Genomic DNA, 461,373 nt, shown 5'->3' on the forward strand with positions numbered 1-461,373 from the left:
CGAAATCCCGCGCAGCTCGACGAGATGCTTCGGACCAACACGGATACGGCCTCGCGGACTGCGCTCCTCCGAAGAGCGATTCGCCTGCGCTGGTTCGAGCCAATGGCTCAGGCCATGCGCACCTGGACGATGCCGCAGATCCTGTTGGCGCTCCCCATTGGCGATCTGGATTCGCTTCCCATGGATGCCGAGGAGGGCGCGGCGTCGTTCTGCACGACCCTTGGGGTTCGGCACCGATGCATCTACCGGCACGCGGCCAAGGCAGGTGATACGGACTTCCTGGCGCGCCAGGCCAGCGAGGCCGCACTCGTCGAGCGGAACGACGTCAATGGTGGGCTTGCACGAGCAACCCTGCCTTGGGCGCTGGGCACCATCATCTCGGAAAGCGCACGGGCCGGGTTGTTGGATTTCTCGTACACATGGCTGCAGCGAAGTGCGCCGGCGTTCGAGCATCAACCGCCGTGGCGCGGTGTCGTCGAAGACGTCGCTCTTCATGCCGGCCGTCACGGATATTGGGATATTGCCACAACCCTACTTCCGGACGTGACCAATGAGCGAATCGCGTTCGAAATCAAGTTCCAGCTTGGATTCGCCGACGCCGGGGGTTGGCGCGAACAGCTCGCCCAATGGCATGGCATTGCCCCCAAAGAAGCCGCACCTCTGGGTGAGGAACTTTGCTCGGAATTGTTACGGCGAAACGATGTCGATGCCGCCTACGAGGTCCTGAGTTGGTCGGCGGCCGCAGCTTCCGGGCTTCGATTCGCATCCGAGCATCCGCTGGCTCCTCTGGTGCGACGAGCCGTCGAGCACTTCTGCGCCGTGGGTGAATACGAGACGGCGGTTCGGTGGGCCGAGGTGCTCGGAGGCGAGCATGTGAAGTCTGCCTTCTTCTCGGCAGGCCATGCCGCGGCACTCGGCGGGCAGCACGATATCGCACGCCGCTTTGCCTCGCGCCTCGGAGGCCATGAAGGGCTCCTTGCCGTGGTGGACAGCGCTTTGCCGAATACCGAGCCTCCGGCGAAAGGTTCGGATCCGTCGCAGCGTCTCACCGCGACGCTGCTTCGGTTGGAAGCAATGCACGGACGCAGTCCTGCGAGCGTGGGATTCGGAATTTCGCCGTTCCGGATATACGCGCAGGCATTCGTGCGAATGCCGCCGGTGCCAGCACGTCCCCTCCCGGAGGGCGCGCGGGCGCACATCCATCGCCCCAAGCCTGCGAAGGTCGGGGCGGGGGCCCGCCGCACCGCAAAAACGAGCCCGCGGGAGCTCGACGCCATTCCCGGCATGCGCTCCAACTTGGCATCCGAGGTTTCGCGATTGCTTCGCATCTTCCGCGACAACGGGCGCAAGCTTGCGCTTTCGCCGCTCTCCTCGGAAGCCCCCTTCGACGAGGTTCAGGCTACGACGGGCATCGTCCTCGAGGAAGACATGAAGGCCTTCTATCGCGCATTCGGTGGCGCGGACGGCGCTTCTCTCTTCGCCATCGAAATCGCCGGCCCAACGTGGTTCGAGCTCAACCCCTTGCCCCGTGCCATCGAATCCTGGGATGGCTCCGGCCCGCATCCAATTGCGAAATACCCTGACCTGGAGCTCGAGCCGCGCGATCGACGCATTCATCCCGATGCCGTGATTCACCCGGGCTGGTTTCCCTTCGCCGATTCGAGCGGCGGCAGCGCACGGCTCTATTACGATACGGCGCCAACGAAACACGGGCGACACGGGCAGATCATCGCCTTTCAGCACGATCCCGACGAGATATTTTACGTTGCGGCCAGTTTCTTCGATTTTCTCCGTGCATCGAACGACCTGCTGGAGAAAGCTTGGGACGAGCTCGAGAGCTATTGAGCCGTTTCGGGCAGCTCGTGGCGTTTGCGCCAGAAGTAGATGGCCACGACGACGGTCACGATGGGCAGGCCGAGGCCGAATTCGTCGATGTAATAATTGGTATGCCCCGTATCGACGGTCAGCGGTGTGAAGATTTGCTGAATGAACAAGTTGTGACTGGCGTGCAAAATCGCCCCCGTCCACAGGCTCCCGGACTTCATGCGAAGCCACGTCAGAACGAAGCACATGGCGAACACCATGACGGAGAAACACGTCAGGGAAAACCACTTGGGGCCGCCCAGGTTGTAATTCGAAAAGAGCAAGATCGGATAATGATACAGCGACCAAATGAGGCCCATCCACAGCGACGTCGCCGTGTACGAGTTGAACTTGGCCAATTGCGGCGTGAGAAATCCACGCCAGCCGATCTCCTCGCCCAAGGCCGATGACAGGGAACGCGCCATGCCGAAGGTGCCGGCCAACAGCGTGAACAGCACGATCACCAGGCCATCGGGCAGCGACCAGCCGAATCCCTTGGCCACGTTCGCGACGAATTCCCGGTTGTAAAAGCCTCCCTTGCCCGTCAGCCAAATGCCGATGTACGCCGCGCCGCTGTAGAGAATGGGCACACCGTAGGCGATCCACTGGTACTTCGTGGGGCGCCAGTTCCATCCCAGCGCGTCGAGCGGAATGCTTCGCAGGCGGCACGTGGCGAGGGCCGCCAAGGCGGGGCCCCACATGAGAATGAGCGAAAAGCCGACAGGCTTGTAGCCGCCGCCGAGATTGCCGGTGTGGATGCACCAATAATAGGGCGGCAGGCAAAAGAGCACGGTAAGACCAAGGTAGGTGGCGACATGCGCCTTGATGCGTGCTTTGCCATCCATGCACCCTACATAGGCTCAATCGAGGAGCCATTTCCAGGATTCGCCAACCGCTTTTGCGACGGGGCCGTCGTACGTGTGCCCTGCGGACTTGACGCCCACGATGCGCGTCTGCACGCCGGCCGCTTCGAGATGGGCGGCGGCCTTGCGCGCCGAGGGAAAGGAGCCCGCCTGCCCGCAGGCAAAGAGCACTTTTTTGCCGCCCGCGCCCGCGTAGCGCTTCGCGGTTTCCGGTGTCCAGGCGTCGTGGCCTCCCTCGATGAGCACGAGGCGCTCGTACGGGGTGGCGTCTTTCGGGCCCATCGCAAACGATGCTCCAAGAATCGCGCCAAGGCTGAAGCCCGTGTAGACGATGGGGGCATCGGCGATGTACGCGCCAAAGCGCGCGCGCAACGCGGCCAGTCCCGCGGAGATCTCGCGCGCGAGTACTTTGCCATTGGAATACGTGAAGCGGATGTCCTTGGGCGAGGGTGAATCACGGCGGGCGATGCCCCGCGGGCAGAGCACGAAGGCGGAATCGGCCACGATGGCGCGCCATACTTCGCATTGCCATTCGGGCCGGTCGTAATTCCCATGGGTCGCAAGCACGATGGGACGCGGCTCCACGGCGCCGAGCGGCAGCGAGACCACCGCCGCGCCGAAGCCCTCCACCTCGAGTTGGGCATAGGGCTCCTCGGCCGCCAGCGGCGCCAGCGCTGTACTGGGTGCCTCCGGTGCTTCAGGCGCCTCTTGCGCGACCACCGCCACCGCCGCCTCTTCTCGTACAGGCGCGGGGCTCGACGAGCGCCCGCCGTTGCAACCGAGTGCGAGCAGCAACAACAGAGCCCAGCGATCCCGCATAAAAGATAGACTCCGCGCCATGCTCCGCCTTGGATCCCTCATCGTGGCCGTGTTGCTCGCGGCATGCCAGCCTGCCGCCTCCAAAGCCCCCAAGAGTCCGTTCGTGGGGGTGTGGAAGGTCGACCCCGCAAAGAGCCAACAGCGCACGGAGCCGCTTCGCTACGAGGACCTCGGCGGCGGCCGCATGCGCTTTTCCGCGGCCGGCGCATCGAGCTACGAGTTCGCCGTCGACGGCCAGGAACACCGCAGCGGAGAGAAACGCACCGTGGCGTGGACCCTTCTTGCACCGGGGCAGTGGCAGGCGACGAAAAGATTCGACGGCAAGATCGTCGAGACGGCCCGCTGGACCATGTCGCCCGATGGCCAAAGCTTGAACGTGGTCGCCAATGGCACATTGCCCAACGGAATGTCCTACCGGCACGACGCGCATTTCGTCCGCGAGGGCCAAGGCGACGGGTTGACCGGCTCGTGGCGCAACACCGACATGAACACCAACGACATGCCCGACGGTTACGTCCTGGAGGAAGACGCCTCGGGCGTGGTGAGGTGGGCGATTCCCACGGACAATCAGACGATCACGGGCCGTTTCGATGGCTCCGACATGCCCGTAATGGGCGCCACCGCGCCGCCGGGCACCACCCTTTCCGTGCGCCGGGTCTCCGATCGCAAACTCGCCTACGAGATGAAGACGAATGGCAAAATTGGCCAATTGGGCACGGTGACCATTTCGGAAGATGGCCATACCTTCACCGAGGAATCGTGGCCTCCGGGCAAGGAGGACCAAAAATCCATCATGGTGCTCGTCCGCCACGAATGCCCGCCGGGAGGCGTATCCACGACCGACAAAAACGATCCCAATTGGATATGCGCCGCCAGGTCTAAGGCATCTCCGTGACCATCTGCTCGATGGTCGCGTCGAGGGATTGCTGGCCTGCTACGTAGCGCGGCCAATATTGATTGAGCAGCGATTCGGCGGCGGACCACGAAGCGATCGACCGAATACGATTCCGCGGGCCATGCGATTCATGGCGCATGGCCAACTTGGCGAGTTTGGATCAGCGGCGCAGCTTGAAGAGCACCGAGTGAACTTTGCCCCCCGCCTCGTCCGCGGCGGTCACCGAAAAGAGGACGTTTCCGCACCGGTCCGTGGTGACGGCATCGCCGAAGCCGACGCCGAAAGACTCCTCGTGCCGCCAGGTCACGGCGCCCGCGGGGTCGAGCTTCTCGATCCAGGTGCGCGCCTTGGGCAGTGCGTTGCCCACGAGACCACCGCTGAGGATCATGTTGCCCCGCGCATCGGAGGCGATGCCGCGCACGTCCCGCACGGCGTCTTCGCGCTTTGCCCAGAGCAGCTTGCCCGTCTTGTCGAGCCTTGCGACGAAGGCCAGCGGCAGCACGCCCGCATCCTCCGAGAAGGGCGTGGCCACGTTCTCGCCAAAGAGCTTCACGCTGTCGACGGCAAGGCCGGCCACGAGCACGTCGCCATTCGGCGCGGCGGCGATGGCTTCACCGATTTGGTCCGACGGATCCGTGACGAAGCCGCCGCTCGGCCGTGCAATGGGCAGATCCGCGTCGCCCACGATGGAACTCCATTGGTGCGCGCCCGTTGCCGATAGGCTCACGATGAAGGCGTCGGCGCGACCGCGGCTGGTGACCGAGCCGCCGCCGAAATCCACGGTGCCGTGAAAATACCCGGTTACGAGGACGGCGCCGTCCGCTCCGAAGGCCACGTGGCCGCCGAACGGCTTGCTCCACACGACGTTGCCCTCTGCATCGAGCCGCACGGTGCCGAGCTTCGCGCCCGAGGCGAGGATGTTGCCATCGGCCGAGATGGCCAGGCTCTGCGCCGCACCGCTCCCGATCGCGCGCGACCAGACGGCATTCCCGTCCGCATCGAGCTTCGAGAGACCGGCTTCGCCGGCCAGGTACACGTCGCCCGTTCGATTCACGGCGACAGCGTTACCACCGGGCTTTTGCCACACGATGTTCCCGCTCGCGTCGAGCTTCGCAGTGCCCGCGTCGGGCCTTGCTTGAAAGGCGTTCCCGGTGCGATCGAAGGCCACGGTCGCCGGACCGAGGTCCTCGGCGACGAGGCCGAGATCGCGCTTCCACACGACGGTGCCGCCGGGCGGCTGGCCCGGCCCGCACAGCGCGTCGTCCTCCGGTGCGGCCGCCGCGGATACGGTGTCGTGGCCATTCTCGTTCGGTTCGTTGTCCGGTGCATTGGCGGCGCATCCAAACGCCGTGATCCCGAACAATGCGATCCAAGTGCGCGCGATGCGCGTGATTCCAAAGTACATGAATTCCTCCTGTTACAGACGAAGGAAGAGACGTTTGCGATGTAGGATCGCCACGACGGCGAACCAAAGAAGCACGATGGCGATCGCGAAGGCGAGCGACGCATTCCTAGGACTGGCCCACGATGCGAACAGTGCCCGATAGATCGGCTCGTGCAGGTGAAGCTCCCAAAGGAGCGCCCCGCCCACCGCCGACAAGATGAGCGCGGTGAGCGGGCTGGCGCCAAAAATGACGAAGGGCCGCGCCCAGCCGCGGTGCCCCCGCACGTCGATCACGAAGTGCACGAAGGCCAGCGTCTCGAGCGCGAATCCGGCGCAGAACAGCACGTAGGAGCTGCTCCACAGGCTCTTGTTGATCGGAAAAACGTGATTCCACCAAAGCCCGAGAACCATGAGCAACGCACCGCCTACGAACATGCCGGCGGTCTTTTCGACGGCCGGCCGGCGCGCGTGCAGGTAATGGCCCGTGAGGGCGCCGAGCAGCGTCGTGCCCACGGCAGGCACCGTGCTCAAGATGCCCTCGGGATCCCAGGCCTTCGCGCCACCCTCACCCAGATGTTGCCCAAGCATCAATCGATCGAGGTGCGCAGCCAGATTCCATTCTTTGGAGTCGAGGAGGCCCGCTCCGTGATCGGGAACGGGCACGCGGGTCATCACGACCCAGTAGCCGAGGAGCAAGGCCCCCGTGAGCAGCGCCCACGTGCGCGGTCGCGTGAACATCACCACGGGAGAGGCCACGAGGTAACAGAGCGCGATGCGCGGCAACACACCGAGAATGCGGATCGTCTCGAATGGCGGGCGTTGCCCCTCGAGCAGACTCGGGATGCACACGATGAGCAGGCTTATCGCGTAGAGCAGCACGCACCGCTTGAGCACGTGCGCGAGCAACGCCACGGGGCCCTCGCCGAGCTCGCGCCGTTTGCGGAACGAGAGGACCATCGATGTGCCGACGATGAAGAGGAACGACGGGAAGATGAGATCGGTCGGCGTCCAGCCATTCCATGCCGCGTGTTTCAGCGGGGCGTAGACGTGCTCGCTGTCGCCGGGGTTGGTGACGAGCAACATGGCCGCGATCGCCAATCCGCGAAACACATCGAGGGCAACGATGCGCGGCTCGATGTTAGGTTCACCACGAACGTGACCGCGTTCAGGCGCCGAAGAGGCCTTGTTGCCGAGCCTCCTCGAGGCGGATCTCGAGGAATTCCCAGAGTGCAGGGCATCCCTCGCGGATCGGAGCTGCGATGCGACCAACGACACGCGCGTGGCTTATGCCGTTTTCGCGCCAGCTCTGGCCTTGGTTCGCCAAGTTCAACAAAACCGGCATCGCGCGGTCTGCCGCGTGGGCGAAACGCGCCTCCGGGGTCTCGCCGCGCTCGAATTCCTGCCACAGCTCCAAAAATGCCTCACCAGAGGGTCCGGGAAGCAGGCCGAAGATGCGTTTTGCCGCAGCCAGCTCGGCAGCTTTGCGCTCCTCCCAACCGCCCTCGGCATAAACGAGGGTGTCGCCCGTGTCGATCTCGCCAATGTCATGCACGAGCAGCATGCGAATCACGCGATCGATGTTCAGGGGCGTTTGGGCATACGGCGCGAGCGATGCAGCCAGCATGGCGATCTGCCAACTATGTTCTGCGGAGTTCTCGTAGCGGTCGAGCCCCAGAGGGCGCGTCTTTCGCGTTACCGCTTTGAGCTTGTCCAACTCCAGGATGAAATCCACGATCGACTGCACGGTCATTCTTTTGCCTTCGACGTCCTCGCCACGTAAACACCTAGCAAAATCAGGCCCACGCCCACGAACTGCGCCAACGCCGCACCCACGCTTTTGCTGTTGCGCACATCGAGGAGCACGCCCGTGATCATTTGTCCGCCGATGACCAAGAGCACCGTCTTGGTCACGCCCAAGCGAGGCAACACGTAGCTATTGAGCGTCACGAACAAGGCGCCGAAGATGCCACCCATGTAGGCGAGCACAGGTGCATTCGTCGGGATGTCGAACTTCATGCTCGCGATGGCGAGCATGATGACGGTGAGGAATACGAAGCCGACGATGTGATTCCAAAACGACGCCTTGAAGGCCCCGAGGTCGATGGCCAATCGCCCATTGATGGCGCGACTCGCCGCGATGACCGCGCCGTTGAACACTCCAAGGAGTACGAATCCAAGCATGGGTGCCTAAGAGCGAAAGAAGATCAAAATGGCACTTCCCGAAAGCACGGCCAACACGACGAAAAGGTCCTTAAGGACGAATCGCCGTTTGGGTACCCCGAAAAGGCCAAATCGATCCGAGAGAATCCCGAAGATCACCTGCCCCACCAACATGAGGGCCAAGGTCCCCGAGAGTCCAAGCTTGCTGTTCACCGTGACCGCCGCCAGCCACACGGTGAACGCACCGGGAATGCCGCCGAGGTAAGCCCACCCCGGCGCCTTGGCCGGCATCGGGTTCGGCCCCTTTGGCCGAAATATCCGCGCGCCCGCGACCACCAGAACGAGCGCCCCCAGCGTCCCGATGCCGTGCGCCATCCAAGACGCCATGACCGGCGAACTATGCTTGGCCAACACGCTATTGTAGTGGATCATCACGGCAAGCAGCGCCCCACCCGCCACTGCCAAGATCCAATCCGCCGAGCGCCCTTTCATCCCAGGGGCGTTCTAGCACGGACACCTGCGCGAGCATCGAGCAAGGTTTTGATAGCGGGGGCTATGGCGGGTGACGCATGCTCGGGGCATGATGGTTTCGGTTCGAAAGATGGCGCTGGCAGGCGTCGTGGTGGCATCGATGCTTTCGTGCACCCCGTCGGTGCGGACACCCGCGGCGGCGCCGACGAAGGAGGAAGCGTATGCCCAGCGGCTGGAGCGGCGGGTGGCGGCGGCGCCGGAAGATGCGGGGATTCGGTATTGCCTCTGTTCGGCCTACGACGATGCCGGCAAAGTGAACGAGGCGCTCGCGTGCCTCGAGGTGCTCGACAAGCGCGGGTGGCCGGTGTCGATCGTCCCACGGGATTTTCGGAAGAGCAGCCAGCGGCCGGAGTTCGACGCGCTTTTGCGCCACTCGGACGAGCGCGTGCTGCACGTGAATCGGAGTCGCCTCGCCTTCACGGCGCCTGGGGAATTGGTGACCGAGAACGTTGCCTTCGATCCGAAGTCCGGGGCGTTTTTCCTCGGCAGCATTCGGCTGCGGAAAATCGTGCGCGTGAGCGGTGGGCAGGTGCAGGACTTCCCGGCAGGGAACATCCAGCCCCCCTTGCTCTCGGTGGTCGGCATGAAGGTCGACGCCGAGCGGCGCACGCTCTGGGCGGCATCGGAATTCAGTCACGGCCCCGAGGCGGGACGCAGTGAGTTGCTCCTCTTCCACGTGGACACCGGCGAGCTTTTGAAGCGCTTCGAGGTACGCGATGGCAAGCCGCATCTTTTCAATGACGTCGTCATCGCCTCGAACGAAGACGTCTTCATGACCGACAGCGTGGGCGGTGGCGTTTACCGTCTTTCGGGCCGCCGCACCCTCGAGCCATTCGTCCCCGCAGGGACCTTCGATTATCCAAACGGCGTCGCGCTCTCCGCGGACGAGAAGAAGCTTTTCGTCGCCTTCGACGTTGGCATCGCCGTGGTGGACATCGCCAGCGGCGCCGTCGCCGAGCTTCGAAATGACACGCCTCTCTCCATGGCGGGCGTCGATGGCCTCTATTTTCATCGCGGCGGGCTGGTCGCGGTGCAAAACGGCACCGGGCGCGGCAGAGTCCTTCGACTCACGCTGGACGGCACCGGCCAACGCGTCACCCATGTCGACGTCCTCGAATCGGGCAATCCCGACTTCCAGCGCCCGGACACCGCCGCCCCCACCACCGGGGTCCTCGTCGGCGACCAATTCCACTACGTGGCAAACTACCTCCCCCATAGCTTCGAGTTGAAGAGCAAGCCCACGGAGGACGTCCGCATCCTCTCGCTCGACCTTCCTCATTAGCGTGCTACAGAGCATCGCCATGGATACCGCGTCCGCAGATTACTGAGCCGCAGCAACGCCAAACGTCGTTGTTGCGGCATCTGCGTTATCGGGCTTCCAACGCCTCACGAGAACGGCAGTTGCCGCCGAATGCCAATCGTCATTTGCGCGCGCAGGTCGTCATGTCTCGTTCTCCATCTTCCGTATTCCATCGTTCGCTGTTTGCAGCGTTGTTGCTCATGTCTCCCTTCGACCTTTTGGCGTCGATGGGGATGGACGTCTATTTGCCCGTCGTGCCGGAGATGCCGCGCATCCTCGGCACCACACCGTCGATCGTGCAGCTCACGTTGAGCATGTACATGATCCTTCTCGGCGCCGGGCAGCTCGTGTTCGGGCCCATTTCGGATGCCATCGGCCGGCGGCCCGTGCTCCTTGGCGGCGCGGCGATGTTTGCGGTGGCGTCGTTTCTCCTTGCCGGTGCGGCGTCGGCGTACGCCTTCGTCGGGCTTCGCGTGCTTCAAGGGGCGGGTGCAGCGGCGGCGCTGGTCGCGACCTTTGCCACGGTGCGCGATGTCTATGCCGAGCGTCCCGAGGGCACCGTCATCTATGCGCTCTTCGGTGCGATGCTCTCGTTCGTGCCGGCCCTCGGCCCGGTCCTCGGCGCGGTCATGGCCGAGCATCTCGGTTGGCGCAGCATCTTCGTCTTGCTCGGCGTCCTCGCCACCGCCGCCGCGCTGCATGCGTTGGCCAAGTGGCACGAGACGAAGCCGATGCAGCCGCGCGAGGCGCGGCCGCACATGGCCTTTGGCGCCATTCTCCGCGATCGGCATTTCTGGACGTACAGCCTCGGCTTCAGTGCGGCCATGGGTTCGTTCTTCGTCTTCTTCTCCACCGCACCGCGCATCCTCATCGAACGGGCCAGCTTTTCGCAGCTCGCCTTCAGCCTCGCCTTCGCGACCGTCGCCTTGGTGCTGATCGCGACCACCCGCTTCGCGAAATGCTTCGTCGGCCGGTGGGGCCATGCGGGCAGCCTCCGTCGCGGCATGGGGATGCTCCTTCTCGGCGCCGCCCTCCTCATCGTCGGTCACCTCGCGGGCCCGCCGTCGTTCTGGACCTTCGTTACCCCGATGTGGGTCATCGCCGTCGGAATCGTGCTCGCATGCTCAGTGACCGCAAACGGTGCGCTGCAGGCCTTCGGGCATGCCGCGGGAACGGCCACGGCCCTCTACTACTGTGTGGAAAGTCTGCTCGTGGGCCTCGTCGGAACGGCGGCCATCGTCCTCCTTCCCGGCGACACCGCCTGGCCACTCGTGGCCTACGCCTCCTTAATGGGCGCGCTCACGATGTTTTTTCTAGGCAGCCTGAGCAGGCATGATCGGGCACGCCTACCGGAACAATCGAAGACGATCGAGGACGTCCGAGAGCCTTCTGCGTCACGTTGACGTGACGATCGACGTGAAGCGCGCAAGGTTTGCGTGAACCAGCATTCATGATCGTCATCCGCAATACTGCCCACACATTTCCAGGTGTGTGTCAAGCGACCCGTCATCCTTGATTTTTGGTCGAATCGATGCGACAGACACGCGGCTTTTAGCTGGCTGGGGGGCCATCGAGAGGACGTTCACTCGTGTTGGATGCTTTATCGTATCAGTCGATAGGAACGGGCGCCGTCGCGCTCATCGTCGCTCGCGCGTTTTATGTAAAGGTCAAGAAAGCGCCGGAAGGTAACGAGGCGATGGCGCGCATTGCGCGCTACGTCCGTGAAGGCGCCATGGCCTTCCTGGCACGCGAATACAAGGTGCTCGCGGTTTATGCCGCGGTCGTTTTCGCGCTCCTTTCGGCCACGCTGGGCCTTTTGGCCGGCGGCGCCTTCATCACCGGTGCGTTTCTGTCCCTCGTGGCCGGCTTCTTCGGCATGAAGGCAGCCACCTACGCCAACGTTCGCACGGCCGAAGCTGCCCGCGCGCACGGCAAGCCCACGGCACTCGTGACCGCCCTCGATGGCGGTGCGGTCATGGGTCTCTGCGTCGCCGGCCTCGGCCTTCTGGGCCTCGGCGGCATCTACGCCCTCTTCCGCAACGACGACCACCTGGCCACGATCGTCCACTCCTTCGCGGCTGGCGCCAGCTCCATCGCGCTCTTCGCGCGCATCGGCGGCGGCATCTACACGAAGGCGGCCGACGTCGGCGCCGACATCGTGGGCAAGGTCGAAGCGAACATTCCCGAGGACGACCCCCGCAACCCGGGCGTCATCGCGGACAACGTGGGCGACAACGTCGGTGACATCGCCGGCATGGGCGCCGACATCTACGAGAGCTATGTCGCGGCCGTCGTCGCCGCGGTGGCCCTGGGCCTCACATTGCCCATCGACACGTTGTCCAAGCTCGCACCGCAGGTGACGGACGAGAAGAACCTGCGCGCCATGGCGGTGTCGTTGCCGCTGCTGCTCGCGACCATCGGTCTCGGCATGTCGGTCGTGGGCATCTTCATCACGCGCATGCTGAAGAACCTGCCCCCGGCACGCGTTCTGCGCCTCGCGCTCATTCTTCCGCCCTTCCTCGTCGTGGCGGTGGCGGCCATCATTCTTCCGATGGGAGGCTTCAGCGCCGGCGCGGTCATCACGCTCGCCGCGGGCGCCGCCGGTGGGGCCATCGTGGGCCTGGTCACCGACTACTACACGTCGATGGGCCCGATTCACAAGGTCGCCCAGAGCTCCCTCACGGGCCCGGGCACCAACGTGATCCGCGGCCTCGCCGTCGGTCTCGAAAGCTGCGCCATCCCGCTCGTCACGCTCTGCGCGGTGGGCTGGATCTCCAATGCGCAGCTCGGCCTCTACGGCATCGCGCTCGCCGCCGTCGGCATGCTCGCCGGCACGGCCATCGTCATGACCGTCGACGCTTACGGCCCCATCGCCGACAACGGCGGCGGCATCTCCGAGATGGCCGGCCTCGGCAAAGACGTGCGCGCCATCACCGACGAACTCGACGCGGTGGGCAACACGACGGCGGCCGTCGGCAAGGGCTTCGCCATCGGTTCGGCGGTGCTCACGGTCGTCGCGCTCTTCGCGGCCTTCAACATGGAGGTCAACGCGGTTCGTCGGGCCAAGGGCGGCGCGGATCTCGTGCTGTTCCTGACCGACGCCAAGGTGCTCATGGGCATCCTCTTCGGCGCCATGCTCCCGTGCCTCGTCGGCGCGATGACCATGACCGCCGTCGGTCGCGCCGCCGGCGCCATCGTCGAGGAAATCCGCCGTCAGTTCCGCGAGATTCCGGGCTTGCTCGAGGGCAAGGCCGGCGTCGACCCGCAGCCCAAGGTCATCGTGGACATCGCGACGTCGGCCGCCATCCGCGAGATGATCGCCCCCGGCGCCATCGCGGTACTCGCGCCGGTCATCGTCGGCTTCATCGCCGGTCCCGAGGTTCTCGCCGGCATGCTGGCGGGCGCCCTCGCCGTCGGCGCCGTTCTGTCGCTGCTCATGGCCAACGGCGGCGGCGCTTGGGACAACGCGAAGAAGCACATCGAGAAGGGCGGCCTCGACGGCCACGCCAAGGGTTCGGATGCGCACAAGGCCGCCGTCGTCGGCGACACCGTGGGCGATCCATTCAAGGACACCTCGGGCCCGGGCATCTCGATCCTCATCAAGGTCATGGGCGTCGTTTCGCTGCTCATCGCGCCGCTCATCGCGTGAGCAACGCGTAACCGGTCATCGGACCAACTTGGAACGCGCGAGCCGCTCAGCGGCCTCGCGCGTTCCTGTTTTGTCGGCCTTGGCCGCGGCGAAGACGTCGAGCAAGATGCCGCCGAGCCGCTCCACGGCTTGGTCGACTTGGGCCTCGCTCCACTTCCACAGCTCGAAGCCCACGCCGTGGAGGACGCCGCCGGCGCTGGCCACGAAGTCAGGGGCGTAGAGGATGCCGCGATCGCGCAAGCGCGCATCGTCCTCGGGTGTCTCGAGCTGGTTGTTCGCCGCACCCGCGATGGCGGCGCATCGGAGCTCGGGGATGCTTCGCGCATTGAGGATACCGCCCGTCGCACACGGCGCGAGAATGTCGCACGCGGTCGTCACGGCATCTTCGGGCGCGACCGCGGCGACGCCGAAGCGCGAGACCAAGTCGTCGACGCGCGCGGAGACGACGTCACTGACGATGACGCGCGCACCGGCGCGAACGAGCATCTCGACCAAGGCACCGCCGACGCCACCGACGCCCTGCACCACGATGGACCGCCCGGTGAGATCGCGCCGGCCGAGGGCGAATTCGGCGCTGGCGAGGATCGCATGGAAGGTGCCCAGTGCGGTGTGGTGCGTGGTGCTTCCCGAGCCGCCTCGCTCGGCGGTGCGGCAGAAGACGTAACGGCTTCGCTCGTAGATGAAGTCCATGTCATCGGGACCGGTGTTCATGTCCGGCGCGCCGTAGTACGTGCCGTGCAGCGACTCGAGCAGCGCCGCAAAGCGCGCAAGAATCTTGGGGCGCTGCGCCTCGAGCACCGCAGGGTCGACGAAGATGACCGACTTGCCGCCGCCGAGCGGTGCGTCGCAAATGGCCATCTTCAAGGTCATCGCGCTCGAGAGGCGCAGCCCGTCCTCCATGGCGGAGACGGGGGCGTCGTACGCCTTGATGCGCAACCCTCCCGCGGCGGGTCCGCGGGCCGTCGAGTGCACGCAGATGAACATGAACGCGCCCGTGTCTGCGTCATGGCACGAAGCCACGAACTCCCCACCCCAAGCGCACAACGACTCTGCGTAGCGGTCGACCGTCATTTCGACCTAGATAACCGGGGCGCCGGCGAGTTCGTCAACGGTATTACTCGAATCGCAAGCTCAAGCTGGGCAGCGCGAGGCCTTCGACGTCGGCACGCCAGACGTCGCCCTTGGCGATGGCTTGGCCCGTGGTCAATGTGCCGGTGCTGATGAGATCTCCCGCCACGAGGGGTTTGTGATCGGCACGCGACAAGGCCGATGCGAGTTCGGCGACGCAGAGCGCGGGGCTGCGAAGAGAGTTCCTCCCCGCCCCTTTTTCGACGAGCTGCTCGCCCTTCGAGAGGGTCAATTTGAACGACGCCAACGACTCGGCCAATGCGGGAATGTTGCCGGCCTCCACGCGAAGGGGCGGGCCGACGACCAGCGCGAGATGCAGACCGAAGGCGGCGACGAAATCCGCCGGCTTGAAGTTCCAATCTGGAAATGGGCAATCGATGATTTCGAATCCGAGTGCGAGCCATTCGACTTTATCGAGCACGTCTGCGGCCGCCTCGACGCCCGTCGGCACCGGTTCTCGTAATTTGATGACAATCTCCGGTTCGATTTTCGGAGAGCGATAATACGGTAACCTCAGCGAGGTGCTCGAGGCGTCGGTAAAGTGCACCGTATCGTCGTACATATGTGCCCAGACCAGTGTTTCGAGCTTCAAGGCACGCCACACGGCCTTGTTGGCGTATCCAACTTTGAGGCCTGTGCTCTTCCGCCCCGCGGCGAGGCGCGCGCGGAAGAAGTCGGCCTCCGTCGCGTAGGCGGCGCGCAGATCGAACGCGTCGTCCCGCGCCGAGGGGGTCGATGGAACGACGGCGTTCGATTCGTACGCCGCCAAGAACTCGCGCGCAAGCGCGCCCGGATCGGTATTGGGCATCGCTCATTTGTTAGCACCGTTACTAGCGGAAGCTTTCCTCCTGTTTGTTGGCTTTGCGCGTCCCGGCTATAGCCATGGGTATGTCGGACTTTCACTCGGTCGTGTCACGCGACGGCAGCATCATCGGTTACGAGAAGATCGGCCACGGGCCTCCGATGGTCCTCGTTCACGGCGGCACCGCCGATCGACGGCGCTGGTTGCCCGCCGTTCCGCAGCTTGCCCAGCGGTTCACGCTGCACATCGTCGATCGACGCGGCCGAGGTCTGAGCGAGAAAGAGCAAGGGCCGTACGACATCGCACGCGAAGGTGAGGACGTAGCCGCCGTCGTCGAGGCCGCCGGCCGCGATGTGTATTTGGTGGGGCACTCGTACGGTGCGCTGTGTTCGCTGGAGGCAGCCTTGCGCACCAACGCCATTGGGCGGCTGCTAATTTACGAGCCGCCCGCCGCGACGCCCGGCCACGGCGTCACCCCGGCGCCCGTGCTCGAACGACTGCGCGCCGCCGCCGGGCGCGGTGATCGTCCATTGGTGCTGGAGACCTTTTTCCGCGAGGTCATCCACTCGACGCCCGAGGACATCGCCCAAATGGTTCCCACGCCGATGTGGCAAGCGCGCCTGGCGGCGGCCCTCACGATTGTGCGCGAGCTCGAGCAAGTCGAGCGATGGGATATTTCGCCGCGGCTCGGCGCCATTCGCATCCCGGTTCGTCTGCTCCTCGGAACGGAGAGCTCCGCGTATTACGAGCCCGCGGCGAGGGCCATCGCCAAGGAGATTTCGCAAGCGGACATCCTGCCGCTTCACGGTCAGGGCCACATGGCCATCGATCGCGACACGGAGCAATTCGTGCGCGCCGTCTTCGCGTTCAGTGCGGGCGGGCCCTCGGTGTAGTGCACCCTCGAGGTCCGTGGACTCGACACGGTCGCGACGTCGCGACGTCGCGACGAAGCGGCGCATCGTGATGAGGTGCGCCCCGGCACGAGATGCCAACCGCGAACGCGCTGACTGAACAGGCCAGCGGGCCATGCGTTCATCGGCGGCATGGACGCGTCAATCACGTCGGCAGGGCGAGTGCGAAGGGTGTCCGGGACAGGCCCGACGTCGTCCGGGACAGGCGGCGCTGTATGGGTTCATCCATTTTGAGGGTGGACGCGGATTGGCACAGCGTTGGCAACGCGTGGGGGCAGGCCTTTCGTGCGCGGTGCTCCGGACACCGCGCCCGCAAGGCCGCAGATTAAGATGATGGGTTGCCACAAGGTACAAGCGGGAGGCAACAGCCCTCCGCGTGCCCGTTGATAGCGAGGAGCCACTCCTACGGGAGCCTCGCCGGCGGGAACAACACGCGGAGTGGTGACTCTGTACCGGCGGTTTATGCAAGGCGATTTTCTTCTTCTTCGGATTTTTCTTCGTCGTCCGGGAGGAGGTGTTTTGGCGAAGCATGGAGCTCTCCTGTGGCTCGAGACGAGCCCGCTGCGTTTTGAAAAAGATGGGCCGCCAGACGTGCGTTTCGAGTTTGCCGTCAATTGACTCTTCGCGTTCACCGGGCAGCGATGGTCGCGGGTAGCCCCGGGACGCAGTATGGGATTCGTAGGGCGGAGCGAGACGCAATTTACGGGGCGAGCTCTCGACCTTGGCGTTACCTCGGTCGTGCTCACACCGCTCTCCCCGCGTTCATCGTCCTCCAATGGGTTCTCAAAACGTCGCGCGCTCTGCGGCGCATCGGGTGGGTCACGTCATGGTGACCTCCGAAGTCTTACGGCGAGTGTATCGCCGCTGAAGTTTCTTGGTCGCGCGCCGGAGCGCAACGGTGCGCTGAGTTTCATCGCTTCCACGCATGCTCTTTTTCTGGAAAGTCCCCTTTGTGGCCGTATTCGGGTCGTAGAAAGCCCCATCACGACACATCGCCCAGAGCACACCAGCAAGACGTCGGGCCACGGCGACAGCCGCGATCGATCTTCCTTTTTTCTTGGCGATGTTCATTCCCCAAAGACGAATGGGGTCCCCGGCATGCTTGCGCGTGCGCAGTAGGCTGTGGGCTGCTTGCACGAGCATGGCTCGCGCGTGAGGGTTTCCTTGTTTGGTGATGCCTCCGAGACGACGCTTGCTCGGTCCTCCCGTGGTCGATTCGGACGGAACGAGTCCGAGATAGGCGCTCACCGCATGGGCATTCTTGAAACGGTGGGCATCGTCCATGACGGACATGAACGTGGCCCCGACGATGAGCCCTACACCGGGGGCTGTGGCGCAAAGACGTATCCGAGGATCTCGCCCTGCCAAGTTCTGCAACTTCTCTTCCACTCTCACGAGCTGCTCGTCGAGTACTTTCAGCATGGCGGCTAACGGCGCAACAAGCTTCTGCAAGCCAGGATTCATCTCGGTTGCTTCCAAGTGCGTCACGAAGTTGCTGATATCGCACGTAGCAACACTTTTCCCATGTGCACGCGCGAGGCCGCGGATCGTGGTCACGTAACCCGCGCGGGTCTCAACCAGCGCTTGTCGGACACTCAACTGCTCGCGAAGCTCTCGACCTTCCACCGATAGGACGTGGGCTTCGGGAATGCGCCCCTGTTCGACCGCGATGGCGAGGTGCTCGGCATCGAGCGCATCGTTCTTGCGTTTGTGGTGTCCTATCCCGATCGTCTTGAGTCGCGTGGTGTCGACGATCTTCGGCTCGTGTCCCCAGGTTCGGAGGAGATCATGGACGAACCAAGCCTCTCGCGCTGCCTCGAAGGCGACAATGGCCGGAAGCGTCCCGGGCCCCAATCGACCCTTGAGCTGTTCGATCTGTTGCACGCTCGTCCGCTCCACGACTTTCCCATCGCACACCTCGCAATAAGCGATGTGGCGCGCTCCTAAATCCAGGCCTACGCTACGCATGATCGACCTCCCTTGGGCCCCCACTTCTCTTTGTGGCTCTGACCACGCGGGGGTGCCGATAGCTTCGGCGATCGGCGGGAGGTCGATCGTTTTTCTTCGCGAGGAAAGCCGGACGGCGCGCCCGCTGCGGCTGAGACCTTCCATCGATCTCGGCGTTGCAGTGGGCGTGACGTCCGGCGGCGGCGACGCGTCAGGTTTTACTGCCGCCGGTTCATCCAATCTATGGGACACGCAGCGGGCGTGGACCGGTGGCCAGATCCTCGTTGGGGACGCTGCACACAACTGCTTGCATCCACCGGACTTTTTTTCCTACCCTCATTTTTATCTGGCAGAGAGAAGCCAGAAGAAGACCGTCCGAGATTGCGCGGAACGCGCGATCACGCACCCGTTTGTCCGCTCGCGCGGGGCGGAGCGAGCGGTGTCGTCTCCCGAACGGAACGTCGAGACGACGTCACGTCCGAGAGCCCGAGAGGCCAGGGACACCCTAACTAAATGCCGTTGGCAGCGATGAAGCCGAAGGTCATCGCTGGGCCGATCGTCGAGCCTGCCCCTGCGTAGCTGTGGCCCATCACCGCCGCGCTGGCGTTGCCCGCGGCGTAGAGCCCTGGGATGACGGCGCCCGCCGGCGTGAGCACCCGTGCCGCAGCATCGGTGACCAACCCGCCCTTGGTGCCGAGATCGCCCGGCACGATCTTGAACGCATGAAACGGCGGGAGCGAGAGCGGCGCGAGGCACGAGTTGGGGCACACCGCCGGATCGGCGAAGTAATGATCGTACGCACTGTCACCGCGGTGGAAGTCCACGTCGGTGCCCGCCAGGGCCAAACCATTGAACCGCGCGATCGTCTGCTCCAGCGCGTCGGGAGGCACGCCCATCTTCGCCGCGAGCCCGGCAAGCGTCACCGCGCTCACGAGCGACCCGTTCTCGTACCACGATGCCGGAAACGGCAGCAGCGGCCCGAGATCCCTGAAGAGGTACCGATTTCGATAATTCTGGTCCACGACCATCCATGCCGGCACCGCGCCCTTTTGGTACATCGTGTGCACCACGTCACTGTAGGGTGCGGCCTCGTTCACGAAACGCTTGCCGCCGGCATCGACCATGATGCTCCCGGGCAAGGTGCGCTCGGAAAGGCAGAAATACGGCCCCTCCGGCAGCGGAATCGTCGGCCCCCACCAGGCATCGTCCATCAAGGCCACGGCAGCCCCCACCTCGAGCCCCGCGCGAATGCCGTCGCCCGTGTTGGACGTGGCACCCATGGTCCAGTCGACGCCGATCGGCTGCTCCTGGTATCGCGTGCGCATCGTCAGATCGCGCTCGAAGCCACCCGATGCGACGATCACACCGCGCTTGGCGCGAACCAACACCGAAGCGCCGTCGCGTTGCACGAGTACGCCGGTGACGCGGCCTCCCTCGACCTTCACGTCGAGCATCGCGCTGTTCAACCACACGGGAACACCGGCCGAAAGCAGCCCTGCGCGCAAGCCGCCGGCGAGCGCCTGGCCCATGGTGAGCGGTTTCTTCCCGCACGCCACCGCCTTGCCGTACCGCGCGACCATCTCCACGGCCGTGGCCGCGCCTTTCGCGTTGACCAACGCCAAGGTCAACCACTTGTAGTCTGCACCAAAAACGACGACACCGTCCGGCAGGGGCATGTATGCCGGATTCAGATGCGCAAGCTCCTCGCCCAGCAGGTTTCCATCGAACATGTCCGGCTCGATGGATCGACCATGCGGCATACCGCCCGTTCGCTCCGGATAATAATCGGGATATCCTTCCATGAAGCGAAATCGCAATGGGCTATTTCGCATCACGAAGGAGATCATCGCGGGCCCGTGGTCCAAAAAGGCCGCTTGCCGATCCCTGGCGACATCACCGCCTACCACCGCCGCAAGATAGGCCGCGGCCAAGGCTTTGCTGTCCGGCACTCCGGCGGCGAGCACGATCTCGTTGTTGGGAATCCAGATGCCAGCCCCGGAACGCGCGGTGGAGCCGCCAAACTTTCCCGCCTTCTCGATGACCAAGGTCCGCAAGCCGCGCTTGGCCGCCACCAATGCCGCTGTCATCCCCGCGGCACCCGAACCGATGATCGCCACGTCGTAGTCGAACACCTGCACCGGCTCGGCCCGTGCCGCTCCCCGTCCGAGAACCTGCGACCCGACGATCGCCCCCGCGGCGCTATGCAGAAGCTGCCTCCGGCCCATTTTGGCCTCCGAATCTCGATCCATTTTCATCCCCCCTCGAAACGCGGAATCCGTTTTCGCAGATCGCGAGGAAAAATTGGATCGATTCGAACGGTGCCTTGTCGGTGTCTTCTGGACCGGTGCGGTCGAGGCGCCCCGCACCAGGACTACGGCACCGAGTCGCGCCGGCCTTCGCGGTAGTACGCTTCGAACGTCGCGTGATCGTCGCCATCGCCACCGCCTTCCACGATGCGGACGCGCACGTCGGAGGCCCGCGCAGCCACCAGGGCCCCTTCACTGCCGCCGAGCATGTCCTGCCAAATGTTGTGATCGAAGCCGTAGCACTCGTGGAACTTCGCCTGCACGTAGCCCGGGCGTGACTCGACGATGTCCATCGTGCCGAGTTCGTAATAACGATTGAACAGACGCGCCGCGCCCGAGATGATGAACGCCGGCGACACGACGCGCAAAAACACGGAGTAGATGCCGCCCGAAAGATCCTCCGTTGCCGAAATTTTGCCGACGGTACGCGGGAAGCCGGGCCCCATGCCCACGGCCTGCGCCGTAGCATGCAGAGTCCGATACCAATGAATCGGGTACCAACCGCCGCGCACGACAGCGCCGTACTGAACCGCCTTGCGGAAGTCGTCCGGCAAACGGCCGATGCACTCCTCCTCGCGGGCCTTGCCGCCCTCCTGCCTCAGCACTCGCAGCAGGTTGTGAATGTTGGTCCCCTTGCAGCGATTCTCCCGCATTCCCCACCTAGACTGCGAAGACCCGGACAGCGGCCATGATATGCGACTATACCGCCTTACCTCCAGCGGTTCACCTTAACCGAATAAAAAGACATCCCCTGTCGGAGCGGCACCGGTCCATTCGTCCTCTGCTACATGCAACGCCAACTCATACTGAAAATGTCCATGTCCATCGATGGGTTCGTCGGCGGACCGAACGGCGAGGTCGATTGGCTCTTCAGAAGCATGGATGACCGCGCAGCCAGGTGGGTCATGGATACGCTCTCGCAAGCGGGCGTGCACATCATGGGCAGCCGGACCTACCACGACATGGTCGCGTACTGGCCAAGCTCCACCGAGCCGTTCGCGGCGCCCATGAACGAAATTCCCAAGGTCGTCTTCTCGCGAAAGGGAATCTCGCCCGGCACGGCCCCGACGACCGCCGCCTTGGCCGACGCATCGCGCATCCGCGACGCACGAGGCGACGTTCCGGCCCCGACGCCGGCGCATGTCGCGGCGTCCTGGAGTGAAGCCCGCGTGGCGCGCGATCTCGTCGAGGAGATTGCGCGATTGAAACAGCAAGACGGCAAAATCATCCTGGCGCACGGCGGGGCCAGCTTCGCACAGAGCCTCGTCGAGCACGACCTCGTCGACGAATACCGCCTCCTCGTCCACCCCGTGGTCCTCGGCCGCGGCCTACCGATCTTTTCGCGCGCCCCCGCAGGCTTCGACTTCAGGCTGGTCAGCACAACAGCATTCCCCTCCGGCGTCATCGCCAACGTCTACCAGCGGGCCTGAAGGGAAGAGATATTTCCCCATCTTCGTGAAAGCAACATCCCGCTTCCGGTTGATGTATGTCTTGTGGACGACATGGCTGGGGAAAGATTCCGAACGGAACTCGGGGAAGCCTGGTTCGACGATGAAAACGGCATCGTGCGCTTCGCGTATTTCGCGGGCGGCGCCTGCAACCTCGAGGGTGCCAAAAAAGTCCTCGCCGTGGAGGAACTCGCGTCGGCCGGCAAACGCCTGCCCATTTTGATCGACGTTCGCCTCCCCATCACCGTCGATCAAGAGGCGCGCGCCTTCTTCGCCCGCATCAAGTCGTTCAGTGCCTTCGCGTTCCTCGTGGACTCGCCGGTCAGCACGATGATGACGAAAATCTTCGCGGCCGTTCACGAGAAGGAACTCGTCCCGACGAAGCTTTTCAACGCGGAGCGCGAAGCCATCGATTGGCTGCAGGGGTTTCTCGAATAGATGAGCTCCAGCTCCAACTCCAACTCCAGCTCCAACTATTTTGGCGACGCCGGCGATCGGCTGCGCGACCTGGAAGAAGTCATCGTGGCGCTCGCGTCGTTCAATTACGCGAAAAAGGCGCAGGTGAGCCAGCGCGGGGACACCATCGACAGCATGGCCGTCGGCCTCAACATGCTGGGCGAGGAACTTGCCGCCTCCACGGTTTCCAAAGGCTACGTCACGAACATACTCCACTCGATGGTCGATCCCGTGGTCGTCACCGACCGCGGCGGCGTGCTTCGCATGGTCAACCAGGCCGCCTGCGCGATGTCCGGCTTCGCCAGGGAAGAGTTGCTTGGGCAACATTTCATCGCCATCCTTCCCGAGCTGAACACCGACGACGTCATCGCCAGCGGACGCGCCACGCATCCGGACACGTACTTCGTCTCGAAACACGGCGAGGTCACCCCGGTGTCGGTCACGGCATCGATCATGCTCGACCGAGGCGAGGTGCAGGGCATCGTGTGCGTCGCACGCGATCTGACCGAGGCGAAATACGCCGAGGAGGAGCGCCTGCGTCTGCGCGACGCGGTGAAACTGCAGGCCGCGCTCATGGAGGAGCTATCCACGCCGCTCATTCCCATCGCCGACGACGTCTTGGCCCTTCCCCTCATCGGCTCCCTCGATGAAGATCGCACCGTGCGCATGACGGAGACGCTCTTGCAAGGTGTGATTTCCCGCGCGGCACGCGTGGTCATCGTCGACTTCACGGGTCTGCGCGCCTTCGATCAGGCGTCCGTCCACGGTCTCCTGCGAGCCATCGGGGCCGTGCGACTCATTGGCGCCGATGTGGTCATAACGGGTATTCAGCCGCGAGTTGCGCAAACGATGGTCCAGCTCGATGCCGATCTGAGCGGCATCGTCATCTTCGGTGCCTTTCAACAAGCCATTCCCTATGCGCTCGACGGCAGGCGGCGAGAGCGGCGCTGAGGTATCGCCACGCGAACCGGGCACCGAGCGCGACGCGCTCGGACCGGTCCGTTCGACGCACGCACCACTTCCACTTTGGCGCGCCGTGCTTCCGGTGACGATGTCGGTGGTCATCATCGTCTTCATAAATGGATTTCTCTTCGCCAAGCAGGGTCGGATCGGCACTCTCTTCGCCGTCACCATCCCCGTGGCCGCGGCCGCCTTCGTCTTGTTTGCGTGGGCGCCAATTCGGATGCGCCATCTGCGTATCACCCTTCACGCATACGGTGTGGTGGTGAGCACACCGCGCAAGTCGGACAACGGCAAGTCGCACGACGAAGATGTCATCCTTTTTGATGACGTCGACGAAGTCTGGTTCATCCTCGAATCGATGCGATCGTGGTTGGGCACGGTGGCTTTGATGGATGCTTTGCGACTCGTGAAACACGATGAAACAAGCCACCTCGTGCCGCTGCACGTGAGGGGCGGCTTCACTGTCGCGAAAGAGATCCTCCGCGCTTGCTCCCATCCGCTTCACGACGATGCGGCGCGGACCGTGCGCGATGGCGGGACACTCACATTCGGAAACGTCGCGCTGGATCGAATCGGACTACGAACCACATCGTGGGCAATCGCGTGGAGCGAGCTCCGCTTGGTTCGATATCTACCGGGACGCGTCGCGTTATTTCGCCGACAGACCTTGTTTCCATGGCGAAACATTCGCCTCGACCAGGTGCCGCACCCTACGATTTTTGCCAAGCTCGTTACCGAGTACGCGCCCAAAGTCGAAGTCGACGATCCATTGGGCACCCTGCGCGATTGAGAAAACGAAAGTCATCACCAGCTCCGCTCCGTTGCCTCGCAAGCACGGTGGTAACTGGCGCGACCAGCCTCTCGCGCGGGTTGCCAGGTGTACCGGTGACTGTATCGAAGCCATTAATCCGTACCGCGCGCGAATCCTAACTTTGATACAGTGGTTCCTGGTCGATCCGACTCGCCTAGTCCGTTCTGTTCATTTACGGCCGCAACTCACGGAACCTCCGGCACCGTGACCCTGGCACACGGGTTGATGAGTGCATACGCGACCTCGATGGGAAGGGGACAAATGGAATTTATGAAAGAGAAGGTTTTCGTCACGTTTTCGCTGGTGGCGGGCATGCCGGCGATCGTCGCAACCGCGGAGCCTTCGGGCGGTCCGCTCAGCGTCCAGGACAAACAAACGACCCGCCGGCGGCCCTCGCTGCGTCGCCTCGATGAGCATTCGGCACTGCGCCGCTGGGTACGTGTGCCGCTGCATGTGAGTCGTAAGAAAGTCTGATCCGTGTCGCCTTCGCCAACGCCCTCTCCGCGCTACGTGGCCGCGCACATGGCCCTCCCGGCGTTGTTGCAATCGCTTGGACCCAAGCGCGTGCTCGACGCCATCGAAGTGAACGACGCGGAGCTCTTCGCGTTCCTGTGGACGAAGTGCGGGTTCCACTTCCGCCCTCGCTTCTTCCACACGACGTACGGCGTTCATCGATTGGGCGTGATGACCTTCCCGGAGCCTCGCGACATCGCCGAGGCGTACATGGGGCTCGTCGTCGGAAGGACCGATAGCCCGGCGTACTACCAATACTTCACGTGGGAAATGGCCCTGGACTTGGCCGGCGGGCCCGAGCCTGCGACCTTGCTGGGCACGTGGACGAGTCGGACGCATACCAATCTCGGTGAGGGGCCGGCCTTGACCGGCGATCTCATGAAGGACGCGTGGGCCTTCGCCCAGGCCGCGCTGAAGCACCTCCAAGCAGCCTAGGGAACCGCCGCGCCGCCTCTCGTCAGAGAAGCGCGATGTCGACGCGGCGGTCACGGGCCCAGCTCTCTTCGTCGGTGCCGGTCGCATCGAGCTTGCCGCGAGAGGTTTCGCGCAGCTTGTCCTTGGCCACGCCGAGCTGGCCCAGATAATTGGCTACGGTGTCGGCGCGGCGTTCGCCGAGTGCGAAGTTGTATTCGACCTCGCCGCGCGGATCGGCGCGACCGACCAGGGAGAGCGCGCGACCGCGAAGCGGGCCGGTGGTCACGCACTTGGCGACCTGATCGAGAACGCCGCGATCCTGATCGGGGAGCGCACTGTCGTCAAAATCGAACTTGGGTGCCGAGTCGACCTTGTTCACCACGAGGTTGCACGCGGCCACGAGGTCACCGGAGATGGCGACCGCCGCGCCATCGTACGATGCGGCCGGCGGCGGCGGCGCACTCGCGACAGGCGCAGGGGGACGCGCGGCGGGCGTGGCCACGGCGGGCGCAGCCGGCTCGTGGGCGCAACCTGCCGCGGCCAATGCAAAGAGAGAGAGCCCAACGACCGGCAAAACGAAACGAGTTTTCATGTGAGCCTCCGAAGAAGGAAGCGGCGGATGCACGCGCGCATTCCCCGAGGCTCCATAACTCGCCGTAACCTACAATCGCTCGTCGTAGGGATTGCGTGACGTCTTCGGTGCGGACGGCTTCGTCTTTCGCGCCGCGGGAGGCGACGCCGACGGCGCTGCGCTCGGCGACACCGCAGGCGCGGCACTGGCCGATGCCGGCGCACCCTCGATGACGGGCGCCGCCGAAGCTGCGGAAACGGCGGACGCGGAAGGAGGTGGCTCCGGGATCGGCGCTCGCGGCGAACGCATCACCGCCAAGAGAACGAGCGCCAGGACGAGCACCAATGCACACGCGACCATGGCCACGACGAGCCACGCAGTGGGAAAGCGCCGCGCCGGCTTCTCGGGCAACGGCACCGTGAGCTCGCTCCTCACGGCAAGCGTGCGGCTCAGAGGAATCGTCTCGCCGCCGACGCTCGCCGGCGGCCGGAGATCGCGCACGACGTCCAACGTCTCCCCCATGCCCAACGTCGCATCGACCCGCCGCTTGCGCAGGGCCGAGCGTTCGCGAAGGGCCGACTCGAAGAACGAGGCCACGTCGCCCGGCGTCGTCGACAAGTGGCATTCGTCCATCACCGATTCGATGGCCCGCCCGAGCTCGTGCGCCGTCCCGAAGCGACGCTCGCGCGCGGAGGCAACGGCCCGCTCCACGACGCGCCGGCACGGAGCGGGCATCTCGATGGGGAGAAGCTCGCGCAACACGACGCCGAGGCTCCAAATGTCGGAGCGGCGATCGGTGTGGCCCGAGATCCGCTCCGGGGCGATGTATTGGATCTTGCCGCGCAGCGAAGACATATCCGGCGTACGCTGCGAGCTCGCCGGGCGATTCACGATTTTCGCGATGCCGAAGTCGGCCAGCTTGGTGATGCCGCGCGAGGTGACCAAAATATTGTGCGGCGAAATATCGTTGTGGACGATGCAGGCGGGCGCGCCGTTCTCGTCGCGCATCTCGTGGGCCGCGTGCAGGCCGGCGCAGACGTCCGCCACCACGCGCAAGGTTATCCCGATGGGAATGACGGCATGCCCCGTGCGTTCCATGTCCCGCCGAAGCGCGTGGAGCGATTCCCCCTCGACCCATTCCATGACGACGTACAGCGAGCCGTGGTGTTCGCCCAGCTCGAACGTCTGCACCACGTTCGGGTGCTCGATCTTCGCCGTGATCCGGGCCTCGTTGAGCAGCAGGGCCCGAAAGCGCGGCTCGGCGGCGAACTCCGGCAAAATCGTCTTGATGGCCACGAGCTTCTCGAAGCCATGTTTTCCGCGCAGCATGGCGGCCCAAACCGAGCCCATACCTCCCCGCCCCACCTCGTACAGAAGCTCGTAACGATCGAGTCTCCGGCTTACGACGAGGTCAAAAGGGGCAGGCATCGGTATCCATTACGTCGCGCGACCGAAGATTCTACCACGTCGCCCATGCCACCAAGCCTCGAGCGCCCCAATCCGGAGCACCCAGGTGCTCCAAATTGGTGCAACCGCCCTCGCCTGCAGCTCTTTTCGCCTCGAAATCGGCGTGGCATCCCCCTCGCTAGGGCATGTGTGCATGAGAATCCGATTTTGGGGCGTTCGCGGGAGCATTGCTTCACCGGGGCCTGCGACGGCGGGGGTGGGCGGCAATACCAGTTGCGTCGAGGTCTCGTGTGAAAACGAGCGCTTCATCCTCGACGCAGGCACGGGACTGCGCGGACTCGGGGATGCCATGCTCGCGCAATCTTCCAGGCCGGCGATGGAGGCCACACTGCTCCTATCGCACGTGCACTGGGATCACATTCAAGGTTTGCCCTTCTTCGGGCCGGCGTACGCGCCAGACATGAAGCTGCGTATCGTCGGCGGCAAGAATGGCAAAATGGGATTGCGCGAAACGCTGGCGCGCCAGATGACCGATCCCGTGTTTCCCGTCCGGCACGACGAGCTGCGCGCGTCCATATCCATCGAGGAAGTGCAGGCCGGCGACAGCTTTCGCGTCAACGATGCCACCGTGCGTGCGGCCAAGGGTAACCATCCCAATGGGGTCCTGGCCTACCGCATCGAGTGCGGCGGGCGCTCGGTGGTGTACGCCACCGACACCGAGCACTTCGCCGGCACCGATCCGCAGCTTCTCGAGCTGGCCCGCGGGGCCGATGTTCTCATTTACGATTCGCAATACACCGACGACGAATACCGCACGTCCCGCATGGGGTGGGGCCACTCGACCTACGTGGCCGGCGCCGAGCTGGCCAAGGCGGCGGGGGTTGCACAGTACATCCTTTTTCATCACGACCCGAGGCGGAACGACGACCAAGTCCTCGAGCTGGAGGCTCGGGCGCGTGAGCTCTTCGAGGGGTCGGTCGCGGCGCGCGAAGGAATGGAAATCACGCTCGACCGGGCGTAGCGGGTGGATACCATCGATGAAAGCGTGTCCTCTCGTCTTTCGCTCCTGGTGGATCTTGCCTCGCTGCTCACGCGCGAGGTCGACTTCGACGTCCTGCTCGGAACCGCGTGCGAACGGCTGGCACGCGCGCTGAATGCCGATCGGGCCACGATATGGCTGGTCGACGCCGATGCTCTGGTCACCCGCGTAGCGCTGCTGCCCGAGGTGGCGTCGCTGCGGCAGCCGCTCGACCGTGGCATCGCCGGGCACGTGGCGCGTACCGGCGAAAGTGTGCGCCTCGAGGACGCCTCCAAGGATCCGCTGTTCGATCCCACGGCGGACCGCACCACCGGGTATCAAACGCGCTCGATGCTCGTCGTGCCCGTGCGCGAGGTCGCGGGCGAGCCCATTCGCGGTGTGGTGCAGGTCCTCAACCGAAACGATGGCGTCTTCGACGAGGAGGACGAGCGCTACCTCGCCGCGCTGGCCACGCAGCTGGCTCGTGCGCTGTCGCTCACCACGTTGCGTGCGGCCGATGCTTCGCGACCCGGCGTGACGTTGCGCGGGCCGTTCAACCGCATCGTCGGCCGAAGCCGCGTGCTGGCCGACGTCTACGAGCGTGTGCAGCTCGCCGCGGAGACGGATGCGACCGTGCTCTTTCGCGGCGAGACGGGAACCGGAAAAGGGCTCTTCGCACGGGCCATTCACGTCAATGGCAAGCGCCAGGCGGGGCCGTTCGTCACCGTGGATTGCACGACCTTGCCGTCGCAATTGGTGGAGAGCGAGCTGTTCGGCCACGAGCGGGGCGCCTTCACGGGCGCCGATCGGCGGATGCCTGGCAAGGTGGAAACGGCCGAGGGAGGCACGCTCTTTCTCGACGAGATCGGCGATCTTCCGCTGGACATCCAGGGCAAGTTCCTGCGCTTTCTGCAGGAGCGCTCGTTCGAGCGGGTCGGCGGGCGGCAGACGCTCTCGGCGGACGTGCGCGTCGTGTGCGCAACACACCGCGATCTCGAGAAGGCCGTGCGCGAAGGGCGCTTTCGCGAAGATTTGTATTATCGCATCCGCGTCGTCGAAATCGAATTACCGCCGCTGCGGGCGCGCGGTGGCGAGGAGATCGAAGCGCTGGCCTTGCACTTCGCCGACACCTACGCGGCGCGGTATGGCCGGCCCGCGCCCGTGATCGATGCGGATACCCTGGCGCGCCTGCGCGAGCACGCTTGGCCGGGCAACGTGCGCGAGCTCGAACATTGGATCGAAAGCGCCGTGGTGCTCTCGCCCTCGGGTTTGCTCTCCAAGGCGCTGCTGCCGTCGCGGCCCCGTACCGAACGAGGCGCTGCGAACACGGTGGGCGTGCCTCTCGGCCTTTCGCTGGAAGAAGCCGGCCGTCGCTACGTGCTGGCCACGTTGGAGGCGTGCGACAACAACAAGGCCGAGGCCGCGCGCAGGCTCGGCGTCGGCCGAAATACCCTGGCGCGGCTACTGAAATGAGCGCTCACCGCTCGTGGAACGTGCGCTTCGTCATAATGAGGTAGAGCGACACCAGCACGCCAATCACCGAGGTGAACATGACGTAATAGCCAGGGGCCATACCCCCGAGGCGCGCGGCCATGTAGGCGATGAACGGAGGCGTCAACCCGCCGAAGATGGCGTACGCAACATTGTACGAAAACGACAATCCGGAGAAGCGCACCGCTGGTGGAAATGCAGCCACCATGACCGCGGGAATGATGCCGGCCACGCCGGTGAAGGCACCGGCAACCGAATACAGAAGGAGGAAGTTTTCCCCACCGTTGTGGAGATCGACATAGAGCGCATAGATGCTCAAAAAGAGCCCCACCGAGCCAATGAGCAACGCGCGACCGCGGCCAATGGCGTCGACCAGAATGCCGCCGCCCAGCGCGGCGAAGGTCAATGCGAGCGCCGCGAGGCTGCTGCCGACGAAGGCGCGGGATGCCTCGATGTGGAAGTTCGCTTGCACCAAGGTGGGGGTCATCAGGATCACCACCACGATGGCGCCGGTCAGCATCCAGGTGACCAACATCGATAGGAGCACGCCCGGCAAGTGATGCTGGAGAACGCGCTTCAAGGGGAGCTCTTGCACGAGCTGCTTGCTCTCGCGCATGGCGGTGAACACCGGCGTTTCACGCAACCAGCGACGCAGAAACACCGCGAAGAAGCCGAAAATGCCACCCACGAGGAACGGAATGCGCCAGGCATAGTCGAGCACTTCCGCCGCGGGGAAATGCCGATTGATCCAGGCGGCCATGAGCGAGCCGAGAAGAATGCCCGAGGTGAGTCCCGACGAGAGGCTTGCACAGGCGAAGCCGACGCGTCCCACCGGCGCATGCTCGGCCACGAAGGTCCACGCGCCGGGCACCTCGCCACCAATGGCCACGCCCTGCACGATGCGCAGGAACAACAAGAGGATCGGCGCCAGCGCTCCAATTTGCGCGTACACCGGCAAAAAGGCCACGCAGAGCGTGGGCACCGCCATCATGAACACGCTCAAGGTGAACATGCCTTTGCGGCCGCTGCGATCGCCATAGTGGGCCATGATGATCCCGCCCAACGGGCGAATCATGTAGCCGGCCGCGAAGATGCCGTACACCTGCAGCTGCGCCAGCCAGGTCGGCATGTCCTTGGGAAAGAACAATTGTCCCAATGTCTTCGTAAAGAAGACGAAAATGACGAAGTCGTAATACTCCAGGGCGCCTCCGAGCGCCGACAGCATCAAGGTATTCGCGTCCGCGCGGCCTAACTTGCGCGAGGACGCGGTGGGTACGGCGGTCGTCGTCACGTCGGAGTTCATGGTGTGCATTGTATCCGCAGCACCAACGAAGATGCGGAAATGCCATGGGAAAGAAAACCCCAGCACGACCGAATTGCGATCAAGTTAAGGTGCGACCACGTACGACCCGCCCGTTCGGCGGGCTACTGCGTCAAGTCTCAGCCCAACCCTGGGCTTGCGCCATGACACCCTCGAGTTGATCGAGCACATGGCGATTGTCCCGGTCCCAGGGGTGAAAGCCTGGGCGGAAATAAGCGGCCCACGGCTTCAGCAGATTGGGCAAAAACCGCGTTTCCGTCCACCAATGGCGCACGAACATGCGCCAGCCATCGCGATCGAGGAGCCGGCCCTCTGCACGGAGAATGCGCAAGAAGGACGGAATGGCGATGCCCCAGAAGATCCCCGTCGCAATGAGAAGGCCACCGCAGCGCATGACATAAGTGCGCGGATTGCGCCCCATCACGGTGCACCAGACGTCGAAGGCAACCGATTTGTGCTCCGTTTCCTCCAGAGCGTGCCATCTCCACATCGCCGCGAACCGCGATTCGGCACCGTCGAGTACGCGTGGTTCGGTCAGCACGGCGTCGGCGAGAATCGCCGTGAAATGTTCCAATGCAATGGTCGCCGACAACCGATACGAGCGAGGCAGCCACTTCTGCAGGCGGGCCAGGAGCCCGCCGACGAAGCGCTCGATGCCCTCGGCCTCGGGCACGGCCGCGATGAGCACCTCGTTGAGGGCCCGATGCTCGCGCCCGTGCATGGCCTCCTGCCCGATGAAGGCCGCGACCGCCTTCTTCAGCTCGGGATCGTCGATGCGATCTTTGTAATTGCGGACCGCCTCGATGAAAAAGCGCTCGCCGGTCGGTAGGAACAAGGAGAACGTATTGGCGAAATGCGACACGTGCGGGCTGCCGCGCAGCCAAGTGCCCACATGCTCGGCGGGCAGATGGAATTTCACATCGCGGCGCACGGGCATGACCTCGTTCATGAGTGACATGGGCAACTCCTCGAGCGTGGTGTACAATCGTCTACTTGAAGTCTACGAATGTCTACCACCTTGTCAACGCATGACGACCGCAACGCGAAAAACCCGGCCAAAACTCAAACGCGGTGATCCCGTGCTCGGGGGTCGCAGCAAGCTGCTCGCGGCGGCTCTGCAGCTCGCGGCGACGACGCGCAGTTGGGCGTCGATGGGATTGCGCGAGGTGGCGCGCCATGCCGGGGTGAATCCCAATACGTTCTATCGGCACTTCAAGGATTTCGACGAGCTCGGGCTGGCCTTGATCCAGCAGATCAGCGGCGAGCTTCGAAGCGGCTTGCGGGCGCGGCGGCGCAATTTGACGGGCGGGCGACTCGCCTCCCCCGTGTCGACGGAGCGTGCGCAAGAGATCGTGCGCGAGTCGGTGGCCCTCGCGCTGGACTTCGCGACCGAGTACGGCGCGGCGTACGTGGTGGCCATCCGCGAGCTGCATGGCGGTTCGCCGGTGCTGCGCAAGGCGCTGCGGCAAGTCATGGACGATCTTGCCATCGAGATGGCCGAGGACATTCTCAACCTGCTGCCCGCAGGGCTGCTCGACGAAAGGACGGTGCACGAGCTTTCGCAGATCGTGATTCGTCAAATGAGCTTTCTCTCCCTCGAGTACGTGGAGCACCCCGAGCGCCGCGACGAGCTTCGCCTGCAGGCCGAGACCTTCATTCTGATGCTCTTCATGGGCGCGATTGCCAGCCGGGATTTCGGCGCCCTCGAGGCGATTGCCTCGCGGTTTTCGTCGTCCATCGAGCATTGATGCAGCTCTAATTGAGGCCCTAGTTGAATGTCGGGCCGAAATCCTCGGGGCCAAAGACCTGGAGGATTTCGGCCTCGCCCTCCCAGCCGGCGCCGAGGACGTCCTGGTGGATCTTCATGAAGCGCGCCGCGATGGCGACGGCTTCGGCCTTCGATTTCACCTCCAGCACGACCCAGCCGGCGATGACCTCTTTGGCCTCGGCGTAAGGACCGTCGGTGGTCGTCAGATCGCCGTTCACCGCGGTAATGACCGTGCCTTTCGACGCGATTCCTCCCGTCGCAACCACGACGCCGGCGCGGATCATCTCCTGCGAGAACTTGCCCACCTCGAGCATGAGTTTCGGATCGGAAGCGATCCGCATGTCGCGATTGTTGCGTTTCATGGTCACCGTAAATCGCATGTCACAGTCTCCTCCTGAGCAACGTCGATCGAGGCGGCGCTGGATCGACAGGGTGGGCGATCTTTTTTTATCGAAGCTCAGCTATCGCAGGAAATGACGCGCCAGCGGTCAAATGTACTCGTCGAACCAATCGAACATGCGATGGTTGGCCACCGCCTGCGCCGCCTCTTGGCAATGAAGGAGGCCCGTGTCCTCGGCGTTGAAAAGCATGTAGTCCTTGGGGCAGGTCAACGCGTCGAAGAGGAGCTTGGCCTGGCCGGGCGTAAAGCTTTCGCCCGTGCCATCCATCACCAGGGTACGGGCGGTGATGCGCTGGACGACGGGCTCGTTGGTGAATTCGCGAAGCTTGAACAAGAGATCCGACGGCGATGTCGCACCGTGCTTGAACATCGCGTCCTTCATGTACCAGCGGTACAGAAACACCTGCTCCATGAGCTGGGCCATCGCCGCATCGAAGGCCGCCGGATCGCGGTCGAGCAGGGCCATGATGTCGGGGAAATTCTGATTGAACTGGTCGAAATGCGCTTTGCCCCAGTCCATGACCCCCGGATTGGGAATCAACAGCTTGATGCGCTTTTCGAACGCCGCCGCGCGCGGAACCAAGGCGCCGCCCATGCTCCAACCCAGGAGCGCCATGCGCCGCGTATCCACCCCCGCGATGCGCGTGGCGAAGTTCACCACCGGCGTCACCACCTTCTCCCAATCCGGCCGGAATGGAAGGCCGTGCTCGCGCAGCGCCATCCCCTGCCCCGGCGCATGCACGATCAAACAATGGTAGCCGCGCTCGAGCGCGCCATCGATGATGTATTTGGATTCCTCGGGCCAGGCATCCCGCCCCTGCGTAAAAATGAGAAGCGGCGCTTTGCTCCAGGCATTGGGCGAACGGAAAAAGTATCCGGGGAGCGTGCTCTTCTCGTACGGAATGCGCACCGGGTGCGCCGGAATGCGCAAAAGGAATATGGCTTTGTCGTACGCCGCCACGGCCTTGCGTCCGGTTTCCAGCACGCTCGGGTGGGTTGGCTCGGGGTGGTGGATCAGCGCCGCACGGTAATAATTGGCCGCGCGCAAATAGGCATTTCCGGAGCTAATCCAGCGGCGTTTGGCCACGCTTTGCTCGGCCATCGCGTGGATGCGATCGGCCGTGCGGACCCACTCGTTGGGCCAGCTCCACTCGTCCTCGACGCGGATGCGTGTGGCCGTATCGAGCACCTCGCCAATGTCGGCCTGCGCACTGTAGGTCGCCGCCAAGAAGTGAAGCAATTGGCTATTCATGATGGGGTCGGATAGGGATCCGAGCTCGTACCAGGGGCGTGCCTCGGAAGCGGCACTCGGCGCCGGGGCCATTCCGAGCGCGTGGGCGTTCGGCGCGCGCAACAAGGAGAGTGCGCCGCCAAGGCCGAGCGCTCCATGCAAAAAAGATCGCCGACGGAGGGCAGAGTTCATGGTCGTGCCTTTCGCAAAGGATGAAACGGGAGACTGAAACGTCCGTTTTAAAGTGTCAGAAGGCCTCGCCGACGTTCACGTAAAAATTCGGTTCGTCGCCATAAGCAATATCGAGTCGGATGTTCACCGGAACGTCCTTGATGGGGGCGAGTCGCAAACCACCGCCGGCGCCCACTTTGATGTCCGACGGGCGCACGTCGTCGATGGTGCGCGCCACCTGCCCGGCCGATACGAAGGCCACCGCGCCCAATCGCCAGAACAGCGGCATCCGGTATTCGGCTTGCGCCGTCACGTAGTTGCGATCGCGGAATTTGCCTTGGAAATACCCGCGCATGGTCGCGTCCCCACCGAGCAAACCGAGATCGTAAAAAGGGGGTTCGCCGTCGCGCATCTCGAAGAGCGCCTGCACCGCGAGCACGTGATTTTTCCACGGCATGGGGAAGTACTTGCGCGCATCCACGGTCAAGGAACGGTACGAAAAGTCGGATCCGAGCCCCGTGAGGGCCGTGCGCGCGTTCACGCGGACGATGTGGCCTCGGCGCGGGTAGATCGTATTGTCGCGCGCATCGTAAAAACCGGACACACCGAGTTGAACGATGTTGCCCCCGTCGGCTCCGCGAACGGCGCCCGATTGCAGGAGGCCGCCCGAGTCTTTCTCGGTGATGTTCGCATATTGAAACCGCACTTCCGGTCCCACGTACAAGCCTTCGAGAAGGCGCAGCTTGGGGCTGAGCGAGGCCTCGAAGGTGACCGGCGTGTACTTTTCGTCTTTCTTTCCGCTGGCCGAGTTGCCGATGCCGTAAAAGGTATTCGGAAAACGCGACGCGGCGAGCGTGCCGCCGATCTGGACATTGTCGTTCCAGAGGTACATGTCCGGCTGCATTAGAAAGGTGACCTGCCCTTTCACGGATGCCGCGAGCGCGGTGATCACCTGCGAGTCGCGCCGGCCCGAGCCCTCCGGGTAGCGGTAGACGAACATGGCCGCACCACCGAGCATGAGGCTCGTCTCGGGCGAGTAGGTCGGCGCCGCAAACGGCACCACGGCGAACTCGCCTTTGACGGGCGCGGGCGTTTCGGGGGCCGGCGTTTCGGGGGCCGGTTCCTGGGCAAATGCAGCGGGCGCAGCAACGAGGATCGCGAGAAAAGCACACAACGGGATCGCGCGGGTCACGCGTTTCAAACACATGTTTGAATCAATAGACTCAAACAGATGCTTGTCAAGCGTGCGTCGGCGACGCATGATGCGAGTATGGCGAGCGCCTCCTCGGAAAAATCGGCGAAACCAGCTGCTGGCAAACGTGACGACGTCCGCGAACGCATCATCAAGGCGACCATCGTTTGCATCGAGCGCAACGGCATCGAAGCCACCGGCGTGCGCGACATCGCCCAGGAGGCCGGCGTGAATGGCGCCGCGATCAATTACTACTTCGGCAGCAAGGACAACCTGCTGGCCATCACGTTGGAAGGCACATTGGACGAAGCCTTTTCCAATGTGCTCGACGACTTCGACAAGCTCGCACAGGAGGGGCACGGCCCTCGCCGCATCCTCGAGCTGCTCTTCGAGGATTTGATGCAGTACAACTTGCATTTCCCACGCATCGCCTATGCGCACATGCACGAGGCGCTGAGCGAACAGCGTTACGACGGCCGCGCCATGGCGCGCCTGCACGACTTCGTCGAGGGCCTCGTGCAGCGCATCCGCGCAAAGAAGTCGACGCGCAGTGAACAGCAGCTGCGCATCGCCATCACCCAAGTGTGGGCGGTGATGCTGTTCTCCGCGCTCCTTCCTCGCTTCTTCGAACGCACGGGCGAGCTCCATTTGGAACAAGCGGACGTGCGCAAGGCATTCGCCCACCAGATGGCGCGCACCATCCTTCCAGATGAAGACGAGGAGCCTCGCCGCGGATCGCGCCGCTGATATGGATGTTGCAGATACCCGAGAAGCGGGACTTCTCTATGCATGGATAAAAATGACGTCTACCGACGTCGACAACGCGGGACACATTTGGCAATAACGTTGTCATGCCGAAACGCCTTGCCGCTTGCTTCGCCGTCCTCTGTTTGATGGTCGCCTTCGCGATACCCACTCCCGCAGGCGCGGCGGGTCGCGGGCGTGACGTCATCGACATCGCCCACCGGGGCTCGTCCGGATCGGCGCCCGAGAACACCGTAGGCGCCATGAGGTTCGCCGTGGATCACCGCGCGTCGTTCGTCGAAATCGACGTGCAGCGCTCGGCCGATGGCAAGCTGGTCGTCATGCACGATACGACCATGGCGCGCACCACCAACGCCAAGGAGGTCTTCCCCACGCGCTCGCCGTGGAACATTCGCGACTTCACCTTCGCCGAGATTCGCCAGCTCGATGCCGGCACCTGGTTCTCCACGGATTATGCTGGCGAACGTGTTCCGACCCTTCGCGAGATCGTCGAGGCGGTGCGCGGGCGTGCGGGCCTTCTGCTCGAGATCAAGGCGCCGGAGCTTTACCCGGGCATCGAGGCAGAGATTCACAAAGAGCTGCAGAGCATTCCCGGCTATTTGCCCGTCGCACTGCGCCTCGGCAAGTTCGTCGTGCAGTCGTTCAACGTCGATTCGCTCCGCATCTACCACCAGATTGCCCCCGAGGTGCCGCTCGGCATTCTGCTCAGCGCACGGCCGTCGGAGGAGGTGCTGGTGGAGGCCAGCACGTGGGCCCGGCAGATCAATCCGAGTTACACGGTGACCGACCAGGCCCTCATCCAACGGGTGCACGAGCTCGGGATGACCATCAGCGTTTACACGCCCAACACCGGCCAATTGATGCGCCAGTACATCGGGCTGGGCGTCGACGGCATCATCACGAACTACCCCGGCGTGCTGCGCGACATCCTGGGCCGCTAAGCTATTTGGTCCCTTTCGTCTCCTTCGTTTCGTTCGTGGGCCGGAGCACACCGTCCTTGTCGCGCTTGAGCGGAAATTGTTGCTTCGGCAACGGCGCACCGGGTGCTTCGGCGATGGTCACGCCGTGGGGCCAATCCGGAGGGGCGATGGCCACGTAGCGCGCGTATCCGCCCGTGCCACCCTCCGGTTTGGCGAAGCCGATGGTGATGAGGGCGCCCGCCTCGGGAACTTGATCGAGGTTGGCGACGCCTTCGGCCTGGGCGAAGTGATTGTGCATCAGCCAGGACTCCCCCTCGAGGGAGGGCGTGGTGTCCGTATCCAGCGCCTCGTGGCCGTGGAAGAGGATCTTGCGCTCGAGGTGCAGGAACTTGAGCGCATCGAGCTTGATGCCCGGAAAGGGCGCAATGGCAAAGCGCTGCGGCTCGTTCCACTTCTTGTACCAATCCGAGCGAATCATGACGACGGCGCCCTCCGGAATGGTGCCATGCCGCGTTTCCCAAGATTGGATATCGGCCACGGTGCAGTGGTAGTTCGGATCGCGCGCCGCCTGCTCGTGGATGTCGATGACCACCAAGGGCCGCACGGAGAAGGTGGGCGGCAGATCGCTGATCGTCGCGCCGTATTCGTCCCAGTGCGCGGGCGGGTCGAGCTGCGTGCCGTATTGATCGGTGGTGAATTCGTAGGCGGTGGCGATGAAGCCGTGGGGCTTGTACTTGTACTCCTGCCCCTTCTTCACGAGACCGGCAACGTCATGGCCGGCGATGCTCGGTTTGAACTTGGCCGGCCCGAAGCCGGGCCACACCGGGATGCTCGGATTGAACGCGTGCGTGAGGTCGATGTACTTCGCCTGCTTCAGGGTGCTTTGGTATGCCTCCCACAGCGTGGGCGGCGCTGCAGGTTTGGGCGGCGGTGCCGGTGCGGGCGCCGGCTCGGGCGGAGGCGGGCTTTTCTGGCAAGCAGCGAGCAGGATCAGTGAAGCGGCGGCAGCAACGGCGGTCTTCATCATCGTCATGTAGGGACGAGCTTACGCCGGGCGAAGAACGTCGCACATTGCATCGAGAAAATGTTGCGACGGCGTCCAGCCCGGTCGAGGTGCACGAATCCGGCCGGTCGCAAGTTACGCTCCAGGGTCGAGCCCCTGGAATTGGTCCAAGACGGGGCGCGCAGGACCCCGCTGGTGCCCTGGCATCACCCACCCGTCCAGCGCCATACAGGCCCCCGTGGAACGTCTCGAGAGCGGAACTAAACCTCGGGTTCGCGGCCCTCGAAGCCGCGTTTTCGGAGGTCAAAAATTCAAATTTGGACCGTGCTTAATTTGAATTGAGATGCTATTATTTCATCCAATCCAATTCGCAAAACGACTGCGGAGGAAGCATGGAAGACATCGAGGTTCTCTATGCCGTGGCGTGCATTCGAAAGCGGCCAGGCATGTACGTGTTGGACGTGCACGATCGCAGCGGTCTTCATTGGCTCGCTCGAATGCTCTTCGAGGAATTCATCGAGGAACATCGCCGGGAGCGGTGCTTTCGGCTGGAGGTCACGATTCATGCTAGCGGCGCGCTGACGCTCGAGAGCGACGGGAACGTGCTCCCGCTTCATGGGAGGAAATGCGCCGAGGTCTTGCTCACCACGATCGGTTGCGCCCCATCGTGGGATATGTCCTTTGTCTGCGCAAACGCCCTGGCAGAATCCCTTTTCGTCGAGATTCGACAGGGTGGGCGGTGTTACACCCAAAGCTATCGGCGTGGCCAAGCGCAAACGCCGATGATGTGCATCGGAGCAACGGAGAAAACAGGCGTACGGCTCACGCTGCGCCCCGATCCGGAGATTTTCGACAATCCCCAATTCGACGGACATCTCGTCTCGCGCATGATGGGCGAGCAGGCCTTTCTAAATCCCGGCCTTCATTTCATATTTTACGACGAACGCAGCGGACGCCGCGAGACGTTTCATGGTCGCGGCCTGGCGGAATGGGTGACGCGTCTTACCGAAGGCCAATCCGCATTTCCAAAAGAGCCGCTGGTATTTCGGCATGCCCATCCAGGAAAATCGCTGCAGGCAGCGCTGTTGTGGACGCGTCATCGAACGCCCCGGCTCCGAGGCTTCGTCAATTTGCGGCCCGTTCCGGAGGGAGCCCACGTCGAGGGATTGGTCGAGGGCCTCGCGCAAGCGCTTCATCGCGCGAGGCTCGCACGATATGGGTATCGGGCTCCGTGGGCTGCCGAGCGGCTGAAAGAGGGCCTGGTGGGCATCATCGAAATGCGCGGGGATGCGCTCGAAGTCGGGGGTTCGTGCCGAGAACGACTGGAGGGTGCGGAAACGAAAGCGACCATCCGACAGTTCGTATGTGAAGCATTCACGGAACAACTGTCCCGCCACGAAGAGCTTTGCGTCGAACTTTGCAAGCTCACGGAGCTTTCAGCCTCTCGGGATTAGCGCAATTTCGTTTAGCATGGCGACATGCAAACGTATCGCGCAGTCCAAGTTCGCCAGGCAGGCACACTGGAGATCGTGCAGCGTCCCGTACCCGAGCCGGGGCCCGGTGAAGTACGCATTCGCGTCGAGGCCTGTGGCGTCTGTCATACCGATGCCTTGACCGTCGACAACAAATCTCGCGCGCTCACGTATCCGCGCGTGCCGGGGCACGAAGTGGCAGGACGCATCGATGCGCTGGGTGCCGGCGTATCCGGGTGGCAGGTTGGTCAGCGCGTGGGGGTGGGCTTTCTCGGCGGGCATTGTGGGCACTGTGGAGCCTGCCGGCGCGGGCTCTTCGTGGATTGTCCCAATCAGCGAATTTCAGGCCTTACGCACGACGGGGGTTATGCGGAAATCCTCGTGGCGCACGTGCACGGTCTCGTGGCCCTGCCGGACGGGCTCGATGCGCGTGAGGCCGCCCCGCTGCTCTGCGCCGGCGTGACCACGTACAATGCTCTACGAAATTCGCCGGCGCGCGGTGGCGATCTGGTGGCCGTTCAGGGCATCGGTGGCCTCGGGCACCTGGGGATTCAATATGCCAGGCATATGGGCTTTCGCGTGGCGGCCATTGCGCGCGGCGCCGAAAAGGCGGCCCTCGCCACGCGCTTGGGTGCCGCGCACTACATCGACAGCGTGGAGAAGGATCCGGCCAAGGCGCTGCAGGAGCTGGGCGGCGCGCGGGTGATCCTCGCCACCGCGGCGGATAGCAAATCCATGGGGCCGCTGGTCGGTGGGCTGGGGCCGCGTGGCCGCATGATCGTCGTCGGCGGTTCGGGCGAGCCCATCCCCGTCTCGGGGACACAACTCATCTTTGGCGGCCGCTCCGTCGAGGGAGCCCTCACCGGATCGGCCATCGATGCAGAGGATACGCTCGCCTTCAGCGTGCAAGAGAACGTGCGCGCGATGATCGAGACCGTGCCCCTCGAGAACGCGGCCGAGGCGTACGCGCGCATGATGAGCAACAAGGCGCGCTTTCGCATGGTCATGACCATGACTTAGTCTCTAAAGGCGAGGATCGACGGGCTCACTCTCCAGGGCAAGGACGGCGAAGACGCATTCGTGCACGCGAAACAGCGGCTCGCGCGCCACGAAGCGGTGCAACGCCTCCATGCCCAGGGAGAACTCCTTCATGGCAAGCGTCCTCTTGAGGCGCACCTGACGCCCGCGAAGGCGCTCCAGGTGCTCGGGCATGGCGTACTCCGGGCCGTAGATGATGCGCAGGTACTCGCGCCCGCGGCACTTCAGTGCGGGTTGCACGAGGCCTTTTGGCCCGCGGTGGATCCATTCGCGCGGCTTGACGACCATCCCCTCGCCGCCGCCATCCGTGAGGGCTTCCCACCATGCAATGGCCGCGGCGACGTCCTCGGGCTGCTCGAGATCCACGTCACGGTAACGCGTGGCCATGAGCAACGCTGGATCGACCTTGGCGAGCCGCGCCAACGTCTCCATGTGCCAGACGTGCGAGCGGTCCACGAAGGTGCGCCCCTCGGCCGCGAGCACGTGGAACGGTGCAATGCGGTAGTCGTCCAGCGCGCGCACGTCCCAGCAATAGCGGCGGTATGCGTCACGGAATGCGCCGAGTGCGTCGTGTCGCGTGCGGTACTTCGCGGCGAGATCCGCCATACCCGGGACATCGCCTCGCGCGGCGAGGAGCCCCGCTGCGGTGTCGAGCGAGGCGAGGCCCGCGCTCGCGACGGCAGCATACTGCGTCCTCAGGAGCTCGATTGCCTTCGCGGACCACGGCAGAATTTCCGCATCGAGAACGAGCCAATCGGTTTCGAGCTCGTCCCAGAGCGATGCCATCGCCGCGCGCACCCGGTCGATGATGGCGCGCTCCAACGACGCATCCCCGAAGAACGGGCGCCCCGTGCGCGTGTACACGACGCCTGCACGACCGTCGTCCACGTCGAATCGGGCGGCTGCGGCCGATTCGTCTCGACAGGCCACGATCACGGCACGCGATCCCATGTGCTTCTCTTCGCAGACGACATGGCGCACGCCCTGCGCCGCAAAGTACGCGAACGCCTCCTCCGGCCGCTCGAGCCACGGCTGACCGGGAGCCGCGGTTTCCGGCGGCGACATGGTGGGCGGCAGGTACACGAGCCACCGTGGATCCACCGCAAAGCGACTCATCACCTCGAGTGCCGGTGCGGCGTGGGTCTCGCGAATGGTCACCGTGTGCGCATACCGGGTGTGCACGATCCGTTTGCCTGCCACGTCCGTATAGTCCAGCGGCCGCGGTGCGATTTTCGAATCGATCGACGGCACGAGGGGACGCGCAGGCTCGTAATGGACGCGCTTGGCCTCGACGGACACCAGCTCCCGCTCGGGCCATCGAAGGGCCGTGAGCGCGCCACCGAAGACGCAGCCTGTATCGATGCACAAAGTGCGATTGTGCCACTCGGGCGACGGTACCGGGGTATGCCCGTACACCACGGCGGCGCTCCCGCGATAATCCGTGGCCCAGTCGTATCGAATCGGTAATCCGTATTCGTCCGTTTCGCCGGTGCTCTCACCGTAAAGGCAGAATTCGCGAACCGCCCCACTGGCGCGGCCCTGAAATGCCTCTTTCAGCCCCGCGTGTGCGACCACGAGCTTGCCCCCATCGAGTACGTAATGGCTCACCAGGCCGTCGATGAACTCGGCCAGTTCGGCCTTGAACGCGTCGTCGGTTTGGCCAAGCTGCTGCATCGTTTGCTCCAGCCCGTGCGTGAGTCTCACGTCCTTGCCGCGCAGCTTTCGCAGCAATTTCATCTCGTGATTGCCAGGGACCATGAGCGCCGCACCGGACTTGGCCATCGCGATGACGAGACGAAGCACGGGAACGACACCGGGACCGCGGTCCACGAGATCGCCCAGAAATACCGCTTTGCGCCCTGCGGGCGGGGTGACGAAAGGTTCCTCCGGTGTCCCGCCAACGGCATATCCAAGCTTCGCGAGCAATTCGACCAATTCGTCGTAGCAGCCGTGCACGTCGCCCACGATGTCGAATGGGCCGTAATCGTTCTTTCGATTGTTCCAAAGAGGCTGCCGCACCATCGTGCACCCGGCGATCTCCTCCGGCGAGGAGAGCACGTACACATGCCGAAAGCCCTCGTCTTTCAGGCGGCGCATCGAGCGGTGAAGGATTGACGCCTGCTGCCGAACGACATGGCCGCCAAAATCGCGATCGGGCCGCGCGCGATTGCGCTCGCGGCACACCTTTTCCGGAACGTCGAGCACCACCGCCACGGGAAGCGCGTGGTACTTCCGCGCCAAGGCGACCAGAGGCTTGCGCGACTCGGGTTGCACGTTGGTGGCGTCAATGACGGTGAGGCGCGCGGCCGCGAGCCGCTTGCCGGCCACGAAATGAAGCGCTTCGAACGCGTCCGCCGTGGCCGATTGCTCATTTTCGTCGTCGGAGACGAGCCCGCGGAAGAAGTCGGACGAGAGGATCTCGGTGGGCTTGAAATGGCTGCGTGCAAAGGTCGATTTGCCCGCACCGGAGCACCCGACGAGTACGACGAGTGACAATTCTGGAATGACGAGCCGGGTCATGCGCCTTCTCCTTGGGCGCGCCGAAAGACGGCCATCTGCGTGGGCGGGCCATGGACCGGATGCTCCGCGCCGATGCCCTGGACGCGGGTCTCGTAGCCATGGGTCGTGGCCACGCGGGAAACCCAGGCAGCAAACTCGCCCCGCGTCCACTCGAAGCGATGGTCCGAATGGCGATACCGTCCCGCGGGAAGCGACTCGAAAAGAACATTGTATTCTGCATTGGGGGTAGTCACGATGACGCTGCCAGGGCGCGCGTCGCCGAAGACGACCCCTTCGAGCGCCGCGAGGCGCGAAGGATCGACGTGCTCGATGACCTCCACGAGGGCAGCCGCGTCGAAACCGCGAAATCGCGCGTCGCGGTAGGTGAGCGCGCCTTGCATCAACTCCACGCGCTCCTTGCGTTCGCGCTCGAGCCGCTGTCGTGCAATCTCGAGCGCGCGCAGGGAAGCATCCACGCCGACGAGGCGCGTGAACGCCTTTTCGCGAAGCAGTGCCCGCAAAAGCTTTCCCTCGCCACACCCCAGATCGATCACGGAGTGCGCACCGAGGGCGTGCAACTCGGCCACCACGGCCTCGATACGCACGTGGTCCAGCCGCAGCTTCTTCTCCACGGTTTCTTCGGCAGCAGTGGCTTCCGCATCGGCGGGTGCGCTTTCATCGAGCGATAGGCGCTCGAGCGCACTCCGCACGAGTGAACGCTGGTGACGCAAATAGCGATACGCAATCAGATCGCGCTCGGGGTGCGTGGCCAGCCAACCTTCGCCCTTGCGAATCAGCTTTTCCACCTCGTCATCGCCAACCCAATAATGCTTTTCGTCGTCGAGCACGGGAATGAGCACATACAGGTGCGAAAGCAACTCCCCGAGTCGAACGGCGCCGCGGAGCCGCACGCGGTGGTAAGGGCCATCTCCCCACGAAGGGAAGTGCGGGTCGAGAGGAAGGCGTTCGGCCTCGACCGCATAACCGAGCGGGACGAACAGCTTCTCGACGAGCGCACGCCCACCGCGGCACGGGAGCGATTCGAGGGTGGCCTCGAACGACAGCGCATGCCCTGCCCGCTCCGGCCGCTCACGGCTCTTGCCGCCCAGTGCCGAGCCAAACACCTGGGCAATGGCCACGCTGAGAAAGGACGACGCGACGTAAGGCCGATCGTTCACGTAGGGCTCGAGCGGCAGCGGATCGACATCGAGCAGGAGCGCCGCCGTGCACCGCTCGGCGCACGCCACCGGATAAAAGACGTGCGCTCGCCCAAAGCCGAGCTCGAACGACTGCACACGATCCGGATTCTTGCCCAACAGGTAGCCGAGGTCCGTCGCCGGGCGGAGCGCCGGATCCGTCGTCGAAATGGTAAGGAGCATGGTAAGCGCGCCCACTCCAAGCAACCAGCGAGCCAGTCCCGCGCTTCCCGGATGTCCCGGTTTTATTCCCGCACGCGCCCGGCTGGGACGATACGGCAGGATAAATTTTATCTCCAAGTCGTCGTGAAAAACGGCGCTCGTCTCGCCTAGAGTGCGTGCCATGAGCGATCCGAAAGCACTGGTTCAGGACTACTTCGACTGCATCGAACAAGGCGACGAAGCACGGTTGCTCATGATGTTGCATCCGGGTGTCATCCAGCAGGAACTGCCCAACCGTCTCAACCCGAATGGCGTGGAGTACGACCTCGCTGGCATGATTGAAGCATTCCGACGCGGAACCAAGGTGCTCTTCAGTCAAAAGTACGAAATCAAGAGCATGGTCGCTCAGGGGGACACCTTGGCCCTCGAGGTCGCATGGTCCGGCACGCTCGCCGTCGCCGTCGGCTCCCGCGCGCCGGGCGACGTTCTTCGTGCGAGCTTCGCCGTCTTTCTCGAATTCCGCGACGGCCAGATCTTCCGTCAACGCAATTACGATTGCTTCGAGCCTTTTTGAACGATGTTCCGCGTCGACGCCAATTCCCTGGACGAGTATTTCTCGGCCGATCCTTCCCGTGAGCGCGACCTACGCCAGCTGGACGCGCTCATTCGGAAGAGAGCCCCGAGCCTCGCGCGCGAATTCTTTCGCGGCACGGCGGAGGGCAAGCCCGGTATGTCGATGAAAATGATTGGGTATGGCAAGTTCCAATACAAGACGAAGTCGTCCAAAGAGGCCATCGACTGGCCTCTCATCGGATTGGCGCTTCAAAAGAATTACATCAGCCTCTACGTCTCCTCCGTGCGCGACGGCCAATACGTCATCGACGAATACGCCGGCCAACTCGGAAAAGTGAGCACTGGGAAGGGCTGCATCCGCTTCAAACGCTTCGAAGATCTCGATCTGGAGGGCTTGACGGTGATGCTGAAGAGCATCGAGGACGACGTACGCAAAGGCCGCGCCTCGTCGCGGTACAATCGGGTGGCAAAAGAGTAATCTGCATTTCTATATTCCTGGAGAAGCTCAGTGGCGAGCAGCCGGCTGGAACCGGCAGGGCACAGGTTCGAATCCTGTCTCCAGGTCCGGTGAAAGCATGAGCAATGCGAACGGTATGGGGTATCCCTTGGGCCAGCTCATAAAGGCGCTCGCGGGCACGGGCGAGGGTGCGGCTGCGCGCGCGCGGAGATGGGAGCTCGTTCTCGGTGGGCTCGCCGATGGCACCCTTCGCATTGGCTCGCGCACACCGGTGGCGAACACGCCGGCGTGGGTCACCCTGGAGGTGCTCCACGGCGGATTTGCCACGGGCGAGCATGCAGCAGGCGGACCGCTGCAACCGCACGAGCATGCATGGCTCGCCGCAGCCCCGCCGCACATGCAGGGCGCCGAGCGGGCGGCATTGAACCTTCATTTTCTCGGCGACGCGGGACGCGCCGACCTCGAGACCATGCTCGAAACGGGCTGCTTTCGGGTCCAGGTGCCCGAGGAAGGTGCCCTGCTCGTGGTGGATTGGCTGCTACGGCACGGCGAGAGCGAGCGCGCCGGCACACTCCTCAAGGTGCTCGGTCCCTTCTTCGAGCGCCTTCGCTTCTATCCGGTGCCGCATGCGCAGCCCCTCCGCAGTGGGCTGGACATTCACGTGCATACTGCAGGCGAAGTGGTGGCGAGCCTGCGCGCCAAGAAGCCGCAACGCGCAGTCGCGCGCATGAACGAGTCCCTCCGCATCTGGGCCCCGCTCTACGATCGGACGGTGGCCCTCTTCCTCGAAACCGTGGACGGCGATGAAGGATGGCCTTGCCGGCGCTATCCGCCCGACTGGCGCGACCGCGCACAGGCGCTGCTCGACGATTATCACGCCGCACGCAACGTGCACACGCTGTGTCGAAAGCCGGAAAAGCGAAAGGAGAACTTTGCCCGCCTTCGTCGTTGCATGGAGATCATTCTCACCGATCCGAACGCGCTCACGGGCGGTGACGTGGGAATGATTCGCAAGATCCTGGCATCCTTCGTCGCCCGCCGCGGCAAGCCGGGAAGCGAGAGGTGCCGAAATGCGCGCGCTGCGCAGGGCCGCACGGCAGCCAAGCCGACGCATGTCGAGATGGCGCGCGCTCTGGCCGCGAGGCTCGCGCCGTATGCGCCGGACGAGGGTATTCCGCATATCGACGACCTCCTCGGGCCGCTTACCGATATGGAAGCATCCCAGATCGGTGCCAAGGCCGGTGAGCCCATTCCGGAGCCACTCGCAGCAAAGGCGCTGCGTTGCCTCGAGGCCCCGATCGATTCGTTGTTCGAACGGGGGCGCATTCCTTCCAGCGAGACCCTGGCCAAGGTATTGCCATCCCTAACTGCGCAAGTCCGTGCTGCGGCCATCGTTGATCCGGAGTTGCAACGGATTTACCGTGCCGTTTACCTCGCTTTCCGCCGTCGCCGTTCGCTGCTTCTTCTCAACCTGGAGAGTCAGGTCAAGCTCACCGAATTACCTTGGATGGCCGTAATCCAGCCTTGGATGGCCTCGGACGAGGCCTCGCAGCGCAAGGCCCGCGAAACGCTGGTTCACACGGCCACTTTGGTTCTTCGAGCATTCCCGCATACCATCCTGCCGAATACGCTCACCAAAGAATTTCGAGCCCTCGCCGCAGGCGCGGGCCTATCCCCGCCTTGGGTCGACGAACTCGCCGCCGACATTTTCATGGGGGCCTTCTCGGAGACCTTCATGCGCGCCGCCAAGACAGCTGCCCGCGCGTTGGAAGGGAGCCTTTACCCCCGGTATTATGGAATCCCTTGTGATCGCCTGGCGAACCTGCGGGACAGCGATACGTCGCAATTGCATGCCATTTGCCAGGAGCTCGCGACGTCGCACGCCAATGGCCCGTGGTCGGTTGCTCGAAACGGCACCATCATCGAGCAGGCGCAAATCCTGACGACGCACAATCTCGTCCTCCTGTTCGATGCGCTGCACGTGGCGCCTGGTCTTGATATCCCCAGCATGGCGCGCCACACCTTCACGTGGATTTGCCGGCGCCAACGAAGAATCCTGCCCGATTGGCACACTCGATTGACGATGATGAAGAACACCGCCTACGCATGGCGCCAGATGATCTTCTACCTCGCGCACCTCGATCGCTCGGATCAAGACGCATTTTTGGAATGGGGTTCGTCCCATCTCGAGAAACAACGCCTCGTTTTCCAAACGCGGTTCGAACCGGTGTGGGCGGGACTCCGGTCCGTAGCGAAAGGGCACCATTTCAATGAAGATGGGATTCACTCGGCATCGGGCGGCCGACGATTCCTCGGTTGGTCCATCGGAAAGCATTGGCTCTTGCCCTAAAGGTGTACAGAGATAGATCTCAATGGCTGGAGAGGCCATGCCGCTTCATGATTCGTACGAGTCGACTCGGCCTTTATCTAATTTTCTTATCGACGGCATTAGCCAATACATTCCTGATCGCCACGGGTTGTAGTGAGAACTCGACGCACCCGCCGGTGAGACGGAGAAACGGCAACTTCGGCGGTGAGCAAGTCCATTGCATCGAGAGCGTGTGCCCGGCCGCTTTCGACCAAGGAGGGGTGTATACCGAAACAGCAGCCTGCACCCCCATGGCCGCCGCGGGCCAGCCTTGCCCCAAGACACCGTCCGGATCGAGTGCGTGCGCGCCGGGGACCACGTGCATCAACGGCACGTGCACCGCGGGTGCCTGCTTCTGACCCGCGCCCGCGACGATCCATTGGCTTGACACATTGGAAACGATTGGCAGGTCGCCGGAACCGGCCTCGATGCAGGTCTTCGTCGGGCCGATCTCCCGGGCGCACAATCCAAAGGGTTTCATTGTCAATGGCCGGCCGATGCGGCGAATGGATTCATGTCACATCCGTACAATGAGCCTGAATAAATGCCCAATCAACGACGCCTACACGCACAATCCGGAGCAATGCGCGAAATGGACACCCGTGCACAATCACAATGCTCGTGCGTCACCGTGATCTGACATCCCACCTTCCGCTTTGTTGCCTGGATAAGCTTCCATTTGCCTAAATTTCCCCGATTGAATAAATTGGCGCATTGCAGCAACCAATTTGGATTGGGAACTACATTGACAGAATTCCATTGCCTGGATATTCGTTAGGAAACTTTCCTAACGAATTGGGAGGAAAAGCTCATGCAGATCCAATTGGTGCAGCATGCATCCCGACGAAGGTCTCTCCTTGACTGGGCGCGCCCGTGCACAGTGCTGGCTGCGGTGATCGCAGCAGGCGCAATGGCAATGGGCTGCGCGCAAGCCGAAGCAGATGACGAAACGTCATCCCAAGAAGTATCCAGCACGGCGCTCGCAGCCGGCGGCGACCTCGATGAGCCGCGCAAGAAGGACATTGCGATGCAAATCGTGTCCAGCGCGGAAAATTCCTCGCTCGACTGGAAGTCGCAATACAAATACATCGAAGATATTCACGATGGCCGCGGATACACGGCGGGCATCATTGGCTTTTGCTCCGGGACCGGCGACATGCTGGACCTCGTGGAGCATTACAAATCCTTGAAACCGGGAAACATTCTCGAAAAATACCTTCCGGCCCTTCGCAAGGTGGACGGGACCGACTCACACGCCGGTTTGGACCCGAATTACACGAAGGACTGGAAAACGGCCGCCAAGGATTCGGTGTTCCAGCGCGCTCAGAACGACGAGCGCGATCGCGTCTACTTCAATCCCGCCGTATCGCGGGCCAAGCAAGACGGGCTCGGAGCACTCGGTCAGTTTGCCTACTATGACGCGATTGTCATGCATGGTGACGGTGGCGATTCGTTGAGCTTCAGCTCTATCCGCAAAAATGCGCTGAAGAAGGCAAAACCACCGGCACAAGGTGGTAATGAAGTTACCTACCTAAACGCCTTCCTCGACGCGCGGGTCAAAGCCATGAAGGCTGAGCCGGAACACGAGGACACGAGCCGTGTGGATACGGCTCAACGCGTATTCCTCAAAAACGGCAATCTCGATCTGCATACGCCACTCGATTGGAAGGTATACGGAGACTCGTATCACATCGATTGAGTATTGACATATTGCGCTCGATTGATATTCGTTAAGAACATTTACGAACATCAGGGAGGCGCATCCCCCATGAAAACGCGATTCGTGTCTTCGATGGCAGCAAGCATTCTGGCGATTCTGTCCACAGTCGCCATCGGCTGTACCGCGGAATCTGCGGCACCGCAGAGCGTATCCGGCGCATTATTGGCGTCGGACCTCGAGGAGCCGCACAAAAAGGATATCGCGATGCAGCTCGTATCCAGCGCGGAGAACTCCTCGTTGGATTGGCGGGCACAATACAAGTACATCGAGGACATCGACGACGGCCGCGGCTACACCGCAGGCATCATCGGCTTTTGCTCCGGTACGGGCGATATGCTGCAGCTCGTGGAGCACTATCAAAACGTCAAACCAGGGAATATTCTCGAGCAGTACCTCCCTGCCCTGCGCAACGTAAACGGGACACCGTCCCACGAGGGGCTCGATCCGAATTATCCCGGCGATTGGGAAACGGCCGCGCAAGATCCGGATTTTCAGAGGGCGCAGGACTACGAACGCGATCGCGTCTATTTCAACCCTTCGGTGTCCCAGGCCAAACAGGATGGCCTCGGAGCGCTCGGCCAATTTGCCTATTACGACGCCATCGTCATGCACGGCAACGGCGGGGATCCGCTGAGTTTTGGCTCGATCCGCCGCAATGCCATGAACAACCGGCCCACCCCCGCGCAAGGAGGTGACGAAGTCGCCTACCTTCACGCCTTCCTCGATGCGCGGGTCGAGGCCATGAAGGCAGAACCCGAACACAGCAACACCAGCCGCGTCGACACCGCCCAGCGACGCTTCCTCAACGAAGGAAATCTGGACTTGCACACGCCACTCGTGTGGCACGTCTACGGCCAGGAATTCCGAATCGACGACTGAGACGGCTTTCGCGTTTGGTCGCGTTTTCGTCGCGTTCTGGAAGAACCTGTAGCACCATGCGGTGCATGACAGGAACGATGGTCCAAATCCAGACGGCCGATGGCGCGGCCAATGCCTACGTGTCGCGCCCCGCAGGAAACGGCCCATGGCCCGGCGTGCTCTTTCTCATGGACGGGCTGGGCCTTCGCGATGCGCTGTACGCCATGGCCGATCGCATGGCGTCGCACGGCTACCTCGTGCTGTTGCCGAATTTGTATTATCGCATTGGCGCCTACGAGCCATTCGATCCGCAGGCCGTCTTCGGGGGCAGCGGCCCCGAGTTCGATCGACTGATGCGCACGGTGACTTCGCTCGATCGCGAGGATGCCATGCGCGATGCCGGCGTGTGGTTCGATTTCCTCGATGCCCAGCCCGATGTGCGTGGCCGTGCGCACGGCGTGGTGGGCTATTGTCTGGGCGGCGGCTTGGCCATCGCCGCCGCATGCAAACACCCCGCGCGCATCGGGGTGGCGGCCTCCTTTCACGGGGGCGGCTTCGTCACGGAACCCGCCAGCACCGAGATCATCGCCGCGCAGGTGCGCGCCCCGATTTACATCGGCGTGGCGGAGATCGATCGGCGACATACCGCCGCAACGTCGGCCGGGCTCGAGGCCGCGCTGGCACGCGCCGCAGTACCCCATGCGGTGGAGCTTTATCCCGGCTCGGCGCACGGCTTTGCCGTCGTCGATTTGCCTGCATACGACGCGGCCTCCGCCGAGCGCCATTGGGAGCGGCTGCTCGCCTATTTGAAGTACCTCGAAGGCTAACGCACGAGCGCGGGGCGCTTCGGGTCGAAGGACCAGTCGGGAACGAGGTAACGCATCGCGGCCGCATCGTCGCGCCCGCCGAGGGCATGACATTGGTAAAGCTCGTGGGCGAGTTCGAGCTGCTCGGAATCGAGCTCGATGCCGAGGCCGGGCGCGTCGGGTACGGCGATGTGACCGCCCTCGATGCGCAGCGGCGCGCGGGTGAGGCGCTGGCCGTCTTGCCAGATCCAGTGCGTGTCGATGGCCGTGATGTCGCCCGGCGCGGCGGCGGCAACGTGCGTGAACATGGCCAGCGAAATGTCGAAATGGTTGTTCGAGTGCGAACCCCAGGTCAAATTCCAGCTTTCGAAGCTCGCACAGAGCTGCGCGACCCGCACGGAGCCGGCCATTGTCCAAAAATGGGGATCGGCCAGCGGAATGTGCACCGCGCCGGCGCGGATGGCGTGCCCGAGCTGACGCCAATCCGTGGCAATCATGTTGGTCGCCGTGCGCAGCCCCGTCGCACGCGCGAATTCGGCCATGGTCTCGCGACCGGAAAAGCCGTTTTCGGCACCGCACGGATCCTCCGCGTAGGCGAGCACCCCGGCGAGGTCGCGCCCGATGCGAATGGCCTCGCGAAGTGACCATGCCCCATTGGGATCGAGCGTGATGCGCGCATCGGGAAATCGCAAGGCCAATGCGCGCACGGCCTCTGCCTCCTCGTCGGCGCGAAGGACACCGCCTTTGAGCTTGAAGTCGCGAAAGCCATAACGGTGCTCCGCCGCCTCGGCGAGCCGCACGATGGCCTCGGGCGTGAGGGCCTCCTCGTCGCGCAGGCGCATCCACGCGTCGTCCTGCGTCCCCTCGCGGTAAGGCAGATCGGTCCGCCGCCGATCGCCGATGTAGAACAAGTAGCCAAGTACCGGCACATGCGGCCGCTGTTGGCCGTCGCCGAGAAGGGCACAGACCGGCACGTCCAGATGCTTGCCCAAGAGATCGAGCAGCGCGGACTCGATCGCGGTGACGGCGTGAATGGTGATGCGCTGGTCGAAGGTCTGCGCACCGCGCCCTTCGGCATCGCGGTCCTCGAAGCGCGCACGCACCGCATCGAGCACACGGTGGTACGTGGCAATGGGCTGCCCGACGACCAGCGAGCGCGCATCCTCGAGGGTGCGCCGGATCCCCTCGCCGCCCGGCACCTCGCCGAGGCCCTTATTTCCGGCGGAGTCCTCCAAAACGACCACGTTGCGCGTGAAAAATGGGGCATGCGCTCCGCTCAAATTGAGCAACATGCTGTCCTGCCCCGCCACGGGGATCACGCGCATCGCGGTCACGACGGGACTACGCACGATCGGCCCCGTGCAGACGCGGCAGACGGGACACGAGCACCGACAGCGCATCCACCTCGGCCTCGTCGAGATCGACCAGCGGCGATCGCACCGGCCCGGCCGGGCGTCCCACGACCTTCATACCGGCCTTCACGATGCTCACCGCGTACCCTTGCCGGCGATTGCGAATTTCGGTGTAGGGAAGCACGAATTGGTCGAGCCATTGGAATACGAGGGTGCGATTCTTGGCGCGGACCGCATCGTAAAATTCGAGGGCAAACTCGGGCAGGAAGTTGAATATCGCCGACGAATACGTACTGACTCCCAATTCCAAATACGGCAACGCGAAGGTTTCCGCCGTGGGCAGGCCGCCGATGTACACGAGCCGATCGCCCAGTTTTGCCACGACGCGGGTCATCAGATCGAGATTTCCGACACCGTCCTTGTAGCCCGCGAGGTTCGGGCACGAGCTCGCGAGCCGGGCAACCGTGTCCGCCGAATAGACGGCGTTGCCGCGGCTGTACAAGATGACGCCGAGCGAGGTCGCACGACAAACCGCCTCCACGTGGTCGGCGAGCCCCTCCGCATCGGCCTCGGTCAAATAGGGTGGGAACAATAGAATACCGTCCGCGCCGGCTTTCTCGGCGGCGCGGGCCAGCTCCACGGCGATGCGCGTGCCATATCCCACGGGGGCCACCACCGGCATGCCGGACGGCGCGCTTTGCACGGCGGCCTTCACCACGGCGCCGACCTCGGACGGAGTGAGCGAGAAGAACTCGCCCGTGCCACCTGCCGCGAAGATACCGGCAATGGGATATTGTCCCAAACGGGCGACGTGCTCGCGGTACGGCGCTTCGTCGAAGGCAAGATCCTCCTGTCGAAAATGCGTCACCGGAAACGAGAGAAGGCCGGATCCGAGCTTTTTTCCCAGTTCCGAAGGGCTGTAGGCGGTCATGGACGAAGGTCTCCTGGCCTGGTAGGGGGCCGGTCATTTCGAATCAGAAAAACGATGAGGGCGCCGAGCAACGTGGTGAATGCCAGCGCATAAAGGCCGTAGGTCACCTCCCCGGTTCGCGCCTTCACGAGGCCGAAACCGAAGGGTGCTACGAAGCCACCGAGGTTGCCCAATGAATTGATCACGGCCACCGCCGGTGCGAGTACCGCGGGGTGCAAGGTGGATTGCGGGATGGTCCAAAACAAGGGACTCGCGCTCTTGAAGCCCATGGCGGCAATGCACAACATGAACAGCGCCGGTGCGGGCGAGACCACCGCCGCGAGAAAGGTGCCGATACAGGCCACCACCAGAGAGGCCGCGAGAAGCGGTTTGCTGCGCCCCCAGCGATCGGCCGCCCAGCCGGCGAAATACATGGCCACGATGGCACAGAGCCACGGGAGCGACGACAAAAGCCCCACGGTGATGTCCGTCGTGCCGCGAATGCGCCGCACGATGGTGGGGAGCCAAAACGTATTTGCATAAATGGATAATTGGATGACGAAATAGATCGTACAAAAGAGCAGCACCTGCGGCGAGAGCAGCTGCCTCCAACGGGATGCACCGTCGGCCTTTTGCTCGAGGCGGGCGAGGTCCTCCGCGGCGATGCGCTCGATCAAGGCCGCTTTCTCCTCGGTGCGAAGCCATTCTGCCTCGTCGATGCGCGCATCGAGCAAGCGGTACGCGACGAGGCCCACGACGACGGAGAGCAGTCCCTCGATGCCGAAGAGCCATTGCCAGCCGGCAAGGCCCGAAGCACCGTGCAAGGACAGCAAGGGCCCAGAGAGCGGCCCGGAAATGGCCGCGGCAATCGAGGAGCCGGCGACGAACATCGCCGTGGCGCGGCTGCGGTGCGTGCCGGGAAGCCAGCGCGTGAAGTAGTAAATGATGGCCGGAAAGAAGCCCGCCTCGGCGGCGCCCAAGAGAAAGCGCAGCGTGTAGAAGAGGATGGGGCCGCGCACGAAAATCATGGCGGCCGAGACCAGGCCCCAGGTGACCATGATGCGCGTCAGCCACACCTTCGGGCCGAAGCGCTCCATCATGATGTTGCTCGGCAGCTCGAACAGCGCATAGGCCACGAAGAAGAGCCCGGCCCCGAAACCGTACGCGGCCGCACCGATGCCCACGGAGGCCTCGAGGTGCGCCTGCGCATAGCCGATGTTCGAGCGATTGAGCTGATTGCAAATCAGCATCACGATGAACAATGGGACGGTGCGGCGAAAGATCTTGGCCACCGCCGTGTCGAGAGAGCCGTCCATCGTGGAAAACCGTAGGACGCGGATCGATACCGGTCCAACACTTCTTTGGCATGGTTCGATGCTAGAATTGAATCAATTGCACCATGTTTTCGCTGAACCAAATCGAGAGCTTCGTCGCCGTGGCCGAGGAGCTGCACTACGGGCGCGCGGCAGCCCGGCTATCCATGACGCAGCCGCCTTTGAGCCGGCGCATCCAGCTGCTCGAGCGCGAGCTCGGTGTGGAGCTCTTCGATCGCTCGCAGCGCGCGGTGAAGCTCACGCCGGCGGGGCGCGTTTTCCTGGCGGATGCGCGCAAGCTTTTGCATCTCTCGCAGGAGGCCGCCCTTTCGGCGCGGCGGACGCCGCGCGGTCACGCGGGTGTGGTCACCCTCGGCTTCACGGCGGCCACCGCGTACTCGTTTCTCGAGCCGGTGCTCGCCGTGAGCGCGCAGCGGCTGCCCCAAGTCGAGCTCGTGCTGCGCGAAATGGTGAGCAGTGCGCAAATGCAGGCCCTTCTCGCAGGCGCGCTCGATCTGGCCATGGTGCGGCCGCCCGCCACGGGTGCCGACATTGCCACCGTGCCGCTGTTTCGCGAGCCGCTTCTCGCCGCACTGCCCGCGCGGCATCGCCTGGCGCGGCGCAAGCGCGGTCCGCACGTGAGCGACCTCGATCGCGAGCCCTTCATCATGTATTCGCCTTCCGAGGCACGGTATTTCTACGAGCTCCTGGTGAGCATTTTCCACGCGGCGAACGTGTGGCCCGTGTACCGGCAGTACATCAGCCAGGTGCACACCATCCTCGCGCTCGTGCGCGCCGGACTCGGTATCGCGCTGGTGCCTGCGGCGGCCTCCGCACTGCGCTTCGACGGCGTCGTCCTTCGCCCGATCGAGGGCACGGCGACGCGCCCCGTCGAGCTGGTCCTCGCGTGGCGGCGCAGCAACGACAACCCGGCGCTTGCCGCGTTGTTGCCCTTGATCCGTGCCGCCGCCTCCGAGGAGCGCGTCTAGATTTCGTCGATGGGCTACGGCAGCATCACCACGCGACCGAAGGCGGAGCGCTGTTCGATGTGGGCATGCGCCTGCGCCGCGTCGGCAAGGGCGAATTTCCGGTCGACCACCACGCGCAACTCGCCGCGCGCCACGCGCTCGATGCACTCGGAGATGACACCTTGGAAGCGCGCCAGCTCGTGGCTTGCCGAACCAAAGAGAAGATGGAGCCCGTGCAGCGAGCCATTGCGCAGCCACAGCGGATACGGATCGAACGCGCCGGAGTCGCGGCCCGCGCGCCCGAGGTTGACGATGCGGCCCTTGTATTTCAGCACCTCCACGCTGTCCTGCAGCGTCTTACCGCCAATGGGGTCGACCACCAGATCGACGGTGCCCACGGCTTTCGCCACCTCGTCTTTGAACGACGTCGTTTTGTAATTGATGGCGTAGTCCGCGCCAAACTCGCGCAGCCGCGCCAGCTTGTCATCCGAGGACGCGGTGGTGAGCACCACGGCCCCTACGGCCTTGGCCAGCTGGATCGCGGCCAGGCCCACGCCACTGCCGCCGGCGTGCACCAGCACCTTCTGCCCTTTCGTGAGCCCGCCCAAGTCGAACAGCGCCTCGTGCGCCGTCCCGAAGGCGACGGGCACGCACGCGAGGGGCGTCAAATCCGCACCATCGGGAACGATCCAGGTGAACTCCGGCCGGGCTACGACCTTTTCCGCGTGCGAACCATTCTCGAGGACGGCGACCACGCGCTGGCCGACGCGCCGATTCTTCACATTGGCCCCGACTTCACGCACGGTGCCGGCGGCCTGGTAACCAACGATGTTGGGCACGCGCGGGAGCGGCACCATGCTGCGGTGGATGGTGTCGCCGCCTTCGACGCTGATCACCTCGATGTCGATGAGTACGCCGTCCGGCGGACAAACGGGATCGGGAACGTCTTCGTACTGTAGAACTTCCGGACCGCCGTTCTTGTAATACACCGCAGCTTTCATGAATGCCTCCGAGGATGTAAGAAGCGCCGTATGTGTGGGCCCCGCTCCCGGCACGGAAAGGTGGTTACCCGCAGGTTACCGAGCCGCGCGGGCCTCGCGAATCCAATAGGTCGCCGCCGCGAACACCCCGCACGCACTGGTGGCCAGCACCCACCCGCGCCTTCGCGACATGCGCGACAGCGTTGCCACGAGCGTGGCGAACTGCAAAACGGTCACGGCCTTGCCCGCGATGTTCGATGACCGCGGCTTTGCCGGAGCATCGTGGCGCGCCGCGCGCAGGAGCAGCGGAATTTCCCCGAGGTCGCGGGTTTCGAGGAGGATGGCATCGAGGAAGGTCAGCATGCGCTCGCGCACCAAGGTCGCGACCACGCTGAGCACGAAGGCCTTGTCCATCACGGCATCGAGCGCAGCGCCGGTGGCCGTTTCCTCGTGGAATGTGCGCGCATACCAGCCGTCGAGCACGTCCGTGGCCGCGGCCAAGGTGAGCCAGGGAATGGGCCAGCGACGCTGGCGCACGATCCACGGGAATGCGACCGCAAGCGGAAGTCTTGCGAGGCTGATCAGGTTCGGTGTCCTGATCACGTCGCGCAACGAATAGGTCGCCATGGCAGTACCTCTGTTCTTTGGTGGCGTGGCTGGCCTGCACGAACCGAGCCGAAAAAGCGTGCACCTCACGGCGTGCTCCAGGTCACTCTCCGTACTGGAGCATGCGATGGCAGACCCTGGCGGCAACCCTTGCGACCGTGGCCATGTGCGTCTTTGGCGTGCGTCCGGCCAAGGCGCAGGCGACCGACACGGTGCCTCCCGCGCTCACCTCGGCACCCGAGGTTCCTTATCCGCCAGGCGCACGGGGCGATGCGGTGGTCGTGCTCGTCCTCACCGTGAACGCCGACGGTACGGTGCGCTCGGTCGTTCCGGAGACGACGCAAGAGCCCTTTGCGACTGCCGCGGCGGAGGCGGCCATGACCTTTCGCTTTCAGCCCGCCACGCGCAACGGCACGGCGGTGGCCGCGAAGATTCGCATGGAGCTCGCCTTTCGCGCGCCGCCGCCGGAACCCGAGCGGATGCCGGATCCACCGCGACGTGGCGCGCCCGCAGCGAGGCAGCAGGTGCACGAGGTGCCAGAGGTGCACGACGTGCGAGAGGTGCAAGACGTGCGAGAGGTGCGGGTTGCAGGCGAGCGCGTGGAGCCATCGCGCACGGCGACTTTGTCGCGCGCCGAGGTCCGGGAGATCCCGGGCACCTTCGGCGATCCATTTCGCGCGATCGAAATGATGCCCGGCGTGACCCCGATCGTATCGGGCTTGCCTTTTTTCTTCGTGCGCGGCGCGCCGCCGGGGAACGTGGGCTACTTTCTCGACGGAGTGCGGGTGCCCTTGCTCTTTCACGTGGGGGCGGGACCTTCGGTGATCCATCCGGCCCTGGTCGAACGCGTGGATCTATACCCTGGGGGGTATCCGGCGCGATTTGGCCGCTACGCCGGGGGCATCGTCTCCGGGGAGATGACGGCACCTCGCCCCGAGACGCACGGAGAGTACAACCTGCGGGCATTCGACGCCGGCGCCTGGGCGGAAACCGGCTTTGAAAATGGCCGCGGAACCATCTCCTTGGGCGGGCGCTATTCGTACACCGCCGCACTGCTCTCGCGCCTCGCATCCGATACGGTTCTCGATTATTGGGATTACCAACTTCGCGCAACGTACGATTTGACACCCGACGACCGCGTTGGCGTATTCGCATTTGGCTCGTACGATTTTCTCGGGCAGAAAACGCCCACGGAAACCCTACCGCTCTTCGCCTCCGAATTTCACCGTGTCGACCTGCGCTACGATCGCCGCCTGGGTGAAGGCAGCACCTTGCGCACGGCGTTCACCTTGGGGTTCGATCGCACGCGCCTTTCCCAGGGCCGGCGGCTCCAAGATCGCATGGTGGGAGCGCGCACCGAGATCGTCCACCGCGTTTCGCCGCGCGTCCTGGTGCGGGCCGGAACGGACGTGCAAATGGACAGCTACGCCGTCGTGGCCAATGAGGACGAGCTTTCCCCATCGGCATCGCGCGTGTCGAGCTACTTTCCTTCGCGGACCGATCTGACCATGGGCGCACGCGCCGACGTCGTGTACGAGGCGATCCCCGGTTTCGAGATCACGACGGGTGCGCGCGTCGATTTTTTCTCCTCGCAAGGCAGCACGGCAGTGGGCATCGACCCGCGCCTGATGACCCGGACCAACGTGGGCGAACGCGTGCGTGTGCTCGCGGCGCTCGGGCTCGCGCACCAGCCACCGGCCTTTGTCGTGCCGGTGCCGGGTTTTCAACCGGGAGGCCTGCGCGGCGGGCTTCAGCGGTCCATCCAGGAGAGCGTGGGGTTCGAACTCGGGCTGGGCGCCGGAACGACGCTTACGCTTTCGGCGTTTCACAATACGTTCTTCGATATGAGCGATCCGTTGGGTGCAATTCCACAGGATCCCGGCGGCTGCCCTCCGGGTGCTTTTCCCGCCGATTCCCTCGGTGGCGATAGCGCGGGCTTCACCCCGGGCTGGACCCCGTATTGCGGCCCGCGCTTTCCGCCGGGCACCATCGGGCCCGATCGCAGCGGCGGCGGCGGACAAGGCGCGGGCAGCCGCGGCGAGGAGCGCGCCGTCGAAGTCTTCGAGGTGCGCAGCCGCGGCACCGCCTACGGGCTCGAGTTTTTCCTGAAGCGAAAGCTCACCGCACGGCTGGGCGGCTTTCTCTCGTACACGCTCTCGCGCTCGACGCGGTATGCGCGGGGTGAGAAGTTCGTCGCATCGTTCGACCGCACCCACGTGGCCAACGCCGCGGTGGCCTATGACTTGGGCCGCCATTGGCGCGCCGGTACGCGCGTGGTTTTCTACACCGGCGTGCCGCGCGCGGACAATCCGGCGGTCACGTCGACGGAACGGCTGCCGTCGTTCTTTCGAATCGATCTTCGCTTGGAAAAGCGATGGCAGCTCGGTAAGACGAGCTGGCTGTCGGTGGTGGCCGAGTGGATGAATGTCACCTTGAACAAAGAATCCATTTCCACCGATTGCACCTTGCGCGGGTGCTCCGTGCAAACGGTGGGGCCGGTGACCATTCCGAGCCTCGGCGTAGAAGGAGGGTTTTGACGCATGATCCGACGGACATTGCTTGCCGCGCTGCTCGTCGCGGCCGTCGGGTGCGAAGATGGCACCCTTCCCCCGCCCCCTCCGTGCGATGCCATTTGCCAGGACTCCATCGCTCTGCGCGGTGTGCGCGAGATGATGAAGCTGATCTTCAATTTGACCCTGCAGGGTAAGCCGGTCGGGCAGCACGATGCCACCATCGCCTGCCCGCTCGGCGGCACGGCACACATCTTCGGCACGGCCACGTCGAATGCCGTGCAGGGCGCCACCGAGGTGTCGCTCACCTACGTCTTCGACCAATGCGCACACCTGGAACGCGACGAGGAAGCGCGGGAGAATTACGCGCTCACCTTGACGGGAACGTTCTCGCAACAGGGCACCATCGCAGTGCAGCCCTCGGCCACCACCGCGCTGCTCATGAAGAGCGCCTCGGTCACCGTGTGGGGTACCGTTCACGCCCCGGCCATCGACTACCGCGCCGAAAACTGCATCGCCAATCTGGCGCAAAACGGTAACCATGTCTCGGGCATGTTCTGCGAGCGCCCCGTCGGCACCGATTTGTGAGATCGCGGCACTATCGGCTGAAGCGCCGCGCGCCGGGGGCTCCGGCGCGCGACATGATGTTGCGCGAATTTGGATTAACGCGTCCAGCGGATCGAAGATGTCCTGTCATTCATATAGGTAAAATCCCCGACCCCTGCACCGACATCCAAGTTCGCTCCGCCAAAATTGTTGGTCTCGTAGTGCCATCCGTGGAAGCATCCGACGCCGCCGTAAATGAGGGCCGACGAGATGACATCGTTCCACCCGGATGGCATGCTCGCGAACACCCAATCCTGATTCTGGCACCCAGCATCCGCCGTAACGGCCAGCGACGGAAGTGAGTAGTTCGCATTGGCGTATTCGCGCGCGATGACGATCGATTGGATTCCCAGGTTCCTCGTCGTGTCGTCCGCGACGGCGTCGTCCACCTCTTTCATCGTGGCATTTTTCGGCAAATTGACCCGCCCCTTGGTCGCGAACGACGTGGCCTCGGCATAGGTGTGGAAGCACTTCGCCGCCGGCGGGGCGATGGAAGGCGAAACTTCCTCACCGGGCCGAACAGGAACGGCCGCAACCACGCAATGTGGAAAATCCGATGACACCCTGTCCGACGACACCGAAACGCCGGACGCCTCCATGCCCAGCGTCTCCGTCTCCGAATTTGCGGCGCAGCCCGCCAAAGCAACCAACGAAAAGCACACCGTAAATGAAAAACAAGATGACTTCACATTCATGCGGTCCTCCATATCTCGATGTCTCGCATCGCATTGAAGACGCGAACCGCTTCCGCGAGTTGCATCGATCCGCGGCTCTTTCGTCACGTGGCGCCGTGTGCTTCACGCTGGCGCCTCATGCCGATGAAATCGCGCACGGGCGACCACATTCAATTCAATATACGCAATAACGAGAGAATTGCCTCCCAGCAACGAACGAGACAGGTATCGCGCGAATGAAATGTCTTGCCACGGACCCTATCCTTGGATCCGACTGTTGCCATGGCATCAATGGATCGGGGCATCCGTCGAGCTCTGCGAAGAGGCAATTGCCCCTCCGCGTTCATGCCGTGGATCGCAAGGGTAGCCTCGAAACCGAGCGAACCGAAGGTGTGGAGGCGTAGCACGCGCAATTTGCTGGTGCATCGTTCGGGCGGTGCGGGCTAAAAGGCAAGTATGCTTGCACGAAAATTAGCCCTCGCACCTGCAACCTGGAAAGGGGCCACGTGGGGTGCGTTGCTCGCGGTTTTCGCACTTTGGCTGGTGGAAGCGGTTCCCATGCTCGCAACCGGCGCGGGCAATGCCATGGTCTGGCTGGTGCTCGCGATCGTGACGTTGGCGCTCGTCCTGGCGGGGTTCATCGCGAGCCTGCTCCTGCGGTGGCTCGGTGCATTGCCGCCGCGTCATCGATGGATCGTGGGCACGGCCATCGCGCTCGTCGTCGCGCTCACGTTTTGGTCGGGCGCCACCACCTTGGCGCTCGTGCTCCTCGCGTCGGCGGCGATCATCCTGGGCTCCGTTGCGGGAGGGGCGTTCGCGTCCTGGCGCAGGCGACGGCGGCGCGTGGCCCTGGCGGTGTTCGCGGCGGCGGCGTTGGTGCTGTTTTTCGGTGCGCGATGGCTTCTCGTGGACGGCAACGATGCGTACGTGCCATCGCCGGAATGGGCGGACAACGCCCTGCCGCTCGATGCGCCAGACCCCTCGAGACCGGGTCATTTTGCGGTCAAGACGCTTGCGTACGGCAGCGGATCGGACCGACGCCGTCCCGAGTTCGGGCCGCAGGTGGCCGAAGCCTTCCGCACCGAATCGGTCGATGGCTCGAAGCTCATCGAGCAGTGGTCGGGCGCGGCAGGCTGGGCGCGAACACGCTATTGGGGATTCGACGCGAAGCACATGCCGCTGCAAGCGCGCGTGTGGTACCCGGACGCCCCGGGCCCGTTTCCCTTGGTGCTCGTCGTCCACGGCAACCACGATATGGAGGACTATTCCGATCCGGGATACGCGTATCTGGGCCAGCTGATGGCCAGTCGCGGTTTCATCGTGGCGTCGGTGGACGAGAATTTCCTCAATAGCGCCGCGGCATCCAACCTACTCGGAGTACCCGAAATCTTTCTCAAGAAGGAAACGGACGCGCGCGCGTGGCTTCTGCTGGAGCATCTGCGCGTTTGGAAGGCGTGGAACGCGCGCGAGGGGCATCCTTTTTTCGGGCGCGTGGACATGCACCAGATTGCATTGATCGGGCATTCCCGCGGCGGCGAGGCGGTTTCGGTGGCGGCGGCGTTCAATCGATTGCCGTACGATCCGGACGATGCGAGCATCCGATTCGGATACGACTTCGACATTCGCACGGTGATTGCCATTGCGCCGGTCGATGGGCAATACGAACCCGCCGGACGCAAGACCGAACCGCGCAATGTGAATTACTTCGTGCTGCAGGGCACGGAGGATGGAGACATGTTGTCGTTTCATGGGTCGCGCCAACTCGAGCGCATCAAATTCACCGACCACGGCGATTGGTGCAAAACGTCCCTGTACATTCGCGGTGCAAACCATGGGCAGTTCAACACGGTGTGGGGGAGATATGATTTGTCGGGGTTCGGAGGGCGCCTTTTGAATTTGCGCGGCATCATGCCGCCCGACGCGCAGCGGCAGGTGGCCAAAACGACGATTTCGGCCTTTTTGGAGGCAACCTTGCACGGCCGAACAGAATACCTGGCGTTGTTTCGAGATACGCGCACGGGACGAAATTGGCTGCCGCCGACCGACTACCGGAACAAGTTCGAGGATTCGACATACCGGTTCTTGGCCACGTACGAGGAGGACATCGATCTTACGACCACGACGGCCGCGGGCGGATTGGCGCGGGGCGAGAATCTGGACGCCTGGGGCGAGCAATGGCTCAAGCTCACCTGGGGCGATTTGGATACGAGCGCGGTCGTGCTCGGGTGGAATGCCAAGAAGGATAGCCCGAGCTACACGCTGACCGTGCCGGGGGCCGCGGCCGCGAAGGCAGGCGATGTGCTGGTGTTCGCGATGGGCAACATGGGCGAGACGCCGGTGGCGTTCACGGTGGAACTGGTCGCCCGTGGTGGCGAGGTGCAGCGGACGTCGCTGCGCCTGGGACCGCAGATTGCGACCAATGTCTACAAGGCGTCGTTCGCGGCACGGGTGCCAAAGTCGGAGTTGGTGTTTCAGAGCTTCGAGGTGCCGGTGACCGGAGGCGAGCTGGAAGCGGTGCGGTTCGTGTTCGATCCCGTGGCGGCCGGCACGGTGGCGCTGGATGACGTGGGCCTGCGCACCCCTCGGCAGACGGCCCGATAGGCCTCGGGCGAAAAAAGTGTCTCGCTCGTGTCGATCCCGAGGGTGGCCGTTCGACGGGATCACGAGGAGACGAAACCGATGCGATTCATGCTGCTGATGATCCCCAAGGGCTACGAGAACGCGGCGCCGGGAACCGTGCCGGACGCCGACTCGGTGGCGGCGATGATGCGGTACAACGAGTCGCTGCAGCGCGCCGGTGTGTTGCTCGCGCTCGACGGGCTTCACCCTCCATCGATGGGCGCCCGCATCGAGTTCGGCCACGGCAAGCCGAAGGTGCTCGATGGGCCCTTCTCGGAGGCCAAAGAGGTGGTGGGCGGCTACTGGATGCTCCAGGTGAAGTCGCGCGAGGAGGCCATCGCCTGGGCATCACGCTGCCCTGCGTCAGGCTCCTGCGTCATAGAAGTCCGCCAGGTCCAGGAACTCGCGGATTTCCCTGGAGATGTGCAGGCCGTGCTCGCCCAGTACCCAGAGATTCCACTCTCACGGCAGTGAATCATCCCACCTTTAACCGGAGCTGTTCTATTAAATCGTTCCTGGGTTGATGTGGATGGGCCATTATTGAACCCATGGACGAGATCGACCGAAGGACATTTCTGCAAGGTGGGGCGATAGTCATCGGATCTATCGCGACAGGCTGTTCCGGGGAATCCGCGACCGGATGGGATCGGGCTTCGACGTTGGACGGCTCGAGTGAGGGTCCGCACGAGACGGCCGTGAAGGACGCGCGGATGGTGTGGAAGCAACTGCCCGACAGTTGGCAGACGGCTCCCTTCCTCGCGAACGCGCGCTTGGGGGTGCAAGTCTACCGCGACGTCAACGCCCTGGGCAACGTGCTGAAGTTCATGCTCAGCCACACCGAAGTGCAGGACCAACGCCCGCAATGGGAGGCGGCCATCGGACTTTCGCGCCTGCCCATTGGCTACTTTACCCTCACCATGGCCGGGTCGATCACCAGCATCGATTGGGAGCTCGATCTATGGAACGCCGAGCTGACCGGCGCGATCACGACCACCCAGGGCCACATCGAGTTTTCGGCATTGGTGCTTCAGCAACAGAGCGTCCTGCTCGTCTCGATGGTCCCGAGTGCAGGCGAGTCGGCGGCCGCCTGGGCCTTCGTGCCCCTGCCCTCCCATACGACGCGGAAGGTTCGCTTCCCGCCGCCCGGCGGTTACGAGGGAAACCCTCCGGCGAACATTGGCACCTCCGGCGAAACGCATTATGCGGAGCAAACCATGCTCGCTGGCGGCGGATACACCACCGCCTGGCAAGAAAAGCGCGAAGGCACGCGACGCCTCATCGCCGCCAACGTGAACTACGGATACCCGAATTCGACGGGCCTCGGCGAGGCCATGGTCGCCGTCCGCCGGGCGCTGGCCACCCCACCCGATACACTCGTGGCGCAGCACCGGCATTGGTGGAATCGATTTTACACGCGCAGCTTCGTCTCGGTTCCGGACAAATGGGTGCAGCGCTTCTATTGGATCCAGCTCTACAAAATGGGCTCGTCCACACGCGCCGATGCACCGGTGATGTCCGAATGGGGTCCGTGGTTTCCCGAAGTCGGCAATAGCTGGACGGCCGTGTGGTGGAACCTCAATGTCCAGATCTCCTATCCCTTGGTTCAGATCGCGAACCACGCCGAACTCGACGCCGTCACCTCGGCGTTTCGTCGTTTCGAGCAAAACCTCCCCCTATCCGTCCCGCCGGAATACCGCGACGGCCAGACGTATGCGCTCTCGCACCCCGGTGATTGGACCTTGCGTCCCGGCGGCACCCGCTCGGTGGGCGTTCCCGGCACGACCAGCAAGACCGACCAAACGGGGAATCTCGTCTGGGGTCTGCACAATGTATGGCTCGCATACCGCCATAGCATGGACAAATCCATACTTCGCGACGTGCTCTATCCCATTCTGGGAAAGGCGCTGAACTTCTATTCGAAATTCTTGACCGAGGGCAACGACGGCGCCCTGCACCTGCCGCTCACGCGATCTCCCGAGTCCGCCGACGCCGAGGATTGTACTTACGATCTCTCGCTGATCCGCTGGGCGTGCACGACACTCATCGATTCGGCGCAATTGCTCCGCATCGACGACCCCCGTCTTCCTCGATGGCGCGACATCCTTGCGCGATTGGTGCCTTACCATCGCGACGAGCGTGGGATCCTGATCGGCCGCGGCGTAGCGCTCCCCGGTTCGCACCGCCACTTTTCGCATATGCTCTGGTTCTACCCCTTGGAGGAAATGAGCTGGCATCGCCCCGGCGACCGCGAGATCATCCAAACGACGTTCGACCATTGGACGAGCGCGCGCGACCAGTGGGCCGGTTACAGCTTTGGCGCCGCATCGACGATGGCCTCGCGCATGGGCAGGGCCGAGGATGCGCTAGCGCATTTGCGCTTCTTCCTCGACGGCAACATCTTCCGCGATTCCCAATTGATGCCCAATACCATGTACCGGGAAGGCACCAATTTGGCCAGCGAGAGCCCCATCGCCGCGGCGCAATCCGTGTTGGACATGGTGATGCACGGCAGCAGCACCATCGACGTTTTCCCCTCCGTGTCGAACACGTGGGCCGACGCCTCCTTTTCGCAATTGCGCGCCCAAGGAGCTTTCCTCGTGGACGCCTCCCGCCGCAATGGTGGAACGGAATGGATCCGCGTTCACAGCGAGGCCGGCTCGCCGTTGGTCCTGCGCCACCGCATCGCCGGCGACATCGACGTGCGCAGCGAGTGCGGACGGCCCCTTCGCTGGCGGCAAGAGGGAGCCGATGCCATCGCCATTGACTTGCGAAAAAATGACACCGCTATCATTTCGCGGCGCGGCCAGATCCCCGATATGTCTCCGCGCAACGTCCCCGCCAATGGCAATGCGAAATCGTGGGGCCTGCCCTAGTCACGATATCGCTACGGAACCGGCATGGAGCGCGCCGCACGATACGAAAGGCCTACGGGCGCGTGCGGCGCCTCCCCGCCGATGGATGGCCAGGCGAGGCTCTTTTCGACGTCCTGCGCCGCGCGCTTCGAGTAGTCGCAAACACCGTTTGGAAATATCGCTTTCAATTCGTCGAACTCGGCATCGGTGAAGGTAGCGCGGTAGTCGGAACGAACCAGCGGTTTGAGTTGGCAGCGGACGACGTCGTCGCTCGCCGGCATGCCCGCCACCATGCGCGGTGTATAGCCGACGGGATACATCGCCGAGCAGGGCCCCCTGCCGGTGTCGAAATTCTCGGGCATCTCCGTGCGGGTCCCGCTCACGAGAAGAACGCAGCGATCGGTCGCACCCGCCGGTTTCGCCGCAACGATGGCGCGCGCACGGTCGGTGCCGTGAGGAAGTGCCGAGAGCGGGGCTAGCCACTGCTCCAAAATGGGATAAGCCTCCGGCGGAGCCACGGCGTTTCCGCGCCAAATGCTCTGCGTGCCGTCGAGCCCCACGCGACTCCGCAGGCGGTTGCGCACGATGAAGGGCCGGACGGCGTCGTGAATGCTCGCGCCAGGAACCTGATCGAGGTACAGCCCCATGTCGACGATGGGGCTTTCACTCAAGCTCCCACGGCCGATGACCATGCCCGTGCGATAGAGAATCGATTCGACCTCGGGCGACATCGCCATGCGCTCGTGGACGTACCGACCATCCATGTCGAAGCCACCGATGTTTCGATTGAGATCGAGAAACTCCGCCGCACTGATCAGATACATATTGAACGCAGCAAGGCCGTATTGAACCCCCACGTTGTCGAGCGGGCGGCGCGCAAATCCCGTCACGGGCTCGCGGCCGAGCAGGTTGACGTTCGTATCCTGAATGGTGCACCGCACGCCGTGGGGATTGTTCACGGGATGGTAACGCATGGCCTCCGGCACCGAAGGATCGCAGCCGCGCTGCGGGTCCAGAACACTGCGCAATTCCGGCGCACTCCAGCTCTTGCAAATTCCCTCGCGGGGAATGATTCCGAGAAGCGGTGCGTGACCTTCCACGTGCGCGCGCTTCATGGGCTCCCAGTTCGGCGCGTACGTGTCGTAATAGTGGGTGAGCAGCCCGCAATCCGCGATGGTCATCATCGTGGACCAAACATCGGCCAGCGAGGCGATGGGCAATGCCCCGTTCAATAGTCCGGGAGCATTGTTGATGGCGTTGTACTGCTGCACCGCCGCACCCGAGCCGCCGGTGCCAATCATGGCCGCAATCGATCCGTATTTCTCGGCAATGTGCTCTTTGACCATCATGGTGGTCTCGATGCTGACGAGCGGGTTGCATTGGACACCGAAGGTGCTCAACGTGGAGTGCACCACGATATCGCCTTTACGCAATCGCTGGTCGACGCCCACCATGCTATGAAAGTCGAAAACCGGTGAACCCGAGATGCCATCGAGAACCGTCTCGGGACGGTTCACCCCCTGGTGGTAACCCACGCCACACAAAGCACCGTACGCGTAGTACACACGGTGATTCCAGCGGGTCGCCTGAAACGGTGCGGCGGGCCCGCGCGCGTGAGGATCGTCGAGCACGGCGATGCGGGTGATTCCGCGATTGATGGTCGATGACTCGACCCGCACGACGAGCGGAACGTTGGTGCCGCCAGGCCCCGGAACCAATGTCACGTCCGATGGATAGGGAGCATATGGATCTTCCAATTTTAGATACTTGTTCCCCGCCTTGGGTCGATAGAACCACTCGTACTGCGTCGCGATCGAGCAATCGGCATCGAGGGGATCCCCCAAACCGGCCTCGCGTGTGCGGCAGACGAACGGCGTCTGGTGCGGACCCGAGAGGATCGGCCCCGTGATGGAATGGTTGATCACGCGCAGAACTGCCCGTCGCCTGCCGTCCGGGCCAACGGCCTCGGCCGCAATTCGATTTTCGCCCGGGGCCAGCTCTGCGACGAGACCTTGCACGTCACCGCCAGGCACGCGTTGGAAAGCACCGGTCACATCGATACCATTGCGCGTGACCGAATAGACATCGCCGGCGGAAAGGCCGCGCAAGCCGACGAGCACATCGCCGTCGGAAACGGCATCGGGCAACGTCGAAAGGGTGACGAGGTCGAACTCGCCGGGCGCGCGCGGGGGCGTGGCACGATCGTGGAAGTTCGCTTCCACCGAGGTCGTCTCGGGCTCCTCGTTCGACGAGGAATGCCGCAAGCCCTCGCGCGCACCGTGCATGTGGACCGATGCGGGCTCATCGCCGGGTGAACATGCCACGAGAGAAAAAAGCCCCAGCGCGATCCATCCACGCCGAATCTCGACGACCCGCATGAGCCCCCCACGTGCCTTCGCCGCCGACCCCGACGAGCGAACCCATAAAGTGGCTTACGATGCGTCCGCGGGCAAGCTCGCGTCGCCGCGTTTGCGTTTCGCTGGCCGAGCTCGTTCCCTATCGAGCGGGGGCTTGGTCCTCGCGTTCGGCGGCGGACCCGAATCGCGCACCGGGTCGACTCGAATCCGCCATGGGATCAAACTCGATGTGCTTTTAGCCCGAAGTCAGCGCGACCGAATTGATGGGCCCAAGGTCGCGATCGAACCACTGGCCGGGCTCGAGCCACCCATAGGGATCGATGCAATTGTACTTTCCGTAAAAGATCATGAGCGCGCGGCCCGTTTGATTGTTGAAGAGGCGGTGGGTGCCGTACTGATTGCTAAGGTTGTAGCACGCGTACTTGTAATATTTGTGAGAGGGCCTGTCGTTGTTCCAACCCGCATCCTCCGGATAAATGCAGCCATATCCGCAGGGGCAGCCATGAGCGGTGGCGCAGGCAAGTTCGGACTGGTCGCCTTGGTCGCTCGGATCACCCTGATCGGCGGCCTGCCCCTGTTCCTCGGTCGCTCCCTTGGCCTCGGTCACGCTGACCGCCGACATGGCCACCAGGGCCAATGCGCACACACCACCAGCCGTCAACATCTTCGTCAGTTGTTGCATGATGTTCCTCTCGATTGTAAGTGGATATACAGCCCAACAATGAATTGCCGCCGGGCCACGCAACGACAACGCTCCAGCACACCAATCTTATCTTGGCGTCCTTGGCGTCTTGGCGGTTCGATCAGGCCGTGTAAACCAGTCGAAGCCAAACTATGAATTGCGGGTGATTCACATCATCGCCAGGACACGCGATAGCAATCGACATACCCCGACGAAACGCGCCGCAATGGCGTTTCCTCTTTCGATCTGCTGGCAAAAATCCGCGTTATTGGAATTAGATGATGTATGAGCCAATCACCACTTCGATGTACCGTGGTACATCTGTACCCGGTACGCCGGCCGGTACACCGGTACGATCGCCCTCAGCGTTCAGCCGAAATAGGCAGAATGGGTAGTGGCTCTGCTTTTCCGACGATGAAGGCGTAGGTGAATGCCCCGATCAGCGCCACCACAGCCGCCAGCGCGAACGATGGCGTGTAATCGCCATGGTAGACGTCCAAGAGCCAACCCATGATGTACGGGCTGATGATGCCGGCGATGTTCGAGGCGAAGTTCTGTATGCCTCCAATCGAGGCCACGTGGCGAGAACTCGGGGCTACGTCGCTGGGCAAAGACCAAATGCCGGTCGCGGCGACGGCAAGGCTCGCGTAGCACATGGCAAGCAACGCGAGCGCGGCATACACCGATGGAACGATGGCCGCGAATACGATGACCGAGCCCCCGAGCAGCCCGCCCACCATCACCGTTTTGCGCACCCGCGTGAGATTCGCTCCGCGGGCGATGGCTCGATCGGCCAATTTGCCGGCCAGCCAGGCCAGGATGACGGCGGTGATGCCCGGAATCATGCCAAGGGTCCCGAGCGCCTGCAGATCGAACCCGCGCGCGGTCTTCAAGTACGTGGGGAACCACGTCAAAAAGAAATAAATGACGAAGTTCAAACAGAAGAAGCCGAGCATCATGCCGCGCACGGTGCGATATCGAAAGAGCGTACTCCAGGCGATCTTCGCGGCGGCGCGGTCGTCGGTTTCGTCGATGCGGGCGCCGTTCGCGCGCAGGTATTCGCGCTCCAAGTCATTGGCGAGCGGATGCTCGGCCGGGTCGCGGTAAAAGCGGTACCAAGCGGCGGCCCAGACGATGCCCAATGCGCCGAGCACGATGAAGGAAAAGTGCCAACTGACGAATCCAATGAGCGCGGAGACCACCGGCAGCGCGAGCACGGTACCGACACGCGATCCGGAGTCCACCACGGCGGTGGCAAAACCCCGCTCGTGCTTGGGAAACCAGCGCGAGTTCGCCTTGGTCGCCGCGGGATAGGCCGGACTCTCCCCCGCACCGAGCGCAAAGCGAAATGCGAACAGCGACCAAAAGCCGCCCGCGAACGAGGTGAGGATCGTGAAAAGCGACCACCAGATCGCGGCAAATGAATAAGCCCTGCGCGGCCCTACCCTGTCGGCAAACCAACCCGCCAACAGCATGAAGCCGTCGTAGGCCCAAAAGAAGGCACCGAAGAGCAGCCCCTTTTGGGCATTGGTCAACTTCAGGTGCAGATCTTCCTGAATGTACGGCAATGCCACACTGAGGTTGGCCCGATCGAGGTAATTCAACGACAGCCCCAGGAATGCGAGGCCGAGGATGGCGTACCGCGCGCGGCTCGCACCGGCGGGTGCTGCGGAATGCACGGTATTCATGGCGCCATCACCGCCTTCGTCAACATGGGAAATGAAGCATGGAGCTCGCGTTCCCAATAAGGCCACGTGTGCGTCCCGGGCCCGTACAAATTCGCCGTGACATTGGCGCCGGCGCCGCGCATCCTTTGCACGAATTCGGCATTCATGCCCTCGAGCTGCCGTTCGAGCCCGTCGTCCGGGCGACCCGGCGGGTCGAGCGGTCCCGGTTTGCCGTTGCCACAGGCCAGGTACAATGGAATGCCAATCAGGCGATCGGCCAAATCATACGGATTGTGCGCCTGCCAGATCGCGCGCTGTGCGGAAGGATCGCCCCAGAGCGCCAAGGGATCGCCGACCTCGTGGGAGACGATGCCTTGGACCAGCGCCGGACCGCCCTCGGCCAGGGTATGCACGATTCCGCTGAATTCCGCGGCGGCGCGAAACATTCCGCGATGCCGGGCCGCATACGAAATGGCCCCAAAGCCGCCCATCGACAATCCCGCAATCGCGCGCCGATGCCCTGCACGGTAATCGCGCTCGAGAATGCGCCGCAGCTCCGAGAGATGGAACGTCTCCCACCCGGGCGGGCCACCTTGATCGCCATTCCACCAATTGGAGTAGAAACCGGCGCGCCCCGCCTCGGGCATCACCACGATGAGGCCCGCGTTCTCCGTCAACGCGGCCACGTCGGTCATGCTCGTCCACGACGTGTAGTCACCGCAGCAACCATGCAGCAAATAGAGCACGGGCCAGGTGTGCTCGGATTCTTCCCAGCCCTTTGGCAGCAACAGCCGCACCTTGGCCGTGCCGCCCAGCGCCGGCGACGCAATGGTGAGGTCCCGTGTGCGCGGCGCCACCACCTGCTCGTCGACGACACGCGCATCGGTCGACGAGAACGCTTGCTCCTGCATGCCACCCCCCGCTTCTTCTTTTTCACCCGCCGCATCGCTGCAACCGGTCGAAAACGACGCGCCCCAAATGAGTGAGGCCGCGAAAAGAGCCCCGGACCGAAGGATGGCCATCCGATGTTCCTCCTTTACGTACGCCCATCATTAGCCCATTCACGCCATGGGCCGATGGCTTTGTGCCTAAAGCGTACGCTGATAGTCTGCGCTCGTGGGATACTATTGGACTTACTACCTGGCGGTCATGTTTGCGGCCTACGCGGTGGAGAATCCGTGGGTCTGCTTGATCGTCGTTCTCTTCTTCGCACTGCGTCGTTTCTTGCCGGACCCGGTCGCCATTGCACGCAACCTCGGTCGCATTGGTCGATTGCGCGCACAGGCCGAGCTCAATGCGGCCAATGTCATTGCGCGCCGCGATCTCGGGCGATCGTACCTCGAGCTGCGTATGCCGAAAACCGCGCTGAAGTACCTCGATCAAGCCGCGACCATCGATCCGAAAAATCGCGACGTCGCGTATCTTCGTGGCAATGCGCTCTTGCGCGCCCGCCGTCCCGAGGAAGCGCTCGCGGCATTGGGCATCTCCCTGGGCATCGACCCCGAGACGGGAGAATTCCGTTCGACCGCCGGCCATCAAGGCACTGCGAATGCCTCGTCCCGCGACGGTGACGCCTACCTCGCCGCCGCCGAGGCCCTCGAGCAACTCGAACGATGGGAGCAAATGGAGGAGGTTCTCTCCGCCGCCGCACGCTGCAACATGTCCTCCCTCGAAGCATTGGTGCGCCTCGCACGCGTGCGCCATCGCCTCCGCGACGAAAAGGGCGCCCACGAGGCCCTCGATGAAGCACGCCGCACCTGGCGACAATTGCCCCGATTCAGCCGCCGCGGACAATTCGCATGGTGGCTGCGCGCACAATTGGGGCGCTTCGTTCTTCCGTAATCTCGATATCGACGAAGCTCAAACGACATTCACGAGCAATATCGCTCCAATCGTAACATCGGCGAAGATGTGGGCGAGCCAGGGGGCGAGCATGCCGCCAGCGATGCGACGAACGATGCCCATCATGATTCCATAAATGAAGACCAGGGCCACACCGGTTATGCCACGCGGAAAGCCGTGAATGTGCGCGATGCCGAACGCCAGTGCTTGAATGACGAGGGCAAGGTGCCGGCTCTTTATCGAAGTATCCAATGCATGAAGCAGAACGCCGCGATAGACGAGCTCCTCGAGCGCGGCGTTGACGATGGAAAAGAGAACGACGCCGAGCGCAAGGACGGGGATCGGCCACGGCGGAAGAATGGTACCGCGAAGATGGCTGTAATCGGGATGTGTCAGCTCGAACCAAAGCACCAACGCGACCGCCGGGATGATGGCAGTCACCGCGATCCAGGCGAGCATTCCTCGATCCCATCGCCCCCGTCGCAACCATTCGCGGACGAAGGTCCCTTCGCCAAGGCGCGAAGTAACGGCGAGGTATCCAGCAATGGCCACTGCGAGCGGCAGTGGCCACGTCAACCAGGAGGAGAACCCGAGCGTGGCAAATAGTAGACAGGCCACGCACGCAAGATGAAACGCAGCGGTGGCGCGAAGCTTACGCCCCACGGGAGCAACCGCAGCGGCGCCCGCGGCCAAGGGGATGAGCGCGCGCACGGGGAGCAGCGGAAACGCGAGAAACGCGACGGTCATCAGCACGACAAGCCCGGTTTGCAATGAAGGATTACGAATCACTGCATCGTGTGACGGGTTGCGCTCGGATACCATGGCTCATCTTCGTCGAGCTTTTGCATCGAATCCAGCGTGCTGATTCATATTTGGATGAATCTCAACTTTCGCGACGACGCGACAAATTCTTCCTACCGAGCGCCTAGAGCGCGCAGCGCATGACCGTGGCCGAGGCCGGGCACGCGCCCTGAAATTCCTTCGAAGCTTGCACATCAGGCGGGACGTCAGTGCGCGCGATCACTTCGAAACCAAACCGGGGAAAGAACGCCTCCGCGGTGGTCGTCAGCAGGTAGACGGCCTTCGCACCGACCGCACGCGCCGCGGCGAGCGCATGGAGGGTCAGCGTTCCGCCGATGCCGGCGCGTTTGGCGTCGGGTGCGACGACCACCGAGCGAAGCAGCGCGTAACCACCATGCATTTCCAGGCCGGCGGCACCGACGATGCGCGCGCCCTCCTCCGCGACGAAGAACGTCTCGAAGTGCTCGGCGACGCCGGCCGTGGGCAGGTCTGCGGCGACAAGGAGCGCTTCCACGGCCCCCCGGTCCTCTGGCCGCGCGCTGCGAATCGGCGGGCGGCTCCAGCCGTGGCGCTGAAGGAGCTCGAGCACGCGTGCCTTCACATCGTCTCGAATCTCGCGCACGCGTTCGAGCGGCTTTCCCTTCGGATCCTCGAGCGGCCAATCGTCGCGCTTCAGGCCGGGCACCACGGGGCATTGCTCACCGCAACCCATGGTCACGAGCATGAAGGCGCCGCGTGCGATATCGTCCGTGAGCTTTCTCGGAGTGCTGCCCGCGAGATCGACGCCCACCTCGCGCATCGCCTCGAGCACCTCGGGATGCACGCGTTCGCCGGGCTCGGTGCCCGCGGAGACGGCGCGCGCCTTCGAGCCATCGGCGAGCGCGTTGAACCACGCGGCGGCCATCTGGGAGCGGCCCGCGTTGTGGACGCAGGCGAAAATCACGGTCTTCATTGCGGGCGTTCTCCGGAGGTTGAAAGGCTTGGCACAACGCGAGGCGCCGCCGCATCCGCGCGCGCTGGAAAGTAGCGCCTTTGCGCCCAAAGCGCGACGTGGACGAGGCCGATGAGCGCGGGCACTTCGACGAGCGGCCCGATGACCGCGGCGAGGGCGGCGCCGCTGTGGATGCCGAAGGTGGCCACCGCCACCGCAATCGCGAGCTCGAAGTTGTTCGACGCCGCGGTGAACGACAGCGTGGCCGACTGCTCGTAGTTCGCCCCCACCCGCCGGCTCATGAAGAACGACACCACAAACATGATGACGAAGTAGACGAGGAGCGGCACCGCGATGCGCAGCACGTCGAGCGGGAGCTGCACGATCGCCTCGCCTTTGAGCGAGAACATCACGACGATGGTGAAGAGCAGCGCCACGAGGGTGATCGGGCCGATGCGCGGGGCGAATTGCGATTCATACCACGCGACGCCGCGTGCCTTCACCAACGCGCGCCGAGTCATGAACCCCGCAGCAAACGGAACGCCGAGATACACGGCAACGCTCTTGGCCACCTCGCCGATGGTGATGTCGACGATGGCTCCTTGGAGCCCGAGCCAGCTCGGGAGAAGCGTGGCGAAGACGTACGCGTAAATGGGGAAAAAGATAATCTGAAATACTGAATTGAGCGCCACGAGTCCGGCGCAGTATTCCCTATCTCCCTTGGCCAGGTCATTCCAGACGATGACCATCGCAATGCACCGGGCGAGCCCAATCAGGATGAGGCCGAGCATGTACTCCGGCTTGTCACGCAGAAACACCACCGCAAGCCCGAACATCAGCAGCGGCCCGATGATCCAATTCTGCACGAGAGAGAGCACGAGCACCCGCGGCGCCCGAAGCACCTTCCCGAGCTCCTCGTAGCGGACCTTCGCGAGCGGTGGATACATCATCAGGATCAGCCCGACCGCGATCGGAATCGAGGTGGTGCCAATGCTCATTCGCCCGAGCGCGGTGTTGATGCCGGGGACGAAGAACCCAAGCGCTACCCCGGCGGCCATGGCCGTGAAGATCCACAGCGTGAGATAGCGATCGAGGAAGGAGAGCTTGCGGGCGATGCCGCCGGCCGACGTCGACATGGATCAACCGCAGCAGCCGCCGCTAGTACCGGCCTTCTCACCTTCGGCCATCTTCGGCGTGCAGCACGCGGCGCTCCGGAGCTCCTCTGGCCCCTGCCCCATGGTGGCCGCCTCGCCCTTCACCACGAAGACCTCCCAATGGTTTCCGTCCGGATCTTGGATCCAGACCTTGTCCTGCATGGCATAACAGCACGCCGTGTTCTGCTCCGTAAAGGTATCGAGACCCGCGGCCTTGAAGCGAGACCACGCCGCGGCGACGTCTTCGGTGCTCGCAACCTGCACGCCGAAGTGGGAGGCGTTCACGCCGGTGCGCGGGGCCTCCTGCATCGTGAGGTTCAGCGCCGGTGTGGTGAGGTCGAATTTCGCGTAGCCGGGCCGGCGCTTGGTAGCCTGCACGCCGAAGGCGCGCTCGTAGAACGCGACCGATGCATCGATGTTCGAGACGTTGAGCGAGACGTGGGGCTTGATGACGTTCATGGTCCGTTTCTCCTTCTTCCAAAAAACTCGAAGCAAAAGGGCAAAAAAAGTCAGCAGCAGGCGCCGTTCTTGCCACCGTTCTTGCAACAATCCTCCCACAGGTATGCGGTGAGCTTGCGCAGGGCATCGTAGTTGGCCGAGTAATAGTGGAATGTCCCTTCGCCGCGCGTCTGCATGACGCCGGCGTCGACCAGCCGTTTCAGATGATGGCTCAACGTCGACGCGGGAAGATCGACGTGGGCTTGGATGGCGCCGGCGGGGGCGCCTTCCGGCCCCGCTTGCACGACGAAGCGCAGGATCGCGAGGCGCACGGGATTTCCCAATGCGCCGAGCTGCTCGGCATGTCGTTCCAACTTCGAGGTCACGCCATACTTCTAGATTATTGGAAGTAGTTCGGCAAGGGCGAGGGCGCTTTTTTCATCGCGCAGCCACATCCGGCCTCGGATCGCCGATGAACCCGTCTCGGTTCGGCATGTGAACTGCAGCGAGAGTGCGTGCGTCGATGATCGCGTCCTCATGCACGATGCCGTTGAGAAACAAGACGTATGCGGTGACGGCGTAAACCTCGTCGGGACGAAGTGTTCCCGGTGTCTCGTAAGGCATTGCGCGGTGGATGTAGTCCCAAACCGTCGTGGCATATGGCCAATAGCTGCCCACGGTGAGCACTGGATGATTCGTTGCGAGTGTGCCGCCGCCGCCGGCGAGCGCTGGGTAGTCGTCGCCCACGCCTTCGCCGCGAAGCCCATGGCAGCCCGCGCAGCGTTGTTCGTAAACCGCGCGCCCCTGCGCGGCGGTGCCGCTTCCCGCTGGGAGCCCGGCTCCCGTGGGTGAGACGGAGATGTCGCGCGCGGCAATCTCCTCCGCGGTGGCGGGGCGCCCGACGGCGTAGCGTGGTGGCTCCAGCGGCGAGACGAGCGGCTTTGCGGGGTCCGGGTTCTCGGCCAACGTCGTGGCGCTGATGAGCGCCAGGGCGAGGGCACTGGCGAGCACCGAGTTTGCGCGCTTAGACATGACGCACCTCCCCGCCAGCCAGCACGTGCCACGCCTTGATGCCGTTGTAGTGATCGGTGCCGTTGAGGCCGCGCACGGCGACGAGCTGCTCGCGTGTTGGCTGCACATATCCCGTTTCGTCCACGCAGCGCGAGAGGAGCCACGTGTCATCACCTCGCCACGTCCATGGAAAGTGAAATCGCGTGAGTGCCTTCGGTAGCACGGGTTCGTCGAGGCGCGCTGGTGCCCAGGTTTTGCCGCCATCGGTGGAGACATCCACGCGCTCGATGCGCCCGCGCCCTGACCATGCCAGCCCGGTGATCTCGTGGAATCCCGGCCCGGCGAGCTTCATCCCGCCCGAAGGCCGCGTGATGACCGATTTCGCCTCCATCACGAAGGTGAACATTCGCGCCTTTCCGTCAGCCATGAGATCCGTGTAGTAGGGCGCCTCTTCGCGAGTCATGTACGGTCGGTCGACGACGTGCACCCGATGCAGCCATTTTACATTCGTGTTTCCCTCCCAACCTGGCACCACGAGTCGCACCGGGTAGCCCTGCTCGGGGCGCAGGGCCTCGCCGTTTTGCCCGTAGGCCACCATCACATCGTCGAGAGCCTTGTCCAAGGGAATGCTCCGCGCGAGCCGGCAGGCGTCCGCTCCTTCCGCGACGAGCCACTTTGCTTCCGCGCGCAGCCCTACCTCACGTAGCAGTACGGAAAGAAGGACGCCGGTCCACTCGCTGCAACTCAAAAGGCCGTGGCTCTTCTGCACGTCTTCGTGGGGCTCGCCTCGGTGCTCTCGCCCGCTGTTGCCGGCGCATTCGATGAAGTGCACGCGCGAGATCGACGGAAGACGCCGGAGATCTTCGAGCGTGAAGACGAGCGGCCGTTCCACGAGGCCATGGACGAGGAGCGCGTGCTTTGCCGGATCGATCGAGGGCACCCCCGAATGGTGGCGTTCGAAGTGGAGCGCCGAAGGGGTGATGATGCCGAGGGTGGTCGCCAGCGGCGTCTTGCTCGAACCGGTGCCCGGGGTGGTGCCGGGGCGAAAGGAGCGCTCGGCCCCCTCGAACGAAGAGCGCTCGCCGTAGCCGCGCCGCCCGCGGCCCAGCAGCGACGGTGCCGGTGATGAATCGGGACTGCGGCAGGCCGCCACGCCGGCGGCCGCCGCGGTGAGGAATCCGCGCCGGGTGGTTCTCGAGCCCGCGGCTGTGTGCGGGCCGTATTTCGAGTCGTTCATGATCATGAGGACCCGGCGAAAAATGAAAGGATGCAAAAAAGTGACGTACTCGTCTTCAGCAGGGGCGCGACGCGCACGCCGAGCGCCGCTCGCAGGCGATCAAGGTCCCGCGGCGGTCGAGTACCACGCGGCAACACCGCTCGAAGGCGGCGCGCAGCTTGATTCGTCCCCGCAGCACACGGGACTTCACCGCCGCGAGCGAGATGCCGAGCCGCGCACCCACCTCAACGTAGGAGAGCTGCTCGAGCTCCGTCAGCATCAAGACGTCCCTGTACTTCGCTGGAAGCTGTTCAACGATGCCGCGGACGGACCGCGCGCATGCGAGGACGAGCGCATCGTCGTCGGCCTCCGCCGCGGGGGCCTCGACATCGGTGGTCTCGGATGGCGCCGGCGCATGCCTGCGTCGATCTTCGCGATGATCGGCAATCGCGCTGCGAGCCACGCGGTACATCCACCCCGTGAACCGCTCCCGATCGCGCACGTTCGCTGCGCCGCGCTGGAGTCGGATCCAGATGTCCTGCAAAACGTCGGCGGCGGCCGAGGGCTCGACACGGCGAACCACGAAGGCGCGCAGTCGGTCGAGCACCAGGGCCTGCTCGAGGACTTGAGTGAATGGTTCAGGAGCTGCCATCGAACGAGAAAGATACCTCGCCCGAGCGACCCTGTCGCTTCTTCATCGAATGTCGGTGCCTCTATTTCAACATTCGTTTTCGACGTTAGCCATGCCAAAAGCGGACTTCAACGCGAAAAACGGATTCGACGATATGCATACTTCTCGGCGGCAATGTTTCGAGAGACACATCGCTCGTCGGCCCGTAATCGCACCAAGTGCACTCGATTGTTCGGACTGCGGTCCAATTCACTGTTTCGCGGTACCGCACGGGCCTTCGCCAGGATGTTCGTCGCGGGACGCGAAGCATCGCGCGCGCGAACGTGGGATGCTCACGGAGAACGACATCGCGGAAACGCGCCCCGGGTGCGCGAGGTCATCGCGGACCTGCTCGAGCCGATTCGCTGCGCGTGTCCCTTCGACTGAGCCCGTTTGCCGGCTCCGCTGACGAAGCAGTGATGTCGTCACCCATCGGCCGCTCCGAGTCGGTATAGTGAAGGGGCACGCATGCAATACAAGGCCTTCGAGCGCGGTATCGAGATCAGCGGCCATGCGGTCGCCTCCACCCTCCAAGGTTTCCAACTCTTTCCTTCCGTCGCGCTGAAATACCTCGCGCGTTATGGCTTCATCAAAGGGCCGCTGCCCGCCGAGGGAAAGCAGCCGTGGCCTGACATCATCGACCGCAACGCTTGGTTTCCGCAGGAAAACTGGCTTGCGACCTTCGAAGCCATCGGGCGCGACGTCGGCACGCACAGCCTTTACCGCATCGGCCTTTGCATCCCCGAGGTGGCCAAGTTCCCGCCCGCCGTGCATGACATCTACACGGGTGTGGAATCCATCGACATCGCGTACCACATGAACCACCGCAAGGCGGGCAAGGTCATGTTCGACCCGAAAACGCGCCTCATCGAAAACGGAATTGGTCACTACGGGTACCGTCCGGTCGCAGGTGAGAAGAAGATCATCTCAGTGTGCGAGAATCCGTACCCTTGCGATTTCGATCATGGCATTTTGACAGCCATGGCCCGCCGCTTCGAGCCCAAGGTCACCGTGGCCCACGACGACTTGGCACCATGCCGCAAGAAGGGCGCGGACAGCTGCACATATCTGATCACGTGGAGCGTACCGAAGTAATTCTATAACTCGATACCGAGCACCGTTTGCGCCTCGGCGCGCAGCTCTTGTTCGCTGCTGGTGAGATCGCGCAACACCTCCAACACGACGGCACGAAACTCGCGCCGCGCGTAGGCGAGCCGGTTCATCACGGTGCTGACGGATAGATGCAACTCGGCGGCGATGGTGGCGTATGTAGCATCGTTGCGGCTGCCCAAATACCACCGCTCGAAGACGCGAAAGTGCTCCTCCTTGCCTTTCTCGTTGCAGGCCACGCGAAGCGATTCCACCGCAATGCCCACCAAGCTTTTGACCCACTCTTCTTCGAACATGCGTTCCGGGTCGGAGGCATCGGGGCCGTCGCGGCGGATTTCGCTCTCGAGCATCTCGATGTCCAGCGACACCGGCGCGATCCCCTGCCCGCGTTTTTTGGAGAGGTTGCGCCGGGCGAGGTCGACGACGAAGCGATCGAGGCACACGCGCAAAAAGGTGCGAAAGAGCGCGCGGCCGGGTTCGTAGGCCTGAAAGGTGCCCGCATCGATGGAGTGGAGGAAAAACTCCTGCGCGATTTCCTGCGCCTCGTCGGGGGTCTTTCGCCAGCGAAGGCGCACGTGTTTGTACACGGGCCGCCAATAGAGGCGGGTCAATTGGCCGAGGGAGCGCGAGCGAACGTTGGGATCGGGGCTGTGCAGTCCGAGGATGGCCGAGGCGCGTGTCGTGGGAAACCCACCCATCCTTCTATAGTGGCACACATCCCAGCGCGCGGCTTCGTTTCGCAGCCTCGGCCGCGGAGATGGAAGCCGGCGTCGCTGCACCCCACCGCCGCATCACCACGCCGTAGGCTTCGCACGCCTCACGCGTGTGGCCGAGCTTTTCGTGGGCTTGCCCCAGCCAGAGGTGCGCACGCGTGTTGAGGAAGGGCTGATCGGTGCCTTGGCAACTTCGCGCGGCGTCGTCCAGGAGCGAGGCTGCACGCGAAGCGTCGCCCGCTGCCAGGCGGAGGCGTCCTTCGTAGGCTTGGAGAAGCCCCGCATGGAAGGCGATGAGCGTCGGCAGGATCGGGTCGTCCGTGGGGAAGGCGGGCATGGCTTTCATGGCCTCTTTCGCCGCATCGTCCTGCGTTCCCCCGATGGCACTGCCCCAGCGCAGGGTCCACGTTTCGAAGGGGTTCATCTTCATGAGGGAGCTCGTGGTCTGCGCCTGGTGCTCCCATGTGCCGGCCATCGTGCGCCACTCGGCGGTGGGAAGGCGGCCGTGCGCGACGGCGATGCCCAGCAGATTGGGCTCGTAATACGAGGCGCCCGTCTCGGTGCGCTCGCCGCTCAAGGGGCTGTTGGTCCAGGCGATTTTTCGGCGGAGAAAGTCTTCGGCCAGGCGCCCGGCTTCGTCGGCTTTGCCGGTTTCGAGCAGCGCGTCGAGGCGGATGCGCAAGCCCCGCAGGTGGGCCTCGATGTGAGCATCGTCGGCGGCGCGGCGTTCCAGTTCTTCGCCGAGGGCGATGGCCTCGCGGAAGTCGCCGGTCCAGGCGGCGAGCTTGGCGCGGTCGTGCAGGCGAATGACGTCGCGCCGCGCATCGGGGAGGTGCGACCAGCGCATGTGCATCGTTTCCTCGATGGATTCGCGCGGGGCGCCGCCGGCGGCCACGAGTGCGGAGAGCTCCCGAAACGAGCGATCGGAGTTGGGATCGCGCGCAATCCATTGCCGCGTGAGCGATTCCGCCTCTTGGCAGAGACCGCGGCGGCGCAAGAGGACGACGCGGCTGGCGAGGCACTCGACGGAGGTGGGCGAGGTCTGGGCGCAGTGCGCGTAGGCATTGGCCTCTTCGCCGACTTGGCCGGTGCGCTCGTAGGTCCACCCGAGGACCATCCATGCGTCGGCATAGGCCGGGTCGAGTTCGACGGCGCGCCGGGCGGAGGCGAGGACCGGCTGGATCTGCTGCACGGTTTTGACGAGGAGGACCTTGGCGTTGGCGGCAAGATGTACGAGCTCGACGTCGTCGGGAAAGCGCGACGCGCCGTCGTTCAAGATGCGCGAAGCGGCTTCGAAGTCGGCAGGCTCCGACGCAATGGTGGCGGCCAGCGAATCGAGCAAGACGCGATCGCGCTCGCTCAGTGCCTCTCGGTGCACGAGGACGCGGTGCAGGTGTTCGCGCTGCTCGGCGACAGGTCGCATCCATCGTCCGGTCTGCAGGACGCGAAGCAGCACCTCCGGGCACGCGGGGTCCTTGCCCATGGCCCGTTCGAACGCCTTGTACGCGCGCTCCGGCGTAGCTTCGCGCAGCGCTTGCAGGCCCTCTCGATAGTCCAATGCGGCATCCGGCCGACACGTTGCCGAGGCAACGAGATCGGTCACCAGCGTTGCCTTCGTTTTTTCGGCCTGCACGGGGGCCGGCCTGCGGCCCATGAGAAACGCCCCCGCCGCCAACGCCATGGCCGCCGCCGTCGCGACCCAGTATTTCTTGAGATGAATTTTCTTTCGTATGGGGGAGCTTTCTTCCGGTGATTCTTTCTGAAGGTTCTCCAACGCGGAGATGACCTCGTCGGCGGATGCAGGCCGGCCCTTCGCGTCCTTGCAAAGCAACCGCGCGATCAGGGAATCCAGTGCATCCGGGACGTCGTTTCGAATCGACTTCACCCGGGGTGGTTCTTCGAGCACCAGTTTGGCGATGACCGTAAGGACTTCGGCCCCCGCGAAAGCCTCCGTGTTCGTCAAACAACGAAATAAAAGGCACCCCAATGAAAACAGGTCGGCGCGACCGTCGATGTCGCCGCCGCGGACCTGCTCCGGCGCCGCGTAGCCCGGTGTGCCGAATGCAGCCCCCGACGTCGTCGCGTGCGGTGCGCCGAGGAAGCGCGACAGGCCAAAGTCGGCCACCTTGGCCCGCTCGAGATCACCCTCCGGCAGCAACACGTTGCCTGGCTTGATGTCGCGATGGATGATGCCCAACGCGTGGGCCGCGCGAAGCGCCGACGCCACCCGCAGCGCAAGGGACAGCGCCGACGCCACCGAAAGGGGCCCGCCCTCGAGCCGCCCGCTCAGCGTTTCCCCCTCGACCCATTCCATGGCCAAATACGGCTGATCGTCGTCCACGATCCCGTGCGCCACGTAGCGCACGATCGCCGGATGCGAAAGCCGCTCCAACGCTTGCACCTCATGGCCGAAGCGCCGCCTCGAGGCCGCGTCCGTCTTGCGAAGGACCTTGAGGGCTACGACCGCGCCCGAGGACTCGTCCACTGCACGGTACACGATGCCCATGCCACCGATGCCCGCCTCGCGCTCGATGCGAAAACGGTCGTCCACCAGCTCCCGCTCCGCGGGCTCGCGCAACAATTCGACGAGACGTGCTTCCGGTGCGGCCACGATGAAATCGACAGGTTACCGTCTGTAACCGATTTTGAAAATCCTCCCGCCAAAGTCATCCGAATAATAAACCGCACCGTCAGGCGCTTGACGAATGTCCACCGGCCTGGGCGCCCCCGGCACACCCTGGGCGAGGTTTCCATCGGGACCTTTTTCCCCGACGATGGGCTCGACGGATACGATTTTCCCATAACGGTATTTCGCCCGTGCGATCAGCTTGCCCGTCGCCGGTGTGCGATCGATCGAGCCATGCGAGCCCACGAGGAAATCATCGAAAAACGGCAACGCATGACCAGTATATTGAAATAGCCCCAGCGGTGCCCAATGGGCCTGCATCACGAACACCGGCCGGCGCACAATCCTCGCATCTCGGCACCACGCATCCGTTTTCCGAATCGCCTCCGGCAATGTCTGATCGGCCCATTGGCTGCCAGCCCCCGCGCCGCCGGCCAAATGGAACTCCGTCCAGCAAAATGGATATCCATAAAACGAGGGCCCACCGCGATCTTCGATGAGGTTGATCTCCTCGCCCGGATTGTCATCGTGAATGTCACCGAAATCCGGATCGGTAAGGCCCTCCCGGCCGTTTTCCGCCCCCCAGAGCCGGCCCCGCCGGTCGACGAAGAGGGCCACTTCGTTGCGAAGGCCGGAGCCCATCACCTCGCCCTCGGCGTAATCGATGCCGCCGTCGGGAATCGATGACGGAAGGGAGAATCTTCGGACTTGGGCGCGCGTTTTCCAGAGATCTTCCGTTTCATCCACGTTGGCCATGGCGCCGACGTTGACGTAAAGGCGCCCGCGCGGATCGAAGACGAGCGTGCGCGTTACGTGGAAAAGACTCCCGCCGGGCAGATTCTTCACCACCACCTCGGGCGGGCCGCTGGCGGTTCGGGCTCCCCATGTGTAGGCCCACCGATAGACGGTGGTTTGGCTGGAGGCGTAGAGGAAGCGCCCGTCCGGGGAAAACGCCAGGCCGTGGTTGATCTTTTCCGCGGTGGCGAAGGTCCCGGTCTCGGTGGCATCGCTGGTGCCGTTCTTGTCGTCGTCCCACAACACGGTGACGCTCCGGTTGTTGACGAACAAGTCACCGTTGGGCGCAAAGGCCATTTGCCGCGGACGGCCGAGGCCCGTGGCAAACACGTAGACGCACAACTTGGGGTCGGCCACCCACGCGTCGTACGGCGCCGTGCCCACACACGTGTCGACCGGAGGATGCCGCTCGACGGCGGCCAGGGTCACGGCACCCTCGAAATCCGCGGAATCCGACGGGGCACAGCCCGCGAAGGCGAGCCATGCACCCGTCGAAAGAACAAGCCGCTTCACGGCAGGCACACCTGGCCCGAGACCTCCGTCACCACGCCGGCGTCGGTGACGAAGCCGCTGACGAAGAAATGCCCCGTCGAACCGGCAAACGCGCCAGTGCCCGTCGTGATCTTCTGGTACGCCGTCACGGCGAGCTGCGTGTCATCGACCGGAGCATTCACCCCGGTCTCGCGTACCTCGATGGTGCCGCGGTCCGTGGTGTACTCGAAAACCCCGCTGTAGGCGGTCGAACCGGGGGAGGTCTCCGGCCCGGTCACGCTGCTATCGGCCTTGAAGTACGTGGTCGCGTGAAACCCGTGGTCACCTTTGAGGACCCCGCGGAAACACGATTTGTGGGGCGGCTTGCACCCCTCCGTCTGACGGTGCTCTTCGAGATTCCCGCGGACCTTGAAGCACCTGGGCCGAGCTTCCTCGGCCTGAAGGGGTAGTGCACACAAGGCGATACCGGCGAACAAGATGCATTTCATGGGGAGCTTCATTTCATGGCCTCCGCGGACATCTACGCGAACGGCCACGGCACCGAATGAGCGCCCCGAAAGAAATTCTCACATGAAGGCGCAGACGAAGCCCGCGGTCGCACGCTCCACCGCCGCGCGCGTCTCCTCGCTCTCGCGCCGCCGACGACGCGGGCTCGCCTGGCGATCCGCCGGGAGGGCCTTCAGCCCCCGACCCCTGCGGGGCTGCGCCGGGGCGGGCGCGCTGGAGGGAGCCTCGAAGAAGGGCCACCCGCCGCGGGGCTTGGCCCCCCGGTCATTCGCGCCATCCGCGGCCACGGGAACCTCGAGGCACTCGAGCGCCAGCCTGTCCAGCCGCCGCACCCACACGTCGTGCGCATCGTGCGCCATCGTGGAGGCAGACACCGGAAGGTTCCCCGTTTCGTCGTTTCCGTTGCTGCCGAGCTGGATGATGGTTCGCATCGTCGTGTCCTCTGTCCAGGCGACGAACGAGGCCTCCCCGGATCGACAGGGCGAACGCATTTTTCGAACGAATTTTCCTAACTGCGCGATTTCATTGCCTTAAAAACGACAGCACCTGCTCCGTGAGGGCCCCCGAGCACTCCTCCGGCGCGAAATGCCCGCAGTCCCGAAGCTGGCCACCCCGTACGTCGGACCCGAGCGGCTGCACCATTGCCAATTGCTTGTTGCCCTTGGCGTGATCGCCCCCGAGCGCGAGCACCGGCATGCCGAGCTTCTGCGTCGCCCGCTTTTGATTCTGCGCCATCGTCTCGGGGAAGGCCCGGTAGTACGCAAGCTGCGCCGAGATGGCGCCCGGCTCGGTGTACGTCTTTGCATAGACGTCCCGCGCGATCGCGTCGTGCTTGTAGGACCAATGGTCGAAGAGCCAACCCAGGTACGTGCGCTCGCGGCCCGTGATGAGAAGCTCCGGCAGGTCCGGCTGCCGGTTGAACATGAAGTGCCAGAAGGCCACGCTCTCCTTCTCCGGCATGAACACGTCGCTCGGGCCGAGCAGCCCCGGTAAAATCCCCTCGATCAGCGCGAGGCGCTCCACCACCTCGGGGTGATCGCCCGCCAGCGCGTACGCGATCCACGCGCCGATGTCGTGCCCCACCACCGCGTAGCGGTCGTGCCCGAGCTTGCGCATCAACCCGTGAAGATCGGCGGCCACGCGCCCCGTGTCGTAGCCGTTCGCGGGCCGGCTCGATTCGCCCATGCCCCGCGGATCCACGGCCACGACGTGAAAGCCTGCGCCGACCAAGGCCGGCATCACATCCCGCCACGCGTACCACGTCTGCAGGAACCCGGGGATCAAGAGCACCGTCGGCCCCTTGCCGCCCTGCACATGGTGCAGGCGGATGCCCTCCACCTCGGCCACGCCTTCCTCGAATCCGCCGCCCAGTTTCTGCACGGGGCTCTCCACGCGCGCGCCGCATCCTCCGAGTTGCAACGCCAACGCGAGCCCGCAGCCGGAAATGACCCATCGACCTCTCATGCCGCCTCCATTGTTTGTCAATCGACCAACAATTCATAGGCCCCGCCCCGGAACCTTCAAGGCATTCTTTGTCGATCGACCAACAATTTGTTCGCCCGATCGTGTTCTCGGACCGTCCATCCGTGCGCGCCGGCATTCGCGCGAGACCGTAAACACCTCCTCGATTGGAGGATCCCTTGAGCACATCATCGAACGCAGCGGTCACCATCCTCGGCTTGGGCCTCATGGGCTCGGCCCTCGCCGGCGCCTACCTCGCGAAGGGTCACGCAACGACGATCTGGAATCGAACGGCGGGCAAAGGCGATGGGCTCGTCGCAAAGGGCGCTCGCCGCGCCGCAACGGCGGCGGAGGCCGTGGAGGCGAGCAAGATCGCCATCATCTGTGTGCTGGATTACGAGACCACGCGCGCCATCATCGAGCCGTTGGCCGAGGCGCTCGCGGGCAAGCTGCTCGTGAACCTCACGTCGGGGCAGCCCGAGCAAGCGCGCGCCATGGCCAAGTGGGCCGGCGAGCGCGGCATCGACTACCTCGATGGCGCGATCATGTCGACCCCACCGGGCATTGGGCAGGCGGAAACGTTGCTCCTCTATGGCGGATCGCGAGCCCTTTTCGACGCGCACCGCACGACGCTCGCGGTCATGGGCGGCGGCAGCGTGCATGTCGCGGAGGATCCGGGCAGCGCGCTCCTCTACGACATTGGCCTGCTCGGCATCATGTATTCGACCCTCGCGGGGTATTTCACCTCCCTCGCCCTGGTCGGTGCCGACGGCGTGAGCGCCAAGACGTTCACGCCGTACGTCGAGAAATGGTTGGGCGCCTTGGCGACGTTCCTAACGTCGATGGGCCAGCAGGTCGACGCGCGCGATTACCACGGTGCGGAGGCCACGCTGGCCATGCAGGCCGTCGGACTGAATCACTTCATCGAGGCGCACGAGCGCCGCGGCATCGAGCCCGTGCCCATCAAGTACGTCAGAGCGCTCGTCGATCGCGCCGTCGCCGAAGGTCACGGTGCCGACGACCTGCCCCGGCTGGTCGAGTACATCAAGAAGCGCTAACGCCCGCAGCCGAGGGACGTGCTGCGCTGCTTCGCCTCGCGGGCGGTCACCGACGGCGGCTTCGATGCGCCCCATTGATCGATCACGACGCGGTAGGCGGCGCAGGCCCCGGGCACGTCGCCCAGCTTCTCTTTGGCGCGCCCCAGCCAGAGATGGGAGCGCATGTTCACGAAAGGATAATCCAGACTCTGACAGGTTCGCGCCGCGCTCTCCAAAAGGGGTGCGGCGGCGGCCCCGTCGCCGGCCTCGAGACGGAGCCACCCTTCGTTGGATTCGAGTACCCCCAGGTTCTCGAACGTCGAGCGCACGCTGGATTGAACGTCGGTCGCGGGCATTCCATCCATGGCCTCCCGCGCATCCATGCCAGAGCCCACCGCGGGAGCCCACCGCAGAAGCCACCGTTCGAACGGGTCCAACCGCGCCTGGGTTCGTTCTTCCCACGCGTTGCCCGCCTGGCGCCATTGCTGCGCCGAAAGGCGGTTGCCACGCAGTGCGGCTGCGAACAGCAGCGGCTCCTGCCGGAACGTCGCACCGTTGTTCGCCTCGGAGCCCACCCAGCTCGCCATTTTGTTCATCGCCCGCTCCGCGAGCCGGCCCGCGCGCGCATCGTCGCCGATCTCCTGCGCGATGGAGACGCCGAGCATGGCGGCACGCATATGCGACTCGCTCGATGGGGAGGATGCGAGGCGTCGTTCGAGCTCGTCGGCCAACCGCGCCCCTTCGGCGAACTCCCCTTGCCACACGGCGAGCCGTGCGCGCTCGATGGGTTCCCAGGATGCCCTTCGCTCGGCGGGCAACCTTTCCCAGCGCAAACGCAGTGCTTCCAAAACCGTCTCGCGCGGGCTTCGCATCGATGCCAACGTCATGGCCAGCTGGCGGTAGGCCGACGTGTCGTCCGGGGCCCACGATGTCCAGTTCCGCGCCTGCTCGACGGCGTCGGCGCACTGCCCGCGACGCTTCAGGGCCGCGAGCCGCGTTCCCATGCAGCCGACCGCACCCGGTGCGATTTCGAGGCATTGATCGAGGGCCGCGAGCTCCTCGTCGAAGCGTCCGAGCCGCGCCAAAATGCGGGCGCGTGACTGCACGGCGTCCGCGTAGCCTGGATCGATGGCGATGGCAGCGCCCGAGCGTTCCAGTGCCAGCTCCAACTCCGCGCGTCCCGCACCGATGCTCGGGGCGCGCAGCGACGCAAGCATGAGAACCTGGGCATCGTAGGGAAACCGCCGGGCTGCCTGATCGAGAAGCGCGTAGGCCTCTTTTTCTCGGGCTGCATCGGGCCCGACGATGGCCGCCCCCACCTCCAGAAGAAGCCGATCGCGCTCGCTCAGCGCATCGCGAAAGCCGGCGGCCTGCGCGAGCAGCTCACGCTGCTGCTTCCTCGAGAGGGCTCCCTCGGAGACGATGACGCGCTGAACGTAAACCTGGGGACAGGACGGATCCGCGTTGGATGCCTCCTCCAAAAGATGATTGGCCTGCGGCCAGTCCGTCTGGCGCATCGCCTGCAGGCCCCGACGGTACAGATCCGCGGCGGCCGGCGCACACGATGGCGACACGGGCAGCGCGATCACGGGTGTCCCTGCCGGCATCGGCGGCGATGGGGCCTCCGACGCGACGGCCACCTGCCGCATCCGCATGCCCTGCGAGAGAACGCCCGCCGTGAGAACCGTCACCGCAATCCCGAGCCACGCCGAAGGACGAAGGCGAAAGCGGCGTCGGACCTTGTGCCGTCGCCAGGTCACGGCGAGTCCATCGACGTGGGCTCGGCCATCCAGCGACGCGGCGATGCGCGCGAGCTCCTCTTTCACCGCGACGGCGTCGGCTGGTCGCTCCGCCGGCTCTTTCGCGAGAAGGCACGCGATCAAGTCATCCAGGGCGGACGGCACGTCGGCACGATGGTCCGAAACGCGCGGTGCATCGTGGAGGAGCAGCTTGGCCAACACCACGACGGCGCCGTTGCCTTCGAAGACCTCCGCGTTGGTGAGGCACCGATAGAGCACGCACCCGAGCGAAAACAAATCCGCACGCCCATCGAGATCGTCCGCGCCGCGGGCTTGCTCCGGGGCCATGTAGCCCACGGTGCCGACGACCACGTCCGACGTGGTCATCGAGCCGCTCGAATCAGCGCGCACGATGCCGAAGTCGGCGAGCTTCGGCTCCTCCAGGCGGCCCTCCACCAGGAGAATGTTGCTCGGCTTCACATCGCGATGAACGATGCCGCGGGCGTGCGCCGCCGCGAGGGCATCGGCCAGCGCGTGACCGAGTGCCACGACCTCGCGCACGCCGAGCGGCTTTTTCGAGACGACCGCGCGTGCGATGCGCGCACTGAGGCTCTCGCCCTCGATCCACTCCATGGCGAGGTACGGCTCGCCCTCTTCCGAGTGCCCGTGGGCGAAGTAGCGCACGATGCCCGGGTGCTCGAGCGTGCCCAGGGCCTCCGCTTCGCGCTCGAAGCGCCGGATGGCCGTGGGATCCGTCTTGCGCAGCACTTTGAGCGCCACCGCGCGACCGGAGTGGCAATCGATCGCGCGATAGACGACGCCCATTCCCCCGAGGCCTGCCTCCCTCTCCATCTGGAATCGGTTTGCAAACAGCCCGAACACGCCGGGCCCATCCATGCCGGTCAGGTCGACGGGATGCGCATTTGTAAACCGGGAGTTTACCATTCCGACCGGCAGTTAGATACATCGCCACATCCGGTAGTGCCACCGGTCGGCTCAAATTGGCCTATTTCTGCATTTTTCCGTCTTTGACGGTCTCTGCCAAGGAAGCGAGATGAGCCTTCCACGCAGGCTCTTCACGCGCCACGGTGGCGGCCGGTTTTTCGCCGAAAAGGTAGAGACGGACGATCAGGAAGACCGAGCCGCCCATGGCCATCGCGAAGAGGTGCGCAAGGCCGGGGGCCGGCTCGTCGAGGCGAACGAACAACGACTCCGGATAGGCGCTCTCCCCGACGTGCTCCACGATGCCGGAGAACGAAGGCGCCCCCTTCGAGGAGGCGATGCGCTGCCCCACCTTGGGCGAGAGGGGCAGGCCGATGGCGCCCATCAATGCGGCCCACGCGGTGTCTTTGGGTTCGGGCAGCATGGGGATCACCTGCAAAAGCGATCCATGCTGGCCGCGGAAGTGCGTGAGGTAAAAGCGCAGGATGCGGAAGAACTCGCGCCAGCCGTGCTCGTGGCCCTCGAAGTCCTTGTCCCATTGATCCGTATCGGCGAACCAGCTGTGCACGACGCGCACGACACAGGTGCCGCCGTCGCGCGCTTCGACGATCCACTCGGTGGCCACGGCGGCCGCGTTTTCGCCGAGGTCTTGGCTCGTGGCGACGAATTTGTGGGGCGGGTTCCACTCGGTGATTTTGGACACCGAGTCGCCGATGCCGAATTGCGCTTTGACGGTGCCGCCCACACCTTCCTCGACCTGCGAGGGAACGAACCACGACGAGATGCCAGGGCCCGTGGCGATGGCATCCCAAACTTGTTCGGGGCTGCCAGGAACTTCGACCTCGGCCTCGACGGAGCGGCGTCCCGACGGATCTTTCTTTACCGGCATGACTATTCCTCTTTTTCCTGCTGGGGCGTGGGGTGCGCCATGACGACGAATCGATATGGTCGCCCACCCGGCGCGGTTTCATCGTGGTAACGGGCCGCGAGCGTGGTCACCGCCCGCGTTAGCTCGCTGGTGAAGCTTGCGCGCTCCGCCGGCGAGCGAAATCGGATTTGCGTATCGATGGAAAGCGTCGGCATGCGTTTGCCGGCCTCCCGTGCGCGCACGACCATGTCGCCCACCTCGCGCACGACGCGTGCGGCGAGGGCGATCAGGTAACTGGCCGACAAGCGATCGGTGGTCGCGCGCTCGGGATCGACCGCGGCGGGCCCCATGGCCTTCGGCGAGACGACGTACGACGAGGCCGTCGCCACCAAGAGCCGCTCGGTGAGGCCGCCCCACTGCCGCTTCTCCGCCACGCGCACCAAGCCGTGCGCCTCGAGAGCACGCAGGTGGTAATTCACCTTTTGCCGCGCCAGCCCGACCCGCGTCGAAAGCGCCGCCGCCGACGCGGGCTCGGAAAGCTCCGCCAGAAGCCGGCTGCGCATCGGCTCCAATGCCACGGCGGCCACGGCCGGATCGTGAATGACTTCGACGTCGAGCATGGGCCTAGGATGCCTTGACAAATATTTTTGTCAAGGCCGAGTTACAGCGTGCGCCCGCGTTCGAGCAAGAGGTCCCACACGGCACGGACGCGGGGAACGTCGCGGAGGGCGCGGTGGGTGACGAGGTACAGTTCGTCGACGGGCCAAGCGGCGGCGTCCTCTTGGAGCTCGGGGCCCAGCTTCACCGGGACCAGGCCGTAGTGCGCAATGCTGGGCTCGGGCACGAGGGCCACGCCGACGCCGGCGACGACGACGGAGAGCTGGACGGAGAGGCTGTCCGAACGAACCACGGGCTCGACGCCGCGCGCGTACTTGCCGAGCCACCGGGAGGCGGCCATGTTGGCCAGGCGCTCGCCCCAGCTCACCCAGGGCGCGTCGGCCCACGCGCGCAAGGTGCCGAGCGATCGCGCGACTTTGGGCGCGGCCACGGCGACCCAGCGGGCGGTGGTCACCTTGGTCACCACGAGATCGCCCCGTGCGGGCCGCACGGTGCGCAAGGCGATATCGGCCTCGCGGCGTGTGAGATCGAGCACGGCCTCGCCGGGATCCAAGGCAATGCGCAATCCGGGATGGCGCGAAGTGAGCTCACTCAGAATGGGCGCGACGAAGACGTCCGCCACATCCGGCGGGCATGTGATGCGGACGAGACCGGCCACTTCGCGCTCGAGGCCCTCGGCGGCGGTGGCAAAGCGGGCCATCACCGCCTCCATTTCCTCCGCCACGGGCATGAGCGATTCGGCCGCTTCCGTCGCCGCAATGCCATCGCGTCCGCGATCGAAGAGCGTTGCCGAAAGGGCTTCCTCCAGGGTGGCGAGGCGGCGTGAAACCGTGGAGGCATCCACGCCGAGCGACTCCGCCGCATGCCCCACGGTGCGCGCGCGGCAAAGGGCGAGGAAGAGCTTTACGTCGTCCCAGTGGAGCGTTTCGCGTGGGGTGGCGGTTCGTTGCATAAATGCATCGATACCATGAAATATTGGGCGTGGCGATGCATACGCGCACGGCGCATTCTCTCCGGTGTCGAAACGAAACACCGGCACCACTTACGAAAGAGAGATCACCATGAATACAATCGACTCCCATTCGGTTCAGACGACTTCGAAGACCACGCTCATCGTCGGAGGCACCGGCAAAACGGGTCGCCGCGTTGCGCAAGGTCTGGAGGCGAAAGGCATTCCCGTTCGCATTGCGTCGCGCTCGTCTGCCTCGTCTGCCTCGTCTGCCTCGTCTGGCTCGGGCGCGGTGAAATTCGATTGGGAAGACGAGAGCACATGGGCACCTGCATTGCGCGGTGTCGATGCCGTGTACCTGACGTACTTCCCGGATCTATGCGATCCGCGCGCGCCCGAGCACATCCGCGCCTTCAGCAAGAAGGCGGTCGAATGCGGGGTGACCCGCATCGTTCTCTTGTCCGGCCGCGGCGAGCCCCAATGCTGGCCGAGCGAAAAAGCCGTTCGCGAGTCCGGCGCCAAGTTCACCATTCTGCGGTGCTCTTGGTTCAATCAGAACTTCAACGAGGGGCAACTGCTCGACGCTGTGCGCAGCGGCGAGATTGCCTTCCCTGCCGGCGATTGCGCGGAGCCCTTCATCGACGTAGACGACATTGCCGACGTGGCCGTTGCCGCCCTCACCGATGATGCGCATTCGGGCAAACTGTACGAGCTCACCGGACCGCGTCTGCTCACCTTCGCCGAGGCCGCGGAGGAGATGTCACGCGCCGCCGGGCGCCCGATTCGCTACGTGCCAGTGTCCGGCGAGGAGTACGCGAAGGTGCTCGCGGAGTTCTTCCCGCCGGACCAGGTGAAGTTCCTCACCGACCTATTCCTCTTCGTGCTGGACGGCCACAATGCGCACGTGAGCGACGGCGTCGAACGCGCCCTCGGCCGCAAGCCGCGCGACTTCGCGGACTTCGCCCGCAAAGCCGCAGCGACTGGGGTGTGGAGCTAATTCCAAGGGTTGCGCCAGGGCGGTCGGTACTTCAGCACAACAATCCATCTTGGCGCCCTTGGCGTTTTGGCGGTTTTCCCTCTTCTGGTCGAAGGTGGTGCTCGCCGACTTAGCGCACGATGCGTGGAGGGCTCGATGGGCCCTCGTGTTGGAGACGGTCCAACGCGGTCGCGTAATACGTGTACATCGTTCCCGGCTGCGCGGTGGCATCGACGAAATGGGCCACACCGGACTTGGTGCGCGCGGTTCCAATCAAGTGCGACGCATCGGCAAAGCCGCAGGCACCCGGCAAATCGATGCCATCGAATCGGTAAATGGCCACCGAGGTGGTCGCGGCCGAACCGCCCACGTCCACTGGACGAATGGCCAATTCGACGCCACCGGTGCCCCGCTTCGCGTGCGTGATGAGGGGCATACGCGGAGCCCCTCCACCGAGATCTGCCTTGAGCGGCACGAGCGCCGGACGGGTGTGGTGCGCCTGCACCACCTTCGACATGGCGCCAAGCCGATCCGCGAGCACGTCCTTGGCGCTGAAGTGCACGTCGCCCTGCACATCGGCGTAAGCGCGATTGAACGTGAGGTGCCGGCTCATCTCCTCCGGATCGAGCCAGGCACCCGAGGTGCCAATCTTGTACGTGGCCTGCCCCACGTACAAATGGACGCCGGTCCCCTGAACGACCTGCGCCCACCAGGGCACGAGTTTGGAATAGTCGGCCACGGTCAGGCCAATGTTCCAGTACACCTGCGGGTTGATGTAATCGACCCACCCCTCTTTGACCCACTTGAACGAGTCGGCATAAATGCCGCTGTATGATTCGAAGCCGCCCGTTTCCGAGCCGCGCGGATCGGTCGATTTGTTCTGCCAGATGCCAAATGGGCTAATTCCAAACTTGACCCATGGCTTGGCAAAGTGAATCTGCGCATCCATGTCCTCGATCAAGCGATCGATGTTGGCGCGCCGCCAATCGTGAATGCTCGGATAGGCCGACCCGTATTGCGCATACGTCGCATCGTCGGGAATGGCTTTGCCCGCGATGGGGTACGGGTAGAAGTAGTCGTCGAAGTGCACGCCGTCGATGTCGTAGTGGTCGACGGCGTGCATGATGGCGTTCTCCACGAAGGTGCGCGCCGCGGGGTGGCCGGGATCGTAATAGAGCTTTGGACCGTAGGCGAAGACCCAATCCGGGTGCTGGCGCGCGGGGTGGTTCGGCACCAGCTTGGCCGGATCGTTCTGCATGCTCACGCGATAGGGATTGAACCAGGCATGGAACTCCAGGTTGCGCGCGTGCGCTTCCTCGATGGCAAAGGCCAGCGGGTCGTAGCCGGGATCGCGGCCTTGCTCACCGGTCAGCCACTCGGACCACGGTTCGTAGGGCGATGGCCAAAAGGCGTCTGCCGTTGGCCGAATCTGAACCACGACCGCATTGAAATTTTTCGATTTGAGATCGTCCAATAGCCGCCGGTATTCCGCTTGCTGCTCCGCGGCAGGCAGTCCTTTGCGGCTCGGCCAATCGATGTTCACGACGCTGGCGATCCACGCCGCGCGCAGCTGGCGCTTGGGCGTGGCCGGATTCGTCGTGCATTGCACTTTGTTGCTCGGGTCGAGCGATTCCGGCGCCGCACCCGCCGCCGACGCTGTGACGAGGACACCGAGGAAGCACGCCGCGCAGGATCGTAGTCTCATAAGCGGCATAGAGAACCGCCACTACGGGCCACGTGCCAGCGATTTCGACATTGGGATGCATTTATCGTTTTGCGGAGTGCACTTTTCTTTGGCGCTGCAAGCATCCCGCAGCTAACTCTTTCCGTAACGAAACGACGCCCGCGCGCCAATCGACCGCGTGGGAAGCGTGCGTTCTCACTCTTATCCATTTCATACTCGTCTTTGTTCCGGGACATGGAGGACAGGGCACATGAGCAGACGAAGCATCTTCGTTGTTGCAGTTGCCGTTGCATGCGCGATGACGCCAACCACGCCGGCGCATGCCGCATATGCCGATCCATTGGTCGAGGTGAGCTCCGCGAGGATGTCGCTCACCTGGAAAGCCACACCCGCTGCCGCCATCGATGCGCTGGACAAGGCCTTGCCCAATGTGGGCGTGGCCACCGTACTCGATAGCGCAAACCACGCGATGACCTCGTGCAATGCCGAAGAATTGGCTGCATTGCCCATCGCACCCGCCGCCACCGTAAAGTGGTGTTTCGACGAGGGCGATGCCACGACGCTCTCCTGGCATCCGCAGGGCATCACCACCTCGGGGGACGCCGACGACGACGGCTCCTGGGGAGCCAAACGCGCCATCTTATCGGGCTGGCACTTCAACCACGACAGCGCGCCGGCCCGATACAACGACGCGCGCGTCGCCTTCATCGACTACACGAACCCGGCCGCACCGGCCTATCGCTGGGTGTACCTGGTGCTCCCCAATGCTACCGGCTCGGACTTCTCCGCCGCCAAAACGCATATCGGCGGAATGATTTGGTACGGCGACAAATTGATCGTCAATGCCGTGGGCAATGGCAAAGTCGCACTGCGCGTCTTCAGCGTGAATCATATTTTGCAGACGACGTCCTCGGCCGCGGACATCGGCAAGGTCAGCGATGGCTGGGCCGCCTATGGCTACCAATACGTCATGCCGCAAATTGGCGAATACTCGTACGAGGCCAACTGCGACATGGATAGCGATCGGGACATCCCGTGCTTCTCGTCGATTTCACTCGACCGCAGCACGAGCCCGGATAGCTTGGTCGCCGCCGAATACTTCACCGACCAGACCAAGCGCGGAAGGCTGATTCGCTATTCCTTCGGCGACGATTTCCGATTGCCCAACAAGGCCACGCCCACCGGCAAGGTGTATGCAAGCGCCGTGGGCAATCAGCAAGGCATCCTGTCGTACGCCGGCCGCTTCTACCTCGCGCACAGCTCCGCAACCGCCCACGGTCAACTCTGGCGCTTCTCACCAGACGGCACCCGCGGCACCGTGCTGCCATGCGGCTCGAGCAACGCATGCTGGTCCCTGCACCCCGAGGCCCTTACCTATTGGCCCGAAACCAGCACCGTGTGGTCCATCACCGAATGGTCAAGAACCGACCCCACGGGCCCCGGCGGCCGCGTGCTCTTTGGATTACCGCTCAACGCAATGCCCTAATGGTGATTTAACCGCCAGGACGCCAGGGTCGCCAGGGGTGAACGAAGGTTTTTTTGTTTAAAAAAAAAACCAATAAAACCAAGGACCAGAGTCGTTTCAAAAAAACAAAAAAACCAAGGACCAGAGTCGTTTCAAAAAAACAAAAAAAAAAACCAAGGACCAGAGTCGTTTCCGTTGGCCCCCCCTGGCGACCCTGGCGTCCTGGCGGTTTCCTTCTTCCTCTTCTACGAGGTAGCCTTCACGACATACGCGTCAATCTCCGCATGGAGCGTCGCCTTCGCCGCGGCGTCCATGAACGAAGCATCGACGGCGTTCTTGGCCAGCTTGGCAAGCCCGGATTCGTCCAGGTTCAAGAGCCGCGCGGCAATCGCGTACTCGGTATTCAGATCGGTGCCGAACATGGGCGGGTCGTCGCTGTTGATGGTGACCCACACGCCGGCGGCGACCATGTCCTTGATGGGGTGCTCCTCCAATTTGCGCACGCAGCCGGTGGCGATGTTGGAGGTGGGGCACACCTCGAGGGGGATGCGGTGCTCGACCAGGTACTCGAGCAAGCGTGGGTCTTGCGTCGAGCTGATGCCGTGGCCGATGCGCTCGGCCCGCAGATCGGTAAGGGAGTCCCAGATCGTTTGCGGGCCGGTGCTCTCGCCGGCGTGCGGAACACTGTGCAGGCCGGCGGCGATGGCTTGGTCGAAATACGGTTTGAACTGCGCGCGCGGAACGCCAATTTCGGGCCCGCCCAGACCGAACGACACCAAGCCGTCGGACTTGCAATTCAAGGCCACGCGCAAGGTCTCCTCGGCCGAGGGGATGCCTGCCTCGCCCGGAATGTCGAAACACCAATTGAGTGCGACGCCCAATTCCCTGCGCGCGGACAGGCGCGCATCGTCGATGGCCTCGACGAAGGCGGATGCCGGGATCCCCCGGGTGACCGAACTGTACGGCGTGATGGTCAGCTCCGCGTAGCGGATGTTTTGCCGCGCCATCTCACGCGCGATTTCGTACGTGAGAATGCGCACGTCCTCCGCATCGCGAATCAGATCCACCACCGAGAGGTAAATCTCGATGAAATGGGCAAAGTCGCGAAATACGAAGTACTTCGCCAGCGCCTCCGGATCCTTCGGTACCCGTGAATCGGGGTGACGCGCGGCAAGCTTGGCGACGATTTGCGGCGATGCCGAGCCGACGTGGTGCACGTGCAGCTCGGCCTTCGGTAGCCCTGCGATGAACGTGGTGAGGTCCGTCATTTTCGTTCATACGCATGTTAGTATGAACGGGACGAATGTCACTACTTTTTCAGCGTGCAGTTGAACATCCAGCGGATGCCGTAGGCGTCCGTGATGGTGCCGAACTTGGCGCCCCAGAAGGTGTCCTGGAGCGGCGAGGTGACCTCCCCTCCGGCCGCCAAGGCGTCGAACTTGGATGCGGTCTCCGCCACGTCGTCGAAGTCGAGCACGATTTCGACGTTGCTCACCGTAGAGGCCTTCTTGTCGGAGGGCACGTCGCTGATCATGATCTGGCCGCCGCCGATGTGCAGGAGGGCGTGCATGACCCGGTTCTTGTCCGCATCCGGACACGGGGGAGCGTTGCCGCCGGGCGGAACGTCGCCGAAACGCATGACGCCCTGCCCTTCGAGCTTCGCGCCGAGCGCCTTCTCGTAGTGTTTGATGGCCTTTTCGGCCGTGCCGCTGAAGAAGAGGTACGGGGTGACTTGCTTGATCGCCATGGCTTCCTCCAGTTGAAATGCCCGGCCGCGGCCGGGAGTCTCGTTCACGTTCAGACGTCGAACGAAGGGCCGCCGGATCGACAGCGATCTTGCCCCCCGCGGACGATTTTTTTCTCGCACGTCCCTCGGGCTATTTGGAACCCTGAACGTCTCCCGTTGTGCCGTCTTTAATGAGCCGGTCCAGGTGCGTTCGGATATGGGCCGCTTCCTGCACGGTGTTGGCGAGCGCGATGGCTCGACGAAAGGCCGCGCGCGCTTCCGCGTCGCGCCCGAGCTGCATGAGGAGGGAGCCCTTCACGCCGAAGAAGTAGAAATAGTTGGAAAGATGCGACGCCAGCGGTTCGACCAGGGCAAGTGCTGCCTCGGCGCCCCGCACCTTGGCCACGGCCACGGCCCGATTGAGCGTGATCACGGGGGACGGCTGTAGGGACTCGAGCACGGAATAGAGGCGATCGATCTCCGCCCAATCGGTGTCCTCGATGCGCTTGGCGCGCGCATGCATCGATGCGATGGCCGCCTGCATCTGGTACGGGCCGGGGCGTTCGTGGCGCAGGGCCTTCTCGATCAACGCGAGCCCTTCGAGGATCATCGTGCGGTTCCACAGGGTGCGATCCTGATCCTCGAGGAGCACGATGGTTCCATCCGGCGCCACCCGGGCCGCGGTGCGCGCGTGCTGCACGAGAAGTAGCCCCGTGAGGCCGAGCACCTCGGGCTCGCCGGGAAAGAGGCGCAAGAGCAGGCGTGCGAGCCGCACCGCTTCGTCAAGGAGGGGCGCCCGCGCCCTCACGTGCTCACCGGTGGCCGAGTAGCCCTCGTTGAACATGAGGTAAATCGCCGCGGCCACGGCCTCGAGGCGCTCCTCGCGCTCGCGCGGGCCAGGCGCCTCGAAGGGCACGTTCGCCGCACCGATGCGGGCCTTTGCGCGCGTGATGCGCTGTTCCATGGCCGATTCGGTCACGAAGAAGGCGCGCGCGATCTGCTGGACCGAGAGCCCGCACACGACGCGCAAGGCCAGGGCAATCTGCTGCGTGGCGGGCAGCTCCGGATGGCAGCACACGAAGAGCAGCCGCAGAATGTCGTCGCGGTAATCGGCGCCGTCGAGGCGCTCGGCCATCTCTTCCTCGACATCGCCCAAGTCCGAGAGCACGTCTTCGTCGGGCAACTCCTTTTGGCGGCCGCGCCGCCGTGCGGCGTCGATGGCGACGTTGCGGCCGACGAAAATGAGCCAGGCCGCGACATCCCGCGGGGGGCCGTTGCGCGACCAATTCTTCAGGGCGCGCAGACACGCTTCCTGGTACGCCTCCTCGGCCGCATCCAGGTCGTGGAAGTAGCGAAGCAGCGCGCCGATCGCCTGCGGGCGGGCGGAGGTGAGCGCCGCATCGATCCAGGCCATGTCGGTCATGCCACGCCAGTTCCCGGTTTGAATGTCGCGATGGGCCGTATCTCGTAAGCCCCCTCGCTGCCGCTGGCCTTTCCCAGCTCGCGGGCGACTTCGATGGCCTCGTCCAGGGAGGCGCAGTCCACGACGTAGAAGCCGAGAAGCTGCTCCTTGGTCTCGGCGAAGGGGCCGTCGAGGACAAGCGGCTTGGCGCCTTTGCGCACGGTGGTGGCGGCCGTGGTCGGAAGTAGCCGGGCCACCGGCCCGAGCTGCTTCTTTTCGGCCAATTTCTGCTGCACCGCAGCGAGCCGCGCCATGGTGGTGGCTTCTTGGTCCTGACTCCAGGAACCGACGACCTCTTCGGAGTCGTAGCAGAGAATGGCGTAGAGCATGGGAAACCTCGTCTTTCCCGTATCGACGAACGAAGATGGCGCGGATCGACACCCCTCCGACGAAAAAGTGATCCTCAGCCGTACGTTCCCGTGATCGCCGTCAGGCCGAGTGAACATTTACCTTCGGAGGTGCATCTGGTGACCGGAGCTTTCTTCCTTGACCCTCCGATGAATGGACTGGCGGGAAAGGATGACATTGCGCAAACACGGCAGTGTCCTCCGAACAACGATGCGCCCGAATAGGATTTAAATATTCTACTTTGCATTGATGGGAAGGATGTTCCTTGCCTGTGCGTAAATCCCAATTAGACAGGAGCTGCTAGCCCGCGGTTCTTGCCTACTCGTTCTATCTCTTTCCCGACCTTCTTACGTCGCCGTCTTTCTTCCTGCTTTTGCGGCGCACGTCACCATCCGAGGAGAACTAATCCCGATGAAGCGTCTTTTGCTGCTTTCGTTGTCGCTCGCCATCGCTGCCGGCTGTAGTAGCTCTCCGGACCAAGCGTCTCCCGGTTCGGATCAGGAACTCAGCGAACAAGCCGCGGCCATTTCCATCGAACCGTACAAAGAGCTGATGATCGTGCACCCCTCGGTGGTGAACGATCCGACCCGCACGAACAACATGACCGGCGGGCACTGGGGTTTCCGCTGGATCATGGAGCGTCTTGCCTCCAACAGCGGCATGGCCCCTGGCGTATTCGTCGAACATTGGTTGAAGCAGTTCCACGACACCACCGTTCCTGGGAAAAACCTGCCCCTGCGCGATCGCAAAGGGGTGGACGAGCTTCTGTCCAAGTGGAAGCGCGATGGAAGCGGCCGGCTCGATTTGCGGTATTCGCCCTTCAGGCTGCTTTCCATCACGAACCGCATCGACAAAGGCACCACCTTGGGTGACATGGGCGAAGGCCGCTTCGTCTTCGGCCTGGTCGATCCGGATACATTGGGCGATCCCGTCAATCTGCAGGCGGCCACCCCGCTCTCGATGACTGTGATCTTCGAGTTCCATCTTCCCGGCAAGCCCACCACCCCGGATAAAGACAATGCCCAACGGCAGCGGAATGCCAAAAAGTGGCACGCGCTGGGCAGCCTCGCGTTCGGCGAGGCCTACAACGCCGAGCTGCAGCTCATCACCGACGCGTTCGTGACGACCTATGGGCCTGATTCGCTCAATCAGCTGCGCACGAACGAAATTACGCTGGGCGGCCCCGGGTTGATCCGCGGCGAGCCTGGTCCTTACGACACGAACCAGATTTGGGAGCTGCGCGAGTACAAGATCGTCGGCGGCAAGCTGGCCATTGCGCCGGTGCAGGCCACCGCGGGCGATATCTGGGTCAAAGACGGTACCTTTGGACAATTCTTGCTCGACAATCGCGACGCGGTGTTGGCGGGCAAGGTCAATCTGGGCGATTTCGCCGGTTACACGGCGTCGGAGGATTTCGCGCGGACGCGTTGGGAGTTCCCTGCGGTCAATGGCGCGCCTTATCCCGAAGACGTCCGCTCCGCCTTCGCCAAGGGCACCTGCAACGGGTGCCACAATGCCGAACAGGCGAGCTTCCCTGCCCCGCAGTTCCCGGAGGGCAGTCAGCTTGGCTTCCTTCATATTTCCCCCTTCCACCAGGCAACTCGTCCCACGACCGATCCCCTCGCCGGCACCGAGCGCCTGAGCGCCTTCCTCAAGGACAAGGACATCCCTCGCCGCGTGACCTTCATGAAGGGCGTTTTGGACAACGCCTCGTCGACAGTGGGCGAAACGAAGTTCGGGCACTAGGAGAGTCGGTCTCGGGGGGGGCGTTGCTGCGCTTCGTGCACGAGCGCGTGCGCGTGCACGTGCACGATCACGTGAACGAGCACGATCACGTGAACGAGAATGAGCACGACCTCGTGATCGTGATCGTGCCCCGTGATCGTGATCGTCTACGTGATCGTGCACGCGCACGCGCTCGTGCACGAAGCGCCACACGGCAAACGCGAAATCCATCGCGGCAGCAGCAACGTCCCCCTTCTTGACCCAATACAACCATGCAGTGGATCTACACGGCTGCCGGCCTTTTGGTCGGCTTCACGGTTGGACTCACTGGAGTGGGCGGCGGCTCCTTGATGACGCCCATTCTGGTTCTTGCATTCGGCATCTCGCCCGCAGTCGCGGTGGGAACCGATTTGCTTTATGCGTCGATTACCAAAACCGGCGGCACCCTCGTTCACGGGCGCCGCGGCAGCGTCGATTGGAAGATCGTCGGCTGGCTCTCCGCCGGCAGCCTCCCTGCCGCCCTTGCGTGCATCCTCCTTCTCAGGAAGCTCGGCGTCGACAGCAAGCATTTCTCGTCTGTCGTCACGTACACGCTCGGCATCGCGCTTCTCTTTACCGCCGTCGCGGTGCTCTTCAAAGAGAAATTGCGCAAACTCACCACCGGCAAAGGGGAATGGCGCGCACGCTGGCTCGTCCCGGCAACCATTGCCACCGGCGTCGTCCTCGGTGTTCTCGTTTCCATCTCCTCCGTCGGCGCCGGCGCCCTGGGCATGGTGGCGCTTTGCTTTCTCTATCCGGAAAAACCCACCGTGCACAACGTGGGAACGGACATCGCGCACGCCGTGCCGCTCACCGCGGTGGCCGGCCTCGGTCACGCCTTCATGGGCACGGTGAACGTCTCGCTGCTGGGCAGCCTGCTCCTTGGCTCGCTCCCCGGCATTTACCTGGGCAGCCGCGTCAGCACGCACGTGCCCGACAAAGTGCTCCGGCCCATTCTGGCCTCCATGCTGGCCATCATCGGCGGCCGCCTCGTGTTCTGACGACGGACAAGCATCCCAATGAACAACACGAAAATCGACAACGCCATTGCACTTCTGAAGCGCATCGAAACCGATTTCTCGCCCGCGGCATTTGCCAACAGCCTGGGCGCGGAAGACATGGTGCTCACGGATCTCATCGCCAAGGCCGCCCCAACCATCGAATCATTCAGCTTGGACACGGGGCGGCTGCCCGAGGAGACGCACAAATTGATGCGCAAACTCTCCGAGCGCTATCCGCTGCCCATCCGCGTGTACTTTCCCGATAGCCGCGATGTCGAAGCGGATCTCGCGGCGCACGGCTTCAATGGATTTTACGACAGTGTCGAGGCGCGCAAAGCCTGTTGCCATGCGCGCAAAGTGCTGCCGCTCAAACGCGCCCTCACCGACAAGAAAGCCTGGATCACCGGCCTGCGGCGCGACCAGGCCCCCACGCGCGCCGACCTCGCCGAGCAGCAAGACGACGTCGAGAACGGATTGGTCAAATTCAATCCGCTCATCGATTGGTCCGAGACAGACGTGTGGAATTACATCCGCGAGCACAACGTCCCGTACAACAAACTCCACGATCGCTCGTATCCGAGCATCGGTTGCGCCCCCTGCACACGCGCCATCGCCTCCGGTGAAGACATCCGCGCGGGCCGCTGGTGGTGGGAGCGCCCCGATCAAAAGGAATGTGGCCTCCACCGAAGGAATTAATCGAAACATGAACGCGCTCAAACTCCCAGAAGGCTGGGAAGACACCAGTCCGAAGGCCCCGTCCTCCACGCGTCGCCGCCGTCTCAGCCATCTGGCGGCGCTCGAATCCGAGTCCATTCACATCATGCGCGAGGTCGCCGCCGAGTGTGCGAACCCCGTGCTGCTCTTCTCCGGTGGCAAAGATTCCATCGTGATGCTGCGCCTTGCGGAGAAAGCTTTCCGCCCGGGCAAATTCCCTTTCCCGCTTTTGCACATCGATACCGAGCACAATTTTCCCGAGGTCATCGATTACCGCAATCGCCGCGCCGCCGAGCTCGGGGAACGGCTCATCGTGCGCTCGGTGCAGGACAGCATCGACCGCGGGCGCGTCGTTCCCAAGTCGCCCGACGAGAGCCGCAACCGCATGCAATCGGTCACCTTGTTGGACGCTATTTCGGAATTCGGCTTCGACGCCTGTTTCGGCGGCGCGCGCCGTGACGAAGAAAAAGCGCGCGCCAAAGAGCGCATTTTCTCCTTCCGCGACGACTTCGGCCAATGGGACCCGAAGAACCAGCGCCCCGAGCTGTGGGATCTCTACAACACGCGCGTCCGCACTGGCCTGGACGTGCGAGAGCACATGCGCGTCTTCCCCATCAGCAATTGGACCGAGCTCGATATTTGGCAGTACATCGGGCAGGAGCGGCTGGAAATCCCGTCGATTTACTTTGCACACCGCCGCGACGTGGTCGCGCGTGGAAATGGTTTTCTCGCCATCAACGAGCTGGTGAAGCCCAAGGCGGGCGAGGTGCCGGAGAATCGCATGGTGCGATTCCGCACGGTGGGCGACATGCCCTGCACGTGCGCCGTCGAATCGGACGCCGCCACGGTGGAGGCCATCATTCGCGAAACCGCGGCAACGCGCATCACCGAACGCGGCGCGACCCGCATGGACGATCAGGTCGCCGAGGCGGCCATGGAGCTGCGCAAGAAGGAAGGGTATTTCTAAGATGTCGACCGCCGAAATTCGGATTTCAGCTTCCCACCCCACCGATCACGCGATCGATCTTTTGCGCTTCTCCACCGCAGGCAGCGTCGACGACGGCAAGAGCACGCTCATCGGGCGGCTTTTGTACGATTCGAAATCGATCTTCGAGGACCAATATGCTGCCATCGAACGCACCACCGCCCGCCGCGGCGGCAGCGTGGCGGATCTGGCCCTGCTCACCGATGGCCTCATCGCCGAGCGCGAACAGGGCATCACCATCGACGTGGCGTATCGTTATTTCGCCACGCCGCGGCGCAAGTTCATCATCGCCGACACGCCCGGGCACGAGCAGTACACGCGCAACATGGTGACCGGCGCCTCCACGGCGAACCTCACGATCATCCTGGTCGATGCGCGCAAGGGCGTATCGGTGCAGAGCCGCCGGCATGCGGCCGTCGCCGCGTTGCTCGGCATTCGGCACATCGTGGTGGCCGTCAACAAGATGGACTTGGTCGACTATTCGATGGATACGTTCGAGACCATCAAGTCGCAATTTGCGGCCTTCGCGAAGGCGCTGCACCTGCCCGACGTGCATTACGTGCCCATGTCGGCCTTGCATGGCGACATGGTGGTCGATCGCGGGGACAACCTCGGCTGGTACGGCGGCCCCACCCTTCTCGGGCTGCTCGAAACCCTGCCCGTGGACGATGACGTCGACCTGCGCGCCTTCCGCTTTCCGGTGCAGTTCGTGAGCCGACCGCAGACGCAGGAACACCACGATTTTCGCGGATACATGGGGCGCATCGAGGCGGGCAGCGTCCGTGTCGGCGACGCCATCACGATCCTGCCGTCGGGCCGCACCTCGCGCATCAAGGAGATTGCGACCTACGATGGGCCGCTCCAGGAGGCATTCGCGCCGCAGTCGGTCACCCTTTTGCTCGAGGACGAAATCGACATTTCGCGCGGCGATATGTTCGTCAAAACGAGTGAACACACCCACGACGCGCACGTGGCGCGCGAAGTCCGCGCGAATGTCTGCTGGATGGGCGATGCCCCGCTCGATCCGCGGCGCAAGTACCTGGTGAAGCACACCACGCGCACGGTCAAGGCGCTGGTGTCGGGCATCGACCATCGGCTAGACGTGAACAGCCTGGCGCGCGAGCCGGCCGCCGAATTGAAGATGAACGATATCGGCCAAGTGCGTTTCAAGCTGCAAGGGCCCATTGCATTCGACGCCTACGACGTGAACCGCACCACCGGCGCCTTCATCTTGATCGACGAGGTGAGCAACAACACCGTGGGTGCCGGCATGATCCTCGGGCAGTCGGCGCCCACCATGGCATCGCTTTGATCCCCGGCCTCGCGCTGGCATTCGGCGTGGGGCTGGCAGCGCTGGGCATCCGGCATGCGCTGCCCCCTTCGCCGTATGTCTCCGATGTGCTGGTGGCCATTGCGCTGGGTGCGTTGATTCTCAATACGCCGCTCGCGCGCCTATTGCGACTTCCGCGACCCAGCGAAAATGCCGCGACCCACGCCTATGCAAAGGGACTCACGTTCACCGGCAAGTGGGTCCTGCGTGGGGCCATCGTCCTCATGGGCCTCAAGGTGCAGACGAAGTTCCTTGGGGCCGGTGAGGTTGCGCTCATTCTGGGCGTGGCCGCGGCATCCATTCCGAGCGCGTTTTTCGTGGCGCATGCCATGGGAACGTGGCTTGGTCTGCGGCGGCCCCTGGTCGATCTGGTGGCGGGCGGCACGATGATCTGCGGTGCGTCCGCCATTCAAGCCATCGCACCGGTGACGGGCGGCGAGCGCGACGATCAGGGCATCGCCATTGCCACGGTCTTCGTCTTCAGCGTGACCGCGCTTTTGGCATTTCGTCCCATTGCCCTCTATCTGGAAATCGACCCGAGCTATGCCGGGTTGTGGGCCGGTCTCTCGGTCAATGATCTCTCCAGCGCCATCGCCGTCGGACAGCAAATGGGTGGCGCGGGCGATGCCGGCGGGGTCATGGCGGCAGCCTCCAAGTCGGCGCGCGTGTTGCTCCTCGCGCCGACCTTGGTCGCCTTCGCCGTTCTGCGCGGACACGCCGCGGCTGGTGCGGAGGGCGATCTTCGAAAGCGGATCACGTCGCATCTTCCCGGGTTTCTTCTGGGCTACCTCGCACTCGCGGCCGCGCGGGCGCTGGGCGATCGCGTGTTCGCCGGAAATAGCGCGTGGGCGGCGGCGCTCGACGTGAACCGCACGATGGTCGACGTGGCCATGGTCTCGGTCTCCGCGGCCATCGGCCTTCACCTCGAGCTGCGCGGCTTGCTGCGCGCAGGCGTGCGTGCCCTCGCGGTGGGTGGCGTCACCTCGGTGTGGATGGCCAGCGTGACTTTGTCAATGATTTGCGCCGGCGCACGCGGTTCGACGTACACGGTGGTTCTCGTCGGCGCAGGAGCCTTGGCCGCGAGTTACCTTCTATGGCGCATCGAGAAAGGCCGTGCTCTTCGAAAGAATGGTCTCCGCGTGGGTGGCAATGCTGAAATGATCGGCACCGGGCAGCACCACGAGTTGCGCGTTCGGTAAGAGACGCGACAACTCCTCACCGTACTGGGTGGTCATGATGTCGTGATCGCCCATGACGATGAGCACGGGCACCGGAATGGTGCGCACCTCCGCGTCGGGAAAGCCTTGAAAGTCGATGCCCAGCCTCTTCACCTTTTCGACGAGGACGGGCCACTTGCTCGGATCGGGCGCGACCTTCGCGTAGTCCTCTTTCATCGACGGCGGCACGGCCTCCGGGGTGAGTTGCTCCATCTGCTCGATCAACCCCGGCTCGAGGCCGCGGCTATCGTGGTACGCCGAAAGGGTCACCATGCGGCGGATCAAATTGGGATGGCGAATGCCAAGCCGCAGGGCCACGATGCCGCCGTCGCTGTAGCCGAAGAAGTCCGCCTTCGCGATCCCGAGTCGCTCGAGCAACACGACGACGTCTTCCGCCATGTGGTCGTAGGTCAGCGGCCGGTCGATGTCGTTCGTGTGCCCATGGCCCTGTTGCTCGACGGCGATGACCCGCCGCGTTTTCGCCCAGGTGGGCAGGAGCGGTCCCACGCACGACGCAATCGTGCAAAGCCCGCCATTGAGCACCACCAGGGGCGCGCCCTGGCCGCGCTCCTCGTAGTACATCTGCATACCGTTTACGGAGGCGTATTTCGCAGTCGCCGCGCCCGGATCCGCGTTCGGCGGGCCGTCGTCATCGCTCGAGCCACATCCCGCGACAGTTGCCAGCAGCACCAAGCTCAGGGCCAACCACATTCTTTGCACGAGCATGGGGGTGTCTCCTTTTTCGAGACGTCGAACTGCGGGCACCCCGATCGACAACTCGTTTCAAAAGATCGCGCGAACGCCAAAGGCAACGACGAGCACGCCAGCAACGTATGCGGCAGCCACCAGGAAGGTCAGCTTCGTCGCTCGATCCAAAATGGCGTCGCGGAGAAGGTCGTCCGCCCGCTGCGCGAGCTCGTCCCGCACCAGGGCAAGGTCAACGCCACCGGTGCGCGCATGGGTCTCGCGGAACTTCGCCAAGGTGAGGCGCTCGACCTGGCGCAGGGCTGCATCGTGAATGCGCGTGGCGAAAAAGCCGCCCCGTGCGGCGCGCTCGCCAAGCATCCCTTGGACGGCGGCGCGGAGACGATGCTCGGCCTCCGCTAGAGGCAACCGCTCGAGGCCCTGCGCGACGCGACCGTCACCGAGCTTGGCAAATACCCCGCGTACTATGCGCTCCGCCAAGCGAAACCTGCTCGCCCCTTCGACGAGGGCCATCGCAATGGCGCGCTTCGAGGCCAGCAGCACCGCGAGAACCGCACCCGCCACGAGCGCGACGAGCACCGCGATCGCCCAACGATGCCATGCACCGGCCGCACCGGCCGCACCGCCGGAGGCGAAAAACGCGCCCGCGGCCATGACGGCGGTCAACGCGGCCATAGCAAGCAACGTCGTCAAAAAAGCACGCAATGCCCGGCCCACCAGGGGCCCGACGATTTCATATGCACTACCCGCAATTGCACCCAATGGAGCCATGGCCGGGAGGGAATCACCGGGCCCTGCCCCGCGTCAAGCCGCGTCGTTACCTGGCAGGTAATGGCCAAATGGCCGGTGTCGGAGCATCGTCTCCGAACCATGTACACCGCCGACGAGGTACGCACCGAACTGCGCAACAAGCCGCACGATTATCTCGATATTGGCCATAGCCAAATAGCCCATTGGCGATTTGGCCGCGGCCCGGACCTCTTGTTCGTCCACGGCTGGCCATTGCACGCGGCCACCTTCCGCGATTTCGTGCCGGCGCTGGCCGAACGCTTTACGTGCCATTTGATCGATCTGCCGCACATCGGTCACACGCAATCGATGCCAGACGCCCCGATTGGCCTGAACGAGCACGCGGCGAGCCTGCGCCGCGTGGTGAACGCCCTCGATCTCACACGCTTTGCGTACGTGGCGCACGACAGCGGCGCCGTGGCCGCACGCATCGCGGCCAAAGACGATCCGCGCGTGGTCGGCCTCGCGCTGGGCGACACGGAAATTCCAGGGCACGTGCCCCCCATCCTGGAGGCGTACCGCCTTTCCGCGCAGGTACCCGGCAGCAATCACGTGTTGCGGATCCTCATGCGCCTGCGCGCATTTCGGCATTCGCGATTGGCCTTTGGCGAGTGTTTTACGCATCCCCGCAGCATCGAGGGCGAGTTTTACGATCTATTCTTGCGCCCCCTGATTGACTCCCACCAAGCCACCGTGGGCCAGATGCTTTTGGCCAAGTACCTCGACTTCGGCGTCGTCCAAAAGCTGGTCGATGTGCATCGGGGCATCCGCGCCCCGACCCTTCTCGTCTGGGGCACGGAAGATCCCTTTTTCCCCATCGACAAGGCCCGCAATATGGTTTCCCAATTCGCGGGCGGAGCCGAACTGCGCGCCATCCAAGGCGCGAGCCTCTATTGCCACGAAGATCGCGCCTCGGAGTTTCTTGCCCACGTCGAGCCTTTCCTCATGCAGTGTTTCGAGCGAGGCCAAGACTAAAAGGAAGCGCTAAAGCCTACACAGATACGTCTGCTCCGCCGTGCAGGTCGTGCAATCGTTTCCGTCGCAGGCCTCGCAGGACCACTCGCTCGCATGCGAAATGTCGTACGAGACTTTGCCCGTGCAGCGGAAACGGCGCCCGGTCTCGTAATGAAAACCGCGCACCGTAACCTTGTTGCCATACCTGGCCACAATCGAAATGTGTGCATTGTAGTCGCCGCTGGGATTGAACGGCTGCGAGAGGCTCGCCTGCATCACGCACGTCTTCTGCTCGGTGTGAAGGCAGGTCCACGGGGCGCCCTGTTCGCGGGGCGGTGGCTGGCACGTGAACGGGTCCACACTCAAGGTCATCGTTCCGCCGATGTAGCTGCAGGGCTGATACCATTTCGTGCAACACGTATTCTGGAAGTTGCCGCCCGCGCAGCCTTTCGTGGCCTCGGGCGTCCAAAAGGCCCCTTCCCAACGCGTCCCGTCGGGGCATAGCGGATCCTCCACCGAGAGCCACTCGTTGCACGTGCCCCTCGCCGCTTTGCACTCCGCCGAGTCTTCGCAGAAGCCACGGTGCGCGATCTCGGGATCGTGCAAACAGTTTTTCGCGTAGCACTCGTTGATGGCATTTTGATTGCGCGTCGTGCACACGGGATCCAGGTTGTCCGGGCAATCCTGGCAGCTCGTGTCCATTTTCCATTGGCATGTTCCGTTTTCGCAAGCGACCTTGCCCGGGGCATGGCCGCACATGCCACCGGCCGAACAGCCCTTCTCTTTCCACGCCGTCAGCAGCGCATCGAGCTCGGGGCGATCGTTGCCGGGCGAGACGACTTCGCAAATGTTCACCGAATCCAAATCGGGAATGTAGGCACAGGCCGAATCCTCGTTGCAGCTACGGTGCGAAGCGGCCCAAGCCTTGAGTGCATCTTCGATCTCGGGACAGGTCTCCGGCACCGCGGCGAGGCTGTCTTGGCGCACATCCATGGCAGCCGGAGAATCTGCGCTGGAACTGCAGGCCACGGCGCCGAGCGCCACCAACGCGAGCGAGAGAATCGTCGCTCGCGCACTGGAAGGAATCATCGAGGGGATACGTTCTCGCATGCGTGCACCTCGTGTGTGGGAGAGCAAAGCTCGCACCGCCGTGAGAAACTCGCGGGCCGCATGGATCGCGAGCGAGGCACCCGTGTCGCGGGTGGCACAGTCCGCGTCAACGCGATCGGGTCCCTCGTTTACTTCGACCGGGTCGTCGCGGCCGCGCGCTCGAGCAGCAAATCCCGCTCGCGCGCATTTCGCGTCAGCGAGGCGGCGCGCTCGAATTCGGCGCGGGCCTCGTCCAGGCGGCCCAGTTTTTCCAAAAAGTCGCCCCGCACGCTGGGCAGGAGGTGGTAGCGCTCGAGTGACGCCTCCTGCATCAACGCGTCCACGATGGCGAGGCCCTCGGCCGGGCCAAAGGCCATGGAGACGGCCACGGCGCGATTCAATTCGACGACGGGCGAAGGCGTAACTTGCGCAAGCTGCGCATAGAGTCCCGCCATGCGTGCCCAATCCGTTTCGTCCGCGGTCTTTGCGCGCGCATGCACCGCCGCAATCGCGGCCTGCAGCGCATAGGCACCAAGGGCACCGCCCAGCTCCTCGGCCCGCGCGAGCGCCGCAAGGCCGCGGCGAATGAGCATATGGTTCCACCGCGCGCGATTCTGATCCAGAAGCCGAATGGGCTCGCCCGATGGTCCGACCCGCGCGCCCAGGCGCGACGCCTGAATCTCCATCAGCGACATCAGACCGTGCACCTCGGGTTGATCCGGCATGAGCCCGGCCAGGATGCGTCCGAGCCGCATGGCATCTTCGCAGAGCCCCGGCCGCATCCAGTCGTCGCCCGCGGTGGCGGAGTAGCCCTCGTTGAAGATGAGGTATATGACCGCGAGCACGGAGGACACGCGCTCGGCCAATTCGGGCCCGCGCGGCACTTCGAAGGGCACCTTGGCCTCGGCGAGGGTGCGTTTGGCGCGAACGATACGCTGCGCCACCGTCGGCTCGGGCACGAGGAATGCGCGCGCGATCTCTTCGGTGGTCAGACCGCCCAGCAGGCGCAAGGTGAGTGCCACGCGCGCCTCGGTCGACAGCACGGGATGGCACGATGTGAAGACGAGACGAAGCAGATCGTCGCCCACGTCGTCGTCGATCGCCGCCTCGATGTCCGGCACGGTGAGCTCGCGCTCGGCCTCGATTTGATGGCCGATCTCCTCGTGCTTGCGCTCGATGCGCTTGTTGCGGCGCAACGAATCGATCGCGCGGTGCTTGGCCGTTCCCATCAGCCAGGCGCCCGGGTTGTCCGGAATGCCCGACGTGGGCCACTGCTCGAGGGCGGCCACCAGCGCATCCTGCGCCAGCTCCTCCGCCAGGCCGACATCCCGCACGATCCGCGCGAGGCCGGCGATGAGCCTCGGCGACTCGATTCTCCAGACGGCGTTGATCGTGCGGTGGGTGTCCGACGCTATCACAGCCCCCTTAGAAGAGCATTTTCAGCCCTCCCGAGAAAGCGCGAACGTCACTTCTTGGCCTGGACCTGTGCGCGCAGCTTCGCCTCGTTGTCGCGCAGCTCGCCGGTCGGGTCGACCGGGGCGAAATCTTCGGCTTCGAACACTTGCCGAATCTCCACCTCGGCGCCTTCTTCGAAGGGCGCACGCTTGATCCATTCGATGGCTTCCTCGCGCGATTTCACTTGAAAGAGCCAGAAGCCTGCGACCAGCTCCTTGGTCTCGCTGAAGGGACCGTCGATCACCGTGCGATCGTTGGCCCCGAAGCGGATGCGCGCGCCCTTCGAGCTGGGTTGTAGACCTTCACCTGAAAGCAACACGCCCGCCTTCACCAGCTCTTCATTGTATTTGCCCATGGCGGCGAGCAGCTCCGCGCTCGGCAACACCCCGGCTTCCGAATCCTTGTTCGCCTTGACGATGACCATGAATCGCATGTTCGTTTTCTCCGTTGAGTGTGTACGTCGTCCGTTCAGCGTCATCGAGACGTCGAACATCACGTCGCCCGATCGACACGATCGCAAGCGCCACCTCACGTTTTTCGTGCGGGTACGCGGAGCTTGCTATAGGCTACCGCGAAGCTCTCGGAATCGTTTCGAAATGCTCTGAGAAAGATGGCCAGCGATCAGGACTTCGTCGACGTAGCGCCCATCCAGGAGGGGGGGCACTCGGAGCATCCCGAGATGGTGGGGGGACGCTACGTCCTTCATGCGCCCATCGCCCGCGGCGGCATGGCTACCATCCATTTGGCCCACCTTCTCGGCGCGCAGGGCTTCCAACGCCTGGTCACGGCCAAGCGGCTGCATCCCCAGTTTGCCGAGAACCCCGACTTCGTCTCGATGTTCCACGACGAGGCGCGCATCGCATCGCGGATTCACCACCCCAACGTGGTGCCGGTGTTCGACGTGGTGGCCGCGCGCGGCGAGCTCGTGCTCGTGCAGGAGTACGTGCACGGCGTTCCGCTGAGTCATCTTTGCAGCAAAGCCTTTCGAAACGAAGGCGGCACCGCCGGAGCGCCCATCCCTCTCAAGGTGGCCGTGGCCATCGTGGCCGGCGTGCTCGCGGGCTTGGAAGCGGCGCACGAAACGAAGGACGGCCTGGGCGAGCCGCTGCACATCGTGCATCGCGATGTTTCGCCGCAGAACGTGCTGGTGAGCGCCGATGGCGTCGCACGCTTGCTGGACTTCGGGATCGCCAAGGCACGCTCCAGTGCGCACATCACGCGTGCGGGCGTCCTCAAGGGCAAGGTTGCATACATGGCGCCCGAGCAGGTGCGCTCCGAGCCCGCGACGCGCCAAGTGGACATCTACGCGACGGGCATCTTGCTATGGGAGCTCGTGGCCCATCGCCACATGCGCACACCGCGCGATCAGGTGCAGATGCTCGCCGCGGTGCTCGAAGGCGACATCCCATCCCTGCGCGAGGCGCTCGCGCTCACCCCGGCGGCGTGGACGGTGGCGCACGGCAATACCATCGTTGCACTCGAGCGCGTGCTCGATCGGGCGCTGGCACGGCGGCCGGAGGATCGCTTCGAAACGGCGGCGGCGATGGGCAAGGCGCTGCTCGAGGCATGCCCCGCGGCGACGACCTTCGAGGTTGCCGAGTGGGTGAAGGCGGTGGCGTCGGAGTACCTCGTGAAGAGGCAGCAGCTTCTCTTGTCGGTGGAGAGCAGCGTCCGGACGCGTTCGGGGTCGTTCGAAGTGTCGAAGACCACGATGCACGAGATGGGGTTTCCCTCATCGAGCCGGGTCGTCGTCGTCCCAACGGCGACACCGGCTCGCCCTTTCCGCACCGCGCTTCCATGGATGGTGGTCGCACTGTTGGCGGGTGCCTTGGTGGTCTTCGTGCCCCGCGCATGGCCGCACAAGGAGGCGCGGGCGGTGGTTCCGTCGGCGGCAGCGTCGCCCGCACCTGCGCCTACTCCTGCATCGACAACGATCCCCACGGAAGTGGTAACCGGTGTCTCATCCGACACCACGGCGCCTCTCCCAACGCCGCCCGCGGCATCGGCTTCCACTCCATCCCGTCGCGGGAAGCGGCGACACGGCGCGGCGGCGGCTTCGGCGGATCCTGCGACGCCGGCTGCGTCGGCGTCGTCGGTGGCATCCGGATCAGCGGATCCGCCCAAGGACGCGTGCGACCCTCCGTTTTATTACGAAGGAACGCGCAAGCTCTTCAAGCCCAATTGCCTTTGATGGCATCGAGCATCGCGAGGTATGCAAACGTCGTTTGCGTCAGGTTCTCTTCGACGTGCTGGCGCGCCGTGGGGCCTACGCGATCGAGAACGGCAAAGGCTTTCTCGACGTGCTCGACGTCGTCTTCGGCGTGAACGCGTAGGAAATGCGTGCACGGCTGCGCATGCGCCGCGCGCACGGCCGTGAGAACCGAAGGTCCCGCCGTGGCCGACATGGCCTCGAGCGCGAGGATGTATCCGAACAGCGCCATCGGCTCGACGTGTTCGACCTTGTAGTACTGCGGCTCGTAGAGACATCGCGTCGCTGCACGCTCGGAGAAGCTTGCCAGGCTGCGACCTAGCCCCTCGAGATCCCGCACGGCGAGAAGCTCGTGACGCTTCTCTTCGTTCATGTGCGCCGAGAATCGAAGGTGCAAGCGATCCCCGAGGCCATCGTGGGCAAAGCGGGCCGCCGCGGCAGCCAGAAGCCGCGTCGAGTGCCGCACGTAATAATAGGTTTGCGCCAGCCAATCTCCGTACATATCGGCGTTCTCCCACGGAAAGCGGCGAAGGTCCGCGGAGAGTCGAGCAACGCACGAATCAAGCAACGCTTTCATAAGCCACTCCTTGGTGGAGGTACGTGGTGGCGCCCGAGCACCAGATGCAATGCGCACGGGGCCGGCCCCAAGCGACCAAATCGACTTCGACCCCGTGGTGCACCACGCGTTCGCGCAGAGGGCGCGCCCCGAGCCGGTAGCTCACACGGTTCATGCCGCGGTTGTTGCGCATGGTGCCGAGCATCACGTCGGCATCCGACTCCTGAAAGCGCCGCACCGCGAGCTCGAGCAGCACCTCGCTCACGCGGAGCCCGTTCAAGTTTCCGCGCCAGCCCTCCGCCACCGTGAGGTTGCTGCCGACGCACACGCGCAGGGCGCGGGCCAAAACTTCGTCGAGCAGCTCCCCAGGCCACACTTTGAAGTACGAATCGTCACGGGCCGACGGCTCGGAAAGATCGATGAAGCGGTAAGCGGTCAGGCCGATGCATTCCTCGCCCGAAAAGAGCGCGCCAATCTCGTCTTGGCGGGTGAAGTCGTCGGAAAAAAGACTCGCCGTTCCATCGAGTTGGCGAAATGTCTCGCGCCAGACGCGCTGCCAGCACGCGTACGCCTCGCGCAATCGAGCCCGCTCGCCCGGCGATGTCGCGCGCGGCGAGAGGCGATGGTACTTCCACGGCACCTGATCCGATGACCAAGCTACCGGCTGGAACGTGGACTCCATGGCTCGAACCTCCTAGGCTGCATTGTGGACGGCGTTCACAATGACACGCGAAGTGGACGGCGTCCACATCGAGACCGAGCATCAAATGGTAACTCCGCGAAAGACCACGTTAAAACGCAGCACTTATCGGCACGGCGACCTGCACAATGCGCTCGTGCAGGCCGGCATCGAGCTCGCGCGTGGCGGGGGACCGGACGCGGTCGTGCTTCGCGAGGCCACGCGGCAAGTGGGGGTCGCGCCCAACGCGGCCTACCGCCATTTTGCGGATCGGCGGGCGTTGCTTCTCGCGGTGTGCGCCGTGGCGCAGGCCAAGCTGGCCGAGGCCATGGAGGCGGAGCTGGCCAAGGTGCCGTCGGAGGGCAGCCGCAGCGACATCGCGCAAGCGACATTGCGTGCGGTGGGCACGGCCTATTTGGCATTCGCGAAAAAGGAGCCCGGCCTCTTTCGCACCGCGTTCTCCGTGCACGAGGATCTGCAGCGGGCCACCACGCCGGACATGGCGGGCCCCGGAGGCCTCACGCCATTTCAAATCTTGGGCGCGGCGCTCGACAAGCTCGTGGACGCGGGCGTTCTCCCCCCCGAACGCCGCCCCGGCGCCGAGTTCCTTGCATGGTCCGCGGTGCATGGCCTTGCGATGCTTTTACTCGACGGCCCACTGCGCAGCATCGACACGGATTTGACGCAGGCCATCTCCGAACGCGTGCTGCGCATGGTCGAAAACGGATTGTGACCCGCGCGGTCCACGACGGAGTCACGAAATGCGCGCGAGGACGGCTTTCGCGGTGGTGGAGAGGCCTCGGGGATCGAGATGCGATTCGAGCACGCGGAGCTCGCAAGTGCGTTGGAAGGCCTCGAGCCGCCCCGCTTCGTCGAGGTCGTGCCACGCCGGATGAAATCGCAAGGTGCCGTCTCGATCCTTCGTACGACGCGCCGTGGTCACCGCTTCGATGAGCAGCTCGATGTCGGGGTTGCGGCTGCTCATGCAAACTCCGCGATGCGAACACCGCGTCGCTCGAGGCATTCGCCGAGGAGCTTTCGCGCGCGGCTGACGTTCTGGAGGAAAGTGTTCTTCTGCATCGACAGGTGCACGGCGAGCGCATGATCGGGTTCTTTACCGCCCGTCTCGAGCCGCGCGCGGAGCGCGAGAGCTGGTTTTTCCGGCAACGTGCGGTGGCAATCTTCGATGAGGCGGCGAAGCAGTGGATCGGGCACGCTTGGTAGCGAGGTGTCGTCGATGCGCGCTTCGAGATCGTCCGGATCCTCGCACGCGGTTCGAAGGCGCCGCCGTTCGCTGATCGCCAGGTTGCGCGCAATTCGAAGGGCGAGACGAAACAGCCCGTTGGGAGCTCCGTCGGGCTCGAAACGCGGGGCAAGTTCCCAAACGCGCAAAAAGACATCTTGAACGATGGCCTCCGTGTCGAGATGCGCCGCGAACGAGCGCAGGCTCTCGCGCACGGGCCGCTCGGCGCCGGCAAGCCACTGGCCAAAAGCATCGGCATCACCGGATTGAATGGCGGATAAATGAATATCGAGATCCAGCATGGGATTACAACATGACCGTGATGTCTTGCTCGTTCACACGGAAAAGAATTTGCCTGGGCACGCGAGTCTCCGAAGCGCTGAAGAAGACTGCGAGGCGAAACGATATGCCTGGCTTCACGAGGCCGGGTGTCGTGGTGAACTGGAGATGGCACCCCGTGCTGACCAGCTCGTTGATGCCAGGCGGGAAGAGAAGCAGGACCTCCGTGGGTGGCTGCCAATCGAGAGGGGCTCCTTCGACCGTCACATCGATGGCGAGCATATTCGGCAGACGCGCGACCAGGGTCCCTCGCAGGTTGCGCGGTCCCGTGTCGCAAAGCGGGATTGTCTTTCCCGGGCGGCTGGACGCACCAAACGCCAGGGACGAGCGCACTCCCACGGACATCCCGTAGGGCACCTGTTGGGGAATTCGCTCGCGCCGCATGCGCGCTCGCGGGTCGACGTTTTTTTCTTCGGAAATGACAACCCATGATGTCAAACGGGTGGCAATTCCAAATTCGAGGCCCGCGCGCTCGATGGCTTCGTTCATCGATGTAGCGTCTCCGAGCGTCGCGGCCGCGCGCATTTCGAGATCCTCCACGAGCTCACGGCCGAAAAGTGCGAGCAAGGCTCGGTTCTCGGGATAATGAGCAACGGCCGGAACCTCGATGCTTTTTTCCCAGATGCCGGTCGCGGTGCGGCCCCGCACGACCAACGTGCCTCCTGCGGTCGAAAGACGTAGGCCTACACGCACGGGCGACTTGGCAAATAAATCGGGGACCTTCTCGGGGGCGCATTGCCCAAGAGCGGAACCTGCGATTTCAACGTCGACGACGACGGGGGCGTCGGTCCGTGCAATGAGTCGCTGCGCTGCGCCCTCGGGATCCTCGTCGAAGCCGATGATGATCTCGGCGCCACGCCCTGCGCGTGCGGCGGAAGCGGTGAGCGAGCGATTGACCGCCGAGCCCACCCCCACGGTGTGCACACGTGCTCCGCTGGGCAGAGAGGCCATGATCTCGTGGACGATCTCCGATTCGAAACAGATCAAGCCATCGGTAACGAGGACCACCTGGCGCTGGCTCTCATGACGAATCGGCCGAAGTGCCTCGTGGATGCCCTCGTACATTTCCGTCCCTCCCGATGCACGAAGCAGCGACAGCCACTGCACGGCGTTTCGTCGCCCGTCGGCGCTCATGGAGACGGCGCCTTCCTGCCATCGGCGGGGCACGTCGGAAAAAGCGATCATCTCCAGGCGGTCGCCCTCCGTGAGCGTCTGAACGAGCGCAATGATGACGCGCTTCGCTTGCTCGAGCGGCATCCCGGCCATCGAGCCGCTCGTGTCGAACAGCACGATGAGATCGCGCGAGATTTGGCGCACGCTCGTTGGATGGGGCGGCACCAAGGTCAGAAGCCCGAAGGCGCTTTGGATTTTCGTGTGCCGAACGGCAGCCCAGCCGACATCCAGCGTGCACCCGACATCCGGTGTTGTCACGATCCAGCGAACCACCAGGTCCCGATCGAGCGCGGCTCGGGTGTCATCGAGCAACGAAACGAGAACGCCATCGCCCGGGGCATTGGCCATTCGAATGGGATGGGAGGGTGATTCGAGCTTTGCTTCCTCGAACGCATCCCGGATGCGCAGCGAGAGGGATGCGCCGGTGCTTTGCGGTGATTCGGTCACGACCTGCGTGACGGCGGAGCTGTCGGCGAGGCGCCCTTCGTCCCCGAGGTAACGAGGTGCAACGGTCAATGGGAACCTCCATTCCCACGCGCCTTCCTCGTTCCATACGAGGCGCTGGTCGATGGTCACCTCGGCGACGATTTCGGTGCCCGGCGGGATATTCGCAATATGCTGCGTGAAAAGGTTCGAGCGCTCCTCGTCAATCCGCGCGGCGGTTTTACCGTCGAGGACGGCCCCTTCGAAGCGCTCGAGCGCGGCGCTACGGCCCTCGATTTCGCCGACGATGCGCCGGTCACCCATCCGAAAGGAAAAGGCCGATACGGCAGCATCGAAGGGCAGCGGCAACGAGTAGGTGACGGACAAAGACTCGGTGTGCGGATTGCCAAAGCGCTGCTCGAGCGTCACGCGGGCCAATCCTCCGCGCGCATCCGCCTCCAGGCGTATGCCCCTGAGCGGTAGCGCGGCGCCGCCCGGGGGAGCGAGATAGCCTCCCCCCGAGTGGTGCGACGCGGCCACGCTTGGAGGAGTGGAAGTCATGGGGAAAACCATGTAGGCGACCTCTCTTTCACCAGATCAACGCAGACGCCTGCGGTTTGGTGACAGAAAAAATCGCACTCGCGGCTCACGCGGCCTATTTCGTTCGACGGCGACAACTGGCGAGACGATGTCCGATCGGCTCCGCGACGATGGTGAATCGAGATTCTCGATCATACCGCATAGGAAGAAACCGATATTCCGGAATACCCACCATCGTTTGGTATTGTCGGCGCCGGCATCGGATATCGACCGTTCGCAGAGCTCGTTGGCGTTTTGTCGCGGAACGTACAGGCCGCGGCCTGATTACCTGGTGGTCAAATGTCTTTAGCGTCGACGTGCTGCGCATGGTCGAAAACGGCCTCTGATTTCTCGCGACGTCGCGACGAAAGAGTCCCCTTACGAGGGCAATTCCGCACGCTTGACGGCGCTACGGAGAAGGGCTTCGCCGCTGGGCCAGACGGCATCGAACCAGTTGCGAAGGTCCGCATGCATCGCGAGCTCGTGCAGGATGCGTTGGGCCTCTTTCGCATCTTCGGGGTGCTCGTCATCGGTGGCCGCCAGGGCGTCGGCCAACGTCTCCGCGGGAAGCGGTAGCGGGAGATCCGGAGTGCGCTGCCGGGCGAGATCGCGTGCGGAAGAAAGCGCGTTGCGGCGGAGGGCTTGGAGCAAACGCACGCGGAACTGCGCCGCGCCGAGGAGAGGATATGCGCCGTTCACGCGAGAGATGCTTCCGACGGCGGCGGAGGCCTCGTCATGGCGGCCCAAAGCGGCGAGCGCCGCGGCTCGCTCACTCAGGAGCTGCGGCACCAGCAATTGCCGTGCGACGGCATCGTTCATCGCTTTGTGGAGCCCCACGTCGCATTCGGCGATCGCACCGGTGAACTCGGCGCGATGTAGGGCGATTTGCGCGAGGTAGAGCCGAGCACTTGCCGCGATCCCGGGAAGGAAGGTCTTCGAGACGTCCCGAAATGCCATCTCCGCGGAAGTATCGTCACCATCCGCCCACAGCCTTTCGGCGCGGGAGAGTTTTCCAACTTGGTGCCGGCGGTAACCCGAGATGAGCGCCATGAGTGCTGCGGTCCCGAGCGCCGCGACCACCAATGGGCCCAGCGGATTGGAGGGCTCCTCGACGGTTCCTATCTCTTCGTCGGGCGGGCTCGATGGCAGGTAGGCCGGGGAAAGGAACTGCACGACCATCATCACGACCAAGACGCCCAACACGAGCCCGATCCATTTCCAACCCCATACGAGGGGACGCTTTACCGCGCGCTCGGCGGCAGCGGCATGGGCAACACCCTCCTCGGTGCGGAGCGCGTCGACCCCGACGGCCTGCGCCGACGACACGGTCGGCCCCACCGCCGGTGCAAAGGAGTCTGCACCGGGCACGATCGACGCGATCCAGCTTGCAAGCAAAGGCTCGTCACCTCGGGCGGCATCCCGTCGGGCAGCCTCCCGATAGACGGAGGTCGCGCGCGCCGCGATCGAGCGCTGCATGGCCCGCACGATGGCGCGCTGCCGCGGGGCGCCGCAATCCAGGAGAAGCCGTCTCTTCGCGCCGAGCATCGCGCGCACTTCGTCGAAACGGCCTTCTCGAAATAGGAGAATCGCCTCGGCCAAGACGGCGTGAGAACGCGTTTGGGTGCTGGCCATCGGCGCATTTTGGATGGCCTGGACATCCTCGCGGACCTGCGCGACGTCATGGCAACTGGCCGCCGCCACCGCACGAATGCCTCGGGCGTTGAGCTCTTGGACATTCTCTTGGAAACGCTCCAACCACGCGTAGCGACCGTCGATGGCCCGTCCTGCCTGCTCGATGGCCTTGGGGGCATCACCTCGGTAAAAGGCAATGAGCGCGCGCTGGATCGCGATGACGCGCAACAACGGGCCGCTCCGCGTCGAAACGGCATCGAGGATCGACTCGGCCTCGTCCAAATGCCCCCGCGTCACACGGTCCAACGCGGTGTTCACGAGCTGGACGGCATTGAGCACGCGCAAGGTCCGTGCTCCGCGAACGATGGCCAGCACACCAATCGCCGTGACGGGCAATGCGACCATCTGCTCCGTGACGACGGATGAATACAAGCCCAAGGCCACGGCGACCCCGCCCATGACGATGGCCCAAATTCCCGTGCGACGCAGCGGGTTCGGCGGCGGTTTTGACACGATCCCCATACGGCGGGAGTGAATCGCATCGGCGGCCGAAGTCAAATCGCAACGGATGCTCCGCTTCCGTGGACGATTAGGACCATTTGCCGGCATGGGCGCCGCCGTCGAGGTGCAGGACCTCGCCCGAGACGAACGAAGCGCCATCGAGGTAGAGCACCGCGTCGGCGATGTCGTCGACGGTGCCGAGGCGGTTCGCGGGGCTCAAGCCGGCGAAGTCTGCCTGTTTGTCCTTGGGAACCATGGGCGTGTCGATGACCCCCGGCGCGATGGTGTTCACGCGGATGCCGCGGCCCGCGTATTCGATGGCCAGCGATCGGGAGGCGGCTTCGAGGCCGCCCTTGATGAGCATGGGCAACGCGCTGGGGATGCCCGCGATGGGCTGGCTCGCCAACGAGGCACCGATGTTGACGATGTGCCCCGATGCGCGCGGGGCCATGTGCCGAAGTGCCGCGCGCGTCATGTGGTAGAAGCCGGCGAGGTTCGTGGAGAGGAGCCTCGCGTAGTCGTCGTCGGTGTAATCGGTAAAGGGGCGCCCGATGAAAATGCCGGCATTGTTGACCAGCAAATCGAGCTTACCGAAACGCGATAACGCCGTATCGACTGCGCGCGATGCGGTATTCACGTCGCCCACGTCTCCGTCGACCAAGGCAAGCTTCGCGGACGCGGAAAGCGCCGTCGCGTGTGAGATATGGCGTGACGTGGCCACGACGCCGTAACCACGATTCAAAAGCGCTTTCGCAATACCGAGTCCAATTCCGCTGGAGGCGCCCGTCACCAGGGCCACTTTCGATGTCGGCTCTTTCGTGTCGCTCATACCAACCTAGGTCGGCAACGCACGGATCGTTACAAGGAGAGAGAACTCAGGGATGCACCACGCGCCAAAGGGACGTGCAATGTGAAATCCGGGAATGGTGTCGCAAGCGCGAGCATTCTTCGACTGAAAACGATGACCCGTTCACTTGTTCGTTCCGTCGGTTTGCTCTTGCTCTCGATGGGGTGCTCGTCGCGCTCGACGCCGGCGTCGCAGAACGACGCAGGGCCCGTGTCGCAGAACGATGCGACTTCCGTGTCGCCGCCGTTTCCGCCGTGTCGGCTGCCGATCGTGGTCGAGAGCCGGCTTGGAGGCTTCGTCTCCATCCCCGAAGGAGACTTCGTGGTGGACCACGATGCGACCTCGAAGGGTATGCCATTTTCCGCCATGAGTCGTGACCAGGCTTGGACGCCGAGTCTCTATGATCCCGTCGCGAAACGATGGCTATCGGTCAATTCGACGCAAATCGAGCCGGAGCACCGACGCTATGCGTACGTGGTTTTCGAACCTTTGATGACCAAAACGATCCGGTACAAATCATCCCGTCTTGCAATTTACGATTTGGCATCGGGCAGCAGTCGCGAATTGTGGCAGCACGCGGGAAGCATTCAAGACGTGGTCTGGCTCTCCGACGGGATTCACGTGACGACCGTTCCGGCCCGAGGCGGCCGCCAGGATGCATGGCTCATCGACCCGAGCAGCGGGGTGGCTTCGGTCGACAAGGCGCGCTCGCGCGTAAATTCGATCCCGGTGACGAGCCAATCACCCGAATACGACTACGGGCTCACGAAATCGTGGGGCACCGTAGGCTGGCTCCTGGACAATCGAGGCAGGCCTCTCGTTCGCGAAGGAAGCAGGGACGACGGTGCCTCTTACACGATCTTCATTGGCGACACGGACGGGCAGCGCCTCATTGTCCATTCGGGCATCCAGGGGGATGCCACCGGCTTCGACCCTACCGGACTCGTTCCGGACGGCGACGCGCTATGGAGTGCCGACTACAAGGGCTCCGTTCTCTGGCGCTGGACGCCGTCCAGCGGGCTCGAAAAATATCCCCTTCATGGCGAGCCGTCGCACAAGTACACCCTGGTCGCGGGGCCCTGCCTACCGCGGTAAGCAAGTGACGGCACCCAACGCGCATATCGTTACAGCGCTTCGTCGATATAAGAGCACATACGAATATGCTCGCGCGCGCGGTGCACGAGGACGCGCACGTAGCCGGGCGAGATGCCGAGAATTTTCGCGACCTCCTCGTGCGGCTGTTCATCGAGGAGGCTCAGCATGACAACATTGCGTTGCAACTTGGCCATGCGCACGATGCAGCCCTGCACCCGGGCAAGCTCCTCGGCGTGGGCGACGAGCGCATCGTGGTCGTCGCTTCTCGTGTGGGCCGCCTGGGCCTCGAGGAGGATTTGCGCGCGTCCGTGGCGCGCCTGCTTGCTCCGCCGGTTCATGACGTGGTGCCGCAAGATGACGGTGAGCATCTTGATGGCGTCCTCGCGATCGCGGGAAAGGGCACGCGCCTCGGGCAGGGTCAGAAATGAGGTAAAGCTGTCTTGCACCGCGTCGAGTGCATCCTCCGCATCGAGGCCGCGATGGCGTGCGTACGCCAGGAGCTGCCCGCGATGCTCGTGCACCAGCGAGGCGACCCACGCGAGAAAGCTCGGCGAGGCGCTCGCGGCGTCGTTCACCTTGGCCGAGGAGGCAGTGGGCATCGTCTGGAGCATCATTTCACGGCTCATACCGGTTATGTCGCCAGGGGAACCTTTGTTACAGGGGAAACTCGAAAAGCCAGCGAGCTCACCATTGATTTCATGGTCGCGGCGCAACGGTTGCGCCGTGCGGGCGGACCGATTACAGGCGAAAACATGCCCCAAGCCATCGTGTTCGATCTGTTCGGCGTCATAGCGTTGCACCAATCCGCAGAGGACAAGCAGCGCCTGGAACGGCTCGCCGGTGCGCCGCCACGAACGTTCTGGGAGTCGTATTGGGCGCTGCGCAAGCCTTACGACGCGGGGCAAACGAGTGTGGACTACTGGGCGACGATGGGCCGGCGTCTCGGGGTGAACTACGACGCCGCCACCGTGAAGGCGTTGATCGATGCGGACCTCGCCAGCTGGACGGGGGTGGACCCTACGATGGTGGACTTGCTCGGCGACCTTTCCGCGGCAGGCCGCAAGCTGGGGCTGCTCTCGAACATCATCGAGGACCTCGTACCGGTCTTCGAGGCGAAGCATGGGTCGTGGCTCTCACGCTTCCACGCGCGCACGTATTCGTGCCAAATCGGCGTGGCCAAACCAGACCATGACGCGTACCGCATCGCCGCCGCCCGCCTCGGCGTCGAGCCGCGCGATTGCATCTTCATCGACGACAACGAGAACAACGTGCGCGCCGCCCGCGAAACCGGCATGCAGGCCGAGGTGTTCACGTCCCCCGCTCAGGTGCGCCGCCTGCTCGCGGCGTAGGCGCGGGACGTGTAGCATCGGCGGCATGGCCGCCAAGAAGACGACCGCGAAGAAGAAGGCGACGACCTCCACGCGCGCTCCGGCGCGGCGGAAAACACCGCGCAAAGCCCCGGCGGAATCGACGGGGCTCCAGCCGAGCGATGTTCTCTACGACGTCGAGCCGAAGGAGCTCGCGCCCATCCGCGCCCGCATCGAAGACGAAGGCGGCTCGGTGCTCGCGGCCTACCGGGATCCGCTGGGCGGGCGCGCGCTGGCCTTGGCGGTGCTGCCCATCGGAAAGATCGAGCCCACGCCGTTCCAGCGCGATCTGTCGGACACGCATCACAAGCGACTGGCCGAGGTGCTGGTCAAGACCGGACGCTTTCTCGATCCGGTGATCGCCGTGACGGCGCCGGACTCCACGGGAGGCTTTTGGACGCCCAATGGCCGCCATCGCCTGGAAGCCATGCGCCGCCTCGGTGCGAAAGCCATCACGGCGCTGGTCGTCGCCGATCGCGAGGTCGCCTGGCAGATCCTCGCGCTCAACACGGAAAAGGCGCACAACCTGAAAGAGCGCTCCCTGGAGGTCATTCGCATTTACCGCGGCCTCCTGGAGGAAGATGGCTCGCGCGCCGAATCGAGCTTCTCCTTCTACCTGGAGGACCCCGCGCTGGTAACCATCGGCGCCTGCTACGAGCGCGAGCCCCGTTTTGCCGGCGGCGCGTACCACCCCATCTTGCGCCGGCTCGAGCGCTTCTCCGACGATTCGCTGGACGACGCCATCGCCGTGCATGAGCACCTGGCCACCGAGACGCTCGCCCTCGAGGAGAAGGTCGCCGCCGCCGTGGCGCGCCTCAAGGAAAAGGGGCTCACGAGCCCGTATCTGCGCTCCTTCGTGGTGGCGCGCATCAATCCACTGCGCTGGATCAAGGGCGAGTTGCCCTCCGCCGAAAGCGTGCTCGCCACGATGAAAGACCGCGCCTCGCGTTTCAACGTCGACAAGGTGAAGCAGGAGGACCTGGCCCGCGCCGGCGGCGTACCGGACGAGGAGTCCACCTAGCGCTCACCCGAGGTCCGGGCCCTGCAAGGCGGCGAAGCCTTGCAAGGAGGCGCGGACATGAACACCCGTACTGCGCAATTCGGTATTTCGATATGGCTCGTTCCGCTTGCCGTGGCGGCATGCCAATCATCGCCGCCGGAGGGCGAGCGCATAGGCCGCGTCGCGGAGCCGATCACCCTGGAGAATTGTCCCGACACGATCGCGTGCCCACTGCCCCCGTTCCCCGACGACTGCAGCGGCACGTGGTGGAATACCGCTTACGATCCAAGCACACCCAACGAGGATTGCCCTGCGAAAGACCCGTACCTCACGTGCGATCCGGTGATTTTGGGGCGCTGCAACAGCACGTATTCCGATATTTGCAAATACCGCGGCTGCCCCGGCTACATCGTCCTCAACATGTCGGATTGGACGATTCAGCAGAATGACCGCTTCATTGCGTGTGCTCAAGCTGGCTTGCTCGACAACCAATGCGACACCATCGTGGTCGGCTCGCCCAGCAATCACGTGCCCGATCCCGATCCTGGTACGACGGGAAGCGTGACGTACCGCGAGCTATGTCAATTGAACGCCTGCGGGTGCCCCACCGTCTTCGATGATACGGGCGGGGAAGCCACATGTGGGTGCGCGCCGACTCAGGGCATCGACGTCGAGTTGGCTATTGGCATTCGCCTGTAGTGGTAATGGTGGTGCGTGACGAACTGCAGGCGCTCGTAGAGTGCGAGCGCCGCGGTGTTGTCGGTCTCGACTTGCAGGTACGCGTTCGTGCACCCGTGCGCGGCGGCGCGCTCGAGGAGCGCGCGCATGATGGCGTGGGCGAGGCCGCGGCGGCGGTGGGCAGGGTCGACCTCGATGGCCGAAAAGCCTGCCCACGCGCCCACGAGAACGCATCGGCCGATGGCGCGGGCGCGCGCAGGGTCGTCACCCCGGATGGACGCAAACAGGACGCGCGGACCTCCGCGGAGGACGCGCAGGGCGGGTTCGTGCAGGGCGCCGGCTTTGTGGTACCGGGCGACCCAAGCAGGGTCGACGTCGTCCCTCACCTCCGCCGAGTCGCTTTCGGAAGCAGCGCCCATCTTCTCGAGGATGCTCGCAATGGGCGCAATCTGGACGGCCACGGGGGCCTCGATGGTCCAGCCGCGGTGCGCGAGCGCGTGGTCGAGGGCGGATCCGGGAAAAAGCTGCACATATGCAGGCAACGAGCGTGCGGCGTACCACGCGTGGACGCGCGCGAGGGCGGCCTCGAGGGGCATGCTGGGATCGCCGAGGGCAAGAACGGAGTTGGCCCTGCGGGTGAACCCCGAGGAGGCACGCAGCAGCCAGTCGCCGAGAGGCTCGGTCTCGAGAGCAGGCCAACCCTCCGCCGCGATGCGGGCGAGCGACTCGGCGTCCACCGTCATCGTCATCGTCAGAGCACGCCCCATTCCGCGGCCTTGAGGACTGCCCGCGTGCGATCGCGCACGCCCATCTTGGTCAGAATGTTCGAAACGTGGTTCTTCACCGTGCCCTCCGCCACGAAGAGCGCCTTGGCGATCTCGCGGTTCGAATAACCCGCCGCGAGAAGACGCAGCACCTCGCGCTCGCGCGTCGTGAGCTCGGTGGCCTCGGCGGCGGGACTTGCGGGTTTCGCCAGCTCGCGCGCAGCCCGCGCAGTCAGCGCGGGGTGAATCATGGTGCCACCCGCAGCCAGCTCGCGCACGGCAGCCACCAGGCGATCCAACGTGACATCCTTGAGCAAAAAGCCGCGCGCCCCTGCGCGAACCACCTCGATGGCCGCATCGTCGTCATCGAAGGTCGTCAGGATCAACGTCGCCGGTAAAATCTCGCGCCGCGCGAGCTCGGTCACCACGAAGCAACCGTCGCCCTTCGGCATGCGCATGTCCAAGAGCAACACATCGGGCCGCGCCTCGGCGACGACGCGCAACGTCTCCTCACCGTCGCCGGCCTCCCCCACGAGCACGATGTCGTCCACCAGCGCGAGCAAGGTGCGGATCCCCTCGCGCACCAAGGTGTGATCATCGGCCAAAACCACGCGGATCACGACGCATTCTCCTTCAGGCCGGAGAGCGCCGGAAGCCACGCGCTCACCACCACTTCACGCGAAGGCTCGGTGGCCACGCGAAGCCATCCACCGAGCTCCTCGAGGCGGGCCCGCATGCCCGACAGGCCCGAGCCCGCGCGCACCACCCCGCCGGGGCACGTGCCGTCGTCGCGGGCATCGACGGTGATGGCGCCGTCGTCGCCCTGCGTGATGTGAATCCACAAATTGCGCGCGCCGGCGTGGCGCATCGTGTTGGTCACGATTTCCTGCACGCAGCGCAAGATGCAGTGCCCGCGCGCGCCGTCGTCGACGCGCAGCACCTCGGGCATCGCCAGGTGAACCTGAATGCCAGGCACGTCTTCCACGAGGGCGCAAAGGGCAGACCGCAGATCCGGCCCCGGCGAGCCGCGCATCGCGCTCACCACGTCGCGCACGTTGTGCAGCAGGCGCGCGCTCACGTCCTTGGCCTTTGCCACGTGGGTCGCCGCCCGTTCCGTGGAGACGTGCGTCGCCACCTCGAGCTGCAGCCCGAGGGCGGTCAAGTCGTGGCCCAACACGTCGTGCAGCTCGCGCGCGATGCGCGTGCGCTCGTTCACGCGGCTCGTCTCCTCCAGCAGCGAGCGCGTGGCGCGCAGTTCGGCATTGGTGCGCGCCAGATCGTTGCGCGCCTCGGCCTCGCGCCGGGCCGCGTACACGGCGACGGCGGCAAAGGCCTCGCCCGCGCCAAAGGCAATGACGCTCGAGAGGCTCTCACGAAGATCGGGCCCATTTTCGCGGGTGCACACGATCGCAAACGTCAGCAACAAGCTCTGCACGGCAATGAGAGCAATCGTCGCGCCGGGCCGCAACACCAGCGCCGCCTGCGCCGCGACAATGACCAGCGAGAGCGACGCAAAATGGCACGGCTGCAATGCGGCCATCGCGAGCATCGCCGGCGTCATGAGCAGTAGCCCGCCAATACGCCGGCGCCGAGCGCTCTCCGGCGCCGCGGAGCCAACGTGAAAGGCGAGGACAAAGACCAGGTAGGCCACGCCCCAGCCCAGAAGCTCGATGTCCCAGTGGATGTGGCGATCGATCAGCGTAGGAATCGCCACGACGACGAGGAGCAGGTAACCGACGATGCGCAGGGTTCGCGCTATGCGCATAAAGAGCAGTGTAGTCCAGTGTGAACGGCTGGACATGTGCCAAAAGTCACGATCGTGGGGGCCCCACCCGGATCATGACTTTCGGCACATGGCCCCACGCCCCTGCGTGCGCTCAAAGTGCGCTCATGGGAGGCCTTCAAATGAAATTCCGATTCGATGCAGCAGCAGCCGTAGTTGCCGTTCTTGCGGGCTGTACCGCCTGTGCGTCCGAGCCGCGGGCGGGTGCGCCGGCGACGACGACCACGGGCACCACCGCCACCGCGACACCGGCTGCGTCCGAGACCAAGATTCGCGGGGCGCTCACCGGCACGGTGCGCACGGACAAAGAGCGCGCCCGCGATGACGCACGGCATCCGGCCGAGACGCTGTCCTTTTTCGGCCTGCGCGAGGACGCTTCGGTGCTCGAGCTTTGGCCGGGCGGCGGCTATTACACCTCCATTCTCGCGCCGGTGGTGGCGGAACGCGGAAAGCTCACCATCACGAACTTCGACCCGAACGGCGATCCGAAGGCGTACCAGACCAAGGGCACGATCGAGCTCTTCGCGCGCCTCGACAAGAACCCCGAGGTGTTCGGCAAGGTGGCTCGCCAGCAGATCGCTACGCCGAACGTGAACTTCGGGCAGGCCGCGAGCTACGACTTCGTGTTCACGTTTCGTAATATCCACAATTGGATCGAGGACGGCTTCGCCGACAAAGTCTTCGCGGAGGCCTTCCGCGTGCTGAAGCCGGGCGGCGTATTGGGCATCGAGGAGCACCGCGGCAAGCCTGGCATGACCGTCGAAGCGATGAACAAGACCGGCTACGTGCCCGAGGATTACGTGCGCCAGCTCGCCGAACGCGCGGGGTTCCGTTTCGCGGCGCGCTCCGAGATCAATGCCAATCCGAAGGATACGACGGACCACCCGAACGGCGTCTGGTCGCTGCCGCCGTCGTTCGCGGGCAAGGACGTCGATCGCGAGAAGTTCGTGGCCATCGGTGAGAGCGATCGCATGACGTTGCGCTTCACCAAACCATGACGATGCGGCCGCGCGAGTTCGCGGCCGCCGCCATCGTCGCTGCCGTTGTCGGGGTCGTGTTTCCCTACGCGACCTTGCGTCTCGGCTTCGGACCGAACGTGTCGATCGTATCGACGCTGCTCGGCTTCGTCGTCTTGCGCGCGACGGGCAGCTCCGGGCGAACGTCGCTCCACGTGGCATGCACAGCGGGGGTGGCGGCCGGGCAGACGGCATTCATGGGGGTCGCACTCGCCGCGTTCGAGATCCTGCGGGCGCGCGATCCAGGTCGTTTTACGCTGCATCCATCCGCGCCGGTGGTCTTCGCGTGGATCGGCTCCGCGGGAGCCCTCGGCGTGCTCGCGGCGTTGCCGCTGCGGCGTCACTTCATCGAGCACGAGAAGCTGACCTTTGCCGGCGGGGCGTGCGCGGCCGAAACGATGCTGGCGCTCGATCGCCGCGATGGCGCGCAGCATGGACGCCGCGACATCGCGGCGCTGGCCGTGTCGTTCGTGTGCGCCTCGGGGTTCACGTTTCTTCGGCCAGCGGCGCTGGCGGTGAGCCCGCTCGGGATTGGCTCGGGGATGCTCATTGGCCTGCGCGTGGCGTTCTCCATGGCCCTGGGCGGCGCCATCGCGCATGCGTTTCCGGCGCATCTGCTGCCCTGGATGGGGGCCGCGTTGGTGGTGGCGGGCGGCCTCACCAGCGCCCTTGCGCGGGTGCCGTCGATGCTCAGCGGGATCGCCTCGGGGCATGCAGGCGCGAGCGGCGAGAGGCTGGCGCGATACCGCATGGCCATCGCGGCCGCCGGCGCCGCGTTGCTGGTGCTCTGCGCGATCGATGGCTTCGCGCTGCATCTATCGATTCCCATGACCCTGGCCAGCGTGGCATTGGCCGCACCGCTCTTGCTGGTCGGCACACGCGTGCTCGGGGAGACCAATTGGGCCCCCGTGCTGTCGCTGGCCACACTTGCGCAGGCGGTGCTGGCCTCCATCGATCCGGGAAACCTGGCCGGCACCATGGTGGGCGGTGCGCTGTGCGGAGCGATTCCCAATGGCGGGCAGCACATGATGCAGAGCTTTCGCGCGGCGTCCATCGTCGGTGCCTCGGCGCGCACCACGGCGGTGGCGCAGCTCGTCGGGGTGGTGATTGGCGCGCTCGCGCTCAGTGTGACGTACCCGCTGTTGGCGGCCGCGCATGCGGGCGGCGTCGTTTCGCCCTTGAGCGAGGCGTGGGCCACCTCCGCGGAGGCACTGGCGCGCGGTCCGTCGTCGATGCCGCATGCGATGGTCATGGCGATGGCCGCCGCAGGGGCGGTGGGCGTGGTGCTGGCGTTGCTCGAGCGGCGTTTCGGCCGGGTGATGCCTTCGGCGCCGGCGTTGGGCATCGGCATGCTGGTGCCGTGGGGGCTTGCCTCGGGCGTGCTCGCCGGCAGCGCCGCGGCGTGGATCGCGGCGCGGATTGCACCGCGGTCCACGTCCACGCGCGGCGCGGCGGTGGCATCAGGGTTGGTCGCGGGCGAGGCGCTCGCGGCGTGCGGAATGGCAGCCGTAACGGCCCTCCTGGGCCACTGAGTCACCCGAGCTACCTTTTCTTTCCTTGAGATAGTGTGCAATCGAATAAACGAGACACACGACGGCAACGGCGATGAGCGAATACTGCAAGAGGGTCGCCGCGAACATCGAAAGACCGATGCCCGTTGCCATGGCAACATAGGCTGCGACGCAAAGGGGGCATTTGGGCATCAGCGCCAACATGCCCCCCGGGACGACGCAGGCCGCAATGCGCCGGAGGCTCATGGATTTGCGCCGTAGCGGTCGTGATGCCGAATCCATGCCATGGGACGCGGCAACCCGCTCTCATCGCGGCCTTTGGGCATCAGATCGAGATACGAATAGGGCACGAGCACGTGCTCGGGCCCGCGGCCGAACGTCGAATACGTGTGAAAGACCTCACCCGCGTCGTTCTTGATGAACGCGGTGAGCCCGGGCGCCTCGTCGGCGGGAAATCCCTTGTTGTTGTAGTTGTAATACGCACTGCCCGAGGCAAACTCGTCTTTGGTGAACGATACGTGGTAATCGAAATTGAAATCGTTCCCGTTCGAAGAGACCCACTCGAAATTCCACCCCATGCGCTTCTGGAACGCCTGTAGACGCTCCAGAGGCGCGCGGGACACCACGACGAAGGTCACATCGCGGTTGGCCAAGTGCACGATGGATCCGTCGAAGTGATCGGCCGCCATGGAGCAGGTGGGGCACCCTTCCTCCCACTCGGGCCCGAACATGAAGTGGTACACGAGAAGCTGCCGCCGCCCCGCGAACAGCTCGGGCAGCGACTTTTCGCCCTGGCGGCTCGTGAAGGTGTACTCCTTCTCGACTTTGACCCAGGGCAATGCGCGGCGCTCTTCGGCCAAGGCATCGCGCTGCCGCGTCAGTTCCTTCTCCTTGACGAGCAACTTCTTGCGGGCCAAAAGCCATTCTTCGCGGGACGCGGTCCGCGGGTGCGTGTTCGTTGCCATGATGAATCCTCCTGAAAACGAGACGACGCCGGGCCGCCAAAGGATTCGCAGAAGAAAATATTTCGCGGGGCGCGCATCCTTCGTCCCCGCCCCAACGTCTACAATGGGCGAACACGATTCTCGAACCGAAGAAGGAAACCGCCAGGACGCCCGGATCGCCAATTAAACCAACGATAAATCCCCCAAAATGAGAGTTTCTTGTTGGTTCACCTGGCGATCCTGGCGCCTCTCTTTTGGCGTCCTGGCGGTTTCTTCTTCTCTTCGTGACGCTGTTCGAAGATCGCGCTTGCTGATTCAGGTAAATGAATGACCACCCCTTTCGAATCGTTCGAGCAACTCCTCGATGAGCTACGGCCCAAGCTGCATCGCTACTGCGCGCGCATGACCGGCTCGGTCGTCTCGGGAGAAGACGTGGTGCAGGAAGCGCTCCTCAAAGCCGTCGAGAGCTTTCAAAAGATGGATCTGGTCGATCATGTCGAAGGGTGGGTCTTTCGCATCGCGCACAACACCGCATTGGACTTTTTGCGCCGACGCGCGCGCCAGAACGCCGCCCTGGCCGACGAGGATCCGGACATGAGCATCGACCCCAACGCCGCCACGGACGCGCGTCCAATGGCCGCCCAACACCTGCGCACCTTCATGCGGCTCCCCGCGGCCCAGCGCAGCACGGTCATCTTGATGGATGTGCTCGGCTATTCGCTGGAGGAGATCGGCACCGTGATGGGCGCGAGCGTTCCCGCGGTGAAGGCCGCCCTGCACCGGGGCCGAACACGGCTTCGGGAGATCGCCGGCGAACCCGAGGACCTCCCCCTCCCCGCGCTGCCCGAAGCGGAGCGCGCACGCCTCGCCCTTTACGTGGACCGCTTCAACGCGCGCGACTTCGACGCCGTTCGCAACATGTGCGCGGACGATGCTCGCCTCGAGGTGGTCAACAAAGCGCGGAGAACGGGGGTAGCCCCCTACTTTACGAACTACTCACTCCAACACGATTGGCGTTTGGCCTTGGGCCTCGTCGATGGCCAAGGTGCCATCTTCGTGCTCGACGCGGTGAATCCATCGGCCGGACCGCTTTATTTCGTTTTGCTGGAATGGCAAGGCGACACGATCGTCGGCATCCGCGACTTCCGCTACGCCCGCTACGCCATGGACGGCGCCGACGTGCACCTTTTGCGCTAAAGCCGCATCGATCATGGTGCGGGATTCGCAACGACCTTGCCATCGACCTGGCCCGGCGCGACATCCTTTGATTCCCCGCCGCCCACGAGGTCCAAGGCGGCGCGCAGGATTTCGCTTTCCTGCACCAGAACGAGGTTGGCGGCCTCCGCCAGCGGGATGAAGGAGTCCGCCGAGGCGACCCGCGCGAGCGGCTTCGCGCGTAGATCGGCGTGCTCCGCGATGAAGGTCACGATGGCCTCGGACACGTTGCCCGAGCGACGGCATTCGTCCACCACGAGCACCGCCTTCGTCTCGCGCACGTGCCGCGCGATGGCCTCCTCCGGCAGAGGCGCGATCCACCGCAGGTCCACCACCCGGGTGCGGATCCCCTTTCCTTCGAGGGAGCGTGCCACGCGCAGGCTCATGGGGACACCGTTGCCGTACGTGAGGATCACGAGATCGCGCGCGTCCGGCTCGTAGACACCCACCTCGCCCACATCGATGGCGCGCCCCGGCTCAGGGACGGGAAAGCTCCAGGCACCGTCGCCGGGAAAGAGATCGCGCGTGTGGTAAAGCGCAATGGGCTCCACGAAGACGCACACGCGGCCGTCGATGCGGGCGGCGGCCACCAAGGTGCGCAGCATTTGAACGGCGTCGTCGCCGCGCGATGGAACGGCGACGATCACGCCGGGGAGGTCGCGTAAGACGGTAAGGCTATCGTCATTATGGAAGTGTCCGCCAAAACCCTTTTGGTAGCCAAGCCCCGCGATGCGCACCACCATGGGATTCTTGAGGCGTCCCCCCGAGAAAAACGACAATGTGGCCGCCTCTCCGCGCAGCTGATCCTCGGCATTGTGCACGTAGGCCAGAAATTGAATCTCCGGGACCGGCAATAGGCCAATTTGGCCAGCACCAATGGCCATTCCCAAAATCGATTGTTCGTCCAGCAGCGTATTGAAGACACGTCCCGCGCCAAACGACTTCCACAGGCCCACCGTCACGCCATACACGCCGCCCTTTTCCGCGACATCCTCGCCAAATACGACGAGCTCGGAGTACTTGCGCATCAAGTCGGCCAGCCCCGCGCGGATCGCATGGGCCAGCGTCTTGGGCCCGCCACCATCGTTGGCCACCGACGCATAGTCCGTGCGGCGCGCCTCGACCGCTACGGCATTTCCTTGCGACGGAGCAATCGATGCCATGACTTCCTCGCGTGTGCGCAACTTGGGGCGCTTCACCGCCTCGTTCGACAAGGCGCGCACCGTCTCCGCGGCCCGATCGATCGCATCGAGAAGATCGCCCGAGGACATCGCGCCCGCATCGAGCAGCGATTGCGCCGTGAGAAGGACCGGATCACGTTGCTCTGCCGTCGCAATTTCCGTGGCCGCGCGGTATTCGCGATCGGCGTCGCTCCCCGCGTGGCCCCAAACGCGCTCGCAACCCAAATGAAGAAACACGGGGGCGCGCGTCTTGCGGCATGTCACGACCGCGCGCTCGGAAGCTTCGTACGCTGCCGAGAGATCGCCTCCATCCGCCGCGATGTAGGTCATGCCCGGCGTGCTGCGCATCCGCGCCTCGACCCAGCCCCGCGGCGTGCGCACCGAAACGCCGAGCCCGTTGTCCTCGCACACGAAAAGAACGGGAACAGGCACGCGCTGGTACGCAGCCCACGATGCCGCGTTGATGGCGCCTTGCGCCGTGGAGTGATTCAACGAAGCATCGCCGAAGGAACACACCACGATGGAGTCCTTCGTCGTGGGCACCGCTCCCTCGTGCCATCGTCCCAAGGCACCCAACTTCGACGCACGATCGATGGAAACCGCCATACCGACGGCTTTTGGTAAATGCGATGCGATGGTGCTCGTCTGCGGAGGAATACCCCACGGAATGCTGCCAAAGACTTTATGGCGCCCCTCAGCGATCGGATCATCGGATGATGCTGCGAGCGAGAGCAGCAATTCGAAAACACCGGGAGCCACACCTTCACTGGATCGGGCGCGTGCCAAGAAGAAAGCACCGCTTCGATAATGAAGCAGCGCCGGGTCGGTTTTGCGAGTTAGCGCACCCAGCACAACGTTCCCCTCGTGTCCTGCACTCGCGATGGTGTAGTAACCCTCGTTGCGCGCGCGCAGCTCGTGGGCCTCGATGTCGACGAGACGGCAGTGAAGTTGGGCCTCGAAAAGATTGCGCGCCAACTCGTGAGGCAGACGAAGGGATGGAGCTGAAAGACGAAGTGAACCTAGAGCAACATTGCGGAGGTGTTCGAGCGAACGACGGGCACGGGCGAGGGGCATAGGGAAATTAGGAGCCACACGCCACGCCGCGCAAGATCCGAAGTAGCAAGCTTGAAACGATCCGCTCTTCCGGGAAACGTCACATCAATGACGCGATTTGTCGACGGTTCTGTCCCGTGCAGGCCATACATCTATGAACCGTTTCGCAGTTGGGGAGGGACCTAGCTGCGTAAAACAGATTGGAATTTTCGAAGCGATGTCGGAATTCGGTCGCAGTCGATTGCCATTAACGTTTGCTCAGTCCGGTATATGGTTTGCCCAGCAGCTGGATCCGGAAAATCGCCATTACAACATCGGCGAATACTTGGACATTCGCGAAAGTGTGGACGTAGAGCGGTTCGAAGTCGCACTACGGCGCGCGGTCGCCGACGTTGAAGCGCTGCGAACGCACGTGGTTCGCGCCGAGTCGGGGCCGTGCCAAGTCATCGAATCCGATGTGAAGTGGTCATTTCGCGTAATCGATTTTAGCGCGTCTGACAACCCTGTTATCGAAGCGGAAGCGTGGATGAAGGCGGATCTCGCCACGCTTTTCGACCTGACGGCCGGCCCACTTTTCGCGTTTTCGCTGCTGCGAATCGCGCATGATCGCTTTTTCTGGTTTCTGCGTTGTCACCATATCGTCCTCGATGGATTCGGATTCGGCTTGCTGGTGAAGCGGGTCATCGAGACCTACGCGTCGCTTCGAGAGGGCACGCCGGAGTTGCCAGCTTCGCCGCAGGTGCTCGAATTGCCGGAGTTGCCGGGATTGCAGGACCTGCTCGAGGACGAAGATCGGTATCGCCTCTCCAGCGAGTTCGAGCGTGACCGCGCGCACTTCGTGAAGCGATTTTCGGATCGTCCTGCGGCGGTGACGCTCTCGGGGCGGCCGCCGAAGACGGCACGCGGGGTGCTATCTCGCACCTGCCATGCCGATGCACCGGTCATGGATCGGCTTCGAACAACGGCGCGCCAAGCGGGCGTGCCCTGGTCCGTCGCCGTGGTGGCGATGGTTGCACTCTACATACATCGGATGACCGGTACGGACGACGTGGTTCTCGGTCTTCCGGTGACCACGCGGCGCACGAAGGTCGCCCGCGCGGTGCCCAGCATGGTGTCGAGCGTGGTGCCTCTGCGTCTGGCGCCGCGCCCGAGCATGACCCTGCGTGATCTGTTGGAGCACACCGCCGAGGAGATGCGCCTGGCGCTGCGCCATCAGCGTTACCGCTACGAGGACCTCCGGCGCGATCTCGATTTGGTGACCGAGGACGTGTCGCTCATCGGCACGATGGTGAACATTTTTCCGGCCGCCTACGACATGCGTCTGGGCGGGCAGCCGCTGGCCGTCCGCAAAATGGCCTTTGGCCCGGTCGAGGATCTGTCGATTCACGTTTACGAAGACGGGGATGGACGCCTGGTGTTCGAGTTCCAGGCGAACCCGGCGCATTACCGCGCCGAGGATTTGGAAGCCCACCAAGCGCGCTTCCTGCAGCTCTTTGCGGACGAGAGCGCGCTCGTCGGCAGGATCGATCTGACCGATCCCGCGGAACGTGAGCGCGTGCTCACTGTTTTCAACGACACGGCGCGATCCATCGTCCCGGCGACGTTGACGGAGATGTTCGGTGCGCACGTACGTACGAGCCCGGATCGCATCGCCATCGAGGCGCCCGAGGGGCCGCTCACCCACCGTGAGCTCGACGCGCGCGCGAACGGCCTCGCACGATGGATGATCGAGCGCGGCGTGGGGCCGGAGTGCGTGGTCGCTTTGATCCTGCCTCGCTCGCGCAACATGCTGGTCGCGCAGTTGGCCGTGCTCAAGGCCGGGGCCGCCTATTTGCCCATCGATCCCGATTACCCGGCCGAGCGCATTCGCTTCATGCTCGACGATGCGAAGCCGGCGCTGACCATCTGGAACGCGGACTTCGAGGGGCCGTTGGCCGGCGTGGGTGAATCGGACTCTGCGCCCGACGTGACCATCGTGCCGGGCAACCTGGCATACGTCATCTACACCTCCGGCTCCACGGGACGGCCGAAGGGCGTGGCGGTGAGCCATGCAGGCCTGGCCAGCTTCGCCGCGGCGGAGGTCGAGCGCTTCGCGGTCACTGCCGAGAGCCGCATCCTGTGCTTCTCGTCCCCGAGCTTCGATGCGTCGGTCCTCGAGCTTTGCATGGCTTGGCCGCAGGGTGCCACCTTGGTCGTGCCCCCACCCGGCCCCTTGGCGGCCGAGCACCTCGCCAACGTGCTGCGCGACGGGCGCATCTCGCACACGCTCATTCCGCCGGCGGCGCTGGCGAGCATCCCCGACGCGTTGGCCGAAACGTTGCCGGCGCTCGAGACCTTGATCGTGGGCGGCGATGCCTGCTCCGGCGAGCTCGTGGCCCGCTGGTCCAAAGGCCGGCGCATGGTCAATGCCTACGGGCCCACCGAATCCACCGTGGTCGCGACCACCAGCGAACCGCTGAGCGGTGCGGGCAGCCCGCCCATCGGCCGGCCCATCGTCAACACTCGGGTCTACGTTCTCGATGGCGCACTCCGACCTGCCCCCATCGGGATCGCGGGCGAGCTGTACATCGCGGGCCAGGGCCTTGCGCGCGGCTACCTCGCCCGCCCCGGGCTGACCGCCGATCGCTTCGTGGCCGATCCCTTCGGCGCACCGGGCGCGCGCATGTACCGCACGGGCGATCTCGCGCGCTGGACGTCGGCCGGGGAGCTCGAATTCGCGGGTCGCGCCGACCACCAGGTGAAAGTCCGCGGCTTCCGCATCGAGCTGGGCGAGATCGAATCCGTTCTCACGCGCCATCCCGAGGTTGCCCAGGCTGCGGTCATCGTCCGCGAGGACACGCCGGGCCTCAAACGGCTCGTGGCCTACGTCGTTCCTGCGGCCGAAGCGAAGCAAGAAGCGAAACAAGAGTGGACCGGCGCCGACGCGCTTCGTGCCCACCTCGCCGAATCGTTGCCCGATTACATGGTGCCCTCGGCGTTCGTCGTGCTCGAGGCGCTGCCGGTTTCTCCGAACGGAAAGCTCGATCGCAAGGCCCTTCCCGCGCCGGATCTGGGCGCCGGCAGCTCGCGGCGTGGCCCGCGCAACCCGCAGGAAGAGGTCTTCTGCCGGCTCTTCGCCGAGCTGCTGCACCTGCCCGCCGTCGGCATCGACGACAGCTTCTTCGACCTGGGCGGCGACAGCATCGGCTCGCTGCAGATGGTCGGGCGTGCACGCACGGCGGGCCTCGTCATCACCGCGCGCGACGTCTTTCAGCATCGGACCGTGGAAGCCCTCGCGGCCATCGCGGGCGTCGTTCAAGCCTCCGACAACGCATCCGGCGATCCCCTTGCCTTCGCCTCCGGCGACCAGATGCACGTGATCCGCGCCGCACGCCCCGACGTCGTGGACGTGCTGCCGCTTTCGCCGCTCCAGAAAGGGCTCCTGTTTCACGCCCTGTACAACGAGAGCGGCCCCGACGTGTACTCGGTGCAGCTCCGCCTCGAGCTGACCGGGCAGCTCGACGTGGCGCGCATGGAGGCGGCTGCGCGCGCGCTCGTGGATCGGCACCCGAACCTCAAGGCCGGCTTCCTCGTCGACGGACTCGAGCAGCCCGCGCAGTTCATCCCGGGCAAGGTGCACCTTCCCTGGACGATGCACGATCTCTCCGCGCTCGATCCCGAGGCCCGCAAGGCCGAATTGGCCCGGCTCGTCGCGGAAGACCACGCGCGCCGGTTCGATATGGCCAAGCCGCCGCTCCTGCGTTTCACGCTGTTTCGCATGCAGGCAGGGCTGCATCAATTGATGCTCACGAACCATCACATCGTGCTCGATGGGTGGTCGACCGCGGTGCTGCTGCAGGAGCTCTTCGCGCTGTACCGCACGGCCGCGGGCGAAGATGCCAAGCTGCCCAAGCCGACGCCGTACCGCGAGTACCTCACCTGGATCTCCACGCGCGATCGCTCGGCCGCGGAGGCCGCGTGGACGCAGGCGCTCGCCGGCGTGGACGAGCCAACGCTCCTCGTCCCGGCGGACGCGAAGCGCGTGCCGATCATGCCCGGTCAGGTGCGCATCGCATTGCCCGAGGAGCTGACCGCCGAACTCCAGCGCGAGTCGCGCGGGCGCGGCCTGACCTTGAACACGGTCGTGCAAGGCGCGTGGGGCATCGTTCTCGGCCGGCTCACGGGGCGCTCGGACGTGGTGTTCGGTACCACCGTGGCAGGCAGGCCCCCGGAAATCCCGGGCGTCGAGTCGATGGTCGGCTTGTTCATCAACACGGTGCCCGTGCGCGTGCGGCTCGATCCGGCGGAGCCGCTTTCGAACATGCTCGCGCGCCTGCAAGATCGGCAATCCGAGCTGATGGCCCACGAGCACCTGGGCCTCACCGAGATCCAGCGCCTCACCGGCGGGGCCGAGCTGTTCGACACCCTCGCCGTCTTCGAGAATTACCCCATCGACGAGAAGACGAAGAGCGGCGTCTACGGCGATCCGAAGATCACCGACTTCGACGGTGGCGATGCCACGCACTACCCGCTGACCATGGTCACCTTGCCGGGGCCGCGGCTCGAATTCCGATTCGGTTACCGCCCCGACGTGCTCCAGCCGGACGTCGTGCAGAGCATTGCCGAGCGCATGGTTCGCGTGCTCACCGACGTGGTGGCCGATCCTTCGCAGCCGGTGGGCCGCGTCGGGCAGAACGCGGCGCTGACCCCGGCCGAGCGGCAGCGCGTGCTCATCGAGTGGAACGATACGGATTGCCCGATTCCGCATCTCACGTTGCCGCGGCTCTTCGAGTCGCAGGTGGCGAAGACCCCCGAAACGGTGGCCGTGCGGCCCGATGTGTCGTACGCGGAGTTGAATGCGCGGGCCAATCGGCTTGCGCGGCTACTCATCGCGCGCGGTGCGGGACCGGAGCGGTTCGTGGCGCTGGCGTTGCCGCGCTCCGTGGACTTGATCGTCGCGGCGCTGGCCGTGTGGAAGGCGGGCGCGGCGTACCTTCCGCTCGATCCGAATTATCCGCCCGATCGCCTGGCGTACCTGCTCGTCGACGCCAAGCCCGAGGTGGTGCTGACCACGCGCGAGGTGTCCGAGCGCCTTCCGCCGGCGCACGCGGCGCACCTGCTTCTGGACGATCTGCACACGGCGGCCGCGGTGGCCGCGCACTCCTCGTCCAACGTGAGCGATGCCGAGCGCCTGCAGACGCTGCGGGTCGAGCACCCGGCCTACGTGATTTACACCTCCGGCTCGACGGGGCGACCGAAGGGCGTCGTGGTGGCCCATGAAAACGTCGTCGCCCTGGCGACGTGGGCGCGGATGCAATTCGGCGCCTCGGATCTGTCGCACGTTGTGGCGTCGACGTCGCTCAACTTCGATGTCTCGGTGTTCGAGATGTTCTGCCCGTTGATGATCGGCGGCAGCATCGAGGTGGTGCGCGACCTGCTCGAGCTCGGCGAAGCCCGCAACGAGCCTTGGAACGCGAGCCTGGTGAGCGGCGTGCCCTCCGTGTTTTCGCAGCTGCTCGCGCAGGATTCCCTCGCCGTGCGCGCCAACACGGTGGTGCTCGCGGGCGAGGCACTTTCGGCCAAAACGGTGCGCGCGATCCGCACGGCGATGCCGGCGAGCCGCATTGCCAACATTTACGGCCCCACCGAGGCCACGGTGTACGCGACCGCGTGGTACGCGCAACCCGATGCCGCGGCCGAGGAGGAGACGGCGCAGGAAACGCCGCCCCCCATCGGTGGTCCCATCACGAACACGCGCGTGTACGTGCTCGACGGCAACCTGCAGCCGGTGCCCCCGGGGGTCAAAGGAGAGCTCTACATCGGCGGGCGCGGACTCGCGCGCGGGTATTTGCACCATCCGGACCGCACGTCGGAGCGCTTCGTCGCGAATCCCTTCGAAGGACCGGGCTCGCGCATGTACCGCACCGGCGACGTCGTGCGCTGGAACGCAGCCGGCGAGATCGAATACCTCGGGCGCTCCGACGACCAGGTGAAGATCCGCGGCTTCCGCATCGAGCTGGGCGAGATCGAAGCGGCGCTGGGACGGTATCCGTCGGTGGCCCAGGCTTGCGCCGTGGTGCGCGAAGATCGGCCGGGCAACAAGCTTTTGGTCGGCTACGTCGTTCCAGCGAGCGGCGCCGAACCCATCGAGATGGATGCCCTGCGCGCCTTCGTGGCCAAGGGGCTGCCCGAGTACATGGTGCCGTCGGCCTTCGTCGTGCTGGATGCATTCCCGCTCACCCCGAGCGGCAAACTGGATCGCAAGGCACTTCCCGCGCCGGATTTCGCGGCCTCCGCAGCTTCGCGGCGGCGACCTCGCACGCGGCGCGAGGAGATTCTGTGCGAGCTGTTCGCCAACCTGCTCAACGTGCCCGACGTGGGCATCGACGACAGCTTCTTCGATCGGGGTGGCGACAGCATCGTGTCCATTCAGCTCGCCGCGCGTGCCCGGGCCGCGGGCCTGATGATCACGCCGCGCGACGTGTTTCAACACCGCACTGTGGAGGCCCTGGCGGCCATCGCGGGCGCGGTGCAAGAAGCCGCGCCCGCGGGCCCGTCCCGGTGGGTCACCGAGGAGCAAGCACGCATCGTACGCGAGGCACGGCCCGACGCGGTGGACGTGCTGCCGCTTTCGCCGTTGCAGCAGGGGCTCTTGTTCCACGCGCTGTACGACGGCGGCGACGACGGGCGCGACGTGTACACGGTGCAGTTCCGGCTCGACCTTCAGGGTCAGTTGGATGCCGCGCGCCTGGCCGCATCGACCCGCGTGTTTCTGGATCGCCACCCGAACCTGCGTGCAGGCTTCTGGGTCGAGGGGCTCGAGCAACCGCTGCAGTTCGTGCCCGGGCAGACGCCCCTGCCCTGGGAGGAGCACGATCTCGCGCACCTGGAGCCCGAGGCGCATGCCCGCGAGCTCGCGCGCATCGTCGAAGAAGACGCCACGCGGCGCTTCGACATGGCCTCGCCGCCGCTGCTGCGTTTCACGTTGATCCGGCTTTCACCGGACCATTACCGCTTCCTGGTCACGAACCATCACATCTTGCTCGATGGATGGTCGATGCCGCTGGTGCTCCGCGAGATCTTCACGCTCTATGAACGGCGCGCCGACGATCGCGATCTGCCCGCCGCCACACCGTACCGCGATTACCTCACCTGGCTCTCGACCCGCGATCGCGAGACCGCGAAACGCGCGTGGGCGACGGCGCTGGCCGACTTGGATGGGCCCACGCGGCTCACGGGCGATGCGCCGCTCAAGGGCTCGCTCATGCCGGTGCGCGTGGTCACCCAGCTGTCGGAGGAGCTCTCCACGGCCCTGCGGGAGCGGGCCCGCGAGCACCGGGTGACGCTGGCCACGATGCTGCAGGCGGCGTGGGCGGTCGTGCTGGGCATGTGGACGGGCCGCAACGACGTCGTGTTCGGCACCATCGTGTCGGGGCGGCCGGTGGAGGTCCCCGGCGTCGAATCGATGATCGGCCTGTTCATCAACACGCTGCCCGTGCGTGTGCGGCTCACCGCCGATCAGTCGCTGGGCGAATTGGTTGCGCGTGTGCAAGACGACCAGTCCGCACTGATGGCGCACCATCACGTGGGGCTGTCGGAAATTCAGGGCGCGCTGTTCGACACCCTGGTGGTCATGGAGAACTTCCCCCTCGACAAGGGCGCCATGCCCTTCCAAGAGGAGGCGCTGGAGCTTACGGCCATCGATGCGCAGGACGCCTCGCACTATCCGCTGAGCGTGGTGGGTGTTCCCGGAACGTGCATCCAGGTGCACCTGAATTACCGAGAGGATCGCCTCGAGCGGCCCATCGTCGAGGCGCTGGCCGAGAAGCTTCAGCAGGTGTTTTCCCTTCTGGTGGACGAGCCTTCGCGAAAGCTCGGGCGCATCGATGCGTTGAATCCCACCGAGATGCAACGCATCCTCGTGGAGTTCAACGACACGCGCGCGCCCCAGGAGTTCCCGAATCTGCTCGACATGTTCCGCGAACACGTTCAGCGCACGCCGGATGCCCTCGCGGTGGAGTTCCCCGGCGGGGCGCTCACGTACCGCGAGCTCGATGCCCGGGCGAATCACTTGGCGCAGCAGCTGATCGCCCGCGGTGTGGAGCCCGAGCGCCTGGTCGCGGTGCTCTTGCCGCGTTCGCCCGAGATGATCATCGCCCAGTTGGCCGTGTTCAAGGCAGGTGCGGCGTACGTGCCCGTCGACCCGGATTATCCGGCGGAGCGCATTCACTTCATGCTCTCCGACGCGAAGCCGGTCCTCTCGATCACGGGTGCCGACTTCCCGGAGGTGCGCGCCTTGCCGCGCCCGACTTTCAACGCAGCAGGGTTGACCGCGGTGGGCACGTCCGACGTGGCGCCCGCGGTGAGCCTCCATCCGGGAAGCCTGGCGTACGTCATCTACACCTCGGGCTCCACCGGCCGGCCCAAGGGCGTGGCCGTCACCCACGCGGGCCTCGGCAGCTTTGCCGCCGCCGAAGTGCAGCGCTTTGCCGTGACGTCCCGCAGCCGTGTTCTCTGCTTCTCGTCGCCCAGCTTCGATGCGTCGGTGCTCGAGTTCTGCATGGCGTGGGCACGCGGCGCCACGTTGGTCGTTCCCCCGGCGGGCCCCCTGGCGGGCGAGGCACTCGCCTCGGTGCTGCGCGAAAAGCGTATCTCGCACGCGCTCATTCCGCCGGCGGCGCTGGCCAGCGTGCCCGAGTCGGCGGCGGCGGAGCTGACGGATTTCGAGACGCTGATCGTGGGAGGCGACGCCTGCTCCGCGGAGCTCGTGGACCGATGGTCCAAAGGCCGCCGCATGGTCAATGCCTACGGTCCCACGGAGTCCACGGTGGTGGCCACCACGAGCGGCCAGCTCGCGCCGGCGTCGGGTTCGCCGCCCATCGGCCGGCCCATCTTCGGCACGCGCGTGTACGTGCTCGACTCGGCCCTGCGCCCCGCGCCCGTCGGCGTTCCGGGCGAGCTTTACATCGCAGGCCAAGGCCTCGCACGCGGCTACCTCGCGCGGCCTTCGCTCACCTCCGAGCGCTTCGTGCCGGATCCCTTCGGCGCGCCAGGCTCGCGCATGTACCGCACGGGCGATCTCGCGCGCTGGACCGAGGACGGCGAGCTTTATTTCGTGGGACGCGCCGATGGGCAGGTCAAGGTGCGCGGCTTCCGTATCGAGGTCGGCGAAATCGAGGCCGCGCTCACGCGCCATCCGCACGTGCGCCAAGCCGTCGTGGTCGCACGCGAGGACACGCCGGGCATCAAGCGCCTCGTGGCCTACGTCGTCGTGCGCGATCCGGGTGCCGTCGACGAGCTTCACGCGCACCTGGCCGAGTCGCTGCCCGACTACATGATCCCCACGGCCTTCGTCGCGCTGGAGGCTCTCCCCGTTTCGCCGAGCGGCAAGGTCGATCGCAAGGCCCTTCCCGCACCGAGCCTCGGCGCGCGCACGTCGCGCCGCACCCCGCGCACCCCGCAGGAGCGCATCCTCTGCCATCTATTCTCCGAGGTCCTGCACGTTCCCAACGTCGGGATCGACGATGGCTTCTTCGAGCTCGGCGGCGATAGCATCCTCTCGATCCAACTCGTCAGCCGTGCGCGGGCGTCGGGCCTCGTCTTCACGTCGCGCGACGTCTTCCAGCAGCGAACGGTCGCCGCCTTGGCGGAGATGGCGCGCTCGACGGAAGCCCTCGACCGCTTCGTTCCAGCGGACGACGGCATCGGCGAGCTGCCGCTGACGCCGATCATGCATTGGATCCGCGAGCGCGGCGGGCCGATCGACGGCTTCTACCAGGCGATGCTCCTGCAGGTTCCGCCCGGCGCCACCGAGGAGGCACTCACCGCGACCTTGCAGGCCATCGTCGATCATCACGATGCCCTGCGCATGCGCCTCACGCGGAGCGAGGATGCGTGGAGCCTTCACATCGCCGACCGCGGTGAGGTGCCGGTCTCGCTGGCCGTGGTTCGCACCACCGCCATCCACGAAGCGGAAATCATCGCACAGACCAAGGCCGCGCAAGCGCGGTTGGCGCCGGAGAACGGCGCCATGCTGCAGGCGGTGTGGTTCGACACCGGCGCCGCGCAGGCCGGGCGGCTGCTCCTGGTGCTGCACCACCTCGTGGTCGACGGCGTGTCGTGGCGCATCCTCGTGGCCGATTTGGCGCGCGCATGGGCAACCATCGCGCAAGGCCAAACGGAGCCCGAGCTTCCGGCCGTGGGCACGTCGTTCCGAAGGTGGGCGCTGAGGCTTCGCGAGCTCGCCACCAGCCCGGCCCGCGTGCGCGAGCTCGATGCATGGGCTGCGATCCTCGAGCCGTCCGATCCGCGCCTCACGCGCGAGCCGCTCGATCCAACGCGGCACACGGTGGGTTCGTCGCGCGCTTTCAGCTTGACCATGTCGCCGGAGCGAACGGCGCCGCTTCTCACCAAGGTGGCCTCCGCGTTTCATGCCGGGATCAACGACGTGCTCCTCACCGGCCTCGCGGTGGCCGTCGCCGAGTGGCGTCGCCGCCGCGGCATCACGGATCGCACGGACGTGTTGCTCGAGCTCGAAGGCCACGGCCGCGAGGACATCGTCCCCGGTGCGGATCTTTCGCAAACGGTGGGCTGGTTCACCAGTGCGTTCCCCGTTCGCCTCGATCCGGGCGCGGTCGCGCAACCGCTGCGGGACATGGGCGGAGCGCTCAAGCGCGTAAAAGAGCAGATGCGCGCCATCGCCGATCGCGGCATTGGCTTCGGCATTCTTCGGTACTTGAACCCGGACGCGGCCACGCGGCTCGCGGGCGCGGCGTCCCCGCAAATCGGGTTCAACTACCTCGGACGATTCCCCGCCGTGGCGCGGCGTGCGGATTGGTTGCCCGCCCCCGAAGCGGGAGGCTTGAGCGGCGGCTCGGACGCGGACATGCCGGCCGGGCACGCGCTCGAGGTCAACGCCGTCACGCTGGACCACGACAACGGTCCGCACCTCACGGCGCATTGGTCGTACCCCGAGGGGCTCCTCTCCGAGGCCGACGTGCGCGAGCTCGCCGAAGCGTGGTTCCAGGCGCTCGATGCGCTGGTGGCCCACACGGCGCAACCGGATGCGGGCGGCTACACGCCATCGGACTTCGCGCTCGTTTCGTTGTCGCAGCAACAAATCGAGCACCTCGAGCACGCGCGGCCAGATCTCACCGCGGTGCTGCCGCTCTCCCCGCTGCAGAAGGGTTTCCTCTTCCACGCGCTCTACGACGGCGAAGCGCCCGATGTGTATGCCGTGCAGTTCTCCCTGGACCTCACGGGCAGCCTGGATGGCGCGCGGCTGCAGCGGGCGGCGCAGGCGTTGCTGCGCCGTCACCCGAACCTGGGCGCGGGCTTCTGGACGGCCGGCCTCGAGGAGCCGGTGCAGATCCTCTCGGCGAAGCCGGCCCTCGCCTGGGCCGAGCACGATCTCTCTGCGCTGCACCCGGCCATGCGTCCCAACGAGCTGGCGCGTCTTTTGGAAGAGGATCGCGCGCGGCCCTTCGACATGGGCGAGCCGCCGCTGATGCGTTTCACCTTGATCCGTGTCGAGCGCGATCGGTATCGGCTGGTGCTCACGAACCATCACATTCTGTTCGATGGATGGTCGCTGCCCCTGCTCCTGCAGGAGCTCCTCGTGCTGTATCGGCAGCACGGCGACGAGGGCGGTCTCGCTCGCCCGGCGCCGTACCATGAGTATCTCGCATGGCTCGCCACGCGCGATGCGGATGCCGCGGCCGCGGCATGGCGCGAGGCACTGGCAGGCTTGGACGAGCCGACGTGCCTCGCCCCGGCCTCCGTCGTGCACCGCCCGGTGCTGCCCGAGCAAGTGCTGCTCGATCTTCCTCCGGAGCTTACGGCGCGGCTGCGCGAGCAGACCCGCATCCACGGTCTGACTTTGGCCACGGCGCTGCATGTGGCGTGGGCCATCGTGCTCGGTCGCTGGATCGGACACGACGACGTGGTGTTCGGCACCACCGTGGCGGGCCGGCCGCCGGAAATCGCAGGGGCGGCGTCGATGATCGGCCTGTTCATCAACACCGTGCCGGTGCGCGTGCGCATCGATCCGGCGCGGCGTCTGCGCGACGTCGCCAAAGAGGTGCAAGACCGCCAGGCGGAGCTTTCGCCGCACCACCACACCGGCCTCACCGAGATTCAGGCAGCGGCCGGGCGCGGTGCCCTCTTCGACACGTTGGTCGTGCTGGAGAGCTACCCGGTGGATCCGGGTGCGCTGCGCGCAGCCAGCGGCGATCTGGAGCTCACGGGCATCACCGTGCGCGATGCGACGCACTACCCGCTGACCGTCGTCGGCATCCCCGGCGAGCGCCTCCGGCTCGATTTGAAGTACCGTCCCGACGTCTTCGAGCCGGCCACCGTCGAAGCGCTGCGCGATCACCTCGCCGCCGTGCTCACCGCGTTCGCGTCCGATCCCGAATCCCTCGTGGGGCGCATCGAGCTGCTCCGCCCCGAGGAGCGCCAGCGCGTTCTGCTCGAGTTCAACCGAACGGCACGCGAGCTCTCGCCCACCACGTGGCCCCAGCTCTGGACGGCGCAGGTGGCCCGCGCGCCGCATGCGACGGCGCTCATCGCGCAGGGCACGTCGCAGACGTATGCCGAGCTCGATGCCCGTGCGAACCGTCTGGCGCACGCGCTCATCGAGCACGGCGTCGGGCCGGAGCGCATCGTCGCGCTGGCGTTGCCCCGGTCGGCGGAGATGGTCATCGCCGCGCTCGCGGTGCTCAAGGCCGGCGGTGCGTACTTGCCCGTCGACACGGATTACCCGGCCGAGCGCATCCGCTTCATGTTGACCGATGCAAGGCCCGCCGCGTTGATCACGCGCAGCGATCTCGTGGCAGGGCTTCGTGCGACCGGCGACATCGCGTGCCCCGTGCTGGAGATCGACCACATGGCCGCGCGCAATGCCACGGCCCCCATGGTGAAGCTTCATCCGCACTGCCCCGCGTACGTGATTTACACCTCGGGCTCCACGGGGCATCCGAAGGGCGTCGTGGTCACCCACGTCGGCCTGGCCAGCTTCGCGGCCGCCGAAAGCGAGCGCTTTGCCGTCACACCCGCGAGCCGCGTGCTGGCCTTCTCCTCGCCGAGCTTCGACGCCTCGGTCCTCGAGCTGGGCATGGCCCTCTCCGCCGGGGCCACTTTGGTGATACCCCCCCCGGGTATCCTGGCCGGAGAAACCCTAGCCTCGGTGCTCGCGGAGCATGCCATCACGCATGCGCTCATTCCTCCGGCCGCGCTGGCCACCGTGCCCGAGTCCGCGGAGCTGCCCGCCTTGCAGACGCTGATCGTCGGCGGCGAAGCATGCTCCGGCGAACTCGTGGCCCGCTGGTCCAAGGGGCGGCGCATGGTCAATGCCTACGGCCCCACCGAATCCACCGTGGTCGCGACCACCAGCGAGCCGCTGTCGGGCTCCGGCACGCCATCGATCGGCCGGCCCATCGACAACACGCAAGTGTACGTGCTCGATGCGGCCTTGCGGCCCGTACCGCCCGGCGTCACCGCCGAGTTGTACATCGCCGGCGCAGGCTTGGCGCGTGGCTACCAAGGTCGCGCGGGCCTCACCGCGGAGCGCTTCGTGGCGAATCCGTTCGACCCCGCCGGCGGGCGCATGTACCGCACGGGCGATCTCGCGCGCTGGAACGAAGCCGGCGAGCTCGAATTCGTGGGCCGCGCCGACGACCAGATCAAGCTGCGCGGCTTCCGCATCGAGGTGGGCGAAATCGAAACCGCGCTGCTCGAGCATCCCGCCATCTCGCAGGCCGTCGTGCTCTTGCGCGAAGACCGCCCCGGCGACAAGCGCCTCGTGGCCTATGTCGTCAGCTATGGAGAGACCGATCTGCGGGCGCACCTCGCGGCGCGGCTGCCCGAGCACATGATCCCGTCGGCCTTCGTCGCGCTGGAGGCGTTGCCGCTTTTGCCCAGCGGCAAGGTCGATCGCAAGGCACTCCCCGCCCCGGAGTTGCCACCGCCGTCGTCGCACCGCCGTCCGAGCGCGCCTCACGAGGAGATCCTCTGCGGGCTCTTCGCCGACGTGCTCGGCGTGCCCGAGGTGGGCGTCGACGACGACTTCTTCGAGCGCGGCGGACACTCGCTCCTCGCCGCGCGGCTCGCGGGCCAGGTGCAGACCACGTTGGGCATCCCCATGAACGTGCGCACCTTGTTCGAGAACCCCACGGCCGCCGGCCTGGCCGCCGCCCTGGGCACCTCGGACCAGCACGATCCCTTCGACGTCCTTTTGCCTCTGCGAAAGGCGGGCGCGCAGGCGCCGCTGTTCTGCCTTCCGCCCATGATGGGCATCGGCTGGGGATTCTCGGGGCTTCTGCGGCATCTCCCGCCCGAGCATCCGGTCTACGGCTTGCAGGCACGCGGCCTCGCCCGCGAGGAGCAGCTGCCTCAATCCATCGAGGCGATGGCCGAGGACTACCTGGCGCGCATCCGCGCCGTGCAGCCCCGCGGTCCGTATTGCCTACTTGGCTGGTCGCTGGGAGGCACCATCGCACACTTGGTTGCAACACGGTTGCAAGCATCCGGTGAGGACGTTGCGCTTCTCGCGCTTCTCGACGCGGCGCCGCAGCCTCCCGGGGTGCGTTCCGACGCCGCGTGGGGCGAGCAGGAGACCGTGGAAGCCTTGCGCGAGCTCGCCGGCGGAAGCAGCGCGCTGCAAAGCCTCCCCGAGCGCCAGATTGCCGCTTTGAGCCGGGTCACGGAAAACACGCTTCGAAACGTGGTCCCGTCCATCGAGCCAGCACTCTTCCGCCCGTACGAGGGCGATGTGCTCCTCTTCGTCGCCGGGCGTCAACACGATGACCCATCCGCATTGACATCCGCGTGGAAACCACACGTTCATGGCCGTATCGACACACTTGTCGTCGACTGCGGCCATCATGAGATGACTCACCCCGATCCCATTGCACTCATTGGCCGAACCCTTACCAACAAACTCCGGCACGTCCAGGAAAGGTAAACCTCCCCCCATGGCAACGAATCCTTTTGAAGACACCGAAGCTTCTTATTACGTCCTCGTGAACGACGAGGGTCAACACTCGCTCTGGCCGGCCTTTGCCGAGGTGCCCGCCGGATGGATCAAGGTGCACGGTCAGGCCAGCCGGCAGTCGTGCCTCGACTACGTCAACGCGCACTGGACCGACATGCGACCGGCAACGCTCATCGCGGCCATGTCGCGCCGCTCGGTCGTGCCGCCGGCCGAGACCAGCAAGCCCGAACTCGCGTACGGCCTCGGCTGATCGGAAAGCCGCGCCGAGCATTCGCTCGCCATGGGGATCGCGCCTTGCAGCGGCGGACCACATGGGAATGCGAAGCGTTGGCACAAGCTGGTCGATCGAGGGCGCATGGCGCGTCTTCCCTGCGGAGACGCGCCTGGTCGTGCACGTCAACGGCGAGCTCGCATGCTCACCGTCTTGAACGTCGCGTATCCGTTCGTGCCGGTCACGCCGGACGCCGTCGGAGGCGCCGAACAGATCCTCAGCGCCGTGCAAAAAGCAGCCAAACATGCCGGGCATCGCTCGCTCGTGCTCGGCTGCGAGGGCTCGGAAGCCGATGGCCAACTCTTCACGGTGCCGCGGGCGGATGGCCCCTTTACGCCGGCACGTTTGGCCGAAGTCGAGCGACGTTACCGGGCGGAGATCGAGCGCATCGTGGAGGAGGCCGCGGTGGACGTCGTGCACATGCATGGTGTCGACTTTCACGCGTACCTGCCCGATGCCCCCACCCCCGTGCTGGCCACGCTGCATCTGCCGCCGGAGTGGTACCCCCCACAGATTTTCACGGAGAAGCGCCCGCACACGTACTTCAACTGCGTTTCGCATTCGCAACGCCAGCGTTGCCCGAGCAGTGAAGTGCTGCTCGAGGACGTCCCCAACGGGGTGGACCTTTCGCGGTTTCACCCGAGCCACGAAGATGGAGGCTACGCGCTGGTGTTGGGGCGAATTTGTCCCGAGAAGGGCACGCACGTGGCGCTCGATGCCGCCCATCGGGCGGACGTGCCGCTGCTGGTCGCAGGCGAGGTGTTTCCTTTTCCGGAGCATCTTCGTTACTTCGAAAAAGAGGTGCGCCCTCGGCTCGACGCGCGGCGCCGATTCATCGGGCCGGTGGGGCGTCGGGGCAAGCGACGGCTTCTGGCGCGCGCATCGTGCGTGATCGTGCCGAGTGTGGTCCCGGAGACGAGTTCGCTGGTCAGCATGGAGGCGCTCGCATCCGGCACGCCCGTGATTGCCTTTCCCAACGGGGCGCTGCCCGAGATCGTCGCGCACGGCCGCACGGGGTTTCTCGTGCGCGATTTCACCGAAATGGTGGACGCGATTCGCAAAGCGCGAACGCTCACGTCCGAGGACTGCCGCGCCACCGCCGAGCGATTTGCGCTCGATACGATGTGCGGGCGTTATCTAAGCATCTACGAGCGCATCGCGCGGCGTGCACCGGCACGCATCCGTGGGTCGAGGGCCGTGACGACCATCGAGATCGACGACGTGGCGCGGCTGCACGCGCTTGAGACCGAGTGGGACGACCTCTGGGCGCGCTCGCCAGAGGCCACCGTGTTCCAAAGGCCTCAGTGGCTGCTCCCCTGGTGCACGCATTTGCTCCAGGGCCGGCTGCGCGTCGTGGCCATTCGGCGGGGCGCGCGACTCATTGGCACCGCGCCTTTTTTCGTGTGGAACGATGGTGGGCGGCGCGTGCTCTCGCTGTTGGGCGCGGGTGTCTCGGACTACGCCGACATGCTCGTCGACCCCGAAGAACGCGATGCCGTCATGCGCGCCCTGGGCGATTGGCTCGACACCGCCGGCGGTTGGGACCGCGGCCTGTGGAGCGAGCTCCCCTCCGGCTCGCCGCTCCTCGAGCTGACCCGGGGGCGAGGCGTCACGGCCGACGAGCAAGACGTCTGCCCCGGGCTCGAGCTGACGGGGCACCACAGCCTGCGCGATGCGCTTTCATCACGCAAATGGGCGAGCATCCGCCTTGCGCGAAGCCGTGCGGAGCGTCACGGCGGCGTCCATTTCACCGAGGCGACGGCCGGCACCTTCGGGGCGCTGTTTTCGCGCTTGGTGGAGCTGCACACGGCGCGGTGGCGGGAGCACGGCGGCGGCATGCTCGCCGATCCGCGTGTGCGCGCCTTTCACCTGGACGCGGGCCCCCGACTCATGGCGCAGGGTGCACTCACGCTCTCGGGCGTGCACATCGGAGGCACGCTGGCGGGGGTTCTCTACACGTTTCACGACCGGCGGGCGAGCCGTTGCTACCTGAGCGGCTTCGATGCGGCCTTGGGGGACGCGAGCCCGGGCACCCTCGCCTTTGCGCACGCGCTCGAATGCGCCATCGCGCGCGGCGACGCATGCCTCGACTTTCTACGCGGAGGTGAGTCTTACAAGTACTCGTGGGGCGCTTTGGACCGCAGGCGCGTCCATCGCGCTACTTGGGACAGGCCCTGCGGATCGAATCAATGGCCTGGTTGAGACACGTTTTCTGTTCGGCACACCCGGCCAGGGCAAGGCAATCTGCCACACTCTTTTTGAAATTGGCTTGGAAGGCCGGGTAATAGCAAACCTCCTTGTCCCACTCGTTCGGACCGTCGTCGCAGGCGTCCGCCTTGGTGGCGCAGCTCGTCACGGCATTGGCATCCACCGACTGCACGCCTTTGTAGACGCAGTCGTCGTCACCGGCCTTCTCGGTGCACACCGTATTGCCGCGGCAGCTCGAATATCGGGCCAAAAACGGCGGAGCGTAAAGGCACCCCAGAAAATTGGCGTTCTTCGTGCAATCCCCGAGCTCGGCCCGCCCGCCGCCGCAGACGTCGGCCCGCTTGTTGATCGATGCGCAAAGCTCGGCCGCGGTCACGGTTTCATTCGGCGGTGGATTCGTACCCGAATCGTCGTCATTGCTGCTGCAGGCCGCGACACATCCGAGAAAGCCGAAACCAAGAAAGGCATATCGCATCAACCGATGGTGCAGGCCCATCACGCCTTCGTCAAGCAACCGGCTAATCGGACGTTTCCAACTTTTTTAGAAATTCATTTTTCCAACGAATGATTTGCACGGCATAAAGGCCATATTTCGTCGCCAATTGCGGAATGGTTTGCGGGGCTCGTACGGCAGCAACGGCCATGCGTGTTTTGAAGTCCTGATGTGCGCGTGCTGCGATGGCGGCATCGAGTCGATCCGCGCATACGATGCTCGTGGCGGTGCGCACGGGAATGATCATGGCGAGACATGCCGCGCCATCCGTCTCGCGCACGATTCTCCGGCCGACGTAGCCTTCCGTCTCCACGTTCTCGGCGTATACGTATCCCATTGGCAATTCATCGCTTGCCGCCAGCACGACATCGACGCCCATCGACCCCTCCTGCTGCGCCTGTTCTGCTCTTACTTCGGTTTCTTGACCTCTCGTTCGACGAGATCGAGCCCCTGAACGAGCGCCATCCGCAAAACATCCGCCCGGGTCATCTCCAAACCGGGCCGCGACATCTTCGTCGCCACGACGTCCGCCCGTTCGAGCCATTCTGGCGGCACACGGATGGAGATCTGGATGGCATTCGGGCTCGGCGGGCGCGGCATACGCCCAACTCTACCCGGTGGGGTTCGGTGCACGCGACATGTATGTATCGTGATTCAAAACGAGTCAATGCATGGGCTTTCGAATTTGTGACTTGCTCGGAGAAAGTTACAAATCGCGTCTACCCAACATCGCCGGCCCGCCCCCGCGCACGAAAGGTAGGGAAACCGCGGTCAACGCTCTCTCGGCGTCCAGGCGATGTCGAAGGTGCAGATGCGGCTGCCCGGCTCCAGCGGGCGCAAGATCACCTCGCCCTGAACCTCGCAGAAGTCCAACGTCGCCCAGAAGGCGCCCTGAATGGTCTTCAGAAACATCGGATCGGCGACCAGCGGAGGGAACCCCGCCAGGATCAGCGTGCCCGTTGCCGGCGCGGGCGAGGTGAAGGTCAGCTCACCGCAACCGCCGAAGATCATGTTCCAGCCCCGCGGCGTAAAGCGGAAGATGCCGCGTGGATCGTAGCCGAAGATGCTCACCGCCGCGTCGCGGAAGGGCCGGAGCCAGGTGCGATTGCCCGAACGAAGGATGGCCTCCCGGCCCAAGTCGAGAAGCCCCTTGTCCCCGAGTACCGAGTGAACCGCGGTGCTCAGCCCAATGCCATACTCGAGCGGTACCCACGCGAGGCGCGTGGTCTGCGCAATGGCGGCGGCGTGCTTGGGATTGAAGCGCTCTCGAATGGCCGCCGTGACGTGCGGCTGGAGTTCGTCGATCCAGTCGAGCGACTCTTGGAGCACCCCCGCGCGCAACGACGGCGGAGGCGCTGGAGGACGGTGATCCGAGGAGCTCATCGCCCCCGATGACACCAGAATTCCTCGGTTCTATCGAGTGTCGTTTTCGATGGCGCTCAGAGGCGGCTTTGCTGCAAGTACACGTCGAGAAAGCGCTGGTAGGCCGGGTGCAGGTGGCGCGGCACGCGCATTCGGTTCTCGTGGGCGAGGCCGAATACGACGAAGTCGCGACGGGACTCGCCGTGAGCTTTGAAGCTCGGGAAGTACGCGTAGGGCAGAAACCCCGCATCGAGCGCCGCTTCGACACCTGCGCTGTCAGCGGCATCGATGAGCACCTCCACGTAGCCGACGCGCGCACGGCGCAAAAGCGCAATGACCCGGCGATAGAGCTGCGTGGGGTCGACCACGCGCTCGACGTGCTCCGCGATGATGGTCGCGAAATGGCGCTGGCTTTCGCTGGGGCCGATGTGCAGAAAGACTTCCACCGTTTGGTCCGCGTCGGTCATGACGCAGTTGGGCGAGTGGAAGGGATAAAAGTGCTGCGGCAGAACGTGGTTCTCGCAGTGTTTGCGGAAGGTGCGCGCGACGAAGTTCGGCGCGACGATCATTTCCAGCTCGGGATCCACATCGGGCACGACGCGCGACATGCGCCCCTCGCCCACCGTGAGCGGCGGGAGCTCGCACGTTTCGCGCACGATATCGAACCAGGGGCGAATGGTCGGGTGCAGTGCAAAGGCCGCGCGGCGCTTCGAGCGCCAGGCAGGGTCCACGAAAAGCGCCGAGAGCCCGCCCACCGCGAAGGTGTCGTTTCCTGGCGCATGTGGGAACACGCCGAGCAGGCTGAAGCCCAATGCGAGCGTGCGCGCGTGTTGTTCGTGCGTGAAGTTGTGCGTGGTGCAGTACACCACGTCGATGCGCGGAGGCTCGGCGCGCAACATGGTGACGAAGGCGCCGATGAGGGCATCGAAGATGCGGTCCTCGTTCCCGTCGTCGTCCTTTCCTTGCGGCGAAATGTAAACGCGCTCGAGGCGACCAATGCGAAGGTTGGTATCGACGAGCACCCTGAGAACGCCCGCAGGAAGCGCATCCTCCTTCACCGTGCCGGAAGGACCATCTTCGGCAAGCAGCCAGATTTGCTGAGGGCTCTGGCGCGAATCGAGGCTGCGCTCGAGGGCGGGTAGGTCGAGAAAGGCCGCGTCCTCGAACAGGCCCGCGGAGGCCGCATGGTAAAGGCGCAGGATGCGAACGGAGTCGGCCGGGGTCGCGAGGCGCGTGGTGATCATGTGGCCTCCGGCAGACGAAGGTCGGTCGCGGAAGCCGCGTCGCGCCGGGAGAGAAGGAAGATCCACGCGCTCACCACCAGGATACCCGCCGCTTGCACGAGGCACGTGCGCGCCGGTCCCAGAGTGTCGGTGATCTGGCCGAAGATCGCGAACGCGAGCGGCGTGGCCCCCGCGCAGACGGCCTGCATGGCGGCGAAGAAGCGGCCCTTGTGCGAGGCGGGTACGTTCTGTTGGAACCAAGAGACCATTTTGACGTTGTTCACACCGAGCGCCGCGCCGACACACGCCAGGGCGGCGGCGTAGACGACGGTCCCGATGGTGAGGCCCGGTACGAGAACGGCAAGCCCCATGCACGCGATGCATAGCGCCGAAAGTCGGACCGTGTTGGAGCCGCCAAAGGCGATTTTGCCTGCGCCGAAGGTACCCGCGATGAGGCCGAGCCACATGCAGGCCTCCACGGTGGCCAACGTTGCGGCGGTTCCGTGCAGGGTCCATTTGACGTACGTCGGGAGGACGATGAGCGACGGCGTGCCGAAGAAGTTCACCGCGGCGAAAGCGAGCAAGATGCTGCGGATGAAGGGAAAACGGCGAAGGCTGCGCCAAGCGCCTTCTTCATCGGGTGCCCCGGCAGGCGGGGGCTCGCCCTCCGTCGTGGGCGCCGGCTCCGGACGTGGAAGCATGCGATTGAACACGAACGACGCGCTGTAGCCGGCCACATTGAGGAGGGCGGTGCCCACGAGGCCGAGGCGCTCGATCACCAGGGCACCGAGCACGGCGCCGGTGAAGCTTGCGACGGATTGCGTGCTGGTCAGAAAGGCAACGGCTTTTTCCAAGGACGACCCAGGCACGAGCTGCGGCGCCGCGCGGTTCAACGTGGGATCGTAGAAACCTTGGTACGTGGCCAAAAGCAGCACCACGACGAACAGCAGCGGAACGCTCGCATAACCGAAATAGGCGAGCAGCGCAAAGGCACCGGACGTGAGCGCCGCAAATGCGTCGCAACGCAGAAGAAGCGATCGAAACGGCGTCTTCTCGACGGTGCGCCCGATGCGATTCACCAGCACCACGGAAGGCACGACGCCCATGAGCAAGAGCACACCGCCGGTGAGCCCCGGGTGCGTTTGCGCATGCCCCAGCGCCCACCACATCATCGCAATTTGAAACATGCGGGTCGACGATTGGCAGAGAAGCTGCCCGATCCACAACCGCGCGAAGATTGGATTATCTCGAAGAAAACGAATCATGATCGCCTCACCGCTCGTCGACGATCGCTTTGACTTTGCCACTGCGCGGATTGCGCGGAATCCCGCCCGGCGCGCACACTTCGACTTCGACGCGCAGGAAGTGATAGGCCGCACCGGACCGCAACGTGGGCACCTTTTCCAGCAATGCCGCGTGAATCTCCTCGGCGGTGCGGTCGGCGAGGTCTCCCTCGACGCGCACCACCAGGTAGTCCCCACCCGACTCGGCACGCACCACCACTTGAAGCTCCGAATACCGGAACGCTTCCAGCGCCGCGGCGATGGCGCCATAGCGCAAGGTGGCCATTCCCACGTAGAAAATGTCGTCCGCCCGGCCGAGATGCTCCAGGCGGCGAGTCGTGCGCCCGCAGGAGCAACGGCCCGGCACGATGCGACCGCGGTCGCCCAGCTCATATCGAATCAGCGGAAATGCCAATTTCGCCAAGCTCGTAATCAGGATACGCCCCGGCTGTCCATCCTCGACGCGCCTCCCCTCGTCGTCGACGATCTCCACGTAGTTGTACTCGTCCACCAGGTGGTGAAGCGCTCCCGACATCGCGTCGCATTGGTAAGCCACGGGGCCGCCATCGTTGGCGCCGACCACCGATGCGATCCGCCGCACACCGGCCTCGCGCTGCAACCACTCCGCATCCGCCTTGCCCAAGCTCGTTCCGGCGAAGATCACCGTCTCGATCGAGAACGACGGGTCGAGCTCCTTGGCCGCGCGAAAGAGTGGCATCAAGTTGGGCGGTACACCTTGCACCACGTTGATGCGAAAGCGCCGCCACGTATCGACGAACGTCGCGGGCGAAACGCGGTCCGCGAAGGCGAATCCCTGCACGCCGAGGCGCGCGTTCACGTGATCGAACGAGACGAAGCTCCCATAGAGATCTCCCGCGATCATCAGATTGGCCAGGCGATCGCCGCGCCGTACGCCCAAAGCGCCGAAGATGCGCGCCCCGCATGCGACCAGGCCCTCCCAGTCGGCCGCATCGTAGAGCGAGAACTTCGGCTCGCCGCTCGAACCGCCACTTCGCGAAACGTAGCCGCCGCGGGTCAGGCTGCCGGTGCCCTCGGTCGAGAGACCGTCGCCCCAGGGCGGCATGTTGCTCTCCATCTCGCTGCGCGCCAGCATCGGTAACGCGGGCAAATCGTCCGTCGATTCGATGCGCAGGCCGCGCAAGCGCTCCGCGTAGAACGGCGCCCGGCGCGCGCGCTCGATCAACGCGCGCAGCGCGGAGTCCACCGACGCCTTGCGGTCGGCCTCCGGGCGAAGCTCCCACGGCTCCACATCGGCCCGGGGCATCGCCAGGCGCGAATACGTGAGGCGCATCAATTGAGGCAAATCGTACGCGCCGTCGTGCGGATCGTCGACGTGCCCACCGAGCATGTTGCCCAAGTCGAGGAGCCGATCCGCCCCGCAGTCGAGCAACAGGTCCGTCACGGGCGCGATTTCGTCCGCGCCGACCGCAAGGCCCGCGGTCTGCAAGTACCCGCGCATCGGTCGCAGTTGGGCGGCCACCTCGTCGAGTTGATCGTACGGGATCAAGCGAATCGTCCGATGAAGCGGGGACGGCACCAGCGCGCGATCGCGATCCACCACCACGGTCCAATCGACATTGCCGCGCGATGCAAACAGGTTCCCCTCCCCGCGCGCCGCGGTCACCTCGAAGACGCCGCGCAGCTTCTGAATCTCCACGGCGGTATCCACGTCCGCGGGTCCCGCCGGCAGCATGCGCGCGTGCTCGGCCAGCGCCTCGGCCACGCGTGCTGCGAGCCGGTCGGTCTCGGCGGCGCCCTCCACGTAACAGGCTTGCGGTGCCGTGCAGGCGTTTTGATCCCAAATCGAGATCTCCTGGGCAATCGCCTTTGCGATGTCCGCCTCGCCGCGCGCAGCCAGACCCGCCCGCGTCACCAGGCCAAAGCTGATCTTGGGGCCGAATACGATCACGCGCGTGCGCGCAGGAAGATCGTTCCGATATTCGCGAACAGCTTCATCGCCGCCCCACACCACGATGCCATCCACCTGCCGCTTGAACTCGGCCATGACATCGCGTTGGTTCGACGCATAATCCACGACCGCAATGGCGCGCGAAATGACGCCATCGACATCCACCTGGCGAATCGACTCCACGAAGCGGGGAAGGAATACCCTCTCACCGGACGACGCCTTCAAGATGTTCACATTGCGCGTGAGCATTCCTTCGAGCAGAGAGGAAGCGCCCACGAGGAACACGTTGCCCGAGAGCACGTGAAGCAAGGTGCCCAGCGGCTGCCACCGCAGCACCGTGCCACCCGCATCGCGGTGCTCGATTCCCTGGCCACCGAGTTCGCGCGCCACCTTTTTCTGCAACTCCGCAGGATCGAGCAATTCGTCCAGCGCCCCCAACGCCAGATCGACCATTTCCTGCGAAAAGCCCGTCGCCGCCGGCAAAAGCGACCGCGCCTCCACCCTCGGGGCGTATGCGGGGTCGCGCCAGAGATCGCGCACGCGCCCGATGAGCGCGTACACCCGGTCCATTGGATACCGTGCCACGGCCGCACGCGCGCTTTCCGCGCCTGCAGCGATGGTCTCCGCATCGCGCACCGTCAGCTTTTCGTCGGCGCTTTGCCACTCACCAAAAATGTATCTCATCGCTTTTTCGCTTATTCCGTTATGAAGCCGACGAGCGGCGAACGATCTCGTTCGCGGTCAGGGCGCAACCTTTGTGTTTCGTGATTCCACCACGCCCCAGCACGGTGAAGGTGGGCGATTGCCAGCCGCAATCGCAAGCATCGGCGTCGATGCGCCCGAGGTCCGTCGTCAAAATGGCCAGGTTCGGCATCATCGTGTTGAACGGTGTGACCAGCTCGATGAGGCCCCGCTGCCCATTCGGCAGCGGCGCGAGCGTCGCAGGATCGCGCACGATGACCCGCGTGTACGCGCCCACGTGCAGGCGGTGCTTTTTGCACTCGATGTACGGCGCGCAATGCTCGGCCATGCCGTAGCCGTCGCGGATCCACTCGGCCGGAATGCCCAGTCGCTCGGTGATGGTCGCACGGAATTCCGCCCGCGAGATCTGCTTGTCCTCGGCCGCCTTCCACCCGCCGCCGGTTCCCACGAAGCTCCCCTCGGGCAGCTTCATCGTGAGGTTGCGCGCCTTCATCTCGAGGAGCGTCTCGTACAAGAACGCCGGCATGGCAAAGATGCGAACTGGCAAGCCCTCTTGCTCGTACTCCGAGAGAATGCGCAAAATGTCATCTTGCCGCGATTCCCACGCACCCGCCGCATTCTTCCGAATCGTGGAATAGCTGCGCGCCACCGGGGCGAAGCGCTGCTGGTTCTTGTCGGCAAACGCCGTCCCGAGGTTCCCCGCGTCGGCGGGGTTGTAATTGAAGCTCAGATAATTGGTCGGCCGGTCGGAGACGAGTCCCTCCTGCGCCCATTGCCCGGTGAGCTGCGCCTGGCATCGGTCGAGGCTTTCCTGGTCGAACCAAATTTGCGTCTTCTGACCGCGCGTTCCCGACGACGTCAGATTGAGCACGCACTCGGAGGCCGGCCGCGTGTGAATCGTGTACGACTTCATGGCCGTCACGCCGAGCGGCGGAATGCGCGCGATATCCGCTTCCTCGCGAATCGAGCGCGGGTCGAAGCCGTGCCGTTCGTAAATCGAACGAATATCGCCGTTGTTCGCAGCATGGTAGATGGCGAGCTCGCGGCAGGCAGCCACCATCAATTCGGTTTTGCGCGGTGTCCAGTGCAGCGGTTCGTCGATGCGGCAGATGGCCTCCGCCGCCTCGAGCACGGGCGGCGGGGATACTTCGGTGCTCATAAAACCTGATTCCTTTCGTAGTCGCTCTGGATCACGCGGAGCAGGCGTTGCGCATTCTCGGAGTACGCGTGAATCTTGTTGAAGGCCACTTTGGTCGGCCCCACGGTTTGGAACCGAATGGCCAGCTCCTCGCCGTGGTGGTAGGGCACGAACCCTCCGACGAAGAAGCCGTGGGATGCAAGGGCCTCGTAAATTTGGCTCAAACCGCGGTTCTTCACCGGGATATCGACGGCCGCATATTCGTAACCGTCACGCAGATGCAGCGACCAATCGTGAAGAATGCGCTGAAGCCCCTCGCGCCCCGTTTTGACGAAGTCGAAATGCACCGAGGACTGCGTCTCCTCGAACGTGGCAATCACCTCGCCGTCTTTGGGCAATTGGTCGAAGCGCGGGGCAGGCATCCAGGTGAGGCCGAGGCGCGGCAGCAGAAATCCGAGCATCTCCCCCAGGTTTTCTGGCAGGTGAATCTCCTTGCCGAAGGGCGAATCGCAACGCGGGAGCACACCCTTGAAGACCGAATAGCGATCCATGTCTTCGGGATCGACACCGATGCCCAGTCGCTCGAGCTTGGCCTGCGTTTCACGCGATTGCGCACCCACGAAAAGCGCGGTTTCGTGGACACCGTACACGGCGCACCGGCGCTGGGTGAAGTCGTGGTTGGTGACGATGTGGAACTCCTGGTAGCGCATCGAGGTTTGCGCCGCCCAGTCCATCACCGCCTGAAAGCACCGACCGAAGGTGCCGCGCGACTTCACCTTGGGATTGGTGATGCCGCCGAATCCGCCGTCGTACACCAGCGGATCGCTCGAAAGGCGCTGCATGCCGGTATGGCTGATGAGGCGCTTTCCCTCGGGACCGTCCGAAACGGCAACCATGCACACGAGCCGTCCATCGTCCACCATGCTCCGGAGCTTGTCCGGGTAATAGACGAACTCGTTGATGTAGTCGTACCCATACACCGAGTGAAATAGCCGGCTCAGTTCGTATTCCTCGCCGGGGCCGAGCAAGCGAATTTCGATGTCCGAGTCGGGCAGCTGCATCAAGGAAATGTCGCGCAGCGACCGCGGAGCATCGGGCTCGCGCAGCGCACTCAATGTGATCAGCTGTCCATCGCGCCCCAGGTTTTGCAATTCGACGTCGTCGATGCCCTGCAAAAGATGCGTGCGGGCGCGCTCCAGGTCCTCCTCGCGCACGAAGACCGGAATGCCGCGGTTGTGGATCGACACCGACACCCGCGTCGGCCAAGGTTGCACTTTGATGGACAGCGTGGCGGGATCGCGCCGGTTTCCCACCTCGCGGATGACCGCTTCGATGGCCGTTCGCGCGGAGCGCGTGAGCGCCATGCCCTTCGTTTCGCCCAGGCGAAACGTGCTCGTCGAGGTACGCACGAAGTCGGTCACGATCTCGACGAAGTCGCCGCGCGGCGGAACCTCGAGGTGCAGCGTGTCCGTCGGCTCGGGCTCTTGTTCGTGCCGAATCATAGGGTGTCGATGACCCGAATGAGCTTCCCCGTTCGCGGGTTGCGCGGCAGCGAATCCGGCGCGTGGATCTCGACGACCAGCGGAAGCACCGTCCCATGCTCGACGAACGCGCGCAGCGATGGCCGCGCGGAGAGCACCTGCTGCTCGAGATCGCGCGCCAGGTCGGGGTGCCGCGCCTCCGGTTGCGCACTCTCCACCCGCAAAATGAGCCGATCTTTGCCGCCCTCGCGCCGCTTTTCCATTTGCGCGACACCGCGCAGGCCGGGGACGCGCGCAACGGCCTCCTGGATGAAGGCGTAATCCACCGAGTCGTAACCAACGCGCAGCACGTCGTCGCCGCGGCCGAGCAGATGAAACAGCGGCGTCGTGCGCCCGCAGGAACAGGGAGCATCGAGCCACTTGGCGCGGTCACCGACGCGGTAACGCACGATGGGCGTCACCTTACGCGGCGGCGTGGTCACGTACACCATGCCGACCTCGTGCGGCTCGCAATGCCGGCCGCTCTCCTCGTCGACGATCTCCATATAACACTGGTCGTCGTGGGCGTGGAACACCGCGGTGGGGCACGCTTCGCACTGGTAGCCGATGTACCAACTGTCGACGGTCCCATAACCGGGTGCCGCGATGATCTTCGTGCCAAACGCGGCGCGGATTTCTTCCTTGTCGGCCTCGTAAATGTGCTCCCCGCCGTACAGAACGCGTTCGATCTGGAAGCCCTTCGTGCCGCCGTTCGCGGCGATCCCGCGCAGCGCGTTCAGAACGACGCTGGTGATGCCGGTGAACACGTTGATCTTGAAAAGGTCGACGACGGTGCGGATGAACTCGACTTCCGAGTGATTCGTAAATGGGAAGTTCGTACAGCCGTATTGCTGCAGCATCCGGTTGATGTGGACGAAGCTCGCGTACAACCCACCGACGGCAAAAAGATTGGCCACTCGGTCAGCCGGCGTCAGCCCCACCGCCACGAAGCCGCGCGTGTTCGGGCCATCGATGGCGTCCAGTTCTTCGTGCGAGAACACGGATGTCTTTGGAACACCCGTCGTACCGCCGCTTTGAAACACCGTATAATCGCGCGTATCCGACGAAAGCAGGTCCCTTCCAAAAGGTGGGATGTGCTTGCGCAAATCGTCGGTCGTCAGCAGCGGAACTTCCGCGAGTGGATGGGGCGCGCCAGCCTGATAGCTTTTGAGGCGTTCGCGATAAAACGGAGTCGTTTCGCGCGCAAAACGAACGTACGCGTCCAGCCGTTCCGCCATGACCTTACGCCGCGTGGCGGGGTCCGCGCTTTCCCAAGCGTCGTAGTATTTGCCCTCCCGCCGTGACCAAAGATTGCCCATTCGAGTGCCCTATTTTTTTGAGGCGCGGCCTGCGAATGGAACGCGGCATGACAGCGTCGTCAGCAGCAACGCGTCACCACGACCCAGCGGCCCCGGTCCTGTGTTGGTCCACCAAGAAGCAGAACCTCCCGATGGCGCAGCGGTGTGTAGCAAAATATTTGGAGTAGCCAAGGGCCCTACATCATTTTCGTGCTCTATCGATTAGTCGCTCGACCACCGCGTACTTCGTGCCACCGCTGCGAACGGTGAGACGCATCTGTCATCCGATGACTCGGGGTCGCTTGCTTGAAACGACTCAAGCCACGGGGCCGCGGAGAGGATCGCAGGCAACGAAAAAACCGTGTCTCGTGTCTGCTGCGCGAGGCCGCGGGTGTTCAAAACGACATCGTGATGGCGATTCGTCACGTGGGCTTCATGTCCGTCAGTGTCGCAGCTGATTGGAGCTGGGCGCGAAGAAGGCGTTAATGCAATGGCCAAATCCATCTATATGAGGGGCGCCCACGATGCTTTCGACCCGCTGTTCCTCTCCAGGAGGTATCGGTCATGCGCTCTCGTTTTCGAAGCATTTCTCCATTTGCCATTAGCGCGGCATTGATTCTGTTGGGCGGTAGTGCCATCGCGGCCAGTCCGGGGTCGTCCGGTTTGGGTGATCCGTATTATCCGACCGACGGCAATGGCGGCTATGACGTCGACAATTACAATCTTCATTTGACCTATCGCCCGAGCACCGGGGTGCTTTCGGGTACGACGACCATCAAGGCCACGGCGGTGCAAGATCTGTCGGCCTTCAATCTCGACTTTGCCCTCGCCGTGAGTGCCGTCAAAGTCAATGGCGCGAATGCGACGTTCTCGCGCAGCGGCAACGAATACACGGTAACCCCGGCGTCTTCCCTTCCGGGCAGCAGCGCATTCACCGTCGAGGTGACGTATTCGGATACGCCTTCGTCGGTTTCGGGTACCACGTGGAAGAAGACCTCCACGGTGGCCATGGCCGTGAACGAACCGCACATTGCGCGTTACTGGTTCCCGAGCAGCGACCACCCGCGCGACAAGGCCACGTACGACGTTTCGATTGCCGTTCCCGACGACGGGACCACCGTGGTTTCGAACGGCGTGCTCCAGGGCACCACCATCGAACCGGGCGGTTTGAAACGATGGAATTGGCATAGCGGCGTTCCGGCGGCGACGTATTTGACCTTCGTCACCATCGGCAAGATTGCGCAGACCTCCACGACGTCGGGCGGCCGGCCCTTCATCACCGGGTATGCGTCCGACGTCACGGGCTCGAATCTCACCAATGCCAAAAACAGCCTCAATCGGACGCCGGAAATCATCAATTATTTGAGCACGGTCTTTGGCCCCTACCCCTTCGAAGCCATTGGCGGCGTGGTGGTGAAGGGCATCGGCTTCGCACTGGAAACGCAGACGCGGCCGGTCTACAGCGCGAGCTTCTTTTCCTCCGGGACCAGCAGCAGCGTGGTCGCCCACGAGAATGCCCATCAGTGGTGGGGCGACAGCGTCTCGGTGGATACGTGGCGCAATATTTGGCTGAACGAGGGCTTCGCCTCCTACGCCGAGTGGCTATGGTCCGAGCACATCGGCAACGGCACCGCGCAGGAGCTCGCGAACTCCACGTACAATTCGCACTCGTCGGGCAGCTCGTTCTGGCAGGTGGTGGTCGCCGAGCCAGGCGCGGGCAACGAATTCAACTCCGCGATTTACGACCGCGGGGCCCTCGGCGTGCACGCAGTGCGCGTCGCCGTGGGCGATTCGACGTTCTTCAACATTCTGAAGACGTGGCAATCCGAGCGCAAATCGAGCACCGGCACCATCGAGCAATTCCTCGCCCTTTCCGAGCGCCTCTCGGGCCGCTCCTTGCGCAGCGTCTTCGACACGTGGCTCTTCAAGAAAGGCCGCCCCGCAAGCCCGCCCGGCGTCTCCACCGTCGACGCCTTCGCGTCCCAAGCGGAGCCCCCCTCCTTCGCCGAAATCCAGCACACCCACCAGCTCCTCGCGGCAGGCGAATCCCGATAGCCCAATCGGCCCTGGAGATTTGAACAGGGAGGCGGGGAGGCGGGGAGTTTTTGTTGTTTTTTTGAAACGGTGAGCTTTGTTTTTTGGGCGGTAGCCCAAACAAAAAAAATCTCCCCGCCTCCCCGCCTCCCTGTGAATCCTTCTCCTAGCCGGTAATGCCTTCACGGCCGTTTTCGAGGCGGCCCGAGAAGCGGCGGCGGAAGGAGGGGTCGGCGTCGATGCTGGCGTCGAGGTCGTACCAGCCCTGGGAATCACTCAGCGGATCCCAGGTGTTCGAGGTGGTTTGGCCCGGCTCGAGCACGTAGGTCCATGGGCCATCGTTGCGGTAGTACAGCGCCTTGACGGTCACGGTGACCGGCGCGGCGGACGCATTGGTGAATGTCAGGGTTAGCTTGGGTGACGCCGGATCGCCTCCGATGGATGGCAGCACCTCGACCCCCGCGCTCGGCGCATCGAGGGTGCCCGAGAACTGCGCGAGGAAGCGATTGGGCCCCAGCAGCGTGAGGGCGTATTTTTTCTCGCGGTCGGTGACGGAAATGGAGGCCGTGGCGTTTCCCTTCGGCCCTACGTCGTAGCGACCCGGCGTGGCCAGGTTGAGCGCGTCGTATGCGAACAACTGCAGTGCCGCATCGCCCTGGTTGTCGATGCTCAACGAGACCTTGGCGTTCGCCGCATCCACGGTTGCCTTGGCAACGGGCTGGTACGGAAGCGGTCGCGCCTTGCGGGTGCCCGACTCCTGGACGGGGACCTTTTGCTGCCCAGGCAACGGAGGCAGCGGCGGCGGGAGGCTGCCCTGCGCATCGTCGGCCTGCTTGCGCAACACGGCGGTATCGGGCAATTCGGGAATCGACGTATCCTTGGTGGTAAAATCGAAACAGCTGGTCAAATCTCCGCTGATCGTTCGCCGCCAATTGGAAATGTTGGGCTCCACCACGCCGGTCAGCTTCTCCAGGAAGCGAATGACCGAGGTGTGGTCGAAGACCTGCGAATTGACCCACCCGCCCCGCGACCATGGGGAGATGATGAGCATCGGCACGCGCGGGCCGAAGCCCACGGGCTTGCCCTCGACCCACTCGCCCGGCGTGTTCGGCGGCGCAAGGGGCGGAGGCACATGGTCGAAAAAGCCATCGTTCTCGTCGTAGTTGATGATGACCGCCGTCTTGGCCCAAATCTCGGGATGGGCCCACAGGGCATTGAGAACGCCTTGGATGTACGCGGCGCCATCGACGGGGCGCGCGGTGGGATGCTCCGTGTACCCGTACGGGGCAACGATCCACGACACCTTGGGCAGCGCGTTCGCGTTGCAGTCGTTGATGAAGTCGGCCAGGACGTGATTCACGTCTTTGCCCTTGCCGGAGTCCGGCTCCCACTCCTCGCGAACGCCGGCGCGGTCGGCCAGGTCCTTCTTGGCGGGATCTTTCAGCGCATCGTGGTACGCGTGGAAGAGCCAGAGCGGGTTGTCTCCGTAATCGCCCACGAAAGGATGGCCGGATGGATCATCGCCCACCTCGTGGTTGGAATACACTTTCCAGGTAATGCCCTTTTCCTGGAGGCGCTCGGGGTACGTGGTCCAGGAGAGGACGGGCTTGTAGTCGGAAGGATTGCCGGTGGTGGGCCTTCCATATTTGCCGTCGGCGTCGATGGTGCCGGTGAACAGGTGCAGTCGATTCGGGGTGGTGGGCCCCAACACCGAGCAGAAATTGTGATCGCAAATGGTGAAGGCGTCGGCCAAGGCCTGGTGGAAGGGCACGTCGGCCTGGGTGAAATAGGCCATGGTCAGCTCGCCCTTGACGCTGACCCACCCATCGTTCGCTCCGTCGGCCACGGCGTTGTGTTGGTCGCTCCAGCCGTGGGCGAGATCGGCGAGTTGTTGCCCGTTCGTCGTCTTCGTGTCCACGTGGAACGGAAGCAGGTATTTCCCGTCGAAGACACGCCACTTATCGGGTTGATACAGGACACTTCGCCCCGTGCTCAGGGGAACGGCCGCCCGGTCGGCAAAACCGCGAACGCCGCGCATGGCGCCGTAGTAATGGTCGAAGGAGCGATTTTCCTGCATCAAAATGACGACATGTTCGATATCGGCGAGGGATCCACCGCGTGGATTCGTCGGTGATGACCCATCCGGAGATGGACCATCGGCATTTCCCGGGGAGCCATCCAGGGGGCCGCCGGGAATCGGCGATTCGTCCCCCTCGGAGCCGCAGGCGGTAAGGGCTGCGGCGCCGGTGAGGCCCGCAAGAAAGTCGCGTCGCGTAATATCTTTGGAATCGGTGCTCACCGTAGGCCTCCAGCGGGTTGCCGCCCCCGCGACAAGCTAGATGAAATCCATAAATAGATATCTCGCGCAATAACGATGATTCGAAATCGTCACACGGATTTAGCGCATCCGTTGCTTGCAATACGACACCGCATAGGGTGTTTTTCTAGTCGTTGCGGGGAAGCAAAGGGCTCCCGGACATGAGGCGCGGGATCGGGCCGTCGTTTCGGGCGGCTGCGTCCCAGGCTTTTTGCCAATCGGACCAGGGGATTGGCCTATGGCGAAAGAAAAATCGACGCTCGTCGATGACGGGTGGACGCTCCACTGGCCATACGCCGCGGACCTGCGGTTCGATGGTCGCGCCCAATTTGACGCCGCGCAGCGGATAAATCACTTCGGTGCGGTAGGTCGCGTCGGGCCAGAGCACCAGGCCCTCGTCGGAAATGTCGTAGTGCGCAACACCCAGCATGGCCTGGATTTCCTCCCGCACGAGGTCGACCCCGGCCAAGTGGTAAAAACCCGCGAGGGCATTCTCGAAGAGGATCCGGTCGTCTTCGCCGCGCAGCCGTTGCAGAAAGCCGGCTTCGCTCACGCTGGCCACGAGCAGCCCGGATTGCTCGTCGAACGCGATTTCGCATGCGTCGTTCCCCAGGCTGGGGCACACGATGCGGATGCGCACGCGGTTCGAGCCGAGAAGGATGCGCTCCACTTCGAGTGGACCGTGAGTCCAACGCGGGGTTTCGTTCGCGGGCGAGTAGAGCAGGGCAAGCCACTCGCGGGCGACGAATCGTTCGATGGCCTCGGATACGCTGGAGATGCCCTCGCGAAAACGCAAGAGTGCATCTTCCTCGTCCTCTGCACGCTGCACGGCGCGCCGGAGTCGGTCGTAAAGTTTGGGCAACGTCCCCGAGTGGAAGCCGGGGACCATCAATCGGCCCATGGTTTCCCCATGGTGGCCGACCCGCACGGGGTGCAGCGCGTTCTTCCGGCTCGCGCGGTACAAGTTGCGGTTCTCTTGGAATTCCCAGACCAAGAAGCCAAATACGCTGGGCAGGAGAAACACCGTGGTCGCAGCCACCGTTCCGCCGACGACGGGCCCCAACACCGAGAGGGGCGCGTTCAATGCGGAAAGCATTTCCGGCGAAAGCGGCAAAAGCAACTTGTGTGCAACGGTCACCACCGGAAAATGCTTGATGGGATTCAGCTCCGGCTCGACGAGCAATGTCGTGTAGAGGCGCACGACATAGGCCACCACGAACCACACCAGGCCGAGCCCCGCCTTGAAGGCAATGGTCGCCCGCCAGGGATCCTGGCCGACGCGAAACCATTGGTCCACGCGGTGAATGGCGCGTTCGAGCGTGTCCATCAGGAAGCGAAAGAGCCCCGCGATCAGCCGAAAAAGGCCGGGCAAAAGCTGCCCGCGAAGGGTTCTCCAGGTGGGGCCGAGCCAATCGAGCGCGACGTCCTCGACGAGGCGCGCAGCCCGCGAGTCGAAGACCCAACTGGAAAGCGCGAAGAGCACCAGCGCAGCAGGGAGCGTGCCCCAAAGGGGCAGCGTCGAAAGCGGCGTGACGAGCACCACCAAGGTCGTGAGCAGCGCCGGAAGCAGGATGCGGCGCAATGCAAAACGAACCGGGCGACTCCGAAGAAACGCGCGCACGCTCGGCCGCGTGAGCACCCAGCGAGGAATGCGCAGGAACACCGTGCCAAGCACGCGCGCCACGATGCGGAAGATGCCGCGCGCCACCTTGCGCGCGATTTCGCTGTGCACCAAGGCGAAGACGAGAACCGCCGTGACGAGAAACGACTCCGGCGTCAAGATGACGGGCGCCACCAAGCCGAGCGCGCGGGCAATCGGCGCGATCAAATGGCCCACACCCTCGAGGATGACGAACGATCCGCCCAAGGGCAAAATCGCATACAAGCTTAGAAACCGGCCGACCCTCGTGCCAAATGCCACGGAGCTGACCTTTTGCAGAAATCGCAAATAGACTTCGCCGCGCCGGTATACACCATCGAGGAGCGAGGCGAGCATGGCATCGGCACGCAACAACGGATCGCCCGCGACCAGGTCGTGCGGGCGGGCCAGATCTTCGAGCTTGAGTTGATTTCGCGCAATCGCATCGCGCAGGTGTGCAAATTGAATGAAGCCTCGCTCCACACCTTGGTCGAGGAGCTCTTCGATCAATTTGTATTGTGCAATGCGCTCGGGCAGATTGCCCGGCGTGAGCCCCACGGCGGCCAGCACGTCGAGGATGCGGGGACGGAGCACGGCGGATACGTTCGCGTCGGCGCGGTCCTGCGCCCAATGCAGCAAATTGACCACCAGCTTTCGCTCCGCAAACGCGGGCACCTGCCAGAGCCAACGCATCGCCGCGCGCACGCGGCGCGCAATTCGGATTTCCCGCGTCGCCGGGAGCCTGCGCACGAGCGGCGTTTTTCCGCGTGAAAGCGCCCACGTCACCAAGTCGACCGCCTGGGGCTCCTCTTCGCTTTCGCGTGCGGCGCGTTCCAGCTCCTCGATGAGCCGCGCGGCCGGCCGGCGCGCACGTCGATCCGACCCCGCGCTCGTGGCCAGCTCCGTGAGGGCGACCATCCACTCGTCACGGGATGGAGGCTGCTCGCCATCGTAGCCGGCCGGCCGCAACGCCGCACCCAGCCGGTCGGCCAGGGCACCGAGATCGGCTTGCATGGCGTCGCGCGCCTTGATGGCAATCTCGGTGTCCTGGGCCGACACGGCGCGCGATGCATGGAGCACGGCCCGGGTGACCTGTCCTCGGTCGCGCGCCCGCGAGGCCGCGTAGAGAAGCCACTTGGCATGGAGGTGCGCCGGCGGACGGCGGGGACGCGACTCCGGGTGCGGCGCCGCCGCAGCACGCGCTTTCTGCGACTCGATGAGAAGCTCCCCGGGCGGACGCACGTCCACATCGCGCGCGAGCACCTCATCGACCCGGTCGAAATGGAGAAGCCCCGGGAACGTCATGGGCAAGAGCGCGGGCGCGAAATGCCGGAGCTCGAGGTACAGCGCAGCAAACTCCGCGTACACCTCGCGATCGCCGTACGGCGGCAGCAGCAGCTCGTCGTGGCGCAACGTCGCGCGGATCTCGTCGAACTCCGTTTGGCCGATGCGATCGATGCACGCTCGGATGGCCGCGTCGGTCAGGGCGCCCTCCTCGATGCGCTGCTCGATGCGAAGGTGCACCTGGCCGTGGAACGCGGCGCGCAGAAGCTGGGTCATGATCTCGTGCGGCGCCCTTTTGGCCATCTCCCGCGGCGCCGGACGCGCAACGAGAACGACCTTGTCGGGCAATGCCGTCGAACCGAGCTCCGCCCCTGCCAGCGGGAGCAGCGCGTCCCGCCGGAGCGCGTAGCACCGCTCGTGCGGAATGGAAAAGGACAGCCCACCGAGGTTCTTGTGCGCCTTGATCACCCGCCGCAGCAGCCGAGGATCGATCAGAACCGCACCCGGGAAGGCACGCCTCAGTTTCTCCTCGATGTCGCTCGGATCCATCGCCACGCGTCCATGACGTGTACCGCCTTGCGCGCGCGCCGGCACGAAAACTACGCCTCGACAGCTCGAGCCAGCGGTGTCATCTCCCTGGGCAACAGCAGTCATCCACTTCGGAGGATTGAACATGCGTCGTAGATTTCTTGCCATTGCAGCACTCGCGCTGCTCTCCGTGGCATCCACCGGGTCGTTCGCGCCCGCCCATGCCGACGTCCCTGACACCAACCGTGAAACCGGTGAGGCGGACGAGGCCGCATGGCCGACGAGTTTTTCCCTTCCCGACGGCTTCCAGCCCGAGGGCATCGCCATCGGCGGAACGAAAGCCTATTTCGGCTCCCGCGTGAACGGAGCCATCTATCGCGTGGACTTGCGCACGGGCCAAGGCGCCGTCTTCAGCGCAGGCCCCGGAACGCCGTCTCTCGGGTTGAAGGTCGATGACCGCCATCGCTTGTTCGTGGCCGGCGGTGCCGGAGGCAATGCCCGCGTCGTGGATGCAACCACCGGCGAAATCCTCGCCAGCTACACCTTCGCCAGCGGCGATACCTTCGTGAACGACGTCGTGCTCACGCGCGATGCCGCCTGGTTCACCGATTCCCGAATACCGGTACTTTACAAGCTTCCCCTCGCGGGCTGGCGCCGCACCCTGCCCGATCCCAGCGAGGTCGTGCGCGTGCCCCTCACCGGCGACATCGTTTATGGCACGGGCATCAATGCCAATGGCATCGTGACCTCACCGGATCAGCGTTCGCTCGTCCTCGTTCAATCCAACACGGGGAAGCTGTTTCGCGTCGATCCCGACACCGGCGCGACGAAGCTCGTCGATCTCGGCGAGGAATCGCTGCCCAATGGCGATGGATTGCTCCGGCAGGGACGCAACCTGTACGTGGTGCAAAATCGCTTGAATCAAGTCGCGAAAGTCCGGCTCGACTTCGCGGGCGAGTCCGGCAAAGTCCTCACCCGGGTGACCGATCCCGCGTTCGACGTGCCGGCAACAGTGGCCGCCTTTGGCCATCGTCTGTATTTGCCCAACGCGCGCTTCACCACGCCGCCGACACCAACCACGACCTACTCCGCGGTGGCCATCGAGGCGCCGTAGTCTTTTTCTACGAGGGCTGCTGGGCCTTCGAAACGCGGGCGCGGTGGGCGATTTCCTCGCCAACCGTGGAAAAGTCCTCCGCCGCCCGGTCCTTTTCACCGCGCAGGTAGGCGCGCAGCCCCTCGGCCGCGACAATGGCCAAGCTCGCGTTGATTCCGCGCGCATTGAGGTCGGCCACCACGTCGCCGTTCTTGAGGAGCTGGTCGAGCTCGTCGAAGAGATCTTCCAGTTCTTTCTGCTCCCGCGTTCCCATAGCTTGGCCATACGCCCCCCGTGCAGCCGCTGCAAGCCGATCCGCCCTAGCTGTCGTATGCTGCGGCGGGTATGGACCTACGGATCCGCTCCCTCGATCATCTGGACGCGCGCGCCATCGCGCTGCCGCATGGCACGGAGGTGGTGACGCGGGTCGATCGCATGGTGCCATCCACCGAGCGGCGCATTCCGCAGGGCACCATCGGGCGGGTGTCGCGCACGAGCGGCGACGACGTCGACGTGACCATCGTGGGCATCGGCGTGGTGCGCTACGCGCGCTCGGAGCTTTCCCCGCGACGCGTGGGTCAGGCGCTGTTTGCCCAGCGGCGCGCCGATGCCTGGGAGGCCTTGCAGCCCTGCATCGTGCTCGATGCGACGGTGGGCTCGCGCGCATGGGGGCTCGCCGACGAGGCATCGGACGAAGACCACCGCGGAGTCTTTGCGCTGCCCTTCTCATGGGGGCTCGGGTTGGTCGCCCCGCCGGAAGATTTGGTCAGCGCCGATGGAAGTGCGACCTATTGGGCGGCGGGCAAAGCGATTCGGCAGGCGCTCCGCGCCGATCCCAACACGCTGGAAATGCTGTTCTTGCCCAATGCGCGCGCAGTCGATCCGATGGGCGAATGGCTGCTCGAGGCGCGGGATGCCTTCGTGTCCGTGGAGATTTACGGCACCTTCGGGCGCTACGCGCTCGGTCAACTGCGCAGGCTCGAGCAAGGCTTGCGCTTGGCCGAGCATCGCGCAGTCGTTCTCGATTGGCTGCGCGCCGAGCCGGAGCTGACCTTGGACATGGTGGCGGCGAAGCTCGCGGCGGTGTCGATGCGCGCCGCGCCCACGGAGGCCGACCGGATTCACCAGGCCAAGGAGTACGTCAAACAGCTCTATCGCTCGCTGTTCGACCAAGGGCTGCTGCCGTCGAACGAGTTTTCGAGCCTGGTCCGATTCGCACGCGAGGGCGCGGCCGACCTGGACTTGCCACGCGAACTCCGCCCGAAAAATGCCTACAATTTGTTGCGTCTGCTGGCGACGGCCACGCGCTGGCTGCGCGAAGGAGAACCCGTTTTCGAAATGGAGGGCGCCTTTCGAGAGCGGCTATTGGCGATCAAGCGAGGTCTCGTCCCACTCGCGGAGGTGCTCGCCGAGGCCGATGCGATGACCCCTGATTTGGAATTGGCCAAACGGGAATCCAAATTACCGAAGCGTCCCGACATCGCTCGGGCAGATTCGTTGTTGCGCCGCATCGGCGAGGAGCTCGCGCGCCGTTGGATGAACCAAGAGGAAGGGCCGTTCGGCCGCCATGCGCCGCCGGCACCGGAGGTCGTATGGAACGAATAGCGGTTTCCCAAGAGGTGCTCGGAGCCCTCGATGAAGCGCAGCGGCGGGTGATGACCAACGTGCTCGCCGAAGAAGAAACGCGGCGCGAGCACGTGGTCGTTCATTTGAGCGGAGCCCACGCCTACGGGTTCCCCTCGCCCGACAGCGATTTGGATCTCAAGGCCATTCACGTGGCCCGCACGGAGGATTTGCTGGGGTTGGAGGCCCCGCCGCCCACGTTCGATCGCGCGGAATTCATCGATGGCGTGGAAATCGATTACACGTCCAACGAGGTGGCGCATGCCTTGTTCGGGATTCTCGCCGGCAATGGCAACTTCATCGAGCGCGTGCTCGGCCGAATGATTGCGCACGAATCCCCTTTGTTGTCCCAAATGCGTCCCATCGTGCGCAGAGCCCTGAGCCGGCGCGTGCATCGCCACTACCGCGGCTTCGCGCTCAACCAACGGCGCTTTCTGGAGAAGGAGCCCACGGCGAAGAAGCTTCTCTACGTCCTCCGTACCACGCTCACGGGCATTCACCTGCTCGCCACCGGCGAGGTCGAAGCCGATCTCACGAGGCTGATGGATCGCTACGATCTTTCGGAGGCCCGGCTCCTGGTCGAGCACAAACGTTCCGGCGAGCGCGTCGGCGTCGACGTGGCGCTGCTCGATGCGTGGCAGCCGCGCATCGATGCATTATTTCAGACGCTGGATACCGTGCGCGACACCAGCCCACTTCCGGAGGAGCCCCCCAATACGGAAGAGATTCGTTCGTGGCTGCTGCACGTACGCAAAGAGCGATTTTCGGGATAGCTTGGGTCGATGGGCTACCAATGCGCCGTGTGCCGCTCCGTTCACGTCGATCTGCCCGACATCGGGGCCGACAAGCCCGATTCCTGGTGGGACGTTCCGGAAGAGCAACGTGAGCGCCGGGTGCAATTGACGTCCGACACCTGCATCATCGACAACGAGCATTTCTTCATCCGCGGCGTCATCGAGATTCCCATTCATCACGAGCCCGGTCGCTTCGGATTTGGCGTATGGGTTTCGCAGAAGAAGGAAAACTTCGAACACTACCTCCAGAATTTCGACTCGGACGAAATAGGCCCATTCTTCGGCTGGCTCTGCACGAGCATTTCGTATTACCCCGGCGGGACGTTGCATCTGAAAACGATGGCGCATTTTCGGGGCAAGGGGCTGCGGCCACTGATCATGGTCGAGCCGACCGAGCATCCCCTGTCCGTGCACCAACGCTTCGGTCTCCCCGTGGAGACGGCCTGGGACATCGTTCATCATTACGTGCCACCGAACTAATTGGGCGAGCGCCATTCTCGAACATGAAGAAGGTAACCGCCAAGAACGCCAAAGGCCGCCAGGATTGCGAGCGGCAACGGCAATACAACCACGAGAGGGGTTCATTGGAGGTTCCTCTGGCGCTCCTGGCGACTCTCTTTTGGCGTCCTGGCCGTTCTTCTTCCTTTTTGTGACGTGATTTTTTCTTGTCACTAAAGCGGAGGCCCCTGCGTTGGTCCGGTGAAAGAGAGGGTCGTCCCATGCTTATTTCGACAACCGGTCCCAACTTGCCACTCACGCGCGTTCGCGTCGAAGCCGATGCGTGCGGCGGTTTGGCCCGCGTGAAGCTCGAGCAGCACTTTCGCAATCCCCACGGCGAGCCATTGGCGGTCACGTACTCGTTTCCCCTGCCCTCCGACGCCGCGGTGTCGGCCTTTGCCTTTCGCATCGGCGATCGGCGCATCGTCGGAGAGATCGACCGCCGCACCGCAGCCCGCGAGCGGTTCGAGCAGGCCATTCTCGAGGGAAAAACGGCCGCGCGCATCGATGAGGAGCGCTCGAGCCTGTTCACGCAGCACATTGGCAACATCCCGCCCGGTGCGGAGGTCATCGCCGAGCTGACCATCGATCAGCGCCTCGTGTGGAACGACGAGGGAGCGTGGGAATGGCGATTTCCTCTGGCGGTGGCGCCGCGCTACCTTGGCGCCGAGGGGCGGATTGCGGATGCCTCGGCCATCGTGCAAGCGATGACGGAGTCGCCCATGCCGGGTGCCTCGCTTTCGCTGCGCATTCGGGATGCCCTCGACGGGAGGAAGCCCGAATCGCCGTCGCACGCGATCCAGAGCGGCGAAGGCGGCGTCGTTTCGTTGGCCGGCGCCGCGCTCGATCGGGATGTCGTGGTTCGCTGGGCCGTGGCGACACCGGAGATTGGCAGCAGCGTGGACATGGCGCGTCTGGGAGTCGACCAAGGTGCCTTTGGGCTTCTCACCGTGGTGCCGCCCGGCTCGTCCGAGGGGCGCGAACTTCCGCGCGATCTCATCGTGCTGCTCGATACGAGCGGATCCATGTCCGGCGCGCCGATCGAGCAGGCGAAACGCGTGACCGCCGCGCTGGTTCAGACGCTCACCGCGCGCGATCGCTTGGAGATGATCGAGTTTTCCAATGCCCCGCGTCGCTGGCAGGAAGGTGCGGTCGCGGTGACGGCCGACGCGAAACAGAGCGCCTTGGGCTGGCTGGCGGGCCTTCGTGCGTCGGGCGGAACGGAGATGCACGCGGGCATTCACGAGGCTTTGCGGCCGCTTCGCACGGAGAGCCAACGGCAAGTGGTTCTCGTCACGGACGGGTTGATCGGTTTCGAATCGGAGATCGTCCGCGAGATCCTGGCGAGCCTCCCCGGCGGAGCGCGGGTGCACACGGTGGGGGTCGGCTCGGCGGTCAATCGATCGCTGACAGGGCCAGCGGCAAGGGCCGGGCGCGGTGCCGAGATTCTCATCGGACTCGACGAGGATCCCGAGCGCGCGGCCCAGCGTCTCGTCGCACGCACCGCGGCCCCCATCGTCGTCGAGGTCGAGGTCGCAGGGACGGCGCTTCTGCAGTGCGTGCCGGAGAAAATTCCCGACCTGTTTGCCAAGTCGCCCGTGCTGCTGGGCCTTCGCCTCTCGGGCAACGGTGGGGATCTTCGCGTGCGCGGGCGGACGGCCTCCGGGGTTTGGGAGCGGAACCTCGAGATTCCGGTGTCTCCAGCCTCGGAAAATTCGGGCATCGTGGCCCTCTTCGCTCGCGAGCTCGTGGAAGATCTCGAAATGCGTGCCGCCTCGACGCCCGAGGATGCATCGATCCACGAATCGATCGAACGGGTCGGTCTCCAATTTGGAATTGCGACGCGCATGACATCGTGGGTCGCTGTCTCCGAAGGGGTGACCGTCGATCCCGGGGCGCCATTGCGTCGGGAGCGCATCCCTCAGCAGCTGCCGCATGGCATGTCCGTGGAAGGCCTCGGACTGCGCCCGCAGATGGTGCGCCGTGGAGCCTTTACTGGGGGGACCACGTTTATTCCTGTCGGGCGGCCTGCTCCGATGCGTGCCGCGGCGCCGGAATTCGCGTTTGCGAGCGCCCTCGCCGAGGCAGGGTCGCGCACCATGCCGGGAATCCAGGTCCTCCGCAGGAAGGATCTCCTCGTCATCGAGGTGGCCGTCCAAGGAGAGCCGCTCGATTGGCTGCCCCCCGACGAAGTCTCCTTGTTCTTCGAATCGGAGTCGGTCACTGCAAAGTGCCACCCCAAATTCACCACGGGAGAGGCTCACTTGCGGCCCGGCGTCTCGTTTCGTCTGGCCATCGTCCTCGATGCCTCGGAGACTCGTCGCCCTGCTCGGATTCTTCTCCGGCTGAACGATCAAGACCTGACCATCACGCTCGAATCTCCATGAACGATCTCGATATCCACGTATCGGCCATTCGCGCCGGCAGCGCCGAGGCTTTTGGGCATTGGCTCGCCGGCGCCGAGCGGCCGGTTCGCGAAAGCCTTCGCTCGTTCGCGGCGCACCTGGACACGGAGGCCATTGTCCAGGAAGCTCTTTTACGCGTTTGGCAGGTCGCCCCACGCTTCGAGCCCGACGGCGCACCCAATGGACTGCTTCGCCTGGCCGTTCGCATCGCGCGCAATCTTGCCATCAGCGAGCGGCGGCGCCTTCGGCCCGATATCGAAATACCCGTCGACGATGTGCCCGCGCCGGCGCCCGCCGCACCCGATCCGATGCTGCGCCGGCTCATCGAAGATTGCCACCGTGACCTACCGGAAAAGCCGGCGCTCGCGCTGCGTGCGCGCATTGCAGGCGGCGGCACGGAATCGGACGATGCGCTGGCGCGGCGCCTATCGATGCAGAAGAACACGTTTCTCCAGAACTTCACCCGCGCGCGAAAGCTCTTGGCCGAATGCCTCGAGCGGCGCGGTGTTCGCCTCGCGGAGTTGGCATGAGCGACCGCACCCCCGAAATCGAGTTGCTCATCGAAGCGGTAACCGCCGCGCACCGCGCGCGCGATCGAGATGGCGCCGTGCAATTTCACCCCGCCTGGTACGACCTCGACGAACCCGAGCGGCATGAGGCATTTCAACGCACCTGCGAGCTGCGCGCGCTCGAGGCGCATCTCGATCCCGCGGGACTCTCCACCACCGCCAAAGCGATTTTGGCGCGCATTCGGTGAGGTGGGCATTTCCACGTCCGTGGCCGCGATGATGGTCAGTCACGGTGGCGCCTGCGGCGCGACACGCTGGCGCGTTCGGGCAATGCGAAGCGGGCGGAAGTTTCGGAAAAGCGGCCATTTCGCGTGAGCATCGCACGACGCCCGCGTTCGCCTCACCTTGGCACCAAAGTTGTTTAGGGGGCGCTTCGATGAATCATTCGAAACTTTCCTATTTCGTCGCCACGCTCCTCGCCGTTCCGTGTTTGGCCAATTGCGTGGCAGGCGCCCCGAACCAAGAGAACCAAACCTCGACGAGCGCTTCGCTCTCTTCGAGCGAGGAGGCCGATGGCGGCGTCCCGGCTTGCTCCTCGACATCGGAGTGTGCTCCGGGACAAGCCTGCGTCGAAGGTGCTTGCGTCGATGTCGACGGCGGCGTTGATCCGGACGGCGGCGTCGATGGTGGCGCACCCGCGTGCTCCTCGACCGAGCAGTGTGGTCCGGGACAAGCCTGCATCGAGGGCGTCTGCGTCGCCCCCGACGGCGGCGTCGATCCGGACGGCGGCGTCGATGGTGGCGTCGATCCGGACGGCGGCGTCGATGGTGGCGCTGCCGCGTGCTCATCCGATGCGGATTGCGGCCCAGGTCAAGCCTGCGTCGACGGCTTCTGCCAATAGAACGACCGTGATACGACTGCTCCGGCATGCGTCACAGCGTGATGCTGGATCGATGTCGAGCAGTCGTCTTGCTGGCGGCCTTCATGGCCGCCTTTTCCGTTCTACCCCGCGCTGCCGCTGACGCAGGCACCGACGCCTCGGTCGGTGATGCCGGTGCGGACGCCGCCGACGCCATCGACCCGGCGCTTGCAGCGCTTCACCAGACCGCGCAGCAGGTTCGCGATCTCGTCGCCGGCAAGCTCGATGCGCGAACGGCCCCGAGCAGCCTCTTCGACGTGCGCATCGACGACGAGGCCAGCGTCGACCTCGAGAGCAAACGCCTCGCGGCCATGCTGCGCGATGTCGACGCGGCGGCTCGCAAGCCCAAGGCCACCCTCGATGCCGGTCCGCCCTTGTGGGCCGCGCGCATCGAGCTCGATCGCGCGCGACTCGCCTTTTACGGCATGCCGAAGGCCGCGCGCGAGCCCCTGCTTGCCGAACACGCGGAGCGGCAGAAGGCGCTCGCCCCGCCACCCCCGAGCGAAGCGGAGCGCCGCGAACGCGATGCCGAGCAAGAGCGGCAGAAGGCCCTGCAGGCCGCACGGGAAGCGCGCACCGAGGTCGAACGCCTCGTCTCCGAAGAGTACGCGCGCCTTCTCGAAGTGCAGCGCGCGCAGGCCCTTTTCGACAAAGAGCTCGCAGCGCGAAAGGGCGCCATCACCCAGGGCCACGAGGAGACGCTCACGTGGCAACGCCGTGCCCGTGAGGCGCGCGCTCCAGGCACCCCACCGCAAACCGCCGACCGCACCTATGACGACGTGCGGGCCATCCTGCGCGTCGCCCGCGGTCATCTCGATACGGCCCTCACCGCGCTCTCCTCGCGCCATAGCGACGTGCCCTCGGCGGGGCCCGATCCGCTCGCCGAAATCGAGGCCACGGCCGACGAAGCCGCCACCGCGCGCGAAGCACGCAACCGCGTGGATGCGGAAGCGCGGCGCCTCGCGGCCGAGGAAGACCGCCTGCGCGATGCCCGCGCCTCGCAGCTCCTCGACGAGGTGGACACGCTCAACCGCGAACGCCTCGCCCTGCTCTCGAGCCTCTCGCCCAGCAAGCGCGACGCCATCACAGGCTTCGGCGAGATCGGTGCCGAGCAAGCGGCCTCCGAATGGCGCCACCTCGTCTTGGTCCTTCGATACCACCGCCACGCCATCGGCCAATGGCTGCTCGCATGGCGCGAGCCTGCGCGCGCCCTCGGGCAGAGCCCCGGCAAGAGCGCTCTCCTCGTCATCGAGTGGCTCCTCGCCTTCGCCGCCTTCTCGTGGCTGCGACGCCGCACCCCCCAGGTGCTCGCCTCCATGCGCGAGCGCGCCGTCGCCCGCGATCGCCACGAGCGCCTCCCTGCTCCGTCCATCGCCACGCGCACCATCGCCTTCGTCCAGCAGATCCACCGCCCCGTCGAATGGCTCGCCCTGGCCATCGTCCTCGCGTGGCTCTTGCCTGCGGCCGCCACCGGCATTCTCGAGGTTCAACTCGCAGCCGTCAGCCTCCAATGGATTCTCGGCGGCGCCCTCGCGGTCAACATCGTCAACGCGCTCGCATCCGACGATGGCACGACCGCCAAACGGGATGACTCCGCGGCCCTCCGCTTGCGATCCCTCCGCCTCGTCGGACGCGTCGTCGTGGCCTTCGGATTGGTCCTCGTCCTGACCTCCAGGCTCGTGGGCGAAGGCACCATCTACGAATGGGTCCTTTCGACGTGTTGGCTCGCATCCATTCCGGTGTTTCTCGTTTTGGTGCGCTGGTGGCGCGACATCGTCTTCGAACGCGCCTCGCGCACGCGGAAAAAGTCCGCCTTCGAGCATTGGGTTCTGCAGAATCGAACCGGCTGGAAAAGCTTTTTCGCGGCCACCGCCGGCGGGGTGCACGTCTTTGCACACGGCGCCGTGCGCTTCGTGCGCACGTGGATTGCGCGCTTTTACCTCACGCGGCGCGTGCTCGCGTACCTGTTCCGGCGTGAGCTCGACAAGCTCGGCGCCGAGCGCGCGGAGGGCCCCACCTCGCCCATCCCCGAGGCCGCCTTCGATGCGCTCGGGCCCGACGTGCTCTCCAGCGTCTTCATCGCCACGCACGCCGACGAGCGCGTCGCGCAGATCCTCGCGCGCATTGGCCAAGGCAAAGGCGGCATCGTGCTCATCGTCGGCGAGCGCGGCATGGGAAAGAGCACCCTGCTCCGGCACATCCACGAGCAGATCCCCGAGACCGTGCTCATGCCGGTGCCCACCGAGGGCGCCGCGTCCCTCGAGGCGACGCTCCAAACGGCGCCCAAGGCGCTTCTTTTGGACGATATCCATCGCCTCGTCAAACCGGTGATGGGCGGCCTCGCGCCGTTCGACGAGTTGCTCGCGATGGCCATTCGCCACTCCACGACCACGACGTGGGTCTTCACCCTGGACGAAGTGCTCTGGCTCTTCTTGCAGCGATCGCGCGGCCGGCGCCCCCTCTTCGACGACGTCGTTCGCCTCCAGCCGTGGCCCGAGGAGCCCATCGTCGAGCTGCTTCGCACCCGCACGGAGGGCGCGGGGCTCGGGCCGTCGTTCGAGCACCTGCTCGACAAGCTGCCACCCAACGCCGACGAAATCGACAAACAAGAGGCGCTCGCCGAACGCGCGAGCCGCTACTACCGCTTGCTCTGGGATTACGCCGGCGGAAATCCCGGTGTGGCATTGCACATGTGGCGTCGCTCGCTCGGCATGGACGAGAACGGAAATGCGCACGTGCGTTTCTTTCAAGCCTTGGATATTTCCGATCTGCAGCGATTGCCCGATTCCGCCGTCTTCGTCCTTCGTGCCGTCTTGCAGCTCGCGCCGGCCAAGCCCGCGGACATCATGCAGGCCACCTTGCTCGATGCGGCCGACGTCGCCGATACGCTGCGTTACGCGCAGGCGCGCGGCTACGTCGAAGAACACGGCGGCCGCTACACCATGACGTGGACCTGGTTCCGCGCGGTCACCACCTTTCTCCAACGCCGTCACCTTCTGGTAGCCCCCCGATGAAACGAAAGGCTCACGCGTTCTTCGCCGCCGCGCTCTCGTCCACCGTCTCCATGACGGCCCATGCGCAAGACGCACCCGACGTGACCAAGCTTGCGAGCTTTTTGCGTTGGGGCGGCCTGTTCTTTTCGCTCATTGCCATCTTCGGTGCGGCCATCGTACTTCGCGTCATCGCGCGATTGTCCGATCGCCTGGGAACGAGGTTCGCCAACCACCGGCCCACGATTCAGAAATACGAATCCGTCGCGCGCTTCTCCACGTACATCGTGACGTTGGCCATCTGCCTCACGTTGAGCGTCAAGCTCGACTCGGCGACCCTCACGGTCATCGGCGGCACCATCGCCTTCGCCGTGGGCTTTGCCATGCGCGATTTGGTGGCCGCCTTCATCGCTGGAATCACCATCATGTTCGACCGTCCCTTCCAGGTCGGCGATCGGGTGGAATTCGCGGGGCAATACGGCGACATCATCAAAATAGGGCTTCGCAGCGTGCGCATGAATACGCTCGACCACAACGTCATTACCATTCCAAACAACAAGGTACTCACCGACGTCACGTCGAGCAGCAATTGGGGCGCCTTGGAGATGCAAACGCCGTTCGATTTCTACGTGGGTGTCGATCAAGACGCGGAGCTGGCGGCCGAGCTCATTCGCGAGGCATGCCTCACCAGCCCTTATGTGTTTCTCGAGCGGCCGGTGCCGGTGGTGGCCAAGCAGGTCATCTTGAACGACTACGTGGCCATGCACCTCAAAGCACGCCCGTACGTTTTCGACTGCAAATACGAATCCGCCTTCGCCACCGACGTGCACCTCCGCGTCGCCAAGGCCTTCCGCGCCCACGGCATCCGCCCGCCGGCGGCACTCGCACGCTCCGTCGAGGCCGACGTGCACCATTACGGACCGCCCGCCCGCGAAACGAAATACAGCGATTAGTCTAAATAGGCGAGCGCGATCCTCGAACAGCGTCACGACGAGAAGAAGAAGCCGCCAGGACGCCAAAAGAGAGGCGCCAGGATCGCCAGGTGAACCAACAATAAACTCTCAATTTTGGGATATATTGTTGGTTCAGCTGGCGATCCTGGCGCCCCCTGGCGCCCTGGCGATTTCCTTCTTCCTGTTCGAGAATCGTGCTTGCTGACTAGACGCGGGCGTGCAGCAGGGCTCCGAAGCTCGATACGCCGAGGCCATCGGTGCGGTTGCGGAAGTACTTCTCGCGAAGGGCGCCGGATTCGATGGACTCTACCCCGGAAAAGCCGAGGGATTTCACTTCTGCGGCGAATGGCTCTGGGTCGAAAAAGCTGAGGAATGCTTCGCCGACGGCGCGAAAGCGTGGCGCCGTTTTGTCGAAGTGGGCGCGGGAGTCTGCGTCGAAGCGCTGGGGGTCCAGCATGTAGTCGAGGACCACTTCGGATCCCTTCGCCATGGTGCTCATGAATTGCAAGGTTCCCATCACGGCGTCGCGCGTGAGGTACGCGGTAACCCCGAGCCAGGAGAAAAACACGGGCTCGGTGCGAATGAGGCCCGCCCGCGCGAGGGCGCCATCGAGTGTTTCCTTCTCGAAATCGATCGGGACGTAGACGAGCGACGGCGGAATGGCGATACCGGCCTTGGCGAGCAGCTCGCGCTTGCGCACCTGCGTCGCGGGATAATCGACTTCGAAGACGCGCAGCGCCGTATGCGGATTGCGGTATCCAAAGGTATCGAACCCGGCGCCGAGCACCACGTACTGCCGGGTCCCACGCGCGACCGCGACGGCCAGCGCATCCTCGGCGTACCGGCTGCGCGCCGCCAAAAAGCCGCGCATGTTGGCGACCACCGGCGAATCGGGGGTAAGCGGTATCGGTGACTGCGCCGAAAACGCCGCACGCTCCTCCTCGCCGGTGATGCGCATGGCGAGCGGGTCGTCGAAGACGGGCGGCCGATCGAGGTCTTGATGCAGGGCGCGCAACACCGCCGCTCCCAGGGCGGTCGTACTCGATTGTTTCTCTTGCATGGCTATTTCTCGCGGACGCCAGTGTGACATGATGGGGCCGTGAACGTAATCGGCTTCGACGACGGCCCATTTCCACGTGACCATCGCGGGGATGTGCTTCTCGTGGGCGCCGTATGCTCGGGCACCCGGCTCGATGGCGTGGTCCGCGGCCGCATCCGCCGCGACGGTACGGATTCGACCCGCGAGATGGTGCGGCTCGTCCGTGCGAGCCAGTTCGAGGAGCACCTTCAAGCCGTTCTCCTTCAAGGCATCGCCGTGGGCGGCTTCAACGTGGTCGACATCCATGGCCTGCGCGAGGAACTGGGCATCCCGGTGGTCGTGGTGGTCCGCCGCGCGCCCGACATGGCCGCCGTGCGCCGCGCCCTCTTCAGCGACACACCGCACGAGCGCCCGCGCGTTCCCGGCGCTGCGCGCAAGTGGGAGCTCATCGAGCGAGCCGGCGCCCTCGAGCCCCTCGGCCCCTCCCACCGCGCCCTGCAGCGCGCCGCCAAAGATGGCACCACCGCCGCCAAAGTCCCCAAAGTATGGATGCAACGCGCCGGCGTCTCCATCGAAGAGGCGCGAAAGATCGTGGCCACCACGACACTTCACGGAAACATCCCCGAGCCTCTGCGCCTCGCCCATTTGATCGCCGGCGGCATCGTCACCGGCACGAGCCGCGGCCGCGCTTAGTTTGAATTAGCGTCGATTTTCTAACGCCTCTCTCGCCAAAAAACCGAAGATCGAAATCAATTGAAGAACGTAATCACGAGTTGCGTCCAACCGGGGACGTGTCATGCATTCACGCTGGCTCGTCTCGCTCGCTATCAATTCACTCTTCACTTCGCAGACATACGAGGTGCGCGATGTTCGATTCGGTTCTCGGCCGTGGAGCCCAGCCTTCCCGCGTCTTTTTCCGGGGGGCGATTGTCTCGGTGACGGTGCACGTGGTGGTCTTGGGGCTCGGTGTTTACCTCTCGGTGCACAAGCCCAAGGCCATGGAGAAGCCAATCGCGCCAATGGTGCTTCTGCAGCCACCTCCTCTGCAACCGCCCGCGCCGCGCCCGCCCGCGGTGCAGACCCCGAGTGTACCGGCGAAGCCCGTGCAGAAAAAACCGAATATCATCCAGGACACCGAGACCCCGCCCGTGGAAAAAGATCCAGCGCCCACCCAAAGCGCCTCGTCCGCGGAGCCGGGCCCCAGCACCGGTGACACCAGTAACGCCAGTGGTGCCGTCGGCGGAACCGGAACCGGCCCGTCGACCTGCGGCGGCATTGGGCAGCCCCCATGCGGCACGGCGCCGCCTTGCGGGGGCCCCGGTCAGCCGTGCGCGCCCGAGGGCGGCGAGACCGTGCTCCCGTTCATCCCGGGCATGGTGCGCCCCACCCTCGTATCGGGCGACGAAATGCCCACGCCGCCGCGGGAGGCCATCATGGCCAAGGTCGAAGGCCTGGTGCTCGCCTCATGCACCATCACCGCCACGGGCAATGTCACCCACTGCCGCATCATCAAGGGTTTGCCCTACATGGATGATGCGATTCTATCGAACCTTCAGGCGCGCAAATACACGCCCATCATGTACCAGGGCCGGCCTGTCAGTGTAGAATACAAGTTCCCCTTCCGCATCGTGGCGCAATAGGGCGCGCTCAATCGTTCTTTGCGCCGGCAAGAATCCAGGCGCGAATGGCCGCGCGTTCGCTGTCCGAAAGCACCGGCAAATCGAGCGGCATCTGCGCGCCACAGGTGCCGCTGCACTTGGCCTCCAGCTGCCCCTGGGTCCCGTCGATCTTCATCATCAGGTAGCTCGCGTCGGGATTGCCCGGCACCACGAACTTCGCGCCGCGCGCGGTGGGGCTCTCCGTCATGAGCGTCGCGTGGACATCGGCGGGACTCGACGGAATGTAGATCCCCAAGTTCGATTCCTTCGAACCATGGCACGCCGTGAGCGAACAACTCTGCGCCAGGATCGGGTGCACCGTCCCCTTGAACGACGGCCCCGATTCCTCCGGCGCGTCCGACGAGGATGAACAGGCGACCAGGTTTAGCGCCACCGAGGCAACCACGAGTCCGCGAAGGAAAAACACGACCCGGACGCGAGCAACCCCAATGCCACGGGTCCCACCAGCACAAACCGTGCGAATTTGCACGCCCACCCTGGTTGGCGCCTCCCCCAGGTAGGATCGCGCATCCCCCATTTGACGAGAGGGTTGAACCGCCAAGGCGCCAAGGACGCCAAGAAGGTAGGAAGTCGTGTTAGGCGCGCAAGGGGCGGGCGCTGGCGAGGACGCCGTTGCTCGCCAATTGGGCATTCACTTTGTACATCGATACGATGGTGAGCGTGACGATGAACGTCACCGCGAAACCGAGGCCCTCGTAGCCGGTGAGCTTCCCGTCGGGCGTCTGCACCACCACCAGCCCGGCCACCGACGAGGCCACTCCGCCCGCAAGCTGTTGAAGCGATGCATTCACCGACATGAACGCGCCGCGATCGTTTATCTCGGGCACCGCGGACAAAAGAGTTTGCGCCGAAATCATGCGCAGCAGCACCGTCGTGAACAACACGACATTGAGCGCAATGACCTGCCAGAGCGGCGTAATACCCAAATTGCAATACCAAGCCACGAGAGGCATCGTCAGAATCGAACCGACCACGAACACCGCGTACTTCTCTGCTCCATCGCTCAACTTCCCGATGATCGGGCCCGTGATGATGGAGGCCACGCCCGTCACCGCGTAGACGAGCGGAAGCTGCTTCAACGAAATACCCAGATTGTGCACGCTGAACGCGCTGGCGAAGGGCATGAGCATGAAGCCGCCCGTCGTCAGCAGCATGGTGCTGCCGAATGCCCAGAGATAATGCGATTTGGAAAACGTCCGCGTCACGTGTTTCAGCGGGGTGTCCTCCGACGGCTCCACCTTCTGAAGGACGATGTGATCGTCGATGGGCTTCAGACGAAGCAGCATCACCACCCAAATGGGAATGCTGGTCACCACGATCATCAAAAACGGCGAATGCCAGCCGTAGCGATTGGAAAGGTAGAGCCCCAAGGGAATGCCCAGCACCTGGGCTGCGGCGAGGGCCATCTGCACGAAGCCCATGACCCGGCCGCGCATTTCGAACGGAAACAAGTCCGCGACGATGGCGGAACTTATCGAACCGAGGACGCCGCCGAACAAGCCGGTCACCGTCCGCGCGACCAGCAGGGAGCGGTAGCCGGTGGCAATGCCACACAAGAGCGTACCTACGATGAACCCCGCGTAAAAAAACAGCAGAATCTTTTTGCGATCGAATTTGTCGGCGAACCCGGCCGCAAGGAACCCGGAAATTCCGGCGGCAAACGCATACACCGAGACGACCAGACCGAATTGCACCGTAGAAATACGAAGTTCCTGCAACAGCAGCGCGCCGAGCGGCGAAAGAATGGCGAAGTCGAGTACGACCGTGAACTGCAGAAACGCCAGAATGGCGACGACGAAGCGCTGGTACTTGGAGAATTTCATCCGGTGCTTCGCATGGATTTACCGGCCGCGGGCCGTCGTGTCGAGCGCCACGCCCTCGTATTCGAGGATCACGAGGCCGGCGTCTTCGTAGAGCGTTCGACATCGATCGCGCAGGTGGCGCGCCCGTTCGCGGGTGGTGACGACGAGGGGTCGCTTTCCCGATTGAAGCTCGACGGAGAGATTATAAAATTGGGTATCGGGCATTTGCCATCGCACGAACGCCGCCGGCGGTAGCTCGGACAAGGTCTCGACCGCGGTCTCGTCGCAATGAACGATGGTGGAAGCGGTGAAGCGCTCGCGAAGCGCCATGGCCGTGCGGTACGCGCCTTGGTACGCGGTGGCGTGCTTGTCGAGCTGCGCGACGAAGGTCGGAACGGTGCGCGAGACCGCGAGCAGGAAAAGCGCCGCACCCGCGAGCCCGAAGGCCACGCGCTCGAGCGAGGCACGGCGCATGAAACGCCGTTGCAGGTACACGGCCGCGCGGAGGATGCCCGCGGCCGCCGCCGTCGCATACAAGGGCGCGAGGGTCAGCGCATGGCGCAACAAACCGAGGTGCTGACGCGCGACGAATCCGGCGGTGAGAAAGACCAAAATGGCCAACAGGGCCGCGCGCCACGCCATCGGCGGCCTCCGCACGCTCCACGAGGCACCCGCCACGCCGAACACGACGAGCGGCCCGAGATCGATGGCCGGCACCACGAGCGCGTACCAGAGCGACATCCACACCGGGTGCGGAGGCACCGGCCATCGCTGCTCCGCGGACTCGAAGAAGCCGCGCGCGAAGACCAGGTTCTCGTGCACGAAGGCCAGCGAGGCACGCGCAAGCAGGTACGCGGCAATCGCAAGCCCCGGAAGCACCCAGCCCCAGGCACGCGAAAGCGCCCTGCCTCGGCGCCACCACAGGACGAAGAGCACGATGGGCAGGACCCAGCCTTCGTACCGAAGCAGCGCCGCGGCAGAGGCCAAGCACCCCGCGAGCAGCGCCCCCCAACCGCCAGGGCGACGCCACGCAAGGACCGTCGCGAGCACGAGGCACGCGAAAAGTGGCTCCAACGCCCCCGCCTCGCCGACCGTGAGGGCGATGGGGCTCAGGGCCAAAAGGCTCGCCGCGAGAAAGGGCAGCGCGCGCCGCGTGAGTCCCTGCGCGACCGAAATACCGGTAAGGCTCGCGGCGAGTAGCCCGCAAAGGCACGATGTGAAGATGGCATTCGCAAAGCGAACACCATTCATGCCGTAACCGAGCGCGAACGAGAGCGTATACATCGCATGACCGAGTGGAAGCCACACCCAGTGCACGCGCATGTCGAACGGATCGAGCCACATGCGACGGGCAGCCAGCGCATGCCCGTAGGCGTCGGGCTCGAGATCGGGTCCGCTTCGAATCAGCGTCCACCTGGCCCACGTCGCAATCACGACGAGCACCCACGCCAGCAACGGCCACGCGCTACTTCGTTTCGACCCCATCGGCACCTCTCACGAGGCATAGCGGGCGCCCTACATCACACGTGTCGCTCGTTGTAACTCTTTGTCCGAGAGGTATTCCCTTGGTCGACTGGATCGATGCAGATCGCCCATGAACGCACAAGTGTCCTGGGCCCGCGGACGGCCGAACGTCGAACCACAATGACGCACACCAGCAAAAGACCGCGTCGAGGTTCGTTAGGAATCCTTTCAATTGGTTGGAGCAGCCTGGCACGAAGAATGAAGCCAGGATGGACTCGCCTTCGACGTTCATCTTCGGGGAGAACTCGATGTCGCAATTTGTCGTCACCCAACGCTTCATGGCTCTCGCCACGAACTACGACGTCACCCAACCAGGCTCGAACGAGGTTCTCATGACCGTAAAGGGTGCGCTCATGAGGTTTTTTCCTTCCTTCTCGCTCGTCGAGGAGACCGGTGCATCGTTGGCCACGCTCCGGGGGAACTTCACCAAGACGCGATTCCGCATCCGGGCGGCGAATGGGCACGTGCTGGCAAGCCTTCATTTCCCGGCGGTGGCGGTGGAGAAGAAGCTATCTCTGTACATCGGCGACACGGAGTACACCGCCAACGCCGGGATGTTCCGCGGCGTCTTTCAATGCAAGGATGCCTCGGGAAGCACGGTGCTCGAGATCTTCAAAGTTCGCAGCATGCGCGACCGCTTCAGCGTGGTCACGAAAGACGGTATCGACTGCGAGGTCGGTTTGCTCGCCGCCGTGGCGATTCATTCGCGGTTCTTCGAAATGGCGTAATCACACCCACGAGCCCCGGAACGTGAGGGTCGTCGGCTGAGCTTCGTCGTAAATCTCTTTGACGTACAGGGTCGAGCAAAACAATTTGCCCACGGCAAGGGCGAGTTCGCGCAACGTCGAACGGAAATACGGAATATGCGCGAGCGTGAGGCCGAGTAGCTCCACGCGCACCTCTTTCGGTCCCTCTTTGTAGACGACCACCGCGCCGCCGTCGCACAGCCGTTCCCAGAGGCGACGCAAATGGGCCAGGGGCGTCCACGGTGTGACGCCGACTTGCCTCGCCAGATGGCCAGTGACGGAGAACAACGTGCTGGTGCCCGGGCGCACCAAGGCTCGAGCGATGGCATCACGCTCGGCGGACGTGAGACCGAGTCGATCGCACGCGGTGTAGTGCGCGACGACCACGTCGCTGGGGAGCCACATGCCCACGACTGTGGTCAGAAGCGCCTCGCGATGGGCAGTCGGCAGAAGCTCGGAATAGCGGTCGAAAAAGCCGCAATCGCGCAGGGCATTTTGCGAGGCCACGAGCCACGTGCTCCGGAATCGGGTCGTCGGCGTGATGCGATGCCTCGGCACCTCGAGGCCGACGAAGATCTCCGCGGCATTCCCCCGCATACCGGGAGGATACGCTTTTCTCGAACCCCATGGTCGATAGATGCGGAGATGACGTCCCGTTGTCGGGTCGTGCTGATGACGTGGCTTGCCCGCGCCGGTTGTGCCCGGCGCTCACGCAGGTAGCTGAACTCACGCCGAGGAATCGGTGTCGAATGCGTGTCGCGCGAGATTGGCGTCGAGCCGCACCACTGTGTCGCGGTGGCGATGGCGGAAATCCGGGAACGCATCCGGGTGGGCGCATGCGGCGAGAATCTCGAGGGATTCGACGATGCGCGGGCCCGGTCGATTGAAATAGGCATTGCCATCCGCAATGAACACGCGCCCCTCGCGAACGGCCCTCCAGGTGTCCCACGGCAGCGACGCGCGCAGCACGTCCAACTCCTCCAGGCTTCGCTCCAGCGAAAAGCCGCACGGCTTCACCAGCACCACGTCGGGCGACAGCGCGGCCAGGGCTTCACGAGTCAAGGTCGGCGCGTGGTCGCCCGGCTTGGTCACCAGCGGATTGGCGCCGGCCATCGCAATGAGCTCGGGCATCCACATGCCCCCAATCATCACGGGATCCATCCACTCCACCGAAAGGACGCGCGGACGCTCCGCGAGCGCAGCGCGGGCGCTCCGCTGCTCGATCTCGTTGGTGCGCCCCCGCAAGGCGAAGATCGCGCGGACGCCTTGCTCGGCACGACCGAGGGCATCGGCCACGCGGAGAATGTCCGACCAGATGTCGTCGAGGTGCTTCGGATGCAAATTGACGATGCGCACGTCCTTCTTCGCGAGCCGCGCCACAGCCGCATGCACATCGTCCAGCGAGACGGCGCAGACGTCGCAAAGGTCCTGCGTGACGATCACGTCGGGCTGGGCCGCCTCCAAGCGATCGAGCTCGATTTCATAGACCGAGAGCGCATCCTCGATAATCGAGCGCACCTCGGCATCGATGCCGCGACTGGATCGGCTGCCCCGCAAACGGGCGCGCGTCAGGACGGGAAGCCCCTCGAGGCCGGGCGGGAAATCGCACTCGTGCGAGATGCCCACGAGCTCATCGCGCGCGCCGACGGCGCAGACGATTTCGGTGGCGGAAGGGAGAAGCGATGCGACACGCGCGTTCATTGCACCGAGAGAATGTACACGGTTCTGCACGGCTTCGGACTATTGTGCGCACCATGGACGGGTCCGTCGCCGTGCGTTTCTTTCGCTCGCGTTTTCGGTCGGCGGGCGACAGCGAGCGTGCACGCTACGAGAAGAAATATTTGAAGAGCGCGCTCGATTTTCATGGCGTAACCCTGCCTTTCGTGCGCAAAGCCGCCCTGGAGTTCGCGCGAGCTCACGAACTCGACACAGCGTCCTTGCGGTCGGTCACCGAGGCGCTCTTCGAGACGAACTTTCACGATTTGCGATCGGCGGGCATCGCAGTCTTGGAACGACGGCGCGAGCTGCTCGGGTTGGGCGACGTGCCGTGGCTTCTCGAGCTGGTGCGGAAGTCCCCAGGCTGGGCTCACGTCGATTGGCTGGCGATCAAATTGATCGGCCCCACCGTCCAAGATCAACGGACCATGCCGCGCCTGCTCCGCGCATGGTCCCGCGACGAGGACTTCTGGGTCCGCCGCACCGCGCTTCTTGCCCAACACGATGCACTTCTCGCAGGCGGTGGCGACTTCGGGCTCTTCGAAGAGATTGCGGCGCCGCTGCTCGACGAAACGGAGTTCTTCATCCGGAAAGCCATCGGATGGGTCTTGCGCGCGACCTCGAAAAAGCGCCCCGAGCTCGTACGCGCCTTCGTGGCCCGGCACGGCGAACGCATGTCCGGCCTCACCCGGCGCGAGGCGAGCAAGTACATCTAGGCCAATTTGCACCAGAGCTTCTCGAAGTGCGCCGAGAACTTTTGCACGAGGTACGCATCGCGCGTCATGACCAGGTTCTCGTCGTTCTTCGAGGACGCGGTGCGCGTCCAGTTGTAGCTGCCATTGAGCAGGCAGTTGTCATCGAAGAGCGCAAACTTGTGGTGCATGTGGAACTCGGTCCGGTCCACCCGCACCGGGATGCCCGCCTGCTGAAGCCTGGCCACGTCGGAGCCTTCGTCGCACGCCTTGTCGTTGTCCGTCACGATGCGGATCAAGGTCCCGCGCCGGTGTGCGGCGAGGATCGTCTCCGCAATGCGATCGTCGGTGATGGTGAATACGCAAACGTCGACCTTGGCTTGCGCATTCTTGAATCCCGACAGAACGGCGCCCAAGCATTGGTTGCCCGGACTGAAGAACGCGTCGCTCAGCTGCTGATGGCGGCGCGCCTGCGCGCGAAATGTGTCGTCGGCCAAGAGGCCCATTACCTCTTCCAGCCACTCCACCATGCGTCGCCCGTGCGGATCGGTGAGGTGCGTTTTGGCGATGGTAAAGGCACGCGCACGAATGAGCGCGAGCTCACTGCAGCAGAACTCCGACTCGCGCAGCGTTTCGTCGAGCATCTTGCGCTCGCTGCGCGAGAGCCGCCCATCGGCCAGCGTCTCGCGTAGCCGATCCTCGAACTCCTTGATCTTCGTCGCCCCCACCTCGGGTTGGATGACGATGTGTGCCCCCGCATCTTGCGAGATTCTTCCGCTGCCGCTGCTCGGCTGCAACGGACCGTTCGAGGGCGTAACCCGCCAACCGACTGCTTAGTTCGAGGCCTCCCATAGGCCGAGATGATCGATTGGATCATGCCAAATGATCGCTTCGATCATGCTCGGATGGGCCGCTTCTTCGATGATCGCCGTAATTATTGCCGGCATGCATGGTGCAGCTGCGCCGGGCCCATGAGCACCAATGTACAAGCCACGATGCTCGCCACGGCCGCTCTTGGCGTTGCGCTCTCCGTGAGCCCAGCACCTGCGGCCGCGGCGCCAACTTTCACCGACGACTTCAATGGCCCCGCAGGGAGTGCGGTCGATCAAAGCAAATGGCGTTTCGAAACGGGCGACAACGTCAACAACCACGAGCGGCAGTACTACACGTCCAGCACCCGCAACGCGTCGATGGACGGCCAAGGCAATCTGGTCATCACCGCACGGCGGGAGAATCCGAACAATTACCAATGCTGGTACGGCACGTGTCAGTACACGTCGGCGCGGCTCTCGACGGCGCAGACCTTCACGCAGCGCTATGGGCGCTTCGAGACGCGCCTCAAAGTTCCGCGCGGCCAGGGCATGTGGCCGGCATTCTGGATGCTCGGCAACGATATCGGCACCGTCGGCTGGCCCGGCAGCGGCGAGATCGACATCATGGAAAACATTGGCAAGGAGCCGGGTACGGTGCACGGCACCATCCACGGCCCCGGCTATTCCGGCGCCGAGGGAGTGGGTGCAGGATACACGCTTCCCAATGGCCAGACCTTCCCCGATGGCTTTCACACCTTTGCCATCGATTGGGCGCCCAACGTCATTCGATGGTACGTCGACGGTAATCTCTATTCGACGAAGACGCCTTCGGACATTGGCGGCGATCGCTGGGTGTTCGATCATCCGTTCTACATCATTTTGAATCTCGCGGTCGGCGGCTATTGGCCGGGCGATCCCGATGGGAGCACCCCCTTCCCCGGGCAGCTCGTGGTCGATTACGTGCACGTCACCACCAGCGACACCGCGCCCGGCGGCCGCACGGGTCAAGTCACCGGCCTCGCGGGCAAATGCATCGACATCGCCGGCGCGAACAGCGCCAATGGCACCGCCGTGCAGCTCTATGATTGCAACGGCACCGGCGCGCAGCAATGGACCTTCGGCACCGATGGAACCATCCGCGGCCTGGGTAAGTGCATGGACGCCGCCGGCGGCGGCACGGGCAACGGCACGCAGATCCAGCTTTACGACTGCAATGGCAGCGGTGCGCAGCGATGGACGGTGAGCTCGGCCAAGGACATCGTCAACACCACGGCCAACCGGTGCCTCGATGTTACCGGCAATAATTCTGCAAACGGAACTCGGTTGCAACTTTGGGACTGTTCGGGCGGCGCTAACCAGAAATGGACGACTCCATGATCAAACATACGGCTTTTTTCTTCGGTGCATTCCTTCTCGCCACGATGGGTGACGTTCCCGAGGCCGCGGCGGCCACGGGACAGATCAGCGGCCTCGCCGGCAAGTGTGTCGACGTGGCGGGTGCCAGCAGTGCCAATGGGACGGCCATTCAGCTTTACGACTGCAATGGTACCGGCGCCCAGCAATGGAACGTTGGCACCGATGGGACCATCCGCGCCCTGGGCAAGTGCATGGACGTCGCCGGCGCCGGCACGGCCAATGGCACGCAGATTCAGCTCTACGACTGCAATGGCACCGGCGCCCAGCAATGGACGGTGACCGCGGCCAAGGACATCGTCAACCCCGCCTCGAACAAGTGCCTCGACGTCTCGGGCAACAATTCTGCAAATGGAACGCGGTTGCAGATTTGGGACTGCAGCGGCGGAGCCAATCAGAAATGGAATGCACCGACCGGCGGCCCCACCCAGCCCCCCGTCGGGGCCAAGGCGGTGGCGCCGTATCTCTATCAAGGGTGGGGCGCTCCGCCCAACCCGGCCACGGTGATGAGCGCCACCGGTGTCAAGTGGTTCACGATGGCCTTCATCTTGAGCAACGGCACGTGCAATCCGCAATGGGATGGCCAGCGCGGGCTCACCGGCGGCGCCGATCAAAATGCGATCAACACGATTCGCAACAATGGCGGTGACGTCATCGTGTCGTTCGGCGGGTGGAGCGGCAACAAGCTCGAGCAATCGTGCGGCAGCGCCAGCTCCCTCGCGAATGCCTATCAAACCGTGATCAATGCCCTGGGCCTCAAGGCCATCGACATCGACATCGAGGCCGATGCCTACGCGAGTGCCACGGTGAAGCAGCGCACCGTCGACGCGCTGAAGATCATCAAGCAGAACAACCCCGGCATCAGCGTCTACGTGACCTTCGGCACGGGCACGAATGGCCCCGATCCGGACATGATCAACCGCGGCGCGGCCTCCGGGCTCACCGTCGATGCGTGGACCATCATGCCGTTCGACTTCGGCGGCGCAGGTCAGAACATGGGCACCTTGACCGTGCGGGCTGCCGAAGGCCTGAAGAACGCGGTCAAGAATGCCTACGGCTACACCGACGATCAGGCCTATCGGCACAGCGGCATCTCCTCGATGAACGGCAATACCGATCAGAACGAGGTGGTCACCCTGGACGACTTCCGCGCGATTCTGAACTACGCCAACCAGCACCACCTGTCGCGTCTCACGTTCTGGTCGGTCAACCGCGACCGCCCGTGCACCGGCGGCCCCGCCGACTCGTGCTCCGGCGTCGCGCAGCAGCCGTGGGACTTCACGCGCATCTTCGCCACCTACGGCGGGTAAGCGTTTTCAAGGCTTGCGCATGAGCGCACGAACGACGGCATCGACCGCTGGCTCGGTGCCGCGTTTGGACACACGCTGAATGGCCAGCAGCTTGCGTGCGCCGAGCCCTGCGATCGGACAGGGCTCGACGCCGCGGGCATCCACCAGCGCCAACTCCGGCACGATGGCCACACCCTCGCCGGCCGCCACCAGCGCGAGCACCGAGGGGAACTCTTTGCACACGTGGGCCACGATGGGCTCGAATTTCCCGCGTTTCGCGAGCCTCTGAAGCGCGAGATCCAGGCTGGTACCCTCCGGCGCGGCGATCCATCGCTGCGCCGCGAGCGCTTTTGGCGTGCGCAATTCGCGCGCGAGCGACGCGGAGGCCACCACGAAATACGGATCGCGCCGGAGCGTGCGCACCTCGATGCCGGCGGCACTCGGTTCTTCCTGGTCGTCGTCGCACTCGTCGAGCATGAGATCGATCTCGCCCGTGCGGAGCGACTTGTCCACCCCGGCCCCGTAGAGCTCGATGACCATGGGCACCACGCCCGGCTGCTCGGCGCGCAAGAGGGGCAACGCCTCGACGACCAGCCAGCGAATGGCCGTTTGAAAGGCTGCCATGCGCACCACGCCCGAAACACGCCCCGTCGCCGCGGCAACCGCCCTTCCGGCGGCAACGAGTTCCGCCTCGAGCCGCTCGGCATGCCCGGCCAGCGTCAGGCCGATGGCCGTGGGCGCGAGCCGCCGGTGCGTGCGATCGAAGAGCTCCACCCCGAGCTCCTCCTCCAGGCTGGCAATCTGCTGCGAAATGGCCTGCGGCGTGAGGTGCAGCACGCGCGAGGCACCGGTAACGCCCTCCGCGCGCACGACGGCCAAGAGAACCCGTAACCTTCGCGGATCGACGTCCATGTAAGCCGAGCTTACATGAAGCTCCATATAATCTAGCTTTTCTTGAGGGTAGCTTCTGCCACACTCGGATCATGTCCGACTACCCACTGCTTATTTCCCTCGCCGGCTGGACCGGCGCTGCGTTGCTTCTCGCCTCCTATGCGCTCGTTTCGGTGCGCAAGCTCGAGGCCAGCGGTGCCGCCTTTCAATGGATGAACGTCGTAGGAAGCGCCTTGCTGGCGACGAACTCGGCCCACAATGGCGCGTGGCCCTCCGCCATCTTGAACGTGGTCTGGCTCGGCATCGGTGCCGTTGCGCTGTTGCGCCTCGTCTCTAACGGCCTAAACACCCGAAAATCACGCGCACACGGATTGCACTTGGCACCCTGATCGAAATCAGGGTGATCCATTGAAAGTTGCCATTATCTCTCCGCTCATCGAAAGCGTCCCACCCAAACTCTACGGAGGAACCGAACGCGTCGTCTCGTATCTCTGCGAAGAGCTGGTACGGCAAGGCCACGACGTGACGCTTTTCGCCTCCGGCGATTCCGTCACCCGTGCGCGGCTACGCCCCATGGTCGAGCGGAGTCTTCGCCTCGACGAACGTTGCCACGATCCCAATTCGCACCACATCATCATGGTGGATCGGGTCATCGAGGCGGCATCCGAGTTCGACGTTCTCCATTTTCATCTCGACTATTGCCATTTTCCACTGGTGCGCCGGCTCGGGTTGCCCAGCGTCACCACCATGCACGGTCGCCTCGACCTGAAGGAGTACATTCGCGTCTATTCGTACTTTCGCGACGTGCCGCTCGTTTCCATTTCCGATGCCCAGCGCGCCCCCATTCCCGACAACAATTGGGTCGCCACCATCCATCACGGGCTCCCGCGCGATCTTTACCCCTTCCACGCGCAGCCAGGCTCGTACCTGGCGTTCATCGGCCGCATCTCGCCGGAGAAACGGCCCGATCGGGCGATTGCCATTGCGCGTCGTGCCAAGATGCCACTCAAGATTGCGGCGAAGGTCGATGCTGTCGATCGGAGCTATTTCGAAGCGCGTATTCGGCCTTTGCTCTCCGGGGCCGACGTGGAATTCATCGGCGAGATCAGCGATGTCCAGAAACGCGATTTCATCGGCAACGCGCGAGCCGTACTTTTTCCCATCGATTGGCCCGAGCCGTTCGGCCTCGTGATGATCGAGTCCATGGCGTGTGGAACACCGGTCATCGCATGGCGATGTGGCTCCGTGCCCGAGATCATGGTCGACGGTGAAACGGGTCGCGTGGTGGAAAGCGAGGACGAGGCCGTGGACGCCGTGGAACGTATTCACGAGCTCGACCGGCACCGCTGCCGCGACGTCTTCGACGAGCGCTTCACCGTGGAACGAATGGCCCGCGACTACGTGGAAGCGTATGCGCAACGAGCGGAAGGGTCCGATCGGCGACTTCGCGTGGCATGATTCCTCGCATGCGGACATGATTCGTCCGGGAGAGCGATGGAAACCATACGAATCGAAGACCGGTGGTACGTGCTGGCAACCTCGTCACGCACGGACGACCGCACTCGGGTGCTGAAGAACGGCGAGACCTTCGCCGTGTTCGATCGGTTCGGCGATATTCAGCCGATCGGAACCGGAGAACAGGGGCTCTACCATCAGGGCACGCGCTTTCTCTCCCAGCTCGAGCTGCGGTTGAACGGACAGCGGCCCATGCTCCTGGGCTCCAGCGTCAAGCAGGACAACACGCTTCTCACCGTCGACGTCACGACGCCGGACCTGTACGTATCGGAGCAGCTCGAGGTGCTCAAAGGCACGGTGCACGCGTTCCGCGCGGCGCTGCTCAGCGAGTCGGCGTGCCATCAGAGGCTGCGCATTGCCAGCTATGGCAACCAGGCCATTGCGCTGCGGGTGACGCTGCTTTTTGCGGCCGACTACGCTGACATTTTCGAAGTGCGCGGGGTGAGGCGCGCACGCCGCGGTGAGGACTTGAGCCCCACGCACACGGAAGAACGCATGGTTCTGGCCTACCGCGGACTCGACGGCATCACGCGCAGCACGGAAATCGCCTGCTCGCCGGCCCCCACGCTCCTGGCCGCCGATCGGCTCGAGTACACGCTGCAGCTGCAGCCGCGTGAAACCGTCGAGCTCAATGTGACCATTGCCTTCGATCCCAACGTGCGCACGCCCCGAGCCCCCTCCCCGCACGCGCCCTTTGCAACGGTGCTGGCGAGTGCCGAAAAGGCCGTGCGAGAGGGCCGTGCACGCGGTTGCACGGTGGAAACGTCGAATGCGCAATTCAACGATCTTCTTCAACGGGCAAGCGCGGATTTGGTAATGCTCACGGCGGGCAATCCCGAAGTTGGATATCCCTATGCCGGAGTGCCCTGGTACAGCACACCGTTCGGACGCGACGGCATCCTCACCGCGCTCGAGTACCTCTGGGTGGATCCGTCCATGGCGAAGGGCGTGCTCTCGTATTTGGCGGCCACCCAGGCGCGGGAGGAAAGCCCCGAGCAAGATGCCGAGCCGGGAAAGATTCTGCACGAGACGCGCAAGGGCGAGCTCGCGACATTGGGAGAGATTCCGTTCGGGCGCTATTACGGCACGGTGGATGGCACGCCCCTCTTCGTCGTGCTGGCGGGCGCGTACTTTCGGCGAACGGGGGATCTGGAGTTTTTGCGCGGGCTCTGGCCAAACGTAGAACGCGCGCTGGCCTGGATCGAGAAATACGGTGACATCGACGGCGACGGGTTCGTCGAGTACCAACGCAAGAGCAACAAGGGCCTTGCCCAGCAGGGCTGGAAGGACTCGGAGGATTCCGTCTTTCATCAGGATGGCAGCGCGGCGGAAGGTCCCATCGCGCTCGCGGAGGTGCAAGGCTACGTGTACAAGGCGAAGTTGCGCGCCGCGGATCTGGCGCATGCCCTCGGGCACACCGCACGCGCGGTGACGTTGCGCTCGGAGGCCCTGCAGCTGCGCACGCAATTCGATCGCGCGTTCTGGTGCGACGATTTGGGATGCTTCGCGCTGGCCCTGGATGGGTCGAAGCGCCCCTGCCGCGTTCGAACGTCGAACTCGGGCCAGGTGCTCTGGAGCGGCATCGCCCACCCGGCCCACGCCGAGCGCGCAGCGAAAACGCTGTTGGAGCCCGCCTCGTTTTCCGGCTGGGGCGTGCGCACGGTCGCCAAGGGCGAAGCGCGCTACAACCCGATGTCGTACCACAATGGGTCCATTTGGCCGCACGACAATGCGCTCATCGCGATGGGCCTCGCCCGTTGCGGCTTCAAGGACAAGACGCAACGCATCCTCGGCGCACTGTTCGATGCGAGCATGTTCATGGACCTGCATCGCCTGCCCGAGCTGTTTTGCGGCTTCGCCCGACGCCCCAACGAGGGCCCAACGCTTTACCCCGTAGCGTGCTCACCGCAAGCCTGGGCCAGCGCCAGCGTCTTCTATCTGCTGCAAGCATGCCTCGGATTGTCGTTCCGCCCCACGCCCAACCCCGACCGCGCCCGCTTGTCTTTCGACCATCCGCGGCTACCCGATTTTCTAAACCGCGTCGAGATCCGCCGCCTGCGCGTGGGCAACGGAACGATCGACATCGACCTCCAACGCCACGCCCGCGACGTCGGCGTCAACGTTCTGAACAAAGAAGGCGATATCGAAGTATCCGTCACGCTCTAATCAAAGTAGAAAACCGCCAAGATCTGTTGTTGGCGTTCTTGGCGTCTTGGCAGTTCCCTCTTCTTCCCGTCGTTCGCGAAATCTCGATTCAAGCCGTCGGGTGCACGTGCGGGCGGTAGCCTGCGCGAAAGACCTCCACGATGCTGCGCGGTGTAAGCAGATCCACGGTGGCGTGCGGAGGACGCGGGCGGCGCTCGGTGTAGCCGGCGGGGGTCCAGGCGAGGAGCTCGCGATCGAGCACCAGCCAGGCGCGCCCGGTGTCGGCGATGAAGGCACCGTCGGGCAAGGCCGCGAGCTCGGCGCGCGTGGTGCGCTTTTCGCCTTTGCCGTGCCCTTGCAGGCGCTCGTCGTGGAGACGGCGATCCATCGGGTCGACCCCGAAAGGGTCGCTGGGATGGATCGCGCGCCATGCGTCGCGGAAGCGGCGAAATTCCGGGTTTCGGCACTCGCCGCAGGGTCGGTGGCCGGCGGCGAATGCCGTGGCCTCGTCGAGAAAGAACAGCTCCGTCCACGTCCGGCGCGGACTCATCACCTCGCGGTGGCGGCCGCGGAACTCGAGCTGGCAGATGATCCAACGACGCACCTGCCAGGGCCGCAGAATGGTGCGCGAGGGAGCATGAAGCCAGCCACGGTTGCCGAGCCAGAGTCCGCGCGCCGGGTGGGCGAAGATTTGGCCAAAGGGATCGACACGGTTCTGCAGCGCCATCCCGCGCAGCGTATTACGGGCAGACCACCTGCGCATCCGCCCAATCGGCGTGATCGTTGGTGATGCCGTCGCCACCATCCGTCACGACCAGCCGCAGCACGGTCGCGCGCGAAACGTCGGCCTCCAGCGTTTTCGTCGGATTGCCGCGCACGATGAGGCCACTGTCGGCCACCTTCGTGCCATCCGCCCAGATTTCGAACGAAACGGATCCCGCGCCCGTCTTCTCGTCGTCGAGCCCCACGAGCGCCCGTACCTTCGAGCACGTGCCGCCCAGGTAATAGACGACCGCACTCTGCGCGTGCGCACCGATGCCTTTGGCATAGGTGACGCCGTTGATGGAGATGGGATGACCATCCCCCGCATGGTCCTCCCCAACGCTGCTGTTTCGCTCCACCGGCCCCCAGCCATTGTCCGCGCGAAGCCACGGATCGTCGCCCAAATAGCTCGTCCCGCGCGGCAACAGCGCCGGCACCGTCACGTCAATGTGGTTCTTCACCACCGTGGCCCTCGGCTGCCCAGGGAAATAGCTCACCGTCGCATCCAAAGAATAATTGCCCGGCGCCGCATTCGACGGCACCGTCACGGACCACGTCGTGGCAAATGCCTGATCGCGCAAAATCACGCCATCCCGACTCGCCGATTGCGCCTGCACGCTCCACCCCGCGGGCCCGGTGAGTGCCACCTGCGGCAGCACCGCAGGCACGAATCCATCGTTGGTCGCGGTGGTCGTCACCGTCGCGCGGCTTCCCGGCGCAACCAAGAGCGGAAGCCCGGGCGACGTCGCGGGTACCGCAATGCCCAAATCCACCGCCGGCGGATACTGCGCCCAGTGCGAATCGCGTCCAACGCGGAAAATAGCCGTTCCGTGCGCAGGAACGCTGGCCGTGATGGCCCCCGCCGTTTCCTTCGTGGTGTGCGACCACAAATCGCGAATCTTGTATGCCACCTCGTGATCGAGCCCGATCTCGGACGCGCTCGTCGAAATCGTCGCGGGCGTGTCCGTCTCGTTGAACAGCGCCACCGCGCGATCGCCATTGGACAGCGGCTTCACGATGACGTGCATCCCACCCGCCTGCCGGATCTCCTTGCCCTGGATTCCCAGCGCATCTTGATCCACCGCAATGATGTCTTTGTTCGTGAGGATCTCCAGCGTAGCCGGCGTGGCCGTGCGCAGGTCCGACCCCACGAGCAGCGGCGCCGCCATGATGGCCCAAAGCGCGAAGTGACTGCGGTATTCCGTATCGGTCATTCCGCCATTGCCCACTTCGAGCATGTCCGGATCGTTCCAATGCCCCGGCCCCGCATACGCATCGAGCACCACGTTTTGCTTGAAGATGCCCAGCATGCTCGAATAGCGATCCGTGATGTCCCCGGTGGTGCGCCAGGAATTGCCGATATCCTTCGCCCAGGTCCACGGCTTGTTCTCGCCCCACTCGCAAAGGCTATACAGAATGGGCCGGCCGGTGGCCTTCAAGGCATTGCCCATGGTCGTGTAACGCTGTATGGCGTCCACGCCCTGGTTGTTGCAATTGTCGTATTTCAAATAGTCGACACCCCACGAAGCCCACAGATTCGCATCCTGCTGCTCGTGACCTAGCCCTCCCGGAAAGCCGTTGCGGTCGCAGGTCTTGGTTCCGGCGCTGGAGTAAATACCGAACTTGAGCCCTTTGCTATGCACGTAGTCGGCCACGGCCTTGATGCCATTGGGGAAACGCACGGGATCGGGCACCAGGTTACCGGTGGCATCGCGATTGGGAAGTGCCCAACAGTCATCCAGATTCACGTATTGATAGCCGGCATCTTTCAGTCCTTCGGAGACGAACAAATCGGCAATGCCCTTGACCATGGCCTCGTTGAAGTCGGCGCGACAGTGTGTGGCATTCCAATTGTTGAAGCCCATTTGCGGGGTTCGGGCCAATCCATTCTCCGCGCGGGGCGCCGCGGCAGCGTCCCTGCTGACGGCGACGTCGACCGCACCGAGCACACATGGCAATGCAGTCGCAATGACGACGAGTTGCGTTCGGACCGACATGAGGATGCCTCCTTTGATTTCGGCTCGGAATGCTGTCAGGACTTGGCCAGAAGATCGAGCACCAATGCCGCCGTCCAAGAGAAGTTCTCCGCGCCGAGGCCCTCACCGGTATTGGGCTCGAAGTACTCGCGAAATCCGGAACGGGACACGAGCTCGATTGTGCGGTCGGTCAGTCTCGCCGCGTCATCGCGCCACGAGGCACGTCGAAGGCCCTCGATGATCATCCAATTGACGTTGACCCAACTCGGGCCACGCCAATACCGGCGAGGATCGAAATGAGGATCATCCACCGGGGCGCTCGGAACGGGCCACGCTGTCCCGAATTGGTTGGGGTCTCGAAGGTGCGCCAGCAGACGCGGCACCACGTCGAGCGGAACGACGCCGGCAAAGAGCGGAAGGAAACCCGATGCGTGCTCGACCTCGATGGGCGCACCTCCCACGAGATCGTAATCGTGATAGTACGCGCGCTCCGCATCGTAGAGGCTGGCAATGCCCGCCGCCAGCTTCGCGCGCCGCTCCAGTGCATGCGGCACCTCGATCCCGAGGGCGCGCGCGAGAGCGTGCAAGTCCTCCTCGGCGCGGCAAAGGATCGATGCCATGGCCACGTCCTGCACGAGAAAGCTCACGCTCGACGGCGTTGGCGGAGCAAACGATAGCTTCGCGCGCTCCGCGACCAGGAAGAAGTACCGATCGTAGTCGAAGCGCGTCGGCCGTTGCTCCGAGCTCACCACGGCGTTGTCTTTGCGCTTGTACGTGACCTCACCGGGATCGATACGCTTGAGCGCGGCATCCCAGCGCGGCGCATTATCCAGCCCGCTCTCCCACGGGTGCACGATGGCTGGGAGTCCCTGCTGCAGCGGATCGCGCTCGCGCAGAAACCACGCATGCCATGCATCCGCGGCCGGAACGACACGCCGCAGGATCTCCTCCACCGTGCGATCGCCGCCCGAGCGCTCCAGCACGAAACGCGCGGCGGTGGCCAAGACCGGGGGCTGCGTGATGGACGATGTGGCGATGGCCTGGGGACGCCCCGGGGCCTGATCGATTTGCCACACCTTGGGATTCGGCTCGTAATGCGTGGCCTCCGGGTTGAAGAGGATGTGCGGAATCATCCCGTTTTCCCACTGGCCGCGCAAAAGCATCTCCAGCTCGCGCGCCGCCCGGCGAGGATCGAGGTAGGCCCATCCGATGGCGCAAAACGCACTATCCCAATTCCACTGATGCGGATACAGCGCCGGCGCAGGTACGGTGCAGCCGTTTCGATCGTTGGCACGGAGTAGCGCTTCGGCGGCGTGCTTGAGGGTCAATCGATCCATGTCGTCCTCTCGGGATGAATGGTCTAGAGGTACCATCATGGAAGCTGCCGTCCACGCTCCGAGCACGCCCAAGGCGATGAAAGAGACGAAAGCGATGAATCGGTGGGGCGCCCTGGGGATCCTCATGGCGCTTGCCTTCTTGAATTACATGGACCGGCACCTGGTGTTCCCACTGCAGGGCCTCATCGGGAAAGAGTTTCACATCGACACGGGACAGCTTGGCGCGCTCACCACCGGCTTCACCATCGTGTACGCGGCATCGGCGCCGCTCATCGGCGCGCTGTCGGACAGGTTTTCGCGCAAGTCGATTCTGCTGATGGCGCTGCTGGGCTGGAGCGTGGTCACCATGATGAGCGGGACGGCCACGGGCTTTGCCTCGCTGCTCGTCTGGCGCGCGCTCACGGGTCTCGGCGAAGGCGGCTATTTTCCGACGGCGGTCTCGCTCATCGGGGATCTGTTCGGCCCCAACCTTCGCGGCAAGGCCATCGCACTGCACGGCGTCTGCACCACGTTGGGCGGCTCCGCCGGGTATGCCATGGGCGGCTTTTTGGGCGAGCGATTCGGCTGGCGCATGCCGTTTTTCCTCTCCGTACTTCCCGGTATCGTCCTGGCCGGCGTGCTCGCGCGCTATTTCCGAGAGCCGGCCCGCGGCACGACCGCACCGGCCCAATCCGAGTCCGCGGACCACGCCACGGTGGAGCAAAAGCCGCGTGCGTATTGGCGTATCGTCACCTCGCCGCCGGTGCTTCTCATTGCGCTGGCCGCGTGCGCAGCCATGTATTCGATGAATGGTCTCAACACGTTTCTACCGCTGTACTTGGTGGAAGCGCGCCATATCTCGGTATCGCGTGCCGGTGCCCTTACGGGCGCCTTCTTCGCCTGCACCTTGTTCGGGCAACTTGCCGGCGGCACGGTCTCCGATGCGCTCGCAGGCCGGCTGCGCGGCGCCCGCCCCTTGCTCGTGGGCCTCGCGTATTTCGGTGTGGTGCCTGCGGCCTTCGCCATCGTGCACATCGACGCCGTGATCGTCGCACTCGCGTGCTACGGATTGACCCAATTCGGCCGAGGCTGGGCAGAACCGAACCTCTATGGAACGATCATCGACAGCGTCCCCGCCCACGAGCGCGGCACCGCACAAGGTTTCCTCCTGCTCATGACCTTCACCGGCGCTTCGCTCTCTCCATGGGTCGCCGGCATCATCATCAAGCAAAGCGGCTACGTCCCCGTCGTGCACATGCTCGCCATCTCCGCCGGCATCGCCGCCTCGTTGGCATTCGCCTTGGTCGTTTATGTGAGGCGCAAACACATTGCGAATTAGCGCGCGAGCTGCTGGCATGGAATCTTTGGATTCTCGTGATGAGCCTCGTGGCAAATCAGATTCAAAATCGTCGGTGAGCGCGTAAAAGCGAAAGGACGTGCCAGGGAAACGAGCCATGAGGGAACGTTGTGCGGGAGGTAGGCGCCCCAGAAGCTGAGGGTGCACTGGAGCACGGTCACCACCGCGACGTGGACGAGAAGCACCCGCGATCCCGTGCTCACGGCCAAAGCCACCGTGGCCAGATTGAGCGACGTCTCGCCGATTTGCCATCGAAGCGGCAGACCGCGTGCAAAGCGAAAGGCCGCACGCCGCAGGGCGATCGCATTGCATGGGCCCACGAACACGGCACGCCATGCCGTAAGGTGCGCACCCGCGCCCTCGATGTCGTCGGCCCGGCCGGCGTGATGGCGCAAATGCATGATGCGCATCGCGTGTCCGCTGATGAGCATGAGCAGCCCCGCCAGGCAAAGGGCAACCTCGTTGACACGACGGGGCAGGCCCAACGCGCCGTGCGCCAGATCGTGCGTGAGGGAAAAGGCGGCGAAGAAGAGCGCCAGCGACGCGAGGAACGCGACCCCGAGCGAGCGCGAGGCGCTCCCGAGAACGAGCAGGGCCGCCGCAACGCGCACGACGTGAAGAACGATATCGCGAAGTTCGATGGGCTTCATGACCGCCGTCATTGCGACGGGCGTGCCGCGGCGGCATCGCCAAAAAGCCCGCATTCCGCGAGAATCCTGCTGTCCACGACGTGGACAGTGCGTCCGCGACGTGGACACCCAAAAAACTCCCCGCCTCCCCCTGACCATTCATCGCTTCATCCGCGCGAGTCCGAATTCTTTCGGGTTTTCGCGGACCATTGAGAGGACTCGGGCCGCAACTGCAAGGTCTTCGAGTCCTCGGCCGATGGTAGTAGCACCTGGCGGGCCTCCGGAGGATTTGCCTGTGTAGCCACCAAGGTCGGCGATCCACCGCACGGCGACGGCGATGGTCGGAACTCCGTCTCCTACCACCTCGGTCTTTTTTTTCTGCTGGCGCTTGAGGAGCTTGAGCGCGTCGAGTTCGATGTCGGAGAGCTCGACGGTGGCGGCAAGGTCCGGTTCTGTACGGGCGAGATGTTTAAGGCGTTCGATTCGAGTAGCCACGGCAGCGAGGAGCGTAGCCCAAGTCCTGACCGCGGCCGCAGAGCGAAGCCGTATTTCTTCCACTCGGCAATGGCCGGACTTCCAGGTCTTGTGAAAGTCCTCGATGCGCCAGCGCATCGTGTAGCTGTGCACGACGCGCAGCATATCGTTCACCGTCTCGATGGGACTGTTCGTGTAAAGCATCCAATCGAGTGGCTTTTCTCCGTGTGGAGGCCGGCTCTCGTGGATCCAAAGAACGTTGAGCGTCGGGTTGGAACGTTTCGCCTGCCAGTCGTGCTTCAGATTGAGCTCGACCGATGCTCGTCGCACTGCCACGCGCGCGAGACGCTCCTTCCGTTTGTGACCAGGTGGAACATGCACCGTGTAGTGCGCCTGCACCCGCTGATTGGCGAGAACGCCTCGAAGTTTTGCCTGGGTATTCCGGTTTCCGACGCACCGATTCCATGAGCAGCGCACGGTGAATCTTGCCCTGCTTCGGACGAGCTCATCGAGGATGACCGTCGCGTCACCGCCACGGTCGACGACGATCCATGGCTTACATTTGCTCTGCGAGTAACTGCGCAAGGCATCTTGGATCGTCCATACGGTGTAACGACTTTCACGCTCGTGAACCGGACGATATGTCGAGTGAGAACGCGGTTTCTTCTTCGTTGAGCGTGTCCACCAGGTCTGCGCGCATAGCCCGAGCGGTGTACCGTGCTCTGTAACGGCGAGCGCACTGACAACCTGGAGCCCACGTGCATTATTGGTGTAGGTACCTACAAGACCTAGGTCGGTGCGCTTGTCGCGATCGACGACTCGAATGTTGCTGCCATCGATGGGGATGAGCACAAATTCGCCGTCATCACCGCGCTCGACGCATGCAGCGCTCATCGAAGCCATGAGGGCTTCGCCGGACACCCGAGCACCTTCCAGTAGGTCGTAGGCTCCCTGGCGCTCCGCCGCATCGCAGAAAACCTCGGAAATACGGCCGCCGCCGCGCTCCATGGCGCGGCGGACCATCCGCATTGTCCGTGGCCTTAGCCTCTCGTCATCGACTTCGAGCCGCCTAAACTCTTCCCACGCCCAAACCCGATCGCCGTCGCTCTGCATGCCTCGCAAAGCGGCCGGCGACGCGAGAAATTCCCTGCGCTAGCGACGATGGAACCAATCATCAGCCGCCTCCCCGCCTCCCTGTGAATCTTCCGGCGTTTCACCGCCGGCACGCCCACTGCAAATCCGCCCCGCATGCTCACCGCATGCATCGTTCTCGCGATCATGGGCGCCGTTGGCGCCTTCGATATTGCTTATTTCCACACGTACAAAGCGCAACTCGGCAAACGCCCCGAATCCCGTCTCGAAGCATGGGTGCACGTGGTGCGCGGCTTCGTGTACGCCGCGCAATTCGGCATCGTTCCCAATGTGCGACTCGGCGGCGCGTACTACTTCGCGCTCGTCGCTCTTTTCGTCCTGGACGTCGCCGTCGCGGCATTCGACGTCGCCATCGAGCCGGCGTCGCGCCGCCCCCAAGGTGGCCTCCCGGACGGCGAATACGCTGCACACATTTTTCTCAGCGTCCTTGCCGGGGTCGTGCTCCACGCTGTCTTCACCGCCTCCGCCGCCTGGCGCACCTTGCCCACGGCCGCTGTCCTCGAGCCGCATGCCCCGGCGGCCCTGCGCGTCGTGCTTGGCCTCATGGCCGCGGGCTCGCTCACCGTGGCCGTGGTGGAGCTTCTCACGCTCCTCGAGGCCAGCCTACCCAAACCACGCCCCATTCATGTCTCGGTGAGACTGCGCGCCTCCGCACAAGCCGTCTGGGACATCACCCAGGACCATGTGGAGCATCCCAATTGGGATCATCGTTTTAGTCGCATCATCATGCTTTCGGATACCATTCGCACCGGAACGTACATGGTTTACGAAAAGACGATATGCGGTATCACCATCCGCGGGTGGGGGCGTTACAAGCTGCATCGGCCCATCAAGCAATCGACCTTCGAATTCGGCTCCGACGACGTCCGTTCCCTCATCCGGCGCGGCGTGGGCCTCTGGCTTTATCGGCCGCGCCCGGGCGGGCTCCTCGAGTTTTCCACCGCGTACACCTATGACGTGCGCTGGGGGCTCTTCGGGCGACTCGTCGATCGGTTCGTCTTTCGGCCATTCTTCCAGCGGGAGACGGAGCGGAGCTTTCGGCGGCTTGCCGCCCGTCATTTTCCGGAGAGCGCATGACTCCGTTTGCCGCCATCGCGCTTTACCCGCTTTGGGCCATCGCCCTCGCGGTGGGGCTCGTGGCCCTGCGCCTCGGACGCAGCACGGGGCGCGGTCTCGTGGCGCTTTGCCTGTCGCTCGCATTTTGGGTCAGCGGACTCATTCTCTTGAAAACGCCCGACACGGAAATGGTCGCCGAACGCGTGCTCCCCTTCGGGATGTTCCTCGCCGGCGCGTACCTCCACGCGGGCGCCGACGTCGCCGGCATCCGTGCTCCGCGCATCCTCGCCGCCGCTTACGGCTACGGCATCGCCGTCGCCCTCCTCGGCGCCATCTGGCCACGCCTTCTCTATGGACCGGGCGCGCATGGCCCCGGGGTCCTCTTTTTTCCGCTCGCCGTGCTCTGCGTGGCCGGAACCGCGATGAACCTTGCCTGGCTCGCGCACCTCGCGGCCAAAGCCTCGGCCCCCCGCGCCCGGCCCATCGCGATGGCCATCGGGTGCGCCACAGGTGCACTCGGCGGGGGCGGCGTCATCGGACTTCGCGTCCTCTCTCTAGGCGACGTCGGCGCGGCCGCGCCGCTGCTTCTCGTCTCCGTGGCCTTGGCCGCCTATGCCGTTCTTCGCGGTGAACACGGCCGCGCCCGCGAGCTCGTCGTTCAAGGTGCGGTCTACGCCCTCGTCACCGCGGCGTTGTCCGCCCTCGGGCTCACCGCCTTCTACCTCGCCCTGCCGCACCTCCTTCCCGCGCAGGGCCATTCGGTTCTTTGGCTCGTATTCATCGTCTTCTTCGCCGCACTACCCCTCGAGCCTCTTCGAAATTTGCTCGTCGAGGCCGTGGGACGAAGATTGTTCCACCGCCCCATCAACGTGCCCGAGCTCGCGGAGCAGGTGGAAACGAGCGAAACGCGTGCGGAGCATGCCGAGCGACTCGCCGAGATCGGGCGACTCGCCAGCGCCGTGGCCCACGAGATCCGCAACCCGCTCGGGGTCATCGCGGCGCAGGCCAAGCTGCTCGAGCGTGGCGGAGCGTCGCCGGCCCTCGTGGCCAGTGTGCGGGCGCAGGTCGATCGCGCCAAACGCTTTCTCGACGACCTCCTGCGCTATGGAAAGCCGCGCCCGCTCGACGTGCGCGACTTCGATGCACGTGCCGCGCTGCGCCTGGCCATCTCCCAAGTGCGCCAGGGCTTTCCCGAGGCGCCTCCCCGAATCGACGTACTCAGCAACGATGATGACGCCGCGGTGTCGCTCGAAGCGGACCGCCATGCGTTCATGGACGTGGTGACGGCGCTCGTCCAAAACGCGGCCATCGCGGTCTCCGATGGCGGCACGGTCACCGTGATTCTCGAACGCGCGCCCGATGGCGTTCGCATCGTCGTCCGCGACAACGGGCCCGGTGTCCCTCCGGCGCTGGAAGATCGCCTCTTTCAGCCTTTCGTCACGGGTCGCGGGCGCGATGAGCGACATCCCGGCACGGGCCTCGGCTTGGCCATCGCTGCGCGTTGGGTCGAACGCCACGGGGGCACCCTCGTTCACCAGCGCCCGCCCGAGGGTGGCGCGAGCTTCGTCGTCACCTGGCCGTCCGGTCCGCGGTAAACGCAGTATGCTCCGGGCCATGACCAGCCGGCGCAAAGAAGGCATTCTCCTGGTCGACGACGACGCCGCATTTCGTGCAGTCTACACGGAGTTGCTCCAAGGCGAAGGCTTCACCGTCACGTCAGCCGGCACCGCGGAGCAAGCCCTCGCCGCATTCACGCGCGAAGCATCGCGTATGGTCGTGCTCGACTTGATGCTGCCCCCTTCGGGCCAGCCCGAGGCCGGCGCCGCGCTCATGGAGCGCATCCTGTCCGAGCGCCCCGCCACCAAGATCGTCGTCGTTTCGGGCTCGGGCGATAGCTCGTTCGCGCTCTCCTTGGTGCGCCGCGGCGCGTACGACTTTCTTGCCAAGCCGGTGGATCCCGACGTGCTCCTCGCCGTCTGCGAGCGCGCCGCGGCCCGCCTCGAGCTCGAGGATCGGGTGACCGAACTCGAAACCTCGCTGGCCACCACCGCACGCGAGCAAATCGGGCTTCTCGGCGCATCCCCGGCATTCGTCGAGGCCCGCACCCTCGCCGAGCGGGCAGCCCCGGCGCACGTCCCGGTCCTCCTCACCGGCGAATCCGGCACCGGCAAAGAGGTCTTCGCGCGCTACCTCCACGCCCGCAGCCCCCGCGCAAAAAAGCCGTTCGTCGCCATCAATTGCGGCGCACTCGCGCCCGCGCTGCTCGAGTCCACGCTCTTCGGGCACAAGCGCGGCGCCTTCACGGGCGCGGTCGCCGACGCGCGCGGCCTTTTCGCCGAGGCCGATGGGGGTACGCTGTTCTTGGACGAAATCGGCGATTTGGAGCTCGGTCTGCAAGTGAAGCTGCTCCGCGCCCTGGAGAGCGGCGAAGTCCTCCCGGTCGGTGCCGCGCGCCCGCTCACCGTGGACGTGCGGCTGCTTTCGGCCACCCACCGCCCGCTCGAGACGATGGTTGCCGGGAAAACATTTCGCGATGATCTCTATTGGCGGGTGCGCGGCATCGAAATCGCATTGCCACGCCTCGCCGATCGCGCGGGCGACCTAGCGTTGCTTGCGCAACATTTCATCAACCAGGCACGCGCCCTCGTGCCGCATGCCGCCATGGCACGGCTTTCGCCGGAAGCACTCCGACGAATGGAGGCCTACGATTGGCCCGGCAACCTGCGTGAGCTGCGCCATGAAATGCAACGCGCGCTCGTCATGGCCGCGGGACGCGACGAAATCCTCGAGGCCGACCTCTCGCCGTCGCTGCGAAACACGACCGAAGCATCGACGTCCGCGCCCGAAAGCCCCGATGAATCGGCCCCGCTCGAGGAAAAAGTCGCCGCACTCGAGCGACGCGAAATCGTGCAAGCCCTGGCGCGATCGAACGGCAATCGAAGCCATGCCGCCGCGCGGCTGGGGCTCTCGCGGCAGGGTCTTCTCAACAAGATGGCGCGCCACGGGTTGAAATCCTCGTGACCGGATTAATCGACGGAGAGCGAATTACACAAATAGTGACATTCGTGTGAGCACAACGTGAATTGTGCCCCTTGTAAGGCTCAATCAAATTGACATTACGGATCGCATCGGCGAGTTTGGGTTTCACTGGAGCGCCCATGCGACGAAATCGCCTTTGGATCCTCGTACTTCTCGCCGCCAGCACCATGGCCGGCCTCCCGGCATGCGCCGGCGCGGCTGATTCTTATGACGAAACGGTCACGGGCGACAAGCTCGCGCCTCAGACCACGACAGTGGAAGATTTCGAGTCGGGCACCAAGACGGCATATGCCGCAGCGAACGTCACGTTCGCATCGGGCACGTGGAACTTGGACGATGCCTTGGTCGGCACGCTCGCCGGCGACGTGAAAAATGGCTCCCAGGCCACGCGCATTCGCAACGCCGGCAAGGTCACCATGGGCTTCGACCGGGCGAATGCAGGCACGGTCACCATCCGCAGCGCCACCTACGGCTCGGATGCGAACGGCTCCTGGGGCCTCTTCTATTCGCGCAATCAGGGCTCCACCTGGACGCAGGTCGGTTCGGCCATCACCACGTCCCCCAACGCCTTGTCCACCGCCACCTTTGCGGTGAACCAATCGGGCAGCGTGCGCCTGCAAGTGCGCAAGCTCGACGGCGGGACCAATCGCATCGACGTCGACGACGTGTCCATCGCCGATTACTCGGGTGGTGGTGGCGGCAGCGACGGCGGGACGGATTCGGGCGGCGGAGACGGCGGATCGGGCGGCAGTGGCGCGAGCCTCAGCGTGCACACCACGTTGGGTATCCCGTCGAATGCGTCGACGAACAATCCGAACGACTACCTCGCCGTCAAATCCGAGTACGTTCACGCGTACAACAGCAGCCGCAAGATCCCCAATTGGGTGAGCTGGGAGCTCAACACGAGCTACCTCGGAAGCGTCGACCGCTCGAACAATTACCGCCCCGACGACACCCTCCCCTCCGGGATGGCACAAGCGTCGCTCGCGGACTACAGCGGAAGCGGCTACGACCGCGGCCATATCTGCCCCTCGGGCGATCGCACCAAGACGACGACCGCCAACGGCCTCACCTTCTTCCTCTCGAACATGGTGCCCCAGGCCGCGAACAACAACCGCGGCCCCTGGGAAAAGCTCGAGTCGTACAGCCGCAGCCTGGCCAACTCCGGCAAGGAGCTCTTCATCGTCGCGGGCGGCATCGTCACCTCCGGCTCGAAGACCATCGGCTCCGGCGTGGTCGTGCCGGATAGCACCTTCAAGGTGGTCGCCGTCCTCGATCACGTGGGCGATGGCGCGGCCGACGTCACCACGAGCACGCGCATCATTGCCGTGGTCATGCCCAATGACGACAGCGAGATCGATATGGGCGCCGATTGGAAATCGTTCCGCGTTTCGGCCCGCAGCATCGAAAATGCGACGAACTTGAACTTCCTTTCGGATGTGCCGCAGAACATCCAGGACGTCATCGAAGCGCGCGTCGACAATCAGTAAACGGGTTCGCTGTACCAAAGGAGCGCGGTACACCCGGCGCCATTTGGTACAGCGCGGAACACCTCGGGCGAGCTATCGCCTTGATTTCAGGTGATTCGGACGTCGACACGCCATGGCGTACCCTTTGCTTTTGTACGCCAACGTGGACACCTTACCTTCACCGGACAACGCCAAGTGCACGACGGCACTTCGCATAGCGCTCGCGCGCGTGCAGGGTGCCTTTCACCAGGAGGCGGCCGACGCCTTTTACGAACTGCTCCTTCGCACACCGCTTTATCTTCCGTTCGACAACGGGGTCATGACCGTTCCCGGTCCGCAGAGCGAGGCGGCGGTTCCCATCTTCATCGATGAAGCTGCGATGGTGCGCTGGGCGGGCCAGCGCGTGCCCCACATCGTTTGCTCGGCGCGCGAAGCCGCCGTGCTGGCTCTCGTGATTCACGATGCGTGGCTCGTCTTGAACATGGGCTCTTCCCCGGGCGGACAACCCATCGCCCGCGAAGGCGTCATGCTGCTCGCGCACGGTAGCTACCCTGGGGCGGAGCGCTACGAAGAGGCAGCTGCGTTCGTGCACGAAGCTGCGGCCGCCGCGGGCCAGCCCACGCTCGATCTTCTCGAGCGGGCCAAGCGCACGCGAATCGTTTCCATCGGTCGCGCGCTACGTTATCCGGGTGGCACGTCGGCCTATGCCTTTTGGCCTAGCTTCGGTGGCGCGATGCTCTTCGATCCGAACGAGCGCGTCGCGCAGATGTCGTTCGAATCACTGATCGTCAAAGCGTTTTACGAGCGCCGTGGGCTGGTCCTCGCCCCCGATCGGGAAGCACTGCGCATTGGCCCCGCGCACGTGGCCAAATGGCATACGGCGATGCAGGCCACCTATCCGATGCGCGCCTGACGGACGGTCACGGCGCGATCACGATCAGGAACGCGATCACGAACAGTCGCGACAGAGCCACGCAGGGCCACAGCGGCGCCAGCCCTCGATCAACAATTGCACCTCCGGGTCGAAGAGACGCCCGGTGAAAGGCTGCCTACAGGCGACACAGCGCGGAGCATTGGCTGCAGGTGCGACCGCGCGGGCGCCGGCAACCCGCACCTCCGCGCCTCGCTGCGCGAGCCGGGGGTAGTTCGCCATTTTTTGAAGAGGTCGCGTCATTGGAAGTGGAATGAAGATATCACCAGAACGACGCCGCGGTGCCACCCAATACGCATCTCCGTTTCATTATCTCTTCAAACGCTTCTGCTTAGGGTTTAGGGTTTAGGGTTTGGGGAGGAGAAAAATGCTTCTTCTTCCCTAAACCCTAAACCCTAAACCCTAAACCCTTCCGCCAGGAGGCACCGCCCGTTCGGCTTTGGCGATGAGCTCACGGTAGTGCGCCTCGACCGATGTTAGTTTGATTTCCTCCATGAAAGAATTGAACGCGAAATAAGGCAGCAGCGTATTCCAGCGCGCGAGCCATCGCGGGCGATGCAACGGACGCGAAATGAGTCCCATCGCCCGCAGCGACACCAGCGCGGAAATGTCCTCCAGGGCAATGCGCCCTGCGAAAAGAAGCTCCGTCTCGTCACGAAAACCGCCGCGAACGAACACCGCCAAAAACGCGTACACGTGGAGAAGCCCCGCGAGGTAACACGCATCCTTGGTGAAGTACGAACCACCCGCGGGAATGCCCCCGCGCAACACCCGTGCGGCATCGAGAAATGCGTCGCGTGTCCCGTGCCCTCGGTCCACCAAGAAGCGGTACAAATCCAAAAAGCTGGCACCATCCTCCGCCATGGCCACGAGCTTCACGCGCGTGGCGAGGCGCTCGAGGCGCGGCGTTGCCAAGTTGCCATTGTACAACTCCGCAAACACCGCGAGCCCTTCTTGGGTTGGCGTCGAACGCGGACCACCGCTCTTGAGAAACGGTGCATGCACCTGGGCCGCACCGTTGTGGGCACTGTAGGCGTGTGTCTCCACCTCATGGCAGAATAGGCCGTCCGCCTCCCACCGATAGAACGTGGCCTCGGGGCGCACGCGCACCTTGGTCATGCCCGCGATGGCTTTGGCCGTGCACTTGTCGTCCAGTAGGACATCGCACTTGATGACCGGTCGATGTTTGGCAATCCGCCGCGCCAGCTCCTCGGCAAAGCTTTGCGCATCCATCGGTGTCTCGGCGCGCTCTTCGGCCTCGTCCCATCCGTGTAGGCGCAACCTTTCGAGCAAGTGTTCGGCAAGGTCCACGTTCTTCACGGGAAGACCGAAGAACGTCGTGCGCGCGCCTCCGTAAATCTCGAGCGAGATGCGGCCGAACTCCTTGGTGCCCGCCGCGAGCAGCAATCGATTCTTGTCGATGACCGAATGAACCACCGCCCGAAGCCACACCGGGATCACGTCGTCGCCCTCGAGGCGCGCCTCGATCCGGGCAAGCTCGGCATTTTCTGCTTCGAGGGCGTCGCGATCGACCGCGTACGTCACCTCGGGAAGGCGCGTGCCTTCGTGATCGAAGAACTCCTTCTCGACCTTTCGGCTCCAGCCAATCTCCTCGAGGATGTTCGTCGACTTTCTCGCACAGAGCGCCGATGTGACGAGGTCCAGCCATTCCTTCGTTTTTTCGGGCGACATCGCAAACTCCGTCAGCGCGCGCGAAAGCGCTTCCACGTTGCGCGGACCGTCGCGCGCACCTTGCCGTCGTAGCGCAGTTCGCCCAGAACGATGCACTCGGTCTCGCTCAGCGACTCGGCCTTTGCCCAGAGATCGAGGCTGGGTCCGAGCGGGGTCGGGCGGAGAAAACGCACGTCGAGCCCGGCCGTCACGAAGGCGAGCGCCGCACCCGGGGGCGGGTCCCACCCGCGCTCGCTCGCGGCCTGAACGACCAGCGAGGCGGTGTGGCAATCGAGCACGGTGGAGATGACCCCACCGTTGAGAAAGCCGACGCCATTGTCGTGCTCGGGCCAGGGTGTGAAGGACGCGATCACCACTCCGTCCTCGGCACCGAAGCTCCGCAGGTGGAAGCCCTTCGGATTGGCCGGTCCACAGCCAAAACAAGTCATGTTTGGGAAAAGGCGCTCTTGAATGCTCGGTTCGGTCACGTCGTTAGTAAAGCAGCCCCAGATAGCCGTAACGATGAGAAAATATTACCGATGGGTCCGCTATACGCAATGGCTGCGCGAATCGGCGACGGAATGTAATCCGATATATGATTTGCGTAATTGGTATTGCGCGCAAACGTGTCCCATTCACGACATCCTCGGCCAATTACGCCAGCAATGACGTGGCTTTCGGCATATATCGAAGCTGCGAGGCGATGCTGCATGTCGGCATGATTGCCGATGGGTCGATTGGCGACGACGCGTACTTGCTGGTGTGTTCCCCTGATACCGTTGCTGTTCAGCACGCAGCAATCAGGATGGGTGGCTCAGGCGCGAACCATGGGATCTCTCCTGCAGCGGGTAGGCTCTTGATCGGTCGGTCCATTGGGAGGCCTGGGTCAGATCCGTAGTTTGAATTGCTGTTTTCGTTACGTAACGGCTGCGGATTGCCGCAGCCATCACAAGACCGAACAATCGTCTGGGGAGGCGCGCCGCCATGTTGGCGCCACATATCCGATGATTTTAGCGCAGTGCGCAACAAATGACATCGATGTCATCGAACGTTTCAAATCTCTACCGATGATTGGGTTCAAACATCATCGGATCAATCACCACGCTTCCGTCACTCGGGAACAAAGAAGAACACCCGACGTTGCACGCCAAACGCTTCTACGTGCTAAAAGAAAATCGACTTAGCAAAGACAGAATTTGGTTCTGTGTTTTCGTATGGAACCTATGGAAGCGTGGTACGCGGCAGCGCGGAGAGCGCGAACGCGTGGTCGGCGTTCCAACCGACATCTCATTCTTCGGGAGTCACCAGGGCCAAGCATGAACACACCGCACGACGACTTCTCACGCGCGCGTTTTTGGGGCAACGCGGTCCACTTTTACGAGCAACCGGCGGACGAATCGGTCGATGCCGACGACGAAGATGACCTCGACGAAGAGCCGATGGATCTCGCGTTGCAGCTCTCCGTCACTCCAGGCCGCATCGGCGGCCGAACGGGCGGAACCGTCGGTGGTTGGGGCATCTTCGTGGGCGCTCGCGATGCTCAGGATTTGCCTCGCGTAGCCGCGCGAGTTCGCGAGCGCACGCCCCTCTCGCTCGATCCGTACATCGTCGAAATCGTCCAACTCCCGCCCGGAAAGGACAATTATTTTGACCCCGGTTGCTGGGTGCTCGCGCGCAAGGCCATCTACCCGGGCGATCCGACCATGCGCATCGACGCGCTGCTGGATGACGAGCGCGTCTCGGTCTATGCGCGCATCCGGTCTCAGTCGTATACGGACGAAGCCCTTCGCGAGCTGTTGGACGATCCGGAACTCTGCATCGACGTAGTCGGCCCCGCTGCCTACCGACTCGATGTCGGAACATCTGGGAACGTCGGCTTCGCACTCGATCCGCGGGAGCCCCAGCCCCGTATCTTCGGTTGGCTGGAAGCGCGGTCGTCCGGTGACCCGTACACGTTGCGACTGGTCGAATGGAGTGGTGAAGGAGTTCTCACTGCCGAGGCGGCGGCCAACGCCCCGACGCTCGCGCAGGCCACCCTGATTCCTCCGCCGGAAAAGGAGAACGAGAAAGGCGTACTTCTCGAAACGACGTTCGAGGGACGACGCTACGCCTTCCGCGCATCCTTTGGTGCATTCTCCCAGCGAGCTGCCGCTTACATCCGCTTGTAAGGTTTCGGCTCGTACAATTTGTGGTTGTAACGTTTCATTCCCACGGTTTCTTTACGCAAGCGTTGCGTCGGCCCTCTTCGTGGTTGGATACGCCGAGAGCAGTTCCGCGACATCGTCGGGGAACGCCGCGAGTTCGTCACTTACTTTGCGCAAATATTGCTGCTTCACATGGAATGGCAGAAACGCACTTTTGAAACCGGAAACGATAATCTGTTTCAAATCGGCGAACGTGAGCCCGAGCTGCGTGTGACATAGCCAGAGCTCCTTGGAGACCGTGGTATCGGTCACCAGGCGGTTGTCGGTGTTCACGGTCACGCGCAGCCCCAGGTCTTTGTAGAGCTTGAGCGGGTGGCTCGCGAGATCGCGAACGGCGTTGGTCTGCAGGTTCGATGACGGGCAACATTCAATGGGAATGCGGTGGTCGTTGACGTAGTGAAGCATGTCTCCGTTTTCGCGGAGCCGGCACCCATGGCCAATGCGATGGGCCCCACACACGTGAATGGCCTGCGCAATGGATTCGGGGCCGTACGCTTCCCCGGCGTGGATAGTGACGTTGATGTTGTTGTCCCGCACGAGCTGAAACGCCGCTTTGTGGTGTTTCGCAGGATGATCATACTCCGCCCCCGCAAGGTCGAACCCGACGACCCCTCGGCCTTTGTACGCAACCGCAAGCTGCGCCATTTCGAGGGAGCTTTCCGGCGAAACATTGCGTATTCCGCAAAGGATGACGTTGGACTCGATGCCGCACGCATCCTGCGCCGCGCGCAATCCTTCGAGCACCGCCTCGACGACGTTGGTGAGCCTCAACCCCCTCCGCGTATGAAGCATCGGCGAATAGCGCACTTCCATATAGCGGACATTCTCGTGCGCCGCATCCTCCGCGAGCTCGTACGCAATTCGCCGCAAAGCCTCCGCCGTTTGCATGACGCGCAAGGTAACGTCGAACGCTTTGAGGTATTCGACCAAGGACCCCACATTTTCCCCAAGATGCATCGCTTTGCGCAGGCCTTCGAGGTCATGCGCGGGCAAGTCCACCTTGTACCTCTGCCCAAGCTCGAGAATCGTCGCCAACCGCGCCGACCCATCGAGGTGAACATGCAAATCGGTTTTGGGAAGCTTCTCGATAATCTCGAGAGGAACTGTCTCTTTTCGTTCGGTTGGCATAAGGAAGAGTATCACACCGTGCCGCGCGAGTGACACGATCACGAGGAACGAGTCACGATCACGGGTCACGGGGCACGGGGCACGGGGCACGGGGCACGGGGCACGAGCGCGTGCGCGAGCACGAGGAGCGAGCACGAGCGCGTGCGCGATCACGATCACGATCACGAGGAGCGAGCACGAGGAGCGAGCACGAGCACGTGATCGTGATCGTGACACGTGATCGTGACACGTGATCGTGATCGTGATCGTGATCGTGGTCGCGCACGCGCTCGTGACACGTGATCGTGGTCGTGACCCGTGATCGTGCGCGTGCGCGTGCGCGTGCGCGAAGCGTTTCGCTGGAGCGCTCCCCCCTCGTCTCTTCGCGCACGCGCTGGTCTGGTGCCAGGACATCGTTGACAGGCCTCATGGCGAATGCCCGTGGAAGGAGTGCCGAACGATGAGTCTAAAACCGCCTTGTGTCGCGAGTTCGGCGTGAGTCGGCAAGCGGGATACAAGTGGATCAAGCGGTTCAAGGAGAGTGGCTACGACGGTCTCGAGGAGCAAAGTCGAAGACCGAAAACGGCGCCCCTCTCGCCCGCGGAAGACCTTGTCATCTCCGTGCTCGAAGCACGAGATCGTCATCCAACGTTGGGGACCACGAAAGCTCGAAGCGATGCTTCGTCGGCTGTTCGGTGAACAGACTCCGAGTGAGCGCACCATCGCAAGAATCTTGAAAAGGGCCAATAAAGTTCGCGAACATCGCCGACGAAGATCGACGAGCATCGTGGAACGTCACGGCAGATGCAGGCGAAGCATCCGAATGACGTCTGGACTGTCGACTTCAAAGAGTGGTGAAAGTCACTCGATGGTGAACGGTGCGAACCGCTCACCATCCGTGATGCATACAGCCGGTTCGTGCTCGACGTCGTGGTTTGTCGTCCGACGCACGAGGCCGTGAAAGAGGTGTTCGAGCGGCTCTTTCGGAAGTACGGCGTGCCTAACGCGATTCAGTGTGACAACGGCACTCCGTTCGTCCGCGTTCAAGCGCGAGGCGGAATTTCCAGATTCTCCGGGTGGTGGATGTCCCACGGCATTCGGACTTGTGCGCTCACGACCTGGCTGCCCGCAGGACAATGGTGCGCACGAGAGAATGCACGCCGACATGCACGGTGACGTGCATCGCGACCCTCGGCCACGGGTGACGCTGAGCAGCGGCAGCGATCCCGCTGGCGGCAGGAATTCAACCATGTGCGGCCGCACGATGCCTTGAATGGCAAGGTACCGGCGGAGTGTACAAGCCTGCAGAGCGTCGTCGCCCGATGTCGACATCTTACATGCATCCCGCACACATGCTTACTCGACCTGTTTGGAAAGGAGGCCACATCTGTTTTCGCAGTGATCGAGTCTACGTCGGCGTCTTCTTCGCCGGCCTCGATGTCGGGGTCGAGCTTGTCGATGCTTTGCAGGTGGGTGTCTGGTTTCGGGATGTCGAGCTTGGTGTTATTGAAATCTTGCCAGAGCTCGACGTCTCGAGTTTCGGTTGGCCGCAACCAAGTCGAAAGCGCCGCGCGAGCTGATGAGCAAAGTCGGCGCTGCGTGACAGGTGCCGCCTTCGGCGGGGGCCGCCGCCGCCATGGTTCGATGAGGCCCAGAAGCCTCTGGCTACACTCGCTCCTGATGACGGAATAGCGGGCGCGATTCGGAGTTGTGAGCTGCACGAGGGTGACAGCTCGCCTGTCAACAGCCCGTACCGATCTGTCAACGATGTTCTGTCGTGCTCCACGAGTGACACGATCACCGAGCACGTGCGCGTGCACGAGGAGCGATCAGGAGCACGACCACGAGGAGCGAGCACGTGATCGTGCCCCGTGATCGTGATCGTGCGCGCGCACGCGCTCGTGACACGTGATCGTGGTCGTGGTCGTGGTCATGGTCGTGGTCGTGGTCGTGACCCGTGATCGTGCGCGTGCGCGTGCGCGAAGCGTTTCGCTGGAGCGCTCCCCCTCGTCTCTTCGCGCACGCGCACGGGTCACGATCACGGGTCACGATCACGATCACGATCACGATCACGATCACGTGTCACGATCACCTGTCACGATCACCTGTCACGATCACCTGTCACGATCACGATCACGTGGCACGATCACGGCGTGCTTCGCCCTCACACCCGCGAAATCACCCCTCGCGAAATATAAAAAAACCTCGAAAACAGCGCGATAGAAATCGCGATGAGGCCGCCGGTGAGACCCCACCATATCCCTCGCGCTTGCCCGCCCAACACGAACCCAAAGAGAAGAGCGGCTGGTAACCCGAAAAACCAGTGGGCGACCACGTTGGCGATGAAGGGGAAACGCACGTCTCCTGCCCCTCGGAGGGCGCCGGTGGCCACGGCTTGAACGCCGTCGAAAAGCTGGAACAGGGCGGCGATGTGAAGCAATTGCACCCCTAGCGCGATCACCTCGGGATCTCGCGTGAAGAGACCCACGAGAACCTCGGGAATCGTCCAGAAGACGAGGGCAGGCACCATCATGATTCCGGCTCCCAATGCAATCCCGATGAGTCCTGCACGCCGTGCCGGGCGGCCGGCCCCGACTGCGAGCCCCACCCTCACCGCGGTCGCGCCGCTGATGCCGAGCGCGCCCATGTATGTGAAGGTCGCGAGCCCCAACGCGATCTGGTGCGCAGCAACGACCCTCGCGCCGAAACGGCCCGTCAGAAGGGAGGCGGTCGTAAATAGCCCTACCTCTGCCAGCATCTGCAGCCCGACGGGAATGCCCAGCCGCCAGGCTGCACGCAACGTCACGGAAGGATGAGGACCCACGGAATCGGGGCGCAGCTTGCGCGCGAACGAGACCGCCACCCCGAACAGCACGCACTCCGCCAGGCTGAAGGCCAAACCTCCCCCGAACGCATCGAGACGGGGCAACCCCATGGCGGGCAGGTGCACGGCTTGCAACGCATCGTCGCCGCGGACCAGTAGATTGCAAATGATGACGTTCGTCACGTTGGCGATGCACGCGGCGGCGAACGCCGGTGCCGTCACGCCGTTGGCTTGCAGGAATGTCTTGGTCGTCAAGAACGCCACGGTCAAGGCCATCCCGGGCGCCTGCCCAAGAATGAAAAGGCGGGCGCGATCGACCACCACCGAGTCAAGACCGAGCGGCGGCAATGTCAATGTGACCGCGAGCGCGGCGAGCAGGGAAGGAAGCCACACGAAAAGGCCGGCGCGCAGATTGACGACGTATGCGCGCCACGCACGTTCCGGTTCGCCGGCGCCGAGGGCCTGCGAAGCCACGGGTTCGAGCCCCATGGCGACGCCCATGCCAAGGCACATCGAGGCAAAGCCAATCGAGCGCCCGATGGATGCACCCGCGAGGCTGTCGACCGAAACATGGCCGAGCACGGACGTATCCACCAGCGAGATGCCAATGAGAAGCACCTGCGCGATGGCAATGGGCGCTGCCAGCACGAGAAGCTCGCGGAGCTCCGTGCGAATGGATGGAGCGATGGACGGCGTCACGACAGACACCATCTATCATGGTTTGGAAGCGGCGTTTTCATCCGTGCGCACCGGTACGGGACCGGTGCGCACGAACGATGGCGTTACGTCACTTTCCGCGCACCGTGGGCCGCGACGCCTTGCGCCACACGGTCTGGTTCGAGAATCGGTTGGGAACCGATCGAGGAACCGCGTGCGACGGCCGCCCCCCTCTCCCTGAATTCGAAAACGACGGGCGAGGCGGCTCGCTCGGACGCTCCTCGGTCGAGACGAGTTTTTCGGTCGACTCGGGCGCCTGCGCGAGAAGAAGGGTGGATATCGTATCAGCGGAAATCAAATTATCGTTTCGTCGGGGCATGGACAAACTCCTCCTGTGGTTCGCCAGCCCGCGGCGTGCGAGACCTCGAACGAGATCGCGCGACCGCCGCACGCCGGGGCGAACGGGTCAAGGAGCGGTGAAAAACGACACGCGAGAACGCGGCCTCGCCGGCATCGACCATGCGGAACGGACGCCGGGCATCGCAATCAGCGATGGATCAACCTGGATCACGGGACATGCGCTCGCGTCGCCGCTCCATCACCGCGCCAAACTGGAATGTTGGACGTTGATGTGGACGTGACCCCAGGCACCTTACCTGGGACCGGACGACACGAAGAACACGGTAGCGACATCGCCGCCATCACCATCCCATCCATGGATGGGGACGCGGGGTGCCTGCTTGCCGCTGCTAGCGCAACCGACCAGAAATGATCATAGTGAGATGACTCTACGGCCTAGAGAGCGGGCGCGCAAGCCGTTTTCGCTAATCGAGATAGCTTGGATAGAAAGGGAGACGTGGTACTCCTTAAGTAGTGAGGGCGGTCGCGCTCGAGATCCCGCATCTGTGGAAGTTCGTGAGCCATGCCCGCGGAGAAGTGGAGCGTGCACTCACCAGCTTCGCGCCGTCGGTGCGCGCGGCCACGGTCATGACGGCGTCCGAGTTGATCGAGAACGCGATGAAGTACGGCGAGGAGGTACCGAACCTCCTCACGATTCACCTCCGTCTGCAGGCGGACGCGGAGCGCATCACCATCGAGGTCTCGAACGGCGCGCTCACGCGCGAGCGCGTATGCCAGCTCGAGCAACGCCTTGCCGAAATCGCGAGCAGCACAGACCGCGAGGAGCTCTACATGAACCGGATCCGCACGCTGCTGGACAACCCGACCGAAAAAGGCGGGCTTGGCCTTTATCGGATCGGCTTCGAGGGCGGCTTCGACTTGACCTGCACGTTCATCGATTCAATCGTTACGGTGACCGCCGTGAGGGGGGCGCATGAGCACGGAATCGTTTGAATTCGACAGACTAACCATACGCGTCACCCGAGGCCGCCACTCGTCCGCCACGATCGCATGGGAGGGCGTGAGCGATGCACGCAACCCTGCCGCGTTCCTGGAGCCGGTGCTTCAGAAAATCTTCGCGAGCCTGCACGCCACCAGCGTCACCGTCGACCTGCGCGCGCTTCAATACATCAACTCGGCAACGGTCGGTCCCCTCCTCAACTTCATCAAGAAGTTCGACACGCAGCACATCTCCACCACCGTGCTCTACGACACCGATCTCGACTGGCAACGGGTCAACTGCCAGTGCATGCGAACCATCGCGCGTACGCTGACGCACGTCGAAGTCAAAAGTCAAAACGACGACACGCCTACGCCTTCCCGGCGTCCTCCGTCTTAGTCGTCTTACGCACCACCAGCAGCGAAACGTCGTCCTTGAACTCGTAATCCTTCGTCTGCTTTAGAACGGCCTCCAGGATTTCCTGGCTATCCTGACGACTCGTCTCCACCGCCTGGCGGAAGACCTCGACCAGACCCTCGATGCCCAAGAAGCGGCCGAGTCGCTTGGCCTCGGGCAGACCGTCCGTGTAGAGGAGCACGATATCGCCTTCGTCGACGTGGAAGGTGCGGTCCTCCACCATCTGCGAAATATCGTCCATGATGCCGAGCCACATTCCGTCGGTTTCCAGGCACTCGATCGTTCGAGCGGCCGCGCGATAAATGATGACGTCTTGATGGCGGCCGGCATACGTGAAGGTGTTTCCCTCGACCCGGAAGGCCGTGAGGGTCATGTATTGATTCTTGTCGATCCGCTGCAGATTCCCAAATATGGACGTATTCACCATATTGAGCACGTGCGACGGCGACAGCGGCGCCGATCCTGCCGGCGCATTGAGCACCGCCGTTCGTACGGCCGTCTGGACCATCATCATGATGAGGCCCGCCGTCACGCCGTGGCCCGACACATCACCAATCAAAAGCCAATCCGTGCCGCCGGCCTGGAAGGCATCGTAATAGTCTCCTCCGACTTCCTCGGCGGGGAGCATTTTTCCCGAAGCATCGAGTCCCTTCAATTGCAGCGTCTGGGGCACCAGCGACACCTGAATGGTGCGCGCAATCTCCAACTCGCGCTCGAGCGCCTCCTTCGCGGCGAGCCGCCGCCGCGAATCCTCCAACTCGACCAATGCCTTCTTGAGCGATTGCTCGCGGGTCGACACGGCGCCAGCCATTGCATTGAACTGCGAGGAAAGCTGCCCCAGCTCGTCCTCCCGGCGCGCCGAAGGAAGCAGCACGTTCAAGTCACCCAATGCCACACGACTGGTCGCGGCCATCATCTCCAAAAGAGGTGCGGCCACCTGCTTGCGCAGCACGAAGTACATCACGATGATTTCCACCAGCAGCGAGGCCACGCTCAAAAAGAGGTACACGCGGGCGGTGTCGAATGCCTGCTTGCTCAAAATGGACTTCGGGAAAATCGTCACGAAGTACCAATCCGGCTCGTCCAGCTTGGCGAAAAACACGTATTCCGAATCAATCGAGTTGTCGGCCACCGCCGTATTGGGCGCACTGCCCATGACGAGCGAGAAGATCCGTTTCAGGTGCTCGTCCCCGGACTCGGCAATCAGGTAATTGCCATTCTTCGCCTGAATCTCACTGACCTTGTCGGGATGCACGACCAGGCGCCCATCACCTCGAAAAATCAGATTGTACGTGCCCGGCGCATGGTCGTTGATCGAGCGCTTGAACAATTCGCTCAGGAGAACGTCCGTCTCCGCCGATGCCACCAGGCTATCGCCCAAGTACACGGGCGTGGCGCACGTCACCATCCACTCTTTGATGATCTCGTCGAAGTAGAGCCCCGTCCACGCTGGCTCGCGCGACGGATCGTGCTTGGCGTCGGTGATGTAGTGGAACTCCAGGCTCGGAATATCGTAGTCCGGCGGAAATCCCTGCTCCATGTGCGGGAAATCCGGCGTGTACAGGATGATGGCGTTCTCGGGAAAGCTGACGTACGTGTTGAAGAATCGATTGTGCCAGGCCGGCCCGTACTGAAGCACCAGGTCGCGGGAGACCATCATTTTGCGCTTCAAATCCTCGGTCACTGGCGTTTTGCGACCGACGTAAAGGCTAATGACGTTGCCCTCCCGCGGTTGGTCGCGGCTGCGCAGGCAACCGTCCTCACGTCGTTCGGTCGCCGCCTCGAACTCCTTGCTGAAGTCTCGGCCGCCCGCTTCCATGAAGCTCTTGGTCAACGCATCGCGCAAGACGGCTTGGTTGTCCTCCGCCAAGCTGAAAATGGCGCGCTCACGGTGTCCGCGCTCGATGACGTACTTCGTCAATTGCGCGAGGGTGGCGGCGCGCAGGCTGGAGACCAGGTGGTAGTAGCCAAAGACGGTGGCAATCAGAATGACCAGGCTGACCCGCATGGCCATCTGAAGAAGCGTCTGCCCGGTCAGCGAACGCCGAATGCCGCTCGGCCACCACCCTGTCATTGAGACTCGGCCTTGTCGCTGTCGCCGCGAACCTCCACGTGAGAAAGCGTTCGCGCGATCGTGCGCATGCAGCGGAAGTTGATGCGCTGCCAGCTCACGCTCTGATCGTAGAGCACGCGGGTCTGCGCCCCGATCGCGTCGAGGCGCTTCACGAACTGCAGGATCGGGACGACCGTTGCCGAGTTCATGTACTCGAATTGGCGGAAATCTACGGTCACCACGCGCACTTTGGCCGCGCGAAGCCGCTCGGCGAGCAGGTTCAGGAACGGAACGAGCACCAGCTCGGGATCCCTCGCCTCGCTCACCCCGCGCCAGATGACGCTCACCTGGGTCTGAGCATCGACGACCTCGATGCTCAACCCGTCGTGGTTGAAGCTGTCCACCCCACCGCCCATGCCTTCGTCCTTTGCCCCCAAATCTCCGCGGCGCTACCCAAGCTCCATCGTCGCGATGCCGAATACACGTTCGTGGCTCGGCGTGGGTCGAGTGTACATCCGCGCGGTGCGAAACACCTCGTGCATTCCGAAATGTAAGGCGAGGTTTCGCGGCACAGGCGTGGTGTCCGGTACGTCGAGGAACACAGGGCCCGAAGGCGCCGCGGAGAGCAACCCGCGGAGGAGATCCTCCGCAACCACGGCGTCATCGGCCAACAGAGGTCCGATCTTGAAGCCTACGACGCAGGGCCGCGCCAGGCCGAAGCCGCGGAGTTTTCCATCTTGAATGGATGCAAAACCATACGAATCGCGAAGTTGCAGCCAACGCCGTAGGAAATGAGGACGCGGCGCCGGGGCGCAGGCCGTGTCGAATGCCACCAGATCGTCCTGGGGAATCGCGGAAAGTGGAACGATCGACGGAACGCGGTCCGCTTCGAGCCGCGGTGCGTCTGCAGGCCGTTCGTAGCGCACGTGGTGATGCGAAAAGCGGAAACCGGAACGTTCGTAATTTTGCTGTTGCGCCAAAACGCCGTCGAGACCCACCGTGCGCGTGCCGAGGTATTTCAGTCCTTCTTGCCATGTGCGCAAACCGTAGCCGCGACCCCGATGGGCAGCCTTGACGATGTAAAGACCGACGAAGCCGTAGGATGAATCGTACGCAACGCAGGAGATCATGGCGACCGGTTGGCCATTGACTTCGCCCAGGAAGAAGCCCTGCGGGTCGGTCGCAAAGAAACAATCTGCGTCATAGAGCCCCGGGTTCCACCCCTCCCCGGCCGCCCATTCTCGAATGATATCCGTCTCATCCGCGCGCATTCTTCGAATTTGGAACGTTTCATTTTCGCGATTCATTCGCCCCTCCTCAAAAATTGGCTAGACCCGGCGATGACACCGGTTACCATGTTCTCGTTCCTCGCCTGATCGACCCGCACTTTATGCAAAATTTCTGGAGGCATGATGAATACCTTTGCCCGCCGTGTGCTTGGTACATCGTTGGTGGTCGCCCTTGCACTCACCGCCTGTCGAGATTCGGACGACGACGATGTGGCGGAGGCTCAGCCCGAGCTGTCTGGCGTTCCGGCCAACACCATCGTGTCATCCAAATTGCTGCCCCACCTTGATTTCTTGTTCAACAAGCTCGCCGTCGAGAAAAAAGATTTTACGCTCGATGGGACCAAGGCCTTCAACGGTCGCGACGAGTTCCTGCCGGGGAAGATTGCCATCGGCTTTTCCTACTTGCTCATCGGCACGCCGGAGTCCGATCCCAAGTTCGCCGACTACCTGAGCAAGTACCGCGAGATCGCCGATCTGACGATCGACGACACCAACAAGACGTGGGGCATTTTCTATTACATGTCCGCGTTGAACAAGCTGAAGAACGCGGGCTTGCTCGAGCGAGCGGTCAGCGCAGACACCTTGGCCAAGCTGCGGACGAAGCTCGACTGGCGCACCTTCGTCAACCCGGTCGATTACACGCTGATTGGCCTGCCCACGAATTACTACGGTGTGGCGTTCAGCATTGCGCGGCTGCGCGAGCTGCTTGGCTGGGAAGATGGCACGGGCCAGCAAAATTTGATGGCCAAGATGATCAAGCATTACGAGACGTATTCGGAATACGGCTTTTCGGACGAGACGGACGGCCAGGGCCGATTCGACCGCTACAGCGTGCTGCTCATCGGCGAGATCTGTCAGCGCCTGATCGAGACGGGGCTCGAGGTGACGCCGCAGTTGAAGGGCTGGTTGCGCAAATCCGTCGATTTGATTTTGCTGCGTCTGAACGTAGCCGGTAATGGCTTCGATTATGGGCGAAGCCTGGGTCCGTATGCGGACACGGCGTTCTTGGAAGTGCTCTCCGCGGCGGAGCATCTGGACGTGCTCACGCCGAAGGAGAAAGAGATCGCCTATGCCTTTGCCTCGCGGGCGTCGGCCAAGTTCGTACAGTATTGGTACGACGCGGACATGAAGTCGGTGAACCTCTGGGAAAAGGGGCGCCGCACCGATGCCTACCGCGGCAAGCACCGCATCCTCGGGGAAAACCTGAGTCTTTCGCACCAACTGCTCTACACGACGAATCTGTGGAACGCCGATGGGTACAAAGACAAGACGCCCATGGATACGGACGATTACGTCGATTACCTGCGCGGGCTGCCGCGCTCGACGCTCACGTGGTTCGCGCGCGGTGACTACGAGCGCGCCTTGGTCACGTACCGCGACGGGCTTCGCACCTTCAGCCTGCCGATCGTCAATGGCGGTGACACGTACCACCGGCTCAATGCGTATTTCGCCGTGCCGTATTCGTACAATCTGCTTTCCGGCGTGGCCGACTCCGACTTTCCGCAGTTGCAGCCGCGGTTCTCGCTCGCCGGCGGCAAGCAGCTCATTCCGGCGGCGTACATCAAGAACGTCACCACCGAGGAACACGGCAAGACGTTGACGGTGCGCTTCCGGCAAACGGAGTTGGACGACGTGGCGACCAAGACTCCGGCGTCGAACGCGAGCATCACGGCGGAAACCACGTACGTGTTCGAGCCGGGGAAGATCACGCGCACGTCGACGTATGCGCCTTCCGGTGCGGCGGTGCAGCTCGACAAGATCGCCATGGAGTTCGGCTCCTTCTCCGATGGCGCGACAGCCAATGGCCGGCGTTTCACGTACCAGAGCGGCGATGTGACGGCGTTCGAGGTGCAGGGCTTGGAGACGTGCGCGGCGAAGTCCGTCGCGACGGATACCGGGTACCAGACGCCCACGGGCGGTTCGAAGACCAGCGTGGTTTGCGAAAGCGGCGCCACCCTGTTGGACAAGCCGCTGACCATCCGCTGGGTGCTCGAGTACAAGAGCCCGAGCGTGGCCTCTTTCGTCCCCAGATAGCGCATGTCGCTGGTACGCCGGGTGCTCTATGGGCCCGGCGTACCATGACTTTCCCATTAAATGACTCGGCGGCATCTCATTGTAATCCGGACTTGGCGCAGCACCCCCCGCACGTGTGGTTGCGGCGCTACAGGTCCTTCTTAGCCTTATTCCTTGCGGTGTGGACGACGGGCTGCACCAGTGAATCGGTGGTGCGTGGCGACTGGTCCGCGCAAGCGCTTCGCGGGGTGGAGACGAACTACGGCACGATTCGGATGACGGCCAGCGACGGCGCGCCCGTGCATTTGCGACCGGGCGACTCGGTCACCATCACGACGGTCGAGGGAAGCGTAACCGCGGACGCCGGCCGATTCTGCCGCAATCAAAGCGCGATCTTCCTGAGGGAAGACGGCCAGGACTGCAGCCAAGCGGCGCGGGTCGCCGCTTGGGACGACATCGAGTCGGTCAAGGTGGAGCAGTTCGACGGCGGCAGCACGGCCACGGTGGTCACGGTGGGTGCGGCGGCGGTCGCGCTCATCATGGTTGGGTTGGCGGCCACCAAAGGGGACACCAAATCGGGTGGGAAGACGGCCCCGCCTCCGGTGCCGTATTACCATCACCACCATCACTATCCCGCTTACTTCGCCTTCGGCTTTGGCGCGGGGAGGACAAGCTCGTCGAGCTCCTACGAGGACGACTCTTCACCCGAGTATCAGGGCCCGCCGAGGACGCGGCCGGCCTCGCTCCCTTCCGAGGGGCAAGATTCCGTTCCGCTCTTTTCGGGTCGCGCCCAGAGGCGCGCCATCGTTCGTCCGTCGCTGCGGGTCGACGCGGGTGCGTGCGCATTCAGCGACCGGTGCTTCACCGGCTCGGCGCGCGTGGGGGCGACGTTTCTCGACATTCTCGATATCTCCGGCGGCGTGCGCTGGGAGCAAGGAAGGACGGACACCGTATTGGCCACCGCAGGCGCGGGCTTGAACGGCACGTTTCCACGCCTGCCCGCGCTCTCGGTCTACGTCGGCACGCAGTTCGGATTCGGCGATGGCTTCCGCATCATTCCCAGCGCCGGCCTGCGCCTGAAGCCGGGCGGAAACGTGTCCATCGGCATCTTGCCGGCCAGCTTCACCTATTTCTCGCCCGACCGCGGCTCACCCGAGCGGAGCCGCGTCGCCTACACGCCATCGTTGGAACTTGGCTACGAGTTTTGAAGCGCGAACTCGGATCCCTTACAAATTCTTCTTGCAGACGATACCCACGCCGGGTGGCACGCCGGGCGGGCCTTCGAGATCGTTGACGAACTTCGTGTCGCGAACGCGATCTTCATCGGGAACGCGGCCATCGACGTCGGCCGACTTGGGATCGGTCACATCGAACTTCTCGATGACGCCCTTCGGGAACCAGCACATCGTATTGTACTCGGTCTCGGACATCTTTTCGTCGGCGCCAAAAGCTTGCACGGCATCCGCCAGGCCATCCAAATCGCGGTCGCGTTGGCCCGTCGTTTCATACGGGCCCGCGAAGGTGTGCTCCCAGCCGCGACTGGAGATTTCCGTCACGTACGAGCGCACGGCGTTGCTGTCGATCCCGCTGGCCGGGTTCAATTCGAACCCCGGAACGCTCTTCGCAGGGTCGATGATCATGACCTCGTTGCGATTCTGGTCGGCCCGCCAGGTTCCCCGGTGAATGTCCTCGAACATCTGAATGTACAGCGGAGTCCAATTCCAGTACGGGCTGCCCAGGCAGGACTGCATCCGCTGCTTCGTGAGGAGGTCGACACAGCCAGCTTTGTTGTCGTTGCTGATGGAGTAAACGTCGTGAATCTTTCCGTCCTTGGTCAGCCGCTCGATGGCGCGCACCGGCCTTTGGCTATCCGTCGAGTGCGCGATCACTTCCGCGCCACTATCGATGAGACGGTAGGTAAGGAGATCTTCGCGATAGAGCTTCACGTCCTGGTTGTCGGAGAGCGGCCCTTTGTAGGGGTAGCTTTCTGGCGTCTTGTAATCGACCCAGAATCCGAGCCACTGAACCTCGACTTTGATGTCCTTGTTGACGCTGCGCGCCCCGAGATAGAAAGCCGAAATGTAGCGCACGACCTCGGGCGTGATGAACGACGCTACGAATCCTAGACGTTTTTTGGCCTTGGATGCAGCGACGCGCCCCGCCACCCACCACGATTGCTCGATGTGCCCATCGTAGGAAATGGCATTGTGCCCATTGAAGTTGTCGCCCGAGCAATTGAGGAATTTGACGTGCTTGTATTGCTCCGCCTTCTTCATCATCTCTTCGCGCTGGCTGAACGAGTTGAGGACGACCACGTCGACCTTCTCCTCCAGCACCGCTTGGTCCACCATCTTGTCGACGTCGCCGGTGAAAGGTAGGACGTTCTCACGCCTGTACCAATTCAGATAGGGAAGTTGCTTTGCAGCCTCCTCCATCCCTTCTTGGTGCGTGGAGTTCCACCCCTCGCCTTCGGTCACGGGCCCGATCCACAGCCCGGCGACCTTGAGTGGGGTCTGGCATTTGCCAGCAAAACACTTGGTCGGTGAGGGGCATTCGCCGTCGACCGTACAAGACGCCACGCAGATGCCATTGTCGCAGACTCCGGCGTGGCATTGGTCGTTGGCCGCGCAGACCGTACCGAGGCCGCTGCCTTTGATGTCGCTTTCGACGACGAACGTGCAGCCCAAAGCCGCCGATGTGGCGAGTCCCACGACCCAGGGATGGCGCTTGATGAACAAAGAAACCTCCAACGACGTTTCCGTCGCAAGCAAATCGATGCCGTGGAGGACTAGCGCAGAATCGTGTTGCGTGAAACCCCATTTGCGAATTACAGGTCAAATTGGCAGGACTGGATATGAAATCAAAAGTGAAACAGAACGTCACTTCTGCACGGTCGGTATGTGCATTCGTCACCATCACGACATTGCTCGGTGGATGCAAAGGCTCGGCGGAAAAGCAAGAGAAGAGTTCGATCTCAGATCCGGCAAATCCCGCCAATTCCGCGGTTTCTGCCGCGTCTGCGAAGCCGCTGACCGTCGGAATGATCCTCGTTGGACCGAAGAACGACCATGGCTGGAACGAATCGCACTTCGAAAGCATCAAGAAGGCGATTGCCAAGTTCCCCGATGTGAAATTCGACTACATCGACAAGGTCAATCCTTCCGACCGGCCCAATTCGAAGAGTGCACAGGTCGCCGACGATCTGATTGCCCGCGGAAGTCGGTTGGTCGTCTTCAGCTCGGACGACTTCAAAGACGATGCCCTGGAGACCGCGCGCAAGCATCCCGACGTGTCCATCATCCATATTTCCGGCGACCATGCGTGGAAAGAAGGCCGGAACTACAAGAATCAGAAAAATCTAGGCAACATCGATGGTGCGCTCGAACCGGCGAAGATGATGGGAGGGTGCGCCGCCGCACTCGCCACGGAGTCCGGCAAGATCGGTTACCTCGGGGCGCTGGCCAATGACGAGACGCGCCGCCTCGTATCGTCTGCTTACTTGGGCGCCAAACATTGTTGGGAGAAATACCGAAAGAAACCGGCCAAAGAGCTGACCTTCAAGGTCACCTGGATCGGATTCTGGTTCAACATTCCAGGTGTCACTCTGGATCCCACCAAGGTCGTCGATGACTATTTCAGTGGTGGCTTCGATGTGGTGATGAGCGGGCTCGATACGCCAGAGGCCGCGGTGCAATCCAAAAAAGCGGCCGAGGCCGGTAAACGCGTGAGATTCACGCACCACGATTTCAAAACAGGGTGCGATCTCTCCCCCGATACCTGTCTTGGCGTCGGCTACTACAATTGGATGCCCGCGTACCGCGACGTCATCCGAAGTGTGCGCGAAGGCAAATTCGCCGGCGAGTTCGCTTGGCCCGGGCCGGACTACCGCGACATCAATGGAGAGGAATCCTCCGTCGGGTTCGAGTTCGGCCGCGCATTGGGCGACAAGAAGGCCACGCTCGAGGAGTTCATTCGCTCATTGGGCGACAAGAGCGTGGTCCTTCACACCGGGCCGCTGAAGTTCCAGGACGGGAGCGAGTTCCTGAAGCCGGGCGAGGTGGCCACGCCGCAGAAGATTTGGTACATGCCTCAATTGTTGGAGGGGATCACCGGCAAGAGCCAATAGACTTCCCTTCATGACACACGCCCCCCCGGATCCCGTTCTCTTCGACGATTGGCACGTCGTCGCGCGCAGCGAGCAATTGGAGGTCGAGAAGCCGGTCGCCGTGAATCTGCTGGGGGAGGACGTGGTCCTCTGGCGCGGGAAGGACGGGGTCGCCGCCTTTCGCGACGCGTGCGTCCATCGCGGTGCGCGCCTGTCGCTGGGCAAGGTGCGCGATTGCACGCTGGTGTGCCCGTACCACGGTTGGCGCTACGACGAGCAAGGTCAGTGCACGCACATTCCGGCGCAGCCCAAATTGACGCCCCCGAAAAAGGCCAAGGTCAGCGCGTACCGGGTGAAGGAGAAATACGGCTGGATATGGCTTTCTCTCGGCAATCCCGCGCGGGACGTGCCCGCCTTCGCGGAATGGGAAGATGATTCGTATCGCAAAGTGCACGTGGGGCCCTACCCGTTTCCGGCGAGCGGGCCCCGCATCATCGAGAATTTCCTCGATGTGGCGCACTTTCCCTTCGTGCACGAAGGGTTTCTCGGAGATCCGGCCTATCCGGAAATCGACGAATACGAGGCCCAGATCTCCCCCGATGACGAGATAGGCGTGATCGCGCGCGACATTTCCGTCTTTCAGCCCGATCCGGATGGAACGGGAGAAGGCCGGCGCATCGCCTACACGTACAAGGTGCTAAGGCCGCTCACGGCGACATTCGTCAAATCGTCCGCGGGCGCACGCTTCGCCATGTTTTTCACGGTCACCCCCGTGGGCGAGCGCATGTCGTTCGTGTGGGCGTACATTGCCATGGACTACAGCACGCTCACCGACGACGAGATTCGCTCGTTTCAGGACAAGATTACGCTTCAGGACGTCCCGGTGGTTTCCTCGCAGCGGCCCGAGCTCATTGCGCTCGATTTGGCCGAGGAGCTGCACCTTCGGTCCGATCGTATCTCGATTGCTTACCGCAAATGGCTACGACAATTGGGACTACGGTACGGCGTGCTCACGTGATGGGCTGACTCAGGTCTTTTTGGCGGCGTTGACCTTGACGATGTAGTCCCCTGCCTCACGCACGGCGGTCACGTCGATGCCCGGCGTGTTCTTGTGCCCCTCGCTGAACCACATCTTGCGAACGGCCGCGGCGATTCCCGGGTTGCCGCCGGTGAACGCTTGCACCAAGGCCGCCCAGCGCGCGCCGAGCTCCTGGGCCCTCGGCGAGGCGGGATCGGTGCCTTTGGCGATTTCGCCGCGCACCTCGTCGACGAGCACGCGCCAATCCTCTTGCGATTGCTTGAGCCCCTCCTCGCCCAGGGCCTCGCGGCGCTGGCGCAGTTCTTCGAGTTGTTCGGGTGTGAAATACGATTCGACGTTCATCATGGCCTCCATCGTTTCGAAGATGCTCTCCGTGGATAAGGTCTCGTCGGCGTCGATGTGCCGAACGAGGTTCTCGAGCCGGTTCAACAAGATCCGGTGCGAGACCATCTCCTCGCGCAGTCGCTCGAGGCGAAGGGTGAGGGCCTGACGAAGCGAGAAATCTCGGTCGTGGAAGGACTGGATGATGTCCTCGAGCGAAAAGCCGAGCTGGCGCAGGGCTTTGATCTGCAAGAGGCGCTCGACGCTGGCGTCGTCGTAAATGCGATGCCCCGACGACGTATGCCCCGGGCGGAGCAGTCCGATTTCGTCGTAATGGTGCAGCGCACGCACGGAAACGCCTGCCCGAGCGGCCAGCTCCCCCACTTTGAGTTGCAACGGTTTGGTCCTCACGACGAAGACCGTACGACCTCACGTAGCGTGAGGATCAAGGGCGGACATGCTCTTTTTTCAGGGCAAGACGCCGAGCTCGTCCAAGGAGGCGTCGAGGTCGGCAGCGTCGCGGTAAACGCGGTAGGCGCCGGCGCGCGACAGCTCGTCTTCGCCGTAGCCACCCGTGAGCAGGCCCACGCTCAACATGCGCGCGCGGCGCGCCGCCAGAAGGTCCCAAACGGCATCGCCCACGACGTAGCAGTCCTCGACGGCGACGGAGAGGCGGGTCTGGCACGCGAGGAACAGGTCGGGCTCGGGCTTGGCGCGGGCCACGTCGCCGCGTTCGATGACCACGGTGGTGCTGGGGATCTCCAGGGCCACCAAGGATTGATCGATCTCGGGACGGCGGCCCGAGGTGGCAATTCCATGGGGAATGCCGAGCTCGCGCAGGCGCCGCAAGAGCGCGACGGCGCCGGGAAGAGGCCGCCTCTCGGGCAGCAGCTGGCGAAAGATGGCGCCGTGGCGATCTTGAAGGGCCTTCGTCTCCTCGATGGAGAGGTTCGTGCCCGTCTCGCGGACGAGCGCGCGGGTAAATAGCCCACCGCTCATGCCGATGCGGCGGTGGATGCGCCAGCCATCGATGGGCATTCCGGCCTCGGCCAGAGCTTGCTGCCAGGCGAACACGTGGGCGTACACCGTGTCGACCAAGGTGCCGTCGAGATCGAAAATGAGGGCGCGCATGACTTCGACTTAGCGCGACCTTACGAACCTGTCACGCACGCGTACGCCGCGCGTGACTGACCAGGTATGCGACGATGGCCACGTTGAGGACGAGGATGACCGCCCGCACCGCGCTCGCGTGACGAAAGAGCCCGACGACTTCGGGCGGGAGCAGCATCGACGTGGAGATCACCACGAGCCACGGCCCCCACCACGAACCGCGCGCGAGGGCCGCTCCCTCGAGCAAGGTGAACGTGCCATCGACGCCCAGCGCAAACGCCGCGACGTAGAGATAGCGGTTCGTTGCCACCGCCTTCATGAGCGCGTCGCCCGCACGGTGCGCCCATGGGTGCGCAAGGTGATGCAGCGCGCCCGATAGCGCGTCGGCCAACGGCGTTCCGAAGTGCCCCACGGCGAGAATCAGCACCAGCAACGCGAGCACCAGTGCGAGCCCACCGCGAACGAGCTTGTACAGAATGATGAGCCGCAAGGCCCCAGGACGCGTCACTTCTGGGCCGTGTAGATCACGTACGGCGGGTACGTGCGCTCGACCTCCATCCGCTCCGCCCCCGGCCCGTCGTAGCCCTGGGGCAAGGTCGGTGTATGCGCACGGATTTGGCCGAAGCCTGCATCCTCGAGAAACCCCACGTGCACGTCCTTGGGCCAGTAATAGTCGACCACGACCAAGGGTTCGGCCCCCGGCACGGTCAGGCGAACTTCCACCGGATCACCGGCCCCGTAGGTGCGGCCCTTCTCGCCCATTTGCACGATGGAGAACGGAACGCCGATGGACGCCGGGTCGAGCTCGAGCATGGCGTACGTCGCGCCCGGGCGCAGCACACGGTACACCTCTTGAACGATGCGACGAATGCGCTCGGCTTCCGAAATGCACACGAAGATGAAGCAGCTCAGCGCACCATCGATGGAGTCCGACCCGAGATCGAGCCCTTGGTCTTGGCCAATCTGCTGGTAGCGAATCTTCGGATGGGTGCGTTTGCTGCGCGCAATGCCCAGCATACCGGACGAAGGGTCGGCGGCGATCATCGATACGCCTTCGAAGGTACTCACGATGCGCTCGGCGACCTTGCCGGTGCCACAACCGTAATCGAGCACCGTGCGGCAATTCGGTGAGCCAAGGCCGAGCGCCTCGAACATCAAGGGATAGGCCAGCGCGCGTTCGCGAATGGGCTCGTAGTCTTCGTAGCTCTGCGCAACGTCGGGCAAGTTCCAATCGGTGGGCATGGCGATCGGTATAGTACGCTCGGACCGTTGACGAGCCCACTCGTTTCGACGGCATCAGGCCGTTAGCTCGGCGAGAACGGCGCGCAGGCGTGCGGTCATGACCGTGCCCTTTCGCCAGCAGAGATACATCGGGTTACGCGCCTCGCGCTTGCAGCGCTCCGGGTGCACATGCTTGCACACCTGCACCAAGTGGCCCGCGGCCAAATCACGCGCGGTGAAATAGTCGGGCAGCACGGCGATGCCCAGGCCCTGAAGCGCGAGCTGCCGCATGTCCTCCAGGCTGGTCACGCTGCAAACCACATTGGCCGGCATGGGCTCGCGCCGGCCGAAGGCGGCACGCCACCAGGGCGCGAGCATGGCCATGTCGTTGTCGAAGATGATCATGGGGCGCTGGCGAAACTCCGCCGCGTTCTCCGGCATACCGTGTTTGCGCACGTACCCGGGCGACGCCACCGGCACGAACTGTTCCACGAAAACGACGCGCGACTCGATCGAGGACTCGGCGGGATCCTGCACGATGATTCCAAAGTCGATGTCGCCGGCGAGCAATTGCTTCGTGATGACGGAGGTCACACCGTAGTTCACGTCGAGACGCAATCCCGGGTGCGCTTTCAAAAGCTTCACCAGCCGGGGGCGCAGCCACATGGCGCTGAAGGGCGCGGGGCCGCCGATGCGGACGCGCCCCCGCACGCTCTCGCCATCCTCCACGAAGGCCGCCACGGCGTCGTCGAGAAGCGCGAGCTGGTGCCGCACCACGGCCACCAACTCCGCGCCGCTGGGGGTAAGCCGCGCGTTGCGCCCTACCCGCTCGAACAGTGGCATACCAAGCTGCGTCTCCAGCGCCTTGATCTGCTGGCTGATGGCGGGCGTGCTGATTCCGCGCTGCTTCGCCGCCTCCCCGAAGGTGCGCGCCGTGGCTGCGGCGAGCAGCGTGCGCAGCAATTCCAGATGAACGGCCTTGGGATCGAAGGATGACGGCATCGTTTTGCTCTGCTTAACAGTCCGTTAACTGCGTTTAGGTGGTTCTAACATGCCAGCGAACCTAACTTCCGCGTCGAAAGAAAGAAAACGGAGATTCGACATGGATTTGCAACTCCAAGGAAAAACGGCACTCGTCACGGGATCGACGCTGGGCATCGGCAAGGCGCTGGCGGCACGTCTCTTTCGCGAGGGGGCCAAGGTCATCGTGACGGGCCGCTCGCAAGGCAGCGTGGAGCGCACGGTGACCGAGCTTCGCGCGCTCGATCCTCGGCGTGACCCGCGCGACATCCGTGGCATCGCCGCGGACCTGGGCACGGCGGAGGGCACCGAGGCCGCACTTCGCATTCTGGCCGACGGACCGAAGATCGATATTCTCGTAAACAACGTCGGCTATTTCGAATTCAAACCTTTCCCCGAGGTGACCGATGCCGATTGGCTCTCCATGTGGGAACTCAATGTCATGAGCGGTATTCGGCTGACGCGCGCCATTCTGCCGGGCATGCTCGAGCGCAATTCCGGCCGGGTCATCTTCGTCTCCAGCGAGGTGGCCCTCAAACCGTATCCGGAGATGATTCATTATTCGGTGACCAAGACGGCGCAGGTGTCGCTTGCCCGCGGCCTCGCCGAACTGACCAAGGGCACGCAGGTCACGGTGAACAGCGTCATCGTCGGTCCGACGCAGACCGAGGGCGTGGATACCTTCCTCGAGAAGATTGCGGCGGGCGTAGGCAAGACGCTGGAGGAGGTGAAGAACGGCTTCTTCCGTCCCGAGATGAACGGCGCGTCGTTGCTGCAGCGCTTCGCCACGGCGGAGGAAATTGCGGATGTCATTGCGTTCCTCTCCTCGCCGCTTTCCGCCGCCATCAACGGCGCGGCTCAGCGCGCCGACGGCGGGCTGGTACGGGTCATTTAGAGCAACGCTCTTTCTCACCTCTCTCGTTGTGTTGCCTTGCTCGGTGTCGTTGCGACGCGCCCCATAGGCGCCCATCCATTGCGCGCAAGCTCGTGCTATTGAGGCATTGTGAGTACGAGGGTCGTCGCGGACTTTCCACGGCTCGTCGCCGAGTGGCACAAAACGCGGAACCATCACTTGACCCCGGGGCGAGTCGGCGCCGGGTCGGACAAGTACATCTGGTGGAAGTGCCCGCACGGGCGCGATCACGTTTGGCAGGCCACGCCGTGGAAACGAGCCTACGGCGAACAGGGCTGCCCGTACTGCGCGGGCAAGAAGGTGTCGGCCACCAATTCGCTGGCCAAGCAGTATCCCAAAGTGGCCAAGCAGTGGCATCCCACGAAAAATGCGCCGCTGACGCCTCACGAGGTCGTGGGCACGTCATGCCGGCGCGTTTGGTGGAAGTGTCCGAACGGGCCGGACCACGAATGGCAGACCAAGGTCGAAGACCGCACGCGCCGCGAGAATGGGTGCCCCTATTGCCGCGGCCGGCGGGTGTCGGTGACCAATTGCTTCGCCATCGTGGCGCCGGACATCGCGCGCGAGTGGCACCCGACGAAAAATGGGAAGGTCACACCCGACCGGGTGTCGGCGCAATCATGGTCCAAGCGCTGGTGGAAATGCCCGAAGGGCCGCGACCACGTGTGGCAAGCGCCCATCGGTCACCGTGTGAGCCACCAAACGGGCTGCCCCATGTGCTCGCGGAGGTTTCTCTCGGAGAGCACCACGTTGAAGGCCGACGCGCCGCAGTTTGCGCGCTATTGGCACCCGACGAAGAACGGTAAGCTGCGCCCAAGCGATGTGTCGTCGGTGAGCCGCCACAAGGTGTGGTGGAAGTGCCCCAAAGGGCCCGACCACGAGTGGCTCTGCGCCGTCGCCAGTCGTGTGCGCGCGAAGAATGGCTGCCCGTTCTGCGGGGGGCGCAAGCTCTCGGTGACGAATTCGCTGCAGGCGAAGTATCCGCGCGTCGCCTCCGAGTGGCACCCCACGAAGAACCGGCCCGTGACGCCGAAGGACATTCTGCCCGGCACGGGCCGTCGTTTCTGGTGGCGATGCGTCCTCGGCCACGAGTGGCGTGCCTTCGTGACGAATCGGACCACGCACGGATCGGGATGCCCAACGTGCGCCCCGCGAGGCCGTCGCCCTGCCCTGACCATCATCAAAAGAGAAATGGTGCGCTTTCCTTCGGATTATTGACGACTATTTGCCGTAAAGAACGCTGGGCAATGGGCAGGATTCGCGGCCTGTTTTCTCGTCGTATTGCTGGTGGTAGTCCTCCGCGATCCAGAAGCGCCCGATGGGCGAAATTTGAGTCACGATGGGCTTCTTCGCCTTGGCCTGCGCCTCACCCACGGCCGCACGCGCGGCGGTGTCTTGCTCCGGGGAGAAGGTGAAGATGGCGCTGCGGTACTGATCGCCGATGTCCGGGCCCTGGCGATTCTTCGTCGTGGGATCGTGGGAGCGGAAGAACACGCCGAGCAATTGCGCGTACGTCACCTTGGCCGGATCGAACTCCACGAGCACGGTCTCCGCGTGACCCGTGGTGTGCGAGCTCACGTCTTCGTACGTCGGCGACGACGTCTTGCCACCGGTGTAGCCGACGGCCGTGGCCACGACGCCGGGCACGTGGCGGAACGTGTTCTCCGAGCCCCAGAAGCACCCCTCGGCGAAGGCCGCAAGCGCGTGCCCATTTTCGACCACGAGCGGGGTCCCCCGCCCTGCTTGCCCCGGGTTGGTGCCCACCGATGTTTTGGCCACTGCACCGCGGGAGGTCTGTCCCGCGGTGGTCTCCGCCGCGGCGGCTTCATTGGAGGTTCCGTGGCAACCGCTCGCGACCACGGCAACGACAGCGGCTGCGCCCTTTATCGTCTTGATCATGCGAAACATGATGGGTCTACGCCGGGGGCGCGCTCGTGGTTTCGTCGGATTCGTCAGGGGATGTACTTCTCGCGTCGAAGCCGGCCGAGGTGGCGCAGAAAGCTCGCGTGCGTGTCCTCGCACCCGTTGAAGCCGGCCTGGCGAATCTTGATCGTGCTCTGCACCATGTCGTAGTCCGTGCCGAGCACGGCATCGGTGAAGCCCCAGGCAACAACCTCCGACCATGGCGTGGGGCGCAGGCCGTGCTTTTCCACGAGGCGGTTCCACTGCGGCTCCTTGTCACGCATCTGTTCGACGAGGCTCATCGGCTGCGGCGCCGCGTACGGCATATCGAAGAAGCCGGCAATGTCCGGCCAGAGATGCTGCCAGCGGAAGTAGTCGCCATTGGTCACGTTGAAAATCTGGTCCGCGGCGGCCTTCGTCGTCGTCGCCCACTCCGCCGCCTGGGCGAACAGATCCGCCGAGGTGACCTGATGCAGTGCCGTCCACGCACCCGGCTTTCCGGGAAAGCGCAGAGGCACGCCTGCGTCTTTGCACATCGAGGCATACACGGCGATCCCCATCAGCAGGTTCATCGGCGATTGCAGGCTCAAACCGATCACCGCGTCGGGCCGGAGCACCGTCCACTCGAAGCCGTACTTCTTCGCGCGGTCGGCCAAAAGGTCTTCCTGGTCATTGTAAAAAATGGGCCCCAATAGCCTCGGATCGCTCTCCTTGGCCGGCGTCTTGTACGGCCCCAGGTGCTCGCCGTACGACTTGCCGCCACCGGCCAGGACCACGTGCTCGATAGGCGCCTTCGCCGCGGCGAGTGCATCCAGCGTATTCGCGAGCATGGTGACATTGGGTGCGACGGTTTCGGCCATCGTGGGCCGTTCGAGGTACGCCGTGAACACCAGGTGCGTGGTGGAACGCGCCTCGGCGAGCCGCTCTTTCGACGCGCGCGCATCGAGCAGATCCACCGAGAGATGCCGCGGCGGCGTATGCCCCTCGAGCCCCGTGAGAGCACCGCGACGCGCGACCGTCGTGAGGGCCCAATCGGGCAGGGAGGCAAAATGCTCGGCAACGGCGCGCCCGAGGACTCCATGCGCCCCGGCCAGCAAGACATTCTTCATCACGTTCTCCTTTGGTTTCTACACCAACGGTAGTTTGCGCTTCGTCGCCTTTGTAGCCGCGGGCACGTCACAGGATTTGTGCCCCGAGCTCTCCGTGCTGAGCCGCCACCGGCGCGCGCCGGGCCCTTGGCGCCCCAGTCTGTCGTACGGATTGACGAGCACGCAGCGCTCCAGCGAGAGGCAACCGCAGCCGATGCAATCGGTGAGTCCATCGCGCAAGAGGCGCAGTTGCTCGATGCGGATGTCCAGCTCCTCACGCCATCCGGCGGAGAGGCGCGCCCAGTCCTCGGGTGTGGGCGTGCGCTGCTCCGGGAGCAGGGCCAGCGCCTCGCGAATCATCGTGAGCGGGATGCCCACGCGCTGGCCCGCGCGGATGAAGGCCACGCGGCGAAGCGCATCGCGCGCGTAGCGCCGTTGGTTTCCCCTCGTGCGCCGGCTGCGAAGCAGGCCCTTGGATTCGTAGAAGTGCAGCGCGGACACGGCAACGCCGCTGCGCGCGGCCAGCTCGCCGACGGTGAGCTCCGACATGCGCGAGACCATAGCGGATTTCGCATTGACCTCAAGTAATGTCGAGGTTCTATCGTCCTGGGCATGAACGACACGACTCTTTCCATCGGCGTCATCCTCGGCAGCGTGCGCGAGGGTCGCAAAGGCGAACCCATCGCGCGATGGGTGATGGACCTGCTCGGTACGCGGACCGATGCTGCGCCGGAGCTTCTCGATATTCGCGACTTCGATCCTTCCTTCGCACAGCGCTGGCCCGAGCGCATCGCGGCGCACGACGGCTTCGTCATCGTCACGCCCGAGTACAACCATGGCTATCCGGGCACGCTGAAGAACGCCCTCGATGCGCTCTATGGGCCGTGGAACGACAAGCCTGTCGCCTTCGTGAGCTACGGCTTCTCGGCCTCGGGGGCGCGCGCCATCGAGCAGCTACGCCAAGTCACCAGCGAGCTTCGCATGATGCCCATTCGCGACGAGGTCAACCTACGCCTCGGCGCCTTCCGCACCGACGACCGCGGCTTCCCCGCCGACGCGCGCGCACTCGAACGCGCCGATGACGTCATGACCGAGCTGCTCTTTTGGGGTCGCCTCCTCAAAGAAGGCCGCCGCCGCCGCCCCGCGCGAAACTAATACGAGGCGATTTTCATCCCGTGCCCCAGAATCGCCTCGCGGACCTTGGGGCGCTCGGAAACGCGGTTCATGAAATCGCGCAGGTGCCGATACGGTGCGAGATCGACCTTGGCGTAGGATGACCATCCCACGATGGTGAACAAGTAGGCATCGGCGGCGGTGAACGTGCTGCCGAGGAGGAAGGGACCACCCTTGGAGAGATGGCGCTCGACGAGGGCGAGGCGGGTGGCGATTTTCTCGCGTGCGACGTTCTGCGCCTGCTCGCCGTACTCGGGGTGAAAGAGCCAGGGGCTGTACATCTTGTGCAGCTCCGACGAGATGAACGTGAGCCACGACTGCAGCTCGTAACGCGCCGGCGTACCGGCCTGCGGGGCCAGGCCCGATTCGGGCGCGCGGTCGGCGAGGTATTGCACGATGGCCACGCCCTCGGTGAGAACCGATCCATCGTCCAGGCGCAGCGCAGGGACGTAGCCCTTGGGGTTGATGGCGGCGTACTCGGGATCTTTGCCGAGTGCGACACGCTGGAGCTCCAAGGGGATCCCAGCCTCGGAGGCGACGATGTGAGGGGAGAGCGAGCACGTGCCGACGGCGTAATAGAGTTTCATGCGCCCAAAGGTGGTGCCTACATGCACGCAAGGAAATATGGCACGATCGCAAGATGACTTTGCGTTCTGCGCAAACTTCGTTCGCCATGGATGATCTGCACTTGCTCACCGTGCTGGCCGAGACGGGATCGCTGGCGGCGGCCGCGCGGAAGCTCGACGTGCACCATGCGAGCGCGTGGCGAAGGCTGGGGGCGCTCGAGCAGCGCCTGGGTGTGCGCCTGTTCGATCGCGGGCGCCATGCCTATGTGCCTACGCCGGCGGGCGAGGAGGCGGTGGCCTCCGCGCGGCGGGCCATGGGAGAGCTCGACGAGCTCGAGCGCCGCCTCATGGGGCGCGATGTGCGGCCCACCGGCATCGTGCGGCTCACGACGACGGAGACGCTGCTTCGCCTACTCGCGCCGGTCCTCGTCAAGCTTCGGGCGAAGCACCCCGGCATCGTGCTCGAGGTGGTGACCGCCGACGCGTTCTTCACCTTGAGCCGCGATGCCGACATCGCGCTGCGCCCGGCGGTGAACGCGCCCGAGCACCTCGCCGCGCGCAAGCTCGCCACCATCGCCACGGCGGTTTACGCCTCGCACAAGTACCTCGAGCGACGAGCGCGACCGCCGGCCGAGCACGATCACGACTGGCTCGCGCCCGACGACCACCTCGCGCACCTCGGCTCGGCGCGATGGATCGATGCGCACGTCGCGCCCGAGCGCATCGTCTTTCGCGCAAGCTCGATCCCTGCGCTGCACGCGGCGGCGCGCGCGGGGCTCGGCCTTGCCGCACTACCTTGCTACATGGGTGATGCCGACCCGCGCCTCGAGCGCGTCCTGCCGCCGGTCGCGGAGATGGCCTCCACGCTCTGGCTCCTCACCCACCCGGATCTGCGACGCACGGCACGCGTTCGTGCCGTGCTCGATCTGCTCGCGGCGCGGCTGGTGCGCCACCGCGAGCTGCTCGCCGGAACCTTGATTAAGGCTCCACCGTCGCGTTGAACTTCGGCGCGTTCTTCTCGATGCCGATGACGACGGCCGATTTGATCGCGTTGTGCTTCTCGTCGATGTGCACCGTGCCGCTGACACCCTTGAAGCTCTTGGTGTTCTCCAGCTCCTCGCGGATCGAGGGACCGCTGAGATCTTTCGCACGCTCCATGGCGGCGAAGGCCAGGTTGGCGGCGTCGTACCCGAGAACCGCGAAGGCGTCCGGCGTCGCGTTGTAAGCCTTCTTGTACTTGGTGATGAACTCCTGCACCACCGGCGAAGGGTCGTCCGGGCTGTAGTGGTTCGAGTAGAACGAGCCATCCAGCGCGCCCTTGGCAACCTCGAACAGCTTCGGCGAGTCCCAGCCGTCGCCGCCCATGAGCGGCTGCTTCATCCCGAGCTCGCGCGCCTGGCGGCCGATGAGAGCGACCTCCGTGTAGTACGCGGGCACGTAAATCGCGTCCGGGTTCTTGCCGCGCACGGCGGTGAGCTGCGCTTTGAAATCCGGCTCGCCCGACTTGAAGCTCACGTCGCCGACGATCTGCCCGCCCATGGCGGTGAACTTCGCGGTGAACGAATTGGCCAGGCCCACGGAGTAGTCACTGCCCACGTCGCGCAAGATGGCGACCTTGTTCACCTTCAGGTTTTCCCGCGCGAACTTCGCCATGACCGTTCCCTGGAACGGGTCGATGAAACAGGTGCGAAAGACGTACGGCCGCGTTTTGTCGCCGTCTTGCGTGACCTTGGCACTGGTCGCCGACTGCGTGATCATCGGGATGCGATTCTGGTCGGCAATCGGCGCGACGGCGAGCGAGCGGCCCGATGTCTCCGGCCCCAGAATCAGCGTGACCTTGTCCTGCGTAATGAGACGCGTTGCGGTGACCGCGGCCTCTTCCGGCTTGCCCTGATCGTCGAGTGTTTTGAGCTCGAGCTTTTTGCCTTTGATGCCGTTTTTCTTGTTTTGCTCTTCGACGGCGAGCTTGAACGCATTGTCCGACGATAGGCCGTACGTTGCCTCGCCCCCGGAAGTGGCGCCGACGTGGCCGAGCAAGATCGTATCGCGCGACGGCGTAGTTGCCGTCGTCTGCGTCTCCGTGCTCGTGCCCGACTTGGCTTCTTCCGTCTTTTTTTCGCGACAGCCACCCATGAACACGGATGCTGCCGCCCATACCGCCACGACCAATGCGTGCGAATAGCGCATGGCTACGAGCTTTAGGGCCCGAGACGATGCGTTGTCAACTCACGCATGACCGGACCGGCACATCCTGTCCGATGTTGCGTTTAGGTACGGCGGCGACGAAGAACGACGCCTCCGCCGAGGACGGCTTTTGCCACTTCCTCGCCGTCGCGCAGCGCAGGCGGGGCCGCCACCTCGGGCTCGGCCGGCGCAGCTTCCTGCGGCGCCTGGAGCACCTTGGGCTCACGCGGCTTGCGACCACGCCGGCTTGGAATCTTTTGGACCGGCGGCAATGCGGGCGCCGCCTCGGCCTGCACGGACGCCAAAAGCACCGACGGGTCCGTGATGGTGAAGGCCGTGTCGTGCGGCGGCGGCGACGAATCGCGCAACGGCAGTGCGAGCTGGCTGCTCGCGACGGCCGAAGGTTTGCGCGTGGTACGAGCACGGCCACCGCCACGCGTTGGCGTGGGGCGTTGCCGCGCTGCAGGGCGAACCCGCGCAATATCCGCCTCGGAGAAATTGAAAAGGCGTCCGGTTGGCGTGAGCGCAGTGCCAAGTGCAGCGACTGCACTTTGGCGTAGGGCGTCGAAAACGGCGTTTACGAGCTCGGTCTGGAGCTGCTCCACCGTGGCGGCGAGCGAAGGTTGACGAGACTTCACGGGCGCTAGGGTTTACGTGTTTGGCGGCGCGGCGTCTAGCGGTTCTGTTGGGGACGACCTCGCCCCAGCGCAGGCGGGCGTCCACGAAAGGCCTATTTTTCCGCGGTGAAGTCCACTTTATGAATATTTATTCAGCCCCTGGAGGCCGCCACGAAAAGGTGCCGAAAGCGCCCTCCGCCGCTTATGGTGACGTACATGCGCCAAAGGAGCGGAACGACGTCGTCACGGGTGCATTGGATGATTCTCCCGCTGGTCGCCGCGGCATGCTCCTCGGGCGCCGGGGCCGTCGCGCACGGGCCTCCGGAAAATCGCGGCGATGGCGTCGTCGTGCCCGCGGACGTGGACGCGAGTTATCTCATGTACGATCGCGCCAAAGACCGCGTACTGGTGCAGCGAAATCCAGATAAAGCGTATCGGTCGGCTTCGGTAGTCAAAATATTGATCGCATTGGATTATTTGTATTCCCACGGATCGTGGAGCGATATTCCGCCAAAGGACTTGGCGGCTCTTCAATCGATGTTGCGCTCGAGCGACGACGATGCCGCCAATGATTTTTGGGACCGCGCCGGCCAAATCGCCATGGTGGATCGCATGGCAATCAAGCTGGAATTGCAGGGCATCCGGCGACCGGCCAATCCCGATTTCTGGGGCCATACGGCATTCACCGCATTGGATATTCTACGAATCTATCGATATTTACTGGACGGCCCGAACGACGATTTCCGGCGCTTCGTATTGGACAATATTGGAATGTCGACTTCGTGCGCGACCGACGGGCGTGATCAGTATTTTGGTATTCCGCGGGCGGTGCATCCACCCTTTCGCATCAAGCAAGGATGGTCGGCTTTCGGCGACGTGCCAGCTGGACGAGAATGCCAGCCCGCCGCACCGCACGCCGAACGCCCCGGCGTGGGCACCACCGCCCCGCCGACGACCGAGCCCTCGCCGCGCACGGCCCCGCCGCCGGACATCGATCTCAAAAGCCGCCTGCTTCACACGACGGGCTTGGTCGATCAGGACCAGAAAATCCTGATCGTCCTCACCCTCCATCCGAGAACCACGACCTGGGAAGACGCAGCCACGAAGATCACGTCCGTAACCCAACAAGTCTACACCGCCGGCACACGCCGCTAACCCGCTCCAACACCGTTCTCGGCAAAGAAGAAGGAAACCGCCAGGGCGCCAGGATCGCCAGGGTTGTCCACGGAAACGACCTTGTTCCACGTTGTTTTGTTTTGGCCAACACTCGAAGACCGCTAAAAAAACCACCAGAAAACAAAAAAACCAGCCGTTACCCCTGGCGACCCTGGCGTCCTGGCGGTTCCTTCTTCTTGGAGTTTAGCGGCGGCGCGGGGCCTTGCGGGCGAAGCCGTCGAAGGCGTTGAGGAGGTGTTCGCGCCAGGCGAAGATCGGATCGTCGGGCGGAAGCAGCTCGGTTTGGCTCACGCCGCGGGCCCACATGAACATGGAGAACGCGCAGTAGTCGGCGTAGGCGGGCGCGTCGCCGGCGACGAAGTCGCGATCGGTGAGGATGGTGCGCAAGGGGTTGAGCGCCTTTTGAAAGTGCGCCAAGTTCGCGTCCTTGTCGGCCACGAAGGCCTCCAGGCGCATGCCGAACCGCTTCTCGCGCGAAGAGCGGAAGTACTCGCGGTCGGACTCGTGGATGGAATTGTAAACGTCCAGCAGAATGACCCGCAGCAAGTACGGAAGCACGCTGTCGGTCCACGCGTTCACGAATTGCGTCAGCGGGATCGTCGCAGGATCGCTGAACAACGAGGGGCGATCGGGAAAGCGCTCCTCGAGATGGAGCGCGATGCGCCAGGAGTCGGTCACGACCTGCTCGCCATCGCGAAGAACGGGAACGAGCCGCTGGCCCGAGAAGGCGATCGTCTCCTTCTCGGCGAAGCGCACCGGAACGTGTTCGACCTCCAGGCCCTTGTGCACCAACGCCATGCGCACTTTCCAACAGAACGGACTGAACCTCAGCTCGGGATCGGCTCCGGCCAATTCATAAAGGGTCAATCCTGACGTGTCGTTCGCGGTCATGTTCCTCGTCCCAGGTTGGCTTCCGTAGCCTTAGCTCAAAGCAGATGCGAGCGGCCGTGCGGCGCGTTGAAATCGTAGAGGGGTCCCACGGGGACGATCCCGGTGGGGTTCACGGCCTTGTGGCTCATATAATAGTGCCGTTTGATGTGATTCATATCGACGGTCTCAGCCACACCACGCCATTGATAGAGGTCGCGCGCGTAAGCGGACAGATGCGGATAGTCGGAAAGGCGCCGCAGGTTGCACTTGAAATGGCCGTAGTACACCGCATCGAAGCGGATCAAGGTGGTGAAGAGTCGCCAATCGCATTCCATCGGCGTGCTGGCCACGAGAAAGCGGCGGTTGCGGAGGCGCTCGTCCAGCCAATCGAGTGTCTCGAACAACGGCGCGACAGCGACCTCGTACGCCAGCTGCGTGGCGGCGAAGCCCGCCTTGTACACGCCGTTGTTCACCGTGGCGTACACGCGGTCATTGATGGCGTCGATCTCCGCGCGCAAGGGCTCGGGGTAGTAGTCCCCCGGCTCGGCGCCGACGTCATCGAAGGCGCTGTTGAACATGCGGATGATGTCCGCCGACTCGTTGCTGACGATGGTGTTCCGAACGCGGTCCCATAGAACGGGCACGCTCGCACGGCCGCTGTAGCGCGGATTGGCACGCGTATAGAGTTGGTACACGTAGGAGACGCCTTGCAGTGGGGCGGGCACCACGCCCTCACCTTCGGCAAAGGTCCACCCCTGCTCGGTCAGGAGCCAGTGCGTGACGGAGACGCCCACGATGTTCGTGAGACCCTTCAGCGAACGGTAGATCAGCGCGCGGCTCGCCCAGGGACAGGCCAGCGACACATACAGGTGGTACCGCCCTGCCTCGGCGGGGAAACCTGCCTCGCCCGTGGGGCCCGCTGCACCGTCGCGCGTGATCCAATTTCGGAAGCTCGTATCGGGTCGGATGTAACTACCGTCGGGCCCGCGGGAGAGCAGTCCGGCGTCGAAGTGCCACGTACCGTCGATGAGCATTCCCATGACTGCAAGAGTGCCACGCGTGTGGTCCGCTGCGCACGTACTGTGAGCACTCGCGACGCGGCAAAGACGCGAGCGGAAGCGATTCGATTGGCACGAGCCTCGCTCTCCACCCCTACCGCAACGCGATTGATCACGTTTGCGCAAGAAAGGAGAACGCCATGGCAACGATGGTGGGAACTCAGAAGGACCTGGTGTCCTTGCTTAATCAACTTCTCGAGCTCGATTACGATGCAATCGAAGCGTACAAAGCCGCCATCGCGCGCTTGAAGGACACCTCGGACAGGGCACAGCTCGCATCGTTCATGCACGACCACGAGCGCCACGTCCGTGAACTCGGCGATGCGATCGTGGGCATGGGCTCACGCCCCTCGAACGGTCCCGACGTGAAGCAGGTGCTCACCAAGGGCAAGGTCGTGTTGAGTGCGCTCATCGGCGATCGATTGATCCTGATGGCGATGAAGACCAACGAGAACGATACGAACACCGCCTACGAGCGCGCGGTGAATCGAACGGACCTCCCGCAGGATCTGCGCGCGGTCCTGGAGCGCAACCTCACGGACGAGCGGCGGCATCGCGCGTGGATTGCCCAGCGGATCGAGGTGCTGAACGCCGCCGCGCATCCTTAGACGCGTTCGACGAGGCGAGCCACGCACCGCCCGCGATGAAAAGGCACGCCAGGGCGATGTTCCACGAAAAGCGCGCCGCGCCCGAGACGATCAAGAGAAGCGTCGAGAGGAGCGGCGTCGCATAGGAGAGAACGCCGAGAAGCGGCAGGTCGCCATGCTTCGTGCCGTAATCCCATAGAAAAAAGGCGGCGCCCACCGGACCAAGGCCCAGGGCGATCGCCGACGCGATCTCGTGCGGCGTCGGGACGAGCGTCGTCTCCGTCGCCGCATGAACGACGCCGCCCAGAACGGCGGTCACCAGGCAGAAACCCGTCACCGTGTCGACCGGCACGGTGACGAAGCGGCGGTTCGCGACGGAGTAGCCCGCCCAGGTGCATGCGCACGCCAGCGCGGAGAGATAGCCCGCCGCGTGCTCGGGGCGAATCTCGGCGTGAAAGCGCTGATCCGTGACCAAGAGCACGACGACACCGCCGAGGCCCATCGCCGCACCGGCGAGCGCGCGCACACTCCGCGCGCCGGACAGGATGACGATGAGCAGCGGCCATAGGTACGCGATGAGGCTCACGTGCACGGCAGGAGCCTTCGCCAGTGCGACGAAATAGAACGCGTGAAAGCCGAAGAGGCCGCCCACGCCCACGAGCCATACGCGCAGCGGCTGCCGAAAGGCTTTTTTCCAGGCCTCCGGACCGCCGGCGCGCGCCATGCGGACGAGTCCGAGCGCGGTGGCGACGGCGAAGGTCATGGCCAAAAGTTGGAACGGCGGCAGGCGCCGCGCCGACGTGCTGAGCCACGCCAGCGTCGCCCAAAGGCCAATGGCTGCACACCCGAGTCTCGTCGCACGCGTCTTCATGGAGCGCGCATCGTAGGGATTCGCCCCGGTGTGTCTTGGCCGAGACTACGGCGCCTTTGTTCCAGACTGCCGAAACGCACCGGGCGTGGTGCCCCGGCGCGCACGCATGGCGCGCGTGAGGCTCGCCTGATCCGAGTACCCGCAACGCAGGGCGATCTCCGCGATGGACAGGGCGCGCTCGGACAAGAGCCGCTCGGCGCGATCGAGCCGCCGATCGGCCACATAATCCATGGGCGTCATGCCATAGACGGTGCGAAAGAGCGCGTGCATCCGACTCGCGCCCATCGATGCAGCGGCCGCGATGTCCGCGACCCGAATGGGGCCCGCGTAGTGGCGATGGATGAAATCGACGGCGCGGCGAAGGCGCTCGCTGCACTCGTTTGGCTGGTGAAGCTCGGCCAGCGCCAGCAAGAGCAACCCCGCACCGTGCTGCTGCACGCGATCCGCCGGCTGCGCGCTCTCCAAAAGAGGAAGCAATCCGCGCGCGAGATGCTGCACGGATGCCTGCACGGCAAAATAATGGGCGGCCGCGCCGGATCCGAACCATCGCGCCGCCGTACCTGTCGAGAGCATCTCGCACATGCTGTCCTCGCCCACGTCGAGCACGAGGAAGCGGTTGTCGCCGATGCCCTCGAAGGCGTGCCACTCCCCCGGGGCGATGAGCGCCCCGCGAAAGCGGTCCAGCCGATCCTCCCGATGCCCCACGGCAATGCCGAGCGCCCCTTCGATGGGGACGATCAGCTGGTGCCACGCGTGCTGATGCCGCTCACTCTGGTGCGGATAGCAGCGCACGGAAAGATGCGGGAGCGGCATGGCTCCCGCCAAATTACCACATTAGAAGCTGGCCTCCGGCTGGGGGCGCTTCCGCGGAGCGGGCCGCCTTTGGGTCGGGGCTTCCGGTTGCGGCGCCGCTCTCTGCAGCGAGCGCAGCGGGCCGGGCGGCAGGCTCCACACGCAATGCGGGCAGCCCGATTCGCCTTCCAGCCTGCGGTACGGTGACACGTACCAAACGTGCCCCTTGTTGCGCCGGCACTGCCACCACACCTTCTTGCGCGACTTGCCCGTGACGAGCGACGGCAGCGAGCTGCGATTGAGGCGCGGGTGCCATTCCGCCGCGAGCTGCGGATGCTTCACCGCGAGCGAGTTGGTCACCGATAGACGCCACTCCCGGCAGAATGGGCACTTGGAGCCCTTCTTGTACCGATCGAGCACCGTCGCGCGCCACTGATGATCGGGGCCGTTCGGGCACTTCCACCACACCTTGTACACGGCGGTAGCGCGCACGTCGGAGAGCGCGCGGCCCACGTTCTTCGTCGGGTGCCACTCGGCGGCCAGGTGCGGCGCCAAGGTGAGAAGCGCATTGTTCGCCGCCGTTCGTCGATTGATGCAGAACGGGCACCGGTTCTTCGCGCGGAAACGTTGGTTGGGCGGAGCCTCCCACACATGGGACGCATCGTGCTCGCAACGCCACCACACGGGATCGTTCGACCAAGGTCCCACGTCCTTCGCCGAGAGCTTTCCGTTCTTCGTCGGGTGCCATTGGCGTGCGAGCTCGGGTGCCAGGACCGCGATGGATCGATCGATGGAGATGCGCCGGTTCACGCAGAAGGGGCAGTTGGGCGAGACCGTCGTGCGGTCCACGATGAACGACTGCCACTCGTGCGCCGGGGCCTTGGGGCACTTCCACCAGGCCTTGAACTTGGAGCCCACCACGAAGTCTTCCGGGGTGTGCTTTCCGTTTTTCGTCGGATGCCACTGCGCGGCAATCTCCGGCGCGTGGATCGACAGACGGTTCGTCACGGAGACCTTTTTGCCGGTGCAAAACGGGCAGCCCGCGGGCAGCTTGCCCGTGCGCGACTTGGGCATCGCATGCCACTCGTGGTCGGGGCCTTTGGGGCACTTCCACCAAATGCGCTTTTGCGAGCCGTAGCTCACCTTCCACGGAACGGTGTCTCCGTTTTTCGTGGGGTGCCACTCGGCCATGAGCCGCGGATAGCCGGCGACCCATTGCTTGGAGGTGCGCAGCTTCATCCCGCGTTCGCGAAAGAGGCGTCGCGCCCGCGCAATCTGCGCCCGCGTCAAATAAGGATGAATGTCCGCCCACCGGTACCAGCGGCGCTCGAGCCTCTTTCGCGCGGGCTCGATGCCGGCAAGCAGGGTGCGCACTTCGTTCTCGGGCAGTCGAACCAGCGTGCCGAGGTCGACGTCTTCCACCAATTCGTACGACGAAACCGCCATGCTCCCCCCCTCGTGCCTTTCCTTAAACCGGCGAAGAATAGACCGCCTTCCATCCGCCGCCTATGCCATTCTCTCGTGCCATGAGCGAAGGCATCGTGTTTCCCGGTCATGATTTGGTCTCTGCAACGCGTGGAGACCTATTGCCCGAGTCGGCCCGCCTGGAGCGACTCGACGTTGCCCTCCCCCAAATCCTCGCCGCGGTCGATGGCGAGACGGACCCGATTGTGATCCAGGCAACATTATCGGCACTGTTATGGGAAACGCTACCCCAAACGAGCTGGGTCGGTTTTTACCGCAGAGTGGCCCCGAGTACCCTCGCGGTCGGACCTTATCAAGGGCCGATGGGGTGCCTTCGCATCGACTTCAACCGGGGCGTGTGCGGCGCCTGCGCTCGAACCAACGAGACCCAGCTCGTGCCCGACGTCCGGGTCTTCCCAGACCATATCGCGTGCGACGACGCCACCTTGTCCGAATTGGTGCTGCCCGTCCGCGACAGCAACGGCCGTGTTCAGGCGGTGCTCGATCTGGATGCGCGAATGCTTTCCGGTTTCTCCCAAGCCGAGGCGACCCGGTTGGAATCACTTTTGTCCCAAGCGTTTCCCAAGTCCGTACTTTGGCCTACATGGGAGTGAGAGAGGGTTTAGGGTTTAGGGTTTAGGGTTTAGGGTTGAGAGATGACGGAGAGCGTCAAACTCTCTCTTCTCCTAAACCCTAAACCCTATACCCTCCCATGAACCGCACGCGATCCAGGTGGTGGATCGAGCACCACTCGTGGTCGCGTTGGTTGCCAGCATTTTCTCGCGAAAACTACCTCGAAACAGCTCGGATTCGCGACCGTTCGCGATGCAAAGGGCGGGCCGGGTTGCGTGTGAATCTTGCTTTACCTGCCATCCACGCGAATGGCACCGCGAACCACGCAAACAAGACCGAGGCCAAGAAGCCTCCTTAACGACACACGGGGTGTAAGCCTCGTCGAATATGCACTTCTTCTGGTGGCCATCTGCGTCTTGGCAGCGGGTGGCTGGAAGCTTCTTGGGAGGAACGTCAAATCCCAGGTCGAGTGTGCGGCCAACATGGAGGGCTGCGGCAGCGGCAGTGGGGGCGGTGCAAACGGCTCCTCCTCCGCCGGCGGAAACGCGGAGTCCTCGGCGACGGGGCCCGCGGGCGGAGCGGCGCGAGCCCTCGCGTTCACGGCGGCCGACACGCCGGGCGGCGGATCGTTCAGCGAGCAAGTGAGCGGTCAAGCTCCGAAGCCCATCGACGGCACCTTCGCCGACATCGCCGCGGACGTTTCGCGAGGCACCCCCGGCACCGGGCCAATCGACGGGTTCACCCGATTGACCGACGAGCAATTGCAGGCCGCCGGGATCGACCCCTCCTCGCTGCGCGATCCTTCCAGTGGCTTTCAAGCAGGCATCTACCGCGACGCGAACGGCAACACCGTGCTCGCGTATTCGGGAAGCAACGACTTGAAGGACTGGAAGACGAACTTCACCCAGGGGCTCGGATTCAGCGACGCGCAGTACAACCAGGCCATCTCACTCGCCAAGGATGCGAAGGCCGCCTTCGGCGACGACCTCGTCATCACGGGCCATTCGCTCGGCGGAGGTTTGGCCGCCACCGGTGCGATCGCCACGGGTTCGCCTGCGGTCACCTTCAATGCCTCGGGCGTCAACGACAAGACGATCCAGCGCCTCGACCTCGATCCGGATGCCGTCCGGCAGCAAGCCGAAAACGGACAGATCCGTCGGTACGCCGTCGACGGAGAGATTTTGACGAACCTGCAGGAAAAGAACATCGCAACCAGGGGGATCATGCCCGATGCGCTCGGGCATAAAATCACGCTGCCCGATCCTCAGCCGCTCTCGGGCGTGCAGAAGTGGATTCCGGGTGCGCGCACCAAGCATGGTATAGATTTACACTTGATCGGCCCAGTCCAAGACTCGATGCACAAGTACCCGCCATGGTGATCCGTATCTCGCAGTTCTCATTTTGGCCCACGCTCTTGCTGTCCGTCGCGGTGCTGTCGTGCAACGCGTGCGGGAAAGGCACAGAGGGCAAGAAGGAAAGCGCATCGGTGGAGAATTCGATCGACGCGACGCAGGTCTTCGCCGATCCGCAGGCCGCGCAGGTGGCCGACGCCGCGGCCAAAGGAGATACCGCGCGGATCGCGCAGCTGATCAAGGCGGGCGCGAATCCGAATGCTGTCGGCGACAAGGGAACGAGCTTGCTCGAGTGGGCGATGCTCAACAAGAACAAGCCTTCGTTCGAGGCCTTGCTGAACGCGGGCGCGGATCCGACGCACACCGACGAGCAAGGTGACACGGTGATGCACTACGCGGCGAAGGCGAACGACGCGGCGTACCTCGATATCTTGATCGCGTCGCATCGCGTGGACGTGAACGTGCCCAATCCGGTGAGCGGTACGACGCCACTCATGGCCGCCTTGATGGCCGAACGCGAGGCGCAGTTCCAGAAATTGCTCCAGGCGGGGGCCAATCCCAATACGACCGATCGGGCCGGCAATACCGCGTTACACGTGGCCGCGAAGATCAACGAGAACCAACGGGTGCTGGACTTGCTCAAGGCGGGGGCCGATCCGCTGGCTAAAAACCGGCAAAACGCGACGTTTCAGCGTTACCTCAACATGACACCTTCGACCATCTTGTCCGCAGATGCGAAGCGTCAACGCGAAGAGGTCATGGCCTGGCTGCGTGAACACAACGTACCTGTGGAAGACGCGCACCCGAAAAAGAATTAAAGTGCCGGCCCACCATGGGCCGTCGAATTGGATATGCCGTTCTCGCCATCGTTCTGAGTGCGTGTTCGTCCTCCCCGTCGTCGAACGACGATGGGCCGGACAAGGTGCCGAGCACGCAGGAAGAGAACGATCTCAATCGGGCGATCACCGGCACGGTCACGCGCTACGACTATGCCGTGGATCTCGCGACGGGCGCCGTGCGCGATCGGCTCACGGTGCGGGCGGATCCGCCGGGCGGTGACTGTTTTTCGGCTTCGTGCGAGGTCCCGGCGACGGATGCCGAATGGCAAGGCGCACCGGCGGCGAGCAGTTCGCAGTCGGATGGCGCGCTGCTCGTATGCGGGCGTTCGCGCGTGCTCCCGTGGCAAACGTTGCGCGTGAGCTCGCGCAGTGTGGTGCCCGAAGAGAAATTCCTCGGGCTCGATGTCGGCTTCTCGCGCAAGAAGGATCTCGCGGGCGGGACGTTCACGTATCTTTTGAGCTGGGTCGGCGGATGCAGCCATTTCGGGCCGTGTGACGCGGATCCGTCGCGGCTGGCGTCGTTCCATTTCGATGTCGAGCACGCGCCCGGCGACATGGTGCTCTGCCCCGGCAAGATCGTGCAGGGCGAGCAGCGAACGCGCTGCGAGCTTTCGCCGTGGAGCACGGGTTCGCTGGCACCGACGTATTCGGCCGTGGCGGTGGCGTCGGATCCACTTTGGAAGCGGACGCCTTGGATGAAGGCAGCGGGCGTCGACTTCGTCTTCTACGAGGTGCCCAATTTGCCGGGTGGCAACATCGCGCCGGTGCTCGACAAGGGCAGCGTGACGGGGTTCTTCGAGTGGATCACCGATCTGCTCGGGCCTTTCCCGTATGGGGACGAGCTTCGCGTGGCGGCGGCACCTACCGTGTGGAGCGGGTTCGAACACCCGGCGAACATCATTCTGTCGGAGAAGCTGCCCACGCGGACGGGCCCCTTCACGAACACGGTGATGCACGTGCTGATGCACGAGATCGTGCACCAATGGGCAGGCGATCGCGCGACGTTGGCCGCCGTGGGCGATTTCGTATGGAAGGAGTCCACCGCGGAGTATCTGGCCTATGTCTTCGAAGACGAACACCGCGATGCCGCCGAAGGGCCCGCGACCCGCGCGTATTGGGACCGCATTTCGCTGAACGCGAAGTTCCATCCGCGCCCGCTGGAGAATCCGACGCCGCCGGTGCAAACCTTCTACGGTGACGTGTACGGCCCCGGGCCCATGGTCCTTTACCTGCAGCTCGAGGCCCTCGTTGGCCGGGCTGCCGTGGTGCGGGGGATTCAATTCTTCCTCGCGCGTCCGGCGGCACGTTCCGTGGAGGATCTACGCCGAGCCCTCGAGCGCGCGGCGCACGTGGACCTCGGGAAGTACTTCGATGCGTGGGTCTTCGGCAGCGGAAAGCCCGAGTGGCCGGTGTTCACGGTCGCGACGTCGCAATCAGGGAGCGATGTCACCGTGACGGTGACGCAAACAGCGGCGAAGGTTCACCCCTGCGTGGTGGAGGTGGAAGTCGCCTCGGCCAGCGGCAAGGTCCTGGTGCCCGTGACCTTCGGCCTGGATGCGTCATCGAACACGGCCACCGCCCATGCGACCTTGCAGGGCGAAGTCACCGGCACCGTCGTCGACCCGAACCACCGCGTGATCGACGCCAAGCCGGCATCGTTCACGAACGAAGGTACCGAGGAGGTTCTGATTTTCTAGATGGCCCGGGTCGACCGGGGCATGGAGAGCTCGCGGCGGAGATCGTCGAGCGTGCGGCGAAGCTGCGTGCGCTCCGAGCCCGCCGCGCCGATGAAGTCGAGCGCCGGGTCGATGTCGGCAGCGGAAAACAAGCGCAGTTGGGAGTTGAACCAGCTGGCCGCAACGGCGGCGACGCGCGCCTCCTTGGTACAGGCCAGAACGGCTTTGCGCGGCGGGTATTCGCCTTCGGCCACGCGAAGTCGCAGCCGCTGGGACGCGCTCGGGGATGCCGAGGCGTAGACGAGCACGCGCTTCGCCCGCGTCTCGGGAGACTCGTAAAGCTGCAGGTAGCGGTCCCACTCCGCATCGTTGGGTGTTCGAATCGTCACCACCACGAGGAATCGGTCGAGTTCACGGATCGCCATCGACCGACTGCAAATCTCCCCCATCGTCACTCCTTGATGGACGCCATCGAAAGCCCCCATTGTCGTCCGAATAACAACGGATGAAAATCGGCATTTTCCGAATTGTATTGTGAAGCAGCACCTCACAATCAAATGTGCCTTGACGGACATATGCCTTGCGAGACATGTTAAGCCATGCTGTCGACCTTCGAGATCATCGCCGAGCCGAGTCGCCGGCGCATTCTGGACCTTCTGCGTGCGGACGACCGGGCCGTGGGGGAGCTGGTATCCGAAATTGGGCTGGCGCAACCGGCCGTGTCGAAGCACCTGCGCATCCTGAGGGAGGCGGGGCTGGTCACGGCGGAGGTGGATGCGCAGCGGCGCCTGTACCGGCTGCGTGCCGAGCCGCTTCGGGAGCTCGATGATTGGGTCGCACCGTACCGGCCACACTGGGAAAAGCACCTCGATGCCCTCGAGCGCCACCTTGCATCGATGCCCGATGAGGGCATGTCGACGCGGAGGAGCCGCCGATGAAGCGCTACGAACGACGCCTTCCCCACAAGCCGGAAAAGGTGTGGCGCGCCCTCACCGAGCCGCGCGAGCTCGCGCAGTGGTTCCCGGACGGCGAGCGAAAAATCACCGTGTGGGATCCGCCGCGCGTTCTCGCCCTCACCTTGGGGGACGAGAACCTGCGCTGGGAGCTCTCCCCCACCCCCGAGGGTTGCGTGCTGGTGCTCACCACGGAAGTGGTCTCACAGGACGCGCCGGCAAACGACAACGTCACTTCTTTCAAATGCGCAGCATGAGGCCAACGATGAAACGTCCCGAAACACGGGCACAAGCCATGGATATTCTGGAGCGGGCTCCCACGATGGGGATCATGGTGCCCACGGTCGTGGAAACCACGCACAAGGGCGAGCGTCACTGGGGGATTTTCGACCGGCTCTTGAAAGACCGCATCGTCTTTCTGGGCAACGAGATCGACGACATGGTGGCCAACATCGTCATCGCGCAGTTTCTCTTCCTGGAGAGCGAAGATCCCGACAAGGAGATCATGCTCTACATCAATTCGCCCGGCGGCGTGGTGTACAGCGGGCTGGCCATCCACGATACGATGCAGCACGTCCGCGCGCCGGTCTCCACCATGTGCGTGGGCATGGCGGCATCCGCGGCGGCCATGCTCCTTGCCGCCGGCCACAAAGGCCACCGCTCGGCGCTGCCCAACTCGCGCATCATGATCCATCAGCCGCACGGCGGCGCCCGCGGCCAAGCCTCGGACATCGAGATTCAGGCCCGCGAAGTACGGCATCTCAAAGACGCGACGACGCGCATCTTCGCCAAGGCCACCGGCAAGTCGCCCGAGCAGCTCACCATCGACATGGACCGCGACAATTACATGAGCGCGGCCTCCGCCAAGGAGTACGGTCTGATCGACGTCATCCTCGAGCCGCGCGAGAAGAAGCCGCTCGCAGCTTAAAGGTCGCTTCGCCACTCCTCGACGAGCCGCTCCACCAATGCGGCCGCGGGCAACTCGCGACTCAGGGGAGCTCCCTGACCTGCCCATTGGGCTGCGAACTCGTGGTTGCCATGTTTGGCGGCGGCCGCATGCAGGCGCTTGGCGGCGTCGTAGGCGACGGGATACGCGGGCGGAGGCGGGCCGCCCGCCGCGTCGCCATAGGTGAAGAGGCGATTGACCATGCCACGCGCAGCCCGTCCCGATACCGCGGCGGTGAGTCGGGTCACGGCGGCGCGTTCGCTTTTGAGGTTCTCGCGGAAGCTTGCGTTCGCCGACGACTCCGGGCACAGGATGAAGGCCGTCCCGAGCTGCGCCGCCGCCGCGCCGAGATCCAGCGCGGCCTTGATGCCCTGCCCGTCCATGATGCCGCCGGCGGCGATGATCGGAAGCTTCGTCCATCGTGCCAAGAGTCGAACGAGCACCCACGTGGGCAGGCGCTCATCGACGGCGTTCAGGTCGAACACGCCTCGGTGGCCGCCGGCCTCGATGCCTTGGGCCACGATGGCGTCGACCCCAGCCTGCTCGATGATCGTCGCCTCGCGCACGTTGGTGGCGGTGGCCGCGGTGTAGATGCCCGCCTTGCGCAGCGCCTCGATGCGGGCGACGGGGGGCAGCCCGAAGTGAAAGCTCACGACCGCCGGGCGCTGCTCGAGTAGGAGCTCGAACATCTCGTCGTCCTCGAGAAACGTCTTGTAAACCTCGTCGAGCGCGGTGGGCGTCTCCGCGCCGAACTCCGCAAAAAGCGGCCCGAGATACCGCAGCCAAGCCGCTTCGCTTGCTGCATCACGCCGGGCCGGCGCATGGCAGAAGACATTCACGTTGAACGGCTGGCTCGTGAGCGCGCGGGTCTCCTCGATCGCCTTCCGAGCTTGCGCGGCGGTGCTCGCCCCCATGCCGAGCGATCCCAGGGCGCCGGCATTCGAGACCGCGGCCGCCAACTGCGGCGTGGACACGCCGGCCATGGGCGCTTGAACGATGGGGTATCGGATGCCGAGCCGTGCCACGAAATGGGTGAACGAGCGCATGACGTCTCCTGTTTTCGACGATTCTCTGTTCGTGAACGAAAATATAGTAACGTTCCTCGATAGAGAACACCGTGGATTCCGAGTCTCTGAAGATTTTTCGCGTCGTCGCGGCCGAGTTGAGCGTCACGCAAGCTGCGGCTCGGCTGGGACGGGCCCCTTCCAACGTGACCACCCGCATCCAGCAGCTGGAGGCCGAGGTGGGGGTGGAGCTGTTCGTGCGCACCGGCAAACGCATGAGCATGTCGACCGCCGGAGAACGTTTCTTGGGCTATGCGCAGCGATGGTTGGCGCTCGAGGAAGAGGCCCGGCACGTCGTGACCGGTGGCGTCGACGGTGGCGTGCTGCGCATGGGCTCGATGGAGAGCACGGCGGCCAGCCGCCTGCCGGCCCTTCTGGCCGCGTACCACGTTGGCCACCCGAGGACGCGGCTCGATGTCAAAACCGGCACATCGCGCTCGCTGCTCGAGCAGGTGCACGGCGGACGCTTGGACTGCGCCTTCGTCGCCTTGCCTCCTGCCTTCGATGCGGCGGGCCTGCACGACATGGGGCTATCCGCCAAGACGATGTGGCGGGAGGAACTGCTGCTCTTGCTGCCGGCGAGCGAGTCGGCCGCGCATCGCGTGGCGGACGTACGCACCCGTTCCCTGGCCGCGTTCACCCAGGGATGTACGTACCGCACCATCGCGGAAGATCGACTCGCCGTCGGCGACAGCACGGAGTGGAAGGTCCAAGAGATGGGCTCCTACCACGCCATGATCGCCTGCGTGGCCGCGGGCGCCTGCGTCACCATCTTGCCGCGAAGCGTGCTCGATTTGGCCAAAGTGCCGCCCGGACTCACGACGCTGCCCGCAGGACACGCGAATACGTGCCTGGTGTGGCGGACCGAGTATGACGTCCCCGCCTTTCGGAATCTGCTGAGGCTCCTGAAGAAGAAATGATGCGGTTTGCGTGTTAGGAGCCTAGCTGAGGGCAAAGGAGGAGATATTTCGATGCGTATTCACTTCGTCATCCACGAGTCTTTCGAGGCACCCGGCGCATTCGAAACTTGGGTGCGCGACCGCGGTTACACGCCGACGTATTCGAAGGTCTATACGTACGAGCCACTGCCGCAATCCGTGGACGGCATCGACCTTCTGGTGGTGCTCGGCGGACCGCAGTCGGCCTCGACGACCAAGGAGGAGTGTCCTCATTTCGATGCAGCCGCCGAACGCTCGCTGATCTCGAAATGCATCGGCGCGAAAAAAGCCGTCCTTGGCGTGTGCCTCGGTTCCCAACTTCTGGGCGAGGCGCTCGGCGCCAAACACGAGCGCAGCCCGCACAAGGAGATCGGCTCGTTTCCCATCACCCTCACCGCCGAAGGCCGAGCCAACGCCAAGTTCGCCCACTTTCCCGACTCCCTCACCGTCGCCCACTGGCACGGCGATATGCCAGGCCTGACGAAGGACGCGAAGGTCATTGCCTCCAGCGAGGGTTGCCCTCGACAAATCATCGAGTACGGCAACTTGGTATATGGCTTCCAGTGCCACATGGAGTTCACCAAAGACGTCATCGAGTCGAGCATCGCGCATTCCGAGCGCGAGCTCACGGAGTCGTCCGGCCTTCGCTTCGTTCAGCGCCCCGATGTCCTTCGTGCCAATGATTATCGAACGATGAACGAGCAGCTTTTCGTCTTTCTCGACAATCTGGTAGCGGCGTACGAATCGCAGGAATAGGGTGGCCGAGCATCGGGGTCACGTCGACTATGGTACGGCGCGGAAAGGTTGCAGTGCGCGTCCGCATGTGGGTTCTCACCGCGCGCTCGTGTCGTCAGTCCCGTGTATGAGCAAAAATGGGCGAGAGGATAGCGCTCCGCAAAGGCCGCTTCGTGGTCCGCCCGGTCCACCAGAGATCGTACCCCATTCTAACGATGACCGTGTGAAAGACTTCGTCTCCAACGGTGACGTATTCGATGGCATTCAGCCAGCGACGGAATGGTCATCCGAAATGAGCCATCGATGGTGCGAGCATAGGAACGCACGCCATTGCGAGGCTCCAAAGGAGATCGAAGACCGGATGAATTCGCAATGCCCTCCGTCAGCATCGCGAGCTGGGCTCGGCGGGAACCTTCGACAGAAAGTCCTTCAGCGACCCAGGAACGGGCTGAGGCTTCTGCGTTCTCTAAGGGCGCGGCATTATCCCTTAGATAACATTCAAACGACGGCGGTTCTTCTATTCCGCCAGGCAAACGCGAGCTGCGATGAGGCTCGAGGAGGCGGCAAGACAAACGGTATGAATGCAATTTGCGTCGCGCTCTCAATGAGAGCGCGGCATCATCGCGAACGCCACGCGCCCTCACTATCTCCGAACGCACCAAAGTCACCGGACAGCCGCCCAGGCCCTAGTCGATCCCCGAACGCATACCGTCCAAGCGTACGCGCGGGTCCTGAAGCTACAATTTGGCGAGGGAGCTCAAAATCGTGTTTCCTTCGGTGGACTTGAACAAGGCCCTACAGAAAACTGCCGACTAAATCTTGAGCCAGCATTTGCGCACCGCAGTGTCCGGCCTCGAGAGAATCAGAACACCGGGCTCGGATCGAACTTCACGCCGGCGTGTCGCAGCTCGCGCGCGAGCTCGATCTTCCATGAAGTATTCGCTCCGAACCGAATATAGACGACGGCGTCAAAATCTGAGGGCTTCTCGAGATCCCCCGAGACGAGCGCGCAGACCTTTCCGGGCCGAGATTACCTATGAAGAAGCCAAGCTCGAAGATCATCTGCCTCGCCCGCGCTTTCTGAGCCTCGCCTGCCATGCCCCCCCGATCGTCCGGTGTCATGACCACGACCGCGAAGCGAATACCGGCCGACTCTTCCTGGAATTTGGTAATGAGAGTTCGACCACCGTTCGGCCTTTCGTGCAAGATCACCGCCTCAATCCCAATTTGCTCGAGAAACCGCGCGACCTCGTATTTCACGGCGTCATTGCGGCCGTGAACGATGAAGACTTTGTCGCCGAGCAATTTGGACGATGCCGGCGCTATATAAGGCGGAACCGACGCCCCCTTGTCGGGGCCCTTGTTCAACACGGCCAAGAGATCCACATTCTTGACTGCCCAGTGCGTGCGGTTCATTTCCCAATTGCCAAGGTCGAGCTCCCACGCCAGAGACTCAATCGTCTCGGGTGCAATGTCCGGGACGTCGGCGTCGAAGGGCCATGTGATGCGCACTTCGTCATTTCGTCGAACGATGAGCCGGCACGCCGACTTGACTCTCGTAGGCGAAGAGCGTCGGCAGCCTGGTGAGCTCCGCGATATCGTCTTCGTCAAGGGCCTGAAAACGCTCCTGCAGTGGCCCCGCCGTATGCGAGAGAAAGCGAATGATGGGCAGTATGTAGGTCGGCCGATCCCAGGTCCCCGGCTCAGATGTCACCAGCAAATTGTACATTTCTTGTCAGCTCCTCAGAACACACGACTCGGATCAAATTTAACGTTTGCGTGGCGCAGTTCGCGCACGAGCTCCGTCTTCCATGCGGTATTCGCGCCGTACCTAACGTAGACAACGGCATCAAAGTCCGATGGCTTCTCGAGATCCCCCGATACGAGGGCGCAGACCTTGGCCGCACCAAGCCTGCCGATGAAAAAGCCCAGCTCGAAGATGACATTTTGCCGTGCCCGCGCCTTCTGGGCATCGCCTGACAAACCGCCCCGATCGTCGGGCGTCATGAGCACCACCGCGAATGAAACTCCGGTCGACTCCTCTTCAAACTTGGTAATAAGCGTTCGGCCACCGTTCGGCCTTTCGTGCAAGATCACCGCCTCAATGCCAATTTGCTCGAGATAGCGTGCGACCTCATTCTTTACAGCATCATCACGCCCGTGAACGATGAACACTTTGTCGCGACGCGATGGGACGACCTTGGGCGTGGTGAACGCCCGATCTCTTGGCCCCAGCTTTTTCGGTGGAAGCGGCGGCAGTCCATAAGACGGGACGGAAGTGTCGTCGTCGGGCAGAGAATTCAGCACTGCGAGGAGGTCTACATTCTTGACCGCCTAGTGCGTGCGCCCCATTTCCCAATCACCAATGTCGAGCTGCAACCTTAGAGTCCCCATTTCCTCAGGTGTAATCGGCGCGAATTGGGGATCGAATCGCCAGGTAAGGGTGAGCTGATCTTCTAGCCGAATCGTCGTTATCCATCCGACGCGAGCCGGCGCGTCCACTTGGCCCTCGTAGGCGAAGAGCGTGGGTAGCATTTTCAGCTCAGCGATGTCCTCCTCATCGAGGGCTCTAAGCCCCCGCCTCAGCCGTCACCAGCAAATTGTACATTCCTCGTATCCCCCCCACTCACGTCTTTGGCGTCGAACCATGACTATCCGCGATCGGACGCTTCCCCAGACCTTCAAGTCAAGTTGGCAACGCACATGGTTTCGCGAAAGGTAAGACGTGGTCTAGCCATTCGCCTGCGGCGCCTGAGCTTCGAATGTTGTGTTCCGTCAACGCGTCACTCCCCGTGCCGGCGCCCGCAACCGGCTGTGCAGGTCCCGCCGGCCCGCCCCTCGCATCGCACCACATGCACGCAGTTTCGCAAGGTGCCATGGTCGATCCCGTTCATACTGCCGACGCACAGCGAAACTGATTTCCGTCGTCGCGAAAAGGGGGTTGCATCAAGTACCTTGAGACCAAGGCCGAGTTCGACCAATACCTGAAGGCCAACCTCGAAAAACTCGTCGTTATTGACTTCACGGCGTCGTGGTGCGGCCCATGCCAATCCATTGAGACGCCCATTGAATTGATCAACACGGGCCCCCGATATCTCGTGGATCTTCGAGCCGTTCTTAAAAGAAGATTGTCCGGCTTGATATCGCGATGCACGATACGTTTCGCATGGGCACGTGCCAATAGCTCGAGCAGATCCGATGTGAGCAGCCCGACGCCCAAGAGCGGGAGATGCTCGTTCATTCGCTGCAAACGGCTGCGCAGTGTTTCGCCTTCAAGGAGAGGCATGATGTTGGCGTATACCTCACGGCTAAAGAGCGTTCGCACGGAAGGCCCATCGACATAGCGTTCGAGCAGATATTGGATCGCAACGCGATGGCCATTGCGATCGGGCCCTTCGTACACGGCGGCCATGCCGCCCACACCGATGAGTCGTGCGATTCGATAATTCCGTTGGGCGACAGTCCCAAACGCGCGTTCCGTCGCTATTGAGTCATAGTTGGCCAAACGACGGCGCGGCCGGCGCGGAAGCTTCGCTTGCCTCAGGCTAACGGGTAGACAATTGAGGCAGGGCCCTCATCGACGCCGAGCAAGCGGTGGCGACGCCAACCTTCTCGAGTGAGCCACGTTCGCGCGGGTTGGACCGGGGGTGTGAGTCCGGTGAGTCCGTCGAGATCGCGCAGCGCGTGCTCGAAAAGGTCGTCTTTGCGCCAGCCCTCGAACCATGCAGCAGATGATCGAGCATCGAGCCAAGCGATAGACGCCCCATGCTTTCTATGGTTCATGAGCACGTAAAGAAGCGCGTTGCGAACTTCTCGCGGTCGCGTGAGCTCGTGCGCGTGATACCGCTCTTTCCAGACGGGGCCGCAACGCGCTAGGCCACGATTGATGGCGCGAGCCAGTCGAATCGAGAGTCCGCGCATTCCGCCAGACAGGCTCGCCTTGTCGTCGGCCTCGACGATAAAATGGATATGGTCGTGCTGGACCGAGAAATGCAGCACGCGAAATACTGCATTGAATGCCTTTTCGATACCTTCAATCAGCAAAGGGAATACACGCCCCGTTCGCAGGCCGCGCACATCTTCTCGGGCTCGCAATGTCGCGTGAACGGGGTGCGCGGCCTTGTGAATAGGGCGTGCGCGATGAGGAACGCCGGACTTCGGATTGCGCTTCCTGCCCGCCCCCTTCCGGCGTCCGCCCCACGTGCGAGGGGTCGGCAGCTCGAGCTGGACTGGCTCGCGTACGTGCTTCATTTGAATAATGATATATTGCTACAGCGCAAAATCAAGCCGTTTCGATGAATCGAAGTCGGTATTCGGAGACGGTTCCTACGTTCGGTCCGTGAGAACGGTAGCGCGATCACAAACGTATCCGCCAACATCGGTAACATCCGAGCTGGCGCGAGGAGGTGTGGCCTCGCCCTGGGAGGAGACGTCTAACTTTTCCCCGGACATTGCGAAATCTTGAAAAGGGCAAACAAAGTTCGTGAGCGTCGACGGACGACGAACACGGTCCGCACTGGATAGATGGGTAATAGGTTCCATCCGCGAGCGGTGGCTGGGTTACAAAATTCATCGCTTCGTATATGGCTAAAGAAGAGAGCATCACGGAGCTTTGTCGCAGGTACTCGACAAGGCGAAAGACGTCGTGCGAGTGGATCAACCGGTCCCTAGGCCATTGCGAGCTTGAAGACCGTTCACGTCGACCGCACTCAAGCCCTGGCCGTAGGATGCGATCGTACGAGCTCGCGAAACGGCCGTCGGTCCCTTCGCATCAGCACGCTCTCACGGTTCTCGCCGGACATGCGTGCCGAAAGCGGTGCTTGTGGGCGCGCTTCCACCGCACATGTTGGAGAAGGATTACCCGTGCGGTTCGCACGGCATCGCGCCAAAGCAGCTGGTGATCTTCGACGCCGGCCTGCTCGCGCTCATCCGAGGCTCGTTACCCCCGTATCAGCACCGACGGGGACATGCCGAACATGCGGCGGAAGGTGCGGGTCATGTGGGCGGCATCGGCGAAGCCTGCGGCGTGGGCGGCTTGGGCGAGGGGCATGCCGCTGACGATGGCGGCGGCGGCGCGTTGCAACTTTAGCCAGGCGAGGTACGGGCGCAGGGGCACCCCGATCGAATCGGAGAACGCGTGCATCAAGCGGCCCGGGGAAAGGGATACGGCTTCGGCGAGGCCCTCGAGGGAGGTGTCCGACTCGGGGGGCATCGTGCGGAGAAGTTTGAGCAACTTGCGCACGCGCGGATGCATGGGGCGCGGCGCCTCGCGTGCGGGGGCGCCGCCGAGTACGTTCGCGGCGCGCTCGGTCCAGGCCACGCCACCCGATTGCATGATGGACATGGGGTCCGCATCGCCCACCAGCTGATCGCGCTCCTCGGGAGAGACGACGCGCACGGGGCCCGAGAGCACCGCACGGAGCGCCGAGCCCACGTCGCTCTCGGGCTCGAGAAAGACGAGGAGGACCTCCACGCCCTCGGCGTCGAGGGCGTGCGGCACGTCGGGCGCGGTGAGCACGCCGGCGGCACGGATGGGTGCGCTGCCTTTGGCCGTGATGGCGAGCGATCCCTCCAACGCCAGCACGATGTGCATCGCATGGTGCATGTGCGTCGCGCTGCGGGCGCCGAAACCGCGGGTGGCCAGAAGCGGCGGCCACGTCGGCAGCTCCGCATCGCCGTCGCCCGAGACCGTGGGTACCGAGGCAAGCTTCATCGATGCTAGATTCTCGCCCGCCATGGGTGACGTTGCCACCAAGAAACTCTATTGGAACGATCCGTTCGCCACCTCGTTCGAGGCCGAGGCCTCGCTTGGACGATGGCAGGGTCGTCCATCCATCGTGCTCGATCGGACGCTCTTCTACCCCGAGGGCGGCGGTCAAAATCCGGACGCGGGAACGCTCGTACTCGAAGAAAACGAGGCCTCGATCCCCATCGTCGACGTGCAGATCGACGATGCCGGCACCATCCACCATTTGACCGAGCCGGGCCACGAAGCGACCCTCGCCGGCCTCGCGACCGTGCGGCGGGCGCACGGTGAGATCGATGCCGATCGGCGGCGCGACAACATGGCGCAGCACAGCGCGCAGCACATGCTGTCGCGCGCCCTGCTCGACGTCGCGAAGGCCGCCACCGTTTCGGCGCGGCTCGGGGCGACGCTGTGCACGATCGACGTGGACGTGGCCAATGTCAAAGATGCCGATTTGCATCGGGTCGAAGACTTGGTCAACGCGGCGATCCGCGCCGATGTAACGGTGCGCCAGCTTTTTCCCACGGAGGCGGAGCTTGCCACGTTGCCGCTGCGGCGCGCGCCCAAGGTCTCGAGCGGCATCCGCTTGATCGACATCGAGGGGTTCGACCTCACGCCGTGCGGCGGAACGCACGTCACGCGCACCGGCCAGATTGGCGCCGCACGCATCGTGGGCACCGAACGGTACAAGGGGAAAATCCGCCTCACCTTCCACGCCGCCCAACGCGCGCTCGCGGACGTGCGCGCAAAAGAGGTGGCGCTTTCGGCGCTCGCCCGAGAGCTCACGTGCGGCCCCACCGACGTGGGCGCGGCGGTGGCCAAGCTGCGCGCGGAGTTGAAGGCGAAGAACGAGACGCTGACGGCGACCCGCGCGGAGCTCGTCACGTTCGTCGCGGAGCAAGCGCTCGCTGCCCACCCGTCCACGCCTGGCGCGCCCACGCTGATCGTGCTCGTTCGCGAGCGCGACGACGTCGGTATGCTGCGCGCCCTCTCGGGGAAGCTCACCGCACGCGGGGACGTCGTAGCCTTTTGCGCCGCGCTGGATGGCGGCGATCGGCTGGTCGTACTGCAGCGCGGCCAAGAGGCGGCGCTCGACTGCGGCGCATGGTTCAAAGAGGCCACCAAAGTGCACGGCGGACGCGGAGGCGGCAACAAGGAGCGCGCCGAGGGTCGCTTCCCCGGAGAAGCGGATTTCGCCGCGCTGGAGACGTCTTTGCGCGCGGCGTTGAGGTAACCTCGATGGGTATGACGCCTTCGCCCACGCGCCAAGTCCAGCCGAGCGAGCTCGCGAACCTTCTTCCGCAGGGAACCATCCTCACGGATCCCGACATCATCGAGAGCTACCGCTTCGATCAAGCGCGCTGGCAAACCGCGGGTTTGCCTCTTTGCGTGGCGCGTCCGGCCTCGGCAGACGAAGTGGAGACCATCGTGCGATGGGCCGCGCAGCACCGCGTGCCCATCGTTCCACGCGGTGCTGGCTCGGGGCTCTCCGGCGGCGCGGCGGCCATCGATGGCGGCATCGTGCTCTCGCTGGAGCGCATGAAGCGCATCGTGACCATCGATCGCGATGCGATGTACGCGGTGGTCGAGCCCGGCGTCATCAATGGCGACTTGAAGGCCGCCTGCAAAGAGTTCGGCCTCTGGTACCCGCCGGATCCGGCGAGCTTCACCTTCTCGACGATGGGCGGCAACGTGGCCACCAACGCGGGAGGCCTCTGTTGCGTGAAGTACGGCGTGACCGTCGACTACGTCATGGGGCTCGAGGTGGTGATGGCCGACGGCACGCGCCTTCGCACCGGCGGTCGCACCCGGAAAAATGTCGCGGGCTACGATCTGACGCGCCTCTTCGTGGGCTCGGAGGGCACCCTCGGCGTGGTCACCGAGATCACCGTGCGCCTGCGCCGCCTCGCGCCCGCGGGCACCACCATGGTCGCCACGTTCGACTCGCTGCGGGCGGCCGGTGAAGCAGTGGCGAACATCGTGAAGACGTGCGACCCGTCGCTGCTCGAGATCATGGACGGCGCCTCCATCCGCGCCGTCGAGGCGCACCAGCCGATGGACCTGGACACCACTGCGGCCGCCATGCTGTTCACGCGCTCGGAAACGCGTGCAGGCCATGGGGACGAGCCCGATCGGCTGCGACAAGCCTGCGAGGCAGCCCGCGCCACGAGCATCTACGCAACCGAGGACGAGTGGGAGGGCGAAATGTTCCTCCAGGCGAGGCGGCTCGCCTTCCCTGCCCTGGAAAAACTGGGCTCCGTGTTGGTCGACGACGTGGCCGTGCCCATCCCGCGCCTGACCGAGATGATCGGCCGCGTGGAGGACATCGCCAAGCGCACGGAGACGCACGTGGTGACGGTGGGCCATGCCGGAGATGGGAACCTGCACCCGCTGGTCATCTACGACGGCCGCGATGCCGACAGCGAACGGCGCGCCATCGCCGCGTTCGAGGCCATCATGGACGAAGCGATCTCCATCGGCGGGACCATCACCGGCGAGCACGGCGTGGGGACCTTGAAGAAGCCGTTCTTGCATCGGCAGCTGGGCGAGGCCTCGATTGCGCTGCATGGCCGGCTGAAGGCCGCATTCGATCCGCTCGGGATCATGAACCCTGGCAAGGTGTTCTAAGAACGCATCGCGATGGCCCGCATGGACGTCAATCGCTCCGGCGAGATGGAAGTCTTCGTGCGGGTCGTGGAGCTCGGCGGATTCTCCGCGGCAGCCCGCGCATTTCGCATGACGCCGTCGGCGGTGAGCAAGCTGGTCGCACGCCTCGAGAAGCGCCTCGGCGCGCGCCTGGTGAACCGCTCGACGCGAAAGCTCCAGCTCACCGCGGAAGGCACCGCGTTCTTCGAGCACGGGGTCCGCATCTTGGCGGACATGGACACGGCCGAGCGCGAGGCGAGCGTGGGCAGCGCCCCGCGCGGGCGTCTGCGGGTCAACGTGAACGTGCCCTTTGGGCTGCACCGTCTGCTCCCGGCGCTTCCCGGTTTTCTGGCGAAGCACCCGGAGATCCAGGTCGACGTCGCCCTCACCGATGCGGTGGTGGACCTCTTCGAGCAGCGCGCGGACGTGGCCATTCGCACGGGCTCACTGCGTGAGTCGCGCCTCGTCGCGCGCAAGCTCGGCGAAAGCCGCATGCTCGTCGTCGCCTCCCCCGCCTACCTGAAAGCGCACGGCTCGCCGCGCACGCCGGCCGATCTGGCGAAGCACAATCGATTGGCCTTTTGCTTCACGCGTTCCGTGCCAGGTTGGCCCTTCCGCGATGGCGCCGGCGGCCTCACCATCGTTCCCCCCGTCGGCAATGTGCTGGTCAGCGATGGCGAGGCGATGCGCCAGCTCGCCCTCGCAGGTGCAGGCCTGGCGCGCCTTTCGTCCTTCCACATTGGCCCCGACATCGAGGCAGGGCGCCTCGTCCCCGTGTTGGAAGCGCACGACCCCGGCGACACCGAGCCGGTGCACGCGGTATTCGTGCGCCAGGGCGGCCACCTCCCGGCCCGCGTGCGCGTCTTTTTGGATTACGTCGTGGAGAACGTCAAATTGACGTAATCGTCATTCGCGCGACTTCCATTTGAATCGAATATTGCGCGAGCGCTCGTCCCAGAGACGCAAGCCAATGACTTTGCCGGCGCGATCGCGCTCGAAGAAAAAGCCGGTGGCACCTGCGTGGAAGCCATCGGGCCGAACCGGGGTCAGTCGGATGGTGGGCCTGCGGCCCCAGGGGCCGAAATACAGATTGTCGCCGATGATTTGAACCGAGGCATCGTGGCGCATTTCGTCGCTGGTGTAGCGGCCGGCGTAGATCTCGAGCTCCTTGGCGTTCGGTGTGAAACGCGCGGCGGTGCGCTCGTACGTCGTGGGCTCCTCGCCATCGACGAAGCGCTGCACGCGCGCGGGCTTTCCCGAGGCGTCGCCGACGAACTCGTAGCGCGCGATGCCTCCCTTTGCGCGAAACATGCGCGGCCCGAGGGGCACCAAGGTCTGCGCATTGCCGCCGGACCAACCGCGGCGAAAGACCAGCGCACCATTTTCCACGGAGAACCTGCGCGCATCGAGCGACACGGGGTCGACATACTCGCCCGTAAACGGCTCGAGCGGCGGCGCGCTCGCGGTCGTACCTTCGGGCTCGTCCGAGCGGAACCTCGGATCGATGGCCGCGAACACCCCCTCGGCCAGCTCGCTGGCCGGCACATTGTCGCCGTTGCAGAGAACGGCCACCGACCACCGCTCCGACGGAAGCCGCTCGAGGTGCGCCTTGTAACCGACCCAGCCTCCCGAGTGCGACTCGTGCGCAATGCCTCGAACGGAGTCGAACTGCAGCCCCATGCCGTAACTCGTGGGCCGCCCATTGGTCAGCTTGCCCGAGGTGCGCAGTGCCTCGAGCAGCTTTGGCCCGCCGAGCTTCGGCTCGTAGAAGTTCGCATCCCACCGGGCCAAATCCTCGACGGTGGTCATGACCGCACCATCGCCCGTCTGGGAAAAGCCACTCCACACCACGCCGTATTTGTCCGCTTCGAGCGGCGTGTACCCCAGCGCCCGATTCGGCACGAGCGCCGCTGGATCGTCGTGGAAATGCGTATGCGTCATGCCGAGGGGATCGAAAATGCGCCGCTTGCTGAACGCCGCCAGCGTCTCCCCCGAGACCCGCTTCACGATGAGCGAGGCCAGGAAATACCCGGAATTGGAATATGCCCACGCCGTGCCCGGCGCAAAGTTCAGCGCCCGCTGGTGAATGATGGCCCAGAGCGCATCATAATCCGTGGTCACGTCCTGAATGTCGAAGCCTTCCAACAGCAGCAGGTCCGGATAGTCGCGCAAGCCGCTCGTATGCTGCAGCAGATGCCGCACGGTAATGGGCGCCGTGTATTCCGGGAGCTCCGGAAGGAATTTGCGAATGCCGTCGTCGAGCGAGAGCTTTCCATCTTGCACCAGAAGGACGATGGCCGTCGCGGTGAATTGCTTCGACACCGACGCGATGTCGAACACCGTATTGGGCCGAATGGGCACGCCGTGCTCGAGGTCGGCCATGCCATAGCCGCGCGAAAACACGACTTGCCCCGCACGGTAAATGCCCACCGCACAGCCGGGCGTCGCCGGCGTGAACCGTGCAAAAACGGAATCGACCTTCGCCGCGAGAGGATCCACCTTCTTGCCGGCCACGCGCGGCGGTGCCGTCCGCGCTGCACATCCCAGCGAGGCGCCAATCACGAGCCAAGACAAGAGAAGGTGACGGATACCCATGGTCTTCAAAGTCCCATTTGCGAACGTCCTAGATCCGTCAAGTCTTGTATCGTTGCTCGCCCCACGAAGTCGACTTCGTAATCCTCGGCGGCGAAATCTGGCGCCGATTGCCCCGAGAGAAACGCATCCTTTTGCCGCTGCAGATAGGCACGATTTTTTGCACAATCGGGCGCGGAACCAATGTAAATGACGCTCGCGTACTCGTTTCCGCTGTGCTCATTGCCCACCGCGTGCGCCACATCCGTGTGCCAAAACACGGCGTCGCCGGGCTCCACCTCCGGAATGGAGACCAGTCCCGCGATGAGATCCGGATGCCAGGCGGCGCTCACCCCGAGGGCACGGCAGGGCTGCGCACCGCATAGATCGCCCTCGGCGACATCGTTCTGCAGCGCGCGCAAAAGGACATAGGCCATACCCTTGGCCATGGGGATCAATTGCAAGGTTCCATCGCGCGGCCCTTGCCGCGTCAATGCAGTCCATCCTTGGTAGGTACGAAATACGCTGCAAACGGCCGGCGATGGGATCTCCCGCGTTTTCAAGCGGTGTGTGGCATCGAATGGGTCGTATGCGTCCACATCACCGGAAAAGACGCTGCCATAGACTTGCTGAAAACCCGGGTCGATCCAGCGCTCGACCGAACCGCCATCGATGTGCGGCGAAAGCCCCAGGCTCTTGTCCCCCGGCTCGCGGCGGCGCACGCGATCGGCATAGGTGCATTGGCGCGTGGCGTCGAACACGCCGTCGTGCCGCCAGATGCGGTCGAGAAAGGCGCGGGTCCGTGTGAGGCGTTCGTCCTGCCGGGCCTGCACCTGGGGTTTGGACCAATAGATGCCAAAGATTTGCGGCCTGCCCGATTGCAGCGTCGCGAAATAGCGATCGAGCCCGCGCTTTTGCTTTTCCCGCTCCTCGTACCGGTTCGTGTCGAGGTAGGTGCCCAGCTCGGCGAACCAACCCGCCGCACGCTCGCGCGGAAAGACGCCGCGCACGATGGCGCAGCCTCTGCGGCGGACGGCCGCCTCGAACGTAGCGGGAATGCCTTCGTTCTCGATGCTTCGATAGTCGACCTCGGGAATCACCGGGCGGCCGGCGGCGGCATCGGCATGAATGGCATCGACCTCACGCCGGACGTGCGCGCGCGCCCGTTCGAAAGCGTCACGAAGTGCGCCGGATCGATCGGCCAAGCTCCGCTTGAAGGCGGCAATGTCGGGCGTGACATCCGGAACGTCGGCTTCGCTCATCGCGTGACCTCCTGGGCGAGTAGGACCATTTGCGCGGCGCGGCGCCTTTGCGGACTTCGGTTTTGCGTGCCCGAATGCAAAAGGTGGCCATTGAAGACGAGCACGGACCCGGCTTTTCCCGTGACGATGCATTCCTGCGGGTGATGCGCCAGCGGCTGCGCGAGCGACTTCGGCAATGGCCGCGTCCAAAGATGGCTCCCGGGCACGACCCGGGTGGCACCATTGTCCTGCGTGAAGTCGTCGAACATCCCGATCACCGTCACCACGACGTAGGCGCTGCCCGGCGAACGCGTGGGCCAATCCGTGTGCAATCCCTGCTGACCATATCCCGGAAGTGGATTGCGCCCATGCAATTGACTCACGCGAAATGGGCGCCCAAGAATATGCCGCGCAGCGGCATGCACGATAGGCAGCGCCGCAAAGCGCTGCCATGCATCGGCTCCCGGCGTCGTTTCCGAAATAGGCGCATGCTCCGTCCCGCCCTGGGTCACCGCCCGCTCGAAGGCGCACGAAAGCCGAGCCAGCTCGTCCTCATCGATGGCATCCGGCACGACGAGGTAGCCTCGTTCGTCGAGCTCCGTTTTTTGGTCGGGCGATACCTCCATCGCTCGAATCTAGCGCGCGGCGAGCACCGGTGTCTCCGAGCGAACGAACATCGCCAAGAACGGCAGGGGGTACAAAAGCAAATAGAGATTGGGCAGCCACCAGCCCATATCGACGTCACATCGGGCCGCCCAAAAGGAAATCGCCTGCAGGCCCGAGCACGACGTCAAGACGAGGGAAAGCGCCGCGAGCCGCACCGCCACCTGGGGCCGCTTCTTTGCCAGCGCCAAAGATCCCAGCCCCGTGGCCGAGACGAAAAGGTCGAGGGGAAGAAACGACCAATTCCACGCCACGGCCAAGGACTGATCGTAATCTTTGAAGAGCCATGAAGGCGGCAACGCGTGCAAGGCCGTGATGGCCCAATACACGATGAAACCAATGTCCGTGACCAAGAAAAAGGGGCGAACGCGCCGGAGGAAGGTGGAAGGCATCATCGCCCATGATGCCTTATTTCCCAGCGGCCTTCACGTCATGGTGTGATTCGAGCGAGGCAATCCTCGAGCTTGTCGCAAGGGCCGGCGACGCATTCGGCGCCATCGCCACGGCCGTTGGCATCGAGGCCGCGCAGCAAATTGCATGTGTCTTCGATGGCGATGTAGCCGCCTTCGTCGATCTCGCCTTTGCTCTTGCAGCTCTTGTCCTTGTCCATGCAGTCTTTCCAGTACTTCGGACTCGTGCTGCCGTCGCAGTGGAGGGCGCTCTCCTTCATGCAGCCGTCGTAATCATCGATGTTGCAGGAGGAAGGAGAGGAAATCTTCTTCACGCACTCCGTCATGAAGGTGACGTAGCAACTCGCGACGTTCGTGTGGTCCACCGTGCAGTTGCCCGTACTGTCTTGGTATCGATGGCACCTCGACACTGCGAGGGTGCAGAGCGCCTCACGCTCGGGGCCCGTGCTGCTCGCGTTGCCGCCACCACCGCCTCCACCGCCCCCGTCGACGCCGGGGTCGCCGCCCGATGACGAATCGGAGCCACTGCACGCAACCACGAAGCACGATGTGACGATGAAGAGGGAAACGGCCGCGAGATGACGCATCATGTCTGCCCGCGTATCATCGCCGCCACCCTCTCTGCAATGTACGCACACGCCCCGCGCTCCACCGAGCCACTCGAACATCGTCGCTTGAGGCTACCCGATACGGTCGGGATCTTGCTCTACATCGTGGTTGCCTTGCTCGCAATCCGCAGCGTCGTCGGCCGCAGTGCCGAGGATCTCGTTGCCGAGGCACCGGATTTCGACCTTGCACGCGCGGTAAACGATGTAGGTGCCATGGCGCAGCATCGGCACCCACTCGGTTCGCCGGAGCACGACAAGGTGCGCGAATACATCGAGGCGGAGCTGCGAGCCGCCGGCCTGGAGGTGCACACGCAGGAGGCCCTCTCGTGCACCATCATTGCTTTCGCGGAGAACTGCGGACGGGTCCGCAACGTGGTGGGGCGCATTCCCGGAACCGGCGGCGGCGATGTCGTGTTGTTTTCCGCGCACTACGATTCCGTGCCCACTTCGTACGGCGCGAGCGACGATGGAGCAGGATCGGCCGCCTTACTTGCCGTGGCCCGGCGCTTCGCAAAAGAGCCGCCCGCGCGCAACGATATCGTCGTTCTTTTCGCCGATGCCGAAGAGGACGGGCTGCTCGGTGCGGCGGCGTTCGTGCGCGAAAATCCGCTCGCCAAACGGGTGCGCGCCTTCGTCAACTTCGAGGCCCGTGGCACGCATGGGGCATCGGCCATGTACGCGAGCACGCCGGGCAGTGCGCCGCTTCTCCGCGCCTTTGCCGCCTCGGCGGTGCGCCCGGCGTCCGATTCGTTCGTCGCCCTGCTCGCGAACACCCTGCCCAATGGCGCAGACTCGATGGTGTACGAGCACGCGGGCCTCGCAGGCCTCTCGTTTGCCTTCGCAGACGGCTTGGAGAACTACCACACGGAGCGCGATTCGCTCGCGAACACGGCCCAAGGCAGCCTGGCGCACCACGCCGTGCAGGCGCTGGCGTTGGCGCACGCACTCCGCGATGCCGATCTCGCAAAGCCTTCGACGGAGGCCAATCCGGCGCACTTCGATGTGCTGGGCCGCTGGGCGATCGCCTACCCGGCGTGGCTCGCGCGCCTTCTGGCCCTCGGCGCCGTGGTCGCCGTGATCGTGACGATCGCGCGCCGGCCATCGGCCCTTCGCCTGCTGGCCTGGGCGCTCGCCCTCGTGGCCGCTGCGACGCTGGTCGCCATCGTTCTGGGCACGCTCGTCCGAACGGGCGCGAGCATCGAGACGAGCATCGCCCATGCTGCGTCGTCGGCGCTGGGCATCGTCGTGGCGGGCGGCAGCCTCCTGGTCGCACTGGTGGGACGCGACGCGGCGCGCCCGTGGGGTCGCGCATGGACGGAGGGCTTGGCGCTGCTCTTTGCTGCGCTCACCGCGTTCATCGGCGTGGTGGCACCGCAGGCGAGCTTCGCCTTCGCACTGCCCGCGCTCGCGATGGCGCTGCAATCGCGCCTTCGCGGGGACGAGCGGAGGCTCGCGTGGTGGGTCCTCGCCGCGGTGCCGCTCTACGTCTTCGGGCGGGTCGCGGCCCTCATCGCGGTTCTCATGGGTGGAATGGCCCCACCGCTGTCGCTCGTCTTCAGCGTCTTTGCCGTCGCGCCCATCGCCGCGAGGTTTCTCGCGAGGCCCATGGCATGGAGCCTGCTGGGCGCGGCCTTCGTCGGAGGCGTCGCCCTCGCAGCCATTCCGCTGCACGCGCGAGCGATTCCGCACGACCCGAACTTCGGTGTGCCATGGCCCGCCGCCCAAGCCACCACCGCGAAGCCGCCTCCCAGCGCCACTGTGGAATCGCGCACCGTGGTGGATGGTCGCACGCGCCTCGCCGTACGGCTCCAACCCACCCGGGGCGGCGCCCGCATCGAACTGCGCGCCTCGAGCGAGGGCCGCCTCGTTTCCGCGGGAGGCACCGCCCCCATGATCCTACCGCGCTTCTCCCTCGAAACAGACCGGCGCCTGCTCCGCCTCCTCTATCCCGCTTTGGCTCCCGACTCGTTGTACGTCAACATCCTCGCCCCCCACCCCAACGGCGAGCGCATCGAAATCGACGTCGCCCCCAATGCCAAATTGTTCATCACCGAGTGCACCGACCGCACCCACCCCGACACCTGCGCCACCGCTGCTCCCATTGCCCTTTGAATTCCCGAAGAGGAAGGAAACCGCCAGGACGCCAATGCCGCCAGGGGTTTCGAGGAAAACGGGCTTATTTTTTTGTTTTATCAAACAAAATAAACAAAGTATTCCGCAGTTTCCCCTGGCGATCCTGGCGTTACTGTATCTCTTGGCGGTTTCCTTCTTCTGATGGTACCGCCTAGAAGCTACCGCGAATGCCGAAACGGAACTGGCGCGGCTCCTGGTAGTAGTTGGCGTTGCCGAAGTTGGGATTGATGCTCTTTGGGTCGAAGGCCCCGCCCGTCGGCGTCTTGATGTTGCCCGGCACGTCGGCCTTCGAACCATTGACGATGGGCAGCACGTCGGCTGTCGTGTACTTCTGATCGACTGCCAGAGGGCCCTGCAGATTCAGCAGGTTGAAGACATCCATCGTTACCCCCAAGGTCATCCCGCTGTCGAACTTCCACTCGTAGCCGACCTCTGCGCCACCGCTGCTCCCATTGCCCTTTGAATTCCCGAAGAGGAAGGAAACCGCCAGGACGCCAGGGCCGCCAGGGGTTCCCAGGGAAACGGCTTATTTTTTGTTTTATCAAACAAAATAAACAAAGTATTCCGCCGTTTCCCCTGGCGATCCTGGCGTTACTGTATCTCTTGGCGGTTTCCTTCTTCTGATGGTACCGCCTAGAAGCTACCGCGAATGCCGAAACGGAACTGGCGCGGCTCCTGGTAGTAGTTGGCGTTGCCGAAGTTGGGATTGATGCTCTTTGGGTCGAAGGCCCCGCCCGTCGGCGTCTTGATGTTGCCCGGCACGTCGGCCTTCGAACCATTGACGATGGGCAGCACGTCGGCCGTCGTGTACTTCTGATCGACTGCCAGAGGGCCCTGCAGATTCAGCAGGTTGAAGACATCCATCGTTACCCCCAAGGTCATCCCGCTGTCGAACTTCCACTCGTAGCCGACCTGCGTATTCACCGTACCGTTCCACGGGAGCCGCTCGCCGCTGCCGCGCGGCAAGATGTAGATGAAGTCCTGCCCATAAAGATTGTGCGCGCCCAAATAATTCGTAGGCCCACCGGAGCGGGCGGCAACGGAGCCACCCAGGTGCAAAATCGATTGGCGCGTGATCTTCACGTCCTTGGCTGCGAACACCTTGATGTTGTGCCGGTGGTCGTTCGGCAAATCGCCTTGCTGGTTCGGCAGCAGCGAAATCAGGTCGAACGTCGAGTTCATGTTCGGGTCGAGCTGCCCGGTGGTCGGATCGTAGAGCCCCGCCTGGTTTCCGCGCAGCCATGACAGCGTGTAGCTCACTTGCGCGAGCCAGCCGTCGGCGAACGTCTTCATGAAGTACACGGTTCCCGCATCGTAATTGCGCGTCGCCTCGGGGAAGTTCTTCGCGATGCCCTTGCCGGGATTGCCGATGAAGAAGCTCGCGCTCTCGTTGTTGCTCATATCTTCGATGACGTTGTTCATCCAGCGTCGCGTGTACGAAACACCGATGCGGCCATTCTTGACGATCTCGTACTCGCCACCGCCGACGATCTCACTCGACGATTGCGGGCTCAAATCCGGATCGATGACCGCCTTGCCCGCGCCGAAGGGCAAGTATTTCCGATCGGGAACGCCGCTGGCATTGTAGCCGCCGGTCGCCGGAAAGCGCGTGCGCGCCGAGGCGGTTCGACAGACGCCCGCCGCCTGCCCCGCATCGCCCGGATTGCAGGAGGAACCCGGCACCACCATACGCAGCTCCTCCTCGCCCGTCTGCCGGTCCATCAGGTCGAGCGGAATGCTCTCGTAGAAACGCGCGTAATTGAAAAAGAGCTTCGATTGCCCTTTTTGCGTCGGATCGAAAATCAAACCGACGCGCGGCGAAATCTGATTCGGCAAGGCAATGAGCATTTTGCCGTCGGTACCGAACATGAGCTGATTGTCGTACCGAATGCCCGCGTTGAGCGTCACCTTATCCATGATCTGCCAGCTATCCTGGATGAAGCCGCCGATGTTCAGGCTGTGCGAACGCGATTGCAGCCGGTCGAGCAACAACGCCTCGTCGGGCTTGGTCAATTGACCATACACGTGCCCCGCGGTGTACGACTGCCCATCGGAATCTTCACGCCACTGGATCGTGCCGGAATAACCGCGGCTGTACCACGACGTGGAAAGCTCCACCTCGGCGCCTGCCTTGATGACGTGGTGCCCCAGGCCTTGCGCCAGCACGGTGAGGATGCTCTTGGCCGCATACGTATCGAGCACCAGCTGATCGATCTGCCCAGGGCCGCCGCCCAGGTACGTGAGCATGGGACAGGGCGAGACCGCACTGCCATTGCGCAAGGTCACCGAATTGCATCCGGGCGCGCGCTCGAAGTCGGTCAGGCCGTGCAACGACGGATCGCTCCGCCGATACTGCACTTGCGACAGATCGGCCAAACCGAATCCCGATCCGACGTTGAATCCATCCGCCCCGAGCTTTCCGCCCACCTCGTGGTGCCAGCCCACGGAGGTCTCCACGATTTTCGACTTGTTGTCGAACTCCGACGTCCACTTGAGCACCGTGTCGTAGGCGCCCGAGCGGTAACTGTGGGCCAATGCGGTGTACTGACCTGCAAGGTTCAACTCGGTGGTGGCATTCTCGATCAGACCCGATTGCGGATTGACGCCGTAATCGCCATTTCCACCCGCGAACGTCGGGGTGGCGGCAAACGTCAATGCGAATTTGTTGTTCTGATTGAGGCGGAAATCGAGTTTGGCGAAAATCTGGTACGAGGTCTGACTCGCCTGGTACCGCTGCGTGCTGCCGGGAACTTCCTCCGTCCCCAGCACGGCGCCGTCGTCCAGATTGAGGACGTTCCGATGAATCGTGCGATCCAGATTGTAAATCGCGCGCGAGACGCCGAATCCCACGTAATACCAGAGTCGGTCTTTGACGATGGGACCACTCTGGTCGAACCCCACGTCGTACACATTGGCGAGCGAACGGCGCGTTTGAACGGCGCTTCCCGAGAAATACGGGTACTTGCGCGACCCTTCGAGGGCGCCCGGCGTCCAATTCGCCCAAACGTTGCCATGGTAATCGTTGGAGCCCGATTTGGTGACGACGTTGAAGATACCGCCGGTGGATCGCCCGTATTCGGGCATGTACCCGCCCGAGAGAATGTTCACCTCTTTGACGAACTCGATGGAAAGGGGCGACCCATTCACACCGAATCGCGCGCTGCTCGTGCGCAGGCCGTCGATGACGTACGTATTCTCGGGCGACGTGCTGCCGCTGATCGAGGTGCCGAATTGGTCCGCGGCAGCCCCCGGCGTAGCCTCGGCCACCGATTCGAAGGTGCGCTGTGCACCACCTCGCGCGCCCGGATTCGTGATCGGGATGCGCGAGGTGAATTCATTGTTGATGCTCGTGCCCGTGGTGCTCGAGCCCACGTCGACCGTGGGCGCGTGCGCGACGATGACCACCTCTTCGGCCTTGAGGCCCTCGGGCAGAAGATCGGCATCGAGCCGAATGGTCGCATCGGCGCGGAGTTGAATCTGGTCCTTCTGGTAGGCCCGGTATCCTTCTTTGTCCAAGTGGAGCGTGTAGACGCCCGGCGGCAAGGACGGAATTCGATACGTGCCGGATTTGTCCGTCGTCACGACTTCTTCGCCTTGGAGCGCGGGAGATGTCACGGTAACAACGACGTCGGCCACGCCTTTTTTCGACGCGGCATCGACGACGCGGCCCGTGAGAACCGCCGCACCTTGCTGCGCGCGCGCGGGCGCGACATAGGCGATGGTGGCCGACAAGGCAGCAATGGAAGCAATGGAAGGAACAAAGGATCGAAGTCGCATGGTGCCCTCGTCGTTGAGGTTCGAACTCGGGCGCACCATAAGCGAGACTCAAGCTGATTGTTCGACATTTCGACATCGAAGCCGAACGGTGGATCGGTGCGAACGTGTGCACACTGCACGCATGCCGGCGGATTTCCGGAACCTGATCTAGTCTCGGAGCTCCACCGTCTGGTCGTGTCCCGATCTTCACGAATGAGCCGAGCGTTAACCGAGGAGTCGATGGCAGATGAGGCACATGAGGGACGTAAGGCCTGAATGAATCTGAGCGTCGAACAAGTGTTGGGGCTGGCGCCCGATTCCAATGCGGCTTCGGCGGGGCGGAAGCTCGGCGTGGCGTCATCGTGGAAAGGGTTGGCGCGAAGTGAGCGTGCGCTCTGGGGAGAATGCCAGGGCAGTGCGCTTTATCGGGTGTGCGTGGATCCCGACACGATGGCGTCCAAGTGCACGTGCCCGAGTCGGAAGTTCCCTTGCAAGCATGCGTTGGGGCTGATGCTTCTCGCCGCGGGATCGCTGGGTGCCTTTTCCACGGGGACGGAGCCGCCGGCCTGGGTACTCGAATGGGTGGAACGGCGCACGGCAAGTGCGGAGCGGAAGAAGGAAAAGGAGGCCGAGCCCGCGAAAACGCCGGATCCCGCGGAACAGGCCAAACGCGCCGAGCGGCGGCGGCAACGTGTCGTGAAAGGCATCGAGGGGCTCGATTTGTGGATGAGCGACTTGATCCGGCAGGGGCTTGCGCAAGTCGAGGACCGGCCGGCCGCCTTTTGGGAGGGTCAGGCGGCGCGGCTCGTGGATGCGCAGGCGCCGGGGCTCGCGTCACGGGTGCGGCGGCTCGGTCGTTACGTGGGCAACCATGTTTCGGATTGGCCGGTGAAGCTGCTCGGCGAGATGGGGCGCATTGCGCTTTTGACGCACGCGTTCCGGCGGATCGAGGAGCTGCCAGCGCCCCTCCAGGCCGACGTGCGGCAGCTCATTGGGTGGTCGCTTTCGCACGAGGAGATCCTGACGTCGGGCGAGGCGGTTCAGGATGCGTGGCTTCTCGCCGGGCAATCGCTGTTCGACGAAGAGCGCTTTCGCGTGCAGCGCAATTGGCTGGTGGGCACGCACACGGGACGGGTGGCGCTGTTTCTGCAATTTGCCGCGGGCACCGCGCCCTTCGCGGAGAACATGATGCCCGGCACGGTGTTCGATGCGGAGCTGGTTTATCGCCCGAGTGCCTTCCCGCAGCGGGCACTCATTCGCGCGAATCCTGCCAAAGAGCGGGCGCCGCGTGCCTGGTCCGAACGGCTACCCGGGTTCGATCGAATCGAGAGCTTTCGCATTTGGTACGCCGAAGCGCTGGCCCTGCTGCCTTGGCTCGAGCGAACCTTCGCGGGGTTGCGCGGCGTGACACCGGTACGCACGGCCGTGGGCGCATGCATCGTGCGCGACGCCGAAGGCGGTGCCCTGCCCCTCGTGCGCAACGATGCGTGGACCTTGTTTGCGCTCTCGGGGGGCGAGTCCATCGACCTGGCGGCGGAGTGGAATGGCGAGGCGCTGACGCCCATCGCGGTGATGCACAAGGGCGAATACCATGTGATTCCCGCGCCCGCGGACGATGAGGAGGACGCGTAAGTGCACATGGATCCGCTCACCCGCTGGGCCGTGATCGGCACCTCGCGGCAAGAACACCTCGACGAGACGGCCGAGCCGCTCGACGCGCTGGCCGCGGGCGTGCTGGCGAAGCTTCCCGATGCATCGGCGCCGCAGCGCATCCTGCTCGCGGCGGGCGCGCGCGCGGTGGCCACCGTCGCAGGTGCGGCGGTGACGAAGAACGCGGATCCCGCCCCGGCAGCTGCGCCCGAAACGCGGCCAGCCTGCTCGGCGAAGGCGACGCGGCTGCTCGAGGACATCCTACGCGAAGGCCAGAAAGAGCTGCTCCTCGAGGCCTTGGCACTGCTCGATCGGGCAGGGTTGCGCCTTCCGCACGCCTTGCTTCCGGGTGCCCTCGGCGCCCGCGGAGAAGCGCTTCGCTCGGCTGCGCGGCGCGTGCTCGGGGAACGTGGACCGTGGCTGGCGCGTATGAACCCCGCATGGGAATGGGCCACGACCCCCGCCGATGCACCGGACATCGCGGCGATCGAACGCGCGTGGCTCGAAGGCGCCTCGCCCGGACGCCGCGATGCACTCGCGCGTGCCCGCGCCATCGATCCTGCGAAGGCGCGCGCATGGCTCGAGGCCTCGTGGTCCTCGGAGAAGGCGGACGAACGCGCCGCGTTCCTCACCGTCATGGCCACGGGCATCTCCGACGACGACGAGCCCTTCGTCTCCGCCCAACTCCGCGACCGCGCCTCCGCGGTGCGCGACGCCGCACAAGCCTTGCTCCCGCGGCTCGTTCGCAGCGCCTTCGTGGCACGCATGATCGCCCGCACCGATGCCGTCCTTCATTTCAGCGGCGGAGCCCTGTCGGTGAAGCCGCCGGAAAGCACCGACCCGGACGCCGCGCGCGATGGCCTCTCCGCGCGCCCGCCGCAGGGCGTGGGTGCCCTCGCCTTTTGGCTCTCGCGTGCACTCTCCGCGATTCCCCCATCGCATTGGCGCACCCGATTCGACACGAATGCCGCCACCCTGGTGCACGCCGCCGAAAAGACCGATTGGGCCGGCGCCCTCTGCGAAGGGTGGACGAAGGCGGCGCTCCTGCACGAAGATCCCGAGTGGCTGGCCGCCCTCTGGGAATTTTGGCAACGTTGCGACGAAAAGGTCGCCATCGCACCGATTGCCAATGCCATGCTCGTGCAGATCCTCCAGCGCCTCCCGCCCGCGGAAGCCGCGTCGCGCGTCGAGCCGCTCTTCGGCGAAGGCCCCACGCGCATCCATCTGAGCATGGCCCTCTGCGCCTTGGCCTCACCATGGCCCGAGTCCATCGGCCTTCGTTACATCGCCGCGCTCGAACGCGAGATCCACACCACGTCCCTGCGCACCCAGGCCATGATGGCCTCCCTGCGCGACGCTGCGCTCGCCCTCCCGCATGCCGTGTTGCCACGCGCTCTTCAGGTGCTTGCCGCGTTCGAGCGCGAGCAGCGCGAAAACCGCCTCACACCGCAGCTTCTTTCCTTCATGGAAGTCCTTCGCGTCCGCCACGAACTCGTCCAGGAGATTCACCCGTGAGCTCACCCGCCGTACTTCGTCACCACGCCGAACAGCAATTCGCCGAGGAGCTCGCGGAGCTCTCCAAAGCCGACGGCATGCAGCGCCCGCCGAATTGGAAGCTCTCGCCCTGGGCGGTGCGCACGTACCTCTGCGGGGGCCCCCTGCCGAACGGCTTTCAGGTCAGCGCGAAATACATCGGCAACGTGCGCCTCATCGAGATTGCCGTCGCCACCTTGGCCACGGATCGCGCGCTCCTCTTGTACGGCGTGCCCGGCACCGCCAAATCGTGGGTGAGCGAGCATTTGGCTGCGGCCATTGCGGGCGACTCCACCTTGCTCGTCCAAGGAACCGCAGGCACCGATGAAGGCGCGCTCCGCTACGGATGGAACTACGCGCGGCTTTTGGCCGAGGGTCCGTCGGAGGGGGCGCTGGTGGTGAGCCCCATGCTGCGCGCCATGAAGGACGGAAAGATTGCACGCGTGGAGGAGCTGACCCGCATTCCCAACGACGTGCAAGACACCTTGATTACCATTCTGTCCGAAAAGACATTACCGATTCACGAATTGTCGACCGAGGTGCAGGCGCGCAAAGGCTTCAACGTGATTGCCACGTCGAACAACCGCGACAAAGGCATCAACGAGCTCTCCAGCGCCCTCACACGGCGCTTCAACACCGTCGTGCTTCCCGTGCCGGAAACCCTCGAGCAAGAGGTGGAAATCGTCCAAAAGCGCGTCGCCGAATTGGGCCGCGCCCTGGAGCTTCCCGCCGAGAAACCGGCCATCGAGGAGATTCGTCGCGTCGTCACGATTTTTCGCGAGCTGCGCGAGGGCGTGACCAGCGACGGCGCCACCAAGGTGAAATCCCCCTCGGGCACGTTGTCGACGGCCGAGGCCATCTCGGTGGTCAACGGAGGCCTGGCCATGGCCGGATACTACGGCGACGGCGTGATGCGCGGCGGCGATCTCGCGGCAGGCCTCACCGGCGCCATCGTGCGCGATCCGGTGCAAGACCGCCTGGTGTGGCTCGAGTACTTGAAGACCGTCGTCAAGGAACGCGAAGGCTGGAAAGACCTTTACCGCGCCTGCATGAGCGTCGTGTGAGCGAGATTCACGTCTTCGGCATTCGGCATCATGGTCCGGGCAGCGCACGCAGTGTGCGGCGTGCACTGGAGGAGCTCGCGCCGGATATCGTCCTGGTCGAAGGGCCACCCGATGCGCAATCGCAATTGCCCATGATCACCCATGCGGCGATGAAGCCGCCGGTCGCGCTATTGGTGTATGCGAGCGATTCGCCGAGCCAGGCGGTGTTCTATCCCTTCGCGACCTTTTCGCCGGAGTGGCAAGCGCTGTCCTTCGCGCTCGAACGCGGCATCCCCGCGCGGTTCATGGATCTTCCACTCTCGCACCAATTGAAGACGGAAGAAAAAGAGGAGGCCGAAGGCGAAAAAGAGCTACACGACGATCCCTTGGGGACGTTGGCGCGGGCCGCGGGGTATACGGACCGCGAGCTCTGGTGGGAGCACCAAATCGAACAGCGAAGCGATGCGCGCGGCATGTTCGAGGCCATTCTGGAAGCGATGACGGAGCTTCGGGCCCATGCATTGTTCCCGCCGGCTCACACCCGCGAGGCGCAGCGCGAAGCGTACATGCGAAAGACCTTGCGGGCGGCGACGAAAGAGGGCTTTCAGCGCATCGCCGTCGTGTGCGGTGCATGGCACGGACCGGCGCTGGTGGCACCGTCGAGTGCGAAAACGGACGACGCGATTCTCAAGGGATTGCCCAAGACGAAAACCGAGGCCACTTGGATACCGTGGACCTATTCGCGATTGTCGTACCGCAGCGGCTATGGCGCGGGCATCGCTTCGCCGGGTTGGTACGGGCACCTTTGGCAATCGGGGGGGCATCCAGGGCAGGCCTCCTTTACGTGGGTATCGCAGATTGCGCGGCTGCTTCGCGATGCGGGCATCGACGCGCCCTCGGCCAGCGTCATCGAAACGGTGCGCCTGGCCGATGCCCTCGCGTCGCTGCGCGCGCTCTCCATGCCGGGATTGGCCGAGCTCACCGATGCCACTCTATCGGTGCTCTGCCATGGCGATGCCTCACCGATGAACCTGATTCGCACGAAGTTGGAAATCGGCGAGTCCATGGGCGAGGTGCCCGAGGAATCGGCGGCGGTGCCGCTTCAGCGCGATCTGGCGGCGGCGCAAAAGCGATTGCGCATGAAGCCGATTGCCGATCCCAAGCCGCTCGAACTCGATTTGCGCAATGAGCACGACCGCGGCAAAAGCCGTCTTTTGCATCGATTGAACCTACTGGGCATTCCGTGGGGACGGCTGCAAGAGATCGGCGCCGGCAAAACGGGCACCTTTCACGAGCACTGGACCTTGGCCTGGGATCCGGAGCTGACCCTCGCGCTCATCGAGGCGAACATCCACGGGAACACCATCGAGTCGGCCGCAACCTCGAAGTCGTCCGAGGATGCGCGCAACGCCAACCTGGCCGGCCTAACGGCGCTGCTCGATGCGACCATTCTGAGCGAGCTGCCCGAGGCGACGGACAGCGTGCTCGAACGGCTGCAGGAGCGCGCGGCGCTCTCCGCGGACGTCTTTGCGCTGATGGATGCTTTTCCGCCGCTGGCGCGAGCGATTCGCTATGGCAACGTGCGGCAGACGCGCACGGAGCACCTCGCGTCCATCGCGAATGGCCTTTTCGAGCGCATCGTGGTCGGCCTTCTGCCGGGTTGCGCATCACTGGACGACGACGCGGCCACGCGCGCGCGCGAAGCCATCGGGCGCGTTCACGAGAGCGTGGCCCTGCTCGATCGCGCGGATCTCGCCAGCGAATGGACGGCGGTGCTGCAGGCGTTGCTCGGCCGGGGCGAGATCCATGGGCTGGTGCGCGGCAGCGCATGCCGATTGTTGCTCGAGCAGCGAATCATCGAGACAGTCGAGCTCGAGCGGCTGGCGCGCTTGGCGCTTTCGCCGGCGGCCCCGCCTGCTGCGGCAGCATCGTGGGTCGAGGGCCTTTTGCGCGGCAGCGCGCTGCTCCTTCTCTCGCACGATGGCCTTTGGGACGCACTCGACGCGTGGATTGCCTCGCTCTCCGATGAAGCCTTCGTGGAAATGCTTCCCCTCGTGCGCCGGGGCTTTTCGAACTTCGGCGCGGCCGAGCGGCGCCGCATCGGCGAGCGCGTGAAAAACGTCGGCCGCGGGCCGCAGGCGCGGGCTCCCAGCGCGGGCCCGGTTCTCGATGCGCAGCGGGCCGCACAGGTCTACCCGGTTCTTTCGCAGATCCTCGGGGTGGAGATCCCATGAGCGACGACGATCGATTGCGCCGATGGCGACTCGCCCTGGGTGCCGAGACGAACGAGACCCTAGGGCCCTTGAGCAACGAGGACCTGGGCATGGACCGCGTGCTCCAGGCCCTCTACGACAGCGATCGCCGAGGAGGGCTCGGCAGCTCGTCGCCGAATGTCGCGCGGTGGCTGGGTGATATCCGCACCTATTTTCCATCCTCCGTCGTGCGCGTGATGCAGGGTGACGCGCTTTCCCGGCTGCATCTGACGCAGATGCTGCTGGAGCCGGAAACCTTGGAGGCGGTGGATGCCGACGTGCACTTGGTGGCCACGTTGCTTTCGCTGAGCCGGGTCATCCCCGCGAAGACCAAGGACACGGCCCGCGGCGTGGTGGCCAAGGTGGTGGCCGATTTGGAGCGCAAACTGCGCGAGCCGATGCTTCAAGCCGTGCGCGGTAGCCTCAACAAGGCGACACGCTCACGCCGTCCGCGCGTGTCGGAAATCAATTGGGACCGCACCATTCGCAAAAACTTGGGCACGTATTTGCCGGAGCGCCGCACCTTGGTTCCCGAGCACCTCGTCGGGCACGGCCGCAAGCGCTCCAGCCTGCGCGACATCGTTCTTTGCGTCGATCAAAGCGGCTCGATGGCGGCTTCGGTCGTGTACGCGAGCATTTTCGGCGCCGTGCTGGCCTCGCTCCGTGCGGTCACCACGCGCATGATCGTCTTCGACACGTCCGTGGCGGATCTGAGCGAGCAACTCGATGATCCGGTGGATTTGCTCTTTGGCACGCAGCTCGGCGGGGGCACCGACATTCACCAGGCCCTCACCTATTGCCAGCGGATCATCACCCGCCCCGCCGACACGATTCTCGTCTTGATCACGGACCTTTTCGAGGGCGGCAACGCCGAAGAAATGATGAACCGCGCCGCGTCGCTCGTGCAAAGCGGGGTCAATGTCATTTGCCTCCTCGCGCTGACCGACAAGGGCACCCCCGCCTACGACCCAAACCACGCCACCCACTTCGCCAAGCTCGGCATCCCGACGTTCGCGTGCACCCCGGACCTATTCCCCGACCTGATGGCGGCCGCCATTTCGCGCTCGGACCTGAACGCATGGGCTGCCCGGCACGATATCGTGGCAACCCGGGGGACTTGAACGCTGGTCGAAAAAAAAACGACGGCCCATGTCGAGTCGGCGCCTTCTCGTACGACGTAACTACCGAACGAGGAGGTCACACATGGAAGCGAAGCGTTCTACCAGCAAAATTTTTACACACCTATGGTACGCCAAGGAAGCGGAAGAGGCGGCACGGTTCTATGCGTCGATCTTCCCCAACTCGCGTGTCGACCGCGTCACCCCGCTGCTGAGCGAGACCCCCAGCGGACCGCCGGGTTCGGTCAAAGTCGTGGACTTCACCCTCCTCGGCCAACGCTTTCAGGCCATCACCGCCGGACCGCACCACGAATTCAACGACGCCATTTCCTTGGTCGTATTGTGCGACGACCAGGCAGAGCTCGACCGCTATTGGAACGCCCTACTCCAAGGCGGCGGCAAAGAGCAGGCCTGTGGTTGGCTCATCGACCGATTCGGCCTCCGCTGGCAAATCGTCCCCGCCATCATGGACGAAATGATGACCGACTCCGATCCCGTCCGCGCCAAACGCGTCTGCGACGCCATGTTGAAAATGGTCAAACTCGACATCGCCACCTTGCAGAAAGCCCACCGCGGCTGATCTCGGTGTCGATTTCGAACCGCCAGGACGCCAAAAGAGAGTCGCCAGGATCGCCAGGGGAACCAACAATAAACCCTCATTTGGTTTATTGCCATTTCCCTCGGCCCCCCTGGCGACCCTGGCGTCCGTCGGGTAGCCCCCGGTCTCCCGGGGGCCCCCACAGATCCGGACTTGCGGGTCTCCCGCATCCGGCTCTTCGTGAGTTGGATTCGCTACGTGAGGTAGCCGTGGACGATCCGGGGCGACGGAAGCGGAAAGCGCTTCAGTAGCTCGTTCATTCTGTTCCACGTCACGTGGCCCTTTTGCGAGCGTCTCGACAGCCAACGGCGCCATACGATTTGTACGACGAACTTGAAGCGAGCGACCGCTTTGAAGTTTGACGTGACTCCGTAGTAGGCGTAGTGGCCGCAGAGCTTCTTGCAAAGCGCCTGGCGCTGCGTCGTGACCGGCTTGTGCATGTGCCTGCGGCACCACTCGCTGATCCGACGCACGGCTCGTGTGAATCGGTCCTTCGCCGTGCGCCTCTTCACCACCCACTTGCCCTTGCGCGACAAGCCCCAGTAGTGCGTGAAGCCCAGCAGATCGAAGGTGCCCGGACCATCGTCGCTCCCTCCTTCGGCGCTTGGACGCGTAAAGCGTACCAGCCGCGTTTTCTCAGGATGCAACGTCAGTCCGTACTTCTCGAATCGTTTCGGAAGTACGTCAAGTACCCGCTCGGCGTCCTCTTTCTGCTCGAAGACGATGACGAAATCGTCGGCATAGCGCACCAGCATCGCTCGACTTGCGAGTCGTGGCTGGACTTCTCGCACGAACCATTCGTCTAGCACTTCGTGCAGGTAGATGTTCGCCAGCAGTGGGGAGATCACTCCCCCCTGCGGGGTCCCTGTTTCGGGTCGCGAGAGCTTCATTCCTTCCAGTACTCCCGCGTTCAGCCACTTGCCGATCAGGCGCAGAATCACGCCATCACGTATCCGTTGGCTTAGAATTTCCCGTAGCTTTCCGTGATCGATGGTGTTGAAGAAGCCTTCGATATCGGCCTCCAGCACCCACCCTCCCTTCATTCGCATCGTGCCCGACCAAACCGCGTCGCACGCCTGGTGAGCCGATCGTCCGGGTCGAAAACCGTACGAAAAGTCGTGAAACATCTTTTCGTACACTGGTTCGAGCACCATCATAATCGCCCGTTGCAGGACCTTGTCCTCGAAGGTTGGAATTCCGATCGGTCGTGTCTGCGACCCATCTCCCTTCGGGATGTGTACCCGCCTCACGGACGGCGCCCGGTACATGCCTGACTTCACGCCTTCGAGTAGATTTTGCAGGTTTTCCTGCAGCTTCTCCTCGTACTGCTCTGCGCTTACGCCATCGATGCCCGTCGCGCCATCCTTGCGTGTCCGGCGATACGCCTCGTTCAGCCACTCCACGTCGATGTGATGGGCGAGCGTCGTCAGCGGTGATTCCGGAAATTTCCTCACCAGTTCCGCTATCCGCTCGAGTCGCATTGAGATGGTTTGTGAGCCCTTCGTCTCTCCCATCGTTCCCTCTTGCAGTTCCAACTCACGGCATCGCTCTTTGCTCGGCGGGGTCCTTACGGCCTCTGTTCCCCCGCGTCCATGCCTCCTATTGCGATGCTCCGACTTCTCGTCACCCCGATCGCGCTTCGGTCTCCCCTCGCTCTTCACGTTCCAGCTCCCGCTGGAGGCAACGAGATCTCCCTAGGTTCCTGGGCGTCCCTTGTGCACGTGCTGCGGTCTTGCACCCCGGTGGGACCAACTTGGCTTCGAGACCCCGGGCATTGCCCTGCGTTTTCGCCATGTTGATGCTGCCTTCCACCCCGCCAAAGGCGTCGGCTCCCACGACATGAGATTTTCGGGGCTGGTTCTCCGCGGCCCGCGTACCCGCTGTCTACGCTTCGCCGTACACCTCGCGGTTCCGACGCAAGACTCGCTTCACCCCGATGGTCCCCATCTTTAGGTGTCGGGACTTTCACCCGTGGGTCGCTTTCCGAAGTTTCCGGCTTGCTCCTTTCCCTTCGGCCAGGCTTTCCTGGCGCACTGGCGGTTTCCTTCTTCAGTTCTTCTTCACGTCGTCCTTGTCGTTCGTGTTCGTCGTGTAAGAAGAAAACCGCCAAGAATACATTGACGCCAGGATCGCCAGGGGAAACAACAATAAACCTCATTTGGTTTATTGTCATTTCCCTCGGCCCCTTGGCGGTTTCCTTCTTCACAACGAGAACCAAAAACAAACCCTCATTCTTTGGGGTTTATCGTTGGTTCATTTGGCGATCCTGGCGACCTATGGCGGCCTTGGCGGTTTCCTTCTTCAGTTCTTCTTCACGTCGTCCCTTAGTGGCACTCGCGCAGCATCTGTTGGTACCGAAGCAGCGCTTCCAGGAAGTAGTAGTCGCCGTAGATCAGCGCGATGTCGATCTCGCTTGGGTTATTCGCCCGCCATAGCGCGGGGTAGTTGCCCGTGCCGTGGAGGAGCAAGCCCTGGTTCGGGGTGCCCTCGGCGCGGTAGGAGCGGTAAAGTGCATTCAAGATGCGCCCTGCGGCCACTCGATAGGCCAGGTACCGGGGGAACCCACCGCGTTGGGTTCGTTCGAACTGCGCCAGCTCGATCAGGCCGGCGGCCGCGATGGCGGCGGCCGAGCTGTCCTTTTGCGTGTATTGCGCGGGCGCCTGGAAATCCCAATTGGGGACCCAGTCCTTCTTTACGTGGTCGATGAAATAGTCGGCCACCTTTTCGGCCGTTTCCAAGAAGCGCGCGTCCTTGGTGAAACGGTACGTCATGGTAAAGCCGTAGATGGCCCAGGCCTCGCCCCGTGCCCACGTGCTCTCGTTTTCGTAACCCTGGAAGGTGATGCGCTTGATGACGTTGCCGGTGGCGGGATCGTAGTCCACCACGTGGTACGTGCCGCCGTCGGGACGGACGTGGTTCTCCCGCGTGCGCAGCGCATGGCTCACGGCCATGTCATAGTGCTTTGGATTGCCGCCGTGGGAGGCTGACCAAAAGAGGAGCTCCAGGTTCATCATGTTGTCGACGATGACCGGGAAGGTCCAATTCTGCGGAATGGCCCAACTCCACGATTGCGTCGCGCCGACGACCGGATTGAATCGCGAGGCCAGCGAATCCGCACTTCGACGCAAGATGGGTTCGTAGCGCGCATCCGGAGCGAGGCGCAGCGCATTGCCGAAACTCGGCATCATCTCGAAGCCGATGTCGTGGTCGGCATTGTTGTTTTGCACGTATTCTAGTTCGTTGGTCCATTTCTCGGCCTGCTCGCGCCAATATGGATCTTGCGTGTACTCGTACGTGAGCCACAAGGTGCCGGGAAAGAAGCCCACACGCCAATCGGGAAAGCGCGGCTTGGGCAGCGTTCGCGTCGACCATTTGCCGAACGTCGGCTCCGTCTTGCGATTGTCGGTGAATACCGGAAATGCGCCCACGGGCGTCGTCGCCACCGTATTGGCCAATTGCCTTTCCGCGTAGTCGAATGCCTTGTCGATCTCGCGCTCTCCGAACGGCCGAATCGTGTCGGGGATCGATTGTCCCGCCGCATGGGACGGAACCGGCACCAGCGCCAGGAGGGAAATACCAAATAAGACCGCTGCTCTCGTCATTGAACCCATGGAGTTCGACTTCCGTTTCCGCTCCGGACATGAGGACTCATCGCGCGCACACACCAGAGCCGTTCAAGAATGTTTCTTGACAATACAACGCACCAATTCCATGCTCTCAAGCCAAGTGGTCAGGCCACCTTACCACTCCTCGACAAAACGACACCGGTGTCATCCGGCCGATTGTCAGGTTCTTCACCCGACTGCAAAGGGTTTGCACCATCCATCAACGCATCGCTATCTCGTATCACATTCGATGTCCAAATGACTCTTTTTGGCTCGCGCACGGGCGCGAGGGAGGAGGTCTGACGATGAGCAAACAATGGCTCACGAAGTCGGTAATGGCAATCGTCGTGTTGCTGGGGGTCGACGCCATGCCTCGAGAGAGCGCGTCGGCGCCGGCCACATTGAGCGCCACGTTCAGCGTTCGCGATTACGGCGCTATGGGCAATGGATCGGCGAATGACTCGGCGGCGATCAATCGGACGATCGACGCGGCGAGTCGTGCCGGAGGGGGCATCGTGCTCTTTCCGTCCGGCACGTACAAATCGAGCAATACGATCCATTTGAAGAGCAACATCACGATCCAGGTCGACGCGGGGGCCACCATCCTGGGGTCGAGCGCGGATACGTACGATCCGCCGGAACCCAACGATTACGACGAGTACCAGGATTACGGGCACAGCCACTTTCACAATGCCATGTTCTACGGTGACCGACTGAAGAACATCGCCTTCACGGGCACCGGCACCATCGACGGCGGCGGCAATCTCATCACGGGCAATCCCAAATCCGGGGAGGCGGACAAAATTCTCTCGCTGACCCGATGCGACGGCCTCAAAGTCGACACCTTGCGATTCCGCCGTGGCGGGCACTTCGCGATCCTCACGAACAATTGCAACAACATCACCTCCGACCATCTGATCATCGACACGGCCAGCGATCGCGACGGTTGGAACATCATCAGCGCGCAGAACGTGACGATCACCAACGCCAACTTCGCGGCCAACGACGACGCACTCGCCTTCAAGAGCGATTATGCATTGGGTGCGAAGCTACCCAATGGGCACGTGACGGTGACCGATTCGGCGTTCTCCGCGGGGTGTTGCAATGCCATCATGTTCGGCTCGGAGACGTGCGGCGACTTCACGGATTACAAGTTCGAGCGCATCACCATCACGGGCGCGGGCAAGTCCGGCCTGGGCATGGTCTCCATGGATGGCGCGAACATCACCGACGTGCACTACCGCGACATCACCATGACCGGTACCAAAGGGCACATCATGCAGAAGGTGGGCACGCGAAAGCGCTGCGGGAACAATCCTGGCGTCGGCCACATCAGTGGCATCACGTACGAGAACATCACGGGAAGCTACACCGGCACGGGGGCCTACAGTCCCACGATTTGGGGCGAGGCCGATGGCAATCAGATCAGCGACGTCACGTTCACCAACGTGAACCTCGAGGTTCCCGGCGGAAACGGCACCATGGGCACCGGTGTGCCGAGCAACGATCCCAAAAACTACAATCCCAACAGCATTGGAACACGCCCCTCCTACGGCTGGTACGTCCACAATGCCCACCATATCACGTGGCTCGACAGCGAGGTTCACTTCAAGAACAACGACGGCCGCCCGGGCATCATTGCCAGCAATGGAAGCTTCCTGCGCTTCGACAAGCTCGTCGACGAACGCGGAACGAATAGCCCCTACGACATCGGCTTTCAAAGCATTACCGGCTATTGCGTAACCAATAGCCAAAACACCAAAGGCGGCGCCCTCCGCGTCAACACGACAGGTTCGACGCAAAGCTGCCCCTGAACGAGAATGGAACAGGGAGGCGGGGAGGCGGGGAGATTCGAGGGTTTCCAGTCCGCGCGGTTCACAATCGAATTCTCCCCGTCTCCCCGCCTCCCTGTGATTCTCTCTTCCTTAGAAAATGACGTCCGAGCAGCTGTAGAAGGCTTCGGGGCTGTCCGAGCGCTGCCAAATGGCATAGATGATGTGGCGGCCGCTCTTGCCCGAGGGGGTTCGCGCGGGGATCTGGTAGGCGCCGTTCGAGAGCGCGGGGTCGGTGACCGTGTGAAAGCGCTCCAGATCGGACCAGCGCAGGGGCTGCGTCGGGCTGTAGCCATTTCGGGTGACATACAACTCGAACGAGCCGCGGTGCGGGGCCGTCGCCTTGTAGCGGAATGTATACGACGCGCCAGAAGGCAGGTTGGTCGCCGGCCAATCGGAGCGCGCGAGGTCGTAGCCTTTGTACTTGTCCCGCCCCGCACTGCACAATTTCCCGTCGGGGATTAGTGCCCGGTGGTTGCCGGCGGCATTGGGGATATTCACTTCGTTCCAATCGTATGCAGCCTGCGTTCCGCCCAGCGCAATGGCGGCTTTGCAGGCGGCGGACTTCGGACTCTCGGGGTTCTCGAGGCGGCAGCCATAAACGCGGCTGAGCGGTGCCTCCATCGAACCATGTGCGTAGGCATCCCCTGCGACAATCGTCGCCGCGAGAATGGGTGCACCAACGAGAAGAGCCAATTTGACGACATTGCCTTGTATGGTCATGAGCGCCCTCCGGATGGGCGCCCTGCCGAGCAATGCCAATACCAACTCCAAATGTGTCGAATGATCGAAATTAAATTACATGGATATGCATGATTCGATCATGGTCGTCCGCGATCCAGTGATCGCAAAGCACCTGTGCATGCGTCATTTTTCGACGAAAGCCTTCAGGCGGCCGAGTGCCTCGTCCCAGCGCCGCGAGATGCGCTCGAGATCTTGCTTTGCTTGTTCGAGACCTTCGGGCTGAAGCTCCCAGATCCGCTCGCGACCATCGCGAATACCGCGCACCAGGCCCGAATCTTCGAGCACCTGGAGGTGTTTGGTCACGGCTTGACGCGTCACGCCGGAACCGGCGGTCAACCGCGCAATGGACATGGGACCGTCCGAGCTCAGACGCCCCACCAGCCGCATGCGCATGGGATCGCCCAGGGCGGCGAAAATCGCGGCCGATGCTTCGAGCTTTTGCTCGCCCGAGCGATTAGCGCGTTCGAGCGGTGACATAGCGTTCGATGTTGTCCATCTGCTGCGTCCAACCGCCTTCGTTCATCTGATAGGCCTTGGCGCGCCGCGCCACCGGAATGGAGTCGAAACCCGATTCGACCACGGTGAGCAGAACGCCCCCTTCCTGCTCCTCCAAGCGAAACTCGACGAGCGTCTTCGGTTCGGAGTCGTAGTTCATGTTCGGCTCCGTGGAATACGGCACCCAGCGGTACGAGAAAAGCTTCTCGGGCTCGACCCGCTCGATGGTCATGAGGGGCGCAATCACGTCTTCCTTGGAGAAGCGCCCTTCGACCCGTGCACCTACAATGAATTTCCCCTTTTCCGTCAGCTCGACCTCGAACCAGGCGCTGAATTCCTCGGCCGTCGTTAGGGCGTTCCACACCCGGGCCCGGGGAGCGCGCAGCAGAACCTTTTTTTCGATGCGATCCGTCGTCGTTGTCATGTCAGCCTCCATGAAGAGCAACCTACGGGTTGCATTACCATCGGCCCGGAAACACGCAACCAAAAAGTTGCATGTTGCCTAAGAAGCGAACGAGACGACATGGCGCTTATCGCCGGCTGCGCCCGAGACTCCCCATTACGTGCGCCATCAAAGTAGGACGTGCGCCGATACCTTCTCATTTTGCTTTTTGCCATCAGCTTGGCACCGTCCGCCCAATGCGAACCGCTCCCGATCGAGAAGACGTACGCCGTGCCCGGCCCGGCACTCGTGAAGCGGAGTACGGTAAACAATGCCTTGGGGCTGCCGCAGTACGAGCTCTTCTACCCTGCCACCGTCGGGTTGCCCGGCATTCGTCATCCTCTGCTCGTCTGGGGCAATGGCACCTCGGCGACGGTGGGGCAATACAGCCGTCTGCTCACGCAGATGGCCTCGTGGGGCTTCGTCGTCATCGCCACGACGAGCGTGACCACGGGCACCGGCCAGGAAATGCTCGCGTCGCTCGATTGGCTCGTCGCGGCGAACGACAACCCGTCGAGTGTGTTTCACCACGCGCTCGATCCTACGAAAATCGGCGTGTTTGGGCACTCCCAGGGCGCCGGCGGTAGCATTCGTACGCTCGCGGCCGCGAATGCGCCCGGCTCCGCCCATCGCCCCGTCACCACCGTCGTGCCCATCGAGTTGCCGGCGCAAAAGTGGATCTGCTTTGGCAGCCTCGATCTCGGATGCAAAGGGCCGCGATGGTTCTCCGGCAGCGACATCCGCAACGGCTCCGTCTTCTTCGTCAATGGCAGCCGGGACGTGGTCGCCTCGCCTTCGTTCCAGTCACCGCAGGAGAAGGGCGAGCAATCGATCGCAGCGTTCTACGATGCGGTTCCCGCCGGCGTCGCCAAGGCCAAGGCCACCTTGTTCGACGCCGACCACAACGATATTCAGGATTCGTGCAGCAGCGCCTGCAATTTGGGTCCCATGCCTTATTTCGGATACCTGGTCGCGTGGATGCGGTATCGCCTTTACGGAGATCCCCTTGCCCGCGCCGCCTTCGTCCACGAAAACGCGGTGCCCGAGGTCTTCCAGAGCTTGCACTGGCGAAACCAGGACAGCCGGAACTTGGATTAGGGAACGGCCACGGAACGGGCGACGCGGTAGGTGAGCCCTGTGGGCGGGTGCAGCGTTTCGGCGCCGATGGTGGGCCAGAGAATGCTGTGGTCGACATCGCGCGCGGCGCGCTTCGTGTAGTCGCACACGCCGTCGGGGAAGATGGATTGCAGCTCGGCGAATTGGGCCTCGCTGAGCGGCGCGAGGTAATCGCGACGATCCACCGGCTTGCGCTGGCAGCGAAGCACATCGTCGGTGAGCGGCATTCCCGCGGCGATGCGCGGGGTGCGTGAGACCGGGAAGAACACGGCGCAAGGCCCGATGGCCGCGTCGAAATTCTCGGGAACTTGCACGCGGCCGTGCGGCGTGTCGATGAAACAGCGATCGCCTGCCGCGAACGGCTTCGAGTAGGCCACGGCGCGGGCGCGATCCAGGGAACCCGTACCGTACGGCATGACGTCGAGCACCTCGAGCCATCGGGCAAGGGCCTGATACGCATCGGGCGGCGTCACGCTCGAGCCGCGCCAGATGCTCTGCCCGGCGTCGATTCCCGAGTAACGCCGCAAGCGCGCACGCACGGAAAATGGCCGCACGGCGTCGTGGATGTTCGCCAGCGGGATGAGATCCAGATAGAGCCCCATATCCATGACCGGCGTCTCGTCCAGCGCGCCCCGGCCGATGATCTGGCCCGTGCGGTAAATCGCCGACTCGGTGTCCGGGTGCATGACCATGCGCGCCGGAGCGAAGTGACCATCGATGTCGAACCCGCCGATATGGCGATTGAGATCGATGAACTCCGCGGCGGTGATGCGCCCGCGGTTGAATGCATCGAGCCCATATTGCACACCGGTGTTGTCGATGGGCCGGCGCGCGAAGCCCGTCACGGGGTCGCGCCCGACGACGTTCACGTTGGCATCCTGCAAGGTGCAGCGTGCACCGTGGGGATTCGTGACCGGATCGTATCGAAGGGCGTACGGCACCGAAGGATCGCATCCATTCTTCGGATCGAGGATGCCTTGCAGCTCCGGGATGCTCCAGCTCTGACAGATGCCCGTGCGCGGTGCGGACCGGGGCGGATCGTGCCCCTCGACGGCGCCCTTCTTCTCCTCGTCCCACGACGGTGCGTGCGTCTGGTAATAATGCGTCAGCAAGCCGCAATCGGCGACGGTCGTATACGTGGTCCACACGTCCACGAACGTGGCAACGGGCAACGCACCGCTGAGAAGGCCCGGCGCATTGTTGATCGCGTTGTATTGCTGAATGGCCGCCCCCGACCCGCCGGATCCCACCGTGGCCGAGATGATTCCGTATCTCTCCGTAATGTGCTCCAGGACCATCATCGCGCTCTCGATGCCCATGAGCGCATTGCACTGGACGCCGAAGGTGCTCAACGTCGAGTGCACGATCGCATCGCCCTGGCGAAGCCGATCCTCCACCCCGAGAAGGGCGCCGAAGTCGAACGGTTCCCCGGGCGATGCCACCCCGAGCACCGTGCCCGGCGTGTTGATTCCCTGGTGGTACCCCACGCCGCACAGCGCGCCGAAAAAGTAATACACGCGATGGTTCCAGCCTGCCGCGTCGAACGGTGCCTCGGGACCGCGCGCATGCGGATCGTCGAGCACCGCGATGCGGGCGATGCCGCGGTTGATCGTCGCAGACTCCACCCGCACCACGAAGGGCACGTCGCGACCGTCCTTCGTTCGGATGCGCGCCACGTCCGCCGGATAAGCCTCGTACGGATTGGCAAGCGGTTTGTAGTCCGAGGGGGATGAGGCGTTGGTCCGGTAGAACCATTCATAGCGTGTTTCAACCGAGCAATCGGAATCCAACGGATCGCCTAAACCGGATTCACGTGTTTGGCATAGAAATGGAGACTGATGTGGCCCGGATATCACCGGCCCAGTAATTGGGTAATTAATGACCCCGAGTACGGCTCGCCGTTTTCCATTGGGTCCAGTCGCCAGCGCTTCGATGCGATTGTTGCCTACGATCAACCCCGTGACCAGACCTCGCACCTCGCCGTCCGACCCCCGCCCGAACGCGGCCGTAACATCCACGCCGTTGCGCTGCACCGTGTATTGATCGGCCGCCGAAAGCCCGCGCAAACCGACCAGCACATCGCCGCCCGTCACCGCATCCGGCAGCGATGAAAGGGTGATCACGTCGAATTGCCCCTTGGCACGAGGCGGCGTTTTTCGCGTATGAAAGTCCGCCTGGACCGTCGTCCCGCCCTCCCCGCTTTCCCCGCTTTCCCCGCTCTGCTCGAGCGCCAAGGTGTGCTCCGACACGTCTTCGGAGACGTCTTCGTGCGCAGGCGAGCAGCCCGCCCCCAAAACCAAAGAAAGAGGCGTCATCACCCCGAATGTAAGACGTAGTGCGAATAGCCAGTCCGCCGTGGTGAAACCGACCATCATCACCTCCCCCCTGTTCAAGCCGCAGGGTGCCTTCTACGATGGCACTTCAATAGCAGCGGTGCCGCTAACAAAGTAGGATCATTTCAAATTAGTAATATCGATGTTAGCATGACGACCCCGAAAAACGATAACGACAATTCCAACGAAATTCGTCCCGAGCTCGCAGAGCTGCGCACACGTCTCCATGCCACGACCGACCTTGCCCGACCCGAGGCGGTTGCCAAAAGGCGAAAGACGGGCCAGCGCACGGCGCGCGAAAACATCGCCGATCTCGTCGACGAAGGATCCTTCGTCGAGTACGGCGCCCTAGCCCTCGCCGCGCAAAGGCAGCGCCACTCGATCGATGAGCTGGTGAAGCGAAGCCCCGCCGACGGAATCGTCTGCGGCGTAGGCACGGTCAATCGCGCGCTCGTCGGTGAGGAGCGCGCGCGCACCATGGTGCTCGCGTACGACTACACCGTATTTGCCGGCACCCAAGGCGGCATGGGGCACAAGAAGCTCGATCGCATGCTCGCCCTCGCGGCCGATTGGCGCGTGCCCATCGTGCTCTTCGCCGAGGGCGGCGGCGGGCGCCCGAACGACACGGACATGCCCTTGGTGGCGGGCTTGGACACCACCAGCTTTCTGGCCTTCGCCGCACTCTCCGGCGTTGCACCGCGCGTGGGCATCGCCTCGGGCCGCTGTTTCGCCGGCAATGCGGCGCTCCTCGGCTGCGCGGACGTGATCATCGCCACGGAGGACAGCAACATCGGCATGGGCGGACCCGCCATGGTCGAAGGCGGCGGCCTGGGCACGTTTGCGCCCGAAGAGATTGGCCCCATCGACGTGCAAACCAAGAACGGCGTGGTCGACGTTCGCGTGCGCGACGAGGTGGAGGCCGTGGCCGTCGCCAAAAAGTACCTCGGCTACTTCCAGGGCCCCTCCCCCGCATGGACGAGCCCCGATCAAAGCACGCTGCGCGATGCACTCCCGGAACGCCGCCGGCGCGCGTACAAGATTCGCCCCATCATCGAGACCCTGGCCGACACGGGCTCGGTGCTCGAGCTGCGGCGTGATTTCGGGCGCAGCCTCGTCACGGCGCTCGTTCGCCTGGAGGGCCGGCCGGTGGGCTTGATCGCCAACGACCCCTTCCACTTGGGCGGTGCACTCGACGCCGATGCCGCCGACAAAGCGGCGCGCTTCTTTCAATTGTGCGACGCCTTCTCGCTTCCCATCGTCTCGCTTTGCGATACGCCCGGCTTCATGGTCGGCCCGCAGGCCGAGAAAACGGCGCTGGTGCGGCACGTCTCGCGCATGTTCATCGCCGCGGGAAGCCTCTCCGTCCCCTTCTTCACCGTGGTGCTGCGCAAAGGGTACGGTCTGGGCGCGCAGGCCATGGCGGGCGGGCACTTCCACGCGCCGTTCTTCAATGTGGCCTGGCCCACGGGCGAATTCGGACCGATGAACCTGGAGGGCGCCGTGCGCCTGGCCATGCGACGCGAGCTCGAATCGGTTGCCGACCCGGCGGAGCGCGAGCAGTTCTTTCAGGCCATGGTCGCCGAAGCGTACCGGCGCGGAAAAGCCATCAATATGGCGTCCCTTCTGGAAATCGATGCGGTCATCGATCCCGCCGAGACGCGCGCGTGGCTCGTCCGCGGCTTGAAGTCCGCCCCTTCCCGCGCGCACGCGGAGAAGCGCCGGATCGTTGACGCATGGTGATCTCCGATTCGGCAATGGCCGCAATCTTGTCGCGGATGAACCGATTTGCCGGGTTGTCGTCGTCGGCGACCGACCAAATGAGCTCCATGGCCGTGCCCGCAATTGCAAATGGCAATTCTGTCGTCTGCAATCGCGGGCGCTCGCTGCAAATGTGACGTGCCACCACCTCCGGAATGGTGGCAAGCAGCCCGGAGCCCTCGACGATGGCGCCGATGTTGTGGAAGCTGGACACCGAGCAACGGACGCTGCGGGTCTTGCGCACCATGTCCTCGACGATGCCGCGCAAATCGCCATTGTACGAAACGATGACGTGCTCGTAGGCGAAGTAATCGCGCTCCCGCAGCGGCAATGGAAAGCGCGCATAGCGCGGGTCGAACATGCACACGAAACCGCCCTCGTACACGGGACGTCGTTTGAAGCCCGGCGGAAGCTCGTCGGCCACGGTCACCGCCACGTCGACCTGACGGGAGGCGAGCGCTGCCCCCACCGTGCGAAACTGCACCGGTATCGCGACGACGCGCATCCGCGGCGCCTCTTTTCGCAACACGTGGAGCAGCGGCGGTAGCAGCCACGCCTCGTTCACGTCGGAAAATCCGATGCGGAAGGTGTGATCGCTGCTGCGCGGATCGAACGGCTCCGGGGCGAGCGCGGCATCGAGCAACGCGGCCAAGTGGGGCCGCACGATGGTCAGCAGATCTTCCCCGCGCTTGGTGAGCACGATCCCGCGCCCGCGGCGCGTGAAGAGCGGCACGCCCACCGCCTCGGTGAGCCTGCGCAGCGCCGCGCTGATGGCTGGCTGCGTAAGGTAAAGCCGGCCGGCCGCCGCGGTCACGCTCTCGCAATCGGCCACCGCGACGAAGACACGCAGGAGGTTCAGATCCAGGTTCCTTCCATAATCCTCGTTCATGTTTCACATATATCTTATTCGTTGGTCTGATGAGACAGGGAGCCGTACGAATGGGGGGCCAACCAACGAGGAGTTGAAAACGATGACTCGAGAAAAAGCCTCCCACACGATCCCGCTCGGCAATACCGGCCCGAAAGTTTTCCGCTTGGGCCTCGGCTGCATGGCCTTCTCCGGCATGTACGGTCCCACCAGTGACGCCGAGGGCATCGCCACGATTCGCTCGGCCATCGAGCGCGGCGTGACCTTGCTCGATACGGGTGATTTCTATGGCATGGGCCACAACGAGATGCTCATCCAGCGTGCCCTCGAGGGCCAAGGTTACCAGCGCGACAATTTGCAAATCTCGGTGAAGTTCGGCGGCCTGCGCGCCCCCGACGGCGCCTGGATTGGCGCCGACACGCGCCCCATCGCGGTGAAGAACTTCGCCGCGTACAGCTTGAAGCGGCTCGGCGTCGACGTCATCGACGTCTACCGCCCCGCACGACTCGATCCCAACGTGCCCATCGAAGACACCATCGGGGCCATCTCGGACCTCGTCAAACAGGGATACGTGCGCCACATCGGCCTCTCCGAGGTCGGCGTGGAGACCATCCGCCGCGCGCATGCCGTTCATCCCATCGTGGACCTTCAAATCGAATATTCACTGGCCAGCCGCGGGCCGGAGCAGAAGATCTTCCCCGTGCTGAAGGAACTCGGAATCAGCGCCACGCTGTACGGCATCCTCTCGCGCGGTTTGCTCAGCGGACGAAAGCCCAAGGACGCAAGCGACTTCCGCGCGCACCTTCCTCGTTTCAGCGGCGAGGATGGCGTTCACAACGAGCAAATCGTGGCGCGGCTCAGTGCCTTCGCCGAGGCCAGCGGCCGCACACCCTCGCAACTCGCCATCGCGTGGGCCATCGCCAAGCAGCCCGCGTTCGTTCCGCTGGTTGGCGCAAGGACGCGCGCGCAACTGGACGACGCCCTCGGCGTGTTGGACAAGCCACTATCCGCCGAAGACGTTCGTGCATTGGAAACCATCGTCCCGGTGGGCTCATTCCGCGGCGACCGATACGCCACCGTGCACATGGCCCACTTGGATAGCGAACGCTGAAGTCGACTACGAGAGATCGTGCGCGCGCAGCGCGAGGCCGCTGGCCACGGAGATCATTTCGCCGCCGGCCTCGATCTTCTCGGCGCCGAATCGCGAGTCGAAGATGCGGCGCACGGCCGGAACGAACGACGTTCCGCCGGTCATGAACACGCGGTCCACGTCCTTGGCGCTCAATCCGACCCGCGCGAGCAGGCGGTCGACGCACTCGGACATGGCCCCGGTTTCCTCGTCGATCCATGACTCGAAGTCGGCGCGGGTGAGCGCGTGCTCGATGCGCAAAGATTCATCCTCGAAGAGGAAGGTCGTGCGATCGTCCTTGGAGAGCGCGACCTTGGTCTTTTCGATGGCCCGATACAGGTGGTAACCAAGGTCCTGATCGATGATGTGCACGAGCCCGCGAATTTTCTCCGGTTCCAGCGACTGGTCCTGAATTTCGCGAAGTAGCTCCGTCGTTCGCTTCGACTTGAGAAACGACAGGTGGTGCCAGCGACGGAGCTTCCCGTAAATCCACACCGGCACCGGCAGCTCTTTGCCGAGCATGGATCGGTACGAGGAGCCAAGTCCCAAATACGGAGAAACCACGTTGTGAAGAATCTTCGCATCGAGCGCATCACCGGCGAGGCCCACACCGTCGTTGCCCAAGATGCGCTCGGATTGCGGAGACTTGCGCGCCGAAGGTCCGACGCGGATGAGCGAAAAGTCGCTCGTACCGCCGCCGAAGTCGGCAATGAGCACCAGCTCGTCATGATCGAGGCGCGATTCGTAATAGTACGCAGCGGCCACCGGCTCGTATTCGAAGACGATGTCCTCGAAACCGGCAGCGGCAATCGCCTTTCGCAAGCGTCCTTCGGCAAACGCATCGTCGTCGTCGCCTTTGCCGCCGGAAAAGTGAACCGGCCGGCCGACGACGATGCGCGGTCCCAACGCGCCCATTTGCTTCTCGGCCAGCCCGCACAGGGCGCGCACGAGAAACGAGAGAAGATCGGTCAGCGTGTAGTTGCGTCCGAAGACGCTGGTGGCCTCGAAGCCCGGATCGGACAAATACGTCTTGAGCGATTGAATCAGCCGTCCGGTGCCATCGGCTTCCAGATACTCGTCGATGGCCGTGGGGCCCGCTACCGAGGTGATGCCCCGACGCGCGTCGCGCGCATCGGGGTGAAAGTACAAGATGGACCGAAACGTGTCCGTGACGCCGCCGCGATGTTCGAAGTGCGCGAGGGTGACGTCCCGCTCGGCTCCCGCCAAAGCGAGCGCACTGTTCGTCGTCCCGAGATCGAGTCCCAAAGCTCTGCGCATTTACGCCTCCTTGTTTGAAGACGTCGTGGCGAGTACACGACGTGCCACGCAGGGGGGCAGCGTATCTAGTCTGCCCCGAGGCATCGCGCAAGCGTCTATTCGAAGGAGTTAGAACGAGTCCGCGTCGGTTCGGTAGACGGGGTACAGGTCGAGCCGCTCGTCGAACGAAGGATGACGGCGGTAGAAAAAGTCGAGCCGCGCCGCCGGACTGCGCGCGAAATCGGGCTCATTTCCCAGCTTTCGCGCGAACTCAGCCGCCAACTCGGGATCGGCCGCCAACATTTCCCGCGCAACCTGCTCGGCCACGTAGGCATCCATGTACTCTTTTCGCTCGTAGACGGCGTTGAAGAAGCCCCACGCGCCGAACGAATCGGGCGCCTGCGGCTCGAGCAGCGCCATGGCGAGACGCGCGAAACGCTGCGCGATGGGAACGAACAGCGAGCCCGAGGGGATCTCGCGCTTCTCCGCATGCCACGCCCCTTCGACGGCCACCATGGTGCGCCCTTCGAAGGGCGCGGGCTGGAACGTCACCTTCGAGGCCCGGAATGCCTCCACCGGCGCCGCGGCCATCGGCTCACTCAACTGCCGCGACGCGATGCCGTGCAGCGCGAGCCGCGCACCGATGTCTTGCGCGTACGCCGCCGGAACGATGTACCCGCCCTTCGGCGCGGGCGCGGTTCGCTTCACCACGACTCCGGTCCGCAAGGGGACCCGCCAGATTTGCGGCTTCGACGGATCGTAGCGCGTGGCCAGCTGCCCCGAGATGGGCGACGGTTCGCGCGTATAGGCATATCCGCGAAACTCGATTTGGGTCACCTCGTCGCTGAGACCGTAATCGATTTCGACGGGCTGCCCGCCCAGCGCGGCGCCGGCGATATCTGCCTTTTCGACCAAGGCCAGCGCCGCGGGCCCTTTGTTGACCGTCCAATCCGTGAGCCCGGCGATGGTATTCAATGTCATGCGGATACGCGCCTCGTAACTCTTCCACGAGTGCGTCTCCAAAAGCAGCGTGAAGCGATTGCGCAGGTTCCAATAGCCGGTCGAGAAGCGTGGACTGTACACGTAATGCTCGAAACCCGATTCGGGGTCGTCCTGCCGCGCCAGACTCGGATAAAATGGCAGGGGCAGCGATCCTTCCGCCGCCAGCTTGGCGATGACGTGCTCGCGCAGATCGAGCCCCGTCGCCCGCAGCGCCGGATCGCCCGTGTGAATGGGTTCCACCTGCACGGAGACGTCGTGTTCGAAATCCGCCCCGTTGGTGACGTGCAAATCGGCATAGACGAGAGGGTTCCATTCCAGGAGCAGGCGCATCATGGCCTGCATCTCCGGCGAATCGACCTTGGCGTAATCGCGATTCAAGTTGAGATTCTGCGAGGTGCTGCGCCAGCCCATTTCTTCGGGGCCGACTTGGTTCGGGCGATTCCATTTTCCGAAGCGCTCGTGCCCATCCACGTTGAAAACCGGCACGAACAGAATGGCGCTCTTCTCCAGCGCCCCCGCCGCGAGCCGGCCCTCGAGCATGTCGCGCAAAGCCATGAAGCCGGCATCCTTGCCATCGCTCTCGCCGGGGTGAATCCCGCCCTGCAGAAAGAGCACCGGGATCTTCCGCTCGGCAATCTCCTTCGCCGTGAGTGCACCGGTCCGCGACACGATCAGCGCGATCATCGGACGTTGTTCGGGGGTGACCCCGAAATCGAAACAGCGCACGGCATCGGGCCAGGTCTCGGCGTACGCGCGCGCCAAGCGGAGCACCTCGTCGTAGCGCCCCGTTTTTTCGAATCGGGTTTGCTCGGCGATCGTTCGAAGATGGTCGAGATTTCGGGTCATGGGTCCGCCTCTAGGGCTTGGCAGGGGTTTGTTCCAGCACCTCGACCAAGATTAATCGCAAGCTCGAACCATCCGCCGGGGGATTCGGTACCTTTTCCTCACGGATGCGAAGGCGGTACTTCATGCCGGCCTTGTGGGTGAATCCCTCGATGCCCGAGTACCAAAGCTCCCACTCGGCCTGGGGGTTGTTTCGAATGCGCAAGCACTTCTGCGGCCCCACGCCCGTGCAGTCCACCATCTGGGAATCGACTTCGATGTCGCGCGTCCCCTCGGCTCCTGCAGCCGCCGGTGTCGTGCCGCTCCCCGCCGCGGGCGACGGATTGGAACAGCCCTCGATCGCCATGCCTACTACGATAAGTGCCAGCCATGCATTCGTTCTCATCGGTCGCTCCTCCTCCAGTCCGTGGGGTGGGCGCGATGATACGTGAGAGCACGAGCCCGGCGCACCGCGGCCTTCCGACGAGCCGGAAGAACCACTCCGCTCCAGCGTCGCTGGTATCGCCACGAGAGGTTGCCGCAGACATCGCAGCGCCTCGACGAAATCCTTTCTTGGAGAGCGCGCAGAAGGTGCGCCCGAGAGCCACCTCACGCCGGCAGGACGTGGACCGTGTCGGCCGAGCGGATGACAATTGGTCACGAATGAGCGCCGCTACGATTGTCCGCGGAGAGATTCGTGTTCACGATGATGTGGTGCGCAACGGGGCGCAACAGGATGGCGCAACAGCGGTGCAACAGGGTGCAACACCGCAACCGCGCATAACGGAGCAATAGTTTCGGCGATTTCATGAGATAGTCGCGCACTCGAGGCCTGGAACGACGGTTGCTCAATGCACAACGTCGAGGAACTCTGACGCGCATGCGGGGGTTGTCCATGTTGATGGAGGGTGAGGTCTTTCTAGAGAAGTACCGAATCGAGCGGCAGATTGGCTGCGGCGGTATGGGTGCCGTCTATTCGGCGGTAGATATCGACCTGGACAGGCGGGTTGCCATCAAAGTACTGCTTCCCGAGATCGCGGCCTCGTCTTTGGCCGCGACACGATTCGTGAATGAGGGCCGTGCGGCTGCGCGTGTCGAGGGCGACCACGTGGCACGTGTGTTTGCCGCCGGTCGCACGCCGGATGGCCTTCCGTATATGGTCATGGAGTTTCTCGAGGGTGTCGACCTGGAAGGGCTTTTGCGCAAACGCGGAAGGCTCGCGGTATGGGAGGCCGTCGATATCCTTCGTCAAGCACTGAAGGGTGTCGCAGAAGCGCATCGGCACGGCATCGTCCACCGCGATCTCAAGCCGGCCAACCTGTTCCTGCACCGGCGGGGTGACGGGGGCTACGTGGTCAAAGTGCTCGACTTCGGTGTCTCGAAGGCGAACCGGCCATCGACGCTCGCCACATCGGATGATCAGGAAGAGGCCGAGCTCACCGTTACGAAGACGCTGCTCGGATCACCGGCGTACATGTCGCCCGAGCAGCTGTACGACTCGAAGCGGGTCGATGTCCGCACCGACATTTGGTCGCTCGGCGTGATCTTTTACGAGATGCTTGCCGGAGTCGCCCCCTTCGAGGAGAAGTCCCTCAGCGATCTGGTCGTGGCGATTTTGCACAAGACACCGCCGCCGCTCCGCGAGCTGCGCCCGGACATCGCACCGGAACTGGAACGCATCCTCGACGGTTGCCTCACCCGCGATCGCGATCAGCGCACCGCGTCCGCATCCGTACTGGCCGAACAGCTGGAGGCCTTCGCCGCGAGCGGTCTTGGCGATGCCGATACGGAACCGCCGCCAAGCCTCACCGAGCCGGCGCACACCCTGGTCGAACCGGTGCGGGCCATGGCCGAGGCAGCCGCCGCAACCATCGTCGAGCCCCCGCCCTCGTCGATGATGCCCCCACCCTCCTCGATGACGCCCTCCTCATCCCTGGTGAAAACCCATGTGTGGGAGCCCAAGCCCCCACCGTCACTGGTGCTGCAGGTGTCGTTCTTCTTCCTCATGCTGGCAGCCTTCGCCGTAGCCTGCATCGCCATGTGGCGCCCCTAATCGAAGAAGAGAAGATTGAACAGGGAGGCGGGGAGACGGGGAGTTTAAGAGATTTTTTATAAAAAAAAAACTCCCCGCCTCCCCGCCTCCCTGTTCAATTCTCTTCAGACGACCAGCGCCGTGCAGGAGCGGGGGCCTTGGGCGCCGATGACGAGGGATTGTTCGATGTCGGCGGTTTTCGAGGGGCCCGAGATGAAGGTCGAAAAGCCCCGCGCGCCCACGGAGATGCGCTCGTAGGCCTCATGCATGTTGTGCACGATGGTGTCGGCGCGAAGCACGAGCACCATGTGCTGGGCCAAATACCAGCCGGCGCGGAAGGGGAAGCCGTCTTCGACGACCCAGACTGCGCCGTTTTCGGCCACGCCCAATTGGCCGGGCAGCACGCACACGTCGACGTCCGCGAGCTCGGTGGGGTCGATGATGGCCGCCATGTTCACGTTGGCCTTTTTCGCGCCCGGCACCAGCGACAGAACACGAATGGCCGACGCGTATTCCGGCAATTTCGAAAGCGCTATTTCGATATCGCCATCGCCGGCGAAAATGCACCGTCCACCCACGTCGGAAAGGCTCTTGGCGAATTGAGCGTGCACGTCGGGATACTGCACGCCCGACGTCGGCAGATCGGGCAGCGGCTTCGGTGGAACGTGCGCCGCACGCAGCGCGCGCAAAATATCGTTTCGGCTATTGGCCACGACGCCTCCGGTACATCTCGCGAAAACTCTCCTTCGGTGCAGGTGGAAGCTCGCGCTGGCGCCCCCAGTCGTTCGCGCGAAGAAGCGCCTTCGGCAGCTTCGGCAAAATCCAGCGGGCGATCCGGCCCAAGAACTCGTACGCCCACGTGCGCGCCAGCACCCAGCCGGCCAGCTGCGACGCCGCGCGCTTGCGCAGCGGAATCAGCTCGGCACGCCCCAAATCGCCCCGCCACAAGAGCAGCTGCTGATGCAAATCAATCTGCACCGGGCACACATCGCTGCACGAGCCGCACAACGTCGAGGCAAACGGCAAACTGCGGTGCTTCTTTGGATCGATGTGCGGCGCCAGCACCGCCCCCAAAGGCCCGGGCACCGTCACCCCGTAACTATGGCCACCGCTGCGCCGGTACACGGGGCACGTGTTCATGCACGCCCCGCAGCGGATGCACTGCAGGGTGCGCCGGTAGTGCTCGCGACCCAGGATTTCGCTGCGCCCGTGATCGACAATCACGATGTGCAGCTCTCCGCCGGGCCGCGGCCCGTGGAAATGCGACGAATACGCCGTCACCGGCTGCCCGGTGGCGGAGCGCGCGAGCAGCCGCAAAAATACCCCCAGATCTTTCGCCCGCGGAATCACCTTCTCGATGCCCATGGAGGCGATGTGCAACGGCGGAATCGCTGTGCCCAAATCCGCATTGCCTTCGTTGGTGCACACCACGAAACCGCCCGTCTCCGCGATGGCGAAATTCACCCCCGTGATCCCCGCTTGCGCCGCCAAAAGGTTCCCGCGAAGCTGCCCCCGCGCGACCTCGGTCAGCACCTTGGGATCGGAAATGCCCGACGCCGAGCCCATCGTGTCGTGGAAAAGATCGCCAATCTCCTCCTTCTTCAAATGGATCGCCGGCATCACGATGTGGCTGGGCGGCTCGTGCCGGAGCTGCACGATGCGCTCGCCCAAATCCGTGTCGATGACCTCGATGCCGTGCGCCTCCAAATGATGATTCAATCCGCACTGCTCGGTGAGCATCGATTTGCTCTTCACCACGCGCGTGACATTTCGCTCCCGGAGCAATCCATGGACGATGCGATTGTGCTCCTCCGCATCGCGCGCGAAGTGCACGTGCGCCCCCAGCGCCGTCGCCTTCTTCTCGAACTCCTCCAAGTAGTCGGCCAGGCGCGACAACGTGTGCGCTTTGATGTCCGCGCCGAGCGCGCGCAACGACTCCCACTCGGGAATCACCGACGATGCGCGATCGCGCTTCTCGCGCACGAACCACAAGGACTGGTCATGCCATTTCAGCCGCGCATCGTTCGCCACGAACGCCGCGGCGTTTTCCGGGTGCTCCGTCGTCCCTTCATTCATTGGCTGTCGCCTCCGCCAAAATCTCCGCCACGTGCATCACGCGTATCGGCTTCTTCTGCCGCCGCAGCAATCCATCGAGGTGCATCAGGCAGCTCATGTCTCCGCCGGTGATGATCTCGGCCCCACCACGCTCATGATCCGCGATGCGCCCATTGCCCATCGCCACCGACACCGCCTCTTCACCAACCGCGAAGGTGCCCCCAAAACCGCAACACTCGTCCTTGCGCGAGAGGTCCGCAAATTGAATGCCTTCGAGCCCGGACAAAAGAGACCGCACCTTGTCGAACGGCTGCACGCGCCGCTCACTCCCACTGCCCAGACGCAGCTCCCGCAAGCCGTGGCAGCTCGCGTGCAAACCCACGCGATGCGGAAATCGCCCCTCGGGCTTCACCCCCAACACGTCATGGAGAAACTCGCACAGCTCGAAGGTCTTGCTGCGGAGCTCGGCGATGCGATCCGGCACCAGCTCGGCGTAGTGATTGCGCACCATGGAGGTGCAACTCCCAGATGGGCACACTATGTATTGGTAGGATGAGAACACCTCCAGGAACTTGTCCGCGATGGGCTTGGCAACATCGAACGAACCCGAATTGAAAACCGGCTGACCGCAACAAGTTTGGGCCTGCGGGTACTCTACGCGGACGCCATAGCGTTCGAGCAGTTCCAGGGTGGCGAGCCCAACATGCGGATAGAACTGGTCGACGTAACAGGGAATGAAGAGGGCGGCATTAATCATCGGAGGACTCGGGGCTATCTTGCCCTCAATCCAGGTACAGGCACACGACGAAAGGTCAAGGCACTGCAAATGGAATTCAGACAGCTTGGCGGTTCAGGACTCAAAGTTCCCGTCCTTTGCTTCGGCACGGGGACGTTCGGCGGGCGGGGGGAATTCTTCGGCAGTTGGGGAAAGAACGGGGTCGACGACGCGAGGCGGTTGGTCGACATCTGCCTCGAGGCGGGGGTCAACTTCTTCGACTCGGCCAACACCTATTCGGATGGCCTCTCGGAGGAAATCCTGGGCAAGGCCATCGCCGGCCGGCGCGACAAGGTGCTCATCTCCACCAAAGGCAGCTTCCGCTTTGGCCAGGGCCCGAACGACGTGGGCTCGTCGCGGCACTTCCTCGTGTCGGCCGTCGAGGGCTCGCTCAAGCGCCTCGGGACCGACTACATCGATGTCTACCAGCTCCACGGCTTCGACGCGCAGACGCCGATCTTCGAGGCGCTGCGCACGCTCGACGATCTCGTTCGCGCGGGCAAGATCCGGTACGTGGGCTGCTCGAATTTCTCCGGGTGGCACCTGATGAAGTCCCTGGCCATCGCGGACCAATACGGCTTTTCGCGCTACGTCGCCCATCAAGCCTATTACTCGCTCGTGGGGCGCGAGTTCGAGTGGGAGCTGATGCCGCTGGGGCTCGAGGAAAAAGTGGGCACCCTCGTTTGGAGCCCGCTCGGCTGGGGAAGGCTCGGGGGCAAGGTCCGCCGCGGGCAACCGTTGCCGGCGGAGAGTCGCCTCCACACCAAGATCACGGTGGACGAGGGCCCGCCGGTCCCGAACGAACATGTGTACAAGGTCGTCGATGCGCTCGACGAGATCGCGAAAGAAACCGGCAAGACCGTCGCGCAGATCTCCCTCAACTGGCTCCTCGGGCGGCCCACGGTCTCGAGCGTCATCTTCGGGGCGCGCAACGAAGAGCAACTCCGGCAAAACATCGGCGCAGTCGGCTGGAAGCTCACGCCCGAGCAACGCGCCAAGCTCGATGAGGTCAGCGCGACGACGCCGGTGTATCCGTATTGGCACCAGCGGCTTTTCGAGCGCAACCCACCTCCAGTGTGACCCTTCGTGGCAGACGTGACCGGCGTGACGCATCGCCACACCAAGACACACGAGCCCGCTGACCGATAGCCTTATAGGAAACGGTGGCATGCGTGATGCTGACATGACGGGGCGAACCAGAAGAACCACGAGGGGGGCCGTCATGGAGGAGACAACGTCATGCCCAACCTATCGCGTACCACTCTGATCTTCGCGGCCGCGCTCACCGCGCTTTCGGCTGCGGTCGCGTGCGAACGCACCGGTCGCGAAGAACAAGAAAAGGTGACTTCGGCCCAGCGGGAGGCGGACAAGAAGAGCAACGAGGCCGTGAAAGAGTCGACCACGAAGATCACGTCGGCGCAGGCCGAGGTCGACAAGAAGACCGCCGAGGCCAATGCCAACTTCGTCAAGACGAGGGAAGACTACCGCACCAAGCTGTCGTCGAAGGTCGAGGACATCGACAAGACGATCCAGAAGCTCGACACCAAGCAGCGAACGGCCACGGGCAAAACGAAGGCCGAGCTCGATGCGGCGTTGCCGGATATTCACTCCAAGCGCGATGCGCTTCGTCGAGACATGACCCAAATCGACATGGTGACGATGGCCAATTGGGACGGAACCAAGAACCAATTGGACACCGACATGGACGCCCTGAAGGCTGCGCTCGACAAGGCGCCGTCCGTTCTTTGATGAGGGCCGATGCGAATGCGGTAGAGGAAAAGCGAAGCGGGACCGGCTGATGGTCGGGAGCCGGTCCCGCTCCTGAGGTGAGTTCGTTCGTTTAGTAGTGCGGTGGCTTCTCGTCCACCAAATGGGTCGTACGATCTCTAATCGCTTCCGGGGCGTCGTCCAACCGATTGCGCATCCGAAGAAGCTCCGCGCGCAGGCCTTCGATGGTCTTGCCCTGCTCGAACACCACCCGATTCAATTGCTCGACGAGCCGCTCGAGATGGGAGTAGCGAATCTCCAGCTCGATCAATCGTGCTTCCGTAGGATCTGCGCTCATCGAACTCGTTGAACTCATTGAAACAGGTGCCCTAGGTGATTCGGTTCCTCGAGCATGCCGTGATTCGGGACGAAAGGGAGACGCCATGTTTCGAACCCGCGAAGGTGCGGGCCAAACATGTACGGCGAGCAGGATAGTCCACTGCGCCGCTCGACGCACCTTGCCTCGGTGTATTCGAGCAGACTGTATTCCCGGGGCCGCACCCGCTCCTGGACCAGCCACATGGGCGGAACGCCGTCGGGGCCGGGTGCCTGCTCGGGAAGGCTTCGCAGCAGATTCTCCCATTCATCTTGCGGCAGATTGCAGCCGAAAACGACGTGACGCCCCTCGTGCGAATCGCTTCGCTTCAGGACGAAATCGCCGCGTGAACGGCATACGCGCTCCCATTCGGCACCGTGCAGTTGCCCCAACATGCGCGTTGGCGGAATGAGCGCTTCCACGGCGTCGATTTCGTCCTCGGTGAGGGTCGTCGGGCGCGTGCGCGGATCGCTCAAACACGCGAGGAAAAGCTTGGATTGAAGCACACTCAGCCCGAGGGGCACCGTCCCACCGAGGACATGTGGCACCAGCGGGCGCAGCGTTCGCTCGAAGAGGGCGCGCTGGCGATTCACGGTGTACAGGGTGCACGCACGGTGCAGAAAACCGGGGACGGATTTGGAAAACGCCGGCGCAGGCTCGCCCGCGTAGTGGGCAATATGCCGAATTCCGCAACGGTTCTCGTTGAGGAACGCGAGAATCGGCTCGCATTCCGGCGCCGCCGCCACGGTTCGGACCCAATGAACGAGGCAAGGCGCGCGATCCCCGAACTGTTCGAAGTGGTCGCGCAGCCCCACGAGCGGGCGCCCGCCCCACGCCGCCGGGTCCAAATCGAAGCGTTCTGCCGCGAAACACCACGCCGCGTCGGGCTTTTCGTAACCAGACACGGCCGTATCGAAGTTGGTCTCCACCACCTTGGGGCCATCGTTCGACAAGACGATGTCCGGGCGCCCGAAGAGATGCGTCTCCGGAGGATGCCGGCGTGGCTCGTCGGAGAGGTACGGCCAATCGCCGTAAAAGCGCTGCATCGCCCCGATGGCTGCCCCCAGCTCGCCCTCCGGCGGGTGCGCGAGCACGGCCAGGTGCGCGCGATAAAGCGACACCAGCGCGCCTTCGAGCGCGCGCACCGATTCCAGGGGCGACGTGACGGGTGCCCAACAGGGCGCGCCCGGACGTGGCGACGATGCGAGGGGCGAAACGAGAAATGGCGTCACGGTGTCACGAAGGGCGTCAAGAACGAGCCCGTGGCGACGTTCATGGCACGATCGCCGAAGGAAGGCTCGTGAAGGTGCACGCGCAAGGTGGCGGTACCCGCCATTTCGCCGTCGACGTGGTGCGGGCAAAAATCGAACTCTACATCGCGCCGCCGCGGTTCGCCGTCCGGCGCGATTTCCACCCAAGGCAACACCGGCGAGGGAATGCGCCGCTGAAAGACGAAGCGCCCATCTTGGCGCGCATCCACGAGGCGCCCCCAGCTCGCCGCCGTGTGCAGGCTGCCGAATTCGACCCCCTCGCCAAAGGAGGAATCCGTCGGCTTGGAGATCCACTCGGGTCGATTCTCCAGGATGCGCACGCGCTCCTCCGGGGCGTGCGCGAGGTTCACCGTTTCGGGCAGCACCCGGCCGAGGGCGCGCACGTCCTCGGGCGAGAGCGCGAGCTTCTGCACGATGCGCGGGGCCGAAAGAAGCGCAAAGGTATCTTTGCTCGCCGTGAGGAACGAGCGCGCCGCATTCACGATGAGGTGCTCTTCCGGGTGGCCGCAGATCGTTTCGTAATCGGCGACATCCGACGGAGGGTATGGATCCAGGTAAACGGATTGCCGCCAAACGATGTCCACTTCGCGCCCGCGCACGACGGGTTTTCCGCCGGCCAAGCGAACCTCGTTCGGGTACGCATGCAATATCGCGACATCGTGCCCGCATTCCCGGCCGGCGGCCTCGCACGAGCGCGCGAGGTACGGGAGCTCCTTTTTTCCTTCGTAGCCGTGCTCCGACACGAGCGCCACGCACCGCAGCTCGCGACCCGGATGGCGCGCGTGCAGCTCGCCCGCAAGCCAATCGAACACGCGCGGGGCGAGGCGTCGCGGCGCATAGGAAAAACCGAGCTCGCCGAGAATGTGCGCCGCGAGGCGCTGATCGATGTCGTGCCAATAGAACGAGAGCGGTGCAATCTGATTGACCTCGATGGCCGAAAAGACGCCGCTATGCGGATCCAGGAACGCGTCCATGCGCCGCAGCCGGCGCCGCACGGATTCGCTCGATTCATAGCGGCATTGCTCGACGAGGCGCACGCTGCCCGGCTCGAGTGAGCGCATCAACCGCGCGAGCACGTCGCCCCCGTCGGGGCCGTACGCGTGCGCCTCCAACGCGACCAGCGCGCGCACGAAGGCCTGCGCATCGCGCAATGCTGCGTGCACGCGCGCGGGCTCCAGGCCGATGGGCAGCACGAAGGGTCGATCCAAGGTGAGACGCGCTTCGCCGGCCGGCGGCGGCTCGTAGAACGCCCGGACCAGCCGGGCACGCGCATCGCGTGTCATGCGGCACGCCGCCTCGAACAGCGGCTCGCAGGTCAAATCCACTGCGGATTCCGCCACGTGCGAAAGCGGTGCCCCACTCCGCGCGCCACGGCGGTGCGATAGACGCGATGGGCCACGAGCACGTCTTCGAAGGCAAGCCCCACCGGCGAGAAGAAGATGCTCTCCTCGTCCGAGCGCCGGCCCGGGCTGAGCCCCGCCAAGATGGGCCCGAGATCTTCGACGCGCGAGGCGGGCAGGAGGCCGCGCTCCACGGCGATGGCATGCGCCTGCACACCGCGGCTGCGCACGTCTTCCCATCGATCGGCCACGACCCGATCCATGCGCGTGAGCACGTCGAGGTCGACCTCGAATCCACCAATGGAAAAGATGGTCACTCCGCGCTGCGCAATCCAAGGCGCGCGAACGATGGGCTCGTGATCCACGGAGACGCACGTCACGATCGTGTCCGCCCCGCGAACGGCTTCCTCGGGTGAGTCCACGGCGACGATGGAGAGCCCCGTTCGTGCCCCCATTTCCTCGGCGAACCGATGGCGCGACAGACCGCGGGCGTGCACGCGCACGCGTTTCAGCTCGGGCAGCGCCGCGCTCAGCCCGAGGAGCTGCGTGCGCATGTTGATCCCGGCGCCCACGAGGCCAAGCTCGCGGGTGCTGCTGCGCGCAAGCCGGCGGGCGGCCAGGAGCGACACCGCACCGGTACGGGTCGCGCTGATGGCCTGCGCATCCATCACGCACATGGGCAGCTTCGTCTCCGGGTCGAAGAGAAGAATGAAGCCCGAGGCCCGCGGTAGCCCTCGCTCCACATTGCCGGGCATGGAGCCCATGATCTTGCAACCGAGAACATCGCGTTCCCAGTGCTGAACCAGCGAGGGCATCACATTGAAAAAGCCGGTTTCACTTTCCGGTTTTCCAGGACACGGCTGCAAGGAGGTCTTTTTGGGCAATTGCACCCGCTTCTCCAAGAGCAATGCGAAGCCTTCCGCCACGTCGTCGGCGGCCATTTGCAGGTCCGCCCCGCCACAGGCCACGACGTCTTCGAGTGATAGAAATAGTACCGATTCCGATAAGAGCGCGACTGATGGAAGCATCCAGATTCCCACGTTTTTGCCTGCGCTAGCCCATCGAGCAAGAAATATTCTCCGAAATGGATCACGAGGCCCTATTGAGATGGGACACTTCCCATGTCATCGAATCGCCATCCGTGGGCCGGCGCCCTTCTCGTCTTGCTATCCAATGTTTGCTTTGGCACGACAGGGCCCGCGGCCAAGGCCGTGATTGGCGTGGGATTGTCGCCGTTCCAGGTCGTGCAGCTTCGTTTGATGGGCACGTCGCTGACACTGCTCGTCATTGCACTTTTGCGTGACCCCAAGTCGCTGCGCATCACCCGCGGGAGCATTCCCTTTTTGCTCGGCTACGGGCTACTCGGGTTCTTTGGCATCCAGTTGCTCTACTTCATTGCGCTGGCGCGCCTGCCGGTGGGGGTCGCGCTCTTGCTCGAGTACATGGCTGTCGTGCTCGTTGCGCTCTGGGCGCGATTCGTCCAAAAGCGCACCCTCGCACCGACGACGTGGGTGGGCATTGGCCTCGCGGTGGTGGGCGTCGCCCTCATCGAGCAGGTGTGGCGCGGTCCCGTGCTCGATGCGGTGGGTGCCATCGCGGGGTTCGGTTCGGCCATTTGCCTGGCGGCTTATTTCCTCATGGGCGAGCGCGGCGTCGGCGGGCGGCACCCGCTGGCGTTGGCCGCCCTGGGCAGCACCGTCGGCGCGGCCGCGTGCATCGTCCTGGCGCCACCGTGGACCTTGCCGCTGGCGCGCCTTGGCGAGACGGCGCCGCTCGGGCCTTTGGCGGCGCCCGCGTGGATGGCCATGGCCTACGTCATTCTGGTGGGAACCGTCGCCGCGTACCTCACGGGCATCGCGGCGTTGCGTTACCTGCCCTCGCCCGTGGCGGGCGTGATGAGCACCTTCGAGATCGTGATCGCGTCGACGGTGGCGTGGCTGCTCTTGGGGGAAAAACTCAGCGCCATCGAGCTCACCGGCGCGGCGACGCTCTTCATGGGCGTCGTGCTCGCGCAGGTGGGCAATTTGAGAAAACCGGCTAGCGTTTTGCCTTCTTCCACACCACGTCCGTCCCCCGGCGGCGCTGTCTCATCTCCGCGATAGCGCCCGCATCGTCGGGCATGAAGACCCATCGATCCGAGCTTCCGCGCACGAAGAAGATGCCATCGCCCTCGGCAAAGAGCGGCACGGCCGGCTTGCCCTCGCGCAAAAGCGATAGATGATCGCCGTCGCGCTTGATCGAGATCGTGGCCCCGGTCACCGCGTAGTCGCCGACGAACGCATCGAGACGCGCCGACGGCAGCTTCGCCACCACGGGATCGGCGGAGACACCGACGACGCTCGACGCGAGCAGTTCCCAGCGGTTTTGACGAATGCGCCACGTGTCGGTGATGACGAAGCCGGTGACGATCTTCTGACCGAAAATCTCCTCGATCTCCTCGTCCTCGTGAACGATGACCGCGTGGTCGCTCGACATGCGCACGGTGGATTTCTTGATGCGCAAGGTGCCGTGCGCGTACGGCGGGAGCGGCTTCAACTCGTTGAGGAACTCCTCACGCGTGAACGTCTTTCCATTCTCGTCGGTGTAGACGGCCTTGGGCGCCAGGTAGCGGTCCCACACCTCTTTCTTGCCGGGCGCAATGGCATCGAGCAGCTCCTGCGTGAGCTGGACCAAGTCGTCCCCGCCGCTGCCCCGAATCGGGGCCACGGGGCCCTGCTGGGCAGCACATCCTGCGGACAACACCGCGAGCGCACACACATGGGCAAACATCCGCGCAGATGCTGATAGGCCGGGAAAGGTCATGATCCCTTTATAGGAGGCGCTTTGACTTTGTAGAAGCCGCTTCGGGCGCGAACCACATGTGTGGGGCCTTCGGACAAATCGATGTTCATCGGACTCCGCGATGCCCGTCCATGATTGATCGAATTTTTCACCCGTGCCATAGATGGGACCGGCTCCACTGTTGAGGCCAGTGGGCGCCGAAGAAACAAACAGAGGCCCCGCGTTCTCGGAGGTTACTCATGGACGATTCACTGCGTCGCCGCGGATTCGTTTCGCTCGCGCTGCTCGTTCTCGCCGCGTGCTCCAGCGACGAGCGGCACGATGGTACCCGCTCGGCATCGACCGCATTGGCCCATTCGGCATCGCTCGATCCGCGGCTTGCCCACGTACTCGCGGGCGCGTTGCCAGCGGCCAAATTCGACGTGGTGGTGAGCTACGACGCGCCCAGCACGGGGCTCGCGAAGCTGACCAGCGCTTTGGAGGGGCTGGGGCTCGGCGTTCTGCAGTTTCCCCATCTGCATGCCGTCGCCGTGCGCGCGACGGCGGCGCAAATCACGGGATTGCGCGCTTTGGCAGGCGTGCGATCCGTCTATTTGAATCGGCCGCTGAAGTACCTGCTGAATCAGAGCGTGCCCGGCACGCATGCCGATCAAGTCGTTGCCACCGGTGTGACGGGAGCGGGGGTCGGCGTCGCGGTGCTCGACTCGGGCATCGATGGGCTGCGCCCCGACCTCGCGTATCCGTCGCACACCGTTCAAAATGTGAAGATCGTCGCGGACGTGAACGACATTCTCGCGGGCATTGCGCCGCCCACGCCCGTGGGTGCGCTGGCGCTCGAGAATCTACCCGATACGGATACGACGACGGGGCATGGCACGCACTGCGCCGGCATCATCGGCGGCCTGGGCGCGCAATCGGGCGGCAAGTACAAAGGGGTTGCGCCGGGCGCGAAGTTGATTGGCATCGGTGTGGGCGATGGGATCAACATTCTTTGGACCCTCGCCGGCTTCGATTGGATCCTCGGGCACAAGGACCAATACAACATTCGCGTGGTGTCGAATTCGTGGGGGAGCGAGGGCACCTACGACGAGAACGATCCGATCAACCAGGCGACCAAAAAGGTGCATGATGCAGGCATTGCCGTGACCTTCGCGGGAGGGAACTCGGGGCCGGGGGCGAACACGATCAATCCCTACAGCGTGGCGCCATGGGTCCTTGGTGTGGCCGCAGGGTGCAAGATCGATCCGAACAACGACACGCCGACCTGCCTTCGGGCGGGCGACAAGCTGGTCGCAGACTTTTCCTCACGCGGAACGCCGGACAGCGATCTGTTGCACCCCGACGTGACCGCCCCCGGCGTGGACATCGTGTCCGACCGCGCCCTGACCGGCACGGTGCTCAACGTGCTCGATGCGCAGAGCGATCTCACGAAGTGCAACATCGCGGCGGGCGATCTCCTCGGCTACACGTGCGCCTCCGGCACTTCGATGGCCACGCCCCACGTCGCAGGCATCATGGCGCTGCTGGTCGAGGCCACCGGCGGTAAAATCACGCCGGATCAGGCCTACGAGAGCATCGTGAACACCGCCCGCCCCCTCGCGGGCTATGCCACCTTCGAAGCGGGCGCCGGCTACGTCGACGCCAAAGCGGCCGTGGACTACGCCAAATCCCACTTCGCCCAAGACGCCTCTTTCTAAGGGTCCACCACGTCGAGATTGACGTCGACGAAATCCGGGTACTTCAAACCCGTGCCCGTGTTGAACAGGACCACACTTTCGCTCCAGCGGAGCACGCCGCGCGCGTAGAGCTTTTTCGCGGCCGCCCACGTGGCGGCGCCCTCCGGGGCGGCGAAGATGCCCTCGCGCGCGGCCAGCTCACGCAGCGCCGCGGCGATTTCGTCTTCGCTCACCGCGAGGGCGGTGCCACCCGAATCACGGATGGCCTTGAGAATGAGGTAGTCCGCCACCGCGCCGGGAACGCGAAGGCCGGCGGCGCGTGTGTTGGCATTTTCCCACGGCGGCGCGTGGTCCAAGTTCTGTTCGAATGCGCGCACGATGGGGGCGCAGCCCTCCGCCTGCACGCTGATCATCCGCGGACGCTTCGACCCGATCAGGCCCATGGCCTCGAGCTCGTCCCATGCCTTCCACATCCCCACGATGCCGGTGCCGCCCCCCGTGGGGTACACCACCACATCGGGCAGCGACCAGCCGAATTGCTCGGCAAGCTCGAGCCCCATCGTCTTCTTGCCCTCGGCGCGGTACGGCTCCTTGAGCGTCGACACGTCGAACCACCCTTCCGCATCGGCGCGCTTGCGCACGATGCCCGCGCAATCGCTGATGAGCCCCCGCACCAACGTAACGTGCGCCCCGTAGACGACGCACTCTTTCTGATTGAGCAGCGGCGTATCCACCGGCATGAACGCATGCACGCGCATGCCCGCCCGCGCGCCGTAGGCCGCGAGCGCCGACGCCGCGTTGCCCGCCGAGGGAATCGCCACCACCTCCACCCCGAGCTCGTGCGCGCGCGAAATCGCTGCCGAAATGCCGCGCGCCTTGAACGACCCCGTGGGGCAGAGCCCCTCCTCCTTGATGTAGATGTTGTCCCCGAGCTTCGGCGCCGGGAGCAACGGCGTGTCGCCCTCGCCGAGCGATACGATGTGATGCGGCCCGCGCACCGGCATGATCTCGTGCCATCGCCACATCCCACGGGGCCGCAGCGCCAGCGCCTCCTTCGTCATGGTGAGGCGCGCCTTCTCCAGATCGTAGCGAGCAAAGAGCACCTTGCCGCAATCCGGGCAAAGCCGCATGACCCGATCGGCATCGTGCCGCTTCTTGCATGCGGTGCATTCCAGGTGGGTCAAATGCGAGACATGCGATGGATTGCGGCGGCTTTTTGCAGCGGGCGTCGTATCGTCGGACATTTGAAGAGGAAGACTAGTGGGAAACTTTCCCGCGGAAAGGTCGAACCTCTGATTAACTCATCGGCCACGAGCTTTTCCTGACACGAGGGGAGACTTCTTTCCATGTTCGCCTACCGCTTACCCGTGCGTGCACTTTTTGCCGCCACGCTTCTCATTGCCGCGGGCTGCTCTTCATCCGATGACGACGGCCCTTCGGGTCCGGCCGACATCCCTGAATTCAACGCCTTCAAAGATCTGACCGAGGCACCGCTCCCCATTCGGACGGCGGCCCAAGCCGTCGTGCGCATCCAGACCACCGACTCGTCCGCCACCGGCTCGTTCATCTCGGCCGAAGGACTTTTGCTCACGAACAACCACGTGCTCGGCGTCGACGTCTGCCCGAAGGAGGGGTGTTATGCGCGCATCACGCGCATGCACCAGCTCGGGGTGGATCCGCCGCGCGACTCGGAGACGATCTTCGTGGAACCGCAGCACATCGACGTCGGGCTCGATATGGCCGTTTTGCAGGCGTACGCCGTCGACTCGAACGGCAAGCGAACCTCGCAGCGCCTCTCCACACCGCAGTTCTTGAACCGCGTCGCGCGCGATTCCGCATCGCTCGTGGGCACGCACGTGAACGTGGTGGGCCACCCGGAGGGAAAGCTCAAGAAATGGACGTCGGGCGATGTGGCCCAGGCCAGCGGCACATGGTTCAAGAGCACCGCGTTCATTCTGCCCGGCAACAGCGGCTCACCGCTGCTCGATGATGCGGGGAACATCGTCGGCCTGCTTCACCGCGGCCCTACGGCGCAAGATCTCGTGACGAAGACCGGCATCAACGTGTACTCGATTGGCACGTCGTCCGCTGCGATGGAGGCCGCGATGGGTGCCCCCCTTCCCGCGGCCGCACGTTCGCTCGCCACCCCCGCCACGGCGGAGGACATCGTGGAGCACCAGGCCGTGTACCGCAACGCGCACGTCGCCATCGCACAAGTCCTCACGGAGCCAGCGACCACGCCGCCGCAGGCTTCGCCGAAGGACGTGCTGTCACTGCTCGGCGCGGCCTGCGACAAAGGACTCGACCGGACCGATTTCGATTCGCCGGAAGATCTCGCAGCCGCCGTGCAACCTTGTTACGACGCGCTCGATTGGATCGCCTGCTCGTCGGAAACCGCAGCGAACGAGTACCAAACCTGCCCCAAGGACGAGACGAAGGCCGCGTGGAGCACGCGTTTCCAGCGCACCTTCGATGCATTCCGGGCGCTGAATGGGCAGCTCTACTTGGACATGCTCACCTACGCACCGGCATCGCTTCAAACGACGGCATCGGCGGCGAGCACTCTGGCCCGGAGCAATCTGCAGAGCGTGCTCGCGCAAACGAATCCGCCGCTCGACTTCTCCTTGTCGACGTACCTGGCCATCTACGGCATCCAAGACTACGCGGGCACCAACCTGGCCGACTACGTGCGCAACTACACCCGGGCCGTGCACTACGAGTTGTCCATCCCCAACGTCGCCCTCACCGCCCTCTGGCTCAATCGCAGCAACACCTTGAGCGTCGACGAGACGAAAACTCTCCTCGCCCGCCTGGCCACCGACGAAAAAGCCAGCCTCGGCCAAAAGCTCTACATCGAAGAAATCCGCTACAACTCCGGCCTCCTCGCACAATGAAGAGAGAACCGCCAGGACCGCCAAAAGAGAATCGCCAGGATCGCCAGAGGAACCAACAATAAACCCTCATTTGGTTTTATTGCCGTTTCCGCTGGCGATCCTGGCGCCTTGGCGGTTCCTTCTTCTGCGGGTTACCCCAAGCTGTGGTACTCGGGAATATACGCGTGGGCGCGAATCAGCGCTTCCAGATCATCGGGGCGCGGCATGCGCGTGAGGCCGCGCGCATAAATGACCTCGGCCACGCGGGTGGCGGCGAGCAGTTCCGTGCGCAGCAATTCCGATTGCGGCGGGTAGATGAGGCCCACGTCGAGATCGGACTGCATGACCTGCTCGGCCACGCCGCGGGCGGCGGCGATGAACATCTCGTCCGTCACACGTGTGGCCTGCGTCGCGTAGACGGCCATGCCGATGGCCGGGAAGATGTACACGTTGTTGCCCTGGCCCGGGACGAACGTCTTGTCGCCGTAACGCACGGGCGGGAAGGGACTTCCACTCGCGAACACCGCGCGGCCCTGCGACCATTGGTATGCCTCTTCGGCAGTGCACTCCGAGCGCGACGTTGGATTGGAATAGGGGAAAATGATCGGCCGCTCGTTCACCCGAGCCATCGCCTCGATCACGCGACGGTCGAAAGCACGCGCCACCGTGCTCACGCCCACGATGGCCGTCGGCTTGAACATCTCGATGGCATCGGCAAAATCCTTGATCGACGGAAGCTCGTGCGCGTACGGCTTCTGGAACTCGTGCAGATCGGTGCGCGTCGACTCGATGAGACCGTGAATGTCGAACAGCGCAATTTGCGATTGCGCGTCCTTCAAAGAGAGCCCTTCGAGCACCATCGCCTGCGTGAGCAACCCGGCAATGCCCAACCCAGCCGACCCTGCACCGAGGAAGAGCACACGCTGCTGCGAAAGCGGCTTACCCGTAATGCGCGTGGCGCCCATCAAACCGGCCAGCGCGACGGCCGCCGTACCCTGGATGTCGTCGTTGAAGCAGCACACGCGATCGCGGTACTTCTCGAGCAACCGCATCGCGTCCACGCCCGCCCAATCCTCGAATTGGATGCAGCAGCGCGGAAACACTTCTTGCACCGCCTCGACGAACTCCTCCACGAACTCGTCCAGCTCCGCAGCCGAAGGACGCGGGCGCCGCAAGCCGAGGTACAGCGGATCGTTCAGCAACTTCGAATTGTCGGTCCCGAGGTCGATGAGCACCGGCAACGTGAACTCGGGCGGCACACCTCCGCACGCCGTGTAGAGCGCCAGCTTGCCAATGGGGATGGCCATACCGTTGGCCCCGAGATCGCCCAGGCCCAAGATGCGGTTGCCGTTGGTGACCACGATGAAGCGCACGTCCGACACCGGCCAATTGCGCAGAATCTCCTTCACGCGCCCTTTGTGGTTGATTCCCACATAAAGGCCCTTGGTCCGGCGCATGATGAGGCCGTAGCGCTCGCACGCCTCCCCCACCGTGGGCGTGTACACCAGCGGCAAAAGCTCCGCTGGCGCCTGCCGGAGAACCCTGTAAAAGAGTGTCTCGTTGGTGTCCTGCAGGCTGGATAAATAGATGTACTTGCCGAGGTTGCTATTCTTCTCGGCAAGTTGCGTGAACGCCCGGCGCACCTGCGTCTCGAGCGTATCGACACCGTCTGGCAGAAGCCCCAGCAAGCCCAGCGACTCGCGCTCTTCCTCGGTAAAAGCAGTTCCTTTGTTGAACCGAGGGTCGCGAAGTAGCGGGGCGCCGCGCAATGGAAACGTCATGTCGAGGTCCTAGTCGCGTTGATACCGCTTCGACAAGTTCAAACCAGGTCAGAAATGCGCGCCGTCGCCTTCAACCCGGAGCCCGTGAGCACCAGCACGGTGGTCTCGTCCGGACGAATGGCGCCCGAAGCCAACAATTTCACGAAGGCCGAAGCCGCCTGTGCGCTGGTGGGCTCCACGTAAAGCCCCATCTTAGCCAGCTCGAGCGTGGCTTGCGCGATTTCCGCCTCGGTCGACGTCACCGCACCGCCCCCACTGCGCTCCAGCGCCGCACGCACTTCCGCGAGCCGAATCGGCTGTGCGATCGCCGTTCCCTCGGCGATGGTCGGCAAAATCGGCAATTCCTGACCGAGCAAGCTCGCCGCGATGGGCGCGCAATGAACCGGTTGGGCGGCAAACAGGCGCGGCAACCGCTCGATTTGCCCTGCGCGCAGCAATTCAGAAAAGCCGATATCACAACCCAGGACGTTCGACCCGGCCCCGCACGGGATGATGACGTTGTCCGGGGCGCGAAAACCGAAGTCCTCCCAAAGCTCGTAGGCGAGCGTCTTCGTCCCCTCAAGAAAGAATGGATGCCAATTGTGGCTCGCGTAAAACACGGTTTCCGACTTGGCCACCGCGGCATCCGCGGTGTCCTGCCGCGTACCGGGAACGAGCTCCACGCTGGCCCCATGTGCGCGCATTTGCACCGTCTTGGCGGGGCTCGTCGAGGCGGGCGCCAGGATGGTCGCCCGCAGCCCTCCGGCGGCCGCATACGCGGAAATCGCCGCGCCGCCGTTGCCGGAGCTGTCCTCCAGCACCGCATCGATGCCTTGTGCGCGCAGGGCCGACAACATCACCGATGCCCCGCGATCTTTGAAGCTCCCCGTGGGATTGAACCACTCGCACTTCGCATACGCCTTCGCGCCGGAACCAGGAAAAATGCGCGGAACCAGCGGCGTGCAGCCTTCCCCGAGTGTGATCGGGTCCTGCACGGGCAAAGCGAACGCAGCGCGGTAACGCCAAAGGCTGCGCGTCGTGGTGTGCACGTCGGAGCGCGTGAGGCCCGATTGGGGCGTAAGGAGCAGCGGGGCTCGGTTTGGGCCGCACCAACGCGGCACGTCAAGAGCAAACGTCTCCCCCGTCTGCGGATCGAGATATCGGGCGGTCATGGTCTTTGGGCACCTTGTCTATCGCACGATCGACGGGCTAGATAGCGGACGTGCATCATCATCGTATTGTCGGCCTTTTCATCCTTGGTGCCATTGCATGCGGCTCGGTCGAGCCGCCCCCACCCGACGTACCGGCGCCCACGATGGCCGAGGCATCGGGTGCTTCGGGTGCTTCGGGCGCATCGAGCCAAGCGAACATGTCATCGTCGCAGGGAAGCCCAGAGGATCAAGCCTTCCAACGCCTCGGCGAGCGCTTTCTCGCGCGCTACCTCGAGCTCTCCCCCGTCGAGGCGACGCGCCTGGGCGAGCACCGGCACGATGCGCGCTGGACGGATTGGAGCGAGGCCGGCGAGGCCGCACGGCGGCAATTCGTGGCCCAGACGCGCACGGACCTGGAGAAGATTCGGCTCGAGGGCCTCTCGGTGCAAAACCGCATCGATGCCGCCATCCTGAAGAACCAGCTCGACTTCGAGCAGTTCTCCCTCGACGAGATGCGCGAGACCATCGTCAACCCGGCCGCATACACCGCGCTGCTCGGCGACGGCCTCGACCCGCTGCTGACCCGCGACTTCGCCCCGATGGAGGAGCGCATGCAGAGCCTGCGCGGGCGCCTCCAAGGCATTCCGAGTGTGGTGGCGGCCGCGAAAAAGCGCCTCGCGGGCACCTCGCGCGTGCATACCGAGACGGCCATCGAGCAGAACAAAGGCCTCATCGCCCTCTGCAAATCGGGATTCTCGGAGCAACTCGGCAAAGTCTCCCCCGCCCTGCGGCGCGACGTCGAAGCCGCCGCCAAAACGGCGGTTGCATCGCTGGAGGAGTTTCAAACCTTCCTCGAGAAGGATCTGCTCCCGCGAGCCACGGGCGATTTTCGCATCGGCAAGGCGCGCTTCGAAAAGAAGCTGCGCTTCACGCTCGACGACGACGTGGATCCCGACGCCATCGTGAAGGGCGCGCGTCAGCTGCTCGCCGACACGCAAAAGGAGATGCTCGAGACCGTGCGCGAGCTATGGCCCACACTGTACGGCGTGCGCGCGGCCTTCGATGCCACCACGCCGCAGCAGCGCCGCGCCGTGATCAAGAAGGTGCTCGACGAGCTCAGTGCAGAGCGATCCACGAATGCCACCATCGTGGCGGATGCGCAGAAGACCCTCGACGAGGCCACGGCGTTCGTGCGCGAGAAAAACCTGGTCGGCCTCTCCGACGAGCCGTGCCACCTCATCGAAATGCCCGAGTACCGCCGCGGCGTATCCATCGCCTACTGCGACTCGTCCGGCCCCCTCGAGAAGAAGCAGGAGACGTTCTACGCGATCTCGCCCACCCCGGCGAATTGGCCCAAGAAGCGCGCGGAATCGTTCTACCGCGAATACAACCGCAGCATGCTGGCCGACCTCACGGTGCACGAGGCCATGCCCGGGCACTACCTGGAGGCCATGCACACGAACCGCTTCAAGTCGAACGTGCGCGCGGTCTTCGCCAACGGCGCCTTCGTCGAAGGCTGGGCCGTGTACGGCGAATGGCTGATGTCCAAATACGGCTTCGGCGGGGCCAAGGTTCGTTTGATGCGGCAGAAGATGGTCTTGCGCCTGGCGTGCAACGCCATCATCGACCACGAGATCCACACGGGCACGATGGATGAGAAGGCGGCGCTCGCGCTGATGATGAACGAGGGCTTCCAGGAAGAGGGCGAAGCCGTCGCCAAGTGGAAGCGTGCACGCCTCAGCAGCGCGCAGCTCACCACGTACTACTTTGGATTCACCAAGATGATGGAGCTTCGCGCCATCGCCGAAAAACAGCCGGGCTTCACCGAGCGCACCTACCACGACCGGTTGCTCTCGTTCGGCGAGCCGTCGATCCGTCACCTGCGCGGCTTGTTCCTCGCGAATGCCGCGAATTGAGTATTCTAGGATAAGCAAAATAGCATGATCGATTATCTGGTCATCGGACACATCTGCTCGGATCTGCAACCCGACGGCTCGACCCGCCTGGGGGGCACCGGCCTGTTCGCGTCGCTCACGGCGCATCGTTTGGGCCTGCGCACCGCCGTCGTCACCGCGTGCGCCGACGACTTCGATTTATCGATTCTGCCCGAGGGGCTGCTCGTCCTGCGGCAGACGTCCCCGGTGACGACGATCTTCGAGAATCGGTACGCGCCGGAGGGACGCATCCAAACGGTGCACGCGCGCGCAGAGAGCATCGAGCTCGGGCCGAACGCCACGGCGCTCCCGCCGGAGTGGCGAAACGCGGGCGTCGTTCACCTGGCGCCCATCATTCAAGAGGTGCCGAAGGACGGCTGCAACTCGTTCGCGGGGGCGCTGGTCGGCGCCACGCCGCAGGGCTGGCTGCGCACGATTCAACCGTCCAAGTGTGTGACGACCGATCCGGCAGCCTTGCTCGACCTGCCGTGGGTCGGTGGAGAGGTCGTCGTGCTCAGCGAAGAAGACGTCCAACAGGACGAGTCGCTGGTGCGCGAGCTCGCGAAGAAGCTGCCGCTGGTCGTCCTCACGCGCGCCGAACGCGGGGCCACCGTGTTCGTCTCGGGCGAGGGCACGGACGTGGCCGCGTACCATTCCGACGTGGTGGACCCGACGGGCGCGGGCGACGTGTTTGCCGCCGCGTTTTTCGCGGCCCTGCGCAAGCACGACGATCCGATCCATGCCGCGCGCTGGGCCTGCGCCGCGGCGTCGTGCTCCCTCGAGGGATTCGGCGCCTCGGCGCTGCCCACGCCGGAAGACATTCACCGCCGCATGTCGCGCTAACGAAACGCGCGAACGACTTCGCCGAAGGCGGCGACCGCGCGTTCGAGCAACGGAAGCGACAGCGGCGCCGCGTCCAACGGATCTGCGGACGCGAACGCGTCGGTGCGCTTCAAAAGATCCACGTGCAGGGCCTCGCCGGGCTCGTACAAGCCGCTCACGGCCAGGCGAAGCCGCAGAGCCTCGGGTGCATCGCCGAACGCGACGCCGGGCAAGGTGGCGATGTGGTGCTTCTCGAGCAGGTAGCGCGCGAGCTCCAAGCCGCCATGCACGCCCACGCGCGCGAGCTCCGCCCGGAATGGGGCGAAGTCGGGGTACAGGTAAAAGGCGCCCGCGGGCCGTGGACACGCGATGCCGAGCCCCGTCAGCCCCTTGAAAAGCCGCCCCGCCGTGTGCCCGTGCAGGCGCGCCGAGCGCTTCACGTAGGTCGATACCTCGTCGCTCGGAAGGAACGCACTCACCGCGGCCTCTTGCACCGGCATCGCCGCGGAGCTCCAGATTTCGCTGGCGAGCGCACGCAAAGCCGAAAGAAGCGCCGTGCCGCCCTCCCCGGCAGGAAACACCGCATAACCCAGGCGCCATCCACCTGCGGAAAACGACTTGGACAGCCCCGCGGTCACGATGGTTCCCTCGGGATAGAACCGCGCCGGCGACACGTGCGGCACGATGCCGTGCGCCAGCTCGGCGTAAATCTCGTCGCTGATCACGGTGACATGCCGACGCCGCGCCCAATCGGCGAGGGCCTCCACATCGGCGGCGGCGAACATGCCCCCCGTAGGATTGCTCGGCGAATTGACGATGAGCACTCGCGGATTCGCGCCCTCCGCCGTCGCGCGCTCCACCGCCGCATCGAGCGCGGCCGGCGTCACGCGGTGGTGATCGCGCGCATCCGTCGCCACGGGCACGACGCGCCGCTCGGCCAACACGATCTGCGGCGCATAGCTCACCCACGAGGGAGCGGGCACGAGCACGTCGCCCTCGAGCAGCTGCACCAACGCGTACAAAAGCGGCTTGCTCCCGGGCCCCACCGCGATGCGATCGGCCGTCGTGGCAATCCCGCGCTCACGTCCGAGGTAATCGGCAATGGCCTGCCGAAGCGGCGCAATCCCGAGCACGGGGCCATACGCCGTGGCGGTCGCACTCTTGGCAAGCGCCTCGCGCAAGGCGGGCAGCAGCGGAAACGACGCTTCGCCGAAACCGAGGTGAATGACGTCGCGCCCTTCGGCACGCAACGCGAGCACGCGTTCGTTGATCTCGAGCGTCGCCGAGGTTGCGACGCGGTGAGCCGTAGAGGCCAATTGCAAAGAGGAACTCATCGAGAGTCACCCTAGAGCAACGGCTTGGCGCGCCGAATGACTTCTCGCCCCGCGGCCTCGTTTTTTGGTTCGAGTTCAGCTCGACGGAAATCTTTGGCGCGATTGGGCGCCTAGCGATTCGCCCAGAAGACCTCGTCGGCTTTGACGAAGGCCCCGAGCGGAATCTTGTTCTCGGGCAGATTCCACTGCGTCGCATGGGCCATGATCGCTTGCCGTTTGACCTCGGCCTGCTCGGGCGTGAGCGCGACGCGCTCGTCGGGAGGCCAGGGCAGGTCGCCCGGATAGGTCTTTCCGTTCGCCGTGTGTTGCTCGTAGCGGCGATTGGGCGTTGCCGCATGCGGCCAGGGCCACTCGTCGGGCGAGCCATGGCTGTGAACGAGGAAGGTCCTCAGCTCGCCCTGGTAGCCGGTCTGCGCAATGGCGGCTTTCACCAGATCGAACGTGGCCGCGTGATCCGGGTGCGCATCGGCCCCATCGGCCACGTAAACGCGCTCGGGCGTGGACTGTTGCAGCACCTCGACGAAATCGCCGAGCACCGAATCGCGGTAGTACGGGGCCGCACGGCCATGCGCCCACGAATGGTAATCGGTGACGATCGGACCGTACGTCGACGACCGGTGCGTGAAGAGCGACGTCACCATCGCATTGGTCTTGGCCGACGCCACGCGCGCCAGCACGCCATCGGGGTAGCCGAGAAACACGAGGTTTTCTGCAGGAACGCCCAACAAGCCTTCCGCGTTGATGGCCTCCTGCTGACGGTTCTTCGCCAGCTCGAAGTAGTCCGTCTCGGTCAGCGACGTCGCCTCCTTGTGCAGGAGGAGCGATGCCGCCTCCGTGTACGCATCGCCGAGGGTCGAGAACACCACGCGCACTTGTTTGCCATCCGCGATGGCCTGCTGAATCACGCCCGAACAGCCGAGGACGTCGTCATCGGGGTGCGGTGAAAAGACCAAAATGTCGACGGGCGAGAGATGCCCCGGGGTGGACGGGGTCGCCGGAGACGCGGCTGCCGGCCTAGAGCGAAAGAAAAAGCTGCCAGCGTACCAAGCCGTCAAGAGAACGGCGCCTGCTGCCCCGGCCAGCATCCAGCGCCTGGGAATGGTTATTTTCATGAAGGTTCTTGCACAGTGTCATACACCTGAACCGCCCTGGCCAGCGAGAACGTGGCGGAAGTGTTTGGGTTTATCCGGGGATGTCGAGTATCTCCGTACCTGGTGCGCCATGACGCAACCTGAAATCTTTCAGCTCGGCCCAATCTCGCGAAAGGCTCCGCTTAGGAGCCCTGGATGATGGCATTTGCGGGCGCGTGGGGCTTCCTGCCCCTGGCGATCCCTGCCGCGGTGTTCCTGTCGCTGCGCTTGGGCACCATCGTCTTTCCGGATCACGCGACCCACCGCGCGGTCGGGGGCCTCGTGCTGGCGGCCGCCGCCATGGTCGCGGGCGTGCGCGTGCTCGGTGCCTTCGACCTCGCGACGAGCACCACGCTTCTGGTCGCGCTCTTGGTCGCCACCACCGCAGCCGCGCTCGTCCGGCGTCATCAACGCACCGCCTTCCCGCTGCGCGGGGCAGTGACCCGAGACGTGCTCCCGCTGCTCTTGCTCGCGTGCGGAACCATCGGCGTGGCCGTGCTCACCGCGCGATGGGTGCCGATCTGGCATTGGGACTCGGCCGGCTATCACCTGCCCTTCGTCAACTTCTTCCTCGGTGCGCATGGCCAAAGCGGGGTGCCGCCGGACATTCCGTATCTGTCGACGTACCCGCACAACATCGAGATGCTCTACGTCGCGTTGCGGGCCATGCTGCCGGACGATCGCCTCGTGGACCTCGGGCAGATCCCGCTGGGCATCATGGGGAGCGTGGCCACGACCGCGATTGCGCGGCAGCTGGGCGCCGATCGACCGGAGGCCATCGCCGCAGGATGCGCGTGGCTTCTCGTCCCCGTGGCGTTCCTCCAGTTGCCAACGAACTACGTCGACATTGGCAGCGCGGCGTTTCTCCTTTCGGCCATCTACTTCGTGCTTGCCCCGCCGAGCGTCCGCACCGTGCTCGTGGCCGGGGTTGCACTCGGGCTTTTCCTCGGCTCGAAACCGAACGCCCCTTCCGGAACCGTCCTGCTCTTCGCGATACTCGGTGTGCGTTGTTGGCGCGCGCGTCACGCGCGACTGCTGCCACCTGCCCTCGTTGCGGGCATCGTCATTCTGCTGCTGGGCGCCGAGTCGTACGTCCAGAACTTGATCCTGCACGGAAATCCGGTCTGGCCGGTGAGGATCGGGATCGGCCCCTGGCGCCTGCCCGGGCTCATCACCATCGACGACGTGCTGGCCACCGCGCCCGCCCTTCCGCGGGTCCACGGACCGTTCGTCCTGCGGACGCTGCGCGCCTGGAGCACGCTCGGGGGCGTCCCCGTGACCTTCGACATGCGAATGGGCGGGCTCGGCCCGCTGTTTCTCGTGTGCCTGCCCCTTGCCGTGGTCACGCTGGTCCAACGCCGGAGCGTGATGCTGCTCATCGCCACGTTGGCCACGCTCATGTCGCCCGAGCCCGGGTGGGCTCGTTTCATTCTTGGCTTCGTCGCCCTGGTGTTCGCCCTTGCGACCACCCAAGTCTCACGCCTCCGTGACTACGCGCAGCGGCGCGGATGGCGGTGGGCACCGCACACGCGAACCTTGGTGCTGAGCGCGGTTACCGCCATGTGCGTATGGCAGCTCGGCTACGCGTGGCCAGCTCTAACGGGGGAGGGACCACCCCTCTTTGCTTACGCCAACATGACCGACGACGAGCGAATGCGGGCCGTCGGTCCGGATGGCCCCCCAATCCGCTACATCGAAGCGCGCAAGCGCATACGCGACGACGAAACGTTTGCGTTCGATCTGGCCGATGAACTGCCTTATTTCGGGTGGGACAGCAACCTCCGGTACCGGGGCGTTGCGATTCCCCGCAATTTGACCTACGACCAGGTGCCGGATTTTCTCCAACGCGAGAACGTCCGCATTTTTGTCGCAGGAGACGGCACGCCGACGGGCCAATGGGCGAAGTCCCACCCAGCCCATTTCGCCGTGGTGTTTCCCTGCCGTTGGGAGTCATGTTCGGCGTACGAAAGATTCTGAGCGCCTCGATAGCAGTCATTTTTCTGCTTTTGTTCGCGTTAACCTCCGACGCGGCCCCCGCCGCTCCGGACGCGGGTGTCGTTTCGTGCGCGGCCGTCGAACAACGTTTGAGCGAAGCGCAACGCACGCTCGAGTCGTGCGAGCGCCGTTCGAAGAGCGCGGAAAACGACAAGGCCGCCTGCACGGAGGAGCTGTCCTCCACGTCGAACAAACTGGATGACGTGCAGGCCAGCGAGAAAGCGTGCCGTACGTCGAAGGACAGCCTGTGCTCCGAGGCGGCGAGCTTTGCGCGGCAGCTGCTCGACGGGCGCGTGGCCAACGTGGGCTCCTGCGTGCCGAGCAAGGAGCAGAGCCAACTGGCCGCGCTGCTGCGAGGCTGGGAGAACTCCACCAACGCGCTCAGTCAGATTGCCGCCTTCGGGGCCGGTGAAAGCGACACGCTCCCGACACTCTTCGGGACGACCACGCCCGAGCGTGCGGTCGAGCGCTTGCTCGGCAAGGGACGGCGCGAGCCTGCGTTCTACCGGCGTTTGCTCACGGAGGCCGTACGCCTCGCGGCGCCGCAATCGTGGCAAGGCATTCGAAGCAGCGGTCCTGCGGGCATCGATGCCTGGTTTGCGTCGACCGCACCGCTCGATCCGAAGCTCGTCGAGGAGGTCGACCGCGCGCACGCCACGCCCAACGGCCAAGGCGCGCCGCCGGTGTCTGCGGCCCTTCGATTGGTGCAATCGTACTTGTTCATCGCGCATTGCGCGGACGAGGCGCCCACGCCGGCATGCACGCGCGCCAAACAGTTGCAGCAGCTCTTCGAGTCGACGGGCCCGTTGCTCGTGCGTCGCCGCATCGAGGAGATCTGGGCCACCGAATGCCACGACGCCGGCCCCGACCGCGTTCTCACGTGGGTGGCCGATTTTCCGACGCCGCACATCACGGCACGCACCACGGATTATTCCGAGGTGGCGGCGGCCGCGCAAACCAAGCTTTTCACCTGCTACTTGGAGGATGCGGGCGCCGAGGCGTCGTTCCGCACGTGGCTGGAGGCGAAGCTGCCGAGCCCCAAGCGGCTGACGGCGCGAACGCTGACCCGCATCGACGACATTCGGTCGCGCGCGCGCGACGGCACGCCCGCCGACACGTGCGGGCGTGCAGTGCGGGCCATGCAAGATTACGCGATGCCCTCGGCGTGCACCGCACCGCCCCGCGAGGTGCTCGACCCCGTCGAACGCTGGTCGAAGATCGCCTCGAACACGGGCGAGGCCGGGGAGGACGTTTCGCTCCAGGTTTGCTCGATGTACGCGCGGCTGCTTTGGGAAGGCCGTGCGGCCACCCTTCCCGGCTCGTTCGAGCGCCCGCCTTCGGCCGACGAAATGGTGATCGTGGACGTTCGCGTCCCCGAAACGGCGTTTGCTCGGCTCCGGCGCGCATGCCAAGACCGGCACGGCGAGGGTGACTCGGTCGAGGACAGCCTTCACCAGCTCTCGCAAATCGCGCTTGGCTTCGGCGAACCGCCGGCGGGCTCGCCCTGGCGGGTCGATCCCGGCACCAACGTGCCCATCGAGAAGGTCCGCTTTTCGCAGTCCAAGCGGCTCGGCGCGTGGTTCAAGCACTTTTTCTCGCGACAGACGCCGTGCCAAGCGCTGGGCCTTCCCGATGCGCGTTGCCAGCAATGCCAAGAGCTCCCGCGCGAATCGTTCTACGACTGCCGGCTCGAAGCGGAGCTCGACGAAGCGTGGACCCATCGCGCGCGGACCAGCGTCGGCTGGCTGGTCGCCATTGCACTCGGAGCGGGCTTGATCCTTTGGGGCATCCGCTTCACACGCGCCCGGCGCGCGTTTGCCACGTGGGCGCTGGCCGCCACCGATCGGCTCGGGGCCTTGGGCCTGCCCTCGCGGCCCGATCCGATGCGTTACGTGTTTCCCTCGCACCACGACGTGCTCGTGGTCGATCTTCCGCACGAGCCGGCGTGGGAGCCGTGGGGCACGCTCGCGTGCGTCGTTCGCGTGGACGAGCCGGCGAAGATTCAAGGAGATCACGTCAACCACGCCGTGGCGGTGAGCCATCGCGTAGGGGCGCGCGTGGTGTTCCTGTTGCACGAGGACGCCGCTTCGCTGGATCTCGCCGCGGTGCGGGCCATCCTCGATTGGGCGGCAAAAGGCGGGCGCGCGATGCACGTGCTGCCGCTGGCCGTTTCCCGTCTGCAGTGGGCGCACAGTGCGAGCGACTTGCTCGAATTGGTCGAGGAGACGTCGCTGCGCGGCAATCCGTTCGACATGCGGGGCCGCATCACCTCGTCGAGCCAGTTCTGGAACCGCGAACGTCTCGTCTCGGGGCTGCTCGCCGAGACGCGCGCCGGACGATGGTCGCTCGTCACGGGGCTGCGGCGCTTCGGCAAGTCGTCCTTGGCCCTCGAAGTGGCGCGCCGTTTGACCGGCCCGTCCGCCTACGTGGACCTCGCCGGCTTCCACCACGAGTTCGGCTTCAAGGACGACCCTGCGTACGCCGTCAATGCGGTGCTGCGTTCGCTGTGCGCCCGCTTGGTGGACTCGGCCCGCGCACTGTATCCGGCGGCGAACATCCCCGAGCCGCCGGCCGACGAGATCGACGCCGCCGCACTCACGCGCTGGATCCGCGATCTCTCGGCCGAGTGCTCGCCATACAGCGACGGCCGGTCGCCGCCCATCCTGCTCATCCTCGATGAAATCGAGCAGATTCTCGCCGTCGGTCCCGACCGACTCGGTCACGTGCTCGATGCGCTGGCCATTCTTCTCGGGCGCCTTCGCAACGCCGTGGGCGATGCACCGCGCACCGGCGGAGGCTCGACGGTCGGCATTCTTCTCTGCTCGGCACTGCACCCTTTGCTATGGGCGCCGCTGCGCACCTTGGGGAAGCAGTCGATCATCGGCGCATACCCCGCCGTTTGCGTGCCGCATCTTTCTCCCGACGCCGCCGCCCAAATGATGCGCGGCCTGGGGGCGCGCCAGGGAATTCGCTTCAACGACGAAGCCCTCGATTTCATCGTGAAGCAGGCGCAAGGCGTTCCGCTCTTGCTTCGCCGCATCGGTACCTCCGTCCTCGAGCTGTACGACAGCGATCACGCCCGACAGGGCGGCCTCGGGGCCGTGCAAATCGGCATCGAAGGCGCCCGCGAGGCCGTGACGCGCGAAGAACGCGAGGGTGCTCCGCTCCGCGTGTGGGTCGAATCGGAAATCGCCGAATCGCTCGGTCCCGCGGGCGCCTTGCTCCGCAAGCTGGCCGGGGGCGGCCCCATCGGCGTGACGCAACTCCAAGGCATCGCCGAGCGCCACATCATCGCGCAATTCGCCTCGAGCGGCCTAACGAGCCACCTCCCCGAGGAAGAACTCCGCCGCCGCGCCCAAGAAGCCGCAAGCGTCATGGTGCGCCTCCTCGGCGAGACGGGCCTCGTGGACCCCATCGGCGATCTCACCGCCCCCGAGGCCTACGAGCTCCCCGACGGCTGCATCCGCCGCGTCCTCCGCCTCGCCTCCCAATCCCCACGCCCCGAATCCGTCGCCCCGCCGGCTCCCTAAGCAAGGTCGAGGAGGAGGGAGAGGAGAGATGCTGCCCCACCCGGCAGCGCTCTCCAGTGCCCTCATTGGGCCCATTTCGCGCTGCTGCCCGCCCCAAAGCGGGTGCTCATGCCATGCTTCCCCGCGTCGCAACGCGGCCCCCACGCCGCATGGCATTCCGCGCCCGCAGGGGCGGGCCCCCCTCGAGCACACTGAAGCACCGGCGAGCCCGGAGGGGGGGTTGCAATGGATTCGCAATTCGCGAATCGCGAATCGCGAATCCATCGCAATCCCCCCTTCATGGCTCGCCGGCGCGGAACGCTTTTTTCAAGATTTTCCAGCTCGCCCAAGGGGCCGGATGGGAAAACCACAACCTTCCCGCCTTCCCGCCTTCATGTGAATTCTCTTAGGCGCGCACGGCTGCAGTGGGCTGGGCGTGGCTCGTCGATCGCGGCGCCGGCTGGAAGCCGGCTAACCGCCGGCAAGATGCCGGCGCTCCATGCAAGATGCCGGGTGCTTGGGAAAGCGCCCTAGCGTGTGCCCCAGCGCTCGTCACGGACCGTGATGAGTGCCCAGGGGAGGATCCATTGGAGCAAGCACACGCTGAAAAGGGCGTATGCGAGGCCGTAGATGAAGCGGAAGCTTCGCTCGATGCGGAGATAATACGCGGCCGAGAAAAGAGCGGTAATGGCCAACGCAATGCCCCCGCGGAACAACGTGGACAGATCTTCCGTGAAGACCAGGGGCAGCTCGAGGATGCCCCACGCGAAGATTACGAGGCGCAGGTTCGACACGACGAAGTGCACGATGGGCAGCACGCGATTCTTCTCGCGATAGCCGCTGAACATGAACTTCGCGAACGAAAAACCTTCGACGATGTAGCTGCGATCCCAGCGCACGAACATGCGCGACAGCTGCTTGTACTTGGTCGGGGCCAGCGTGTGGACCACGGCCGTTCGCTGGTAGACCGTGTCGTAGCCCTGCCGGAGCACGATGTTGGTCAGCGCCTGGTCTTCGCCGTGCCCTACGGGGCGCCCGAGGAACTTCTGATTCGTCCACTCCGTCAGGAACGGGATGATGGCCTCACGGCGAAACGCCGAAAGCGCACCGGGGCAACACGCCACACAACGGTAGGTGGACTGGGCGGCGCGCGCGAAATCGAATGCCAGCGCGTACTGCACCTCGAGCATGCTGCTGATGAGCGACTCGGCGCGGTTGAGAACCGCCACGCGCCCGGCAACGCCACCGATTTTCTTGTCGCAGAGGAACGGCGCCACCATCTCGTGGATCGTCGTGGGCTCGATCTCGCTGTCCGAGTCGATCGTGATGACGATCTCGCCCGAGGCAGCCCGGAAGCCTGCTTCGAGCCCCGCGCGCTTTCCGCGGTTCTGGATGAAGCGAACCAGCCGGACCAGGTCGGGAAACTCGCGGCGCAGCCGCTGCATGTGGAAGAAGGTGTCGTCCCGCGAACCGTCGTCGACGACGATGATCTCGAGCAACTCTTTCGGGTAGCTGCAGCGGGCGACGGACCGAATGCTCCGCTCCACCATCGGCCCCTCGTTGAAGGCCGGGATCACGACCGTAACCTTCGGCCAAACGGCGCCTGCAGGGCGCTCGAAGGTGCTGTAGCGCATCCACAGAAGGCTCTGCAGCCCCGTGTAGATCGCCTGAACCAGCACGATGGCGCCGATGGGATGACTGGCGCATGCAATAGCCCAGTCGCCCAGAGCGTTTAGGCCTCGCGAATGGAGTTGCCCGCTTCCCCACAGCATGAAGACCACGCTGATGAAGGCGCCGAGGAACGGGAGGGAGCCCAATGAGGTGAATGCTAGGCGCTTGGCCAGAGACAGCACGCGGGTCATCGTAGGTTGAGTTCGCCCCCGGATTTGCGTTTCGGACGATAGCGTGGCCCAGGTTTGACGCAAGGCTCCTGCGCCCATTCAGGCGGCCGCCACCGTTTCTATCGGGTGGAAAATTGCGACGCAAGCGGTTTCATCGCGCCGTGTCTGGCGGAGAACCCATGTGCAATCGAGAACCTTCCCCACATGAGCTTTGAAAGTGAGCAAGGTATGCGGTGGCGGGAATAAGGGAGGAAATCCACGGCGCGTGCGTAGTTTGCGGTACACCTCGCCATGGCCACCCGAAGATTTTGCCTCTCGTTTCTTCTTCTCGGGCTTCTAGGACTTTGCTCGGCAGCGGCGGTCTCGCTGGGTTGCGGAGGAAGCGACGCTGCACCGTCGCCGCCGGGTCCTGAGCAAGACGCGGGCCCACATGGCGATGCAGGCTCCGATTCGGGTCCGTTTTCCGCCTGCCAGGGCACGTCCCTTCAGCAAGACGGCGTGCTCGATTTCGACGTGAAGACGGTGAAGGTCACCGGCACCGTCACGCTCAACGGCAAGCCAATCCCCGCGGGCGCGACGGGCCTGGTGCGTTTCGTCGAGCGCACGGCGGGGCTCACGTACTCGTTCGGGCTCAAGTCGTCGTTTCAAGCCGTCCTCGCCCCCGGCGAGTACGACGTGCGCTTCGAGCCCCAAACGGAGTGCACCGGGAGCACGCCCTCGGCCGTGCCCTGCATCGCGGGCCTGGTGAAGCGCGGCGTGTCCCTCGTGCACGACGGCAACGTGGACATCGACATTCCCGCGGTGGAGGTGTCCGGCCAGGTCACTTTGAATGGCAAGCCCCTGCCCGACGCGGGCCTCGAGCGCGGCCGCCTGAAGTGGGCCATGAAGGACGGCGGCGAGTTCGCCATCTCCCTCGGCGACCGCGGTGCAAAAAGCTACGACGTTACGCTCTTGCCCGGCGTCTATGGCGTCGACCTGACCGCCAACCCGCGCGCGTGCGACACGAGCACGGACATCCCCTGCGCCGGTGGGCCACTTCGAAGCGACATCGCCATCCAGCAAAACGGCAACTTGGACATCGACGTTCCGGCCGTGCGCGTCACCGGAAAGGTCACGCTGAACGATCAACCTCTGCCCGACGTCTCGACCGGGCGCGGCCAGCTCGTGTGGCGCCGCACGAACGGCGGCGCGGGCGAGATTTCGCTGGGCACGTCCGGCTCGAAGACCTTCGACGTGGCTCTTCTCACCGGCACCTATTCCATCGCGTACGCGCCCGCGCTCGAGTCGCCGTGCAGCAGCGGTCAGGTCACCACGATGCTGCCATGCGCAGGGGCGCGCTTGCGCGAGGGCCTCGACATCACCGCGGCCGGCAACGTCGACGTGAACATCCCGTCCGTGCGCGTCACCGGAGCCATCCGCTTGCGCGGCGCTGCACTGCCCGATGCAAGCGACTCGCGCGGCGCCATCGCGTGGAGTCGCGATGATGGCACCGCCAGCCCCGTTTTTCTGGGGAGCGCAGGCCCCAAGGCATTCAGCCTTCCCCTCGTGCCGGGCACCTACGCGGTGGGCTACGTTCCCAATGCATCCGCCTGCGCGAACGACACGTGGGCCTTCCCGTGCGTCGCCGGAACGCTGAAGTCGTCGATCACGATTGCCCAGGAGGGCAATTTCGACGTGGACATTCCCGCCGTCCGGGTCACGGGCGCGATCACCTTGAATGGACAGCCGCTGCCCAACCAAAGCAGCCTGCGCGGCGAAGTCTTGCTCGCGCTCGACAAAGCCAAAGCCGGTGCCGCCGTCATTGCGCTGGGAAGCACGGGCCCCAAGTCGTTCGCGCGCACCATCTTGCCGGGCAGCTATTCCGTCGAATTGCGCCCGCCGGGCCGCTGCGCGGCGTTGACACCCGCCGGGGTTCCTTGCGTGGGCGGCACGCTGAAAGGGCCCATCGCCCTGACCACCGATGGAAATCTGGACATCGACATTCCCGTCATCACCGTCCGCGGCACCGTCACCTTGAACGGCGCGCCCATGCCGGACGCGGGCAGCACACGCGGGCAGGCCGTCTTCGGCCTCTTGGACGGCGGCCAGCGCGCCGAGAGCCTCGGAATTGCCCCGAGCGGCGCCGCGTCGTATGCGGTCACGCTCCTGCCGGGGCGCTACGTAACGGTCTATCAAGACAACCCCGCGCTTTGCCGAGCGGATTCACCGTTCCCGTGCAGCAGCGAGGTCGTCAAAGGCTGCCCGTGACGATGTCCTCGCACGCCAGGCGATGAGGTAAGCTCCGGAGGATGAGGAGCTGGCCTTTCGTCCTTTGTTTTGCGATGGCAGGTTGCGCGGGCAACGAGAAACCCGTCGATCAGCCGCAGACCTTCAACGGACAGGAAGGCTATCCACCGCAGCAGGAGCCGTTGCCCGCACAGAGCCTCCCCCGGGCGCAACCGCTCGCGCCCACGGCGAATCCGCCGCCCGCGCCAGCTCCGAGCGCCTCCGCGTCATCGGCCGCGGGGGCACCGGCGAGTCCCCTCCCCGGCATTCCCGTCGATCCGGCGCTCCTCGGGCAGATGGGCGCAGGGACGATGGCCATCCTCACCCCCGGCGGCGTGGCCAACGATCCCATCGAGGCGGGCATCAAGGCCTCCGCTGCGCGCTCTGCACCGAACATGCAGCCCGAGGGGCAGATGGCCAAAGACACGCTGCAGGAGAATGGGCACAAAGCGATGGTGGTCACGCTGACCGGTGGGAAGTGTTACGCCATCGTCGGGTTTTCCCCGTCGGGTCAGATTCGCAACTTGGATTTGCACCTGCTCGCGCCACCGTTTTACAACGTCCAAGTCGGGAAGGACGATACGGCAGACGGCACGCCGGTCATCGGCAAGGGAACCAATCCAACGTGCCCCATCACACCGTTTCCGCTCCAATACAAACTTGATATCCATGCCCAAAAGGGCAGCGGCCCCTTCGGCGTTCAGGTATTTTCGCGGCCCAAGTAAATTCTTTGATCGAAATGCAGGTGGCGGGTGTCCAAGGCGAACATGAATCGACCCCCACCGCACGCAACCGCATGGGCGGCGATCTGTGCCAGCCTTCTCGGTCTCGCGCCGCTGGCGTGCGGGGAAGACCATCCAACGAAGGACACGCGTTCGTGCTCGGGCATCGCTTTCGCAGGCACGCAACGCGACACGCTCGAGTGCTACCAAAACATCCGGTGGAGTGAGGTCCCCCCATTCGATGCGGGCCCGGACGCAGCGCCGCAGCCGCTCACCCAGGTGGGCATCAGCATCAGCGGGGACGGCCGGTACCAATCGGACTTCGTGACGTTACGCCTTCACGGTCTGCCCGAACGCAACGTGTGGAACGACTTCGGCGACCGGGCCCGAACGGCCAGCGTGCGCATCGTTCTGGCGAACGGCGTTTGGTTCACCGATCCTCCGGGCACCCCGGCGGAGTATTCGGACGAGCAGCTCGACCCGGCGCGAGAGGCCACGGGCATTGGCCGCATCGGTTTCAGCGAAATTCTCACCGAAGAGCAACTGCGTGCGCGCATTGCAAAACAAGCGGAACAATATGGGCAGTACGCGAGTCCTTATTACTACTTCTACAATTCGCCAACGCACGGCCGCCTCGAAATGCGACTCACCCCCAAGGACCGATCGATACCGGAGCAAGAAGTCCTCATTACGTTTTGAGTTTACTTAATTGAAGCGACTATATTTTCTATTCTTATTTCTCGTCGCATGGCTCGGCGGGACTGGACCGGCGTGGGCGCAGAATGCCCCGCCGCCTCTCGTTCCGCCGCGCCTTTTGACGGAGGAGACGATTGCGTACCCGCAGGGTGCGCAGGGCGATGCCATCGTGGTGGTCGAGTTGACCGTCGATACGGGCGGCGCCGTCACCCAGGCGATCATCGTCTCCGGCGAGCCGCCGTTCACCTCCGCGGTGCTGGGGCGCGCCCCGGCGTGGCGCTTCGTGCCCGCCCGGCGGGGCGACGTCGACGTGCGCGCGCGCGTTCGGATGCGCATCGAGTTTCATCCGCCGCCTCCCGCACAGAACGCCCCCAACGCGCCGACGCCGAACCGTCCCCCCGCGCGCATCGAGCGGGAAGAGGAGGTCTCGGTCCGCGGGCGGCTTCAGGAACCGGGGAAAATTACGTTCACCGGCGGAGAAGTGCGCCAGATGCCCGGTGCCTTCGGCGACGCCTTTCGCATGATGGAAGCTCTGCCCGGGGTCACGCCCATCGTGAGCGGCCTGCCCTTCTTTTACGTGCGCGGCGCCCCACCCGGCAACACGGGGTACTACGTCGATGGAATACGCATTCCGCTGCTGTACCATTTTGCCCTCGGCCCGGGCGTGATTCATCCCGGGTTGATCGACCATGTCGACTTCTTCTCCGGCGCGCCGCCGGCGCAGTACGGCCGCTTTTCCGGCGGCATCCTTGCAGGATACACGCGTCCTCCGGCCACCGATTTGCACGGTGAGTGGAACGTGCGCCTCGTCGACAGCGGGGGCATGGTCGAAGCGCCGTTTGCCGGTGGCCGCGGCAGCGTGCTCGTGGCCGGGCGCTATGGCTATCCGGGATTGCTCGCGTCGCTCATCTCCCCGGAGGTCACCGTCTCCTATTGGGATTACCAGGCGCGCGCATCGTATGCCCTCACCAACCGGGATACGCTCACTATATTTGCATTTGGAAGCTCCGATTACCTCGGATCCATCAAAGAAGATTACCAAACCAAGGAAAAGAGAGAAGAACAGCTCTTCAAAACGGGATTTCACCGACTCGATCTTCGCTACGATCACCGGCTGGGCACCTCGGGGAAGCTTCGTCTGGCCCTCACCTTGGGGGCCGACGAATCGGGTGCGGACATCCAGGGGGATAGCAAAGTCGGCAACGGCCGTTTGCGCACCGTGGGGCTGCGCACGGAAATCGAGGACCAGCTCGGGCCGAACGTGCGCGTGCGCGCGGGCGCCGATGTCGTCTGGGATTACAGCGATTTGCTCGACCCCGATGGCAATCGGCTTTCGCCGGAGGAAAGTCCGTATTCCATTCTTTATGCGCCGCGACATGACGTGACCCTCGGGGCCTACGCCGACGTGGCGTGGCGGCCGTCGCGCAGGGTCGAGCTCACCACGGGCCTGCGTGCGGACGTCTTCACGTCGCGGCGCATCGATCAACCGGTGATTCACATTTTGGATCGCGAGCACCCGATTGGTGCGCCGGCCACGGCCACGGTGGCCGTCGATCCGCGCATCGCGGCGCGCGTGCTCCTGATGCCGAAGCTCACGTACTTGGCCGCCTTCGGGATCACGCATCAACCGCCGAGCACGTTGATCCCCATTGCGGGCCTCGGCCTCACCGAGCGCCGCGACCACCTGCAGACCGCCTTTCAGGCAAGCCAAGGGCTCGAGCTTGCGCTGCCCCTCGACTTCACCGCCACGGCCAACGTGTTCCTGCACGAGTACCGCAATTTGAGCGACGCCACGGCGTCGTGTGGCGAAATCCCGCTGGGCGATTGGGACAACCCATGCCTCACGCGGCGGGTCCGCGGGCGCGCGTTCGGGCTCGAGTTGCTTCTGCGCCGGCCGCTCACGCGGCGGCTCACGGGATGGCTTTCGTACACGCTGTCGCGCTCCACGCGCGAAGCGCTGCTCGTCGGCACCGGGACGAATGCGCAAGTCGAAGTGCCGCAGCGCATCCCGGCCGAGTTCGATCGCACCCACGTGTTCCAGTTGATCGGTGCCTACGATCTCGGCCGCAACTGGCGGGCCGGCCTGCGCTTCATGTGGTACTCCGGCCGGCCCCGCCCGCGATTCGACGACAACGGCTACGCGAGCAACTTGCCGTCGGACACGCGCTTTCCCCCTTATTACCGCATCGACCTGCGCCTCGAGAAAACTTGGAGAATCGGCCGCACGGCGCGCATCGCCTTCGTTTTCGAAGGCCTCAACGTGACCTTGAACAAGGAGGCCATCAACATCAAATGCAAGCTGGACGCACCGGACAGACCTCGCACCTGCGAGGAGGAGAAGGTCGGTCCGGTGGCGATACCCAGCATCGGCGTGGAGGGCTCGTTCTAACTAGAACGCCGCGCGGTGGGTCTCCGCCCGCGCATCGTAGCCGGCGGCCTTGCCTGCGCTCGATCGGAGGAAAAGGTACACCACGTACTGCCCCCACGCGGCACCGGGGGCGCGGTGGTGCGTCACCTCGACCACGAGCTGCATCGGCCCGGGCCGGAAGACCTCTTTGGGGTAGACGAGCCGTTCGACGTCCAATGTTTCGAAGAAGAGCCCCTGAATGCGCTCACCAGGCAAGTGCTCGGCGATGTACTCGAGCGTCTCGTTGAACGCCTCCGACGGCTGCTTCTTGCCGTCGCGAACCAGCGCCGTTTTCTCGGCGAACCCCGGCACGTTCGTCAGGCGCATCGGCGCCGGCAGGCCGCGCTGCGTGCGCGCCGAGCTGATCGCCGAGAACACGCGATCGGCCTCCGCGCTGTGGTCGTCGCCCTCGAACAGCGCGTAGGTGGTAACCACGGCGCCGAGCGCATTGGCGGATTTGGGAATGGCCGGCCCGATGGCCAGCACGCGCGACTCGGGAGCAAGAAGCGTCTCGCGTCCCATCGGATGCTCGATGGCCAAGTCGAGCCATGCCGTCGCGTCGCGCGTTTCGGGTGCGCTGGCCACGAACACCGTCCCGTCGCGGATCAAGCCGCGGACGTCCCAACCGGCAAGCACGCCAATCGCCGCACGGTCCGCGCCCGAGCCAAAATCGGACCAGTTGGCTTTGGCCGCTTCCTTGGACTGCGTGTCCAGCAGGACACCCACGAGGCGTTCATTGAACGCGCTCTGTTCGACCGAGAGCTGCAGCGGCGAAAGACGCGCGGCTCCCCGCACGGCATTCAGACGGCTCGCCAGAGCACTGCGGAATTCAGCGGGCGTATTGACCACGGAGGATGCCCCCGCACCGCGCGGCGCCCCGTATTGCACCGGGGGTTCTTCCCCGGCCGCCGAAACGATGAGGCTTCCGACTTGGGTCGAGAGCACACGATCTTTGGCCCGCGCGGTCACGTCAATCCATGCCCACTTGTCGCCTTCGGCCATTTGGCACTCGAGGTCGAAGGCCGGCGGGGCCACAGCCGGATTCGTATCGCAATGCCCCACGCCGTATCGTCCGCGGTTGATCAAGCCCGAGATGTGCTCGGCGGGCTCGCCCACCAGCGTACCGCGCACGGTGACACGGCGCTGGGCATCGGCGTGGTACGACGATGCATCGACCTGCACGGTGTCGCGTGCGAATACGATTCCGACGGCGAGCCGCTTGCCCTCCCGCACCGCCGCGAGGCCCGCGGTCAAGTGCCGATTCGTCGCGTGGAGCGGTTTGGCCATTTCGTATGCGAAATTGGGCGGTATGGTGGCCACCACCTGCGCGTCGGTCACGCCCTCCGGCAGCTCGAACGTATGCGACACGATCGACACGTTCGGCGACGGGCTTCCGCAGCGCGCTGCGGTGAAGCGCCGCCAGCTCGCCGAGGGAAGATTCCCGTGCTTCAAATGAAAGCGTGCCGTCTCCTCCGCCGCGCAGCGAAGCGCTCCCGATAGACGCAACTGCCCCGGCGGTGCGGCCTGAATGACCTTGGCCAAGATCGGCGCCCAGGGCGACGAATCTTGGTACGGACCATCCGGCCCCGCCGCCGAACCGTAATTCCACGTTTCGACCTGCACATTGCCCAGATCGAACGCCTCGGCCGTCACCTCCTTCGGGGCAATCGCCTCGAGCTCTGCGCGCGTTGGAAACACCGCCGCCGGTTTCGACGGGGCATAGGTCTGTCCCGCGCCGGCGCACCCCATGGCCCCCATCGCCAGGAGCCCCGCTGCCATCCATTTCACCTGCACCATGTGGTTTCGTTCCCTTGTTATTTCTTCTGTGAAATCGAGAGTTTCATCAGCGCATCGCACTCGGTGCGCGTGTCGGTCCATACGAGGCCGCGGGCCAGGGCCACTTTGCAGCGCAAATCCTGCACCGAGTACACCTCGGGCCGTGCCCCGAACAACGCGCGCCCCGCCTCGTACGCAGAGGCGGCGTCGCCTTCTTCGTACGCGCGCATCGCCTTGGCGTACGCCGCGCGTTCTCCTTCCGGGAGCGCGGCAACGTCGGCGGGCAGCTCTTTTTGCGCGGGCAACGGCGGGTTCTCCCACATCGCGGGCAGAGGCTCGTTGCGGTGCTCGAGCGCTTCACGCATGCGCGCCATCGAGGCGTCGTCGTAGCTCTCCATGTGCGCGTCGTAGTCCGGCGACATGAAGCTGCGTGAATCCCGCACGTGAGGCGCCCCCAGAACGTGCCCTATTTCGTGGAGAAACACCGCGGTAGCGCGATGCCGTTTGCGCGCGCGCACGAGCTGCGAGCGCTCCTCTTCTTTCAGCCCGTCGAAGGCATGCTCGATGGCCTTTTGCTCCTCGAGCTGCCCGGCCGCGCGGAGCACCAGGTAGTTGCCCCCCATTTCCGCGAACCCCACTTGATGGAACGACACCGTCGTGCGCGAAAGCCCGCCCACCATGCCCACGACCCAATCGACGTCGCCAGCCCCATCGCGCCTACGAAGCGAGACCAGTGTGCCTTGCAGATCGTCTTCCTGGTCGAGCGACCAATCGCGGCAGCTCTCCACCTGAAGACGCACGCGGAGCGACGGCTCCAACACGGCATTCGCGTCGTCGACCAGGTCGAGCACGCGGTGCTTCCAATCCATGGTCTGCGCGGCGTACGCCGGCGTGGCATAGACCCGCACACGGTAGACGTGCACCGGCCCCCGACTCGGGCCGCCCTCCACGGGTGCCGAACGAAGCGTGGCCGGCGCCGCCGCCGCCGCGTTGCGCTGCTGGACGCGTTTGGACTCACCCCAGCGCGAATCGAACACGGTCATCACCGGGGTGCTCGAAGGCCCCGCAGCGCAACCTTGAAGCAGAGGCACGGCGACCAGCGCCGCGCTCACGGAAACGACGGAAACGAGCCGCATCGGATTCCCCCACGAGCCCGATCGCGCAGCCCGTGACCTTTCCCGCGTTTCTTCGGCCCGCGGGAAAGATCCGTTGCTCGAAAAAGATTACGGCACGCGCTTCTGCAAAAACGCCGACACGTTCGGCTCTTGGAGCGAGCGGTAGGCGGAGCAGAGCTTCACCCCCTCGACGGCTTGTGCAAGCTCGCGCGGACCGCCCGTGTACTTCGTGGACCGCTCGCCAAAGAAGGCCTGCACGTCCGCGGCATGGCCTTCGTCGCAGAACGAAGCGCCCGCCCAGAACGGAAGGGAGGCCGCAAAACCCGGCATTCCCGGCTCGCCCGGCATGCGTTTCACCAGCGCATCGTAGTTTTGCTTGACGAACGTGTACGTAATCTCCCGCGTGGCCAGCGTCGCCTGACTACCCCGGAACATGCGCAAGCCATCGCGAATGTCGATTTCCTCCATGAGCAGAACGCCCAGTGCCGAGCGAAGCAGCTCGGGATCGCGGAAGTGGCCCATCGCACGGAGAATCTGGCTCCGATCGAATCGACTCGTGCTCTTGCGCGCCTCCGAGAGCATGCGATCGAACAGCGCACGATCCCCGTTCTGCGCCGCCAAGGACAGCACCACGTCGACGACCTCGGGATCGATCTTGGCCTTCTCACGCTCCGAGAGCCACCGCATGGCGAGCGTCTTTGCCTCCGTGCGAAGCGCGGCATCCTCGCCCTGATCGGCCACGAGCGAGAGCACCGTCGGGCGCGAGAGGCGCGCGTCCTCGTCCTCGCCCGGGCGGGGCGCGAAACCCAGCTTTTTTGCCCTTGCGCCAAAGGTATCGCGCACGAAGCGCGCGTACTTGGGACGAAGCGGGGCGGGCACGAGATCGGCACGTTGCAAACCGCTCACGAGCTCGACGGAGGCCAGGAGCACGTCCTTCCCCGGATCGCCCGCGAGCTTCGCCGCCGCCGTCAACGCGTCGGAGTACGACAGCTCGTTCGTGCGCACCAGCGCGGCCATGTCGCCGAGGAGCGCCACCTTTTCGGCGCGCGTAAGCCTCGTTTCGCCGGCCTTTCCAGCGAGAAGCTTGGAAAGGAGCTCGCCCTTGTAGGCAACGCGGTAGTAGCCGTGGGCATCGGCGTTGGCGTTCACCCACGCGGGGCACGACTTCGCCTCGGCGAGCGGGAGCTCACCTTGGGCATCCTTCAACGTCGTGCACGACGTCGCCGTTTTGCCCGCCGCACCGAGATAGCGCGCGCACACGGGGATCTGCCATTTCTGCGAGGATTTCCCATCGGAACCCACGGGGAAGTACCGCTCTTGGGAGAGCGACAACGTCGGCGCTTTGCCCGCGTCGCATTGCAGCGACGCCTTCACCAGCGGAAGGCCGGGCTGGTCCAAGAACGTCTTGAACGCGTCGACGACCTTCGCGTTCTCGCCTTCGAAGACCGCCGAGAGGAAGTCGTCCGCGGTCGCCGTCTTGTGCGAGTACTTCGTGAGGTAACGCTTCACGCCCGCGCGGAAGGCCTCGCGACCGACGGCGTGCTCGAACATGTCGATCACCGCCGCGCCCTTTTGATACGTGATGCCATCGAACGCCGTCACGATGTCGTCGTTGCTCTCGATCGGCTGGCGAATGCGGCGCGCGCTCACCAACGAGTCATCGCGCATCGCGTGCATCGTATCGGTCACGCGCTCGGTCTCTTTGTGCCAGTCCGTCTTCCAGTTTTCGATGATGCGATTCGTCGTCCAGGTGGCGAAGGCTTCGTTGAGCCAAATGTCGTCCCACCACCGCGTGGTCACCAGATCGCCGAACCATTGATGCGCGAACTCGTGCGCCGCCACGTCGGTGTAAAAGCGCCGGAAATGAAGCGTTTCCTTCTCCGGCACCGACAGAATCATGCCTTGATCGAAGGTCACGAGCCCCGGATTTTCCATGGCGCCGGGGAACGTCGGGACGTCGACGCAATCGAGCTTTTCGTACGGATACGGAATCCCGAAGTACTCCTCGAGCTTGTTCAGCACCGCCCCCGACTCGGACTTCGCATAGCGCGCTTCGGCGCTGCGCCCGCGCGGCACGATGATGCGCACCTGGGTGTTATTTTTGCCCGCCTTGCCTGCGTCCACCACGTCGAACGGTCCCACCGCGAACGCGACGAGGTAGGACGGCAGCGGCTTCGTTTCGGCGAATTGGACGATCTTGTAGTCGCCCTCGATCTTCTCCGAGACAGCGGGGGTGTTGCTCAATGCAAGCTGGTCCCGTTTGACCTTCAAACGGAGCTTCCACGGCACCTTGAACGAGGGCTCGTCGAAGCTTGGAAACACGCGGCGCGCATCGATCGATTCGAATTGCGTGAAGGCGTACCAGTCCTCGCCTTCCTTCTGCGTGAAGAGACCCGACGCATCCCGCTTGGAGACTTCACCCGAGTAATCGATCACCAACGTCGCACGCCCCGAGGCGAGGGGTTGCTCGGTCTGGATGCCGATGAAGTTCGTTCCACCCGGCACCACCTTCGCCGGCACGCCGTTGATGGTCGCCGAGCGAACATCGAGCTTCGCGGCGTTGAGCCAAACGACGTTCGACGGCGTCTGCGCGGGCTGCACATCCAGCGCGATGCTGATGTGGCCATCGAAACGCGCCTCCGTCGGCACCACCGTGAGGGCTGCGTCGTAGTTCACGGGCCGGATCGTCTCGGGCAGGCGCAGGGCCGGCGGAGTGGCCGGTGCTCGACCCTTGGCAGAGGCCTCCGTCGTCTGAGGCGGTGTGGCGGCCGTGGGACTCGCCGACACCGCGCCTTCGTGCGCCTGGCAGCCCGTCACCGCCGCCCACGCCGACAGCGCTATGACGCAAGCCGCCGAAATCTCTGTTTTTTGCATGAACGCCCTTCGCATTTCCCGGGAAGAAATTTCAAGAAACGAAACCGGGGCCAGTTTTAGGCCGACTCCAAGGCATGAACACCCCGCATCGGCTCACACCGGACGACCCGCGCTTTCCTTCCCGCCTGGCGGATTTGGATCCGCCCGTCGCCGAAGTCACGGTGCAAGGGCAACTCGGTCCGGGGTGGGTGGTGGCCATCGTCGGCACGCGCGAACCGACGCCGGAGGCCGAGACCTTCGCACACGATCTGGCGGCACTTTGCGCGTTGCACGGTGTCATCGTGGCCTCGGGTGGTGCGCTGGGGATCGATGCGGCGGCCCACCGCGGTGCACTCTCCGTCGGCGGATGCACGTGGGCGGTGCTCCCGACGGGTTGCGATCACGTTGCACCGGAGGAGCACGCGCCGCTGTACGAACGGATCGCAGCGGAAAACGGCACACTCATTTGGCCTTTTCCGTGCACCACGGTGGCGCATCCTTCGACGTATTTTCCGAGGAATCGCGCGCTGGTGGCGCTGAGCGATGCCGTCGTCGTGGTGCAAGCGGGCATTCCTTCGGGTGCACTCAATGCGGCGAAGCACGCGCGCACGCTCGAGCGTCCGCTCTGGGTCGTCTCGCCGCCCGCTTGGGATATGCGCTACGCCGGATCGCTCGACTTGCTCGAGCGTGGAGCGCGACCGCTTACCCGGGGGAAACAGCTCCTCGCGTCTTTGGGACTCGTGCCGCGCGGCCGTTCTGGGCAGTCCGACATCCAACCACGGGAGCCCACGAGGCCTACACGGAGAAGGAGACGTACAAAAGAGGAGGGACAAGCGGCTCTGCTATTCAACGCAACCGGCTCGTCACATGCCTCAACCGACCAGAAAGCACCCACATCTCCGCACAAATCTTTCGTGCCAACTGCTGAAGCTCAAGCGCTCTTTCGTGTGGCGGAATCCATGCCACTTCATATAGATGAGCTCATCAATCGGACGCAGCTACCGGCCGCGGCCGTAAGCACGGCGCTCTTGACCCTTGCCTTGGAGAACGTACTAGTAGAGGGCCCGAGCGGGTCCTTCCGCCGGGCTGACGCGTATAAACACCTGTCATCATTGAACTTTTTGCCGAAAGACGCAGAGAACGATGGCGAAGACGCTCGTAGTCGTCGAGTCGCCCGCCAAGGCGAAGACGATCAAGAAGTATCTGGGGGCTACCTACGAGGTCGTCGCATCGAAGGGCCACGTTAAGGATCTACCCAAGAAGCTGGGCATCGACATCGAGAAGGGTTTCGAAGAAACCTACGAGGTCATCGCCGGCAAGGAAAAGGTCCTGGCCGAGCTGAAGAGTGCCGCGAAGAACGTCGAAGAAGTCCTGCTCGCAACCGACCCCGACCGAGAGGGCGAAGCGATTGCGTGGCACTTGGCCGAGGAGTTGGGCGGCAGCAAGAAGGTCACGAAGCGCGTCGAGTTTCACGAGATCACGAAGGCCGGCGTTCAACGCGGCGTCGATCATCCGCGTGAGCTCAACAAGCCGCTCTACGATGCGCAGCGCGCACGCCGCGTTCTCGATCGCATCGTGGGCTACGACGTGTCGGCGCTGGTGTGGTCCAAGCTGGCGTTCGGGTTGAGCGCAGGCCGCGTGCAGAGCGTGGCGCTCCGGCTCATCGTCGATCGCGAGCGCGAAATCGAAGCCTTCGTTCCGGTCGAGTACTGGAACACCAGCGTGGGCTTGGCCAAGGCCGCGGGCGCGAAGACCCCGTTCATCTCACGCCTCACGTCGCGCGATGGGAAGAAGTTCGCCGTCGAGAACGCGGAGAACGCGGACGTGGTGCGCGGGCACCTGAAGTCGGCCGCGTACACGATCTCGAAGATCACGCGCTCGGAGCGAAAGCGAAAGGCACCGGCGCCCTACACCACGAGCAAGCTGCAGCAAGACGCGGTGAACCGCCTCGGCTTCGGCGCCAAGCGCACCATGCAGGTCGCGCAGGGCTTGTACGAAGGTGTGGATCTCGGCAAGGACGGTGGTCCGGTCGGTCTCATCACGTACATGCGTACCGACTCCACGCGCCTTTCGCCGGAGGCCGTGGCGGCATGCCGCGATCGCATCGAGCAGGTTTACGGCAAGGAGTACCTGCCCGCGAACCCGCCGGTCTTCAAGTCGAAGAAGGGTGCGCAGGACGCACACGAAGCGATCCGCCCGACGAGCCTCGAGCTGTCGCCCGAGACGGTGCGCAAGCACCTCAAGGAAGAGCAGTTCAAGCTGTACAAATTGATTTGGGACCGCTTCGTGGCGTGCCAGATGAAGGAGGCCGTCTACGATCAGACTGGCGTCGACATCGAGGCCGCGGTGAGCGGCGGTCCGACATACGGCCTGCGCGCGAGCGGTCGCGTGCTCAAGTTCCCCGGGTGGCTTGCCGCGGTTGGCGAAGGCGGGGGCAAGGGCGAGCTCGCAGGCGAAGAAGAAGCCGACGAAGCTGCAAAGGCTGCGGCGCTCAAGCCGGATGCCGAAGCGGCATCGGACGACGAAGCTTCGCTGCCAGAGCTGTCCGAGGGCGAGAAGCTCAAGATCGTCGACCCGCCGGGCGTGCTCACGGAGCAGAAGTTCACGCAGCCGCCGCCGCGCTACAACGAAGGCTCGCTCGTGCGCGAGCTGGAAGATCGCGGCATCGGCCGTCCGAGCACGTACGCCGAGATCATCAGCAAGGTGCAGGCGCGCGACTACGTCGAGAAGCTCGACGGGCGCTTCCGCCCCACGACGCTCGGCATGTACGTGGTCGATGGCCTCGTGCGCAGCGAGCTCGATTTCATGGACCCGGCGTTCACCTCCAGCATGGAGGCGGAGCTCGACGAGGTCGAGGCCGGCAACGAAGACCGCGTGGTGCTGCTGTCGCGCTTCTACAAGCGCTTCCGAAAGCAGCTCGACGAGGGGAAAAAGCAAAAGCGCTGGAATCCCGAGCCGGAGCCGACGGGCGAGATCTGCGACGTCTGCAACGAAGGCGAGATGATGAAGCGCTGGTCGAAGAACGGATGGTTCCTCGGCTGCGCGAACTACCCCAAGTGCAAGAACACGCGCGACCTCGGCCCCGATGGCAAGGGCACGCAGGTGCGCGAGACGGACGTCATCTGCGACAAGTGCAGCAAGCCGATGGTGATCCGCAGCGGTCGTTACGGCGAGTTCCTGTCGTGCACGGGCTACCCGGGTTGCAAGAACGCGAAGCCGGTGCCGCTCGGCGTGCCGTGCCCGAAGTGCGGTGGAGACCTCATCGAGGTTCGTCCCAAGAAGAAGGGCGGAAAGACGTTCTACGGCTGCTCGAATTACAATCACGAGACGCTGAAGTGCGATTTCAAGCTCTGGCAAAAGCCAATTCAATCCCCTTGCCCGGATTGCGGTGCAGCCTTCTTGGTGATGGGCGGCACGAAGGCAAAACCGATGATCGCCTGCGCCAACAAGGAGTGCGGCTACAAGCGGTCGCCGGATGCGCCGGAGCCTGAAGTGACAACTTCAGTGACCACTAACGCGAATGGATCGGTGTCGGGTGAACCTCCTGCAGCAAATGCCGAAGAGGAGGTCGCCTCGAAAACGAGGCCATCGGGCGCTGCAAATAAGCTGTCGAGCGCGGATGGTGTTGCGGTCGCGCGTGCAGTGAGCCAGAGCTAATAGCGACGAATTATGAAATCCAGGTTGGGGGGGACTGGCTGAAGCGTAATTCGCAGCCAATTAAAAGTGTGTAGTGGGCAAGAAAAGCCAAAAAGAACGGGACCGCCTAGCGCTACCATGTGCTAAGGACCAACGCACAATCGATAAGGCGCGGTCCAAGGGGGTACGAATGAAGCTGTGGACGCAAGAGCGTGCGCGACCCACGCGTCCTCGACGGGTTTCTTCTGGTCAAATGCGTGTCGGAACTCCGGTTTGGGATTTACCGTCGCTCGTCGAAGTGGCCGACGTCATCGTCATCGCTTCTGCGCTTGAAGATCGTGCCTGTTGGGAAGACGGGCGCATCGTCACCTACTCTCGCGTCCGTATCGACCGAGCGATCGCTGGGCATCTCGGTTCGGAGCCGCTTTGGATTCGCACCAAGGGCGGCACCATCGGGAGCATCTGCCAATTCGTCGATGGCGAAGCGGTGCTTCAGAAGACATGGCCCTCCTTGCTCTTCTTGGTCCGCGTTCCTGGCGCAGGCTTCGAGGTTGCCGGTGGTGCGCATGGCCAGTTCCCCATCGTCCTTGGTCCCCAAGACGAACCAAGGGCCATTCCAAGCCCATGGCTCTGCGTTCTGAACCCCATCGCCGAAGAGTTGAAGCTCGATCCGTTCTCCACGGTCACGCTCGACAAGATCTCGCGCGATCTTTCGAAAAGCTGGAACCGGGCTCACCCATCCAAGTGAGCGAATAGGGTCAGCGAGCGCGGCTTTCAAGCGGGCGTGATTGCCCATTGAAGCTGGGCCGCGCTTCGCGCAACTTACCCGGCTCATGAAACGTGCGCTGCGGATCGCGTTCGTCTGCGATCTTCTCGAAGAGGAATGGCCGAGCATGGATCTCGTCGCCGAGATGCTGCTCGAGCACGCCCAGCGCGACGAGCGGATCAGCACGATGCGCATCCGTCCCGCCTTCGCGCGAAGGTTGTCGCGGTTGCCTTTGGGTGCGCGGCGGGAGCGCTTCGCATTCAACGCCGACCGACTCGTCAATCGCATCTGGGACGTGCCACGCGCGGCGCGGAGCGTTCGACGTCAGAACGACGTCTTTCACGTCTGCGACCATAGCTATGCCCACGCCGTGCACGCGCTGCCGGCCGAGCGTGTCGGTGTCTACTGCCACGACCTGGATGCCTTTCGTTGCCTGCTCGAGCCGCAGGCGGAGCCACGCCCTCTCTGGTTCCGCGCCATGGCGCAACGGCTCCTTCGCGGCATGGAGAAAGCGCGCGTCGTCTTCTTTTCGACGGGCGCCGTGCGCGATGCCATTCGCAAGTACGATTTGCTCGACGAGCGAAAGCTGGTGCAAGCCTACTACGGAGTCTCGCCCGAGTTTCGCGTGACGCCGGATGCACCGGTGAGCCTCGAGCACCTGCCGATTCACACGCTCGGGGGAAGGCCGTTCCTGCTTCACGTCGGAAGCTGCATCCCGCGCAAGCGCATCGACGTCCTGCTCGACGTGTTCGCCGAAGCGCGGCGCGAGCATCCCGACCTACGCCTCGTGCAGATCGGCGGCACGTGGACGGACGAGCAGCGCGCCCGCATCGAGCGGCTTCACATCGGCGATGCGCTGGTGCAATTCCGCGGGATCGACCGCACCGAGCTGGCCGAGATTTACCGCCGCGCGACCTTGGTGCTCATGCCGAGCGAGCTCGAAGGATTCGGCCTTCCCGTCATCGAGGCCCTTTCCTGCGGCGCCAGCGTGCTCGCCAGCGACATCCCACCGCTGCGCGAGGTGGGAAACGACGCCGTATCGCTTTTGCCGGTGGCCGACATCGGCGCGTGGAGCGGGCACGTCGTGAAGCTTCTGCGCGATCCTTCGCAAGGTCCCTCCGCGGAGGTGCGCCTCGCCCAAGCCGCGCGCTTTTCGTGGACGTCGCACGCGAAAATCATCGTCGATACGTACCTCGGGCTCTCGTAGCATTCGCGGCCGATGCCGATCCGCCCATCCCCGCTGCCCTCGCTCAGCGCCATCCGCGTCTTCGAGGCCGCGGCGCGCCACGAGAGCTTCACGCGGGCCGCGGAAGAATTGGGCATGACCCAGGCCGCGGTGAGCTACCAGATCAAGTCGCTCGAGGAGGAGCTCGGTCTCGCGCTCTTTCAACGGCTCCCGCGCAAAGTCGTCCTGACGGCGATGGGCAAGCGACTCGCGACGCCGGTCACCGAGGCCTTCGCCACGCTGCGCTCGGCCTTCGCCGAGAACGTGGAACGCTCCGAGGGCGAGCTGTCGATTACGACCTTGCCGACGTTCGCCTCCAAGTGGCTCGTGCACCGACTCGGCACGTTCCAATTGCAGAACCCCAAGTTGGCCGTCCGCCTCGATACATCGATTGCCCTGGCCGACCTCACCACGGGCCAATTCGACGTGAGCATCCGCGCCGGCGCCGGCAGCTGGCCCGGCATCATCTCGCACTTTTTGCTGCCCAATCTGTACACGCCCCTGGTCAGCCCGAAGCTGCTGAAAACCCTAGGCCCCCGCCCCTCCCCGCGCGATCTGGCCAAGCTTTCGCTGTTGGGCCGCACGGATTGGTGGATCGACTGGTTCGCCCAGGCCGGCGCCACCGACGTGGATCTCTCCGGGCGGGTCGAGCTTGCCCTCTACGTCGAGGAGTTCGACGTCAAAGCGGCCATCGCCGGGCATGGCGTGGCCATCGCCTCGCCGATCTTTTTCGCCAAGGAGCTCGAGTCGGGCATCTTGGTGAATCCGTTCCCGCTCGTCATCCGCGACCCGCTCGACTATTGGCTCGCGTACCCCGAGTTCCGCCAGCGCTCCGAGAAAATACGGACCTTCGTGAAGTGGGTCCTGGCCGAGGCGAAGCCCGAAGCGAGCCCAAAGGGCGCTCGGCGGGCGAGTCGGACGTAATTTTGCTAGATCAGTGGCTCGTGGAAGAACAGGATCCGCATCTTCAGCGCTTGTTTTCGCTTCTGTCCGACATGGGCTCGGTGCTCGTGTGCTACTCGGGCGGCGTCGACAGCGCCTTCGTGCTCGCCGCCGCGCACCGCGTCCTCGGCCCGCGCGCCATCGGCATGACCGCGGTGAGCCCGAGCCTGCCCTCCTTCGAGCGCGAGGCGGCCATCGACATTGCGCGGCAAATCGGCGCGCGGCACGAGTTGGTGCCGTCGAGCGAAATCGAAGACGACAATTACCGAAAGAACGACGTCGACCGCTGTTTTCATTGCAAATCGGAGCTGTATCGCCTCAGCTCGAAGAAGAAGGTCGATTGGTCCCTCGACTGGGTCCTCAACGGCACCAACCTCGACGACCTCGGTGATTACCGCCCCGGGCTCGAGGCCGCGAAGAACGCGCAGGTGCGCAGCGTCCTCGTCGAGTGCGGCTTCCGCAAGGAGGACGTGCGCCGCGGCGCCGCGCTCCTCGGCCTGCCGGTGTGGAACAAACCCGCTTCCGCGTGCCTTTCGAGCCGCATCCCCTACGGCACCGAGGTGACCCGCGAGCGCCTCGCCCAAATCGACGCGCTCGAGGCCGAGCTGCACCACCTCGGTCTGCGCCAAGTGCGCGTGCGATGGCACGCCTTGGGCAGCACGAAGGACACCACCCCGGGCGCCATCGCCCGCATCGAGGTCGCCGCCACCGAGCTCCTCGCTGCCTTCGAACAACGCGACGCCATCGTCGACGCCGGCAAACGCGCCGGCTTCCGCTACGTCACCCTGGACCTTCAGGGCTACCGCACCGGCAGCCACAACGAAGTGCTCACGGGGCGCAGCCTCCGCGTCGTGAACGGCTAGACGCGCGCGCCTCGAGCAGCGTCGCGAAGAGAAGAAGAAACCGCCAGGGCCGCCAAAAGAGAGGCGCCAGGATCGCCAGGTGAACCAACAATAAACTCTATTTTTTAGGGTTTATTGTTGGTTCAGCTGGCGATCCTGGCGATCCCTGGCGTCTTGGCGGTTTCCTTCTTCCTGTTCGACAATCGTGCTCGCCAACTTAGAACTGCGAGAGCGACTTTTTCGATGAGGGGGTCGGCGGGGCTTTCGAGAAGTCTGCGGGTAGAACCACGCGGAACGTCGTTCCGACGCCCACCGTGGACTCGGCGGAGACGGTGCCGCCGAGGCGGGTGACGACGGCGTGGACGATGGCGAGGCCCAGGCCCGAGCCTCCGAATTTGCGCGAGACCTTGTGGTCCACTTGGCGGAAGGGTTCCCAGATGGTCTGCAGCGACTGCGGTTCGATGCCGATGCCCGTGTCCTGCACCTCGATGACCACGTTCTTTCCGGCGGGACGCACGCTGGTGATGACCTCGCCCTTTTCGGTGAACTTCACCGCGTTGCCAACGAGGTTGGTGAACACCTGCTGCAGCTTCACGAAATCGCCCCGGACGCGCGGAACGTCGGGGTGCACGTCGAGCGACAACTTCAGCGGCTTGTGCCCGATGAGGCCCTCCGCGCGGGCGATGCAGCGCTCGAGCACCTCGGTGATGGCCACCGGCTCGATGAAGAATTTCATATGGTCCGACTCGAGCTTGGCCACGTCGAGAATGTTGTTGATGATGGCCAAAAGCTCGCGCGACACATGGTTGATCTTGCGCGCGTACCCGCGCACGTCCTGGTTCGTGGTCGTGTTGTCCTCGATCATCGAGGCGAAGCCGCCGATCGACACGAGCGGTGTGCGCAGCTCGTGGGACATGTTCGTGAAAAACTCGCTCCGCGCGGCGCGTTCACCTTCGCGGCGCCGCTGCTCCAGATCCGTCGTTCGGGCGCGGACGCGGGCGCGCCACCACATGGCCACGATGGCGATGAGCACGAGCAGGCCCGCGGCCACGCCTTCGACGGCGGTCCATTGGCCCTGCACCGCGCGGTGAAGGCGGTCGAAGCGCTCGCCCGCGCGCACGTCGGCGTCGATGACCTTGTCCGACCATTGATCGACCAGCGCCTGGCGGGCGCGCATTTCTTCGAGCGCCTGCGGCCCCTCGCCCCGCTCGATGACGTCCTTCAGGCGGGTGACCCATTCATGGACGACCTGCAGAAGCTTCGCGCGCGACTGCTCGTCCTCGTCGTCGGTCGCGGGGGTGCTGGCCAACGCCGTCGACTTGTCCGCCACGTCCTTCTGGAGCTGGTGCCACTGCACGTAGGAGCGGCCGTGCCAATGTTCGAGAAGGCCGACGTAGAGCAGACGGCAGCCGCGGCGAATCTGCGTGCCCAACTCGATGTGGACCCGCTCGATCGAAGCTTGACGATGAAGCTCGTGAAGCTGCACCTGGAGGCGCGCCGCATGGAGCTGCAGAAGCACGAAGCCCACCACGAGGAGCACCATCGCAAGCACGAAATAACGCGTGGATGGCGGCGGCAGCTCGGGAGGTTGGGATCCCCGAGCGGGCGCCGGTGGCGGTGCGTCCGCCGTCGGGCGCGAATCAGCCACGCGAGTCGCCCAGCACGGTGGAAATGGCGTCGTAGAGTGCCGCGAGCCCATCGGACTTGAGAACGTACGAGGCCCGAGGAGTGGTGCGCGCGAGCTCGTAAAGTCGCTCCTCGTCCATCGACGAATAGAAGATGATGCGCATATCCGGCACGGATTTCAGGCCCAAAAGGAGCTTGGCCAGCGATCCGCCGTCGAGCGCGGGCATCATCACGTCGAGAACCACGATTTCCGGCCGGTGGCGAATGACCAACGAGCTTACGCCCAAGGCCGCATTCGATGGAACGACACGGATACCCCGCGCCGCCAGGTACGATCCGACTTGCACGAGCATGTCCGGATTGTCGTCGACGATGAGCACCGTGGGCAGGCGCGGGGAAGATTTGGATCGGTTGGCGTCTTCTGGAGCCCCCATCCAGGGAAGCCTATCGCACGTCGGGATGCTGCGAATACCAAGTTCGCGCGGTGGTCTGAATTAGGGGCACGCGCAATTGCGGATTGGGATGCGTTCGCAAAAAGCCAATCGGATTGAACACGGATATTCCGGACGCTCGGTCCAATCGACCGAAGAAGTCGAACAGGAAAATGCCCCCTTTTTCCGACCAACGGTATTGCGGGCGCCGCGCCCGGCCGGTGTCGAGCACGTCGATGCATCCATAATTGTCCGCGGCGGCCTCGTTGAACTGGTTGAGCCCGGGCAAAATGCGCGTAACCAGATGGCCGAGCACGGCGGGATTGGGCCCTGCGCTCATCGCCTGACCGTTCGCACAGCCGGTGTGTCCCAAATAATGGTGCGCGAGCTCGTGCCCGAACGTAAAGGCGACGACGTCGTCGAAGATTTCGCGCGCATGGGAGAGACGCTGCGGATTCATCAAATATTGCGTGGGGATGATGCCTGGAGGCAGCGCCGGGCTCGCCGGCTTCGCCTGCAGCATGCGCGGAAGAACCGCATTCATGTACGCTTCGTACGTTTGCGTGCCGAACATCTCGTCGGTCGCGCGCGTTTGCGCAATGCCGTCGACGGCGTCGAGCAACCCGGCGGTGCCTGCCAGAAACGGCGCGCCGTTGTCGTCGCAGCCGGCATAAGCGTTCACATCTGGGTCCTGATCGAAGACGAGCGGGATCCCTCGGACCTTTTGCTGATTGCTCGCATTGAGCTGCTGGATCAACTCCCCGAGCACCCCGCGCACCTCCGCCTGCTGCGCAAGCTGCCCCACGAGAGGCGCCAAAAGCGGCGGGGCCTGGCCCGGCCCGGGCATGGGAGCCTGCGGAGGATAAGGCTGCTGCTGCGGGGGGTACGGATAGGGCTGCTGCTGCGGCGGCGGGTACGGTTGCTGCGGGTACGCCCCAGGTCCCGCTTGCGGGCCGGTTCCTGGACCCTGTGGGTAGCCATACGGCCCCTGCTGGCCGTAGGGCCCGGGGCCGTACTGCGGAGGCGGGTACTGCTGCGGGCGCGGCGAAGACTCCGCTTGGCACGCGGTGCTGGCAATGGCCAAAAGAACGAGTGGGACGACTGCGCGGCGGAGCATGGACGCGACGTAGGACGGCTTCATGGGCGCGCCTATTCTGGCCGGTCGAAAACGCGCAGTCACCTTGTATCGACGTTACGTAACGTTGGCCGCGGGGGTGGCCCCTTCGCCGAGCTCGCGCAGGGCCGCGGCAAAGGCTCGGGCATCCTGAAAGCGGTCGCGCGGGGACGGCGCCAGGGCGCGCTCGATCACGGCTTGCCAGCCGAGCGGCAAATTTCGCAGCGCAATCTTGATGCGCGCCGCCCGCGGGCCGGTCCCCACGGGGCTCGGACCCGAGAGCCACAAGCCGCTGGGCGTGGGCGGCGGAGGCTCGCCCACGAGGCACTCGTAGAGCACCGCGCCGAGCGCGAAAAGGTCACTGCGGGCGTCGATCTCGCCGCCGGTTTCCTGCTCGGGGGACATGTACCCGGGCGTGCCGAGCGGCGCGCCCATGTTGGTGATGCGCGTCTCTTCCCATTCCACGCGCGCAATGCCGAAGTCGATCAACTTGACCCGCTCGTGGGCCGGGACGAGCGGATCGGGCTGCTGCCGCTCGAGGAAAATGTTCGACGGCTTCAAATCGCGATGGACCACGCCGGCGGCGTGCACGGCGATGATGGCTTCGCAGATTTGGAGCGCCACGGTGAGCAATTCCTCGGGCGAATAGGGGCCCTTGTTGCGAAGGCGCACGGCCAACGACTCGCCGTCGAGGAGTTCCATCACGAGGTAGGCGGTGCCATCGGGCAGGTGCCCATGGTCGATCATCTCGACGACGTTGGGGTGCCACGCCAGACCAAGGGCCTCCGCTTCGCGCCGCAGGCGATCCGACGCGACGGCATCGTGGGCGGCGGCCGCGCGCAGCAACTTGATGGCCACCGGCAGATCGTCGCGCACGCGCACGGCTTCGTAGATGACGCCGCTCGCGCCCGAGCCCATGCGCTGCTTTATGCGGTACTGCCCCGCCACCACCGTGCCCTCGAGCCGGCCGGCGGCCACGCGCTCGCGGGCCTCTTTGAGGGCCAGGTTTCGCTCGAGCGCGTTCACCCGCATCGATTGGGCGAAAATCTCCGCGCGCCGCCGATGCTCCCGCGCCCACGCGACACCGAAGAGTGCCCCGCCGGTGGCCGCGGCCGCGACACAGAGAAGCTGCGAGGTCAGCGACAGATCCGTGAAGAAGGTGGCACCGCCAAGAACCGAGCCCGCGGCACCCGCCACCGTGGTGGAGACCGCAACGCGCGACGGGTACCAGCGCACCTCGAAGTCACACGAGAGCTCGCTCACCCCGCCCTTGCGCTTGTCGAGCAAGGTGACGTGGCCGCGGCCGTAGCCGAAAAGCGCGGGCACGGCGCTGAGCTGGGCGAGGCGCATGTCGTCGAGCAGGCCGTCTTCCTCGATGCGCGGATCATGTGCAATGTGCACGCGTCCACGCCACATCCCGTTGCCCGAGACCAAGGTCTGCCAGCGGGTGGTGCGGCCGTATTCGCTTTCGTTCGCATCCAGGCGAGAAAACGCATCGAGCGGGCCGCTCGTCCCGCGCAGCACGCGCATCCAGAAGCCCAGGTTGTCCGGCAAAATGAGGAACCGCCACGCCTTGATGATGGCGGCGCGCGAGGCCACGTCGACGAAGGCGAGCAGCGCATCGTGCAGCGCGAGAAGCGACATGGGGCGCGTCTCGTCGTCGAGATCGTCGCGCTGGATGTGGCAACGATGGAGCCAGGCATCCGCCTCCGCCGGGCCCTTGTCGACTTCCAGGTACATCAAGAGAGCCTTCACGAACGAAGTGCTCACCTGTCCCGCGGGGAAGCTCGTTCGATTCACGCCCTCTCCAATCCTCTTTCGAACTATAGCCCCTAACCCTACTGCCGGAGGTTACCTTTCGGATCGAAACTCTCGGTGCCGTCGGACCGCGACAAGCGGCGCGAGGCCGGTGCGATGCCCGTTTCGACAGAAGATCGTCGCCGTACGTTTGGCGGCCCTCGTTTCAGGCGGCGGGCGAAAGGAAAACTCGAGACTTTTCACGAAGTTCCGTAGGATCACCCGGAATCGCCCATGTCGTCTCCACCGGAAAAAAATGGCCAGGAGGGGTCCGCACACGAGGCGCGGGCATTGGCCAAGGTCCAGAAAGCATTGGCGAAAGCCCAGGAAGAGGCAGCCGCGCTCACCTCTTCCCTCACCCGCGCCCGACGGCGTCTTTTGCAGCGCATTGCGGCAGTGGAGCGCGACCTGGAGCGCATCGAGGAGGCCCAAGCATGGGCTACCCGCGCCTCCTGGCTGGTCGCGGCGGCCGCCCGTGCCCCACGTGGGGCGCGTTCGCTGCAGGTGAGCGACTGGTCCTCGGGTGAGGAGCAGGTGTTCTCATTTCCCTTGGAACCAAGCCGGCCGGCCCGCGAGCAAGTGGAGGCGGCGTTCCAACGCGCGCGCCGGCTTCGACGCGGCAAGCCACTGGCCGAGGAGAGGCTGCGCGCGGCGAAGGACGCCGTGGCGGCGGTGGACGGGCTCGTCGCCGAGGTGGCCGCCCTGGCGCCGCCGAGTGAAGAGGCACTCGAAGAGCTGCGACAACGGGCAGTGGCAGCGTTGCCGCACGATGTGCAACGCGGGCTCGCGCGCCCGGCCTTCATTCCGGGCCGGCGAAAGAAAGAGGAGGGCAAGAAGCCCCCGTTTCGTAGCTTTACGGCGCGAAGTGGAATGCGGATTCTCGTGGGGCGGCGGGCCGAGTTGAACGACGAGCTTACCTTTCAGGTATCGCGGCCTCACCATTTGTGGCTGCATGCGAAGGATCAGCCTGGCGCGCACGTCATTGCATGGAACGAAAAGGGAAAATCGCTGACCGAAGGCGAACTGGTCGACGCGGCGTGCCTCGCGGCGCACTTTTCGGATGCGCGCGGCGAGCCGGTGGTCGATGTCACGTACACGCCGCGGCGCTACGTCCGAAAACCACGGAAGGCACCGCCCGGACTCGTGCTGGCCGATCGCGCGAAGGTCATCGCCGTGCGCATCGACCCCGCCCATTTGAAAACGCTGCTGGAGACGGAGGTCGACGAAGGATGATGCCGTGCGGCTGATCGAGGTCATTAGCCGATGGATGGGCCGCGTGGAGGTCGTCCTCGCGGGCGCCGAAGACGAGCTGCGCGCGGGCGAGCAGGCGCTGGCCGCGGGTGACCCGATGATTGCGCGCGCGCTCGCGCACTCGGTTCTCAAGCGGCTTCCGGGCTCGCTCCTCGGGCTTGCGCTCTTGGCCGATGCCTGCGAGGCCGCGGGCCTCGATGCGGAGCTCGCGCTCACGTTGGAGGAACTCGCCAGCCTCGCCGGCTCCAACGCCGACGTCTGGGTGCGCCTCGCGCGGGCCCGGCAGAAGACGCTCGCGCCGGTCGACGAGGTGCGCGACACCTTGGTGCGCGGACTCGCCGTCGCCAGCCCTGGAAGCGACGCGCGCCGCGAGGCGCTTCTCGAGCTGGCCGATCTGGACCTGGCCCAGGGCGACGGCGCACGCGCCGAGCTATGGCTCGAACGCCTCGCCGATCGGCGCTCGCCGGAGGTCGCGCTTCGAAGGGCCGAGGCGCGCCTGGCCCAGAACGACGTGGCCGGTGCGCGCGCCGCCATCGAGGAGGCGCCGAGCGATCCCACGCACGGGCGCGCGGAGTTGATCCGCGGCCGCGTGCTGGCCGTCGCAGGGGACAAAGCCGCGTTCGTGTCGCTCATCCGCGCGTACGTGCTCGAGGTGCCCGGCGCCAGCGAGCTTCTCTCGTCCACCTTGGCGTGGGGCCCCAGCGATGACGAGATTCGCGCGCGCGTACGCCTCGTCGTCGAGCACCGCGAGGAAGCGAAGTTGGCGCGCTGGCGTGCCGCCTTCGCGCGCGCCGATGGCCGGCGGGACGAAGCGCGGGCCGCCCTTCGCGATGCGCTCGACGGCGGCGATCTCAGTGCCGCGCATCCCCTTCTCGATGCGGCGCTCGAGGACGGCGATCCCGCCGCACTCGCGGTCGCGTTGGCGGCCGTGCCCAGCGATCACGATCCGACGGTGCTCGACGCGCAGAAGCTGCCCGATCCCGCCAAACTGGGAAGCTCCGAGGAGCTCGCACCGCTGCTCGATCGCATGGCCACCGTCACCACGGAGCGCGCGCGCCCGTGGGCCGAGGCCGTGCGCAAGCAGATTGCGCTCTTGTGGATTCCCCCATCGGGCGAGCCCGCAGCGTGGGGTCCCTTGCTCGAACGGCTCGACGCGCACGCGCAGACCTTGCACGACCTGGAGGCGACCGCGCGCATCTCCGAGCTGTCCGCCGAGCGCACGCGACCCGTGCGCGTGGCCATCGTGGGCGAGTTCAACGCCGGAAAGAGCACGTTCATCAATGCGCTGATGGGCGCCGATGTCGCCCCCACCGGCGTGCTTCCGACCACGGCCACGTTGCACCACCTGCGGTATGCACCGGATCCCATCGCGCGGATCCTTTCCGAGGCCGGGCCCGAGCGCATCGTGCCCGTGGGGCAGCTGCGTGCGACGTTGAAGACCATCGCGCCGGAGACGGTGCGCCGGGTGGAGATCCAGCTTCCCCTGCCCTCGCTCACGCGCGTCGAGATCATCGACACGCCCGGCTTCAACGCGCCCGACGTGCGGCACGGCGAGGCGGCGCGGGCCGCGTTCGAAGAAGCCGACGCCGTGGTGTGGCTGTTCGACGCAGGGCAGGCCCTGAAACAGAGCGAGCGGCTCGTTCTCGACGAGGCGAAGGCCGCGCGCATCCCGGTGCAGATCCTGGTCAACAAGGCCGATCGGCTCTCGCCGGCCGATCTGGGCAAGGTCATGGACCGCGTGGCGCAGGAGCTCGGCGAGCTGGGCGTCACCTCGTGGACGGCACCGCTGGCGCTCTCGGCGCGTCTGGCCCTCGCCGGGCGTCTGGGCGATGAAAAGGCGCTGGAGGCCTCGGGGTGGGGCGCGGTGCAAACCCTTCTCGACGAGCAGATCGTCGGGCGCAGCACGGAGCTCAAAGAGCGCGCCCTGCGCCGTCGCGCCGCGCGCATCGTGGCACACCTGCGCGAGCGGTCCGTCACCTTGGCGGATCAAGAGCGCACCGCCCACGATAGCGCCGTGCATCACGCAAAGAGCATGGCGCGGCTCTCGGCGCTGCTCGATCGCGATGCGGAGGAAATCGCGAAGGCTCTGGGCACATCGCTGGAGCCTGCACTGCAAGCCTGGCAGGCGGATCTTTCCGTGGTGGTCACCGGTCGCGAACGCGAGGCGGTGGCCAGCGATCCGGTGTTGATGCGCTACCGCGTGGAGCGAGGGCTCGCGCGCGTGGTGCCGCCGCTGTGCGATGCCCTCGCCGCACTGGCGCGGGAAAAGAGCCGGGATGCGACTTTGGTCGAGATCCGCCCGGCCGACATGGCGACGCTCGCGCGGGCGCTGGTGCGGCAGCTCGCCTTCGCCGGGTCGACGAGCAGCCAGGCCCTCGCGCGGGCCGCCGTGAGCACCCTCATCGAGTACGCCTTCGCGCGGGCCACCCCGCAGCTCCCCGCCGCCACGGCCACATGGCTCGAGCGAGAGCTTCACAGCTTTGCCGAGGCTCTTCTGTGATGCGAAACAACGCGGTAGACTAGGGCAACACACGGAAACCATGCGTCTCGCCCCCGTCTTTCTCGCCGCCTTTCTCGGCGTGGCATCCGTCCCCGCGGCCCCTGCCCTCGCCCAACCCATCCTCAGCGTGGGGGGAGACGCACTCGAGGTGCAGGCCGACAAGCTGGAGGTCGACGTGACCGAGGGCGTGGCCCTGCTCACCGGCAACGTGTCGCTCGCCAAGGGTGGCCTCAAGGTCAATTGCCCGCGCATCGACCTGAAGTTCGATCAAACGCCGCACGTGAACTGGGCGCGCGGCTCGGGCGGGGTCCTCGCGGACGTCAAAGGCGTGCACGCCGAGGCGCCCGAGGTCGAGCTCGACCTGAAGAAGCAGATCCTCGAGTTGCGCGGCGGTGTGCGGCTCACGCGCGGGCAAGGCTGGCTCCAGGCCGAGAAAGCCATGATCGACATCGCCACGGCCAAGGTCACCCTGACCCAGGTCAAAGGCTCCATCCCCGTTTCGCCCAAAGGACCTTGAAGGCGCGGCTCGAGGCAAGCGGCCTGCGGGTCGTGCGCGGGGGAAAAGTCATCCTTCGCGACGTGGACGTGGCCGCGAACGAGGGCGAGGTGCTCGGCATCCTCGGGCCCTCCGGCGCAGGGAAATCGACGCTCTTTCGTGCTCTCGTCGGCGAAAGCCCGCCCGATGCGGGCACGGTGCGCCTCGGCGGCGAGGACGTGACGCGCTGGCCGCTCTGGAGGCGTGCGCGCCAGGGCATCGGCTACATCCCGCAATCGCCCAGCGTGCTCTGGGACCTCACCGTGCGGCAGAACTTGATCACCTTCCACCGCGTGGTGCACCAGAGCGACGGCAAGCCCGAGGAGCGCGCGGCGCAGGTCGGCTTGGCCGAGCGGCTCGACGTGCGCGCCGGCGAGCTCTCCGCGGGCGAGCGACGGCGCCTCGAGTTCGCGCGAGCTATCACCCGCGAGCCCCTGGTGCTCGTGTGCGACGAGCCCTTCAGCGGCATCGATCCGGTGGGCGCCGCGCGCCTGGGCGAGCTCCTGCGCGATCTGGCCGGGCGCGGCACGGCGGTGCTTCTCGCCGATCACCACGTCGAGGAGGCGCTGCGCGTCTGCTCACGCGCCATCTTGCTGCTCGATGGCGCGGTCGCGGTCACCGCCGTCCCCGGTGAATTCGAGAAGCACCCGCTCGTCCGAGGCCGCTACCTCGGCACACTGCATCCGTCGTCGTGAGCCGCTCGTGAAAGCTTAGTTGACCAGCTCGATGTCCACGCGGCGGTCCAGCGCGTAGCTTTCCTCGTCGTTGCCCGTGGCATCGAGCTCGCCGCGTGAGCTCGCCTTCACGCGATCGCGCCCTACACCTAGGTTATGCATGTAGCGCAGCACCGCGTCCGCACGCGACTCGCCGAGCGACATGTTGTATTCGGTTTCCCCCCGCCGATCCGCGCGCCCCACCAGGGTCACGTGGCGACCGCGCAGGCCTCCATCGATCAGGCAGCGCGCGATGGTGGCCAGCGCATCGCGATCATCCGGCGGGATGGCCGTCGAGTCGAAATCGAACTTCGGCGCATACGCATTTTGCGGAAGCGAGCACGCTTTCGCAATTTCGTCCGAAACGCGAAGGCCCGACGTGAGGACCGATCCATCGTCGGCCGCGCCATTGCGCTTGGCGAGCGAACCACCGGCGTTTCCCGCCTCCATCGCGGTGTCCTTCTCCGCGAGGCCGTTCTTACCGGGGGACTTTTCCCAGTGGCTCTTGAACGTCGACGCCGAGGTGAGGCCCGTCGGCGGGATCTTTGCGGCTTTGGGCTTGTCCGCGCACCCAAGGAAGCTTGCGCTCAGCAGCGCCAGAGTCACAACCGTTTTCCAAGCTGTCATGGGCGCGATCTTTGTGCGAAAAGATCCAGCGGCCAACTTTTTGCTCTTCCCAAGGAGCTCCCATGAACGTGAACGTGTTGCTCGAGCCCGCTGTCGACCTTCCTCGGCTCCAGAAAATCCTGGACGAGCTGGGACACCTCGGCCGGGTCGACACCATACGCGGATGGGACAAAAAGACGCAGGCGCAGCTTTACGAGGCGGCGCGCGGCTTTCGGCTGATCACGTTGGACGACTTCGTTCCATCGTCCATGGAGCCGTTGCACGAAGTCATCCACCACGGAAAAAACACGCTGCCGAGCTTTTCTCATTTCCAGAAGCGCTTCTGTAAACCCGAGGGCGATGCGAAAGAGCTGATCGGTTACAACCATCAGCAGATGCAGTGGGCCACCGGGCCGGGGTACTTCGTGGTGCATCCTTCGGAGACGGAGGGCGAGGTCGACATCGACTACCTCCGCGTTCCGGCGACCAAGCCCGCCGCGTGGCCGCCGATCAAGGACAACGACCATGGCTTCGGCCGCCTCGTCTACGGCGGCATGGTCGACGTCATGCGCGGCGTCTCGCAACACGTATCCGTCGGCCGCGCGAGGAAGAACGGCAAATTCATCGACGCGTGGTTCGTCCTTTGCCGGGAAGATCCCACGACGAACTGAATGTCTTACGAGCTTTCTCTCCTGCCGCGCATCGCGGAAGTTCCGCGTGAAGAATGGGACGCTCTCGTGGGGCCCGACGATTCCCCCTTCGTCGAATGGACGTGGCTCGAGGCCCTCGAGCGCACCCGTTGCGTGGGACCCGGGACGGGCTGGGCCCCCTGCCATGTGACCTTGCGCGACGATGCCGGGGTGCTCGTCGCCGCCGCCCCCGCGTACCTCAAGTCGAACAGCGAGGGCGAGTTCGTCTTCGATTACCAATGGGCCGATGTCGCCGAGCGCATCGGCCAGTCGTACTACCCGAAGATCGTGGTCGCCGTTCCCTTCACGCCCGCGACCGGCGCGCGCGTGCTCATGCGCCCCGATGCACCGCGCGGCACGTTCACGGCGGCCATCGGCCAAGCGTTGCGCGACATCGCACCGCGCGTGGACGCGTCGAGCGTGCACGTGCTCTTTCCCACCGCCGAGCAAGCTCAGGATTTCGACCCCGCCGGCTACGTGGAGCGCTACGGCGTGCAATTTCACTGGCGCAACCGCGGGTACGGCACCTTCGAGGACTTCCTGCGCGATCTCCCTTCGAAAAAGCGAACGCAGCTCCGGCGCGAGATGCGCCAGCCGGAACGCGACGGCGTCACCATCGAGACGCTCGGCCCCGATGCGTACACGCCCGACACCGTCCGCGAGATGTTCGGCCTCTATTTATCCACGGTGGAAAAGTTCTATTGGGGCCGGCAATATCTCAATTTGGAATTCTTCGAGAAGGTCGTTGCCGATTTTCGCCATCGCCTATCCTGGGTCGTTGCACGCGACGCGAACGGCGAAATCATCGCGGGTGCATTCAACGTCAAAAAAGGCAAACGCCTCTATGGCCGTTATTGGGGAACCAAGACGGACCTGCCCTTTTTGCACTTCAACGTCTGCTACTACCACGGCATCCGCCAATGCATCGACGAGGGCCTGGAGGTCTTCGAACCCGGCGCGGGGGGTGAACACAAACGCGTCCGCGGTTTCGAGCCGACCTTGACGCACTCCGTCCACTGGCTCGTCGACGATCGCCTGCGGCGCATCATCGCATCCCATCTGGTCCGCGAGCGCGCAGCGGTGAAACATCATATGGAGAGTGACGTATGACCTTCATGGCCGATTCCGCTCGCCCGAGCTATACCGATTCGCGCATGAATTTTACGCACGTCGTCCCCAGCGCCGCTCTGCTCTTGTCTGGCTTCTTGGCAGCTCTTCCCGCGTGTTCTTCCGATTCGTCCTCGCCGCCCCCGAACGATGGCGGCGGCGTGGTCACCTGCCAGAACGATCCGCGGGTGATGGCTTACCAGCCGAACCTCACGCTGGAGTCGGGCAGCAAGTCCTTCAAAGCCACACTCGTCTCCGCCGATCCCGCGCCGCCCGTGGTCAGCAGCGGCAACACGTGGATGTTGAAGCTCGTCGACGGCAGCGGCGCCCCCATCACGGGCGCGGACATCGAGGTCGTTCCCTACATGCCCGACCACGGCCACAACCCGCCCACCAAAGTGCTCATTGCCAAAAAGGACAATGGCACCTACGAGCTGTCGAAGATCAATTTCTTCATGCCCGGCGTGTGGTGGGTCACCATCAACGTGACCTTGTCGGGCGCCGCCGACTCCGTGCGCTTCGCATTCTGCTTGCCAGGCTAAGAAGAAATAAACCGCCAAGACGCCAAGAACGCCAAAAGAACGGATTCAAAAAACTATTTTTTCTTGGCGGTCTTGGCGCCTTGGCGGTTCGCCCCCCCCTCTTCAGGGCGAGCAGCGCGTCCGCTCGGGGGCGGGCGTCACTTGGGACTTGAGGTTCAAGTTCGTTTCCGTGATGCACCGAAATTCTTGTCCGTTCTCGAAGAACCGTTCCGTGGCGGTCGCCGGCGTCCATGTCAGCATGGTGCCCACGTCCAACGTGGGAATCGCGTTGATCACGGCAGGATCGAGATCGCCTGACCCCACCAACGAGTCGAGCACGTCTCGGTCCATGGCCCGCATGCGGATGCGCAGGGTGATGCGATCCACCGGGCCCGGGAACAACTTGCCATCGTCGTGAGGGTACTTGCGAAGGATGTGCGACTTGTAGAAACGCTCGTCCTGGGGATTGCTGGTCACCTTCGCGGGAATCGCGTTTCCTTCGTAGGACTTCGCCTCCCAGAACATATGCACTTCTTTCGCGCCCGGATCCGGGCCGTCGAACATGCAATCGCGAATCAGCCAATAGTTGGACGGATCCGTATCGGGATTCTTCGTGGCCGCCACACCATCGGGCACGACGCCGCTTTCGAAGACCTTCTTGTCGCCCGAATAGCCAATGACCTCGGCCCAGAGGCGGCGATCCTGCACGGAGCCGCTGGGGAAGCCGTGGCCTGCGCGCACGTTGTCGAGGATGACGCGCACCAGCGTCTTTTCGCCACCTTGGACGGCGACCGGGGTGGCGCAAAGTGCACTCTGAATCGACGAGTCCAGGAACTCCTGGACCTTCTTGCGCTGCACGTCCTTCTGCGGGAATGGCGTCAGGGCGAGGTCCACCCCGGGCAGCGAGTGCTCGTGCGTGTGCCGCGAAAATACGCCGGGCGAATTCTGCGCGATGGGCTCCAGATTGATGCTCTGGCTCATGTGGCACTGGTTGCACGTGTTTCCACTGGGCACGTGCGCGAACACCGAGGCCTGCCACTCCTCGAAGGTGCGCTCGATCTTCGTGCCGTGCCCGTTCTCGATGTCGTGGCACGAGCCGCAAAGGTTCGCCGACTCGATGCGGTCGCCATCGTGCAGCGCCGAGTACCCAGCGCGATGGGCCGAGTTTTTCACCGGATCGGAATAGGAGCCGCGCATCACCATGTCGTTCGACAAGGACAGCTGCGCATTGTGCAGGCCCTCGATCTTGTCGATGCTATGGCAGAAAAAGCAGGTGACGCCCTTGAGGGTCTGCGGCACCGAATCGAGATTGAGGCCGTCCTTGGTCGCCTTCTCGTGCAGCGCCATGGGTGCATGGCACTTGACGCAAAAATCGCCGAGCTGCCCGTTGGTTTCACGCTGCCCGCGCGCATTCATCGCACGGAACACCGGATCGTCGGAGGCGTAGGCGTGCATGCTCCCCGACCATTGGTCGTAATGATTGACGTGGCACTGCTTGCACGAAGCCGGATCGAGCAAGGCCGCGCGATCGAGCGATGGCGGCGGACCGTCGTCACCGCCGCTGCTGCTGCTCGAGCAACTCGCGACCACGGGCGGCACGACGAGAACCCCCAAGATGGCCCATTTCAGCGAGATGCTTCTCATCGGGCGGCTCCGTTCGCAATCCATCGTTCGATGGCACACCGCTCGGCCGCGGGCAAGCCCGAGCTGCTCGGGGGCATGCGCACGCTGGGCTCGGTGGATTCGAGCTTCTCCACCAGAAGGCTGCACGCGGGATCGCGTGGAATCACGCGCTTTCGTCCGGCCGCACCGGGAGCCGTACCGAGGAGCTGCGCATACGCCGTATCGGCGTCCTCGAAGACCAGACCTCCCTTGGCCGCATCGGACGTGTGGCACGTACCCACGCCCGAGGCGCACGTCTTCTTGAAGGTCTTCTCGAACAGCGTGGGATAATCCGGTGGATCGTAGAGCGGCGTGCAATCGAGCTTGAGCCCCTGCACACACGACGGCCCGGCGGGAGAATCGTCCCCGCCGGAACACGCAACGACCACCACCGCCAACGACGCGGCCAACGCGACAAACGCACCAGCGAAAGAAAAACGAAGCACGAAGATACTAGATACCGAAAGACCAGTTGGCCGTCACGGTGTGGATGACGGGAGTGTCCAGCTTGTTACGTGCCTGGTCGTATTCCAGACGGGTGCCCGTGCCCCCGGTGATGCGGTACTCCAACTTCAACGCGCTCCAGGTGCTCGTGTCGATGCGCGTTCCGACCGTGCCCTCGACCACGTCCAAGGTGACGGTGGGCGGATTGGGCGACGTCGGAGCCGGAATGTAGAACGCATCGGCCTGATCGACGTTCTTCTTCGAGTAGGTGTACTCGCCCTTGATGTAGGGCGTCACGCGGCCGATCGTATAACCAATCATCGCAAACGCCGCATAGGTTCGCCACTTGGCGCCGGCAAGGCCCGAGGAGAGCGCACCTGACGAAACGCGGTGCTCGATCACGTAGCCCTCCGTGATGAGCGTGAAGGGCAAGCTCGGATACGCGATGTACGCGTTGCCGATGAACTCGTCCATCGGCGTATCGGGAAGTCCGGGGCGCACCGTCGAAGGTTCGGCACGGATCCGCGAATACACACCGGAGACGCCGAGCCGCAGATCCTTCAGGCCGAGGCCCGCCAGCTCCGCCTTGAAATGCCCCGCATTGACCGGCGTGAACGCGGTGCCGTGCGCATTGTGGCTCGCGCCATTCTCCGGAAGCGGGTCGCGTGAACTCCCCACGGAGCCGACGAGCGCGACGTTCGCGCTGCCAACGGGGATGTTTAGCCCCGCCTGGGCGCCGATCCAGTGCGTGGGAACGAGGCCGCCGTGAAGCAGAATGACGCGCGGACGCTCGATGGAGAGCTGCAGCCACTTGCCGTGGTGGTATGCCACGTTCCAGTAGCCGAGGTCCGTGTGGAAACGGCCGGCCTCGACGAAGAACTCCTTCACCGGCTTCCATCGGAGGTGAAGACGCTCGAGCTCCGCCAGCGGCGTGTTCTGGTCGTATTGAAAGGTCACCTCGGTGGTGGCGAGGATCTTTCCGTCGAGCTCCCCGTTGAAAAGCATGTCGAAGACGCCGACGGCAAAGGCGGCATCCGGCCTGACGTTGCCTTCGGCACGGTTCGCAACACCGAACGACATGTCGCCGAACAGGTTCAACGCGAACCTCGGCTTCGCCGTACCAATGTGAATCTCCTGCAGGCTTCCCTCGGCGAACTGCTGCATGTCCGCCGTACGCGAGGAGTGGAAGGTCATCGAGAGATCGTCGCCCTCGTCCCCGGGCGGCGCCGTGCCGGCCGACGGTGCGGCCGACGGCGTCGTGGGGGCCGCGGTCCCCGTTGCCGGCGTGGTCGCGGTAGGTCCAGACGGGGTAGGAGCTGCAGGAGCCGGCTGCGCGGCCGAGTCCTCCTGTTTGCCGTTGGTCGGATGCTCCGGGACACTTCCCCGAGGTGACGACTGCGCAAACGCCGTCGCCGAATGAATGCCGATTGCACCTAGGACAGCCAAGAAGACGAGCGAACGCTTTTGCGGCATGTTTCTCTATTAGTCCAATACGTAAAAAGATTACTAGATAACAATCGAGCGAGATCTCGACGTTCGATTTCGAGTCACTTCATCTCGTTCTTCGGAACGGTATGGTTCACGGCCGGCACCTGGCGAAGGGCGGCAATGATGGCTTTCTTGTCGTCCACCGTCATCTTTTGAATCTGCGCCCAGGGCATCTCGTAGAGGGGGCGGCCGTCTTTGGAAATCCCTTGATCGAACGCCTTCATCAAGTCGTCGTCCGAATGACGACCGATGCCGGTCGCCGGATCCGCCGTCAAGTTCGGCGCATACACTTTGCTTCCATTCTCGAGATCGAAGCCCATGCCGCCGGCCAAGTAGTGTCCCGCCACGGGCTGGTGGTGATCGTCGAACGTGTTGTGACACGTCTCGCATTGCGCCACCTTCAATAGCCATTTTCCACGCTCCACACCCGCAGCGGGGGCCGGAGGCGGCGACTTTTCGACGGGCGACGGCAGCAGGCGAACGATCACCGACAATGGGAACTCCAACTCCGACTTGCAGGGGTCGTTCTTGATCGGCGGGATGGTCCGCAGATAGGCCACGACGGCCAGGGCATCCGCGTCGGACATCGTCTCCCTCCACGAATCGTACGGCATCAGTGGGGCGAGCGCATTGCCATGCTTGCCGATGCCCTCGCGCGTGGCACGCACGATCTCGCCATCGGTCATGTTGCCGATGCCCGTTTCTTTGTCGGGCGTGATGTTGGACGCGCAGATCTTCCCCATCCCCTTGATGTTGGCCATGAAGCGCCCCTTGCCGAGGGCGGCTTCGACGGGGACGTCACCCGGCGTATTCGGTACGATTTCGCTGTGACACGTCGTGCACTGAAAGACGTACCGCGCGAGGTATTTACCGTGCTCGATGGAGGCGGGATCCGTCGGAGCGTGCATCTCGGCGGCGGGACGCACCTTCGGCGACAGGGCGTAAACCTTCACCACGAGGCCCCCGATTCCCACGAGAAGAAGGCCGCCAACGACACCGAGAATGCCTTTTACAATCTTCCTCATTAGAGTTCCTCTCGTCGCAGTGCTAACCCTTCACTGCAGCTCCGGTTGCTCAACCCGCAAAGATGCAGGCTCATCCTATCGTTGCTAAATCGAATGCGCAAACTTCCACTTGTCGCTGGCTCGCTTCCCCCTCTCGTCTTGCTCGCTGGTCTCGTTGTTTCGTCGACGGCACTGGCCAACGGGCGGTACCCGTACGGCAACCAACTCGTCGTCGCCCCGAACAATCCGGACGTGATTTACGTTCGCACGACATTCGGGATCCTTCTTTCGGAGGACCACGGCAGAATCTTCCGTTGGATCTGTGAACCGCTCATCGGATTTACCAACGGACTCGATCCCGGCATAGGGGTATTCGACGACGGGGCCATGGCGGTTGCCGGTTACTACGGATTAGCGATCAGCCACGACAACTCGTGTTCGTACCCTTTCGTGGGGGGTGGGCTGGACAAGCAATATGTCATGGACATTGCCGTCGATGACAAGAATCCGAAAGGTGGCGTCGTCGTCACCGCCACGGCAAACGGCAGTCAGAAGCACGTTCAAGTATTTCAAACCAGCGACAACGGCGTGACGTGGACGGCACCCGGTCCGGCCCTCGACACGTTCCTCCTGCCGACGACCTTGGACGTCGCCCCGTCCGACCCCCAGCGCATTTACGTGGGGGGCTTCTTCTACGGTGAAGACGGAGTTCACGGGTTCGTCCAACGCAGCGACGATCGCGGCAAGACGTGGGCCCCGCGCACGCAGCTCGGCGGTGTGACGGAAGCGGATCGCGTTTCGACGCTTCACGTCTCGGGCGTCGATCCCAAGGATCCGAATCGCGTATTCGTCCGGGTCAGCAATCCGCGCAGCCAGGACAGGCTTCTCGTGTCCAACGACGGTGGTACGACATTTCAGGAAGTCGCCTCCTTCGCCGGTCCCATGTACGGATTCGCCATCTCGCCGGACGGCGACAAGGTGGCCATCGGCGGCGTGGGAGGGGGCAACGATACGAATGGCAAGGGCGTGTACGTCGCCTCGCGCCCCGCATCGGGCGTCGCCTACCAATTCGAACAGCGCTCGAACGTGCCCGTTCTTTGCCTCAAATGGACGAGCGAGACCCTTTACGGCTGCGGAAACAACCAGCAAGAAGGCATCTTCGTTGTGGGCAAATCCGACGACGAGGGCCGCACCTGGAAGCCGTTGCTCAACAGCGTCAACGACATCGACGCGACCTTGAAGCATTGCCCGAATGGGTCGGCGTACAACAATTTGTGCATTGCCGACTGGGCACGGCAGGTCTGCCTCTTCAACACGCCCGGCGCCCTCGATGCTTGCGCCGCCGCAACGGCGGACGCCGGAACGTCGAACGCCGTGCAGGATGACGGGGGCGGATGCACCTTGGGACCGGGCGCCGCATCGAAAGCCGCAACCGGCTTTGCCGCCCTGTTTCTAGGATTCGGCCTCTTCGTGCGACGCCGGCTGCGCCGTCACTAAGCACAACGCCAAGATTCAACCGCCAAGGCGCCAAGGTCGCCAAGATAGATGGTGAGAGCGAGGAACGCTTTCGTTCACACCCTCCAAATCCCTTGGCGCTCTTGGCGTCTTGGCGGTTCGAATATCTCCGAGCCTACTGAGGCTTCTTTCGCCAGGCCATTCCGTTGGGTTTGGACCCGACGTTGATGGTGGCGATGGGCGTGCGGCTGGCGATGTCGATGACGGTCACCGTGTTGGCGGCCTGATTCGACACGTACGCCGTCTTGCCGTCGCCGTTGAAGGCAACGCCGTGCGCACCTTGCCCGGCGACGGCGAGTGCAAGTTGCTCGTCGGCGTCGGCGCGGCGAATCGCGACCTTCGCGTGGTCGGTGTCGGCGACCCAGACGTTGCCGTCGGGGCCGAGGCCGGCCATGCCCGGTGTGAATCCGAGACGGTGCACTTGAACGACCTTCAACTCGAGCGTGTCGATGACCGACAGCGTCCCGTCGGTCTCGTTGTCGACATAGGCCATTCCGTTGTTGCCCTGCCATGCGCCCACGGGCGAGTCGCCCACGGGAATCGTCTTCGCCACTAGCTTCGTGACCGGATCGACGATGCTGACGCTCGCGGAGTGCGTGTTGGCCACGAAGCCGTACCGGCCATCGTGTGAAAACGTCACCTCCGACGGAGCGTTGCCCACGCGAACCGATGACCGCGTCGCCAGGGACAGAGGATCGAGCACCAGGACGAAACCATCGTACTGAGACGTCCAGATCTCCGCCTCGTTGGGCGAAAAGATGGCGTTGTGGTTCATCGTCGGAAGACGGCGCGAAGCCAAGGTGCTTCCGTTGCTCGCATCGAGCAGAAGCACCGCACCGGGCGTGCTCGTATCACCGTTTCCATGCCCCGCATGACCGCCGCTGAGATCCGTCCCCGGCACCGCGACGAGCATCTTCGAGCCGTCGCGATTCAGATAAATGTGATGGGGAAAGTTCGCATCCTTGATCCGGATGGTACCGGCGATACGTAGACTCTCGGTGTCGATGACCGAAATCGAATTATCTCCGCCGTTGACCACGAACAGCGCATCGTAGGAAATCCGGTCAATGGGCTCGGTGGACGGCAGACTCGTCTCGCCGTTCTGAACGGGCGTAGAGCTTCCGCATGCATTCACGCAAAAGAGTGATGCGGCCAACAAGGACAGGGAAATAACCGAGGCAACGTGCACGCGGTGAAACTAGCAGAACTCCGGAACGCTACACCTTCGAAAGCGGGGTCGGATCTTCGCTCGACTCCGCAATTTGATAGTGCGAAGGCGGCTGTCGTTGTTCAGCGCTGGATGACGGCTTCGACTCCGATGTCGGCGCGACGACGCGAAGGGAGAAATTCGGCGGATTTCGAAGCGGACTCGCAGGCAACGTGCGACGCAATTGCGGAGGTGGCTCGTACTTCCTGGCGGGCAGACTTGACCAGGCGAAACGTAGGCTATTGTACATCTCGGCGGCGGTGGAAAATCGTTGATCGCGATCGCGGTGAACGGCGCGTTCGAGAACCGTGGCGAGCACGCTCGGGCAATCACGCCGCCCGATGCGCACGTGGATGGGCCCCACCTCGAGGATTTCGCGGAGCAATTCGTCGAGCGTCTGCGCAGCGAAGGGCGCGCGACCGAAGAGACACTCTTGCAGCACCACGCCCAGTGCGTAGATGTCCACGCGACCGTCGATGGGCTCCATCTTCATTTGCTCGGGTGCGAGGTAAACGGGCGTGCCCATGATGCGCCCCGCGGGCGTGAGCGAGGGCGCGTCGTGGGCCAGCCAGCGCGAAATGCCAAAATCGAGCACCTTCACCTGGCGATCGTCGCAGAGAAAGACGTTGGCAGGCTTGATATCGCGGTGAATGATTTTCAGCTCGTGCGTGAAGGCCAGGGCCTCCAGGACCTGCAGCCCGACCGCGCACGTTTCCTCGAAATCGAGCGCGCCGCGGCGATCAATACGCACTTGGAGCGACTCACCGCGGAGAAGCTCGAGAACGATGTAGGGAACTCCGTTTTCCAGCTGCCCGGTATCGATGACCGCGCACACGTTGTGATGGCGAATAGCTCCGATGACTTTCGCCTCTTGATAGAAACGCCGCAAACTCGTCTCGCTCGCGGCAATTTCCTCGAGGGGCACTTTGAGCGCGACATGGTCACCGCTTTTGCAGTCCAGGCACTCGTACACCGTGGAGGCCCCACCGTGACCGATCTCGCGGATAACGCGGTACTTTCCACCGACGATGCGCCCCAGCAGCGGCGCCAGGCGACCCGCGGAGGATCCCAGCGAGCCTGCGACGGACGAGCTAACCTTGGCAGCCGCGCGGTGTTGGCTGCTCAGGCCTTTGGAGGGCGTGAGCTTGGCGCCCGTAATTTTGCACACGGTCTCGTTGAGAGGGTGCGCATACCCACAATGCCGACATCGAGCGTAAAACAGGTGCTGCCCCATGGGTATATGACCTGATTCGGAAGTTCGGAATAGCAGGGGGTCGGGGTCGGGGTCGGGGTCGGGTCGGGGGTCGGCGGCGCGTCTTTCTTCAAGTCGATCGAGGCGGGTCGTACGTAGGTAACGGAAAGGTGTGAGAAAGCCATTCTCACACCGATCGGCCGTCAAAGACAGTTGAAAAAGTACGCCCCCGTGTTGGATTGTGGCAAGGTTCCCGATACAATGGCCTCCTCTATGAGCGCAATGCGCGGTCAATCCGGCCCAGTCATGGACGGGCTCGCCCAACTGCAGTCGAAGTACAGACCGATCCTCGAAATCGGCCAGGGCGGAATGAGCCGTGTGTACCTGGCTTTGGTACGCGGCCCGGGCGACTTCAACAAGCTGCAGGTCATCAAGCGCCTTTTGCCGACGTTGGCGGCCGATCCCGAATTTCTCGAGATGTTCCTCGAGGAGGCGCGTCTCTCGGCGCGGCTCAATCACGCCAACATCGTCCAGATCAACGAGATCGGATTCGATGGCCAGCACCATTTCATGGCCATGGAATACCTCGAGGGGCAAACCCTCGACGCGGTGGTGCGCTCGGCGGCAAAGCGCGGCGGACTGCCGCTGGCCATGCACCTGCGCATCATCGCCGATGCGTGCTCTGGCCTGCATTACGCGCACGCGCTCACGGACATCGACGGCAAGCCGCTCAACATCGTTCACCGCGACGTGTCGCCGCACAACGTGTTCGTGACCTATGCTGGACAGGTCAAGGTCCTGGACTTCGGTATTGCCAAGGCGGCCGATTCATCGCACCACACGCGCACCGGTGTCGTTAAAGGCAAATGCGCGTACATGGCGCCGGAGCAATTCCGCCAGGAAGGAATCGACCGGCGCGCGGACATCTTCGCGCTCGGCGTGATGACCTGGCAGGCCGCCACGCGCACACGGTTGTGGAAGGGCCTGACGGACATCGAGATCTTCCATCGCCTGGCCACCGGCGAGATCCCCTCACCGCTCAGCATCGATCCGTCGATGCCCACGGGCCTCGTTGCCATTTGCGAGCGCGCCCTGGCGCCGAACCGCGATCAACGATTCAGCACCGCGCAGGAACTCGGTGAGGCCATCGAGGCCTACCTCGCGACCTTGCCGGAGGTGCCCTCCACGCGCGAAATCGGCAGGTACGTGAGCGACCTTTTCGCCGAGAACCGCGCCAAGGTGAAGGCGGCCATCGAGGCGGAGCGAAAGCGAAGCGAGACGTATCCCGCCAACACGGGCGAGATTCCCATCTTCGTCGACCCGGACGCGGTGCGCGACGACAGCAATTCGGCACCGATGGGCAGCGCCCCCATGGCAGCGCCCCACACCACGACGGAGTCGAAGATCTCGCCGGCGGACGTGGGCCGCGGCGGCGTGTCTCGGCTCAAGGCATTCGTGCTCGTCGGCGGCGCCATCGTCCTGGTGGGCGGCGGCGTGCTCGGAGCTTTGGGTTGGCGCAAGAGCCATCAAGTTGCCGAGGCAACATCGCAGGCTTCGGCGGCGGTGGCGGCCACGCAGCAGGCAACGGCCGCGGGTGCGAACGAGCCACTCTTGGGCGGCGCCACGGCGGATGCGTTCACGGTGCTCAAGGTGGAAGTCGTTCCGCATAGCGCCAGCGTCTTCGTCGACGATGTGCCGCTTTCGTCCAACCCCGCGCAGGCACGCTTCACGCGCGACAAGCAGGCGCACCGCGTGCTGGGCGAAGCGCCGGGTTACACGCGGCAAGTGCAGCTCGTGGTCTACGACGAGGGCGAGAAGCAGGTGACCATTCAGCTCGAACGCGAGGGTGCACCGCCACCGCCCGTGGGTGGAGGCCACACCGCGCCGCCGCGCAACACCGCGAGTGCGGCGCGTCATCCGAGCGGGAGCGCAGCGCCCTCGACGGCGACGACGCCCACGGTGTCGCAGACGCCGAGTGTGCAACCGCAGCCGGCCCCGACGCCCGTCGTCACGCAGACGCATGCGCCGCAGCCCCAGCCACCGCCGCCGGTGACCCAGCAGCCTTCGGCACCACCGGTGGCCGCCCCGGCTCCGGGCACGGTCGATCACAAGGGCGTTCGAGCCACCGTCGCAGCGCACCGCGGCGAAGTGCAAGCTTGCTACGACCGGGCTCACTTGGAGCGAAACGATCTGCGCGGCAAGGTGGTCGTCTCGGCGACGATCAGCCCGCAGGGCCAGGTGCTCAGCGCCAACGTGGCCAATTCGACCGCGAACAGCACCCGCCTCGAGCAATGCTTGATCAGCGCCTTCCAGGGCTGGACATTTCCAGCGCCGGCGGGCGGGGTGAACGGTAGCGTGACGTACACCTTCAATTTCGACTGAAATTTGGGCCGCTGGATCGGTCGGGGCGGTGCCATGACCGTACGCTGACAATCGCTGACGGAAAGGTGGTAGCGCGCTCGGGGACCCGCCTTTAAGGTGGCAGCCATCGTGAAAGGCCTCCTACCCATCCTCGCCTTGTTCATCGTCCACTGGCAGTCGTCGGTCTTTTTCCAGACCTTCTTCTTGCACCGGTACGGCGCCCACAAGCAATTCACCATGAGCAAGGGCTGGGAGCGCTTCTTCCACCTCTGCACGTACATCACCCAGGGCTCGAGCTTCCTCTCCCCGCGCGGCTACGCGATTTTGCACCGCATGCATCACGCGTACAGCGACACGCCGAAGGATCCGCACTCGCCCACGAACCACACCAACGTCTTCACGTTGATGATGAAGACGAAGAAGACGTACGACGACTACGCGTACAACCGCGTGCAGCCGGAGCCGCGCTTCCTCGGCGGCTACCCCGAGTGGCCGACGCTGGATCGCCTCGGTCAAAACTGGGTCATGCGCTTCGCGTGGATCGGTCTCTACACCGCGTTCTACGTGCACTTCGCCACGGCGTGGTGGATGTACCTGTTCCTTCCGGCCCACTTCATCATGGGCCCCATCCACGGCGCCATCGTCAACTGGTGCGGCCACAAGTACGGCTACCGCAACTTCCAGAACGGCGATGACTCACGCAACACGCTGGTCTTCGACTTCGTCACGCTGGGCGAGCTCTTTCAGAACAACCACCACAAGTTCGCCATGAGCTCGAACTTCGCCGCCCGCTGGTTCGAAGTCGACCCGACCTACACCGTCATCCGCATCTTCGCCGCCCTCGGCATCATCCGCCTCGGCACGCAAACCATCCGCTGGTCCCCGGCGGACGCAGAAGCCGAACCCGCCGGCGGCGAGTAACGTCGCGGTAACGGCTGAAGAGGATTGAACAGGGAGACGGGGAGGCGGGGAGATTTTTGGGTTTGGTTCGCGTTGAACCAAATCAAGAAATCTCCCCGCCTCCCCGTCTCCCTGTGAATTTCTTCTCTTAGAATTTGTCCTTCGCGCCCCGAATTGCGCCGAGGGCGTCGGAGTCGCTCGCGTCGGTGGCGATGCCTAGCGTTTTGCGGATCTCGGGGGAGCGGACGCGGAGGAAGGGGTTGGTCGCGAGCTCGTCGGACATCGTGCCGGGGACGGTGGGGGTGCCTGCGGCGCGGAGTGATTCGGTGTGTTCGGCACGCGCGCGGATGGCGGCGTTGCTCGGCTCGACGTGGGCGGCGAAGCGGAGGTTGCTCTTCGTGTACTCGTGGCCGCAGTACACCTGTGTGTCGCCCGGCAGCGCGGCGAGCTTGGAGAGCGATGTGTGCATCATCGCGGGTGTGCCTTCGAAGAGGCGCCCGCATCCGGCGAGGAAAAGCGTGTCGCCGGTGAAGACGGCGCGCGCGGTCTTGTCGGTCACGACGTAGGCGACGGCGCCCGTGGTGTGCCCCGGGATGTGCAGAATCTCGACGCGGAGACCGCCCACGGTGAACGACTCCCCTTCTTCGAGGAAGCGCGTCTGCCCGGGGATGCGACCCTTGTCGGAAGCATGCCCCGCGATCTCGTGCACACCGAGCGCGCTCGCCACCGCTTCGTTGCCGCCAACGTGATCGAAATGATGATGCGTGCTCCAGATGCTGGCGAGCTTGCGGACGCCGCGCGCCTCGAGCGCTGCGAGGATCGGCGCAGCCTCCGATGCATCGACGAGCACCTTCTCACCCGTCGCCTCGCACTCGACGAGGTACGCGTAGTTGTCCGACAGACAGGGGATCGACGTGATCTTCATCGTGGGCGCGTAGCCTAGCACTGGCTCGGCGCGCGGTTCGGCGCGACACCCTGCGCGTAATCCTACAGTGCAATTCCACGGGTCGGCGGCTGCAGAGATAGCTTGGCGGCCGCTTTCGGCCACTCTGGAGGACTGATACTCTTCACTCCGGTACTCGAAAGTGGGGAGGGTGCGGGCTTCCTTGAAATCACCATGTCGACGGCGCGGTCTTCCAACGTCATGAGCTCGGTCTGGCTCCCCACTGTGGCTGGGAAGTATCGGCTCATTTTCGAGTTGGGACGCGGCGGCATGGCCGATTTGATGCTCGCCGTCGTCCAGGGCCCCGGCGGCTTCAACAAGCTGCAGGTCTTGAAGTTGCTTCGCCCCGAGCTCGCGGCCGAGGCCGAGTTCTGCACGATGTTCCTCGACGAGGCTCGGCTCTCGGCGCGCATCAATCACCCCAACGTCGCACAGACCAACGAGGTCGGCTTCGACGGCGAGCGGTACTTCATCGCCATGGAGTACCTCGAGGGGCAGAGCCTCGACGAGCTGACGCGCCGCGCGCGCGCCAAGCACGGCAATGTGCCGCTCTCCGTCACATTGCGGGCCCTGGCCGATGCGTGCGCAGGCCTTCACTTCGCGCACGAGCTGAAGGACTTCGACGGCACGCCGCTCAACGTCATCCACCGCGATGTCTCGCCGCAGAACATCTTCGTCACCTACGACGGCATCACCAAGCTTCTGGACTTCGGCATCGCCAAGGCGGCCGACTCGAACATCCGCACGCAGGTCGGCACCATCAAGGGCAAGATCGCCTACATGGCGCCCGAGCAGCTGCTCGCGGTAGCGCCCATCGATCGTCGGGCGGACATCTTCGCGGTGGGGGCCATCTTGTGGCGCACCATCACGGGAAAGCGGATGTGGGCCGGTGCCAACGAGATGGAGATCCTCCAGAGCCTGGCCAACCACAAAATCCCCGAGCCCGTCGCCCTTCCCGGCATCCCGCAGGCACTGCTCGTGGTGTGCAAAAAAGCCATCGAGCCCAATCCCGACGATCGCTACCAGACGGCCCTGGAGCTGAAGGAGGCCATCGAGTCGGTGCTCGCCTCGCAGCAGGGCGGCGCGTATTCCGACGTGTCGCGATTCATTTCCGAGCTGTTCGTCGAACGGCGCAAGGAGATCGCGCTCGCCATCGAAGCGCGTCTCTCGGCGCCCGAGACGAGTCACGTCAGCGGGGTGCCCGTCCTTGCGCCGCAGTCCGTGTCGCGCATCGGTTCGATGGTGGGAACGTCGGCCACCCTGAGTCGCACCCCCGAGCGCGACAGCGGCGCACCGGACTCGATCCGCGTCGAGGTGTCCGGGATCACGCCGGAGCGCAAAGGCCGGCGTTGGGGTGTCGCGGCGACCTTGGCCCTCGCGGTCATCGGTGGTGGCGCGGCCTTCGTCCTGCGGCCGAACGCCGTTTCAACCGTTCCAACGACCGCCGCGCGCAGCATGGAAAGCGCGCCGCCGGCAGCGGCAGTGCCGCCCCCAACGGCGACGAACAGCGCGCCCGCGGCGAAGGTCGAGACGGAGTTGTTGCTCGACGTCGCGCCGTCCCACGCGGAAGTCCTCATCGACGACGTTCGCGTTTTCGGCAAACCGGCGCGCGGTGTCTTTCCACGCGATGGGCAGCTGCACACGATCGTGGCCAAAGCCGACGGGTACGTGCCCAACGTCCAGCAGGTGGCGTTCGACACCTCGAACATTCACCTCGAGATTTCCCTGGAGAAGGAACGCCGGCCCGTTGCGCCGCCGCCCGCACCTGCCGCGCGGCCTCCCGTGGGCAAAGCGCGTCCGCCCGCGCCATCGGCGCCACGTCCCAGCGGCGCGCCGGCGAATGGACCGGCGGCCCCCGCGGCCAGCAATAGCCCTGAAGCGCCCGCGCCTTCGTCCAAGCCGCGCGGCCGCGTCGACCCGCTCGATCCCGGGGATCCCTGGGAAAAGTGATCACCTGATGACGCGAATGAGGAAAACATGACTGGAAGATCCCGCCCTCATGCCAAATCGATCGGGACGGTGCTCGCCGCCGCGGCCCTCCTGAGCTCCGCCCCCGTGTGGGCGCAGAAGCCTCCGGCCGAGCGACCAGGTTCCCTGCAACAAACGGTCGACAAGATGGCCGAGGCGCGACGGCGCTATCGACTTGGTCTCGATTTGTATCAGGACGGCAACTACGACGCGGCACGCATCGAGTTCGAGCGCGCGCTGCAAATGGCCCCGAGCTACAAGATCCTCTACAACATCGGGCTCACGTACAAGCAGCTCAACGACTACGTGCAAGCGCAGATCGCGCTCGAGCGCTACCTCTTCGAAGGCGGCAGCGAGATCGCCGCCGACCGGCGCGCCGACGTCGAAAAGGAGATCACCGGCCTGAAAGGTCGCATCGCCCACGTGAACGTGAAGGCCAACGTGCCGCGCGGTACCGTGCAAGTGGACGATGTGGCGGTGGGCGAACTCCCGCTCGCGGAGCCGCTTTCGGTGAACCCGGGACGCCGCAAGATCTCCATCACGCGTCCGGGCTTTCTACCTGCCACCAAGGTGGTGACCATCGGCAGCTCGGAGACGTCGAACATCTCGCTGGAGCTGAGCGAGCTGCCCAAGTCGACCATCCTCGAACGAAAGTCGAATCCGTGGACCGTTCCCACCGTGGTGGGATGGAGCGCGACCGCGGCTGCCGGCATCGCCACGGGCATCCTCGGTGCGCTGACCTTGAATGCGAAGCACGATCAGGAGGAGAAGCTCCAATCGGTGGGCACGAGTGCCGAGGACCGCACCAACGCCCGCGACAAGACACAGACGTTTGCCACCGCAACCGACATCCTCGGGATCACCACGGTGGTCTTCGCGGGCGTGTCGACGTATTTCACCGTGCGATTGCTGAGCCACACGCCGGAAATCGGCGAAGCGGAAAAACCGAAGGACGTCTCCCGCACGGAAATCCGCCTCGTTCCTGCCGGCCCGACGGGCTTGGGCGTCGTCGGCTCGTTCTAGTCACTATGAAAGTGACAACGCCGGCGCTCCATCGAGCGCCGGCGTTTTTCTACCGCTTAGAGCGATTGGAGGAACGCGACGAGGTCCAGCTTTTCCTGTTCGGTAAAGGGGACGCCGGCGGGTTGCGCCAAGGTGAGATCGTAAAAGACGACGACGTCCATCAGGGTCTTCATGCTCCCGTTGTGGAAATACGGGGCGTGCGATCCCAGGTTGCGCACGGTGGGGACCTTGAAGCGGCCAATGTCCAGCCATTTGCCGCTGATGAGCGCGCGACCGGGATCGTTGACCTGGGTCGTGGCCCCGGTGGCAATGTTCTTGAAGGTGTAAATCGGCAACTCTTTGGAGAGGAACCGCTCGGCATTCGTTCCCGGGAGGAGCGCGGGGCCTCCGCCCGAGGAGCCGATGTTGGCGAAAGCGCCGGGCGCTGGGAAATCGTTCCCTCCTTGGTTGAAGGAGGAGTGGCAGCTCGTGCAGAACGCCGTCTGGCCGAGAGGATTCTTCCCAATCGACCTCGAATTGAAAATGACCTCGCCCCGGCGCACCGCCTGCTGTGCGCGATCGCTCACGTCCGTCCATTCCTCGAACAGATTGAACGAGTTCGTATTGCGCGGATTCCGCGGTAGCGGAAGTGCGTTTTCGCCGATGACGAATGGCTGCTTCGAAAGATTGATGGGGCCACCGCCCGCCGGCGATACCCTTCCCAATCCCCATACGACGACCTGCGACGTAAAGACGTTGGTCTCGAAGTCGACGATGCGCTGCTTCTGCTCTTGCGTGAGCGGTCCGCTCGCCTGGGCGTGTCCCAAGGTCGCGGTGTTGGCCTGCGAACCGAGATCCGGCTCGCGGCCGTCCCACATGATGGCCGTACCGGCCACGAACTTCGTATTCGCGGCGGGGAGCGGCCTGCGGTAGAGCGACATGTTCTCCGGCGTGGAGAAATTGTACGGATCTTCGATGCTCTCCAGTGTGAACTCCGCATTCTGCGGCATGGGGAGCGAAATCCGAAAGACACCACGGTTGAGCAAAAGGCCGTACGCCTTCTGCCGGGCCGCTTCGGTGGAGACGTCGGCATCGGGCCTCGTTGCGGCGTCCACCACGGCAAAGAGAGGGTCACGCCCCCGCGTCTTGTAATACAGCCGTTGAATGGTCCACGTCGTGAGCCCCAAACCATCTTCCAGGCGATGGCACGTTGCACACGAGCGACCGTTGGTGCCGAGGTTCGCGAAGAACTCGTTGTCCTCGTCGAACTGGCCCTTGGTCGAGTAATTGGCAAAGATTCCGGCCGGATCGAGGTGATACGTCAAGGCGCCGCGGCGGCGTGCTTCGACTTCGTCCGCGAGTTCCGTTTCCTGCCCGGACTCGATGGCGTTGTCTTCCGCCGGCCGCTCGCCGCCCGAGCAGCCTGCGATGATGGCCGCAGCGAGCAATGAATTGTAAATTCGATGATACCGCATTCCGAGCACCTTTCTCTCGCGGCCACCCGGTGTGGAGTGAGGCCACGAACAAGCCACTGGACGGTCGCCGATCAAGATCTCACCACTTCACTTCGAAGACGTGGACGAGACGTTTCGAAGCGAGTTCCCTCCCCTCACCGTCGACGGTTCCTCGTCGCAGTGAACGACTCTAACACAGAGAAAACCACGACGAAGCGATTCCGCAAGAGCGCAAACATCGCACAATTGCCCATGAACATGGGATTAACCAGGACCGATTTACATCGACGCGACGTGCGAGGGCTTCATGAAATCATATTTCCGCGAGACGCAAATAACGGTGTTTCAATCCGTGCAGAGTGCACGACGCAGACTCGCGGAGCGCAGTTTCAAGTCCTCCACCAGGTGCTGGGAGAGACGGCTCGGCCCTTCGCGGAAGGGGCTGATGTGAAATGCCGTGTCAACCGTGGGATTGGTGGAGTGGCAGCCATTGCAGGTGCCTTCCGTGAACGCTTTACTGGTCTGGGCGTCCACGCCGGGGATGTTCCATGCGAAGCGGAAGGAATCCACGGATCCCCCTCGCATGGAGACGGGGATCTCGTAGTTGTTGGACCGGATTGCGTCCGCATTGGAAAGCACGAAGTCGCGCAACACGGCACTCCCATTGAGGCGCTCCGCCGGGGTATTCCAAATCGGGCGCAGTCGCAATGTGCCATCGCTGGAGAGACCGAACTCGCGCAGCTGCCAGATCCAATTGAGGATTGCCTCGTTCGTACGTACTTGCCCGAGGGCGCTGCCGGCCATTCCCTCGGGATGGGCCCCGCGCACCGAAAACCCATCCGTGACGCTTTGCAGCGCCGCGCGATACCCCTCGTCGAACGATGGGAACTGGCCCAGTGCATGCCAAGCCTTGGCCCACTGCCCCGCCGTGCGCTCTGCCGGCAGCGCGTATTCGAAAATGACGGTCATCGGCAGTGGCTTCGACGCCGGATCGTCCGCCGGGCCATCCGTAAGCGCATAAATGAAGCGCCCTTCGCCATTCACCACGTTGGAACGCTGCTCGCGCACGTCCATTCGATTCGCGATCCCGATCAGCCGAAACGGAGCGCGTGCAAGATCCAGCTTTTGCCCCGAGCAGGTGCTGCAATCGTCGTTGCACGCATTCTCCGGCGAACCCTTGAGCCATGGACAGAGCACGTGCTGATTCATCCCGAGCACGCGATCTTCGTTGGGCCGGTCGAGCGGATACCCGTTGAACTCCGTCTCACTCACCCAATGAACGAACCAATCTCGAACGAATTCGCCAGCGTCCATATCTTGCGGCGACAGGTTCTGCACGGCGTGCCGAAAGCTCCACGCACCGGTGGTACCGTTTTTCGCGCGTCCATCGGAGAGCACGGCCTCGTCGATCACCACCAGCTCTTTCAACTCGTCGACGGAAACGTTCGTGCACGAGTTGTTCACCTTTGGATCCGACGTGCTCGAGCAGGCCGCGGATATGGCCGTGCATACGAGCAAAACCGACATGTCGAGCCCCTTGGGGGCGACGTTTCGCATGTGCTGAACGTACTGCGAAAAGACGCCAGAAACCAGGGCAGCTCGGTCGAAATTGCGAGTCAAGCAATGATGCGTTGGGCGCGCATGGTCGCAATTTGGTCCGGGGAAAAGCCCGCTTCGCGCAAAATCATTTCCGTGTGCTCGCCGGCCCGCGGCGGCGGGGTGTGCGAAAAGGAATGGGCGGCGCCACGATCCGTCACCGGAGTCGCAAATTGCAAAAGCGGGCCCCAGGGAGATGGCAGCTCGAAGAAGAAATGACGGGCACGATGCTGCGGGTCGTCAGGCAATTCGCGTGGGAACGCAATGGGTTCGAGGCAGCAATCCGCATTTGCGCAAAAGGCACGCCACTCTTCGAACGTGCGACTCGCAAAAAGGGTGTCCAGTCGATTGCGCAGCGCTTCTTGGTGCGGTCCAGGTTCGAGTGCCGAGAGGTCGCCCGGGAGGCCAACACTTTCGCAAAAGGCCATCCAGGATTTCCGCTCGGGGGCACTCAAGGCGATGTGCCGGCCATCCTTCGTTGTATAAATCTGGTATGGCGCACACGTGCCCCCGGACACGTCGAGACCGTGTTTTCCGGATTCGTCGTCCGCAAGAAGGGCACCGAGGCTGGGGGTGGTAAAGCCCATTGCCGCCTCGGTGATGGAAATATCGACGATTCGCCCGACGCCGGTGCGGGCTCGCTCCGCAAGTGCGGCGAGAATTCCAACGACGCACCAAATGGCGCCGCCTATCCCCGCGAGGCTGCAATATGGAATTTCCGGCGCGACGGATCCGGTCGGGTCCCCGAGCAGGCCGGCGCGGGCAAGGTAGGCCAACTCGTGCGCGGTGCGCTGAGCGAGAGGACCATCCTGCCCAAAGCTGCTGAACGCACACACGACGAGTCGCGGATTGCCCTCGCGAAGGCTCGCGTGGCCGAGGCCCAGGCGATCGAGCACGCCGGGACGAAAGGGATCGAACAGGACATCCGCGCGGCGGGCCAGCGCGCGAAACGCCACGCGCCCCTCCTCTTTCTTCAGGTCCAGGCAGATGCTTCGCTTGTTCCGATTCAGCGCGAGAAAGAGCGCCGATTCATTGCCACGCCGCGGATACCATTGGCGAATGGGGTCGCCGTCGATCTCTTCGACCTTGTCGACGGTTGCGCCGAGATCTCCAAGGACCATCGTGGCATAAGGCCCGGGTATCAAACGACCCAAGTCCAGAATCCGAATCCCTTCGAGCGGTCGCACTTCAATCCCCTAGGAGAAATTTACCAAATTGCGCACGAGGCGCGGCGTAGAGATATCCGCACGCGCCAGACGACGTCCCGAGACTCAATATAGCCACTCGCTTTCAAAATTCATGACTTTCAATGAGATAGACCGTTCCGCACCGGCTATTGCGCGTGAACCTGACGCCATTCAGACGGTCGCTCGTTCTGGCTAAAGGGCAATCATCAGCTGCACTGGCAAAATCGAACACTGTCGCATATAGGACCGGCGCTTGACAACGAATGTCCGTAATGGTGCACTCCGAGGCGCTAGGGTGTCTTGTTACTTGGATTTGGGCTACTTGGATTTGACCATGCGGCGTCGCGCGTGGCCGGAGGGATGAATGGTGTGGAAGAAGTGGCTCGTCCTCGGCGGCTCCTGCCTCGCCGTGGGGGGATTTGTTTCCGTACTCGCAAGTTGCCTGAAAGATCCTCGCGAAGACGACGCCGTCTATGTCGTCGACGCCTGCGATCGCAACCAATTGTCGGCCGATCCCGGGTCGCCGCACGCGACATTGCGCGCCTTCCTCGAGTCGGGCGATATGCTGCTTCAACGCGCGACCGACGTCGAAACCGAGATGAAAGATGCGTGCAACGCCATCAGCTCGGACCTCGGCCTCACGACGGGTCGCGATGTCGTCGCCGCGTGCAAACCCATTGCCGCACGCGTCGACCAATTGTCGACCATTGCGCCGTTGCCACCTCCCGGCAGCGCATTCTGGGGCGAGCTTCGATTTGCGCCCAACTGTACCGTGCAGGAAACCGCGGTTGCCGAGTGCATGTCCACGTGCGCCGAGGCATGCGACGCCACCAAGTGCGAACCGGACAAATTGGTCGGCGCGTGCGACGGAGAATGCGCCGGCACCTGCGTGACCACCGGTGAGAAGCTGACGTGCACCGGCGATTGCGTGGGCGAGGTTCCGCCCGGCGGCCCCACGACCTGCACGGGCGAATGCATCGGTACCTGCACGGGCCGGGAATGGTCCGGGGAATGCGAAGGCGGATGCGCCGCGCGCTTCACCGGCCGCTGCGCGGGCACGTGCACGGGCAAATGCGACGGAACGCCCATCAATCAACCCGATACCGACGCCGGGTCGGACGCAGGCGCGGCTCCGGCACCGGGCTCGCCCCCGCCCGCGAACGCGGACGGCAATTGCGCGGGCACCTGCGTGGGCGTTTGCAGCAAGGGCGCCAACGGATACTGCGCCGGCGCGCAATGCACGGACTTCAATGCGGGCGCCGGGCCTACGCTCGCGCGCTTTTCCGGCGGCACGTGCGGCACCGGATTGTGCGCGGGCACCTGCCGCTCGGGGCTCGGGACCGGCACTCGAACGCAGTGCAGCGGCAAATGCACGGCCAAGAAGGCTCAATGCGATGGGGTGTGCGTCGGCGAGTGCAAGGGCACCCGCTCGTCGCTCGTCTGCCAAGGCCGGCTGAATTGCGGCCAGAACATCGAGTGCGAGAACGCGTGCCAGGCGCGAGGCCAGCTCGCCATCTCGTGCAACGAGCCAAAGGTGATGGAGGTCTATGCCGTTTCCGATCCGGCGCTCCGGGAGGCATGGAAAAAGCACGGCGCGCGCTTGGCGAAAGCCATTTCCGAGGTGCGTGCACTTCGCAATGCGCACGGGTTCATCGGAAACCGCAGCTACGGCGATTTCGTCAGCATCGGCCTGCAGGGCGATCTCGTACGCGCCTGCGTGGCGCAAGGCCGCACGAACGTGGCCAGCGCCGATACCAAGATTTCCGCCATGGTGAACGCCGACCCGAGCCACCGCAGGTACCAGCAATGAGGAGAGGGAACATGGGTTCGAACGCACGTCGCTGGTGTGGACTCGTGCTCGCAGCGGCGCTGGGCGTCGCCTTCGGCGCGCAGGGCTGCACGTTCACGAGCAACACCACCGCCATCCAGTGCACGACGGAAGCCGAGTGCCTCGAACGCGGCCCCGAATTCGCCGGGACGACGTGCGACAAAAGCACGCGGACCTGCGTCAAGGTCGCCGCCGACCAAGACCTGTGCAAGACGAACAAGGAGTGCATCGACAAGGCCGGTGGCTTGGCGGCCATCTGCCGAAAGAGCGATCACAAGTGCGCGCAACTCACCTCGCCGGAGTGCCCGCGCGTCTATGCGCAGAAGGACCAGCTGCTCAACGACAAGGCCATCGTCATCGGCGCGATCACACCATTCAGCCATAGCGCGCTGGCCGACTTCACCGAGGCTGCGTTGCAGCTCGGTCAGGAAGACATCTCGCGGATCGTGCGCGGTTTGCCCTCGGCCGACGGCTCGTCGGACATTCGCCCGCTCGTGGTCGTCTCCTGCGAGGAGTTCTTCCACAACGGATTCGATGGTCTCGTCGTGGCGGCGAACCACCTCGTGAAAGACCTGGAGATACCGGTCAACATCGGGCCGATTGCGCAGGCCAACGTCCTTTTGGCCGAGGAGCAGGTCTTTCGCCCCAACAAGGTGTTGGACATCATTCCGCTCAGCCTGAGCACGAGCCTCATCAAACCCGAGCCCACGCCCATGGCCTGGGGCCTCGCGGTCAACGACAAGAAGATGACCCAGGTCTCGCAGCTCCTCATTCAAAGGGAGCTGGAGCCTCGCTTGCGTGCGGACGGCGTCACCGAACCGATTCGGGTGGCGATCATTTACGAGGACAACGTCCTGGGCTTGAACACCCGTCGCCAGATGGAGGAGAAGCTTTTCTACAACGGGAAGTCACTCACCGCGAACGTCAGCGACGGGAACTACCTGGCGGTGACCATCGGCAACGTCATCGATCACGTGGGCAATCCAGCGCCCGAGCTCAAGGTCGCGGAGGCGGTGAGCAGCGTGCTCAATTTCAAGCCGCACATCATTCTTCATGCCGTGGCCCCGGGCTCGATTGCGCTCGCCACCTTCCCGCTTCTCACGCAATGGCCGAAGGGCACGCGGCTGCCGTATCACATGGATCTCGTGTCCGTGTTCGGCTCGTTCGTGCCGCTGTACGATGTTTTGACGGCGATCCCGCCGATGCGCAGTCGCTTCTTCTCCGTCACGAACCATCTGCCCCCGGAGCTGCAATCGCGCATCGATCAGTGGGTGCGGCACTTCAAGACGCGGTTCAAGCAGTTCCCCTTGGACTCGAGATCGCCCGGCACGACGTTGGTGCACCAGTGGTACGACTCCGTTTTTCTCGCGGCGTACGCGATCGTGGCGAACGGAAACAAACCGCTGACGGGCGAGAATTTGGCGGCGACGCTCACCCAGTTCAATCCTCCGGGGGGCTTCGTTCGCACCGGTACGGACGATATCACCCGGGCATTCGGCCTTTTGAATTCTGGCCAGGGAATCGACCTCGATGGCCTTTCGGGCAACATGAATTTCGACCCGGCAACGGGCTTCGTCGATTACGACGCCGAGATTACCTGCCCGATGGTCGATAGCAACCGGGTCGTCGATTTCGCGCCGACGGGCTTCTATGCCCAAGGTGATCAGGTACGAGGCACGTTCAAGTGCACTCCGTAATATAAAAATACACGAGAAAGAGGGGTCGAGATGCGGGTTCTCTTGATTTCCGCGAATCGCGAGGTGATTCCATCGCCCGTCGTTCCGGTTGGAGTTCTGGCGCTGGCAGGCGCTGTCCGCGATGCGCACGAAGTCCGCGTTCTCGACCTCTGTTTCGAGCCCGATTTTTTGGGTGCCATCGAAAAGACCATTGGCGATTTCGATCCCGAGCTGGTCGCACTCGGATTGCGCAATCTGCATACGAATGCGTACGACGTGGGAGGGCGCAAGGGTCTGATTCAAAATTACGCCAACATGGCCGCAGCCGTTCGACGAGCGACGCGTGCACCGCTGGTTCTCGGTGGCGCGGGATTTTCGCTGCGACCGAAGCACTTGATGGAACGGCTTGGTGCCGACTACGGAATCGTGGGGGAAGCCGAACGGGCATTTCGTCAGCTGACCGACATGGTGGCGCGCGGGGAGACGCCACCGACCATTTTGCACGGAGAGAACGTCATTCACTCCGACGTGTTTCCCATGCAGCGTCTTCGCCGCAGCGCCACCATCGTGAGCGATCTCGATATGCTGCCGCCCGTCGCACGCGACCTCGCCGATCCGCGGCACTACGAGTGGGAGGGTACGGAGAACATCCAGACGAAGCGCGGTTGCGCCTTCGGCTGCACGTATTGCGATTACCCCGATTTGGAGGGGCGCAAGGTGCGGGTTCGAAATCCCAAGACCGTCGCCGAGGAGGTGCTGGCCCGCGCGCAGGTGCCCGGCGTGAAGTTCGTATTCTTCGTCGACAGCGTGTTCAATGTTCCGCCAAAGGCGGCGCTCGAATTGTGCAACGAGCTCATTGCGCGGGACAATCCCCTGCCCTGGACATGCTACGCGACGCCGGCGGCGTTCTCGCCCGAGCTGGTGGAAGCGATGGTGCGCGCGCGTTGCTACGGCGTCGAGATCGGGACGGACGCGGGCACGGAGCGCATCTTGAAAGCGCTGAAGAAGCCATTCGGCTTGAAAGACGTCCTTCGCACCCGCGAGCTGTGCGAGGAATATGGCCTCATGGACTCACACACGTTCATCCTCGGAGCCGAAGATGAAACGCTGGACGAGACGAGGCGAACGCTCGACTTCGCCGACCAGCTCGACCCGGCCGTGTCCATCTTCGTGGTCTTCTCCGACGATCGCGAGGAGTTCGACGGCGTGCAATCGAAAAATCGCCGCAAAATCCTGGAGATTCTCGCCGAGGAGGCACCGAAACGGCCTGGGTGGGTCGTGCCGGAGCTCGCGCTGGGGCAGAATCATCACGATGCCCCTCCCCCGCGCGGCACCGCGGGCCCTGCGTGGATCATCGCGGCGCGCGAGCGCTGGGCGAGGAAGCGCGGTCGTTCGGCAGCCTTGCCGTAACGATAGAACTAGACAGTGCTTCCGCCGCCGTTCAACGGAATGTACTGGCCGGTGATCCAGCGTGCCTCGTCCGAGCATAAAAAGGCCACCACCCCGCCGATGTCGTCCGGCGTTCCCAGACGCCTCAAAGGCGTAATCTTGGCCACCTTTTGCCTCAATGCCTCGGACTCGTGCGCGGTGACGTCGGTCTCGATGAAACCGGGTGCGGCGATGTTGACCGTGATTCCATGAGGCCCCAACTCTTTGGAGAGCGTGCGGCAGGAAGCATCCATGGCGGCCTTGCCCGCTGCGTGAAGGCCGGTGCCTACGCTCGCGAAGCGCGAAACGATGGTGCTGACGCCCACGATGCGGCCCCATTTTCGATCGACCATGCCCGGAACCGTGGCCGCACACAAAGCATGGAACGCGGCCATTTCCTCGAGCAATTTGTGCTTCACGTCCTCCCACGGCGTGAGATGGAAGGGCCCTGCGAATGCCGACCCCACGAGGCCAACGTTGGCATTGTGAACCGCGGCATCCACCGGCCCGAGTTCGCGCTCGATCGCGCGGACCATGTCGGCCACTTCGGCGTGGTTCGTGGCGTCGGCTTTGAAGACGGCGCCCTGGATGCCCGACTCGCGCAGAATTTTTGCCGCGAGATCCGTGCTCTTGAGGCAATTGATGGCAACTTTGAAGCCCCGCGCACCGAGCGCCCGCACGATGGCGGCGCCAATGCCTCGACTTCCCCCCGTGACCAAGGCGACTTTTCCAACCATCGATTTCCCAATCTATTCAATTTTGGTTCGAAATGGGACCGTTCGGAGAAATTCAATGTCCACACGAGATTCCGGTCGACAACCTGATGTGGCGTTGTTGGAGCTGGTCACGGGCGTCTGGCTCGGCCCGGCCCTTTACGCGGTGACGTATTTGGGCGTAGCGGATGCCATTCGCGCCGGCGCGACACACGTCGACGACATCGCGCGTGCGGTTGGTGCGCATCCCGGCGCGCTTTATCGTGCCATGCGCGCGCTGACGCCGGCCCAGGTCTTCGAAGAGAGTGCGCCTCGGGCCTTTTCCAATGGCCCCATCGGCAAGCTCCTCGAATCCGATGCACCTTATTCGATGCGTGCGCTGGCCCTGCTCCCGCCCCAGGGTGGCCGGGAGATGGTTCACAGCATCAAGACCGGAGAGTCGTCCTTCGAGCGCAAGCATGGAATGAGCTTTTTCGAATATCTCGAAAAGAATCCCAAGTCGCTGCAAGTCCACGCCGATGCGATGAACGCGATGGCACGGCGCCAAGCGCGAGCGCTTTTGACCGTCTACGACGTGACGCCTTTTCGCACGATCGTCGACGTCGGCGGCGGACAAGGCGCCATCCTGCGCGAGATCTTGCACGCCAACCCTGCCGCCCGCGGCATTCTCTACGATCTGCCGAATGCCATCAAAGCGGCCACGCCGAAGATGCAGGAGGCGCGGCTATCGGACCGGTGCGAGTGCATCGCGGGGAGCTTTCTCGAAGCGGTGCCCTCGGGGGGCGACCTCTATCTGCTTTCGTCCATCGTTCACGACTGGGACGACGAGCATGCTTTGCAAATATTGAAGAATTGCCGTTCGGTGCTCTCAGCCAACGCGAAGCTCATTTTGCTCGAGCGCATCGTTCCCAGGGACGTCGACGCGCGGTCGAACTCGACCCTGTTTCTCGATCTCACCATGTTGGTGAGCATGCGCGGCGGTCGAGAGCGCACGGAAGATGAATTCCGTGCGCTCCTCGAGCGATCGAAACTTCGCTTGAACCGCACCATGCCGACCGATTCATGGATCAGCGTCCTCGAGGCCGTACCTGATTGAGCAGCACGCGCCGTTCCAATTAGTTCGGCTTGCGACCTGCAACGGTCAGGCAGACGATGCCCGAGCACAAGCAGCCATTGCGCTCGGCCTCGTCGAGTTCATCCCAAAAGGCTTCGACCTCGTCGGACGTGGCTTGTCGGGATGCGACGAGGTGCTGGATGCGGGTGCCGAGTGCGAGCTTCATGAAGGCCACCGTGTTCATGACCACGCGCGGGACCAACCGCACGTCGCGCAAGCCCGACTCGATGAAGTAGCGCTGGACGCGGCGAGGGGCTCTCCCGCTGGGCAGCCCGTCGGCGAGGCTTTGCGGGATGCGGCGGGCCAAGTCCTCGTTGGTGCTATTGAGAAAGCACATTTCGACTTCGACCTCGGAGGCAACCACGATGCCCCCTGGCCGTGTCACGCGCACCATCTCTCGAACGACGAGGCGCGGATCGGGCACGTGCACCAACACGCGCTCGATGCGACAACGCTCGAACGACGCGTCGTCGAAAGGCAAAGACTGCGCGTCGCCTTCGACGAAGTCCACGGATAGGCCCAAACTCGTCGCGCGCTTTCGCGCTTCCGCCACCATGGCCGCGCTGCGATCGAGCCCCGTAACCTTGCCGTTGGGCGAAACCGTTGCGGCGACCTCGCACGTGTCGACCCCGGCGCCACAGCCAACGTCGAGCACACGGTGACCATTTTCCAGCTCGAGGAGATCGATGATGGTTCGTTTGACGAGGAGCTCGTCACCGATGGCCCTGCGCGCATCGAGGAATTGAATGAAGGCTTCGGGACGCTGCGCATCCACCGAATGAAAACGAGTCGGATCGGCCTTTTCGTTCATGGTCGGCTCCTTTTCCCCGAGGCTATCACCACATCGAGCCGCCCGCGCCATTGTCGAGGCCGAGTGCAATTTGGCAGCACGATGTGCCAGACACTCGAATAGGAGAGTGCAATTCGAGATATAGCGCCACGCGCCTCACGGTCAGCGCGGAATACCCATTTCACGATACCAGCGGGCGAGGACGCGCTCTTCGGCGTAGTGCTCCTCCGGAGAAATGGCATGATCGGTATTCACGACGTCCAACTCGACCCAGCCGTCGTGCCAATGCGTGAGGTACGGGGCGGAAGCGGTGACCACATCGGATGGGGTGAGCCAATAACGCGCATCGGCATAAGGTCGCAATGTGCGCTCGTTGCCCGTATCGGTGGTGCTGACATTGACAATGACGCCACGGACGCTCCCCGGCATGAGGGCGCTGACGCGGCGAATGAAGCCGCGCAGGAGATCTTTCGAGCGCGTGTAGGACTGCCATTGGCGCACGCGGTACTTGTCGGCGACGGAGCCGAACGCGCAGAGCGTGAGCCGGCAGCACGAGCTCCGCGCAAGCTCGAGCAGCGCGGTGGCGATGTTGACGAAGGTCGTCACGTTCGAGTGGTAGACGGTGTCGTCGATGCCATCGCAATCGGCATCGTGCTTGGGGGCGCCGTCGGCTTCGAAAGCGAAGGCGCCCACGGCATGCACGAGAACCAACTCATCGGCCGCGGTCGGCGCCAGGTGCTGGAGCGATCGCGACGTTACGTCGGCATCGAGCAAATCGACACCATCGAGAAACGCGTGCGGCGATGCCGAGGGCGGCCGTCTTCGCGTGACGCCCACGCCACGCCAACCGGGCAACGAGGCAAAGTGGTCCAGGTACGCGCGCCCCATCGCGGCCGCCGCACCGGTCACCACGAGCACGTGCGAGCGCAGGGCCGGCTCCGAGGCGGGCGACGCGCCCGGCCCATCGAGGCGAACCACCGCGACATTCCGCCGCTTCCGAACATGTGACCGAGCCGACCGTACCATGCGCGCGAGCCGCGCGACCGTGCCCCCCGCGGCAAGGTTAAACGTGACGCAGCGAGGCCGATCGTCAAGGTGAGGGGCGCGCGGACGCGAAACGCATCGCGCGAACTGTGCTAGCCCAAGGGACGATGCTCATGCTTACCCGGGGGACCACGCTATCCCTGGCCTCGATGCTCTTCTTGCTCGGGTGTTCGAGCTCGAGGACGACCACGCCTCCGCTCTCGAAGAATGCGCGCGAAGCCATTTCGGTTTCGGCGGCCTCTTCGCCACGTGGTCTTGGTTCGGACACGGTGGTTGCATCCTCCTCGGCGGAGACACCGTTGTCGACGAAATGGCATATCGTCATCGTTTCGCGTGCGGCCATCTCCATCGATGCGGGGCCTCCCATCGTACGATTACCCTTCGCTGAAGCACGCGATGGCATTTACATTGCTCCACTGGGCGAGGTGCTTCGCGCCATGGATCACGGGCACGAGCTCGTGTTTGCCTTCGATCCCGCCACTCCGTATCAACTGGTGATACAGACGCTGTACACGGCCTCCGTGACGGAGGTAACGAAGTTCCACCTCGCCGTGCGCCGAAATGGCTCGCCCACCGAGTTCGTCTCACGCGCCTCGCCCGCGACGGGGGCGGGGAATGCTCCGTCGTTGGGGCTCGTGGTTCTCGTCTCGGACGAGGGCGCCTCGATTCGCGTGCGCGGTGGCTACATAGGGGCGAACTGCGCATTGCCACGCGAGAATGCGTCGGCGCTGATGGCAAAAGGCGTGTTCGACATGGGGAGCCTCGCCGCGTGCGCAGGCAAACTGCGGGCACGCTATCCCGAAGCCGAGGATCGCGTGATCATCGGCGCCGCGCCCTCGTTGAAATGGGAGACGCTCGTGCGCGTGGCGGATGCCTTGCGAGCAACGGGGGATGGGATCCCGCTTTTTCCGAGTGTCGAGTGGGCTGTGGTGCCCTGATGCGTGCGCGTCGCTCGGGGATGCGCACGGGGAAGACGGCGCGATGAAACGTCTACTTCGGGCGCTTGGATGGCCCCTCGTGGTGGCCAGCTTGTCGACGTCGGCCTCGTGCTCCCGGAAGAACCCCGCCGAGAAGGGTAGAACGATGGACGCGACCTCACTCGAGGTAAAGACCGATATTGCCAAACTCGGAAAATACATGTCCGTGCCTCCCGCCGGCGTGGAGTCGGTGCGGTGGGTCGCCGTGCCCGATCCCGATCAATCGACATGGGTTCCCCCGATTCTGTATCGGTTCTATGTCTATTACCGAATCAATCCCGCGATGTGGCCCGAGGTGGAGAAAACGATCGGCCCCGCGCGCGAACACGAAACGATGAGCATCCCCACCGAAGTCGCCGCGGTCCTTCTCGAGTCGCTGGCCGACGGTCTGCCCCACGACGGTAGCCGCGTTCGCGTCGAGGGTCCCGGTTATGACACGACATGGCTCGGCACTTCGAAAAGTGCAGCCGTGCGATATCGCGATGGCCTACTCGTCACGGCGCCTTGGCAATCGGACTAGGTAAACGCAGCGCCGTCCTGTCGAGCGGAAGCCACTCGGCCGGATCACGAGGGTTCCAGGTTTCCTCGTGCTGCTCAATTGAAGTCGGGCTTCGCCCGAGGCCACGCGCTCGGGGTAGGCTGTGGTGCCATGATGGATGCACCTCGCTGTAGAATTCACGCAACACGGGGTGGGAGCGGCCGATTTAAGGGTGTGATGGCCTCCAACTCGGTAGCATCAGCACCGTGATCTCGCTCTGGCGACGAGGCTTCGGCAGGGAGTCCTCCTGGGATGTGCACAACGCCCCCTCGGGTGACTACCGCATCACGATTGTCGGCGAGGGAGGCGACGCATCGAAGCGCTTGTCCAACAAGGATGAGTTCTGGATGAGATGCAGAATCCAGGAGATCGTGGGTTGCGCCACGCCGTACACGCTCTTCGCACTCGATCCACGAGTGGTACAAGAGCTGCTCGATCTGCACGAGGCGGTGTACCCCACCGCGCGCCATCCGCGGGCCCGAGAGCTCCTGCGAGAGCGGAATCATGGCCCCTACCTCAGGGCAATTGGCAACGACTTGGAACGAGCCGTCCGCCACGGACTCCTCTGCGTCGAACCGCTCGATCGAGGATCCCTGCTCGTCGAGCGAGAGGCCCCTGAGGAACGAGCGCCTGAGAATCCGAAAGAAGAGGAGACGACGACGGTCAAGTTGCAGCTCGTCAGCCAAGACGGCTTGGCCATTCCTGAAGTTGCTTTCAAGGTCCACTTCGCGGACGGCAGCGTACGAGAAGGGCGGCTCGATCGACAGGGAGAAGCGACCTTGCGGGACGCCCCTTCCGGTGCATACGAAATCGAATACCTCGATTTCGATCAGATCCGTGCGCGAGCTTTCGCAGCCCGCGCGCATCGCGCGATTGCACAGCAAGAAATTCCGGCCTTGCTCGGTATACTGAGTCAGTCCTCGACGCTACTGCGGTTCATCGCCGCGGCTTACGAAGCCTATTTCGACGACGCAGGTCAAGGATTCACGAAAGCGATCAAAGGAGTCGTGGCAGGCACCGAGAACGAGGGCGTCGTCGAGTACTTCCTGACCGTAGGTCGCGTAGACCCCGACGCCAAAGGCACCGTCGTTGCCATGAGAACGCCAACGCCCGGCACCTCGGGGGACGATCAGGGGGGGACGGCCATTGGCTGACATCAACGACTATGAAATCGTTGCCTCGCCGCAGGCACGCGCCGTGAGCGTGGGCGCCGTCATGACGTTCACCCTGGTGAAAAAACGTCCCGAGGCGAAGGATCCTTCGACGCTCCTAACCTGGTGGTTCGTCGTCTTCCCAAAGAGCGCTCCGTTCTGGGCGACCAAAACGAGCCAACCCGCCACAGGCCGCCCCGTGGTTTGGGAGCGCGTAAAGCTCGACTATCAAGGACGGCACAGAATCGTCTGCTTTGTCGACGAGGGGGCGGTGCAGTTTTCGTACGACCAGGAGGTGGCCCCCCTCGGCGACGTGCTGGCCCTTGGACCCGCACTCGTCTTTCAGGCTGACGACCCGAACGGGGTTCTCGATGCGGTGACCCGCGAGATTCACATTATCGAGCAGATCGCCAAAGAGAAGCCGCCCCGTCCCGGAGAAGTCGAAGCACGGCACAAGAAACAATGGGACAAGCTGATCGAACTGCGCGATCGCCTACCGAAGCGACTTGAGTCAACCCAAGGTAAGCAGCGGTTCATTCTTGCTGCAGAGCATTTCGACCGAGAAACGCAGCGACGCTCCAAGCTCCGCGTCTTTGCCGTACGGACGGGCCGGAATGCTTGGAGAATCGTGGATTGGACGGACCCAACCATACAGACCCTCACTGGTGAATACGACGGTGAGTATTATGGTGCCGGCATCGCGCCACTGGCAGCATTCGACGCAGCGCTCGCCAAATGGAAGGAACAGAATCGCTATCCCGCAGGCGCCATACGCATCAAGATCCCAGATATTCCCGACCTCGGGACGAACATCGAGCGCCAGTTCGAGACCGATGGTTCGAGCTATGGGGATAGCGTTTCCACATTCTTCAACCGGCTCGGTCTGGTCGCAGCGGCGGTCGCAGGCGTCGTCACCCTCGTGGCACCCGTGCCAGGGTCGCAGGTCGTATCCGCAGCAATCTGGGTATCGATCTTTTCGAGCAGCGCCTCGGCAGCCATCAATATCGGCCAACGTTATGAGGAAGGATTCAACAGCTGGAAAGCCGACGCCTTCGATGCACTGACCATCGTTGGCAACGCACTTGGAGTGGGTGCCATTTGGAAAATGGGCGCGCAAGTCACGGTGCAGACCAGCCGCGGCGTCATAAACGCCATTCTAGTTGGGCAAGTCGGCACCGACTTCGTGCAGGGAATTCTCCTCACAAAGGAGGCGTGGGAGCAGTACAAGGCAATCGAGGCGGACCCGAATCTCACGCCCGCGGAAACGCTCGAGAAGGCTTGCGCGCTCCTGACCAATCTGGTCGTCGCGGGACTTCTTTTCCGCATCAATGTAAAAGGGACCAAGCTCGACGCCGAGAATCTCACCAAACAGCCGAAACAGTTTCCTGGCCCATCGCCAAAGGAGAAGCTGGAGAAGCTCAAGAATCCTAAGGAGAAGCTCGATCTACGAAATTCGCCAAAGGCCGAAGGGCACACCAAAGACGGCACACACAAGACAACGGTACAAGTCGATCAGGAGGAAGCGGCCCCGCATGTAAAGGGGACGAAGCCCGGACAAAAACCCGAGCGTTTGGCGCAAAAGACTGCGACGGTCAACGGCAAACCGATCCCCCCCGATGGGCAGGGACGCGTACACCACGGAACAAGCCAGATCCCTCCTGAGGTGGCTCTGAAGGACGGATTGCCTGCAAAGGGAGACAACTGGGACCTGCATTCGCATGCCGAAGAGCTCTGGAAGTACACGAATAACAATGTCAACGATTCTGCCTTCCGCGGGGCGACCCTCGAGCCTTCGGGTCCTCCGGGCACAAGAATAGGCGCAGCCTATTGGGCGGACGAAGGAGGCTGGGTCTACAAGATCAGAGGTGTTCCGTATTGGAACGTCAATAAACAACTTGAAGGGAGGGTGCGCCGGGCGGATGGTACGTATCGCGGAAATCTGATGGTTGCCGAAGGCGAATTCGCGCTTCCTGCGCGCATCCCACCACAGTACATCGAAGCCTGGGGTATTGTGGTTGAAAGGCGAGGCAATCTCAAGGTGGACGAATGGCATGCAAACCCGAACTTCAACCCCAACGATGACAGCGGAGCGCTCTGATGGAGGAACATCTTCGGCTTCGATGGTTGACGCAGCAAGGACACCGCCTCAGAGCCGCCGTCCTTCAGAGTTTACGCACCAACGATGAGCATTGGGGTGACAAGCTTCGCGAGCTCCCGTTCTCCGAAGAAGTGCCCAGACACGAGGATCTGCGTGGGATCGACTTCTCAGGTGAAGACCTAAACGGCGTCGACCTCGCGTTCGTGCACCTTGACGGCGCCCGATTCGACGGATGCCAACTAGAACGCGTCGCACTATCCAATGCACGACTCGCCGGAGCTTCCTTCATCGGCGCTCGATTGGCCCGAGCGAACCTGACCCAAGTACTCGCCGACGATGCGACGTTCGAGGGTGCCGACTTGAGCGACGCCTGGTTGGATAGTGCACGATTTAGAAGAACCTCGTTTCGTAAAGCGACACTTATCGGTACTCATCTGGGTAGCGCCGAGGCCATTGGAGCCGACTTCCGAGGCGCAGCAATCAATAATCTCGACATCTCGGGCAGTGATCTTACTGGAGCATGCTGGGATGGTGAGGAAGGCACGATCCTCGGCAGGTGGTACGCAGTCACGTCGGTCGGCCTCGCCTCCACCGAGCAGTTGGAGTCGGTCGTCAACGGCGGCTCGATAACAGACAGGGTACGCGATTTGCTCGCACAGACGGAAGCGACAGTCGCGAGCTCGCCGGAACGTTGCTTCTCGTTCGAAGCAGATGGTGTGGCGACCCTTAGTGTGGCTGGGCAACGCTATTGTGCCGGGCAATTTTCGACACCGAGCATCGGCGAACTCAAAGCTAGAATTCAGAGTCGACCAAGTGCAAAACAAGGCAGCATTCGTATTGTAAAGCTGGCCGGCGTCCACCCTCTAACGGATATTGGAACACTACAGGCGACTGCACCCGAAGGCACACTCTTTCAAGTAGCTTCGCACTTCAATTCCTTGTGGGCGCGCGGCTCGACCATACTTCCGGTGCATCGATATCTAAGCTACAGTTCGCAAGGAGGACGGGCGTCGGTTTCGGCATTTCCAGGAACATTCCTGCGCCACTATTTCATGCAATCGAAGGGCGGAGAAGCCTTCGAACAAACGGACGCCGGCGCACTCAACCTTCTCGAAGATGTCTTCGACGAATCGGTTGCTGAGATACGAGCGGGCCATCTTGCGATTAACCGTGTTCGCGATCGTACGCGCCTCGCGACAGTGCTCGAAGAACGATTCGACCATATACGCGTCGGTGTTCACGATCAGCTCCAGGTCGTTTTCGGTTGCGACTGGGGTGGACCGGTGCCCCGCGGTTCGCAGCAGCGCATAGCGCAAGTCTTTACGTCAACCGTTGCGCTCGGGGAACATGGTCCGGACCGCAGTTGGGAGGAAGTCGCGATTGCCAAGAGTCTCCTGAGAGCCGCCTATCTCGGGACCCTCCTTGCAGCCATCGATCTTGGAAAGCGGAGAGTTGTTTTCACCTTGCTAGGGGGCGGGCCATTCGGAAATCTTCAGAATGACGTAGCAGAAGCTATTTTTTTCGCAATCGCTGAAGCCGAACCGTACGTAGATGGCTCACTTACCGTGATCATCAATACGCGTTCACTACCTAGTCTGATCCCGGACGACGCTGTCTTCGCAACGCATGGTGTGCCCATAACTTTCGATGGAAAGGTCATTGCGAACAGACTGACGCTCCCGGACTTTGAGAGCCTTTGGAAAAATAGTTGGACTGAACTCCAAACGAAAACGCAGACGTAAAAAAATTCGGACGAAACCAAACAAGCGCTACTTCTTCCGATACCCGCCATTGAGACATCCCTCTTTGCACTTCGTCGGTGGGACGTCTTGTAAAGGCTTCTGGCGCTCTTTGTAGAGTGCAACGATTTCCTTCGAGGCGTCGGTGCCGCGGATGGGCGTGAGTTCGCCGGGGTCGGCTTTGATGTCGAAGACTTGGGGGAGGTCGGCTTCGCCGGAGGCGATGACCTTGAGGTCGCCGTGGATGAAGGCGCGCTTGCGGTCGTTGTCGCTCGTGGCGGGGAGGTCGATGAGGATGTCGCGCGGATCGGCGGCGGTGCCGCGGACTTCGGGGACGAGGCTCTTGCCGAGGAAGGAATCGGGTGGGGTGAGGCCGAAGAGGTCGACGATGGTGGGGGCGATGTCGATGGCGCTGCGGGGTGTGTCGATTTTTCGCGCGGGGACGCCGGGGAGGGAGACCAGGAGGGGAACTCGGACGAGGTTTTCCCAGAGTTCGAATCCGTGGACGTATTGTTTGTGCTCGCCGAAGGCCTCGCCGTGATCGGCGGTGATGATGATGGCCGTGCGCGAGGCCCAAGGGCGTGAGGCGATGAAATCGAGGAGCTTGCCGACGTAGCGGTCCGTGAATGTGACTTCGCCGTCGTAGCGGTCGCGCTGCGTTTTGCCCCACGAGATGCCATCGTGGGTCATGTACTTGTCGTGCGGGTCGAGGAAGTGGACCCAGGCGAAGAAGCGGCCCGAGTCGGCACGCGGATCCGAGAGCTGACGTTCCGCAATGGCCTCGAGCTCGGGCGAGGTGATGTTCTCGTCCGTGGTGTTGTTCCACTTCAGATTGGGAACGAGCTCCCAGGAGTCGAAGCCTTGCTCGAGACCCGACTTTTTGAAGTAGCCGTGGGCGTGCGCGCCCGACGTGTAGATTTTGGCGTCCTGCAGGAGCTCGGGGAAGAACAGGTTTTCTTTGGCGTAGGTGCCAAAGAAGTAGCCGTCACGTTTCAGTTCGCCGGGGAGGCGCCCCGAGAGGAAGCCTCCCACGCTCATCGAGGTGTACGACGAGAGCGAATACGCGTGCGTGTACTCGACGGCCTTCGATGCGAATTCCGTGAGCCGCGGAGCGATGGGCTTCGGGTAACCGGCCCATGGCATGTCCGCCCGGAGACAATCGATGGTAATGAGGACGACGTTGAGAGCGTTGCGCCCCGCCTCGGCGCTGGATGAGGCCTGCGGGGTTCCCTGCGTCGCGGATTTATCGGTACTCGCAGCAGCGGCCGGTGGTGTGGCGCTCGCCGACGAGGTCGATGGTAAGCCTTGCGCGGGTTTGGGGTCTTCTTTGCGTGCACACGCGACGAGCGCCATCGTGCAGATGGCGCCAATCGGGAGCAACGCTCTCGGTCGGTTAATCACTTGGTCAGGAAGACGCGGGCGAAGGAGAACGTGTTGGTTCCGGCTTCCACCTTGATCTTGCCGGTGTACTTGATGTTCGAGGCTTTGGGATCCGCATGCGGATACTGCTTCACCACCGTGCAACCGGATGCCGCACTGGGGGTCACGCTAAGCTGGACATTCTCTCCCGGCGTAACGTTGTAGATGGCGACAGCCGGCGTGTTCTGATTCTTCGTGGTTTGTTGCGGTTGATTCATGGGAGCGACACTCGTCACGCTCGTGAAGTACCGAACGATGTTGTCGGTATCGCCTGACCCTGCGTCCGAACCACCCGCGTCTCCTCCGCCATCGCCTGCATCTGTTCCAGCGTCAGTCGCCGCACCGGTATCGATTTTGATGACGACGCCGCCATCCTCCGTACAAGCGCCTTCCAAAACGATTCCGACAGCAAGGATACCCTTATCTTGCTTCACTTTAGGGGTGTCGCTGCTTTCCAATAATGCCAACAAGGTCGGTTTGACCCCCTGGGAGATGTACTGGGTCGGCCCACGGTCGGCGTCGCCGGACAATTGCCACTCTTGTTCAATCAAGGTGAGGTACTGGGAGTGTGTTACACGCATGAAGAATGGCGTGTCCTTGGTCGTGGCAATCGAGTACTTGCCATCTGCTCCCGAAGTTCCGCTACCCGAGCCAAGCGTAATGGTAGCGTCCTTCACCTTGGTCCCCACGGGAAAATCGAGCAGGGTTCCCGACTGCTTCGGGCCCGTCGCCGGGGCATCCGTCGAGGTATCCTTACCGGCGTCCGTGCCACCGCCGCCACCCGAGGTGTCATCGGACGAACATCCGACGAACGCGACGCCAAGACCAGCAGACAAGAGACCAAGTGCTGTCAATGTTCTAAATGATATAAAGGACATGCTAATACCTCGTGGTTATTAATCGCAAAAGCAGCGATTGAGCCTTCCTACGTAACTATCCGTATCGTGTTCAACCCGAACGGGTACACCGTTAAGGGCCGATAGCGAGAGAACCCGCCGCGGCCGCGGCCGCAGTGAGGACGGGCGAATCGAGCCGCTGCCAACGACCTTTAAAGATCCCGGTCGGGGAAACGGAGACGATGGCAGCACGGCCGGTCGAAATCGGGCTGTCGTGGCCGGCGACACTGATATTGGTTGAGCTGTCGCCTTGGCCGCATGCCCCGGATCCAAATGTCGCGGTGCGGGCCATGCGGCAAACAAAATTGACGGGGCTGCCATCTCGCTTTGGCGCACGTTCATCAAGATCACCCTTGGGAGGAACGTCGTTTTGGCGCGGCTTGCCCTGCGAAATACTGCGGCGACGCGTGATCTTTGTTGGCCAAGGCGGTCATCGGTTGCGTGCTCAGGTTTGACTCGTGATTCCCACAGGTTCGCCCCCGTTCGCAAGAGTTGGTCCACATTAGGCGCCAACCTACCTTACGGTCACAGACGCTCACTGGACCATCGAAATCGATGGTCTCACCAGATCGCCTTCGCAGACACGCACGTTCGGAGCAGCATCCGCGCTCATCGGCGGGCTGCCGCCATGACACAACGCATCAAACCTCGTCGACTCGTCTCTCACCCGGCCTTTCGCCAGCACGACGACATTGACGACGCCGAGATTGCGTGCCGGACGTGCCCAAGAGCGACGGCGTTGAGAGCGAAGCAGCCGCACCGACGCCAAACGAGGCCGGACCGTAACCCGTAACCTGTCAGCGTGGATTCGGAATCACACGACTACTTATTCAGGCGTGCCACCTGGATTCCGTTGGCCGCACCCCATGAGATGACAGGAACGCCCCTCGAGTCGATCACGATTCCTCCGACGAGCCCTCCTCCGAAGGGCACTGGGGCCGAAAGTGCGGTCCATCCGCTCGTCGTCACTTCTGCGACATGCACATCGCCTTGTTGGTTGTTCGACCACGCTGCGAAAAGACGCCCTTCGTTGTTTCTGGCGATGTACGCCGTAGCAGCTTGGTTTGGGCAGGCGCCAATTGGCGAGCCGATGGTGCTCCACTGCGCTCCGTCGCCCCGACGAAACTGTAGGTCGGGGAAGCATCCGAACACGACGGGCTTGTCGTTGGCATCCACCACCAGAGCACTCCTAAAACTCCCAACCGCGCCAGGAGACCCCACCGATGTCCAGGCGCTTCCCGTCCACGTGAGCACATATGCGTTCGATGGGGACGAAGACGACTGGTACATGGCGTAACGCTTTCCCGTTTTGCTAACCGCAATATTGGGAAAGAAGGCACTATCTGAATTTACGTTTAGAGGGTCGCCTTCTGTTGTCCATATATTGTTCGCGAAGGACTTCACATACATCTTCAGTCCGTTATCCGTCACACCAGTATGCGCCAGCAGGACCTTTCCTGTCGTGGGCTCGACGGCAATGGATGGCCCATTTTGAAAGCCAAGAGCGCCCGCGGGAGCCCCATGCGTTATCCCCCCGAGGTCAACCCAACTGGTACCGGACAAGCCCTGCACTTGAGTCTCAACCTTGCCTACGAAAGCAACGAATGGATCGCCATCCTTGTTGACCGCCAAAGTCTCGAGTGAAGTCGTCTGTCCGCTATTCAGCGGTCCGCCGCGGCGAGTCCAGTCTCCACCAGTGGGGTCAATCGTATTGACCGCAACGTCGCCACCGGTGAAGACACTGATTCGGTCCTTGGAATCGATCGCCATCCCATTCGCCGCTAGATAGGCCTGCGCTTTGGACGAAACCGGTTTGCCGACCCGCAACCAAGCCGGCAGTGTCCAACTCCACGACTTCTTCTCCGCGACAGCGCCCTCGCGCGTGCGGATCTCGTTGATCGTCAGCGTCAACTTCGTCGGCGCCGGGATCTCCGCAACCGGTGTCACCGTGACCGTCTTCCCGTCGTCCGACTGCTGCACAGTGGTCGCAATGACGGCGGCGTTGGGCCCACTAAGTGTCATCGAGGACGGCGTGACCTGGACGGGCACGTTGTACTCGATCGTGATCGGCGCGTGGATCGAGACGTTGTCGTCATTTTCGGCAGGCGAGACGGAGACGATGGCTCCCGGTTGCTTCACCACGCCGCCGTCTCCTCGGGCGTCGCCGCCGTTGTCGCTTGAGCTGTCGCTCGAGCCGCACGCTCCGGATCCAAATGTCGCGGCGAACGCCAGCGCGGAGAAAAGAGTGGACGGAGCTGCCTTCGCGATTCGATGCATGCGCATGATGCCTCACCTTGGAAAAGGTCGGTCGTTTCCGGTCGTCTCTCTTATATCGACCGCGCGCTCACTTTGTTGCGGGGAAATGCCCCCCCGCGCAAACGCCGCAGCATTTTTTTGCCGCGCCAGGATCCGCGCGTCGCGGTGGTCGCGGATGCGGGGCAACGTCTTCGCACTTTTGGCGGCGCGCAGATCCGTCGAGGTCGTGAGCGAGGGAGACGCGTGGACCATCAACTCGGGGCACCCAAGGGGAGCGACGAAGCGCGCTTGCCCGAGACCGGGGTTCTGTACCGTGACGGCGGTCTGCAGGTTGGTGCGTGGCCGAAGGTTCCAACTTTCTCGTTTCGTCGGTGGTCGCAAACGTCAGCGATTGAGTCGTCGCACTCGGATAGTCTTATTGTCTTCGGCCCATCCAATAACGGGAATACCCGTTGGGCCAACGGTCAGAGAACCTGCCCGGAGGTTCCCCGATGAAGGCGTCGGATCCAGGAGCTGCCAGTTGGCATTCGTAACATCGGCAGCTTGAACGACTCCTGAGCTAGACCAGAAGGCAAACAACCGTCCCGAGCCGTTGCTAGCCAGGAATGATTCGTACGTCCCGCAACCCGCGCGAGAATTCTCGCCGCCACCAACCCATTGATTTCCGTCGAAACGTCTCAATTGGTACTTTCCGCCATAGCAACCGAGAACAGCCGGATTCCCTGAAGCGTCCAGTGCAAGACTGTTGTTGTAGGCTGGGTTTTCGTTGGGCAAGTTTGGTGTACTTCCCACCGTGGCCCAGCTCCCATCTTGCGATAGCTTTTTGACCCAAGTCCCCTTCGTATCGCCCTCACTCGTGTAGAGCACGAACGGAACCCCTGAATCCGCGATTACGAGTGCCAAATATCGGGCGCCCTGCGACGAATCACTCACGACAGAGCCAACTTGCTTCCATTGCCCATCTGCAAACGTCTTTACGACCAGTGTCTCGGGCCCAGGCTCTCCCGGCACCGGGCGAGTGTACGCGACAAATAGCTGCCCCGTATCACGTGCCCGCGCAATCACCGGAAAACACGCGTACGGACACATGCCAGCGGCGTCGTCGAGCGCTTGCCCCATGGGTTCCCAGGCCGAACCGCTCCAACGCCGCACTCGGATTTCGTACGGCAACTGCGGCCCCTTCGGGGCCATGTAAGCCATCACCAGCGCGCCGTCCTTGTCGAACGCCAAAGATGGGCGGGGAGCCGCCGGTATGTCGAGGGGGTCTCCCATTTGGGACCACGTGTTGAGAGATCCATCGAGCTGGGCGAGGGTCAGCCCCTTATTCGAGACAGTTGTAATGATCTTGTCTGCAGAACCGACGGCGACGATCGGCGATGACCACAGTGCAGCTTCGCCGGCTATTTGATTCGCTGCCTCCACCCGCAACCAAGCCGGCAGTGTCCAACTCCACGTCTTCTTCTCCGCGATGGCGCCCTCGCGCGTGCGGATCTCGTTGATGGTCAGTGTCAACTTGGTCGGCGCTGGGACCTCCGCGATCGGAGCCACCGTGACGGTCTTCCCATCGTCCGACACCCGCAACGTGGTCGCAATCACGGCGGCGTTGGGCCCGCTCAGTGTCACTGAGGACGGCGTGACCTGGACGGGCACGTTGTACTCGATCGTGATCGGCGCGTGGACTGAGACGTTGTCGTCGTTTTCGGCGGGGGACACGGAGACGATGGCGCCCGGTTGCTTCACGATGCCGCCGTCTCTTCCGGTGTCACCGCCCTTGTCCCCTGAGCTATCGCTCGAGCCGCATGCTCCGGATCCAAATGTCGCGGCGAATGCCAGCGCGGAGAAAAGAATGGACGGAGCTGCCTTCGCGATTCGATGCATGCGCATGGATGCCTCACCCTGGAAAAGGTCGGTCGTTTCCGGTCGTCTCTCTTATATCGACCGCGCGCTCAATTTGTTGCGCGCAAAATGCCCGCCCCCGCTCCGCGCCGACCCGCGCGTCAGGGTCGCGCTTGCACGGCGGAGATGGCGGCTTCGAGTAGCTCGCTGTCTTTGCGCAAGCACCCGTAGCAGTCGCGCGTGCCGAGGAAGCCGCAGCCGCGGGTGCGCTGCAGGGTTTTCAGCTGGGGCAGGATGCGCGAGTCGCCGTGGTCGCGGACGCGGGGCAGTAGATCGCGCTTGTCTTCGCACTTCTTGGCGGCGCGCAGATCCATGAGGACCATGAGCGAGGGGGACGCGTGGGCCATGACCTCGGGGCGCGCGAGGGATGCGACGAAGCGCGCTTTGCCTGGGACGGCGGGGGTGCGGTTGGCCAGTTCGTACAGGATGTCTGCGCCCTTGGTGCCGAGGGGACCTTCGAGCACGTCGATGGCGGCTTCGCGGGTCTCGGGGCTCGGGTCGGTGGCGGCCACCTGGACGGCGGTTAGCATGTCGCCGTCGTTGGCTGCATTGGGATCGACGGCAACGAGGCGGCCGATCGCGCGCATCGCCTCGGGGGTGTCGCCTCGCAGAAAATAGGTACGGAACAGCGCGCGGAAGATGCGCGGGTCCTTGGGGTTCTCGCTGGCCAGCTTCTCGAGTGGCTCGGCGCCCTTCGAGGCGGCGGAGTCGATCTCCTCTTGCGAGATGCCCTTCTTCTCTTGGGGCGGTGCGACGACGCCGGAGAGCACGCCGCCCTCACCTCCGCCGAGGACGCTCTCCTTCACATGACGGAACAAGGTGAGCAAGGTGAAGGCGCCCACGAGGAGCGCGCCGCCGCACACGGCCACGACCACGGCAACCCAGATATGGCGCGGATTGCGGGTGCCCATGACCGGAATCGTGGGCGGGCGATTGGCCATCGAGGGGAGCGACGAGGCAGGAACCTCGGGGCTCGTTCGGGCCATCGCGTCGGCGGGCGTGAAGATCTCGCGCGAGGAGGTCGACGGCGCGATGATGCGAGGACCGGCGTCGCTACGTTGCGGCTCGACCACCGCCCCGCGTGCAACCTCCGCGAGTGGCAAATGATCGATCGCGCTCACCAGCTCCTCGGCCTTGGCGTAGCGCGCGTTCGGCTGCTTCTCGAGCAGGCGCGTCACCACGGCCTCGACCTCGGGCGGAATGTTGCGCTCCGGGGCGACGCTCCGCAGGGACGGCGCATTCGTGGCAATCTGCGCGGCCAGCAGCGACAGGGTGTCGTTGCCCTCGAAGGGCAGCTTGCCGCTGAGCATCTCGAAGAGCATCACCCCCAACGCATACAAATCGGCGCGGTGATCCACCGTTTCGCCCAGGGCTTGCTCTGGCGCCATGTACTCGGGCGTCCCGAAGACTGCACCCGCGCGCGTCAAAATCGCACCGGGCGCGGTCCCTGCCCCTTTGCCATCGGCTGCCGCGAGCGCTTCCACGTGCACCTTCGCGATACCGAAGTCGAGCACTTTGACGAAGTCGCCCTCGTCGCGGTCGATGAGCATCACGTTTTCCGGCTTCAAGTCGCGGTGCACGATGCCCAATTCGTGCGCGCGCATCAGCGCCGAGGCGATCTGACGCGCCACGTGCAGCGCACGACCGACCTCGAGTGCGCCCTGATCGCGCAGCACGGTCCGCAAATCGATGCCCTCGATGTATTCGAGCACCAAGAAGAATGCGCCATCGTCCGTGCGCCCGAAGTCGGTTGCCGCAGCAACGTTGGGGTGCTCGATGTGGGCGGCGGCCATCGCTTCACGTTCGAAACGCGCCACGACCTCGGCGCGGCCCACCATGTCGGGGTGGAGCACTTTGATGGCCACGCGCTTGCGCATGTGCACGTGCTCCGCGAGGTAAACGGCGCCCATGCCGCCCTCGCCGAGAAGCTCGAGCACTTTGTACCGCCCCGAGATGATCTGGCCTACGAAGCTCGGTGCTTCGCTGGCGGGCGGTGCGTCCTCAGCCGGTACAGTCACGCCCCCAACGGTAGCAGGGACGAGACGAGTTTCGGCAATCGATGAGCGAGCTCACCTGAACTTCCGTCCCGAACTGCCACACCCCGCCCGTACCTGTTCGACGTCGGAATCACTTCCCGCCGTCGCGTTTGTTCGAGCCCCGTTCGAGCCGTAGGTTCACGACCTCCGTCGGGCCATCGAGCGTGATCGACTGCGTCTGCGATACGAAGCCCTTTGCCTCACCTCGGATGCGGTGGGCTTGGCCGTCGCGCAGCACGTCGCCGCTGTATGGGTTGACCATCAGCGGTGTATCATCGAGGAAAAGCTGCGCGTCGGCCGGCGAGGCCTGCACCACCAGGCGCGTGCGCGGAATGGCCGGGGGTGGTGTGTTCGTCACGACCTCGGGCGCCGATGGCTGCAAGGGCGGTTGCGGCGTTGCAACCGAAGCCGGCTGTCGCGTCACCCAATAGGCACCGCCGACGGCGAGGCCAATGACACCCAGCGCCACCAGCGCGATGACCCACCCCAACGAACGCGATGTCGACGACGCCGGATAATGCGGCGGGGTGGTGACGCCCCCGGTCGTCTGCAGGGGACTGAAGCGAGGTCCGCTCACCATCGAGGCCATCGATGACGAGTGGCTCGAGGCCCCCGAACTCAGGGAGGGGCGCGATACCGTCCACGGCGCGCTCATCTCCAGCGACAAGCTCGTGAGGCTCGCCCCCGATTGCTGACGCAGTTCGCGCAGCTTGGCCTCGATGACCGCCTGCTGCTGCGCCCTCTTCTGCGCGAAAAGCGTGCTGACGTATTTCCCGACGGAGCGCGTCGTGGCCCCACCGATCTCGCGCAGCACCGAGTCGATGTCCGCTTGGATCTCCTGGGCAGTGGCGTAACGCTCTGCGGGGTTGAGCGAGAGCGCCTTCATGCAGATGGCCTCGAGGCGCGGGTGCACCATCGGGTTGACGGACCGCGGCGAAGGCACCCCGGTGCTCGAGAGGCGCGTGATGATCTCGAGATCCGAAAGGCCGTGCCACAGACGAATGCCCGCGGCGATCTCCCAGAGCACGGCGCCGACTGCATAAAGGTCGCACCGGCGGTTGATCGCCCGGCTGCGAAACTGCTCGGGCGCCATGTAGGGAACCTTGCCCTTGATGATGCCGGTGCGCGTGTAGACGTGGCTGTCGGCGGCCTTGGCGATGCCGAAGTCGAGCACCTTTACCGCGCCGTCGTACGTGATGAACACGTTGCCGGGTGAGAAGTCGCGGTGCACCAGCTCCATCGGATTGCCGCTTTCGTCCGTCAGATCGTGCGCGTAGTGGAGCCCCTCGAGGGCGTCGGACACGATGCGCAAGCCGATGGCCACGGGAAGGGCCCGGTCCGTTTGCGGCGTCTGGGTGGGAATGGCCGGTGCGAGGCTGCCCGAGTGCGGCGTGGGCTCGCTCAAATGCTGGCCGCTGCTGACGGACGGGTGCCCCGGAAGCGACGAATCGAGGCTGCTTTCCTTGCGGCGCGATTGCCGGAAGAGCGCATGGAGGGTCTGGCCTTCCAGGTACTCCATGGCGATGAAGAAAATCTCGCCGTCCTGTCCAACCTCGTTCGTCTGGACGATGTTGGGGTGCGACAAGCGTGCGGCAAGTCGCGCCTCGTGGAGGAACATGTCCACGAACTCCTGGTTGTCGGCGATCTCCATGCGGAGTCGCTTGATGACCTGGAGCTTGTTGAAACCGGACGGACCCTGGAGAACGGCGAGGGAAACGTCTCCCATGCCACCGCGACCAAGCGGGATGATGTCGCGGTACTTTCCCCGGTTCGATTCCACCACGAGCTTACGACAAGGTTAGAATGTCCTACCCCTAGGGGCAAGAATCGTCGCCGCGATGTTACGTGCCTGACGGTTCATGAAGCGCGCCGGCGTTGCACTATTCCGCCAAGGGGCAATAGAACACCTTGACACACAGCAGCACACGCGCGTCGCGCCTTTCGAGGGTTGGCCGCGTATGACCAGCGCCCTCCATCGAAGAGCACCGGGCACTCCACACGGCCCCTTGGCCCCCAGCGACAGCGCATGCGCTGTCCTGCGACGCCGGAGACGCCCCCACCGTGACGCGCACTGCACGCTATTTCGTAATTGGATAATCTCGTAATCAAATTGCGCTGCAAGCGTGTGGCGCTAATCGCCCGATCGGTTTTGGCTTTTAGCGAACCCCGGGATCCCACGATCTTTTCCACGCAGTGAGGTGCGCGCGGCTACTTGGAAGTGGCACTCCCGGCCACTCGACGCGGACTCGACGGACTGCGACGCTGGGCACTCGGTCGTGGGGGGATGAGGGACGGGGAGAAGTATGAACCGTATCGACTACGGCGATGACTGGAAGGCCGGAGTGTTGGGTCTTTTCGATGGACCGGACACCGAACTGCGAACGCACGACGCCATGGCCGCGCTCTTGCGCGAGCTGCGCAAACGAAAAGTATTTTCGATGTTGGCCGAAACCCGCGAACGGAGCCCCGCGCCCCTCGCCCTCGCCGCCGAGGTCGTGGAAGCCGGAGCCCGATTCGATGGCTCGCTCGGGTGGCTCTTGGTCACGGGCATCTGTACGACCTTCTCGTTGCGCGTGGCCGAGGCATTTCCAGAGGCCTTCTCTTCCGGAGAATATGCCGCCAGTGTCTTTCGCGCCGGCACCGCCACCGCGCATCGGGATGCAGAGGGATATCGCATCAGCGGCAAATGGCGATTCTGCACGGGTGCCTCGTTTGCCGATTGGATTGCCGTGGGGGTCAATCTTTACGAGGGGGACAAGCCGGTGCTGTCTTCGTCGGGGAAGCCCAAGACGGCCATGGCCATCCTCCCGCAAAAGGAGGTGCGCATTCTCGATACGGCGGAGACCATCGGGCTCGGGTTGAGCGAGACGCGCGATATTGCCCTCGAGAATGCGAGGGTTCCGCCGTCGTGGGTCGGGACGAATCCCTTTTCACTGTATCGTCCGTTCTTCGTCCTCTGGACGGGATTTGCGGCGCTGGGCATTGCGCGGGCCGCACTCGATGGATGGAAGGCGTCGCTTGCCCGCAACGCAGGCCGGCGGGAACGCGCCGCAACGGAGTTTGCGCGTGCGGAAGCTGCATGGAGGGCCGCACGGGCGTACGCGTACGGGGCCATTCCATGGGTCGAGGAGGCAACGGCACGGGCGAGGTTCGACGAACGCGAGGTGCGCGATGCGGCGCTGCCGACTGCGAATGCGGCGGTCACCGCCAAGAACATCGTGCATGCGGCGTTCTACGGCGCGGGATCTTCGTCGGTCTTCGTCGCGAACCGCATGGCGCGCATTTCGAACGACGCATTGACGATGTTGCATCACATCTCGCTCGGCGAAGACGTGTTGGAGCACGCAGGCAAAGGCCTCCTCGAAAGCTGACATGGTGACGACGTCGAACGAGCGAATCGACGACCTCGACTTCGCGCCCTTCGCGCCCGAGGTCCTCGACGATCCGTATACCGCGTACGCCCAGCTCCGCGAACGAACCCCGTGCTACTACGTCAAGAAGCACGACTTCTGGATCGTTTCGAGATTCGACGATCTCGTGGCCGCGTCCAAGAATCACGCGGTCTTCTCGTCCACCGGCGGAGTAGGGCTCGAATGGAAACAGCGCCCCATGATGCCCATGTACGATCCGCCCGAGCATAGCCGGCTGCGGCGCCTCGTAGGCCGTCACTTCGCGCCCAAAGCGATCGCCAATCTCACACCGCGCGTGGAGCGCATGGTGGGTCATTTGCTCGGGCGCATGTTCGAGACGAGCCGCGCGGACATCGTGGCCGATCTCGCGGAGCCGCTGTCGCTCGGGGTCATTGCGGATCTCATGGGCGTCCCCGAGAGCGACCGCGCCAACTTCCGGAAATGGGCGGACAACGTGATGGGCGAATTGTCCGGCGGGCTGAATGCAGAGGCCGCAGCCCGCGCCGAAGCGTCCCGCCACGAGTTCGTCTCGTACCTCAAGGAGCTGGTCGGCCACCGACGACGCCATCCCGATCCCCAGGCGGTGGACATCATCTCGATGCTCGTCGCGGCCAACGAGAGCGAGGCATTGACCCATTTCGAGGTGACCGCCTTTTGCGTGCTCTTGCTCGTGGCAGGCTTCGAACCCACGGTCAACGGCGTCGCGAATACCGTGCTCGCCTTGCTCGAGCACCCCGATCAAGCGCGGAAGCTCCTTGCCGATCCGCGCCTGCTTCCGGCCGGCATCGAGGAGGCCCTTCGCTACGATACGCCGGTGCAAGCGTTCTTTCGCAATACGCTGACCGCGACGGAGATCTCGGGGGTCGCGCTTCCGGCCCGCGCCAAGGTGATGCTTCACTTCGGCGCGGCCAATCGAGATCCGCGTCACTACGAAGAGCCCGATCGGTTCATGGTCACGCGGCCCATGGACGAAAACGTCGTCTTTGGAGCGGGTGTTCACTATTGCTTGGGCGCCCCGCTGGCGCGATTGCAGCTCAATACGCTGGGGCGCGTCGCACTTCAGAGGGTCCGCTCCGTGCGACGCGCCGGCGAGATCGAACGGGCGAGCACCCTGCTCTTTCGGGGCATCCGGCGTTTCCCCGTCGAGGTGCTCGCCAAGTGACTCAGTAGCGCCAGGGGAAGCGCGAGAAATCGCGCGGGCGCTTTTCGAGGAAGGAGTCGCGACCTTCCTGCGCTTCGTCGGTGCCGTATGCGAGGCGTGTGGCCTCTCCGGCGAAGAGCTGCTGGCCCACCAGCCCATCATCGGGCAGGTTGAAACCGTATTTGAGCATCTTCATGGCGGTGGGGCTCTTCGAGTTGATCTCTTTGCCCCAATCGAGGGCGAACTCCTCGAGCTCGGCGTGCGGCACCGAGGCGTTGACCATGCCCATCGCGGCTGCCTCGTCGGCCGAGTACGCACGCCCGATGAAGAAGATCTCGCGCGCCTTTTTCTGACCGACTTGCCGCGCGAGCAACGCCGAGCCATAGCCGCTGTCGAAGCTCGCCACGTCGGGATCCGTTTGCTTGAACTTGCCGTGCTCCTTGCTCGCAATCGTGAGATCGCACACCACGTGCAGGCTATGCCCACCGCCGGCGGCCCAACCCGAGACCACGGCGATGACCACTTTGGGCATGAAGCGAATGAGCCGCTGCACCTCGAGGATGTGCAAGAGCCCTAGCCTGCCCTTGTTCTCGTCGTCGTCCTTCTCGTACTGGTAGCCATCCTTGCCGCGGATGCGCTGGTCGCCGCCCGAGCAGAACGCCCAACCACCGTCGCGCGGCGAAGGGCCGTTGCCCGTGATGAGCACACAGCCGACATCCGTCCACGTGCGCGCATGATCGAGCGCGCGATACAACTCGTCCACCGTGCGGGGCCGGAAGGCATTGCGGACCTCGGGACGGTTGAAGGCGATGCGCACCGTGCCCTGGTCCACGGCGCGGTGGTACGTGATGTCTTGGAATTTGAACTCGTCGACCGGGCGCCATCGCTTCGGGTCGAAAATCGCCGAGACCTGAGACATCGTGTTCATTCCTTTCTTGGAGGGTGCAGCGCGTGCAGGAGAGGCATGGCCAAGGCAGCCGTCTGCTTGCGGTCCAATTTGTCCTGCGCGCCCCGGACGAGATCGGGCAGCCACGCAATTCGGCGGGGTCGCTTGTGGGGCGCGAGGGAGAGCTCGATCCGGGATGATAACGCAGCATCGTCGAGCGGTGTGCCCGAGGCGACGAGTGCGGCCGCGACCAACGCGCCCCACGTGTCGTCGGGCAGGGCGAAGACGCAGGCCTCGCGAATGCCGTCGATGCGCTCCAGAGCGGACTCCACCTCGCGTGGGTAAACATTTTCACCGCCGGTGACAATGAGGTCCGTGCGGCGGGCGAGGACGTGAAGCCGACCTTCGGCGTCGAGGCGTCCGAGATCGCCCGTTCGGAACCATCCGCCGGGCAAAAATGGGTCGGGGTGGGCATCCTTCGGGAAGTAGCCCGACATGAGCATGGGGCCTCGCACGAGGATCTCTCCGTCCTCGATGCGGATTTCGGCCCCATCGAGGGCCTCGCCCGCGCCCTGAGCCGGCGACGGCGCGGTGCCGCGGCGTTGCGTCGTGACCTGCGAGCAGGCCTCGGTGAGGCCATAGGTCGTGAGAACGGGCAGGCCGGCTTCTCGGGATGCATCGAGCAGCGATTCGGACGCGGCCGCGCCCCCAAGGAGGATGGCGCGCAGATGGGAAGGGCATCGCCAACCGCGGTCGAGCATCTTTTTGAGCATGGTCGGTACGAACGAGGCGAGCGTCACGCGATCGCGCTCGATGACGTGCGCAATGGCCTCGGGGTCGAAGCCTCCTCGATGGACGACGACGCACCGGCGCGCCAGGAGCGCGCGCACGAGGATGGAGAGCCCGCCGACGTGCGCCAAGGGCATGCAGAGCAGCCAGCGGTCTTCGTCGTACCAACCGAGATTGCGCTCGCTGGCCCGCGCCGCCGCGAGGAATGCGCGGCGGCTCAGGATTGCGCCTTTGGATCGGCCGCTGGTGCCGGAGGTGTAGAGGATGGCGAGTGTGCGGTCGGGCACGGGCACGGGCACGGGCACGGGCACGGGCACGGGCACGGGGGGGAGGTCGACCTTGTTCTCGATGAACAATGTCGGGCGGGAATCCTCCAAAAGTGCGGCGCGCTCCGGCGGCGTGAGGCGCGGGTGCACAAGGACCGCGGGGGCGCCCAGTTCCATCAGCGCATACAAGAAGACGATGGTCTCGAGCCGCAAGGTGCCGAGCAGTGCGACCCGACCTTGTTCGTCGCCCTCGATGCCCTGTGTGCGCAGCCAGGCCATGGCCGAGCGCGTGCGCTCCGCGAGATCGGCGTAGGAATACGACGTTCCCTCGAGGACCAGCGCCGTACGCCGTGGCACCTCGCGCGCGGCGTCCAGGATGGACAGGGTCACGGCGCATCCTCGCGCGGAGGCGTGCGGCACTCGATGACGGTGCACACGGAGGTCGCGTACGCGGTCGCGAGGGCGTCGTCGAGCTCTCGCATGGAATCCACGCAGCGGTAGGCGATGCCGAACATGCGAACCGCGGGGCCGAACTCCAGGGTGTGCGGCGTCGTCACGTGCGAGAGCTCTTGGGCCGTGACGCCGGTCGCTTTCGATTCGGTGGCGAGGGGAAGCCGCTCGAAGATGCGCCCGCCCTGGTTGTTCAACACCACCACGACGACGGGCGTCGCGACGTGCCGGGCCAGCATGAGCGAGTTCAAGTCGTGGAGAAACGCGACATCCCCCACGAGCAGCGTCGTCGGACGAGACGATGCGAGTGCAGTGCCGATGGTGCCCGCAACGAGGCCATCGATGCCGTTCGCACCCCGCTGGCAAGCGACGAGCACATCGACGAAGCCAGTTCGCGCGAGCGATTCGACGTGGCGAATCGGGAGGCTGTTGCCGAGCATCAGCGCGGAGCCGGAAGGGAGGCGCGCAAGAAGAGCCCGCACCGCGCGCCCCTCCGTGAGCGGGCGGGAATCGCCACTCGTCTCGGCATCGAGCGCGCTCCTCGCCTCGCGGTTTGCCTCCACGAAGTCGCGCACCCACGTTTCGGTCACGGCGCGAGGCGATGTGCGCAAGCCGTCCGCAATGGCGGTGGCCGTCTCGGCGATGTCGCCGACGATCATCGTGGACGCGGCATTCGAGGCATCGGGCCAACCATGTTCGGCGAGCACGATGCGCGGGGTCGAGCGATGCAGGCTGGCGTAACGTTCCCAGGCCCCCGAGGTCGGTGTTCCGCCGATCTGCAGGATCAAGTCCGGCGCATGCTGCTCGCGAAACGACTTCGAGGCGAGTACCCGATCGAAGGCGTCACAAAATACAGGCCCCGACCCCTCACCCGTCTTCATCAGGCGCAGTTGGCTGGTAACCTCGGCCAGCAGCGGAAAACGCGTTGCGGACGCCAGATCGAGCACGCCGGAGCGATTCACGTGCCCATTCTGAATGGGCAGCGGACCGCACACGATGAGCCCTGCCCTCGCCTCGCGGCATGCCTGCACGGCGTCGGCGATGGCGGACGGCTCCGCGCGAACGCGGGGCACCGATACCCGAGGCGCCGGGCGCATGTTCCGCACGAAGCGCGCAAGCTCGTGCTCTCGCTCCGATTGCGCGGAGCGCGGTTCGAGCGGTTTGCGCGCGCGAACGTTCACGTGCACCGGCCCCGGATCGGGCCATCGCGCCGCGAAGGCGGCTTGTGCGGCCATGCGTCGCAACGCCTCCAGGGCCGTCGGCGCGGCATCGGGCATTCCCGTCTCGAGGAACAGGCGCGCGTAGCTGCCGTACATCTTCACTTGGTCGATGGTCTGCGGCGCCGCGCACTCTTGCAGCTCGAACGGCCGATCCGCCGTGACGACGAGCAACGGCACGCGTGCGAGGCTGGCCTCGACGACGGCCGGGTAATAGTGCGCCGCCGCCGTGCCCGAGGTGCAGAGCAAAAGGCTCGGCCGCGATGTCCATCGCGCTTGGCCCAGTGCGAGAAACGCGGCGCCTCGCTCGTCGATGGCGTCGTAGCAACGCAAACGTGGCTCGCGAAGCGCCGCGATCAAATACGGCGTCGATCGGGAACCGGGGCTGAGAACGACGTCGGTGATCCCTGCGTCGGCAAAGCTTCGCATCAGTAGCTTCGCCCATTCTGTCAACAGGTTCGCTTCGCTCACGGGTCCTCCTCTACGAGGGTATCATCCAGTGGCTCTCGATACCGAGCCCGGCGCTCGTGCCGGGGAGTGCGTAGCCATCGCCCATGCGGACGAGTGTGGCCCGCGGCCATTGCCCCGCGTGCGGCGCCGTATCCAGACCGCACGCGAGCTTCGGTTGCAGCGCGAGGGCCAGATCCAACGAGGCGGCGTGCGCAATCGGGCCCTCGAACATGTGCGTGACGACCACCTCGGCGCGTTGGGCGCGTGCCAATCGAGCGATGCGCAGGCAACGAATCAGCCCGCCCAATGCCGTGGCCTTGAGCACGAAGACGCGGCAAACGCCATCCTGGGCGAGTCGAAGCGCCGCATCGACGCCACGCTCGGACTGCAACGATTCGTCCGCGGCGAGGGCAATCCCGCTGGCCGCGAGCTCTTTCCAGCCATCGAGCGAGCACGGCTCCTCGAGGAACTCGAGATCGAACGGCCGCAGAAGCGAAACGCGCGCCATCGCTTCCTCCCGCGTCCAGACCCCATTGGCGTCGGCGCGCACGCGAAGCTCACCGCCGAGTGCACGCAACCCGCGCAATGCTTCGAGCTCGTCCTCGAACCGGTGCGGGCGCCCCACCTTCATTTTCACGGTTCGAATGCCGCGCAGAACCGCGGCTTGCGCGGATGCGACGGCGCTCTCTCCAATGGCGGCCGACAACGCCACGGGCGCGGCTCCCGCGCGCTCGCCACGCAGCATCTCCCAAAGAGGAATTCCATGTCGCTTCGACGCGAGATCGAGCACGGCCGTCTCGATGGCAAAGCGCGCGGCGGGAGATGCGATCCCGAGCTCCGCGTAGACCCTGGGTATGGCATCGATGACCGGCTCACCGAAGACGACGGGGACGGCCGCAGCAAAACGCGCGAGATCGCGCTCGCAATCGGCCAGCGAATCGGGCGAATAGCCCGGCAAGGGCGTTGCTTCGCCCACGCCGAACGCTCCATCGGGCCCGTGAACACGAAGCGCGATACCTTCGCGCTCCGACCATTGGATGCGCGCGTTGCCCCCGCCATGGCGAAACGAAAAGCGCCGTTGCTCGATCTGCGTGATGACGCAGGTCATTCGAGCGCCTGCACGACGGCCGAAGGCTTCTCGAGCACCACGTTGTGGCCCGCGCCGGGCACCACCACCGTGGTCGCCGCGGCAAGCCGAGGGGCCATCGCATGGGCCAGTGCGAGAAACTTCGCGTCGTCGGCGCCCACCATCAGGGTCACCGGAATGGCCATTCGCGGGAGGTCTTCCCAATAATTCGGCATTCGGGCGAGCCCGAGCACCTCCATGGCGCGGGCAAGGCCTGCGACGGAATGTTGCCTTCGCAACGATCGCTGCTCGGCGAGCGCCTCTGGCGCAAGCCCTCGTTGCGAGGCAAAGAGGGGTTGCTCCTCCCAGGCGTCGAGAAAGGCTTCGACCCCGTCGCGCCGAAGCCGCTCGATCCATCGTTCATCGGCGGCGAGGCGCTCCTCCCGCTCGCGCACCGTGGCAAGGCCCGGGTTTACGCCAATCAATGTCGCACGCGCGAAGAGGTGCCCGTGCCGCGCAAGCAACCCAAGGGCCACGCGCCCGCCCAGCGAATAGCCGCATACGTGAACGCCGTGAAGCCCCGCATTGCGAACCTGCGCCGCAATTCGCTCGACCTCGTCCTCGAAGCTCGCCCCTTTCGCCTCGAGCGCATCGGCACCGTGCCCCAGCAGCGCCGGGCGCAGGATGCGGCGCTCGCTCGACAACATGGAAATGACGCGGTCCCAGGCAAACGGCCCGCCCGCGAAGCCGTGCAAGAGAAGAAGCGGCGCGCGAACGACGGCTGGATTCACGCGTTCCCAGCGACGCGGAGCATCTCCATCAGGGCCCGCGACCGATGCGATCCCGGCGCAGGCAGATCGGGAACGTCATCCTGAGCCGGCGCCTGATCGGCGATGCCAAGTGCGCGCAGCAGCGGAAGCTGCTTCAAGCTGGTTTCCGCGTACTCCGCATGTGCATGCGAAGCACCGACGATGCCAGCCCCCGTGAACACGTACGCCTGCCCCTCGCCCACCAACCCGGAACGAATGGCCACCACGAAGCGCGAATCTCCAATGGCATCGATCCAGCCGACGGGGCCCGTGTACCAACCGCGCTCGTCGCGCTCGTGCGACGCGATCCAATCCGCCGCTTTGGCCGTGGGCAACCCACCGACGGCCGGCGTGGGGTGCAGCGCCTCGAGAATCGAAACCGCATCCACGTCCCGCTTCAATTTGCCTTTGAAGGGCGTGTGCAGGTGGAGGATCTCCCGGATGCGATGCACCTTCGGCTGCTTCGACGCGCGGAGCTCGTCGCAAAACGGAGCCAGCGCGCGCGCAATCTCGTCGACGACGATGGCATGCTCGGAGCGATCCTTTTCGCTTTCGAGCAACTCCTTCGCATAGGCATCCGGTTCTGCCCCCGCAGGGCAACATGCGGTGCCAGCGAGTGCTTCCGTGCGCAATACGTTGCCGCGTTTGTCGAAGAGCACTTCGGGCGAGGCACCCAAAAAGCTGAGATTCTCCCGCGAGAACAGGAATCGCGTGCACATGGGTTGCACCACCAACCGCGAAAGCACCTCCAGCTCGTCCACGCTTTGCGGCAGCGACACGTCGCAGCGGCGGGCCGCCACGACCTTCTGGAACTCGCCGGCCGCAATCGCCGCACGGATCTTTTCGACGTGCTCGACCCAGCGGCTCAGTTCGACCTGCTGCAACGAGACTTGGCTCAGTTCTTCGCGCTGCGGATTGTACAATATCGCGGATTGTTCTTCCGCATTCGCGAGCACCGTCAGATTCCTCTGCAGCTCGTCCAGCAACTCGCGCTTGCGCGGGCCTTCGCAGTCGACGTCGCCCTGTACGGCCAAGCCGAGGAAGGCGCGTGAGCTGCGCCGGGCATAGCACCATCGCGGCAACGTGAAGCAGCCATCACCGAATTGCTCCCACGGCGGCGAGACACTTCCCGGATGAAATGCGAGCCCGCCGAACACGCGCGGGGGCGGCGCATTGCACTCCGGGTGTGCGTAGACCCCGAGTTCGTTCCATAAAGAGGAGAGCTGCTCGCGGAGTTGCTGGTAGCGCTCCTTGCCTGAAACGCGAAGCGTGCGAACGGCCCCGGCGCCCGAAAACGACGTGCCGCCCGGCGAGTCCCAAAAGAAACTCATGTTCCGCGGGTGCAATCGCAAGAATGCAGTAGGCGGTGCAAACGGAGCAGGCACCGTGATGACTGCAGTGCGTGGTTGCCCCTGCAAGCGGTCCATCGTCTCTTCGACGAACCGCAGGATCTCGGCAAGGTTGGCCCCCATCTCTACCTCCCGCCCCTTGGCCTATACTGCAACGGAATCTCGTGCACGGCTTGCAAAAGAAGCTGTGGTGTAGAGAGTGCCATTCAAGCCGATGTTTGCACGAGCACGGCTCGCTATCAATCTCAAATCGAGGGCCCTACATGTATTCTTAGTTGATAAAGAACGTTGCCAAATCGCATATAGATTGTTTCTAAATTCGCAAAATTCGTCGGAGCTGGGATGGCTTCGTCGTTGCCCGCGGATCGGTCGCGAAGCCTCGCGAGGTGACACGCGTTTTGGCCTGATACACGCGAGGTCCACGGGTGCACCCGGCGATGTCCTCCGGGGCTTGTCGTTGACAAAGGTGCTCCCGCGCGATTGCATCGAAGACGATGGACGACCCCCGCAATCGGGCCCCCCAAGGTGGCGCGCCTGCCGACGAGCTCGCGCGCCTCGTTAATGGCTTTTATATTTCGCAAGCCATCTCGGTGGCCGCAAGGCTCGGCCTCGCCGACCTCATGTCCAATGGGCCGGTGCCAGTCGAGGAAATGGCCGCGAAGATCGGGGCGCATCCGCGGGCGCTCCATCGTCTGCTTCGCGCCCTGGCGAGCGTGGGGGTCTTCGCCGAACGGGAGGGTGGCACGTTTGGATTGACCCCCATGGCCGAAAAGCTCCGCTCCGACGTTCCCGGATCCTTTCGCGGATTCGCGCTCCTGCCGGGCGAGCCATCCTTTTGGGGCCCCTGGGGGGAGCTCCTCTACTCCGTGAAGACGGGAAAGACGGCTTTCTCGAAGGTGTACGGAATGGATGTTTGGGAGTGGCGCGAGAAAAATCCAGAAGCAGGGCGGGTCTTCAATGACGCCATGACGGCCCTGTCGGATGCCCAATCGAAAGCGATTGTCGACTCCTACGACTTTTCCATTTTCAAGCACGTTATCGATGTAGGTGGAGGTCACGGTGCATTGGTGCAGGCATTGGCGAAGGCCCATCCGCAATTGCGCGGCACGGTTTTCGATTTGGCGTTCGTGACCGAACGGGCGAACACCTCATTCGCAGCGGAAGGGCTCGGGGAGCGCTGCCATGCCGTGAGCGGCGACATGTTCAAAAGCGTTCCCGGCGGCGGCGACGCGTACCTGTTCAAATACATCATGCATGATTGGGAGGACGACCGGGCTGCGGACATCCTCCGGACATGCCGCAAGGCCATTGGAACGGCATCCGCACCCGTCAAGCTCCTGGTTTTCGAACAGGTGATTCCACCGGGCAACGGACCTCACCCCAGCAAACTCCTCGATCTACAGATGCTGGTTTCGGCGGGCGGCCGAGAGCGCACGGAAGAGGAGTTCGCGTCGCTCTTCGAAGCCGGTGGCTTTCGGCTCGAGCGGGTCGTCCCGACGCCGAGCGCCATCAGCGTCATCGAAGGAGTGCCCGTCTAGGTTCCTATGCATATTTTCGAGCGTCCCGTCCGTTTCAACGACGTCGATGCCAGCGGTATTGTCTTCTTTCCCACCTTCTTCGCGTACTGCAGCGAGGCACTCGAGCAATTGCTGCAGTTGGAAATCCAGGATGGCTACATCGAGGTGGTCCTCCGGCGCAAGATTGGGCTGCCCACCGTGCGCATCTCGGGGGACTTCGCAGCCCCTCTGCGCTTTGGCGATACCGCGCGGATCGCGATTCGGACCGAGCACGTTGGGAAGCGATCGTTCACCCTCCGCTATGCGGTGACGCGGGCCGCGGACGACCTTCCCGTGGCAGAACTCCGATGCACGGTGGCCACCACCGACCTAGCCTCGACGCGTGCCATCGAGATCCCGGAGGATATTCGCTCTGTTTTGGAGCAACATCGCTCATGATACGAGAAGGCCATTGAGACATTCTTCCTGACGGGAGCAAAACGATGAGCATCGCATCCAGCCGCGTGGGAATCGTAGGTGGCAGTTTCGCCGGGTGCGCCGTCGCGCATGCGCTGCAGCGTGCGGGCTGCGAGGTGACCATCTTCGAACGAACGCGAGGAGAGCTGCGCGACCGCGGGGCCGCCGTCGGAATTCCCAACGCTCTCCGCGACGAATTGGTCGCCGCGGGTTACATCGGCGCGGACATGCCGGTCTGTCCATTTCAGGAACGGACGTGGATCGTGCGCGATGGAGAGAGCGACGCGGGTCGCACGGCCTGGAAGCATCCGCTCCCCTTGGTGGTGAACAATTGGGGCGTCCTTTGGTGGGAGCTGCGCAAGCACGTCGACGGCAAGGCATACCGAGAAGGAAGCAACGTCGTGGAGGTCCTCGACGAAGGCGACGGCGCCGTCGTCGTGCTCGAAGGAGGGACCCGCGAGCGCTTCGATTTGGTCATTGGCGCCGATGGGTACCGTTCCAAGGTTCGCCCCGTCGTCCAAGCCGATTCGCGGCCCACCTATGCGGGATACGTCCTCTTTCGGGGAAATTTTCCCGAGGCAATGCTGCCTGCTCCCCAATCGACGTACCGAACCGACGCTCTTCAAACCGTGGTCTTCCCGGGTGGGCATGCGGTGTTTTCGACGATGCCCAGCTTCAAAGGCCAATTCGAAGCGGGGAATCGTTACATCAATTGGACGATTCATACGAAGCCCCCGAAGGGTATGAGCTTCGAAGACCCCACGTCGGTGCCGCCGGGCCTGGTCAACGCCGAGTTGATTGCCCATTATCGGCAGCTCGTCCAGGAGCATTTTCCACCTTATTTTGCCCGGGTGGTGCTGACCACGGAGACACAGTATCTGTTCCTCCAACCCATTTATGACCAGACGATGTCCTCGTATGTGTCCGGCCGTGTGATGCTCGCGGGCGACGCCGCGACGATCACACGCCCGCATACGGCCAGCGGGGGCGCGAAGGCGCTCGAGGACGCCCTGGCATTCGAACGCGCGTGCCGCGCGCACGGGACATGGGATGCCGTTCTCCAAGCGTACGACCAAGAACGCTCCGCCGCCGGCAACCGACTCGTGGAGATTGGCCGTCGCCTCGGACGCGCGCAAGTCGAGGAAACGCCGGACTGGGCTTCGATGACCACGTCCAATGACTGGGAGACGTGGACGCGCGAGATGTTGGCCGGGCACAAGCTCTACGTCAACGTCATCAGCAAAGACTGACCGACAGGTGCGGGGGAGGCTCGTGGCGAACTCACGAGTTCCGCCCACGCGATTTGGCAAGCCGCCCGGCGCGCGATACGCTGCGAGCCGCATAGGAGCCATTCGTGTCGTTCATCCCTTCGCCTGCTCCTGAGCGAGCGCTCGCTCGTATCGGCCATTTGGTCCAAGGCAAGTACCGCATTCGCCGATTGCTCGGGATGGGAGGTTCCTCCGCGGTGTATGCAGCCACACACCGCAATGGGCACGAGGTCGCCATCAAGTTCCTCTTGCCACACCTCGTGGGTGATGAAGATGCGTATCGCCTGTTTCGCCGCGAGGCCTACGTTGCCAATCGTGTAGGGCACCCGGGGACCGTTCCGGTGCTCGACGACGACGTCGACGAGCAGGGGATCCCGTTTCTCATCATGCCCCTTCTCGAAGGGGAGACTTTGCGCACGCGGTTGCGGCGAATGGGCGGCCGCATGCCGCTCGCCGAAACTTGCGTGCTGATGGCGGATGCGCTCGACGTGCTCGCGAGCGCGCACGCAAAAGGCATCGTGCACCGAGACATCAAACCGGAGAACCTCTTTCTCACGCGTGAGGGCACCGTCCGCGTCATGGACTTCGGTATCGCACGGCGCGGTGACCCCGACGCGACGTTGACCTTGGCGGGGCGCATCGTTGGGACGCCTGCGTTCATGCCTCCCGAACAAGCCGTTGGCGACAGGACCGGCATCGGTCCGCACAGCGATTGCTGGGCGGCGGGTGCCACCCTCTTTCTTCTGCTGTCGGGCGAAACCGTGCACCTGGCTGCTACCGCTGGCGCATTGTTGGTCGCGGCGGCGACGCAGCATGCACGCCCCCTTGCATCCGTCGCCGGCGACGTGCCTCACTCCGTGGCGAGCGTGGTGGATCGTGCGCTCGCGTTCGAGCCCGAGAAGCGGTGGTCCTCTGCCCAAAACATGCGTGAAGCACTGCTCACGGCGCTGGAAAGCGTGTCGGGGGAAAGCGCCGCGGAGACGGGGGCGCGCGTGCATGTCGCGATCGCGGCGGACCTAACTGGTGCAGGAGAGGATCCGAGCGACGGGGATACCCAAGTACCGAGACAGCGTACTGGTAGCGACGTGCATTCCGGCCAGTACGACGACGACGGCGAAGCGCGCATCCTTCACTGCGGGGATGGGATCGCGCTCGCCCAGATTCACGAGTTGTATGTCTCCATCTGGCTCGGCGGACCGCCAAGCGGAAGCTTCAGCCTTGGCCGAAGCCTTCTCCGGGAGACGCTTCGAGACCGAAAAAACCGCATCGCGTGGCTTTGCATCATCGGCCCCGACGTCACACTGGAAGAAGGAACACTGCGGCAGGTGTCGGCCGAAATCGAGTCGTATGGAGAGCAGATCCTCTGCGCCAGCGCTGTGGTCCTCGGCGACGGTATTCGAGCCGACATGAACCGCAGCACGCTTTCCGGTATGGCCGTCATTCTCTCACGCCGGCTGCCTGCTGCCACCTTTCCCTCGGTGCCCGCCGCGCTTCAGTGGATGACGCGACACGTGACCATCGACCCGCTTCAGAGAACCGAGCACTTCGTCGAGCAACTAACCCGAAAACTGAATCCCACCCTCGGCCCGGCCCCGCAGTCGATGGAGATCGCGCTGCCCGGCGGACGGATTCTTCACTTGGTCGAAGGCTTTGCCACCGGCACCCTGGGGCGGTTGCATTTCGCTATTTGGGAATGGGGGCCCGCGGAGGCCATTACCAATCCCCATGCGGGAATCGAAGAGGCGATTCGAAACGAGCCGGGCGGGATTGGACATATCTGCATGATCGGGCCAGGCGCCAAGATGACGGAGAGCACGAACCTACGCGCGGCAGCCTCGGCTGCTTTGCACGCGGATCATCTTCGCTGCCTCGCGCTCGTCTACCGATCCGAATCGACCACCGAGGTGACGGAGCAAATCAACTCGGGCACGTCGCTCATGCTGACGAGCAAGCTTCCAGTTCAGCACTTCCCCAGTGTTCGCGAAGCCGTGGCGTGGATGGCAGACTACGTCCCCATCGACTCCATCGATGAGACAGTGCACCGCCTCGAGCGACTCCGGCGCGACATCGCTTCACTTTCGGGCACCTAGCTAGTCAAGAGCGACAATCGATTGGACGTGTGAAGTTCGGCAAAAAGCACGCGGGCACGCGCCTCTCCTGACGCGTGCCCCGGCTGGGAACATCCTATTTGCGATCGGTGATTCCGAAGTATCCGAGGCCCGTGCCGATGACGACCTTGTCGTTTTCCTTCGTGGCGTCGATGCGGTTGTTGAACACGGCCAATTGCACGAACGCTCTCGTCCACACCTTGCCCAACACCGACTGGATTTCCTTGTTCACCCGCATGCGGGTGGGGGCCTTGGTCATGGCCTCTTGGCACAGGATGATGCCCCAGTCACTGGAGGGGAATGGGAACGCGTACGGATCGGCGGCCCCGGAATCGTCCCTATCGATCTTGCCGTCGGTGGTGATGACCGCAAGCTGCACGCCCGCGCCCTGGACGCAGTCGCCGTCACCGCATTTGTATTCGACGTCGAAATCCTTGGTGCCGTCGATCTGATCGGGCGTGATGTTCCAGAGATCGGTCGAGACCTTCAGGTTGTCGATGGCAACCTGGGGGACCGGCTGATTCTTCGGAATGGCCTTTACTTGGGCGCCGCCCGTGGTCGAGATCACGAGCTTGTCGGTCTTCTCGATGAATCGCTTGCCGGGGGCCAGCGGCGCGTAACGAAGCGCGAGTCCGGTTTGCGGGCTCGGGGTCAAGCCGTTGCACGCGTAATAGTGGATGTCTGGAAACACCGGCACGGTGACCTTCCACTCGCAGGTGAACGGTTTCGGCGCCCCGCTAAGACCCTCGATGGTGAGGGTGCCCATATCGTCGTCACCGAGCTCGGGATGGGTCGGCGAGTGGTAGGCAGCGCAGCCCATGCCCTCGAGATCGAGCAACCCCGTTTGCGCCTTGTCCGGCATGCGGCGAGGCGGTCGCGATTGGAGCTGCACCACCGGCGCGGGATAGACTCTGTCCGGCACTCCCGTTTTGGGCTGATTCCTCAATTCGAGCGTGATGGCGGTCGCCTGGAACTTCGTGGGCGGAGCTTGGGAATCCGGAAGCACGACGTCTTCGAAGGGAGAGACCCCGGAATCGGTTACATTCGAATTGTCGTCGTCTTTGCAGTTCGATACGGCAAGGCACCCCGCTGCGAGGGCCAGTGTACTCGAAGCATAAAAACAAACGCGCCGAAGGCTCATCAATGACTCCATGGTGAAGAAAAATTTTGCGCGAACACCCTCGTGGAAACGTCGCCTCGGACGCTATTGGGGAGGAATGACGACGGCATCGACGAAATCGGTCATGGCCCAAATATGGGTGTCGGAGGGCCGGTCGTACGTCACCACGATCTTCGACGGAATGATCGTCGGTTTGGGCATGGGCACTTGGGGTGCCGGAAGGCTGAACGACTCCCGCTCGATGAGGTACGAACTGGCCGCCTTGGTTTCGAGGGAAGCCAACTTGCCGTCGTAGTAATCCGGGAGAAAGCTGCTGGTGAACGACGCTTTGTTGAACTCGGGCAAAAGCGCCGATACCGCGTGGAAACCCATGCCGGGAATGCAATTGTCGGGGGGCGGAATGAAGAACCAGCCCGGCCCCGGCGGAAGGAGATTGTCCGACGGGAAGATGGTATTGCGGCAGTCAATCGCCACGGACTGCTCTTGGGTAAAGGTGATGAAGTGATTTTCCCAGTGAGGCACGCTGTAAATGTTGGCGGGCGCGTGACCGTGGGGCAAAATGTCGTAAGACATTCCGGTGAAGAGCGTCTGGTCCGTGAATTCCTTCGGTAGCTTCATCCAGTAACGGACGTCCGACTGAATATTGGGCGGAACGTTCTCCACGGCCGTCACGGGCAACGTCCACTTGAGGGCCCTTACCTTTTTGGTCTGCGGGTCGAGCACTACCCAGTTCGTGACCTTTTTGCCGAACAGCTCCTTGACGTCGCCCTGGACGATCGTCTGGTTCTCGTTCGAGACATCGATGGGTATACCGCCGTTCTTTGTATTCTGAACGGGGGGCTCGAGATCGTCACAGCCACCGCTGGACACTGCGAGTACGGCCGCCATGGAAGCGATAAGGAAACCTCTGATGGTCATCAAATTCACCTCGCCACTTTGCCACGCTACTACAAGCTGCGCCTGGGATCGCTTAGCACGACATACAATCGTCGCAAATCGTACAGCGATGTCGGATGAGCGCTCGGCACGCCGGCGGGGCAACTCCAATTAGTCCGCGTGCAACGTTTTGCAGCTCGCACCTATCTCCACATGGCTCATTCGCCGGGAGACGTGGACCTTCGCAAGACCATATCCACGTTCGTCCTCGATCCAGATGGTGAACGTTCCGTCCGGACGCCGCGGAAAGTGCGATGTTCCGCCGCCGCGAAGCACGATGTGATCCCCGGTCGTGCCATTGGGCGTTTCCCCGATGTAAACGGGAACGCCCGTCTGGCACAGGTTCTTCACCTCCACGTCTTTGGTGGGCGGCGGGCGGTTCAGGGTCTCCTGATCCATTTTGGGCGCCGGGCTCACACTGCTCTGTGAGGACGAAGAGCCTCCGCAGTGTGCAAGGGCAACTGCGCAGAGCCAGGGCATCGCAATGCGAAGAACGCGGCGGAGGTGCATCGGTGAGATCCTACCGATTCCTCTGCCCTTTCGAAAATTTTCGGGACGGGCGGCGCTGCCGCCGCGCGAAGGATGGAGCACCAGCGGGAAGCCGGCGCTCCGTGCTCCATTCGCCTCAGTGCGTCATATGCTCGCGCGTGACGCCGGGGTGCGTTTCGTCGCCCGGTTCGTGACGCGGGTTGGCCGTGAGGTGCGAGCCATCGCGTGAGGCCTGCGCGAGGAGCAGGTCCTTGCGGTAGATGAACTGGTCGCGCGAGTCGTAGGGGACGGCGTGCAGGCCGGTGTCCATGCGGATTGCATCGCAGGGGCACGCCTCGACGCAGTAGCCACAGAAGATGCAGCGCAGCTCGTCGATGACGAACTTCACCGGGTAGCGCTCGTAGCCGCGGCGCGGATCGCCCTCGGGGTACTCGCCCGCCTCGATGAAGATGCACTGCGCGGGGCACGCCGTGGAGCAGCAGAGGCACGCGACGCAGCGCGGGCTTCCGTCGTCGCGCTGCGTAAGGCGGTGCAGACCGCGGAAACGCTCCGGATAGGGGCGCTTTTGCTCGGGGTACGAGATGGTCGTGATGCCCTTGGCGATGCTCTCGGTCACCGGATCGGGGCGCTCGTTGCGGACCATCTCCTTGGTGTTCCGGAAGAAGTGCTTCATCGCCACCGCGAGACCTTTGAAGATCTCGGGCAGGTACACCTGCGTGGCCGGCGTCGGCTCCACGTGCGCCACCACGTAAGCATTGTTCGGAGACGGCGGTTTTTTCGGGAAGGTCGCGGTAGCCATGGTCTTTACCTTTAGAGCTGCATCGGCGTCGTTTCGGTACCGCCTCGCGCCTGGGCGAAGTTGGCGGACGTTCCGACGATCCAGTACTGACGACGCACCGGGGCGAAGAAGCCCACGACGCCGCGGATGACGAAGAAGGTGACGACCAGCGCCACGGAGAGCTGGCTCAAATCGGCCGCAATTTTCAGCCCGGACGACACCTCGCCCGACGGCTTGTCGAGGGCCAGGTAGATGCAACCGGTGAGGAACACGTTCGCCAGCGAGAGCGGGAGCAGCACGCGCCAGCCCAGCTTCATCAGCTGGTCGTAACGGAAACGCGGGAGGCTCCAGCGCACGAAGGCCTGGAAGACGCAAGTCGCGAGCACCTTCCCGAAGAAGACGACCACGCCGATGATGCTCATCCAGATGTGCGGAATGGCCTGGTGCACCAGCGTCAGATCCCCGATGGCGATCGTGAGGCCGTCGCGGTGAAGGAACGGGATGTTCCAGCCGCCGAGGAAGATCGTGACCAGGAGCATGCTGCTCGTGACGACCTCCATGTACTCGGCGAAGTAGAACATGCCGAACTTCATGCCCGAGTACTCGGTGAAGTAACCGGAAACGAGCTCGCTCTCGGCCTCCGGAAGGTCGAACGGAATGCGCTTCGACTCGGCGACGGCGGCGGCGAAGAAGAGGAAGAACGCCAGCGGCTGCACGAAGACGCCCCAGGTGTTCTCACCCTGCCAGCGGACCATGTCGTCGAGGCGCAGGGTGCCGTAGATCATGAAGGCGCCGATGAGCGAAAGGCCCATCGTGACCTCGTAGCTGACCATCTGGCTTGCCGCGCGGAGGGCGCCCATCAAGCTGAATTTGTTGTCGCTGGACCAGCCGGCGATGGCCGCGCCAACGATGCCCTGCCCGGCCAGCGCGAAGACGAAGAGGATGCCCGAATTGAGCGGCGCCACCGCGAGCTCCACGGGGCGCATGCCGCGCACCGTCTCGACGCCGAGGCGCGAGATGGCCGGAAAGATCGTGTGGCCGTCGGACGCCGCGCGGAACAGGTACTGCGGCAGAACGGTGTCGCCCATCGGGATGACCGCCACCAGCGCGAGCACGGGCATCATCGAGAGGATGGGCGCGAGGCCGAAGAGGAACTTGTCGGCATTCGGCGGGACGAAGTCTTCCTTGAAGAAGAACTTCAAACCGTCGGCCGCCGTGTGAAGCAAGCCTGCGGCGCGCAGCTCGAATTTACCGATCTTGAGCACCGCGCGGTTCGGGCCGACGCGGTCTTGCATCATCGAGCTCTGACGGCGATCGAGCCACGTGAGGAGCGCGGCGACGTTGATCAGAAAGCCGATCATGATCGCCAGCTTCACGATCGTCCAGATCCATTGCGCAGGAGTCATCGGGGTCGTTCTCTCGAGTGAGCTAAACTTGGACTACGGAGTTACCTGGGGACGCGACGGGCTGACGGCGGCTGCGTCAGGAACGGTGGGCGCGGACGTCAAACGCGCGCGCACCTGCTTCAACTTGGTCCACGACGTGTCGTAACCGAGGGCCTGGCCGACGTCGGCGACGAGCTTCCACCCGGGCTCGGAGACGCCCTGCGGTTCGATGGCCTTTTCGGTCACTTGGTGGATGCCCTTGGCGTTGACGTACGTGCCGGAAGCTTCCGCCCACGACGCCGCCGGGAGCAGCACGTGCGCCGCACGCGCGAGCAAGCCATCGTGCGCCGCAATGGTGACCAGCGCCTGCAGCCGCTCGAGCGCATTCTTCGCGCGCGGGCCCAGTTCTGCAGAAGCATCGGCCGGCGTTTCTCCGCCGAGCGCGATCACGTGGGTCACCCTTCCCGCCTCGATGTCATCGAGGAGCGACGAGAACGGGCGCACGCCGGGGGCCAGTTCGAGCACACCGCGCGTGTTGGGGTTCTTGTCCTCGTGGATGAGGATCGTGTCGTGGTAGCCCTCGGGCAGCCCCGTCGCGTAGATGGCGCGGGTGCCGAGATACGCGCCCGCGAGCTCGCGCAGTGCCCAGTTGTCCTCGAGCGAATGCTGCGCGGAGAGCACCACGGCGATGGTCTCACCGGGCACCGCTTCGAAGTAGCTCTTCGCCTCGGCGAGTGCCTTCTTCATCGCGGAGACCGAGCCCTTCACGTACGGGTCGACGACGCGATCTTCGTGGGCGCGCTTGTAGCTGAGCATGCCCTCGTCGCACATCCAGTAGGCGTTCACCTGCTCGTTGTCGCGCGGGCGATAGCGGTACACCTTGTTGTAGCGCGGGTCGTAGTCGAGGTGCGCATTGCAGCCCGTCGCGCAACCCTGGCACACCGTCTTGGCCGTGCGCAGGAACCACACGCGGGCCTTGAAGCGGAAGTCCACCGTGGTGAGCGCGCCGACGGGGCAGACGTGCTCCGTCATGAAGGTGTAATGACCCGTGAGCTCACGGCCCGGCGCGACGAAGATCTCGTTCAAGTTGCCGCGCTCGCGCATGTCGAGGACGGGATCCTTCGCCACCTCGTCCATGAAGCGGATGCATCGCGTGCACATGACGCAGCGCTCTCCGTCGTACACGATGCTGGGGCCGAAACGCACCGCCTTGGGCTTGTGGATCGGCTCGTCGCGCATGCGCTTTTGGTACTGGCCGTGCTCGAGCCAGTAATCCTGCAGCTTGCACTCGCCGGACTGGTCGCAGATGGGGCAGTCCACGGGGTGGTTCAGGAGCAAGAACTCCTGCACGCCCTTGCGCGCCTCTTTGACGTTGTCGCTCGAGTCGCCTTTCACCTGCATGCCCTCGGCCGCGGGGATCTGGCACGCGGGCTGGAGCTTCGGCTTCTGGCGCGGACGGTAGTCGTTGAGGGACGCGTCCCACTCGAGGACGTCGAGCATCATGGCGCGCTGGCCAGCCGCCGGCGCGATCTCCACGAGGCACATGCGGCAGTTGGCCGGTGCGCTCAGACCGGGGTGCCAGCAGTAGTGCGGGATCTCGATGCCTTGGCGATAGGCTGCCTTGATGATGGTTTCGCCCGGCTCGAAGGGGATCGTCTTGCCGTCGTAGGTGAAAGTCGGCATCTCGTGGAACCTATGGTTGCAGCGTCAAAGATAGAGAAAGCGGGGTGCGATCAGTGGTCACACTCGCCGCCGATCATGTTGAGCGAGCCGAAGGTCGGCACGATGTCGCTGAGCATGTTGCCCGTGATGAGCTTCGACAGGCCGCTCGTGATGGGGAAGCACGGCGGGCGAATGCGCACGCGGTAGGGCGTGCCACTGCCATCCGAGACGAGGTAGAACCCGAGCTCGCCGTTGCCGCCCTCGGTGTACGAGTAGCACTCGCCCTTGGGAACCTTGGCGCCTTCCATGATCAGCTTGAAGTGCTGAATCGTCGCCTCGATGGTCGTGTACACGTCGCGCTTCTCCGGAAGGATGACGCGCGGATCGTCCACGTTGACCGGGCCGTCGTCGGGCATGCGCTCGAGCACCTGCTCGATGATGCGCTTCGACTGACGGATCTCCTCGAGACGCACGAGGAAACGGTCCATCGTGTCGCCGCTCTTGCCGATGGGCACGTCGAAGTCGACCTCGTCGTACTTCAAGTACGGGTGCGCCTTGCGCACGTCGTACGCGACGCCCGAGGCGCGCAAGCACGGGCCCGTCCACGAAAGCGCCACCGCGTCCTTGCCGCTGATGATGCCGACGTTCTCGAGGCGGTCGATGAAGATGCGGTTCTTCAGCAGCATCTTCTCGCCCTCTTCGACGATGCCGATGATCTGCTTCAGTGCGCCGCGGCACAGCTCTTTGAAGTCACGCGTGGGCGGGGCAGCCATGCCGCCGATGCGCCCGAAGGAGTGCGTCAGGCGGGCGCCCGTTTCCTCCTCCATGATGTCCCACACCATCTCGCGGGCTTTGACGAACCAGAGGAACGGCGTGAAGGCACCGAGCTCCATGGCCATGGCGCCCGTGCAGGTGAGGTGGTCGCTGATGCGCGCCAACTCCCCGAGGGCCATGCGGTACCACTGGCAGCGGTCCGGCACTTGGATGCCGCACATCTTCTCGACGGCCAGCGCGTAGCCGACGTTGTTGAGCATCGGCGAGACGTAATTGAGACGGTCGACGTAGGGGAAAACCTGCGCCCACGTGCCGCGCTCGCACATCTTTTCGAAGCCGCGATGCAAGTAGCCGATCTGCACGTCGGCCTTGACGATGGTCTCCCCCGACAGCTCGAGAACGATGCGCACGGTGCCGTGCATCGCCGGGTGCGACGGGCCCATGTTCAGGTGCATGGGCTCTGCGGGCAGCTCGAGCTCGCCCTCTTCCAGCTCGAGATCGATGGGCTCCATTCAGCTCACGTCTTTCTGATTCGGGGGGTTCGTGGGAAGGGTCTGTCCGGGCTCGACGTGCTCCACGCCGTTGCCGTTCACTTCGCTCGGCTTGATCGCGCGAACGACGCCCTTCGGCAGCGCCGTGGGGTTCTCTTCGTCGTTGCGGTGCAGCCAATCCATGCGGCCGAAGGACATGCCTTCGTCGGCGCGGAACGGGGCCTGTTTGTCGAGCGGCACGCCGGCGTCGGCCTCGGTGCGGTACTCGACGAGGGGCTGCGTCTTCTGCGCCGGGTAGTCCTTGCGCAGCGGGTGGCCCTGAAACTCCGGGTACATGAGGATGCGGCGCAAATCCGGGTGGCCGCGGAAGGTGACGCCGCTCAAGTCGTAGACTTCGCGCTCGAACCAATTCGCGCCGGGCCAGATGCCCGTGATGCTGTCGACCTCTGCGCCGTCCATGTCCTCGTCGCCCACGCGCGTCTTCAGGCGAACGCGGTGGCGCCGCGTCGTCGAGTAGAGGTGGAGCACCACCTCCATGCGCGGCAGGCGGGTCGGGTAGTCGACACCGCACAAGTCGATGAACATGTCGAAGTCGAGCGTGGCATCGTCGCGCAGGTACTCACAGACGCTCTTCCAGCTCTGGGCGGTGACCACCGCGGTGTCGTCGCCCAGATCGCTGTGCGTTTCGAGCACGGCGGCGCCGAACTTCGACTTCAACTTCTCGAGGACGGCCTTACTCATGGCGGATCCCCCGGCCGAGGTCGCGCAGGGCCTTTTCGGCCTTCACGCGGGCCTCGCGCTCGCCGATGGTGAGCTGGTCGTCGCCGCGGCGCAGTTGCACCAGGCCGGGCACCGGATCGGTGCGGGGCTTGACGACGGCCGGCGTGCGGTCGCCGCGGGCAATCTTGTCCTGCAGGAGCATCAGTCCGTCGAGCACCGCCTCGGGGCGGGGCGGGCAGCCCGGCACGTACACGTCGCACGGGATGACTTTGTCGATGCCCGGCACCGTCGTGTAGTTGTCGTAGAAGCCGCCGCAGCTCGCGCACGTCCCGAAGGCGAGCACGTACTTGGGCTCCATCATCTGCTCGTAGATACGCCGGAGCGCAGGGGCCTGGCGCTGGCTGATGGTGCCGACGACCCAGAGCAGGTCGGCCTGGCGCGGGGAGAAGCGCGGGGCCTCGGCGCCGAAGCGCGCGATGTCGAACCGGGGGCTGGTGAGCGCCATGAACTCCATCCCGCAGCACGCGGTGACGAAGGGGTAGGCAAACAGGGAGTACTTGCGGGCCCAACCGAGAAGTGCGTCGAACCGGGTCGTGGCAAACCCTTGCTCGCTGCCCTCGAGAGTCACTGTGTTCGTCGTGGCCATCTTCTTTTCTTTCCTAGTTTTCCCACTCCAGCGCGCCTTTTCGCCAGACGTAGATGAGGGCGACGACGACGACGATGAGGAAGCCGAACATCTCGGCCAACCCGAACCAGCCGAGGGACTTGAACTGGACCGCCCAGGGGTAGATGAACACCGTCTCGATGTCGAAGACGACGAAGAGGATGGCGGTCAGGTAGAATTTGACGCTGAGTTTGATGTGGCGTCCGCCCGAGCTCTCCGAGCCACACTCGAAGGGCAGCATCTTCTCCGGGGTGGGCTTCTTGGGCCCGAGGAGCGTGGCCCCGATGAAGAAGAGGGAGGCGACGGCGCCGGCGACCCCGATGATCAGGAACATCGGTGCGTACTTTTGGATGAGGAGCATCGTTGCCTTCTTGATTAGCGCGCTATTTCGACAAGTGGAACGACTTTGGGGTGGGGGAATAGTGGTATCCCAGGGCCCTGTCAACAGAGCCTTTCACCCCCCTCCCGCTCCCGATCCCGCTCCCGAAGGGTCCAAAAAAGAATCGGGAGGGGGATCGCGAGCGGGAGGGGGAAAGACTGGACTTTTTCCCCGCGAAAAGCGGGTCCCCTACCCCGCCACCCGCGTCGCCTTCCAAGCGGTGAGCGACGGCCCCAGGGCGACCTCGATCTTCTGGAGTTCCTCGGCCAGCTCCCGTTCGCCGACACCGGCCTCGAGCGCGTCCCGGAAGCAGCCGTACGCCGCAACGTACTTGCCGCGATTGAGCAAAGCGCGCCCCAAGAGCGGCATCACCTCGGCGTTGCCCCCTCCGAAGGCGAGCGAGCGCCGCAGCGGAGCGATGGCCTCGCCGGCCCGGTCGCTGATGAGGAGGGCCTCACCGAGGCGCCGGAAAAGGTCCGCCGCGGCCACGCCCTCTTGGGCGTACTGGATGCCGATGCGAAAGACCTCTTCCGCTTGGTCGACCTCGCCGAGGTGCACGCACGCGGAGCCGAGCAGCCCCAGACCACGGGCGATGAGCCCCCGCGCATCGGGCGCGAGCATCTGCCCCTCGGGCGTGCGCAGGAAAATGGCGAGCGGCGCGGGCCATGCACCCAGCAGGGAGACGACCTTGGGCCACTCCTGCCGAAGGGCCGCAGCCTCCGCCTCGGCGACCTTGGACAGGTCGATGGCGCTGCGCGAGCCCGACGCGATGCGATCGAGCTCGTCGCGCACGTGCGAACGGATGCGCGTGCGGAAGGTCTCGAGCTCGTACTCCTCGTCGCTGCCGTCGTGGGAGACGAGCAGCTGCTGGCGCGACTTCGTGAGAATCAGCCGGCGCAGCGAGTAGCCATAGAGCGGCGCGAGAAGCAGGTAGCGCACGCCGATGTAAAGCTGAATCGCCTCGGTGTCGGTCTCACGCGAGGGCAACGGTGGATCGCGTTCCTCTTCCACGAGGAGCGCGCCGACCAAACGGCGGCGAAAATCCGCCAGGGTAAGGCGCTGGGGTTCGAGATCACCGTCGCCATCCCCCACGCCCACCACGAAGTCGACCAGCGTCTGATCTGGACTGCGCCGGTCGACGGTCAGCGCGGTGATGCGCGCGCCTACGATGATGGAAAAGGCGAAAAAGCGCTCGCCTACGATTTCGCAGAGCGCTTGGAAGCTCCCGATCCCTTCGCCGATGCGCTCGAACCAGCCATCGGTGCGGACGGCGTCGAGTGAAAAATCTTGTCGCTTTTCGGCCATACGGGAAGCTTTTACCGTGCCATGTTTCTCGTCTCTTCCGCAAGAAGCGTGAGGGGCTTAGCGCCAATGCCTACAGACGGGCATGACACCACACCCGTTACAGCGGGCACTGTCGCGGCGGGAGGGGCAACGCTGGAGCATGCCCATGTGGCAGAGCGAAAAGTCGTATTTGGTCGGGTCACCGGCATCGAGGCGCGCGAGGGACGCGGTAATTTCCTCGGTGGCGCGCCAGGTGAGTCGCTCCTGACGGGTGAGGCCGAGGTTGCGCGAGAGCTTATGGATGTGCGTATCGACGGGCATGAGCAGGTGCGAAGGCTCGACGGGCCACAGGCCGAGATCGATGCCATCGGCGGGACGAACCATCCAGCGCAGGTAAAGGAGCAGCCGTTTGACGCCGCTCGAGCCGCGCGGATCGGGAAGGAGATGCGCCGGGCCGCGGCGGGTGCGTGAGCGGAGTTTCCCTACGTCCCGGATGGCGTCGCAGAAGGCGGCCAGGGCAAGGCGAATGTCCCCGTGTTGCTGGAGCAGAGCCGCAAAATACTGGCCAAGTGTTCCGTGGGCGCGCTGCACGGCGCGGGCTCCGAGGAGAAGGCGCGCAAGGTCATCGCCGATGAAGACGCGGTGCTTCCATCCGCGCAGCCTCGCCTTGAGGGCCGCGGGATCGCCATCGGCCGCGCGCCAGGGGCTCGGACCGACGCGGTCGAGCAGATCGCCGAGTTTGGCCAAGATGGTCTTCACATTGCCGAAAGCCACCGACGCGGCCACGAGCCCGACCAGCTCCCGATCGAGCGGATCCTCGTACCGGTGCACCACGCCCACGGGATCCGATGCCCGACGCGCCGCCAGATCCGCCCGAGCACGCACCGCATCGAGCGCCGCGCGCAGTTCCTCGTCACCGACCTTCACGCTCGTACTATGACTGAAAGGGATGACGGAGGAAAAGCAGCCGGAGCGATTGAAGCGGCTCGAGGAGTTCACACTGGCGGATCTCGAGACGGTGCGTCTGATTTTGCGCGGCGATTCGGTGATCGACTGGCACCGTCTGAATTTGCGGGACGAGGAAGAGGTCCGCGAGATCTTGCTGGCGCAAGAGTTCCATCCCGACGAGCCGGCCGACCGCACGCGCATCGAATGGCTGAAAAACGAGGCCATCAGCTATTTGCGCCGCCACTTCGAGTATCCGATTCCCAAGCCGGTCGAGCGTGCCACCATCGAGGAGCTGCTCCTGCTCGCATCGACCCGCGGCCACCGGCAGACATGCGCCTGCACGATTTTGAAGTGCATGCACATCATTCAGCACCTCGAAGGGCGCGAGCTGCTCTTTCTGCTGCCGCTCTCCGACCAGGAGATCTTCCACGTCGTCGAGGAAAAGGTTTACCGGGTCATCGGCAGCATGCTCGCGGGCGGCTTTCCGATTACCGAATTCGTGGGCGGCCGAAAGAACAAAGACTCGCTCTATACGAAGTTGCTTTCCAAGCAAGATACGGTCGCCGCGCAGATTTACGACAAATTGCGTTTTCGCATCGTCACGCGATCGTACGACGATATTTTCCCGGTGATGCAATATCTATCGAAGCGACTCTTCCCCTTCAATTATGTCATTCCGGGGCAGAGCATCAATTCGATGTTTCCATTTCGGGAATACTGCAAGGCCAATTCGCACCTTCGGCCGATGCTTCCGGAGATGCAAGCAGGCAAAGACCTCGATTACACCCCGACCGACAATCGTTTCACGGCGGACACCTACAAGATTATCCACTTCGTCGTGGACATGCCCGTCCGCCTTCCCCGCCGCCTCCTCGAACGCGCCCCCTCCAGCGCCTGGGGCCTCGGGCCGGTCATCTTCGTGATTTGCGAATTCCAAATCATCGACCGCGAGACCGAAGCGAACAACGAACGCGGCGAAGCCAGCCACGCCAAATACAAAGAGCGCCAAAAGAAAGCCGTCATGCGCCGTTTGCAATTGGGCATGCGCGAAATGCGCTTACCCCCCGGCAGCGCAGGCCCTTCGAGTCGGAGAAAACGCTAGAAGATTGATTGAACAGGGAGGGGGGGAGGCGGGGAGGGAAACAACGCGAATCCCACCGGGTGCCTAGGCTTTTTTTGGTTCTCAGTTGGCCCAGTGGGCGCAATGAAAACCAAAAATTAGCCTCGGTGCGCGGTGGGATTTGTGCCGTATCCCTCCCCGCCTCCCCCCTCCCTGTTCAATCCAAAATCGTCGTCAAAAGATCTGACCGCCGTTTTGCACGGGGCGCTCGAGTGCCAGCAAGACGACGCCGTTGGGGGTGTCGACGCCGGTGACGAGGACTTCGGAGGTGAAGGGGCCGATGCGCTTCGGGGGCAGGGAGACGGCGCAGACGACTTGGCGGCCGACGAGCTGGTCGGGGGTGTAAAGCTGCGTGATTTGCGCGCTGGACGTTTTTTCGCCCAGTTCTCCGAGGTCGATCCAGAGCTTGTACGCTGGTTTTCGAGCCTCGGGAAAGGCTTCGACGCGGACGATGGTTCCAACACGGAGATCGAGTGCAAGGGCCATGGTGACGGTGCATCTTGGCCCGGAGACCGGTGCGCGTCTTGTCCGAAGCTGCGGGGCTTTGTTCGAGGCTGCGCTCAGAACGTGCCAACCACCGACAAACCGTAGCCGCTGCGGCCAATGTTTGCGGGGCTCACCCGCATTTGCAGCTTTTGTGGCGGAGGTGGCGTAGCTGGGGTGGTGTTGCGGCCTTCGACGATCACCGTGCGGCGTGGCTCGGGCCAGATGAAGGCGCCGAGGATTTGCAGCGCGCCCACGGCCTGGAAAACACCGTCGACGGCGATGAGCACGCGGTTCGTCGTGTCGCTGCTGCAGCTTCTCTCGCCCGGTCCATTGCACGGCCCGCGGTCCCCAAGGTCGAGCCATGGGCCGACCACGGGAATGAGCAGATTGCGATCGCCGTCCCGCTCGCTGGTGGTGCCGACGACCGCGGCGGGCACGTAGGCGAGCCCCAACGTGAGAACGCCTCCGAAGAGCAGCTTGCGGTTCGGCCGGTACGAGTTCGACGCAGTGTCCTGGGATACAGGAGTAGGTTGTCCGGTCTGCGATACGATGACCGGTGCCGAGGTGATGTGCGTAGTCCCTGGTGACGACGCGGGAGACTGCGGCGTCTGCGGGGTTTGTGGCGTTTGGGGGGCCTGCGGCGTTTGGGGGGCCTGCGGCGTTTGAGGTGGCTGCGGGGCCTGAGGCGCTTGCGGTGCCTGCGGAGCCTGGCCCGCGGGCGGCGCCTGCGGAGACTGAGGCGCTTGCGGGGTCTGGGCGAAGGCTTGCGCCGTCACCGTAAGGGAGAAAATAGCAGTCGTCACCGTGATCGCCGCGAGCGGCGAGCGCAAGAAGGATCTCATGGTATCGCTCCTCTCCGACGAGCGCGTTTGCCGCGTCGGTCGAAGAGGAGCCCGTGCAACCATGGTGCCCGCCAGCACGGTTGCGCCGGTTGAATTAACGCGATCCGGCGCCGTTCGCGCCCCAAATCGTGCCCGTGCGCCAGCGCAACGCCGTGGCCTCTTTGCTCAAGGCGAAGCGGGCCAAATCGCCTGCCAGCGGGTGCGAGAAGATGGTCGCCACCGAATGCTCGTTCATGCCGCCCAGCGCGCGCGCGAAGTGCGGATCCAGCGCCCGTAGCTCGTCGACGGTGGCGAGGAGATCGCCCGTGACGAGGAAGGCCACGCGCAGCTCCGCATGGGCGACGGCGCGCACGAAGGCCTCCATTTCTTGCGGCGTCGGTCCCACCGGCGCATCGAGGCGATAGGCCAGATCGGCGAGCAGCTTGCGCTGCTTGCGCCCGATGGCCCGCGCCACGCGCGGCTCGTATTCGGCGATCAACTCGGCCAGATGCCGCTCGCGCACGTCGTACGAAAACGAGGGGTTCGCGTGCCGTGCGGCCGCCGTGAGCAACGCTTGCACGTGCGGCGGCGGCAGATCCTCGATCCACGGCACCCCCAACGCCACGCGGGTGAGCGCGCGCCCCAATGCGGCAAGCTGCCGCGACTCGGGCAGGTCCAAATGGCTCTGCGGAAAGATGATCCACGGCACGTCCTGCGAGACCACCCGCGTGTAGCTCACCGCCTCGGAAACGTAGAGCTCCGTCTCCGGCAGGCGCAGAAGCCACATCAAGCGCTCGAACAAAGGCCGCAGGGGGTGCCCGCTCCGCGGCCCGACGCGGTCGCGCGAGGTGACGCCAAGCTCGTGCGCCGTGGAGCGGAACAGCTTTCCCTCGCTCCCGGAGAGCGCGTACGCCACATCGAGGAGAACATGCCGGCCCTCGGGCGGCACGACATTGTTGACCAGGCTCGCGCGGTCGAGTGGCTCGGTGCTCGAGCCGTCGAAAGCCAGGCGCCGCCCGCGCAGCCACATTTGACTCGCGTCGTCGAGTGTACCGGCCAGTGCACGCAGCTCGCGCACGACCAGCGCCTCCTCGGTGCGGCGCTCCGCGGCCAAGGTGCGCTCCAGCAGGTCCAGGCCGGCGCCGGGCGCCCGCAGCGCCAGGAACGGACGCGAGTCGGGGATGAGCAAATCGAGCAGCGTCTTCGTCGCTTCCTCGGGCCGGCCGGCGAGGCTCAATGCCGCACCGAGGTGGAAACGCGTCTCGTGCATCGCCGGCGAGAGCGCCAGCGCCGCGCGTAAGTGCGTAATTCCTTCCTCGATCTGGCCGAATTCCACCGCAAGCTGCCCCAGCGTCGAGAGACAGATCGCGTCCGGCCGATTGATCTCCTGGGCGCGCTTGACGATGCCCCGCAGCGCCGTCATGTGCGCTTTGCGGTCCAAGCCTTGCGGCGTCGTGTGCCAGGCCACGAGCCGATCGAGCAGCCCCGGGAGCCATGCGATGGCCTCGCAGAGCGCACGCTCGGAACCCGTGCGATCCTCCAAGGTGGCCCGCACCTGCGACAGATCCAGGTAAATGGCGCCCTTTTGCTCCGGCGCCGGCTCCACCCGCCCGAGCCGCTCGAGCAACGAGGCAATCTCCTCGCGCACGGGGCGCTCGTTGGCCTGCGGCGAGCTTCCGAGCCGCCGCACCAAGCCGCGCAGCGCGCGCGCACTCGTGGGATCGATTTCCAGCGCGGCGCGCAGCACCCGGTCCACCTGGTCCGGCTTGGCGAGCACGCGCTCGTAGAGGCTTCCCAGGGCAAAAAGCGCGGTGAGCCGCGGATCGCCCGACGATACGGTGTTGCGGCCATCGGCGGTGAGTCCCGGACCGCGCGCGTGCTCGACCACCGCCTCGAGCGCGTCGACCGCCTCCGGCCACGCGCGCTGGGCGATGTAGAGCTCCGCCAACGTGAGCAGCGACGGAATGTGCCGCGGCGCCACCTCGCGCACGCGGCGCATGGCATCGACGGCCACGGTGAGATCTTTGAGCTCCGTGCGTGCCAGGCGCGCGATTTCGCTGCCCAGCATGACGATGGCGTCGGGCGCATTCGCACGGCGAATGGCACTGCGGAACACCTCCACCAGGCGATCGGGCCGATGCTGATCGGCCCGCACCGTGGCCAGCCGCCCGGCCACCGGAATGGACTCGGGATCCGCATCGAGCGCGCGCTCGAGCAACTCGACGGCACGCGTGCGCCGCTGATCGGCCGTGCCCAGGCGCGCGTCCTCGGGCGCGGACAGCAGCAAATCGGCGGCCTCCAGCAAATGCCGCGCCCGGATTTTCGGATCCTGCGCGAGATCGGCCAGCGACGTCGATGCCGCCACCCCCGCCTCGCCATCGCGAAGCTGCGACGCAAAGCGCGCCGTGCCCACCGCCGCGGTGACGCTCATCACGTCCATGGCGAGCGCCTTGCGATAATGGTCGAGCGCCGAGCGCGCGGCCACGCTGGGGATGTCGCCCGGCAGATGGGAGATCCCATTGCCTTCGCTCCACGGCATGTAGAGATGCGCGAGCTCCAGGTGCATCATGAGGCGCGACGTATCGTCGCTCGGGCGGGTGCCCGCCGACTTGAGCGCGAGCAGCACGAGCAGGGCACTCGTGGCCGACGCACGCGCCACCCCATCGCCACCGCGCGCGAGGGCCACCGTGCGCCGGAAAATCGCGTCCAGCGCGTTCCGATCCTCGGGCGCATGCTCCAAAATGCGCGTGTAGACCGATGTATCGCCGCTCTCCGGCAGGCGCCACTCCACGAGGTGCGCCATTGACCAGAGCGCCCCGAGTCGCGCGATCGGCGCGTGCAACGTGGTCGCCTGCAGCGAGAGCGCATTGGCCAAAAGCGGCAGCGAATCCGTGGTGCGCGCCAACGTCTCCAAGGTGCGCAGCGCCGGCAGGTGCGCCGTGTCGCGCGCGGTCACGGCCTCGAGCAAGGTGATGGCCCGCCGCGGCTCGGCCTCCGATTCGACCAGGAGCATCGCCCGCTCGAACGCACCGTGGCTGCCGCCGCCTTCGAGCTTGCCCGAGGGATCGGCCACGTCGGGTCCGAGCCGCGCCGCCAGGCGAACGAGCCGCTCGAGAAGCAGCGGATGCGACGGCGCCTCACCCAGGGCCCGCGAGTACAACCCTGCGGCCCCCTCGTCGTTGCGGAGCGAGTACTCGTCGATCTCGGCCGCGCGCAGCAGGTGGCGCACCCGCTCGAACGGCGTATCGGACTGGTTCGCCTGCGCAATGAGCTCGTCGCGCAGCGCGGCCCAATCGCCCAGAGCCTCGAGCAACCGCGGAATGGCATCCGGCGGCACCGGATGCGCCGGATCGAGCTGCTGCACCGCGCGCAACGCCGTGATGGCGTCGGGCACGCGCGCGAGCCGGCTCTGCACGATTTCCGCGCGCGCGAGCCATAGGTAAATCTTCGACTCGTTGTCCTTGGTCGCCTCGATGCGGTCGGCCAGCGCGGCTGCCGCTTGCTCCCAGCGCCCCGCCGCTTCGTACAGGCGCACCTGGAGCGCCCGCGCTTCCTCGTGCGCCGCGTTCTCGCGCAGCACATCGTCGATGAGCGAGTGCGCGCGCTCCGGATCCTCGAAGGAAAAGGCCGCCGCCGCGCGCGTCTTCAGGTCGAGCGCCTCGTCGCGGCGCTCCGGTGCGGAGGTGATGCGCGCCTCGTCGAGCAGCGCACGACCGAGCGCCCTCGCGTCCCCTGCCCTCGCCGCCGTTCGCTGCAGCCCCACGATGGCACTTCGCCGATCGGGCTCGATGTCGAGCACCTGCTGGAACGCACGCGCCGCCAGCGGCGCATCGCCCAACGTCTCCTCCCAGAGCAACGCCGCGCGCTCCAGGTAACCGACCCGCCGCACGGGGTCCTTCACCTCTTCAGCGGCGTGCATGTAAATCGCAATCCGGGCGCGCGCCTCCGTCTGCTCGACGGGCGCCGGCGTGAGCAACCGCGTGAGCGCTTCCACGACCTCGGCATCCGCCGGCGCGGCCGACAGCGCCGCGCGCAAGTGGAGGATCGCCTCCGCGGGCCGGCCCATCGCCTCGGAAATTTTCGCAGCGCGCATCAGCAAGCGCGCCCGCTTCAGCGGATCCTCCGAGCGCGCCGCGACGTCCGCCCAGAGCTGCGCGCGCCGATCCTCGCGCCCCACGCTCGCGAGCAAACGATCCGCCGTTTCGAGCAAGGTGGGATCCTTCGGGTCGAGCGCGCGCGCCCGCTCCACATCGGCCAGCGCCGTGGCGGTGTCGCCCGCGCGCTCGGACAAGGCGGCCATGAGGCGCAGCTCGTAGGCGAGCCGGCGCGGATCTTCGATGTAGTGTGCACGCGCCCGGCGCACCCGGATGGCATCGCGCAATCGCCCCGCCGACTCGTGGAGCACCACGAGCAGGTCGAGCACGCGGCGGTCCACCGTCTCCGCGGTGGGCGCGCGCGAGTGCGCCCGCTCGAGCAAGGTCACGGCGCGATCCGTATCCCCGAGCCGCGTGGCCGCCAACGTCGCAGCGTCCAGCTCGAGCCGCGCGCGGCGTGCGGGCTCCGTCTCCACCCCCGACTCCTCGACGAGCAACTCGAACAGCGCGGCCACGTCGTTGTGACGGGCCGCATGCCGCACACAGGCGCTTCGCACGGGGCCCACGCCCGGATCCAGCGCCAGCGCCTGACGCAACGCGCTCCAGGCAGCCTTGGCGTCGCCCAGCTTGCGGTCCAAAATGCGCGCCCGCTCCACGTGAAGCCACGCGGCAAGGCGCGGCTCGCCACCGTATGCATCGGCCATACGCCCGAGGTGCGACGCCAGACGCTCGCAGACCCCCGACGGCGGGGCATCCCGCCCGGCATCGCGCACCAGCGCAGCTTCCAGCCCTTTCAGACCGGCAGCATGCCCCGAGACCACCGCGAGCGGGGCCTCCCAGGCCTCGCGAACTGCCTCGGATTTCTCCTCGGCCGCCTCGAGCAGACGCGCCTTCTCGGCAAGCAGATCCGCCCGCTCGCCATCGCCCGTGGCCGCCAGGATCTCGTGTTCCAGCGGCTCGAGCAGCACACGCGCCGCCCCGCGCGCATGACGCGCACGGCGCACCAAGGCATGGGCCATCACCAGCGATGGCTCGATGCGAAGCGCCGCCTCGGCGTGCTCCAGTACGCGCGCACCGTCGCCCGCGGACTCGTCCAACACGGCGAGCTCCAGGTGCGCACGCGCCAGGGCCAGCTTGTCGTCGTCCTTCTCGAGCACGGCCACCCGCGACTGCAGCTGCGCCGTCAACTGCTCCAGCGGCGATTCGACGCGCACCCGCACCTCCGGCGGCGGCACACTCGGCGTCTCTCCCCGCGCGGCGACCGGCGGCGGCGGGGCCGAATGGCTCTCCCGCGGCAGCGGCGGGGCCGGTCGGGTGCGGGGCGGCAACGATGGCTTGTCGACCGATCGGGGTGCGCTCGGGGGGACAGGCGGGGGACGCCGCTTCGACTCGACCGGTGTGGTCGGCTTTGCGACCTGCTGTGCCTGGCTTGCGGCCTCCAGCAGCGTGGAGCGCGCTTCTTCGACGTTCCAGCCCTCTTCCAAGTCGAGCAGCGACAACTCGACGGTCCGTACTTGGCCAAGACCAGAGGGAGCAGGGGGAGCAGGGGGGTTCGCCTGCGGGGCCGCTTCGGGGGCGGGCGGGATGCTCGGAGGCTGCAATCCGGTCACCGTGTCACTCACGATCTTTTCCTCGCAGGATGTATGGCGCCCGTTCCGCGCCGGGTAAAAGAAGGGTACTGTGCCAGGATGCGTTTATTTAGCGGGCGGGTGGCGCCCATCGCGGCCGAAGTCGTTCGCATTCTGATTGCGGCGGGTGACATCGAAACCGAATCACCGAAAGAGGTTCAAGCCGACGTCGAGGCAGTGCTTCGAACTTACTTGGCGGCGGAGCGCGACGTGAACGACCGCACCAAGGAGCTTCTCGAGCGCACAGGACGTTCGATGAACGACTTTGGCCGCGTCCGCAATCAAATCGCCGAGACCAAAGGTATCAAAGTCGGCGATGAGATGCTCGATTACGTATTGGACCAGGTCGTCCAAATATTTCACCACTCCGCAAACGTAGAAGAAATTTTCGTTGAAGACGTAGAACTGCGGCGAAAAATGGCTGCGGTGTTCAAAAAGCACATGGCGCTGGACGGCGAAATCGATGCAGAGGTTCGCGCGCAATTGCGGCATGTCAGTGAGGGCTCACGCACGTGGGAAGTCGAATATGCGCGCGTCCTGGAGCAGGTGAAGCGGAAGAAGGGAGTCTCGTAGCGATGAAGGGGTCCCCATGCGAAGCATGACCGGCTTCGGCGCAGGGGATCACCCGCTGGGGGCCGGGCGGCTCGGGGTGGAAATCCGCGCGCTGAATCACCGCTTCCTGGATGTTCGCGTGCGCGTGGCACGCGAGTTGGGGGATCTCGCTGGCTTCGTGGAACAGCTCGCCCGCGAGCGCATGACGCGCGGCCGCTTCGAAGTGACGGTGCGCGTCGACGGCATTGGGCTGGGCCTCACCACGTTGGACCGCGAGCGCGCGAGAAGCGCCTACCGTTCGTTGTGCGAGCTGCGCGATGAAATCGCCCCCGGCACGGAGGTTCCGCTTTCGCTCCTCGGCGCCATTCCGGATCTCTTCGTCTCCTCCGTGGAGCGCGAAATCGACAAGACCAAAGAGGCCACGCGCTTGGCCTTCGACCGCGCCGTCATTTCCCTGGATGAAATGCGCGAGCGCGAGGGCGCTGCTTTGTGCGCCGACTTGGCCAAACGCCTCGACTCGGTGCGGGAGCTCACCTCGACGGTGCGCGTTCGCGCGCCGGATTTGCTGGAGGAGCACCGCAAGCGCCTGCGCGAGCGCACGGACCGACTCCGCGGCACCATGGATCTGCAAATCGACGCGGGCCGCCTGGAGGCGGAAGTGGTGCTGTTCGCCGAGCGGGTGGACATTTCCGAGGAGCTCACGCGGCTCTTGAGCCACTGCGAGCAATTCCTCGCGCTGCTCGATGAGAAATCATGCGGCCGCCGGCTCGATTTCCTCTTGCAGGAAATGGTGCGGGAAGCGAATACGGCGGGCGCCAAGAGTCCCGACGCCCAAATTGCCCACGCGATTGTCGAAATGAAAGCCGAGCTCGAGCGAATGCGCGAGCAGGTTCAAAACGTCGAGTGAAGGTGGAGTGAAGGTAAGAAACACCCCATGTTACCGGATGAATTTTTGCTCCTTATCTTGTCGTCGCCGAGCGGCGCAGGAAAAACCACGCTGGCCCGCAAGCTTCTCGAGACCTTTCCCGATCTGCGATTCAGCGTTTCCCATACGACCCGCAGGCCGCGCGCCAACGAAGTCGATGGTCGCGATTACCACTTCGTCGACCGCCCCGCGTTCGAGCGCCTGGTGGCCGATCACGGGTTCGTCGAGTGGGCGGAAGTGCATGGGAACCTCTATGGGACGTGCCTGCACGAAATCGAGAACGCCAAGGCGGCCGGCTGCACCGGCATGATCTTCGACATCGACTACCAGGGCGCCCGGCAGATCCGCGCCAAGCTGCCCGACGTCACCGGCGTGTTCATTCTTCCGCCATCGATGGCGGAACTCGAGCGCCGCCTGCGCGGGCGCGCCAGCGAGACGGAGGATGTCGTTAAGCGCCGTTTCGAGGCCGCCCGCCTGGAAATCGAGCACTATGCGCTCTTCGACTACGTGCTGGTGAACGACGATTTCGAATCGGCCTTCGCAACCCTGCGCGGTATCGTGCTGGCCGAGCGAGCCCGCCGCACGCGCAAAGCCTACGTGGCGGAGTCGCTCCTGAGGAGCTAGGCTCGCTTCCAGATCTGCTTCCAGCCCACCCACCCCGCAAGTAACACCCCGCACGGGGTTTTCACGAGATAGGACGAAGATACGTGTCAAACGCGCAAAACCACAGAGGTTCTCAGTCGTTGCTCATCGTCGGGTCCATGGCGTTCGACACCCTGGAAATGCCCTACGGTACGTTCGAATACGTGGTCGGTGGGGCCGCAACCTTCTCCTCGATTGCAGCGTCGCTCCTGACCCACGGCGTGCGCATCGTCGGCGTGGTGGGTGACGACTTTCCGCGGGACTATCTGGACTTTCTGCGCAAGCGCGAGATCGACACCTTGGGCGTCGAGCAGGTCGCCGGAAAGAGCTTTTTCTGGCGCGGCCGCTACTCGGCCGACCTCGCGAGCCGCGAGACGTTGGACACGCAGCTCAATGTGTTTGCCAACTTTCAGCCGAAGATCCCCGAGGCGCATCGCTCCACGCCGTACGTGCTGCTCGGCAACATCCACCCGCAGCTCCAGTTGGACGTGCTCGACCAGGTCGAAAAGCCCAAGTTGGTCGCCGCCGACACGATGAACTTCTGGATCTCGGGCGAGTCGGCCACCCTGAACAAGCTTTTGGCCCGCACGGACTTGCTCATCATCAACGACGAAGAGGCGCGCCAGCTTTCCGGTATCGACAACATCGTGCGTGCGGCCGCGGACATTCGGAAGCGCGGGCCGTCGCGGGTCATCATCAAGCGCGGTGAGTTCGGCTCGCTGCTCTTCGACGAAGCGGGCACCTTTTTCTGCCCGGGCTATCCGCTCGAAGAGGTGCGCGATCCCACGGGCGCGGGCGATACGTTCGCGGGCGGCCTCCTCGGCTACGTAACGCGACACGGCGACACGTCGCCGAGCACCCTGCGCCGCGCCATGTTCTACGGCTCGGCCCTTGCCTCCTTCTGTGTGGAGGACGTTGGCACGACGCGCATCGCCAAGGTGACGCGTTCGGAGCTCGACGCACGGATTCAGGCGTTCGCACGCCTCGTCGATTATGGCGGTAGCTTGGCCCTTCCCGCGGAGGAGAGTCGATGAGTAAACAGATGACCAAAATTGGCTTGGCTTTGTTCGGCGCCGTTGGCATCGGCATTCCGGTGCTGGTGGCGGCTTGTTATGATCCGCCCGAGAAGAACAACCAGCAGTCCCAAGGGGGCGACCAGGATGTTCAGTCGGGCAAGTGCGTCTCGACGCCGGGAGGCTACCCTGCGGCGAATTGCGACGACTCGGACAACCTCTGCGAGCAGACGGCCTGTACGACCATCGAGGCCTCGTGCGGTTCCACCGCCACGTGCATGCCCCTTTCGGACAATACGGGCAAGCCGACGATTGATCTGCGCATCCGGAGGCTGAACGTCGTTGCGCCGCCGGCATTGGCGGACAACATCATTCGCGCGACCGTCCTCAGCCCGAACATCGAGATGAACGCGAACGCCTGTGCCGAGCGCGGTTACGGCTCGTTCAACTGGCTCTTCCGCGTGACGAAGGGCGAAGGAACGGGTGCGGGAACGCTGGAGACCGGCGGCGCGCCTCCTTCCACGGATCCGCGCGGCAAGGGGTACTGTTTTTACAACCACTTGGCGGGAGGCATTCAGGTCAACTCCGCCAAGACGAGCGTCACCTTCGACGGCGACACCTTCACGAGCGGCGCGATCGAGAAGCTGAATGTGCCGATCTTCCTCCGTGGCGATGTGAAGAACGTCATCATTTTGCCGCTCTCGGACGTGGTCATTCAGAACGTGACGCTTTCCGAGAACAACAACTGCGTCGGCCGATTCGATCTCAAGGCGCTCGATTCGGCCTGCGACGAGGATCCGTCCGTCTGCACGAAGTGGAAGACGGCCGCGGCGCTCGGCGGGTACATCACCTTGGAAGAAGCCGACAAGGTGGACGTCGTCGACCTGACGCAGAGCCTCTGCGTCGTACTGACCAAAGCCGTCGGCGAGACCGACGACAAGGGCATCAAGCGTTGCCCGCGCGGTACCGACGGCAAACTCAACCTGAGCGACGCCCAGAAGGGCGACTACTGCTCGAACCCGAAGGGCGCCGGCGGCTGCCGTGACAGCTTCTGGCTGACGGCCACGTTCGCCGCCAGCGCCGTGAACATCAACGATGGCGCCGGCGTCGTGGAGTGCAATCCGTAGATTTGTAGGGGTTAGGGATCAGGGGTTAGGGAAGAGACGGTCGTGCTCGTCCCCTGATTTTCTGTCCCTAACCCTAAACCCTAACCCCTAAACCCTCCGCTGCTACAATGCCGCGCATGGGGTGGCGGCGTGCCTTTGGCATTTTGTCGGCGTTGGCCATTGCCTCGTGCGCGGGGGGTGGAGGCTGTAGTGGCTGCGGGGAGCCCATTCCGGGCGGCTTCCCGCGCGAGTCCGTGGTTCTGAACGCCGGGGCGATGCGCCTGACGCGTCCCGGGCTCGACGTGCTCGCCGGCGGCGCGCCGACCATGCTTCGCAGAATCGTGAGCCCAGGAAATGGCGTCTTTGCCATCGAGATCCCGCGGGCGGACACGAGCGGCTCGATCGACCTTCCGTGGCCGCTTCCGGACATCGATTACACGATTCACATTTGCCCCAAGGGCCCGCGCCGCGATGTGGACCCGCCGGAGTGCCTCGGCGAGGTCAACATCGGACAAGCGAAGTTGCACCTCGACGCCTGGGCACCCGACGTGGTGCGCGCGACCGGCACCATCCCGGTGAGGCTGCGTCATTTGCCCGTGCGCATCGAAAACGACGGGCCCAGCCTGGGCACCTTCGGCGTGGGATTGGGCGCGGGCGGTTGCAATGGAGATACGCCCAATTTCGATTACCGAGAATTCCCATTCGAAATGGCCATTCCCTGGGTGGCCGAAACCAATGGGCCACGCGCGGGGTACACGAAGCTCGATTGGAATCGCGCCGTGGTGGACGTCGGCATCACCAAAGGCGACGTGGCGGTTTGCAAGGATTGCGGCGTGGCGACGGAGCTGTGCAATGCCGTGTTCGATTACGCCAAAGATCAGGCGTTCGGTTCCCTCATCGGCGGCGTGAAAGATCAGCTCAAACGAGTCTTGGCTTCGCAGGCGCCGCCGTGGCTAGGCACGGAGCTGCGGGTGAACCTCGCCGGTGCATTGGCCAGCATGTCGCCGGGAACCCGAGGCGGGCTCGATATCGTGTTTGCCGCGGGCGGCGCGGTGGATGTGACGCCCAATTTTCCTCCCGACGACAATCCGTATCCCGGGCATACGCCCAATGGTTTCACCCTGCCGCTCCTCGGGGGCGCCATCGCGGCGCCGGTATCGTCCTGCGTCCCCAAAGTGGATATCCCGGTGCCCGCGGGCATCGCGGCGCCGGATGAATTGCGGCAGGACCTCCCGGGAAATCACCTACAACTGGCCGTGGCGGGGCGTTTTCTCGAATATGCCTTTGGCGGTGCTTACAACAGCGGGCTTCTGTGCCTGGGCGTGTCCACCGAACAGGTGCAGCAGCTCCAGAGCGGGCTTTTGAGCTTGCTCGTGCCGTCGCTCCAGAGGCTTGCCGTCGAGAAGAAGTCCGTGCCGCTGGCACTGACCACGCGCCCGCGGCATCCGCCCGCGGTGAAGGTGGGCGGGGGGACGAATGTCAAAACCGATCCGCTCGTGGCCATCGAGCTGCGCGAGCTCGACGTGGACATGTACATCTGGAGCCTCGACCGGTTCGTGCGCGTCTTCACGTTGACGGCGGACCTGACGATTCCGGTCAACCTGCAGATG

The 461,373-nt window shown here is 64.2% G+C and carries 377 protein-coding genes, 1 tRNA gene and 7 pseudogenes (2 of these 385 running past the window's edge); 173 read left to right on the forward strand and 212 right to left on the reverse strand.

All coding sequences use genetic code 11. From position 1 onward, the window contains the following. On the forward strand, positions 1–1,845 hold the 3' portion of the coding sequence (locus LZC95_29430) for an SMI1/KNR4 family protein (GenBank protein ID WXA90566.1). 210 nt of this gene lie to the left of the window's left edge; 1,845 of the gene's 2,055 nt are visible here — the last part of the coding sequence; its start codon lies off the left edge, out of view; its stop codon occupies positions 1,843–1,845. On the opposite strand, the gene LZC95_29435 is transcribed toward LZC95_29430, so the two are convergent. Then, positions 1,839–2,708 (reverse strand): CPBP family intramembrane metalloprotease, encoded by an 870-nt coding sequence (locus tag LZC95_29435; protein ID WXA90567.1) that lies wholly within the window; start codon positions 2,706–2,708, stop codon positions 1,839–1,841. The two genes, LZC95_29430 and LZC95_29435, sit on opposite strands and share 7 nt — an antisense overlap. Before the next feature lie 15 nt (positions 2,709–2,723). Beyond that, positions 2,724–3,545: a hypothetical protein gene (locus tag LZC95_29440; GenBank protein ID WXA90568.1), complete on the reverse strand. Its 822-nt coding sequence runs from the start codon at positions 3,543–3,545 to the stop codon at positions 2,724–2,726. A 19-nt stretch (positions 3,546–3,564) separates the two neighbouring features. Between LZC95_29440 and LZC95_29445 the strand changes: the two genes are divergently transcribed. Beyond that, on the forward strand, positions 3,565–4,440 hold the full coding sequence (locus tag LZC95_29445) for a hypothetical protein (GenBank protein WXA90569.1): 876 nt from the start codon (positions 3,565–3,567) through the stop codon (positions 4,438–4,440). A 160-nt stretch (positions 4,441–4,600) separates the two neighbouring features. Here LZC95_29445 and LZC95_29450 read toward each other — a convergent pair whose 3' ends face one another. The 5 genes from LZC95_29450 to LZC95_29470 all read right to left on the reverse strand — a co-directional run bounded on the left by LZC95_29450 (position 4,601) and on the right by LZC95_29470 (position 8,476). Beyond that, positions 4,601–5,845, reverse strand: a complete 1,245-nt coding sequence (locus LZC95_29450) for a PQQ-like beta-propeller repeat protein (protein ID WXA90570.1) — start codon at positions 5,843–5,845, stop codon at positions 4,601–4,603. A gap of 12 nt (positions 5,846–5,857) precedes the next feature. Then, the gene (locus LZC95_29455; protein ID WXA90571.1) at positions 5,858–6,907 is read right to left on the reverse strand and encodes a DUF5009 domain-containing protein; all 1,050 of its coding nucleotides are present in this window, start codon (positions 6,905–6,907) and stop codon (positions 5,858–5,860) included. A gap of 82 nt (positions 6,908–6,989) precedes the next feature. Continuing rightward, positions 6,990–7,574 carry an HD domain-containing protein gene (locus LZC95_29460; protein ID WXA90572.1) on the reverse strand — a complete coding sequence of 195 codons (585 nt, stop codon included), beginning with the start codon at positions 7,572–7,574 and terminating at the stop codon, positions 6,990–6,992. Then, the gene (locus LZC95_29465) at positions 7,571–8,005 is read right to left on the reverse strand and encodes a DMT family transporter (GenBank protein WXA90573.1); all 435 of its coding nucleotides are present in this window, start codon (positions 8,003–8,005) and stop codon (positions 7,571–7,573) included. Before LZC95_29465 ends, LZC95_29460 begins: the two co-directional genes overlap by 4 nt. 6 nt (positions 8,006–8,011) lie before the next feature. Continuing rightward, on the reverse strand, positions 8,012–8,476 hold the full coding sequence (locus LZC95_29470) for a DMT family transporter (protein ID WXA90574.1): 465 nt from the start codon (positions 8,474–8,476) through the stop codon (positions 8,012–8,014). An 88-nt stretch (positions 8,477–8,564) separates the two neighbouring features. Here LZC95_29470 and LZC95_29475 point away from each other — a divergent pair, with 88 nt between their 5' ends. From LZC95_29475 to LZC95_29485, 3 genes are all read left to right on the forward strand, one after another. Continuing rightward, positions 8,565–9,797 carry a hypothetical protein gene (locus LZC95_29475; GenBank protein ID WXA90575.1) on the forward strand — a complete coding sequence of 411 codons (1,233 nt, stop codon included), beginning with the start codon at positions 8,565–8,567 and terminating at the stop codon, positions 9,795–9,797. A 161-nt stretch (positions 9,798–9,958) separates the two neighbouring features. Beyond that, positions 9,959–11,218: a CmlA/FloR family chloramphenicol efflux MFS transporter gene (gene cml / locus LZC95_29480; protein ID WXA90576.1), complete on the forward strand. Its 1,260-nt coding sequence runs from the start codon at positions 9,959–9,961 to the stop codon at positions 11,216–11,218. 185 nt (positions 11,219–11,403) lie between these two features. Beyond that, positions 11,404–13,464, forward strand: coding sequence for a sodium-translocating pyrophosphatase (locus LZC95_29485; protein WXA90577.1), 2,061 nt, complete (start codon positions 11,404–11,406; stop codon positions 13,462–13,464). A 15-nt stretch (positions 13,465–13,479) separates the two neighbouring features. Here LZC95_29485 and LZC95_29490 read toward each other — a convergent pair whose 3' ends face one another. Both LZC95_29490 and LZC95_29495 read right to left on the reverse strand, forming a co-directional pair. Continuing rightward, positions 13,480–14,535 carry a hypothetical protein gene (locus tag LZC95_29490; protein WXA90578.1) on the reverse strand — a complete coding sequence of 352 codons (1,056 nt, stop codon included), beginning with the start codon at positions 14,533–14,535 and terminating at the stop codon, positions 13,480–13,482. Between the two features lie 43 nt (positions 14,536–14,578). Then, complete coding sequence (locus LZC95_29495; GenBank protein WXA90579.1) at positions 14,579–15,400, reverse strand: fumarylacetoacetate hydrolase family protein; 822 nt, start codon at positions 15,398–15,400, stop codon at positions 14,579–14,581. Positions 15,401–15,480: 80 nt separating this feature from the next. Here LZC95_29495 and LZC95_29500 point away from each other — a divergent pair, with 80 nt between their 5' ends. After that, positions 15,481–16,287 (forward strand): alpha/beta hydrolase, encoded by an 807-nt coding sequence (locus LZC95_29500; GenBank protein WXA90580.1) that lies wholly within the window; start codon positions 15,481–15,483, stop codon positions 16,285–16,287. 837 nt (positions 16,288–17,124) lie between these two features. Here the strand turns inward: LZC95_29500 and LZC95_29505 are convergent. The 3 genes from LZC95_29505 to LZC95_29515 form a co-directional block, all read right to left on the reverse strand. After that, positions 17,125–18,273, reverse strand: coding sequence for an IS110 family transposase (locus LZC95_29505; GenBank protein WXA90581.1), 1,149 nt, complete (start codon positions 18,271–18,273; stop codon positions 17,125–17,127). Positions 18,274–18,761: 488 nt separating this feature from the next. Then, positions 18,762–20,501, reverse strand: a complete 1,740-nt coding sequence (locus LZC95_29510; GenBank protein WXA90582.1) for a 3-oxosteroid 1-dehydrogenase — start codon at positions 20,499–20,501, stop codon at positions 18,762–18,764. Positions 20,502–20,623: 122 nt separating this feature from the next. Beyond that, positions 20,624–21,211 carry a hypothetical protein gene (locus LZC95_29515; GenBank protein ID WXA90583.1) on the reverse strand — a complete coding sequence of 196 codons (588 nt, stop codon included), beginning with the start codon at positions 21,209–21,211 and terminating at the stop codon, positions 20,624–20,626. A gap of 165 nt (positions 21,212–21,376) precedes the next feature. On the opposite strand from LZC95_29515, the gene LZC95_29520 reads away from it, so the two are divergent. The 6 genes from LZC95_29520 (at position 21,377) to LZC95_29545 (ending at position 25,184) form a co-directional block, all read left to right on the forward strand. Then, positions 21,377–21,988: a dihydrofolate reductase family protein gene (locus LZC95_29520; GenBank protein ID WXA90584.1), complete on the forward strand. Its 612-nt coding sequence runs from the start codon at positions 21,377–21,379 to the stop codon at positions 21,986–21,988. A 72-nt stretch (positions 21,989–22,060) separates the two neighbouring features. Beyond that, a complete protein-coding gene (locus tag LZC95_29525) occupies positions 22,061–22,444 on the forward strand; it encodes a hypothetical protein (GenBank protein WXA90585.1) in 384 nt (127 codons plus the stop codon). Next, entirely contained in the window at positions 22,445–23,413 is a 969-nt protein-coding gene (locus LZC95_29530; GenBank protein WXA90586.1) for a PAS domain S-box protein, read from the forward strand. Continuing rightward, complete coding sequence (locus LZC95_29535) at positions 23,379–24,215, forward strand: hypothetical protein (protein ID WXA90587.1); 837 nt, start codon at positions 23,379–23,381, stop codon at positions 24,213–24,215. Before LZC95_29530 ends, LZC95_29535 begins: the two co-directional genes overlap by 35 nt. A gap of 225 nt (positions 24,216–24,440) precedes the next feature. Beyond that, positions 24,441–24,710: a hypothetical protein gene (locus LZC95_29540; GenBank protein WXA90588.1), complete on the forward strand. Its 270-nt coding sequence runs from the start codon at positions 24,441–24,443 to the stop codon at positions 24,708–24,710. Positions 24,711–24,713: 3 nt separating this feature from the next. Beyond that, on the forward strand, positions 24,714–25,184 hold the full coding sequence (locus tag LZC95_29545; GenBank protein WXA90589.1) for a hypothetical protein: 471 nt from the start codon (positions 24,714–24,716) through the stop codon (positions 25,182–25,184). Between the two features lie 22 nt (positions 25,185–25,206). Here the strand turns inward: LZC95_29545 and LZC95_29550 are convergent, their stop codons facing one another. Together LZC95_29550 and LZC95_29555 are read right to left on the reverse strand one after the other, a co-directional pair. Beyond that, the gene (locus LZC95_29550; GenBank protein ID WXA90590.1) at positions 25,207–25,755 is read right to left on the reverse strand and encodes an OmpA family protein; all 549 of its coding nucleotides are present in this window, start codon (positions 25,753–25,755) and stop codon (positions 25,207–25,209) included. Positions 25,756–25,824: 69 nt separating this feature from the next. Next, entirely contained in the window at positions 25,825–27,162 is a 1,338-nt protein-coding gene (locus tag LZC95_29555) for a serine/threonine protein kinase (GenBank protein WXA90591.1), read from the reverse strand. 172 nt (positions 27,163–27,334) lie between these two features. Between LZC95_29555 and LZC95_29560 the strand changes: the two genes are divergently transcribed. Further along, positions 27,335–28,162, forward strand: a complete 828-nt coding sequence (locus LZC95_29560) for an MBL fold metallo-hydrolase (protein ID WXA90592.1) — start codon at positions 27,335–27,337, stop codon at positions 28,160–28,162. A gap of 24 nt (positions 28,163–28,186) precedes the next feature. After that, positions 28,187–29,632 carry a sigma-54-dependent Fis family transcriptional regulator gene (locus tag LZC95_29565; protein WXA90593.1) on the forward strand — a complete coding sequence of 482 codons (1,446 nt, stop codon included), beginning with the start codon at positions 28,187–28,189 and terminating at the stop codon, positions 29,630–29,632. Positions 29,633–29,636: 4 nt separating this feature from the next. Here the strand turns inward: LZC95_29565 and LZC95_29570 are convergent, their stop codons facing one another. Both LZC95_29570 and LZC95_29575 read right to left on the reverse strand, forming a co-directional pair. Next, positions 29,637–30,953, reverse strand: a complete 1,317-nt coding sequence (locus LZC95_29570) for an MFS transporter (GenBank protein WXA90594.1) — start codon at positions 30,951–30,953, stop codon at positions 29,637–29,639. A gap of 130 nt (positions 30,954–31,083) precedes the next feature. Then, the gene (locus tag LZC95_29575) at positions 31,084–31,929 is read right to left on the reverse strand and encodes a metal-dependent hydrolase (protein ID WXA90595.1); all 846 of its coding nucleotides are present in this window, start codon (positions 31,927–31,929) and stop codon (positions 31,084–31,086) included. 70 nt (positions 31,930–31,999) lie between these two features. On the opposite strand from LZC95_29575, the gene LZC95_29580 reads away from it, so the two are divergent. Then, complete coding sequence (locus LZC95_29580) at positions 32,000–32,719, forward strand: TetR family transcriptional regulator (protein WXA90596.1); 720 nt, start codon at positions 32,000–32,002, stop codon at positions 32,717–32,719. 19 nt (positions 32,720–32,738) lie between these two features. On the opposite strand, the gene LZC95_29585 is transcribed toward LZC95_29580, so the two are convergent. The 3 genes from LZC95_29585 to LZC95_29595 form a co-directional block, all read right to left on the reverse strand. Next, a complete protein-coding gene (locus tag LZC95_29585; GenBank protein WXA90597.1) occupies positions 32,739–33,101 on the reverse strand; it encodes a YciI family protein in 363 nt (120 codons plus the stop codon). 126 nt (positions 33,102–33,227) lie between these two features. Next, positions 33,228–34,562: an alpha/beta fold hydrolase gene (locus LZC95_29590; GenBank protein ID WXA90598.1), complete on the reverse strand. Its 1,335-nt coding sequence runs from the start codon at positions 34,560–34,562 to the stop codon at positions 33,228–33,230. A 55-nt stretch (positions 34,563–34,617) separates the two neighbouring features. Then, positions 34,618–35,748, reverse strand: a complete 1,131-nt coding sequence (locus LZC95_29595) for a BamA/TamA family outer membrane protein (protein ID WXA90599.1) — start codon at positions 35,746–35,748, stop codon at positions 34,618–34,620. A gap of 168 nt (positions 35,749–35,916) precedes the next feature. Between LZC95_29595 and LZC95_29600 the strand changes: the two are divergent. Further along, a pseudogene (locus LZC95_29600) lies at positions 35,917–36,009 on the forward strand (TetR family transcriptional regulator). A 575-nt stretch (positions 36,010–36,584) separates the two neighbouring features. Further along, the gene (locus LZC95_29605; GenBank protein WXA90600.1) at positions 36,585–37,439 is read left to right on the forward strand and encodes a hypothetical protein; all 855 of its coding nucleotides are present in this window, start codon (positions 36,585–36,587) and stop codon (positions 37,437–37,439) included. A 1-nt stretch (position 37,440) separates the two neighbouring features. Here LZC95_29605 and LZC95_29610 read toward each other — a convergent pair whose 3' ends face one another. After that, the gene (locus LZC95_29610; protein ID WXA90601.1) at positions 37,441–38,451 is read right to left on the reverse strand and encodes a cyclase family protein; all 1,011 of its coding nucleotides are present in this window, start codon (positions 38,449–38,451) and stop codon (positions 37,441–37,443) included. 362 nt (positions 38,452–38,813) lie between these two features. On the opposite strand from LZC95_29610, the gene LZC95_29615 reads away from it, so the two are divergent. Together LZC95_29615 and LZC95_29620 are read left to right on the forward strand one after the other, a co-directional pair. Further along, the gene (locus tag LZC95_29615; GenBank protein WXA90602.1) at positions 38,814–39,875 is read left to right on the forward strand and encodes a hypothetical protein; all 1,062 of its coding nucleotides are present in this window, start codon (positions 38,814–38,816) and stop codon (positions 39,873–39,875) included. Positions 39,876–39,899: 24 nt separating this feature from the next. Further along, on the forward strand, positions 39,900–40,913 hold the full coding sequence (locus tag LZC95_29620) for an alcohol dehydrogenase (protein ID WXA90603.1): 1,014 nt from the start codon (positions 39,900–39,902) through the stop codon (positions 40,911–40,913). Positions 40,914–40,916: 3 nt separating this feature from the next. Here LZC95_29620 and LZC95_29625 read toward each other — a convergent pair whose 3' ends face one another. Beyond that, positions 40,917–43,451, reverse strand: coding sequence for a polynucleotide kinase-phosphatase (locus LZC95_29625; protein WXA90604.1), 2,535 nt, complete (start codon positions 43,449–43,451; stop codon positions 40,917–40,919). After that, complete coding sequence (locus LZC95_29630; GenBank protein ID WXA90605.1) at positions 43,448–44,809, reverse strand: 3' terminal RNA ribose 2'-O-methyltransferase Hen1; 1,362 nt, start codon at positions 44,807–44,809, stop codon at positions 43,448–43,450. The genes LZC95_29625 and LZC95_29630 overlap by 4 nt, the downstream gene beginning before the upstream one ends. Before the next feature lie 160 nt (positions 44,810–44,969). Between LZC95_29630 and LZC95_29635 the strand changes: the two genes are divergently transcribed. From LZC95_29635 to LZC95_29650, 4 genes are all read left to right on the forward strand, one after another. Further along, the gene (locus LZC95_29635; GenBank protein ID WXA90606.1) at positions 44,970–45,362 is read left to right on the forward strand and encodes a nuclear transport factor 2 family protein; all 393 of its coding nucleotides are present in this window, start codon (positions 44,970–44,972) and stop codon (positions 45,360–45,362) included. A 3-nt stretch (positions 45,363–45,365) separates the two neighbouring features. Beyond that, positions 45,366–45,839, forward strand: a complete 474-nt coding sequence (locus LZC95_29640) for a DUF1801 domain-containing protein (protein ID WXA90607.1) — start codon at positions 45,366–45,368, stop codon at positions 45,837–45,839. 16 nt (positions 45,840–45,855) lie between these two features. Further along, positions 45,856–45,925, forward strand: a tRNA-OTHER gene (locus LZC95_29645). An 11-nt stretch (positions 45,926–45,936) separates the two neighbouring features. Continuing rightward, on the forward strand, positions 45,937–48,168 hold the full coding sequence (locus LZC95_29650) for a hypothetical protein (protein WXA90608.1): 2,232 nt from the start codon (positions 45,937–45,939) through the stop codon (positions 48,166–48,168). Positions 48,169–48,241: 73 nt separating this feature from the next. Here LZC95_29650 and LZC95_29655 read toward each other — a convergent pair whose 3' ends face one another. After that, on the reverse strand, positions 48,242–48,667 hold the full coding sequence (locus tag LZC95_29655) for a hypothetical protein (GenBank protein WXA90609.1): 426 nt from the start codon (positions 48,665–48,667) through the stop codon (positions 48,242–48,244). Between the two features lie 486 nt (positions 48,668–49,153). Between LZC95_29655 and LZC95_29660 the strand changes: the two are divergent. The 3 genes and pseudogenes from LZC95_29660 to LZC95_29670 all read left to right on the forward strand — a co-directional run bounded on the left by LZC95_29660 (position 49,154) and on the right by LZC95_29670 (position 51,591). Continuing rightward, positions 49,154–49,885, forward strand: a pseudogene (locus LZC95_29660) (chitosanase). A 111-nt stretch (positions 49,886–49,996) separates the two neighbouring features. After that, positions 49,997–50,785 (forward strand): annotated as a pseudogene (locus LZC95_29665) (chitosanase). 65 nt (positions 50,786–50,850) lie between these two features. After that, the gene (locus LZC95_29670) at positions 50,851–51,591 is read left to right on the forward strand and encodes a dienelactone hydrolase family protein (GenBank protein ID WXA90610.1); all 741 of its coding nucleotides are present in this window, start codon (positions 50,851–50,853) and stop codon (positions 51,589–51,591) included. On the opposite strand, the gene gudD is transcribed toward LZC95_29670, so the two are convergent. The 3 genes from gudD to LZC95_29685 are packed head-to-tail and all read right to left on the reverse strand — an operon-like array spanning position 51,588 to position 55,148. Beyond that, on the reverse strand, positions 51,588–52,895 hold the full coding sequence (gene gudD, locus LZC95_29675) for a glucarate dehydratase (protein WXB00237.1): 1,308 nt from the start codon (positions 52,893–52,895) through the stop codon (positions 51,588–51,590). The two genes, LZC95_29670 and gudD, sit on opposite strands and share 4 nt — an antisense overlap. Positions 52,896–52,911: 16 nt before the next feature. Next, positions 52,912–53,853 (reverse strand): 5-dehydro-4-deoxyglucarate dehydratase, encoded by a 942-nt coding sequence (kdgD, locus tag LZC95_29680; protein ID WXA90611.1) that lies wholly within the window; start codon positions 53,851–53,853, stop codon positions 52,912–52,914. Continuing rightward, positions 53,850–55,148 carry an MFS transporter gene (locus LZC95_29685; GenBank protein ID WXA90612.1) on the reverse strand — a complete coding sequence of 433 codons (1,299 nt, stop codon included), beginning with the start codon at positions 55,146–55,148 and terminating at the stop codon, positions 53,850–53,852. Before LZC95_29685 ends, kdgD begins: the two co-directional genes overlap by 4 nt. An 83-nt stretch (positions 55,149–55,231) precedes the next feature. On the opposite strand from LZC95_29685, the gene LZC95_29690 reads away from it, so the two are divergent. After that, positions 55,232–56,134, forward strand: coding sequence for a LysR family transcriptional regulator (locus LZC95_29690; GenBank protein WXA90613.1), 903 nt, complete (start codon positions 55,232–55,234; stop codon positions 56,132–56,134). Positions 56,135–56,148: 14 nt separating this feature from the next. Here LZC95_29690 and LZC95_29695 read toward each other — a convergent pair whose 3' ends face one another. Both LZC95_29695 and LZC95_29700 read right to left on the reverse strand, forming a co-directional pair. Further along, on the reverse strand, positions 56,149–57,114 hold the full coding sequence (locus LZC95_29695) for a zinc-binding alcohol dehydrogenase family protein (GenBank protein ID WXA90614.1): 966 nt from the start codon (positions 57,112–57,114) through the stop codon (positions 56,149–56,151). Positions 57,115–57,189: 75 nt separating this feature from the next. Next, the gene (locus LZC95_29700; protein ID WXA90615.1) at positions 57,190–57,720 is read right to left on the reverse strand and encodes a CDP-alcohol phosphatidyltransferase family protein; all 531 of its coding nucleotides are present in this window, start codon (positions 57,718–57,720) and stop codon (positions 57,190–57,192) included. Positions 57,721–57,821: 101 nt separating this feature from the next. Between LZC95_29700 and LZC95_29705 the strand changes: the two genes are divergently transcribed. Next, positions 57,822–60,236 carry a TonB-dependent receptor plug domain-containing protein gene (locus tag LZC95_29705; protein WXA90616.1) on the forward strand — a complete coding sequence of 805 codons (2,415 nt, stop codon included), beginning with the start codon at positions 57,822–57,824 and terminating at the stop codon, positions 60,234–60,236. Between the two features lie 3 nt (positions 60,237–60,239). Then, complete coding sequence (locus LZC95_29710) at positions 60,240–60,797, forward strand: hypothetical protein (GenBank protein WXA90617.1); 558 nt, start codon at positions 60,240–60,242, stop codon at positions 60,795–60,797. 74 nt (positions 60,798–60,871) lie between these two features. Here LZC95_29710 and LZC95_29715 read toward each other — a convergent pair whose 3' ends face one another. After that, positions 60,872–61,510, reverse strand: coding sequence for a hypothetical protein (locus LZC95_29715; GenBank protein WXA90618.1), 639 nt, complete (start codon positions 61,508–61,510; stop codon positions 60,872–60,874). Positions 61,511–61,945: 435 nt separating this feature from the next. Here LZC95_29715 and LZC95_29720 point away from each other — a divergent pair, with 435 nt between their 5' ends. The 3 genes from LZC95_29720 (at position 61,946) to LZC95_29730 (ending at position 66,981) form a co-directional block, all read left to right on the forward strand. Next, positions 61,946–64,090: a hypothetical protein gene (locus tag LZC95_29720; GenBank protein WXA90619.1), complete on the forward strand. Its 2,145-nt coding sequence runs from the start codon at positions 61,946–61,948 to the stop codon at positions 64,088–64,090. Positions 64,091–64,168: 78 nt separating this feature from the next. After that, entirely contained in the window at positions 64,169–64,582 is a 414-nt protein-coding gene (locus LZC95_29725) for a YciI family protein (protein ID WXA90620.1), read from the forward strand. A gap of 221 nt (positions 64,583–64,803) precedes the next feature. After that, on the forward strand, positions 64,804–66,981 hold the full coding sequence (locus LZC95_29730; protein WXA90621.1) for a hypothetical protein: 2,178 nt from the start codon (positions 64,804–64,806) through the stop codon (positions 66,979–66,981). 11 nt (positions 66,982–66,992) lie between these two features. On the opposite strand, the gene LZC95_29735 is transcribed toward LZC95_29730, so the two are convergent. From LZC95_29735 to LZC95_29750, 4 genes are all read right to left on the reverse strand, one after another. Further along, entirely contained in the window at positions 66,993–69,338 is a 2,346-nt protein-coding gene (locus LZC95_29735; GenBank protein WXA90622.1) for a DUF6351 family protein, read from the reverse strand. A gap of 214 nt (positions 69,339–69,552) precedes the next feature. Beyond that, a complete protein-coding gene (locus LZC95_29740) occupies positions 69,553–69,999 on the reverse strand; it encodes a hypothetical protein (protein WXA90623.1) in 447 nt (148 codons plus the stop codon). 362 nt (positions 70,000–70,361) lie between these two features. Continuing rightward, a complete protein-coding gene (locus LZC95_29745; protein WXA90624.1) occupies positions 70,362–71,687 on the reverse strand; it encodes an MFS transporter in 1,326 nt (441 codons plus the stop codon). Beyond that, the gene (locus LZC95_29750) at positions 71,684–72,688 is read right to left on the reverse strand and encodes an esterase family protein (protein WXA90625.1); all 1,005 of its coding nucleotides are present in this window, start codon (positions 72,686–72,688) and stop codon (positions 71,684–71,686) included. The genes LZC95_29745 and LZC95_29750 overlap by 4 nt, the downstream gene beginning before the upstream one ends. A gap of 94 nt (positions 72,689–72,782) precedes the next feature. On the opposite strand from LZC95_29750, the gene LZC95_29755 reads away from it, so the two are divergent. After that, positions 72,783–73,508, forward strand: coding sequence for a tetratricopeptide repeat protein (locus LZC95_29755; protein WXA90626.1), 726 nt, complete (start codon positions 72,783–72,785; stop codon positions 73,506–73,508). A gap of 18 nt (positions 73,509–73,526) precedes the next feature. Here the strand turns inward: LZC95_29755 and LZC95_29760 are convergent, their stop codons facing one another. From LZC95_29760 to LZC95_29800, 9 genes and pseudogenes are all read right to left on the reverse strand, one after another. Further along, a complete protein-coding gene (locus LZC95_29760; protein ID WXA90627.1) occupies positions 73,527–74,255 on the reverse strand; it encodes a CPBP family intramembrane metalloprotease in 729 nt (242 codons plus the stop codon). 178 nt (positions 74,256–74,433) lie between these two features. Next, complete coding sequence (gene arsN2, locus LZC95_29765) at positions 74,434–74,823, reverse strand: arsenic resistance N-acetyltransferase ArsN2 (protein ID WXB00238.1); 390 nt, start codon at positions 74,821–74,823, stop codon at positions 74,434–74,436. Between the two features lie 39 nt (positions 74,824–74,862). After that, positions 74,863–75,261 (reverse strand): annotated as a pseudogene (locus LZC95_29770) (arsenate reductase ArsC). Then, the gene (gene arsB, locus LZC95_29775; GenBank protein WXA90628.1) at positions 75,258–76,376 is read right to left on the reverse strand and encodes an ACR3 family arsenite efflux transporter; all 1,119 of its coding nucleotides are present in this window, start codon (positions 76,374–76,376) and stop codon (positions 75,258–75,260) included. Before arsB ends, LZC95_29770 begins: the two are co-directional and overlap by 4 nt. Positions 76,377–76,379: 3 nt before the next feature. After that, positions 76,380–76,853 carry a VOC family protein gene (locus LZC95_29780; GenBank protein WXA90629.1) on the reverse strand — a complete coding sequence of 158 codons (474 nt, stop codon included), beginning with the start codon at positions 76,851–76,853 and terminating at the stop codon, positions 76,380–76,382. Between the two features lie 50 nt (positions 76,854–76,903). Beyond that, positions 76,904–77,218 carry a metalloregulator ArsR/SmtB family transcription factor gene (locus LZC95_29785; GenBank protein ID WXA90630.1) on the reverse strand — a complete coding sequence of 105 codons (315 nt, stop codon included), beginning with the start codon at positions 77,216–77,218 and terminating at the stop codon, positions 76,904–76,906. A 52-nt stretch (positions 77,219–77,270) separates the two neighbouring features. Next, on the reverse strand, positions 77,271–77,864 hold the full coding sequence (locus LZC95_29790) for a cytochrome c (protein WXA90631.1): 594 nt from the start codon (positions 77,862–77,864) through the stop codon (positions 77,271–77,273). Continuing rightward, positions 77,857–79,080: a sulfite dehydrogenase gene (soxC, locus tag LZC95_29795; protein WXA90632.1), complete on the reverse strand. Its 1,224-nt coding sequence runs from the start codon at positions 79,078–79,080 to the stop codon at positions 77,857–77,859. Before soxC ends, LZC95_29790 begins: the two co-directional genes overlap by 8 nt. Before the next feature lie 55 nt (positions 79,081–79,135). After that, entirely contained in the window at positions 79,136–79,711 is a 576-nt protein-coding gene (locus LZC95_29800) for a sigma-70 family RNA polymerase sigma factor (GenBank protein ID WXA90633.1), read from the reverse strand. A gap of 486 nt (positions 79,712–80,197) precedes the next feature. Between LZC95_29800 and LZC95_29805 the strand changes: the two genes are divergently transcribed. Continuing rightward, a complete protein-coding gene (locus LZC95_29805) occupies positions 80,198–80,824 on the forward strand; it encodes a hypothetical protein (protein ID WXA90634.1) in 627 nt (208 codons plus the stop codon). Between the two features lie 2 nt (positions 80,825–80,826). Here LZC95_29805 and LZC95_29810 read toward each other — a convergent pair whose 3' ends face one another. The 6 genes from LZC95_29810 to LZC95_29835 all read right to left on the reverse strand — a co-directional run bounded on the left by LZC95_29810 (position 80,827) and on the right by LZC95_29835 (position 87,436). Next, the gene (locus LZC95_29810) at positions 80,827–81,537 is read right to left on the reverse strand and encodes a hypothetical protein (protein WXA90635.1); all 711 of its coding nucleotides are present in this window, start codon (positions 81,535–81,537) and stop codon (positions 80,827–80,829) included. Between the two features lie 4 nt (positions 81,538–81,541). Next, entirely contained in the window at positions 81,542–84,163 is a 2,622-nt protein-coding gene (locus tag LZC95_29815) for a serine/threonine-protein kinase (GenBank protein WXA90636.1), read from the reverse strand. 15 nt (positions 84,164–84,178) lie between these two features. Next, positions 84,179–85,486, reverse strand: coding sequence for a PQQ-dependent sugar dehydrogenase (locus LZC95_29820; protein WXA90637.1), 1,308 nt, complete (start codon positions 85,484–85,486; stop codon positions 84,179–84,181). Continuing rightward, the gene (locus tag LZC95_29825; protein WXA90638.1) at positions 85,483–85,953 is read right to left on the reverse strand and encodes a hypothetical protein; all 471 of its coding nucleotides are present in this window, start codon (positions 85,951–85,953) and stop codon (positions 85,483–85,485) included. The genes LZC95_29820 and LZC95_29825 overlap by 4 nt, the downstream gene beginning before the upstream one ends. A gap of 78 nt (positions 85,954–86,031) precedes the next feature. Further along, a complete protein-coding gene (locus tag LZC95_29830; GenBank protein WXA90639.1) occupies positions 86,032–86,403 on the reverse strand; it encodes a hypothetical protein in 372 nt (123 codons plus the stop codon). Between the two features lie 91 nt (positions 86,404–86,494). After that, entirely contained in the window at positions 86,495–87,436 is a 942-nt protein-coding gene (locus LZC95_29835; protein ID WXA90640.1) for an alpha/beta hydrolase, read from the reverse strand. A gap of 176 nt (positions 87,437–87,612) precedes the next feature. On the opposite strand from LZC95_29835, the gene LZC95_29840 reads away from it, so the two are divergent. Next, a complete protein-coding gene (locus LZC95_29840) occupies positions 87,613–88,491 on the forward strand; it encodes an NAD(P)-binding domain-containing protein (protein WXA90641.1) in 879 nt (292 codons plus the stop codon). Here the strand turns inward: LZC95_29840 and LZC95_29845 are convergent. The 4 genes from LZC95_29845 to LZC95_29860 all read right to left on the reverse strand — a co-directional run bounded on the left by LZC95_29845 (position 88,488) and on the right by LZC95_29860 (position 93,589). Continuing rightward, positions 88,488–91,154, reverse strand: a complete 2,667-nt coding sequence (locus tag LZC95_29845; protein ID WXA90642.1) for a serine/threonine-protein kinase — start codon at positions 91,152–91,154, stop codon at positions 88,488–88,490. The genes LZC95_29840 and LZC95_29845 overlap by 4 nt on opposite strands. Before the next feature lie 61 nt (positions 91,155–91,215). Beyond that, on the reverse strand, positions 91,216–92,040 hold the full coding sequence (locus tag LZC95_29850) for an SRPBCC domain-containing protein (GenBank protein ID WXA90643.1): 825 nt from the start codon (positions 92,038–92,040) through the stop codon (positions 91,216–91,218). Positions 92,041–92,042: 2 nt separating this feature from the next. Continuing rightward, positions 92,043–92,639, reverse strand: coding sequence for a helix-turn-helix domain-containing protein (locus tag LZC95_29855; GenBank protein WXA90644.1), 597 nt, complete (start codon positions 92,637–92,639; stop codon positions 92,043–92,045). Between the two features lie 41 nt (positions 92,640–92,680). Beyond that, positions 92,681–93,589, reverse strand: a complete 909-nt coding sequence (locus LZC95_29860; protein WXA90645.1) for a LysR family transcriptional regulator — start codon at positions 93,587–93,589, stop codon at positions 92,681–92,683. A 109-nt stretch (positions 93,590–93,698) separates the two neighbouring features. Between LZC95_29860 and LZC95_29865 the strand changes: the two genes are divergently transcribed. Further along, positions 93,699–94,583, forward strand: a complete 885-nt coding sequence (locus LZC95_29865) for an NAD(P)H-binding protein (GenBank protein WXA90646.1) — start codon at positions 93,699–93,701, stop codon at positions 94,581–94,583. Positions 94,584–94,692: 109 nt separating this feature from the next. On the opposite strand, the gene LZC95_29870 is transcribed toward LZC95_29865, so the two are convergent. Continuing rightward, positions 94,693–96,267: a family 10 glycosylhydrolase gene (locus LZC95_29870; protein WXA90647.1), complete on the reverse strand. Its 1,575-nt coding sequence runs from the start codon at positions 96,265–96,267 to the stop codon at positions 94,693–94,695. 229 nt (positions 96,268–96,496) lie between these two features. On the opposite strand from LZC95_29870, the gene LZC95_29875 reads away from it, so the two are divergent. Then, entirely contained in the window at positions 96,497–97,732 is a 1,236-nt protein-coding gene (locus tag LZC95_29875; protein WXA90648.1) for a hypothetical protein, read from the forward strand. A 224-nt stretch (positions 97,733–97,956) separates the two neighbouring features. Here the strand turns inward: LZC95_29875 and LZC95_29880 are convergent, their stop codons facing one another. The 4 genes from LZC95_29880 to LZC95_29895 form a co-directional block, all read right to left on the reverse strand. After that, entirely contained in the window at positions 97,957–98,979 is a 1,023-nt protein-coding gene (locus LZC95_29880; GenBank protein ID WXA90649.1) for an adenosine deaminase, read from the reverse strand. A gap of 41 nt (positions 98,980–99,020) precedes the next feature. Then, positions 99,021–99,458 (reverse strand): VOC family protein, encoded by a 438-nt coding sequence (locus LZC95_29885; protein ID WXA90650.1) that lies wholly within the window; start codon positions 99,456–99,458, stop codon positions 99,021–99,023. 130 nt (positions 99,459–99,588) lie between these two features. After that, complete coding sequence (locus LZC95_29890) at positions 99,589–100,860, reverse strand: RNA polymerase sigma factor (GenBank protein WXA90651.1); 1,272 nt, start codon at positions 100,858–100,860, stop codon at positions 99,589–99,591. Beyond that, a complete protein-coding gene (locus LZC95_29895) occupies positions 100,857–101,228 on the reverse strand; it encodes a YciI family protein (protein WXA90652.1) in 372 nt (123 codons plus the stop codon). Before LZC95_29895 ends, LZC95_29890 begins: the two co-directional genes overlap by 4 nt. Before the next feature lie 430 nt (positions 101,229–101,658). On the opposite strand from LZC95_29895, the gene LZC95_29900 reads away from it, so the two are divergent. The 6 genes from LZC95_29900 to LZC95_29925 all read left to right on the forward strand — a co-directional run bounded on the left by LZC95_29900 (position 101,659) and on the right by LZC95_29925 (position 108,240). Beyond that, positions 101,659–102,993 (forward strand): hypothetical protein, encoded by a 1,335-nt coding sequence (locus LZC95_29900; protein WXA90653.1) that lies wholly within the window; start codon positions 101,659–101,661, stop codon positions 102,991–102,993. A 251-nt stretch (positions 102,994–103,244) separates the two neighbouring features. Then, positions 103,245–104,012: a sulfite exporter TauE/SafE family protein gene (locus LZC95_29905; GenBank protein ID WXA90654.1), complete on the forward strand. Its 768-nt coding sequence runs from the start codon at positions 103,245–103,247 to the stop codon at positions 104,010–104,012. 18 nt (positions 104,013–104,030) lie between these two features. Beyond that, complete coding sequence (locus LZC95_29910; GenBank protein ID WXA90655.1) at positions 104,031–104,708, forward strand: phosphoadenylyl-sulfate reductase; 678 nt, start codon at positions 104,031–104,033, stop codon at positions 104,706–104,708. A gap of 7 nt (positions 104,709–104,715) precedes the next feature. After that, positions 104,716–105,693 carry a sulfate adenylyltransferase subunit CysD gene (cysD, locus tag LZC95_29915; protein WXA90656.1) on the forward strand — a complete coding sequence of 326 codons (978 nt, stop codon included), beginning with the start codon at positions 104,716–104,718 and terminating at the stop codon, positions 105,691–105,693. 1 nt (position 105,694) lies between these two features. Beyond that, complete coding sequence (gene cysN / locus LZC95_29920) at positions 105,695–107,023, forward strand: sulfate adenylyltransferase subunit CysN (protein ID WXA90657.1); 1,329 nt, start codon at positions 105,695–105,697, stop codon at positions 107,021–107,023. Continuing rightward, the gene (locus LZC95_29925) at positions 107,020–108,240 is read left to right on the forward strand and encodes a putative sulfate exporter family transporter (protein ID WXA90658.1); all 1,221 of its coding nucleotides are present in this window, start codon (positions 107,020–107,022) and stop codon (positions 108,238–108,240) included. Before cysN ends, LZC95_29925 begins: the two co-directional genes overlap by 4 nt. Here the strand turns inward: LZC95_29925 and LZC95_29930 are convergent. Further along, complete coding sequence (locus tag LZC95_29930) at positions 108,133–108,984, reverse strand: alpha/beta hydrolase (protein WXA90659.1); 852 nt, start codon at positions 108,982–108,984, stop codon at positions 108,133–108,135. The genes LZC95_29925 and LZC95_29930 overlap by 108 nt on opposite strands. A gap of 57 nt (positions 108,985–109,041) precedes the next feature. Next, positions 109,042–109,638: a hypothetical protein gene (locus tag LZC95_29935; protein WXA90660.1), complete on the reverse strand. Its 597-nt coding sequence runs from the start codon at positions 109,636–109,638 to the stop codon at positions 109,042–109,044. Between the two features lie 195 nt (positions 109,639–109,833). Between LZC95_29935 and LZC95_29940 the strand changes: the two genes are divergently transcribed. Further along, positions 109,834–110,727, forward strand: a complete 894-nt coding sequence (locus LZC95_29940) for an alpha/beta hydrolase (GenBank protein ID WXA90661.1) — start codon at positions 109,834–109,836, stop codon at positions 110,725–110,727. A 9-nt stretch (positions 110,728–110,736) separates the two neighbouring features. Here LZC95_29940 and LZC95_29945 read toward each other — a convergent pair whose 3' ends face one another. From LZC95_29945 to LZC95_29955, 3 genes are all read right to left on the reverse strand, one after another. Next, entirely contained in the window at positions 110,737–111,816 is a 1,080-nt protein-coding gene (locus tag LZC95_29945; protein WXA90662.1) for a hypothetical protein, read from the reverse strand. A gap of 128 nt (positions 111,817–111,944) precedes the next feature. Then, complete coding sequence (locus LZC95_29950) at positions 111,945–113,213, reverse strand: RNA polymerase sigma factor (GenBank protein WXA90663.1); 1,269 nt, start codon at positions 113,211–113,213, stop codon at positions 111,945–111,947. A gap of 47 nt (positions 113,214–113,260) precedes the next feature. Beyond that, positions 113,261–113,683, reverse strand: a complete 423-nt coding sequence (locus tag LZC95_29955) for a YciI family protein (GenBank protein WXA90664.1) — start codon at positions 113,681–113,683, stop codon at positions 113,261–113,263. A 177-nt stretch (positions 113,684–113,860) separates the two neighbouring features. Between LZC95_29955 and LZC95_29960 the strand changes: the two genes are divergently transcribed. Next, complete coding sequence (locus LZC95_29960; GenBank protein WXA90665.1) at positions 113,861–115,441, forward strand: serine/threonine protein kinase; 1,581 nt, start codon at positions 113,861–113,863, stop codon at positions 115,439–115,441. Here the strand turns inward: LZC95_29960 and LZC95_29965 are convergent. Continuing rightward, on the reverse strand, positions 115,422–116,036 hold the full coding sequence (locus LZC95_29965) for an iron-containing redox enzyme family protein (protein WXA90666.1): 615 nt from the start codon (positions 116,034–116,036) through the stop codon (positions 115,422–115,424). The two genes, LZC95_29960 and LZC95_29965, sit on opposite strands and share 20 nt — an antisense overlap. Beyond that, positions 116,020–116,697, reverse strand: coding sequence for a hypothetical protein (locus tag LZC95_29970; GenBank protein ID WXA90667.1), 678 nt, complete (start codon positions 116,695–116,697; stop codon positions 116,020–116,022). Before LZC95_29970 ends, LZC95_29965 begins: the two co-directional genes overlap by 17 nt. A gap of 40 nt (positions 116,698–116,737) precedes the next feature. Between LZC95_29970 and LZC95_29975 the strand changes: the two genes are divergently transcribed. Further along, positions 116,738–117,427, forward strand: coding sequence for a TetR/AcrR family transcriptional regulator (locus LZC95_29975; GenBank protein ID WXA90668.1), 690 nt, complete (start codon positions 116,738–116,740; stop codon positions 117,425–117,427). A gap of 21 nt (positions 117,428–117,448) precedes the next feature. Here LZC95_29975 and LZC95_29980 read toward each other — a convergent pair whose 3' ends face one another. The 5 genes from LZC95_29980 to LZC95_30000 all read right to left on the reverse strand — a co-directional run bounded on the left by LZC95_29980 (position 117,449) and on the right by LZC95_30000 (position 123,413). Next, positions 117,449–117,679: a hypothetical protein gene (locus LZC95_29980; protein ID WXA90669.1), complete on the reverse strand. Its 231-nt coding sequence runs from the start codon at positions 117,677–117,679 to the stop codon at positions 117,449–117,451. After that, on the reverse strand, positions 117,676–118,239 hold the full coding sequence (locus tag LZC95_29985; protein ID WXA90670.1) for a sigma-70 family RNA polymerase sigma factor: 564 nt from the start codon (positions 118,237–118,239) through the stop codon (positions 117,676–117,678). Before LZC95_29985 ends, LZC95_29980 begins: the two co-directional genes overlap by 4 nt. Before the next feature lie 4 nt (positions 118,240–118,243). Continuing rightward, positions 118,244–120,433, reverse strand: coding sequence for a VWA domain-containing protein (locus LZC95_29990; protein WXA90671.1), 2,190 nt, complete (start codon positions 120,431–120,433; stop codon positions 118,244–118,246). Between the two features lie 396 nt (positions 120,434–120,829). After that, positions 120,830–122,605, reverse strand: coding sequence for a hypothetical protein (locus LZC95_29995; protein WXA90672.1), 1,776 nt, complete (start codon positions 122,603–122,605; stop codon positions 120,830–120,832). A 67-nt stretch (positions 122,606–122,672) separates the two neighbouring features. Next, positions 122,673–123,413, reverse strand: a complete 741-nt coding sequence (locus tag LZC95_30000) for an SDR family oxidoreductase (protein WXA90673.1) — start codon at positions 123,411–123,413, stop codon at positions 122,673–122,675. Positions 123,414–123,545: 132 nt separating this feature from the next. On the opposite strand from LZC95_30000, the gene LZC95_30005 reads away from it, so the two are divergent. Beyond that, the gene (locus tag LZC95_30005; GenBank protein WXA90674.1) at positions 123,546–124,526 is read left to right on the forward strand and encodes a hypothetical protein; all 981 of its coding nucleotides are present in this window, start codon (positions 123,546–123,548) and stop codon (positions 124,524–124,526) included. Between the two features lie 29 nt (positions 124,527–124,555). Here the strand turns inward: LZC95_30005 and LZC95_30010 are convergent, their stop codons facing one another. Beyond that, positions 124,556–125,140, reverse strand: a complete 585-nt coding sequence (locus LZC95_30010) for a sigma-70 family RNA polymerase sigma factor (GenBank protein WXA90675.1) — start codon at positions 125,138–125,140, stop codon at positions 124,556–124,558. Positions 125,141–125,278: 138 nt separating this feature from the next. Between LZC95_30010 and LZC95_30015 the strand changes: the two genes are divergently transcribed. From LZC95_30015 to LZC95_30025, 3 genes are read left to right on the forward strand one after another with little or no spacing between them, the layout of a single operon-like run. Beyond that, positions 125,279–125,875: an HAD family phosphatase gene (locus LZC95_30015; GenBank protein ID WXA90676.1), complete on the forward strand. Its 597-nt coding sequence runs from the start codon at positions 125,279–125,281 to the stop codon at positions 125,873–125,875. Between the two features lie 25 nt (positions 125,876–125,900). Beyond that, the gene (locus LZC95_30020; GenBank protein WXA90677.1) at positions 125,901–126,914 is read left to right on the forward strand and encodes a ParB/RepB/Spo0J family partition protein; all 1,014 of its coding nucleotides are present in this window, start codon (positions 125,901–125,903) and stop codon (positions 126,912–126,914) included. 57 nt (positions 126,915–126,971) lie between these two features. Next, entirely contained in the window at positions 126,972–127,592 is a 621-nt protein-coding gene (locus tag LZC95_30025) for a hypothetical protein (protein ID WXA90678.1), read from the forward strand. Here the strand turns inward: LZC95_30025 and LZC95_30030 are convergent. Genes LZC95_30030 through LZC95_30040 form a run of 3 tightly spaced genes read right to left on the reverse strand, consistent with a single transcriptional unit; the run spans position 127,550 to position 130,100 of the window. Then, positions 127,550–128,320, reverse strand: a complete 771-nt coding sequence (locus LZC95_30030) for a GNAT family N-acetyltransferase (protein WXA90679.1) — start codon at positions 128,318–128,320, stop codon at positions 127,550–127,552. The genes LZC95_30025 and LZC95_30030 overlap by 43 nt on opposite strands. A 2-nt stretch (positions 128,321–128,322) precedes the next feature. Further along, positions 128,323–128,955 carry a response regulator transcription factor gene (locus tag LZC95_30035; GenBank protein ID WXA90680.1) on the reverse strand — a complete coding sequence of 211 codons (633 nt, stop codon included), beginning with the start codon at positions 128,953–128,955 and terminating at the stop codon, positions 128,323–128,325. Continuing rightward, positions 128,952–130,100: a histidine kinase gene (locus LZC95_30040; GenBank protein WXA90681.1), complete on the reverse strand. Its 1,149-nt coding sequence runs from the start codon at positions 130,098–130,100 to the stop codon at positions 128,952–128,954. Before LZC95_30040 ends, LZC95_30035 begins: the two co-directional genes overlap by 4 nt. A gap of 140 nt (positions 130,101–130,240) precedes the next feature. Here LZC95_30040 and LZC95_30045 point away from each other — a divergent pair, with 140 nt between their 5' ends. Together LZC95_30045 and LZC95_30050 are read left to right on the forward strand one after the other, a co-directional pair. Further along, positions 130,241–131,116 carry a methyltransferase domain-containing protein gene (locus tag LZC95_30045; GenBank protein ID WXA90682.1) on the forward strand — a complete coding sequence of 292 codons (876 nt, stop codon included), beginning with the start codon at positions 130,241–130,243 and terminating at the stop codon, positions 131,114–131,116. After that, entirely contained in the window at positions 131,113–132,666 is a 1,554-nt protein-coding gene (locus LZC95_30050) for an OPT/YSL family transporter (GenBank protein WXA90683.1), read from the forward strand. Before LZC95_30045 ends, LZC95_30050 begins: the two co-directional genes overlap by 4 nt. A 221-nt stretch (positions 132,667–132,887) precedes the next feature. Here LZC95_30050 and LZC95_30055 read toward each other — a convergent pair whose 3' ends face one another. Then, a complete protein-coding gene (locus tag LZC95_30055) occupies positions 132,888–133,610 on the reverse strand; it encodes a thioredoxin family protein (protein ID WXA90684.1) in 723 nt (240 codons plus the stop codon). Between the two features lie 306 nt (positions 133,611–133,916). Here LZC95_30055 and LZC95_30060 point away from each other — a divergent pair, with 306 nt between their 5' ends. After that, on the forward strand, positions 133,917–134,786 hold the full coding sequence (locus LZC95_30060) for an RNA polymerase sigma factor (protein WXA90685.1): 870 nt from the start codon (positions 133,917–133,919) through the stop codon (positions 134,784–134,786). 11 nt (positions 134,787–134,797) lie between these two features. Here LZC95_30060 and LZC95_30065 read toward each other — a convergent pair whose 3' ends face one another. Then, entirely contained in the window at positions 134,798–136,960 is a 2,163-nt protein-coding gene (locus LZC95_30065) for a hypothetical protein (protein ID WXA90686.1), read from the reverse strand. A gap of 295 nt (positions 136,961–137,255) precedes the next feature. Between LZC95_30065 and LZC95_30070 the strand changes: the two genes are divergently transcribed. The 3 genes from LZC95_30070 to LZC95_30080 all read left to right on the forward strand — a co-directional run bounded on the left by LZC95_30070 (position 137,256) and on the right by LZC95_30080 (position 154,482). Continuing rightward, complete coding sequence (locus tag LZC95_30070) at positions 137,256–151,979, forward strand: amino acid adenylation domain-containing protein (protein WXA90687.1); 14,724 nt, start codon at positions 137,256–137,258, stop codon at positions 151,977–151,979. 10 nt (positions 151,980–151,989) lie between these two features. Then, entirely contained in the window at positions 151,990–152,259 is a 270-nt protein-coding gene (locus LZC95_30075) for an MbtH family protein (GenBank protein WXA90688.1), read from the forward strand. Positions 152,260–152,421: 162 nt separating this feature from the next. Next, complete coding sequence (locus LZC95_30080; protein WXA90689.1) at positions 152,422–154,482, forward strand: GNAT family N-acetyltransferase; 2,061 nt, start codon at positions 152,422–152,424, stop codon at positions 154,480–154,482. Here LZC95_30080 and LZC95_30085 read toward each other — a convergent pair. The 10 genes from LZC95_30085 to LZC95_30130 form a co-directional block, all read right to left on the reverse strand. Then, on the reverse strand, positions 154,439–154,984 hold the full coding sequence (locus LZC95_30085; GenBank protein ID WXA90690.1) for a hypothetical protein: 546 nt from the start codon (positions 154,982–154,984) through the stop codon (positions 154,439–154,441). The two genes, LZC95_30080 and LZC95_30085, sit on opposite strands and share 44 nt — an antisense overlap. A gap of 22 nt (positions 154,985–155,006) precedes the next feature. Continuing rightward, positions 155,007–155,318: a hypothetical protein gene (locus LZC95_30090; GenBank protein ID WXA90691.1), complete on the reverse strand. Its 312-nt coding sequence runs from the start codon at positions 155,316–155,318 to the stop codon at positions 155,007–155,009. 71 nt (positions 155,319–155,389) lie between these two features. Continuing rightward, positions 155,390–155,581: a hypothetical protein gene (locus LZC95_30095; protein WXA90692.1), complete on the reverse strand. Its 192-nt coding sequence runs from the start codon at positions 155,579–155,581 to the stop codon at positions 155,390–155,392. Between the two features lie 171 nt (positions 155,582–155,752). Further along, entirely contained in the window at positions 155,753–156,364 is a 612-nt protein-coding gene (locus LZC95_30100) for a hypothetical protein (protein WXA90693.1), read from the reverse strand. A 56-nt stretch (positions 156,365–156,420) separates the two neighbouring features. Next, positions 156,421–157,587, reverse strand: coding sequence for a hypothetical protein (locus LZC95_30105; protein ID WXA90694.1), 1,167 nt, complete (start codon positions 157,585–157,587; stop codon positions 156,421–156,423). Next, positions 157,584–158,831 carry an MFS transporter gene (locus tag LZC95_30110; GenBank protein ID WXA90695.1) on the reverse strand — a complete coding sequence of 416 codons (1,248 nt, stop codon included), beginning with the start codon at positions 158,829–158,831 and terminating at the stop codon, positions 157,584–157,586. The genes LZC95_30105 and LZC95_30110 overlap by 4 nt, the downstream gene beginning before the upstream one ends. A gap of 7 nt (positions 158,832–158,838) precedes the next feature. Then, entirely contained in the window at positions 158,839–161,463 is a 2,625-nt protein-coding gene (locus tag LZC95_30115) for a hypothetical protein (GenBank protein WXA90696.1), read from the reverse strand. A 19-nt stretch (positions 161,464–161,482) separates the two neighbouring features. Then, positions 161,483–162,640 carry a hypothetical protein gene (locus LZC95_30120; protein WXA90697.1) on the reverse strand — a complete coding sequence of 386 codons (1,158 nt, stop codon included), beginning with the start codon at positions 162,638–162,640 and terminating at the stop codon, positions 161,483–161,485. Next, positions 162,637–164,121 (reverse strand): hypothetical protein, encoded by a 1,485-nt coding sequence (locus LZC95_30125; protein WXA90698.1) that lies wholly within the window; start codon positions 164,119–164,121, stop codon positions 162,637–162,639. Before LZC95_30125 ends, LZC95_30120 begins: the two co-directional genes overlap by 4 nt. Beyond that, positions 164,118–165,458, reverse strand: a complete 1,341-nt coding sequence (locus LZC95_30130; GenBank protein ID WXA90699.1) for a hypothetical protein — start codon at positions 165,456–165,458, stop codon at positions 164,118–164,120. Before LZC95_30130 ends, LZC95_30125 begins: the two co-directional genes overlap by 4 nt. A 543-nt stretch (positions 165,459–166,001) precedes the next feature. Between LZC95_30130 and LZC95_30135 the strand changes: the two genes are divergently transcribed. Further along, the gene (locus LZC95_30135; GenBank protein ID WXA90700.1) at positions 166,002–167,492 is read left to right on the forward strand and encodes a M1 family metallopeptidase; all 1,491 of its coding nucleotides are present in this window, start codon (positions 166,002–166,004) and stop codon (positions 167,490–167,492) included. Between the two features lie 145 nt (positions 167,493–167,637). Here the strand turns inward: LZC95_30135 and LZC95_30140 are convergent, their stop codons facing one another. Both LZC95_30140 and LZC95_30145 read right to left on the reverse strand, forming a co-directional pair. Continuing rightward, the gene (locus LZC95_30140) at positions 167,638–169,770 is read right to left on the reverse strand and encodes a phospholipase C, phosphocholine-specific (GenBank protein ID WXA90701.1); all 2,133 of its coding nucleotides are present in this window, start codon (positions 169,768–169,770) and stop codon (positions 167,638–167,640) included. Positions 169,771–169,915: 145 nt separating this feature from the next. Continuing rightward, entirely contained in the window at positions 169,916–173,260 is a 3,345-nt protein-coding gene (locus LZC95_30145) for a hypothetical protein (GenBank protein ID WXA90702.1), read from the reverse strand. Positions 173,261–173,384: 124 nt separating this feature from the next. Here LZC95_30145 and LZC95_30150 point away from each other — a divergent pair, with 124 nt between their 5' ends. Beyond that, complete coding sequence (locus tag LZC95_30150; GenBank protein WXA90703.1) at positions 173,385–174,353, forward strand: SMP-30/gluconolactonase/LRE family protein; 969 nt, start codon at positions 173,385–173,387, stop codon at positions 174,351–174,353. A gap of 7 nt (positions 174,354–174,360) precedes the next feature. Here LZC95_30150 and LZC95_30155 read toward each other — a convergent pair whose 3' ends face one another. Then, the gene (locus tag LZC95_30155; GenBank protein ID WXA90704.1) at positions 174,361–174,606 is read right to left on the reverse strand and encodes a hypothetical protein; all 246 of its coding nucleotides are present in this window, start codon (positions 174,604–174,606) and stop codon (positions 174,361–174,363) included. Between the two features lie 71 nt (positions 174,607–174,677). On the opposite strand from LZC95_30155, the gene LZC95_30160 reads away from it, so the two are divergent. From LZC95_30160 to LZC95_30200, 9 genes are all read left to right on the forward strand, one after another. Next, positions 174,678–175,937: a nucleotidyltransferase domain-containing protein gene (locus LZC95_30160; GenBank protein ID WXA90705.1), complete on the forward strand. Its 1,260-nt coding sequence runs from the start codon at positions 174,678–174,680 to the stop codon at positions 175,935–175,937. Further along, positions 175,925–176,728 (forward strand): nucleotidyltransferase domain-containing protein, encoded by an 804-nt coding sequence (locus tag LZC95_30165; GenBank protein WXA90706.1) that lies wholly within the window; start codon positions 175,925–175,927, stop codon positions 176,726–176,728. Before LZC95_30160 ends, LZC95_30165 begins: the two co-directional genes overlap by 13 nt. 9 nt (positions 176,729–176,737) lie before the next feature. Next, positions 176,738–177,229, forward strand: coding sequence for a DUF2199 domain-containing protein (locus tag LZC95_30170; protein ID WXA90707.1), 492 nt, complete (start codon positions 176,738–176,740; stop codon positions 177,227–177,229). Between the two features lie 239 nt (positions 177,230–177,468). Further along, positions 177,469–179,634 (forward strand): VWA domain-containing protein, encoded by a 2,166-nt coding sequence (locus LZC95_30175; GenBank protein WXA90708.1) that lies wholly within the window; start codon positions 177,469–177,471, stop codon positions 179,632–179,634. Further along, a complete protein-coding gene (locus tag LZC95_30180; GenBank protein WXA90709.1) occupies positions 179,631–180,182 on the forward strand; it encodes a sigma-70 family RNA polymerase sigma factor in 552 nt (183 codons plus the stop codon). The genes LZC95_30175 and LZC95_30180 overlap by 4 nt, the downstream gene beginning before the upstream one ends. Further along, positions 180,179–180,409 (forward strand): hypothetical protein, encoded by a 231-nt coding sequence (locus tag LZC95_30185; GenBank protein WXA90710.1) that lies wholly within the window; start codon positions 180,179–180,181, stop codon positions 180,407–180,409. The genes LZC95_30180 and LZC95_30185 overlap by 4 nt, the downstream gene beginning before the upstream one ends. A gap of 188 nt (positions 180,410–180,597) precedes the next feature. Next, positions 180,598–181,062: a hypothetical protein gene (locus LZC95_30190; protein ID WXA90711.1), complete on the forward strand. Its 465-nt coding sequence runs from the start codon at positions 180,598–180,600 to the stop codon at positions 181,060–181,062. Positions 181,063–181,088: 26 nt separating this feature from the next. After that, positions 181,089–184,094 carry an AAA family ATPase gene (locus LZC95_30195; GenBank protein WXA90712.1) on the forward strand — a complete coding sequence of 1,002 codons (3,006 nt, stop codon included), beginning with the start codon at positions 181,089–181,091 and terminating at the stop codon, positions 184,092–184,094. Beyond that, positions 184,091–185,023: a mechanosensitive ion channel family protein gene (locus tag LZC95_30200; GenBank protein WXA90713.1), complete on the forward strand. Its 933-nt coding sequence runs from the start codon at positions 184,091–184,093 to the stop codon at positions 185,021–185,023. The genes LZC95_30195 and LZC95_30200 overlap by 4 nt, the downstream gene beginning before the upstream one ends. A gap of 205 nt (positions 185,024–185,228) precedes the next feature. Here LZC95_30200 and LZC95_30205 read toward each other — a convergent pair whose 3' ends face one another. Next, on the reverse strand, positions 185,229–186,083 hold the full coding sequence (locus LZC95_30205) for a class I SAM-dependent methyltransferase (protein ID WXA90714.1): 855 nt from the start codon (positions 186,081–186,083) through the stop codon (positions 185,229–185,231). A 39-nt stretch (positions 186,084–186,122) separates the two neighbouring features. Here LZC95_30205 and LZC95_30210 point away from each other — a divergent pair, with 39 nt between their 5' ends. Both LZC95_30210 and LZC95_30215 read left to right on the forward strand, forming a co-directional pair. Then, positions 186,123–186,755, forward strand: coding sequence for a DUF99 family protein (locus LZC95_30210; protein ID WXA90715.1), 633 nt, complete (start codon positions 186,123–186,125; stop codon positions 186,753–186,755). A gap of 173 nt (positions 186,756–186,928) precedes the next feature. After that, complete coding sequence (locus LZC95_30215) at positions 186,929–187,702, forward strand: energy transducer TonB (protein ID WXA90716.1); 774 nt, start codon at positions 186,929–186,931, stop codon at positions 187,700–187,702. A gap of 7 nt (positions 187,703–187,709) precedes the next feature. Here the strand turns inward: LZC95_30215 and LZC95_30220 are convergent, their stop codons facing one another. The 3 genes from LZC95_30220 to LZC95_30230 form a co-directional block, all read right to left on the reverse strand. Beyond that, positions 187,710–188,147, reverse strand: coding sequence for a hypothetical protein (locus LZC95_30220; protein WXA90717.1), 438 nt, complete (start codon positions 188,145–188,147; stop codon positions 187,710–187,712). A gap of 169 nt (positions 188,148–188,316) precedes the next feature. After that, entirely contained in the window at positions 188,317–189,564 is a 1,248-nt protein-coding gene (locus LZC95_30225) for an MFS transporter (protein ID WXA90718.1), read from the reverse strand. An 18-nt stretch (positions 189,565–189,582) separates the two neighbouring features. Next, on the reverse strand, positions 189,583–191,028 hold the full coding sequence (locus tag LZC95_30230) for a hypothetical protein (protein ID WXA90719.1): 1,446 nt from the start codon (positions 191,026–191,028) through the stop codon (positions 189,583–189,585). Between the two features lie 287 nt (positions 191,029–191,315). On the opposite strand from LZC95_30230, the gene LZC95_30235 reads away from it, so the two are divergent. Further along, positions 191,316–191,795, forward strand: a complete 480-nt coding sequence (locus tag LZC95_30235) for a hypothetical protein (GenBank protein WXA90720.1) — start codon at positions 191,316–191,318, stop codon at positions 191,793–191,795. Here LZC95_30235 and LZC95_30240 read toward each other — a convergent pair whose 3' ends face one another. Both LZC95_30240 and LZC95_30245 read right to left on the reverse strand, forming a co-directional pair. After that, a complete protein-coding gene (locus LZC95_30240; GenBank protein WXA90721.1) occupies positions 191,796–192,410 on the reverse strand; it encodes a hypothetical protein in 615 nt (204 codons plus the stop codon). 129 nt (positions 192,411–192,539) lie between these two features. Then, entirely contained in the window at positions 192,540–193,514 is a 975-nt protein-coding gene (locus tag LZC95_30245; protein ID WXA90722.1) for a cobalamin-binding protein, read from the reverse strand. Between the two features lie 53 nt (positions 193,515–193,567). Here LZC95_30245 and LZC95_30250 point away from each other — a divergent pair, with 53 nt between their 5' ends. After that, positions 193,568–194,245 (forward strand): DNA alkylation repair protein, encoded by a 678-nt coding sequence (locus LZC95_30250; protein WXA90723.1) that lies wholly within the window; start codon positions 193,568–193,570, stop codon positions 194,243–194,245. Here LZC95_30250 and LZC95_30255 read toward each other — a convergent pair. Continuing rightward, the gene (locus tag LZC95_30255; GenBank protein WXA90724.1) at positions 194,242–195,018 is read right to left on the reverse strand and encodes a phospholipase D-like domain-containing protein; all 777 of its coding nucleotides are present in this window, start codon (positions 195,016–195,018) and stop codon (positions 194,242–194,244) included. The two genes, LZC95_30250 and LZC95_30255, sit on opposite strands and share 4 nt — an antisense overlap. Positions 195,019–195,192: 174 nt before the next feature. Between LZC95_30255 and LZC95_30260 the strand changes: the two genes are divergently transcribed. Together LZC95_30260 and LZC95_30265 are read left to right on the forward strand one after the other, a co-directional pair. Next, positions 195,193–196,410 (forward strand): family 16 glycosylhydrolase, encoded by a 1,218-nt coding sequence (locus LZC95_30260; protein ID WXA90725.1) that lies wholly within the window; start codon positions 195,193–195,195, stop codon positions 196,408–196,410. After that, complete coding sequence (locus LZC95_30265; GenBank protein WXA90726.1) at positions 196,407–197,756, forward strand: RICIN domain-containing protein; 1,350 nt, start codon at positions 196,407–196,409, stop codon at positions 197,754–197,756. Before LZC95_30260 ends, LZC95_30265 begins: the two co-directional genes overlap by 4 nt. Positions 197,757–197,762: 6 nt before the next feature. On the opposite strand, the gene LZC95_30270 is transcribed toward LZC95_30265, so the two are convergent. Next, positions 197,763–198,647 carry a LysR family transcriptional regulator gene (locus LZC95_30270; GenBank protein WXA90727.1) on the reverse strand — a complete coding sequence of 295 codons (885 nt, stop codon included), beginning with the start codon at positions 198,645–198,647 and terminating at the stop codon, positions 197,763–197,765. A gap of 71 nt (positions 198,648–198,718) precedes the next feature. Here LZC95_30270 and LZC95_30275 point away from each other — a divergent pair, with 71 nt between their 5' ends. Genes LZC95_30275 through LZC95_30285 form a run of 3 tightly spaced genes read left to right on the forward strand, consistent with a single transcriptional unit; the run spans position 198,719 to position 202,307 of the window. After that, complete coding sequence (locus tag LZC95_30275) at positions 198,719–199,015, forward strand: hypothetical protein (GenBank protein WXA90728.1); 297 nt, start codon at positions 198,719–198,721, stop codon at positions 199,013–199,015. A 19-nt stretch (positions 199,016–199,034) separates the two neighbouring features. Then, complete coding sequence (locus LZC95_30280; GenBank protein WXA90729.1) at positions 199,035–200,084, forward strand: glycosyltransferase family 4 protein; 1,050 nt, start codon at positions 199,035–199,037, stop codon at positions 200,082–200,084. Positions 200,085–200,120: 36 nt separating this feature from the next. Continuing rightward, a complete protein-coding gene (locus LZC95_30285; GenBank protein WXA90730.1) occupies positions 200,121–202,307 on the forward strand; it encodes an amylo-alpha-1,6-glucosidase in 2,187 nt (728 codons plus the stop codon). Between the two features lie 88 nt (positions 202,308–202,395). Here LZC95_30285 and LZC95_30290 read toward each other — a convergent pair whose 3' ends face one another. Genes LZC95_30290 through LZC95_30300 form a run of 3 tightly spaced genes read right to left on the reverse strand, consistent with a single transcriptional unit; the run spans position 202,396 to position 206,361 of the window. Then, a complete protein-coding gene (locus LZC95_30290) occupies positions 202,396–203,013 on the reverse strand; it encodes a hypothetical protein (protein ID WXA90731.1) in 618 nt (205 codons plus the stop codon). A 13-nt stretch (positions 203,014–203,026) separates the two neighbouring features. Further along, entirely contained in the window at positions 203,027–205,045 is a 2,019-nt protein-coding gene (locus LZC95_30295; GenBank protein WXA90732.1) for an NPCBM/NEW2 domain-containing protein, read from the reverse strand. Between the two features lie 35 nt (positions 205,046–205,080). Further along, complete coding sequence (locus LZC95_30300) at positions 205,081–206,361, reverse strand: hypothetical protein (GenBank protein WXA90733.1); 1,281 nt, start codon at positions 206,359–206,361, stop codon at positions 205,081–205,083. A 37-nt stretch (positions 206,362–206,398) separates the two neighbouring features. Here LZC95_30300 and LZC95_30305 point away from each other — a divergent pair, with 37 nt between their 5' ends. Next, the gene (locus LZC95_30305) at positions 206,399–207,679 is read left to right on the forward strand and encodes an MFS transporter (GenBank protein ID WXA90734.1); all 1,281 of its coding nucleotides are present in this window, start codon (positions 206,399–206,401) and stop codon (positions 207,677–207,679) included. On the opposite strand, the gene LZC95_30310 is transcribed toward LZC95_30305, so the two are convergent. Next, entirely contained in the window at positions 207,676–208,347 is a 672-nt protein-coding gene (locus tag LZC95_30310) for a fatty acid desaturase (GenBank protein ID WXA90735.1), read from the reverse strand. The two genes, LZC95_30305 and LZC95_30310, sit on opposite strands and share 4 nt — an antisense overlap. A 138-nt stretch (positions 208,348–208,485) precedes the next feature. Next, positions 208,486–209,829 carry an IS4 family transposase gene (locus LZC95_30315; GenBank protein ID WXA90736.1) on the reverse strand — a complete coding sequence of 448 codons (1,344 nt, stop codon included), beginning with the start codon at positions 209,827–209,829 and terminating at the stop codon, positions 208,486–208,488. 219 nt (positions 209,830–210,048) lie between these two features. Between LZC95_30315 and LZC95_30320 the strand changes: the two genes are divergently transcribed. The 5 genes from LZC95_30320 to LZC95_30340 all read left to right on the forward strand — a co-directional run bounded on the left by LZC95_30320 (position 210,049) and on the right by LZC95_30340 (position 216,429). After that, positions 210,049–211,029 carry an SRPBCC family protein gene (locus LZC95_30320; protein ID WXA90737.1) on the forward strand — a complete coding sequence of 327 codons (981 nt, stop codon included), beginning with the start codon at positions 210,049–210,051 and terminating at the stop codon, positions 211,027–211,029. Next, positions 211,026–212,603: a HAMP domain-containing histidine kinase gene (locus LZC95_30325; GenBank protein ID WXA90738.1), complete on the forward strand. Its 1,578-nt coding sequence runs from the start codon at positions 211,026–211,028 to the stop codon at positions 212,601–212,603. Before LZC95_30320 ends, LZC95_30325 begins: the two co-directional genes overlap by 4 nt. Positions 212,604–212,622: 19 nt before the next feature. Beyond that, positions 212,623–214,029: a sigma-54 dependent transcriptional regulator gene (locus LZC95_30330; GenBank protein WXA90739.1), complete on the forward strand. Its 1,407-nt coding sequence runs from the start codon at positions 212,623–212,625 to the stop codon at positions 214,027–214,029. Positions 214,030–214,166: 137 nt separating this feature from the next. After that, a complete protein-coding gene (locus LZC95_30335; GenBank protein WXA90740.1) occupies positions 214,167–215,537 on the forward strand; it encodes a DNA/RNA non-specific endonuclease in 1,371 nt (456 codons plus the stop codon). 112 nt (positions 215,538–215,649) lie between these two features. Continuing rightward, complete coding sequence (locus tag LZC95_30340) at positions 215,650–216,429, forward strand: SseB family protein (GenBank protein WXA90741.1); 780 nt, start codon at positions 215,650–215,652, stop codon at positions 216,427–216,429. Positions 216,430–216,849: 420 nt separating this feature from the next. Here LZC95_30340 and LZC95_30345 read toward each other — a convergent pair whose 3' ends face one another. Further along, positions 216,850–218,139: a flavohemoglobin expression-modulating QEGLA motif protein gene (locus LZC95_30345; GenBank protein WXA90742.1), complete on the reverse strand. Its 1,290-nt coding sequence runs from the start codon at positions 218,137–218,139 to the stop codon at positions 216,850–216,852. Positions 218,140–218,150: 11 nt separating this feature from the next. Beyond that, positions 218,151–218,606: a PaaI family thioesterase gene (locus tag LZC95_30350; protein ID WXA90743.1), complete on the reverse strand. Its 456-nt coding sequence runs from the start codon at positions 218,604–218,606 to the stop codon at positions 218,151–218,153. Positions 218,607–219,434: 828 nt separating this feature from the next. Here LZC95_30350 and LZC95_30355 point away from each other — a divergent pair. Further along, complete coding sequence (locus tag LZC95_30355) at positions 219,435–220,286, forward strand: hypothetical protein (GenBank protein WXA90744.1); 852 nt, start codon at positions 219,435–219,437, stop codon at positions 220,284–220,286. 51 nt (positions 220,287–220,337) lie between these two features. Here LZC95_30355 and add read toward each other — a convergent pair whose 3' ends face one another. Both add and LZC95_30365 read right to left on the reverse strand, forming a co-directional pair. Continuing rightward, on the reverse strand, positions 220,338–221,450 hold the full coding sequence (gene add / locus LZC95_30360; protein ID WXA90745.1) for an adenosine deaminase: 1,113 nt from the start codon (positions 221,448–221,450) through the stop codon (positions 220,338–220,340). A gap of 2,143 nt (positions 221,451–223,593) precedes the next feature. Beyond that, on the reverse strand, positions 223,594–224,952 hold the full coding sequence (locus LZC95_30365) for an MATE family efflux transporter (GenBank protein ID WXA90746.1): 1,359 nt from the start codon (positions 224,950–224,952) through the stop codon (positions 223,594–223,596). A gap of 434 nt (positions 224,953–225,386) precedes the next feature. On the opposite strand from LZC95_30365, the gene LZC95_30370 reads away from it, so the two are divergent. The 3 genes from LZC95_30370 to LZC95_30380 all read left to right on the forward strand — a co-directional run bounded on the left by LZC95_30370 (position 225,387) and on the right by LZC95_30380 (position 226,648). After that, positions 225,387–225,551, forward strand: coding sequence for a hypothetical protein (locus tag LZC95_30370; GenBank protein WXA90747.1), 165 nt, complete (start codon positions 225,387–225,389; stop codon positions 225,549–225,551). A 232-nt stretch (positions 225,552–225,783) separates the two neighbouring features. Then, positions 225,784–226,263, forward strand: coding sequence for a hypothetical protein (locus tag LZC95_30375; GenBank protein ID WXA90748.1), 480 nt, complete (start codon positions 225,784–225,786; stop codon positions 226,261–226,263). 67 nt (positions 226,264–226,330) lie between these two features. Beyond that, positions 226,331–226,648, forward strand: a complete 318-nt coding sequence (locus tag LZC95_30380; protein WXA90749.1) for a hypothetical protein — start codon at positions 226,331–226,333, stop codon at positions 226,646–226,648. Here the strand turns inward: LZC95_30380 and LZC95_30385 are convergent. Genes LZC95_30385 through LZC95_30395 form a run of 3 tightly spaced genes read right to left on the reverse strand, consistent with a single transcriptional unit; the run spans position 226,620 to position 230,026 of the window. Further along, on the reverse strand, positions 226,620–228,740 hold the full coding sequence (locus LZC95_30385) for a SpoIIE family protein phosphatase (GenBank protein WXA90750.1): 2,121 nt from the start codon (positions 228,738–228,740) through the stop codon (positions 226,620–226,622). The genes LZC95_30380 and LZC95_30385 overlap by 29 nt on opposite strands. Next, complete coding sequence (locus LZC95_30390; protein WXA90751.1) at positions 228,737–229,135, reverse strand: hypothetical protein; 399 nt, start codon at positions 229,133–229,135, stop codon at positions 228,737–228,739. Before LZC95_30390 ends, LZC95_30385 begins: the two co-directional genes overlap by 4 nt. Positions 229,136–229,168: 33 nt before the next feature. After that, positions 229,169–230,026 carry a GNAT family N-acetyltransferase gene (locus LZC95_30395; protein ID WXA90752.1) on the reverse strand — a complete coding sequence of 286 codons (858 nt, stop codon included), beginning with the start codon at positions 230,024–230,026 and terminating at the stop codon, positions 229,169–229,171. A 102-nt stretch (positions 230,027–230,128) separates the two neighbouring features. Between LZC95_30395 and LZC95_30400 the strand changes: the two genes are divergently transcribed. Next, positions 230,129–232,042, forward strand: coding sequence for a hypothetical protein (locus LZC95_30400; protein WXA90753.1), 1,914 nt, complete (start codon positions 230,129–230,131; stop codon positions 232,040–232,042). Between the two features lie 158 nt (positions 232,043–232,200). Continuing rightward, entirely contained in the window at positions 232,201–233,229 is a 1,029-nt protein-coding gene (locus tag LZC95_30405) for a hypothetical protein (GenBank protein WXA90754.1), read from the forward strand. An 18-nt stretch (positions 233,230–233,247) separates the two neighbouring features. Here LZC95_30405 and LZC95_30410 read toward each other — a convergent pair whose 3' ends face one another. Further along, positions 233,248–234,771 carry a BMP family ABC transporter substrate-binding protein gene (locus LZC95_30410; GenBank protein WXA90755.1) on the reverse strand — a complete coding sequence of 508 codons (1,524 nt, stop codon included), beginning with the start codon at positions 234,769–234,771 and terminating at the stop codon, positions 233,248–233,250. Between the two features lie 290 nt (positions 234,772–235,061). On the opposite strand from LZC95_30410, the gene LZC95_30415 reads away from it, so the two are divergent. Next, the gene (locus LZC95_30415; protein WXA90756.1) at positions 235,062–236,147 is read left to right on the forward strand and encodes a BMP family ABC transporter substrate-binding protein; all 1,086 of its coding nucleotides are present in this window, start codon (positions 235,062–235,064) and stop codon (positions 236,145–236,147) included. A gap of 10 nt (positions 236,148–236,157) precedes the next feature. Next, positions 236,158–237,144 (forward strand): aromatic ring-hydroxylating dioxygenase subunit alpha, encoded by a 987-nt coding sequence (locus LZC95_30420; protein ID WXA90757.1) that lies wholly within the window; start codon positions 236,158–236,160, stop codon positions 237,142–237,144. 9 nt (positions 237,145–237,153) lie between these two features. On the opposite strand, the gene LZC95_30425 is transcribed toward LZC95_30420, so the two are convergent. The 5 genes from LZC95_30425 to LZC95_30445 are packed head-to-tail and all read right to left on the reverse strand — an operon-like array spanning position 237,154 to position 240,819. Continuing rightward, positions 237,154–237,897, reverse strand: a complete 744-nt coding sequence (locus LZC95_30425) for a MerR family transcriptional regulator (protein WXA90758.1) — start codon at positions 237,895–237,897, stop codon at positions 237,154–237,156. A 57-nt stretch (positions 237,898–237,954) separates the two neighbouring features. Then, positions 237,955–238,617, reverse strand: coding sequence for an HAD family hydrolase (locus tag LZC95_30430; protein WXA90759.1), 663 nt, complete (start codon positions 238,615–238,617; stop codon positions 237,955–237,957). 31 nt (positions 238,618–238,648) lie between these two features. Beyond that, positions 238,649–239,104, reverse strand: a complete 456-nt coding sequence (locus tag LZC95_30435) for a DUF2127 domain-containing protein (protein ID WXA90760.1) — start codon at positions 239,102–239,104, stop codon at positions 238,649–238,651. Beyond that, positions 239,101–239,838 (reverse strand): class I SAM-dependent methyltransferase, encoded by a 738-nt coding sequence (locus LZC95_30440; protein WXA90761.1) that lies wholly within the window; start codon positions 239,836–239,838, stop codon positions 239,101–239,103. Before LZC95_30440 ends, LZC95_30435 begins: the two co-directional genes overlap by 4 nt. A 54-nt stretch (positions 239,839–239,892) precedes the next feature. Continuing rightward, on the reverse strand, positions 239,893–240,819 hold the full coding sequence (locus LZC95_30445) for a LysR family transcriptional regulator (protein WXA90762.1): 927 nt from the start codon (positions 240,817–240,819) through the stop codon (positions 239,893–239,895). Between the two features lie 100 nt (positions 240,820–240,919). Between LZC95_30445 and LZC95_30450 the strand changes: the two genes are divergently transcribed. After that, positions 240,920–241,732, forward strand: a complete 813-nt coding sequence (locus LZC95_30450) for an SDR family oxidoreductase (protein ID WXA90763.1) — start codon at positions 240,920–240,922, stop codon at positions 241,730–241,732. Positions 241,733–241,840: 108 nt separating this feature from the next. Continuing rightward, positions 241,841–242,968 (forward strand): zinc-ribbon domain-containing protein, encoded by a 1,128-nt coding sequence (locus tag LZC95_30455; protein WXA90764.1) that lies wholly within the window; start codon positions 241,841–241,843, stop codon positions 242,966–242,968. Positions 242,969–242,971: 3 nt separating this feature from the next. Here the strand turns inward: LZC95_30455 and msrA are convergent, their stop codons facing one another. The 3 genes and pseudogenes from msrA to soxR form a co-directional block, all read right to left on the reverse strand. Then, entirely contained in the window at positions 242,972–243,658 is a 687-nt protein-coding gene (gene msrA, locus LZC95_30460) for a peptide-methionine (S)-S-oxide reductase MsrA (GenBank protein ID WXA90765.1), read from the reverse strand. Between the two features lie 44 nt (positions 243,659–243,702). Next, entirely contained in the window at positions 243,703–244,761 is a 1,059-nt protein-coding gene (locus LZC95_30465; GenBank protein WXA90766.1) for an SDR family oxidoreductase, read from the reverse strand. 111 nt (positions 244,762–244,872) lie between these two features. Next, positions 244,873–245,301: pseudogene (gene soxR / locus LZC95_30470) on the reverse strand (redox-sensitive transcriptional activator SoxR). Positions 245,302–245,352: 51 nt separating this feature from the next. On the opposite strand from soxR, the gene LZC95_30475 reads away from it, so the two are divergent. Continuing rightward, a complete protein-coding gene (locus tag LZC95_30475) occupies positions 245,353–245,895 on the forward strand; it encodes an NAD(P)H-dependent oxidoreductase (protein ID WXA90767.1) in 543 nt (180 codons plus the stop codon). On the opposite strand, the gene gstA is transcribed toward LZC95_30475, so the two are convergent. Beyond that, positions 245,892–246,500: a glutathione transferase GstA gene (gstA, locus tag LZC95_30480; GenBank protein WXA90768.1), complete on the reverse strand. Its 609-nt coding sequence runs from the start codon at positions 246,498–246,500 to the stop codon at positions 245,892–245,894. The genes LZC95_30475 and gstA overlap by 4 nt on opposite strands. Before the next feature lie 86 nt (positions 246,501–246,586). Between gstA and LZC95_30485 the strand changes: the two genes are divergently transcribed. Next, positions 246,587–247,480, forward strand: coding sequence for a LysR family transcriptional regulator (locus LZC95_30485; protein WXA90769.1), 894 nt, complete (start codon positions 246,587–246,589; stop codon positions 247,478–247,480). On the opposite strand, the gene LZC95_30490 is transcribed toward LZC95_30485, so the two are convergent. Together LZC95_30490 and LZC95_30495 are read right to left on the reverse strand one after the other, a co-directional pair. Next, complete coding sequence (locus tag LZC95_30490; GenBank protein WXA90770.1) at positions 247,458–248,666, reverse strand: ABC transporter substrate-binding protein; 1,209 nt, start codon at positions 248,664–248,666, stop codon at positions 247,458–247,460. The genes LZC95_30485 and LZC95_30490 overlap by 23 nt on opposite strands. 80 nt (positions 248,667–248,746) lie before the next feature. Then, complete coding sequence (locus LZC95_30495; protein WXA90771.1) at positions 248,747–249,301, reverse strand: hypothetical protein; 555 nt, start codon at positions 249,299–249,301, stop codon at positions 248,747–248,749. 195 nt (positions 249,302–249,496) lie between these two features. Between LZC95_30495 and LZC95_30500 the strand changes: the two genes are divergently transcribed. Then, positions 249,497–250,435 carry a hypothetical protein gene (locus LZC95_30500; GenBank protein ID WXA90772.1) on the forward strand — a complete coding sequence of 313 codons (939 nt, stop codon included), beginning with the start codon at positions 249,497–249,499 and terminating at the stop codon, positions 250,433–250,435. Positions 250,436–250,639: 204 nt separating this feature from the next. Here the strand turns inward: LZC95_30500 and LZC95_30505 are convergent, their stop codons facing one another. Together LZC95_30505 and LZC95_30510 are read right to left on the reverse strand one after the other, a co-directional pair. Continuing rightward, a complete protein-coding gene (locus LZC95_30505; protein ID WXA90773.1) occupies positions 250,640–251,347 on the reverse strand; it encodes a glutathione S-transferase family protein in 708 nt (235 codons plus the stop codon). Between the two features lie 35 nt (positions 251,348–251,382). After that, the gene (locus LZC95_30510; GenBank protein WXA90774.1) at positions 251,383–252,366 is read right to left on the reverse strand and encodes a glutathione S-transferase family protein; all 984 of its coding nucleotides are present in this window, start codon (positions 252,364–252,366) and stop codon (positions 251,383–251,385) included. Between the two features lie 158 nt (positions 252,367–252,524). On the opposite strand from LZC95_30510, the gene LZC95_30515 reads away from it, so the two are divergent. Beyond that, positions 252,525–252,992 carry a ferritin-like domain-containing protein gene (locus tag LZC95_30515; protein WXA90775.1) on the forward strand — a complete coding sequence of 156 codons (468 nt, stop codon included), beginning with the start codon at positions 252,525–252,527 and terminating at the stop codon, positions 252,990–252,992. On the opposite strand, the gene LZC95_30520 is transcribed toward LZC95_30515, so the two are convergent. From LZC95_30520 to LZC95_30530, 3 genes are read right to left on the reverse strand one after another with little or no spacing between them, the layout of a single operon-like run. Then, positions 252,919–253,842: an EamA family transporter gene (locus LZC95_30520; GenBank protein WXA90776.1), complete on the reverse strand. Its 924-nt coding sequence runs from the start codon at positions 253,840–253,842 to the stop codon at positions 252,919–252,921. The two genes, LZC95_30515 and LZC95_30520, sit on opposite strands and share 74 nt — an antisense overlap. Positions 253,843–253,887: 45 nt before the next feature. Next, positions 253,888–254,655: an AraC family transcriptional regulator gene (locus LZC95_30525; GenBank protein ID WXA90777.1), complete on the reverse strand. Its 768-nt coding sequence runs from the start codon at positions 254,653–254,655 to the stop codon at positions 253,888–253,890. Between the two features lie 21 nt (positions 254,656–254,676). Continuing rightward, positions 254,677–256,080 carry a zinc-ribbon domain-containing protein gene (locus LZC95_30530; GenBank protein ID WXA90778.1) on the reverse strand — a complete coding sequence of 468 codons (1,404 nt, stop codon included), beginning with the start codon at positions 256,078–256,080 and terminating at the stop codon, positions 254,677–254,679. A gap of 80 nt (positions 256,081–256,160) precedes the next feature. Here LZC95_30530 and LZC95_30535 point away from each other — a divergent pair, with 80 nt between their 5' ends. The 4 genes from LZC95_30535 (at position 256,161) to LZC95_30550 (ending at position 260,559) form a co-directional block, all read left to right on the forward strand. Continuing rightward, on the forward strand, positions 256,161–256,712 hold the full coding sequence (locus tag LZC95_30535) for a GAF domain-containing protein (GenBank protein ID WXA90779.1): 552 nt from the start codon (positions 256,161–256,163) through the stop codon (positions 256,710–256,712). Between the two features lie 360 nt (positions 256,713–257,072). After that, positions 257,073–258,050: a DUF2974 domain-containing protein gene (locus LZC95_30540; GenBank protein WXA90780.1), complete on the forward strand. Its 978-nt coding sequence runs from the start codon at positions 257,073–257,075 to the stop codon at positions 258,048–258,050. Next, on the forward strand, positions 258,044–258,841 hold the full coding sequence (locus LZC95_30545; protein WXA90781.1) for an ankyrin repeat domain-containing protein: 798 nt from the start codon (positions 258,044–258,046) through the stop codon (positions 258,839–258,841). The genes LZC95_30540 and LZC95_30545 overlap by 7 nt, the downstream gene beginning before the upstream one ends. Before the next feature lie 14 nt (positions 258,842–258,855). Beyond that, positions 258,856–260,559, forward strand: coding sequence for a hypothetical protein (locus tag LZC95_30550; GenBank protein ID WXA90782.1), 1,704 nt, complete (start codon positions 258,856–258,858; stop codon positions 260,557–260,559). On the opposite strand, the gene LZC95_30555 is transcribed toward LZC95_30550, so the two are convergent. Beyond that, the gene (locus LZC95_30555; protein ID WXA90783.1) at positions 260,556–260,963 is read right to left on the reverse strand and encodes a hypothetical protein; all 408 of its coding nucleotides are present in this window, start codon (positions 260,961–260,963) and stop codon (positions 260,556–260,558) included. The two genes, LZC95_30550 and LZC95_30555, sit on opposite strands and share 4 nt — an antisense overlap. 174 nt (positions 260,964–261,137) lie before the next feature. On the opposite strand from LZC95_30555, the gene LZC95_30560 reads away from it, so the two are divergent. The 3 genes from LZC95_30560 to LZC95_30570 all read left to right on the forward strand — a co-directional run bounded on the left by LZC95_30560 (position 261,138) and on the right by LZC95_30570 (position 262,419). Further along, positions 261,138–261,476: a metalloregulator ArsR/SmtB family transcription factor gene (locus tag LZC95_30560; protein WXA90784.1), complete on the forward strand. Its 339-nt coding sequence runs from the start codon at positions 261,138–261,140 to the stop codon at positions 261,474–261,476. Further along, the gene (locus tag LZC95_30565; protein ID WXA90785.1) at positions 261,473–261,748 is read left to right on the forward strand and encodes a hypothetical protein; all 276 of its coding nucleotides are present in this window, start codon (positions 261,473–261,475) and stop codon (positions 261,746–261,748) included. Before LZC95_30560 ends, LZC95_30565 begins: the two co-directional genes overlap by 4 nt. Positions 261,749–261,813: 65 nt before the next feature. Next, a complete protein-coding gene (locus LZC95_30570) occupies positions 261,814–262,419 on the forward strand; it encodes an ATP-dependent Clp protease proteolytic subunit (GenBank protein ID WXB00239.1) in 606 nt (201 codons plus the stop codon). On the opposite strand, the gene LZC95_30575 is transcribed toward LZC95_30570, so the two are convergent. Beyond that, positions 262,416–263,483 carry a nitronate monooxygenase gene (locus LZC95_30575; GenBank protein ID WXA90786.1) on the reverse strand — a complete coding sequence of 356 codons (1,068 nt, stop codon included), beginning with the start codon at positions 263,481–263,483 and terminating at the stop codon, positions 262,416–262,418. The genes LZC95_30570 and LZC95_30575 overlap by 4 nt on opposite strands. Positions 263,484–263,554: 71 nt before the next feature. Here LZC95_30575 and LZC95_30580 point away from each other — a divergent pair, with 71 nt between their 5' ends. Both LZC95_30580 and LZC95_30585 read left to right on the forward strand, forming a co-directional pair. Beyond that, positions 263,555–264,421: a LysR family transcriptional regulator gene (locus LZC95_30580; protein WXA90787.1), complete on the forward strand. Its 867-nt coding sequence runs from the start codon at positions 263,555–263,557 to the stop codon at positions 264,419–264,421. Between the two features lie 51 nt (positions 264,422–264,472). Then, a complete protein-coding gene (locus LZC95_30585) occupies positions 264,473–265,195 on the forward strand; it encodes a type 1 glutamine amidotransferase (protein ID WXA90788.1) in 723 nt (240 codons plus the stop codon). 867 nt (positions 265,196–266,062) lie between these two features. Here LZC95_30585 and LZC95_30590 read toward each other — a convergent pair. The 6 genes from LZC95_30590 to LZC95_30615 all read right to left on the reverse strand — a co-directional run bounded on the left by LZC95_30590 (position 266,063) and on the right by LZC95_30615 (position 270,887). Continuing rightward, positions 266,063–266,686: a nucleotide-binding protein gene (locus tag LZC95_30590; GenBank protein ID WXA90789.1), complete on the reverse strand. Its 624-nt coding sequence runs from the start codon at positions 266,684–266,686 to the stop codon at positions 266,063–266,065. 4 nt (positions 266,687–266,690) lie between these two features. Next, entirely contained in the window at positions 266,691–266,888 is a 198-nt protein-coding gene (locus LZC95_30595) for a hypothetical protein (GenBank protein ID WXA90790.1), read from the reverse strand. A 29-nt stretch (positions 266,889–266,917) separates the two neighbouring features. Continuing rightward, on the reverse strand, positions 266,918–267,481 hold the full coding sequence (locus LZC95_30600) for a nucleotide-binding protein (GenBank protein WXA90791.1): 564 nt from the start codon (positions 267,479–267,481) through the stop codon (positions 266,918–266,920). 583 nt (positions 267,482–268,064) lie between these two features. Continuing rightward, entirely contained in the window at positions 268,065–268,586 is a 522-nt protein-coding gene (locus LZC95_30605; GenBank protein WXA90792.1) for a hypothetical protein, read from the reverse strand. Positions 268,587–268,714: 128 nt separating this feature from the next. Then, entirely contained in the window at positions 268,715–269,218 is a 504-nt protein-coding gene (locus tag LZC95_30610) for a transposase (protein WXA90793.1), read from the reverse strand. A gap of 895 nt (positions 269,219–270,113) precedes the next feature. Further along, a complete protein-coding gene (locus tag LZC95_30615; GenBank protein ID WXA90794.1) occupies positions 270,114–270,887 on the reverse strand; it encodes an AraC family transcriptional regulator in 774 nt (257 codons plus the stop codon). A gap of 22 nt (positions 270,888–270,909) precedes the next feature. Here LZC95_30615 and LZC95_30620 point away from each other — a divergent pair, with 22 nt between their 5' ends. The 3 genes from LZC95_30620 to LZC95_30630 are packed head-to-tail and all read left to right on the forward strand — an operon-like array spanning position 270,910 to position 274,469. Beyond that, positions 270,910–272,154 (forward strand): DHHA1 domain-containing protein, encoded by a 1,245-nt coding sequence (locus LZC95_30620; GenBank protein WXA90795.1) that lies wholly within the window; start codon positions 270,910–270,912, stop codon positions 272,152–272,154. A gap of 11 nt (positions 272,155–272,165) precedes the next feature. After that, positions 272,166–273,548 carry an FAD-binding protein gene (locus tag LZC95_30625; GenBank protein WXA90796.1) on the forward strand — a complete coding sequence of 461 codons (1,383 nt, stop codon included), beginning with the start codon at positions 272,166–272,168 and terminating at the stop codon, positions 273,546–273,548. Between the two features lie 12 nt (positions 273,549–273,560). After that, positions 273,561–274,469, forward strand: coding sequence for a LysR family transcriptional regulator (locus LZC95_30630; GenBank protein ID WXA90797.1), 909 nt, complete (start codon positions 273,561–273,563; stop codon positions 274,467–274,469). A gap of 3 nt (positions 274,470–274,472) precedes the next feature. Here the strand turns inward: LZC95_30630 and LZC95_30635 are convergent, their stop codons facing one another. The 5 genes from LZC95_30635 to LZC95_30655 are packed head-to-tail and all read right to left on the reverse strand — an operon-like array spanning position 274,473 to position 279,041. Then, positions 274,473–276,161, reverse strand: coding sequence for a beta-lactamase family protein (locus LZC95_30635; protein ID WXA90798.1), 1,689 nt, complete (start codon positions 276,159–276,161; stop codon positions 274,473–274,475). Positions 276,162–276,166: 5 nt separating this feature from the next. Continuing rightward, positions 276,167–277,399, reverse strand: coding sequence for a DUF1479 domain-containing protein (locus LZC95_30640; protein WXA90799.1), 1,233 nt, complete (start codon positions 277,397–277,399; stop codon positions 276,167–276,169). Further along, positions 277,396–278,004, reverse strand: coding sequence for a phytanoyl-CoA dioxygenase family protein (locus tag LZC95_30645; GenBank protein WXA90800.1), 609 nt, complete (start codon positions 278,002–278,004; stop codon positions 277,396–277,398). The genes LZC95_30640 and LZC95_30645 overlap by 4 nt, the downstream gene beginning before the upstream one ends. Positions 278,005–278,013: 9 nt before the next feature. Further along, positions 278,014–278,436 carry a YvaD family protein gene (locus LZC95_30650; GenBank protein ID WXA90801.1) on the reverse strand — a complete coding sequence of 141 codons (423 nt, stop codon included), beginning with the start codon at positions 278,434–278,436 and terminating at the stop codon, positions 278,014–278,016. Between the two features lie 35 nt (positions 278,437–278,471). Beyond that, the gene (locus LZC95_30655; protein ID WXA90802.1) at positions 278,472–279,041 is read right to left on the reverse strand and encodes a hypothetical protein; all 570 of its coding nucleotides are present in this window, start codon (positions 279,039–279,041) and stop codon (positions 278,472–278,474) included. Positions 279,042–279,077: 36 nt separating this feature from the next. On the opposite strand from LZC95_30655, the gene LZC95_30660 reads away from it, so the two are divergent. Continuing rightward, positions 279,078–281,171: a M20/M25/M40 family metallo-hydrolase gene (locus LZC95_30660; protein ID WXA90803.1), complete on the forward strand. Its 2,094-nt coding sequence runs from the start codon at positions 279,078–279,080 to the stop codon at positions 281,169–281,171. A 172-nt stretch (positions 281,172–281,343) separates the two neighbouring features. Here LZC95_30660 and LZC95_30665 read toward each other — a convergent pair whose 3' ends face one another. Beyond that, positions 281,344–281,574 (reverse strand): hypothetical protein, encoded by a 231-nt coding sequence (locus LZC95_30665; GenBank protein WXA90804.1) that lies wholly within the window; start codon positions 281,572–281,574, stop codon positions 281,344–281,346. A gap of 251 nt (positions 281,575–281,825) precedes the next feature. Beyond that, positions 281,826–284,969: a TonB-dependent receptor gene (locus LZC95_30670; GenBank protein WXA90805.1), complete on the reverse strand. Its 3,144-nt coding sequence runs from the start codon at positions 284,967–284,969 to the stop codon at positions 281,826–281,828. A gap of 255 nt (positions 284,970–285,224) precedes the next feature. Here LZC95_30670 and LZC95_30675 point away from each other — a divergent pair, with 255 nt between their 5' ends. The 6 genes from LZC95_30675 (at position 285,225) to LZC95_30700 (ending at position 293,124) form a co-directional block, all read left to right on the forward strand. Then, positions 285,225–286,580 (forward strand): SWIM zinc finger domain-containing protein, encoded by a 1,356-nt coding sequence (locus tag LZC95_30675; GenBank protein ID WXA90806.1) that lies wholly within the window; start codon positions 285,225–285,227, stop codon positions 286,578–286,580. A 6-nt stretch (positions 286,581–286,586) separates the two neighbouring features. After that, positions 286,587–288,113: a DUF5691 domain-containing protein gene (locus LZC95_30680; GenBank protein ID WXA90807.1), complete on the forward strand. Its 1,527-nt coding sequence runs from the start codon at positions 286,587–286,589 to the stop codon at positions 288,111–288,113. Then, a complete protein-coding gene (locus tag LZC95_30685) occupies positions 288,110–289,195 on the forward strand; it encodes an AAA family ATPase (protein WXA90808.1) in 1,086 nt (361 codons plus the stop codon). The genes LZC95_30680 and LZC95_30685 overlap by 4 nt, the downstream gene beginning before the upstream one ends. Further along, complete coding sequence (locus LZC95_30690; GenBank protein ID WXA90809.1) at positions 289,192–291,408, forward strand: DUF5682 family protein; 2,217 nt, start codon at positions 289,192–289,194, stop codon at positions 291,406–291,408. The genes LZC95_30685 and LZC95_30690 overlap by 4 nt, the downstream gene beginning before the upstream one ends. Continuing rightward, positions 291,405–292,547 (forward strand): VWA domain-containing protein, encoded by a 1,143-nt coding sequence (locus tag LZC95_30695; GenBank protein ID WXA90810.1) that lies wholly within the window; start codon positions 291,405–291,407, stop codon positions 292,545–292,547. The genes LZC95_30690 and LZC95_30695 overlap by 4 nt, the downstream gene beginning before the upstream one ends. Before the next feature lie 82 nt (positions 292,548–292,629). Beyond that, positions 292,630–293,124 carry a VOC family protein gene (locus LZC95_30700; protein ID WXA90811.1) on the forward strand — a complete coding sequence of 165 codons (495 nt, stop codon included), beginning with the start codon at positions 292,630–292,632 and terminating at the stop codon, positions 293,122–293,124. Positions 293,125–293,336: 212 nt separating this feature from the next. Here the strand turns inward: LZC95_30700 and ltrA are convergent, their stop codons facing one another. Together ltrA and LZC95_30710 are read right to left on the reverse strand one after the other, a co-directional pair. After that, a complete protein-coding gene (gene ltrA / locus LZC95_30705; protein ID WXA90812.1) occupies positions 293,337–294,656 on the reverse strand; it encodes a group II intron reverse transcriptase/maturase in 1,320 nt (439 codons plus the stop codon). A gap of 810 nt (positions 294,657–295,466) precedes the next feature. Then, the gene (locus LZC95_30710; protein WXA90813.1) at positions 295,467–296,744 is read right to left on the reverse strand and encodes a glycoside hydrolase family 88 protein; all 1,278 of its coding nucleotides are present in this window, start codon (positions 296,742–296,744) and stop codon (positions 295,467–295,469) included. A gap of 308 nt (positions 296,745–297,052) precedes the next feature. Between LZC95_30710 and LZC95_30715 the strand changes: the two genes are divergently transcribed. Then, entirely contained in the window at positions 297,053–298,561 is a 1,509-nt protein-coding gene (locus LZC95_30715) for a glycosyl hydrolase family 28 protein (GenBank protein ID WXA90814.1), read from the forward strand. 114 nt (positions 298,562–298,675) lie between these two features. Here the strand turns inward: LZC95_30715 and LZC95_30720 are convergent. The 3 genes and pseudogenes from LZC95_30720 to LZC95_30730 form a co-directional block, all read right to left on the reverse strand. Beyond that, positions 298,676–299,221, reverse strand: a pseudogene (locus LZC95_30720) (lytic polysaccharide monooxygenase). A gap of 225 nt (positions 299,222–299,446) precedes the next feature. Next, entirely contained in the window at positions 299,447–299,800 is a 354-nt protein-coding gene (locus LZC95_30725) for a metalloregulator ArsR/SmtB family transcription factor (GenBank protein ID WXA90815.1), read from the reverse strand. After that, a complete protein-coding gene (locus tag LZC95_30730; GenBank protein WXA90816.1) occupies positions 299,778–300,242 on the reverse strand; it encodes an SRPBCC family protein in 465 nt (154 codons plus the stop codon). The genes LZC95_30725 and LZC95_30730 overlap by 23 nt, the downstream gene beginning before the upstream one ends. A gap of 159 nt (positions 300,243–300,401) precedes the next feature. Between LZC95_30730 and LZC95_30735 the strand changes: the two genes are divergently transcribed. Continuing rightward, a complete protein-coding gene (locus tag LZC95_30735; GenBank protein ID WXA90817.1) occupies positions 300,402–301,358 on the forward strand; it encodes a hypothetical protein in 957 nt (318 codons plus the stop codon). On the opposite strand, the gene LZC95_30740 is transcribed toward LZC95_30735, so the two are convergent. Further along, positions 301,355–303,691 (reverse strand): DUF6351 family protein, encoded by a 2,337-nt coding sequence (locus LZC95_30740; GenBank protein WXA90818.1) that lies wholly within the window; start codon positions 303,689–303,691, stop codon positions 301,355–301,357. The two genes, LZC95_30735 and LZC95_30740, sit on opposite strands and share 4 nt — an antisense overlap. Before the next feature lie 168 nt (positions 303,692–303,859). On the opposite strand from LZC95_30740, the gene LZC95_30745 reads away from it, so the two are divergent. Further along, entirely contained in the window at positions 303,860–305,449 is a 1,590-nt protein-coding gene (locus LZC95_30745) for a hypothetical protein (protein ID WXA90819.1), read from the forward strand. Here the strand turns inward: LZC95_30745 and LZC95_30750 are convergent. Continuing rightward, positions 305,349–306,356 (reverse strand): LysR family transcriptional regulator, encoded by a 1,008-nt coding sequence (locus tag LZC95_30750; protein ID WXA90820.1) that lies wholly within the window; start codon positions 306,354–306,356, stop codon positions 305,349–305,351. The genes LZC95_30745 and LZC95_30750 overlap by 101 nt on opposite strands. 82 nt (positions 306,357–306,438) lie before the next feature. Between LZC95_30750 and LZC95_30755 the strand changes: the two genes are divergently transcribed. Then, a complete protein-coding gene (locus LZC95_30755) occupies positions 306,439–307,446 on the forward strand; it encodes an aldo/keto reductase (GenBank protein WXA90821.1) in 1,008 nt (335 codons plus the stop codon). A 6-nt stretch (positions 307,447–307,452) separates the two neighbouring features. Here LZC95_30755 and LZC95_30760 read toward each other — a convergent pair whose 3' ends face one another. The 3 genes from LZC95_30760 to LZC95_30770 form a co-directional block, all read right to left on the reverse strand. Continuing rightward, positions 307,453–308,742 (reverse strand): Hsp70 family protein, encoded by a 1,290-nt coding sequence (locus LZC95_30760; protein ID WXA90822.1) that lies wholly within the window; start codon positions 308,740–308,742, stop codon positions 307,453–307,455. 108 nt (positions 308,743–308,850) lie between these two features. Then, positions 308,851–310,569: a M14 family metallopeptidase gene (locus LZC95_30765; protein WXA90823.1), complete on the reverse strand. Its 1,719-nt coding sequence runs from the start codon at positions 310,567–310,569 to the stop codon at positions 308,851–308,853. Between the two features lie 10 nt (positions 310,570–310,579). Beyond that, positions 310,580–310,951, reverse strand: coding sequence for a DUF4377 domain-containing protein (locus tag LZC95_30770; protein ID WXA90824.1), 372 nt, complete (start codon positions 310,949–310,951; stop codon positions 310,580–310,582). Positions 310,952–311,425: 474 nt separating this feature from the next. Between LZC95_30770 and LZC95_30775 the strand changes: the two genes are divergently transcribed. Further along, positions 311,426–312,598 carry a serine/threonine protein kinase gene (locus LZC95_30775; GenBank protein ID WXA90825.1) on the forward strand — a complete coding sequence of 391 codons (1,173 nt, stop codon included), beginning with the start codon at positions 311,426–311,428 and terminating at the stop codon, positions 312,596–312,598. A gap of 104 nt (positions 312,599–312,702) precedes the next feature. Here the strand turns inward: LZC95_30775 and LZC95_30780 are convergent, their stop codons facing one another. Genes LZC95_30780 through LZC95_30790 form a run of 3 tightly spaced genes read right to left on the reverse strand, consistent with a single transcriptional unit; the run spans position 312,703 to position 315,389 of the window. Then, the gene (locus tag LZC95_30780) at positions 312,703–313,290 is read right to left on the reverse strand and encodes an LUD domain-containing protein (protein ID WXA90826.1); all 588 of its coding nucleotides are present in this window, start codon (positions 313,288–313,290) and stop codon (positions 312,703–312,705) included. Next, on the reverse strand, positions 313,280–314,653 hold the full coding sequence (locus tag LZC95_30785) for a lactate utilization protein (GenBank protein WXA90827.1): 1,374 nt from the start codon (positions 314,651–314,653) through the stop codon (positions 313,280–313,282). Before LZC95_30785 ends, LZC95_30780 begins: the two co-directional genes overlap by 11 nt. Further along, a complete protein-coding gene (locus LZC95_30790) occupies positions 314,646–315,389 on the reverse strand; it encodes a (Fe-S)-binding protein (GenBank protein ID WXA90828.1) in 744 nt (247 codons plus the stop codon). The genes LZC95_30785 and LZC95_30790 overlap by 8 nt, the downstream gene beginning before the upstream one ends. Positions 315,390–315,458: 69 nt before the next feature. On the opposite strand from LZC95_30790, the gene LZC95_30795 reads away from it, so the two are divergent. Both LZC95_30795 and LZC95_30800 read left to right on the forward strand, forming a co-directional pair. Next, positions 315,459–316,487, forward strand: a complete 1,029-nt coding sequence (locus tag LZC95_30795; GenBank protein ID WXA90829.1) for an aldo/keto reductase — start codon at positions 315,459–315,461, stop codon at positions 316,485–316,487. A gap of 159 nt (positions 316,488–316,646) precedes the next feature. Then, positions 316,647–317,156: a hypothetical protein gene (locus LZC95_30800; GenBank protein ID WXA90830.1), complete on the forward strand. Its 510-nt coding sequence runs from the start codon at positions 316,647–316,649 to the stop codon at positions 317,154–317,156. A 91-nt stretch (positions 317,157–317,247) separates the two neighbouring features. Here LZC95_30800 and LZC95_30805 read toward each other — a convergent pair whose 3' ends face one another. From LZC95_30805 to LZC95_30820, 4 genes are read right to left on the reverse strand one after another with little or no spacing between them, the layout of a single operon-like run. Beyond that, positions 317,248–317,472: a SlyX family protein gene (locus LZC95_30805; protein WXA90831.1), complete on the reverse strand. Its 225-nt coding sequence runs from the start codon at positions 317,470–317,472 to the stop codon at positions 317,248–317,250. Positions 317,473–317,486: 14 nt separating this feature from the next. Further along, the gene (locus LZC95_30810; GenBank protein ID WXA90832.1) at positions 317,487–318,722 is read right to left on the reverse strand and encodes a hypothetical protein; all 1,236 of its coding nucleotides are present in this window, start codon (positions 318,720–318,722) and stop codon (positions 317,487–317,489) included. Next, positions 318,719–320,101, reverse strand: coding sequence for a hypothetical protein (locus LZC95_30815; GenBank protein ID WXA90833.1), 1,383 nt, complete (start codon positions 320,099–320,101; stop codon positions 318,719–318,721). Before LZC95_30815 ends, LZC95_30810 begins: the two co-directional genes overlap by 4 nt. Then, positions 320,077–321,069, reverse strand: a complete 993-nt coding sequence (locus tag LZC95_30820; protein WXA90834.1) for an ornithine cyclodeaminase family protein — start codon at positions 321,067–321,069, stop codon at positions 320,077–320,079. Before LZC95_30820 ends, LZC95_30815 begins: the two co-directional genes overlap by 25 nt. Before the next feature lie 153 nt (positions 321,070–321,222). Here LZC95_30820 and LZC95_30825 point away from each other — a divergent pair, with 153 nt between their 5' ends. Next, entirely contained in the window at positions 321,223–322,203 is a 981-nt protein-coding gene (locus tag LZC95_30825; protein WXA90835.1) for a DMT family transporter, read from the forward strand. Here the strand turns inward: LZC95_30825 and LZC95_30830 are convergent. Then, complete coding sequence (locus tag LZC95_30830) at positions 322,139–322,903, reverse strand: nuclear transport factor 2 family protein (protein WXA90836.1); 765 nt, start codon at positions 322,901–322,903, stop codon at positions 322,139–322,141. The two genes, LZC95_30825 and LZC95_30830, sit on opposite strands and share 65 nt — an antisense overlap. Positions 322,904–323,121: 218 nt before the next feature. Between LZC95_30830 and LZC95_30835 the strand changes: the two genes are divergently transcribed. Continuing rightward, entirely contained in the window at positions 323,122–324,579 is a 1,458-nt protein-coding gene (locus LZC95_30835; GenBank protein ID WXA90837.1) for a S8 family serine peptidase, read from the forward strand. Here LZC95_30835 and LZC95_30840 read toward each other — a convergent pair. Continuing rightward, on the reverse strand, positions 324,576–325,802 hold the full coding sequence (locus LZC95_30840) for a threonine synthase (GenBank protein WXA90838.1): 1,227 nt from the start codon (positions 325,800–325,802) through the stop codon (positions 324,576–324,578). The two genes, LZC95_30835 and LZC95_30840, sit on opposite strands and share 4 nt — an antisense overlap. 102 nt (positions 325,803–325,904) lie before the next feature. On the opposite strand from LZC95_30840, the gene LZC95_30845 reads away from it, so the two are divergent. Continuing rightward, positions 325,905–327,452, forward strand: coding sequence for a serine protease (locus LZC95_30845; GenBank protein ID WXA90839.1), 1,548 nt, complete (start codon positions 325,905–325,907; stop codon positions 327,450–327,452). Between the two features lie 131 nt (positions 327,453–327,583). Here the strand turns inward: LZC95_30845 and LZC95_30850 are convergent, their stop codons facing one another. Both LZC95_30850 and LZC95_30855 read right to left on the reverse strand, forming a co-directional pair. Beyond that, positions 327,584–329,212 carry an NAD-dependent malic enzyme gene (locus LZC95_30850; protein ID WXA90840.1) on the reverse strand — a complete coding sequence of 543 codons (1,629 nt, stop codon included), beginning with the start codon at positions 329,210–329,212 and terminating at the stop codon, positions 327,584–327,586. A gap of 38 nt (positions 329,213–329,250) precedes the next feature. Continuing rightward, positions 329,251–330,363 carry a pyridoxal-phosphate dependent enzyme gene (locus LZC95_30855; protein ID WXA90841.1) on the reverse strand — a complete coding sequence of 371 codons (1,113 nt, stop codon included), beginning with the start codon at positions 330,361–330,363 and terminating at the stop codon, positions 329,251–329,253. A gap of 50 nt (positions 330,364–330,413) precedes the next feature. Between LZC95_30855 and LZC95_30860 the strand changes: the two genes are divergently transcribed. Together LZC95_30860 and LZC95_30865 are read left to right on the forward strand one after the other, a co-directional pair. Then, positions 330,414–332,258, forward strand: coding sequence for a DUF885 domain-containing protein (locus tag LZC95_30860; protein ID WXA90842.1), 1,845 nt, complete (start codon positions 330,414–330,416; stop codon positions 332,256–332,258). Positions 332,259–332,282: 24 nt separating this feature from the next. Further along, entirely contained in the window at positions 332,283–333,119 is an 837-nt protein-coding gene (locus LZC95_30865; protein ID WXA90843.1) for a PfkB family carbohydrate kinase, read from the forward strand. On the opposite strand, the gene LZC95_30870 is transcribed toward LZC95_30865, so the two are convergent. Both LZC95_30870 and LZC95_30875 read right to left on the reverse strand, forming a co-directional pair. Then, the gene (locus LZC95_30870; GenBank protein WXA90844.1) at positions 333,116–334,432 is read right to left on the reverse strand and encodes an aminotransferase class I/II-fold pyridoxal phosphate-dependent enzyme; all 1,317 of its coding nucleotides are present in this window, start codon (positions 334,430–334,432) and stop codon (positions 333,116–333,118) included. The two genes, LZC95_30865 and LZC95_30870, sit on opposite strands and share 4 nt — an antisense overlap. A gap of 110 nt (positions 334,433–334,542) precedes the next feature. Further along, a complete protein-coding gene (locus LZC95_30875; protein ID WXA90845.1) occupies positions 334,543–335,544 on the reverse strand; it encodes a PIG-L family deacetylase in 1,002 nt (333 codons plus the stop codon). A gap of 174 nt (positions 335,545–335,718) precedes the next feature. On the opposite strand from LZC95_30875, the gene LZC95_30880 reads away from it, so the two are divergent. Together LZC95_30880 and LZC95_30885 are read left to right on the forward strand one after the other, a co-directional pair. After that, a complete protein-coding gene (locus LZC95_30880) occupies positions 335,719–337,539 on the forward strand; it encodes a hypothetical protein (protein ID WXA90846.1) in 1,821 nt (606 codons plus the stop codon). Between the two features lie 107 nt (positions 337,540–337,646). Further along, entirely contained in the window at positions 337,647–341,087 is a 3,441-nt protein-coding gene (locus tag LZC95_30885) for an ATP-binding protein (GenBank protein ID WXA90847.1), read from the forward strand. 509 nt (positions 341,088–341,596) lie between these two features. Here the strand turns inward: LZC95_30885 and LZC95_30890 are convergent. Beyond that, positions 341,597–342,928: a glycosyltransferase gene (locus LZC95_30890; protein WXA90848.1), complete on the reverse strand. Its 1,332-nt coding sequence runs from the start codon at positions 342,926–342,928 to the stop codon at positions 341,597–341,599. Between the two features lie 270 nt (positions 342,929–343,198). Between LZC95_30890 and LZC95_30895 the strand changes: the two genes are divergently transcribed. Genes LZC95_30895 through LZC95_30910 form a run of 4 tightly spaced genes read left to right on the forward strand, consistent with a single transcriptional unit; the run spans position 343,199 to position 348,979 of the window. Then, the gene (locus LZC95_30895; GenBank protein WXA90849.1) at positions 343,199–345,154 is read left to right on the forward strand and encodes a hypothetical protein; all 1,956 of its coding nucleotides are present in this window, start codon (positions 343,199–343,201) and stop codon (positions 345,152–345,154) included. A gap of 41 nt (positions 345,155–345,195) precedes the next feature. Beyond that, complete coding sequence (locus LZC95_30900; GenBank protein ID WXA90850.1) at positions 345,196–345,897, forward strand: hypothetical protein; 702 nt, start codon at positions 345,196–345,198, stop codon at positions 345,895–345,897. Positions 345,898–345,939: 42 nt separating this feature from the next. Continuing rightward, the gene (locus LZC95_30905) at positions 345,940–346,593 is read left to right on the forward strand and encodes a hypothetical protein (GenBank protein WXA90851.1); all 654 of its coding nucleotides are present in this window, start codon (positions 345,940–345,942) and stop codon (positions 346,591–346,593) included. A 10-nt stretch (positions 346,594–346,603) separates the two neighbouring features. Continuing rightward, a complete protein-coding gene (locus LZC95_30910) occupies positions 346,604–348,979 on the forward strand; it encodes a TonB family protein (protein ID WXA90852.1) in 2,376 nt (791 codons plus the stop codon). Here LZC95_30910 and LZC95_30915 read toward each other — a convergent pair whose 3' ends face one another. From LZC95_30915 to LZC95_30925, 3 genes are all read right to left on the reverse strand, one after another. Beyond that, positions 348,980–350,794 (reverse strand): hypothetical protein, encoded by a 1,815-nt coding sequence (locus LZC95_30915; GenBank protein ID WXA90853.1) that lies wholly within the window; start codon positions 350,792–350,794, stop codon positions 348,980–348,982. A gap of 17 nt (positions 350,795–350,811) precedes the next feature. After that, positions 350,812–351,909 (reverse strand): M12 family metallo-peptidase, encoded by a 1,098-nt coding sequence (locus LZC95_30920; protein WXA90854.1) that lies wholly within the window; start codon positions 351,907–351,909, stop codon positions 350,812–350,814. A gap of 87 nt (positions 351,910–351,996) precedes the next feature. After that, positions 351,997–354,762: a M1 family metallopeptidase gene (locus tag LZC95_30925; protein ID WXA90855.1), complete on the reverse strand. Its 2,766-nt coding sequence runs from the start codon at positions 354,760–354,762 to the stop codon at positions 351,997–351,999. Between the two features lie 74 nt (positions 354,763–354,836). Between LZC95_30925 and LZC95_30930 the strand changes: the two genes are divergently transcribed. The 6 genes from LZC95_30930 (at position 354,837) to larE (ending at position 362,173) form a co-directional block, all read left to right on the forward strand. After that, positions 354,837–355,988, forward strand: a complete 1,152-nt coding sequence (locus LZC95_30930) for a DNA-protecting protein DprA (protein ID WXA90856.1) — start codon at positions 354,837–354,839, stop codon at positions 355,986–355,988. Continuing rightward, the gene (topA, locus tag LZC95_30935; protein WXA90857.1) at positions 355,885–358,398 is read left to right on the forward strand and encodes a type I DNA topoisomerase; all 2,514 of its coding nucleotides are present in this window, start codon (positions 355,885–355,887) and stop codon (positions 358,396–358,398) included. Before LZC95_30930 ends, topA begins: the two co-directional genes overlap by 104 nt. Positions 358,399–358,630: 232 nt before the next feature. After that, positions 358,631–359,125 carry a hypothetical protein gene (locus LZC95_30940; protein ID WXA90858.1) on the forward strand — a complete coding sequence of 165 codons (495 nt, stop codon included), beginning with the start codon at positions 358,631–358,633 and terminating at the stop codon, positions 359,123–359,125. An 85-nt stretch (positions 359,126–359,210) separates the two neighbouring features. Further along, the gene (locus tag LZC95_30945; protein ID WXA90859.1) at positions 359,211–360,350 is read left to right on the forward strand and encodes a glycosyltransferase family 4 protein; all 1,140 of its coding nucleotides are present in this window, start codon (positions 359,211–359,213) and stop codon (positions 360,348–360,350) included. Between the two features lie 12 nt (positions 360,351–360,362). Continuing rightward, complete coding sequence (locus LZC95_30950; GenBank protein WXA90860.1) at positions 360,363–361,292, forward strand: LysR substrate-binding domain-containing protein; 930 nt, start codon at positions 360,363–360,365, stop codon at positions 361,290–361,292. Positions 361,293–361,312: 20 nt separating this feature from the next. Beyond that, positions 361,313–362,173, forward strand: a complete 861-nt coding sequence (gene larE / locus LZC95_30955) for an ATP-dependent sacrificial sulfur transferase LarE (GenBank protein ID WXA90861.1) — start codon at positions 361,313–361,315, stop codon at positions 362,171–362,173. Positions 362,174–362,369: 196 nt separating this feature from the next. Here the strand turns inward: larE and LZC95_30960 are convergent, their stop codons facing one another. From LZC95_30960 to LZC95_30975, 4 genes are read right to left on the reverse strand one after another with little or no spacing between them, the layout of a single operon-like run. Next, positions 362,370–363,800 (reverse strand): HAMP domain-containing histidine kinase, encoded by a 1,431-nt coding sequence (locus tag LZC95_30960; protein WXA90862.1) that lies wholly within the window; start codon positions 363,798–363,800, stop codon positions 362,370–362,372. Continuing rightward, positions 363,793–364,212 (reverse strand): response regulator, encoded by a 420-nt coding sequence (locus tag LZC95_30965; protein WXA90863.1) that lies wholly within the window; start codon positions 364,210–364,212, stop codon positions 363,793–363,795. Before LZC95_30965 ends, LZC95_30960 begins: the two co-directional genes overlap by 8 nt. 10 nt (positions 364,213–364,222) lie before the next feature. Further along, positions 364,223–365,350, reverse strand: coding sequence for a M48 family metalloprotease (locus LZC95_30970; protein WXA90864.1), 1,128 nt, complete (start codon positions 365,348–365,350; stop codon positions 364,223–364,225). 51 nt (positions 365,351–365,401) lie between these two features. Continuing rightward, entirely contained in the window at positions 365,402–367,123 is a 1,722-nt protein-coding gene (locus LZC95_30975) for a serine/threonine protein kinase (GenBank protein ID WXA90865.1), read from the reverse strand. Between the two features lie 231 nt (positions 367,124–367,354). On the opposite strand from LZC95_30975, the gene LZC95_30980 reads away from it, so the two are divergent. From LZC95_30980 to LZC95_30995, 4 genes are read left to right on the forward strand one after another with little or no spacing between them, the layout of a single operon-like run. Next, entirely contained in the window at positions 367,355–368,353 is a 999-nt protein-coding gene (locus LZC95_30980; GenBank protein WXA90866.1) for an NFACT RNA binding domain-containing protein, read from the forward strand. Between the two features lie 4 nt (positions 368,354–368,357). Beyond that, a complete protein-coding gene (locus LZC95_30985; protein ID WXA90867.1) occupies positions 368,358–370,871 on the forward strand; it encodes a dynamin family protein in 2,514 nt (837 codons plus the stop codon). 40 nt (positions 370,872–370,911) lie between these two features. After that, a complete protein-coding gene (locus tag LZC95_30990) occupies positions 370,912–371,388 on the forward strand; it encodes a hypothetical protein (GenBank protein WXA90868.1) in 477 nt (158 codons plus the stop codon). Then, entirely contained in the window at positions 371,385–372,101 is a 717-nt protein-coding gene (locus LZC95_30995) for an ATP-binding cassette domain-containing protein (GenBank protein WXA90869.1), read from the forward strand. The genes LZC95_30990 and LZC95_30995 overlap by 4 nt, the downstream gene beginning before the upstream one ends. A 15-nt stretch (positions 372,102–372,116) precedes the next feature. Here the strand turns inward: LZC95_30995 and LZC95_31000 are convergent, their stop codons facing one another. Further along, positions 372,117–372,746: an OmpA family protein gene (locus LZC95_31000; GenBank protein ID WXA90870.1), complete on the reverse strand. Its 630-nt coding sequence runs from the start codon at positions 372,744–372,746 to the stop codon at positions 372,117–372,119. A 62-nt stretch (positions 372,747–372,808) separates the two neighbouring features. On the opposite strand from LZC95_31000, the gene LZC95_31005 reads away from it, so the two are divergent. From LZC95_31005 to LZC95_31015, 3 genes are read left to right on the forward strand one after another with little or no spacing between them, the layout of a single operon-like run. Beyond that, a complete protein-coding gene (locus LZC95_31005; protein WXA90871.1) occupies positions 372,809–373,396 on the forward strand; it encodes a hypothetical protein in 588 nt (195 codons plus the stop codon). Continuing rightward, complete coding sequence (locus LZC95_31010; GenBank protein ID WXA90872.1) at positions 373,397–374,524, forward strand: GNAT family N-acetyltransferase; 1,128 nt, start codon at positions 373,397–373,399, stop codon at positions 374,522–374,524. After that, positions 374,521–375,063 (forward strand): FixH family protein, encoded by a 543-nt coding sequence (locus LZC95_31015; protein WXA90873.1) that lies wholly within the window; start codon positions 374,521–374,523, stop codon positions 375,061–375,063. Before LZC95_31010 ends, LZC95_31015 begins: the two co-directional genes overlap by 4 nt. A 102-nt stretch (positions 375,064–375,165) precedes the next feature. Here the strand turns inward: LZC95_31015 and LZC95_31020 are convergent, their stop codons facing one another. From LZC95_31020 to LZC95_31035, 4 genes are all read right to left on the reverse strand, one after another. Next, on the reverse strand, positions 375,166–376,686 hold the full coding sequence (locus LZC95_31020; GenBank protein WXA90874.1) for a cytochrome c family protein: 1,521 nt from the start codon (positions 376,684–376,686) through the stop codon (positions 375,166–375,168). Beyond that, complete coding sequence (locus tag LZC95_31025; protein WXA90875.1) at positions 376,683–377,150, reverse strand: hypothetical protein; 468 nt, start codon at positions 377,148–377,150, stop codon at positions 376,683–376,685. Before LZC95_31025 ends, LZC95_31020 begins: the two co-directional genes overlap by 4 nt. Before the next feature lie 7 nt (positions 377,151–377,157). Then, on the reverse strand, positions 377,158–378,621 hold the full coding sequence (locus tag LZC95_31030) for a hypothetical protein (protein ID WXA90876.1): 1,464 nt from the start codon (positions 378,619–378,621) through the stop codon (positions 377,158–377,160). A 74-nt stretch (positions 378,622–378,695) separates the two neighbouring features. Beyond that, positions 378,696–379,661, reverse strand: coding sequence for a hypothetical protein (locus LZC95_31035; GenBank protein WXA90877.1), 966 nt, complete (start codon positions 379,659–379,661; stop codon positions 378,696–378,698). Positions 379,662–379,754: 93 nt separating this feature from the next. Here LZC95_31035 and LZC95_31040 point away from each other — a divergent pair, with 93 nt between their 5' ends. Next, positions 379,755–381,137, forward strand: a complete 1,383-nt coding sequence (locus LZC95_31040; GenBank protein WXA90878.1) for a hypothetical protein — start codon at positions 379,755–379,757, stop codon at positions 381,135–381,137. A 133-nt stretch (positions 381,138–381,270) separates the two neighbouring features. On the opposite strand, the gene LZC95_31045 is transcribed toward LZC95_31040, so the two are convergent. Beyond that, entirely contained in the window at positions 381,271–382,314 is a 1,044-nt protein-coding gene (locus LZC95_31045) for a YncE family protein (protein WXA90879.1), read from the reverse strand. A 58-nt stretch (positions 382,315–382,372) separates the two neighbouring features. After that, entirely contained in the window at positions 382,373–383,530 is a 1,158-nt protein-coding gene (locus tag LZC95_31050) for a serine/threonine protein kinase (protein ID WXA90880.1), read from the reverse strand. Between the two features lie 330 nt (positions 383,531–383,860). Between LZC95_31050 and LZC95_31055 the strand changes: the two genes are divergently transcribed. Both LZC95_31055 and LZC95_31060 read left to right on the forward strand, forming a co-directional pair. Beyond that, a complete protein-coding gene (locus tag LZC95_31055) occupies positions 383,861–385,936 on the forward strand; it encodes a TonB family protein (GenBank protein ID WXA90881.1) in 2,076 nt (691 codons plus the stop codon). Between the two features lie 108 nt (positions 385,937–386,044). Continuing rightward, positions 386,045–386,836, forward strand: a complete 792-nt coding sequence (locus LZC95_31060) for an acyl-CoA desaturase (GenBank protein WXA90882.1) — start codon at positions 386,045–386,047, stop codon at positions 386,834–386,836. Positions 386,837–386,963: 127 nt separating this feature from the next. On the opposite strand, the gene gloB is transcribed toward LZC95_31060, so the two are convergent. After that, on the reverse strand, positions 386,964–387,740 hold the full coding sequence (gene gloB, locus LZC95_31065; GenBank protein ID WXA90883.1) for a hydroxyacylglutathione hydrolase: 777 nt from the start codon (positions 387,738–387,740) through the stop codon (positions 386,964–386,966). A gap of 219 nt (positions 387,741–387,959) precedes the next feature. Here gloB and LZC95_31070 point away from each other — a divergent pair, with 219 nt between their 5' ends. Beyond that, positions 387,960–389,708 carry a serine/threonine protein kinase gene (locus LZC95_31070; protein ID WXA90884.1) on the forward strand — a complete coding sequence of 583 codons (1,749 nt, stop codon included), beginning with the start codon at positions 387,960–387,962 and terminating at the stop codon, positions 389,706–389,708. Between the two features lie 27 nt (positions 389,709–389,735). Then, positions 389,736–390,749, forward strand: a complete 1,014-nt coding sequence (locus LZC95_31075; protein ID WXA90885.1) for a tetratricopeptide repeat protein — start codon at positions 389,736–389,738, stop codon at positions 390,747–390,749. A 56-nt stretch (positions 390,750–390,805) separates the two neighbouring features. Here the strand turns inward: LZC95_31075 and LZC95_31080 are convergent, their stop codons facing one another. The 3 genes from LZC95_31080 to LZC95_31090 form a co-directional block, all read right to left on the reverse strand. Continuing rightward, the gene (locus LZC95_31080) at positions 390,806–392,203 is read right to left on the reverse strand and encodes a hypothetical protein (GenBank protein WXA90886.1); all 1,398 of its coding nucleotides are present in this window, start codon (positions 392,201–392,203) and stop codon (positions 390,806–390,808) included. A 324-nt stretch (positions 392,204–392,527) separates the two neighbouring features. Beyond that, positions 392,528–393,739, reverse strand: a complete 1,212-nt coding sequence (locus LZC95_31085; GenBank protein ID WXA90887.1) for a hypothetical protein — start codon at positions 393,737–393,739, stop codon at positions 392,528–392,530. Positions 393,740–393,798: 59 nt separating this feature from the next. Beyond that, a complete protein-coding gene (locus LZC95_31090; protein ID WXA90888.1) occupies positions 393,799–394,965 on the reverse strand; it encodes a CoA transferase in 1,167 nt (388 codons plus the stop codon). Positions 394,966–395,329: 364 nt separating this feature from the next. On the opposite strand from LZC95_31090, the gene LZC95_31095 reads away from it, so the two are divergent. Genes LZC95_31095 through LZC95_31105 form a run of 3 tightly spaced genes read left to right on the forward strand, consistent with a single transcriptional unit; the run spans position 395,330 to position 399,879 of the window. After that, on the forward strand, positions 395,330–396,775 hold the full coding sequence (locus LZC95_31095) for a hypothetical protein (protein WXA90889.1): 1,446 nt from the start codon (positions 395,330–395,332) through the stop codon (positions 396,773–396,775). Positions 396,776–396,786: 11 nt separating this feature from the next. Then, a complete protein-coding gene (locus LZC95_31100) occupies positions 396,787–398,490 on the forward strand; it encodes a hypothetical protein (protein ID WXA90890.1) in 1,704 nt (567 codons plus the stop codon). 30 nt (positions 398,491–398,520) lie between these two features. Further along, on the forward strand, positions 398,521–399,879 hold the full coding sequence (locus LZC95_31105) for a cobalamin-dependent protein (GenBank protein WXA90891.1): 1,359 nt from the start codon (positions 398,521–398,523) through the stop codon (positions 399,877–399,879). 8 nt (positions 399,880–399,887) lie between these two features. Here the strand turns inward: LZC95_31105 and LZC95_31110 are convergent, their stop codons facing one another. Beyond that, positions 399,888–400,634 (reverse strand): SDR family oxidoreductase, encoded by a 747-nt coding sequence (locus LZC95_31110; GenBank protein WXA90892.1) that lies wholly within the window; start codon positions 400,632–400,634, stop codon positions 399,888–399,890. 55 nt (positions 400,635–400,689) lie between these two features. On the opposite strand from LZC95_31110, the gene LZC95_31115 reads away from it, so the two are divergent. After that, on the forward strand, positions 400,690–401,706 hold the full coding sequence (locus LZC95_31115) for a hypothetical protein (GenBank protein ID WXA90893.1): 1,017 nt from the start codon (positions 400,690–400,692) through the stop codon (positions 401,704–401,706). Between the two features lie 19 nt (positions 401,707–401,725). Here the strand turns inward: LZC95_31115 and LZC95_31120 are convergent, their stop codons facing one another. Next, positions 401,726–402,535: a methyltransferase domain-containing protein gene (locus LZC95_31120; protein ID WXA90894.1), complete on the reverse strand. Its 810-nt coding sequence runs from the start codon at positions 402,533–402,535 to the stop codon at positions 401,726–401,728. A gap of 141 nt (positions 402,536–402,676) precedes the next feature. Then, positions 402,677–403,492: an SDR family oxidoreductase gene (locus LZC95_31125; protein ID WXA90895.1), complete on the reverse strand. Its 816-nt coding sequence runs from the start codon at positions 403,490–403,492 to the stop codon at positions 402,677–402,679. A 173-nt stretch (positions 403,493–403,665) separates the two neighbouring features. Here LZC95_31125 and LZC95_31130 point away from each other — a divergent pair, with 173 nt between their 5' ends. The 5 genes from LZC95_31130 to LZC95_31150 all read left to right on the forward strand — a co-directional run bounded on the left by LZC95_31130 (position 403,666) and on the right by LZC95_31150 (position 410,064). Beyond that, positions 403,666–404,496, forward strand: a complete 831-nt coding sequence (locus LZC95_31130; protein ID WXA90896.1) for a hypothetical protein — start codon at positions 403,666–403,668, stop codon at positions 404,494–404,496. Positions 404,497–404,539: 43 nt separating this feature from the next. Beyond that, complete coding sequence (locus tag LZC95_31135) at positions 404,540–405,055, forward strand: hypothetical protein (protein WXA90897.1); 516 nt, start codon at positions 404,540–404,542, stop codon at positions 405,053–405,055. Positions 405,056–405,420: 365 nt separating this feature from the next. Next, on the forward strand, positions 405,421–406,227 hold the full coding sequence (locus LZC95_31140; protein WXA90898.1) for a hypothetical protein: 807 nt from the start codon (positions 405,421–405,423) through the stop codon (positions 406,225–406,227). Then, positions 406,220–408,322 carry a hypothetical protein gene (locus LZC95_31145; protein ID WXA90899.1) on the forward strand — a complete coding sequence of 701 codons (2,103 nt, stop codon included), beginning with the start codon at positions 406,220–406,222 and terminating at the stop codon, positions 408,320–408,322. The genes LZC95_31140 and LZC95_31145 overlap by 8 nt, the downstream gene beginning before the upstream one ends. Beyond that, on the forward strand, positions 408,322–410,064 hold the full coding sequence (locus LZC95_31150) for a pentapeptide repeat-containing protein (GenBank protein ID WXA90900.1): 1,743 nt from the start codon (positions 408,322–408,324) through the stop codon (positions 410,062–410,064). The genes LZC95_31145 and LZC95_31150 overlap by 1 nt, the downstream gene beginning before the upstream one ends. A 27-nt stretch (positions 410,065–410,091) precedes the next feature. Here LZC95_31150 and LZC95_31155 read toward each other — a convergent pair whose 3' ends face one another. The 6 genes from LZC95_31155 to LZC95_31180 form a co-directional block, all read right to left on the reverse strand. Beyond that, a complete protein-coding gene (locus LZC95_31155; GenBank protein WXA90901.1) occupies positions 410,092–411,414 on the reverse strand; it encodes a sulfatase in 1,323 nt (440 codons plus the stop codon). Between the two features lie 44 nt (positions 411,415–411,458). Then, complete coding sequence (locus tag LZC95_31160) at positions 411,459–412,334, reverse strand: hypothetical protein (protein WXA90902.1); 876 nt, start codon at positions 412,332–412,334, stop codon at positions 411,459–411,461. Between the two features lie 864 nt (positions 412,335–413,198). Then, positions 413,199–414,659: an Ig-like domain-containing protein gene (locus tag LZC95_31165; GenBank protein WXA90903.1), complete on the reverse strand. Its 1,461-nt coding sequence runs from the start codon at positions 414,657–414,659 to the stop codon at positions 413,199–413,201. 357 nt (positions 414,660–415,016) lie between these two features. Next, positions 415,017–416,372 carry an Ig-like domain-containing protein gene (locus LZC95_31170; protein ID WXA90904.1) on the reverse strand — a complete coding sequence of 452 codons (1,356 nt, stop codon included), beginning with the start codon at positions 416,370–416,372 and terminating at the stop codon, positions 415,017–415,019. A gap of 257 nt (positions 416,373–416,629) precedes the next feature. Then, positions 416,630–418,546 carry a serine/threonine protein kinase gene (locus LZC95_31175; protein ID WXA90905.1) on the reverse strand — a complete coding sequence of 639 codons (1,917 nt, stop codon included), beginning with the start codon at positions 418,544–418,546 and terminating at the stop codon, positions 416,630–416,632. Positions 418,547–418,655: 109 nt separating this feature from the next. Continuing rightward, positions 418,656–420,290, reverse strand: coding sequence for a protein kinase (locus LZC95_31180; protein WXA90906.1), 1,635 nt, complete (start codon positions 420,288–420,290; stop codon positions 418,656–418,658). A gap of 577 nt (positions 420,291–420,867) precedes the next feature. Between LZC95_31180 and LZC95_31185 the strand changes: the two genes are divergently transcribed. Both LZC95_31185 and LZC95_31190 read left to right on the forward strand, forming a co-directional pair. Further along, positions 420,868–421,935: a hypothetical protein gene (locus LZC95_31185; protein WXA90907.1), complete on the forward strand. Its 1,068-nt coding sequence runs from the start codon at positions 420,868–420,870 to the stop codon at positions 421,933–421,935. A gap of 1 nt (position 421,936) precedes the next feature. Next, positions 421,937–423,136 carry a cytochrome P450 gene (locus tag LZC95_31190; protein WXA90908.1) on the forward strand — a complete coding sequence of 400 codons (1,200 nt, stop codon included), beginning with the start codon at positions 421,937–421,939 and terminating at the stop codon, positions 423,134–423,136. A gap of 1 nt (position 423,137) precedes the next feature. On the opposite strand, the gene LZC95_31195 is transcribed toward LZC95_31190, so the two are convergent. Genes LZC95_31195 through LZC95_31220 form a run of 6 tightly spaced genes read right to left on the reverse strand, consistent with a single transcriptional unit; the run spans position 423,138 to position 430,520 of the window. Next, a complete protein-coding gene (locus LZC95_31195; GenBank protein ID WXA90909.1) occupies positions 423,138–424,034 on the reverse strand; it encodes a 1,4-dihydroxy-2-naphthoyl-CoA synthase in 897 nt (298 codons plus the stop codon). A gap of 5 nt (positions 424,035–424,039) precedes the next feature. Beyond that, positions 424,040–425,446 carry an AMP-binding protein gene (locus LZC95_31200; protein WXA90910.1) on the reverse strand — a complete coding sequence of 469 codons (1,407 nt, stop codon included), beginning with the start codon at positions 425,444–425,446 and terminating at the stop codon, positions 424,040–424,042. Beyond that, positions 425,443–427,194: a 2-succinyl-5-enolpyruvyl-6-hydroxy-3-cyclohexene-1-carboxylic-acid synthase gene (gene menD / locus LZC95_31205; protein WXA90911.1), complete on the reverse strand. Its 1,752-nt coding sequence runs from the start codon at positions 427,192–427,194 to the stop codon at positions 425,443–425,445. Before menD ends, LZC95_31200 begins: the two co-directional genes overlap by 4 nt. A gap of 10 nt (positions 427,195–427,204) precedes the next feature. Next, the gene (locus LZC95_31210; GenBank protein ID WXA90912.1) at positions 427,205–428,281 is read right to left on the reverse strand and encodes a hypothetical protein; all 1,077 of its coding nucleotides are present in this window, start codon (positions 428,279–428,281) and stop codon (positions 427,205–427,207) included. Further along, complete coding sequence (locus LZC95_31215; protein WXA90913.1) at positions 428,278–429,030, reverse strand: alpha/beta fold hydrolase; 753 nt, start codon at positions 429,028–429,030, stop codon at positions 428,278–428,280. The genes LZC95_31210 and LZC95_31215 overlap by 4 nt, the downstream gene beginning before the upstream one ends. Beyond that, positions 429,027–430,520 carry an isochorismate synthase gene (locus LZC95_31220; protein WXA90914.1) on the reverse strand — a complete coding sequence of 498 codons (1,494 nt, stop codon included), beginning with the start codon at positions 430,518–430,520 and terminating at the stop codon, positions 429,027–429,029. The genes LZC95_31215 and LZC95_31220 overlap by 4 nt, the downstream gene beginning before the upstream one ends. A gap of 371 nt (positions 430,521–430,891) precedes the next feature. On the opposite strand from LZC95_31220, the gene LZC95_31225 reads away from it, so the two are divergent. From LZC95_31225 to LZC95_31240, 4 genes are all read left to right on the forward strand, one after another. Beyond that, positions 430,892–431,935, forward strand: a complete 1,044-nt coding sequence (locus LZC95_31225; GenBank protein ID WXA90915.1) for an acetylserotonin O-methyltransferase — start codon at positions 430,892–430,894, stop codon at positions 431,933–431,935. A 6-nt stretch (positions 431,936–431,941) separates the two neighbouring features. Next, positions 431,942–432,352 carry an acyl-CoA thioesterase gene (locus LZC95_31230; protein WXA90916.1) on the forward strand — a complete coding sequence of 137 codons (411 nt, stop codon included), beginning with the start codon at positions 431,942–431,944 and terminating at the stop codon, positions 432,350–432,352. A 44-nt stretch (positions 432,353–432,396) separates the two neighbouring features. Then, positions 432,397–433,620, forward strand: a complete 1,224-nt coding sequence (locus tag LZC95_31235; GenBank protein WXA90917.1) for an FAD-dependent monooxygenase — start codon at positions 432,397–432,399, stop codon at positions 433,618–433,620. Between the two features lie 104 nt (positions 433,621–433,724). Next, a complete protein-coding gene (locus LZC95_31240) occupies positions 433,725–435,728 on the forward strand; it encodes a serine/threonine protein kinase (protein WXA90918.1) in 2,004 nt (667 codons plus the stop codon). 94 nt (positions 435,729–435,822) lie between these two features. Here the strand turns inward: LZC95_31240 and LZC95_31245 are convergent, their stop codons facing one another. The 12 genes and pseudogenes from LZC95_31245 to LZC95_31300 all read right to left on the reverse strand — a co-directional run bounded on the left by LZC95_31245 (position 435,823) and on the right by LZC95_31300 (position 447,355). Further along, the gene (locus LZC95_31245; GenBank protein ID WXA90919.1) at positions 435,823–436,887 is read right to left on the reverse strand and encodes a hypothetical protein; all 1,065 of its coding nucleotides are present in this window, start codon (positions 436,885–436,887) and stop codon (positions 435,823–435,825) included. 63 nt (positions 436,888–436,950) lie between these two features. Beyond that, on the reverse strand, positions 436,951–437,754 hold the full coding sequence (locus LZC95_31250) for a hypothetical protein (protein WXA90920.1): 804 nt from the start codon (positions 437,752–437,754) through the stop codon (positions 436,951–436,953). A gap of 159 nt (positions 437,755–437,913) precedes the next feature. Beyond that, positions 437,914–438,312: a hypothetical protein gene (locus LZC95_31255; GenBank protein ID WXA90921.1), complete on the reverse strand. Its 399-nt coding sequence runs from the start codon at positions 438,310–438,312 to the stop codon at positions 437,914–437,916. A 115-nt stretch (positions 438,313–438,427) separates the two neighbouring features. Continuing rightward, positions 438,428–439,090: an NADH-quinone oxidoreductase subunit I gene (locus tag LZC95_31260; GenBank protein WXA90922.1), complete on the reverse strand. Its 663-nt coding sequence runs from the start codon at positions 439,088–439,090 to the stop codon at positions 438,428–438,430. A gap of 11 nt (positions 439,091–439,101) precedes the next feature. Further along, a complete protein-coding gene (locus LZC95_31265) occupies positions 439,102–440,475 on the reverse strand; it encodes an NADH-quinone oxidoreductase subunit H (GenBank protein ID WXA90923.1) in 1,374 nt (457 codons plus the stop codon). Positions 440,476–440,508: 33 nt separating this feature from the next. Next, entirely contained in the window at positions 440,509–442,137 is a 1,629-nt protein-coding gene (locus LZC95_31270) for a 2Fe-2S iron-sulfur cluster-binding protein (protein ID WXA90924.1), read from the reverse strand. A gap of 50 nt (positions 442,138–442,187) precedes the next feature. Then, positions 442,188–443,402: an NADH-quinone oxidoreductase subunit D gene (locus tag LZC95_31275; protein WXA90925.1), complete on the reverse strand. Its 1,215-nt coding sequence runs from the start codon at positions 443,400–443,402 to the stop codon at positions 442,188–442,190. Continuing rightward, positions 443,403–444,122, reverse strand: a complete 720-nt coding sequence (locus LZC95_31280) for an NADH-quinone oxidoreductase subunit C (GenBank protein ID WXA90926.1) — start codon at positions 444,120–444,122, stop codon at positions 443,403–443,405. Between the two features lie 160 nt (positions 444,123–444,282). Beyond that, positions 444,283–444,747, reverse strand: a pseudogene (gene nuoB / locus LZC95_31285) (NADH-quinone oxidoreductase subunit NuoB). 13 nt (positions 444,748–444,760) lie between these two features. Further along, positions 444,761–445,126 carry an NADH-quinone oxidoreductase subunit A gene (gene ndhC, locus LZC95_31290; GenBank protein WXA90927.1) on the reverse strand — a complete coding sequence of 122 codons (366 nt, stop codon included), beginning with the start codon at positions 445,124–445,126 and terminating at the stop codon, positions 444,761–444,763. Between the two features lie 207 nt (positions 445,127–445,333). Continuing rightward, a complete protein-coding gene (locus tag LZC95_31295) occupies positions 445,334–446,449 on the reverse strand; it encodes a hypothetical protein (protein WXA90928.1) in 1,116 nt (371 codons plus the stop codon). 57 nt (positions 446,450–446,506) lie between these two features. Continuing rightward, complete coding sequence (locus tag LZC95_31300) at positions 446,507–447,355, reverse strand: TIGR02757 family protein (protein ID WXA90929.1); 849 nt, start codon at positions 447,353–447,355, stop codon at positions 446,507–446,509. 22 nt (positions 447,356–447,377) lie between these two features. On the opposite strand from LZC95_31300, the gene LZC95_31305 reads away from it, so the two are divergent. Beyond that, positions 447,378–448,478 carry a TIGR04552 family protein gene (locus LZC95_31305; GenBank protein ID WXA90930.1) on the forward strand — a complete coding sequence of 367 codons (1,101 nt, stop codon included), beginning with the start codon at positions 447,378–447,380 and terminating at the stop codon, positions 448,476–448,478. 192 nt (positions 448,479–448,670) lie between these two features. On the opposite strand, the gene LZC95_31310 is transcribed toward LZC95_31305, so the two are convergent. The 3 genes from LZC95_31310 to LZC95_31320 form a co-directional block, all read right to left on the reverse strand. Next, on the reverse strand, positions 448,671–448,982 hold the full coding sequence (locus tag LZC95_31310) for a tRNA-binding protein (GenBank protein ID WXA90931.1): 312 nt from the start codon (positions 448,980–448,982) through the stop codon (positions 448,671–448,673). 74 nt (positions 448,983–449,056) lie between these two features. After that, positions 449,057–449,824 (reverse strand): hypothetical protein, encoded by a 768-nt coding sequence (locus LZC95_31315; GenBank protein ID WXA90932.1) that lies wholly within the window; start codon positions 449,822–449,824, stop codon positions 449,057–449,059. A 94-nt stretch (positions 449,825–449,918) separates the two neighbouring features. After that, positions 449,919–455,519, reverse strand: coding sequence for a hypothetical protein (locus LZC95_31320; GenBank protein ID WXA90933.1), 5,601 nt, complete (start codon positions 455,517–455,519; stop codon positions 449,919–449,921). Between the two features lie 21 nt (positions 455,520–455,540). Here LZC95_31320 and LZC95_31325 point away from each other — a divergent pair, with 21 nt between their 5' ends. The 6 genes from LZC95_31325 to LZC95_31350 all read left to right on the forward strand — a co-directional run. Continuing rightward, complete coding sequence (locus tag LZC95_31325) at positions 455,541–456,098, forward strand: DUF507 family protein (GenBank protein WXA90934.1); 558 nt, start codon at positions 455,541–455,543, stop codon at positions 456,096–456,098. A 16-nt stretch (positions 456,099–456,114) separates the two neighbouring features. Further along, positions 456,115–456,984, forward strand: a complete 870-nt coding sequence (locus tag LZC95_31330; protein ID WXA90935.1) for a YicC family protein — start codon at positions 456,115–456,117, stop codon at positions 456,982–456,984. A gap of 27 nt (positions 456,985–457,011) precedes the next feature. Beyond that, complete coding sequence (gene gmk / locus LZC95_31335; protein WXA90936.1) at positions 457,012–457,626, forward strand: guanylate kinase; 615 nt, start codon at positions 457,012–457,014, stop codon at positions 457,624–457,626. A gap of 137 nt (positions 457,627–457,763) precedes the next feature. Next, complete coding sequence (locus LZC95_31340) at positions 457,764–458,678, forward strand: PfkB family carbohydrate kinase (protein WXA90937.1); 915 nt, start codon at positions 457,764–457,766, stop codon at positions 458,676–458,678. After that, positions 458,675–459,784: a hypothetical protein gene (locus LZC95_31345; protein WXA90938.1), complete on the forward strand. Its 1,110-nt coding sequence runs from the start codon at positions 458,675–458,677 to the stop codon at positions 459,782–459,784. The genes LZC95_31340 and LZC95_31345 overlap by 4 nt, the downstream gene beginning before the upstream one ends. A gap of 116 nt (positions 459,785–459,900) precedes the next feature. Continuing rightward, a protein-coding gene (locus tag LZC95_31350; GenBank protein WXA90939.1) for a hypothetical protein crosses the window boundary here: on the forward strand, positions 459,901–461,373 show its start. 2,283 nt of this gene lie beyond the right edge of the window; the window shows 1,473 of its 3,756 coding nt (coding positions 1–1,473); the start codon lies at positions 459,901–459,903; its stop codon lies beyond the right edge, outside the window.

It is taken from the genome of Sorangiineae bacterium MSr12523 (assembly GCA_037157775.1).
Lineage (GTDB): Bacteria > Myxococcota_A > Polyangia > Polyangiales > Polyangiaceae > Pendulispora > Pendulispora brunnea.

Bases quoted from the DNA above. Each gene is read 5' to 3' on its own strand.
- LZC95_29435 (WXA90567.1), bottom strand. From the start codon at position 2,708: ATGGATGGCAAAGCACGCATCAAGGCGCATGTCGCCACCTACCTTGGT.
- LZC95_29440 (WXA90568.1), bottom strand. From the start codon at position 3,545: ATGCGGGATCGCTGGGCTCTGTTGTTGCTGCTCGCACTCGGTTGCAAC.
- LZC95_29445 (WXA90569.1), top strand. From the start codon at position 3,565: ATGCTCCGCCTTGGATCCCTCATCGTGGCCGTGTTGCTCGCGGCATGC.
- LZC95_29450 (WXA90570.1), bottom strand. From the start codon at position 5,845: ATGTACTTTGGAATCACGCGCATCGCGCGCACTTGGATCGCATTGTTC.
- LZC95_29455 (WXA90571.1), bottom strand. From the start codon at position 6,907: ATGTTGCTCGTCACCAACCCCGGCGACAGCGAGCACGTCTACGCCCCG.
- LZC95_29460 (WXA90572.1), bottom strand. From the start codon at position 7,574: ATGACCGTGCAGTCGATCGTGGATTTCATCCTGGAGTTGGACAAGCTC.
- LZC95_29465 (WXA90573.1), bottom strand. From the start codon at position 8,005: ATGCTTGGATTCGTACTCCTTGGAGTGTTCAACGGCGCGGTCATCGCG.
- LZC95_29470 (WXA90574.1), bottom strand. From the start codon at position 8,476: ATGAAAGGGCGCTCGGCGGATTGGATCTTGGCAGTGGCGGGTGGGGCG.
- LZC95_29475 (WXA90575.1), top strand. From the start codon at position 8,565: ATGATGGTTTCGGTTCGAAAGATGGCGCTGGCAGGCGTCGTGGTGGCA.
- cml (WXA90576.1), top strand. From the start codon at position 9,959: ATGTCTCGTTCTCCATCTTCCGTATTCCATCGTTCGCTGTTTGCAGCG.
- LZC95_29490 (WXA90578.1), bottom strand. From the start codon at position 14,535: ATGACGGTCGACCGCTACGCAGAGTCGTTGTGCGCTTGGGGTGGGGAG.
- LZC95_29495 (WXA90579.1), bottom strand. From the start codon at position 15,400: ATGCCCAATACCGATCCGGGCGCGCTTGCGCGCGAGTTCTTGGCGGCG.
- LZC95_29500 (WXA90580.1), top strand. From the start codon at position 15,481: ATGTCGGACTTTCACTCGGTCGTGTCACGCGACGGCAGCATCATCGGT.
- LZC95_29505 (WXA90581.1), bottom strand. From the start codon at position 18,273: ATGCGTAGCGTAGGCCTGGATTTAGGAGCGCGCCACATCGCTTATTGC.
- LZC95_29510 (WXA90582.1), bottom strand. From the start codon at position 20,501: ATGGATCGAGATTCGGAGGCCAAAATGGGCCGGAGGCAGCTTCTGCAT.
- LZC95_29515 (WXA90583.1), bottom strand. From the start codon at position 21,211: ATGCGGGAGAATCGCTGCAAGGGGACCAACATTCACAACCTGCTGCGA.
- LZC95_29520 (WXA90584.1), top strand. From the start codon at position 21,377: ATGTCCATCGATGGGTTCGTCGGCGGACCGAACGGCGAGGTCGATTGG.
- LZC95_29525 (WXA90585.1), top strand. From the start codon at position 22,061: ATGGCTGGGGAAAGATTCCGAACGGAACTCGGGGAAGCCTGGTTCGAC.
- LZC95_29530 (WXA90586.1), top strand. From the start codon at position 22,445: ATGAGCTCCAGCTCCAACTCCAACTCCAGCTCCAACTATTTTGGCGAC.
- LZC95_29535 (WXA90587.1), top strand. From the start codon at position 23,379: ATGCGCTCGACGGCAGGCGGCGAGAGCGGCGCTGAGGTATCGCCACGC.
- LZC95_29550 (WXA90590.1), bottom strand. From the start codon at position 25,755: ATGAAAACTCGTTTCGTTTTGCCGGTCGTTGGGCTCTCTCTCTTTGCA.
- LZC95_29555 (WXA90591.1), bottom strand. From the start codon at position 27,162: ATGCCTGCCCCTTTTGACCTCGTCGTAAGCCGGAGACTCGATCGTTAC.
- LZC95_29560 (WXA90592.1), top strand. From the start codon at position 27,335: ATGAGAATCCGATTTTGGGGCGTTCGCGGGAGCATTGCTTCACCGGGG.
- LZC95_29570 (WXA90594.1), bottom strand. From the start codon at position 30,953: ATGAACTCCGACGTGACGACGACCGCCGTACCCACCGCGTCCTCGCGC.
- LZC95_29575 (WXA90595.1), bottom strand. From the start codon at position 31,929: ATGTCACTCATGAACGAGGTCATGCCCGTGCGCCGCGATGTGAAATTC.
- LZC95_29580 (WXA90596.1), top strand. From the start codon at position 32,000: ATGACGACCGCAACGCGAAAAACCCGGCCAAAACTCAAACGCGGTGAT.
- LZC95_29585 (WXA90597.1), bottom strand. From the start codon at position 33,101: ATGAAACGCAACAATCGCGACATGCGGATCGCTTCCGATCCGAAACTC.
- LZC95_29590 (WXA90598.1), bottom strand. From the start codon at position 34,562: ATGAACTCTGCCCTCCGTCGGCGATCTTTTTTGCATGGAGCGCTCGGC.
- LZC95_29595 (WXA90599.1), bottom strand. From the start codon at position 35,748: ATGTGTTTGAAACGCGTGACCCGCGCGATCCCGTTGTGTGCTTTTCTC.
- LZC95_29605 (WXA90600.1), top strand. From the start codon at position 36,585: ATGCCGAAACGCCTTGCCGCTTGCTTCGCCGTCCTCTGTTTGATGGTC.
- LZC95_29610 (WXA90601.1), bottom strand. From the start codon at position 38,451: ATGACGATGATGAAGACCGCCGTTGCTGCCGCCGCTTCACTGATCCTG.
- LZC95_29615 (WXA90602.1), top strand. From the start codon at position 38,814: ATGGAAGACATCGAGGTTCTCTATGCCGTGGCGTGCATTCGAAAGCGG.
- LZC95_29620 (WXA90603.1), top strand. From the start codon at position 39,900: ATGCAAACGTATCGCGCAGTCCAAGTTCGCCAGGCAGGCACACTGGAG.
- LZC95_29625 (WXA90604.1), bottom strand. From the start codon at position 43,451: ATGACCCGGCTCGTCATTCCAGAATTGTCACTCGTCGTACTCGTCGGG.
- LZC95_29630 (WXA90605.1), bottom strand. From the start codon at position 44,809: ATGCTCCTTACCATTTCGACGACGGATCCGGCGCTCCGCCCGGCGACG.
- LZC95_29635 (WXA90606.1), top strand. From the start codon at position 44,970: ATGAGCGATCCGAAAGCACTGGTTCAGGACTACTTCGACTGCATCGAA.
- LZC95_29640 (WXA90607.1), top strand. From the start codon at position 45,366: ATGTTCCGCGTCGACGCCAATTCCCTGGACGAGTATTTCTCGGCCGAT.
- LZC95_29650 (WXA90608.1), top strand. From the start codon at position 45,937: ATGAGCAATGCGAACGGTATGGGGTATCCCTTGGGCCAGCTCATAAAG.
- LZC95_29655 (WXA90609.1), bottom strand. From the start codon at position 48,667: ATGAAACCCTTTGGATTGTGCGCCCGGGAGATCGGCCCGACGAAGACC.
- LZC95_29670 (WXA90610.1), top strand. From the start codon at position 50,851: ATGACAGGAACGATGGTCCAAATCCAGACGGCCGATGGCGCGGCCAAT.
- gudD (WXB00237.1), bottom strand. From the start codon at position 52,895: ATGCGCGTGATCCCCGTGGCGGGGCAGGACAGCATGTTGCTCAATTTG.
- kdgD (WXA90611.1), bottom strand. From the start codon at position 53,853: ATGACCGCCTACAGCCCTTCGGAACTGGGAAAAAAGCTCGGATCCGGC.
- LZC95_29685 (WXA90612.1), bottom strand. From the start codon at position 55,148: ATGGACGGCTCTCTCGACACGGCGGTGGCCAAGATCTTTCGCCGCACC.
- LZC95_29690 (WXA90613.1), top strand. From the start codon at position 55,232: ATGTTTTCGCTGAACCAAATCGAGAGCTTCGTCGCCGTGGCCGAGGAG.
- LZC95_29695 (WXA90614.1), bottom strand. From the start codon at position 57,114: ATGAAAGCTGCGGTGTATTACAAGAACGGCGGTCCGGAAGTTCTACAG.
- LZC95_29700 (WXA90615.1), bottom strand. From the start codon at position 57,720: ATGGCGACCTATTCGTTGCGCGACGTGATCAGGACACCGAACCTGATC.
- LZC95_29705 (WXA90616.1), top strand. From the start codon at position 57,822: ATGCGATGGCAGACCCTGGCGGCAACCCTTGCGACCGTGGCCATGTGC.
- LZC95_29710 (WXA90617.1), top strand. From the start codon at position 60,240: ATGATCCGACGGACATTGCTTGCCGCGCTGCTCGTCGCGGCCGTCGGG.
- LZC95_29715 (WXA90618.1), bottom strand. From the start codon at position 61,510: ATGAATGTGAAGTCATCTTGTTTTTCATTTACGGTGTGCTTTTCGTTG.
- LZC95_29720 (WXA90619.1), top strand. From the start codon at position 61,946: ATGCTTGCACGAAAATTAGCCCTCGCACCTGCAACCTGGAAAGGGGCC.
- LZC95_29725 (WXA90620.1), top strand. From the start codon at position 64,169: ATGCGATTCATGCTGCTGATGATCCCCAAGGGCTACGAGAACGCGGCG.
- LZC95_29735 (WXA90622.1), bottom strand. From the start codon at position 69,338: ATGCGGGTCGTCGAGATTCGGCGTGGATGGATCGCGCTGGGGCTTTTT.
- LZC95_29740 (WXA90623.1), bottom strand. From the start codon at position 69,999: ATGCAACAACTGACGAAGATGTTGACGGCTGGTGGTGTGTGCGCATTG.
- LZC95_29745 (WXA90624.1), bottom strand. From the start codon at position 71,687: ATGAATACCGTGCATTCCGCAGCACCCGCCGGTGCGAGCCGCGCGCGG.
- LZC95_29750 (WXA90625.1), bottom strand. From the start codon at position 72,688: ATGGCCATCCTTCGGTCCGGGGCTCTTTTCGCGGCCTCACTCATTTGG.
- LZC95_29760 (WXA90627.1), bottom strand. From the start codon at position 74,255: ATGACCGTCGCGTTTCTCGCGTTTCCGCTGCTCCCCGTGCGCGCGCTC.
- arsB (WXA90628.1), bottom strand. From the start codon at position 76,376: ATGTCGACGTCGGCCGGCGGCATCGCCCGCAAGCTCTCCTTCCTCGAT.
- LZC95_29780 (WXA90629.1), bottom strand. From the start codon at position 76,853: ATGAACGTCATCAAGCCCCACGTCTCGCTCAACGTCTCGAACATCGAT.
- LZC95_29790 (WXA90631.1), bottom strand. From the start codon at position 77,864: ATGTCTAAGCGCGCAAACTCGGTGCTCGCCAGTGCCCTCGCCCTGGCG.
- soxC (WXA90632.1), bottom strand. From the start codon at position 79,080: ATGAACGACTCGAAATACGGCCCGCACACAGCCGCGGGCTCGAGAACC.
- LZC95_29800 (WXA90633.1), bottom strand. From the start codon at position 79,711: ATGGCAGCTCCTGAACCATTCACTCAAGTCCTCGAGCAGGCCCTGGTG.
- LZC95_29805 (WXA90634.1), top strand. From the start codon at position 80,198: ATGCAATACAAGGCCTTCGAGCGCGGTATCGAGATCAGCGGCCATGCG.
- LZC95_29810 (WXA90635.1), bottom strand. From the start codon at position 81,537: ATGGGTGGGTTTCCCACGACACGCGCCTCGGCCATCCTCGGACTGCAC.
- LZC95_29825 (WXA90638.1), bottom strand. From the start codon at position 85,953: ATGAAATGCATCTTGTTCGCCGGTATCGCCTTGTGTGCACTACCCCTT.
- LZC95_29830 (WXA90639.1), bottom strand. From the start codon at position 86,403: ATGCGAACCATCATCCAGCTCGGCAGCAACGGAAACGACGAAACGGGG.
- LZC95_29835 (WXA90640.1), bottom strand. From the start codon at position 87,436: ATGAGAGGTCGATGGGTCATTTCCGGCTGCGGGCTCGCGTTGGCGTTG.
- LZC95_29845 (WXA90642.1), bottom strand. From the start codon at position 91,154: ATGGTAAACTCCCGGTTTACAAATGCGCATCCCGTCGACCTGACCGGC.
- LZC95_29850 (WXA90643.1), bottom strand. From the start codon at position 92,040: ATGCCGGTAAAGAAAGATCCGTCGGGACGCCGCTCCGTCGAGGCCGAG.
- LZC95_29855 (WXA90644.1), bottom strand. From the start codon at position 92,639: ATGCTCGACGTCGAAGTCATTCACGATCCGGCCGTGGCCGCCGTGGCA.
- LZC95_29860 (WXA90645.1), bottom strand. From the start codon at position 93,589: ATGCAACGAACCGCCACCCCACGCGAAACGCTCCACTGGGACGACGTA.
- LZC95_29865 (WXA90646.1), top strand. From the start codon at position 93,699: ATGAATACAATCGACTCCCATTCGGTTCAGACGACTTCGAAGACCACG.
- LZC95_29870 (WXA90647.1), bottom strand. From the start codon at position 96,267: ATGAGACTACGATCCTGCGCGGCGTGCTTCCTCGGTGTCCTCGTCACA.
- LZC95_29875 (WXA90648.1), top strand. From the start codon at position 96,497: ATGAGCAGACGAAGCATCTTCGTTGTTGCAGTTGCCGTTGCATGCGCG.
- LZC95_29880 (WXA90649.1), bottom strand. From the start codon at position 98,979: ATGACGGACCTCACCACGTTCATCGCAGGGCTACCGAAGGCCGAGCTG.
- LZC95_29885 (WXA90650.1), bottom strand. From the start codon at position 99,458: ATGGCGATCAAGCAAGTCACCCCGTACCTCTTCTTCAGCGGCACGGCC.
- LZC95_29890 (WXA90651.1), bottom strand. From the start codon at position 100,860: ATGACCGACATGGCCTGGATCGATGCGGCGCTCACCTCCGCCCGCCCG.
- LZC95_29895 (WXA90652.1), bottom strand. From the start codon at position 101,228: ATGCTCTACGCCATTCTCTGCTACGACTCCGAAGAGGTCGTCGGTTCC.
- LZC95_29900 (WXA90653.1), top strand. From the start codon at position 101,659: ATGAAGCGTCTTTTGCTGCTTTCGTTGTCGCTCGCCATCGCTGCCGGC.
- LZC95_29905 (WXA90654.1), top strand. From the start codon at position 103,245: ATGCAGTGGATCTACACGGCTGCCGGCCTTTTGGTCGGCTTCACGGTT.
- LZC95_29910 (WXA90655.1), top strand. From the start codon at position 104,031: ATGAACAACACGAAAATCGACAACGCCATTGCACTTCTGAAGCGCATC.
- cysD (WXA90656.1), top strand. From the start codon at position 104,716: ATGAACGCGCTCAAACTCCCAGAAGGCTGGGAAGACACCAGTCCGAAG.
- cysN (WXA90657.1), top strand. From the start codon at position 105,695: ATGTCGACCGCCGAAATTCGGATTTCAGCTTCCCACCCCACCGATCAC.
- LZC95_29930 (WXA90659.1), bottom strand. From the start codon at position 108,984: ATGCTCGTGCAAAGAATGTGGTTGGCCCTGAGCTTGGTGCTGCTGGCA.
- LZC95_29935 (WXA90660.1), bottom strand. From the start codon at position 109,638: ATGGCCGCGTTGACCGCCGTCATGGCCGCGGGCGCGTTTTTCGCCTCC.
- LZC95_29940 (WXA90661.1), top strand. From the start codon at position 109,834: ATGTACACCGCCGACGAGGTACGCACCGAACTGCGCAACAAGCCGCAC.
- LZC95_29945 (WXA90662.1), bottom strand. From the start codon at position 111,816: ATGCGAGAACGTATCCCCTCGATGATTCCTTCCAGTGCGCGAGCGACG.
- LZC95_29955 (WXA90664.1), bottom strand. From the start codon at position 113,683: ATGCGATTCATGGTCATCGTCAAGGCGAACAAGGATTCGGAAGCCGGG.
- LZC95_29960 (WXA90665.1), top strand. From the start codon at position 113,861: ATGGCCAGCGATCAGGACTTCGTCGACGTAGCGCCCATCCAGGAGGGG.
- LZC95_29965 (WXA90666.1), bottom strand. From the start codon at position 116,036: ATGAAAGCGTTGCTTGATTCGTGCGTTGCTCGACTCTCCGCGGACCTT.
- LZC95_29970 (WXA90667.1), bottom strand. From the start codon at position 116,697: ATGGAGTCCACGTTCCAGCCGGTAGCTTGGTCATCGGATCAGGTGCCG.
- LZC95_29975 (WXA90668.1), top strand. From the start codon at position 116,738: ATGACACGCGAAGTGGACGGCGTCCACATCGAGACCGAGCATCAAATG.
- LZC95_29980 (WXA90669.1), bottom strand. From the start codon at position 117,679: ATGAGCAGCCGCAACCCCGACATCGAGCTGCTCATCGAAGCGGTGACC.
- LZC95_29985 (WXA90670.1), bottom strand. From the start codon at position 118,239: ATGCTGGATCTCGATATTCATTTATCCGCCATTCAATCCGGTGATGCC.
- LZC95_29990 (WXA90671.1), bottom strand. From the start codon at position 120,433: ATGACTTCCACTCCTCCAAGCGTGGCCGCGTCGCACCACTCGGGGGGA.
- LZC95_29995 (WXA90672.1), bottom strand. From the start codon at position 122,605: ATGGGGATCGTGTCAAAACCGCCGCCGAACCCGCTGCGTCGCACGGGA.
- LZC95_30000 (WXA90673.1), bottom strand. From the start codon at position 123,413: ATGAGCGACACGAAAGAGCCGACATCGAAAGTGGCCCTGGTGACGGGC.
- LZC95_30005 (WXA90674.1), top strand. From the start codon at position 123,546: ATGACCCGTTCACTTGTTCGTTCCGTCGGTTTGCTCTTGCTCTCGATG.
- LZC95_30010 (WXA90675.1), bottom strand. From the start codon at position 125,140: ATGATGCTCCAGACGATGCCCACTGCCTCCTCGGCCAAGGTGAACGAC.
- LZC95_30015 (WXA90676.1), top strand. From the start codon at position 125,279: ATGCCCCAAGCCATCGTGTTCGATCTGTTCGGCGTCATAGCGTTGCAC.
- LZC95_30020 (WXA90677.1), top strand. From the start codon at position 125,901: ATGGCCGCCAAGAAGACGACCGCGAAGAAGAAGGCGACGACCTCCACG.
- LZC95_30025 (WXA90678.1), top strand. From the start codon at position 126,972: ATGAACACCCGTACTGCGCAATTCGGTATTTCGATATGGCTCGTTCCG.
- LZC95_30030 (WXA90679.1), bottom strand. From the start codon at position 128,320: ATGACGATGACGGTGGACGCCGAGTCGCTCGCCCGCATCGCGGCGGAG.
- LZC95_30040 (WXA90681.1), bottom strand. From the start codon at position 130,100: ATGCGCATAGCGCGAACCCTGCGCATCGTCGGTTACCTGCTCCTCGTC.
- LZC95_30045 (WXA90682.1), top strand. From the start codon at position 130,241: ATGAAATTCCGATTCGATGCAGCAGCAGCCGTAGTTGCCGTTCTTGCG.
- LZC95_30050 (WXA90683.1), top strand. From the start codon at position 131,113: ATGACGATGCGGCCGCGCGAGTTCGCGGCCGCCGCCATCGTCGCTGCC.
- LZC95_30055 (WXA90684.1), bottom strand. From the start codon at position 133,610: ATGGCAACGAACACGCACCCGCGGACCGCGTCCCGCGAAGAATGGCTT.
- LZC95_30060 (WXA90685.1), top strand. From the start codon at position 133,917: ATGACCACCCCTTTCGAATCGTTCGAGCAACTCCTCGATGAGCTACGG.
- LZC95_30070 (WXA90687.1), top strand. From the start codon at position 137,256: ATGTCGGAATTCGGTCGCAGTCGATTGCCATTAACGTTTGCTCAGTCC.
- LZC95_30075 (WXA90688.1), top strand. From the start codon at position 151,990: ATGGCAACGAATCCTTTTGAAGACACCGAAGCTTCTTATTACGTCCTC.
- LZC95_30080 (WXA90689.1), top strand. From the start codon at position 152,422: ATGCTCACCGTCTTGAACGTCGCGTATCCGTTCGTGCCGGTCACGCCG.
- LZC95_30085 (WXA90690.1), bottom strand. From the start codon at position 154,984: ATGGGCCTGCACCATCGGTTGATGCGATATGCCTTTCTTGGTTTCGGC.
- LZC95_30090 (WXA90691.1), bottom strand. From the start codon at position 155,318: ATGGGATACGTATACGCCGAGAACGTGGAGACGGAAGGCTACGTCGGC.
- LZC95_30095 (WXA90692.1), bottom strand. From the start codon at position 155,581: ATGCCGCGCCCGCCGAGCCCGAATGCCATCCAGATCTCCATCCGTGTG.
- LZC95_30100 (WXA90693.1), bottom strand. From the start codon at position 156,364: ATGAGCTCCTCGGATCACCGTCCTCCAGCGCCTCCGCCGTCGTTGCGC.
- LZC95_30105 (WXA90694.1), bottom strand. From the start codon at position 157,587: ATGATCACCACGCGCCTCGCGACCCCGGCCGACTCCGTTCGCATCCTG.
- LZC95_30110 (WXA90695.1), bottom strand. From the start codon at position 158,831: ATGATTCGTTTTCTTCGAGATAATCCAATCTTCGCGCGGTTGTGGATC.
- LZC95_30115 (WXA90696.1), bottom strand. From the start codon at position 161,463: ATGAGATACATTTTTGGTGAGTGGCAAAGCGCCGACGAAAAGCTGACG.
- LZC95_30120 (WXA90697.1), bottom strand. From the start codon at position 162,640: ATGAGCACCGAAGTATCCCCGCCGCCCGTGCTCGAGGCGGCGGAGGCC.
- LZC95_30125 (WXA90698.1), bottom strand. From the start codon at position 164,121: ATGATTCGGCACGAACAAGAGCCCGAGCCGACGGACACGCTGCACCTC.
- LZC95_30130 (WXA90699.1), bottom strand. From the start codon at position 165,458: ATGGGCAATCTTTGGTCACGGCGGGAGGGCAAATACTACGACGCTTGG.
- LZC95_30135 (WXA90700.1), top strand. From the start codon at position 166,002: ATGCGCTCTCGTTTTCGAAGCATTTCTCCATTTGCCATTAGCGCGGCA.
- LZC95_30145 (WXA90702.1), bottom strand. From the start codon at position 173,260: ATGGATCCGAGCGACATCGAGGAGAAACTGAGGCGTGCCTTCCCGGGT.
- LZC95_30150 (WXA90703.1), top strand. From the start codon at position 173,385: ATGCGTCGTAGATTTCTTGCCATTGCAGCACTCGCGCTGCTCTCCGTG.
- LZC95_30155 (WXA90704.1), bottom strand. From the start codon at position 174,606: ATGGGAACGCGGGAGCAGAAAGAACTGGAAGATCTCTTCGACGAGCTC.
- LZC95_30160 (WXA90705.1), top strand. From the start codon at position 174,678: ATGGACCTACGGATCCGCTCCCTCGATCATCTGGACGCGCGCGCCATC.
- LZC95_30165 (WXA90706.1), top strand. From the start codon at position 175,925: ATGGAACGAATAGCGGTTTCCCAAGAGGTGCTCGGAGCCCTCGATGAA.
- LZC95_30170 (WXA90707.1), top strand. From the start codon at position 176,738: ATGGGCTACCAATGCGCCGTGTGCCGCTCCGTTCACGTCGATCTGCCC.
- LZC95_30175 (WXA90708.1), top strand. From the start codon at position 177,469: ATGCTTATTTCGACAACCGGTCCCAACTTGCCACTCACGCGCGTTCGC.
- LZC95_30180 (WXA90709.1), top strand. From the start codon at position 179,631: ATGAACGATCTCGATATCCACGTATCGGCCATTCGCGCCGGCAGCGCC.
- LZC95_30185 (WXA90710.1), top strand. From the start codon at position 180,179: ATGAGCGACCGCACCCCCGAAATCGAGTTGCTCATCGAAGCGGTAACC.
- LZC95_30190 (WXA90711.1), top strand. From the start codon at position 180,598: ATGAATCATTCGAAACTTTCCTATTTCGTCGCCACGCTCCTCGCCGTT.
- LZC95_30195 (WXA90712.1), top strand. From the start codon at position 181,089: ATGCGTCACAGCGTGATGCTGGATCGATGTCGAGCAGTCGTCTTGCTG.
- LZC95_30200 (WXA90713.1), top strand. From the start codon at position 184,091: ATGAAACGAAAGGCTCACGCGTTCTTCGCCGCCGCGCTCTCGTCCACC.
- LZC95_30205 (WXA90714.1), bottom strand. From the start codon at position 186,083: ATGCAAGAGAAACAATCGAGTACGACCGCCCTGGGAGCGGCGGTGTTG.
- LZC95_30215 (WXA90716.1), top strand. From the start codon at position 186,929: ATGTTCGATTCGGTTCTCGGCCGTGGAGCCCAGCCTTCCCGCGTCTTT.
- LZC95_30225 (WXA90718.1), bottom strand. From the start codon at position 189,564: ATGAAATTCTCCAAGTACCAGCGCTTCGTCGTCGCCATTCTGGCGTTT.
- LZC95_30230 (WXA90719.1), bottom strand. From the start codon at position 191,028: ATGGGGTCGAAACGAAGTAGCGCGTGGCCGTTGCTGGCGTGGGTGCTC.
- LZC95_30235 (WXA90720.1), top strand. From the start codon at position 191,316: ATGTCGCAATTTGTCGTCACCCAACGCTTCATGGCTCTCGCCACGAAC.
- LZC95_30240 (WXA90721.1), bottom strand. From the start codon at position 192,410: ATGCGGGGGAATGCCGCGGAGATCTTCGTCGGCCTCGAGGTGCCGAGG.
- LZC95_30245 (WXA90722.1), bottom strand. From the start codon at position 193,514: ATGAACGCGCGTGTCGCATCGCTTCTCCCTTCCGCCACCGAAATCGTC.
- LZC95_30250 (WXA90723.1), top strand. From the start codon at position 193,568: ATGGACGGGTCCGTCGCCGTGCGTTTCTTTCGCTCGCGTTTTCGGTCG.
- LZC95_30260 (WXA90725.1), top strand. From the start codon at position 195,193: ATGAGCACCAATGTACAAGCCACGATGCTCGCCACGGCCGCTCTTGGC.
- LZC95_30265 (WXA90726.1), top strand. From the start codon at position 196,407: ATGATCAAACATACGGCTTTTTTCTTCGGTGCATTCCTTCTCGCCACG.
- LZC95_30270 (WXA90727.1), bottom strand. From the start codon at position 198,647: ATGGACGTCGATCCGCGAAGGTTACGGGTTCTCTTGGCCGTCGTGCGC.
- LZC95_30275 (WXA90728.1), top strand. From the start codon at position 198,719: ATGTCCGACTACCCACTGCTTATTTCCCTCGCCGGCTGGACCGGCGCT.
- LZC95_30285 (WXA90730.1), top strand. From the start codon at position 200,121: ATGGAAACCATACGAATCGAAGACCGGTGGTACGTGCTGGCAACCTCG.
- LZC95_30290 (WXA90731.1), bottom strand. From the start codon at position 203,013: ATGGCGCTGCAGAACCGTGTCGATCCCTTTGGCCAAATCTTCGCCCAC.
- LZC95_30295 (WXA90732.1), bottom strand. From the start codon at position 205,045: ATGTCGGTCCGAACGCAACTCGTCGTCATTGCGACTGCATTGCCATGT.
- LZC95_30300 (WXA90733.1), bottom strand. From the start codon at position 206,361: ATGGATCGATTGACCCTCAAGCACGCCGCCGAAGCGCTACTCCGTGCC.
- LZC95_30305 (WXA90734.1), top strand. From the start codon at position 206,399: ATGGAAGCTGCCGTCCACGCTCCGAGCACGCCCAAGGCGATGAAAGAG.
- LZC95_30310 (WXA90735.1), bottom strand. From the start codon at position 208,347: ATGAAGCCCATCGAACTTCGCGATATCGTTCTTCACGTCGTGCGCGTT.
- LZC95_30315 (WXA90736.1), bottom strand. From the start codon at position 209,829: ATGCGGATGGTCCGCCGCGCCATGGAGCGCGGCGGCGGCCGTATTTCC.
- LZC95_30320 (WXA90737.1), top strand. From the start codon at position 210,049: ATGCTCACCGCATGCATCGTTCTCGCGATCATGGGCGCCGTTGGCGCC.
- LZC95_30325 (WXA90738.1), top strand. From the start codon at position 211,026: ATGACTCCGTTTGCCGCCATCGCGCTTTACCCGCTTTGGGCCATCGCC.
- LZC95_30330 (WXA90739.1), top strand. From the start codon at position 212,623: ATGACCAGCCGGCGCAAAGAAGGCATTCTCCTGGTCGACGACGACGCC.
- LZC95_30335 (WXA90740.1), top strand. From the start codon at position 214,167: ATGCGACGAAATCGCCTTTGGATCCTCGTACTTCTCGCCGCCAGCACC.
- LZC95_30340 (WXA90741.1), top strand. From the start codon at position 215,650: ATGGCGTACCCTTTGCTTTTGTACGCCAACGTGGACACCTTACCTTCA.
- LZC95_30345 (WXA90742.1), bottom strand. From the start codon at position 218,139: ATGTCGCCCGAAAAAACGAAGGAATGGCTGGACCTCGTCACATCGGCG.
- LZC95_30355 (WXA90744.1), top strand. From the start codon at position 219,435: ATGAACACACCGCACGACGACTTCTCACGCGCGCGTTTTTGGGGCAAC.
- add (WXA90745.1), bottom strand. From the start codon at position 221,450: ATGCCAACCGAACGAAAAGAGACAGTTCCTCTCGAGATTATCGAGAAG.
- LZC95_30385 (WXA90750.1), bottom strand. From the start codon at position 228,740: ATGACAGGGTGGTGGCCGAGCGGCATTCGGCGTTCGCTGACCGGGCAG.
- LZC95_30390 (WXA90751.1), bottom strand. From the start codon at position 229,135: ATGGGCGGTGGGGTGGACAGCTTCAACCACGACGGGTTGAGCATCGAG.
- LZC95_30395 (WXA90752.1), bottom strand. From the start codon at position 230,026: ATGAATCGCGAAAATGAAACGTTCCAAATTCGAAGAATGCGCGCGGAT.
- LZC95_30400 (WXA90753.1), top strand. From the start codon at position 230,129: ATGATGAATACCTTTGCCCGCCGTGTGCTTGGTACATCGTTGGTGGTC.
- LZC95_30415 (WXA90756.1), top strand. From the start codon at position 235,062: ATGATCCTCGTTGGACCGAAGAACGACCATGGCTGGAACGAATCGCAC.
- LZC95_30420 (WXA90757.1), top strand. From the start codon at position 236,158: ATGACACACGCCCCCCCGGATCCCGTTCTCTTCGACGATTGGCACGTC.
- LZC95_30430 (WXA90759.1), bottom strand. From the start codon at position 238,617: ATGCGCGCCCTCATTTTCGATCTCGACGGCACCTTGGTCGACACGGTG.
- LZC95_30440 (WXA90761.1), bottom strand. From the start codon at position 239,838: ATGCCCACCGATTGGAACTTGCCCGACGTTGCGCAGAGCTACGAAGAC.
- LZC95_30445 (WXA90762.1), bottom strand. From the start codon at position 240,819: ATGCCGTCATCCTTCGATCCCAAGGCCGTTCATCTGGAATTGCTGCGC.
- LZC95_30450 (WXA90763.1), top strand. From the start codon at position 240,920: ATGGATTTGCAACTCCAAGGAAAAACGGCACTCGTCACGGGATCGACG.
- msrA (WXA90765.1), bottom strand. From the start codon at position 243,658: ATGTTTCGCATGATCAAGACGATAAAGGGCGCAGCCGCTGTCGTTGCC.
- LZC95_30465 (WXA90766.1), bottom strand. From the start codon at position 244,761: ATGAAGAATGTCTTGCTGGCCGGGGCGCATGGAGTCCTCGGGCGCGCC.
- LZC95_30475 (WXA90767.1), top strand. From the start codon at position 245,353: ATGAACGACACGACTCTTTCCATCGGCGTCATCCTCGGCAGCGTGCGC.
- gstA (WXA90768.1), bottom strand. From the start codon at position 246,500: ATGAAACTCTATTACGCCGTCGGCACGTGCTCGCTCTCCCCTCACATC.
- LZC95_30485 (WXA90769.1), top strand. From the start codon at position 246,587: ATGGATGATCTGCACTTGCTCACCGTGCTGGCCGAGACGGGATCGCTG.
- LZC95_30490 (WXA90770.1), bottom strand. From the start codon at position 248,666: ATGCGCTATTCGCACGCATTGGTCGTGGCGGTATGGGCGGCAGCATCC.
- LZC95_30500 (WXA90772.1), top strand. From the start codon at position 249,497: ATGCGCCAAAGGAGCGGAACGACGTCGTCACGGGTGCATTGGATGATT.
- LZC95_30505 (WXA90773.1), bottom strand. From the start codon at position 251,347: ATGACCGCGAACGACACGTCAGGATTGACCCTTTATGAATTGGCCGGA.
- LZC95_30510 (WXA90774.1), bottom strand. From the start codon at position 252,366: ATGGGAATGCTCATCGACGGTACGTGGCACTTCGACGCCGGACTGCTC.
- LZC95_30515 (WXA90775.1), top strand. From the start codon at position 252,525: ATGGCAACGATGGTGGGAACTCAGAAGGACCTGGTGTCCTTGCTTAAT.
- LZC95_30520 (WXA90776.1), bottom strand. From the start codon at position 253,842: ATGAAGACGCGTGCGACGAGACTCGGGTGTGCAGCCATTGGCCTTTGG.
- LZC95_30525 (WXA90777.1), bottom strand. From the start codon at position 254,655: ATGCCGCTCCCGCATCTTTCCGTGCGCTGCTATCCGCACCAGAGTGAG.
- LZC95_30530 (WXA90778.1), bottom strand. From the start codon at position 256,080: ATGGCGGTTTCGTCGTACGAATTGGTGGAAGACGTCGACCTCGGCACG.
- LZC95_30535 (WXA90779.1), top strand. From the start codon at position 256,161: ATGAGCGAAGGCATCGTGTTTCCCGGTCATGATTTGGTCTCTGCAACG.
- LZC95_30545 (WXA90781.1), top strand. From the start codon at position 258,044: ATGGTGATCCGTATCTCGCAGTTCTCATTTTGGCCCACGCTCTTGCTG.
- LZC95_30550 (WXA90782.1), top strand. From the start codon at position 258,856: ATGGGCCGTCGAATTGGATATGCCGTTCTCGCCATCGTTCTGAGTGCG.
- LZC95_30555 (WXA90783.1), bottom strand. From the start codon at position 260,963: ATGGCGATCCGTGAACTCGACCGATTCCTCGTGGTGGTGACGATTCGA.
- LZC95_30560 (WXA90784.1), top strand. From the start codon at position 261,138: ATGCTGTCGACCTTCGAGATCATCGCCGAGCCGAGTCGCCGGCGCATT.
- LZC95_30565 (WXA90785.1), top strand. From the start codon at position 261,473: ATGAAGCGCTACGAACGACGCCTTCCCCACAAGCCGGAAAAGGTGTGG.
- LZC95_30570 (WXB00239.1), top strand. From the start codon at position 261,814: ATGGGGATCATGGTGCCCACGGTCGTGGAAACCACGCACAAGGGCGAG.
- LZC95_30575 (WXA90786.1), bottom strand. From the start codon at position 263,483: ATGCGCTCGTTCACCCATTTCGTGGCACGGCTCGGCATCCGATACCCC.
- LZC95_30585 (WXA90788.1), top strand. From the start codon at position 264,473: ATGCGTATTCACTTCGTCATCCACGAGTCTTTCGAGGCACCCGGCGCA.
- LZC95_30605 (WXA90792.1), bottom strand. From the start codon at position 268,586: ATGGCCGCCGTGTACGAAGGGCCCGATCGCAATGGCCATCGCGTTGCG.
- LZC95_30615 (WXA90794.1), bottom strand. From the start codon at position 270,887: ATGAAGCTTGCCTCGGTACCCACGGTCTCGGGCGACGGCGATGCGGAG.
- LZC95_30620 (WXA90795.1), top strand. From the start codon at position 270,910: ATGGGTGACGTTGCCACCAAGAAACTCTATTGGAACGATCCGTTCGCC.
- LZC95_30625 (WXA90796.1), top strand. From the start codon at position 272,166: ATGACGCCTTCGCCCACGCGCCAAGTCCAGCCGAGCGAGCTCGCGAAC.
- LZC95_30630 (WXA90797.1), top strand. From the start codon at position 273,561: ATGGCCCGCATGGACGTCAATCGCTCCGGCGAGATGGAAGTCTTCGTG.
- LZC95_30635 (WXA90798.1), bottom strand. From the start codon at position 276,161: ATGGGTATCCGTCACCTTCTCTTGTCTTGGCTCGTGATTGGCGCCTCG.
- LZC95_30640 (WXA90799.1), bottom strand. From the start codon at position 277,399: ATGAGCGAAGCCGACGTTCCGGATGTCACGCCCGACATTGCCGCCTTC.
- LZC95_30645 (WXA90800.1), bottom strand. From the start codon at position 278,004: ATGGAGGTATCGCCCGACCAAAAAACGGAGCTCGACGAACGAGGCTAC.
- LZC95_30650 (WXA90801.1), bottom strand. From the start codon at position 278,436: ATGATGCCTTCCACCTTCCTCCGGCGCGTTCGCCCCTTTTTCTTGGTC.
- LZC95_30655 (WXA90802.1), bottom strand. From the start codon at position 279,041: ATGATGCGTCATCTCGCGGCCGTTTCCCTCTTCATCGTCACATCGTGC.
- LZC95_30660 (WXA90803.1), top strand. From the start codon at position 279,078: ATGTACGCACACGCCCCGCGCTCCACCGAGCCACTCGAACATCGTCGC.
- LZC95_30665 (WXA90804.1), bottom strand. From the start codon at position 281,574: ATGGATGTCTTCAACCTGCTGAATCTGCAGGGCCCTCTGGCAGTCGAT.
- LZC95_30670 (WXA90805.1), bottom strand. From the start codon at position 284,969: ATGCGACTTCGATCCTTTGTTCCTTCCATTGCTTCCATTGCTGCCTTG.
- LZC95_30675 (WXA90806.1), top strand. From the start codon at position 285,225: ATGAATCTGAGCGTCGAACAAGTGTTGGGGCTGGCGCCCGATTCCAAT.
- LZC95_30680 (WXA90807.1), top strand. From the start codon at position 286,587: ATGGATCCGCTCACCCGCTGGGCCGTGATCGGCACCTCGCGGCAAGAA.
- LZC95_30695 (WXA90810.1), top strand. From the start codon at position 291,405: ATGAGCGACGACGATCGATTGCGCCGATGGCGACTCGCCCTGGGTGCC.
- LZC95_30700 (WXA90811.1), top strand. From the start codon at position 292,630: ATGGAAGCGAAGCGTTCTACCAGCAAAATTTTTACACACCTATGGTAC.
- ltrA (WXA90812.1), bottom strand. From the start codon at position 294,656: ATGGGAGAGACGAAGGGCTCACAAACCATCTCAATGCGACTCGAGCGG.
- LZC95_30710 (WXA90813.1), bottom strand. From the start codon at position 296,744: ATGACGAGAGCAGCGGTCTTATTTGGTATTTCCCTCCTGGCGCTGGTG.
- LZC95_30715 (WXA90814.1), top strand. From the start codon at position 297,053: ATGAGCAAACAATGGCTCACGAAGTCGGTAATGGCAATCGTCGTGTTG.
- LZC95_30725 (WXA90815.1), bottom strand. From the start codon at position 299,800: ATGTCACCGCTCGAACGCGCTAATCGCTCGGGCGAGCAAAAGCTCGAA.
- LZC95_30730 (WXA90816.1), bottom strand. From the start codon at position 300,242: ATGACAACGACGACGGATCGCATCGAAAAAAAGGTTCTGCTGCGCGCT.
- LZC95_30740 (WXA90818.1), bottom strand. From the start codon at position 303,691: ATGACGCCTCTTTCTTTGGTTTTGGGGGCGGGCTGCTCGCCTGCGCAC.
- LZC95_30745 (WXA90819.1), top strand. From the start codon at position 303,860: ATGACGACCCCGAAAAACGATAACGACAATTCCAACGAAATTCGTCCC.
- LZC95_30750 (WXA90820.1), bottom strand. From the start codon at position 306,356: ATGAACGAGGATTATGGAAGGAACCTGGATCTGAACCTCCTGCGTGTC.
- LZC95_30755 (WXA90821.1), top strand. From the start codon at position 306,439: ATGACTCGAGAAAAAGCCTCCCACACGATCCCGCTCGGCAATACCGGC.
- LZC95_30760 (WXA90822.1), bottom strand. From the start codon at position 308,742: ATGCGCAGAGCTTTGGGACTCGATCTCGGGACGACGAACAGTGCGCTC.
- LZC95_30765 (WXA90823.1), bottom strand. From the start codon at position 310,569: ATGACCCGAAATCTCGACCATCTTCGAACGATCGCCGAGCAAACCCGA.
- LZC95_30770 (WXA90824.1), bottom strand. From the start codon at position 310,951: ATGAGAACGAATGCATGGCTGGCACTTATCGTAGTAGGCATGGCGATC.
- LZC95_30775 (WXA90825.1), top strand. From the start codon at position 311,426: ATGCGGGGGTTGTCCATGTTGATGGAGGGTGAGGTCTTTCTAGAGAAG.
- LZC95_30785 (WXA90827.1), bottom strand. From the start codon at position 314,653: ATGAATGAAGGGACGACGGAGCACCCGGAAAACGCCGCGGCGTTCGTG.
- LZC95_30790 (WXA90828.1), bottom strand. From the start codon at position 315,389: ATGATTAATGCCGCCCTCTTCATTCCCTGTTACGTCGACCAGTTCTAT.
- LZC95_30795 (WXA90829.1), top strand. From the start codon at position 315,459: ATGGAATTCAGACAGCTTGGCGGTTCAGGACTCAAAGTTCCCGTCCTT.
- LZC95_30800 (WXA90830.1), top strand. From the start codon at position 316,647: ATGCCCAACCTATCGCGTACCACTCTGATCTTCGCGGCCGCGCTCACC.
- LZC95_30805 (WXA90831.1), bottom strand. From the start codon at position 317,472: ATGAGCGCAGATCCTACGGAAGCACGATTGATCGAGCTGGAGATTCGC.
- LZC95_30825 (WXA90835.1), top strand. From the start codon at position 321,223: ATGTCATCGAATCGCCATCCGTGGGCCGGCGCCCTTCTCGTCTTGCTA.
- LZC95_30830 (WXA90836.1), bottom strand. From the start codon at position 322,903: ATGACCTTTCCCGGCCTATCAGCATCTGCGCGGATGTTTGCCCATGTG.
- LZC95_30835 (WXA90837.1), top strand. From the start codon at position 323,122: ATGGACGATTCACTGCGTCGCCGCGGATTCGTTTCGCTCGCGCTGCTC.
- LZC95_30840 (WXA90838.1), bottom strand. From the start codon at position 325,802: ATGTCCGACGATACGACGCCCGCTGCAAAAAGCCGCCGCAATCCATCG.
- LZC95_30845 (WXA90839.1), top strand. From the start codon at position 325,905: ATGTTCGCCTACCGCTTACCCGTGCGTGCACTTTTTGCCGCCACGCTT.
- LZC95_30850 (WXA90840.1), bottom strand. From the start codon at position 329,212: ATGACGTTTCCATTGCGCGGCGCCCCGCTACTTCGCGACCCTCGGTTC.
- LZC95_30855 (WXA90841.1), bottom strand. From the start codon at position 330,363: ATGACCGCCCGATATCTCGATCCGCAGACGGGGGAGACGTTTGCTCTT.
- LZC95_30865 (WXA90843.1), top strand. From the start codon at position 332,283: ATGATCGATTATCTGGTCATCGGACACATCTGCTCGGATCTGCAACCC.
- LZC95_30870 (WXA90844.1), bottom strand. From the start codon at position 334,432: ATGAGTTCCTCTTTGCAATTGGCCTCTACGGCTCACCGCGTCGCAACC.
- LZC95_30875 (WXA90845.1), bottom strand. From the start codon at position 335,544: ATGAAAATAACCATTCCCAGGCGCTGGATGCTGGCCGGGGCAGCAGGC.
- LZC95_30880 (WXA90846.1), top strand. From the start codon at position 335,719: ATGATGGCATTTGCGGGCGCGTGGGGCTTCCTGCCCCTGGCGATCCCT.
- LZC95_30890 (WXA90848.1), bottom strand. From the start codon at position 342,928: ATGACCCGCGTGCTGTCTCTGGCCAAGCGCCTAGCATTCACCTCATTG.
- LZC95_30895 (WXA90849.1), top strand. From the start codon at position 343,199: ATGGCCACCCGAAGATTTTGCCTCTCGTTTCTTCTTCTCGGGCTTCTA.
- LZC95_30900 (WXA90850.1), top strand. From the start codon at position 345,196: ATGAGGAGCTGGCCTTTCGTCCTTTGTTTTGCGATGGCAGGTTGCGCG.
- LZC95_30905 (WXA90851.1), top strand. From the start codon at position 345,940: ATGAATCGACCCCCACCGCACGCAACCGCATGGGCGGCGATCTGTGCC.
- LZC95_30915 (WXA90853.1), bottom strand. From the start codon at position 350,794: ATGGTGCAGGTGAAATGGATGGCAGCGGGGCTCCTGGCGATGGGGGCC.
- LZC95_30920 (WXA90854.1), bottom strand. From the start codon at position 351,909: ATGCGGCTCGTTTCCGTCGTTTCCGTGAGCGCGGCGCTGGTCGCCGTG.
- LZC95_30925 (WXA90855.1), bottom strand. From the start codon at position 354,762: ATGCAAAAAACAGAGATTTCGGCGGCTTGCGTCATAGCGCTGTCGGCG.
- LZC95_30930 (WXA90856.1), top strand. From the start codon at position 354,837: ATGAACACCCCGCATCGGCTCACACCGGACGACCCGCGCTTTCCTTCC.
- topA (WXA90857.1), top strand. From the start codon at position 355,885: ATGGCGAAGACGCTCGTAGTCGTCGAGTCGCCCGCCAAGGCGAAGACG.
- LZC95_30940 (WXA90858.1), top strand. From the start codon at position 358,631: ATGCGTGTCGGAACTCCGGTTTGGGATTTACCGTCGCTCGTCGAAGTG.
- LZC95_30945 (WXA90859.1), top strand. From the start codon at position 359,211: ATGAAACGTGCGCTGCGGATCGCGTTCGTCTGCGATCTTCTCGAAGAG.
- LZC95_30950 (WXA90860.1), top strand. From the start codon at position 360,363: ATGCCGATCCGCCCATCCCCGCTGCCCTCGCTCAGCGCCATCCGCGTC.
- LZC95_30965 (WXA90863.1), bottom strand. From the start codon at position 364,212: ATGGGGGCTCCAGAAGACGCCAACCGATCCAAATCTTCCCCGCGCCTG.
- LZC95_30970 (WXA90864.1), bottom strand. From the start codon at position 365,350: ATGAAGCCGTCCTACGTCGCGTCCATGCTCCGCCGCGCAGTCGTCCCA.
- LZC95_30980 (WXA90866.1), top strand. From the start codon at position 367,355: ATGTCGTCTCCACCGGAAAAAAATGGCCAGGAGGGGTCCGCACACGAG.
- LZC95_30990 (WXA90868.1), top strand. From the start codon at position 370,912: ATGCGTCTCGCCCCCGTCTTTCTCGCCGCCTTTCTCGGCGTGGCATCC.
- LZC95_31000 (WXA90870.1), bottom strand. From the start codon at position 372,746: ATGACAGCTTGGAAAACGGTTGTGACTCTGGCGCTGCTGAGCGCAAGC.
- LZC95_31005 (WXA90871.1), top strand. From the start codon at position 372,809: ATGAACGTGAACGTGTTGCTCGAGCCCGCTGTCGACCTTCCTCGGCTC.
- LZC95_31010 (WXA90872.1), top strand. From the start codon at position 373,397: ATGTCTTACGAGCTTTCTCTCCTGCCGCGCATCGCGGAAGTTCCGCGT.
- LZC95_31015 (WXA90873.1), top strand. From the start codon at position 374,521: ATGACCTTCATGGCCGATTCCGCTCGCCCGAGCTATACCGATTCGCGC.
- LZC95_31020 (WXA90874.1), bottom strand. From the start codon at position 376,686: ATGAGAAGCATCTCGCTGAAATGGGCCATCTTGGGGGTTCTCGTCGTG.
- LZC95_31030 (WXA90876.1), bottom strand. From the start codon at position 378,621: ATGCCGCAAAAGCGTTCGCTCGTCTTCTTGGCTGTCCTAGGTGCAATC.
- LZC95_31035 (WXA90877.1), bottom strand. From the start codon at position 379,661: ATGAGGAAGATTGTAAAAGGCATTCTCGGTGTCGTTGGCGGCCTTCTT.
- LZC95_31040 (WXA90878.1), top strand. From the start codon at position 379,755: ATGCGCAAACTTCCACTTGTCGCTGGCTCGCTTCCCCCTCTCGTCTTG.
- LZC95_31055 (WXA90881.1), top strand. From the start codon at position 383,861: ATGGACGGGCTCGCCCAACTGCAGTCGAAGTACAGACCGATCCTCGAA.
- gloB (WXA90883.1), bottom strand. From the start codon at position 387,740: ATGAAGATCACGTCGATCCCCTGTCTGTCGGACAACTACGCGTACCTC.
- LZC95_31070 (WXA90884.1), top strand. From the start codon at position 387,960: ATGAGCTCGGTCTGGCTCCCCACTGTGGCTGGGAAGTATCGGCTCATT.
- LZC95_31075 (WXA90885.1), top strand. From the start codon at position 389,736: ATGACTGGAAGATCCCGCCCTCATGCCAAATCGATCGGGACGGTGCTC.
- LZC95_31080 (WXA90886.1), bottom strand. From the start codon at position 392,203: ATGCGGTATCATCGAATTTACAATTCATTGCTCGCTGCGGCCATCATC.
- LZC95_31085 (WXA90887.1), bottom strand. From the start codon at position 393,739: ATGCGAAACGTCGCCCCCAAGGGGCTCGACATGTCGGTTTTGCTCGTA.
- LZC95_31095 (WXA90889.1), top strand. From the start codon at position 395,330: ATGGTGTGGAAGAAGTGGCTCGTCCTCGGCGGCTCCTGCCTCGCCGTG.
- LZC95_31100 (WXA90890.1), top strand. From the start codon at position 396,787: ATGGGTTCGAACGCACGTCGCTGGTGTGGACTCGTGCTCGCAGCGGCG.
- LZC95_31105 (WXA90891.1), top strand. From the start codon at position 398,521: ATGCGGGTTCTCTTGATTTCCGCGAATCGCGAGGTGATTCCATCGCCC.
- LZC95_31110 (WXA90892.1), bottom strand. From the start codon at position 400,634: ATGGTTGGAAAAGTCGCCTTGGTCACGGGGGGAAGTCGAGGCATTGGC.
- LZC95_31115 (WXA90893.1), top strand. From the start codon at position 400,690: ATGTCCACACGAGATTCCGGTCGACAACCTGATGTGGCGTTGTTGGAG.
- LZC95_31120 (WXA90894.1), bottom strand. From the start codon at position 402,535: ATGAACGAAAAGGCCGATCCGACTCGTTTTCATTCGGTGGATGCGCAG.
- LZC95_31130 (WXA90896.1), top strand. From the start codon at position 403,666: ATGCTCATGCTTACCCGGGGGACCACGCTATCCCTGGCCTCGATGCTC.
- LZC95_31135 (WXA90897.1), top strand. From the start codon at position 404,540: ATGAAACGTCTACTTCGGGCGCTTGGATGGCCCCTCGTGGTGGCCAGC.
- LZC95_31140 (WXA90898.1), top strand. From the start codon at position 405,421: ATGAGATGCAGAATCCAGGAGATCGTGGGTTGCGCCACGCCGTACACG.
- LZC95_31150 (WXA90900.1), top strand. From the start codon at position 408,322: ATGGAGGAACATCTTCGGCTTCGATGGTTGACGCAGCAAGGACACCGC.
- LZC95_31155 (WXA90901.1), bottom strand. From the start codon at position 411,414: ATGGCGCTCGTCGCGTGTGCACGCAAAGAAGACCCCAAACCCGCGCAA.
- LZC95_31165 (WXA90903.1), bottom strand. From the start codon at position 414,659: ATGCGCATGCATCGAATCGCGAAGGCAGCTCCGTCCACTCTTTTCTCC.
- LZC95_31180 (WXA90906.1), bottom strand. From the start codon at position 420,290: ATGGGAGACGTTTCCCTCGCCGTTCTCCAGGGTCCGTCCGGTTTCAAC.
- LZC95_31185 (WXA90907.1), top strand. From the start codon at position 420,868: ATGAACCGTATCGACTACGGCGATGACTGGAAGGCCGGAGTGTTGGGT.
- LZC95_31190 (WXA90908.1), top strand. From the start codon at position 421,937: ATGGTGACGACGTCGAACGAGCGAATCGACGACCTCGACTTCGCGCCC.
- LZC95_31195 (WXA90909.1), bottom strand. From the start codon at position 424,034: ATGTCTCAGGTCTCGGCGATTTTCGACCCGAAGCGATGGCGCCCGGTC.
- LZC95_31210 (WXA90912.1), bottom strand. From the start codon at position 428,281: ATGACCTGCGTCATCACGCAGATCGAGCAACGGCGCTTTTCGTTTCGC.
- LZC95_31220 (WXA90914.1), bottom strand. From the start codon at position 430,520: ATGGGGGCCAACCTTGCCGAGATCCTGCGGTTCGTCGAAGAGACGATG.
- LZC95_31225 (WXA90915.1), top strand. From the start codon at position 430,892: ATGGACGACCCCCGCAATCGGGCCCCCCAAGGTGGCGCGCCTGCCGAC.
- LZC95_31230 (WXA90916.1), top strand. From the start codon at position 431,942: ATGCATATTTTCGAGCGTCCCGTCCGTTTCAACGACGTCGATGCCAGC.
- LZC95_31235 (WXA90917.1), top strand. From the start codon at position 432,397: ATGAGCATCGCATCCAGCCGCGTGGGAATCGTAGGTGGCAGTTTCGCC.
- LZC95_31245 (WXA90919.1), bottom strand. From the start codon at position 436,887: ATGAGCCTTCGGCGCGTTTGTTTTTATGCTTCGAGTACACTGGCCCTC.
- LZC95_31250 (WXA90920.1), bottom strand. From the start codon at position 437,754: ATGGCGGCCGTACTCGCAGTGTCCAGCGGTGGCTGTGACGATCTCGAG.
- LZC95_31255 (WXA90921.1), bottom strand. From the start codon at position 438,312: ATGCACCTCCGCCGCGTTCTTCGCATTGCGATGCCCTGGCTCTGCGCA.
- LZC95_31260 (WXA90922.1), bottom strand. From the start codon at position 439,090: ATGGCTACCGCGACCTTCCCGAAAAAACCGCCGTCTCCGAACAATGCT.
- LZC95_31265 (WXA90923.1), bottom strand. From the start codon at position 440,475: ATGACTCCTGCGCAATGGATCTGGACGATCGTGAAGCTGGCGATCATG.
- LZC95_31270 (WXA90924.1), bottom strand. From the start codon at position 442,137: ATGCCGACTTTCACCTACGACGGCAAGACGATCCCCTTCGAGCCGGGC.
- LZC95_31275 (WXA90925.1), bottom strand. From the start codon at position 443,402: ATGGAGCCCATCGATCTCGAGCTGGAAGAGGGCGAGCTCGAGCTGCCC.
- LZC95_31280 (WXA90926.1), bottom strand. From the start codon at position 444,122: ATGAGTAAGGCCGTCCTCGAGAAGTTGAAGTCGAAGTTCGGCGCCGCC.
- ndhC (WXA90927.1), bottom strand. From the start codon at position 445,126: ATGCTCCTCATCCAAAAGTACGCACCGATGTTCCTGATCATCGGGGTC.
- LZC95_31295 (WXA90928.1), bottom strand. From the start codon at position 446,449: ATGGCCGAAAAGCGACAAGATTTTTCACTCGACGCCGTCCGCACCGAT.
- LZC95_31305 (WXA90930.1), top strand. From the start codon at position 447,378: ATGACGGAGGAAAAGCAGCCGGAGCGATTGAAGCGGCTCGAGGAGTTC.
- LZC95_31310 (WXA90931.1), bottom strand. From the start codon at position 448,982: ATGGCCCTTGCACTCGATCTCCGTGTTGGAACCATCGTCCGCGTCGAA.
- LZC95_31315 (WXA90932.1), bottom strand. From the start codon at position 449,824: ATGAGATCCTTCTTGCGCTCGCCGCTCGCGGCGATCACGGTGACGACT.
- LZC95_31325 (WXA90934.1), top strand. From the start codon at position 455,541: ATGGCGCCCGTTCCGCGCCGGGTAAAAGAAGGGTACTGTGCCAGGATG.
- LZC95_31330 (WXA90935.1), top strand. From the start codon at position 456,115: ATGCGAAGCATGACCGGCTTCGGCGCAGGGGATCACCCGCTGGGGGCC.
- gmk (WXA90936.1), top strand. From the start codon at position 457,012: ATGTTACCGGATGAATTTTTGCTCCTTATCTTGTCGTCGCCGAGCGGC.
- LZC95_31340 (WXA90937.1), top strand. From the start codon at position 457,764: ATGGCGTTCGACACCCTGGAAATGCCCTACGGTACGTTCGAATACGTG.
- LZC95_31345 (WXA90938.1), top strand. From the start codon at position 458,675: ATGAGTAAACAGATGACCAAAATTGGCTTGGCTTTGTTCGGCGCCGTT.